Raw genomic sequence first — 456,990 nt, 5'->3', positions numbered from 1 at the left:
CATCTCCAGATACAGATGCAGCCGCTTCGCGTCATGCCCGAGTATCCGCATGTCGACGCGAACCGGCGTACCTTCCTTGATCTCGTGCAGATAGTTGATGTGCGCTTCGAGCGTGTAGATCGAGCGGCCGCGCGCCCTGCGTACCGCATCGGGTAAACCGATCAGGTCGATCAACGCATCCGTCGCGAAGCTGAAGATCAGCATGTAGAACGCGTCGCGCAAGTGGCCGTTGTAGTCGACCCATTCCGCGCGCACCGAATCGCGATAGCAGGGCAGGGAAGCGGGTTGCGGCATGGGCAAATCGTCTCCGTGGTTCGGTTGAGAGTACTCAGGTTCGGCGCTGCTCAGGTCGCCGATGCGTCGGCCTGAGCAGCATGGGTGGCATAGGCGGCGTCTCCCGCGGCGTCAATCGGCAGGCTGCAACCCGTGCCGCGCTTTCGCGTCGCTGATCGCCGCCAGCACGCTCGTAATGCAATCGTCGCGATAACGCTCCAACTGCTTGATCGAGCGCGGGCCGACCTGTTCCGCCGTGCCGTCCACCACGCGATCGATCAATTCGTCCGTGAGCTTCGGCGCCACCAGTTTAGTCCATGGCAGCTCCAGCGCCGGACCGAACTGCTGCATGAAATGACGCATGCCGGCGTCGCCGCCCGCGAGCGTGTAGGTCAGGAACGTGCCCATGAACGACCAGCGGATGCCCGCGCCGAAGCGGATCGCGTCGTCGATTTCGCCCGTGGTCGCCACGCCTTCGTTCACCAGATGCAGCGCCTCGCGCCACAGCGCTTCAAGCAGACGATCGGCGATAAACCCCGGCACTTCCTTGCGAACGAGCAGCGGCCGCATCGACAGCGCGCGGTAGATGTTGAGCGCGGCGTCGATCGTTTCCGGCGCGGTCGCGGCGCCGCCCAGCACTTCGACGAGCGGCAGCAGATAAACCGGATTGAACGGATGCCCGACGATGCAGCGCTGTGGATTCACCGCCCGCGCGTAAAAGTCGCTCGGCAACAGCCCCGATGTAGACGACGCGATGATCGCGTCCGGCTTCGCGGCGCGACTGATCTGTTCGTGTAGCGCGAGCTTCAGCTCCTCACGCTCGGGCGCGCTTTCCTGAATGAAATCGGCCTGCGCGACACACGCTTCGATCGTCGCGACAAAGCGCAAGCGCTCCGGCGACGCACCCTCGGCCAGCCCGACGCGTTCGAGCGCCGGCCACGCATTCGCGATGTTTTCGCGCAACTGTTTTTCCGCGCCCGGCGCCGGGTCCCACGCGATCACATCGAGTCCATGCGCGAGCGCGCGCGCGACCCAACCGCTGCCGATCACGCCCACGCCGATGGCTGCAAATGTTTTGATATCGACGATCACTGCCATTGCTGAGATTTCCTTTGTCTACGAGTTCCAGAGTGTCGAAGCGCTTCGAAGCGTGTTGAAGCGCTTCGAAGCCGCGAGGCGTCGAGTCACGCGTGAGACGTAAAGCGTCACACGCTACGCTCACACCGCACCACGCTCACACCGCGCCATCACGCATACTGGCCAGCCACACGCCGCTCCAGTTGCCGCTCGCCACGCGCCGGCAGGCCCAGCTTGCGGCGTCCTTCCGCCGGCGTCAGCGCACGCGCGCCGAGCCTGTCGATGATTTCCACCGCGCGCTGCACCAGCGTGCCGTTGGTTGCGGGCACACCTTTGTCGAGCCAGATGTTGTCTTCGAGCCCCACGCGCACGTGACCGCCGAGCAGCATCGCCTGCGCGACCATCGGCATCTGCATGCGGCCGATCCCGAAGCCGGCCCATTGCGCGCCGGGCGGCAGGTTGTCGGCCATCGCTTTCATCGACGTGGTGTCGGCGGGCGCGCCCCATGGAATGCCGAGGCAAATCTGGAACAGCGGCGGCGCATCGAGCAGACCTTCCTTCAGCAACTGCTTCGCGAACCACAAATGGCCGGTGTCGAAGATCTCCAGTTCCGGCTTCACGCCGAGTTCCTGAATGCGCTGCGCACCGGCACGAAGTTGCGCGGGCGTCGACACGTAGATGTAATCGCCGTCGCCGAAATTGAGCGTGCCGCAATCGAGCGTGCAGATTTCCGGCAGCAGTTCCTCGACGTGCGCGAGACGCGTCAGGCCGCCCACCAGATCGGTGTTGGCGCCGAAGCGCATCGGGTCTTCGCCGGGACCGATCTCCAGATCGCCGCCCATGCCCGCCGTCAGGTTGATGATCACGTCGGTGCCCGACGAGCGGATCCGGTCGACGACCTCGCGGTACAACTGCGGATCGCGGCTGCCGCGTCCGGTCTTCGGATCGCGCACGTGACAGTGCGCGACAGTTGCGCCGGCTTTGGCGGCTTCGATCGCGGCTTCGGCGATCTGCTTCGGCGTGACCGGAATGGCCGGATGTTTGCCGACGGTGTCGCCGGCGCCGGTGACCGCGCAGGTCACGATGACTTCATGATTCATGCGTGCTATTTCCTGTGGATTGAGATGCGCGACGCTCAGAGGCCCAGATAGGCCTTCACCGCGGGCAAGCCGTCCTTGCCGTCGTAGGTCTTCACGCCGGCTAGCCAGGCGTCGAGGACTTGCGGGTTTTTCTTCAGATACGCCTTGGCGGCGTCAGCGGGTTTTTCCTTGTTCATGACCGACTGCATGACGACGTTTTCCTGTTGCGTCGAAAAGCGCAGATTGCTCACGAGCTTGCCGGCGTTCGGGCAACGCGTCAGGAAGTCGGGAGACGTTAGCGTGTACACGCGTGCTTCGCCGTCGTTCGGACCGAATACGCCGTCGCTGCCGGTCAGGTATTTCATGTCGATCGTGATGTTCATCGGATGCGGTTCCCAGCCGAGGAACACCACCCATTTCTTCTCGCGGATCGCGCGATCCACCGACACCAGCATGCCGGCTTCGCTCGATTCGATCAGTTTGAAACCGCCGAGCCCGAACTGATTGCTGGCGATCATTTTCTGGATCGCCGCGTTCGCGCTGCTGCCGGGTTCGATACCGTAGATCTTGCCGTCGAGCTGGTCGCGATGTTTGGCGATGTCGGCGAAGGTCTTCAGGCCCGCGTCGTATTCATAGCTCGGCACCGCGAAGGTGGCCTTGGCGCCGGTGAGGTTGGGTGGTTGCAGCACGTTGATCGCTTTCGACTCGACGAACGGGCTGATCGCTTTTTCCTGCACCGGCCACCAGTAGCCGAGCGACACGTCGAGCTGCTTGCTCTTGAGGCCCGCGAACGAGATCGGTACGGAGGCGACGGTGGTGACCGGCTGATAACCGAGCCCTTCGAATACGGTCGAAGCGAGCGCGGTAGTCGACGTGATATCGGTCCAGCCGATGTCGGCGAAATGCACCGCGCGACAGGCGGCCGGATCTTGCGCGAACGCGGGCGCAGCGGCGGCGATGGCGACGAGGCCAACGAGATAGGCAAGCAAGGCATTGAGACGACACTTCATGAGGTTCCCCCTTCTGACACGTTGAACGGCGTGTTTCGAACCGGGCCGCGGTTCGAACGGCGAAGCGGCCATCGGACTGGCGCGACGGTTTGGATACAGCAACAAACTGGGTGAGGCGGGACTGCAGGAATGACGTTACGTTAATGCCCCATATTCCCGCCAAAGCGACCGCCAGCGACCCGTTCTTGCTCTGACGCGACCCTGAGGGAAAACCAGCAGTGCGGGCTATAACGCCTGGCATGACGGCATTGCAGTGCAACACGCATCCCGTCGCATCCCGTCGCATCCCGTCGCATCCCGTCGCCTCGGCTCGCCTCGCCTCGCAGCGCGGATTTTTGGCGCGCCTTGCCGGTTGATGCCCTGCTTGCTACGCTCGCTGGGACCCGGCGTCCCCGCGTTGTATTCCGCGTTTGTATTCCTGATCGAGTCTGAGCACGATGCCCGAAGATATGTCGTTCCTGCTGCTGCCGGGCTTTTCGGCGATCGGTTTCATGTCGGCGGTGGAACCGTTGCGGGTGGCGAACCGCTTTCGCGATGCGCTGTACCGCTGGCGCATTCTCAGTCTCGACGGCGCGCCGGTCGCGGCCAGCAACGGCATTTCAATCAACGCGGACGCGGCCATCGGCGAGGTCGGTATAGCGCAGACGCTGTTCGTGGTCGCGGGCTTCGAACCGCTTGCCTGCTATAGCCGCGCGCTGGCCGATTCGCTGAAGCGGATCGAGCGGGCCGGCGCGACGCTCGGCGGCATCGACACCGGCAGTTTCGTCCTCGCCGAAGCCGGGCTGCTGAGCGGCACGGACAGTGTGACCGTGCATTGGGAAGCGCTGTCGGCATTCCGCGAGCGCTATCCGTCGCTGGATGCGAGCCAGGAGCTGTTCGAAATCGGCGCACGGCGTATTACGTGTGCGGGCGGTACGGCGTCGATCGACATGATGCTCGACCTGATCGGCCGCAAGCACGGCGCGGCGTTGGCCTCGTCGGTGTCGGAGCAATTCGTGGTGAGCCGTATTCGCCAACGCTCGGACCATCAGCGCATGGAGATCGCCGCGCGTTACGGCGTGCACAATCGCAAGCTGATTCAGGTGATCGGCGTGATGGAACAGCATATGGAAGAGCCGCTGGCGCCGGACCAGCTCGCGCAGGAAATCGGCGTGACGCGGCGGCAACTGGAGCGGCTTTTCTGCGCGTCGTTGAAGGACACGCCGACGCATTTCTATCTGCAACTGCGCCTCGCCCGAGCGCGTGAGTTGCTGCAGCAGACCGACATGTCGATCACGTCGATTTGTGTGGCGTGCGGCTTCGAGTCGCCGTCGCATTTTTCGCGGACGTATCGCGCGCGCTTCGGTGCGAGTCCGCGAAGCGACCGGCAGGCGATGGGCGGGAGAAATGCCGCCGAGTCGCCGTTGCTGGATAAGCCGACGACTGCTCCCGTGCTTTCAGAAGGCTGACGGTTTGGCGATTATCTCGATTTTCACAACACTCAATTGGCGCTTTAGGGGTTTACCCTAGGCGACCCGAATCCTACACTTCCTCCATCCGCTGCAGACATCACGCCTCGCAGCGCTAGACAAAAAAATCTCTGGAGGTAGTTATCATGAAGTCGCTGATCGAAGCCGCAGTTATCGCCGCCCTTATTACCGCCCCGCTGGCCGCTTTTGCCCAGTCGAATCAACCGGTTACCCGCGCTCAGGTGCGTGCTGAACTGGTTCAGCTGGAAAAGGCCGGCTACAACCCGGCAACCGCGAACGACTACGACTACCCGGCCAACATTCAGGCTGCCGAAGCCCGCGTCGCTGCTCAGAACGGCAATGCGCAAACCAGTGGTTATGGTTCGGCCACGAATGGTTCGTCGCAAGCCGGTAGCCGTGCAAGCACGACGCCGAGCTCGTATTCGGCTCCGGTTGCCAACTACGGTCACTAATCGACTGCGGCGCGGGCGCATAGCTCGCGCCAGTTCGATACGCATCAAATGCAACAGGCTTGCTTCACCGTAAGGTGACGCAAGCCTGTTTTACATTCGGCGAAAAAAACGGCCACGCCGGATCAACCGACGTGGCCGTTCATCATGCTTCAAGCGTCCTGGCGATCAGATCCCGCCGATGCACAGGTATTTGATGACCACGTAATCATCGATACCGTAGTGCGAGCCCTCGCGGCCCAGGCCCGATTGCTTGACGCCGCCGAACGGTGCGACTTCGTTCGAGATCAGGCCGGTGTTGATCCCGACCATGCCGTATTCGAGCGCTTCGGCAACCCGCCAGACACGGCCGATATCGCGGCTAAAGAAATACGACGCCAGCCCGAGCTCGGTATCGTTGGCGAGGCGAATCACCTCTTCGTCCGACGAGAAACGGAACAGCGGCGCGAGCGGCCCGAAGGTTTCATCGCGCGCGACTCTCATGGCCGGCGTGACATCCGCGAGCACGGTCGGTTCGAAGAAGCCGTGACCGAGCGCGTGACGCTTGCCGCCCGTGACGATGCGCGCGCCCTTGGCCAACGCGTCTTCGATATGCGACTCGACCTTGAGCACGGCCGCTTCGTTGATCAGCGGACCTTGCGTGACGCCGTCTTCGGTGCCGCGCCCAACTTTCAATTGCTCGACGGCGACGCGCAGCTTCTCGGCGAACGCGTCGTACACCTTGTCGTGCACATAGAAGCGGTTCGTGCAGACGCAGGTCTGGCCGCTATTGCGATACTTCGACGCAATCGCGCCAGCCACTGCCGCATCCAGATCGGCATCGTCGAACACGATAAACGGCGCATTGCCGCCGAGTTCGAGCGACACCTTCTTGACCGTCGGCGCGCACTGCGCCATCAGCAAACGGCCGATCGGCGTCGAACCCGTGAACGACAGTTTGCGTACGATCGGATTGCCGGTCATTTCCGCGCCGATCGCTTTCGGCTCGCCGGTCACGACGTTGAACACGCCGCGCGGCACGCCGGCGCGTTCGGCCAGCACGGCGAGCGCGAGCGCGGACAACGGCGTCGCTTCGGCCGGTTTGACGATGATCGGGCAGCCTGCCGCCAACGCCGGACCGACCTTGCGGGTGATCATGGCCGCCGGGAAGTTCCACGGCGTGATCGCCGCGCACACGCCGATCGGTTCCTTGGTCACGACAATGCGTTTGTCGCCGGCCGGCGTGGGAATCGTGTCGCCGTTCACGCGCTTGCCTTCTTCCGCGAACCATTCGAGGAACGACGCGGCGTACTGGATCTCGCCCTTGGCTTCGGCGAGCGGCTTGCCTTGTTCCGTGGTGAGGATCTTCGCCAGATCGTCGGCGTTTTCCATCATCAGGTCATGCCATTTGCGCAGGATCACCGCGCGCTGCTTCGCGGTCGTGGCGCGCCAGGCGGGCCATGCCGCGTTGGCGGTGTCGATCGCGCGACGCGTTTCCGCCGTGCCCATGCGCGGCACCGTCGCGATGGTTTCGCCGGTGGCGGGGTTCTTCACCTCGAAGGTCGCGCCGTCGTCGGCGCCTTGCCATTCGCCCGCGATATACGCGTGGGTCTTGAGAAGCGTCGGGTCTTTCAATGTCAACGTGTTCATAAGTCTCGTCCTTATGCCGCTACGGCGACGCTGTCCTTGATGACTTCTTCGAGGATCGTCATGGCTTCGTCGAACACGGCGTCCTGGATCGTCAGCGGGAACAGGAAGCGCACCACGTTCGAATAAACGCCGCACACCAGCAGCAGCAAGCCGCGTTCGAGCGCGCGCGTCTGCACGCGCTTGGTGAAGTCCGCATCCGGCTCGGTGCCGCCGGCCTTGCAGAATTCCACCGCGACCATGCCACCCGGGCCGCGCACGTCGGCGATTTGCGGCACATCGCTTTGCAGCGCGATCAGCTTGGCCTTGACGCGGTCGCCCAGCAGCGTGGCGCGCTCGCACAGCTTTTCTTCGTCGATGATGTCGAGCACCGCATGTGCCGCCGCCACCGCCAGCGGATTGCCCGCGTACGTGCCGCCGAGACCGCCAGGCGCCGCCGCGTCCATCAGGTCGGCGCGGCCGACCACCCCCGACAGCGGCATGCCGCCGGCCAGGCTCTTCGCCATGGTCATCAGGTCAGGCACCACGTCGTAGTGGTTCATGGCAAACAGCTTGCCGGTGCGGGCAAAGCCGGTTTGCACTTCGTCGGCGATCAGCAGAATGCCGTGCTCGTTGCACAGCTTGCGCAGTGCGCGCACGAACTCGGCCGGCGCCGGATAGAAACCGCCTTCGCCCTGAACCGGTTCGAAAATGATCGCGGCCACACGCTTCGGATCGATGTCGGCCTTGAACAGGAATTCGATCGCCTTCAGCGAATCGGCGGTGGTCACGCCGTGCAGCGGATTCGGGAACGGCGCGTGGAACACGTCCGACGGGAACGGACCGAAGCCGATCTTGTACGGCGCGACCTTGCCGGTCAGCGCCATGCCCATCATCGTGCGGCCATGGAAGCCGCCGGTGAAGGCGATCACGCCAGGACGGCCGGTTGCGGCGCGGGCGATCTTGATGGCGTTTTCGACGGCTTCGGCGCCGGTCGTGAAGAACGCGGTCTTCTTCGGATAGTCGCCTGGCGCGCGCGCGTTGATCTTCTCGGCCAGCTCGACATACGACGCGTACGGCACGATCTGATACGCGGTGTGCGTGAAGTGATCGAGCTGGTCGCGGATCGCGGCCAGGATCTTCGGGTGGCGATGGCCCGTGTTGCACACCGCGATCCCCGCGGCGAAGTCGATGAAGCGGCGGCCTTCCACGTCCCACAGTTCCGCGTTCTCCGCGCGCGCGGCGTAGAAATCGCACATCACGCCGACGCCGCGCGGGGTGGCGGCGTCTTTGCGGCTCTTCAGTTCGGCATTCTTCATGGTCATCTCCTTGGCTCCTCGGTTTTCGCGGACGCCGCGCCCTTAGCGCAGCACATGCAGCGACTATAATGAGATTTGGCTCTTAATTTCAGAGCCATTTCAATAAAAATGTAGGAGCCAATCATGCGCGCGAGCGTTTTGTCCGACTGGCTGGCGCAGCGCCTCGACCGCGGCAACGGCCAGCCGATCTATCGTCAACTGCACCGGCTGTTGCAGCAGGCGATCCTGTCGCGCGAGTTGCCGGCGGGCAGCAAGGTGCCGTCGTCGCGGCTGCTGGCGCAGGAGTTGGGCATTGGACGCAATACCGTCACGCAGGTGTACGAGCAGTTGGTGCTCGAGGGCTATGTGAGTTCGGCGACCGGGCGCGGTACTTTTGTGGCGGATAGTGCGCCGGATGAGATTGTTGGTGCGCCTGAGGGGGACTTTGGCTTTGGGGTTGGCGTCGGCTCAGGCTCTTCAGGCATGGGCTCAGGAATTGGCTCAAGCATCGGCGCCGCCACGCTCGACCGGCCGGATGCCTTGCATGCGCCCGATCCGCGCCGCGAGCCGCCGCCGTTGCAGGCGGCGCGCGCGCTGTCCACGCGCGGCGCGCGGCTGATCGCGGGCGCGGGTGTGTCGAAGCGGCAGTGGGGCGCGTTCATGCCGGGCGTACCGGACGTCACCAAGTTTCCGGCGCGCGTTTGGAGCCGGCTGCACAACAAGTATTGGCGCCGCCTGCGTCCGGACCTGCTCACGTATGCGCCCGGCGGCGGCCTGGCTTCGCTGCGACACGCGCTGGCCGACTATCTGCGCACTTCGCGCTCGGTGCGCTGCACGCCCGAGCAGATCATCATCACGACCGGGATTCACCAGTCGGTCGACCTCGCGGTGCGGCTGCTATCCGATCCGGGCGACCTGATCTGGACCGAAGATCCTTGCTATTGGGGCGTGCGCAGCGTGCTGCACGTGTCGGGTCTGCAATCGCGGCCCATCGCGGTCGACGACGAAGGCATCAATCCTTCCGCCGACGACCTCGCGTATCCACCGAAGCTGATGCTCGTCACGCCGTCGCATCAGTACCCGCTCGGCATGGTGATGAGCCTCGCGCGGCGCCGCATGCTGCTCGAATATGCGCGGCAGAACCAGTGCTGGATCATCGAGGACGACTACGACAGCGAGTTCCGTTATGGCAGCCGGCCGCTGGCGTCGCTGCAGGGGTTGGACACATCCGGGCAGGTGATCTATGTGGGCAGTTTCGGCAAGACGCTGTTTCCGGGGCTGCGCATCGGTTATCTGGTCGTGCCGGAAGCGCTGGCTGAAAGTTTCGCCACGGCCAGCGCCGAGTTGTATCGCGAGGGGCAGTTGTTGCAACAGGCCATGCTCGCCGAGTTCATCGCCGAAGGGCATTTCACGTCGCATATCCGCAAGATGCGCACGCTTTACGGGCAGCGCCGGCAGACCTTGCTCGATGCCGCCGCGCACCGTTACGGCGATGTATTACCCGCCGTGGGCGGCGACGCCGGGTTGCATCTGGTGATGCAGTTGCCCGAAGGCAGCGACGATCGGCGCGTGGCGACGGCGGCGCTGGAGCGCAATATCGTCGTGCGGCCGTTGTCGGGGTATTACGCGCAGCCTTCGCTGGCGCCGCCGGGTTTGCTGATCGGCTATGCGTGCGTGCCCGATGAGGAAATCGCCCCGGCGTTCAATACGCTGGCGGACGCGATCGATGCGACGTTGCCGCAATTCGCGTGAGGGCGGGGATGAGGACGTAGCTCGCGCACCAAATCCGAATCAGCACTGCTTTTAGCGTAAAGAGTGCGCACGCAACGATCCGGCGCGTGGTCAGCCTCTCGCGCATGAGCCCCGACCCGATCGAACGACGCTTTCAGTTACACGGACTTCGCCACGTCGTCCGATACGGCGACAGGAGTTTCAAGTCCCGCATCGAATAGCCAGTCGAGAAACAGCTTCAGTTCGCGGTCCTGCGGCGCCGCGCGATACAGGCAGTGAAACGGCGGCCCTTCGAGTCTGACTTCGGGAAAGAGCATCACCAGACGTCCGCGTTGCACGTCTTCCTCGATGATCGCGCGCGGGGCGAGCGCCACGCCCAGGCCGCTCGCGGCCGCCTGCACCAGCAGGAAGAACTGCTCGTAGAACGGGCCGCCGAGCGTTTCGCCGACCATCACGTTCGCGCAGCGGAACCAGTATTGCCATGCCTCGGGAATGCCGGCGAAATGCAGCAGACGCACCTGGCGCAGATCGTCCGGCGTGCGCAATGCCGCGAGTTCCCGCAGATGGGGAGAGCACACCGGCACCGCGATGTTCGCGATCAGCATGCGCGAATCGAAACCATAGCGCCGCAGATTCGGTTCGAAGCGGCGGATGATCACATCGTGCGATTCGTCGGCGAGGTCGATGTTCTGATCAGGGGCCGCGACGATCTCGACGTCGACGTCGGCTTGCAGCGCGTGAAACTGAGCCAGCCGCGGAATCAGCCAGCCGTGCGCGAACGAAGCGGTGGTATTCACACGGATCGTGCGCCGCGTGGCGGGGCCGCCCATCTGTTCGGTGGCTTCGCTCAGACGGCCGAGGCAACTGGCGACGTCGACCAGATAGTGTTTGGCGCGCGGCGTCATTTCCAGCTTGCGGCCGCGGCGTTCGAACAGCTTCTGGCCGAGATACTCTTCAAGCAAACGGATCTGTTGCGTGACCGCGCTGTGCGTGACGCACAGTTCTTCGGCGGCTTTGCTGAGACTGCCGAGGCGGCCGGCGGCCTCGAAGCTGCGCAAGGTATTCAAAGGCGGCAGGCGGCGCATCGGGAAAAGCCCCATATCCAAGTATTGCTTGTATTTCTAACAGAAACTATCAATTGAAGATACCGGCCCGGCGCTTTTACGATAGCGCTTTCTTTATCCGGTTATCGCAATGGCATTGTCCACGTCGCCGTATGCCAGATCCAAGCTTTTCTGTTACTCGCTTGCGAGCGAGTGGCCGGTATGGCTGCGTGTTTTCGTCGGCGTGGGGGTGGTCGCGTCGTTGGCGGCATGCAGCACGCCGGACCCGAATCAACGGGTAACGGGATCGGGCGGCACGCTGGTGAAATACAGTTCGGCACAGGTGAGCGTCGATCTGACCGCGACCGAACGCAACGCGCTGGCCGGCATGCGAGATCGCAGCTTTGTGGGCGCTTCGAGTGAGCGGGCGCTCACGGCGGTCGCCGCCGCATTGAAAGCGAGCGGCTACGCGCCGGTGACGGTGGAAGCCGATACCGCGCTTGTGGAGGGCGGCCGCAGCGAAGTGCTGGTGCAGAAGTGGCGTGAACTGGTGCGGGGCGTACTGAAAGCGCGTCTTGGCGGGCTGCCGGCCAAACCGGATCACCAGTACACCGCGGCGCTCGTCAGCGTGCGGCCGGCTGTTAGCGGTCCGGGCGTGATCGTGAGGGCGCGTTTCGACAATACCGTGTGGGACAGCAACGGCGACGCTCGGACGAAAACCGTGCTTGCACGCGAAGACTACGATGCGTTTTTCACCAAGGTCGACGCGGCGCTGCGGGGTAACGCGGCGCCGCTTCGACCTTGATGACAGCGGCACGGCACCGCATCGCACCGTATCGCGCACGGCGTTTCAGATCACGCGCTCACGCAGCCAGGCCGAGGCCAGATCGATTGCCGACACCACCACGATCACCATGATCATGACCGCGGAGGTTTGCGCATAGTCGAACGAGCGGATCGCTTCGTACAGCACCACGCCGATGCCGCCCGCGCCGACCATGCCGACCACCATTGCCGAGCGCACGTTCGATTCGAAGCGATACAACGCGTACGAGATCCACAGCGGCAGCACTTGCGGCAGCACGGCGTAAATGATTTCGTCGAGCGGGCTGGCGCCGGTTGCGCGGATGCCTTCTGCCGGACGCGGATCGATCGCCTCGACCGCTTCGGCGAACAGCTTGGCGAGCACGCCGGTGGTGTGAACCCACAGCGCCAGCACGCCGGCGAACGGTCCGAGTCCGACCGCGACGATGAACAGCATCGCGAAGACCATTTCATTGATCGCGCGGCATGCGTCCATCAGACGGCGCACCGGTTGCACGATCCACATCGGCGCGATGTTGTGCGCGGACATCAGGCCGCACGGTATCGCGCAGACGAGCGAGAGCGCGGTGCCCCACACCGCCACGGAAAGCGTCACGATCATTTCATGCAGATACGTGCGCCATTCGGTGAAGTTCGGCGGAAAAAAGTCTTTCGCGAACTGGCCCATGTTGCCGGAGTCGCTCACCAGATCCAGCGGACGCATGTCGGCGCTATGCCATGCGCTGCCCAGCACCGCGAACAGGGCGATCCAACCGAGCAGCGAGAACCAGCTACGCTTGCGTGCCGCCGGGGCGGGTTGAGCGGCCGCCTGCGCGGCGAGCGTTTCGCTCGCGCGTGCCGGCGACGCGATCGGATCGGCCGTATTCATGGCTTGGCTTGCTCGGTGTTGAGCGCGCTCAGCTTGGCGTCGAGCGCGGCCATTTGGGTTTTGCGATCGTCGTCGGACAGATGCGAGTCGGCCTCGATCTTCTGCTTCTGCTGGAACAGTGCGACCTGGCGAATCGGCAACAGTTGCGCATCCGACGATGCCGCGAAACCGCCGTAGCCGAAAATCCCCGCCATCACGGCTTTTTCATGCGGATCGGTCTTCGCGTAGTTCAGGAAAAAGTTGCGCAGTTTGTCTTTGGTGGCTTGCGGCAGATCCTTGCGCCACACCAGCGGGTCCGACGGAATCAGCGGCGAGGTCCACAGCACCCGCACCTGGGCGAACTTGTCCGGATGCTGTCGCTTTAGCGTGTCGAGCATTTCGGTGTTGTTCGTCGCGATGTCGATCTTGTTGTTCACCACGGCCAGCAGGTTCGCTTCATGGCTCGACGGAAGCACGGTCTTGAACGACGTATTGACCGGCGCGTTGTGCTTCGCGAACAGGTAATAGCCGGGAATCAGCGTGCCCGACGTGGAGTTCGGATCGCCATAGCCGAGCGTGACGTCTTTCGTGTTCTTGAAGACGTCGTCGAGCGTCTTGAAGCGGCTGTTCACGTTCGTGATCAGCACGGAGTTGTAGCCGGCGGCGCCGTTCGCGTACTGGACCTTCGCGAACACTTCGCCTTGCGAGCGATCCACCGCTTCGATCGCCGACGCATTGCCGAAATAGCCGACCTGTACCTTGTTAAAGCGCATGCCTTCGATAATGCCGGCGTAGTCGGTCGCGAAAAACGCTTTGATGTTCAGGCCGGTTTGCTTGTTCATATCGGCGATCAGCGGTTCCCAGCGCTGTTTCAGCACCGAGGACGAATCGGTCGAGATGATGCCGAGGTTGATGTCTTCGGCGTAGGCGGTGGCGGCGCAGGCGAAGGCGGCCACGCCGACGGTCAGCGTGATCAGTGAACGCAGGAATTTCATCGGTTGAGATCCGGTAGGGGAGCGGAAAGGGTTGGCGCGCTCAGTTCGAGTGCGCCGGATTCAGGGCGAACGCGTAACGCGTGGACGGCGGGGAACTGTCTAGTGCTGCTGCGGTGGGTGCGGTGTCGTGCGGCGCGTGATTTGCGTCCGCGCCGTCGTGCGATTCAATGTGTGATTTGTCGTGTGTTTCGTCGAGCAGTTCGCGGGCGTCGTCGCCGTAGAGTTTCTTGAGCAGTGCCGGACTGAGTGCGGCCGATGGGCCGTCGTAAACCACCTTGCCACGGCGCAGCGCAACCGTGCGCGGACAGTACTGCATCGCGATGTCGACCTGATGCAGCGACACCAGCACGGTGAGTTGATGCTCGACGTTCAGCGTGCGCAGCATGTCCATCACACGGCGCGATGATTCCGGATCGAGCGAGGCGATCGGCTCATCCGCCAGCACGATGCGTGCGCGCTGCACGAGCGCGCGTGCCAGTGCCGCGCGTTGCTGCTGGCCGCCGGAGAGATTGGCGGCGCGTTCGCGCGCGTGTTCGCCGATGCCGACCTCATTCAGTGCCGCCATCGACAAGGCCCGTTCCGCGCGCGGAAAAAGGCCGATCAGCCGACGCCACCAGGAGAGGCGCGCGAGCGCGCCGACCAGCACGTTGGTTTCGACGGAGAGCCGGTTCACCAGATTGAACTGCTGGAACACGAAGCCGATATCGCGGCGAATACTGCGCACTTCTCGTACGATGCGGCCGTTCTGCTGGATCGGGCGGCCGAGAATCGAGATCTGCGACGGTTGCGCGTCGGAGGGCGTGAAGCCGGCGATATGGCGCAGTAGTGTCGATTTTCCTGAGCCTGACGCACCGATCAAGGCCACCATTTCGCCTGCTTCGACGCGCAGGTCGATTTCGTCCAGTGCCTTGCGGCCGTTGTTGAACGTCTTGCTGAGCCGTTCGATACGGATTGCTTCCTGGATTGACTTCATAAGTACCCCTGATGCGTCGAGCATGTGTGGGGCTCATTCTAGGAAGCGTCTGTGACGGTTGAGTGAAGGTGTTGCAACGTCTAGACGACTATATGTATTTGTGAAGATTTTGCGGCGATTGAAAGGCAGTTCGAAGACACGCCTTGCATAAAAATTGACGGACGTGTGACAGCGCCCGCCATGGCGCGTGCATGTCGCGATCCTACCCGATTGACGGACTTGCTACGCCAACCGATCGATCAACATCAAAACCCAGTGCAATCCCACCAAGCCTCCTAGCAACTGCAACCAGGATTGCCACGTGCGCCGGGTTTTGCTGAAGATCGCCGCGGAAACGCCGAATATGACGGCAGGGCCAAACACGAGCAGAAAGAATAAAAACCCCTCGAAGAAACTCATTGGACACTTGCCAATTTCATAACACCCGTGGCGTACGGAGTTTCGAAATTGATCGGGTATTCTTTCGGCGATGGCTGCCCAACACCATAGACTGACAAAGCCGAGCATTGCAAAACAGGTGGCCGCGATGAGACGCCTCATTTTATTTCCCAGAACAAAATAGTCTTCGAGCGTCCAAGATCAGACCAACCAAGCGTGCTGCCGGGGCGGAACGCCTGACGACCGAGCATCCGACTAATCGTTGCCACGGCGTTAGCGGCACCGCTGATAGTCAGCCTCGAACCATTCCACAGGTCAATGTGTCCGCCGCTCGCATCGGCCTGGCTTTCGCCGCCGCGTGTCCAATACCGCGAAAACTGAATAATCCCCCTGCGCCCTTTAACCTTCGATTCCCAGTCTCGCCCAGTGATATTTTCTGCCCGTGGCAGCCCCGCAAAGGGTTGCAGCTGCAGCCATTCCCCCAATTCCTCGGCGCGCGTGGCGGTCGCGTTGCCCTCGAGGATGACGCGGCCTATCGTCGGCGCGCCTGACATCGGTTTAACCCGTTTCGCCGAGAACGACTTCATCGCAATGCCGACGCGATGGAATGTAACGCTCAGCCGGATTGCACACTGGTTCGTATAGGCCGGATCGGCATAAGGATTACCTGAGGGATAGTTGTTCCATAGTTCATCGAAAGTTATCGCCTTCAGCGGCACTTCCTTGATTGAATCCTGCGTCGTGTTGGTTTTAACCACGGTCATTTTATTCGGCATCGCTCAAACTCCTTCGTGCCTTGCCAACGCTTCGTCTCCCCACACGACGCTGTAATCGCTCGCTACGCCGGTTTGAATGCGGGGCAGGCGTGTGCCATTTTCCAGTCGGCCCGAGAAGGTCCTTCCGTCTTCCGTTTCGATGAAGTACGGATAGCCGTTGGTCGCGCCACGCCCGGCGCATCGAACCTGTTCGTCATAGGAGGTTGGCGTGGCGGAAGACGCCACACGACTCCCGGCCGATTCGCGACACCCGACGTCCAGAATGCGCCAACGTCGCCCATACGTGGCCACGATTTGCGGAGGACGCTCACATCGGCAAACGACCGCATCGCCGCCCACGGCCTGCCGTCTGCCACCGTTTACGATGTCCAGCATGCGGCGGCTCTCAGGCACCGGCGCGCCGCCCGCGATAACGCCGATGCTCTGGCACGCGTCACACCATGCGCTGTCACCGATAAATGCTATTCGGCGGTGCCGACCGTCCTCACCCTCGATCGTGCAGACGTTGGTGGTGGCCAGAACATAACTTCCGCTGGCGCTGTCGAGCGGGTCACCTTCTACCGCTGCGTAGTAAATGGTCGGTATTGATTGATGCGTCATGCGTTCGCCTCCTTCGGGGTTAAAAAATCCTCGGGAGACAGGCTGTTTGGGTTAGCCGGCCGTGGGTATCAGAATTATCCGAAATTCGCGTTACGCCGATACCGAATCATCGTTTTTGTTTTACGGCGTATGCATTTCAATTTTTCCGTGTCGGTCCTGAGTCTTTGCAAAGGCAATTCGAAGTCATTCATTTGCATGAAAAATGACACCCACATGACAGCTCCTGCCCCAGCGCTTACCTGTCATGCATGATCCCGCACCACCAGGCTATATTGCGTTATCCGCAAGCGGTCCCCAATAACCTTGCAGTTCCCTTCAACGCCCTCATGCCGCAACCCCTGAGCTTTCTGCCCGACAGTTTTGCGGAGTACGAAGATCTCAACACGATCCTCGACCAGGGCAGCGCGAGTTTCGAAATCCGCACGGTCTGCGACACAACGGTACGCGGCCGGCAATTCGCCGTGCGCACGGCGAGCATCGGCTCGACCGATCCACTCGCACCGGCTATCGGCTTTTTCGGCGGTATCCACGGGCTCGAGCGGATCGGCTCGCAACTCGTGCTCGACTACATGCGTGCGCTTCTAGCGCGGCTCGAATGGGACGAGTTACTGGTACGTCAATTGCAATCCATTCGTCTGATCTTTATGCCGATCGTCAATCCCGGCGGTATGTGGGCAGCCACACGCGCCAATCCGAACGGCGTCGACCTGATGCGCAATGCGCCGCAGAACGCCGACGAACGCGTGCCGTTGCTGGCCGGCGGTCAGCGCGTGGGCGCGTGGCTGCCGTGGTATCGCGGCCGCGAAGGCGAACCGATGGAAGCGGAGGCCGCCGCGCTGCTAAAAGTGGTCGAAGCCGAACTGGCCGCCCGGCCCCTGAGCATCGCGCTCGATTGCCACTCGGGCTACGGCTGGAAAGACAGCATCTGGTTTCCCTACGCGCGAACCCGCAAGCTGATGCCGCATCTGCCGGAAATGTACGTGCTGAAGACGATGTTCGAACGCGCGCATCCGCATCACGGCTACGCATTCGAACCGCAGAGCCATCAATATCTGTTGCACGGCGATCTGTGGGACTTTGCGTACGACCGCGCGCCCGCCGCCAACGTCTTCCTGCCGATGACCCTCGAACTCGGCTCGTGGCTGTGGATCAAGAAGAACCCGCGGCAATTGTTCTCGCGCCAGGGCATGTTCAATCCGGTCAAGGCGCATCGCACCGCACGCGTGTTGCGGCGTCATGCGAACCTGTTCGACTTCCTGGCGCGCGCGGCTTTTTCGTCGCAGCGCTGGCTGCCGCAAGGCAATCGCCGCGAGCAACTGCTGCAATGCGCGATCGACCATTGGTACACCCCGGACCTCGTATGAGCACGTGGATTCTGCTGCGCGGCCTCACGCGCGAAACACGTCATTGGGGACGCTTGCCCGACGCGCTGCGGGACGCCGCCGGCATCGACCATCCGTTGCTGATCGATCTGCCGGGCAACGGCGAGTTCGCGCATTTGCGCGCGCCGGCAAGCGTCGCGGACATGGTGAGTTTCGTGCGGCGCGCTGCCGCGCAAAGCGGTGTGCCGGGTCCGTATTGCGTGCTGGCCATGTCGCTAGGCGGCATGGTGGCGACGGACTGGGCGCAGCGCTATCCCGGCGAGATCGAACGCCTGGTGCTGATCAACACGAGCATGCGGCCGTTCAGCCGCATGCAGGAGCGGCTGCGGCCTTCTGCGTGGCCTGGGCTGTTGCGCGTTGCAGCGCATTGGAGCGATGCGCGCCGCGCCGAACAGGGTATTCATCGCCTGACGTGCAATAACGTTGAAACATTGGGCGCCGATCTTGACGCGTGGAGCGCGATTCGCCGCAGCAGACCGGTGAGTCGCGGCAATGCGCTGCGGCAATTGTGGGCGGCGGCGCGTTTTACCGCGCATGCTGCACAGCCGCACTGTCCGCTGCTGATTCTATCGTCGCGCAACGATAGACTGGTCGACCCGGCGTGCTCGACGAAACTCGCGGCCGCGTGGCATGCATCGCATCGCGAGCATGGTTGGGCGAGCCACGATCTGCCGCACGACGATCCGGCGTGGACCGCCGAACAGGTGCGTGCATGGCTCGCGCAAGACTACGCGGATTCGCAGCCGGTGTTCTGAGCGGCAAGCCGGCGCACGAACGGACTTGCGGGCGTCAGCGGGTATAACCTAGCGGTGCTCACGCATCGTGTGAAGGGTGGCAGGTGCATAATCCCGTTCAGTCGATGCCTGCGAATCAATCGATACTCGCCGTAGCCACTAGCCGGGGGAGTTGATCATGCAAGCCAAGAACGAAGAAGCCGTTACACACCTGCTGAACGATGTCGTCGAATTTGCGCGGGGGCGTTTGCCGGAGCCGACCTTCCACATCGTCGAGCCCTTTCTGCGGCATTACTACGATTTCGTCGACGCCGACGATCTGCAAAGCCGCTCGATCGCCGATCTCTACGGCGCTGCGCTCGCGCACTGGCAAACCGCGCAGCGCTTCGTGCCCGGCACCGAACGACTCCGCGTCTATAACCCAATCCTCGAACAGCACGGCTGGCATTCCGATCACACCGTGATCGAAATCGTCAACGACGACATGCCGTTTCTGGTCGATTCGGTGTCGATGGCGGTCAACGGTCTGCGGCTTGCGCTGCATTCGGTCGTGCATCCGGTGTTCCGGATCTGGCGCGGCCCCGACGGGGCGATCACACGCGTCGGCCAGGGCGCCGAAGAGGCCACCGACTCGCGCTCGCAGCTCACCTCGTTCATTCACTTCGAAGTCGACCGATGCGGCGACGCCGCAAAACTCGACGCGCTGCGCGACGAAATCGCGAAGGTATTGCGCGACGTGCGCGCCGCGGTGGAAGACTGGCCGAAGATCGTCGAACTCGCGCGCGGCACGATCAAAGGCATGAAGGCGGGGGAGGCCGGGCCGGAAGGACTCGAGGCGCGCGCGTTCCTCGAATGGATGGTAGCCGATCATTTCACGTTTCTCGGCCAGCGCGATTATGAGTTGGTGCAGCACGATATCGGCTACGGTTTGCGGCCGGTGGCGGGCTCGGGGCTTGGCATTCTGCGTGACGAACTGCGGCCCATCGGGGCGCCCGATGTCACGCCGTTGCCGCCGGCCGCCGCCGACATCATCGCCGGTTCGTCGCCGATCTTTCTGACCAAGGCGAATTCACGCGCCACGGTGCATCGTCCGGGTTATCTGGACTACGTCGGTATCAAGCTGACCGGTGCGGACGGCAAGGTGACCGGCGAGCGTCGTTTCATCGGCCTCTATACGTCGACCGCTTATTTCGTCTCGGCCGCCGAGATTCCGATCGTGCGGCGTAAATGCGCGAATATCGTGCGGCGAGCCGGATTCCTGCCTAAAGGTCATCTGGCGAAATCGCTGGTGACGGTGCTCGAGACCTATCCGCGCGACGAACTGTTCCAGGCCGACGAAAACCAGCTCTACGACATCGCGCTCGGCGTGCTGCGTTTGCAGGAACATCAACGCACGCGTCTGTTTATACGGCGCGATCGTTTCGACCGTTTCGTGTCGTGTCTGGTGTTCGTGCCACGCGACAAGTACAACACCGATTTGCGGCAACGTATCGCGACGTTACTGGCTGAAGCGTTCAACGGCGAGAACGTCGAATTCACGCCGCTGCTGTCGGAGTCGACGCTGGCGCGCATTCATTTTGTCGTGCATGCAAAACCGGGCGGCATGCCCAACGTCGACACGCGAGAACTGGAGGCGCGGCTCGTGCATGTGGCGCGCCGCTGGCAGGACGATCTGGCCGACGCATTGCTCGACGCCTTCGGCGAAGAGCAGGGCAACCGTCTGCTGCAACATTACGCGGATTCGTTTCCGGCCGGCTATCGCGACGATTATCCCGCGCGCACTGCGGTGCGCGATATCGAGCTGATCGAACGCGTGCAGGGCAGCGAGCGGCTCGCGATGAACCTGTATCGCCCGATCGAAGCGGGTCCACGTGCGTTCCGCTTCAAGGTCTACCGCGCCGGTTTGCCGATCGCGCTGTCGCGCAGTTTGCCGATGCTCGAACATCTGGGCGTGCGGGTCGACGAAGAACGGCCGTATCTGATCGAAGCACTGGACGCTACACCCGCGTGGATTCATGACTTCGGCCTCGAACTCGCGGACGACGCGGAGTTCGATATCGAACGCGTCAAGGATCTGTTCGAGGAAGCGTTCGAGCAGGTGTGGACCGGCGCGATCGAAAGCGACGATTTCAATCGACTCGTGTTGCGCGCGCAACTGAATGCGCGCGAGGTGACGATACTGCGTGCGTATGCGAAGTATCTGCGCCAGGTCGGCTCGACCTTCAGCGACGCATATATCGAACGTGCAGTGACTGGCAACCCGGCGATTGCGCGGATGCTGGTCGAGCTGTTCATCGCGCGTTTCGATCCGGTGCTGGGCGAGACACGCGAGGCGCGCGTGGACGGCTGGCTGCGCACGATCGACAGTGCGCTCGATCAGGTGCCGAATCTCGACGAGGACCGCATACTCCGGCAGTTTCTCGGTGTGATCAAGGCCACGCAGCGCACCAACTACTACCGCTTCAACGCGGACGGCAAGCCGAAACCGTATCTGTCGTTCAAGTTCGATCCATCGCAAGTGCCCGGCTTGCCCGAGCCGAAACCGATGTTCGAAATCTGGGTGTACTCCCCACGCGTGGAAGGCGTGCATTTGCGCGGTGGCCGCGTGGCGCGCGGCGGTCTGCGCTGGTCGGATCGACGCGAGGACTTCCGCACGGAAGTGCTCGGCCTGATGAAAGCGCAGATGGTGAAGAACGTGGTGATCGTGCCGGTCGGTTCGAAGGGCGGTTTCGTCGTGAAGAATCCGCCGCCGCAAAGCGAGCGCGATGCGTGGATGCGCGAAGGCGTGGCGTGCTATCAGACCTTCCTGCGCGGCCTGCTCGATGTCACCGACAACCTCGCGGGCACGACCGTGGTGCCGCCGCCCGACGTGGTGCGGCACGATCCCGACGATCCCTATCTGGTGGTCGCTGCCGACAAAGGCACGGCGACGTTCTCCGACTTTGCGAACGCGATCTCGCAGGAATACGGCTTCTGGCTCGACGACGCGTTCGCGTCGGGCGGCTCGGTCGGCTACGACCACAAGAAGATGGCGATCACCGCGCGCGGCGCGTGGGAGTCGGTCAAGCGGCACTTCCGCGAAATGAGCGTCGATACGCAGACCATGGACTTCACGGTGGTCGGCGTGGGCGACATGTCGGGCGACGTGTTCGGCAACGGCATGCTGCTGTCGCCGCATATCAGGCTGGTGGCCGCATTCGATCACCGCCACATCTTCCTCGATCCGAATCCCGATCCGGCAAGCAGTCTCGCCGAACGAGGGCGTCTGTTCGTTCTGGATCGTTCGAGCTGGGCCGATTACGATCCTGCGCTGATCTCGGCGGGCGGCGGCGTGTTTCCGCGTACCGCCAAGACGATTCCTTTATCGCCGGCGGTGCAGTCGGTGCTCGGCATCAGCGTGCCGGCGCTTGCGCCGACCGAGTTGATGCGGGCGATTTTGCAGGCGCCGGTCGATCTGCTTTACAACGGCGGCATCGGCACGTATGTGAAAGCGAGCCGCGAAACGCACCTGCAAGTCGGCGACCGCGCCAACGACGCGATCCGTGTGAACGGCGCCGATCTGCATTGCAAGGTCGTCGCCGAAGGGGGCAATCTCGGTCTCACGCAGTTCGGGCGTATCGAGTTCGCGCAGCGCGGCGGCCGCATCAATACGGATGCGATCGACAATTCCGCGGGCGTTGACTGCTCGGACCATGAGGTCAACATCAAGATCCTGCTGGGACTGGTGGTGGCGGATGGCGAGATGACCGAGAAGCAGCGCAACGCGTTGCTTGCCGAAATGACCGACGAAGTCGGCCTGCTCGTGTTGCAGGACAACTACTACCAGACCCAGGCGCTGTCGATTGCGGGCCGCTACGGCGTCGAGTTGCTCGATGCGGAGGCGCGTCTGATGCGTTATCTCGAACGCGCGGGGCGCCTGAATCGCGTGATCGAGTTTCTGCCGACCGACGAAGAAGTCGCCGAACGGCTGGCGGCGAAACAAGGCCTCACCACGCCCGAACGCGCGGTGCTGCTCGCTTACAGCAAGATGTGGCTATACGACGCGCTGCTCGACTCGACCATGCCGGAAGACCCGCTCGTCAGCGACATGCTGGTCGAGTACTTTCCGAAACCGTTGCGTCAGCGTTTTAGCGAACCGATGCAGCGTCACCCGTTGCGCCGCGAAATCCTCGCGACGCATTTGACCAATGCATTGGTCAACCGGGTAGGTTGCGAGTTCGTGCATCGGTTAATGGAGGAAACCGACGCGCAGCCCGGCGATATCGTGCGCGCCTGCATCATGGCGCGCGACGTGTTCGATCTCGACGACGTCTGGCGCAGTATCGACGCGCTCGACAACCGCGTCGCCGACGACGTGCAGGCGCGCATGTTCGTCGAAGTCGCGCGGCTTGTCGAACGTTCGGCGCTGTGGTTTTTGCGGCAGTTGCAATCGGGCGCGGTCAGCAACGGCGATGTGGCCGGCTTGCTCGCGCGTTGCCGCGACGCGGCGCAGCGCCTCGCGCCGCAATGGCCCGCGTTGTTGCCGGACGCAGATCTCGAGGCATTGTCCGAGCGCCAGCGCGTACTGGTGGATGCCGGCGTGGACGGTGAACTCGCGGTGCGGATTGCGAGCGGCGAGATCTCGGCCGCGTTGCTCGATATCGCCGAAGTGGCGTCGACCTGCGGACGCAGCCTCGAACTCGTGGCGGGGGTGTACTTCGCGCTCGGCACGCTGCTGAACTACAGCTGGATCAGCGAGCGTGCGGCGGCGTTGCCCGCGCCCACGCACTGGGACATGCTCGCACGCGCCACGGCGCTGGCCGAGCTTGCCCGCCTGAAACGCGCGCTGACCACGAGTGCGCTAACCGGCGCCGACGACGCGTCGACGCCGGATGCGCTGGTTCAGGCCTGGCGCTACAAACGTGTTGCGCAGCTCGAACGCTACGGTCGTTTGCTGGCCGATTTGCGGGCCACGGGCGGCGCGAGTCTGTCGATGCTGCTGGTGATCGTGCGCGAGATGGCGGCGCTGGAAAGGGCGTAAGGCGAGAGCGGAAAGGGTGAGCGAATCGACAACGTGTCGCGAGAAGAAATTCGCTTTACGTTGGAATAGCCGGACAAGTTCAACTGTTCTGTGTGAGTGGCCACGACTCACCGTCATTCGGGCGATGGCCGCGCTCTCTCCACCATCACGGTACCTGTCATGCTCAATTCGCTCATTTCCCGCCGTCGCCTGATTGCGACCGGGTCGCTGGCTTCGGCCGGTGTCGCGCTCTCCCGATTTGCTTTCGGCCAGACGGCGCCGACTGCCGCGAAGCCGACGCTCAGCGTCGTGCCCGCGTATCTCGGGGTGTCACCGCAAACGCTGCCACCGCTGCCGTACGCGGAAAACGCCCTTGAGCCGACCATCTCTGCGCGCACGGTTGGGATTCACTACGGCAAGCATCATCGGGCGTACTTCGACAATCTGCACAAGCTACTAGCTGGCACGCCGCTCGAACAGGCGTCGCTCGAGCAGATCATCGTGCAGTCGCACGATCAGCCGATGCTCGCCGACGTATTCAACAACGCGGCGCAAGCGTGGAATCACAACTTCTACTGGAACTCGCTGAGTCCGGCTTCGACGGCTTCAAGCGCGCCGAGCGCAAAATTGCAGGCCGCGATTGAACGTAAGTTCGGCTCGATCGAAGCGCTGTCGAAAGCGCTCGTCGCGACATCGGCGTCGCAATTCGGTAGCGGCTGGGGATGGCTGGTGGTCGATCGCGGCGAACTCGCGGTCGTCAAGACGGGCAACGCGGAAACGCCGTTCACGGCCGGCCTCGCGCCGCTTCTCACGGTCGATGTATGGGAGCACGCGTATTACCTCGACTATCAGAACCGCCGTCCGGACTATCTGGTGGCGACCGTCTCGCGTCATCTGAATTGGGCGTTCGCGTCGGCTAACTTCGAGCGCGTTTAACCGGGGTTGGCGCCACATCTCAAACGGCCGGATTGTCGGGTTCCATGCATTCTTTTGCGGCAGCAGCAGTATGACTAACGTTGTACAATCCGCGAACTTCGTGGCCTGCCCGCAACGGCCGGTTTTTCGGCCGCCTCGCCCGCCCGCAACCCCTGCTTTCAGCCAGTCAATCATGTCAACAGCAGATGCCGAGAATCTGCCGAATTTGCTGCCGGGCATGCTGCCGCGGCTGTGGGCATTCTCCTTGCGGCTGTGCGGAAATCAGCACGACGCCGAAGATGTACTCCAGCGTGCCTGCGTGCGAGGGCTCGAACGCGCCAGTCAATTGCAGCCGGGCACGTCGCCGCTGAGCTGGATGTTCTCGATCGTTCACTCCACCTGGATCAACGAATTGCGCGCGCGTAATGTGCGCAGCCGTTCGAGCATGGAATGGGACGATAACTTTCTCGAGACGGTGGCCGATCCCGGCGCACGCAATCCGGAAACGAGCTTGCTGAGCGGCGAGATCATCGCGGCCGTCGAGCGTTTGCCCGACGCGCAACGGATCGTGATGCTGCTGATCGCGGTCGAAGGAATGAGCTATGCAGAAGCAGCCGAAACGCTCGGCGTGCCGATCGGCACGATCATGAGCCGGCTGTCCCGCGCGCGTCAGACTATCGGCGCGCAATTCGGCGAGCGCGACGCGTCGGCGGCGCGCTCAACCGGCAACACACAGAGAGCGGCGCAATGAAGATCGATGACGCCATCCTGCTAGCCTACGTCGACGGCGATCTGCCGGACGACGAGTGCGTGAAAGTCGAACATGCGATCCATGAATCCGCGGAGATCGCCTCGCGCGTGTCGATGTTGCGCGCGTCGCAACTCCCCTATGCGGAAGCATTCGATCAGCAATCACTGCCGCCGGTGCCTGAATCGTTGAGCCGGAGTGTCGACGAGATGATCCGTCAGCACCTCGCGAATGCGTCCGCACAGCAGCAGTCGGCCGGCGTGGCCGATGCGTCGCGCCGCAGCGAGCCCGAAGAAGTGTCTTTGGGCGAGAACGTGCATCGTTTTAAGCCACGCGCCAAGTCACTGCCCACGCTGTCGTGGCCGAAGCTCGCCGTCGCGTTCGTTGCGGGCGCATTCTGTTGTGGCCTCGCGTTGCGACTGGTGCCGCAATTGGCGGGCAGCGGCAACAACGGTAGCGGTAGCGTTGTCACTGCGTCGAGCGACGCCGCCATGATGCCGTGGATCAAGGCGGCCGCCGGCTATCAGCAGCTTTACACGCGCGATACGGTCGCGCTGTTGCAGCCCGACATGAACGTGACGACCGCCACCGTCGCCGACATTCGCCACGTCGACAACCTCGCGATGCAGATTCCCGATCTAAGCAGTCAGGGCCTCACCTTCAAGCGTGTGCAGCGCCTACGCTTTCATGACAAGGCGCTCGTGCAGATCGTCTATTTGCCGCAAAAGGGCAACCCTGTCGCACTGTGCGTGCTGAAGGAGGCGAAGGCGGACGCCGCGCCGTCGGACGGCAATGTGCACGGCATGGCCGTGGTTTCATGGCGTCGCGGGCAGCTCGGCTACGCGCTGATCGGCGAACCCGGCACAGTGGATCTCGACGCGCTCGGCAAGCAGTTGTACAACGGGCAGGTGACGACTACGGTCGGCAGCAACGACAACGGTGTGCCCGATCCGCGAGCTTGATCCGGTTGTCGTCGACGGATGCGCCGGGTCGTTCGTGAAAGGCCGCCGACTTCGTGTTGTTGCGCTTGTATTGATCGGCCAAGGCGAGTCGAGTTCGTCGTGTGGAGGCGGTGCGGTATGATTGGCGCCGATCCCACCGACACCCTCCACGACGATGAAAGAAGAATCGCCGAAAGCCATTTTCTATGCGCTCGCCGCCAACCTCGGCATTGCGATCTTCAAGTTCGCCGCCGCTGCGTTTACCGGTTCCGGTTCGATGTTCGCCGAAGCGATTCACTCGACCGCCGACTGCGGCAATCAACTGCTTCTGCTATTCGGTCTGCGTGAAGCGCGCAAACCGGCGAGCCCGTTGCACCCGATGGGCAGCGGACGCGAGATCAATTTCTATTCGCTGCTGGTGGCGCTGCTGCTGTTCTTTGTCGGCGGCGCGTTCTCGGTGTATGAAGGTGTGCATCGATTGTTCGAGCGTGAGCCGCTGCAGTACGCCTATGTAGCACTGGTGGTGCTTGGCGTGTCGGTTGTGCTGGAGGCGTTGTCGTTGTGGGGCGCGGTGAAGGAAATCCGCAAGACGCACCCGGACAAAAGCATGTGGCGCTGGTTTCGCGAGACGCGCGAATCCGATTTGCTGGTCGTCGCGGGTGAGGATATCGCGGCGTTGGCGGGGCTCGCGATGGCGTTCGTCGCCGTGCTGCTGACCATGGTGACCGGCAATCCTGTCTACGACGCGCTAGGTTCGATCGGCGTGGGACTGCTGCTGATGGTGATCGCGTGGCTGGTAGCGCGCGAGGTGAAGTCGATGATTGTCGGCGAGTCGGCGAGCCCGGAAGTGCGTCGCGCGATCGAGGCGCATTTGCAGGCGCGGACCGAAATTCGCAGCATCATCAATATGATCACGCTGCAATGGGGCCGCCACGTGGTGGTGGCCGTGCAGGCCGAAATGATCGACTACGCCAGCGGCCGCGCGATGGTGGACGCAATCAACGTGATCGAAGCGGACTTGCAGGCAGCATTCCCGCAAGTCCGCTGGGTGTTTTTCGAGCCGGACGTGCCGCGCGTTTGAAACCGGCTTACTTGAAGCCGGTCACCGCGTGCGGTACATACAGTTCTTCAAGCTGGCGGATTTCGTCGTCGCTCAGATTCAACGACAGCGCGGCGACCGCATCGTCCAGATGATGCAGCTTGGTCGCGCCGACAATCGGCGCAGTGATCGGCTGCTTCTGCAACACCCACGCTAACGCGACCTGCGCGCGCGGTACACCGCGGTCGCTGGCAATCTTGCTGACCCGTTCGACGATTTTGCGATCCGCGTCTTCGGTCTGCGCATACAGCGTTTGGCCGAATTCGTCGGTTTCGGAGCGTGCGCTTTCGGTATTCCAGTCGCGTGTCAGACGCCCGCGCGCCAGCGGACTCCACGGAATCACGCCGATGCCCTCGTTTTCGCACAGCGGCAGCATTTCCCGCTCTTCCTCGCGATACAGCAGATTCACGTAGTTCTGCATGGTCACGAAACGCGTCCAGCCATGGCTTTCCGCGACGTGCAACGCTTTGGCGAACTGCCACGCGTACATCGACGACGCGCCGATATAGCGGGCCTTGCCGGCCTTCACGACATCGTGCAGCGCCTCCATGGTTTCTTCGATCGGCGTCTCGTAGTCCCACCGATGGATCTGATACAGGTCGACGTAGTCCGTGCCCAGGCGCCGCAAGCTTTTGTCGATCTCCGACATGATCGCCTTGCGCGACAGACCGGCGCCGTTCGGACCGGGATGCATGCGGCTATTGACCTTGGTGGCCAGCACGATCTCGTCGCGTTTGGCAAAGTCTTTCAGCGCGCGGCCGACGATTTCTTCGCTGGTGCCGTCGGAATAAACGTTCGCGGTATCGAAGAAATTGATGCCGTAGTCGAGCGCCTGTTTGATGAAGGGGCGCGACGCTTCATCGTCGAGCGACCAGGGGTGGGTGCCGCGAGCGGGCACGCCGTAGCTCATGCAGCCAAGACAAAGACGCGATACGTCGAGGCCGGTGCGGCCGAGTTTCACATAGTCCATCGTGATGCTCCAGGTACGAAGTGAGGTGCACAAAGGCGGTGCACCTTTGAACGGGATTCCATTCGGGGCATGCTGCGAACCATCGATTATAAGAACCTGGCGAAAAATGCGTATTGAGCTGATTCGCATGTGATTTCGCGCCGCGATCTCAATCGAGCACGGGAAATGATGCGCTGCGTAGTGGCAAATGATTTCCTCACACCTATACTTCTTCCGGCTTGAAAGCGGCACTCTTTCCCAACCTGCATCACAAGCAAAAAGGAAGAACTCGATGCTGACTCGCACACTCGGCGCTTTCTGCGCTGTTACGCTCGCGGCCTGCGCGGCCTTTACGCCCGGCCCGGCCAGCGCTGACGACAACGGCGATTTCTCGCAAGCCGACGCTGGCTCGCACGGCCGCCCCGTCAAGGTCATGATCATTTCGATGTTCGGACCGGAAGGCCAGGTGTGGCTAGACCGGCTTGGACCGTGGCGCGACATTACGGTAGATGGGTTGTCGCCCGATTACCCGACCGTCCATTGCAACAGGCAGGATGTGTGCGTGATGACCACCGGTATGGGGCACACCAACGCGGCTGCATCGATCATGGCGCTCACGTTCTCGCCGCGTTTCGATTTGCGGCACACGTATTTCATGGTTGCCGGTATCGCCGGGATCGATCCGCAACAGGGCACCGTGGGTTCGGCCGCATGGGCGAAATATCTGGTGGACTTCGGGATTCAGTGGGAGATCGATGGGCGTGAAATTCCGTCGAACTGGAATACCGGCTACCTCGGCATCAATACCACGGGTCCCACGGCGAAGCCGCCGCTGGACTATAAGACCGAGGTGTTCCAGTTGAATACGCAGCTCGCCGATACGGCGTTTGCGTTGTCGCGTAACGTCGCCTTGTCGGACGACGCGCAGGCTCAGGCCGCGCGGGCCAAGTATTCGTACGCGCCGGCCAATCGGCCGCCGTCGGTGGTTCAGTGCGACACGCTTGCGGGGGATACGTGGTGGTCCGGCACGTTGATCGGACAGCGCGCTCGCGACTGGACCAAGATTCTGACGGATGGCAAAGGGGTTTACTGCACGACGCAGCAGGAAGACAACGCCACCTACGAGGCGCTGAAACGTGCCGCTTCCGTACACAAGGTCGATTTGAATCGTGTAGCCGTGCTGCGTGCGGGCTCCGATTTCGACCGTCCTTACGATGGACAGACGAGCGCGGACAACCTGCTCAACTACGCGTCGCAAGGTGGCTTCACGATTGCGATTGAAAACCTGTTCCGCTCCGGCAATCCGCTGGTGCAGGATATCGCCACGCATTGGGGCGAGTGGCGTGACGGCGTGCCGAAGCGCTAGTTCTATCTAGCCAACAAGCCTGGCTGAGGAGGATCGACACCGCAGCCAGGCTCATCTGCTACCAACAACACACTTACCGTTGCGGCGCGCGGTACGGCGTCCAAACGGGTGCGTCAGTATCCCAATGGTCGAGTTCAGAGGGTGTCATGATGTGCTCCTTTTTGAAGAGTGCATGGTTGGCGCCGCGCGGAGCGTTTCTTTTGGAAACCGAATCATTGCGGCCGCTTCACTTCACTGCGTTACTGTTTTTCGGCGACGCGCGTGACGTCGCCGTCGTGGCTTTCCTGCAAGGCAATACGTGCTGCCTGCGTTTGACCGACCAAGCCTTTGTTCGGATACGTGGTGCGATTCAGCGAGGGCAGCGAACCGTCGCGATACGCGGCGACCAGTTCAGCCTGCACTTCCGCACGCGTCTTGCCGGCCGCAGCCACCGTTGCGGCAGGTTGCGTTTCATAAGTACCGGCGCGGCCGATACCGCCGCCATTGCTCTGTGCGAACACCGGTGCGCTTGCAAGCAGCGAAAGAGCGAGACCAGCCAGGAGATTGCGTTTCATGATTCACCTCTGTCGATTCGTTTGCAGCGCAAGCAGCGCCGCGACAGGGTGAAATGTAGACTTCGAGACAGTGCGGATAAATCGCACTTTCACGAAATGAATTGTCGCGATTCCGGAACAATCGTTGTGAAGGCCGCGCGAATGGCGGTAGATCGAGGCAACCGCGGCATTAGCGCCGCGGTTGGAATTCACTGTTCCAGAAACTGTACTTCAATTGCCGTGCAATTCTCGTTGCTCAAGCAACCCATTCGGTGATCACGGGTGTGTCGAGTGTCGGCGCGGACTCGCGTTCTTCGAAAGTACGCTTCGTACAGGTTGCGTCGAGAGTGCCGCGTCCACTCAACAACGGGCAACGATCGAATAGCTCTGCAATCCAGTCTACGAAAACGCGGACTTTAGGCGACAGATGGCGACTGTGCGGATAGACTGCGGAAATTGGCATCGGCAAAGGCTTCAGTTCCGGCAACACTTCTATCAACTGACCCGACCGCAGATGCGGCAGCACCATGAAGAGCGCCGGCTGAATCAAACCGAAGCCTTCGAGTCCGCAAGTCACGTAAGCGTCCGCGTCGTTCACCGACACGATGCTCTTCATCTTCACTTCAACTTCTTTGCCATCCACCATGAAGGCCCAATCGAGCGTGCGTCCCGTGCGGCTTGAGAAGTAATTGACTGCTTTGTGATTCTCCAGATCTTCGAGTGAAGACGGCATACCCGCCCGCTCGATGTAATCCGGCGCCGCGCAGGTCACCCCCTCGAACAGGCCGATGCGTCGCGCCACCAGCGAGGAATCCTGTAGCGCGCCCACGCGCACCACGCAATCCACGCCTTCCTGCAGCAGGTCGACCGGCCGATCCGTCAAGCCGAGTTGCAGGTCGATGTCCGGATAGCGGGTGTGGAATTCACACAGCGAAGGAATCACCAGCAGGCGGCCGATCGACCCCGGCATGTCGATGCGCAGCTTACCGTGCGGCTTTTTATTGCCGCTCTGAAAACTGGCCTCGGTCTCTTCGACATCCGCAAGGATGCGCACGCAACGTTCGTAGTACGCCGCGCCGTCCGGTGTGAGCGACAAACGCCGCGTGGTCCGGTGCATCAGGCGCGTGCCGAGGAACGCTTCGAGATTCTGAATGATGGTGGTGACGGATGCGCGCGGCAGGTCGAGCGTTTCCGCTGCGCGGGTAAAACTATTTGTGTCGACGACACGCGTGAACACTTGCATGGCCTGAAGCCGGTCCATTGCAAACCTCCGGAAGGGGCGGGCGCACCGGGCGGGAAAACGAATCCGCAGACAATCGCAACTGATTGTTCAGGGGCGCCGAATTGTGTTGCCGGATTATAGGCATTTATTTAGGAGTCTGCCGAACCCACAATTCGCACCATTGAAGTTCTATGCGCATTGCGCGGCTCGACATGGATGCATTTAAACCGCCGTACTCCTTCGTGCCCTCCGGCATCAGCCTGGCAGAGGCGGACAGCACGGCCCTTGAAGTTACCGACGTGCAGATCGAAGGGCACGCTCAGGACATTACGTTGCGTTTGTACCGGCAAGGCAAGAAGACCGCACTGCCCGTATTGCTTTATTTCCACGGCGGCGGCTTTACGAAGGGCTCGATCGAACAGGCCGACTACGCCGCCCGGTATTTCGCAGAACACTTACCGGCGCTAGTGGTGTCGGTGGGTTATTCGCTGGCGCCGCAGTTTCCGTTTCCCGCGGCGCCGGAAGACGCGCATCGCGCGGCGCTGTGGGTGCAAACGCGGGCACGCGCGTTTGGCGGTAATAGCAGGAAGGTTGGCGTAGCCGGCCACGATGCGGGCGGGCAATTGGCCAATTGCCTCGCTTTCATCGCGCGTGATCGTGGTGACGTGCAGATTGCCGCGCAGGCGCTGTTCGGGCCGATGCTCGATCCGAGCCTCACGCGGCTCGGCGACGAAAAGCGGCTCGGCTCGGATATCACGGCCAAAGAGTGCGCGGCGTGTTATCGCGCGTACTTGCCGCAAGCTTCGCAACGCATGCATCCGTATGCCGCGCCGCTCGAATCGTGTCGTCTCGCGGGGCTGCCGGCCACGCTGATCGCGACGGCGCAAAACGACGTGCTGCACGTGGAGGCGGAGAAATACGCCAGCAGTCTGATCGACGCGGGCGTGCAGACCCAGGTGGTCCGCTATCCGAGCGTGTCGCATGCCGCTCTGGCCGACCATCCGCCCGCGCTGCAGGAAGCGGTGCAATTTTTTCAATGGCGCTTCGACGCACGCGCCCATCGATGAACAGAAATAAGCAGAAATCCATCAACGATACCGGGAGCTTTTCATGACTATTCTTCCTCTTTCCCGTCGCCGCGTGGCGATTGCAGCGCTTGCCGTCATCGTCGTGGCCGGGCTGGGAACGTTCGGCGCGATCCGCGTCGACGCAAGCTCGCCGGCCGCGCCGACCATCGTGCCGGAAGTCGATGTTGCCACGGTGGTGCAGAAGACGATTACCGATTGGCAGAGCTATTCGGGCCGTCTGGAGGCCGTCGAAAAAGTGGACGTGCGTTCGCAGGTGCCGGGCACGATCGTGTCCGTCAACTTCAAGGACGGCGCGCTCGTGAAGAAGGGCGACACGCTGTTCGTGATCGACCCGCGTCCGTACGCGGCAGAAGTGGATCGCGCCGAAGCGCAACTCGCGGCCGCTCAGGCGCGCACGGGTTACACGCAAAGCGACTGGGAGCGTGCGCAACGCCTGATCGTCGACAACGCGATCGCCAAGCGCGACTACGACGACCGCCAGAACGCCGCGCGCGAAGCGAGCGCCAACCTGAAGGCCGCGCAAGCCGCGCTCGAAACCGCTCGCATCAATCTCGGCTACACGAAGATCGTCGCGCCGGTGGCGGGCCGCGTGTCGCGCGCGGAAATCACGGTGGGCAACGTGGTGGCGGCAGGTGCAAGCGCCACGCCGCTAACTACGCTGGTGTCGGTTTCGCCGATCTACGCGTCGTTCGACGCGGACGAACAAACCTACCTGCAGTACCTGAGCCGTGCGAAAGACGGCAGCAAGGTGCCGGTGGAACTCGGCCTCGCGGATGAAACCGGCTACTCGCGCAGCGGCACGATCGAATCGGTCGACAACCGTCTCGACACGTCGTCCGGCACGATCCGGGTGCGCGCGCGCTTCGATAACGAGGACGGTGCGTTGATCCCGGGTCTGTACGCACGCGTGAAGGTCGGTGGCAGCGCGCCGCATCCGGCGCTGCTGATCGACGACGCCGCGGTCGGCACCGATCAGGACAAGAAGTTCGTGCTGGTGGTCGACCAGAGCAATCACGTGGTGTATCGCGGGATTTCGGTGGGCTCCATGCAGGGCAATCTGCGTGTGGTCAAGGGCGGTTTGCAGGCGACCGACCGCATCGTCGTGAACGGTATTCAGCGTGTTCGCCCAGGCGACACGGTGCGCGCCCACATGGTGCCGATGGACGCCGATCAGGATCCGAACAGCGCGCCGCTTGCCCAGACCCCCACGCAGGCACGCACCAAAGCGGACAAGAATTCGTGAGCCGAGTGCGCCGCGGTTTGAACTGAGCGGCGCATGCTCCAACGTTAAGAGCATCCCATGAACATATCCAAATTCTTCATCGATCGGCCGATCTTTGCCGGCGTGTTGTCGGTATTGATCCTGCTGGCGGGCATTATTTCGCTCTTCAAGCTGCCGATCTCGGAGTACCCGGAAGTCGTGCCGCCGTCCGTGGTGGTGCACGCGCAGTATCCGGGCGCGAATCCGAAAGTGATCGCCGAAGCCGTCGCTTCGCCGCTCGAAGAGCAGATCAACGGCGTCGAGAACATGCTGTACATGCAGTCGCAAGCCAATAGCGACGGCAATCTCACGCTGACGGTGACCTTCAAGCTCGGCACCAACCCGGACCTCGCGACGCAACTGGTGCAGAACCGCGTCAATCAGGCGCTGCCGCGTCTGCCGGAAGACGTGCAACGGCTCGGTATCACCACGATCAAGAGCTCGCCCACGCTGACCATGGTGGTCCACCTGATCTCGCCGAATAACCGCTACGACATGACGTATCTGCGCAACTACGCGCTGCTGAACGTCAAGGATCGTCTGGCGCGGATTCAGGGTGTCGGCGAAGTGCAGTTGTGGGGTTCGGGCGACTACGCCATGCGTGTGTGGCTCGATCCGCAGAAAGTCGCGCAACGCGGGTTGACGGCGACCGAAGTGGTCAACGCGATCCGTGAGCAGAACATTCAGGTGGCGGCCGGTGTCATCGGCGCATCGCCTTCGGTGCCGGGCACGCAGCTGCAGTTGTCGGTGAATGCGCGTGGCCGTCTGAAGACTGAGGGCGAATTCGGCGACATCATCGTCAAGACGACGCCGGACGGCGGCGTGACCTATCTGCGTGACATTGCGCGGGTCGAACTCGCGGCGTCGGAATACGGCCTGCGTTCGCTGCTCGACAACAAGCCGGCGGTGGCGCTCGCGATCAATCAGGCGCCGGGGGCGAATTCGCTGGCCATTTCCGATCAGGTTCGCGCCGCGATGAAGGAACTGTCGGAAGACATGCCGGCGGGCGTCGAATACAAGATCGTCTACGACCCGACGCAGTTCGTGCGTTCGAGTATCGAGGCGGTTATCCATACGTTGCTCGAAGCGATCGCGCTGGTGGTGATCGTGGTGATTGTGTTCCTGCAAACGTGGCGTGCGTCGATCATTCCGTTGATCGCGGTACCGGTGTCGATTATCGGGACCTTCTCGCTGCTGCTCGCCTTCGGCTTCTCGATCAATGCGTTGTCATTGTTCGGCATGGTGCTCGCGATCGGGATCGTGGTGGACGATGCGATCGTGGTGGTGGAGAACGTCGAGCGGAATATCGAAAACGGGCTCAGTGCGCGTGATGCGACGTACAAGGCCATGCAGGAAGTGAGCGGGCCGATTATCGCCATCGCGCTGACGCTGGTCGCCGTGTTCGTGCCGCTCGCGTTCATGACGGGCCTGACGGGTCAGTTCTACAAGCAGTTCGCGATGACCATCGCGATCTCGACGGTGATCTCGGCGTTCAACTCGCTGACTTTGTCGCCGGCGTTGGCTGCGATGCTGTTGCGCAGCCATGGCGCGAAAGAAGACTTCCTGACGCGCGTGATGAATCGCCTGCTGGGCGGTTTCTTCAAGCGCTTCAACAAGGTCTTTCATCGCGGTTCCACGGCGTATGGCAAGGGCGTGACCGGTGTGCTGCGTCGTAAGGGCGCCATGCTCGCGGTGTACGCGATTCTGCTGGGCGGCACCGTGCTGATCTCTCACGTGGTGCCGGGCGGCTTCGTGCCGGCGCAGGACAAGGAATACCTGATCGCCTTCGCGCAGTTGCCGAACGGCGCGTCGCTGGACCGCACGGAAAAGGTGATTCGCGACATGAGCGCGATCGCGCTGAAGCAACCGGGCGTGGAAAGCGCGGTGGCGTTCCCGGGTTTGTCGGTGAACGGCTTCACGAATAGTTCGAGCGCGGGCATCGTGTTCGTCACGCTCAAGCCGTTCAAGGAGCGTGGTAACAAGACGCTCTCGGCCGGTGCGATTGCCGGTGCGTTGAACCAGAAATATGGTGCGATCAAAGACTCGTTCGTCGCGGTGTTCCCACCGCCGCCGGTGCTCGGTCTCGGCACGCTTGGCGGCTTCAAGATGCAGTTGGAGGATCACGGCGCGGTGGGTTACGCGGAATTGAACAAGGCTGCGGAAGCGTTCGTGAAGAAAGCGGCGCAAACGCCTGAACTGGGCCCGACCTTCTCGAGCTATCAGATCAACGTGCCGCAATTGAACGTCGACCTGGATCGCGTGAAGGCCAAGCAACTCGGTGTGCCGGTCACGGACGTGTTCAACACGATGCAGATTTACCTGGGCTCGTTGTATGTGAACGACTTCAACAAGTTCGGTCGCGTGTACCAGGTGCGAGTGCAAGCCGATGCGCCGTTCCGTCAACGTGCCGACGACATCCTGCAACTGAAGACGCGCAATGCGGCGGGCGACATGGTGCCGTTGTCGTCGCTGGTGACGGTCACGCCGACCTATGGTCCGGAAATGGTGGTGCGTTACAACGGCTATACGGCTGCCGACATCAACGGTGGACCGGCGCCGGGCTTCTCGTCGGGCCAGGCGCAAGCCGCGGCCGAACGCGTAGCGGCGGAAACCTTGCCGCACGGCGTGAAGCTCGAATGGACCGACCTGACGTATCAGCAGATCCTTGCCGGCAATGCGGGCCTGTGGGTGTTCCCGATCAGCGTGCTGCTCGTGTTCCTCGTGCTGGCGGCACTGTATGAAAGCCTGACGTTGCCGCTCGCGGTGATCCTGATCGTGCCGATGAGCGTGCTGTCGGCGCTGACCGGCGTGTGGCTCACCGGAGGCGACAACAACATCTTCACGCAGATCGGTTTGATGGTGCTGGTGGGCTTGTCGGCGAAGAACGCGATTCTGATCGTCGAGTTCGCTCGCGAGCTCGAACACGACGGGCACACGCCGCTGTCGGCTGCGATCGAGGCGAGCCGCTTGCGTCTGCGGCCGATTCTGATGACCTCGATCGCTTTCATCATGGGTGTGGTACCGCTGGTGTTGTCGAGCGGAGCCGGTTCGGAGATGCGCCACGCGATGGGTATCGCGGTGTTCTTCGGCATGCTCGGCGTGACGCTGTTCGGTCTGATGCTGACCCCGGTGTTCTATGTGGTGCTGCGTACGCTGGCGGGCGGGACGATTCACGTCGCGCAGAAGGATTCGCCGCACTATGGCGCGTCGGCGACGGAAGCCTGAGGAGAAAACAATAATGAAACGCTATGAATCTTTAAGCGGGTGGGGCCGCGCGGCAACCAGCGCTTTGCTGGTCGCGTTGCTCGCCGCCTGCTCGTTGGAACCGACGTATAAGCGGCCGGATATCGACACGCCCGCGGCCTTCAAGGAAGCGCCGGTGACGACGTCGACTTCGGGCGCGGCGGCGTCGCCGCAAGAAACCGGCACCTGGAAAACGGCGCAACCCGCCGACGACGCGCATCGCGGCGAATGGTGGACGGTCTTCGGCGATCCGCAGTTGAACGCGCTGGAAGAGCAGGCGGCTGCCGCGAATCAGGACCTGAAGGCAGCAGCGGCGCGCGTGCAACAGTCGCGTGCGGTGACGCAAGCGGCCAAGTCGGACTGGTTCCCGAAACTCGACGCGGGCTTCGGCCCGACGCGCGAGCGTGCGTCGGCGGCCTCGCAGTTTTTGCCGAATAGCGCGGGTGGCACGACCGGCACGATCTGGCGCGCGCAAACTACCGCGTCGTACGAAACGGATCTGTTTGGGCGGGTCGGCTCGAACGTGAACGCGTCGCGTGCGGACGAGCAGCAAAGTGAAGCGCTGTTCCGCTCGGTGCAGTTGTCGTTGCAAGCGGATGTGGCGCAGAACTACTTCCAGTTGCGCGAGCTCGACTCGGATCAGGACCTGTACCGCCGTACCGTGTCGCTGCGCGAAGATACGCTGAAGCTGGTCGAGCGGCGTTTCAAGGAAGGCGATATCGGTGAGCTGGATGTTTCGCGCTCCCGCAACGAACTCGCGAGCGCGCGTGCCGATGCGGTCGGCGTGGCGCGTCAGCGTGCCGCGTCCGAGCATAGCCTCGCGATTCTGCTCGGCAAGCCGCCGGCGGATTTCTCGTTCGCGGAAGCGCCGCTGAAGCCGGTCACGGTGCAGGTGCCGGCGGGTTTGCCGTCGGCGCTGCTTGAACGCCGGCCGGATATTTCGGCCGCGGAACGGGCGATGCAGGCTGCGAATGCGCGTGTGGGACTGGCGAAATCGGCGTTCTTCCCGAAGCTCGATATCACCGGTGCGTTCGGATTCGAGTCGGCTACGCTCGGCGAGCTGTTCATGTGGTCGAGCCGCGCGTTCGTGCTCGGGCCGCTCGCCGGTGGCGCGTTGACGTTGCCGTTGTTCGACGGTGGACGGCGTAAGGCGAATCTCGCACAAGCGCGTTCGAAGTACGACGAAGACGTCGCGCAGTATCGTCAGCAGGTGTTGGTGGCGTTCCGCGAGGTGGAGGACAACCTGGCCGATCTGCGTTTGCTCGACGATCAGATGCGCGAGCAGAACAATGCGGTCGAAGCGTCGCAACGGGCAGCCCATTTGTCGCGCACGCAGTACACGGAAGGCGCGGTCAGCTATCTGGATGTGATCGACGGCGAGCGGCAGGTGCTGACTTCGCAATTGCAGGCGAGCCATTTGCAGGGCACGCAGGCGGTGGCGACGGTGAACCTGATTCGCGCGCTGGGCGGCGGCTGGGGTGATGTGAAGGCGCCGGATGCCGCAGTGGGTGCGGTGGCGCCGGCTTCGGGGGCGGCTGTGGTTTCGGCTGCGTCTGGCGCTGGTGTGGCTGTGCAGCAGGTGGCGAAGCAGTAGTCTTCCGTCCAGAATACTTAGCGGTGGCGGAAGCCGGGTCGCGCGGGAGCGCGGCCCGGCTTTTTTACTAGTCGAGCACGCAGACGGTTCACGAAAATGCGTTTCGAATAATTCGTTTGTTTCGTTTATTGCGTTTACACCGGTTGCTGGCCTATACTTGAACGTAATTTGGAGCCAACCATGACCACCGCCACACCCGACCGTATCGTGCTGTCGGACGACGACGCCACCGTGTTATCCGCCGCGAGCCGCCTGATGGGCGCGGCGCTCGACCATTCGCGCGCCAACAATGTCGCGTTGGTGGAAGAGGGCACGGACGGCGACATTGCCCGTATCGAAGTGCCGCCCGCCACGTTGCGCGTGCTGTCGCGGGTATTGGCCATGATGGCGAGCCAGCAGGTGTTTCTTCTCTATCCTGCTGACACCGAGCTCACCACCAAGCAGGCGGCGGACTTACTCGGCGTGTCGCGGCCGTTTCTGATTGCTCGTCTGGAAGCTGGTGATCTACCGTTTCGCAAGGTAGGCCGCCATCGCCGCATGCGTATGGACGACGTGGTGCGCTACAAGGAATCCATGCGCGCTTCGAGAAAAGGCGCACTGGATGACGTGGTGGCCGATAGCGAATCGATCGACGGATACGATCTTTGATGCTGTCGTTCGGTCGCTTTACTGTCGTGCTGGACGCGTGTGCGCTATTTCCAATGGTGGTGCGAGATGTCTTGCTGACCTTCGCGGATCACGAGTTCTACGCGCCCCGCTGGTCGGCACGCATTCACGACGAGTGGACGCGTAATCTGGCCGCGCGTTTCGCAGACAAAAGCGCGGCCAACGACGCCATGCCGAAGATCACAGCAATTCGCAATGCAATGGATCGTGCGTTTCCCGACGCGTTGATAGAGCAGGTGTTGCCGGAAAGCAGTGAACTCATCGGCGTCGACAGGAAAGACCGCCATGTCGTGATGACGGCCGTGGCGGCTCGTGCGGATGCGATCGTTACCTTCAACCTGAAGGACTTCGCGGCGGAGCATCTGGAGTCCAGCCTGCGCATTGAAGTCAAACATCCGGATGTCTTCATTCTGGATCTGATCGATCTGAACGAAAAACGCGCGCTCGCCGCGTTCAAGGACTTGCGCGCACGCAAGCGCCGGCCGCCATGGTCGGTAAGCGAATTGCTGGATCGGCTAATCCGTGCGGGTCTGGTTCAGACTAGCGCATGGCTATCCAGCACCGACGTGCTGCCGCTGCTATAGCTTCACCCCCAACAACCGGGTGCCCCCGCGCCCAAATCATTTTTCCCGCTTTCCTTCCAAAAATCCCTTCGTAGACCGTTGGTTTTCCGCCCTCTATGATGATTCGCACCTCATCTGGAGAGAGGCGATGACCTGTCCGACCTTCCGCTGTCCGCGCTGACCGATTCGCGCGTCCTGTTGCTGCCACGACGCGCCGGCTAAGCCGCCGTTGCAGTTTCCCGTTACCCGATGCCATATGGTTTGCCCGAGTTCACCTCGGTCACGCCGTTGAATCCGCTCGCCTCGAAACGCACCACGTCTAACTCTACGAGCTCACCATGCGTATTCCCCTGCCCAAAGTACGGCGTTTTCTCAACGCACCAACGCTCGCGCTGATCAGCGCGATCACGTTCAGTTTCACGCTTGCCTTATCGGCCACGCACGCCCAGGCAGCCGATTCGCCCACGCTGAAAATCGGCACCGCTACCAGTCCGCAAATCGAGGCGCTTAAAGTCGCCGCGCGCGAGGCAAAAGAACAAGGCCTCGACGTAAAGATCATCGAGTTCACCGACTGGAATACGCCCAACGCCGCGCTCGCCAATAAAGACATCGACGTCAATTACTTCCAGCACATTCCGTTTCTCGAGAACGCGAAGAAGCAGGGCGGCTACAACTTCGTCGCGATCGCGCCGGGCACGATCATGAAGATTGGCCTCTATTCGAAGAAGATCAAACGCTTCGACGAGTTGAAGAATGGCGCGACCGTGGCCATTGCGAACGATCCGGTCAACGGCGGCCGCGGTCTGTTGCTGCTGCAACGCGCTGGACTGATCAAGCTGACGCCGGGCATCGACTATCGCGCGACCACGCTGGACATTATCGACAACCCGAAGCATCTGAAGATCGTCCAACTGGAAGCCTCGCAACTGGCGCGCTCGCTCGACGATGTCGATCTCGCCCAGGGCTACCCGAGCTTCATCAAGCTTGCGGGCACCACCGACCCGAATAGCGCATTGCTATTCGACGGGCTGGAAAACAAGAACTACGCGATCCAATGGGTCGTGCGGCCGGATAGCGTCAGCGATCCGCGTATTCGCAAGTTCATCGCGATCTATCAGCATTCGCCCGCCGTGCGCGCCGCGCTCGACAAAGCCTTCGGCAACCTCTACGCCGTGGCGTGGTAAAGGCGGCGCGTAGGTCAGCGCCATAGAAAAGGAGTCGCACGATGGCGAAGAAAAAGATCCTGCTGAACGCGTTCAATATGAACGCGGTCGGCCATATCAATCATGGTTTGTGGACGCATCCGCGCGACCGGTCGGCCAATTACACCGACCTCGATTACTGGACGAGCCTCGCGCAGACGCTGGAGCGCGGCAAGTTCGACGGGATCTTTCTCGCGGATATCGTCGGCGTATACGACGTTTATCAAGGCGGACCGCAAACGCCGTTGCGCGAGTCGGTGCAGATTCCGATCAACGACCCGTCGCTGATCGTGCCCGCCATGGCGCACGTCACGAAGCACATCGGCTTCGGCGTCACGTCGAATCTCACCTACGAGCCGCCGTATCTGTTCGCGCGGCGCATGTCGACGCTGGATCATCTGACCAAAGGGCGGGTGGGCTGGAACATCGTCACCGGCTATCTGGACAGCGCGGCGCGTGGCATGGGGCTCGCACAGCAGATCAGTCACGACGACCGCTACGATCGCGCTGACGATTACATGGACGTGGTCTACAAGCTGTGGGAACAAAGCTGGGAAGACGATGCCGTAGTGCGCGACCGCGCGGCGCGCATTTTTTCGCACCCGGACAAGGTGCACCGCGTGAAGCACGACGGCCCGTTCTATTCGATCGACGCGATTCATCTCAGCGAGCCTTCGCCGCAACGCACGCCGGTTTTGTACCAGGCGGGATCGTCGAGCCGAGGTGTCGATTTCGCGGCACGTCACGCGGAATGCGTGTTTGTCGGTGGACAGAACAAGCAGTTGACGCGCTCCATTGTCGACGACATTCGCGCGCGGGCGGTGAGCTTTGGCCGTGCACCGGACGATATCAAGATCTTCGCGGGCATTACCGTGGTAGTGGGTGAAACAGAGCGCGCGGCGCAGGAAAAATTCGAGGAATATCGCCGCTATGCGAGTGCGGAAGGCGGCATCGCGCATTTTTCCAGTTCGACCGGTATCGACTTCTCGCAATACGAGCTGGATGAACCGATTTCGTATGTGAAGACCGAGTCGATGCAGTCGGCCGTCGAAGCGATTTCGAAGAAGAGCGTGAGCGGCGTGTGGACCAAGCGCAAGGTGCTGGAACAGATGACGCTCGGCGGTCGTGCGAAGCCGGTGGTCGGCTCGCCGCAGCAGATCGCCGATGAGCTGGTGTCGTGGATCGAGGAGGCCGGCGTCGACGGTTTCAATCTGACGCGCACCGTCATGCCTGAATCGTTCGAAGACTTTGTGAATCTGGTGGTGCCCGAGTTGCAAAATCGCGGCGTCTACAAGGAAGACTACGATCCGGCGCCGACGCTGCGCGAGAAGCTGTTCGGCGGCGGCCGTGCGCGACTGCCGGCGGTGCATGTCGGCGCGCAGCATCGGCGGCCTGCGCAAAACAATCTGCAAACCAATCCGCAAGTCGGTGAGCAAGCTGACCTGCCCACCACCGTGCAAGCCTGACAGGAGCGCCGTAATGACCCATCTTTTCGACGCCCCGCAGTTCATCGAAGACTCGCCGTCTCTCGCCCCGAATCGCGATGCACCTCAGACGCCGGAACACACCGCCGTGGTATTCGACAACGTGAGCAAGCAGTTCACGAATGCGCGCGGTGTGTCGACCACGGCGCTTGCCAACGTCACGCTGAAGGTCGCGCGCGGCGAGGTGTTCGGCATTATCGGCCGCAGCGGGGCGGGCAAATCGACGCTGCTGCGGCTCGTCAACGGTCTGGAAAAACAGGGATCCGGTGCGGTGCGCGTGAACGGCGTGAGCGTCGGCGAACTCGACGAGCGCGAACTCGTGGCATTGCGCCGACGCATCGGCATGGTGTTTCAGCACTTCAATCTGCTCTCCGCGAAAACGGTGCACGAAAACATTGCGTTGCCGTTGAAAATCGCGGGCGTGCCGAAAGCGGAGATCGACAGGAAAGTCGCCGCGCTGCTCGAACTGGTGGGCTTATCCGCTAAACGCGACGCTTATCCGGCGAGCTTGTCGGGTGGTCAGAAACAACGGGTCGGCATTGCGCGAGCGCTGGTCACGGACCCGGACATTCTGCTGTGCGACGAGGCGACTTCCGCGCTCGATCCGGAAACGACGCAGGCCATTCTCGCGTTACTGCGCGACATCAACTGGCGGCTCGATTTGACCATCGTGCTGATCACGCATGAAATGCAGGTGATTCGTGAAGTTTGCGATACGGTCGCCGTGATCGAGCTTGGCGCCGTGGTGGAAAACGGCCCGGTGTGGCGTGTGTTCGGCGATCCGCAACATGATGCGACGCGCGCGTTGCTGCGCACGCTGGTGCATGATTTGCCCGCAGATCTGGCGCAACGGGTCAAGCCGTTACGTGACCTCGCGCAAGCCGATGCGCGGATTCTGCTGGACGTGCGCTTCACCGGCGCCGACGCGCACGAGCCGGACATCGGCGGGCTCACCTCGGCGCTGAGCAGTGAGGGCGGTAGCGTCAGCTTCGTGCATGGCGGCATCGACAGGATTCAAGGGCATGCGCAAGGGCGTCTGGTGGTGTCGGCGCAAGTGCGGGAAAGCGCGGACAGTACCGTGCAGAAGCAGATCGCGACGCTGCTCGAACGCGCGCGCCGCTATGCGAACCATGTCGAGGTATTGGGCTATGTCTGATCTGTGGCTCTCCGAACTGGCCGATGCGATTCGCGACACGATCGTCATGGTGGGCGTGTCCGCGTTCTTCGCGGCATTGATCGGTATACCGTTGGCGCTGCTGCTCGTTACGACGACACGCGGCGGTATCTGCGAGAAGCGCGCGGTGAACGGCGCGCTCGGCGCGCTGGTCAATGCGTTCCGCTCCACGCCGTTCATCATTCTGCTGGTCGCGCTGTTGCCGTTGACCCGTTTGCTGATCGGCACGACGATCGGCGTATGGGCAGCGATCGTGCCGCTCAGCATCGCGGCGATTCCGTTCTTCGCGCGCGTCGCCGAAGTGAGCCTGCGCGAAGTGGACCGCGGTTTGATCGAGGCCGCGCAGGCCATGGGCGCGCAGCGCCGGCATATCATCTGGCATGTGCTGTTGCCCGAGGCGTTGCCGGGCATTCTCGGCGGCTTCACGATTACCGTGGTGGCGATGATCGGTTCGTCGGCGATGGCGGGCGCGGTCGGCGCCGGTGGCCTCGGCGATCTGGCGATTCGCTACGGCTACCAGCGTTTCGATACCACGGTGATGGTGACGGTGATCGTCTTGCTGATCGCGATCGTGACGGCGGTACAGTTCGCCGGCGACCGGCTCGTCAGACGCTTCGCACAGCGTGTGTGATTACAGGCCGCTCAACTTTTTCTAAACGGACATAGGATGAACGACCCTCGCCCTACCGCGGCGCTGCACACACGCGACGCATTCACCGCACCGGTGGCGAGCGACCTCGCCGGTTTGCTCGACGCATTGCGCGCGAGCGCGGCGCAGCGCGATCGCGACGGCGGCCACGCCGCGCAGGAAAAACAATGGATCGCCGACGCCGGGCTACTCACGCTCGCGGTGCCGCGCGAATTCGGCGGCGCGGGCGCGCGCTGGCCCGACATCTACGAAACGATCCGGCGGATCGCGCGCGTCGACAGTGCGCTTGCGCATTTGCTGGGCTTTACCTGCCTACAGGTGGTGAGCGTGAACGTCTGGGGTAATCCGATGCAACGTGCCCGCTATCTGCGCGGCACCGTCGAACAACGCTGGTGGTGGGGCAACGCAGTCAATCCGCTCGATACCCGGCTGGTTGCGAGTGCAACCAGTGACGGCGGCTATCTTCTCGACGGACAGAAAGGCTTTTGCTCCGGCACACGCGGCTCGCAAATGATGACGGTTTCCGCGCACGACCCCGTCACCGGCAAACCCGTGTTCGCCGTTGTGCCGACCGCGCGCGAGGGCATTACCGTGCATGAAGACTGGGATCCGATCGGCCAGCGACAGACCGACAGCGGCAGCGTGTCGTTCGCTCGGGTCGTGGTCGAGCCGCACGAAGTGTTGCAGCGAGCCGACACCGCTTACGCGAGTTTGCGCACGCTGATCTCGCAGCAGGTGCTGACCAATCTGTTTGTCGGCATTGCGCAAGGTGCGCTCGAAGAAGCGCGGGCGTACGTGACGCAACATGGCCGGCCGTGGATCAGTTCCGGTGTCGACAAAGCCACCGACGATCCTTACCTGATCCAGCGCTTCGGCGAGATGCGTCTGCAGGCGGTGAGCGCCGAAGCGTTGGCCACGCGTGCCGCGTATGCGCTCGACGATGCGTGGCAGCAAGGCACATCGCTCACGGCGGAAACGCGCGCGCACGTCGCGCTCGCAACGTCGGAGGCGAAGATCGTGGCGCACCGTGCGGCGCTCGACGTCAGCGAAAAACTCTTCGACGCCTGTGGTGCGCGCGCCACGCATGGGCCGCTCGCACTCGATCGTTTCTGGCGCAACGCGCGCGTCCACACGTTGCACGATCCGCTCGACTATCGGATCCGCGACGTCGGCCGCTACGCGCTGAGTGGGACATTGCCGGAAGTTTCTTTGTACACTTGAGGCGGCTCGCGGCGCCTCGATACGAGGCGCCGCGCTTTATCCTCCTCGAGAGATTCCACGCTTGCAGTTCAAACTACCCACTACCGCCACGGCGCCGTTTTGCCCATCCGAGGTGCAAGGCTCGGTCGCCATCACGCAAGGCGCGCCGTTCTGGAAAAAGATTCTGCAATTCGCCGGTCCCGGCCTGCTGATTTCGATCGGCTACATGGACCCCGGCAACTGGGCGACCGACATCGAAGCCGGCTCGCGCTATGGTTACAGCCTGCTGTTCGTCGTCGTACTGTCCAGTCTCGCGGCCATTGCGCTGCAATGCCTGAGCATGCGTCTGGGTATCGCGACCGGGCGTGATCTTGCGCAACTATCGAGCGCGCGTTATTCGCCGGCGGTGGCGCGCTTTCAATGGGTGCTCGCGGAAGTGTCGATCGTGGCGTGCGATCTGGCCGAAGTGCTCGGCGGCGCGCTCGCTTTCCATCTGCTCTTCAAATGCTCGCTGACCACCGGCGTGCTGCTGACCGCATTCGATACGCTGATCGTGCTCGGCCTGAAGGGCAAAAATTTCCGCGACCTCGAAGCGATCATGCTCGGCCTGATCGCGACCATCGGCGTGGGGTATATCGTGGAACTCGCGTTGGTGAAGCCGCATTGGCCGTCGGTCGCGCTGGGGCTGATTCCGTCGTGGCAGGCGCTGAATTCGCGCGAACCGCTGTATCTGGCCATCGGCATTCTTGGCGCGACCGTCATGCCGCACAACCTCTACCTGCATTCGTCGATCGTGCAGACGCGTGCGGTGAAGCGCGATCCCGCGAGTATCCGCTCGGCGATCGGCATGTCGCGGCTCGATACCATCGTGTCGCTGGTGATCGCGCTGCTGATCAACATGGCGATCCTGATTCTCGCCGCGGCCGCGTTTCATGCCAATGGCCATACTCAGGTCACTGAAATCGAAGACGCTTACAAGCTGCTTGCGCCGATCGTCGGCACCGGCTTCGCGGCAGTGTTGTTCGCCATTGCGCTGCTCGCGTCGGGACAAAGCTCGACCTTCACCGGCACGGTCGCGGGGCAGGTCATCATGGAAGGCTTCCTGAACCTGAAAATTCCGTGCTGGCAACGCCGCTTCATCACCCGCGCGCTGGCCTTGATTCCCGCATTGATCGGCGTGCAGATGATGGGCAATGGCGCGGTCGGCAAGTTGCTGGTCGCCAGCCAGGTCGTGTTGAGCCTGCAATTGCCGTTCGCGCTTTATCCGCTGATCAGGATGACCGGCGACCGTTCGCTGATGGGCGAATTCGCCAATACGCTGCTGACGCGATTCGTCGCGTGGACGCTGTTCGTGGTGATCAGCGTGGCTAATCTGTGGCTGGTGGTGCAGACGATCGGACTGGTCGACTGAGCTGAGTCGATGGCTCGACCGGCGTCGCGTGAAGTGTCGCGGCGCCACGCTGCGGCAAATCAGACGCCGTAGAAAAACAAAGGTCCGCTCAATGGCGGACCTTTTGTTTTTCAGGCTTCGGTTCGAGTCGGGCCGGACCAGCCCTCGTCGAATAACTTCGACTCAGGCGGCTTGCGCGATCTGCGCGGCTTCGAGCGCTTCCTGGCGAGCGGCTGCTGCCTTCTTCGTCTTGCCGGCGCGCGACGGCGGCTGGCAAGCACCGCACACCACATTGTGCTGCAGGTCGTGCTTATGCGCGACGAACTTGCCGGTGCAACGGCAGCACTTGGTCAGTTGCAGAATGTTGGCGTCGAAGAAGCGCACCAGCGTCCATGCGCGCGTCAAATCCAGCACCGGTTCAGATTCGCTGTGGTGGCAATGTTCCAGATACAGCCGATACCCTTTGGTCAGCGCGTCCAGATGCGAGCAACGCGCTTCGTTCTTCAGGAACAGGTACGTGTTATAGAACAACGAAGCGTGGATGTTCGCCAGCCACGTCATATACCAGTCCGCCGAGAACGGCAGCATGCCCTTGGGCGGCGATACGCCTTTGACCTCGCGGTACAGGCGGATCATGCGGTCGCGCGAGAGCGTCAACTCACTCTCGAGCACCTGCATACGGGCGCCCAGTTCGATCAGCGCGATCGCACGGAATACTTCTTGTGCGTCTTCCGTCAGGCTACGCTTGAGCATTGCAGTCACCTCGATTAAGCAAACTGCTCGGCAGGTTGGCCTGCCAGCAGGATCGCCGCGTGAGTCGGTGCAACGGCGGCGTGCTTCGTGGTTTGCGTCAACGCCGACAACATAGCGTGGTCGTTGAAGCGGAAAAAGCACAAAAGCTGATCGGAAGCGGCCAGCTTGACGATTTGCGCGAGCGACAAGCCCGCCAGCAAGTCAGCCAGTTCCGACGACAGACCGAGACGGAACATGCCGACCGGTTTGTCCTCACGCAACATACGTTGCGCAAGCATGATGTAAGACAAGTTAATCTCGCGGATTGAATCCAGCGTCTCGCTGCTACGGTCCATTTTCTCTGTTTCCGAAGCCCCGAATTACTATGTCGGCATTTTTTGCCGTTATGTCTTTTCTGCCTCGCCGGAAACGATAACCTCCGGCTACATGTCACCGACTTGATACAGACGGCGACCTTTTGATACATCGCGTTACATTTCGTAACAGCTTGGGACGAATTGTATGAAGGGCAAAACAAGAAATCAATCCCTTCTCTAAAAAATATCTCAAAAAGATACATCAAATTTCGGTAACTCTTTCACGGTGCTGTAATAGTCAATGCCTAGCAGATTTTTTGCTGTCGAAATTTTTTGTCTGATCCATGGAAACCCTTGTCCAGTGGGCGCCTGGCTTAATCATATGAACAAATGCGAAAGTGCGCTCCCGGTGCGGTAATTTGCGCTGCGACAAGAAAGGAAACAGAAAGCGAACGCAATATTAAGTAATATATACCGCTCGTTCAGGTCGCTAGAGGGACAAATCGAAGATGTAACTGACCGGTGTGGCCCCAGTTACAAACCGGGCCGCATTTGTAACGTCTTACGTAACGTTTAGCAACCGGTCTGTCCAACGCGTTCGACTTCGAGGCCGAAAAGGGGGCGCAGACGCGTGCCGAGCACGTTGCCGCAAACGCGGCGACGCGCCCCAGCTAGCCGTGCAGGCGGCCTGACACAATGCCGTAGGAATAGGCGCCGATGTTACAACCCTAGGCCAGGCGGGCGCCGTAGCCGAGCATCGGGCCGCCGGCTAGCGCGGGGGGCGGCCGGCACGACAAGGCCGACTACCGGGCGGCCGATTAGTGTGCCGGTGGCAGGCGCCGAAAAACACCGCTGGTGAGCCTTGTCGGGATGTCGCGAGGAGAGGGCTAAAAAGATGGCACGAATCGCGCCCCCGGGCAGGCGGGCGACCTCGCGTGAAGACCTGTTACATGAAGCGCACCATCAGATCGGCATCGTGAAACACACCGCCGACATTCAATGCATCCACTTCACAACCGTACTTGCTAAAGCCGACCGATTCGTAGAGCCGGCGCGCGCCCTCGTTGTGGCTGCCAACCATCAACTGGATTTGGCGCAGACCGTCGATCCGCGCAGCGCGCGCCAGCAACTCGCTAAGCAATGCGCGGCCGATGCCGCGGCCCGCTGCTTCGGGCGCGACGTACATGCCGACTACGGCCGCCTTGTGCCGTTCCTTGTCATGCTGGTTGCGCGATAGGCCTACTATGCCGAGCAACGGTGAATCTGCGGGTATGTCCGCCGGTGTGTCTGCCGATGTCCCCGTCGATGCAAAAGCGCCGAGCAAAAACTCCCCCTCGGCGGCGCGCAAACCTTGCAATCTCGCGTCGTGTTGCTCGGGGCCTTTCGCTAGCGCTTCCTCATAGCTCTGGCCGAACGAATCCGGATGCGCCTTCAGCCCGCGCAAGCGAAGCTGAAAATAAGCGTCGCGATCCGCGAGGCCGAGTTGGCGGATGAATACAGCGGTGGCGTCGTTCAAGTGCAGCCCTCGGTGCGTGCGGGTTGAGCAGTGCATGTGTGCGCCGCTAAGCCCTCAAGCTTGCCCGCTCTCGCGGCGTGAAGCAATGGCTACGAGGCGGCTTCGGCACGTTGGCTGTCGGCGAACTCGCGCAGCGCGGCTGCGGTTTGCTGATCGGCGGGAAAGAACGCTTCAATGGCGAGTTCCGAAAGCGTTACGTCTACTGGTGTGCCGAATACGGTGGTCGTGCTGAAAAACGATAGCTCGCCGATCGGTGTGCGCAACCGCAACGGCACGGCAATCTGATTGACCGCCGCGCTGTCGTGCTCCGCCTCCTCGGCGCTGGGTGGCGCGGGGTACGCAGCTAACTCGTCGCGCAGTGCGCTCAAGGTGCCGTCGCCGCTCACTTCGATTTGCCGTTGCAGTCGCGTGAGCGCGTGCTCGCGCCATGCATGCCAATTGACGATCGACCCAGCGATGCCGTCCGGATGCAAGCTCAACCGCAGCGCGTTGACCGGTGGTTTCAACAGTTCGGGACTGGCGCCGGACAGCAGCGGCGCGAGCGCATTGTTCGACGCGACGATAGTCCAGTGACGGTCGATTGCCAGCGCCGGGTAGGGCTCGTGTCCTTTCAGCACCAGCTCGACGGCCTCGCGTGCCGCGGCGAGTTGCGGGTCCGACAACGGGCGCTCGCGGAACAGCGGCGCGTAGCCCGCGGCGACCAGCAACGCATTGCGCGCACGCAGCGGAACGTCGAGCCGCTCGGCAAGATGCATGACCATTTCCCGACTCGGCACCGCGCGGCCCGATTCGACGAAGCTCAAATGCCGGGTTGAAACATCGGCCTCGGTGGCGAGCAGCAACTGGCTCATTCTTCGCCGCTGACGCCATTCGCGAAGCAGATCGCCGACAGTGCGGCTAGCCGATGGCGATGTTGGCGACGACGGCGCGGTGTGCGCAAGAGAGAGTGTGTTCATGACACCGATGATAGCCAAAGCACGCCAGCGATCCATTACCTGACAGGTAATGGAATACCCCGGGAGAATTTACGAATGCCCGTAACCGCTTCGTGCCCTCTTCGATACCAACGCATGCCGCCCACCCCCACGCCACCAGAAGGCCCACCGCGAGCGCAACGCAACCGACGCGATCACGCGGCAGCCACGCCTTCCGGCACGGCGTTAAGTTTGACGCCCAGCGCGCGCAGCAGTTTGAACACCGTGTCCATGCGCGGCTTGGAGCCCGGTGCAAGTGTTTTATAGAGGCTTTCGCGCCCGAGCCCTGCGTCTGATGCGACCTTGGCGATACCGCGCGCTTTGGCGATGTCTGCGATCGCGGCGAGCAGCAGGTCGGCGTCGCCTTCTTCGAGTGCTGCGTTGAGATATTCGGCGATCATTGCCTCGCTATCGAGGTAATGCGCTGCGTCGAACCGTGCGGTTTTAATCTTGCTCATGACAGTTCCTTTCTGAGTTCGGCCCACATTGTTTTGGCATGCTTGATATCGACCGCCTGGGTAGACTTATCGCCCCCGCAGAGCAGCAGATACACCATGCGCCCTTCACGCGCGAAGTAGGCCCGATAGCCGGGTCCCCAATCGATGCACATCTCGGACACACCGTCTTCCAGCAACTTCATTTCGCCGAAATGACCTCGCTCCGCACGCCGGATCCGCACGAGGATTTTCGCTCTCGCTCTTAAATCCGCGAGATGGGCAAGCCAGGTGTCGAATGTTTCGGTGCGGTTGACCGTGTACACCGGTGGTGAAACGATCTGTCGAGGAGTGTATCCACTAAGATACGTATTTACAAGTGTGGAATCCATATTAATAAAGCGGCTCCTGCCCCGGTTCGTTCGGTTCGTCGACTGCCGCGCGACGACGTTGCGCGGCCCCCAAATTCCCACACGAGATTAGCGGCTGCTTGCGCCGCTGACGATTCAGCCGAATGGCTAATCCGGTGACTCGGCAAGATTCCGACGAAGGCCGCTGCCTGGCGGCGCATCGAGATGCTTACCTCCCACGTAATCGACTCACCGCACCGTAGCCGTCAATCTTCACTCCGAGCCCGCCGTCGACCCCCTGTCTGCCGAGCGTTGCGCTCAGTCAAGTTCGCGAAGGAGTCTGAGATGAATGCGCATACCGATCTGATCGACCGTTATTTCGACGCATGGAACGAAACCGATGGCGCACGCCGTCGCGAGTTGATCGCGGCGACCTGGAGCGCCGACGCCGACTATCGCGATCCGCTGCTGGCCGGCGCGGGTCACGACGGCATCGACGCGATGATCCGTGCGGTCCACGAGCGCTTTCCGCATCACACGTTTCGCCGCACCACCGACGTGGACGGCTTCGCGAACCGGCTGCGTTTTTCGTGGGCGCTGATCACGCCGGCGGGCGACGCGATCGTCAAGGGATCCGATTTCGGCATGATCGACTCGCGCGGCCGTCTGCAAGCGGTGACGGGCTTTCTCGACGAGGCGCCGGGCGGCGCCTGACCCACAACCTTTTTACGGAGAAAATCATGCATGAGCCCGCCGCCGTCACGGTTCCCGGTACTGTCGTCGCGTTTGCACGTTTGTCGGGCGCTGTCGACGCGTTTTGCAGCGCCATCGCCGGTTTCGCGCTACTTGCCGGCACGCGCGCCTTCACCTTTACCGCGCTGCTCGCCTGGCGCGAGCCGGTGCTGGGCGGCGTGGGTCTCTTGTTGCTGGCGGCGCTCGGGTGGCTGCGCTGGCAGTGCGGCGGGCGTGCTGCTGGGCATGACACGCACGCCCGGCATGAGACACACGCCACGCGCGAGGGCCGCCCGGCGCTAAACCCCGGCAACGAGTCACGCGCCGTCATCCGGCAAGGTCTCGCGCAGCCCCTGCCGGTTGGCGCGGAAAGGGCTCACGTTGCTTGCTACAATCGTTCGTCGGAAAGCGAGTCGAAGCGTTGCGCCGCCCGTGTCGAGCGTCGTTCGTCGTCAGGCGCCCGCCTGAACACAGACGCGCAGGCGAAGCGCGCGCAACCATCGCTTTGCGTGACCTGGACCTAGCGTCCACCCCCGGCGGCAAGCCGCCAATCGGACCTCAAGGAGAGACCGTGCTGAAGAATCTGGACCCGCTGCTGAATGCCGACATACTGCATGCGCTACGCTCGATGGGCCACGGCGACGAACTCGTGATCTGCGACGCCAACTTCCCGGGCAGTTCGGTCGCGCGCGAGTCGGTGCTGGGCGAACTGCTCCACCTCGATGGCGTGAGCGCGCCGCGTGCGATTCGCGCGGTGTTGTCGGTGATGCCGCTGGATACGTTCATCGACCATCCCGCGTCGCGGATGGAAGTGGTGGGCGAGCCGCAGACGATTCCCGCCGTGCAACGCGAAGCGCAGATCGAGGTCAATGCTGCCGAAGGTCGTGAAGTGCCGTTCGTGTCGATCGAACGTTTCGCTTTTTATGAGCGCGCGCGCAAGGCCTATTGCGTGATCTCGACGGGCGAAGAGCGCGGCTATGGCTGCTTCGTATTCACCAAGGGTGTGTTGCTGGCTCCAGACGCGCCTCAGTCGTAAGCCTGGGTCGCTGCCGCTTGCTGCCACTCACCGGCGCGCCTCACGTTACCTCGCAAGGACGAACCTCATGAGTTTCTCAATCGACACGCTCGATCACCTCGTTCTGAACGTTGCCGACGTGGAGGCCAGCGCCGCCTGGTACGCACGCATGCTCGGCATGCAACGCACCGAGTTCGAATCGCGCACCGGCACGCGGGTGGCGATGACCTACGGCAATCAGAAGATCAATCTGCGCCCCGCCACGGCCGATACCGTCGCGTGGTTCACCGGGCGCGAGCCGGTGCCGGGCAGCGCCGATCTGTGCTTCATCACCACCACGAGTCCCGCCGAAGTCAAGGCGCATTGGCTGGCGCAGGGCGTGGCGATCGAGGCCGGCCCGGTCGAGCGCGACGGCGCGCGCGGCAAGATGACCTCGGTGTACTGCCGCGATCCGGACGGTAATCTGATCGAAGTCGCGAGCTATCCTCAAGCCTGACTAATGTGACCCACCCCGCCCGAGCTTGGAAAAGACGGGCAATGCACATATTCTCAGGTGCACAGCAGGGAACTGCGGCGTTTTAGCCGGGTCTGCTGCTTATTCATTTACAGGAGTCCCTCATGACGCGTCCCGTCGATTCCGGCGTTATCCTCATCGCGCGTATTGCGCTCGCCGTGTTGTTTCTGTGGGGCGGTGTGATGAAACTGCTGGGCTATGCGGGCTTCGTCGGCTACCTGCATTCGAAGGGCGTGCCCTTCGTGCAGATCGCCGCGCCGATCGCCACCGCGGTCGAAGCGCTCGGCGGTCTGCTGCTGATCGTCGGCTTCAAGGTGCGCCCGCTGGCGCTGATCATGGCTGCGTACACGGTCGCGACGGCGGTGCTCGGCCACGATTTCTGGAACGTCACCGACGCCGCGCTGCAACGCGACATGGTGATTCATTTCTGGAAGAACATCGGTATTGCCGGCGGTTTCCTGCTGCTGTTCGTGACCGGCGCGGGCCGTATCAGTATCGACGGTGCGCGTGCTCCACGAGGCGGGCTGGGCCGCTGATCGACGGGTTGCGGTAGGCTGTATCGAGTGCTTGTGATTCTGGCTGTAACCAAGGGAGCAAATAATGATTCAAAGTTTCGAGCAAACCATTGGCGGCAACGTCACGCAGTTGTGCGCGAGCCTCGGCGAAGGGCCGACCCCTCATCGGGTGATCATCAGCCTTGCCGATTCGGCCAAAACGCTGGTCGTTCTGGATGCCTCCGGGTTCCTTGGCGCGCTGAAGGCCGAGATCGAGGAACCGGAAAAGCTGATCGCCGACGCGATCGCCAAAGCGCAGAACGAAGGGCTGATCGAGCGCGCGATCGATACCGGCACGATTCAGGAGGCGTCGCTGTAAGAACGTCGTAGCGGCGTCGGCGCAATGTCTTGCGCGCGGCCGGTGCGCTGGAGCTACGCGTGCAACCACGCTGCCGCTTCGCTACGTCGCGTCGCGTCGCGTCGCGTCGACAACAACCCCCGCATTGCTCACGCAATCGCGGGGGTTGTTTTTTTGCGCTGATAAAAAGCGTCGGTTTTCAGCGAGACTGAGATTCGCCGACCCGCGCGTCGCCCGCGTTGCACGATGACGATGACGATGACGACGCATGCGGCTGCGGATGAATGAAGCAGCTCAGCACACCGCCGAGCGCCAGCAGACCGACCGAGATCGCGGTTGCGGCCTGCATGCCCGCGACGATCTGCGTGGCCGCCGCGCCGCTCGCCAGCGCGCCGAAGGCCGCCACGCCCACCGCGCCGCCTGCTTGCCGCGCGGTGTTCAATACCGCAGAGGCAGTGCCTGCCCGCTTCGCTTCGGCCGAGGCCAGCACGGCGGTGGTCATGGCCGGGACGGCCAGCCCCATGCCCGACGGAATCAGCAGGAACGGCAGCAGCAAGCCGACGAGCGGCGTACCGGCGTCGACGAAATGCAGCAGGCCATAGCCGAGCCCCGCGGTAATCGCGCCGGCGATCATCGGCACCCGCACGCCGAAGCGTCCCACGACCCAGCCGCTCGCCACGTTCGAGATCAGGAAGCCGCCCGTCAACGGCAGGAAGGCCAGACCCGCCTGCAACGGCGTGTAGCCGCGCACGCGCTGCAAGTACAGGCTCAACACGAACACCATGCCGTAGTACGTCAGATTCACGCAGATGCCGAACAGCACCGCCACGCTGAAACTGCGCTTGCCGAAGAGCGACAGCGGCAGCATCGGCGATTCGCTGCGCGCTTCCACGGCGATGAACGCGCCCGCGGCGACCAGCGCGAGCACGAAGCCGCCGGCCACGAGCGGATGGCTCAACCCCAGCGGCCGCCATTCGATCACCGCGGCGACGAAGGCGGTCAGCGCGACGATCGCGAGGCACTGACCGCTCAGATCGATGCCACGCAGCGTGGCCGTGTTGGTTCCGGACGTCTGTTGCAAATATCGAGGGGCGGCTTCGGTGCGCGGCACCCACAGCAACGTGGCGAGCAGGCCGGCCGCGCAAATCGGCAGATTGACGAGAAAGATGCTGCGCCAGCCGAACGCCGCGATCAGCAGACCGCCGACCACCGGTCCCGCCGCGATCGAAATCGCGCCCGCGGCGGTCCATAGTCCGACCGCGCGGGCGCGCAGCTTCGGGTCGTGCCCGTACGCGCGGTTGAGCAGCGCGAGCGAATTCGGCAACATGGCCGCGGCGCCGATGCCTTGCACCGCGCGCGCGGCGACCAGCAGGGTGGCGTCGAGCGCCAGTCCGCAGGCGAGCGACGCAAGCGCGAACAGCACGATGCCCGCCGCGTACATACGCCGCGGGCCGAGCCGGTCGCCGAGCACGCCGGCCGACAGCATCAGCACGGCGAACGCGAGCGTGTAGGCGTCGACGACCCATTGCAGGCCGGCCACATTTGCGTGCAGGTCCGCGCCGATTTTCGGCAGCGCGATATTGACGATGGTCACGTCCAGCTGGGTGACGACGAAGCCGACGCTGACGGTCGCGAGAATCCGGCCGAGGGCGGGCGAGAGGGAGGGTTTGGGTGGGTTCATGCGTTACATCGTAGGCGCGATGCAGCGCATCATGTTTCGGGACTACGTGAAGTATGCATGTCGCGGGACTACGGAAAGGTGCGACGTCTTGCTCGCGGCAGCAGTCCATTGCGGGCCCGCACGCTTACGCACAAGCCAGTTCAAACGACAACGGCGCGCCCGGGGCGCGCCGTTGTTGCGAAACACCGGCAGCGTAAGCCGCCAGCTCAATGCGTCTGCGGCGCGTCCTTGATAAACAGCGTCGTCAACGCCCCGAGCACGCAGATCGTGCCGACATACATCGGCGCGGCCATCGGGTTGGACTTCATCATCAGCGAAACGGCGATCGGCGTGAGGCCGCCGAACACCGCATAGGCGACGTTGTACGAGAACGAAATGCCCGAGAAGCGCACCGCCGGCGGGAATGCCTTGACCATCACGAACGGAATCGCGCCGATCACGCCGACGAACAGCCCGGCCGCGCCATACAGCGGCACCAGCGCGGAGGTATCGGCGGCGAGTTGCTGGAACATCACGTAGTACGTGACGGCCAACGCGAGACCGCCGATGAAAATCGTCCGCCCCGCGCCGATCCGGCCGGCAATCGAGCCCGCCAGCACGCAGCCGATCGTCAGGCAGAGCGTCGCCACGCAGTTCGCCAGCAGCGCGGTGGCCGGCGCGACGTGAAACTGCTTCTGCAGCAGCGTCGGCGTCATCAGAATGACCACGACGATCGCGGCCGACAGCATCCACGTGAGCAGCATCGACACGATCACCGCGCGGCCGTGATCGCGCAGCACGGCCTTGAGCGGCACTTCGGCGGCAATCTCCTTGCGCTGCTTGAGCTCGGCGAACACCGGCGTTTCGTGCAGCCAGCGGCGCAGATAAACCGAGAACATGCCGAACACGCCGCCGACCAGGAACGGAATACGCCATGCGTACGCCGAGATTTCCGCCGGCGCGAAGTGGCGATTGACCGCCGACGCGATCAGCGAGCCGAGCAGGATGCCGGCCGTGAGACCGGCCGTCAGCGTGCCGCATGCATAGCCGATGTGCCGCTGCGGCACGTGCTCGGAGACGAACACCCACGCGCCCGGCACTTCACCGCCGACGGCCGCGCCCTGCATCACGCGGAACAGCAGCAGCAAGACCGGCGCGAGCACGCCGATGCTGGCGTAGGTGGGCAGGAGGCCCATCATCAGCGTCGGCACCGACATCAACAGCACGCTCAGCGTGAACATGCGCTTACGGCCGAACAGGTCGCCGAAGTGCGCCATGATGATGCCGCCCAGCGGCCGCGCCAGATAACCCGCGGCGAAGATGCCGAAGGTTTGCACCTGACGCAGCCAGTCCGGCATGTCCGTCGGGAAAAACAACTGGCCGATAGCCGGCGCGAAAAACACGAAGATGATGAAGTCGTAGAACTCCAGCGCCCCGCCGAGAGCCGCGAGGCCGAGCGTCTTGTAATCGCTGCGCCCAAGAGGGCGTGGGGTGACAGCCTGCGCTCCACCCAGATTTGTCGCTTGCATTGCCTGTTTCTTGTCTTGAATTGGAAGCCACACGTAGCGCGTGGAAATACGGCGGTCGTCGGGCGAGAAGTGTGGCAAGCGCGGGGTAGAGCACGGGACACCGGCGCGCCGGCCCGGATAGGGCGAGCGCGATGACGACTGGGGCCAGGCGGGATTTTACAGGATGAAAGCCGTGGCTTTCCGGAAGTGCTTAATTAGATTAGGGAAAGTTCCCCGGCGCGGCATTTTTAAATGCAGGCAGGACGAAGCCACGCGAACATTCGGAATTGCCTGTAGGGATACCGGACGCCTCTGTCAGCGTGAGCCGATACCTATGTAAATTAGGATTGCTCCTATGGGATCGAATGGGTGGGCCTCTGAGAATCGCGTCCGACCTACCTGTTGAGAGTTATCCCATGCGCATTGCCATCCTTCAGCCAGATCCGCTCATGCGTCAGTCGATCGAAAAGATCCTGACAGGCGCCAGCCACACCTGTGTCACCTACGACGACGGCCTCGCCATGTCGAAATCGCTCGCGCGTTCCACCGTGGACTTGCTGGTGCTGGACTGGCAGGGAACGCGCCTCGCCGGCGCCGAAATCCTGCGACTGGTGCGCGCGGTCAGCGGCGACCGCTTGCCGGTCGTGTTCGCGTCGAGCGATACCTCGGAGGAGAGCATGGTGCGCGCCTTCGTCGGCGGCGCGGACGACTATGTCGCGTTGCCGGTGCGCCCGGCCGAGTTTCGCGAACGCGTCGCGGCGCTGCTGCGGCGCACGTATCCCGAGCGATTCAGCAATGCGAGCTTCGAGGTGGGACCGTACCGCTTCGATACGCACCGCCAGATCGTCCTGCTGAACGGACGGATCGTGGCATTGTCCGGCACGCAATTCCGGCTCGCGGCGCTGTTCTTTTCCAACATCGGCCGCGTAATGTCGCGCGACCATATTTTCGCGATGGTATGGGGCCGCGAGTTTCGCGAATTTACCCGCACGATCGACAGTCACGTTTCACGCCTGCGCCTGCTGCTCGAAATCGAGGAGCCGAACGGCTTCCGGCTGCAGCCGATTTATAAAAGCGGCTACCGGCTGCTGCATCTGCTGCAGGATGAAGCCGCCGATAGGCAGAAAGAAGCGGCCTAAGCGGCCTGTAAGCCGCCCGATTTTCAATCCGGCTTAAATCTGCGGCAGCGCCGGCCGCGTTTCCAGCGCGCTGCGAATCAACGTTTCCACCGCCTTGCGTTCTTCGCCCACGAGCGGCAGACGCGGCGGCCGCACCGGCTCCGTGCCCAGCCCCACAATCGCCTCAGCCAGCTTGATGTTCTGCACGAGTTTCGCCGACACGTCGAGCGCCAGCAGCGGCGCGAACCAGCGGTAAATCGCGCGGGCTTCTTCCAGGCGTCCTGCCTTCAGCAACTTGTAGATCGCCACCGTCTCACGCGGAAACGCGCAGACCAGACCGGCCACCCAGCCGTGCGCGCCCATCAGGATCGCTTCCATCGCCAGATTGTCGACGCCGCACAGAATCGCGAAGCGGTCGCCGACGGCGTTGATCAGATCGGTCACCCGCCGCACGTCGCCGCAGGATTCCTTGATCGCGACGATTTTTGCTTCGTCGGCGATTTCGGCGAACATGTCGGGCGTCATGTCGACGCCGTACGCGAGCGGGTTGTTGTAGATCATCAGCGGCAGCGCGCTCGCGTCCGCGACGCTGCGGAAGTGGTTGAGCGTCTCGCGGCGGTCCGACAGATAGCGCAAGCCCGGCAGCACCATATAACCGGCCGCGCCGTGGCGGCTGCCGGCTTCGGCCTGACGGCAGGCGTCGAGCGTGCTGTTTTCGGCGATCGTCAACAGAACCGGCACACGGCCGCGCGCGGCTTCCACGGCAATATCGAGCACTTGCAACTTCTCGTCCAGCGACAGCGTGGACGCTTCACCCAGCGACCCGCACACGATGATGCCGTCTACGCCCGCATCGATCTGTGCTTCGATATTCTTGCCGGTCCATGCCCGGTCTATGCTGAAATCCGCGTGAAACTTGGTAGTGACTGCGGGTAATACGCCTTCCCAGATATGCGCCACGACTGCTCTCCTGAATGTGATGTGTTCAAGCGCAGTGTAAGCAGGGAAAATCCCGCCGTCTTGCGTGAATCGCGCGCGGCGGATGACGATTTCAGCATAGTCGCCAGGCTTGAGATGCCAGTGGCTGAAGCCAGTCAGCGCATATCGGGATAAAACGGTGGTCATGCTGGGACGGCGCGATCAGGCACAACGGGGTCGTTGTACGATCGCGTGGGTTGCGTATCGCATAAGCCTGATCAAGCGAGCCTTCCATCGAGTCGAACGGCCGCCGTACGTCGCTAACACTATGCTGAAATCGTCACAATCCGCGCGCAAGCGCACCAAGACTTGAACGTCCGTCGTTTCTACCATGGGCGTCATGAAAACCATCGATATCATCGACTCGCACACCGGCGGTGAACCGACCCGCCTCGTGGTGACGGGCGGCCCGGACCTCGGCGGCGGCACCCTGGCGCAGCGGCTCGACGTGTTCCGCTCCCGCTTCGACGACTGGCGCGCGGGCGTCGTCACCGAGCCGCGCGGCTCGGACGTAGTGGTGGGCGCGCTGCTGTGCGAGCCGCACGACCCCACCTGCGCGGCCGGCGTGATCTTTTTCAACAACGTCGGCTATCTCGGCATGTGCGGACACGGGACGATCGGCCTGATCGTGTCGCTCGCGCATCTGGGACGGATCGGGCCGGGGCGTCACCGGATCGAGACGCCGGTCGGCGTGGTCGAGGCGACGCTCAACGACGACGGCAGCGTCGGCGTGCGCAACGTGCCGGCCTACCGCTATCGTCAGGCCGTCGCGGTGGACGTGCCGGGCTACGGCGCGTTGACCGGCGACATCGGCTGGGGCGGCAACTGGTTTTTTCTCGTGGCCGATCACGGGCATGCGCTGGAGGCGTCGCGCATCGGCGAATTGACCGCTTTCAGCGGCGCGATTCGCGACGCGCTGATCGCGCAGCGCATTACCGGCGCGGACGGCGCGTTGATCGACCACATCGAACTGTTCGGACCGGGCTCGCGTGACGGCATCGATAGCCGCAGCTTCGTGCTGTGCCCGGGCAACGCGTATGACCGCTCGCCGTGCGGCACCGGCACCAGCGCGAAAATCGCCTGTCTCGCGGCCGATGGCAAGCTCGCCGAAGGCGCGGTATGGCGGCAGGAAAGTATTATCGGCAGCGTGTTCGAGGCGAGCTATCGGCGCGCCGGTGAGGGTGAGGGTTACGGTGACGCGGTGATTCCCACCATCGCCGGCCATGCGCACATCATGGCGGAAGGGCGGCTGTGTTTCGATGAGCGCGATCCGTTCGCGTGGGGCATCCGCAGGGCATGAGAGCGGACGCGCTGATCGTCGGAGCGGGCATCGTCGGCGCGGCGTGCGCGGCGGAGCTGGCCGCGCTCGGCATGCGAGTCGAGGTGCTGGACGCGCACGGCATCGGCTCCGGCGCGACGGCGGCCGGCATGGGCCATATCGTCGTGATGAACGACTCGCCCGCGGAATTCGCGCTGAGCCGCTACGCGCGAGATCTGTGGCTCGAGCTCGCGCCGAGCTTGCGTACGCGCGATGCGTTCACGCGCTGCGGCACGCTATGGGTCGCGGCCGATGACGAAGAGTGGCAAGCCGCCCGCGCCATGCAGGCCGCGTTCGACGCGCAGGGCGTTGCTGCGCAACTGCTCGACGTCGGCGCGCTGCGAGCGTGCGAACCGGCGCTGGCGGCGTCGCTGGTAGGTGGGTTGCGGATCGAGCACGACAGCATCGTGTATGCGCCCACCGTCGCCGAATGGCTGCTGACGCAATCGCCGGGCGCGGCGAATATCGGTGTGCGGCTGGGTGCTGCGGTGAATTCGATCGAGGCGGGTGGCGTCACGCTGAGTAACGGCGAATCGATCAGCGCGACTTGCGTGATTGTCGCCAACGGTTTGGGCGCGCGAGAACTCGTACGATCGTTGCCGTTGCAGCCGAAGAAAGGCCATCTGCTGATCACGGACCGTTATCCCGACCTGATTCGCCATCAACTGCTCGAACTCGGCTATATCAAGAGCGCGCATCACGCTACGGGGACGTCGGTCGCGTTCAATGCGCAACCGCGGCCCACGGGACAATTGCTGATCGGCTCATCGCGCCAGTTCGATACCACCGACCCCGCCGTCGAGATGCCCGTGCTCGCGCAGATGCTGCGACGCGCCGCGCGTTATCTGCCGACGCTGCCGACGCTCAACGGCATTCGCGCCTGGACCGGTTTCCGCGCGGCCTCGCCGGATGGTTTGCCGCTGATCGGACCGGCCGGCGATTTCGCGCCCGGCGTTTGGCTAGCCGTGGGACACGAAGGATTGGGTGTGACAACTTCGCTAGCGACCGCGAAGCTGCTCGCGGCGCAGATTGTGGCGAGCGCCGCGCCGATTCCCGTCGACCCTTATTTGCCGGCTCGTTTCGCTCGTCAGGTGATTCATGAATAGTCTCGACGCAGCGCGTATTCGCTTGACGATCGACGGCCGGTCAGTCGAGGTTGACGCCGGTACGACCGTGGCCGCGGCACTGGTTGTGGCGGGCGTGAGCGGTGCGCGGCGGTCGGTGAGCGGACAACACCGCGCTCCGTTGTGCGGTATGGGTGTCTGCCAGGAATGTCGCGTGACGATCGACGGCCGCGCGCACGCGCTCGCATGTCAGACGCTGTGCCGCGAAGGTCAGATCGTGCGGACTTGTGATGGAGAGGGCTTGCCATGACGCATCATTTCTGTGGCGTCGCGGGGGATGCCGGGCTCGGCTTTGCGCTGCGGATGGCGGCGGCGCATGTTCATGCCGATGCCGATGCCCATGCTGCGAAGGCCACGCGATGACGCATCACTTCTATGCTGCAAAGGCCGCGCAATGACGCATCACTTTGACATCGTCGTAGTCGGCGCTGGACCCGCCGGCCTGAACGCCGCCTGCGCGGCGGCGCGCGATGGCGCCACGGTCGCGCTGCTCGACGACAATCCGCGCGCCGGCGGCCAGATCTGGCGCCAGGGTCCAGCGCATCCGCCGCAAGCACCGCTCGACAACCTGCTGACCCGCCTGAGCGGGCGTAACAACATCACCTATTGGCCGTCGACGCGCGTCGTCGCACCGCTGGCGTCGCGTGGTCTGTTGCTCGAATCGGCGGAACACGGCGGCGTGTCGATCAGCTACCGCCGATTGATCCTGGCGACCGGCGCGCGCGAGCGGCTCTTGCCGTTCGCCGGCTGGACCTTGCCCGGCGTGACCGGAGCGGGCGCGCTGCAGGCCTTGATCAAAGGCGGCATGCCGGTGCGCGGCGAACGGATCGTGATTGCCGGCAGCGGCCCGCTGTTGATCGCGGCGCTCGCCACCGCGCGCGATGCCGGTGCGCGCGTGGTCGCGGTGGTCGAGCAGGCGTCGGCATTCGATGTCGCTCGTTTCGGGGTGTCGTTGCTGGCGGAGCCCGCGAAGCTGCGGCAGGCTGTTGAGATGACGCGTGGGTTCGCGGGGCTGCATTACTGGACCGGTAGCATCGTCCACGAGGCGCACGGCGAAGACCGCGTCGAGCAGGTGACGATCCGCCGTGGCCGCCACAACGTGACGCTCGCTTGCGAACGTGTCGCCTGTGGTTTTGGGCTCGTGCCGAACGTCACGCTGGCGCAGGCGCTCGGCTGCGCAATCAACGACGCGGGCGAGATCGTTGTCGACGACGAGCAGCGAACGTCGGTCGATGGTGTGCTCGCGGCGGGGGAATGTACTGGCGTCGGCGGTGCGGAACTGGCGGTGGTGGAGGGCGAGGTCGCGGGGCTGTGCGCTAGCGGCGGCGCGGGTAATAACGCTGACAACCGCGCGCGCTGGCGCCGCTTCGGCCACCGCGTCGCTACCACCTTCGCCCTGCAAGCCGCCGCCCGCACGCCGCCCGCCGACGCCACGCTGCTGTGCCGGTGCGAAGACGTCAGCGTCGGCGAAGTGCGCGCCTGCGCCGACTGGCGCGACGCGAAGTTGCATACCCGCTGCGGCATGGGCGCGTGCCAGGGAAGAATTTGCGGCGCGGCGGCGAGCCTCTACTTCGGCTGGCCGTCCGCCGCGCCGCGCCCGCCCTTCAGTCCAGCGCGGATCGACACGCTAATGGCCGCGAACCCATCGCCGCCGACAAGCGAATCACAATGACAAGCCCACCCGCACATACCCCGGATATTGTCGGCCGCCGCGCGGTTCTATAATCGACCGCACCCGTTCGCCGCGACATGGCGTGGGCGAACGCTTACTCCTCTGCACGGACCACCGGACCCGCCGATGAACACGCTGGCTCACGCGCTCGAACCGAACGACACCACGCTGGCCGGCATGCTGTCGCATTTCCGGCTGCTCGAGCCGGTGTTCGACGCCATGCCGGACGTCGTCTTTTTCGTCAAGGACGCCGAGGCGCGCTATGCGCTCGTCAACCGCACGCTGGCCTCGCGGTGCGGCTTCAAGGAAAAATCGGCGCTGCTCGGCAGCACGGCCGAGGACGTGTTCCCGCGCCGCTTCGGGCGCATCTACACGGCGCAGGACAAGGCGATCATCAACGTCGGCAATCAGATGATCGATCAGCTCGAACTGCACCTGTATCCGGGCCGTCAGCCGGGCTGGTGTCTGACCTGCAAGCAGCCGCTGCGCGATCCGGCGGGCAAGGTGGTCGGCCTCGCAGGCATTTCGCGCGACCTGAAAGCGGACGAAAGCAGCCATCCGGCCTACAGCCGGCTCGCCGCGGTCGTGCAGTCGATTCAGGACAATTACGTGCAGCCGCTAAATCTGAAGCAACTGGCGGCGATGGCGGATATGTCGGTCGCGCAACTGGAGCGCTACTTTCACAAGGTGTTTCATCTCACGCCGCGACAGGTCCTGCTGAAAACCCGGCTGGACGCGGCCACCGCGCTGCTGGTCTCGCACGACAAGGTCACCGACGTTGCCGCGCTCTGCGGCTACACCGACCACAGCGCTTTTACGCGGCAGTTCAAGGCGACCGTCGGCATTACGCCGACCGAATACCGGATGCTGCTGCACGGGACATCGCGGGCCTGAGCCGCTGCCTATGGTCCGTCGCAGGCATCACTACTACGTCTACGTCGTCGCGTTGGACGACACGGTCTGGAACGAGGCGCGCTTTCGCCGCGCGAATCCGGATTACCGGTTCGACAAACCTTGCGTGTACGTGGGCATGACGGGACTCGATCCGGATCTGCGCTTCGACCGGCACAAGGCCGGCATTCAGGCGAACCGCTATGTACGCGATTACGGCCTGCGGCTCGTGCCCGAGTTGTACGAGATATTCAATCCCATGCCTTATCGCGGCGCGCAGGACATGGAGGTGGAATTGGCGATCGGACTGCGCGAGGCGGGCTACGGTGTGTGGCAGGCTTAAGGCGGGGGCGGTTCGTGGGTGTTTCCGGCGGCTTGGGCCGGGCAGGCGCTCTCAACTGACACAAAACGCGACAGAAATCTCATGCACGAGTCGGTCGACTCGCGCGACAGGGCGCCTTATTTCACGCCGAGTCCGCGCAGCACTGCGTTGCCTTCAGACGTCAGGCGGAAATGCGCCGCGCCGGTTTCGTTGCCGGCGACCGTCTCGATCAAGCCGGCTTCGTGAAGCTGCGGAATCTCGGGTTTCGCAGAGGCGTCGATCGGCGCGTGCAGCAACAGCAGCAGGGTGGCCAGTTCGTGGTGGCTCAGCAGGCGGCGCAGGATGGTAGGACGCTTGGCCGGCGCGGGGGTGTCGTTCGTGTTCTGATCTGGCTGGTTCATGGTGCGCACCTCGTGCGGATTAATCGTCTGCGGTGGATCATGCGGACGAAGTCTTAAACGATTCTTAAGACACCATTATCCTGTAACACCGTGACACGAAGATTGCACAAACACCGGTTACCGTTTGTTTTTATTGCCGATTCTTACCGCCGCCGAGCGCGTGTCAATTGCGCGCTAATCGCGCGCCAACCCCACCGAACCTTACGGTGCGCAGGTTTTGCCGGCCTGCTCGATCCACAGATTGCTCACATGGCGTTTGCCGGCGTAGAAACGGTAAGTGGTCGCTCCATTGTCGGCGCGCACCTTGATGATGTTCGAATCGCCGAAATCGAGCATCTGGCCCTGTGGGATCGAGGTGGATTTGAACGCGGCGTTGTGATTGGTCGCGACTTGCGTCAGGCAGGCGACCACGTCGTTGACGGAGCGCTGCGTGGTGGTGTCGGTGACGGGTTCACCGGCATCCGGGTTCTTCTGGAAGTAGGCGCAAGCGCTGAGAAGGACGGGCACTGACAGGACTACGGCAAACTTCTTCATATCTCTCCAGGCGTTCGATTCGGCCGATGGGACAGGCGACGCCCGCATCCGGGGCGCAGTGGCGCGGCACAGGCCGCACGTTCAAAGGCGCCATTATATCGATGCGGTGTGGCTGCTTGCGGCAGTGCCGCATGTGGCGTGCCTGACGGAAGGCGACTGGTTGGGATTGGCCGAAGTGCCGGACCCGCCGCTATCCTCCACTAAACGCCAGCACGCCAGCACGCCAGCACGCCAGCACGCCAGCACGCCAGCACGCCAGCACGCCAGCACGCCAGCACGCCAGCACGCCAGCACGTCAGCACGCCACCGCCCATCGCCTACTTCCGCCGCTGCGCCTGCGCGGCAAGCCTCACGGCCGCATTCGCCGCGCCATACCCGTCATACCCGCCACGCCGCTCGACGATCTCCATGAAAAACCGCTGATCCAACTGCTCCGTGTAAGCGTGGAAAAACTCGCCACCCCGCTCGTCGCGGTCGTAAAGGACGTTGTGCGCGCGCAGCGCATCGAGCGTTTCATCCGGCAACGCGTAGCGAGCCTCTAGATCGTCGTAGTAATTGCGCGGAATGCGCAGCACCGGCAGGCCATCGGCGACGAACCCGGCAATCGCGCCGAAAATATCCGCCGTGCTGAACGCCACATGATTCAGCCCCGAGCCGTGATAGGTGTGCAGCGCCTCGGCCACCGCCGTGTGACGATCCACCGACGCATTCAGCACGATCCGCACCGACCCATCGCCGCTGCGCAACGCACGGCTGCGCACCAGCCCGTACGGATCGGGCACCAGCACGCCCGGCTCGGCCTGAAAACCCAGCGCGGTGCGCAGAAACAGCACCCATGTATCGAGCGAATTCGCCGGCACCGACAGACAAACATGATCGATGCGCGCAAGCGGGCCCACTTCGGCCGGCCCGTTGACGTCGGTGAGAACGAAATCGGCTTCGAACAGCGTGGGCCGATCCGGCGTTTCGTCGACGAAATAATTGAGGCTGCTGTCGGGCGCCTGCACGGCGGGCAGCACGCGTTCGTTCGGACCGATCTGGCCGGAAAACGGCGCATAGCCGAAGCCGGCGGCGCGTTCGAACGCTTGCCGTGCATCGTCGACGCGAAACGCCGATGCGCACAGCGACAAGCCGTGTTGCTGAAAGAACGCGTTGGCAAACGAATCCGGCTCGGCGTTCAGCACGATCGACGCCGCGCCATGCTGAAACAGCGTCACGTCTTTCGAGCGATGCCGGCCGGCCTGCCGGAAGCGCAGCTTGTCGAGCCAGTCGACCAGATGCGCGCGCGTGGTGGGATCGACCGCGAACTCCAGAAACTGATAGCCGACATGCGCGGGCGCGGCCGGTGAACGGTAGAGGTCGCTGGCCGCTTGCCGCTCGGCGTCCAGCACGGCGCGCGTCTGTTCTTCGAGGAACAGCAACGAGCGATGCCCGTCCGCCGCCGTGGTCGTGGTGGGCGCTGCGCGAAAACCGTCGTTGAAAATTTCCAGCGAAAGCGGGCCCTTATAGCCGGTTTTGACGACCTGCGCGGTGAAACCGGCCAGATCGAAATCGCCCTGACCGGGGAAACAACGGTAATGGCGGCTCCATTCGAGCACGTCCATGGCGAGCTTCGGCGCGTCGGCAATCTGTACGAAAGCGATGCGTTCGCCCGGAATCTCGGCGATCGCGTCGACGGTATCGTTCAGCGACAGCGTATGAAAACTGTCGAGCACCAGCCCCAGATTCGGATGATTCACCGCATTCACCAGCTTCCACGCGTGCCGGTAGGTCTTGACGTGCTTGCCCCACGCCAGCGCTTCGTAACCGGCGATCACACCGGCGGCCTCGGCCGCGCGGGCCAGTGCGCCGAGCTGGTCGGTCATCAACGCGTCGTCGCCGATGGTGTCCGGCGAGACGTTGCTGCACACCAGAATCCGCTCCGTGCCCAGTTCGTGCATCACGTCGAATTTGCGTTTCGCGCGTTCGAGATTGCGCGCGAGGCGCTCGGGGCTCACGCCGTCGAAATCGCGGAATGGCTGGAACAGCATGATTTTCAGCCCGAGATCACCTGCGATGCGCCGCACGTCGGCGGGCGAGCCGTCGAAATACAGCAGGTCGTTCTCGAAGATCTCGACGCCTTCGAAGCCCGCCGCCTGGATCGCGGTCAGCTTCTCGACAAGGGTTCCGCTGATCGACACGGTGGCAATCGAACGTTGCATGAACGGCTCCTGCAAAAACAATCAAACGGCTGTTGAAAAACGCCTGGCGGCGACCGGCGAAATAGGCTCACAAGCGGGCCGGTCACGCATGGTGCAATGCGAAAAATGGTCTAGTCCGTTACTCGTCAGAGTAATACGTGCGCCGGAATCGCGGACCATGGTCGCAGTTTTCGCTAGTCTATACAAACTAACTAGATGGTACAAATTCGTAGAAACCCCGAATGACGGCGTCGACGGATGCGCGCACACTTCGTACACGTTGTAGAGCCGTCGCGATTGCGTGGCGGGCTTCAGGTCTTACTTTGCAGGGGTGTCGCCATGAGTTTTGCCTCCGTACTGGTCCTTAATGGACCGAACCTCAATCTGCTCGGCACGCGCGAGCCCGCCATCTACGGCTCGGAAACGCTCGACGACGTCGCGAAGCTGTGCCGCGACGCGGGCGAGCGGCTCGATCTGTCGATCGAGTTCTGTCAGTCGAACGCCGAGCATCAACTGATCGACTGGCTGCACGCCGCACGCGCCAAGGTCGATGGCATCGTGATCAATCCGGCGGCTTATACGCATACCTCGGTGGCGATCGCCGATGCGCTCACGGCAATCGAAAAGCCTGTGATCGAAGTGCATATTTCAAACGTGCATCGGCGCGAGGCGTTCCGGCATCACTCGTATGTGTCGGCGGTGGCGGAGGCGATCATCGTCGGATGCGGCACGCAGGGCTATGTACTCGCGCTCGAGCGGATGGCGACTATTCTCAAGAATAGGGCGGCTAAATGAACGCGCCCGTGAACACACCCGCAAACGCTTCCGCAAACTCACCCGTGAACGCACAAACTCACTCGCAGGCCTCGGCGCATTCCTATCTGGTCGGACTGATCGGCTCGGGCATCGGCGGCTCGCTGAGTCCCGCGATGCACGAAGAAGAGGGCAGCCGGCTCGGACTGCACTACGTGTACCGGCGTATCGACCTGGAAGCGTTGAAACTCGATATTGCAGCGCTGCCCGACCTGATGCTCGCCGCCGAACGCATGGGCTTCAACGGTCTGAACATCACGTATCCGTGCAAGCAGGCCGTCATCCCGTTGCTGGACGAACTCTCCGACGACGCGCGCGCACTCGGCGCGGTGAACACGGTGTTGTTCAAAAACGGCAAACGGATCGGCCACAACACGGATTGGTCCGGCTTCGCCCGCGCTTTCCAGCGCGGTTTGCCGGACGTGTCGCTGGCGCGCGTCGTGCAACTCGGCGCGGGCGGCGCCGGCGCGGCGGTCGCGCACGCCGCGCTGACCATGGGCGCGCAAGCGCTCACGCTATTCGACGTGGACGCCGCGCGCGCCGCATCGCTAGCCGCCGAGTTGCAGCAACGCTTCCCGGCCAGCACGGTCAGTGCCGGCGGTTCGCGGGTGGACTCGCTGGCGGACTCGCTGGCCGAGGCCAACGGCCTGATTCACGCGACGCCCACCGGCATGGCGAAACTGCCCGGCTTGCCGTTGCCGGTCGAGTTGCTGCACCGCGATTTGTGGGTGGCGGACATCGTCTATTTCCCGATCCGCACCGAGTTGTTGCAGGCGGCGGAAGCACTGGGCTGCCGCACGCTGAGCGGCGGCGGCATGGCGGTGTATCAGGCGGTCGACGCGATGCGTATTTTCACCGGACTCGAACCGGACGCCGAGCGTGTCTACACGCATTTTCAGTCCTTGCTGCCCCGCACCGAAGGCTAACCGTCAGCACACGACCGCGCTACAAACAGGACCATAAACAGACCGAGGAGAGAGACACGCCATGCCCCAACCGATCCCATCCAGCCCAGCGAACGCCCCGAAGGACATTCCCTTGGGGGACGCCACGCTAAGCACCACACGCCGCTCGAAAGCCCGCTACCAGATTCTCGGTTTGCTCGCAGTCGGCACGATGATCAATTATCTCGACCGCACGGTGCTCGGCATCGCCGCGCCGCAGTTGACCAAAGAACTCGGCATCAACGCCGCGCTAATGGGTCTGCTGTTCTCGGTGTTCTCGTGGAGTTACGTGGCGTCGCAGATTCCGGGCGGCCTGTTTCTCGACCGCTTCGGCAGCAAGCTCACGTATTTTCTGTCGATGACCTTCTGGTCGCTCTTCACCCTCGCACAAGGCCTGGTGCACGGAATCGGCGCGCTGTTCGTGTTCCGCCTCGGCCTCGGCGTCTCCGAAGCGCCATGCTTTCCGACCAATAGCCGCGTGGTCGCCACCTGGTTCCCGCAAAACGAACGCGCCATGGCGACCGGCACTTACACGGTCGGCGAATACATTGGCCTCGCGTTTTTCAGCCCGTTTCTGTTCATGCTGATGGGCGCGTTCGGCTGGCGTTCGCTGTTCTTCGTGGTGGGCGGCGTGGGGCTCGTGTTCGGCTTGATCTGGTGGGCGTTCTATCGTGAGCCGCGCGATCATCCGTCGGCGAATCAGGCGGAGCTCGACTATATCGAAGCCGGCGGCGGTCTCACGCATCGAAAGAAAGACGCGAGTGCCGCGACGCTTGCGGGTGCGCCCACGAAAAGCGGCTTCGAATGGCGCACCATTGGGCGTCTGCTGAAGCATCGGCAATTGAGCGGCATTTGCCTCGGTCAGTTCGCCGGCAACTCGACGCTGGTGTTCTTCCTCACGTGGTTTCCCACCTACCTCGCCACCGAGCGCCACATGGCGTGGCTCAAGATCGGCTTCTTCGCGATCATGCCGTTCATTGCCGCTTCGATCGGCGTGATGTTCGGCGGCTTCTTCTCCGACTGGCTGCTGCGTCGCGGCAAGTCGGCGAACGTGGCGCGCAAGCTGCCGATCATCGCCGGTCTGCTGCTCGCGTCGACCATCATTCTCGCCAACTACGTCGAGAGTAACGCGGCGGTGATCGTGATTCTGTCGGTGGCGTTCTTCGCGCAGGGCATGGCCGCGCTGGGCTGGACGCTGGTGTCCGATATCGCGCCCGAAGGTCTGCTCGGCGTGACCGGCGGCATTTTCAACTTCGCCGCGAATCTGGCGGGGATTGTCACGCCGCTGGTGGTGGGCTTTATCGTCGCAGCGACCGGTTCGTTTGTCGGCGCGCTGGTGTTTATCGGCGCGATCGCCATGGTCGGCGCGCTGTCGTACATCTTTATCGTCGGCGATATCAAGCGGATCGTGCTGGTGGATTGAGTCTGCTGAACAATACGTAGCCGCAAAAAAACGGGACGTGGTTTGCACCACGTCCCGTTTTTTTATTGCACCTCTGGCTGCCTCACTCTTCCTTGCGCACGAAACGCAGCACGGCGTCGACGATCATCGAGCGATGCCGCGCCCGCAAGCGCGGATGTGACGGATCGCGGCCGAACGCGGCGCCGAAGGTATGGCGATTGCCGACGCGGTGAAAGCACAGCGAGCTGATCATCAGATGCAGGTCGATCGCGTCGATGTCGCTGCGGAACTGTCCCGTGGCGATACCGCGCGCGAGCAGATCTTCTATCGTATGAATGACGGTGACGTTGCGGCCTTTGAAGCTCTTTACCTGCTCGACGTACTTCGCGCCGTGAATGTTCTCGATCGTCACGAGGCGCACGAAATCGCGCTGCCGGTCGTGATAGTCGAACGTGAATTCGACCAGCGCGCGCATGCCTGCGACCGGGTCGAGTTCGCTGATGTGCAGATCCTGTTCGAGCGCGCGAATGTCGCCGTACACCTTTTCCAGCACCGCCTGGTACAACCCTTCCTTGCTGCCGAAGTAGTAGTACAGCATGCGCTTGGTGGTGTTCGTGCGTTCCGCGATCGCGTCGACGCGCGCGCCCGTCAGGCCCATCGCGGAGAACTCCTGGGTCGCGACCTCGAGGATGTTGCGCCTGGTCTGTTCGGGATCGTACTTGCGACGCGTGTCGGTGCGCGGAGTGTCCGACGGGATGCCGTTGGTATCAGGCTCGGCGGCCTTGCTTCCCTTTTTCATTGTGTATTCGAGCGGCAGTGACGGCGCATTCTAGCATGGCGAAAACGGCGTCCTGAGACGGTTTCGGGCGCTAACTATGGCGCATTGACGGGCGTCACGAAGCGGACCGTGCCGGCCGGCGACGCTCGGCCAGCGCGTCGCGCGTTTGCATCGCCGTGTAGGTCAGTTGCGCGGCCGCGAGACCGAGCGCGCCGAAGGCGGGCGTCAGGCCGAAGGTGGCGAAGGCGTCGGGCACCGGCCGCTCGCCGGCAATCGCCGCCGCCAGTAATTCACCGGAGACGGTGGTCGGGGCCATGCCGTGACCGCCGAAGCCGACCGCGTACCAGACGCCGTCCACACTGCGGCCGATTTGCGGCATCTTGTGGCGCGCGTAGCTCATCAGGCCGCCCCACGCGTGCTCGATCCGCACGTCGCGCAATTGCGGATAGACCTTCAGCAGATCGCGCCGCAACAGCCGGGCGATGGTGTCCGGCGCGCGGTCGCGCACGGAGATGCGGCCGCCCCACAGAATGCGCGTGTCGGGCAGCGGACGGTAGTAGTCGAACGCGAAACGGGTGTCGTAGACGGCGGCGCGGGTGTCGATCGCATCGCTCAGGCGAGCGCCGAGCGGTTCGGTGGCGATCACGTAGGTGGCGATCGGCAGCACCGCGCGCTCGACCTTCGCGTAGACCTTGCGCGCGTAGCCGCCGCCTGCCATTACGACATGTTGCGCGTCGAGCGCGCCATGCGGCGTATGCACGACGAACCCGGCGCCGTCGCGCTGCAAACGCACGACCGGCGACTGCTCATGAATCTGCACGCCGGCACGCGCCGCGGCAGCGGCTACGCCGAGCACATATTTGAGCGGATGAAAGTGGAACGCGTTGCGCTCGAACAGACCGCCGTAATAGCGGCCGGTCTTGAGTTGCAAAGCGAGTTGCGAGGCCGACACCGGTTCCCAGTCGACGCCGAACGCGTCGCGCATCAGGCGCCGCTGGGCGTCGAGGCGCGCCGGTTCGTCGAACCAGTTGGCGAGGATCACGCCGGCGTCGGTCGCGTCGCAGTCGATCGGGTAGCGCTGGATACGCTGGCGCATCAGATCGACGGCGTCCGTGGTCAGCGTATAGAGCTCACGCGCACGAACAGGCCCGAGGGTTTTCAGCAGATCGGCGCAATCGAGACTGTAGCCGCCGAACACGAAGCCGCCATTGCGCCCGGATGCGCCGAAACCCACCTGCTCGGCTTCGAGCACCGTGACGTCGGTAATACCCCGTTCAGCGAGTCCCAACGCCGTGGACAACCCCGCGAGCCCGCCGCCGATGATGCAGACCTTGACGCTGCGCCGCCCGTCGAGCGGCGCATAAGCGGACGGGCGAGTGACAGTGGCTTCGTAATAGCTTTGCATGCGGGGATAGGGTAGCGGCAACCAGGCGCCGGTTCAGGACACCGGCAGCAGCTTGCCGCTAAACACCACCGGACCGCTCGGCGCATTCGGATTCGGCGAGCCGCCCGGCGCTTCGATCGACACCGCCAGCGCCGCATAACTCTCCGGCTTCTGCAGACCGGCCGGCACCTTGCCGCTTGCGCTGTCGGGCAGCATGCCGAGCGCGACCGGATGGCCGCTCGCCGGAATGCCCCACAATTCCATCGCGCGGCCCGCGGGCAAATCGACATTGCCGAGCGGATGCAGCGTCATCGTGGAATGCGCTTCGTCCCACGCGACCAGCATGACCGGATGCGAGTCCTTGTTATTCAGCACGGCGACATGCGAAACGGCCGTTTCGGGCTGCTGCTGCGCAACCACGGGCGCCGTGGCGGGCGGGGTAGCGGACGGCAACAGCGAGCGCACCGCGACCACCACCGCGACCGCGGCGAGTCCGGTGACGCCGAGCGCCCAGCCGCGCCAGAACGCCAGGTTCTCGAAGAGGCTGCGCGACGGCCGCACGGGCGCTTCGACCACGGTGCGCGGCCGTGCCGCTTCACGTGTGGCGGTGAGCCCGAGACGACGTTCGATGGCTTGCCACACTTCCGCGGGCGGCATGCGCGGTTCCGCGAGTTCGGCCATCGGCGAGATGCGCCGCTGCCATTCGTCGACGGCTTTGCGCACGGTCGTGTCGTGTTCCGCGTACAACTGGAAGCGGCGCCGGGCGCCGCCGCGCAGCGTGCCGAGCACGTACTCGGCGGCCAGCAGATCGACTAGCTGAGGATAGCGATGCAGGTTCATCACTCGCCTCCCAGACAGGTTTTCAGCTTGGCCAGGCCGCGCCTGATCCAGGATTTGATGGTGCCGAGCGGCACCGTCAGTACATCGGCGATCTCGCTATGGCTCTGATCGCGCAGGTAGGCGAGGGCCACCGCCTGACGCTGCGCCGGTTCCAGCTGCTGCATGCAGCCGGCCAGCAAACGTGCCTGCAGGCTGACCGCAGTCAGCGCTTCGGGATCCGGATCGCCGGTTGCCACGAGATCGTCCAACGCATCGCTCCATTCTGTTTCCTGCTTGTTGACCCGCCGCAGGTGATCGAGAGCACGATTTCGGACGATTGCCGACATCCACGTCATCGGGGCGGACAGTGCGCGGCTATAGTCGCCGGCAAAGCGCCAGATGTTGACGAAGCTGTCCTGCAAAACTTCTTCTGCCCACTCGTGCTTGCTCAATATACGGAGCGCGAGGCCAAACAGTTTCGGGGCGGCGAGATCATATAGCTCACGCAATGCCGCCGCGTCTTCTTTGGCAACACGTTCGAGCAGCTCGGCAAGGGTTTCCGGCGTTAGTTCTCGAGGATTGGCGGTCATGGAAAGAGATAGGTTGGCGTGCGCGCCTATGTTACTCAATTTCGCCGCTGTCTTATATGCGGGTTTTTTTTGCGGGCGCGTGCATCCATTACGGCGTGCTCCGCGTATATGGCTGCAGAGCCCGGGGCTGCGGGCGTCGGCATCATGATGGACAAGGCCGGCGCGGCACGTGTGAGCGCCGGGCAGTTGGGACACGGGGTGCGTGTGCAGGGAGGGTAGGGCCGTTGTACGAGCCTGGGTGAACGGCCGGCAATGGAGCCAAGCGATGCAGGACAGATAACGCGTCGCGGGCGTGTTGAACGTTGTACGGGGAAGCCGGGCTCATTCCCGACAGGTCCGGAGGGTGGTCGATCGTTGAATCGGCAACCGTCCGGACCGGAATGGGTGGGTTGGTTTTTTCAACCGACTTCTCAACCGATTTTCAATCGACGCAAGCGCGTCAGCGACCCCAACGCAGCACCAATGGATCGAGCCGCCGTGCGACTTTCAGAAGTCCTTCACGCGTGGCCGGATGCATGGGCGGCAGCGGATGACGCACCGCGTCCGATTGAATCACGCCGCCTTCTTTCATCAATGCCTTGCACGACGCGAGGCCGCCCTGACGGTTCTCGTAGTTGATCAGCGGCAGCCACTGCTGATAATGCGCGGCCGCCGCCTCGGGTTTGCCGCTCGCATAGGCGTCGACGATCAGACGGATGCCGTCCGCGTAGCCGCCGCCTGTCATCGAACCGGTTGCGCCCGCATCCAGATCGGCCATCAGCGTGATCGCTTCTTCACCGTCCCACGGACCCACCACCGCGTCCCCGCCCAGCTCGATCAGTTCGCGCAGTTTGTTCGCCGCTTGCGGCACTTCGATCTTGAAGTACGACACGTGTTCCAGCTCGCGCGCCATGCGAGCGAGAAACGGCGCGGACAACGCGGTGCCGCTGACCGGCGCGTCCTGGATCATGATCGGCAGATCGATCGCGTCCGACACCGTGCGGTAGAACTCATAGATACCGCGCTCGCCGATGCGGATCGTCGCGCCGTGATACGGCGGCATGATCATCACCATCTCGGCGCCCGCCTGCTGCGCGCGTTGGCTGCGTTCGGCGCATTGCTGCGAGCTGAAATGCGTGGTCGTGACGATCACCGGCACGCGGCCCGCTACATGGTCGAGTGCGAGGTGCATCAGCGTGTCGCGCTCGTCGTCGGAAAGGGCGAACTGTTCGGAGAAGTTCGCGAGAATGCACAGGCCGTTCGAACCGGCGTCGATCATGAAGTCGATGCAGCGTTTCTGGCCGTCGAGGTCGAGGCGTCCGGCGTCGTCGAAAATGGTTGGCACGACCGGGAAGACGCCGCGCAACGCGGCAGGTTGGGATGTCGAGCTCATGATGGCGGTCCGTTCGAAGAGGGGTTTTGAATGTCTCCGGCGCCGACTATACGGCGGTGGGCACCCCGGGTATATTGAATTGTTTCCATCTTGTGATCGCTTTTGCGACTCACCCGCGAACAGCCCGCCACGTCGCGGTTTGCCCTTAAGCCATGAAAGACACCCTGAACGTCCTGTTGTCGAAACTGCGCATGAAGCAACTGCAATTGCTGATCGCGCTCGACGACCAGAAGTCGCTGCACAAAGCCGCCGGCACGATGTCCATGACGCAATCGGCCGCCAGCAAGGCCTTGCAGGAACTGGAGGCGATGCTGGAGGCGCCGCTCTTCGAGCGCTCGAAGAGCGGCATGATTCCGAACCCGCTCGGCCATTGCGTGATCCGCTATGCGCGCCTGATGGCGACCGACCTCACCGCGCTGTGCCAGGACGTCGCCGAGATCCGTTCCGGGCGCGGCGGACGTCTCGCGGTCGGCGCGATCATGGGTGCGATTCCGGCGTGCGTGGTGCCGGCACTGAATCAATTGCATGCCGGGCAACCGGGGCTGTCGATCGAGGTGGTGGAAGACACCAGCGCGCGCATGCTGCAGCAACTCGACGACGGGCGGCTCGACCTGGTGATCGGCCGGGCGGCAGTAGCGGGCGATCCGTCGAAGTATCACTATCGTCCGCTCGGCGACGAGCCGTTGTCGGTGGTGGTGGGGCATGGCCATCCACCGTTGCCGAGGAAGGAGGTGACGCTGCACGATCTGGCGGGTCACCGCTGGGTGACGTACCCCTCGCATATGCCGTTGCACGCGCTGCTCGAACGCGAGATGGATCTGGCCGGCATCGAGATGCCCGACAACCCGATCTCAACGGCTTCCACTTTCGTGACAGTCGCGTTACTGCACAGCAGTGCCGAGCTGGTTTCGTTGCTGCCGACCGCGATCGCCGAGTTGTTCGTCGCGCGGAAGATGTTGCGCGTCGTGCCGGTCAAGCTGAAATCGCCGTCGCAAACGTTCGGCATCGTGACGCGCAAAGGCGGCGTGCTGTCGCCGCCGGCGGAGCGGTTTATCGAACTGGTGCAAGCCCAGACAACCGAGCAGGCGCTACGCGAAGAACAGCCCGAGCGGCCGGCGCGCGCACGCCGCCGGCGAGACGCGGCGCAAAAGCAAAAAACCGCCTGAGAAGGCGGTTTTTCGACATGCGAAAGACTTTCAATATCTCACGACAAATGGCCCGCTGCCATGTCTTGCGAAGGGTGTTGTAGCCGCGACACTCTCGGGTAAATCCGTACCGATCGCGCTTTCAGGTTCCGCGCTAAACTGCTTTGAAGGTGCGCCAGATCCAAGAGCATGGCGCCCTGTCGGGGAGAGCAACCATGAATCGGCCACTGGTTCGGTTACCGTTTCGCGCAACAGGCATGGCGCCTGTTCGGAAGTGGTTCAAATGGGTGCTGGCGGCGGCGTTTCTGCTCGCGCTGGCATTCGCGGTACGCTTTTGTCAGATCGAGATTCAGACCTCTCGGCTGCAGGCGCACTACCTCTCCGAACTGACTCGCGACGTGGGCTTTTCCGTCGCCGACGGTCCAAGTCATTCCATCCGTTTTCCTCAGGCAAACCAGGGCCCGTACGACAGCCGGCTCGGCTACGCGTTGCTGCCGTCCATCCAGCAGCGTCTGCTGCAACGCGGGTTTGAAATCAGCGCGCAGGCACGCGATTCCGACCGGATGCTGTGGTTATCGGATAACGGTCTGTTCCTGCCGTACGCCGAGAAAGATCAGGCGGGTTTGCAACTCTTCGACGGCACCGGCGCGCCGCTTTTCGGCGCCCAGTTTCCCGGCCGCGTTTATGACGATTTCGACGCGATTCCGCCGCTGGTCGTCAATTCGTTGTTGTTCATCGAAGACCGCTATCTGCTCGATCCCGATCAGCCGAATCGCAACCCGGCGATCGACTGGGGACGCTTCAGCCGCGCGCTGGTCGATCAAGGCGCGCGCGTGTTCAACCATCATCAGTCGACGCCCGGCGGCAGCACGCTCGCCACGCAGATCGAGAAATTCCGTCACTCGGCGGGCGGGCGCACGGCGACGCCGCCGGAGAAGTTGCGGCAAATCGCGTCCGCTTCGGTGCGTGCGTATCTGGGCGGCCCGCAGACGCTGCCCGCGCGCCGGCAGATCGTCGTGCATTACCTGAATTCGGTGCCGCTTGCCGCCCAGCCGGGGATCGGCGAAATCAACGGGATCGGCGACGGTCTCGCCGCCTGGTACGGACGCGATTTCAACGACGTCAACCGTATTCTCAAAGCGCCTTCCACTGAGGCGAATTTGCCGGAGCAGGGTGTGGCGTTCAGGCAGGTGCTGTCGCTGATGATCGCGCAACGCGCGCCGTCGTATTTTCTGCATCACGGCTACGACCAGCTCGAACAGTTGACCGATAGTTATCTGCGCTTACTCGCGAGCGGCGGCGTCGTATCGATGCCGCTGCGCGATGCCGCACTGTCCGCGCGGGTCGAGTTGCATCGCACGCCGCATGGCACGCCGAACGCGGACTCTTTTGTCTCGCGCAAGGCCATCACGTCGATGCGCTCGCATCTATTGGCCGCGCTCGGCGTGCCGAGTTTCTACGAACTCGACCGTCTCGACCTGCAAGCCACGGGCACGCTGAACAATGCCGTGCAGCAGGCCGTGAGCGAACGGCTTGCTGCTGCCGGCACGCGCGACGGCGCCAAGGCCGCGGGTCTGGTCGGCTTCGAAATGCTGCGGCCGGCGGACGATCCGTCGAGAATCACCTACAGCTTCACGCTGTTCGAACGTACTGGCGGCGCGAACCTCGTGCGCGTGCAAACCGACAGCGTCAACCAGCCGTTCGACATCAATTCCGGCGCGCGGCTGAATCTGGGTTCCACCGCGAAACTGCGAACCGTCGTCACGTATTTGCAGATCGTCTCCGATCTGCATACGCGTTATGCACCGTTGAGCAACGCGGAACTGAAAGCGGTCAAACCCGATCCGAACGACCAGCTCACGCGTTGGGCGCTCGACTATCTGACGCACACCGCCGACCGCTCGCTGCAACCCATGCTCGATGCGGCGGTGGAGCGCAAATACTCGGCGAATCCGGGCGAAACGTTCTACACAGGCGGCGGCGCGCAAACCTTCAACAACTTCGAATCCGACGACAACAGCCGCATCCTCACCGTACACCGCGCGTTCCAGCATTCGGTGAACCTGGTGTTCGTGCGGCTGATGCGCGACATCGTCCACTATGAGATGGTGCAGACCACGGGGCCGTCATCGCAATGGCTGGACGACCCGGCCGTCCGCAAACAGTATCTGACGCAATTCGCCGATCAGGAGAGCCGCGTCTATCTCGGGCGTTTCTATACGAAGTACCACGACAAGAATCCCGATCAGGCGCTCGCGTTGCTGCTGCTCGGCGTGCGCAAATCGCCGCCCAAGATCGCGACCGTGTTGCGCAGCGTCGCGCCGGACGAGTCGAACGCGTGGTTCAACGCGAAGATGCGCGAAGCGCTGAAGAACACGCCGGCCGCCTCGGTGCTGGACGATGAGGACCTCGCGAACCTGTACGCGAAGTACGCGGTGGACCGCTTCAATCTGAACGACCGCGGCTATATCGCGAGCGTACATCCGCTTGAACTGTGGACGCTCAACTATCTGCGCCAGCATCCCGACGCCACGTTGAGCCAGATGCAGAGCGCGAGCCGCGACGTGCGTCTGTCGACTTATTCATGGCTCTTCAAGACGCGTTACCACGCAACCCAGGATCGCCGTATCAAGCGGATGGTCGAACTGCGCGCGTACGAGGCGATCGGCAAATCGTGGCAGGCGCTCGGCTATCCGTTTTCGAACCTGACGCCTTCGTATGCCGCGGCGATTGGCGCATCGGGAGACCGGCCTGCCGCGCTCGCGCAACTGATCGGCGTGATTGCCAGCGACGGCAATAAATTGCCGACCGAGAGCCTCACGCAAATCGACTTCGCGAAAGACACGCCGTACGAAACGCATTTCCAGCGCGCGGCGGTGGCGCCGCAACAGCAGGTATCGCCGGAAATCGCGGGCGTGGTGAAAGTGCTATTGCGTGACGTCGTGCTGGGCGGCACAGCGAAGCGTCTCGCGCAAGGGATGACCTTCCCCAACGGCCAGACGCTCGAGGTGTACGGCAAGACAGGAACCGGCGATCAGCGCTTCAATGTGTTTGCCAAAGGCGCGCGGTTGATCGAGTCGCGCAAGGTGAACCGCAGTGCGACTTTCGTGTTCGTCATGGGCGATCGGTTCTACGGTACGTTGACCGCGTATGTGCATGAACCGTATGCCGCGCATTATGAATTCACCAGTGCGCTGTCGGTGCAATTGCTGAAGTCGCTGGCGCCGGTGTTGCAGCCGCTGCTGGAGAAAGCGCCGGTGAAGACCGCCGTGACCGCCACGAAGGTGGCCGCGGAATAAGCCTATCTGCAAGCGCTTTAGAGAAACCGGCGGCGCTTAATAACCCGTATCCGCCGCCGGTTTAAGAAACAATTCATGCACCGGCGCGAAGTGCGCGTAGAGCGGCAAAATTGCGCCGCCCATCGCTCGTGCATCCGCGCCGATCGCGCCTTCCAGTAGTTGCGGGCGCACCATGCCTTCCCACTCGAAACGATCGAGCACGCGTTCGGTACGGCGAATGATTTCCCGCACCAGTTGCCGATCGAATTCACCGTCGATCACCACGGCATCGAGATCGAGCAACGCGGCCGCATTGGTCAGCGCGTTGGCCATGGCAGGGCACGCACTATCGAGCCATTGCTCGGTATGCCGCCACAGTTCCGGCGACAGCGCGCGATGATCATGCGCGGCGGCGGCCGGTGCGCCCGCGTCGCTCAACAGTTTTTCCAGCACGAAGCCCGACGCTGCGTGCAATAGTTGTCGCGCGGGCTTGCGCGCGCCACTGCCTCCGCTGCCGCCGAGTGGAATCGACCCAACCGCGCCTGCGTTATCGTGCGGCCCGCTATGCAAGCGTCCGTCGATCACGAGCCCGCCGCCGATAAAAGTCCCGACGAACAGATACAGAAAATTGTGAATGCCGCGGCCCTGGCCCATCACGAGTTCGGCGGCGCAGGCGGCTGTGGTGTCCTTCGCGAACTCGACGGGCAATCCGGTCATCGCGGCGATGCGCGTGCGCAGATCGATCTCGTGCCAGGCGTCCAGCGCGTCGGGCGGCGCGCCGAGAAAATCGCGCCAGCCGCCGAGCCACAGCGGCGCCGCCACGCCCACGCCGACCACTTTGCTGGCCTTCGCGCCGAGCGTCTGGTTCACGCGCGCCAGTTTGCTTTCGAGCGCAGGAAACAGCGTGCGCGGATCGGGGTATGCGTATTCGAAAACGTCGCGACACACCACGTGGCCCGCGAAATCCATCGCCAGCACGTCGAGACTGCGGCGTCCCACCTTGATACCGATGGTGTACGCGCCGTCCGCGCGCAACGCGATCGGCACGGACGGCTGGCCGATCCGGCCGCGCACCCGCGCGTGCTTTTCGAGCAGGCCGTCGTCGATCAGACGGTCGACGATCATCGACACCGTCTGCATCGACAGTCGCGTCAGGCGGCCGACGTCGGCCTTCGGCAGCGGTCCGTGCAGGCGGATCGCCTGCAGCACGATCCGCTCGTTGAACTGCCGCATGCCGACCTGATTCGAGCCGACCGTGCGTTTGAGAGGCGAGCGGGCGCCGGTGGTATCCATGGCCGGGACGCCGTTCAGCAGGAGGCCGGCGTCATGCGATCGCCTTGACGTCGGCTTCCTTGGCGCCCGTCATGATCGCCACGGCCTCGGACATGTGCACGTCTTTCGTATTGACGAGCGCGGCGCGCCGCCCGAGGCGCTGGATATGGATGCGGTCGGCCACCTCGAACACGTGCGGCATGTTGTGGCTGATCAGGATCACCGGCAGGCCGCGTTCGCGCACACGGCGGATCAGTTCGAGCACCATGTTGCCTTCCTTCACGCCGAGCGCGGCGGTGGGCTCGTCGAGAATCACCACGTGCCGAGCGAACGCCGCGCTGCGCGCCACGGCAACGCCCTGGCGTTGACCGCCCGAGAGCGTTTCGACCGCCTGGCGCATCGAGCGGATACCGATCTGCAGGTCCTTCATATGCGCGGTCGCTTCTTCGAGCATGCGGCGTTTGTCGATCATCTTGAAGATCGAGCCGCGCCAGCCCGGCTTCACCAATTCACGCGCGAGGAACAGGTTTTCGGCGATGCTCATGGCCGGCGCCACCGCGAGTTCCTGGTATACGGTTTCGATGCCTTGCGCGCGGGCATCCAGCGGACTGCGGAATTTGACCGGCTTGCCGTCGAGCAGGATCTCGCCTTCATCCGGCACCGTGGCGCCGGAAAGCGCCTTGATCAACGACGATTTACCCGCGCCGTTATCGCCGATCACCGCGAGAATTTCACCGGGCATCACTTCGAAATCGCAACCGTCGAGCGCGGTCACGTTGCCGTAGCGTTTGACGAGACCACGCGCCTGAAGAACCGGCATCGCGGTAGAAGCAGAAGTAGGGGTCGACATGACGGGCTCCTTTTGAATGCTCAACCGCGACGATGAGAAAGTTTGTCCGCCGCCACCGCGAGAATCACCAGCATGCCGGTGATCAACACCTGGTAGACCGAGGACACGCCGATCAATGTCAGACCGTTGCGGAACACGCCGACGATCAACGCGCCGAGCAGCGTGCCGACAATCGAACCGCGTCCGCCGAACAGACTCGTGCCGCCGAGCACGACCGCGGTAATGCTGTCGAGGTTCTCGGTTTGCCCCGCCTGCGGATCGCCGACGCCGGTACGCGACACCGACAGCAGCGCGGCGATGCCGTAGATCGCGCCTGCGAGCGAATACACGGTCAGCAGGATCTTTTGCGACGACAGACCCATCAGCCGCGCGGCCTCGGCGTTATTGCCGAGCGCGTACAGATGCCGGCCGGGCACCGTGTCGCGCAGCACGAACCAGGTGGCCAGATACATGAGCAGCGTGAGCACCGTGCCGTACGTGACATCCGCGGGGCCGAGCTTGAAGGTGTTGCCGAGGAACATGATCGCGTCCGGCAGATTCGACACGCTCTCGGCGTTCGAATAGATCTGCGTGAGCGCGAACGCGATATTCAACGTGCCCAACGTGACGATGAACGCGGGCAGTTTGATGCGCGTGATCAGCACGCCGTTCAGCGCGCCGAACAGGGCGCTCGCGGCAACCCCGCACACAATCGCGAGCACGGGCGGCACGCCGAGCGTGACCGCGAACTTGGTCATGATGATCGAGCCGAACGCCATCACCATGCCGCACGACAGGTCGATGCCGCCGGTCAGCACGATCAGCGTCTGGCCGATCGCGATGACGGCGACCACCATGGTTTGTTGCAGGATCAACGAGAGGTTCTGGAACGACAGGAAGCGGTTGCTCTGCGAGATGAAGAACGCGCAGGCGAGCACCAGTGCGATCAGTGGGCCGACTTCGGCCAGCGATGGCAAACGGTCGGCGAAGTGGCGCGAATTGCTGGCAGGCGCGGAAGGAGTCGACATGATGGAGATCCTCGATGCATGAGCGTGGCGCACGGGCCACGCGGCAAATCCGGCGGCGGCCCGCCGGTACAACGGTGAGCCGCCGGTCCGTACGCGTTACTTGTTGCCCCAGCAGTTGTCGAGGCCGAACCTGGTGTCTTTACTGTCGATGCCGGACATCGGCTTGTCGGTGATCAGCGTCACGCCGGTGTCCTGATAGCCCGAAACCTTCTTGCCGGTCTTCGCGTAGTCCACGCCCGCGGTCACGCCGAGCGAGGCCATCTTCAGCGGATACTGCTGCGAGGTCGCGGCGATCGCGCCCGCCTTCACGTTGCGCACGCCTTCACAGCCGCCGTCGATCGAGACGATCATCACGCTCTTGTCCTTGCCGGCCGCTTTCAACGCGCGATACGCGCCGGCCGCGGCCGGTTCGTTGATCGTGTAGACCACGTTGATATCGGGCGATTTCTGCAGGCAGTTTTCCATCGCCGTCTGGCCTTTCGCCTGATCGCCGCGCGTGTCCTGGCTGCAGACGATCGACGCATCGCCTTCCTTCACGCCGAAGCCTTCCAGGAAGCCGTTATGACGCAGCACGCCGACCGACACGCCGGGCGCGAGGTCGAGCGTGGCGATCTTCGCCGGCTTGCCGTTCATCGCGGCCTTCGCATACTTGCCGATCAGCACACCGGCCTTGAAGTTGTCGGTGGCGAACAGGGCGTCGGTGGCGTCTTGCGGATCGGTCGGTGTGTCGAGCGCGACCACCATCACGCCGGCGGCGCGCGCTTTCTTGATGCTCGGCACGATGGCCTTGGTGTCGCTCGGCGTGATCAGAATTGCTTTCGCGCCGGCTGTCATCATGTTTTCGATCGCGGTGACCTGGCTCGCGTTGTCGCCGTCGAACTTGCCGGCGGCGGTGATCAGCTTCGCGCCGTCTTTGGCGGCGGCCGCTTCGGCGCCCTGTTTCATCTTCACGAAGAACGGATTGGTGTCGGTCTTGGTGATCAGGCCGACCACCGGCTGATCGGCCGCCTGGCTCGCGTTCGCACACCACACGGCCGACGCCGCGACGCACATCGATACGATTTTCCTGGCGACAGGATGCCTGCGGGAATTCAGATTCATGGGACGCTCCTCCGGTTATTGGCAACGATGAGACGGACTGCTGGCGGTTGCAGACGCGTGAACAGTATTCGAGAACCTGGCCGCTTTAACCTCGGCTTCTGGGTATTTCTTTCAAGAACGTAATTAGTTCGACGTATCACCCAACGCCGCCGCGATCGGGCGATACTAAATCACTCTGCGTGATTTAGTATCGCCCGTGGCATTGAAAGGTCAAGCCTTCTTCTAAGCGCGCACACGGCACGGGAATCTTTGTTCAACGGCCGCCAGGCGCTTGCAGGAAGGGTTTCAAGGCTTTGTGCGAAGCAGCATGTCCGGCGCTTCGGTTAGGGTAAATCGGTAGATGAAAAAGCGGCTTGACTGTCCGAAAGAAACGGAAAGGCGTGCGGGGTGCGCACGCATGAAGTAAAACGGCGGTCGAACTTGACAATATTTCAGCCGCTACCCAACATGTATGTGACCAAACACATACCAACGGATAAGACGTGAAGGCGCCTCCACAATCAGCAACCAGAACGCGGCAGCGGGATCGACAGGCGAGGGAGCAGGAACTCGTTTCTGCGGCAGCCGTTGTTTTCGCGGAAAAAGGCTACGAGAAAGCAACCACGCGCGGAATCGCGGAGGCGGCGGGTTGCTCGGAAGGTTTGATTCAGCGGTACTTCAACGGCAAGGAAGGTTTGCTACTCGCTGTGCTGAAGCAGGAAGGCTCTTCACAGCGTGACCGTTTCTTCGAGCGTCCGTTGTGCGCTTCGATCGTCGACGAAGCCCTCGACATGATCTCTCACGGGGCGGCGGTCCTCGAAAAACGTTCGGAGCGCATGCGCATCGTGCTGTCGCGCGCGTTGCTCGATCGCGCATTTCAGGCTGATTTTCAACGCATCTCCACGCGCAAGGACGTTCAACGGGGGTTGAAGCAGCGTCTCGCACGCTATGTCGATGAAGGCATGATCGATCCGACATTGGATCTTGACGTGGTGACGGAGTTGTTGATGAGCTTCGTCTTTCAGCTGGGTTTCGTGCACCGCGAGTTGCATCAGAGTAAAGCCGCCGACATCCAGCGTATGGCCGAGGGTTTCGCGACACTCTTTGCCCGCGGTGTTGCGCCGACGCCAGCGGCGAGGCGGAAAACACAATGAATGAAATCAAGCAGGGTGGCAATGAATCGAATGGCGCACGCGCGCCTGAGCCCAAACGACGACATTGGGTCTTGATTGGCTTGGCGCTTGTATTCGCGATCATCCTGATACTGATCGTCGCGCGAAAGCCGAAGAACAACGGCAATCCATCCGAAGAAGCGTCGCAACCCGTTACGGTCCGCACCGCGACGGCGCATCTCGGCGATATGGGCGTGTACGTTGAAGCGCTTGGCACGGTCACACCCGTCGCGACGGTGAACGTCTATAGCCAGGTGAACGGAACGGTTGAAGCCGTGCATTACGCGGAAGGGCAGATGGTGAAGCGTGGTGACCCGCTGGTCGATATCGATCCGCGCGGTTATCAGGCGCAATTGCAGCAAGCCGAAGGCACGCTGCAACATGATCGCGCGGTGCTTGCACAAGCCCAGATGGATCTGGCGCGCTATCAGGAAGCGTCCAGTCAGCAGGCCATTGCGCGTCAGACTTACGAAGATCAGCGGCTCGCCGTCGAGCAGGATCGCGGCACCGTGAAGAATGACGAAGGGCAGGTCAGTTACGCACAGGTTCAGTTGAGCTATTGCCATATCAAGTCGCCGATTTCTGGCCGCATTGGTCTGAGACTGGTCGATCCGGGCAACGTCGTGTTCTCGGGTGGCTCGACATCGATCGCCGTCGTCACACAATTGCAGCCCATCACCGTCGTCTTCAACGTGGCGGAAGACAATCTCGCGCAGGTTCACGACGAGATCTTCCAGCGTGCGTCGTTGCCCATCGATGTATTCGATCGTTCGCAGCAAACCAGGATCGCAAGCGGCAAGCTGCTGACACTCGATAACCAGGTCGATACGTCGACAGGAACCGTGCGTTTTCGCGGCCAGTTCGACAATCAGCCGCTCAGTCTGTATCCCAATCAGTTCGTGAATGCACGGTTGCTGGTCAAGACGTTGAAGAACGTGGCGTTGATCCCCACGGCCGCCATTCAGCACAACGGCACGCAGGCGTTCGTCTATGCGCTAAATGGCGACAGCGTGAAGCTGCACAACATCGCCGAGCTTTCCTCCGACAACGATATCGCGGCCGTTAGCGATATCGCAGCGGGCACGGCGGTAGCGATCTCCAGTTTCGACAAACTGCAGGACGGTTCGAAGGTGACGGTACATAACGCACCCACCCCGCCGGCCAAAATACCGGCGACGGGCGATGCCGGCGCGAAGACCGCAGCAAGCTCATGAATCCGTCGCGCCTGTTTATCGTCAGGCCGGTCGCGACTGCGCTGTTGATGATCGCCATTCTCGTGATCGGTCTCGCGGCGTTGCCGAGTCTGCCGGTCTCCGCGCTGCCCGAGGCCGACTATCCGACCATTCAGGTCAAAACGTTCTATCCGGGTGCCAGTCCTGACGTGATGTCCTCGGCAGTCACGGCACCGCTCGAACGACAATTCGGCCAGGTTGCGGGTCTCACGCAGATGACGTCGACCAGTTCCGACGGCAGCTCGGTGATCGTATTGCAGTTCGGGCTCGCGTTGAATATCGATGTCGCCGAACAGGAAGTGCAGGCCGCCATCAACGCAGCCAACGCTTATCTGCCGACCGATCTTCCTGCGCCGCCGGTCTACAGCAAGTCAAATCCCGCGGACGCACCGATCGTCACACTTGCGCTGACCTCGAAGGCATTGCCTTTGTCGGCGATCGAAGATCTGGTCGATACGCGGCTTGCACCGAAAATCTCCCAGCTTAGCGGCGTCGGACTCGTGACCATTAGCGGCGGACACAAGCCGGCCGTGCGAATCCAGGCGAATCCTGTTGCGCTGGCTTCTTACGGCCTCAACCTGGAAGATCTGCGAACCGCGCTGACGAACACCACGGTCAACATGGCGAAGGGGACCTTCGACGGTCCAGCGCAGGCGTTTCAGATCAACGCAAACGATCAGCTATTGTCGGCGAACGGCTATCGTGATGTCGTCGTGGCCTACAAGAACAATGCACCGGTGATGCTCACCGACGTGGCGAAGATCACCGACGGCATCGAAAACACGAAACTCGCGGCGTGGAAAAACGACACGCCCGCCATTCTCGTCAATATCCAGCGACAACCCGGCGCGAACACGATCGCTGTCGTCAACGAGATACAGCAGTTGTTGCCGAAGCTCAAAGCGACGCTTCCCGCCGCGGTCGAAACGACCGTGCTGACGGACCGGACGACAACGATCCGCGCGTCGGTGAAGAATGTGCAGTTCGAATTGATGCTGACCGTTGCGCTGGTCGTCATGGTCATGTTCCTGTTCCTGAGAAGCCTTGCGGCGACCATCATCCCGACGGTCGCGGTGCCGCTTTCGTTGATCGGCACACTGGCGGTGATGCATGCGCTCGGCTACAGCATCAACAATCTCACGATGATGGCGTTTACGATCGCGACGGGCTTTGTCGTGGATGACGCGATCGTGATGATCGAGAACATTTCACGCTATCTGGAAGAAGGCATGAAACCGATCGATGCCGCGCTCGAAGGCGCGCGGCAGATCGGCTTCACGATCGTCTCGTTGACGATATCGTTGATCGCCGTGCTGATTCCGCTGCTGTTTATGGGCGATATTGTGGGCCGGTTGTTCCGCGAGTTCGCCGTCACGCTCAGCGTCACGGTCCTGATCTCGGGCGTCGTATCGCTGACGCTAACGCCGATGATGAGTTCGCGTCTGCTCCGTCATAAGCCACGATCAGAGCAGAATCGTTTCTATCGCTGGTCAGAAGATCTCTTTAATCGCGTGATTGCCGCGTATGGACGTAGCCTTCGCTGGGTACTACGCTATTCGACGGCAACCTTGCTTGTTGTGCTCGCTACGCTGGTGCTCACCGTATTTCAGTACCTTGAAATTCCAAAAGGCTTTTTCCCGCCGCAGGACACCGGGATTATTCAGGCGATTTCGCAGGCCCCGGAGTCAATCTCGTTCGACGCGATGTCGCGTAAACAACGTCAGCTTGCCGACGAAATACTGAAAGATCCGGCGGTGTCGAGTCTGTCGTCATTCATCGGTCAGGACGGCATTAACACCACGCTCAATAGTGGGCGCATCCAGATCAATCTGAAGCCGATTGCCGAACGTGGCCTGTCAGCGATGGAAGTTATCACGCGTTTGCGCAGGCATCTGAGCCATGTTCCCGGCGTTCAGCTTTATCTTCAACCGGTGCAGGATTTGACGGTCGACGATCGCGTGAGTCGCACGCAGTATCAATACACGCTTGAAGACCCCGACACGCAGGAACTCAACGACTGGACAAGTCGTGTCGTTGCGAAACTTCGCACCTTGCCGCAACTCGCGGACGTCACAACCGATCAGCAGAATAACGGCATCAGCACCCACCTCACGATCGATCGCCCGACGGCGTCGCGTCTGAATATCACGCCGGACCAGATCGATTCGACGCTTTACGATGCGTTTGGTCAGCGACAGGTGAGCACGCTTTACACGCAATCGAATCAGTACCACGTCATTCTCGAAGCGTTGCCTGCGTTTCAGAAGGATCCGACACAGCTTAACCATATCTATATCCAGGGGAGCTCCAGTTCGAGCTCTTCGTCGGCGGCGCAAAGTACGTCGGGACGTACGTCACTCAGCGCGACCGGCACGGCATCGACGCTGATTGCATCGACCACGCAAAGCCTGTCGGCCACGACACCTTCTACCGTGCTGGCTACGCGCACGTCCGGTTCAGGATCGGGTTCAGGTTCGCCGACGAGCACAAGTACGAGCTCAAACTCGACGAGTCAAAGCACGGCCGGAGGAGCCGGTGGTTCTTCCAGTTCGTCGTCGGGCACAGCGTCGCCGACTCCCGTTCCGCTCGCTGCGATCAGCCATTTCACGCTCCGTGCGTCGCCACTGACGATCACGCATCAAGGACAATTTCCGGTCGTCACCGTTTCTTTCAACGTGGCGCCGGGCGCTTCGCTGGGCCAGGCCGTCGATGCAATTCAACGCGCGCAACGCGATATGAAGATGCCGGCCAGCGTGCAATCGAGTTTCCAGGGGACTGCAGCCGCGTATGAAGACATCGGTTCGAATGAAGCCGTGCTGATTCTTGCTGCGCTCGTGGCGGTGTATATCGTGCTTGGCATTCTTTACGAGAGCTTCATTCACCCGATCACGATCCTGTCGACGCTGCCTTCCGCAGGTGTCGGCGCTTTGCTGGCGTTGCGTCTGTTTCACGAGGATCTCGGGATCATCGCGGTGATCGGCATCATTCTCCTGATCGGTATCGTGAAGAAGAACGGCATCATGCTGGTCGATTTCGCGCTGGAAGCCGAACGCACGCGCGGGCTGAGTCCGGTCGAAGCGATCTTCGAAGCCGCACAGTTGCGCCTGCGCCCAATCCTGATGACGACGCTCTGCGCGCTTTTTGCCGGTTTGCCGCTTGCGTTTGGCGAGGGCATCGGTGCGGAGTTGCGTCGTCCGCTTGGCATTGCGATGGTCGGCGGCCTCTTGCTGAGCCAGGTGCTGACTCTCTACACGACGCCCGTCATCTACGTCTTCTTCGACGGTCTGGCGAAGCGTTTAAGCCCGAAGAGCACGCGGCTCAGCGGACCGCGCACGGATGACGAGCCGTGATTAACCTCTCTTCGCCATTCATCCGACGGCCGGTCGCCACGACATTGATGGCGATCGCGATCGTTTTTGCCGGCCTGATCGCATTCAGGCAATTGCCGGTCGCATCGCTGCCGCAGGTCGATTTCGCGACGATTACGGTCGCCGCCACGTTGCCGGGCGCGAGCCCGGAAGTGATGGCGTCGTCGATTGCGACGCCGCTCGAGCGTCAGTTCGGTCACATCGCCGGCGTCACCCAGATGACATCGTCGAGCACGTTGGGCGTGACGTCGGTGACCTTGCAGTTCGATCTGAGCCGCGATGTCGACGGCGCGGCACGCGATGTCGAAGCTGCGATCAACGCAGCGCGCGCGGACTTGCCGGCGAATTTGCCATCCAACCCGACGTATCGGAAGATCAATTCGTCGATTGCACCGATCATGGTGTTGAGCCTGACCTCGGATTCCGCCGATCGCGGCAAGCTCTACGATCTCGCCTCGTCCATCATCTCGCAGAAAATTGCTCAATTGCAGGGCGTCGGTCAGGTTCAGGTGGTCGGGAGTTCGCTGCCGGCAGTCCGCGTCGATCTGAATCCGGACCAGTTGCATAGCTATGGTATCGGCACGCAGAACGTCGCCCAGGCGTTGTCGGTGCAGAATTCGAATCGCCCGAAGGGTCAGTTTAGTGACGAACTCACCACCACCGAGATCACCGCGAACGATCAGATCTCGACGGCTAAAGACTTCGCGCCGATCGTGGTCGGGTCTAACAACGGCAAAGTGGTGCGGTTGCGCGATGTCGCGCATGTCTACGACTCCGTGCAGACGCTGCGCTCGGCCGGTTACGTGAACGGCAAGCCGTCGGTCATCCTGCTCGTGTTCAGGCTGCCGAATGCCAACGTGATCGATACGGTCGATCGCATCAAGCAGGAATTGCCGTCCATACGCGCGTCGGTTCCCGCCGCCGATCATTTACAGCTGATGCTCGACACGACCACCACGATCCGTTCTTCCGTCAACGACGTCGAGGTCGCGCTGGGTCTGTCGATTCTGCTGGTGATTGCCGTGGTATTCGTCTTTTTGCGCAGCCCGCGCGCGACCTTGATTCCCGGCGCGGCGGTGGCGATCTCGTTGATCGGTACCTTTGCCGTGATGTACCTGCTTGGCTTTACCCTCGACAATCTCTCGCTGATGGCATTGACCGTATCGACGGGGTTCGTGGTGGACGATGCGATCGTCGTGATGGAGAACATCACACGTTTGATCGAGCGCGGCGTGCCGACGTTTCGCGCCGCCTTGCAAGGCACGCAGGAAGTGGCGTTCACCGTCGTCGCGATGAGTCTTTCGCTGATTGCGGTATTCGTACCGATTCTGTTCATGGGCGGTGTTCCTGGACGCCTGTTTCACGAGTTTGCCTTTACGCTGGCCACTTCCGTTGCGATATCGATGGTGATCTCGCTCACGGTAACGCCTGCGATGTGCGCGTTTCTGCTGAAGCCGGCGGAAGAGGGACAGCACAACGGGTTGTATCGATGGAGCGAACGCGGTTTCGATTACGTGCTGGGTGCCTATCGCACGACACTCGGCTGGGCACTCCGGCATCCGCGCACGGTCGTGTTCAGTCTCGTCATGACACTGGTGTTGAATGTGTTGCTGGCGGGCGTCGTGAAAAAAGGTCTTTTCCCGCAGCAGGACACAGGCACGATTTTCGGTGGCTTTCAAGGCTCGCAGGACGCGTCGTTCCAGTCGATGAACCGCTCTTTGCTCAGCATCCAGGGCGTGATCCGTAAAGATCCGGCCGTCGAAAACGTCGCGGGTTTTACGGGAGGTCAGGGCGGCCCCGGCGGTGGCGCAAGCAATTCGGGCTTCCTGTTCATTACCCTTAAGCCGCGCAGCGACCGGGATATCAGCGCGACTGGCGTGGTCGATCGCTTGCGTCCACAGCTCGACGCGATAGCGGACGCGTCGACATTTTTGCAGGCGGCGCAGGACCTTGGCGTGGGTGGCAGACAGAGCAATGCGCAATATCAGTACCAGCTTTCGGCGGATACTGTCGACGCGCTAAGCAAATGGGGCCCAGCGATGTACCACGCGATGCAGAAAATGCCCCAGATCAAGGACGTGACGACGGATCAGCAGAACAGCGGCCTGCAAGTGCTGCTGGATTACGACCGGATGACTGCCGCGCGATTTGGCATCACGCCCAAGCTCATCGACAATGCGCTTTACTATGAGTTCGGCGAATCGCAGGTGTCGACGATTTATACCTCGCTGAATCAGTATTACGTCGTGATGGAAGCGAACCCGGTGCTGCTAAGTTCACCCTCGACCTTGCAATCAACCTACGTGCACGCGTCGGGCGCAAGCTCGGTGCCTTTAGGCGCATTTTCAACGACGCGCATTTCTACTTCGCCGCTAGCGGTCAATCACTCGTCGTTCTTCCCGTCGACGACGATATCGTTCAATCTCGCGCCGGGCGTATCGCTCGGGCAAGCAACGACGCTCATCACGCAGATGCAAAGAAAGCTTGATATGCCAGCCGATATCGTCACGCAGTTTGCCGGTACGGCGCAGGCGTTTCAAAGCTCACTATCGAGCGAACCGTTGCTGGTACTCGGTGCGCTGTTTGCGATCTATGTGGTGCTCGGCGTGCTGTATGAAAGCCTGATTCATCCGATCACGATTCTGACGACGCTACCGTCGGCGAGCGTGGGCGCGATGATTGCGTTGATTCTGTTCCGCAGCGAACTCGACGTCATTTCTTTGATCGGCATCTTTCTACTGATCGGTATCGTCAAGAAAAACGCCATTCTGATGATCGATTTCGCGTTGCAAGCTGAGCGCACCGAAGGCAAGAGTACGGAAGAGTCGATCTTCGAAGCGTGCATGCTGCGTTTCAGGCCGATTTTGATGACGACGATGGCCGCTGCACTAGGCGCATTGCCGCTCGCACTCGGACACGGCGCGGGCTCGGAGTTGCGGCGCCCGCTGGGCATTGCGATTGTCGGCGGATTGATCTTTAGCCAGATTCTCACGCTCTATACCACGCCCGTGATCTACCTCTATTTCGATCGCATGCGGCAGCGCTTCAATCGCCGGCATACGCGTCGCCCTGCCGGCGGTCCGGCCGCACAATCCTGATTGGCCAGATTGTTATCAGACATCATGCAAAAGCCACCACGACCCGCCGATCTTCTGCTGCGTAGCCTGCTTGGCGCCACATCGTGCGCCGCGCTGTTGATCGCGCAAGGCTGCACGGTCGGGCCAACCTACGTTCGTCCCCCGGTTGCCACGCCGGCGTCGTACAAGGAAGCGACGGCGGCCGTTGCCGCCGATGGCACGACATGGACGCCTGCCGATCCACAAGATGCCGCGCTGCGCGGCGCATGGTGGAAAATCTATCAGGAGCCGGAACTCGACGAACTCGAAGACCGCCTGAATGCATCGAACCAGAACATCGCGCAGGCCTATCAGAACTATGTGGCGGCGCGCGCTCAGGTTGCTCAGGCGCGCGCAAACTACTCGCCGACCGCAACGCTCCAACCGGCCTACACGCGGTCTGGATCGCCGCTGTCGGTATCGGCTGGTTCGTCGGGATCATCGTTGAGTGGCGCAAGGGTCAACAGCAACGACTTCACTTTTCCGCTGGATATATCGTGGGAGCCGGATCTGTGGGGACGTATCCGCAACACGGTGAAGGAGTTCTCAAGCGCCGCGCAAGTCAGTGCCGCCGATCTTGCGAACGAAAAACTCAGCCAGCAGGCTACGCTCGCGCAAGACTATTTCGAACTGCGCGGCCAGGATGAACTGATCGGTCTGGATGACCGTACCATCGACGCGTATCGCAAGAGTCTTGCTTTGACCGAGGTACTGGGCCGCACCGGCATCGACAGCGCGCAATCGGTGGCGCAGGCTCAATTGAACCTGAGGACGGCCGAAGCGTCCGCGACGAACGCGCGCCTTGCGCGCGCCCAATACGAACATGCTATTGCGTTGTTGATCGGTGAACCGGCGTCATCGTTCTCGATGCCGGTCAAACCGTTGACGACTACCGCGCCGACCATTCCGGCGGGGGTTCCGTCCGCGTTGCTGCAACGGCGTCCCGACATTGCAGCGGCTGAGCGGTCGATGTCGCAAGCAAATGCGTTGATCGGTGTCGAGACGGCGGCCTTTTATCCGAGCATCAGCATTTCGCTTTCAGGCGGGTTCGAGAGTTCGACGCTGGCAAACTGGTTTGCGTGGCCGGCAAGATTTTTTTCGCTGGGTCCTTCAGTATCCGAGACCTTATTCGATGGTGGATTGCGTTCGGCGACGGTCGCACAATACAAGGCACAGTATGAGGGCGCTGTGGCCTCCTATCGTCAGACAGTGCTCACGGCATTCCAGCAGACCGAAGACTACCTGGCGGCGCAACGCATTCTCGCGCAGCAGATCGAGCAGCAGGCCGGTGTCGTGGCCGCAGCTCAGCGGTACTACGATCTGGCCGCGGTTCGCTATCGAACCGGCGTCGATACTTATCTGAATGTTTTCGTCGCGCAGACGGCGCTGTTCTCCGATCAACAGTCGGCGATTACGCTGCATGTTCAGCAGATGACAAGCAGCGTGCAGTTGATAGAAGCGCTTGGCGGTGGTTGGAGCAGCACGTTGCTGACGCCCGAGTGAACTTTGACTTACCGTCGCGGCGCGAGTGTTTGCCGCTTCGTTTCAAGCTGCGTGACGACACGTTGTAGGGTCCGCTCGGCCGTCCCCGGCATCTGCACGAACTTGCAGCCGATCACATAGCGCCGGTCGCCCTTCGGCGTGGTCAGCCGACGCGGCGCGACGATTTCCAGGTCGAGACGCAGCGTGCCGAAACCGCCGAGTTGCAGTGTGACGTCGCGCAGCATCGTGCCGGCGTCGAGCGAGCCGAAACGTTCGTCGGCGGTATTCAACGCGATGCCGCCTAGCGACAGATCTTGCAACTCCAGCCGGAAAGAACCGCCATCCACGTAAGCGCCGCTTGCCGTGTACGGATCGAGCACGGGCGTCTGCACGCGGAAGAACTCGCGCCGTTGCACGTAGTAGAGCAGCGCCGGAAAGGCGGCCTCGAAAGCGGGCAGGCCGTCGAACACGATCGGCGTTGCGTTGAGCGTCGTGAACTCGGTGCGGATGCCGCCCGGCAGACTGCGAAAAATCAGTTGGCGTGCACCGGGAAGGGCGCGATTGTCTTCGGCGACGTTGCCCGCGTCGAAGATAAAACGCGCGTTGCGTGAGTCGACGTCGAGCAGTTGCGTGACGATCTGCCTGCCACCGAACTCCACTGTCACGAAGTCCTGATTCGCCACCAGGTTGCGCAGACAAACGGCGATTTGCAACGGGTGATGTTGCGCGAAAGTCCAATCGATATCCGAAGTCCGAGTGAGGGTCGGTTCGGCGACGTCGGCGTCCAGTTGAAGATCGGCGATCATTTGAGTATCCATGCGTGTGGTGACCTTGGCCTGTCTTATTGCAGAGACCGTGCCAACTGCATGGAGAGCGGAGGGAGATGGCCGCAAAGCCTTGTGCCGTTTGGGTTTTCGTCGAATGGGCCTGACCGGCTTTAGAACCGTATGCAGCGTTCGCTACGTAACGCGCACGCAGGCGTTACGGCCACATCAGCGCGGACGCGGCGCGCCGGTGGAGGCACGCACAACCAGTTCGGGTGGCGACGAAATCCGCATCGGCACGTTTGCCGCGCCGCGTCCTGCCTGGCCATACGACGACTCGATCAGCTCGCGCAACAACGACACCGCGAGCTCGGCGACTTCGACGGTCGGGACGGCCACCGTAGTCAGCGCGGGACGCGATTCGCGCGCGAGCTGAATGTCGGTGATGCCGATCACGGACAGGTCGTCCGGCACATGCAGGCCGAGATCCGCGGCGGCATGCATTGCGCCGAGCGCGGGCAAGTCGTTGGTCGCGAAGATCGCGGTGAGCTTGGGATCGGCTTCGAGCAGCGCGCGGGTGGCGTCGTAGCCGCCTTGAATCGTATCGAGCGCATGTTTGACGGGGCTTTTCGGCGCGCCTGCCGCGTGCAGCGCATCGACAAAACCCTGATAACGCGCCGCGTGAATCCCCGACGCCTTGCTGCCGACAATCGCGCCGATCCGCCGATGCCCCAGCGCCAGCAGATGCGCGCCGGCCAACTCGCCCGCCAGACGAAAATCCACCGCGACGCACGGCAATCCGGGCGGCTCGTTGGGCCGCTCCCACATGCACAGCACGACCGGCGTGCCGCGTGCTTCGGTGGTATGCAGGTCGGCGAAATCGAGGTTCGCGTTCGTCACGAGCACGCCCTCGGACAGCGTGCCGGCAATCTGGTCGAGATACGCGCGGCCGGTCTGCGGATCTTCGTTGGTATTGCAGATGATCACGAAGTGGCCGCTGGTGCGCGCCGCGCGTTCGACCGCCAGCGCGAACTCCGGATAGAACGGATTCGCGATGCTCGACACCATCAGCGCGAGCGTTGGCGCGCGACCCTCCGCGAGCGCGCGAGCGGCGAGGTGCGGACGATAACCGAGCGCGTCGACGGCATCGAGCACCCGCTGGCGGGTTTGCGCGCCGACCCGGCCGCGATTGCGCAGCACGTTGGACACCGTGGCAGGGGTGACGCCGGCATGACGCGCGACTTCGCTGAGTGTGGGCATGGTTTTTCAATATGTGGGATGGGTGTCCGGCATTTGCATCGAGGCACAAGGCGCGGCACCATCTGTCTCATAAACAAACGATATCGGAGACAGGCAAGACCCAACGATCGCTCGCGATCGATTTTTTCGGGTTTGCTGATTAAGCGCTTAATCTCCGACTTCGAGCCGATTAAATCACGGAGTCGATGCGATGGCGAGCATTTCGTTAAGAGGCGTGCAGAAGGCGTATGGCGACGGCGCGTTAGTGATCCGCGACGTCGATCTCGAGATTGGCGAGAACGAGTTCTGCGTATTTCTCGGCCCATCCGGCTGCGGCAAGTCGACCTTGCTGCGGATGATCGCCGGCCTCGAAGACGTCACCGACGGCGACCTCTCGATCGACGGACGCCTCGTCAACGACGTGCCCGCCGCGCAGCGCGGCGTGGCGATGGTGTTCCAGAGCTACGCGCTGTTTCCGCACATGACCGTGTTCGAGAACATGGCCTTCGGCCTGAAGCTCGCCAAAACCCCGAAAGACGAAATCGACCGCAAGGTGCGCGAAGCTGCGCGCATCCTGCAACTGGAGGCGTTGCTCGACCGTCGGCCGAAAGCGTTGTCGGGCGGTCAGCGGCAACGGGTGGCGATTGGCCGCGCGATCGTGCGGCAGCCCGGCGTGTTTCTGTTCGACGAACCTTTGTCCAATCTCGATGCCACGCTGCGTGGGCAGACCCGCATCGAAATCGCGCGGCTGCATAAGCAGTTCGCCAAAGCCAGCGTGGTCTACGTGACGCACGATCAGATCGAAGCGATGACGCTCGCGGACAAGATCGTGCTGCTGCACGCCGGCAAGGACACGGAACGCTACGGCAGCATCGCGCAGATCGGCGCGCCGCTCGAGTTGTACCACCGCCCGAAGAGCCGCTTTGTCGCTGGTTTCATCGGCTCGCCGCGCATGAATTTCTTGCCGGGACGCGTGCAGTCGATCGATCCACAAGGCGTGCTCGTGACGCTCGACGACACCGGCGAAAACGTCCACGTACCGGTAAGCGGCGAAGGCCTGCAAGCCGCGCAGCCGGTCACGCTCGGCGTGCGCCCCGAGCATCTGGAATTGCTCGACGCGTCCTCCGCCGCCAACGACGCCGCCGTCCTGACCCGCACCGTCTCGCTCATCGAGCAGCTCGGCGAACACAGCTACGTCCACCTCGATCAACCCGGCGGCGCCGCGCTGATCGCCAAAGCGCCGGGCGATACGCGCCTCGTGCCCGGCGACGAGGCGCGCTTGCGCGTGCCCCGTGCCGCTTGCCATTTGTTTACCGAAGACGGCTTTGCCGCCGCTTCGCTCGAATCCGTCGAACACTACGCATAGAGGACATTCGGATGCGCCTTGGAGTCTGTTATTACCCGGAACACTGGCCGGAGTCGATGTGGGAAGACGACGCTCGCCGGATGAAAGCCCTCGGCATCGAACAGGTGCGGATCGCCGAATTCGCGTGGAGCCGCATCGAGCCCACGCCCGGCGAATACGATTGGGGCTGGCTGGATCGCGCGATCGACGTGCTCGGCGCGGCCGGTTTGCAGGTCGTCATGTGTACGCCGACCGCGACGCCGCCCAAGTGGTTGATCGACCGTCATCCGGATATCTTGCCGATCGGCGCGGATGGGCGTCCGCGTGCGTTCGGCTCACGGCGTCATTACGACTTCTCGTCGCCGTCGTATTTCGTTGCATCCGAGAAGATCTGCACGGCGGTGGCCGAGCGTTACGGCAAGCATCCGGCGGTCGCGTACTGGCAAACGGATAACGAATTCGGTTGCCATCACACGGTGGTGAGTTATTCGCCGGCGGCGGTGGGGCGCTTCCGTGAATGGCTGAAGGCGAAATATCAAACCGTCGACGCGCTGAATCGCGCGTGGGGCACGGTGTTCTGGAGCATGGAGTACCGCAGCTTCGACGAGATCGACGCGCCGGTCGCGACCGTGACCGAAGCGCATCCGTCGCATCGCCTCGATTACCGGCGTTTCGCGTCCGACGAAGTCGCGCGCTATAACCGCATGCAGGTCGAGATTATTCGCGCGCATTCGCCGGGGCGGCCGGTCGCGCATAACTTCATGCAGCTCTTCACCGAGTTCGATCACTACAAGGTTGCCGCCGATCTCGACGTCGCGTCGTGGGACAGCTATCCGCTCGGCGCGCTCGAAGAACAATGGTTCGCGCCGGACGTGAAGGCGCGCTGGCTGCGCAGCGGTCATCCCGACTTTGCGTCGTTCAATCACGACGTGTATCGCGGCATGTCGAAGCTGCCGTTCTGGGTGATGGAGCAGCAGCCGGGTCCGGTGAACTGGGCGCTGTGGAATCCGGCGCCGCTGCCGGGCATGGTGCGCCTGTGGAGTTGGGAAGCGTTCGCGCACGGCGCGGGTTGCGTGTCGTATTTTCGCTGGCGTCAGGCGCCGTTCGCGCAGGAGCAGATGCATGCCGGGCTGAACACGCCGGACAACCGGCTCGATGTCGGTGGCAACGAAGCGGCGCGGGTGGCCGACGAAATTCGCACGGTGCTCGCGGCGGATGCCGACGCCAACGCCGCGATTCGCTCGACCGTCGCGCTCGTCTACGACTACGAGGCGAAGTGGCTGTTCGAGATTCATCCGCAAGGGGCGGACTTTCACTATCCCCGTTTTGCGTTCGAGTATTACACGGCGCTGCGCGCGCTCGGGCTCGACGTCGATGTCGTGCCGGTCGATGCGCCGCTCGACGGCTACCGGATGATCGTCGTGCCGCCGCTGCCGGTGGTGCCGGACGATCTGGTCGCGCGGCTGGCAAGCTCGGGAGCGCAGGTGGTGTTCGGGCCGCGCACCGGCTCGAAGACCGCGGACCTGCAGATTCCCGCCAATTTGCCGCCGGGCGCGCTGGCTTCGGTGTTGCCGCTGCGGGTCTGGCGCGTCGAATCGATGCGGCCGAACGTGACCGAAGCGGTGCGTTTCAACGATAGCGGCAAAGCGAACCACGAAGCGAGCCGGGCCGATGGCTTCGCGCGGCACTGGCGCGATTTCATCGAAGCCGACGCCGACGCCAATGCCGGCGCGTCGTTCGACGTGCTCGCCCAGTTTGCGGATGGCCAGCCGGCGTATGTACGAAGCGGCGCGTTTCACTACCTCGCGAGCCTGTTCGACGATGCGCTGACCACCCGGCTGTTCTCGCGCATCGCCCAGCAGGCAGGCCTCGAAACGATGTGGCTCGGCGACAGCGTGCGCTTTAGCCGACGCGGCGCGCTGACCTATGTGTTCAACTATGGCGACGACGCGTACACGCTCGGCGATATCGACGAACATTCCATCGTAGTCGGCTCACGCGAGATAGAACCGCAAGGCGTGACCGTCTACCGGTCGAACGTTAAGACGTAACACGTAACACGCGCGAGTACCGCTGACGAGTACCGTTGACCGGCAGGATTCCACGCAGTAAATACAACGACGCAAAATCAAGGCATAAAAGGAGACAGGCAACATGAAGCTGAAACCACGCAAGATTCTGTTGGCACTCGCGCTGGCCGCGGCGGCTGCGGGGACCTCCGTCGTCAGTACGGCGCAGGCGGGCACACTGACGGCCAACATCGCATTCAAGGGCGCGAGCCAGCGCGCGGTGTGGCAGTCGGTGATCGACGACTTCAAGAAAGCGCATCCCGGCATCGACGTGAAGGTATCGTTCGTCGATGAGGAAGCGTACAAGGTCCAGTTGCCCGGCTGGCTTTCGACCGTCGCGCCCGATATCGTCAACTGGCATGACGGCGAACGCATGGCGTATTACGCGCAGCGCGGTCTGTTCGAAGACCTGAGCGGCGACTGGGCGAAGAACGGCTGGAACGACATGTACGCGTCGACCAAAGAAGCCTCGTCGTATAAGGGCAAGCAGTACGCCGCGCCGACCGTGTACTACTCGTGGGGCATGTTCTATCGCAAGGACCTGTTCCAGAAGGTCGGCATCGCCGGTGAACCGAAAACCTGGGACCAGTTCCTCGACGATTGCAAGAAGCTGAAGGCCGCGGGCATCACGCCGATCGCCGTGGCGGGCCGCGATTCGTGGACGCTCGCCGGCTGGTTCGATTATCTCGACCTGCGTCTGAACGGCAATGCGTTTCACCAGAAGCTGATGGCGGGTGACATTGCGTACACCGATCCGCGCGTGAAGAAGGTCTACACGACGTGGAAGCAGTTGATCGATGCCGGCTATTTCATCGACAACTCGCTGTCGTACGATCTGGATTCGGTGCAGCCGTTCCTGTTCCAGGGCAAGGCCGCGATGATGCTGATGGGCACGTTCATCACCGCGGGTTTCCCGCCGAACGTGAAGCCGGACATGGGCTACTTCCAGTTCCCGATCATCGACGCGAAAGTGCCGACTGCCGAAGACGGTCCGGTCGAATCGCTGCATATCCCGTCGAAGGCGAAGAACAAGGCCGACGCGCACACGTTCCTCGCTTTCGTCGAAACGCCTGAGATCGGCGCGAAACTGGCGATCGGGCTTGGCTCGTTGTCGGCGAACAGCAAGTCGCCGGAGCCGGAAGATCCCATCTCCAAGATCGGCTTCCAGATTCTCGCGAATACGAAGGGCGGCATTGCGCAGTTCTACGATCGCGATATGACGAAGGAAATGGCCGACGAAGGCATGAAGGGGATGCAGCAGTTCATTTCCGATCCTTCGAAACTCGACGACGTTCTCGCGCAACTCGAGCAGACGCGTAAGCGGATCTACAAGAAGTGAGCGGTGGCGGCCGTGAGGCCGCCGTTTGTCGTGATCGAACGCACCAGTGCGTGGGACCCGAGTCAGGGCTAAAGCGCTAACTCGGGTCGACAGGAGAATGATCGTGTCGCAATCCGTCACCCGCCACACTATCGGCGGCTCTACTGAAACCGGTGGCCCGGGCTCGCCCGCGGCCGGCGGTGCCGCACGCGGCGGCTCGCAAGCCGCTAAGCGCCGCCGCCGTCCTTCGCCGACCGCGCGTCGGCAAGGCCGTGCCGCGTTTCTGTTTCTCGCGCCCGCGTGCGTGATGGTCGCCATTTACGTGGTGTGGCCGATCCTGTCGACCATCCGCCTGAGCTTTTTCAACTGGGACGGTATGACCGACCCGTCGTTCGTCGGGCTCGCGAATTACGTGGAGTTGTTCCACACGGCGACGTTTTACACGGCGCTAAAGAACAACGTGATCTGGTTGCTGCTCTTCCTGCTCGCGCCGCCGATGGGCCTCGCCGTTGCGCTGTATCTGAATCAGGCCGTGGCCGGCATCCGCATCGTCAAGTCGCTGTTCTTCGCGCCGTTCGTGTTGTCGGGCGTGGTAGTGGGCCTGATCTTCTCGTGGTTTTACGACCCGACCTTCGGTTTGCTCGCCGTGATTCTGGGTCACGGTGTACCGGTGCTCGGCGATCCGCGCTATGCCACGCTCGGCATCGTGTTCGCGGCACTGTGGCCGCAAACCGCCTATTGCATGATTCTTTACCTGACCGGCCTGACGTCGCTGAACGCCGAGCAGATCGAAGCCGCGCGAATGGAAGGCGCACGCGGCTGGTCGATGCTGTGGCACGTGATCCTGCCGCAATTGCGGCCCACCACGTTCATGGCGATCGTCGTCACCATCATCGGCGCGTTGCGCAGTTTCGATCTGATCTCGGTGATGACAGGCGGCGGCCCGTTCGAAAGTTCGACCGTGCTCGCGTATTACATGTACGACCAGGCGATCAAGTACTACCGCATCGGTTATTCGGCCGCGGTGGCGGTGGTGCTGTTCGCCATCATGCTGGTCTACATCGTTTATCACTTGCGGCGGATGCTGCGCGCCGAGCAATAAGGAGCCGACCATGTTTCCGATCCCGATCGACAAATGGAAGCCGGCAACACGCCGCGTCTACAAACTCACGTTGCCGCTCGCGCTGCTGATCTGGCTGCTGCCGATGATCGCCGTGCTCGTCACCTCGGTGCGTTCCACCGAAGAGTTGAGCGAAGGCAACTACTGGGGCTGGCCGAAGCACTTCGCGATGCTCGACAACTATCGCGAAGCGTTGACCACCTCGCCGATGCTGCATTACTTCTGGAATAGCGTGCTGATTACGGTGCCCGCCGTGGTGGGCTCGATCGCGTTGGCGGCCATGGCGGGATTCGCGCTGGCGATCTACCGGTTTCGCGGCAATTCGGCCCTGTTCGCGACGTTCGTCGCGGGGAATTTCGTGCCGGTGCAGGTGCTGATGATTCCAGTGCGGGATCTGTCGTTACAGCTTGGCCTGTTCAATACCGTCGGCGCGCTGATTCTGTTTCATGTGTCGTTTCAGACCGGCTTCTGCGCGCTGTTCCTGCGCAATTTCATCAAGCAGTTGCCGTTTGAACTGGTCGAGGCGGCGCGGATCGAAGGCGCCAATGAGTGGACGGTGTTCTTCAAGATCGTGCTGCCGTTGATTCGGCCCGCGTTGGCGGCGTTGGCGATTCTGGTTTTCACGTTCGTGTGGAACGACTACTTCTGGGCGCTCTGCCTGACCCAGGGCGATGACGCCGCACCGATCACCGTCGGCGTCGCCGCGCTGAAAGGACAGTGGACCACGGCCTGGAATCTCGTGTCGGCGGGATCGATTCTGGCGGCGTTGCCTTCGGTAGCCATGTTTTTTGCCATGCAGAAGCATTTCGTGGCGGGTTTGACATTTGGCGCGACAAAAGGATGACGCGGGCTAACACGGCCTAACGCGCCTCTGGCGGGATTCCTGGTGAGGGATGGAGAAGGTTGCCCGCGAAAGCGGGCTTTTTTTCGAGCAAAAAAAGCGAGCTTCGCGGCTCGCGGTGGACGCGTTAGTTAACCCACGGTGCAACGCGGGGACAGAGTGGTATGCTCGGTTGGCAGCGCCAGCATGCCATTCAACGTAAGCAGCTTCAAATTCCGAGGCTGAAAAGATCAAGATAAAGAGCAACATGAGAGCCATTTCAGGGGGCATCCGCTATCTCAACCGGTTGGTGACCGACTCCGCCAGGGTGTCGGACTACAGCGTGTTGGCGGTGGGCGTGATCGGTACGATCGGACATCCGGTGTACTGGCTGTGGTGGACGTTCGTCGATCCTCAGCCCAACGAAAGCCTGCTGATGCGGGCGTTCGGCACCGTCTCCTGTGCGTTGCTGCTGTTGCGTCGCTTCTGGCCGGCTTCGGTGGTGCGTTTCCTGCCGTGGTATTACTTTGTAACGGTCGCGTATTCGCTGCCGTTCTTTTTCACGTATTACCTGCTGACCAGCCATTATTCAATGGTCTGGTCCATGGCCGAATTGGGCATGATGTTTTTCCTGATCGCCATCTTTCCGTCATTCGCAGCGTTGGCAATCAATCTGATTGCCGGCGTTGGGCTGGCCGTTCTGTGCGCCAGAATCTTCGTGCCGCAAGACGTTTATGTCGATGCGCATCTGTTTATCTATACGTATCTGCCGGTTTATATATTCGGTATTTTTGCCGGTATCACGTTCAGTTACTGCAATGTGAAGGGGGCCGTTGCGCAGGCCAGGCAGGGTGCGCGACGGGCACTCGCCGGTTCGATCGCCCATGAAATGCGCAATCCGCTCAGCCAGTTGAGGCATGTGCTGGACCGCGTGGAAGAAACGCTGCCCGCCGCCACGGAGGCGAACCCGGCGCCGGCTTTGTCGCCCGACAAGGCGGCGGTGTTGTACCGGCATCTCGCGCACGGTCAGTCGTCGGTCGATCGCGGGCTGCGCATTATCGACACGACGTTGGACGACGTCAGCGCGTGGCCCATCAGCCCGGATCAGTTCACCTATGTGAGCGCCGCGGCGGCTACGCGCAAAGCGCTGGACGAGTACGGCTTCGCCGATCAGAAGGAGCGCACCAAGGTCAGGCTGGTGGTGCTGGACGATTTCACGGTCAAGGTCGACGAGACGGTCTACCTGTTCACGCTGTTCAATCTGATCAAGAACGCGCTGCATCACATGGGGGCGGATCCGGTCGCGACGCTCACGCTGACGGTCGACCGGCAAACGGTCATGGTGCATGACACCGGTTCCGGCATTGCGTCCGAGCTTCTGCCGCATCTTTTCGACGCACTCCCTGCCACGGGCGATCCGGTGGGCGCGGGCCTCGGGCTGGCCTACTGTCAACGGGCCATGCGCGCGTTCGGCGGCACGATTGGCTGCCGTTCGGAGGTGGGCAAATTCACGCAGTTCACGCTGCAGTTTCCACTCGTCTCGGAGCGCGAGCTCGCAGACCATGAGCGGCGGATTTTCGAGCGCGCCACGCCGTTTTTCAACGGCAAGCGCGTTCTCATCGTCGACGACGACGCCACCCAGCGCGACAGGGTGCGGCGCGCGTTGCTGAGGGTCGGCGCGGACGTGAGCGAAGCGGCGGACGGCGCAACGGCGCTGACGCGACTGGCTCAGTCAACGCCCTTCGACCTCGTGCTCATGGACATCAACATGCCGGTGCTGGACGGCTACACGACGACCGAAAAAATCCGTGCCGACCACGAGAATCCGAACGCCAACGTACTGATCGCCGCCTACACCGTGGAGCCGGGCAACCTCGCGCGCGTGCTGGCGCGGCGCGCCGGGATGGACGAACTGGTCAATAAAGCCAGCAGCATGGTGGAATTGATCGGCGTGCTTCAGAAGCTGTTCGAGAGCGGCAGCCGGCATCATCCGAGCCAAAGTTTCGACGGGTTCGTCGGCAAGACGATTCTGGTGGCGGACGACGACGTCTACAGCCGGTCGCTGGTCAAGGGCTATCTGAAGCGATGCGGCGCGAGCGTCGTCGAGGCGGACCATGGGCGCGCGGTGCTGGCGCGTTTGCACGAAGGCGTCGCGGTCGACGCCATCGTGATGGACATGAACATGCCGGGCATGGGCGGCGTGGAAACCACGGCGTTGATTCGCGTGCGCACCGACCCGTATGCCCGGGTGCCGATCGTGGCACTGACCAGTCAGTCCGATATGGAAGCCGTGCAGCGGTGCCTCGCCGCGGGTATGAACGAGGTGATGATCAAGCCGGTGCAGATCGGCTCCCTGTACGCGTCGCTGTCCAGGCAGTTCGCGCAGTACCGCGTCGCAAATGCGCCGGGTCGCGTGGAGCCGGCGCCTCTGCCGGAGGCGTCGGCCGCCCGGCCCGTGCCGCTCAAGGAAGGGCCGTTGCTCGACGAGAAGCACCTGCAGGAACTGGTGGCGCTCGATCTGCTGGATCAGACGTTCCTCAACGGTATCGATCAGATCAGCTTGACGGTGGCGCGGCTCGCGGTCAGTGTCGCGGCCCGCGACCTCGCTTCCACGCATGGCGCGTTGCATATCCTGCTCGGTGTCAGCGGCAATATCGGTGCGAAGGCGCTGCATCAGTTCGTGCGGCAGATTTACCCGCGCGTGGTGGAAGGCGAGTGGCCCGTGGAGGCGGATTGGCTGGCGCGAATCGGCTCGTTGAGCAATCGTTCGGCGCCGGCGTTGCAGGCCTATTTTGCTTCGGTGAAAGCGCCCCGCGATCATCGGGATGCCATAAACGACTGATCGGGATCGATCGCAGCATGACGACCGGACGGTCGTCATGCTGCGACGCAACGCCGGATCGGCGTCCGGGCTACGCGCGACCTTGCTGTCCGGTGATGCCGACCGACGGCGCGCTGCACAAACGCACGCCATCAGCCGACCGGCACTCTAAGCCGACGCCGTAGGCAGCTTCCAACCCGCCCGGATGAAGTGACACGTGTAACCCCCCGGATTGCGTTCCAGGTAGTCCTGGTGTTCCGGTTCGGCTTCCCAGAACGGGCCGGCGGGCACGATTTCGGTGACGGCTTTACCGGGCCACAGATCGGAAGCGTCCACATCCGCGACCGTTTTCAACGCCACCTGCTTCTGCTCGTCGCTGAGATAGAAGATCGCCGAGCGATAGCTCATGCCGACGTCGTTGCCCTGACGGTTCTTCGTGGTCGGATCGTGAATCTGGAAGAAAAATTCGAGGATCTGGCGATAGCTGATCCGGCTCGGGTCGAACACGACCTCGAGGCCTTCCGCGTGCGTGCCATGGTTGCGGTAAGTCGCGTTCGGCACGTCGCCGCCCGTGTAGCCCACGCGCGTCGACAGCACGCCGGGGTAGCGCCGCAGGAGCTCCTGCATGCCCCAGAAGCAGCCGCCGGCCAGCAGGGCGGTTTCGGTTTGCGTCGTCATTTCAATCTCTCCTTGGATGGCGTCGCGCCACGCGGTGCGCAACGCGTCGGCGAACCGGCTCGCCGTCTATCGGACGATACGATACCGGATTGGCGCCGCGCTCGCAGCGGGTGATCCGGCGGTGCGTGCCGGGATCGAGCTGCTCCAGCCATCGGATGACGGACGCAATCAACTCTCTCAGCTCGGCGAATCCATGCCCGATTGCTGGTAATTCTGAATGCCGACCTTGTCGATCAGATCGAGATTCGTTTCGAGCCAGTCGATGTGCTCTTCGGTCTCATCGAGAATATGCACAAGAATCTCGCGCGAAATAAAATCCCGCACCGATTCGCAATAGGCGATGCCTTCCTTGCACGTCGACTGCGAGATCCGTTCAAGCTTCAGATCGCATTCGAGAATCTCCTTCGTTTCCTCGCCAATCAGCAGTTTGTGCAGGTCCTGCAAATTAGGTAATCCGTCGAGCATGAAGATACGGTTGATCAGCAGATCGGCGTGCTTCATCTCGCCGATCGATTCGTCGTACTCGTGCTTGCCCAGTTTTTCCAGTCCCCAGTGCCGATACATGCGTGCGTGCAAAAAATACTGATTGATCGCGGTCAATTCGTTCTTGAGTTGCGAGTTCAGGTATTCGAGGACCTTTGGATCGCTTTGCATACAGCCTCCCTGGTGGGTTCGGGAAACGTTCAGGAAACGCCGCGTCGAGCTCGGCGCTTTATCGGGTCAATCGTTCTAATGAGTTGTCGGCGGCTGGTCTGAGGATTGCCGCGATTCGCGCGCGTACCTCGGACCGGTTAGACCAGCTTAGTGGATCACGCACGCGATGCTCAGAATGAGAATTGAAATCGTTGTCGCGTCGGTAGGGTATCGGTGTCTGAAGGCAATCGGGAGCCTCATCCCGCGCGCACGATCTCGGCTTGTCAGGCCGAACGGCCGCTACGCCATGCAGCGGCTCGCCCGGCTCACGCATCGACGATCAGTACGAACCCATGTAGTCGCGCTTGCCGATCTCGACACCGTTGTGACGCAGAATCGCGTATGCCGTGGTGACGTGGAAGAAGAACTGCGGCAGGCCGTAGTTTTGCAGATAGGCGCTGCCTACCAGCTTCTTCTCTTTCGGCGTGCCGGGGCGCAGCACGATTTCTTTGTTCTCGCAGCCTTCGAATTGCGCGGCGTCGAGCGTGCCGATGTAGGTCAACGCCTTGGCGAGCAGCGCTTGCAGGTCGGCGAACGTGACTTCCGTGTCGGGCCACGACGGCACTTCCACGCCGGCGAGGCGCGAGCTGACGCCCTTGCTGAAGTCGGCGGCGATCTGCACCTGGCGCACGAGCGGGAACATGTCCGGGAACAGACGCGCCTGCAGCAATGCGTTCGGCTCGATGTTGCGTTCGGTCGCGTGGGCTTCGGCTTTCTTCAGCACCTCGGACAACGCGGTCAGCATCTGCTTGAAAACGGGAACGGATGCGCTGTACATGGAATTCGTCATGATTACTCTTTCAATCGAGGTTGGCGGCCGGCGCGGGAAATGCCGCATCGGCCAGGAGTAGGGGGCGGGTAAACGAGCGGGCTCGTGTAGCGCGGCTCGGCAAAAGCTGAATGCGTCGACAGTCATGGCACCTTCACGGTACCTTCACGGCGTCTTCCTGGCACCGGACGAGCGCATAAAGCGCCGGAAGATTACCATTGTGCGGCCTAACTATGTCATGCGGACCCGGCCTTAGTTTTTTTGATGCGTCGCCATCAATTAAAGCTATTTCCGCCCGGAGTCCCCTGACACTACGATGTGAGCAAGGCCGCATTGCCTGTACCCCACACAGGCCGAGTCGTAGAGCACAAACGATCCAAGGAGCAAGCGCATGTCGACTGAAGCGAAGTGTCCGTTTAACCATACCGCAGGCAGTGGTACGTCGAATCGGGACTGGTGGCCCAATCAACTGAACCTGAAGATCCTGCATCAACATTCGTCCCTGTCCGACCCGATGGACAAGGACTTCAACTACGCGGAAGCGTTCAAGAGCCTCGACCTCGCGGCCGTGAAGAAAGACCTGCTGGCGGTGATGACCGACTCGCAGGAATGGTGGCCGGCGGACTTCGGTCACTACGGGCCGTTTTTCATTCGCATGGCATGGCACAGCGCCGGCACCTATCGCACCGGCGACGGCCGTGGCGGCGCGGGTTCCGGTCAGCAGCGTTTCGCGCCGCTCAATAGCTGGCCCGACAACGTCAGCCTCGACAAGGCACGCCGGCTGATCTGGCCGGTCAAGCAGAAATATGGCAACAAGATTTCGTGGGCCGACCTCATCGTGCTGACGGGCAATGTCGCGCTGGAATCGATGGGCTTCAAGACCTTCGGTTTCGCCGGCGGCCGCCAGGACGTGTGGGAATCGGACGAAGACGTGTATTGGGGTTCCGAGACCACGTGGCTTGGTGGCGATAAGCGCTACACCGGCGTGCGTGACCTCGAAAATCCGCTCGGTGCCGTGCAGATGGGCCTGATCTACGTCAACCCGGAAGGCCCGAACGGCAACCCGGATCCGCTCAAGGCGGCCGTGGATATTCGCGAGACGTTCGCGCGCATGGCCATGAACGACGAAGAGACGGTGGCGCTCATCGCCGGTGGTCACACGTTCGGCAAAACGCACGGCGCGGGTCCCGCGTCGCATGTCGGCGTCGAACCGGAAGCGGGCGGCATCGAAGATCAGGGGCTCGGCTGGAAGAGCACCTTCGGCACCGGCAAGGGCGCCGATGCGATCTCGAGCGGCCTGGAAGTCATCTGGACCACCACGCCGACCCAGTGGGGCAACGGCTTCTTCGAAAACCTGTTCCGCTACGAATGGGAATTGACCAAGAGCCCGGCCGGCGCGCATCAATGGAAACCGAAGGGCGACGCCGGCGTCGACACCGTGCCGGATCCGCATGATTCGACGAAACGCCGCACGCCGTCGATGCTGACCACCGACCTCTCGTTGCGCTTCGATCCGGCTTACGAAAAAATTTCGCGACGCTTCTACGAGAACCCCGATCAACTGGCCGACGCATTCGCGCGCGCGTGGTTCAAATTGACGCACCGCGACATGGGCCCGCTCGCGCGCTATCTCGGCCCGGAAGTGCCGACGGAAGAGCTGATCTGGCAAGACCCGATCCCCGCGGTCAATCACGAATTGATCAACGCGCAGGATGTCGCCGAGTTGAAGAGCAAGGTGCTTGCGTCGGGACTGCCGGTGTCGCAACTGGTGTCGACGGCCTGGGCGTCGGCGTCCACGTTCCGCGGCTCCGACAAGCGCGGCGGCGCGAATGGCGCGCGCATTCGTCTTGCACCGCAAAAAGATTGGCAGGTGAACCAGCCGGCTCAACTGGCGAACGTGCTGACGACGCTGGAAGGTATCCAGAGCGCGTTCAACAGCGCGCAGTCCGGTGGCAAGCGCGTGTCGCTGGCCGATCTGATCGTGCTGGCCGGTTGCGCGGGTGTCGAGCAGGCCGCGAAAAACGCCGGGCATACGGTTACGGTGCCGTTCTCGCCGGGGCGCATGGACGCGTCGCAGGAACAGACCGATCTCGAGTCTTTCGCCGTGCTCGAACCGATCGCCGACGGTTTCCGCAACTACCTGAAGAGCAAATACACCATCACGGCCGAGGCCTTGCTGGTCGACAAGGCGCAACAGTTGACGCTCTCCGCGCCGGAACTGACCGCGCTTCTGGGCGGCATGCGTGTGTTGAACGCCAATTACGACGGGAGCCAGCACGGTGTGTTCACGAAGCGTCTGGAAACGCTGACGAACGACTTCTTCGTCAATCTGCTCGACATGGGTACGGAGTGGAAGCCGGTATCGGACGAGAAGGATGTGTTCGAAGGCTTCGATCGCGCTACGGGCGCGTTGAAGTGGACCGGCACGCGCGTCGATCTGATCTTCGGTTCGAACGCGCAACTGCGTGCCGTAGCCGAGGTGTACGGCAGTTCGGATGCGCAGGGCAAGTTCGTGCACGACTTCGTCGCGGCCTGGGGCAAGGTGATGAACCTCGACCGCTTCGACCTGGCGTAAAGCTGGCGTAAGCGTGGACTGTTGTGATGGGCGATAGACCGTAGCGGTCTTATGCCGAAGCAAAAACGGCTGATCGTAGGATCAGCCGTTTTTTTATTGGCGCGCCGGGCGGTGTTCCGGTGAGCCGCTATCATCGTCGCTCGTCCCCCAGGAGAACAAAAGATGCGGCGACCGGAATTCATCAAACACTGGACCGAACTGGAAGAACCCCACGCGCATTCCTATCAAGGCTCTGACGAGCTGATGGCGATCGACTCGCCGCTATCCGAAGCGTTGGGCATTTCGCGCATTGGTATTCACCATGTGCGGCTTTTGCCGGGGCGGCGGTCTTCGTATCCGCACTGCGAAAGTACCGAGCAGGAATTTGTGTACGTGCTGCACGGCACACCGGATGTGTGGATCGACGGCGTGCTTCATCCGCTGGTCGAGGGTGACTCGGTGGGGTTTCCGTCGGGCACCGGGATTTGCCATACGTTCATCAACAATACAAAAGAAGAAGTCAGGTTGATGGTGATCGGCGAGCGTCCGCGCGCCGACAACCTGATTCACTATCCGCTCAATGAGGCGCACCTGAAGACGCGCACGGATCAGTGGACGGACTGGCCGAGCCGACCGCTCGGGGACCATGACGGCATGCCGGATTAGGGCGCTGCGCGAGATGAATGCCCGCCAGCATGCAACGCACCGAGCCGCCGGCCATTTCGCCGCGCAGCACGCGCCACAGTTCGACGACAGGCGAATCGGCGGGCAGTTGCTGGATATCGCCTTCAATACGCGTTTGCGGCTCGTATTCGACGAACACGCGTCCCACGCGCAACATGTCCGCATGCAGTTCCGTCCTGCCTGGGCAATCACCGCCTACCGCGTCGATGTGCATGCCGGGTTCGACCAGGTCGGGCGTGATGATGGTCGCGTAGGCCATAACCTGATGGCTAAATGCTCAGCATTAGTGCGCATTAAGCGTAATAACAGGCAAGCGGCTCGGGGCGTCCGACTCGCGGCCGGGACAACGTCCGCTGGAAACGATGAATCTCGATGATGTGGACAGGCAACTCCTGTCGCTGTTGCGCGACGACGCGCGGATGTCGGTGGTCGCGCTGGCCAAACAGTTGCGGATTTCGCGAGCGACCGTGCAGAACCGCTTGACGCGGCTCGAACAGAATGGGGTGATCGTCGGCTACACCGTGCGGAAGTGCTGAAGGTGTTGCGCGGGCCTCCCAACGTCGCGACCCTGTACAGCACGAACGGACGTTGGGACCTCATCGCGGAACTGCGGGCGGATACGCTGGAGAGCTTTGATCGCGTGCTGGGCGCGATTCGTTTGATCGATGGGATCGCGACGACGGAGACCAGTATTTTGTTGTCCACGCACAAGATGTGAAACGCGCGGGATGTCTGCGCGCGTTGCTTGTCGAACAGGTAACGCTGCCTGGTTTACTGCGCGCTCGCGGTCGTTGCATTCGCAACCGCCGCGCCCTTCATTTTTCGCACTGCGTCGGCCGCCGAAGGTGCGAGGTTCTGTTTGGCCAGCGACGCATCGAATGCTTCGCTGCGCGCGCGTTTCGCCTGTTCGTCATCGGCGTCCAGTTCGGCGATTCGCCTGTCGTACCAGCTCTTCACGCAAGCCTGATCGCTGCAATGATGTTGCCGCCACAACCATTGTTGGGTGCGTGCGGCTTCGAGCGCGCCGGCGTCGAGCGTGGTGTCTCGGGCATGTTGCCAGGCCGTGGCGAGATGGTCATCCAATGCGGACAACGCGGGGTCCTTGCAGACGATCTTTTCCGACGCGGATGACTTGCCGTTGCATTTGAAACTTGCCGCGGACGCATCCGCGACAAGGGTCGCGCTTGCGATCAACAGACCGATAGAGAATAACGCCGACGGTTTCGCGAGGCGTTGAAGCGCGGAAGAGAAAACAGGTTTGAAAGTGGACATGCCGAGCCTCTATTCAGTTAAGTAACCAGGCTGACGCGTGGCGCTAAATGGCCGTACCTGCCGCCACGCATTCAGGGATGCGATTGCTGCGTCGGCAGAATAGGGCGCGCGCGAATTTGCGATTGGGGGAGAACGCGGCGTGATCTAGAGGTGATTACAAGAAATTCCGTTTTCTCTTCGCTGCGGCAGGTCGAAGACTTTGCGCTAGCGCTAGTGCGGGGTTTCAATCCACATTGAAATGCACGCGAATGTCCTGTCGGCTTTCGATGGGATGGCCCGTCTGCATTGCCGGTAAGAAGCGCCATTTGTGCAGCACTTCAAACAGGATCTGATTGAGGCGCGGGTTCGGCGTGGGCTTGATGAGATCGACGTCGATCGAGCCGTCGGCGTGAATCGTGAAGCGTGCGGTCGCAACCGTTTGATAGGCCTGCTCGCGTAGATCGTCGGGTAATTCGGGTAACGGTTGCGCAATGGGGTGCGCGGCCGTGTAGCCTGTTGACGCGGATGCGGACGTTGCGTTCTGTTTTTCGTTGGCTGGCGCGGGTGCCGGCGTGGCATGTGTAGCCGATTCCGTTGTTGGCCTCGATTCGTTCGTTGCCAACGAAGGACTCGAGACGGTGCTCGCAGTGCTTTGCACCGGGCGTGCGTCATCAGGCTTTGGCGCGATGTGTTCCGGCAACGCACTAGGGCGAGGCACGACAGGTTTCGACGGCCTGATTACCGGTTGATTAGCTGCGGGCAGAGCGCGACTTACCGGCTCTTTCAGCGGCGGAGGAGGAGCAGGAGCAGGCGGAGGTTCAAGTTCCACCACACGCATTTCCAGCGGTTGCTCATGCGGCGGCACCGGCGCCGACGTCCCCAACCAATGGCCCATCGCAACCAGAACCGCAAGCCAAACCAGCGCTGCAACGACAACCGCCAACCCCATGCGGATGGTCGGTGCACCGTCGACAAAACCCGTCAAACGCATCCGGCTACTCACGATGAACCGCAACCAGAAAATGCGCCGCCCCGGCCCGGCGGGCGGCCAGCATCGCCTGAACGACCACACCGTGACCGGCAGCGTCGTCGGCGGCGATCACGACATCGCCATCGGCTTGCAGCAGACGTTTCACAGTGGGCTCAACCTGATCCGCCGACACGCGCTGACGATTGACGAACACGTCGTTGTGGCTATCCACCGAAATGGTCAACGGTTCATGCGCGCTCATCTTCTGCGCTTGCCCAGCGGGCAGCGTGATCTTGACCGCATCGAGCCGTTGCATCGCCAGCGAAGCCAGCATGAACGTGGCTAGCAGAAAGAACATCACATCGATCATCGGAATGATTTCGATGCGACCGCGCCTGGCCGCGCGCGAGCGCTTGAATTTCACGGCAGCGCTCCCGCGTCCGTGGCGGCGAGACGCACTTCGCTGAGCCGCGCATTCGCGAACGATTCGAGTTCGTCCATCAAGCGCTCAAGGCGGCGCGAAAAATAGTTGAACGCAAAGAGCGCGAACAGCGCGACCACGAGCCCGATCGCGGTCGCCACCAGCGACTGCGCGACGCCGCCGGTCACGCCGCCCGGATCGACGAGCCCGGAGCCACCGAACAACTGGAACGAATGCATCATGCCGACGATCGTGCCGAGCAAACCCAGCAACGGCGCTGCTGTGACGATCGTTTCGAGCACCCAGAATCCCTTGCTCATATCGCGCTGGATCTGCGAGGCCAAAGCTTCCGCCTTGGCCTCGCGCAACCATAGCGGCGCCGAGGGATTCGGGGTCCACGGCGCGTTCATCCGCCTGAACGCGTTCTGCTTGCCGGCTTCCTTCAGGCTGTCTTCCCAATCGATTCGCGAGCCGGGCATGCCGATTTCGTCGGCGTTGCGTATCGCCGCGGGCAAACGTCCAAAGCGCAAAAACACATAGGCGCGATCGAGCACGATCGCCACCGCCAGGACGGCCAGGATCGTGAGCGGATAGATGACCCATCCGCCTACGCGTACCGCCGCCAGGATATTCGTCCAATCTTGCATGACCGACCTCTTCGCTCCCTGACCGATTTAGAAATGCTTGGTGACGCCGGCATAGACGGCGAAATGCGGACCGTACTGCGGCGCGCCGACGCCGATGCCCGAACCGTCGCGCAACTCGTAGACGCGGTTGAAGGCGTTGATCAGCATCAGGCGTGCGTCGAATTTGCCGATCAGTGGCTGGTTGAAATGCTGGATCACGCCGAGATTGACCTGTGCGTAGACCGGCAGACGGTCGGTGTTGGCAAAGCCGCTGCGCAGGCCGGTGCCGACGAGGCCGTCGAACGTGAAGGTGGTACGGCCGAGATCGTAGGTGCCGCCGAACGACGCGGTGATGCGCTGGTCGTGGTCCAGATACACCCAGTGGCTGTTGATGTAAGCGAGTTCGGCCGGGTCGAAATTGAATTGCGCGGAATCGATCTGCGTGCCCTGCGCGCGGCTGTACGCAAGATTCAGATACGCGGACATGTTGTCCTGTTTGTAGTTCGCCGTGAACTCGAGACCGTACACGCGCCCAAGCCGATAGTTGAACGGCGTATAGATGAGCGCGGAACCGAATTGCCCTTCATCCAGCAGATTGGTGGATTTCTTGTAGTACGCGTCGAGGCCGATCGTCACGTTCGAACCGAGCCGCTGCGTCACGCCGAGATCGAAATAGTGGCTGCGTTCGGGCTGCACCTGATCGTTCTGACTCGACGGACTCTGGTTGGTCGTCCCATTGAAGCGGCCGATGGTCGAGCCGGATACCAGTTCGAAAGCGGGCGGCGTGAAATAGCGCGCGTAGCCGGCGTGAAACGTGGTGGTCGGTGTCAGTGCATAGACCAGCCCGATACGCGGGCTCAACTGACTCGCGCTCACATACTCGTCCATCTTGTCGTAGCGCAGGCCGTAATTGAGGGTGAGCTTGCTGGTGAGTTTCCACTCGTCCTGAACGTAAGCGCTATACAGGTAGCCGGTTTTGCTGCTCGAGTCCTGGATATTGAAGGGCTGGTCGGATGCCTGGGCGCCGGTGCTGTCGGTGGCGAATACGTTCACGCTGTCGTTGAATACCGCATGTTCCTGCTGGAAGAACACGCCGGCGCGGATCGTATGTTTGTCGTTCAGCCGCCACGTGGTGTCCACCTGCGCGCCATTGGCCGAGTTGCTGTGAAAGTCCTGCGACGCCACGCCGTTGAACAGCAGATCGCCGACTGGATCCGGATTGAACTGGGTGCGCGTATAGCGTGTAAACAGCGCGACCTGATAGTCCAGCGCGCCGCCGTTGGTGCCCTGCAGCGCGACAACCGCAAAGTTGTTCAGCTCGGATTGCGTTTCGTTCAATTGACTCGAATTGAACGTGTTATTGCCGTTCAGCGTGAAGTTGGTGGCCAGCCCCGGCGTGTTGGGAATTTCGAACTGATTGCTGGTGGTGCCGAACATCAGGCTCACGCGTGTGAGCGGGTTGATGATGTACGACATGTAGCCGAACGCATCGCCCTGACGCGTGTGGTCGTGAATGGCGTTCGCGCCGGAAGTCGGATTCTCGATGCCGAGATTGTTGACGCCGAGCGAGCCGCTGAAGTAGTAGCTGAACGGCCCCTGCGTGCCGAACACATCGGCGCTGGTCTTGAGCGTTTGATGGCTGCCGCCGAACACGCTGACGGAGCCGCCGTCGCCCGCATCGCCTGACTTCGTGCGAATGTCCACTACGCCCGCGGTGCGATAGCCGTATTGCGCCGGCAACGCACCGGTGAGCAGACTCACCTGATCGATGATGCGCGTATCGAGCGACTGCCCGAAGCCGCTGATCGGCTCGGGAATGATGATGCCGTTGATCCGGTATTGCAGATTGGCGTGGTCGCCGCGTACATGCAACTGCCCGTACGAATCGCTGGCTACGCCGGGGGCTTGCAGCAGCACCTGATTCAAGGGCGTGTCCTGACCCGCGGGCAGCGCGTCGATGTCGGCCTGACTGAAGCGATACACGCTGCTGCCGGTCTCCGGCAACAAGCCGTTGCGCGCGCGATCGAGCCGCCTGGCGTTCACCTGCACGTCGAGCGTGTCGCTCTTCGCGAGGTTGCCGACGGGTTTGGCCGCCTTATCGGTAACAGCGTCGGTCGCCGAGCTTTCGTCTGTTGCGGCATGGGCATGAGCGGCGATAGCGAACAGCAGCAAAGCTGCATGAGAGACACGCGTGCGGTTTTTCATCGTTATGGAGGGTGGTGTTGGCGACTGGGTGGACGCGTTGTCCGTCTCGTCGACGGTCGTCCCGCTTTCTTGCGGACGACCGCGATCGGCGTGATTGGTCTGGATCACGCGACGTCCCGGCTGGTGTCCGGAGCAAATAATGTTATAACATTACATTGAAAATTAACAACGAAAACTTGAATGGTGTTGTTTCGGTGGGGAGGCAGCAGAGGGGAGCGGCAGGGATGCGCGACGTGCGTGTCCGGCGGGAGGATTCGAGGGGATTCAGGCGAATGATCCGCGCGTTGCGCGCGGATCATGATGCTTCGGTCAGACGGTCAGTGTCGATGCGATGGCTAAAACGCGCGACAGCATTACGTCGAGCGAAGCGCCCGAGCCTGCGAAACCTGCCGCCCCGTTTGCAACAGATACACGCCGGCGAGAATGCACGTCATCGCGATCAGATCCGCGCTTCGTACCGGCTCGCCCGCCAACACCACGCCGAGCAGCAACGCGACAACGGGCGGAATGTAGGTCACGCTCGCTGCGGCAATCGCGCCGAGTCGGCGGACGATAAAGTAATAGAGCATGTAAGCGACGCCGGTACCCACCAGTCCCAGCCCCACCGTCAAGCCGATGAACGCACGAGTATCGGTCGCGATCCGCGTGATGCCGTGCAAGTCCGTGAAGAGACTGACGATGACGAGCGCAAAGCCGATTTGCCACGTCGACAGCGCAAGCGGCGAGATATCCAGTTGCGTCAGAAAGCGCCGCGCGTAAGCGAACGAGCATCCCACGCTCAGCGATCCGCCGATCATGTACAACACACCGGGAAGACTCACACCCGCAGCGGCGCCGGCCCATGGCCGCGCAATCAGCAGCACGCCGACGAAACCGACCGCAATGCCCATCACCATGCGCGGCGTGGGCCGCTCATCGCGTAACAGGACCAGCGTGCAGAGGAACGAGAACAACGGGATCGAACCGCTCAACATGCCCGCGACGCTGGAGAGCAGCAGCGCCGCGCCCTTTGCGAACGCGAAGTAGTAGAGCACCGTGGCCAGCAGCGCCATGACGAGGAAGTGATGCGCGTAGCGCAGATGACGCCAACGCAATGCGCGTGTTCCGAGCGCGACCAGCAGAATCGGCACGAATCCGAACAGCACGCGAAGCAATACGATCTGGGCCGGCGACAGGGTCACGCTGGCCCATCGCATGAAAAGAAAGTTGGTTCCCCAGATGGCGCCGAGCAGGGCGAAGGCGAGATAGGACGGGTTCATGGCGGTCCACAACGGATTTTATCGAGGGCCCATTGTGATCAGCGCGCGCTTCCGGTACAACCGATATTATCTGGCCAACGATGTAGGAAAACTATTCCATGAGTGTCTATCCACCGCTGAAAGCATTGATTGTGATGGAGGCTGCGATCCGACTCGGTAGTTTTACTCTTGCAGCGGAAGAGTTGAACGTGACCCCGGGTGCGGTCGGGCAACAGATCCAGAAGCTGGAGGCGTGGCTGGGCGTCTCGTTGTTCGTCCGGCAGATCCGCCAGGTCACACCGACGGCCGAAGCACTTGCGTACTACGCGCAGATTCATCCCGCGCTTGGACAGATTGCGCAGGCCAGCCGGCGCATGCGGCAGCGGCAGAGCCGGGGTGTGAAATTGTCCGTGCCGCCAAGTTTCGCCGCCAAGTGGTTCGCACCGCGCATGGCCAGCTTTCTGAGAGCCTATCCGGATGTGGCGCTGGATCTGACCACGTCGACCGCGTTTGTGGATTTCGAGCTCGACGGCGTCGACCTGGCGATCCGCTATTTCAATGGCGAGGATCCGTCGCTCACGGTGGAAAAGCTGTGCACGGATGAAGCGCACGTGTATTGCGCGCCGGATTACGTGAAACGTCTGAAGGTACGGCATCCTGACGATGTGAAGAAGGCGACGCTGCTGCATAACACGCTGCATCCGCATTGGTCGCCGTGGCTCGGCAAGTTCTCGCGTTTGTCCGAAGAACAGATCGCGTCCATTCCCGGGATTCAGTTCGATCAATCGCTGATCGCAATCGACGCCGCCGTGCGCGGCCAGGGGTTCGTCCTCACCAGTGCGATGCTGACCGACAGCGAGCGCGCAAGCGGCGCGTTGATCGAACCTTTCAAACAGGTGTTGCCACTTTCAACGAGCTATTACCTGGTTCATCCCGTTTCGAACGCGTTGCAACCGTCGGCGCTGAAGCTCAAGGAATGGCTTATCGATGAAGCGCATACCGCGCTGCGCTGAACACCTTCGACTTCCCGAAAAGCCTTGTACAGTAAGGCTGCCAAACGTTTGCGATGTTTCCGCAGACGAACCCAAATATTAAAGAAATGCGTTATGCATGTCGTTATCCCGTGAAATAAGTCAGGACCATCGGGCACCCGCGCATCCGGCAGCGCGTGGGTTGCACGAGGAATCAGCTCTACGGGGGAATGAATCTTGAATCACCAACGATCGCCATGGTCGCGTACAGCGGCTCCGGGCGAGGTCATCTATTCGGAAGGCTTCGCGGGCGACGCTGTCATCTACGTCATTGCAGATGGCAAAGTCGAAATCTCCACCCAGTGCGATGAAAAGAAGGTGATTCTCGCCACCTTAGGCAAGGGCGAATTTTTCGGCGAGGCGGCTTTGTTGCCGGCGGAACCGCGAGCGCATACCGCGAAAGCACTCAGCTTCCTTCAACTCACCGTGATCGCGGCGAACGTCGTGGAAGAAGAGCTCGAACGTGTATCGCCGCTGCTGCGTCATATCGTGCGCACCATGATTCGTCGCGTGAAGAAGAAGGACGACGTGCTCGCCACCAATACGCACGCCGATTTTCTGCCGGGTGTCGTCTCGTATGCGCACGTTCTCGCGTTGATGGCCGGTGTCGAAAGCGCCGATCGGGATGTCCGCATGCGCCGCGCGCAAGGCGAGGAATTCTCGGTGCCGCTTCCCGAAGTGATCAAGAAGTGCCACGCCATTGCCGGCCATTCCCGTCCCCACGTCATGGCCATGCTCAAGCGCATGGAGAAACTTAATCTGGTCACGCTCGAACCGGGCCGCTCCGAACGCCTGAGCAACACGCCCGCGCGTTATTCGGCGGAAGGCGCGGTGGGCCGCCAGCTCGTCACGTTCGATCCGGTGCGAATCACGGAACGCGCGCAGCAGGTAGCGGATCACGATCTCGATCTGTCGATCAGCAGCGAACTGGAGTTGATTGAACTCGACGACCTGGAAGCGTTGATCGGCGTCGAGAAGAAGGTCATTCTCAACAAGCTGTCTCACGCGGAAATCGCGGAAGATCTGTTCGCGTTTCGCAAGACCCGCGTGTTGAATTACGTCGAAGAAAAGGGCATTACGTATTTTTCGCGTCGCACGGTGCGTGGCGCCAGCGATGTGAATTCGCTCGACGATCTGGAGTTCGTCGATCAGCGCACGCTGTTCGAAGCCGTCAGCGCGTTCGATACCTACGATCTGGCCAAACTGCTTTCCGCGGCGACGGGCCAACCGGCGGCCGAGCGGCTGATGTCGGTGATGACGGAGGCGAGAAAGAAAGAGGTGTCGTGGGTGATGCGGCGTGAAATCAAAATCGATCCGCTCGAAATTGCCGAGATCGAGCAGCGCTTCATCGAGACGATACGCACGCTTAAAGCGCCCGCGGGCAATGCGATGCCGCTCTCCAACCTGAGTGCGTGACGCGATTTGCGTCGTTCTCGCGTGTTGATTCGCGTCATTAAACAGGCTGTTTTCCTTGCAGGTTCGAAGGCTCGGGCGGCCATTCGAGAGGACGTATGGATCTTTTGACGCTATTGGGCGCCGTGTTCGGCGTAACGGCGATCGTCGCCGGTTTCTCGCTGGAGGGTGGGCACTTTACGGCGCTGTTTCAGCCGGAGGCGTTCGTCATCGTGCTGGGCGGCACGCTCGGCGCGGTGATGATCCAGAACACGTGGGCGCGCTTCTTCGATGGCATCAAGCAACTGCGCCTGGCCTTCGTAAGGGCGCGGCAGGTCGACCGCAAGAGCCTGTCGGTTCTGCTCGAATGGGGCGATCAGGCGAAGCTGAACGGCATGCTGGCGTTCGAGTCGATCGAGGCCGGCGGCATCAATCCGTTTGCGCAGCGAGGGCTCGAACTTCTGGCGAACGGCGTGGCCACTGCGGTGCTCGAAGACGCGTTGCAACGGGAGCTGGATGCGTACGAGCGCAATCACGTGGCGGCCGCGCGAATCTGGCAACAGGCGGGCGGTTATGCGCCGACGTTCGGCATTCTCGGCGCGGTGCTCGGCCTGATTCAGGTGACGGGTCATATGCTCGAACCTGCGCAACTGGGGCAAGGTATTGCCACCGCGTTCGTGGCAACGCTTTATGGTCTCGCGTTCGCGAACCTGGTGTTTCTGCCGCTGTACGGCAAGATTCGGGCGCAGGTGGATAGCGAGTTGCGCTTCCGTCGTTTGTATCTCGATGGTTTGCTCGCGATCTCGCGCAAGGAGTCGCCGCATACGATCGAAACGCGTCTGGCCGGCGACGTGAGGGCGAGATCGGCCGAGTTGCTGGGGTAGCGAGCAGCAGGCCTCGACATTCGGTAGCGGCACTCGAAAAGCGGGCGTGTGCGGTCGTTCAATCAAACGTGAATTCGAAGCAGGCGTTGCGGGTATGACTATCTCCTCGGGAAACAGGCGCCTCAAGGCGGATAAAACCGGCTATCAGGAAGCCGACGAAGGCGACGAGCAATCCGGACGCTGGCTGATTTCCTACGCGGACCTCATCACCTCGCTGATGGTGCTGTTCCTCGCGCTGTACGCGTTGGAGTTGGCGAAGAACCGGGAACTGGAAATCAAGGCGCTGGAGCATCGCGCGGAGAAGACGGTGACGGTATCGAACGCCGGCGGCACGCCCGACACCGCGAAGAAGCAACTGCTCGCTTTGCTGGCGCCTCTCAGGAGCAACAGCCAGATTACGATTTCGAACGCGACGCAAGGCGTCGAAATTGCGATCAACGCGAAGATCCTTTTCAACTCCGGCGACGCGCGGTTATTGCCCGAATCGATCGACGTGCTCAGCCAGATTGCCGGCGTACTGCGCGACCGTTCGAAGAACACTATTCTCGTCGAAGGACACACGGACAGCGTGCCGATCGCCACGGCGAAATTCGAATCGAACTGGGAGTTGTCGTCGGCGAGGGCAGGGGCGGTGGTTCGTTTTTTCGCCGACAAAGGCATCGAGGCGCACAGAATGGCGGCGATTGGTCGGGCCGACAACTTCCCGTTGATCATCGGCGACGACGCCGCGGCTCGCGCCGCGAATCGGCGGGTGACGATTCTCGTCGAGTATTGAAAGAGTATTGAGCGCGTATTGAACGACTGTTGAACGCGCATCGAACAGCGCATCGAACATATTAAGCAGCACAGCCGCTTCTTCTCCCGCTCGTTCGACCCAGCCTCCCACCCAGCCTCCCATTCCGCGCTAAAGTATCGCCAGCGATGCCGCTGTGCGTCGTTCCGGGAGCCCTCTACGTCATGCCAGTCAATACCTTGCCGGATCCGGTCGCGTCCGCCTGCAGCACCTCGCTAGGCAGTTTCCTGCGCGACCGCCGCTCGCGCCTGCAACCCGGGCCGGAAGCGCAAATCCGCCGCCGCACGCCCGGCCTTCGACGCGAAGAAGTGGCCACCCGCGCGAACGTCAGCGTCGCGTGGTACACGTGGCTCGAACAGGGGCGCGGCGGTCCGCCGTCGAACGAAGTGCTGGAGCGGCTCGCCCGTGCGCTCGAACTCGACGCCGCCGGCCGCGAGATGTTGTTTCTGCTCGCGCAGCAACGTCCGCCGCCGCTCAGCCCGGTAGAGACCTCAAGTGTGACGCCGGCGTTGCAACGCGTGCTGGACGGCATGCCCACCAGCGCCGCGATCGTGAAAACGCCCACATGGGACGTCGTAGCCTGGAACGCGGCCGCCGTCGCGGTGCTGGGCGATTACGCCGCGCTGCCGGTTCGCGAGCGCAACGTGCTGCGGCGTCTGTTCGGCGATCCGACCATGCGCGCCTGCCAGCCGCATTGGGAAGAGAGCGCGCGTGTGGCGGTCGCCGTATTCCGCTTCGATATCGCGCGGATGGGCGGTTCGGCTGAAGCGTCGGCGCTGGCCGCCGAACTTCAGGACAGCAGCGAAGACTTCCGGCGACTCTGGGCCGAGAACGACGTACTGAACCACTGGGGCGGCACGAAGCAGATGCGGCATTCGGTGGCCGGGCACCTCACGCTCGAATACTCCGCGTTTCCCGTGGCCGGCGCGGATGGCTTGAGCATGGTCGTCTTCACGCCGGTGACGCCGGCCGACGTCGAAGCGGTCAAAGCGCTCGTGTCGCGCCAGGCCCAACTCGCGTGAGCGCGCAACCTTTCCATCCGAACCCGATGCGTCTGCCTCGTCCACTCCCGCCGTTACTGTCCCTACGTGCTTTCGAAGCCGCCGCCAGGCTGCTGAGTTTCAGCCATGCCGCGCAGGAACTGTTCGTCACGCAGAGTGCCGTCAGTCATCAGATCCAGAAGCTCGAAGCCGATCTCGGCGTGGCGCTGTTCGAACGGCGCACGCGCTCCATCGAGTTGACCTCGGCAGGGGTCGCGTACTACGCGCGCGTTCATGACGCATTCGAGTTGTTGCGACTCGGCACGCAAGAGGTTCGCGCGCCGTCCGTCGAGCGCACGAGCCTGACGGTCGGCATTCTGGCTTCGTTCGCGACGCGCTGGCTCGCGCCGCGCTTGCAGGCTTTCTCGGCCGCCTGTCCGCGGATCGATCTGCAACTGCGGCCCGAGATCGCACTCGCCGACGTGCCGGGCGGCGAAGTGGACGTGGCGATCCGTTATGGCCTCGGCGGTTGGCGCGGCGTGCACGCACAACGGTTGATGACGGAGCGTTTGTCGCTGGTGTGCGCGCCGTCGCTGGTGGCCGGCAGGAAGCGTCCGCGCGAACCGCAAGACCTGTTGCGCTTCCCGCTGCTCACGTCGTATTCGCGGCAGTCGTTCGAATGGGACGCCTGGAGCCGTCGTTTCGGCCTCGATCTGACGCAATCGCAGCAGGTGCATCTGCACGACTACAACATCGTCGTGGAAGCGGCGCTCGCGGGACAAGGCATCGCGATGGGCCGTCACCGCCTGATCGCGCGGCAACTGGCGAGCGGCGCGCTGGTCGAGGCCTTACCCGATGCGCGACTGGACCACAGCCGCATCGGCTGGTGGTTCGTCACACCCAAGGGCAACCTGGGCGCGGCGGCATCTGCGTTCCGGGACTGGCTCGCCGAAGCCGCGAAAGAAGACGCTTTAGAGCCGACGCATTAGTTTCGCTCATCCGTTGCGCGGAAAAATTGATTGGTCACGGTGTGGGCCGGGCTAATAGGATCGGACTTCCCCATCTTGCCTGGACAATTCGACATGACCTCTTCGATCTCAGCACGTGTTGCAAGCCTCGGTCTCACGCTCGAACCCGCCGCACCCGCCGCCGCCAATTACGCGCCGTACGTGCAGGAAGGCCATCTTCTGCACGTGTCCGGTCAAATCTCGCGCAAGGCAGGGCAACCGGCCTATCTCGGCCGTCTCGGTGACACCGTATCGGACGACGACGGTATCGAAGCCGCGCGTGCGTCCGCGTTGAGCGTGCTGTCGCAGATCGCCGCCGCCACCGATGACCGCCTGGACCGCGTGGCTCGCGTCGTGCGGTTGCGCGTATTCGTTGCCAGCACACCTGATTTCGCGCGCCACAGCGTGATCGCCAATGGCGCATCGGACCTGATGGTTCAGGTCTTCGGCGAGGCCGGGCGGCACGCACGCAGCGCCGTCGGCGTCGCCTCGCTGCCCGCGGGCGTGGCGGTCGAAGTCGAAGCGGTAATTGCACTGACATCCTTGGAATAAATCATGTCCGCTCTTCTTTCGACCGCCGCCGTGGAGGCACTTCGCGCCCGCACGCCAGGCACGCAGCACACCACGCATTTCAATCACGCGGGCGCTTCGCTGCCGTCTTCGGCGACGTTGGAGGCGATTCACGCGCACCTCTGGCGCGAAGCCACCATGGGGCCGATGGAAGCCGGCATCGTGGGACGCGAGCAGACCGAACGTGCGCGCGGACTGGCCGCGCGGCTGTTCAATGCGCAGCCCGCCGAGATCGCGTTGACCACGGGCAATTCGCCCGGCTGGGGCGCGGCATTTGCCGCATTGGGTCCGTGGCGCGCGGGCGAGCGTATCCTCGTTGGCCGTCACGAATGGGGCGGCAATCTGAGCACGATGCGTGGGCTGGCGCAGCGCGTTGGCGTCTCGATCGACGTGATTCCCTGCGATGCCGACGGCGCGGCGGATCCGCAAGCGCTGGAAGCCATGCTCGACGAGCGTGTGCGTCTGATCGCGCTCACGTGGTTGCCGGCTAACGGCGGCTTGATCAATCCGGCTGCGGCGATCGGGCAGGTGGCACGCCGGCACGACATTCCGTATTTCATCGACGCCGCGCAGGCCGCCGGGCAATTGCCGATCGACGTCGCCGAACTGGGTTGCGATGTGCTGAGCACCGCCGGCCGCAAGGCGCTGCGCGGGCCGCGAGGCACGGGGCTGTTGTACGTGCGGCAGGCGTTTCTATCACGCTTGACGCCGCCCTACACGGACACGCATGCCGCGCCGCTGAACGGGCGAGGAGAGCCCGTCTTGCGCGATGACGCGGGGCGCTTCGAATCGTCGGAGGCTTCGCTCGCGCTGCACTGCGGACTGGCGAATGCACTGGAAGAGGCGCTGGACATCGGCATCGAAACGATCCGCCCGCGGATCGACAGCGTGGCGCAGCAGTTGCGCGTGCAACTAGCCGAATTGCCCGGTGTAACGGTGCTCGATCTCGGGGCCGAACGCTCAGGCCTGGTCGCGTTCAACCTCGCCGGTCTCGACGCCGTCTCGGTGCAGCGCCGTCTGGCCGCGCAGGGCATCGCGATAGGCAGCAACGGCGTCAGCTATACGCCGTTCGACATGACGTCGCGAGGATTGCAACAGATCGCGCGCGCGTCGATCAGCTATCTGACCACGGAGCCGGAAATCGAACGATTGCTGAGCCAGATACATACGCTGGCGGTGCAGTCGCACTGATCGCAAACAGCCCAAAAAAACGGGGCGGCTCTCGCGAGAGAGCCGCCCCGTTGCCTGCGGTTGAACGCGTTATTCCGCGCCGCGAACAATGCGCAGATCGCGCTCCACGCCGTCGCCCAGCGCCTCGAGCGCCTTCTTGTAGGCTTCGCTTTCGTACGCGGCGACAGCCTGTTCATAGCTCGGATATTCGATCACGACCGTGCGTTCCTTCAGGCCTTGCTCGCGGGCCTCTTCAGCTACGCCGCGCACGATGAACTTGCCGCCCGCGGCCGCCACGGCCGGCGCCGCGAGTTGCGCATACGCAGCCAGTTTCGACGGGTCTTTAGTGGCGCGATATGAGGTTACCCAATAGCCCTTGCTCATTTGAATCTCCTGGTTCGGTGAGAATGCGGTCGCTGCCTTGCACAGCAGACAACCGGCATTATGTCGCTTTCCGGCACGGCCGGCGGCGCGGCATGACGATGATGACCCTCAGCCGCGCGTGATGCCGTGCTCAGGCCGCTCAGGCCACTCAGGCATTTGCCACCGGCAGATTGCCCGCGATCGTTTCCGCGATGATGTCTTTGAGGCGCGCCACCGCCGGCTCCAAAGTCCGCGTACCGTCATGCAGCGACACCTGCAGCGTGGGCGCGCGTACGATGGGCAGCGCGAGCGCATCGCCCACCACCTGAAGCTTCGCGGGCAAACCGGCCGCAGTGCGCAGCGTGACGCCGAGGCCGGCTTCCACGGCGGCCCACAAACCGGGCAAGCTCGGGCTCGTAAACGCGATTCGCCACGGCAGCCCAGCCTTATCCAACGCCTCCAGCGCGCGTTGCCGGAAGAAACACGGCGCCTCGAACAGCACCAGCGGAATCGGCTCGTCTCTGGCCCATAGCCTTTCCTCCGACGCCGGTCCAATCCACACCAGATCCACCGCGCCGACCGGTTCGGCGTCGGCGCGCGTCTCCTGACCCAGCGACAGCACGAGATCGAGTTCGCCCTTGTCGAGCCGTTCGAGCAGACGCCGGTTGCCTTCCACCACCGCTTCGATCCGCACCGCCGGATGCGCGCGTTTGAACCGGCCGAGCACGGTCGGCAGCCACGTTTCGGCGAAGTCGGCGGGCAGGCCGATGCGTACCAGACCGTCGATCGCGAAGCCGCGCACCGCGCTCACCGCCTCGTCGTTGAGCTCCAGAATGCGCCGCGCGTAGGCCAGCATCACATCGCCGGCGGGCGTCAGCGCGAGGCCGCGACCCTGCTTCTGAAACAGCGCCTCGCCGACGATCTCTTCGATCTTGCGCAACTGCTGGCTCACCGCCGACTGCGAGCGCCCGAGGCGGTCGGCCGCACGATTGAAGCTGCCGAGCTGCTGCGCGGTGACCAGCGTACGTAGCACGTCCATGTCGAGATTGATCCGGTTCATCGTTCGGTTTTGTGAATGTATCGGATAAGAAATATTCAATTTTCTAATCATTCTAGGACGTTTAAGGTTCCCGAATTGGAAAACTTCGGGACCCCAGCGTGACTGCCCCCATGACTGCCCACACCATTCGGCTGTATGGCGCGACGACCGCCAGTTCGAAGATCGGCACCGGCTTTTTCTTCCTGATCAACACCTGGTTGATCATCGACATCACCGGGCATGCGTCGAGAAGCCGAAGGCAAGCCGAAGCACTATTGGCGAGATCTCCGCGCGGGCGTCGCGCATATCGTCGAGCGATCCCGAGATCGGTTTTTTCTACGGCCTTTTCGTCGCGAACATGAGCGTGGTGTTCGGCATGAATGCGATGCTCGCGCCCTTCGTGCGGGAGGAATTGCATCTGAGCGCGGCGGCATTCGGAAAGATCGATGCGGTGTATGCAGTCGGCGCAATTGTCGGCGGGTTCTTCGTGGTGCGGCTCGCGAATCGTTTCGGGCGACGCAGGGTCCTGCTGCTCGGTCTCGGCATCGCGGCCGCCTGCTTGCTCGCGTTCTCGGTATGTCGGGGACAGGTGGCCGCTTTCGCGATTTACGCTGGGCTGGGCGCGAGCTTTCAGAGCAGCGTGATCGCCTTCAGCACGGCGCAACGCGCGACGGACTCCGCCTATCAAGGGCGCGTCAGCGCCAGCTTCAACGCGATCAATGGCCTCGCGGGGCTGGTGGTGTATGTCGTCGTCGCGGCGAGTGCCGGACATTATCTCTATCGCCAGCTTTATCTGGCTCCGGCGAGCGCGTTTGCGCTGCTGATTCCGGTCGTTCTGCTCGCCAGCCGTCAGCGCCGCATCAACCCGTTTCTAACACCCGCGTCTTCAGCTTCCATGCCCGCATCGTCGTTGTCGGCGTCGTCCAATTGACGCCGATGTCGTGCATTTTTCGCTTCGATCCTTCCCACCTCAACATGAACCCAAACACGATGCTCAAGCTGATCTTCCCCGCGCTGTTGTCCGTATCCGCCGCACTGGTTTCGCTGCCGTCGCATGCCGGTGACAACAACCCGCCGGATTCGCCGCTGGCCGGTACCTGGTCGCTCGTGGCCGCGGACGTCATCAAGGCCGACGGCGTACGTGCCCGCGACTTTGGCGCCGCGCCGCAAGGCATGTTGCAGATCGACCGCGAAGGCCGTTACACGCTACAGATTTTCAGAGCCGAGCGGCCACAGTTCGCATCGGGTGATAAACAGAGCGGTACACCGGCCGAATACGCGGCCTCCGTGCTGGGGTCCAGCACGCACTTCGGCACGATCAAAGTCGATGCCGCCGCCCATACGCTGACGTTTCAGATCGACCGGGCGTCGTTCCCGAATTGGGAAGGGCAGACGCAAACCCGGCACTATGAACTGGTGGGCGACGAACTCAGCTATCGCGTCGTACCGCGGCCGAATGGCGACGTGCCGATTTCGGTCTGGCGTCGGCTGCGCTAAGCCAAACGCGACGCGCGATGCGCGATGCGCCACGCGCAATATGCGCCGACGTGAAAGATGCATGAATCGTTCGAGCGCCGATGACCTGGTTTAACCCACCGCGTCATCGGCGCCCGCTCAAACGCTCAGCTCGTCAAGAGCCGGCCCAAGCGCTTACTTCTTGAACGAATGGCTGCTGATATACGAAGCGAGCTTCGCGATATCCACGCTGCCCCATCCCGTGGGATAGTCCCAGCCCGTGCCTGCCTTATAGCCATAACCGCCGTAGCCGTTATTGCCCGACTTCACGTCATGCACGATCGACGGGGTCGCTTTGATCGCGCTGTACAAACTGGCCGCCGGGAACCCGAGGCTGTTCGAATTGGCGCTCTGCACGCGCGCCCACAGTCCGACGAAAATCGGCGAAGCGAGACTCGTGCCGCCGATCTGCTGAAGCTGACCGTAGTTGTAAATCATCGCGCCCGTGCTTTGCGCCGCGTCGAACGAAATGTCCGGCAACAGACGCTGACCCGGCGTGCCGGTCACCACCGACTGCCACGACGGCTTGCTCTCGAACGAGCTGAAGCCGCCACCGGTGGCCCACAGCTTGCCGTTGCCGTCGAGCCCTTCGTTCCACACGGTCTCGTTCGACCATGCGCCGCCCGAGGTCGTGTAAAGCGTCGTGCCGCCGACCGCGATCACGTTCGGCGACGACGCCGGCCACGACACCGAATAGGTGCTGCCGTCCGGATAGCCGCGGTTGTTGCACTCGTACACGCCTTCGTCGCCGGACGATACCGAGAACGTCTGGCCTTGCGCGGCGCCGGCCGCGAAAATGCGGTCTTCGGCCTGCAGCGTGCCGTCCGCGTTCGCGTCCGCTTCGCACCAGCCGAGCGACACGTTGATCACCTTGGCGGTGTCGTCGGAGACAGCCTGGTTGAACGCTTGCGTGAGGCCGGTGTTGCCCGACGCGCTGTCGTCGGCCATGTAGAACAGCAGTTGTTGCACGGCGCCGCCCGCCGAGCCAACGATCGACTGGCTGTCGAGATCCCACTCGCCCTGGCCTTCCTGATCGTCGCTGTAGTCGCCATTCGGCGAGCCGGTCTGGATCGCCTGCGTGTTGACCGAGGCGAGGTTGTTCGCGCTGGTGAACTGCTGCAAGTCTTGCAGCGTTTGCGACACACCGCCTTGCGTGATGATGCCGACCGTGGTGTTCGCGGCGGTGGGCAGGCTGGTGGCGTCATAGATCGCCGGGAATTCCGTCGGGTAGTGCGCCTTCGCGGTACCGGAGGCCAGCGTCTTCGCGGCCGTGCGGTTGCCGATCTTCAGCAGCGGATGCGCACGCGCGACGTTCTGCAGGCCCAGCACCGAGCCGACGATCTCGCCGAGATTCTGCGGCACTTGCGCCGCCGCGATATTCGCGTAGCCGCTCTTGCCGTTCAACTGATAGCGCACCAGCGACGTATTGAAGGCCGCTTTGACCGCGCCGGCGCTGCCGTCGGCGGAGATCAGCAGGCGGTTCGCCGCGACCCTGATATTGACGAAGCCGTTCTTGCGCAGATGCGCGACGACCTGCTGCACTTGCGCTTCGGTCGGCGCGTACTGATCGATGAACTGCTGACGCTTGAGGAACTTGCCGAACTGCGCGTTGCCCGGTTGATTGACCGACTGCGCGAACGCCTTCAGCTTTGCCTCGTCGCGAAGCTTGAGGCTGACCACGATGTGCGTGCTCTCGCCGGCGGCGAGTTCGAGCAGGGGCGTGGCGCTGAGTGAGCGCGTCTGCACCTGGCTGGGCGTGACAAACGCCTTCGTGTCGGTCGGCGTCCATAAGGTGGACGACGGTGCCGACGCCGCGAACACGACGCACGAAGCCATGGCGAGAGGCAAGGCAATGGCCGCGTGACGCTTCAGGCCGAAAGCCGTTCGATTTGCGATTGACGATTTCATGTGACCTCCTGAGACAACAGCGCGAGGAGACGCCCGAATCTACCTTGTGGGTAATTCAGGTCGAATTTGAATGAAAATGGAATACCGTCTCGCGGCGCAGTTATGGGTAGTAATTAAGGGGTGCTCGGTTAAATATCGTGAGCGACGCAAAATTACCGTTCATTACACGGAGTCGGTACCTATCAGAATGGATAGTTGATGTGCGGACAAGTTATCAGTCTTTGAATCGTCATTTCGATTGAAGCGGCTGTTTTATTTCGAATTTCTAATGCTTAATGGGTAGCGATGGCCGCTACTGGCTTGTTTTGACGGGAAATGGAGGCGAAATTCTAATTAACTATTTTGATCTCAACATTCGATTTTAATTACAATTTAATTTCAATTTTATAATTCGGGTGTCGCTTATTTATAAAAGTAAAAAGCTTATTATGCGATTCGCGATCCAATTCTTACCTTTATTAGATGCGGGTAATGTGATTGTTTCCGATTTTTGCGCGCTGACTTGCAGTCGTCACACCGAAGCGCGCTATGCGCGCATTGAAGAACGCCTTCGATCAAACGCCCACGCGGCGACGCTCGCGGTGTTCGCCCTGTTGCGTTGACCACGCGCCACGCCAGCGCCAGCTTTCCACCTCTATGTACGCCGCATAGACGCGCGATTTACGCAGTATTTTTTTCCTCAGACGATTGAATATTTTTTCATATCTGACGTTGTACATTGACCAGCAGATAGTGTTCGGAGCGCGTTACGCATGGTCAGGCATCGGTTTTACCCAGTACTTTTTTGCGTGATGTTCGCCGCGCTCACGTTGTTCTCACCAACCAGTCGCGCGCAATACACCACCGACTGGCTCGCCAACACCTTCGGCACGATCGCCACGCATGTGGGCAACGGCGCTCGCTCGCTGTGGGTCGCGCCCGAAGGTGTGATCTACACCGCCTCGCTGTGGGATGAAAACGAAGGCGGCGTCGCGATCTATCAGAACGGCAAGAGCGCCGGCTCGATCGGCACGCACGCCGATTTCCAGGGCAGTGCGATCACGGGCAACGCCACGTCGATCTTCGCGGCCTTGCAATACAACCGCTCGTTCGGCAGCGGTTCGGTAGGGCGCTACAACCGGGCGACGCAGGCGCGCGATCTGGTGATTCCCGTCAGCGTGTGGACGGCCGTGCCGCATGCCGATGTCATCACCGGACTCGCGACCGCCGGCTCGCTGCTGTACGCGAGCGACTTCTTCGGCAATCGCGTGCGCGTGTTCACGACCGACGGTGTCTGGCAGCGCGACATTGCGATCACGAGCCCCGGCGCGCTCGCGTTGGATAGCGCGGGCAATCTGTGGGTCGCTCAGCAGAGCACGGGCGCGATCGTCGAGTTCAGCGCGGCCGGCGCGACGTTGAACACGATCCAGATGGCCGCTACGTCGCGACCGTCCGCGTTGTATTTCGACGCCACGTCAGGGCAATTGCTGGTCGGCGACCAGGGCCCGGATATGAACATCAAGCTGTACAACATCGCGGGCGCGCCGACGCTTGCCGGCACGTTCGGCATTCAGGGCGGCTACCTCGACACCACCAGCGGCGTCAAAGGCCAGGTAGGCGACAAGCGCTTCACGCGCGTCGCAGGCATTGGCAAGGATGCGGCCGGCAACCTGTACGTGCTCAATAATCCGTGGGGCGGCAGTTGGGACATGGGCCGCAACGGCGTGACCGATCTGCACGCGTACGACAGCAACGGCAATCTGCAATGGAAGCTGCAGGCGTTGAACTTCGAGGCGGTCGCCGCGCCGGATCCGTCGACGGACGGCGCCTACTTCTACAGCGGCGCGCACATCTACACCGGCACGGCGGGCGGCACCTTCGTCGCGAATACGGTCGATCCGTTTACCTATCCGTCCGACCCGCGCCTGAACATGAACGACACGCAACGCGACGAACATTTCGGGCAACTCGTCACGGTGGGCGGCAACCGGATTCTGGTGGCGTCCGGGCAGAACCCCGGCATCTTCTACTTCTATCATTTCAACGCGGCGAGTGGCTATATCGCGATTCCCGGCGCGTCGATTCCGGGCACGACGTTCAATACGGATCGTCAGGTCACGGGCGGTTTTTGCATCGACAGCAGGGGAGATGTGTGGGCGGGTCTGGACCGCACAAACCACATCTATCACTACCCGTTGACCGGTTTCGACGGCACCGGCAAGCCGCTATGGGGACCGGCCGTGACGATCTCCATACCGCAGACCATCCGGCCGTTGACGCGCATTCTCTACCTGCCAGAAAGCGACACGATGATTCTCGCGCAGGGCATTGCCGGCAGTTGGGACTGGACGGCAATGCAATCGCGTATCGAGATCTATCATGGCTGGAGCGCGGGCAACACGACGCGGCCTAATCCGGTGATCAACCTCAGCAGCGCGAATCCGAAATCGATCGCCGCGGCGGGCAATTATCTGTTCGTCGGCTACGTGCACACGGTGCCCAATATCGACGCGTTCAATCTCACCACGGGACAGATCGACACCACCTTGATCAACGCGAGTCCGGCGACCGTGGACGTGGGTAACGACGTCGATTCGATGTACGGGCTGCGGGCGTTTCTGCGCGCCTCGGGCGAGTACGTGATCACGAAAGACAACTACAACGGTTCGAGTATCGTGGTGCATCGCTGGACGCCGTGACGGCGATTGCGGCGCAGCCTATCGGATAAGATACGGCCCGCGATGCAATTTCCCCGAACAGAAGGAGTGGTTTCAGTGATTCAACCGAGCAACGTATTCAAGGACAACCTCGCGCAAATGCCCGCTGTCGACAGCGTCGCGCGTATCGATCTGATCGACGGCAATGGCGCCGTGGTGGCGAGCATCGAGAACAAGCCGGGCAAGCAGGGCTCGCTCGCGGTTTACAACTACCTGCAACAAGCATTCGGCACGCTGGACGCCAATGCGGCCGAGCACGGTCTCACGCTGTTCGCGGAGCACACCGCCGACGCGCGTAATCGTCCGGGCGCGCATCCTAACGTCGACCTTCTTCTCGCGATCGTGGCGGGCGGGCCGGCGTTGCGGATTCACGTTGTAGCGGCGAGTTAAATCCGTCTTCGCATTCATAGCGGAAATAGAGATGGTCCGGCTCAATGGTTAAATAATGAATCTCTCATTATTCGTGGCCTGAGCCGGGATTTTCTCGTGCGTCGCCCCGTGGCGCCATCGGCAAGCTTATTCGCAGCGCGCCCGCTGAATACCGTTTGATGAATTCCGCATAAGCTGCGAAGAAAGCGCACACGGCGGCCTGCAATACTCTTATCATCTCCGGCAGTCGAAAAAGACGTCCTGTTATTGGAACGCACCTTTCGCTTGCCATTCCCTTGCATTTTCAAAGCATCCATTGCGATGAAATCGGAAACGAGATCAGGAGTGTTTGCAGTGCATCAAAGTGAACGATTAATCGGCCACGCTTCCACTGTCGCCGCTAAAACTGCCCTGGTATTGGAAACCAACAATTTGCGCGGCGGCGACTCGGCCGCGAACGCGCTGTCGAGCCTGAAACGTCTGATCGAGCGGCTGACGCGGCAAACCCTCCCCCCGCAAGCGTTCGCCCAGTGGATCATCACGCACGACGGTCTCGACGCACGGTCACGCGACGACATCGTCGAGCTGGCGGGCCGGCCCGTCGACTTCGTCGAAATCGGCGCGCAGACCGGCTATTACGACGCGAAGAACCTCGGATTCGAGCAGGTCGACGCGAGCCGCTGCGACTACGTCGCATTCGGCGACGCCGATTGTCAGCCCGCCGATGACTGGCTGGAGCGCCTGCTCGCCCCGTTCGACGAACCCGGCGCTGACGCGCTGTCGGCCATCGCCGGGCGCACCACGTATAGCGCCAGCATGAGCGGCGCGGCGCTGACCACGATCGACTTCATGTATTTCCCGAGTCCGCTGCGCGATGGCGCGACGCGTAACTTCTATGCGAACAACGTCGCGTTTCGCCGCGAGGTGTTCGAGCAATACCGCTACGGCAAACTCGAGGGTGTGTATCGCGCGCATTGCCAGGTGATGGGCTTGCGTCTGCAGGACGCGGGCGTGGTCGTGCATTACGCGCACGACGCGCATACGGAGCACCGTCTGCCGGATAGCTGGCGCGAAACGGTGAAGCTGCGCTGGATGCGCGGCGAAGACAGCGTGGCGCTCACGCCGTACATCGTCCGTGCGTATTTGCCGGCATCGCTGCAATGGTTCGCGCGCAGCGGGCCGTTGGCGCCGCTTTGCGTGATGGCCGGGCGCCTCGGTTTCAGTCTGCGCGCGCTCAATCATCAAGGTCTGCCGCTGCTGCGCGGCTGGCGGCGTGCTGCGACGGCCGCGTTGCTGATCGGTATTTCGTCAGTGGACACGCTGGGCGCTATCGTGCGCGGCGCCGGTTTCGGCGCGCGCCGCGCGGCCGGCCGCGAGGCCCAGGCGCTGTCCTATCACCGCCACTGACACGGCGTGAGATCAGGTCACGCAGGCGTTGTCCTTTTCGCTTCTTCGCTCACCGCAGGTCCCACCTTTCCGACCATGAACGACTATTCTCTGCGCGCGCTCGGCTATCGCGCGACCGGCATTGCGCTTCTGTTGCTGAGCACGGCGGCCCAGGCCGCGCCCACCGACGTCGCCGGCCGTGGCGTGTACCACTTTGCATCGGCGAGCGGTTGCCCGTTCGATTTCACCGGCGCCAATCCGACCGCCGCCAGAGACGCAACCCCTGCCGACTGCAACCGCGTGGCGCTCGACACCCATGACGCGCATGCCAGCATCGACACAGCCGGACACACGATCCTGCTGTCGACCGACACCGCGCACGAAAGCAGAACACTGATCGGCGACGTGCTGTTGCAGGGCAGCGGCGTGGCGTCGAACGGCCGACGCGTGCCGTTGAGTGTGCAGGTGCTGTTGCGTCGCACGGGCCGCACGTGGAGCCCCGACGTCTACGTGCATGCGCCGGTGTCAGGCAAGTTCGCCGAGGTGCGGATGGACCCGTACCGGATCGTTGTCCGCGAGGGTACGGAGCAACGTATCGTGTTCACGCCCGAACAGGCGCGCGACCTGCTCGCGCATCCGTCGCTGGCGGCGCGCGTGGCGCGTCAGCTGGTCGAGGTCCGGCCGACCGCTAGCGGCGAAGCCAACGCGAACGACATCACGATCGCGCTCGGCATCGGCCAGGTGGCGAAGTCGGTGGCGCGTGCGCGCTTCAGCTCCGATCAACCGGACGACACCGATCTGAACCAGGTGCTCGCGAAGGGCAACTGGACGGTCGACGTGGAAGCGTTGAGCAGCCAGATCCCCGCATGGGCGGTCAAGCGCGAACTGTTCCTGTTCGGCCTCGAAGCCAGCCCGCTGTTGCAGGACGTGCGCGAACGCGGCTTCGACAAACACGACAAGCTGTCCTTCGGCGTGGCGAACGGCGCGGGCTTCCTGCGCTACAACGGCCGCGAGGAGCCGTTTTCGGGCGCGGTCGCGTCGGGTCGCGCGTTCATGCAGGACAGCTTCATCGGTCTGATTCTCGCGTGGCGCCGCGATGCCGATGAACGTACGGCGGCAGCCGGCGCATCCGCCCCGCGCGCGGCGAAACGACCGGGCGGAGCGCCGGCGTGAGTCGGCTCGCCTACGCCTGCCTCGCAGCCGCCGAACCCCGCGGGTTCGCCGCGTTGCGCGCGCGGCTGGTCGACCGCGTCAAACGCAACGCGCTGCGGCGGCTGCATGCCAACCCGCGCGGCGAGCGGCTGGTGTTGCGTATGTATCTCGCCGCCGAAGACGCGACCGAACGCGCGCTGCAAGAAGAACTGCTACCGCAGTCGCCCGCGTGGCTCATGCGTCAATTGAACCAGCACCTGGCGGACGAGCGCCGTCACGTGGCGTTGTTCGTCGACGCGCTGCAAGCGGCCGGCGATGACGCGGACAATCGTCTCGCGCCAGACTGGCTGAGCCGCCGCAAGATCGCCCAATGGGACGGGCTCGCGCGCCGCTATGCGTCGCGTTTCGCGCAGGGCGTGCTGGTGCCGGTCTACGCCACGGGGCTGTGCGCCGAACAGATGGCGACGCGCGTCCTCACGCGCCACTGCGACGTGATCGGCAGCGGGCACGCGCTGCATCCGCTGTTCGCGTCGGTGCTGGCGGACGAGCGCCGCCATGTGCGCCTCTGCGAGACCACGTTGCGGCGTATGGTGGCGCCCGGCGAAGCGGCGACGCTCGCGGCGCTGATGCGCGAGATTCGCGCAATCGAAGCCAGCTTCGCGTTGACCGGCGCAGTGGCGCTCTATCTGGCGAGTTGGGCGATCCGGCCGCCCCGGCCGCTCACGCGCGCAAGCACACGCACACGTCCCGACGCGCGGCGGAATCGGCACAGTCACGGCACACCATGACCCCTCACATCATTTATCTGGCGACGGCGGACGCGCGCGGCCATCTGATGCGCGCGCAACTATTGGTGCATGCGCTGCGCAAGGCCGGCGCGCAGGTCGAAGTGCTGACCACGTCGGAGGCCGGGCGGCGCTTTCTGGCGAGCTTCGGTATCGACGCGCCGGTGCTGTCGCAGCACTACGCGGTGCAGTTCGACGAGCGGCAGAACATGCTGCGCCGCGCGACCAATCGCAACGTCGCGCACTACGTGTTCCGGCCGACGCGGATGCTTTACGACATCGACCGTTTGCGTCTGGTTGCGCGCAATGCCGATCTGCTGGTCAACGATTCGTTTCATCCGGCGCTGCTGTTCATGGGCATGTTGCCCGGCTGGCGGCGCAAGATTCTGCACGTGTACGGCGCGAGTCTGAAGACCGCGTTGCTCGCCAATTTCGACGGTGTGTTGCCGCGCGTGCTGGGCCGCACGTTCGCGCGCATCGTCGGCTGGCAGATCGATGCGGCGTTGTCGTGCATCGAACACGATTTCGCTTACGAAGCCGACGGCGCTGCAGATAGCCGCCGCTTTCAGCTGCCGACGCCGGTCGCGCTGGCCTCGCCGCCGTCGCCCGAGCGTCACCACGACGCCGCGGTCTACCTGAACCCGCATTTCCGCGACGCGAGTCTTGCCGATGCGTTGACTGCCGGCCTCGACGACGCCGGGCTGACATCGCACCGCGTTGGCGAAGGGTATGCGGGACGCGCGGGCTGGCAGGGGGTCGATCCGAACTGGGCGAGTTGCGCCGCGCATGCGCGGCTGATCGTGTCGGCGCCGGGCATGGCCGCGCTCGCGATCGCGCAGGTCTATCGGCGCCCCATCGTGCTGGTGCTCACCGATCAGCCCGAGCAGGCGAGTAACGTGGCGCGCGCGAAGCGGTTGGGACTGTTGCATCGGGTCGTGACGTGGCGCGGCGACGCCGACGATTTTCGCCGTCAGGTCGCCGACGCGGCGCATGAGCTTGCCCACCACGCCGATACCGTGCACGCGAGCAGCGCCGCCGGCCGGCAGAGCGCGCAGGCGCGCGTCGACGCGTGGACCGAACGCCTGATCGCGCTGTGCGCGAGCGGCGCGCGAACCTGACTGATAGGCCCTGCATGATGCGAAATCATGGGCTCACTAGCGCTCATCCCGGCATGCATCGCGCGATGGGGCGACCGGATTATCGGCAAGCGCTCGTCGCGTCGCTCGGCATGGTGTTGGGCTTGGTCATTTTTGTCGCGGCCGAACGCTTCGTCACGCCGCGTTATCACTTCGTCACGTTCGCGGACGATTCGATTCCGTTTCTGCCGTGGTCCTGGTGCGTCTATGTGCTGTTCTTTCCGTTCGTGTTGACCGCGTCGGCCTATGCGTCGGCGGAGGACTTCCGGCTGTTCAAGTCGGCGGCATCGCTTGCGTTCGTCGCCGGAATCGTGTGTTTCATGCTGTTCACCGAAACCGTGCCGCGGCCCGATCCGACCTTGATCGAGAATCTATTTCTGCGGCAGCGGATCAGCCGTTTGTGGGGACTCGATCTGCCCACGAACGGCTTTCCGAGTCTGCACGTCGCCATGACCTGCCTTGCTTGCCGGATGCTCTGGAGTACGCGCATCAGATGGCTCGCGGCAGGAATAGGCATGTTGATCTGTCTGTCGACGTTGACGATCAAGCAGCACACGCTGGTCGACGTGGCGGGCGGTGCGCTGTTGTCTTTGCTTTGCGGTGGGGTGGTGGCGAAGTGGCGGACGGCAGTCGGGGTACGCGGCAATGCATAACGTGGCCGATGGTTCTCTTACGGCCGTGCCGCAGACGACGCAGTCGTCCCGTGCTGGCGCCAACGCCGCGTTGAGCCGCTTCGCGCCGGACGCCGGACTCTTCGTGCTGAAACCGTGGCGCGCGCTTTTCGCGCTGGTCGCGGACTGGGTATTGATCGCGGCATGCCTGGCGCTCGCGGCGTGCTGGCCTCATCCACTGAGCTACGTGGTGGCGGCGGTGGTGATCGCGCGCACGCAACTCGCGCTGGCGGTGATGATGCATGAAAGCGCGCACGGCACGCTGCTGCGCAACCGGCGCCTGAACGACGCGCTCGGTCAGGTGTGCGCGGCCGGCCCGTTGTTTCTGTCGCTTGCGAGTTATCGCGCCGGACATATCAAACATCATCTCGCGCCGATGCGGGATGACGACCCGGTGGCCGCCGTGTTCGGCATCGCCGATTACCCGGTGTCGCGCGCGCGCCTGGTTACGCGTCTGCTCGCCGATGTGTGCGGCGTGTCGTACTTCGTCGGTGCGTGGCGTATTGTGCGCGGCGATTTTCGCGAGATATTGCCGAAGGCGGCGAAGTCGCCGGCTTATATCCTATGGGAAGTGGTCACGATACTGGCGACCAATGGCTTGCTGTTCGCGGTGCTCGCGCTGTGCGAGCATCCGTGGTTTTATGTGGGCTTGTGGCTGCTTCCCGCGATCACATTGCTGCCGCTGATGGGACGCATCAGAGCGATTCTCGAACATGCGGGTTTGCCAGCCGACGACGATCAGAGTCTCAACGCCAGAACGATTGTCACGCCGTCATGGCAGACTTTTCTGTTCGGGCCGCACGGCATTCACTATCACATCGAACATCACCTGTACGTGCGCATGCCGTTTTATCACCTCGGCAAGGTGCATGCGCAACTATCGGCCGCGCAGTTGCTGCCGCGTGGCAATCTCTATACGAGCTATACCGACGTGTTGCGCGCGGTCAGCGGCAACGATAAAGAGGCTGCCGTAGCGCGGCGGTGAACGTAGCGCAACGCGACCACGACACGGCCACGCGAATGACCTACACGGACGCGTCCTTACCTGACGCATTCAATGCGTCTTGTTCTGCGCCCAGCGCAACTGCCGCTCCCGGATCCGCAAATTGATCCGATCCGAAGCGAGTGAGCCGAGCGTCGAGAGTTTGGCCTTCTGCGTAGCGTTGAATTGTCTCGGCACGCGGTCGAACACGCACAGCGAACCGAGCAGATAGCCTTGCACGTCCCGCACCGGCGTCCCCGCATAGAAGCGGATATGCGGCTCGTCGATCACGAAAGGATTCCGCGCGAAACGGGCGTCGATTGCCGTGTCTTCGACGACCAGCACGTCGTTCTCGAGAATCGTGAAATTGCAGAATGCCCACGACCGAGGCGTCTCCGTGCGTTCGAGCCCAAAGTGCGACTTGAACACCTGGCGCTCCGGCGTCAGCAGCGTGAGCAACGCGATCGGCGCGTCGAACAGTTGCGCGGCGAGCTGCGTGATCTCGTCGAACGCGTCTTCTTCCGGCGTGTCGAGCAAGCCCGCGGCGGCAACGGCCTGGAGCCGTCGCGCTTCGTTGGCCGGCACCGGCATGTCCGGCGCACCGTCCACCGTCACCGGCTGCCGCGCTGCCTCGTCCACCTGACTGAGCAGATCCCGCACGCGCGTCTGCAACTCCGCTTCAGTCCACTCCGCGCCCAGCACATGCAGCCGTTCGCCGAGTTCCGTTTCCGCCGCGAGATGCGCCGCGCCGAGCGGGCTGATCACCAGCAACTGCGTGTGGCCGAGCGCCGGATGCTGACCGATGCGCCGGATCATCGTCAGGCGGTCGCGGTCCATCCGGTTGAGTTCGACAATGACGATCGACGGCATCAGCACGCCGATCGACAGCAACGCGGCATAAGCGTCGCTGTCGGCCACCACCGCGCATTCCGGCGTGGCCGCGAGCACGTCGCAATAGTGGCCGAGCCGATGCTCGGACGCATGAATCACGGCAAACGTGGAAGGTTGCGCGGTTTGCGGCTTGAGCCGTCCCATCAGTTCAGTCACGGCGCTGCGTCGCACGCGCCGGTGGCCGCCGGGCGTTTTCCACGACTCGATCGCGTTCTGTTCGATCCACACCTGCGCGGTGCGGATCGACACGCCAAGCAACTTGGCCGCCGCGCGGGTGGTGATGATGGGATCGTCCATATTGGTATGAATTTTAGGTGCCTGCCACGATAGGCGATTCTCAGGCTATCGACAAGAACCCGGTAAACCTGAGCAATATGGAAAATATGAAACTTGGTGATACACTCTAAATTGAATCAACCGATTCAACGCCTTCGGGGTACCCCGACTACGAAGGACTTGCATGCCGGCCCCTGCCGGCATTTTTTTCGTCTATCGCCCGGTAGACAGACCTTTCTGGCGCAGTGACCGGTTCGCCGCCGGTTCCCTTCGATCTGCCAACAATCCCTTTTTATTAGCTTGCAAAGTGGAAAATATGGAAGTCTTCCACTCAAGATGCATGGCGCCATGCCGTTAAGGAGTTCAACGCGCCGCCCAAAGGGGACTTCACATGAATGGTTTTTTCCAAACGATCCGCTTCAAAATTCTGCTGGCGATGGGGGTTTGCTTCGTCCTGATGGCGGCGATCAGTATTTTTAGCCTGTCGGCGATTTCGAAGTTGAAGTCGAACGTGGCGGATTCATATTCGGGCGTGACCGTGCCGATTCTGGATCTGGGGAACGTCCGCGAGGCCCAGTTGCGGGTTCGCCTGAAGCTGCGACGCATTCAGGTGTTTCACGATCCTGCCATGACGAAACAGACGCTCGACGGCATTCATGCCGACATCGACGGCATGAACAGCGCGTGGTCCGACTACTATCCGGCTCGCGTCAGCGCCGCCGACGAGAGAGCCGTCACCGACAAGATCCGGGACGCGTTGCCGCAACTCAAGCAGCTCACCGACCAGGCAACCGACCTGCTGTCAGCCGGCAATTACGACGGCGCCACCAAGGTGGTGAACGATCAGGCGGCGTTGTCCGACACGCTGCTTGCGCTGGTCGGCGACGATCTGAAGATCAACGTCGATCAGGCCAAACAGTTCAACACCGACAGTGAATCGACCGCGAACACCGCGTTGATGATCGCGATCGGGCTGGTGGTCGCCGGACTCGCGGTGATGGTCGCGGCGTCGATGTTTCTGCTGCGCGCGATCGGAGGGCCGCTCAATCGCGCGATCGGTGTGGCCAATGAGATCGCCGCCGGCAATCTGGACAACCGCATCGTGCTGGATGTGAAAGGCGAGTTCGGTCAACTGCTGCAAGCGCTCGATACGATGGATCGGCAGATTACCCAAACGGTACGCGGTATCCAGACGTCGACGGAATCGGTGACGGTCGCTTCGCGCGAAATCGCGGCCGGCAATATGGATCTGTCGGCACGCACGGAAGAACAGGCCGCCTCGCTCGAGGAAACCGCCGCGAGCATGACGCAACTCACCGAGACGGTGAAGCAGAACGCCGACAACGCGCGTCAGGCGAGCAGCCTCGCCACCGGCGCGACCGGTCTCGCCGATTCGGGCGACGACGCGGTGCGCGCGATGGTCGGCACGATCGAACAGATCAGCGGCAGTTCGAGCAAGATTTCGGAGATCACTGGCGTGATCGAAGGCATTGCTTTCCAGACCAATATTCTCGCGCTCAACGCGGCGGTGGAAGCGGCGCGCGCCGGCGAACAGGGACGCGGTTTCGCGGTGGTCGCGAGCGAAGTGCGCAGCCTCGCGCAGCGTTCGGCTTCGGCGGCGAAGGAGATCAAGGAACTGATCACGTCGTCGGTCGCGATTATCGACGGCGGTACGCGCCAGGCGGCCGGTGTCGGCGAAACGATGGGGCAGGTCAAGCAGGCGATCAAGCGCGTCTCCGATATCGTGAACGAGATCGCGGCGGCTTCGGAAGAGCAGAGCCGCGGGATCGAGCAGGTCAATCAGGCCGTCTCGCAGATGGACGAGGTCACGCAGCAGAACGCCGCGCTGGTCGAGGAAGCCGCGGCCGCCGCGCAGTCGCTGGAAGAACAGGCGGCCAACCTCAAGCAGGCGACCTCGGTGTTCCGGCTGGGACAGGGTGGGGCGCGGACATTGTCGACGGGTTGGGCTGCGGATCAGCGGCATGCGCCGGTGCTGGCCGAAGCGGGGGCCTGAAGCAGGTCGCTGAGGCGAGGTAAAGGCGGCTCATGGCGCCGCCGCCGACGCTCAAAGTGCCGCGGTCGGCCCGTCCCTGCCGTCGAGGTGCGCTTGCTCGTAGCTGATACGCATGCAGCTTTGAACTAAGCCGGACACAAAGCGCCTCGGGCGGATTTCAAACGCTGGCTCAACTACCGCACGTGATCTTTTTATCGCCCGCGCGTTCTAGCGCGGCGCGCGCAACAGCCGTTGTTTTCGTCAAGACGCGCAGCCTGCAACGCGATGCGCAAGATCGGACGTCGTCCGCGTGCCTTGCCTGGCCTGCTCGCATCGCGCAAAAAAATTTTCCATCACACCTCGATCCCGTGCGGCCCATCGGCACGCGCGGCAGTTTATTAAGCCCCGGTCCATCGCGCAATGCGTGGCACCGCACATAGCGAAGCAGCCCGTTGCCGCGCGCAAGGCGGCCACAGCGCCTTGCGCCGGCGTTCCCGCGTCTCATCTTTGCGACATCCCGGTCCACGTCGGGTAAAAGCTACTTTGTCGTATCCAGATCAAGCAGTTTTGACCGGAATATTCGTCAAACCCTTGCCAGTCAACGCGCCGACGGTTTTTCGGCCGCCTGATTTATGCGCCAGGCATCTCCTCAAAGCGCGTTTCCAGCCGCCAAACCACGTCTCAATTTCGACGCATCGCTCGTCGCGGCCCTCCTCCGATTCCGCGTGCCAGATCGCACATCGTTGCCCAGCAAGGCTTCGAGGCCTCATGGCACAGCCGTTGCAATAAGTCGATCACAAAGCGAAACACGCTGCAGCCGGGAAGCAGAAAAGCAGCAAACAGGCATCACACGCTACAGGCAGAAAAAAAACCGGCAGCAGCAACAGTCTTCGTAAGTCGCGTTCGGGGAATTCAACGCGTTTTACGAGGTGCGGCGGGGCCAACGAAAAACGGATGTCAACGAACAACGACACCGGCGATCGATACGCGATATCGGCCACTCGTGATCGTGATGACGTGAAGCGCTGACCCCGCCACTTTTTTCCGTCCGATGGACGGACCTGAACGCCGCTTCGGCGAGCCTGTTTTCAGGCAGCCGCAGGGGCAGAAACCGTAGTCAACTTTCACTCTTACGGGGGTTAGCATGAACAAGACGATCCAGCAATTTCTGCGCGAAGAAGACGGTGTGGCAGCGATCGAATACGGCCTGCTGGCAGGGCTGATCGCAGTGGCAATCATTACGACGGTCACGTTGCTCGGCACCAAGCTGAACAGCGTGTTCACTTACGTGGAAACGGCGCTCGCCGGCGTGGTCGCCCCTTGATTCAAGCCGCCTCAGGCGGCGCAAGCCCGATCGCTCACCCTGTCCCGACGGTCCTTCGAGACAGGGTGGCGACGGCCCCGCGCCGAACGCGGCGACGGCGGAACACACAGGCAACTCGATCCTAAGAACGGAGCAGGCGATGAACGGCGTTCCTTTTCCGGTGGGTCCGTGCGTGATGACGTTGGTGATGCTGGCAGCAGTGTGGGACATCCAGACACGCCGGATTCCTAACTGGCTGGTGGCGACAGGTTTGCTCGTGGCGATCCCGGTGCAATGGTTCACGCACGGCGGTGTCGATGCGATGGTGATGTGGCTCGGCGGCATGCTGGCGGGCGGTGCGATCTTCCTGCCCGGCTACGCGATGCGGCTGATGGGTGCCGGCGACGTGAAGCTGATGGCCGCGATCGGCGCCTTCTGCGGCGCTTACGGCGCACTCGAAATTGGTTTGGTGACCTGTGCGGTGGGTGGCATCGGGTCGTTGGTGATCATGATCCGGCGGCGCCAGATGCGCGCCGGGCTGAGCGGGGTAGCCGCGTTGCTGGTCAGTTGCACGACGCCGGGAAACGGCGCGGCGCGGCGCACTGGCAGCGTCGCCGGTAGTAGTGCGATGGGGACCATGCCGTACGGAGTGGCCATAGCAATAGGCAGCGCGCTCGTGTTGTTCGCCAGCGTGTGACGCGTGCCAGGTGGGACAACAATTCGGGGGTTGAAAATGAAAAACGCGCGCGCTGTAACGATGTTGCTGATCGCGACGCTGGCCGGGCTCACCGCAGTGGTGTTCGCCTCGCGCTGGATGGTCTCGCAGTCGTCGACCGCCACCACCAAAGTCGTGGTGGCCGCAACGGATATCAATCTCGGTCAGCGGATCGGACCGGACTTCCTGAAGCTCACCGACTGGCCGTCCAATAGCGTGCCGCCTGGCGCCTACACCGACATTCAGAAGCTCGACGGCCGCGTGCTGAAAGACAGCCTGCTGCACGGCGAGCCGGTGGTCGACGCGAAGCTGACTCCGGTCGGCACGCTCGGCGGCCTCTCGGCGGTGATCGGCGAAGGCCAGCGCGCCATCACGGTGCGGGTGAACGACGTGATCGGCGTGGCGGGCTTCGCGCTGCCGGGCAATTACGTCGACATCATCGTCAATACGCAGAAAGACGGCAGCACCGGCGCCGGTCAGCACGACCAGAACATCTCGAAGATCGTGCTCGAAAAGATTCTCGTGCTCGCGGTCGCCCAGCAAGTGGGCCGCGACGAAACCAAACCGAAAGTGGTCGACGCGGTGACGCTCGAAGTGTCGCCGGAACAGGCCGAGAAAATCGATCTGGCGCGCAGCATCGGCACGCTTTCACTGGTGTTGCGCAACCAGATCGATCCGCAGGCGATCGACACCGCCGGCGCGACCAAAGCCACGCTGCTGAAGACGCCGGTCGTGGCCGTGGCGGCGTCCGAACCGAAGCCGGTGCGGATCGTGCGCAAAGTGGCGCTGCGTGCACCGGGCAATTGCGTGCGAGTACTCGACGGCGCCGACGCAAGACAAGAATGTTTTTGACAGGCTCGAGCCTGCAAGCCGTGACCGATGCGCGACTGAGTTCGACCGGCAGCGCGTAAAAAACGGCACTCAACGGGGGTAGGACATGAACGCCAGAACGACACAGCGCGCTTGCGCGCCGCAGCACCCGCTCGGCCCGCGCGAAGCGAATTCGCTTGCACCACGCAGCCGTACCCGGATCGCCGACGCCTGCACCTGCGTGCTGCTCGGGCTGTCTCTGGCGATGCTGCCGGTGGCCCAGGCCAGCGCTCAGGACGTGCCGGGTTTGCCGGGCACGCCGATCACGGTGGCCCCGAACGGCACCGTGCATCTGACCATCGCCGCCAGCGGCATGAGTGGCGGCGCTTCCTCACGCGGCATGCAGCAAGCCAGCCGCGGACCGAATTGCAGCGGCCCGATCGCCGACCATACCGAAGTGACGATTCCGGTCGGCAAGTCGGCGATGGTCGACATCCGCGAGCCGGTACGTTCGCGCACCGTCGGCAATCCGTCGATCGTGCAGGCCATGCTCGTCTCGCCCCAAACGCTTTATCTGCTTGGCTCGGACGTCGGCACCACCAACATGATCGTGCAAGGCCGCAGCGGCTCCTGCACGATCATCGACGTGAGCGTCGGCGCCGATCCGGGCGGTCTGCAACACACACTCGCCACGCTGATGCCCGAGGAAACCGGCATTCAGGTGAAGGCCGCTGCCGACACGCTGGTGCTGACCGGCACCGTCACCGACGCGGTCAAGGCCGAACGCGTGATGGAACTGGCGCGCGCCTTCGTGGCCCGGCCGACGGCCGCGCTGCAAAGCGGCGCGCCGATGGGCAGCGGTCCGCTGCCGGTGGGCGCCGCGCCGCGCGCGCTCGGTGTGCCGACGCCGTCGCTTGGCGGCGGGAGCGGCGAACGCATCATCAACATGATGCAAGTGGCCGCGCCGCAGCAGGTCATGCTCGAAGTGAAAGTCGCGGAAGTCTCGAAGACGCTGATCGATCAACTCGGCGTGCAGGCCAATCTGAACGGCGGCATCGGCAGCTGGAGCTTCGGGCTGCTGGCGAACTTCCTGTCGGGTGGCCTCGGCGCGCTGACCGCGTCGAAAGCGAATAACTCGCCGCTCGGTTTGACCATCGACGCGCAGAAAACCGATCAGCTCGTGAAGATCCTTGCCGAGCCGAACCTGATGGCGATCAGCGGTCAGGAAGCGAGTTTCCTGGCCGGCGGCAAAGTCTATATTCCGGTGCCGCAAAGCAACGGCACAGGCGGCACGACCATCGTGCTGCAGGAAGAGCAATACGGCGTCGGCCTGACCTTTACGCCGACCGTGCTCGAAGGCGGCCGCATCAATCTGAAGGTGTCGCCGGAAGTGTCGGAACTGTCGTCTACCGGTGTGGTGGTGAGTGCCGGCAACTCGAATTCGACGACGATCCTGCCGCTGATCACCACACGGCGCGCCTCGACCACGCTGCAGGTGTACGACGGTCAGAGCTTCGCGATCGGCGGCCTGATGAAGAGCAACGTGACCGGCACGCTGAAGGGCTTGCCCGGCGTCGGCGAACTGCCGGTGCTCGGCGCGCTGTTCCGCAGCACGAACTACGAGCAGGACAAGACCGAACTGGTGTTCGTCGTGACGCCGCGCCTCGCGAAACCGCTGCCGCAGCACTATCCGCTGCCTACCGATCATTTCGGCGACGCGGGCGAAACGAACGTGTACCTGACCGGCCACATGGAAGGCACGAAGCGCGCGGCACCCGGCGCGGATGGCTCGGCACCGGCGCCCATGCCGGCCCCGGCACCGGGAACCGCACCGGCGATGGCGCCGGCGCAGATTCCGACGCCGACACCCGTACCCGCGCCGGCTCAGTCCTCGGCGGCCGACGTGGCGGTGATTCCGCCCACGCCCGACAGCCACGACGCCCCCGCCGTCCATTGATGCGCGACCCACTGGAGATCGACATGACATCCATCCACACACTGATCCGGGCCGCGCTGTGCGCGGGATTCTGCGCCGCGCTGGCCGGTTGCATGACCTCCACGCCGCACTGGGATGCAACCTTCGGCGACTCGGTCCGGCAGATCCGCGAAATGCAGACGCTTAATCCGGAAGGCTCGGCCAACACCGATCCGGTGGCGGGGATCGACGGCGCGGCGGCGGTATCGGCGCAGAAGAGCTACGTCAAATCGTTCACGGCGCCGGCCGCGCCGACCAACAGTTTCACGATCGGCGTCGGCTCGTCGAGCAGCTACTGAAGCGCTTGCGCGCGGCGGTCCGGATTCAAGCCTGGAGACACACCATGATCGACACCCTTCTGATTTCGTCCAGCGCCGAACGCGCGCCACGCATCGCGGCGCGTCTCGAAGCGAGCGGCATGGCGTTCCGTCTGCGCACGCTGCACGGCACCGCGAAACAGTTGCGGGTCCACGCCGCGGCGATCCGCAGCGCCGATCTGTTGATCGTCGACGACGCTGACCTGACGCCGCGCGACCTGAGCGGCGTCGAAGAAGCGCTGTCCCACACGCCGCATCTGCACTGCATGCTGGTGACGCCGTCGCCGTCCACCACGCTGCTGATGGCGGCAATGCGCGTCGGCGTGCGCCACGTGCTGTCCTGGCCGCTCGACGAGGCTGAATTCGCCGACGCGCTCGCGCATGTGTCGGCCAAAAAACACGCCGGCATGCGCCGCGAAGGCCGGGTCGTGTCGTTCACGTCCTGCAAGGGCGGTAGCGGCACCACGCTGATCGCGGTGAACCTTGCCTATGCGCTGGCCGCGCAGCGCGACAAGCGCGTGCTGCTGATCGATCTGAACCAGCAGTTCGCCGACGCCAGCCTGCTGGTGGCCGACAAAACGCCGCCCGCCACGCTCGCCGACCTCTGCTCGCAGATCGACCGGCTCGACGCCGCGTTCTTCGAAGCCTGCGTGATGCATGTGCATCCGAATCTCGACGTGCTGGCCGGTGCCGGCGATCCGGTGAAATCGGGCGAACTGCGCGCCACGCATCTGGAGCGGATTCTGACGCTGGTGCGTGAGCAATACGACGCGGTGCTGATCGACGTCGGCCAGAACATCAATCCGCTCGCGATCCACTCGCTCGATCACAGCGACTCGATCTGCATGATCGTGCGGCAGAACGTGCTGTATCTGCACGCGGGGCGCCGCATGCTGGATATTTTCCGCGAGCTGGGCTATGCGGCGAGCAAGGTGAAACTGATCGTCAACCAGTACGAGAAGAACGCGCGCATCAACCTGACGACGCTCGAAGAAACCTTCGGCGCGAAGATCGCGCATCACCTGCCGCGCGACGAAAAGCAGGCCACCGAAGCGCTCAATCACGGCGTGCCGCTCGTCACGGCCGCGAAGGGCGGGGCGCTGGCACAAGGCATCGTGCAACTGGCCGACCTGCTGTGGCCGCCATTACCGGCGGGGCCGCGCAAGAGCGTATTTAGCCGTCTGCTGCAGGGCCGGCCGAATGCGGCGCCGCGCCTGAAGACTGGACACTGAGCGGCACTGAGCGGTTCAAGCCGGCGGCCCGATAAAACCAAGCGGAGAGCACCATGTCATTGCGCGAACAGTTGATGATGCAGAACGGCAGCATGCCGTTCGACGCCGCCGACGGCGCGGCCGCGGCCGGTGTCGCGGCTGAAAGCCTGGCGGCACGGCGCGCGTATCAGGAACTCAAGATGAACATCCACCAGGCGATCATCGACCGGGTGGAACTCGACAAGCTGCAACGCCTGTCGCCCGAACAGATCAAGCGCGAACTCGCGCAACTGGTGGAACGGATCGTCGACGAAGACAAGATTCCGATGAACGAACTCGAGCGCCGCCGTCTCGCGCAGGACGTGCACGACGAAATGGTCGGCCTCGGTCCGCTCGAACCCCTGCTCAACGATCCGACCATCTCCGACATTCTGGTCAACACGTCGCAGCACGTGTACGTGGAACGGCGCGGCCGCCTCGAACACACCGACGTGACGTTCTACGACGACGCGCATCTGATGAAGATCATCGAGCGGATCGTGTCGCGGGTCGGCCGCCGGATCGACGAATCCACGCCGATGGTCGACGCGCGTTTGCCCGACGGCTCGCGCGTCAACGCGATCATTCCGCCCTCCGCGATCGATGGCCCGCTGGTGTCGATTCGCCGCTTCGCGGTGAATCCGCTCACGGTCACCGACATGGTCAACAACCAGAGCTTCACGCCTGCCATGGCGCAACTGCTCGAAGCGCTGATCAAGGCCAAGCTGAACGTGCTGATTTCCGGCGGCACGGGCAGCGGCAAGACCACCTTGCTCAATCTGCTGTCCGGCTTCATTCCGGAAGATGAACGGGTCGTCACGATCGAAGACGCAGCCGAATTGCAGATGCGCCAGCAACACGTGCTGCGCCTCGAAACGCGGCCGCCGAATATTGAAGGCAAGGGTGAAATCTCGCAGCGCTCGCTGGTGCGCAACGCGCTGCGGATGCGGCCCGACCGGATCGTGCTCGGCGAAGTGCGCGGTGCCGAAGCGCTCGACATGCTGCACGCCATGAACACCGGTCACGAAGGCTCGATGGCGACGCTGCACGCGAACACGCCGCGCGACGCGCTGACGCGTCTGGAGAACATGGTCGGCATGGCCGGCCTGACGATGCCGATCAAGGCGATCCGTCAGCAGATCGCCTCGGCGATCACGGTGGTGGTGCAGGCCTCGCGTCTGACCGACGGCCGCCGCAAGCTGATGAGCATTCAGGAAATCACCGGCATGGAAGGCGACGTCATCAACATGCAGGAAATCTTCACGTTCAAGCGGACCGGCGTCGACGAGAACGGCATGATCAAGGGCTATTTCGGCGCGACCGGCGTGCGGCCGATTTTCAGCGAGCGGCTGGCGAGCTTCGGCATCGCGCTGCCCGATCAGATGTTCGATCCGTCGCGGCGTTTAGAAGTATGAGCGGCGCAGCGTTCAAACGGGTTGGGGGAGCGTGACATGAACACATCGTTTATCGCCTTCGCGGTACTCGCGTTTCTCGCGGTCGTGCTACTGATCGAGGGTGTCTATCTGTTCTGGAGCAGCCATCACGGGCCGGCCGTCAAACGCATGGACGAGCGGCTGCGCGCGCTCTCGGCGGCGGGCAACGTCAGCAACGAATCGATGTCGATTCTCAAGCAGCGTCTGCTGAGCGAGTCGCCGTTCGTCACGCGGCTGTTGCTACGCATTCCGCGCGTTCGTGTGCTCGATCGGCAATTGCAGCAGTCGGGGTTGAAGTGGTCGGTGGCGCGTTTTGTCGTCTATACGCTGCTGTGCGCGTTCGTCGGTGTTTTCATCGCGTGGCTGACCGGTTTGCCCGCGCTCGTGATTGTTGGCGCGGCGCTGGTGATGAGCCTGCTGCCCGCGCTGATTCTGCGCCGCAAGCGCGCCAAACGGGTGCTGCAACTCGAACGCCAGTTGCCCGATGCCGCGGATCTGATTTCCCGCGCGCTGCGCGCCGGGCATTCGTTTCCGGCCGCGCTCGGGATGGTCGGCGACGAACTGCCCGACCCGCTTGGCGGCGAGTTCGCGCTGGTGTTCGACGAGATCAACTACGGCGTGTCGCTGAACGACGCACTGCTGAATATGGTGGGCCGCGTGCCGGTCGAGGATTTGCGCTACTTCGTGATCGCCGTGCTGATCCAGCGCGAAGCGGGCGGCAACCTGGCGGAGATTCTCGGCTGTATCAGCGGGATCATTCGCGAACGGATGAAGCTGCTCGGCAAAGTCAGGGTGCTGTCGGCGGAAGGGCGCCTGTCGGCCTGGATACTCGGCGCGCTGCCGTTCGTCATCATCGGGCTCCTGTCGGTGCTCAATCCGGGCTACATCACCGTGTTCTGGAAAGACCCGGCCGGCATGCAGATCGCCGGCGTGTCGCTGGCGATGATGCTGTTCGGCATTCTCTGGATGCGCAAGATCGTCCGGATTCACATCTAGACCACGGCTTTCATCACGAGGAGCGCGGGCCCGGCCCGCAGACCATGAAAACAGAACAGATCGTTTTGCTCGGGGTGATGTTCCTGATCGTGTTCGGCGCGGCGCTGAAGGCGATGACGCTGCTGCGGCCCGATCCGGTGCAACGCCGCATCGAAGGGCTCGGGCAGTTGGGCTCGACGGGCGGTATCGACCTCGACGGCGAGGCCGGTTCCGGTACGCCAAAGAACTGGGTCGAAACCGTCACGAAGGTCTCGGAACGCGTCGCCCGGCTGTCGCTGCCGAAAGACGATTGGGACAAGTCGGCATTGCGTCTGCGCTTCGCGAATGCGGGCATTCGCAACCCTTCCGCGCCGGCGATCTACTTCGCGGCCAAGACGGTATTGGCACTCGTGCTGCCCGCGATCGCATTACTTTCTCTCGGTAATGTATTCGAAGCCGACCAGCGCATGCTGTTGCTGATGGCGGTGCTGGTGGCGTCGGCGCTCGGCTTCTATCTGCCGAACCTGTTGCTGAACCGGATGATCGGGCGCCGTCAGCGCACGCTGTTCGAGGACTTACCTGACGCGCTCGACCTGATGACCGTCTGTGTGGAAGCGGGCCTCGGCCTCGACGCGGCGATGATGCGGGTCACCCAGGAAATCGGCGTGAGAAGCCTCGCGCTGAAGGACGAGTTCGAAATGGTGCTGCTCGAATTGCGCGCCGGTTCGGGGCGCGACAAGGCGCTGCGCAACCTGTCGTTGCGCACGGGCGTCGAGGATATCGACACGCTCGCCGCCATGCTGATCCAGGCGGAGCGCTTCGGCACCAGCGTGGGCGATTCGCTCCGTGTTTATACCGACAACCTGCGCACCAAACGGCGCTTGCGTGCCGAAGAGCAGGCTGCCAAGATCGCACTAAAGCTGCTGTTTCCTCTGATGTTTTTTATTTTTCCGACGCTGATGGCCGTGCTGGTCGGTCCGTCGGCGATCCGACTGGTCCGCCAGTTGTTCCCGATCATGAACAGCATGGCGGGCGGCTGAGCGTCGGGTGCGCCGTTGATGCACAAGTACTTACCGGGGAATACCATGCTTGCCTCGAGCGCGTTTGCCGATCTGCTGCACCACGCCGGCCTGTGGCTGCGCGGCTATCTGCTCGTGCTGGCGATCATGGCCGTGGGCGCGGTGCTGGAGCGGCGCTGGCCGGCCGACCTGCTGCAATCGCGCGCGGGGCAGCGTTTCAACATGGCGTATGCGGGGCTGTACCTGGTGCTGGCCGAGGCGGTGAGGCCGCTTACGGCGGCTGCCAGCGTCGCGATCGTCAATGCGCTCGGCGGCGGCATGGTCGTGCTGGTGTCGCACGGGTGGGGCGCGCTGGCGTCGTTCGTGATCGTGCTGCTGACCATCGACTTCCTCGAATATGCGTTTCATCGCCTGCAGCATGCGTGGCCACTGCTGTGGAAGCTGCATTCGCTGCACCACAGCGCGGTGGAGTTCAACGTGACGGTGACGTTCCGGCACCACTGGTTCGAAATGCTGATCAAAGGGTGCCTGCTCTATCCGCTGGTCGGCGTGATGTTCAAGGTGTCCCCGGCGATTGTCGGCGCGACCGCGCTGGTATTCATGGTCGGCAATTATTTCGCGCATCTGAATCTGCGCGTCGATCTCGGCCGCTACGGCACGTGGATCAACAACCCGCAATATCACCGCCTGCATCACTCGAACCGCGCCGAGCATTTCGACCATAACTTCACGCAATTGCTGCCGCTGTGGGATCACCTGTTCGGCACGCGCTGGGTGCCGGCGAAGCACGAGTGGCCGGCCACCGGTCTCGACGACGGCGCACAACCGCGCTCGCTGCTGGGTGCGTTGAGCTGGCCGCTGCGGCTGCCGGCCGGGCGCGGCACGGGACTCGCCGGCAAGCCGATGGCGATCGATCAGGAGCCGAAATGAAAGCCGTTCGCCGCAAGGCCGCTCATGAAGCCGGCAGGGCCGCCGACACGCCCGCTACCGGCCGCACGCGCAATCGACGCAAGCAGGGCGGCATCGCCACGCTCGAATTCGCGCTGGTCGCGCCGGTGCTGTTCCTGCTGCTGTGCATCGCCATGGATCTGGGCGTGGCATTGTGGGTGAATCTCACCATGCAATACGCGGTGCGGGAAGGCGCGCGCTACGCCGTGACGGGGCAAAGCAATCTCGATCCGAACACGACCAGCCAGCAGCGCTACGAGGCGGTGTTGCAGGAGATCAAGGTCAGCTCGATGGGCCTCTACAACTACGTCTCGCCGAGCTACGTGGTCACCATCAACGGCGGCACGAGCCAAACCTACAGCACTCAGGCGAGTTACAGCACCGGCATGTTCGGCAATCCCGGCGACATCGTGGTGCTGCAGATCAACTGCATCTGGCCGATGTTGACGCCGCTGGTCAAACCGTTTTTCGCTAACGGCAAGTTCAGCTTCAGCGTCGCGGCGACGATGCGCAACGAGGGCTTCTGATATGCCCACACGCATAAATGCAGGCACACGTAGCCGGCGAAACGGCCGGCGCGTCGCGCGCGGCATCGTCAGCGTGGAAATGGCGCTGTTGCTGCCGATCCTCGTGGCGCTCGCGCTGCCGGTCTACGACATCGCGCGCAACATCCAGGCGCAGATGATTCTGATCAACGTGAGCCGCGAAGGCGCGAACCTGTCCTCGCGCGCGTCGCTCACGTATCCGATGCAGTCCATCATGACGTCTCTCACCGCGACCACGCCGCCGCTCAACATGACCGCGCACGGCATGATCTACATCACCGAGATCATGGGCAACAACAACTGCGACAGCAGCGGCAACAACTGCACCGGGATCGTGGTCGCGCAATACCGCTGGAACGGCGGCAACTACTATCCGGCGAGCCATACCTGGAGTTGCGGCAGCGCGGGCACCAGTTGGGCGACGGACGGCACCGGCAGTTGCAGCAACATTCCGGCGGCGGGTTCCAGTTCACCGGCGGTGAATCTGCTGCAAGGCCAGCTCTCCACCGGGCAGATCGCTTACGTGGTCGAGGCGTTCTATCAGCAAACGCCGCTGCTCGGTTCGCTCAACCTGGGGGGCGGAATCCGGACACCGGCGCTGTCGCCGAATCTGTATGCGATGACGGTGTTCTGATTCAGACAAAACACATAAAACACAGTCGAATAAAAAAACGCGGGTCGGGGGATGTGATGAAGAAAATAGCGGCATACACAGCACGGCAGAGAGGATCGATCAGCGTCATCGTTGCGGTGTCGCTGATCGCGCTGATCGGCATCGTCGGGCTCGCGGTGGATTCCGGGCTCGGTTACATGATCAAGGCACGCCTCGACGCAGCCACCGACGGCGCCGTGATCGCCGCGGGCGAAGCCGTCACGCGCGGCAACAATCAGACCCAGCAGACCGCCAACGCGCAGCAGGCGGCCACGGCATTTTTCGCGGCGAACTATCCGGTGGGCTTTCTCGGCTCGACGGTGACGGCGGGTACGCCGTCGATCGTGTTCAACGCGGGCACCGTGACGATCGGCATGACCGCGCAGGCGAGCGTGCCGGTCACCTTCATGCAGACTCTCGGCTTCAGAATCCTGAACGTGAGTGCCTCGTCGCAGGCGATCCGCAAGACCCTGGACATGGCGTTCGTGATCGATACGACCGGTTCGCTGAACGTGTCCGGCGTGCCGGCCGCGGTGCGCGCGAACGCAATCGCCTTCCTGAATAATTTCGACGTGACGAACGACCGCGTGGCGTTGATGCACTTTGCGTATGGCACGGTGGTGGACGTGCCGTTCAACGGCAACACGCGCGGTTTCAACCGCACGTTGATGACGACCGACATCAACAGCTACACCTTCGGCGGCAGCACCAATTCGGCCGAAGCGGTCTGGAACGCGCGCAACCAGTTGAATACGGTGATCACGCAACCGTCCAGTTTGCGGGTGATCGTGTTCTTCTCGGACGGTGCGCCGAACAGTTTCGCGTCGTATTTCACGACCAATCAGAGCAGGTGCAACAACACGCCGGCCACGCTCGCGAGTCCCGACACGGCAGGCACGATGACCGGGCTCTACAACATGAACGCGCTGAGCCAGGCCTTGAGCTCGCCGTGTTATCAGAGCAACGCGACCCGACTCGTGACGGCGATGCCGAAGTGGTACAACGCGCACAACGTCAACGAACAGATCTTCCCGATCTGGCCTGTCACCACGCCGCGCGCGGTGCCGAATGGCAATATCACGTATGTGAACGTCAACCGGGCGTCGCGCAATCTGCTTGAAGCCATGGCGGCGCAGGCGCGCATCGAGGGCACTTACGTGTTCACGCTGGGTTATGGGCCGGAACTGGTTCAGCAGGAAGGCCCGGACAACGAACTGGGCTCGGACGTGCTCAAGTGCATGGCCAACACGCCGGATTCGCTGGCTCGCTGCTATAACCCGGCCCAACCGGTCGGCGTGTATTGTTACGCGGCGACCCCGAACGATCTGAAGCCGTGCTTCACGCAACTGGCTTCGCAAATCCTTCGTATTTCCAAGTGAGCGCGCTATGACATCGCCGACACCGTTGCGAGATCTGCCTTCCGAGGCTCATTCCAGGCATGGGCCGAGGGTGGAAGAGAAGGCGCCTGCGGCTAATGCCCCGGCCGCTTCTGCATCTGTTTGTCTTGCGGCCGAAGAACAAAGCTCGCCCAACCTGCGGCACGCCTTCGTCGAGATCGCCACGCGGGTCGGCGCCGCGTCGATGCTGAGCCTGTTCGCCTATGCGGCGGTCCGGCAATGGCTCGCGGCGCCGCAGCGGATCACGTTGCTGCTGCTGGTCGTGTCGGCTTTCGTGACGATCGGCCTGTCGCTGTTCTCGCGGATCCCGGTCAAGCGCGACTGGCGGCCGCTCGCGTTTATCTGCTCGATGGGCGGCACCTACTACTTTCTGGCTGTGCGTCTGAGCCCCGGTTCGCATCTCGTGTCGGAAAGCGTCGGCGCGACGCTGCAACTGCTGGGGATTTTCTGGCAACTGTTCGCCAAAGCGTCGCTGCGCCGCTCGTTCGGTATTTTGCCGGCCAATCGCGGCGTCGTCTCGCGCGGCGCGTATCGCTTCGTGCGCCATCCGATGTATCTCGGCTACTTCATCACCGACATGGGTTTTCTGCTGGTGAACTTCGGGCTGCAGAATCTGCTGGTCTATAGCTGCCAGTTCGCGTTGCAGGTGGTGCGGATTGTTCGCGAAGAACAACTGCTGTCCGCGGATGACGGCTATCGCAGCTACAAAACCCGGGTGCGTTTCCGCGTGATTCCGGGCGTGTTCTAGTCAAATTCGAGGCGAGTCTCAGGCGGTGTTTGCGGTGTTCTATGCGAGCCGTGTGCTGCGCACGGCCTTGCCGCCCAGCAGGCAGACGGTCAACGCGGCCATCACCAGCACGCACAGCGCGACGCGCAAACCGAGCAGGCCCGCGCCCAGACCAATCAACGGCGGCCCGACCAGGAAGCCCGCATAGCCGGCTGTGGCCGCCATCGACACGCCGATCGCCGGCGTGACGGTCGAGCGGCCCGCCGCGCTGAAAATCACCGGCACGATGTTCGCGAGGCCGATGCCGACCATCGCGAAACCGACGCAGGCGGTGAGCACGGTCGGCCAGCTCAGCACCAGCGCGAGTCCGGCCACGGCGATCAAACCGCCCAACGCGACCACCTTGCTCGAACCGAAGCGGCGCACCGACACGTCGCCGACAATCCGGCAGGCCGCCATCGAAAACGCAAACGCGGAATAGCCGATCGCGGCGACGCTGGCTTGCTGGTTCAACGTCGAACGCAAATACACGGCGCTCCAGTCGGCCACCGCGCCTTCCACCAGCATGCAGAGGAACGCGAGCAGCGCCAGTTTCATCACGGCGGCATTCGGCCACATGAAGCCGCTGGCAGGCGCGGCCGCTCTAGCAGGCTGTTGAAAAGCGCCCCGTCATGAAGACGGGAGCAGTGTTCACGAGGCTTCCAAATGCGATGTGCTGCTGAATTGCGGGTTCGCACGGTGGTTTTTGTAGGCAATGCGCGTGCGCGCAGGCGGCGCGCCGTGCATTCGCCATGCCGTGGCGGCTCATCGCGTCGCTCCTTGCGGCACCACACCTGGCATTCGCGCCATGCGGGTCAGATTGCTCGCAACCATCGTCAGCTTGAAGTGCTGGTCGACTCGCCGGATGCCGCGATAGACCGTCTGCCGGATCCGACCGACGGTTTTACCCCAGCCGAAGTGCTCCTCGATACGCTTGCGGATGATCTGACTGGTCCGGTAGCCCGCATGCCGCGAAGTGCGCCCGTCGATTGCGCTGCCGCCCGAACGCTCATCGTTGCGCGCGACATGCGGTGTCACGTTGCGAGCGCGGCAATCGTTCACGAAGTCACGGGTGTCATACGCCTTGTCGGCACCGACTGTCTTCGCATGAGCGCCTGGCACGCAATCGAGCAATCGCAACGCGCTGGCCCGCTCGGCGAAACCATCCGCGTGACTAACCACGGCACCGACCACCAGCCCTGAGCGATTCTCCATCAGGATGTGCCCGTGGTAGCACAGGATGGCCGGGCTTTTGTGGCTCTTCTTGAACAATCGCGCCTCCGGATCAGTAGTCGACTCGTGCGTGGCATTGCTACGTCGCTCGCCTCTCCAGTCAGTATCGGCGTTGCGGCCACCGCCGGCGGGCGGACCATCCTCCGGGCCGTCCTTGCGGCGGAAGCTCTTGTGACTGGCCCACGCCTGAATCAGCGTGCCGTCCACCGAGAAATGGTCCCTCGACAACAAGCCCCGTTTGTCCGCCAGGCTCATGACTTCGGTGAAGAACGCTTCCACGACTTCATGCTCCAGCAACCGGTCTCGGTTCTTCGAGAACACCGAGTGGTCCCACACGGCGTCCTCAATCGCCAGCCCGACGAACCAGCGGAACAGCAGGTTGTAGCGCATCTGCTCCATCAGCATGCGCTCGCTGCGCACCGAGTAGAACACCTGCAACAGCAGCGCTCGCATCAGCTTCTCAGGTGCAATCGAGGCACGGCCAGTGTCCGCGTAGATGACGCTGAACAGCCCGTTGAGCCGTTTCAACGCATCATTCACCAGCACCCGGATCGGTCGCAACGGGTGATCTGCCGGGACGAAGTCCTCCAGCTTGACCGTCGTGAACAGGGTTTCCTGCATCTCATCCATTCCGCGCATCGCATCCGCTGCCAAAGATCATGAACACGATATCCATAACGCCCGTCCCTCAAACCCCGCTTACACGGGACCAAAATTCAACAGCCTGCTAGGCCCGACATCGCGCAACGCAACGAGCGCGGCGCCGGCGAATAGCACGGCGATCACGACGCCCGGGATCAGCAGTCCGCCGCTCACGCCGACGCCGCTCTTTTGCAGCATGGCGCCGGTCGCCGCGCCGAGCAGGCCGCCCGCGCTCCACGCCGCATGAAACGACGACATGATCGGCGCGTGCCATTGGCTTTCGATGCTGCTGGCGTGCCCGTTCATCGACACGTCGAGCGCGCCGTTCGCCGCGCCGAGCGCCAGCAGCACGATGCAGAGCACGGCCATGTTGGGCGCGAAGGCGGGCAGCGGCAGCGCCACGACGAAGGCCGCGCCGAGCAGCGCGGTCGCGCGGCCGCTGCCGAAGCGCGGCGCCAGTTGCCCCGCGAGCGGCATGGCGATAATCGCGCCCAGCGCGAACGCGAACAGCGAGATGCCGAGCGCGGTGTCGCTGAGCGCGAGGCTTTCCTTGATGCGCGGAACTTCGACGGCCCACGCGCCGATCCCGAAACCGTTGGCGAGAAACACCCCGAGGGTGGCCGCGCGTTCCTTGATGAGTGGCTGGGAGGCGCTCACGAGCGGGCCACCTCGACGTTGTCGCAGACCGCCTTGAGCTTCGCGAGGCGCGCGGCCGGCACGTCGTCCTCGACGAACAGATGGTCCACGGCGGTTGCGGGTGCAACGGAAAACGGCGCGGCGGTCATCAGCTTTTCCGAGGTCAGTGCGATCGCGATCTGACCGCTTGCCTTGATCATTGCGCGTTTGAGTTCGGCGTCTTCGGCGTCGAATGCGGCGACGCCTTCGTCGGGATCGAGCGCGCATGCGCCGAGAAAGCACAGGTCGGCGCGGATCTGCTGCACTTGCAGCAGCGCGGTCGCGCCGACCGAGCCGGCCGCGCCCGTCGCGATACGGCCGCCGATCAGGATCACGGTGATGCCCGGTCGGTTCAAGAGGCGCGCGCAAGCCTCGGGCGAGTTGGTGATGACGGTCAGGTCGGCGTGGTCAGGCAGCGCCGCCGCAATCGCGACGTTGGTCGAGCCGGCGTCCAGCAGAACGATCTGCTTCGGACGCACGATCGACACGGCCGCCAAGGCGAGGCGGGCCTTGCGGTCCACGGCTTCGCCCATGCGCACGGCGGCGGGCTTGTCGGCGGGCGAGGCGAGCAGGGCGCCGCCGTAGACGCGCTTGCACAGCCCCTGATCGGCCAGATCGCGCAAATGACGGCGCACGGTGTGCTCCGAGGTCTGGAGTTCGGCCGCGAGCGCCGACGCCAGCACGCGCCCTTCGGCGCGCAGCCGCGTGAGGATCAACTGTTCGCGCTGTTCGGGCAGCAGTCCATCAATGGCTTCCTGGCGGGTTCGCTGCATGGTGTCGGTCTCAGGTTGTCGGGTGAATCGAGCATAACCGAGCAAAATGTAGCGTAAACGGTCGTAAAACACAAACGCCCCATGACGGGGCGTTTGGTTTGTCGTGAGGTGAACGGCGCGTTATCCGTTACCGGCTGATCTCCATGTCGTCGAATTTCTTCGCGCGGTAGATCAGCACGGACACCAGCCAGCTCAACACGAAAATGCCGATGATTACGTAGCCGAGCGTGCCGAAGTGATCGTTCAGCGCGCCGATCGCGTCCCACAGCGGACCTTGCAGTTTCAACTTATCCGAGACCAGACCCAATGCCTCGATACTGCCGATCACAATCGCCACGACCACCGACACCAGCGTGATGGTCATGTTGTAGTAGATCTTGCGGATCGGCTTCAGATACGCCCAGCCATACGCGCCGAGCATCAGGTGGCCGTCGAGCGTATCGATCAGCGACATGCCGGCGCTGAACAGCACCGGAAACACCATGATCGCCCACGGCGACAATCCCTGCGACGCCTGCGCGGCGGCAATGCCGAGCAGCGCGATTTCGGTGGCGGTGTCGAAGCCCAGGCCAAACAGAAAGCCAAGCGGGTACATATGCCAGCTACGGCTGATCAAGCGGAACAGCGGCTTGAACAGGCGCGAGAAGAAGCCGCGGTTGGCGAGCAGCAGGTCGAAGTCGTCGTCGACATAGCGGCCGCCTTGCTTCACGTTGCGCCACGCCCGATAGATCGACTTCAGGATGATCAGATTCATCAGCGCGATCGCGAACAGGAACAGCGAGGAGACCAGCGTGCCGACCACGCCGCCGATTTCCTTGTAGTGGTCGAAGCGGCCTTGCATCGCGGAGGTGGTCGCCGCCACGGCGAGCGAGGCCAGCACCACGACCGTCGAATGACCGAGCGAGAAGAAGAAGCCGACCGTGACCGGACGCTTCTTTTCCTGCATCAGCTTGCGCGTGACGTTGTCGATCGCGGCGATGTGGTCCGCGTCGACCGCGTGGCGTAGGCCGAAGCCATAGGCCAACAGCGCGGTGCCGAGCAATACGGGATGATGGCGGAACGCGATGAACGCCCAGAGCCATGCGATCACGTTGGTGGCGATCAGCACGCCGTAGATACCGAGCAGGCGGGTGCGAACGTGACTGTTCGAATCGCTGAAGATCTGTTTTATTTGCGAAATCATCGGGTGTTTACCTTGAGATGCAATGCTCTACAGGCTTATACACGGCGCCGTTGGCGTTGTCGAACTGATCAAAAGTCTGATGCGTGGTAAGGCTGGGAGAGGCTTTATGGTCCGGCTGTCGGCGTGGATTCGGCCTGTGGCGGCGCACCGTGCACGAGGCCGGTAATCGCGGACGTGGCGATCCATTCGCGCCATTGCGACGTGAAATTGAATCCGGAGTCGATCTCAAAGGCTGCGTCGAGTGCTTCATTGAGTGTCGCTCCGCGTTGCAATGGGCCGAACGCTGCGTGTGCGGCTGCGGATTGCACGAGGACTTCGGGGCGCCAATGTGGACGCACGACCAGCGCGTAAGTCGGCGAATCGATCTGCGTTGGCAACGAGCCGTCCGGTTGATGAGCTTTCCAGATATCGGCGATGGCGTAGCGCGAAGCAATCAGCGCACAAGCAGGGTGGATCGCGAGTTGTGCGTCGAGCAGATCGTCGGGACGGATCGCGGCCCATTCCTGTTGCGTGAGCGTTGTCGCGTCAGCCGCGTAGTGGGCCACATGCAGCGACCATTCAAGTCGCGTAAGGTCGACGAAATAGCGGTACTGTGGGTCAGTTTCGTAACGACCGATGAAGTCCGGCAGCGCAGCGCCGAAGCGATTCAGATCGCCGCTTTGCGAGGGATGTTCGTGTGCGTAACCCTTCGACATTGCGTCGAAGTAGGTCTCGCCGACCAGCGCCCGCAACACGGGATAGGCGCTTGCGAGCGCATCGCGGCGATGAGCGCGAACGTTGTTTCGATAGAGATCGATGCGCTTTTGAAGCGCGGCATCGGTGCGCAGTTGCGCAAGCACAGGCCGCCGATCTGTTTCCAGCGACTCGGCAAACAGGCGTTGCAGTGACTCAAGCGAGGCGCGCATGGTTCTTTGGGTCTCCGCTAAGAGCAGGCCGTGCAGCATGAACCGCGCTTTGAACCTCACGGGCGCGGTTGGCTTCTTCCAGCAGAATATCCAGCGCGGGCAGATCGGTGTCCCATTCGATCAACGCCGGTATCGCGCCGAACCGTCGTACCGCGTACTCATACAGCGCCCACACCGGCGCCGCGACGCGAGAACCGTGATCGTCGATCACGGCCACGTCCGTCACGCTGTGACCCGCGAGATGAATTTCGCCGACCACACCGAGCGGCAGCGCGTTCATTGCCGCCATGGCGTCCTCGCCGTGATTGCATTGATTCACATACAGGTTGTTCACATCGAGCAGTACGCCGCAACCCGTACGCGCCGCGAGTTCAGCGAGAAAGGCCGTCTCGCCGTGCTGATCGTCGCGGAAACGTACGTACGTGGAGACGTTTTCCAGCAGAACCGGCCGGCCCAACGCATCCTGCAACTCGCCGACGCGCGCGCACAGCAGCGCGAGCGCCGCGTCGGTTAGCGGCATCGGCAGCAGATCGTTCAGATGACCGGCCGCCGTCGCGCCCCAGCACAAATGTTCGGAAACGAGCGCGGGCTCGATCCGTTCGACGAGGCGTTTCAGCTTCGCGACATGCATCGTATCGAGCGGTTTCGCCGAGCCGAGTCCGAGGCCGACACCATGCAGGCTGACGGGACGATCACGGCGCACGGCGTGCAGCACATGCAGATCGAAACCGCCGTCGCCGAAATAGTTTTCGCTGTGGACCTCGACCCAGTCGACGGGCGGCGTTGCGTCGAGGAAATCGCGGTAGTGCGCGTGACGCAAGCCGATACCGACGCCGCGCGGCGGCGCGTGCGTCGATGCGACGGCGTTCATGGAAGGCAGCGGAGTAGGCGACACGGTTGGCAGATCGGGCTACTAGGTCTTTCCGTCGACCTTGCCGCCCAGCTTCGTGCAAGTGCCCTTCGGTACGGTTTTGAAGTCGCCCTGATCGTTGTCGACCTTTGCTTCACCGGCACAGCTATGCACGCCGGTTTTGCTCGCGCAGTCGTTCTGACCGGCTTTGGCGATACCGTAGCACTGCACTTTTTCTGTGGCGTGCGCTGCGGTGATGGGCGCTGCCGCGAGGCCCGCGAGCGCGGCCGCGATCAACGCCGGTCGACCGAGTTTCGAGTTCATTGTGCTTCTCCTGAGTGAGTGTTTGAGCTGGCCGCGAGGCATGGGTTATGTTACGGCGCCGGGCTTATCCCTGGGAAGATTTTAAGCGCGCGGCGCTGCCTGTCCAGCGTGTCACTGACCCATCGTACCCGCACTCTTCACGGCGCAGGAAGCGGTGACTTTCTGGCCGTTGCTGAACGAGAAGGTCAGCGGAATCGACGAGCCGACCTTGAGCGTCTGCTTGGGCTCTTCCAGCATGACATGATAGTTACCCGGCGCAAACACGAGCGTGCCGTGCGCGGGTACCGCGACCTGTTCGACCATCGCCATCGACGACGTGCTGCCCTGGCTTTGCGTTTGATGCAGCATCGCCATGCCGAACGCGTTCGAGCTGATGCCGATGAGATTCACCGGCTGATCGCCGGCGTTATGAGCCTTGAAATAGCCGCCCTTGGGCAGATCGCCCGGCAACGCGCGGATCCAGCAATCGGACACGCTTGCGGGTGCGGGGGTTGCCGCGAATGCCTGGAAAGATGCACCGCACAGCAAAGCGGCGAGGAGAAGTTGACGCGATGTATTCATGATGTGCTCCATGGTTCGACGGAATCGACAGAGTCGACGGAAGGAAATGACGTTAGGCCGGTTGCCGTGCGCTACGACCGAAAATCGTGCGGTCGGCGAGCCACACGGCGAGCAGCGTGGCGCCCATCAGCGGGAAAATCATGCCGAGCAGTACGAGACCGGTTTTCCAGCCGCGCATCGGCGGAGCGGCGCGTTCACGTGACGGCGCGCCGAGCGAACGTTGCGGACGGCGCTTCCACCACATCACGCAGCCGGTCGCCGCCATCGCCGCGAGGCCGAGTGAAATCGCCGCGCAAAGCAACTGATTGGCGAGGCCGAAATAGCGGCCCATATGCAACGACGTGCCATACGACACAGCTTTCGACACGGCGCCGTAGTCGCCATAGCGAATGTCCTTCAGCACCGCGCCGCTGTATTGATCGATGTACAGCGTGCGTTCGTCTTTCGGATCGCCGGGGAAGTACGAGACCGTGTAGACGCCGGTTGGCGAAGTGGGGAGCACGATGCTGTAGCCGTCGGTCACGCCGAGCGAGGCGAGTTGCGCGACGACGTGGCCTAGTGGCAGCGGCTTCGGTTGCGTTTGCGCTTGCGCTGCCTGTGGTTCAGCAGACGCAGGCACCGGTGAATTGCCGACGGCCCACGGCGTGAGCGGCAAGGGTAAATCGTCCATCACCATGCCGGGCATCGAATCCATGTCGGCGGCGTTCGCGCCGTGGGCGGCGTGTTCATCGTGTGCCGCGCGGGTTTTATCGGCGGTGGCCGCCATCGCGGACGTTGCGGCCGCATCGATAGGTATGCCGGCCGGCAGCACGGAACGCAACGGCAAGCCACCCCACGAACCCGGCGGCGCGCCGAGATTCGCAGCGGTCGCGAGCGCCTTGAACTGCTTGCCCCATGAGCCCGTCCACGGCAGCCCGCTCAGCACGAAAGCGAGGGCGCCGAGCGCGAGCCAGATGCCCATCACGGCGTGCAGGTTCTTCCACAACGGACGTCCCTTAAGCGTGAAGCGTGGCACCAGCGCCGCCCGTGCGGTGGTTTTTTCACGTGGCCACCAGAGTGCGACGCCGGTGCCGATCATCACGAGTGTCCAGCATGCGGCGAGTTCCATCAGCAACTCGCCGGGCTTGCCGAGCAACAGCTTGCGATGCAGCATGCGGTCCACCTGCATGAAGCGATTCTCGACGCTCAGCGTGCCCAACACCTCGCCGCTGTACGGGTTCAGATAGACGCTCTCTTTTTCCCCATTGGCAAGACGGAACACGAATTCCGTGCTGCGATCCGGCGCACTCGCGATCGCGGCGGTGACCGCGACAGCGTCCTTCGGCATGGCTGCGCGAGCTTTGCCCAACAGCCTGTCTTCGGTCAGCCTCGGCACGGCTTGCGGTTCGACGATCAGCCGATGCGGATACAACAGCGGCTCGATTTGCGGCTGAAAGCAATACAGCGTGCCCGTGATCGCCAGCACGACCAGAAACGGCATCACGAAGAGGCCCGCATAGAAGTGCCAGCGCCAAAGTGTGCGATAGCCGGGGTTGACCGTGCCGGTCGCCGAGACGACGCGTTGAGCGGTGGTGGTGGACATAAAATCCTCCTGAATTAGGTTTTAAGTCGAGCGGCCTTCGCCGCGCGACGAACGCGTTCATAGCGCGCGCTTACATGCGCAGCTTTGCTTCCACATAAAACGTGCGGCCCGGATACGGGTGGTAGACGAAGTAGCGCGCGTCGAACAGGTTGTCGACGCCGATACCGATCTCGCTCAGCTTCGTCGGCCGGAAGGTGAACTTCGTATCGACCACGGTGTACGAACTCGTGCCGCCGAACACGTCCGGATTGGTGTCGGTATTGGTGAGCGTGTTGTACTGGCGGCCCGAATAGCGCGCGGCGAGCGTGAGCGCCGCGCGTTCGTCGAAGCGATAGGTGGCGGCGAGATTCGCGCGCCACAGCGGAATGCGATAGAAGTACTTGCCGACCGTGGCCGGATTCTGCGCATTGGCGATGATCTTCGACTGCGTGTACGCGACGCTGGCGATCAGATCGAGGCCGTGCACGAACACGTCCTGTCCCGAGTAACTCGTTTCCACGCCGCGCGAACGCACCTTGCCGATGTTCTGGAAGTTCGTCACGTTCGGAATCACGGTCGTGTCGGTCTGGCTGAAGATCGTGTTCTTCACGTCGTCCTGAAACAGCGAGAAGCGGAACACGCCATTCCAGTGCGCCCATTCGGCCGTCAGTTCTTTCGAGAGATCGTCTTCGGGCTTCAGGTTCGGATTGTTGTTGACGATCGCCGAGCCGTTGATTTGCCCCTGGAACAGTTCGCTGACGGTCGGAAAGCGATACGCGCGGCCGATCGACGCGCGCAGGATCAGGTCGTCGGTAACGTCGAACGACAACGAGGCCTTCGGCGAAAAGTGCTGCTGGCTCGCGTCGCTGAACGGCAACGCCTGGCCGGGTAGCGCCTGCGATCCGCCGTACGCTTGCCAGTCTTCATAACGCACGCCATAAACGAGCTTCCAGCGCGGTAGAAAACGCCATGCGTCCTGCGCGTATAACGCCTGGGTCTGCGTCTTGCCGCGGAATGCGTTGGCGAAGGTGGTCGCTCCGCCGTCGCGCCAGTTCAGCGTGTTGTAGCTCTCGTTATCGAGGAAGTAGTTGTCGTAGTGATAGCCGAAGCTCAGCGCGTGATTCGCGAGACCTGCCTGCTTCGAGGCGGGCGTGTAGGTGCTGCGCAGATCGAGCGTTTTCCAGCCGGTGCCATCGCCGAAAATCACCGTGCCGGGACCATTACCCGGCGCGCCGGAAGCGGCGGTGCGCGCCACGCTATTGCTGACGTCGTAGTACGACGCGACTGCTTCGGCATTCCAGCCGGTGGCGTAGCGCGTTCTCAACGACACACCGTAGAGCCAGTTCTCGCTATAGCCGAGGCTCGGCGCCAGCGCGGCGGCGGGAATGTTGTACTCGTAGCCGCCAATCGCTACCTTGCCGCTATAAACGGGGTTGCCGTTCGCGTCGCGCAGGAAGGTGGAGGTCTGGCTGTTATAGGTCTGATGCCAGTAACCGAGCGTGAAACCGGCCTGCAATGTCGGCGTGAAGTCGTACTGCATCTTCAGCTTGAACTGGTCCTGAATCGTATGCTCGATCCCTTCGCCGTTCACGCCGAGCACCGCCGTCGGCGTGTTGGTCTGGTTGTTGTACAGATACGCGCCGGTGACCGGCACGTCGCCGGCTTTCGCGGGCGTGCCGGACTTGGCGAGCGTGGCGAATTGCAGCGGCTGGCTGGTGTTGTCCAGATGGTTCACATCCAGCCGGTACGAGAACTTGCCGACCCGGTCGCCGATCGACGCGCTGGCTTCGCTGCCGTTGAAGTTCTGATTCACGCCGAACAGGTTGAAATGCTGCGTGAATGCCTTGACGTCGGCGCTGGCTTCGAACTGCTTCGGCATGCGCGTGCTGATGAGCACCGTCGCGCCGAGCGAATTGCCCGGATAAAGCGCGGAAAACGGTCCATAGATCACGTCGACCTGCTGGATCTCGTCGGGCGACACCATCGACCAGCGCGGCGGAAACGAATAGTTGTTGCCGAGAAGATTACTGAGCAGCAGGCCGTCCGCGTAGACGAGACCCCGCGCGCTCTGCGAATTGCTGGTGCCGCGCACTGCGATGATCGAATTCAGGTCGCCGATAAAGCGCTTGCGCACCGCGAGATTCGGCATGTACTTCAGGACGTCTTCGGTGTTGACCACATTCCAGTTGTCGAACTGATCGCGCGTGACGGTCTCGACTGAGGCGGGCAGATTCGGATCGACGGCGCGCGGCGCGGCCGCCGTATTCGCGCTGGCGGTGACGTTGACGGCCGGCAGCGTGGCTTCGGCGATCACGGTATCGGCATGGGCCGTTGTCGAAACGAAAGCCGGCAGCAGCGCCGGCACGAGCGCCGGAATGAAAGCCGGCAGACAGACGGGCAAAGACGGCAGCGGCAGGCGAGTAGAGATCAAGCCGCGTGCGCCGCGGCGGGCGCGAGCGGACAGGCTTCGCGGGGCGAAGTTGAACATGAACGTTTCCTTGATGCATTGAACAGACGACCGCGCGCGCCCTATACGGGCGCGACGAATGCGCGATCAGGACCGGCAGTGATCAGGAAACGGCAGGTGGGGCGCGGGGGCGTCCGGACGGAAACGCGCCGAGCGGCGTGAAGCGGGTGGAGAGTGTGGGCGCAGCGGTGCCGGCGAGCGTGAGCGACGCTTGCGGCTCGACGGCGGCGACCGTCGGCATGGCGACGTGGTGTTCGAGCAGATGGCAGTAGCCGCAGGCGCCGAACGCGTCGTTATGGCTCAATTGAACCGGTGCCGGCGTGGCGATGACGGATTGGCTGAGCTCGCCCAGTCCGCGCGGCTGAAGCGCCGAGCAGAGCGCGGCGATGGGCTCGCCCGCGCGGTTCGACACCAGCAGTTGACTCACGAGCGGCGCGAACACGACCAGACACATGGCGATGAGGCCAAGCCAGGCGGTCATGCGGTTGTGGGCGCGTAGAGTCATGAGATTGAAAGTAAAAGCGGGGCGATTCTAGCACTGAGGCGCGAACTTTTCTCGCGTGATCCTGGTTATAGCGAGGGATTAGAGGGCCGAACACCGTTCATTTCCCGTCGTTACCCGCGCGCCGATTCGCTTAAGCTGCGTGGTACATGTTGCGCATTCCGTCCGGCGCGGCGCTTTGTCGCGGCACGGAACCAACGATCGACCTGGCCGGCGCAGCGCCGGCCTCCATGCACCACCACTCATGACCACGACGCAGACGAGCGACTCCTCGATCACCGACCTCAACCAGCAGGCCGTCGCGCTATGTTCGACCGGACAGTTCGCCGACGCCTTGCAGCGGGTCGCGCCGATGCTTGCGCCGCTCCTTGAAGGCGCAACGATATCCGACGACGCACGCGCCGACGCGTTGAATATCGCCGGCGCCTGTTCGTTCGCGCTGCGTAAGCTCGATGACGCGGAAGACTACTGGCGCCAGTGTCTGCAGATCAAACCCGGCTACGTCGAGGTGTACGACAGCCTCGGCATGCTGCATAAGTCGCTTGGGCGGCTGTCGGCGGCCAAGGCGATGTACCGGCAACTGATCGTTCTGCGGCCGGACCGGGCCGACGCCCACCACAATCTCGGCATCGTGCTCTACGGACTCGGTTACAAGGAAGAGTCGGAGGCGTCGTACCGTCAGGCAATTGAAATCCGTCCGGATTATTCGGAGGCCTACTACAACCGCGCGATGGTGCTGCACGAATTGCGCCGTCTGCCCGAAGCCGAAGCGGCGTATCGCGCGGCGCTACGGGGACTGCCTGAGCACGCCGAATCGCACAACAACCTCGGCAATGTGTTGATGGACCTTGGCCGTCTGCTTGAAGCGGACGCCGCTTATCGTCAGGCGCTGACGATCCGGCCGCAGTATCCGGAGGCGCTGAATAATCTCGCCGGCGTGCTGAAGGCGACGAACCGGCTGGAAGAGTCCGAACTGGCCTGCCGGCTCGCGCTCGCGATGCGCCCGGATTACCCCGAGGCGCATCTGAACCTCGGCGCAGTGCTGACCGAATTCACGCGTTTGCCCGAAGCCGAAGCGGCCTATCGCGGCGCGATCGCCTGCCGTCCTGATTACGCCGAGGCGCACTACAACCTCGGTATCGTGCTGGCCAAACTCGAACGTTTCGGCGACGCCGAGCGCGCGTATCGCGAGGCGCTTCGCTGGCGGCCGGACATCGTGCAGGCGCACAACAATCTGGGCTGCGTGCTGCGTTTGCTCGACCGTCTGCCCGAGGCGATCGAGGCCTTTACGCAGGCGTTGGCGTTGTGTCCCGATCTGTCCGAGGCGCACTACAACCTCGGCGCGACAGCGGCGCAACTCGGGCGGCTGACGGAAGCCGAAAGCGCTTATCGCCGAGCGCTTGCGCTGAGTCCCGCTTACGGCGACGCAAAGTTCGGCCTCGCTGTGTTGCTGCTCAGCATGGGGCGTTTCGAAGAAGGTTGGCAGCTTTACGAATACCGCTATTTTCAGCCGGGTTTCGTCCATTACAAGACGCGCGACATGCTGGGTTGTCCGCAGTGGGGCGGCGAGACGCTGGCCGATAAAACGCTGCTGGTCTGGCAGGAAGACGGCCTCGGCGACATGATTCAGTTCAGCCGCTATTTCGCGTTGCTGAAGGCGCAAGGGGCCAGGCGGATCGAGTTCGCGTGCATGCCGGCGCTGCATCGGTTGATGGCCTCCGTCGACGGAATCGATGCGTTGGTCGACCATGACACGGCGTTGAAGCGGGCGTCCGGTTACGACTGCTGGACGAGCCTGATGAGCGCGCCGCTGCATCTGCGTACGCTGATCGATACGATTCCGCGTCCTACGCGTTTGAGCGCCGAACCGGCGTTGGTCGAACAATGGCAGCCGGCGCTGGACGCGCTGCCGCCCGGCCGCAAGATCGGTCTCGTCTGGAAGGGCAACTTGGCGCACCATAACGACGCGAATCGTTCGGTTCCTTCGCTTTCGTTGCTGGCGCCGCTCTGGACCGTGCCCGGCCTGAGCTTCGTGAGTCTGCAGAAAGGGCAGGGCGAAGACGAAGCGCGTAACCCGCCCGCTTCGCAACCGTTGCTTCATCTTGGCTCACAGATCAACGATTTCGCGGACACCGCGGCGATCATCGAACAGCTCGATCTGGTGATTTGCGTGGACACGTCTACCGCGCATCTGGCCGCGTCGCTCGGTAAGCCGTGCTGGGTGATGCTGCCGGAAAAAGATATCGACTGGCGCTGGATGCACGAGCGCAGCGATTCGCCGTGGTATCCGCACACCGTGCGGCTCTTCCGTCGCGCACCGAACGAGGATTGGTCGATGCCGATCGATCGCGTGCGGCAGGCGTGCATTGCACGATTCAGCGCCGACTTGGCTGTTGAAGAACAGCACTGACAGCGTGAATGGGAAAGCGAACTCGTAGCGTCCACAACGCGTTCACGACGCGTTCACAACGAAGCAATCGCGCCGTCATGTAACCTTTGCCACGCGTTTGCGGCGCGTCGGCGTACTCGCATGAAAACGGCTTTCAGTCGTCTCGATCGACTGACCGAGAAACTGCAGGAACATGCTCATCGCGACCGTGGTGGTCAAGTCCGCGCGTTGGTACAGACAACTGAACGATCTGGCGCCGGCGTCCGCTAGCGCCAACCACGCGAGTTTGCGTTGCGCCACGTCTTCCGCAACATTCTCCGCGATCAGAAAGCCGATCCCCACCCCGTCCGCCACGAGCCGGCGCACCATCGATACGGAACTGGTTTCCACCAGCGGGCGCGCCTTGCGTTTCTCGCGATGGTCGATCTGATCCACCATCGCGCGCAGTTCGGTATCGGGCGTCATCAGAATGAGCGGATAGTCGAGGCAGTCGCGCAGTCGCGGCCGCTTGTTCAGTTTGGTCAGCGGATGCCCAAGCGGCGCAACGAGTCCGAGGTGCTGTGAAAACGCGCGCACTTCCACGACGCCGGGCGGCGGTTTGCGGCGCAATCCATAACCAATGTCGGCCTCGCCGGTTTCCACCCACTTCAGGATGCTTTCGCCATTGCCCGACCGCACGCTATACGTCACGCCCGGATAGCTCTGCATGGCCGCCATGATCGCATCGGGCACCAACTGTTCGGCGGACGAGGGCGACACCGCCAGGTTGATATGGCCGCGCCGCAACGAGCGTAAGTCTTCGACCTGGGTCATAGCATTGTCGAAATCGCGCTGGCCGCGCCGCACTGCCGCAATGATGATTTCGCCGGCGGTGGTGAGTTGCATGCCGCGCGGCAAGCGATCGAACAACGGCGAGCCGACCTGCTCCTCAAGATTGAGGATTTGCTGGTGCACTGCGGCAGCGGTCAGGTGCAGCGATTCGGCCGCCTTGCGGATCGAACCGCGCCTGACTACCTCGTCGAAACAGCGGAATGTCTGCGATATTGGACGCATATTTGCACCGTATAGTTTTTCCGTACAGGCCGTATGGAACAATCATGTTTTCCTGACGGATCGAATAGCCTAGATTTTGCTCCATCATCTTAACGGAGCGAATCGTGACCACCACTGTCGACCAAATTACCCAGCGGCGCCGCGGCGTCGGTCTCATCGCCTACGACCCGCAACAATCGGCCGGCGGGTATACGCTGATCGCGCCGCAGACGGCGGGCGGTCACGTTTATCTCGTCGACATTCGCGGCGAAATCGTGCACGAGTGGCAGATGCCGGTTCGTCCTGGTCGCCATGCGGTGATTCTGCCGAACGGCAATCTCGGCTACAACGGCAACCATGCAGACTCGGAAGACCGCTACGCGCCGTGGTCCATGTGGCACGGCGGCGACTTCTATGAAGTCACGCCGCAAGGCGAGGTGGTCTGGCGCTACGAAGATCCCGCGCATCATCACGACGCGCAGTGGCTGCCGAACGGCAACCTGCTGTACACCGCTTGCGAACGGGTGCCGGCCGGTTTCGCGGAGCGCGTGCCGGGCGGCACCGCGCACGGGCCCGACGAGCCGATGTACGCGGACGTGATCCGCGAGGTGAATCGTGCCGGCGAACTGGTGTGGGAATGGAAGGCAGCGGAACATCTGAACCCCAAGGACTTTCCGATCGCGGCGGGCTTTGGACGCTATCACTGGCCGCTCGTCAACGGACTCGGCGTGAACGCGAAGGGCGAGGTGCTGATGAGCTTGCGCACCACGTCGGGGATCATTGCCGTGGACCGTGAAAGCGGGCGTGTCACGACGCACATTCCGCCGAGCGTCGTGTCGCATCAGCATGCACCGGTGGCGCTCGCCAACGGCAACATTCTCACGTTCGACAACGGCAACTTCCGCGCTGGCGCGCACGTGGCGTTCTCGCGCGTGCTGGAGATCGATCCGTCGGCTCGCGAGGTGGTCTGGTCGTACGCGGACGACATGGTCAACGCGTTTTACAGCGCGTTCATGGGCAATGCGCAGCGTCTCGCCAACGGCAACACGCACATTACCGAATCCGCCACGGGGCGTCTGTTCGAAGTGACGCCGGCGGGCGAGGTGGTGTGGGAATACGTGATTCCCTGGTTCGGCGAGTACCCGGACGAAGCCGCGCGCAAGACGGGCCCCGGCCAGTTGAACAGTGTATTCCAGACGTTCCGCTATAGCCGCGAGCAACTGCCGTGGTTGCGCGCTTGACTGTCGAGCGCGCTGTTGCGCCTAGTTGCGATTCGCCTCCCGGGGGTTACGTGAATCCTGATCCAGCCACACATAGCGTCGACACGCGGTTGCCCGCCTGGCAACTGGTGTTGTTCGGCCTGCAGCATGTTCTGTCGATGGCGGCCTCGCCCGTTACGGCGGTTTTTCTGGTGTCGAGAATGTTGTCGCTGCCGGGCGACATGACCGTGCATCTGATCGGCGCGACGTTTTTCGTGTGCGGTGCAGGCACGTTGCTGCAATCGCTGGGCGCGGGGCCGATCGGCGCGCGCCTGCCGTTCGTCATGGTGCCGGGCGGTGCGCCGGCCATGCTGTTCGCAGTGATCGCCACGCAGACGGATTTGCGTACCGCTGCCGGCGCGGCGATCCTGACCAGCCTGTTTTACTGGCTCGTATTGCCGGTGTTCGCGCGCTGCCTGCGATTTTTCCCGCGCGTGGTGGTGGGCACGATGCTGGTGCTCGTGTCGGTGAGCCTCATCAAGATCTATGCGGGGATCGTGGTCGGGCAGCCGGGTACGCCGGCCTTCGCGCGGCCGCTGTCGCTCGGTCTCGCGGTGGTCACGATCGTGGCGACGATTGCGGTGGCGCGGTTGTTCAAGGGCACTGTCGGACGGTTGGCCGTGCTGCTGGGGCTCGTGGTCGGCACGCTGGCCGGCTGGGCGGTCGGGCTGATGCCCGCCGCCGGACTGTGGGACGGGCCGCTGTTCACGCTGCCGGCGCTGCTGCCGTTCGGCATGCCGCGCTTCGACGTACTCGCAGCACTGCCGATGCTGATTTTCAGCGTCATCTCGATGGCCGAAGCGACCGCGCAGACGGTGGCCGTTGGCGAGATCACCGGCAAGCCGATCGACATGCGCCGCGATGTGCCACGGACGATTCGCGGCGATGCGCTCGCGTCGTTAGTTGGCTCGTTGCTCGGCACGTCGCTCATCATCACCAGCGCGGAGAATATCGGCGTCGTGCAGACCACGGGCGTACGTTCGCGCTACGTTACGGCGACGGCCGGCGCTATGTTGATGGTGGTCGCGTTGTTTGCGCCGCTGGGCCGCCTGGCTTACGCGATTCCCGCGCCCGTGGTGGGCGGCACGGCGCTGATCGTGTTCGCGATGATCGGCGTGATGGGCATCAATCTGCTCGGCAAGGTCGATCTGCATGCGCGTGGCAATCAATACACGCTGGCGGCGGCGCTTGTCGTGGGGCTGATACCGACTCTGGTGCCGAACGTGTATGCGTCGTTCCCGGGGCCGGTGCAGATCGTTCTCGGTAATGGCATGGCGGCGGGCACGCTCACGGCGATCTTGGTCAATCTCGTGTTCGGCGCATGGCGTCTTGTGCCGGTGGAAAAAATCCAACCCACCTAACCCATCGGATAGCGGGCGTCGACGCCCTCGCCATTCGTAGTTCGTAATTCGCAGTTCGCCTTTCTCTTTCCAACGCTTCACCCCACACTTCATGAAAACCAAATTCGCTTTTCACGCGACGGCGTTCGCGTGCTCGGCTGCGCTCGGCGTTTCTTCAACGGCGCAGGCGCAGAGCAGCGTCACGCTGTACGGCAGTCTCGACGCCGGTCTCGGCTATGTGAGCAATCTGCATGGCGCAAAGGCTTATATCGCCGAGCAGGGCACGTTACAGGCGGACCGCTTCGGCTTCCAGGGCGTCGAGGATATCGGCGCGGGGCGCACGGTGCTATTCAGGCTCGAAAGCGGTTTTGTCACGACGACAGGCGCTTCCGCCAGCAGCAGTACGTTTTTCAATCGGCAGGCGTATGTGGGTCTGGCCGATCCGGTATTCGGCACGATGACGCTGGGCCGTCAGACGGACTGGAATTTCGAGTGGCTAGGTTCGCTCTCGACGGGGCAATTGCTTGGCGATTTCTCGGCGTTCCATCCCGGCAATCTCGACGGTCTGGGCAGCACGTTGCCGGTGCAACTATCGAATACCGTGAAATGGAAGAGCGCGAATTATCACGGACTGTCGCTCGGTGCGATGTATGGATTTGCCGGCGCGGCGGCAAGCAATACCAATGGACGCACCATCAGTTTTGGTGCGAACTATACGAACGGGCCGGTCAAACTGGTGGCGGTTTATTCCGAGTACCGCGACCGCTTGCTGCCGCTTTCCACTGGGCTCGGGTTGACGTCGTTCGAAGGCCAGACGATTGCGCCGGGTGCGACCTTCAACGCGAAACAGGTGCGCGATATGGGCATCGGCGGATCGTACCGGTTCGAGCGCGTGACCGTGCATGCGCTCGCCACCGACGTGAGGATCGAGTCGGCCGGCGGCGTCGAACACTTTCGCAGCGTGGACGGCGGCGCGAATCTGCGGTTGACGCCCGCCGAAGAAGTGTCGGCGGGGGCGTGGACCGCGACGCTCGCCGGACATCGCTGGACGCAATTCACCGTGGCTAACGTCTATTCGCTGTCGAAGACAACCCAGCTTTACGCCGACCTGATGTTCGAGACCGCGGGCGGCGGCGCGGTGGCGAATACGATCGGCATTGGCGCAGCGTCAGGCGGGCGGCAGACAGTGTTCCTCAGCGGGATTCATCACCTGTTTTGAGCATTACGCTTCGATCACCTGCAAGTGGTACAGCCCCCACGGCGACAACTCGAAGCGATCTTTGAGCGGCTTGCTCGACAGTTCGTCGATGTTGTCCGCGTCGTAGGTGGCCCAGAGTGGGCCGACGCCACCTAAGGGCAGCGGCTTGCCATCCATTTGGGTTGCGACGATGAAGCGGTAGGCGCGCACTTTGTCGAGCGTCGTCATCACGGCATAGCCGTCTACCGCGTGCATCAGAATTTGCGTGCTGCCCGCGCCCGGCGCGCCGACGTGTTCGAGTACATCGGTTAATAGCGGGCCGGTCAATGCGTGCTGGTGGGAATCGTATTCGGTGGTGGGCTTGATCGTCACGGCCGGCATGCTGGCGATCAAAGCAAAGTCCACCCCGTACGCCTCGGAGAACTTCACCTGATGTTTCGCGAGCAATTGATCGAACGCCGGATCGAGTGCGCCGCGATTGTGGCGCTTGATCGAACCGGTGATGGTCAGCACCACCGGCGACGCGTTGCAGGCTTCGTGACGGGCAGGTTTGGTGGCGAACGCGGGCGAGGCCGTAGCGCTCAATACGGCCGCGCGGGTCAGGAACTGGCGTTTGTTCATTGGCGTGGACTCCCACTAAGTTCAGTTGGAGACGAGTGTCATTGAAAATCCGTCCCAGCCTTTTACGCCGACAGTCTGCACCGCCGTCGAATCCAGGCGCGGATTCGTTGCGAGTTGCCTGAAGAACGCGTGCAGGCCGATAACATCCGGATCAGTGCTCGCGTGATCCGCGACTTGTCCGCGGCGAATCACGTTATCGGCGACGATCAGCGTGCCGGGACGGCTCAATTGCAACGACAGACGCAGATACTCCGGATAACTCCGCTTGTCCGCATCGAGAAAGATCATGTCGAACGGTTCGGCCGAATCCGCCACGAATTGTTCGAGTGTCTGCGCCGCTGGGCCGAGCACGACCGAGACGGTCTTCGACAATCCCGCGCGTTCCACGTTGGCCCGCGCTACCTGGGCGTGGGCAGCGTCCACTTCGAGGGAGACGAGGCGGCCGTCGGCCGGCAGCGCTCTCGCAAGCCAGATCGTGCTGTAGCCGCCGAGCGTGCCGACTTCGAGAATGCGGCGGGCGCCACGCAGCTTCGCCAGCAGGTTGAGCAGTTTGCCCTGATTGGGCGCGACGTTGATTGCCGGCAGGCCGGCTTGCGTGCTTGCTTCCAATGCGGCGTCTAGCGCGGTGTCCTGCGGTAAGAGTTGGCTCGTCAAAAACTCGTCCATTGCGGTCCACTGTTCCTGATTCATTGCCTCACCTTGATTGTGTCAGTAGGAAGATGCTTTTTATGTTGTAACAGAAAAGCGCGGAGGGTGCCCTTGTACCGAGCGTATCGAACTTCTATTACATGGGAGGTAATTGGCGAGTGTTTCGTCCACGCCTAATCTTCGGTGGTCGCGCCGTTCACCCTGAACCGCGCTCACCATCGAGGACACATCATGTCGACGTTTCAAGTTCATACCCTTGACTCCGCGCCGGAACAATCGCGGCCCGTGTTGCAGCAGCTTCAGCAGACTTTTGGCTTTATCCCGAACATTGCGGGAGCGATGGCTGAATCGCCCGTGCTGATCGGCGCGTTTATCAACCTGTTTCAGAAGGTGCATTCCGGCACGTTTTCCGAAGCGCAGATCCAGACGCTTTTGTTGACGAACGCGGTGACCAACGCATGTTCGTGGGCGGTTGCATTTCATACGGCGCTGGCGCTGAATGAAGGGCTCACGCCCGCCGACGTCGAAGCGATTCGCGCCGGCCGTGCGCCTGCGGATCGTCAGCATGCAGCGCTTTCGACTCTGGCGAAGACCGCAATTGAAAAGCGCGGCCATCTCGGCGATCAGGACGTGAGCGCGTTTCTCGAAGCAGGCTTTCGTCGCGATCAAGTGCTCGAACTGCTCGCGGTCACGGCGGCGTCGACCATCACGAACTACGTGGGCAGTATTACGCAGCCGCCGCTGGAAACTCAGTTCCAGGTTCACGCATGGCATGCCTGAGTCTCCTCGGGAACGAGCCGATTGGCGACGCGTAGTATGCTGACCGGCGAGGTTCGGTTGATCGGTCAACGTGAAAGATTGCTCACGAGATGCCGATCACCAAACCGCCTCTGTATCGACCTGCGGATAAGAGAACGATGAACCCTCCGAACCCCAGCAAGAAAGCACCGCCGAACGATCTCGGCGTGTTGTTGCGTCACTGGCGCGATATGCGCGGCATCAGTCAGTTGGATTTGTCCTTCAATGCAGGCGTTTCGCAGCGTCATATCAGCTTTATCGAAAGCGGGCGCAGCGTGCCGAGCCGGCAGATGCTGATGGATATCGCGCAGACGCTGGATATTCCCTTGCGCGAACGCAACACGCTGCTGCTGGCGGCCGGCTATGCGCCGATGTATTCCGACAACGCGTGGAATGCGCAGGAAATGCACGGCGTCACGAAAGCGCTTGATCGTATGCTGCGGCAGCATGAACCGTTTCCGGCGATCGTCATGGACCGTTACTGGAATGTGCTGATGACGAACGAGTCCGCGCCGCGCTTTTTCAATTGCTTTATCGACATGGCGGCGCGCAAGGAGCCGCGCAACATGCTGCATTTGATTTTCGATCCCGAGGGCATGCGGCCGTTCGTGTCCGATTGGAAAACGGTAGCGGACAGTTTGATTCAGCGTGTCTATCGCGAGTCGGTCGGGCGAGTGGTCGATGACAAAACGCGTGAACTGCTGGACGCGTTGCGTGCCTATCCCGAAGTGGAAGCGAAGCTGCAACCCGGAGACGCGTTAAAAGCCGACGCCGCGTCGGCATCCATGCCGGTGATACCGATGGGCTTCATCAAAGACGGCCGCGAGATGAAGTATTTCTCGATGGTCACCAGCGTCGGTACGCCGCAAACCATCGCCGCGCAGGAGCTACGGATTGAATGCATGTTCCCTGCGGACGATGAGACCGAAATGCTTCATCTGCAGATGCTCGATGCGAACGCAAAAGCAAAAGTGCATACCTGATCGCGCCGAACCGCAATCGCCTCAATCCACCACCGGCCGCCGCAACCGCTCCTGCACCGCAGCGACACATTCGAGCGCAACTGGCAGCACCGGATTCACCGACTCGCTGCTATAGAACAACTGCACCGTCTCCAGAAAGCTCGCACCCGGCATCGCGAGGATAACGAACCCGGCGCGGCCCGCTCGCTTGCGTGCAACCGCCAATGGCATCAATGCAAGAAACGGGTAACTCGCGAGCATCGCCTCATTGGTCTGCAATGAGATGGATTGCACGCAGCCATCGGGAAATGCGAGTCCATATTCGCCGAGCCAGCTTTGCAACGCGAGGAACGTAGGCGCTTCTCTAGCAGGCTGTTGAAAAGCGCCCCGTCATGAAGACGGGAGCAGTGTTCACGAGGCTTCCAAATGCGATGTGCTGCTGAATTGCGGGTTCGCACGGTGGTTTTTGTAGGCAATGCGCGTGCGCGCAGGCGGCGCGCCGTGCATTCGCCATGCCGTGGCGGCTCATCGCGTCGCTCCTTGCGGCACCACACCTGGCATTCGCGCCATGCGGGTCAGATTGCTCGCAACCATCGTCAGCTTGAAGTGCTGGTCGACTCGCCGGATGCCGCGATAGACCGTCTGCCGGATCCGACCGACGGTTTTACCCCAGCCGAAGTGCTCCTCGATACGCTTGCGGATGATCTGACTGGTCCGGTAGCCCGCATGCCGCGAAGTGCGCCCGTCGATTGCGCTGCCGCCCGAACGCTCATCGTTGCGCGCGACATGCGGTGTCACGTTGCGAGCGCGGCAATCGTTCACGAAGTCACGGGTGTCATACGCCTTGTCGGCACCGACTGTCTTCGCATGAGCGCCTGGCACGCAATCGAGCAATCGCAACGCGCTGGCCCGCTCGGCGAAACCATCCGCGTGACTAACCACGGCACCGACCACCAGCCCTGAGCGATTCTCCATCAGGATGTGCCCGTGGTAGCACAGGATGGCCGGGCTTTTGTGGCTCTTCTTGAACAATCGCGCCTCCGGATCAGTAGTCGACTCGTGCGTGGCATTGCTACGTCGCTCGCCTCTCCAGTCAGTATCGGCGTTGCGGCCACCGCCGGCGGGCGGACCATCCTCCGGGCCGTCCTTGCGGCGGAAGCTCTTGTGACTGGCCCACGCCTGAATCAGCGTGCCGTCCACCGAGAAATGGTCCCTCGACAACAAGCCCCGTTTGTCCGCCAGGCTCATGACTTCGGTGAAGAACGCTTCCACGACTTCATGCTCCAGCAACCGGTCTCGGTTCTTCGAGAACACCGAGTGGTCCCACACGGCGTCCTCAATCGCCAGCCCGACGAACCAGCGGAACAGCAGGTTGTAGCGCATCTGCTCCATCAGCATGCGCTCGCTGCGCACCGAGTAGAACACCTGCAACAGCAGCGCTCGCATCAGCTTCTCAGGTGCAATCGAGGCACGGCCAGTGTCCGCGTAGATGACGCTGAACAGCCCGTTGAGCCGTTTCAACGCATCATTCACCAGCACCCGGATCGGTCGCAACGGGTGATCTGCCGGGACGAAGTCCTCCAGCTTGACCGTCGTGAACAGGGTTTCCTGCATCTCATCCATTCCGCGCATCGCATCCGCTGCCAAAGATCATGAACACGATATCCATAACGCCCGTCCCTCAAACCCCGCTTACACGGGACCAAAATTCAACAGCCTGCTAGGCGGCAGAATCCACGGCGACCCGGCCAGATCTTCAGGCGTGACAGTCCTTCGATTCGCCAACGGATGATCGCGGCCACATACCACCACAATCGGATCGTCCATGATGATGTGAGAAGCGAATTCGGTTTTACCGAATCCCACCGGCTCAGTCCGGCTCAACACGAAATCCAGCGATCCATTCGCGAGCAATGGAAACAGCCGGTCGCTGGTCGCCTCTTGCAGCGCGACATTCACATGCGGCGCTCGCCTTTTCAATTCAAGAATCAACTCTGGCGCGAACACCGGCAGTACCGTCGCGACCGCGCCGACTGAAATCTTCCCGGATATCCCGCTAGTCAGCGCATCGACCTCATAACGCGCCTGTTCGAGCTGATGAAACACCTCCCGCGCGCGCTTGGTCAGCGTTTCGCCGACGGCGGTCAACTGAAGCCGGTTACCGACCCGCGTCATGACCGACACGCCGAGTCCGGCCTCCAGTTCGGCGAGCTGCTTCGAGATGGCCGGTTGCGTCACATTCAGCTTCTCCGCCACGAGCCGGATCTGCCCGAGACTATCGAATAGCGTGAGCAACCGCAGATGGTTCAGCTTCAATCCAGCCTGAAAAAACCGCTCGATCGGGTCCACAGCGCTCCTCCTGGCGAATAACTTATGGTTATGCGCTTTCGACAAAATGTCAATTGCTTGTCATGCGCTCACGGACCATGATTAAGCTCAGGAGACAGCCGCATTCATAGCGCGCCCGGACACCCCCATCATGAAGCCCACGAACGTATTGTTCATTTTGTCGGACGAGCATCAGCACGACCTGATGGGATGCGCCGGCCACCCATTCATTCACACGCCAAATCTGGACGCGCTCGCCGCGGGCGGTACGCGCTTCAGCAATGCCTATACGCCGTCGCCGATTTGCGTGCCGGCCCGCGCGAGTCTCGCAACGGGCCGCTACGTGCACGACATTCGCTGCTGGGACAACGCGATTGCGTACGACGGCAGCACGCCCGGCTGGGCGCAGTACCTGACGCACGACGGCATGGTCACGGACTCGATCGGCAAGCTGCACTACAAGAGCGAGGCGGCGCCGGTCGGTTTTCGTCATCAGCAGCATGCGGTGCATATTCTCGATGGCATCGGCCAGGTGTGGGGTTCCGTGCGCAATCCGCTGCCGCGCACCATGGGACGCTCGCCGCTTTACGACAAGATCGGCCCGGGGCTGTCGAACTACAACCGCTTCGATATGCGGGTGGCCGATACGGCGGTCGACTGGCTCAGCGATCCGCGCGACGACACGAAACCTTGGGTGTTGTTCGCGGGACTCGTCGCACCGCATTTCCCACTGATCGTGCCGCAGGAATATCTCGATCTCTACGATCCCGCCAGCATCGAATTGCCGCCGTTGCAGCCGTCGAGCGGTTATGTCCGGCATCCGTGGGTCGAGCGTCAGGCGATTCATATGGATCACGACGCCGCGATCGGCACCGATGAACGCCGACGCCTCGCGATGGCCTGTTATTTCGCGCTGGTCACGTTCCTCGACGCGCAGGTCGGCAAGATTCTCGCGGCGCTCAAGGACAACGGTCTCGACGAGTCGACCACCATCATCTACAGCAGCGATCACGGCGATAACCTCGGCAAGCGCGGCATGTGGAACAAATGCCTGATGTACCGCGAGTCGACTGGTGTTCCGATGATCGTTGCGGGCGCAGGCATTCCGCGCGGCAAAGTGTGCGAAACGCCGGTGTCGTTGATCGACATTCAGAACACGATTCTGGAACGCACCGGTTGCATCGCGCCCGCGAACGCGAGCCCGGGCGAGTCGCTCGCGAAACTCGCCAACGCGCCGGCTCAACCCGAGCGACTGGTGTTCAGCGAGTACCACGCGGTTGGCTCGGAAACCGCCGCTTACATGCTGGCGAATGCGGACTACAAGTACCACCATTACGTGGGCTTGCGGCCCGAGCTGTTCGATCTGCGACGGGACCCGCAAGAGTTGCACGATCTCGCGGGACTGCCGGAATACGCACCGGTGCTGGCTTCGTTCGAGAAGCGTTTGCGTGAACTGCTCGATCCCGAAGGCGTGGACAGGCTCGCGAAAGCCGATCAGGATCGTCTGATTCAGGCATTCGGCGGCCGTGAAGCCGCTTTGCAAACCGGTACGCCCGCAGCGACGCCCGTACCCGTGGCATGATTCGCGGCCGGACGGCCGCTTGAACAGAACAAAATAAATCGATGGAGACAACCCGATGGCCTCAGCAGACCTGGCAGCGGCGTCGCATGAGCCTGCGCGCCAAACCCGTTGGAAGACGGTCATTCTCGCGAGCCTCGGCGGATCGCTGGAAATCTACGACTTCATTATTTACGGCGTGTTTGCCCGCGAAATCGCGCGGCAGTTCTTTCCCGCCGCCGATCCGATTGCATCGCTGATCAGCACGTTCGGCGTGTTCGCCATCGGTTATGTATCGCGGCCGCTTGGCGGCATCGTGCTCAGCAGTCTCGGCGATCGCTTCGGTCGTCGGCTGGTTTTTCTGGTCTCCGTGCTGGCGATGTCGGCCTCGACAATTGGCATTGGCCTGATTCCCGGTTATGCGTCCATCGGCGTGATGGCGCCGGTTCTGCTGATTCTGCTGCGGCTTGCACAAGGCTTCTTCCTTGCCGGCGAATTGCCGTGTTCGATCACGTATGTGGTGGAAGAGATTCCACAGCGGGCGAGTCTCGTTAGCGGGCTCGTCATCTTCTGTTTGAACTCGGGTGTGCTGACGGCCACGTTGATCAGCCTCGCGCTGCATGCGGGCTTGAGCGCCGAGTCCGTGCTGGCGTTCGGCTGGCGGATCGCGTTTATTTTCGGCGGTGTGATTGGGCTGGTCTCTTACTGGCTGCGCACGTCGCTGGAAGAATCGACGGAATTTCAGCGGCTGCGCAGTCATAAGGTCAAGCGGCCGTTCCGGATCGTGCTCACCGAGTATCCGAAGCAGGTGGCCGTGGGCGTCGGCGTGGCGGGCATTGTCAATGCGTCGAACAGTCTGCTGTTCGTGGTGTTGCCTTCGTATATGACGACTGTGCTGCACGTTTCGCCAAGTCTCGCGAGTGCCGGGCAGAACATCGGTATCGCGACCATGTCCGCGTCTTTGCTGTTCTTCGCGTGGCTCGGCGATCGGCTGCCTTCGCGCTATTGGCACCGGATTGGCTCGCTTCTGATGCTGGCCGGCAGCTATCCGTTCTATCGGCTCATCGCCGCGCATCAGATCGATCCGGTGGCCGCGTTCGTGGTGATCGGCTTTGTCGGTGGTCTGGTCAACGGGTCGTATGCGTACCTGCTGGCGGATCTGTTTCCCACGCCCGTGCGCTTCAGCGGCATTGCGTTATCACTCAATCTTGCTACAGTGATTTTTACGGGCATTACGCCGCTGGTCGTGACGCAGCTATTGCACAAGACCGGCTCGGCGGTAGCGCCCGGATTATTTCTGACCGGCGTCGCGGTGATCGCGCTCGTCGCCGGCTTGGGATTGAAGCGTTTCGGCGGCCAGCTCGGGCGCGTCGCGGAACAAGGCTGATTGTTGGATGACACGGCACCTACACGATATGACGGACTTACAGCAGGCACTCGTTGAACAACTGGGCGACCAATGCGTGTCGCTCGACCCAGGCGTGCTCGACGCGCATGCGGGCGACTGGAGCGACACGGAGAAGCGACGCCCGTCGCTCGTGCTGACGCCGCGCACGCCCGACGAAGTGGCGCGCGCGCTCGGCGTGCTGTCGGCGCTTCGGCAGAAGGTCGTCGTACAGGGCGGCTTGACCGGTCTCGCAGGTGGCGCGACGCCGCAGGCTGGCGAGGTCGCGATGTCGCTCGCGAAAATGAACGCGATCGAAGAGTTCGACCAGGTTGGCGGCACGATCACCGTGCAGGCCGGACTCGCGCTGGAGCAGTTGCAGACCCACGTCGAAGCGCAGGGGTGGTTCTTTCCGCTCGATCTCGGCGCGCGCGGCTCGTGTCAGATTGGCGGCAATGCGGCCACCAATGCGGGCGGCAACCGGGTAGTGCGGTTCGGCGTGATGCGCGATCTGATTCTCGGCATGGAAGTGGCGCTCGCGGACGGCACCGTGCTGACGATGATGAACAAGGTCACCAAGAACACAACGGGCATCGATCTGAAGCAGTTGTTTATCGGCTCGGAAGGGATTCTCGGCGTGATTACGCGCCTCGTGCTGAAACTCGAACCGAAGCCGACGGTTGCGAATACCGCACTCTGTGCGCTCGGTTCGTTCGATGCCGCGACGCGTTTGCTGAAAGAACTGCGCCGTCGTTTGCCGGCGTTGTCGTCGTTCGAATTGATGTGGGACGACTTCATGTCCGCGGCAATGGAAATAGGCGGACTCAAGGCGCCGTTCGCCACGCGTTCACCGGTGTATGTACTGGTCGAAACGCTGGGCGGCTCAGAAGAGAGCGAGCGCAAGGCGCTCGAAGAAGTGCTGGAATACGCGCTGGAAAACGAAATCGTCGATGACGTGATCGTCGCGCAATCGCTCGATCACGCGCGGCAACTGTGGGCGTATCGCGAGACCGTCGGCGAATTGCTGAGTCGTCTAAAACCCCACGCCGCGTTCGACGTGGGCTTGCCGATGATCGAAATGGACGGCTTCGTCACGGCGATGAAACAGGCGTTGACGTCGCGCTTCCCTGAGCAAACGCATCTGTTCTTTGGCCATCTCGGCGATGGCAATCTGCATCTGCTGTCGGGCCCGTATGCGAACATGGCCGACATGCATCAGGTCGAAACGCTCGTCTATGAGCAGGTGCAAAAGGCTGGCGGATGCATCTCCGCCGAACACGGTATCGGTGTGGTCAAGCAGGAGTTCCTGCATCTGAGCCGCTCGTCAGCGGAGACGGACCTGATGCGCAAACTTAAAAACCTGCTCGACCCGTGCGGCATTCTGAACGACGCACGCGTGATCGCGCCGGACCTCTCGCAAGGCGGCGCTCAACCTGCAACGCCCGCGCCGCACTGAGCGATCAGAACTTGTGGCGCACGCCGATGCTCACAATCGCCTGCGACTGCGCCGCCGACGAGTGGCTATTGCCCTTGTCGCTGACCGACGCGGTGGCGGCGACCGGATTGCCGAGCGCGTCCAGCGTGCCGCCGGACGCGTGCTGATAGCCGCCCATCAGATAGACCGTGGAGCGCTTCGACAGGTTGTATTGCGCGCCGAGCGTGACGTTGTGATACTGCGCGCGCTCATCCACGCCATCCACCTCGCCGCCGCGCGTGTAACTGTAGCCCGCGAACAGTTGCACGGCCGGCCGGATCGTCCATTGACCGAACACGCCCGCAATGTTGAACGTTGCGTGACCCTTGAACAGCGAGTCGGCGCCTGAACGGTATTGCACGTTGCTGTAGTTCACGCCGACCAGTGCCGGGCCGAAGTCATACGTTGCGCCGGTTGCGATGATCTGTTGCGATTGCGCGCTGGCGTAGCCTTCGTTGATCGATGAATTGAACAGACCGTCGTCGGTGCCGTTCCATTTGCCGTAGGTGCTGTCTGTCGGGCCGCTCTTGCTGTTATCCGAACGTTCATAACCAACGCCCACGTGCAGCGGTCCGTTCGCATAGCCGGCACCCACGCTCCACGTGTTCAGCTGCTTCAAGCTGCCCGGTTGACCACCGAATCCATACAGCGCGCCGAAGGTGAAGCCCGCGTAATTCGCGCTGGTGTACTTGATCGAGTTGTTGACGCGCGCGGTCTGATCGAGATCGTCGATGTCGCCCGGATGCGCGCCGTAGCCGCCCACCAGCGCGACCGGTGCAACGGGCGCCACGAAATCGTTCAGCGACGTGTACTGACGGCCCAGCGTGATCGTGCCGTATTGCTGGCTGCCGATCCCCACGTACGCCTGGCGGCCGAACAATCCGCCGTTCTGGCCGGTCTTGCCGTTCGTGATGTCGAAGCCGTCCTCCAACTGGAACAGCGCTTTCCAGCCGCCGCCCAGATCGTCTTGACCTTTGATGCCCCAGCGGCTGCCGGACAGGTTGCCGCTCGTCGCCGCAACGTTCGAATGGCCACTGTAATTGCCGGCCGTGCCGGTGCGTTCACTGCTGCGATACGAGATGCCCGCATCGACGATACCGTACAGCGTCACGGAACTCTGCGCGGACGCAATGCCGGCGAAAGACAACATCAGAGGGGCCGCAATCCATTGCTTTTTCATCGTGGTAATAGCTCGGTTGGAACGTCTATTTCAGGTCGCTTGATGGCGATCTCTCTTTTTGCCGCGCACACGCGAAGCCGCTCCTTCTGTCGATGGAGCGGGTTCTGGGTGAGGCGGGGAACGGGTACTCACACGCGCGGCACGCCGTGCGTGCGTTGCGTGTGTTGCGTGGTGAGTTAGTGACTCAGCGAAGCACCCGGCGGCATGTCGGGCGCATGCACGGTGACGGTCTTGCGGACCTTCGCCACGTCGGACGCGCTGACCATCGAACCGGCATTGCCCCAACTCGTGCGCACGAAGTTCGTGACGTCCGCGACTTCCTGATCGTTCAGGCGCCACCCGAACGGTGGCATCGTGAACGAGGACGGCGCGGTTTTCGTGCCTTCGAGCGTGCTGCCGGTGAGCAACACATGAATCAGCGACGTCGCGTCTTTACCCTGTACGACCGGGTTGCCGCCGAGTGCCGGGAACACGCGGTTGTAGCCGCGGCCGTCGCTGCGATGGCAGGCCGTGCAGTTGTCGCGATAGACGGCCGCGCCGGGTGCGGTGGCGTCGCCGGTACGCAGTGCGTGTGCGGCGGTGTCGTTGTACGCGTACGGCGTTTCCTTCGGATCGGTGGACGGCAGCGTCTTCAGATATCGCGCGATGGCGGTGAGGTCCGCGTCGCTCATGTGCTGCATGCTGTGTTGCACGACATCCGTCATACCGCCGAATGCCGCGCTGTGCTGCGTGCGGCCCGTTTTCAGGAACTGCACGAGGTCGGCTTCGCTCCATGCGCCGATGCCGGTGCGCGGATTGGCGCGCAGGCTCGAAGGAACCCATCCGTCGATGGCAGTGCCGCCCGCGAGGAACTCGGAGCCATCCAGGTCGGTGAGCGAGCGTTCCTGCATCGTCACGGCGCGCGGCGTGTGGCACGCGCCGCAGTGGCCGAGGCCTTGCACGAGGTACGCGCCGCGTGCGATGACCGGATCGGTGTAGTGCGTTGCGTTGAACGTGGCGGGTTCAGGTGCGAACAGATGACGCCAGATGCCGAGCGGCCAGCGCATGGACAGCGGCCAGACGATATCGACGGCGCGGTTCGCCTGGTTGACCGGCGCGACGCCATGCGTGAAGTACGCGTACAGCGCGTGCATGTCGTTTTCGTTCAGACGCGCGTAGGACGGGAACGGCATGGCCGGATACAACGTGTCGCCGTTTGGCTTCACGCCCGCTCGCACCGCGCGATCGAATTGCGCGAAGGTCCATGAACCGATGCCGGTGTTGCGGTCCGGTGTGATGTTGGTCGAGTAGATCGCGCCGATCGGCGTGTCGAATTTCAGGCCACCTGCGAAGGGTTTTCCTGCGGGTGTTGAATGACACGCGATGCAGTCGCCGGCGCGCGCGAGGTATTCGCCGTGGGCGATGAGTGCCGCGTCGGATTGCGATTGCGATTGCGGTTGCGGTTGAGTCGGCGCTGCCGTCGTTGCACTTGCCGTTGCCACTGTCGTCGCTTGCGCCGCGAACGGTGCGCTTATCGCGGCCGCTACGAGCAGCGATGCCGCGCCCGCACGTTTGATCGCCCGCGCGATACGTTGGATTTCGTTGATCTTCTTCATACGCTCACCAGCGGCCCGGGGTTCTTCAGGTACTGCGTGCGGATCGCTTTCGCCGACCAGTAGGCCAGCGCGGCGACGAGGCCCGTCGGGTTGTAGCCGATGCCTTGCGGAAACGCCGACGACCCCATCACGAACACGTTATGCACGTCCCAGCTTTGCAGATAGCGGTTCAACACACTGGTCTTCGGATCTGTGCCCATCACCGCGCCACCCACCAGGTGCGTGGTCTGATAACGGCGCGAGTCGAAGTGCGCGCCGAATTCGCGCGTGTAGACGTTGATCGACTTCGGTCCCATCTGTTGCGCGATCTTGTGCATTTGACCGGTCACGTAGCGGGCCATCTTGATGTCATTGTCTTTCCAGTCGAAGGTCATGCGCAGCAGCGGCTGACCGTACGAATCGCGATAGGTCGGATCGAGGTCGAGGAACACGTCACGGTACGACATGTTCGAGCCGTGCGCATCCATGGAAATGGTGTGCGCGTAGTGGTCTTTCACCGACTTCTTCCAGTCCGAGCCCCAGTTCGGCGTACCGTCCGGCGTCGCGATGCCGCTGATCGGCTTCGTACCCGCCTGATTCACCCACAATGGCGAACCGCCGACGAAACCCAGCGGGCCGTGATCGAAGTTGTCGGCGTTGAAGTCGTCCACCGCGACGCCGTTGCCGCCCGCGCCGATGAACGGATTGGTGAAGGTGTCCTTGTCGAAGAACGCGGTGATCGTCGACAGGTTCTGGTACGCGAAATTTCGGCCCACCACGCCTTCGCCCGAGATCGGGTCGTAAGGCTTGCCGATGCCCGACAGCAGAAGCAGATGCACGTTGTGATACTGGAACGCCGCGACGATCACGAGATCGGCGGGCTGGAACACTTCGTTGCCTGCGGGATCGACATACGTCACCCCTTTTGCGCGTTTTTTCGTATCGTCGAGATCGACGCGCAGCACGTGGCAACGCGAGCGCAGTTCGAAGTTCGGCAGCGGTTTGAGCGCGGGCAGAATGTTCAGATTCGGCGATGCCTTCGAGTACATGTAGCACGCGTAGCCGCTGCAGAAGCCGCAGAAGTTGCACGGTCCCATTTGCGCGCCGTACGGGTTCGTGTACGGACCCGAGGTATTCGCCGAGGGCAGACGGTACGGATTCAGACCGAGTTCCCGCGCGGCTTTGCCGAAACGTTCGGCGGAATAGGTGTTCAACTGCGCGGCGAGCGGGAAGTTATCGCTGCGCGGCGCTTCGAATACGTTGCCGTCGCCGACTACCTTGCCGTTGACTTTATAGGCCTGGCCCGAGGTGCCGAATACTTTTTCGGCGAAGTCGAAATGCGGTTCGAGTTCGTCGTAAGTCACGCCGTAGTCCTGGATCGTCATGCCTTCCGGAATGAAGCGCTTGCCGTAGCGCTCTTCGTAGTGGCTGCGAAGATTCAGTTCTTCCGGCGTGATGCGGAAGTGCACACCCGACCAGTGCAGACCCGCGCCGCCGACGCCTTCGCCCGGCAGAAACGCCGCGAGTTGCCGGTACGGCAGCGCGGTTTCGGCGATGTTGTGGCGGATCGATACGGTGGTCTTCGACAGATCGAGGAACAGTTTTTTGCGGATGTTGTAGGTCAGTTCGTCGATCGTGTTCGGATACGCGCCGTCCGGATAGGTGTCGCGATACTCGCCGCGTTCCAGCGCGACCACGTTCAGGCCCGCTTCGGTGAGTTCTTTCGCGAGGATCGCACCGGTCCAGCCGAAGCCGACGATGACCGCGTCGACGTGCGGTTTGGTTTGAGTAGACATCAGGTGCGCTTTCCTTCGATCGACACGGGGCCATACGGATAGGCCGCGCCGTTCTGATTGACGAAGTCCATGAAATCGGCGCGCGCGCCGGGGAAGCCGATCATTTTCCAGGCGGCCATGTCGCGATTGCCGCCGTGGATCGGATCGCAGAAGTAGCCTTCGCGCGTGTTCTGCAGGAGCTGGCCGAAGAAGGTGGTTGCGGGCACATCGGTTAGTTCGAGCTTGCCTTTTTCCAGCGCGCTGAGGACGGTGTCGCGGATGGGGGCGTCGAGGGCGTCGAAGTTGCGGGCGTAGGTTTTCGTGCAGTACGCGTTGATGGCCGCGATGCCGAGGCGGTAGAGGTCGCGGGGGACCAGCTTGAGCTGGTAGCCGAGCTCCGGGGCGCCTTGGGCGAAGGGGCCTTGCATGTACCACAGCGCGCCGTGCGCGTAGGGCGTGTCCATCTGACGATCGATGAATTCAGGAACGCCGGCTTCGAGCGCGCCGGGGCCTTCCGCGTCGGAGGGGATCAGGCGGTCGACGGCGGCTTCGATGAAGGCCCATTCTTTGGCGTCGAAGAATTTGGGCTTGTAGGGGGTGGCTTCGGCTGCGGGGCTTTGGCTTGAGCTTTGATTTGCGCTTTGCGTTGCGGTTGCGGTGGGTTGCTTGTTGTCGCAAGCAGCCAGTGTGCTGGCCGGAACCAGCACGATCGCCGTGCGCAAAAAGCCGCGGCGCGAGCTTAGAGGGGATTGAGACATGTTGTTCTGGTCACCAGGTTGGAGCGCGTCATTGCGCTGCCGCGCAGTCTTTGGCAGGTTCGATCGCATTTCGTCGCATGGTAAATGGAACCGGTTCCAAAGTCTTTCCGGGATTTTACAATAAGCTGTTTCGGGATGTGAGGGAATGGTTTTTTTGGTGAGGAAGGGGTTTGGAATCAAGGGGTTGGGGGGGGTGTTGGGCGGGGGATTGCTGAGGTTGGGGGCTGGGAGGAGTGATGCGGAAATGCGACGGTGGGGGTGAGGCGGTGGTTTCGCGTCGGGGATTGCTTTGTTGTGTGACTGCTTTTTCGGGAGATTTTTCGAGCGGCCGATAGGCCGCTCTGCGGAGTTGGTTTAGTGCTGGACGGCGACCGGGCGACGCGCATGGTCCTTCTTCACGATCGCCGCGCATTTCGCCGATGAACGTTTGCGCGGCGTGGTTTTGGTTGCTGCCGATGGTCGAGTTGCGATCTCGGTTGCGTTTGCCAGGAGCTGGGTCGCTTGCTTCGCCGTGAGCTCTTTGTTCGCGACGCCCTTTGCGTCGAGGGCGATTACGCCGAACAGTTCGAGGTCGGCTGCCAACTGTTGCTGATATTCTTCGCCGGTGTGGGTGAGTAGTTCGAGCATGATGCGGTGACGATGGCGCTCGTCGATTGTGATGGGAGGATTCCTACACAATGTGGACGCGATTGTTGTTAGCGTCTCCAGTTGACACATCTGCCGGTGGCAGAGGTCGAAGGCGGAGAGGGCGAGTTTTTCGTATTGGAGGGCGTCGACGGGTGGGCGGTCGGTGGGGGCTTTTGTTGTTGATTTGGTGGTGGTCATGGTTGCGATCTCCCTCGGAATTTTTCGAATCGCCAGGCCCACTGTTGGATAAACGGGTGAGCGGGCGCGTGGCAAGGTTGGAAGACCGTCACTAACAAACCGGCGAGCCTCGCGGCTCCCTCGTCACCGCCCGCCCATAGAAATATAGATGTGCGGGGATAGATACACGACCCACACTGCGTGAGTGCGCGCCGCTAGTGAGCAGGCTTCCAAACCTGACCATTGGGTGTGTCCCGATGGCTGGGAAATTGTAAGGGAGGGCGGGGCGCGAGTGATCAACTCGGTGGGCTAAATTGGTGCGTGCGGGTGATTAAATGAGGCAGACTCGGTTATGAGCTCAGCGCGCTTCAGTTGGAGCGCCGCATGGGGCTCGCGACGAACGTTCCTGCGTGGAACAGATGTTGAAGAAGTCTCACTGCCAACGGATGCCTTGGTATATCTGAACCGCCCCGGATTTGGTGGAGGCTCCAACTCTTGAGAGAATGGAGCCATGAACAAGTCGAACAAATTTTCTGCTGAAGTCCGGGAACGTGCAGTGCGCATGGTGCAAGAGCATCGGGGCGAGTATCCGTCACAGTGGGCAGCGATCGAATCCATCGCCCCGAAGATCGGCTGCACGAGCCAGACATTGCTGGGGTGGGTCAAACGAGATGAAGTCGATAGTGGCGAGCGCGAGGGCGTGAGCACGTCGGAACGCGAACGTCTTAAAGCACTGGAGCGCGAGGTCAAGGAACTGCGCCGCGCCAACGAGATTCTGAAACTGGCGAGCGCGTTTTTCGCCCAGGCGGAGCTCGACCGCCGCCTGAAGTCCTGAAGGCCTTCATCGATCAGCATCGCGACACCTTCGGGGTCGAGCCGATCTGCAAGGTCTTGCGGATTGCCCCGTCGGGCTACCGGCGCCATGCTGCGCAGCTTCGCGATCCGTCGCGCCGCTGCGCTCGCGCTATACGCGATGAACGCCTGCGGCCCGAGATCCAGCGTGTCTGGCAAGCCAACCTGCGTGTCTACGGAGCGGATAAAGTCTGGAAGCAGATGAACCGGGAGCATATCGCGGTGGCTCGCTGCACGGTCGAACGGCTGATGAAGCAACTGGGTTTGCGTGGCGTAATGCGAGGCAAACGTGCTCGCACGACGATTGCCGATGCGGCGGCCGCTCGCCCGCTGGATCGGGTCAACCGGCAGTTCAGGGCGGACCGGCCAAACGAGCTCTGGGTTTCTGATTTCACCTATGTATCGACGTGGCAGGGCTGGCTCTACGTGGCCTTCGTGATCGACGTGTTCGCCCGACGGATCGTCGGTTGGCGCGTCAGTTCGTCGATGACTACAGACTTCGTTCTGGATGCACTTGAACAGGCACTTTGTGCGCGGCGCCCAGGCGGCGATGGAACGTTGATACATCACTCCGACAGAGGCTCGCAATACGTTAGCATTCGCTATAGCGAGCGACTGGCCGAAGCAGAAATCGAGCCCTCGGTTGGTAGCCGTGGCGACAGTTACGACAATGCACTGGCCGAGACAATCAACGGTTTGTACAAGGCCGAACTGATTCATCGCCGCAACTGGAAAACACGGGAGTCCGTCGAGTTGGCAACGCTGGAATGGGTGGCCTGGTTCAATCATCATCGATTGATGGCACCCCTCGGCTACATCCCGCCTGCTGAAGCTGAGGCAAACTACTATCGGCAACTTGAAACACCGGTCGCCGAACCCGCATTAACTTAAACCAACCAGCCTCCACGATTCCCGGGGCGGTTCACTTCTCCGAACGCTTTTGCAGGAGTCGAGCTTTGCGACCGCCGAAGAGGCCGTCGCGTTTGCAGAACGGATCGATGACATGCTGCATTTCGACCGCCGGGACGGGCAAGACGGCCGAGAAATGCGACTTCAAGATCAGGTTAGGAGTGTGTCATCCGCACGAGACCTTCTCGACTTCGTGTTTGGCTTTGACTACCTCGCACCACGTTATTCGCTCACCTATGATGGTCAAGAAATCGGGCAACTTTCGCCGGGCGAGCGCGGGCTCTTGCTGCTCGTCTTCTACCTCTTGGTTGACAAAGACGACATCCCGATCGTGATCGACCAGCCCGAAGAAAACCTCGACAATCAGACGATCTACCGAATCCTCGTAAAGTGCCTGAAGAAGGCCAAAGCACGCCGTCAGGTGATCATTGTGACTCACAACCCAAATCTTGCCGTCGTCTGCGATGCCGAGCAGATCATCCACGCAGCTTGTGATAAGCAAAAAGGTCGCTTCGACTATGCGTCCGGGGCCATTGAGAATCCCGATACTAGGGCAATGGTGGTTGACATACTGGAAGGCACGAAGCCTGCATTCAGAAACAGACAATCGAAGTATCGCCTGCTGTGAACAAGAGCCCACTCAAAGATACTGTCCTATTTTCGCAGGCGAAATTTCACTACTGTTAAGGCTTGTTCACTGTTAAGGCTTGTTCGATGCCTGCCCGCACGCGTCGCCGTGCACTGACGGGGCAGCGGACAAGGGCATCGAACAACGCTTAACAAGAGTACGCATTCGCCGACAGTGAACGCGACATTCGCGATTGTAGAGATCGGAATGGCAGGAAGGCGACTTGAAGCTGCTTCATGAACCGCGGGGCCTGAATGTCAGCAAAGGCCGATGAGGGAGCCCTCGCCTCTGACAACCGGATAGTCGTTTGCGGGGCAGTGCAGACGCCTGAGCGTCCGAGCGAAGACGAGAGTGGATGGCAGCTTATGGCCGAACCTACCCGACGTGAATTTCAACTGATTGGTGATTGTGCAGGTAGGGAAAGGCACGAACCTGCCCGGAACGGTGTTTCAGGCCCAGAGCGAGGCCCATTGTGGGACACCAAAACAAGCGCCCGCAAGTCGTCGCTCACTCGTAATTCCCCGTCGACCGAGACCTACTCGCTCGTGGGGAAATCGCGCGCCATCCCGAAACCTAGGAAATGACGCCGTTTTCTCAATCTCGTGTGACTCTCCCACTCGCAGAGAGCCGTTGAGAGTTGCCATCAAAATCCCTTCAACAAACCGGCGGAGCGGTACAGGTAAAAAACGCGCAGCCCGAAACGCTCGCCATCATTACCAGCAGCACCACAATTCCCATCACTTTTCTAACCATCACATGTCTCCCGAGTTCAGACCTCGATATACGACACTGACTGCGACGCCACGAGTTTTGGCGGCGGCGAACACTGGCACACGCATAAATCGTCACTCAGCGCGGCGTTACAGCCGGCCGGCCCGGTTGTTGAAATCCGCGGACCGTCGCACTGAATCGTACCCATCACCTTGCACACCGGGCACCACACGGGATCATGTTCGTAAGCTTGCTCCCGGCCATTCAGCCTATCCTGGCCGTCGCCGCCTTGAACCGTACCGCCTACCGTTGTCGTGTCACCCTTTACGATGTCGTATCGTCGCATGCCATCCTCACACTGCACCAGGCCGCAGCCGCAAGCTGTTCAACAACGTATCCCAAGTCTGCAACGCACCCGCCTCGTCGACGGGTGACGTTGCCTGTTCCGGCGTCAAGTCAGGGCTGCTTGCGCCGAGCAAAAGCTGAATCGCGGTATGAGGTTTTGCCAGCGTACTCGGGTCGCCCTGTGCAAGAAGATAGAACCGATACGACGTGAGATCACCTTCTTTCAATTCGAACAACACCTCTTCTGCATCCATCCCGGCAACCGTGCGCTTGCCTTGGCGCAAAATTCGATAGTGACCCGGCAGCCGATCCATCTGAGCGCGCAATTGAGGTAGTGTCTTCGTCAGCGACGCTTTCTCATCCGCGTCCACTGCGTCACGCATCTGGATCACCAGGAGCGCGGGTCGGCCCGGCATCAATGCGAACGACTGGCTAACTTCTTCGGTGTATGTCGATGAACCCGTGACGATGCCGCCGTCGAAGCAGAATCCCGACTCGGTCGGCACGGACCAGTTATCGCGAGCTTTGATGCGACGGTAGGTGTCATTATAGATATCTTCAACTTTACCAATCGCTGACGAACCAATTCCACCAGTCGTATGAACAAGTGTGCCCTTGTCGTAGATGTATCCCTCCGTTTCAAATGGTAGCGTAACTCCATCTGTTGCGGCATCCTGATAGACAAACACCCTTGAATCCATCACGGGTGAAAATGCTTTCTCCAGCCACGAATGACTTGATTCTTTATTTCTGTTTCCTGGGTCTACGCGCCGCTTCGTATGCAATTCCTTTTCCCGCGCATCCGTTTTAGCTTGGTACGTTGCTAGCGACACGTTGTATTGGGTGCCTAACTTCTCCCCTCGATATTCGTAGCGTTGATTTGAAATCTCGCTCGTCGCCGGGCGGTCGAACACGAAACGACCGATACACCACGGACGAGGCTTGGACAGCAAGGGATTATTCATCGTCGGTTCTCCGGAAAACACAATCGAACAGGAGCACGCGCCGAACGCGAGCAGCAGAAATTTCCAGACGTGACTTAACATGATGGCTCCGGTGCGTCTTGGGCGATCTGCACGACGCTGTAAAGGAGTGCCCAGCGGGTCCATGGGTGGTTGTAGCTTCCTTGGTGATCGTAGCCGGCCTGCACGAATGCCGTCTGCACGCCTTTGCTTGAATTACCTTTTACACCTGGTCTCAGGCCGCGCGCTTGGGCATCCGCAGACCATGCCGGCACCGTAGCGTCACCCTGAATGATGCCGTTTTTGTCAGGGTCGGGCGCATCCGCTCCAATGGGCAGCTTTGGAACCTTCTGTACCTCAAACTCAATAGTCAAGTTGCGTGACTCCAGATAAACCCGCAGATTGCCAGTGTGGGAGTCGTTCAGGAGGGTTGCAGTGCGCAATTCTTCTTCCGTTATCCCCGACGGTACGTTGCCAGTCCAGAACACCTTACCCCACGTCAGCAGTTTTTCGAGCGGCAGACCTTTTTCGATGCCCGGCTTGCAGCTGTCGTCGCTTTTTGTCGCGGCGTCGGCTTGCGGTTTCTGTTTCAAAGCGCCGTTGCCGTTGTATGCGACATATGTGTTCCCATGGTAGACGTCGGTTATGTCGTTTTGCTTTTTAACAACGTCTTTTATGGTTTCATGGAAATTTTCTAAAACTGTTTTTCCTTGCGATCGTTTATCCAGGCGCTGCTTTACAACGCCAGCCGGATCAAGAAACGTTGGGTCAGGTAGCAAGCCATACCACTTGGAGTTCGTATAGATCTCCTTGTACGCATTGCCAGTCTTCGGCAACTTCATCACGACCTCGCCGTTGATCCGCGAGAACACCCACCACGCTTCCCCATTGTCGTAATCAGGCATAGGGATCAGTTCCAGCGGCCCTGGCGCGTTCGCTATCACTGCAATGAACTCTCCTGCGTCGCGGCCGACCAGACTTCCATTGACAAAGCTGTTTATCCCGCCCTCGTTGCCGCCTCCCGTCCTGAAACGCTTCGCCGCAACCGGCGCACCCGTAGCAGGCTGCACGTTGTGGAATACGCCGTGCATCCAACCTCCGGCGTCATGCATTGCGATTGCCATCCGGGCGACCAATCCTCCCATCGAGTGAGTGAGAATGATCGCCTTGCCGGAATCGTTTTCGTTGCAAATCTCTTTGATGCCCATCAGTCTCGTCGTCTTCTTCGTCTTCGGATCGTAGTAGTCGGAGCCTTCGACAACCTGCTGTCCGGAGTCAGCATTCGACTGCAGCCAGTTATAGCCGATGGCGTAGACGCGGTATCGGTACTTCGAGAAGCGTTTGAACTCCACCGAATCCAACGTAATTTTTTCCCCTTTGCCGAACGCGCCGTAGTCGGCTGGATCGGTGTCGATCACCGGCTTAAGCGTCCACTTCTCGCCCGTGGAGTCGGTGTCGACCCACGCACCGTGTGGTTTGCTGAGCTTCATAGGTTGGTTCAGCTGCTCTTCGAGCCATGCTAGTACCGGGTGATAGCTGGTGCGATGGACCGAACCCCAGCCGCGCCTTCTCGCTTCCTTTTCGTCCACGAACTGGTCAGCGGTATCGTCTTTGTCATGCTTGCCGACATTGATCGGGCCGAGCGGCGTCACCGCCGCCTGGGTTGGGTCAAACTGCGTTTCCCGCGACGATGCGCTCTTGAACCACAACCCAATTAGCGCAGGGAGTGCACCTACGGACCCCAACATGCCATCCGTGTTCGGGGCAAAGAACAGTTCGTCGCCGGTAACCTTGTCTGTCAGCAGCGAACCCATCACACCGGGCAGAAATATCACCGGGATGATCGGCCGCACATCGCACAGCAGTTCCTTACCGCGTTTGTCGCTATCTGGCGTGAGCGTAAAAGTCCCATAGGACGATCCGTCCGCGTGCGTGCGCCCGGTATGCTGCACCACCTCTTGCTCGGCATTGTCGTCGAATGGCGAACTGCCTTGATTGTCTGTCTGGTTATCGCTCATCGTGGTTCGTGCAATGTATATCGACTAGTCAAAATGGTTCACGCCGAACCGCCGCCCGCGTTGGAACCCGGTCGCAATGCACGCAGCATCACCGACTCAACGTCCTCGCTCTTCTGCTCGGGCACATGCCCCTGTTCGTTCGTCATCCCAGTCAGGCGGGTACCATCGGCACGCACCAGTTCGTAGGGGTGATTCTTGAGGACGTCGCCCGTAATGCGATCACGCAGCACGTAGGGATCGTTGAACTTGGCCTGCGGCAGGCTGTTCATATGCTCGGCAATCGAACTTGGTCCCTGCCGGCTGAACGACGCCGACTTGATCGAGCGGGGTCCGCGCGTGCCATCTTCGATCCCGGCTGCCACCCATCGCGTATAGGAGCCACCGCACTTGATAATGAGTTCATCCGTAGCATCGAGCACGATACGCTTCGCGGTGACCGTCATTGTCTGACCAGCATTGAGCCCCATGTCGTCGGTATGCGCCGAAATCTTGATCGGCCCCTTCGCGGCGAACAGCTTCATGCCAGCTTTCTGTACAAAGATACTGATCGTCTCCGCCACCGCTGCGATCAACGATTTGCCTGCCGCCACGTTGACGTTCCCGCTGCCAACCACGTTCACCTCCGCTTGCGCCACCACGTGCGCCGAGCCGTCCGCCACAGCGGCAAAATCGGCCGCCGACGCAATCACGATCTCCGGCTTTGCGAACCCGTTGGCGCTGCCTGTCCCGCCGCCCGCCGTCGCGCCTCCTGAAGTTTGCCCGGACTCCGGGTGCTGGATCGCCGTAGTCAGACCCTTCAGCGCGTCCTGACCTATTTGCAGTGATTCCGCTTGCGCCGTCACACTGGCGCTCGAAAGCGACTCCACCAGCATCCCCGCGTGCGTGAGTTGCGCCCGCGCGCCGTCTACGCTCAGTTGCTCGTCGTCGTATGCGTTCGAATGCGAGCCTATTGACACCCCCTTGGCCGCGCGCATCGAAACGTAATCGTCAGCGTGCAATAGCACGCCCGAGCCAATATATCGGCCACGTGTATTACCGTCCTGCTGGATCAGATAGCCCTGCGCGAGTGACGAATAGCTTTTTCCGGTGTAGCTGACGATACGTGTGCCGCCCTGATGGGTGGCATCGTCATGCACGAATGCGTTGTAGGCGCCTGTCCCGCCGAAGCCCCTCGATTGATAGCCGGAAAGCAGGGCGTTCGAATGCCACTGCGGTTTCGCCGCGCCGTTGTACACGCGATGAAGCGCTATAGGCCGGTCGATGTCATTGCCGATGTGACCGATCAGCAATTCCTCACCCGCGCGCGGCATGTGGACACCGCCATAACCATCTCCGGTGTCGGACTGCGCGACGCGCACCCAGCACGATGCACGTTCATCCCCCGGATTGAGCCGGTCCCAGATGAAGAGGACTTTCACCCGGTTCAATCCGTCCGTGTAGGCCTCCTGTCCCTTAGGACCGGCCACGATCGCCGACTCCAGCTTTGCCTCGGGCTTACTGTGCTCGAACGGGCTGCGGTATGGCACTGTCGTGCGTTGCGCTTCGATGCATATACGGTAGAAGCCAGTGGAGCCGTCCGCAAAGTTCACGCTGAACGTCTGACCGTCACCGCTGGTACGAGGCTGCTCGAACTGATCGTTCAGACTGTGCGGGTAGTTCGCCTCATGCCCGGAGAGTGGGAGATTGTTTTCGACGGCCCACTCGACCTCGATGGTCGCAAACTCGCGTTGGACTGCTGTGTCCAGGTCGTGCTCCGGGTGATCGGTCAATGTGAACCGCCGCCCCGCGTCCATCGCTCGCAGGCTTCCTAGGCCGTGAAACCGCTTCGCTTGCGACTCCCATTCCTCCATGCGAATCTTCGACAGATGATCGCCGCGGTCCTGCTCGGGATAGGTATAGCCGCCCGTGTATTCATAGACTTCCGCCTGAGCGGGCAGCGCTCCCTGATTTGCCTCTGTCGGAATCGAAGTGCCTTTGGGATTGAACGGCGTCGATGGACTCTTGTAGTCGAATGTGCGGGTCGACAGCATCACAGATTGGAGCGTCCGAGTACCCGACCATTGCGTGAGCGCATCGGCTTCGTTCCCGGTGTCGGCACGATAGAAGCGAACCGTCGAGGGCGAAAGCGGATCGAACGTTTCGAGGCGATCGGTGACGACAAGCGTATGCGATTTGCCGTCGGCGGCCTGTTGCCAGAATCCGTACAGTCCTTCGGACTCCAGCAGTCGGTGCACAAAATTCCAGTCGCTGTCGTCCTGCCGGCAGTACGAACGCGTGGGTAGCGGCTTCGACAGAGCAAAGCGATACATGCCTTGCGCTTGTGGATGCTGGTTGAATACGTCTGTAATGATCTCGTCGACGCTCTTGTCCTGCCAGTGCCGCTGGTCACGGCGGAACTTCAGGAAGTGCATCCACGAGGAAAAGGTCAATTGATAACTGGTCAACGTGCCATCGGCGCCCAGTCTGCGCGCAGTATGGACGTAGCCATGATGCGGCAGATAAGATCCGTCGGTCTGCTGCATCCACAGCGTGACTGCCTGAGCGATCAGCGTTTTGAGTTCAACGTCGCCCGAAGTGGATACGCAGTCGAGCATGAAAAAGAAGTCGCGGCCGATCCGTGAGCGACCGGTGACTCGATGGGGCAGCAATACATTATTGCCAGCCGGAGTATCCAGTTTCAGAAGACGGCCCTGCTGTGACAGTCCTCCTGTTATTGCCCCGCTCCGCGTACCCATATCGCCTCTTTATCTGATCGCGCTCGTTTCATCGCCAGATTTTACGTATGACGACGCGCTAAAATCAATTGGATATTTGTCATTAATTGATAAGGCAAAATCGATTCGATGCAATATGGATATTATGCGAATGTTGGAGCGTAAAAACTTGTGCGCGGATATGTACTCAAGACGTGCGCTATGGGCGTCGGGGCATTGAAGCCTTGGTCGCGGCGCGTCGGCGTCACTTCAGTCGCTACAAGTGAATTTACGGCGAATTCTTAGTCCGCTACCAAATTAAACGGATTTTTCCCATTCCGTTCTTAAGCCCCGTTTTTTACCAAAACTGCGATTCAGCATAGTCCACGCAGTCTTGACTAATCTTTACCGAAAAATATTAGAGGATCTATAGAATCCGCCGCTCAATCATCAACCGCGTGGGCGTAATTTCACGCGAGTGGGAGCGGTGGAATGGGCAGCAATCAAGATCAAACAAGAAAGCGCTTCGAACAAAGCAGCAGTGAGACGCACTCCGTCAACCCGGAAATGTCCGTGCAACTAACGCAATCGGACCACAACCAATCCACCAAGCTTTTCACCGATCGAACTTCGGTAGGGCACGCCGTCCGCTGCTTCCTTTCCCCATTCGATGCAATGCTCGACGGTCTCGGCCTGATTTCTCAGGAGCTGTCAGTGCATTTCGAAATCAGGCCTGTGAGGAACGTCGCGCCGGAAGCCTTTCTCTCCTGCCGGGGATTCCAGCGGCCGTTGTCATTTCACTTAGCCTGGTTAGCGCACGACTATCGGCTCGTCGTACGGGAAAACGGCTGTCTGACACGTCTGACCTTGACGCAAGGCAGGCGGCCGCGTGGTGATAGTGATCAGCAGTCGCTCCAGATCGACTCCGATATGTGGACGATCATCGACGCCCTACATCAGCAGGCCGGCCTGTTTGCCTGGCGCGAAACGCAGAAAGCGGTGCGGCAATGGCTTGATGCGCCGGCTTCCGCGCGAGATGCGTTGGAGCGAGCATTCTGCTTGCGCGATGACCCGCCACTGATCCAATTCGCTCCCAACGAAGCGAAGCAATTGGCCTTATACGACCCGGAAGCGGCACGTTGGCATTTCGTGCAGCGTCAGGTGTTTGGCTGAGCGACCCACGCAATCTCATACGTTTTCATCGATAGCGGGGGAAACCTGTGTCTACCAACCAAACCTTAAAAAGCTTTGCCACAGGCGCGGTCGACTGGAACAACCGTCCTGTCGGTTTGAACTTCGGGCGAGCCCAACGCACCGTAGGCCACCTGCTAGCCCTCCAGCACGCCACCCTCCACGAAAGCCTGATGGGCGGCATCAGCGGCCATCTCACGTGCGTATCGGCCCACGACAACCTCTCTCCGACGCTATTCATCGGCCTCAGGGGCGTGGCGGGGATGGGTTGTATCGGGTTGCCCGACGCACTTCAGGTGTCCGCTGCGCAGTCTGGCGCAAAAAAAGAAACCGTCACGCTGCTATCCGGTTCGTTGTTGCAACGGGTCTTTACGCGTCGCGTGCGACAGGGCAAGCCGGTGCAGGTGGGGACGCCGCCAGGGCCGCACAACATGCGTCTTGAGGGTGAGAGTTCACACGGAACGACCGGCGGGGCAGCAAGCGTGAAACAGGCGCAAATCGCGGAGAACACGATGCGCACCATCAACGGCGAGGAACTCTCGCCGCCGTTCGATCCGGAGATGGAGGCGAATGCGCTTCCGGGCAGCGGGGATGCACCGCTTGATGGCGTTTCCTTGAACGAGCGACATGCAGGGAGGCAGTCGATCGATCAGGTCGAGGCCGAGACGGCGCTCAGTGTGTCGGAGCTCGAGCTTCTGCCGCCTCAGATGATGCCGTGGCCAGGACTGAATCCTGGCAAGCCACCGGCTACTACCGATGTCGCAGGCGTGCTGAACGCGGGCAAGCAGCCCGACGACCAATGCAAGGTGTACCGGGCGTTCCCGCCGACCATTGGGGATTCGGATGTGCCGGTTGTAGCGGGGCAGATCGTGGTGATCCGGTATGAAACGCCAAACGAGGCGAAGGTGAGGCTGATGAACAGTTATCGAGTGGATGATTCGTATCACTCGGCGGTGATGAGCGGGCGGCGCAATCATCGTTGCGCAACGGCGTTTGACATGTCGATTGGACAAGCGCGGGTGCTTGATGATCCGGATTGGACAGAATTGTTGAGGGCGATTGCGGATTGGCGAATAGCTGCGGGTGACTTGGAAAAAACTAGTCCTCGATATGGCAGCCTCGACTGGACGACGCGTGACGTTGTTGAAGCAAATACAGACTACTACAGGTACGCCAATTTCCCACCCGAAAAACTTGTACCTAGGACTCCGCCGCCAGCGGTAGTTAGTGAAATCATCAAGACGCGTAACGATTCGACTGCGCAGAAAATGCGCTCCAACGCACTGGAAAAAATTCGGCTTTTCTGATTTCCCATGACAACACCTCTGACTCGACCTCCGAGCCGTTGGCTCTTTCTCGTCCCGTCCGGGCTAGCGATTCTGACTTTGGTGTGGATCGCGATGCTCAAGCTGTTAATGATTGGCGGTTATTTATCTTTGGAAGATACCTCGATGATTCGACGACTACTGCTTCTAACTGTGCCCCCTGTATTGCTGGCGGCTGGGTTGTATGCCGGGTACTGTGTATGGGATCGCAAGGACGTGCAGCAGGTTGATCCGTTGGCCGTACGGAACACAGCTTTGCAGGCAGAAGCGGTCGCAGCCACCGCTCCGCGTGATCCGCGTTTCACGCTGGAGATACGTCGCTTTGGCGTGACCGTCGACAGATTCCGACAGCGGGCGATGCTAATGCGTCTCGACGAGGCTGGCGCTTCTGGCACTTTGCTATTGCAAGACCCTAAAAAATATCCCTACACAGGCGCCGACCGTTCTTTTGCAGGCAGGCAGCGCGAGAACAATGTATTCGGTTATACGCTGCGGCGCTGGGTTGACTTCTGGCCAATTCCCGTCATCGCTGTCGGGCCGCCCCGCAATCCTGCCGATGAGCTCGCTGATCGCATGGCGACACATATCGGCGACGCAGACAACGGCGCAGGCATCACCAACCCTCTATACATCCGCCTCGACGAGATCCATACCGAGCATGGTGACGATGTAGTGAATCGGTTATTCGAATTTTTCGATGCGCATCCGGACTTGCCTGCCGCGGTTGTGTTGATTGAGGACGGTCTCAATACCCGCGCATATATGCGAACTCCTGGAGATAACTATGTGCAGCAATCGAACCTGAAAGAGTATTTCTTTCCACCACAGCCGGACAGCTTCGTTGCGCTGCTCGTAACGCGAAAGGACCGAATAGATCGGATGATCCGACCTTACGTTGTCCACGCGCCCGAAGCAATCGACAACAGCAAAACACAGTATGACGTGATCAAGCTGTGGAATTACTTCTGGAATGTCCAAAAAGCCTACTGGGAGCACGACAAGGACGAGATGCCATGGGACTACTGGCAAAGCAAACTTCCCGAGTTCTGGAAGACCACACCATTGAAGATCCCGCAAGGCTTCAAACCGAACCCCTGGGTCCCAATACCATGGACCACATGGCAGTTGACGGAATACGACAACTGGCCAGTACTCGCGTACCTGCATCGACCGGTACGTATCGACCTGAGCAACAGCCACGGCGAACCGCTCAAGAAGGGCGAACGCATCGAAAAACTGCGTGAAGGTTGGCAACAGGCACTCGGCACCCTCGCTCCCAACGACCAACCCGGCCGAATGTTCCACGACACCGGCATGTCGACCAACCATCTCGCGTTGCTCATCCAGGCACTGCACGACAACCCGCAGCACATCGATCTGGACGACCCGAAGGACGCGTTCGACATGCAACGCCGCATCGGCGGCGACACAGGCACAAGCTCGACATGGGTGCAAATGACGCTCGCGCTGATGATGGGATACAACGACGGCAAGACAAGCGCGCTCGTCAACCTGCGCGACCCGCTCCACGCGAGCATCGTAATGGTGTCGCCGCCTGACCAAAATTCGCGCGAGGCGAATCCGCAAACATTCAGCTGGGATTTCTAGGCGCCGGCGCAACGCTGTTAGCCATCGCAACGAGAGGAATGGATGAGTAAAAACCGATATATCGTCGAAGGCGACACTCACAGCCACGGCGGCCACGTGTTGTCGGGCGCGCCGCGGTCCCGCATAAAAGGTCGTGCGATCGCACGCTTGCACGACCCGGCGATCTGTGAGATCCACGGCCAGACCCACATCGCCCGAGTGTCCGGCAATGCACGCTTCGCAGGACAACCGGCCGCATGCGATGGCGACGAGCTCGCGTGCGGCGCGCGCCTGTTTGCCAGTCAGACGGAGATGGGTGGTTGACGATCAACCATGAGCTTGCCCGACAAACGACGGATCGGGTTCGGCCGCGATACCTTTCCGGCGCTCGCAAGCATGAAGGTGAACAGAAGGCTTCATTGCAACAGACCCCGATTCACGCCACCGGCAGGCACCGTCGTCTCCGCAATGGACCACCCTCCCCCCAACGCGAGATAGAGCCGCACAGTAGCGAGCGCCTGAGCCGTTTGCGCCTGGATCAATTCGTCCTCGCGCTGCAATGCGTCCAGTCGAGCGTCCAGCACATCCCGCATCGTCAGTTGGCCGCCTTCGTACAACTGCCGTACGTCCTCGACGTTCCGGCCCGCGGTTAAGCGTGTCGCGTCGAGGCGCTCGATACGCATGTCGAGTCCGTGACGCGCGCCATACGAACTGTCCACCTCTTCGAGCGCGCGCAATATGGAACCGTCGTACTCGCCGAGCGCTGCCTGCAGGCCTGCGTCGTTGGCCGCGATGTTCGAGCGGATGCGTCCGGCGTTGAAAATCGGCAGATCGGCGCCGACGCCAATCAGGCCGCCCGAACCGCTCAAGCCGGGCAGACCGTCCAGCCGCAAATGACCGTCAAGGCCAACGAACGTGAGATAAAACCGCGGCAACAACTGGGCTTCTGCGCTGCCCAGTCGCGCGGCTTGCGCGTGTACCGACGCGGCCGTCGCGCGCACGTCAGGACGGCGTTCGAGCACAGTGGACGGCAACTCGCCCGTGGGTACGTCGGGTACGCGGGATGTACCGGGCGCATCGAGCGGCGTTGCCTGCTGCGCGGCTTTGCCGGCCAGCACGGCAAGACGCCGCCGTCGCACGTCGATCTCGCTGACAAGCACCGGTCGCTCGGCCTCGCGCGCCGCGATCTGCTCCGTCACCCGTTGCACGTCGTAGCGTACGGCCTGACCCGTGCGAAAACGTGCCTCGGCGTAACGCTGCATGTCGTGCAGCGTGTTCAGACTGCGGTCGAGTAGTAAAAGCCTGCGCTGCAAACCACGTGCGGCCAGATAGTTTTGTGCGACATCGGCCGCGATTGCGATACATGCACCACGCAGTTTTTCCAGCGCCATGTCGGCTAGCGCGGACGCGGCGGCCGAGTCGCTTGCGCGCCGCCCGAAGATGTCGACTTCCCACACTGAGGTTACGCCACCTGCATAGCCGTCCAGATCGGGGCTGCCGTCGGGTACCTCTGTCGGGTCGCGCAAGTTGCCGAAACCGTGCTCCGCTCCCGCTTGTGCGGACAGCATCGGGTAGCGCGCGGAATCCACCACCGCGGCTAGAGAGCGCGCCTCGCGCACGCGGGCCTGTGCGACGCCCAATTCGGTGTTCGCTTGCAGCGCCTCGTTGACATAGCGCGATAGTTCCGGGTCTTGCCAGTCGCGCCACCAGTGAGCGAGATCGGTCTGCGCACCACTCGCGGCCGGTACTTGCTCGAACGCGCTGGGCAAGACCCGCGGCGCAGGCAAATCGACCTTCACCGCGGACGTGCAGGCGGCGAGCGTGCCTGCCACGGCGATTGCGATCACAAGCGCCGTGGGCCATGCGCGTTTGCGCAAGCGGCGTATCTTGTCCGGCAAGGTTGGCATCTTCATCTGCTTCACGTCATCGCTCCGAATTCATCTGATTGCCTGCCTTCACGTCGTCAGCCCGCCTGTGCAAGCATCGACCGGAAGCGCGTTAGCGCCAGGGTGAGAAAGATCCCGCCCGCGAGTGTGACGCCGAGCAATTGCGGCCACACCACGTGGATGTCAGCACCGCGAAACAGGATCGCCTGGGTCAGCGTGACGAACTGCGTGGTCGGTAGCATCTTCACGACCGGCTGCATCGCGACCGGCATGCTCTGCACCGGCGTTGCCGCGCCCGACAGTAAATACGCGACCGCGTAAGTGGGCACGGCGAGCAGGCCAAATTGCGGCATCGCCGGTGCGAGTGTCGCTAGCCACATACCGAGCGCCGTCACTGAGAACAGGTAGAGAGCGGTACTCAACGCGAACAGGGCAAGCGAGCCTTGCAGCGGGACGCGCAACCACACGTTCACCACGAAGCACAGCGACAACAACGATATGACCAGTATCACCGTGCCGTTCGCGATGATCTTCGCGAGAGCAATCTCGCTCGCGCGCACGGGCATGACCAGCAGATGCTCGATCGTGCCGTGTTCGCGTTCACGGATCACGGCTGCGCCCACCAGAATGATCGACAGCACCGTGATGTTGGTGACGATCTGCATGGTGGACGTGTACCAGGACGATTCCGTGTTGGGATTGAACAGCACTCTCACGACCGCGGCGGCGGGTAATTGCATGTCGATGTCACGCGCATGCAAGAAGAGCAGTGTTTCGTTGGTGAAAATTTCCTGAAGATACGCGGTGCCAAGTCCCGCCTGGGTCATCGCGGTGGCGTCCACCAGCACCTGGATGGCGGGCGTGCGGCCGGCCAGTACATCGGCTTCGAAACGTGGCGGAATTTCGACGGCGAAGATAAAGTGGCCGCGATCCAGTTCGGTATCGATATTGCGGCGATCCACGTCGACGGGCGGTTTGAAGTAGGGCAACTGGATCGCCGCGCGCAATTGGCGCGACAACTCGGAATGATCGGCGTCGACAATGGCGACCGACGCATTGGACACCTCCGCCTTGATGCCCTTTGCGACCGAATACACGGCGAGCGTGAACGCGAACACGATCAGCAGCATTAGCGTCGCGTCGCTGAACAGGCTGTAAATTTCCTTCCGGCTGAGACGCGCGACGTTCTTGAGCCATTGCGTCATCGTCTAGGCCTCCTGCTTCGGCAAAAGGCAATAGGCGCCAATCAGATACACGATCGCAAAACCCAGTAACGCCGCATACGGGGCGCCGAAGCTGCTTACCCCGAGTCCCTTCGTGAAGCTGCCAAGACTGATCAACTGAAACCACGACGACGGAAAGCCGAGTCCGCTCCAGTAGCTGCTACCTGTCAGCGTCGATACGGGATACAGCAGTCCGGAGAAATTGACGGACGGAACGAGGCAAAGAATCGCCGTGCCGAAGATCGCCGCAACTTGTGAGCGGACCACGGTCGATACGAGCAGGCCCAGACCTGTCGCGGCGAGGATGAACAGGAGCGCACCGATCGACAGTCCGACGAGCGACCCCTTGAGCGGCACAGCCAGCAGCGTGACGGTTAGAACGAGCAGCAGGACGTAACTTGCCATCGCGAGGGCGACGTAGGGCATCTGCTTGCCGAGCAGATATTCGCCGACGCCGGCCGGCGACGAGTACAGATTCGTGATTGAACCCATTTCCTTCTCTCGCACGACACCGAGCGCAGTCAGCATCGTCGGGATCAGGATCAGCGCGAGCATGATGATGCCGGGCGTGATCGCATAGATGCTGCGGAATTCGTCGTTATAGATGAAGCGCGTCTCGACCGACATGGGCAACGCGGGCGCGGCGACAGGCAACTGTCGCGCCTTCGTCTGTGCGTAGTCGAGCAGGATGGCGTTGACATAAGTGCGGATCGTCGCACCCGGAAACGGACTCGAGCCGTCGATACGGAACGCCAGTTCCGGTCGGCGCCCGGCCAGCAGATCGCGGCCGAAATCAGGGGGAATCTCGACGACCAGTTGCGCATCGGCCGCGCGAAGCACACGCTGGGCCTCGCTGTCGCTGCGCACGATGCCGACTGGCACGAGATAGCGCGAACCGGAGAATTGTTCGAGTAATTCGCGGCTCGCGAGGCTCTGGTCACGATCGAGCACGACGAAGCGCACGTTCTCGACGTCGAACGACACACTCCACGCCGCAGCGAGTAGCAGCACGACCGGGCCGAGCAACGCGAACGCGAGCCGCAGTTTGTCGCGCGCGAGCTCGATCGACTCGCGTCGCGCGAAACTCCAGATACGCAGTAACGACGAACTCGCAGGCAGTGCGCGGGCCGGTTGTCGTTCGAATGCGGCGCGCGCGGGTTGGGCCGCCGCGACCTGTAGAGGCGAGTCTTCGGGCGTGGGCCTTGGCGCATCCGTGACCTCCGCCTCTTCCAGAAACGACACGAACGCGTCTTCAAGCGTCGCCGCGCCGCGCTGCGCGATCAGTTCAGCGGGACTGCCCACCGCGAGTACCCGGCCGCGATGCATGAACGAGATGCGGTCGCAGCGCGCCGCTTCGTTCATGAAATGGGTTGAAATGAAAATGGTCACATGCTGGTCGCGCGACAGACTCGCCAGATGCCGCCAGAACATATCGCGCGCACCGGGATCGACACCGGAGGTCGGCTCGTCGAGTATCAGCAGCTCGGGTCCGTGTACGCACGCAGCTGCGAGTTGCAGCCGCTGGCGAATCCCGAGTGATAGCGTGGCCGGCCGTGCGTCTGCGTAAGGTAATAGTTCAAATCCGGACAGCGCTTCGGCGACCGCCAGGCGGCCGCGCTCGCCTTCCATACGGTACAGCCTGGCATGCAGATCGAGGTTCTGCCGCACCGTCATTTCTTCGTACAGCGAGAACGATTGAGACATGTAGCCGACTTTCATCCGCGTGTTCATGTCGGTCGCGTCGATTGTATTGCCGAGTAGCTTCGCGGTCCCGCTCGATGCGTCGAGCAGTCCCGTGAGCATTTTCATGGTCGTCGTTTTACCGCAACCATTCGAGCCGAGAAAACCGAAAATTTCGGCCCGTTCGATGCGAAAGCTCACGTGGTCGACCGCGACGAAGCTGCCGAAGCGCCGAGTGAGTCCTTCTGCTTCGATCACGGGCGTATCCCCAGCCTGTGGCCGCGGCGGGATCTTGAGCTCGTTGCGCTCGCCGCGTGACGTTCCAGGCAGCAGCGACACATACGCCGCTTCCAGGTCCTGCGTACCAGCGTGTTCGAGCACGGCTGCCGTGCTGTCGTTCACCAGTACTCGACCGCCGTCCATTGCAATGAGATGCTCGAAGCGCTGTGCTTCCTCCATATACGCAGTCGCGACGATCACCGTCATGCCGGCCTGCTCGGCGCGCAAGGTGTCGACTAACGTCCAGAACTGCCGGCGCGATAGCGGATCGACACCCGTGGTGGGTTCGTCGAGTATCAGCAGTGCCGGATTGTGAACCAGCGCGCAGCACAGACCGAGCTTCTGCTTCATGCCGCCCGACAGTTTGCCGGCCGGCCGATCGGGAAACGGTGCGAGACCGGTCGCATCCAGCAGGCGCTGGATGCGCGCCGCGCGCTGCGCCGCATCCAGGCCGAACAGCCGACCAAAAAAATCGACGTTCTCGTAGACGGACAGAGTCGGGTACAGATTGCGCCCAAGGCCTTGCGGCATGAAGGCGATCCGGGACAGCATGGCTTCCCGCTCGCTGCGCACGCGCAGGTTGGCGCCGAGCACGGACACATCGCCATGCTGCATTCGCTTCACACCGGCGATAAGACTTAGCAACGTCGATTTGCCAACACCGTCGGGGCCAATGAGACCGATTGTCGTGGCCGCGGGCAGCGTCAGCGACACCGCGTCGAGCGCGAGCTTCTTGCCGTAACGATGCGAAAGGCCGTCAAGGTAAATGGCGGTAGCGTTGGCGTTCAGGGGGGAGGGTGGCAGGCCGCTGGGGAGTTCCATCGCCTAGTTCGCGCGCATGGTAAGCCCGGCCGGCCATGGCCGCGACGTGTCGAGCCGCACATAGCCCTCGCCGGTCATGCCGGCCTTCAGGCGCGGCGCGAGACGACGCGCAACCTCCACGGGTAATTGCAGTTTCACGCGATACATCAGCTTCGCTCGCTCATCCTCGGTCTCGACGAACTTCGGCGTGAACTGCGCGGCGCTGGCAACATAGCCGATTCGCGCGGGGATGGGTTCATTCGGGAACGCGTCGAGCACGATGCGCGCCTCGGTGCCGATCGCGAGCGTGCCCGCCTGCTTGCCGGGAAGAAAGACCGTGAAATAGATGTCGTCAGGGTTGAGCATCGACGCCACTCGACCGCCGTCGGGCACCACCGCGCCAACTTCGACGACGCGATACTCGACCCGTCCCGCCAGCGGGGCGTGCACGGTCGTTTCGGCGAGCATGGCGTTGATCCGGGCGATCTGCGCGTCAGCTTCGGCGATCGCTGCCTGCGCTTCGCCGAGTGCTGCACGCGCGGCGTTCTGCTCCGCCTGGGCGCCATCGAGCGCAAGCTGGCGCCGGTCGCGCTCGACCGACGACACCTGACCTTCGTGGAAAAGTGCGGCCGTCTGTGTCCAGTCGAGCCGCGCGAGCCGCTCGCGCGCTGCGCTCGCATCGGTTCCGGCTTGTGCGCGCCGCGCCGCATCGACCGTGCGGAGGCGCGCAGCGGTCGCGGCGGCAAGTTGCGCCTGGAGTTCAGCGTCGGACTCACGCGCAACCACGGCGCCGGCCTGGAGCAAATCGCCCTCATGCACGGGCAGTTCGACAACGCGCCCGCCGTATTTGACCGCGACATCGATGCGCGCCATTTCCAGTCGTCCGTTCGCATGGGCGATGTCATCCGGCCATGTCTTGATCTGCATGCTTACCCACCAGGCGCATGCCCCGATGAGGATGACGACAACACTGGTCGCCACGGTCCAGCCCAGTTTCTTATTCATTACCTAACCGTTGAGCTTGTTTCCGGCGCCTTAGATGGTGAAGCACGCTGCTTCGCGCACGTCGGAAGAGATGACAAGAGTCTTCTTCGTTTCAACGCCGGAGGTTTGCATCGAAATCGAGTCAGCCACCAGGCGCTTGCGTCATCGCCCACAGAAGAATTGGACAAGATCGACTAAGTAATTGTCCAATTCGGTGCTCTACCGGATTGATTTTCGGGTAGACCCTTGGCGAATCAATTGATCTCCGTCAAGGGTTGCATCACGATATTTAGAGTCCGGAAAGCCGCAAGTTCAAACCCAACCACCCCATGCGCCATAGATAATTCAATTGGATTTAACACCCCGATATTTCGGAGTGAATAAACAGTCAGTACAAACACCCTAAATAAATTGACATGTAATAAGATCGCCGTCGCAAAGAAAAATTTATAACTCACGCGCCACGGATATAACCTGTATGAAATCTGTCATCTTCGTAATAATCGCAAGTTTCTCGGCCAGTGCAATGGCCGCGCAAGGAATGAGCGAATTCATGGTCACTGGAAAAAACACCGTCAACGTGACCGGCGCCAACGGCGGCCACGACGGCGGCCAGGACCCGAAACGTGAAGAGTTGTCGGTCTCGGTCGTGGGCCCAACCGGACCCATTACCGACGCGAAATGCGCACTGTCCAACGATAAAGGCGACTGGTCCGTCACCGCGCCCGACACCGTAACGGTTCGCCGGTCCGCGTCCGTGCTCAAGATCCGCTGCGAAAAAGAGGGCTACGCGGCGACTGAAGGCGCCATCGAAGCCACCACCGCCAAGATCGAGCCGAAGCACTTCCGCTTCGGCACCGATGCCGGCGGCGACGGTGGGGACGACGACGAGAGTTCGCTGATTACCGTCCCGCAATACTTGCCGTCGCTCGTCATCACGCTGCACGAGAAGGGCGCCCCTCAGGCAACGAACTAACACCGCTGCCACAGCAACGCGCGAAGCCTCGGTTCGCTTCGCGCGGTTCTCATTCGATCCATCGGCCGTCTCCGGCCTGTGCATAAAAAGATACCTTGCATTGAACGGTACCGGCTGCTAGAGTACCTACCAACAAACGGGGAAGACCACCTCCCGCCAGTGCATAACAAGGTACCGTGCTATGCACGCAACAAAATGGCTCTGAATGAAAACCCAGCTTAAGAAGGGCACTCTCGACATGTGTGTGCTTGCCGTCCTCGCCGGCGGCGACAGTTATGCATACGAGATCGTCTCGACCCTATCGGAAACCATGGAAATCAGCGAGGGCACGATTTATCCGCTGATGCGCCGGCTCCAGGCTGAAGCGTGGGTCACCACGTACTTCGTCGAATCCAACTCGGGGCCGCCGCGCAAGTACTACACCTTGACGAACGCCGGCCGCGACAGTCTCGCGGAAATGCAAGACGAATGGCGCAGTTTTGTCGATGAGGTCAATGGCGTGCTGGCTCTATCCCGCATGCCCTCCGGAACAGGGGAACAGGAATGACGCAGGAAGAATTTATCCAGAAACTCCGCATTGAACTGGGGAGTTTGCCGAAGCACGTAGTGGACGAAATCGTGGCCGACTACCACGAGTATTTCGGCGACGCGCTCGCCGCCGGTCGCAATGAGGCCGACGTGGTCGCGGCGCTCGGCGACCCGATCAAACTGGCGCGTGAGTTGAAGGCCCAGGCGACCTTGCGTCAGTGGGAAGCACGGCGGTCGTTCGGCAATCTGGCGAAGGTGATCGTGTCGATCGCCGGGCTCGGGTTGTTGCAGTTGTTCCTGCTGATTCCGTTCATGTTTTATCTGCTGATGCTGACGGTGGGTTACGCGGTGTCCGGTGCGCTTGCGGTCGCCGGATTCGTGACGGTTATCGCGCTCGGTAGTCATCATCTGTTGGGGTGGCCGTCGTCGTTCACGTCGCTGCCGTTCACCTTCGAAAGCGACGATGTGGGCCACGTCAGCGCGAATTCGAGCGGTAAGGCGAGCGGCAAGGCATCGCACGACGACGATGATGAAGACGTCGCCTCCAACTCTGACGACGCGCGTCTTGCGCAAGTGGACATGAAGGTCTTCAGAGTCGTGGGCGACCGTTTCTTCCTGCGGCCCGATGACGCCACGCGAATTTCGGTGGTGACGCTTGCGGGCCCGGTGGACATCGAGAATAAAGACGGCAAGCTGAAGATCGACTCAGTCGGCGGCGGACGCGATCGGTTCAAGGTCGAGAAAGACGGTTCATGGTCGATCGCCCGGGCCGACATCATCGCACTCGATCTGAAGGATGCCGATGGCGACCATGTGTCCGTGGCGCGCGTTGGGAGCGATCCGAAAGCCATGGCGTGGGACGTTTCGAATCACGGCGACCATTTGTCCTTCGTACAAGGCGCGGGCGGCCAACCCAAAAGTCTGTCCGTACACAGCGGTTCGGATTCGGTGGTGATCGATAACGACCACGTCGCGATCAAGAACGGTATCAACGACGTGATGATTTTCGGACCACGTCACTCAAGCATCGGCGTGATGATCTACGGATTCGCGATGCTGCTGGCAGGTGTCTTCGGTTTGTTTGTTTGTGTGTGGCTGACGCGCATGACCTGGCGCGCGCTGGCCCACTACGTTCAGCGGCAGCTTGAGGTCATCACCACCCGGCTGGAAGCAGGGCACGCCTCCTGACACGGGCGGCGCGGGTGACTCACGTCTGTCTACTCACTCCGTAAAAAGGAAATGGTCATGAAAATGCACTATTTGCACGACTCGGCAGTCCCGAACGGCGCACACAATGCGCAAGGCTCACGTCTTCCGAACGCTCGCATGATCGGTATGGCGAGTTTCGCAGGCTGGCTCGAAGAGGGCGCGCGCATTGCTCGCGTCCGGCCGGTGTTGTGGCTCGCGGCGGTGCTGGCCTGCGCCGATATCGCGACGCTGTTGGATCTTGTACCGTCGTTGTTGATGCTGGGCATGCTCGTCGCGCCGATCGCCATGGCGGCCGTCGTGATGATGCAGGAGCGCTCGAGCAATGGTGCGCATTGGTCGGTCAGCGAGATGGTCGACGTCGTCCATGCGCATCGGACCGCATTGCTCTCTATCGGAGCGTGCTGCGTTGCCGCGACGTACATCGGTCAATTGATTTTGTTCGCGGCATTCCATGTGAGCGTGAAGGCATCCGTTGCGGCGAATGGCGTGCATGCTTTGACGTTCGCTTACGCCACGCACAATGGCGCGGACAATGCGCTGGAGCCGGTATTCAATGCGTTGCTCCATGTGATTCCGGTTGCGCTGTTGTGGTTCGCCCCGGCGCTGGTGGTACTGAACAAAGCTTCACCGGCTAACGCGATGACAGCGAGTGTGCGTGCTGTGGTGCGCAATTGGCCCGTCGCGTGTTTGGGTCTCTTCGCGATCGTCACCGGCGCGTTACTGGTTCCTTTCGTACCGATGCTTGTGCGCGCACTTATCGTGACGCCGCTCGCCACTGCGCTGATCGTCATGTCGCTGTATGGTAGCTATCGTGGTGTATTCGTCGAGCGATAAAACGGCGTCGCCCACTCAGCCATAGGCACGCGAGGGCCAACACGTGGATCCCGACCAACCGCTTAGTGCAGCGCAGCAGTCTGCTCATCGAGCGGTAGTGGTGTGGGACTTGCCCGTCCGTCTCTTCCACTGGTCCGTGGTGGTGCTGGTCGTCACCGCCTACGTCACCATCCGATTGAACTGGATGGACTGGCACGTCCGGATCGGCGAAACCTTACTCGCGCTGGTGCTGTTCCGTTTGTTATGGGGTTGCTTCGGCAGCGAGACAGCACGATTCCACAGTTTTCTGGCTTCGCCCGTTGCCGCGCTGCAGCATCTGCGACACGTGTTGCGCCGCGATCCGGACGTGCAGGTCGGCCACAATCCCGCCGGCGCGTGGATGGTGCTTCTGCTGCTCGCATTACTGCTGACGGAAACGCTCACCGGGCTCTACGTCTACAACGACGTCGCCGACGTGGGCCCCCTCTCCGAATGGATGCCCGCACCGATCGCCAATGCGATTTCCACGCTGCATGCCGTCGTGTGGGACATGCTGCTGATCGCCGTCGTGCTGCACGTGACGGCCATTCTGCTCTACGCGGTCGCCAAAGGGCACAACCTGCTGCGACCCATGCTGACAGGCCGTAAGTCCCTGCCGGCGGACGTCCAGGCGCCGCGCCTGGCGTCGGCGGCACTGGCGCTGTTATTGCTCGCCATCGCGGCCGCCGTGGTCGTGGCGCTCGCCACGTATCTCTGACACGCGCGTTCTGCGCTGCATCTGAATCCGCGATCCACCGGACACTGCGCAAATAAGGCATCAATGCCAATGGTTACGCGTCGACGGTCATGCTAGGATTTCCGCAAACAACTCCGGAGACAGCTATGCCGTTCATCTGCGAAAACGTTGAGTGTCGCGCCGTGCTCGCTCGCGGGCAGGTCAAACCCAAGCGCGAGGACAGCGGGTGGTGTTTCTACTGCCCAGACTGCAAGGCAAGGAATGTGTTGAACGATGTGGGTGTGCCGGGCGGTTCTCTGGAGCTGGTTCAGCCAGAGCGCTCTGGTCTCCCTCACAAAGTCGTTGCAACGGCCCGGCAACTGGAAGAGGGCGGCTATGCGGCGCAATTGCGCGTCCAGCGCGCGCTAGGAACGAGGGGCACTTACGCGGTGGAAGAACACTGGGATCAGCTCGGTGTCTTCCTCAATGCGCAAGAAGCCGTCGCCCATGCGAAGACCGTCGCGGCAGACTTGCTTGAGAGGAAAGCCTAGTCCTGATTGAACGCTGGATCTGGCCGTGCGTAGCGCGCGCGGATCCGGCGCGCGCCAGGCTCATTGGAAGTTCGGTTCGCTAAGCGTCGACGGCGGCGAGCCTGACAAACAGTCGGGCCGCTTCGTTGCCGTGAGATAAAGCGCGCAATGCGAGCGTGAGCGCGAGCTGTGCGTCGTGAGCGACTGCGCCGCGATCCTGGTCGAAAAGTTTGACGGCGTGGCGCATATGCTGCGCCGCCTGCAGATGGAGTTCCGCTGCCGTTGCGTGCTGCTTCGCCGCCGCGCTAACGATGCTGGCATTGCTGGCGCCCGGCGCGGTCGAAGCAGGCGTTGTCGGCGGCGCGCCCGTGCTGTGCGCGCCGGCCTCGTGAGCCTCGTCGATGGCTTGCAACGTGTGGCCGTGGGCCATCATCGCCTGATGCGCGGCGTGCGCATGATCCTGACCCTGAGCCGTTTCGAAGTGCCGGGACGCCCCGTGGTGATACCGCGCTGCCTGTTCGTGATGTGACGCCGCCGCTTCAAGATGAGCTTTCTTGCTGTGCTTGTTCATACGGGCTCCTGCGCGACTGTAGGACTGACTCACTCCGATAACGACCGATAAGAAGACGCAGTGGCGGGTCGGAAACCACTCGTTGCCAATGTACACGCACTTGCATCGTCTATAACGATTTCATCGAGTCTTCCCACACTATCAGTCGAGGAACAAGGCCATGGACAGCACCCAGGCAGTGGCAGTGGCGGCGGTCGCTTTTGTGGGCAGCCACTTTCTCTTGTCTCATCCATTGCGTGGGGTATTGGTCCGCGCGATTGGCGCAGCGGCTTTCCAGGGTGTTTATTCGCTGGTGGCGTTCGTGACTCTCGGCTGGCTGATCTGGGCCTATGTGAAAGCGCCCTTGACGTCGCCGTTCTGGCCGGTTGGGGACGTGCTCTGGGCGGTGGTCACCGTCGTCATGTTGATCGCGTCGATTCTCCTGATGGGCTCATTGATCCGCAATCCGGCGCTGCCCACCGGCGGTCGGCCGGGCGCGTTCCCGGAGGTCGCGCTCGGGGTATTCGCCATAACGCGTCATCCGATGATGTGGTCGTTCGCTTTATGGGGGCTGTGCCATATCGCGGTGTTTCCGATCGCGAAGAACATGATTCTCGGCGCGGCGGTCATCGTTCTTGCGCTTGTCGGCTCTGCGATGCAGGACCGGAAGAAGGAGCAGCTTCAGCCCGAGCAGTGGCCGGTGTGGGAATCGAAGACGAGCTATCTGCCGTTCGCGGCGATCGCCGCCGGCCGTGCGCGGCTCGGTGGATTCGGCATGCACGCGCTGATGGGTGGGCTCGTCGTGTGGCTCGCGGCAACCTGGGCGCACGGGCCGCTCAGCGGGTTTGCCGCGGGGATCTGGCGCTGGTTCTAAACGTCGTGGCGGCGCTGCCGGGTTTTCCCTGGCAAGAAGCGTTGTCGATATCGACGCCGCGGATTCGTCGTACAGGTATGTCCAACTTTTTTAGTGAAAGGTAAGCACACCATGACTACCGGAACCATCCGTCTGCACCGCGTCCTGCACGCGACCCCCGAGCGACTCTATCGCGCCTTTCTGGAAGCCGATGCGAAAGCGAAATGGCTTCCGCCGTATGGTTTCACCTGCAAGGTTCATCATCTGGATGCGCGCGTGGGTGGCACGTACAAAATGTCTTTTCACAATTTCGGCACGGGTGAGGGCCACTCGTTCGGTGGCGAGTACCTCGAACTCGTACCGTTCGAGAAGATTCGCTATACGGATCGGTTCGACGATCCGAATCTTCCCGGGCAGATGACTACGACGGTTTCCATTCGGCAGGTATCGTGCGGGAGTGAGCTCACTATCGTGCAGGAAGGCGTGCCCGAGGTTATTCCCGTGGAGATGTGCTATCTCGGTTGGCAGGAGTCGCTGGCGCAATTGGCGAAGTTGGTCGAGCCGGTGATTCCTTGATTGCGTGATCTCGCCCGCAGGAAGCGGGCAAACCGTGAGGTCGCAATACAATAGTGCGGCCTCGACGGATTGCTCAGCGCGTCGTGACGCTACGCGTCACGAGCAACCACAAGCGTGCCACAGCCGCACGCATGCCGTTAGTAGATGCCCGCGCAGTGGTCCGCGAATCCTCTTCAGCAATGCGCACATTAAAGGCGTGACTGTTCCGCTCTTCCTGCATCGGAAGACTCCAGTACTCGTACGGGTACAACATCCGGCTGAGGCGAAAATGCGCTTCGCGCCTGTCGCCATGCCATTCGGTCGTGGCGTCTACATACCTTGTCAACTCTGGGCTTCTTTCGTCCATGATGATCTCCGCGAGTGATGCCGATCACGGAGACGCCATAAACAAAAAAGGCCTCGTCCGTATTACGGCGAGGCCTTGTAAGCTGCGTATCTACTTGTCTAACGCGTACAGGCCTCCCGTGGCATATCCGAGCGGACTGCCATTTGGCGGAACATCGCGAAAGAGAAGAAGTTGAGCGTCAGCATGGAGTCAAGTTTCTTTGCAATTGCAACGCGTGTCAACACTTAACTGCTGCGGGAGTTCTGATGGTGAAGTACCTTCGATGCTAACCATCGCTTCACCGATCCAGCGCGCACAACCTTCAATAACACTCAATCATCTTCCTCGACTCTTCCGCCGAAACAGCCAGCCGTCGCAATCCGCCAATCGCTGCTTCTCCCTCACCACGTTCGAGATGCCCGGCAATCAGCAGTAATTCTCCAAGCACGCCACCGCCGTCGAGAATCGCCCCACGAATCGATTCGGAAACCGGCAACTCGTCGACGAAGTTGCGCAACTCCATGTGATACGCGATATGCAGTAGCGACAGCATGCCGGTGAGGTAAGCCGTAGCGAGCAGCGGACGCGACCCGTCCGGCAGCAGGTCGATTGCCTTCTCCATGAAATGCGCGCGCCGCTGCGCGAGCAGCACAAGCGGATCGTCGTCGATAGGCAGACCGTCGCGATTGGCGTAAAGCAGAAGCCCGCACCAATGCAGCAGCCGGCGGCTGCCGGCAATGGAAAGGGCCTGTTTCAGCGACGAGATGCGCTCGGCCTTGCCATTGGGTTGCTCGCTGCTATTGGCAAGTCGCAGCAGTTGCGCGACCAGCATGGGCGTTTCTTTCAAAGCCCGCGCAATACTGCTCAACGGCGCGTCGCTGCCGACCAGATCGAACACGCGAAGGATCGCCTTCACCGGCGGCATGGCGCGCTTGCCGGAAAAGATCTGCGGCTTCGAAAAATAGTAGCCCTGCAGCAGGTCGCAACCGAGTTCCCGGGCCAGTTCCGCGTCCTCGACGGTTTCGACCTTTTCGGCGAGCACGACCTTGCCGGCACGTTTGAACTCGGCGACCAGTTCCGGCAATTCGCCGCGATCCACGAACGGCCAGTCGATCTTGATGATATCCACGGACGGCAGAAACCAGCGGATTTCGTCGGTCATGCCGCGCACGTCGTCTAGCGCGATCTGGAAGCCCGTGCCGCGCAACTCGCTGCAACGTCGTGCGAGATTCGAAGTCAGTTCGACCGACTCCAGAATCTCCAGCACGAATCGGGAAGCCGGCAAGACGTTCGGGTAGTCGGAGAACAGAAAGTCGTGCGGGCAGTTGAGAAAGGCGGCCTTGTTCCCAACCAGACGTTCGAGACCGATCGACCCGACCGCACGCTGCACCACCGCCGTCGTGCAGCGCAAATCGTCGTCGATGCAACCGGGTCCCGTGGGACCGTCCCTGAAAAGCAGTTCGTAAGCGACGACGCGGCCGCCCCGATCCATGATGGGTTGACGCGCCACGAACACGGCTGTATCGCGCGGTACTGCAACTTCGGTAGGGATGCTGCTGACGGCGCTCATTCCTGTTTCCATTTCAGACAATGTCCGGGGTACATCGTCGGGGTACATCGTCGGGGTACATCGTTATTGCCACTCCTGAAAGAGAGAATTCGGTACCGCGGAGTTAAATCTTTCCATCATATTCTGAATTCGGTTTTCGCCACGCGCAGGTTGACATCGCCGAAATGTCGATGGCGCGCGTGGTCGGTCAGTTCGGTAAAAGGCTAGATTGTCACCGATTCGCGTAACGCCGTCGATTAGCGGTTTGTAGCTGACCCTTTTACATAATGCAAACGGCATATTACAAACCAGTACTGACGGGGCACATTAACCGTAAGCGACATGCGTGATATTCATGCCGCGCTGAATGTCGTTGAATGCCGCAACCCATGAAAAATATCATTCAATCTCTATCTCAGCCGCAGATCCCACAGTACGTCGAGTACATGTCGCGTCGATCGCTCGACCTGTCCCGCGCGGTGCGCAATGCCGAGTTGGCGCCACAAAGCGGGCCGCAGCGGACGCATGACGATACGCGTGTCGAGCAAGGGCGTGGTGGCTTCATGAGGTAACAGCGCCGCGCCGTAGCCTGCTGCCACCAGACTTTTGATCGCGTCGTTGTAATTGACCTCGATACGCGGCGCCGGATGCTGTCCGCCGTTCGCGAACCATTCGGCGGTCAGGCGTGAGAGGCGGGTGGTGGCGTCGTTGAGAATGAGCGGCTGAGCGGCGAGCCAGGCGGGCGTGACGCGTGCCGGGCACGGCCATTGAGCCGGCACGAAGGCCATAACCGGATCGCGGCGCCACGGTTTGATCACGAGCCCCGCCACGGGCGATTGCGGCAGCGCGACCAGCCCCACGTCCAGCGAGCCGTCCGCGAGTCGTGTGAGCGTTTCCTGCGAGGTGAGCACGGCAACCTGAACGTCGATGCCGGCATGCTGCTGCCCCAGTACTTCGAGCGCCTGCGGCAACAGATGCGCGATCGCGCCCGTCGACGCGCCCAGCCGCACGCGACCGGCGAGGCCCTGCACCTGGCGCTGCACCTCTTCGAGCGTGCGTTCCGCGTCGTCCAGCAGACGACGCGCTTTCTCCACCAACGTCTCGCCTATGGCCGACGGCCGCACCTGCCCGCGTTTGCGCGACAGAAGCGGCGCGCCGATACGGCTTTCCAGCTCCGCGATGTGCAGGCTGACGGTGGGCGGCGCGAGGTTCAACGCGCGCGCCGCTTCCGCAAAGGAACCGCGCTCGGCGATCGCCACCAGCGTGCGCAAGCGGTCCAGACTGATCTCTCGCATGGCGGTTTTCCTCGTTCAGAAAAACTGAATATCAACGTCATGAAATTCAACTTTCTCTATTCTAGCTTCACGGGGAAGATAGCAGTTCCTGATTTCACCGTTCCCCCGATCACGCGAGAGTTTCCGATATGAGCGCTCCCCTTGTTTTCATCGATGGCGACCAAGGCACCACCGGATTGCAGATTCACGAGCGTCTGCGCGGCCGGACCGATCTGCAACTGGTCACGCTTGCCGCAGCCGAACGCAAGAATCCGCAGCATCGCGCGCAGGCGCTCAACGCGTGCGACATCGCGATTCTCTGTCTGCCCGACGCCGCCGCGCGCGAGGCGGTCTCGATGATCGCCAATCCCGCCGTCAGGGTGATCGACGCGAGCTCCGCGCATCGCACGCAGGACGGCTGGACCTATGGCTTTCCGGAGATGACGCAAGGGCAGGCGGAGCGCATTGCGGGCGCGCATCGTGTCACGAATCCGGGTTGTTATCCGACGGGGGCGATCGGGCTGTTGCGTCCGTTGTTGCAGGCGGGGTTAGTGCCGCGCGATTACCCGTTCGGTATCCAAGCGGTGTCGGGCTACTCGGGAGGCGGGCGTGCCGCCGTGGAGGCGCACGAAAAACCCGGTGCTTCCCAGATATTGCCGTTCCAGACCTACGGCCTGGCGTTGTCGCACAAGCACACACCGGAAATCCAGCAGCACGCGGGGCTCGCGCATCGCCCGCTTTTTGTTCCCGCTTATGGTGCGTTCCGGCAGGGCATCGTGCTGACTGTGCCGCTCGAATTGCGTCTGCTCGCCGCGGGCGTGGACGGCGCGACGCTGCGCGATTGTCTCGCGCGGCACTATGCCGGAGCGACTCACGTGCAGGTTACGTCGCTGGAAGAATCGCGCGCTTTGAGTCACCTCGATCCGCAAGCGCTGAATGACACCAACGACATGCGCCTGACGGTATTCGCCAACGAGGAGCACGGTCAGGTGCTGCTTGCCGCGGTGTTCGACAATCTCGGCAAGGGCGCGTCGGGCGCTGCCGTACAGAACCTGAATCTGATGATCGAACGGTTGTAGGCGCATCCATTCTTCAAAGAGAACTTAGGCGTTCCCCACCGCTGGGCGTCACGCCGCCCGCCGGAGCTTTCTGAATACTTCAGGTTCCCACACGCGCATTGCCAGAAGCAGGGCAGTGCCGCGCTTTTCCGTCAACGGGGCGGCCGACGATTCGTTGTGAAGCGCGGCCAGTTTGCCGCGCAACTTTCGCATTTCCACTTGCAGTTGAGCGTAGGCCGCCTCGGTCAACATGCCATGAGCGAAGTCCATGGACTCGTCCGGTACGTCGAAGCGGCTCTCCATGAAATCGGGCAGGCCCTGTTCCAGAAACAGATGCCGGATCGGGCCGTCCTGCAGCCAGTCGAAATCTCGCGCTACCAGCAAGCGGATCCGGTTTCCCGGCTTCAGATCCGCAATTCCCATGCGGTCAAGCACGAGAAGATGTTTGATGCACTCGGCTTTCGACAACCGGTAAGCGGACACGATGTCTTCCAGCGACCAGTGACTCAGCGCACAGATCGCCACGAGCAGCAGCTTCTCATTCGAGACGAGCTGCGCCTCCTGTTCACGCGTGAGTACATGCAGGCGCGGAATCGACGACTCCGCCTCCTGCAGTAATTCGATCAGCGTGACGCCGAGCAGATCGCAGATTTGCACGAGGCGCTCCACCGACAGACTCTCCCCCGCAAACAGACGCTTGACGCTGGGTTCCGATAAATCGAGCGCGAGTGCGACGTGGCGATAGGTCAATCCCGCCGCTTTGAGTTGCTGCTTGATCGTTGCAATGAGCTGACGCGTCTCGGTCATAAGGGTATTGAATTCCGATACCAAAAGTATCAGTCTAAGCAATTTTTCAGGTAGAAGATGCGATATTTGCGACCGGCTTGCATACTGCGCTCCATTGAACAAGCGAGGAGATCAGCATGTCGAGACAAGCGGACGCAACATCGCCGGCCCAATTGCGCGTTGGCGATCTGGTTTTCATCCGCGTCACTGCGCGGCCGTTCCTTGAAGTAGCCAGCGCCACGAACTCCTGGACGAATCACGTGGGTATCGTTATCGACGATCGCGGCGACGATCCTCTGATTGCGGAAAGCACCTTTCCTCTAGCGCGGACCACGCCGATGACACGCTTCGTCAAACGCTCCGAACACGGGCGCTACACGATCGCGAGACTCGCCACGCCGCTCGACGACACCCATCGTCACAAACTGATCGACGCAGTGACGAGCCGAATGGGCGCGTTCTACGACACGGGTTTCAATCTGAATTCGCGAGGGCAGTTCTGTTCGCGCTTTGTTCGTGAAGTCGTTTTCGACGCGACAAGTATTCAACTCGGCGAGGTGGAGACCTTCGCGACGCTGCTGCGCCGTCATCCCGATCCGAAGCTGGGATTCTGGCGGCTCTGGTATTTCGGCCGGATTCCTTGGCACCGGCCCACCGTGACGCCAGCGAGTTTGCTTCGAAGCCCGCATTTGCGGATGGTGAGCGACGCTGTTGAAACGGCGCCTGCGGTTTTGACAATGACCGGGAGCGGTAATAAGTAATAGCCCGGAGCAATAGCCATGAACTAAACGTGGTAACCGGTTTTTCTCATGCTGAATCAATATTTTTTTGCTGTCGCGTCTAAATCGCGTTACCCTTCGAACAAATTAATCGACAAAAGGAGAGTTTTTATGGACCGTTCCACGCAACAGCCGTCTTTCGCATTCATTGCCGCTTCATGGGGGGCATTGCTGGCCGGATTCTGCGCGTTTCTGCTCGGCCTGTGGAATGCCAACATGCAACTCAACGAGAAAGGGTATTACTTCACAGTGCTCGTGTTTGGTTTGTTCGCGGCGATTTCACTGCAAAAGAGCGTGCGCGATCGCGTAGAAGGCATTCCTGTTACAGCGATTTACTACGGCCTGTGCTGGGTTTCGCTTCTGTTGTCCATCCTGCTGCTGGGAGCGGGGCTGTTCAACGCCACGTTGGCGCTGAGCGAAAAAGGCTTCTACGGTATGGCGTTTATTCTTGCGTTGTTCGGCTCGGTTGCCGTGCAGAAGAATACGCGCGATATCAAGGCCACCAAGCCGCAATTCGCGGAAGTCGATCCGGCTCAGGGTACGCCGGAATAAGCGCAATAGCGCAATAGCGTCGCGCCAATCTTTGCGCGCGACGCTTCGATCATTTTTCCGCTACCACGTCATGCAGCCTGCGCGAAGGCTCGCTGCGATGAAGATGAACCGCATAGGTATCCCACGGCAACTGCAAACTCTGCGGCGAGCTGGCCGATACCTGCTTCATGACCCGTCCCACTTCGCCGCGGTGATAGCCGCCGTGGATAACCACGTGGGTCAGCATCTCTTCGCGGGTCATGGTTCCGCTATCGCCGTCGGTAAATGAAAAAGGAATCGATTGGGACAGCATGTCGGGCGTGACGGTTCTCGCATAGTCCAGATACCAGTTGTCTATCGCCGACAATTCCGCACGCAGCGCGTCCAATGAAGGGGTGTCCGGCGTGTTGTCTGCAGCGAAACCATGACGGTCACCCGCCAGATGAGCGGCGAATATCTTTTCCACCACCAGACAATGATTCATCAGCCGAAGGGCGATATGTCTTTCCTCGGCATGATGCGCGGCGTCGAGCCCCTGCATGGAGTCTAGCAATTCCTTATTTGCCCAGGTCTGGTAGCGGAACATCTTGAGCAATAGATTGGCTGCACTCATGGGGTCATTTCCTTGTTCGAATAGTGTGTGAGCTTCAGCACCATTATTTTCGGAGAAGGCCCTGTTGTCCACTCGCATTCCCGATGCCGTGCAAATGCGTGAATAGCCGCGCATTATTTTCATTTCTGCCCCTCCTGAATGGGCGCTTTTCGCGGCGAGCGCTCATGTTCTGGATGTGCTACGAACGTTCGTAGCGCAGTCGCATGACGAAATCGAGAACGACATGCGGGCTATCTAGCGGCCGTCGCGCTTTGTCGACCAGGTTCGCGGCGGGCGCCATCCACGGATGCGCGAACGCGACAACGGTGGCGCCGCCTTCATATGCTTCCTGCGCGGAGGATGCAATCGCAGCGTGGCACGCGTCATGATCGCCGTTTTTGAAATGCGTCCAGACGTGCGGGAGATGAACGACCGTCACCGACGCATTACTTTTGCTCGCGTGGTCAGTGAACAACCGGCGGTTCGATTCGATGGCCGATTCGGCTGCGCACAATACAGTAATGCTGCCACCTGCCTTCGTCGCCGCCGACGCCAATGCGGTATCCGCCCGGAGAACGGGCGCGGGCGAATCCCCGAGGTCTGCTACCGCGGGGCCGAGCGTCGCGCAAGTTAAAACGACCGCATCGGAATGAGCCGCTAACTTCAGCAGGCAACCGTGTACCCGTACTTTCAAATCGTCCGTAAGCCTCCCCGCCTGTTCGACCGACTCACGCAGATCCGCTCTCACTTCGTGATGAAATTTATCCGTGGGCAATCCAAGATCTTTCGCCGCCCGTTCGAATACCTGCCGGTTGCTCCCGATGGTGTGCAAAAAGGAAATCCGCATGGCCTGTTCCCCGTGAAGGTGCATTGTTGCGAGACACTGTCCGCTGTTTTCGCCTGGCGCGCAGACTGCCAGGGCCTCCGGCATTCTTCCGTGGCGCACCTGTCCTAACAAGACCACCCGCGATACCGGTATCGCCGACACCCCCCTTGCGCACCACGCCGTACCACCTTCTGCATCGAAAAAATCTATGCAAGGCATCGGTAAACAGTGTTGGTCAAAGAAATATGGCCTCAGTAAATTGAATTGACACATGGGGCACAGGCAGGGGCGAAGGCCTGTCTGCCACGCGACGTCAACGCCCTGGTCGCAACTTATCGAGCGCCACCGCGCAACAACGAAGGAAAGGGAGGGTGATATGGCCGACAGCCGCAGTGCGGTTCCACTGATCGAGAAACACACCATCGGTTACGTTCCGCACGAGGAACGACACGGAAAGGTGCGCGACCTGTTCACGCTCTGGTTCGGAGGCAACATCGCTCCGTTGCCGATCGTCACGGGCGCGCTCGGCGTGCAGATTTACCACCTCAACCTGTTCTGGGGTGTCATTGCGATTCTGGTCGGTCAGGCGATTGGCGGCGTGCTGATGGCGCTGCATTCCGCGCAAGGGCCGCAGATGGGTATTCCGCAGATGATACAAAGCCGGGCGCAGTTCGGCTCGTGGGGCGCGCTGCTCGTCACGGTGATCGCCGGCGTGATGTATGTCGGTTTCTTCGCGTCGAATATCGTGCTGGCGGGCAAGTCGCTGCATGGTATCGAGTCGACGATCCCGGTGCCGGTCGGCATTCTGGTCGGCGCGGTGGGGTCGGGACTGATCGGCATCATCGGCTACCGGTTCATTCACATTCTCAACAGGATCGGCACGTGGGTGTTGGGTATCGGTATCGTGATCGGCTTCACGTATATCGCGACCCACGTGACGACCGCCGATTTCCTGACGCGCGGCGGCTTTAATATCGCCGGCTGGCTGGCCACGGTGTCGCTGTCGGCGCTCTGGCAAATCGCGTTTGCGCCGTACGTGTCCGACTATTCGCGTTACCTGCCGGCCAACGTCGGTGTGGCCCGCACGTTCTGGGCGACCTACCTCGGCTGCACGCTGGGCTCGTCGCTGGCGTTCGTGTTCGGTGCGGTGGCGGTGCTTGCCGTGCCTCCCGGCGTCGATACGATGGACGCCGTGAAGCTGTCGACCGGTGCAATCGGTCCTTTCATGCTGGTTCTGTTCCTGCTGAGCGTGATCAGCCACAACGCACTCAATCTGTACGGCGCGGTGCTGTCGGTGATTACGTCGCTGCAGACCTTTGCGTATAAGTGGATTCCGACCGTCAAGGCGCGCGCCGTGCTGTCCCTGATCATCATGGCGGCCTGCTGTTTTGCGGCGGTGGGCGCGTCGAAAGACTTTGTCGGCCACTTCGTCGACCTGGTGCTCGCGTTGCTCGTGGTGCTCGTGCCGTGGACTGCGATCAACCTGATCGACTTCTATGTGATTCACAAGGGCAAATACGACGTCGATTCGATTTTCCGCGTGGACGGCGGCATCTATGGACGCTTCAACATGCAGGCGCTGATCGCCTACGCTGTCGGCATCGCCGTGCAGATTCCGTTCATGAACACGCCGATATATGTGGGCTCGTTCTCGGCGCACCTGGACGGCGCGGATCTGTCCTGGCTGGTGGGCATTATCGTCACGACGCCGCTTTACTACTGGCTCGCCACGCGGGACACCGCGTATCGTCGGCGTCAGAATCAGGCGAGCGTAACGGTTCACTGATCGATCCAGAGCATACCCTGCAAGAAAGCAGCGACGAACAATTCGTCGCTGCTTTTTTTCATTCCGAGGCACAGTCTTGCCGAATTCGCGCCGCTCAATCACCGCTCAATATGCAGCCGCCGGATATACGACTCGCAGAACGTCGAGAAGCGTCGCACCACCTGACGCGGCTTCATCGCATTGGATTGCGCAATGCCGAGCGTGGTGGCGTTGACGTCGTCTTTGAAGCGCTTGATCACGAAGTCTTCGCCATCCACGGTGCGGTTCGATTTGAGCGGGAAATTGAGGATGCTGTAACCCAGCCCATTCGCCACCATGCCGCGCACCACTTCCGGCTGCGACGAGCGGAACGCGGCGACGGGACGGCTGCCGACCGCGTCGAACAACGCTGAAAAATACTCGCGGCTGTGCGGCAGATCCAGCATCACATAAGGCTCGGACAACAGCTCTTCGAGCGACACCTTGCGGGCGCGCGCGAGCCGGTGCGTCTTCGGCAGGATCACATACGGCGGCAACGACAGCAGCGGCGTGAAGGTAATGCCCTCGGTGATATCGAGGCTATACGTCAGCGCAATGTCGAGCGAGCCATCGTTCAGGCCGTTCAGCAACGTGTCCTGATGCGCCTCCACGGTGTGGAACGCAATGCCCGCATGGTCCTGCACGAAACGGCTGATGATGCCGGGCATCAGCGGCGGCGCCAGCGAAACGAGGCAACCGAGCGCGATGGTGCCGGTCATGCCGCCGTCCATTTCCTTCGCGGCCAGTTGCAGGTCTTCGGCATTCTTCAGCAGATTGCGCGCGTGACCCAGCAGGTCGCGGCCGGCCTGCGTGAGCGACAAACCGCTCGCGTGATGGCGAATGAACAGCTGCACGCCGAACGATTCTTCGAGATCCGCCAGGGACGTCGAGATAGACGGCTGCGAGATATGCAGGCGTTTGGCCGCGGCGGTGAACGACAGCGCTTCCGCCGTCACGACGAAATATCGCAGTTGGCGCAGCGAGTAACGCAGCGGATTGCTTTCCATCCGTCTCTCTCCTCAAACAGGGTTCCACTGGCTGCATTGTGATCCACACAAAAAGGCCTTGCATAGAAAAAAACGATGCTATGGATTTTTTAAATATGTTTTTCCAAATCAGGCGGCCAGCGTACATTTTCTTCATGGTTGAGCGCAACGGCAGCGCCGGCGCTTGCCATCCAACGCTTTTCAAAAGGAAACAGCGATGACTGCTGAAAAAATTTCGATCGATACGCTGGTGGTGGGGGCCGGTCAGGCCGGCGTCGCGATGAGTGAACACCTGAGCAAGCTCGGTGTGCCGCATCTCGTGCTGGAGCGCGATCGCATTGCCGAACGCTGGCGCACGGGGCGGTGGGATTCGCTGGTCGCCAACGGTCCGGCCTGGCACGACCGCTTCCCCGGTCTGGAATTCGACGATCTCGAACCGGACGCGTTCGCGCCGAAAGAGCGGGTCGCCGACTATTTCGAAGCGTATGCCCGCAAGTTCAACGCACCGATCCGCACGGGCGTGGAGGTGACGAGTGTGGCGCGCCATGCGGGGCGGCCGGGCTTCACCGTGGAAACGTCGATAGGCGTGGTCGAGGCCAGCCGCGTGGTGGTGGCGACCGGACCGTTCCAGCGCCCGGTGATTCCGCCGATCGCGCCGCAAACGGACACGCTCACGCAGATTCATTCGGCGGATTACCGCAATCCGCAGCAATTGCCCGAAGGCGGTGTTCTGGTGGTCGGCGCTGGCTCGTCGGGCGTGCAGATCGCGGATGAGCTGCAGCGCGCCGGGCGGCAGGTTTACCTGTCGGTTGGCCCGCACGACCGTCCTCCGCGCGCCTATCGCAATCGCGACTTCTGCTGGTGGCTGGGCGTGCTCGGCGAATGGGACAAGGAAGCGGCGCGGCCGGGCAAGGAACACGTGACGATCGCGGTAAGCGGTGCGCGCGGCGGCCATACCGTCGACTTCAGAGCGCTCGCGCATCAGGGCGTGACGCTAGTCGGTCTGACGAAGACCTTCGACGACGCTCGCGTCACATTCGAAGCCGATCTCACGACCAACCTCGCACGCGGCGACGAGAACTATCTGTCGCTGCTGGACGCCGCGGACGCGTATATCACCCGCAACGGCCTCGATCTGCCGGAAGAACCGGAAGCGCGCCGCACGTTTGCGGACCCGGCCTGCGTGAGCGATCCCATTCTCGAACTCGATCTGGCCGCGGCCGGCGTGACCTCGATCGTTTGGGCGACCGGTTACGCGGTCGATTACGACTGGCTCCACGTCAACGCGTTCGACGCCAAAGGTAAGCCGCAGCATCAACGCGGCGTGTCGAGCGAACCCGGCGTCTATTTTCTGGGTTTGCCGTGGCTGTCGCGTCGCGGCTCCACGTTCATCTGGGGCGTGTGGCACGACGCAAAACATATCGCCGACCACATCGCCACGCAGCGCAAATATCTGTCCTATCGCGACGCTTCTCAGCGCGAGACAACGCAGCCTCGCAAGGAAGCACCGGCCAGTTCGCCCGCCGTATCGCGAGTTCAACACGTCAACGAATTGGGAGTGAATTAATGCCGACTCATACGCGCATCCGCATGTTCAACACGAAAGACACGTATCCGAACCAGTCGCTCGATAACGATCTTTGCCAGGCCGTTCGCGCGGGCAATACCGTCTATGTGCGCGGCCAGGTCGGCACGGATTTCGACGGTCGACTGATCGGCCTCGGCGATCCGCAGGCGCAGGCCGAACAGGCGATGAAAAACGTCAAACAACTGCTGCTGGAAGCGGGCAGCGACCTGTCCCACATCGTCAAGACGACCACGTATCTGATCGACCCGCGTTATCGCGAACCGGTCTATCAGGAAGTCGGCAAGTGGCTGAAGGGCGTGTTCCCGATTTCCACCGGCCTGGTAGTCAGTGCGTTGGGCCAGCCGCAGTGGCTGATGGAAATCGACGTGATCGCGGTGATCCCGGACGGCTGGCAGGCGAACCAGGCTTAAGGAGCAGGGCATGACATTCTCGATCGTTGGACGCTGTCCGGACACCGGGCAGCTTGGAATCGCCATCAGTTCGTCCAGTATCGCGGTCGGCGCGCGGTGCCCGTGGGTGCGCGCGGGCGTGGGCGCGGTCGCGACGCAGAACATCACGCTGCCCGCGCTCGGGCCGCGGATTCTCGACGGCCTCGAAGCGCCACAGGGCGAACCGGCGGCGGCGTTGGACCGTGCGCTCGGCGCCGACGAGTGGCGCGCCTATCGCCAGGTGACGGTGATCGATAGCCAGGGACGTACCGCGTTTTTCAGCGGCGACGAAGCGCTGGGTCTCCACAATGCCGTGGTCGGCAAGCAATGTGTTGCAGCGGGCAATCTGCTGGCGGATCGCGAAGTGATCGACGCGATGGTCCACGCGTTCGAGCATTCGTCGGGGATGCTCGCGGATCGTCTGCTGTCGGCCATGCATGCCGCGATGGCGGCCGGCGGCGAAGCCGGACCGGTGCATTCGGCGGCGCTCAAGGTGGTGGGCGAGGTGAGCTGGCCGATTGTCGACTTGCGGATCGACTGGGCGGATGAAGATCCGATCGGCAAGCTCGACGCTCTCTGGCAAGCGTATCGGCCGCAAATGCAGGACTATCTGACCCGCGCGTTGAATCCAACGGCGGCGCCAGGCTACGGAGTGCCGGGCGATGAATAAGCTGTCCAGCCGCGCACTGCTCGAACAACTGATCGGCTTCGCGACGGTGAGCCGGGATTCGAATCTGGAACTGATCGCGTTCATCCGCGATTACCTCGCGGATCTCGGCGTGCGGAGCGAACTGTTCTACAACCCGGAGCGCACCAAGGCCAATCTGTTCGCCACCATCGGCCCACAGAATCGCGGTGGGATCGTGCTGTCAGGACATACCGATGTCGTACCCGTCGATGGGCAAGCGTGGACCGTGGAGCCGTTCCGACTTACGGAGAACAACGGCCGTTTGTACGGTCGCGGCACCGCCGACATGAAAGGCTTTATCGCCTCCGTGCTGGCGGCCGTGCCTGCTTTTCTCGATCAGCCGCCGACGTTGCCCGTGCACCTTGCGTTCTCCTACGATGAAGAAGTGGGCTGCCTCGGCGTACGGCCAATGCTGGCCGAACTGGCAAAGCGTGCGCACAAGCCGCGCCTGTGTTTGATCGGCGAGCCTACCGGCATGAAACCGGTGCTGGGCCACAAAGGCAAACTCGCGATGCGCTGCCAGGTGAAAGGCGCGGCGTGTCACTCGGCTTACGCGCCGTATGGCGTCAACGCGATCGAATACGCGGCGCGGCTGATCGGCCGGCTTGGACAGATCGGTGCGCAACTGGCCCAGGCCGAACATCACGATCAGCGTTTCGATCCGCCGTTCACGACGGTGCAGACGGGCCTCATCAAAGGCGGCCGGGCGCTGAATATCGTGCCGGCGGAATGTGAGTTCGATTTCGAAGTGCGTGCGCTGCCGGGCTTCGATGCGCAAGCGGTCTCGGACGAACTGCGGTCTTATGCCGAGACTGAACTGCTGCCGGCCATGCGCTCGGTGCAAGCCGACACGGACATTCATCTGCAAGCGCTGAGCGCGTACCCCGGACTGGCCACCTCGCCGAATAGCGAGGCGGCGCGTTTGTTGACGTTGTTGAGCGGCTCCTCTGAGTTCGGCACCGTGGCGTTCGGCACTGAGGGTGGCTTGTTCGATGAGGCAGGCATTCCCACGGTGGTCTGTGGGCCGGGCAGCATGGATCAGGGGCACAAGCCGGACGAGTTCGTCACGGTTCAGCAACTGAGCGAGTGCGATGCAATGCTGGTTCGGCTGGCCGGTTATCTCAGCGACGCTCGCGCAGCGGAATTGACCACGCGCTAAAGCGGCACGAGCGGGCTGCAGGCCGCTCGTTCTTCACGCGTGTTCGGCCACAAGCTCATTGAGCCATGGCCGCAGACCGCCCAGCGTGAATCCACCATCCACCAGCAAGCTTTGTCCGGTGACGAAGCGAGCGTTGTCCGAGAGCAGCCAGAGCACCACGTCGGCGATATCTTCCGGCTGACCGATACGCCCCAACGGCGTGTGCGATAGAAACGGCCGCATCGCGCGTTCGTCCCCCAGCGCCGCTTCCGACATGGGCGTCGCGATCACGCCCGGGCTCACGTTATTGACGCGAATATTGCGCGAGCCCACCTCCATTGCGACGGCTCGCATCATCGCATCGAGCGCCCCCTTGCTCGCCGCGTAAGCCGACGTGCCTGGCATCGCGCCCTGCGCCGTCCACGACGACGTGTTGACGATCGCGCCGGCCACACCCGCCGCCAGCATTGCCCGCAACTCGTACTTCACGCACAGCGCCGCGCCGCGAAAGTTGGTCGCCATGACCGTATCGAAGTCCTCCGGCTCCATGTCGACGATGGGTTGCAAGGCGCCCAGCATCCCCGCATTGTTCCAGGCCATATGCAGCGTGCCGAACGTGGCGACGCTGCGTTCGACCAGACGGCGTACCGCATCGGCGTCGGTGACGTCGGTTGGAATCGCGAGCGCCCGGCCGCCGTCGTTCTCGATGGTTGCGGCCACGGCGTCGAGTTCGGCCGCGCGTCGGCCGGCTAGCACGACATTGGCGCCTTCGCGGCCGAAACGCAGCGCGGCGGCCTTGCCCATGCCGGTTCCAGCACCCGTGATCAGCACGGTCCGGCCGGCGAAGCGCTGCGGGAAAAGGGCGGGCGAATGAGTCGTCATGCGGAGGCTCCATAAATGGCGCGCGAGGCGGAGTGCCTTCGTCGACGCGGAAGCCGCAGTATGATTTAAAAGAAAACGGAGATAATCTGCGAAACCCTTGATTCTGTTGCAACCGAGAGTGTCAAATGGATCTTCTGGATAGCATGCGGGTGTTCGTTCGCGCGGTCGATGCGGGAAGCCTCAGCGCGGCCGCCGCGGACTGCGGCATGTCGTCGACGATGGCCGGCAACCATCTGCGCGCGCTGGAAAAACGCACCGGCATGAAGCTGCTCAATCGCACGACACGGCGTCAGAGCCTTACGGAATTCGGCGAAAGCTATTACGTGCGCTGCCAGGAGATTCTTCGCCTCGTCGCCGCCGCGGACACCCATGCGGAAAACCGTCAGGCCGTGCCGAGCGGCACACTGCGTGTGACGGCGCCCGTGTCGTTCGGCAGTGAAGCGCTGGCGCCCGCGCTCGGCGATTACCTCGCGCAGTATCCGCAAGTCGAGGTCGAGTTATCGCTGAGCGATCACACCGTCGATCTGCTGGAGCATGGTTTCGACGCTGCGATCCGGATCGGCGCGATTGCGGATACGGGGTTGGTCGCGCGTCCTTTAGCGCCGTACCGGATGATGATCTGCGCGTCGCCCGGGTATCTCGCCGCGCGGGGAACGCCACAGCATCCCGACGATCTGGCCGGGCATGAATGCCTCGCGTTCAGTTCATCATCCGGCGCACCGTGGCGGCTGAGCGGCGCCGAGGGCACGAGCCATGTCGCGGTCACCGGCCGTCTGCGCGTCAACCATGGCCAGGCGCTTCGCGTGGCCGCGTTGCAGGGCGTGGGGATCGTCATGCAGCCCGCCGTGCTGCTGCAAGCGGATGTCGCCGCCGGGCGTCTCGTGCAAGTTCTCGACGCTTACGAATTGCCGAGTCGTCCCATGCATCTGGTTTACTTCGCGGATCATCGCTCGCCGAAGCTGCGCAGTTTTGTCGAGTTCGCATTGCAGGCGTTCGGCGAATGACTTTGCGCTTGCGATACGAGGCTTGCCGATCTACGCTAGCCCGCATGCCGATACGGAGTGTTCGCGCATGGATGTGTTGCTGACGATCCTCAAATACAGTGTTGCGACGGTGCTCGTGGCGTCGCTGGCCGAGGCCGTGGTGCTCACCGTTCGGCGCGGCCGGCACGGTTACGACTGGCGCGCGGCGGCGGTGTCGGTGACCGACTTCCTGGTTCGCGAATACCCGCTGCGCTGGTTGCTGCCGCTGGCCTTCTATGGCGATGCAATGAACTGGGTCTGGCATCACCGGCTCTGGACCGTGCCTATGAACCATTGGAGCGGCTGGGTCGCCTGCTTCATCGGTCAGGAGTTCTGCTACTACTGGTTTCATCGTGCGGCGCATCGCACGCGCTGGTTCTGGTGCAACCATGCGGTGCATCATTCGCCGAATCAACTGACGCTGTCGGCGGCCTATCGTTTCGGATGGGCTGGGCGCCTCGCCGGTTCGCAACTGTTCTTCCTGCTCGCGCCGCTGCTCGGCATGCCGCCGCGCGTCGTGCGGACCTTTCTGTCGCTCAACCTGCTGTACCAGTTCTGGATCCACGCTACCTGGATTCCTCGCCTCGGGCCCCTGGAGTGGGTACTGAACACGCCTTCCGCGCATCGCGTGCATCACGCGTCGAATCTCGAGTACCTGGACGGCAACTACGGCGGTGTGCTGATTGTGTTCGACCGGCTTTTCGGCACCTACATCGCGGAGCGGCGCGACACGCCTTGCCGCTACGGACTCGTGCAACCGGTCACAACCTACAACTTGCTGACGATCGAGTTCGATCACTGGCGGGCGCTGTGGCGTGACCTGAAGACCGCGCGCTCGCTGGGCGAAGTCTGCGGCTATCTGTTGAAACCACCAGGTTGGCGGCCTGACGGCGACGGCGCGACGACCGAAGATTTACGACGCCGCGCCAGCCCTTCGGCTATCGCCAGGGAAATACCCTGAGGTCCTGGCATCGATCATGGAAGTGCGGGCTTGCCACTGCCGTTTCCGTTTGCTTTCCGTTCCTAAGCAAAGCCTTCCTGACTTGCCCCGGCCATATTTTTGTCACGCCACGTTCAGTGCCGCACAGTGCGTTGCGCAAAGATGACGCAAATTCGGTCGACGCCGCATCCGCCCTGATCGCCAAAACAAGACGCCATCCGGGGAGCAAGCGACCAGGGAGGGGAGACAGTGAGATCGATCAGGGTTGCGGCTTTCTCAGTGCGAGGAGGCCTTGGGCCGAGTGCGCCCACCTGGGTGTTGTTGCAGCAGGTCGTCGTACGCGGTCTCGTGGCGGTGAAGTTTCTTGCGCTGGGGCGCATTCTCGGGCCGTCGGCGATAGGCAGCGTCAGCATTGCGCTGCTCGCGGTGGCGATCGCGGAATCGCTGTCCGATACCGGGCTGGCGCAGGCGGTGATCCAGGGACGCGACACGCCCACGCATCAGGAACTCGGCGCGGTCTGGACCACGCTGACGACACGCGGCATCGTGGTCGCGTTGCTGCTGGTTGCGCTCGCTCCGGTCATGAATCGTCAGTTTCACCTCGGCAATGCGCTCGCGCTGCTGCAACTCGCGGCAGCGTTGCCGCTGATTCGCGGCCTCGCTTCGCCGGCTTATTTCGTCGTGCAACGTAATCGCGGTTTTCAGCAGCTTGCGGGGATCGAGACGGCCGCCGCGTTCCTCGATTGCTGCACCGGACTCGCGCTTGCGCTCAGTGGCGCGGGTGCTTTTTCGCTGCTGATCGGGATGATCGTCGGCGATACGCTGAAAAGCCTGCTCACCTGGATCACGATGCGGCCGCGGCCGCCGATCCGCCTCGCGTGGGCGGGTATTGGCCATTACATCGACTTCAGCCGCTGGATCTGGGCGGGCAGCGTGGTGAACCTGCTGCTTAACCAGTTCGACAAGGTGATTGTCGGCAAACTGCTCGGGCCGGCGCAACTCGGCGCGTATCAGATGTCGTCGAAGCTCGCGCAGATGCTGTTGACCGACGCCGCGTTCGCGATGGGCCAATACCTGTTTCCGACGTTTTCCGCGCAACACCGGCACGATGCGCGCATCGCGGCGCGGCGCGTCAGGTTGTATCTGATGATCGTGGCCGGTGGCCTCGCGATCCTGGTCGTGCTGCTGCGGATGATCGCCGAACCGCTGTTCGCGTTTATTCTCGGGCCCGCGTGGATGTCGGCCGTGCCGCTCTTCAAGATTTTCGTCATCAACATGGCGATCGGCGCGTTGATCGCGGTGTTCGTCGCGTACTTGCGCGCGGTCGGCGATGCGAAGGCGGTCACGCACGCGTCGCTGATTCAGATGGTGCTGCTGATCGCCATCGTGCCGCCCATGACGCACTACTGGGGCGTGACGGGCGTCGCGTGGTCGATGACGATCGGCATGGGCTCGGCCGCTACGTGGATGCTGTATCGCACGTTGCGGCGGCACGATGCGCGTCCTGTGCCACCGGTTGGCTGACTGACGGTCAAGGAGCCGGCTGCGGAAGGGACCGGGCGGAAGCGCACGGTATGATCCCACTTTACATCCGCTCGATTCCGGCATGCTCGCGCTCAAACTCACGCTCGTCCCGTTGTTTCTGCTAATCGTTTCGATGTCGGGCAAGTGGTGGGGGCCGTCCATCGCCGGCTGGTTGGCTGGCCTGCCGGTGGTCGCTGGGCCGATTCTGTATCTGCTGGTGCTCGCGCACGGACCCGCATTCGGCGCGCGTGCCGCGACGCTATCGCTGTCCGCGATCCTCGCTTCGGAAGCCTTCAATTTCGCCTACGCATGGACCTGCCGCACGCGCTCCTGGCCGCTTGCGCTGGCGACCGGATTGATCGCGTGGTTCGTGGCCGCGTGCGGTCTGTCCCGGTTGCCTGTGTCGCCGCGATGGGCCGCGATCGTGGCGCTCGCCGCGGTGTGTTTCGGCCAGTCGTTCCTGCCGCGCAGTTCGGCGGTCGCGGCCGGCGCGCCGCTGTCGCGCACCGACCTGATCGGCCGGATGGTGGCCGGCGCGGTGTTGACGCTGCTGGTCACGTCATTGTCGGGACGGGTGGGCGCCGCGTGGAGCGGTTTGCTCGCGGTGTTTCCGCTGCTCGGTATCGTGCTGTCGGTGTCGTCGCATCGGGCGCATGGTCCGGACTTCGTCATTGCGCTGCTGCGCGGCATGGTGCTCGGCCGGTTTTCGTTTGCCGCGTTCTGTTTGCTGCTGTCGTTTGCGTTGCCTTATCAGCATCCGCTGGTCGCGTTTATGGAGGCCGCGTTGCTGGCGATGTTTGTGCAGTGGTGCACAAAGCGGCTAGCGACGACGCCGCGCGCGAAGGCAGTGGAGTCAGGCGTCGCAGCCACGGAATGAGGCAGTCGCGCAATCGCTGAAGCTGTCGTGCGCGTCGTGCAACACGGGTGGCGCGCAGGGTCTCGCAACGCCAGCGGAGCCTCGCGCTTCAGGCAAGCGTCACCGCCGTGACGGCTGCCCACGACAACAGCGCCACACCGAACGGCGCGCTTAGACGCCTGCCCCAGCGCACGTTCTTTTCGATCGCCATTACGGCGGCCAGCAGAAGCATCCAGCCGAGGCTGCCGGTGCCGAGCGCGAACATCAACAGCATCAGCGCCCAGCAGCAACCGACGCAGAACAGCCCGTGGTGCGCACCGAGCGCGAACGCCTGACGGGCCTGCGCGTGGCCATGCCAGTGTTCGATAACGAAACTCAGCGGCGTGCGGCACTTGTCCATGCAACGATGTTTGAGCTTGCTGAACTGGAATGCGCCGGCCAAGCCGACGATCGCGACGCCGATCATCCGGCCATGCCACGCGAGCGCGGGCACGTGGGCAAACAGCGCGAACACGGCGCTATGAAGTAGGTGCGCCACGAGTCCGAAAGCACCCCACACCGTCATATAGCCGAGGCCGAGCAGCATGAGGAGGCGTGCATGATCGGGACGTTGCGCGGTCAGGCGGTCGAATGCATTGAAGAGCGGCAAGGTGCTCGGCAGCATCATGGCTGCCGTCATCAGAATCCATGCGACGGCATAGAGCAGTGCGGGCAACACCACATTGCCCGCGGGCACGGTGCGGCATAGAAACGCCGCCGGCCCCGAGGCGGTCCAGTCGCCGTGGTCGAGATAGCGTCCATACGGACTGCGCGCCCACGCCCACAACGTCACCCAGGCGAGCGCGATCAACGCAGCCATTAGCGGCACGAACACATGACTATGGCGCGAGGAGCCGGGCGGTGCCCGGCTTGCCGGCGCGTTCATGCGTCGAAGACGAAGGTACTCTGCAGCGCGTTATGGTTCTTGATATTGAGGTCGATGCCGAGCGCCGCGTTTTTCGATCGATAGGTGGGCGCCTTGCCTACGAATACCGGCGCGCCCGGCACGGTGGAAAACACGGTGTCGGAGAGGGTAGTTTGGTTGCCGGTTGCCCCCGAGTAGGGCTCGAGTTCCGCGTAGTAGTTCGTGCCGATCTCGAGTTCGCCTTTGCCCGCGACCACGGTAAAGCGGATCGGCGCGCGCTCCACGGATACCACCTGGCCGATCAGTTTGGCCAGGTCGGCGACCGGGCCACCGGCCTGGCCGGTGTAGACCTTCAACAGCGCGGCTTCCTGCTCCGGCGACGCCTGATCGCCGATAAAGATCGCGGCGGTCCAGTTGCCTTGCAGGATATTGCCGGGGACATGCGCGACGGCCGCGATGGTGTTGCCGCCGACATCCACGCCTTCAACCGTTCCTTGGTCGATGTGCCATGCGACGATGGTGTCGCAGGTTTCGTTGTCGGGGTCCTCGCCGATCCAGCAGGGGCAGAGGACTTTGCAATTGCACACCTCGAGTAGACGCCCTTCCAGGTGATAGCTCATACGAATCTCCATGTGGAGGCACGCAAAACACCGTCTTGCCGCCGTCGTAAAACGACCGCAAGGGGGGGTAATTGTCCGGCTGCGAAGTCGCCGACGTCAATCGCTTTCACCGAGATGCGGGTGGCCATTCGCGGGCGACGACGGGCGGTCTATGTCCGCGCGTCGTCGCCATTTCATTTACAGATAGCTGCAAACGTAGTCGAGCGTGTCGACCACGTCGATATCGAAGAGGCTCTTGCCCGGCACCGAGAACGATTCGCCCGCGCTATACGTCTGCCACGTGTCGCTGCCCTCGAGACGGATGCGGCATTGGCCCGCTTGCACTTCCATGAGTTCCGGCGCGTCGGTGCCGAAGTTCAGCGTGCCCGGCAGAATCACGCCGAGCGTTTTGCGCGTGCCGTCGGCGAACAGAACGGTATGCGAGACACACTTGCCGTCGAAGTAGACGTTGGCTCGTTTGATAACGGAAACTTGATCGAATTGCGTGGCGGCCGTCATGGCGGTCTTCCTCCTGGTCATGGTGAATGAAATGCGTTGGCGCGCGGTGGCGGTGGCGGTGGTCGCGGTGCTGGTCGCGAGCCAAGCGAGCCGCCTGGGTATGCGGTCCGGCGCGGAGCCGCCATCATACAGGCTGGCGGAAGTGTGGCTGGCCGCGCGTAGCAAAGTTGTAAAGCTGAATTTCGTTTAATCAAAATGCGCGTTCAGTTCTCTAGAATGCGATGGACCTGAACCGTCTCTCGCGACTTATGGTCATTGGCAAATTTCTTGTACTCAGTTCGTTTCTGCTGGCAAGCGCAGGCCCGGCGATCGCCGCTCCCGACGAGGACAAGCTCGGCAAAGCGTTGGGATACCCGGTAGGCAATGCCGAAAACTGGTTCTATGACGAAACGGTGCGCGTCGGCTCATTCAGCCATCAAGGCGAGATTCCCAATATATTCGGCGGCGAGGCTCATCGCCTTCCACCCGCCGGCGAACCTATGGTGTTGCCCAAAGCCGCGCATGAGCCGGCCATCTGCTGGGATAGCGTCGACGCCCGGAATCTGAACGTCGACGACTATCTGTCTCGGCAACGCATCATGGGTTTGATGATCGTGAAAGATGGCGTGATTCAGGTTGAGCGCTATCAGTACGATCGGGGTCCCGGCGACCGGTTTCTGTCCAACTCGATGGTCAAGTCGATCACGTCGCTAGGTATCGGCATTGCGCTGCGAGAAGGCAAGATTCATTCGCTCGACGAACGCGCCGACGTCTACGCGCCCGGGCTGGCGGGCACGCTGTATGGAGCAACCACGATCCGCAACCTGCTGCGTATGGCCTCGGGCGCGAAATTCACGGAAATCTATAACGGCGCCGACGACGCGGCCCACTACGGCAAAGTCGCCACTCGCGACGGTCAAGAGGCCGCCGCACGAACCGTAACGAAGCGTGCCGCGCCGCAGGGCACGCGGTTTTCTTACGCGAGTCCGCAGACCGATATGCTCGGGCTGGTGTTGCATGGGGCGACCGGCATGAGCTTGAGCGACTACCTCACGTCGCGCTTGTGGCAGCCGATTGGTGCGGCAACCTCGGCGCTGTGGCGGGCCGACAGATTTGGGCAGGAACGTGCGAGCGCCGGCTTCAATGCCACGCTCGCCGATTACGCGCGTCTGGCCGTGGTGCTGGCCAACGACGGCGTGCGGCCGGACGACCCGCAACACCGGCAGATCATTCCGCTCGACTATCTGCTCAACGCCACCGACTGGCATCGTGTACCTGAAGCGTTCCGGCCGCATAATGCCGCACCGTACTATGGCTACGGCTACCAGTTCTGGCTGTTTCCCGGTGAGCAGCGACGCTTCGCGATGCTGGGTGTCTATGGGCAAATGATCTTCGTCGACCCGCAGCGGAAGTTGGTAATGGTGCAGACTGCGGCCAACGCGACGGCGAAGGTGGGCGGCAGCGGCACGTCGCTGGGCAAGGAGGCGGACGAGTTCTGGCGAGGCGTGGAGCGGGGGTGCGGCGGGGGCGTTACAGCTAGTAGTCAATGACTCGGCCGTGCATTGACTGGGCAACGCAATAAATCGACAACGCAATCAATCAGCGAGGATCGCATGTCCCAGATCGTAGTTGAAGGCCTCGCCAAAACCTACCGCATCGCGGAACGCCAGCCCGGCATGCTCAGCATATTTCGCCGACGCTGGCGCGAAGTAGAAGCACTCACGGATGTCAGCTTCAGTCTGCAACGCGGCGAACTGCTGGGGTTTATCGGCCCTAACGGCGCGGGCAAATCGACGACCATCAAGATTCTGTCCGGTATTCTGCGACCCACGGCCGGCAAGGTCGTGATCGAAGGCCGCGTGCCTTTCGACAACCGTATCGCTCACGTCGCGCGCATTGGGGCGGTGTTCGGCCAACGCAGTCAGCTATGGTGGGACTTGCCGGTGATCGACGGCTTCGATCTGCTGCGCGACATCTATCGTGTGGAACCCGCAGCCTACCGGCGTACGCGTGACGAACTCGTCGCGTTGCTGCGCCTCGAGCGCCTGCTCGATCAGCCGGTGCGCCAGCTCTCGCTGGGCCAGCGAATGCGCGCTGAAATCGCCGCCGCATTGCTGCATGCGCCGCCGATCCTTTTCCTCGACGAGCCGACGATCGGACTCGACGCACCTTCGAAACTGGCGGTGCGCGAATTCGTCAAGACGTTGAACCGCGAGCGCGGCGTCACCGTGTTGCTGACCACTCACGACATGCACGACATCGAGGCGCTCGCGCAGCGCGTGATCGTCATTGGTCATGGCCGGGTACTGGCCGACCAGCCGTTCGACGCGTTGCGCACCGGCGTGCTGGCCGATCGCCGGCTCCTGGTCGATTTCGTCGGCGACGCGCCCGAGCTGAGCATCGACGGTGCGCAGACGCTGCGGCGCGAAGGCCGCACGGCGGAGCTCGCCTTCGATCCTCGTGTCGTCGGCGCGCCGGCGCTGATCGCGCGCATCGCGGCCGACCATGCGGTCGAGGACATTCGCGTCGAGCAGCCGGCGATCGAGGAGGTCATCGCCCATTTCTACCGTTTGCACGGCGCAGCCGAAGCCTGATCCGATGAACGCTCTTCGTCCCTACGTCGCCGCTTTCGTCGCGCGCTTCAAGACCATGCTGCAGTACCGCGCTGCGGCGCTGGCTGGATTTACCACGCAGTGCTGGTGGGGCGGGCTGAAGGTCATGGTCTATACGGCGTTCTATCACCACTCGATGCAGGCTCACGCGCCGATGACCCTGGCGCAAGTGGTGACCTACACCTGGCTCGGACAGGCGCTGCTGACGCTGCAACCGTGGGGCGGCGATCCGGACGTTGCGGCGGCCGTGCGTACCGGTGCGGTGAGCTACGACCGTCTGCGGCCGGTCGATACCTACGTCTGGTGGTTCATCCGTGCCGTGGCGTGGATGAGCGCGCGGGCATTGCCCCGAGCCGCGCTGATGTTCGTGGCGGCCGCCGTCGTGCTGCCGCTGATCGGCTTGGGCGAGTGGTCATGGCGCGCGCCGGCGGATGCCGTGCAGGCGGGGTTGTTCGCGATCTCGCTGTTGCTGATGATCCTGCTGGGCGCAGCCTTCACCATGCTGCTCAACCTTTGCATCACAGCGACGCTGACCGATCGCGGAATCAACACGCTGGCGCCGGCTTTCGTCATCCTGTTCTCCGGCAATCTGCTGCCGCTGGGTTTGTTTCCCGACTGGGCGCAGCCGTTTCTGATCGCGCAGCCATTCGCCGGGATGCTCGATATTCCTACGCGGATCTACATCGGCACGCTTAACGGCGCCGCTGCGTGGGGCGGACTGGCCTTGCAGGCTTTCTGGACGTTGGTCTTCGTCGCGGTGGGTCGCAAGGGAATCGGCGGCGTGATGGCCCGGCTCGAAGTGCAAGGAGGTTGAGGCGATGAACGCGCTTTATCTTTTGCGACGCTACTTCGCCACGTCGATCCGCGCGCAGCTTCAATATCCGGCTTCCAGTCTGTTGCTGGGCGCTGGCGCATTCCTGACGACCGTCATCGAACTCGGCGGAATCTGGGCGCTGTTCGATCGATTCGGCGACGTGCAGGGCTGGCGTTTCGGCGATATCTGTATGTTCTTCGGCATGGTCAGCATCAGCTTCTCGATCGCCGATTTCATCAGCCGCGGCTTCGACGTGTTCGGCAGCGAGTTTGTGCGGACGGGCGACTTCGACCGCGTGTTGCTGCGTCCACGCACGGCAACGCTGCAACTCATCGGGCATGACTTCCGGCTGCGGGTGATCGGCCGCCTGATTCAGGGGCTCGTGGTGCTGGGGGTGGCGACGCGCTCGCTCGATTTTCACTGGAGCGGGGCGGCGGTCGGCCTGGCGCTTTGGACGATTGCCGGCGGCGCGGCGCTGTTTTTCGGCCTGATGGTCTTGCAAGCGACGCTGGCGTTCTGGACAGTCGAAAGCCTGGAGGTGGTCAACGTCGTGACCTATGGCGGCGTGCAAGCCGCGCAATTTCCGCTGAGCCTCTATGCCGGGTGGTTTCGCAATTTTCTGATCTTCGTTGTGCCGATTGCGTGCATTGCCTATTTCCCCGTGCTGGCGATTCTTGATAAACCCGATCCGCTGGGTGCGCCGAACTGGTTCCTGCCGTTGGCGCCGGCGGTGGGATTCGTATTTCTGGCCGTATGTTTTGCGGCCTGGCAATGGGGTGTGCGCAAGTACACGTCGACTGGAACTTGAGCTTGGTGACGCAGGCGTTTCAATGTTTCAATACGTTCGAGTCAAACAGGCCTAGCGGATTTCGCGGCGAATAGGGTTCACCGTTATCGAGGTGTTGCATGGTTTCCGAAAGCCCATGAGTATGTCGACATTCCCCGAACGCTCACGTCGTTCGAACTGGCTGCCGGCCGGCGTGCTTCTGGGCGTCGGTGCGCTGATCGCTTCGCGGGCTGGGCTCGATAGGGTTTTCGATGCCGTTACCGCCGGCATGCCGTGGGCCCGCGTCGCGTTGTTTCTTGCCCTCGGCGTAGTTGGGATTTATTGTGCTCGGCGTAGTGGCCTTCAACTGGCGGCTCACGGTCTTCGTCACCCTTTTGCAGTCGCTTTTGGCATTGGCCTGCTCGTCGCGCTCTATGTTGCGTTCGTCGATCTTGTCGTGTTCCGGCGCTTGTTGCCTTCGAGTTACGTCGCCTATTTTTCCGGGTCTACGCTGCCTGCGCGCCTGACTTACTTCATGCTGCGCGCGTTCAATGAGAACATCTTCTACCGCCTGTTTTTCATGTCCACGGTGGTATGAGTTCTTGGACTTGTCTGGCGGGATTCGCAAGGGCGTTTGCCGAATGCCGCTTACTGGTTCGCCATTATTCTTGCCCAGGCTGTGCCGATGCTGATCAACGAGGCGCCGTTTTATCCGCCAAACCTGACACTGGGTTTTTTGCTGTATGTGGTCGTGCGGTTCATTCTGGCGGGCGTTCTGTGGGGCTTTCTCTACTGGCGATATGGTTTTGTCACTGCGGAAACCGCGCACGTTAGCACCCATGTTTTTTTGCAGCCGATCATGGGGTTTGTGCTGGGAGCGGGGTGACGAGGAACTGTCGAGGAATCAATCTTGAGTCTGCTGAAACGCTTTATCGTCGGTTCGCTTTGCCTCATTGTTCTGGTTGCCTTGGCGTTATTCGCGCTGCACCGGAACGGCGCGATAGAAACCGACGTGTTGATCGACAGTTCGCCGCAAGCGGTCTGGCAAGTTCTCACCGCAACCGCCGACTACCCAGCGTGGAATCCCGAGATTTCGCGGCTGGATGGACAACTTCACGAAGGCAACGTAATTGAATTTGCCGAAGGAGCCGGGCCGGACGCCATGGTGTTTCATCCGCGAATTCTTGTCGTTCGGCCGGAGCGTGAGTTGCGGTGGAAGGGGTACGTCTGGCTTCCTGGCCTCTTCGACGGCGAGCATTGGTTCGTTCTTGAGCCGGTGGGCAACAGAACACGCTTTATTCAAGGCGAAACATTCACCGGTGTTCTCGTTGGGCGCCTGACTCCCGGTGTTTTGAAAGACACCGTCGACAGCATGCGCGAGATGAACGAGGCGTTGAAGCGACGCACCGAGCAGATCTCCGCGCCTTCGCCGGATCAGTCCAAAGAACTGAACCAGCAGAAGCACGCAGAGTGACCGAGCGCGCACGTCGCTCAGGACGTTGTCGACGTCAGCGCGTCAACGGCCGTGCGGTGAACCGTAGCGTTCTGCCAACGTTCCACATAGTCGGGCGTGCCACGCGGCGCGGCGACGACCACGGGCATTTGCGGTTGCAGCACCAGCGGCAGCACGCCGGCCCAAACCGGCAGATTCAGATCGGCTTCGTCATCTTCGGGGCCGCCGCTGCTGATCTTGCACGCGGCTTCGTCGAGCGGAATACGCAGGATAGTCGTAGCGGCCAGTTCGTTGGCGTCGCCTGGACGAGCCTCGCGTGAACGACCCGGCGCGATGTGCTCCATCAACGTATCGAGCGCCGCGGACTTGAGCGCGTCCGCTACCACGTCGAATTCGCCGTAGATAACCGCCGAGCGATAGTTCATCGAATGGTTGAACGCCGAGCGCGCCAGCACCAGGCCGTCGAGGTGCGTGATCGTCACGCAAACCTGCGCGCGACTGGCGACCAGCTTCAGCATGCGGCTGCCGTTGGAGCCGTGAATGTACAGATGGTCGCCGTCGCGCCAGCACGCAGTGGGGATGCAGTGCACGCCGTGGTCGTCGGTGAAGGCGACGTGGCACACGTACGCGGCGTCGATGACCGCGTGGAGTGTAGCGCGGTCGTAATGTCCACGTTGCGCGAGGCGGCGAATGCGGGTGCGCTCGGATGGCGGCGCGGCTTCGGGGGCGGTCATGGCGGAACTCCGTGCGTTTAATCGGGAAGGCTCACACGATAAGAAAATCGTGCCATGATTTGTAGACCCACGAATAACGCAATTTTTAGAGCCATGACAATGAACTTGACGTTCGCGACTACGACTCACAGCGACGCCGACGCGCTGGTTCAAATGCGCATCGCCGCGATGAGAGAAAGTCTGGAGCGGATTGGCCGCTTCGACCCGCAGCGCGCACGCGACCGTTTCCTCGCATCGTTTGAACCGGATCTGTGCAAGTTCATTGTGATCGACGGCGTGTCGGTGGGCTTCGTTTTAACGCGGCCCGAAAAGGACTATCTGAAGCTCGAGCATTTCTATGTCATGCCTGAGCACCAGGGAAAGGGCATCGGCTCAACGGTGATGCAGACGATCCTCGCCGATGCGGACGCGCGTTCCATTGAAGTCAAGCTGGGCGCGCTCCGCGATAGCGACTCAAACCGCTTTTATCAGCGGCATGGGTTCGTCAAAGAGGCGGAGGACGAATGGGATATCTACTACGCGCGGCAACCGCAATGAGGGTCGCGTAGAGATTGAAGCGGCCTACCGTGCCGGCCCCTGGATCCGATCGATCTGCTCATTCAACCGCGTAATCGAGTTCGACAGAAACGTCGCTCTCGCATCGAGCCGGCTAAGCAGCAACGTCACGATAAGAATCGCGATCGACAACGGAATGATCGCGAGCGCCAGCCACTGAGGCTTGACGCCACCCGCCGCACCGCAAATCGACCCAACCGGAAAATCCGCCGCGGCCATACCGGTGTAATGCATGCCCGCAATCGCAATCCCCATCACGCAAGCCGCGCCGATACGTTTGCGCATCAACCGGTTAGGTCCCGCGCCGCGCAATGTATTGGCCAGCCAGAGCGCCGCCGTGGAGGCGGCGATCGCAATCAGAATCGATGCGGCGAAGATGGCGGGCTCGTACTGAATAGCCGGGGTCATTTTCATCGCGGCCATGCCGAGGTAGTGCATGCCGGAGATGCCGAATCCCATTAGCGTGCCACCGGCAATCAAGCCCGACATCTTCAAACGATCGAGCGTGACGACATGCAACGCAAACCACGAAACGAGAATGGCGATGGCGAGCGAGTAGCAGGTCACCGCAAAATCATAGCCAATTGGGATACTCAGGGAAAACGAGAGCATGCCGATAAAGTGCATCGACCAGATGCCGATTCCCATGGCCAATGCGCCGCCGGCTAGCCACATATGCCGGGAACGGGAGTAAGCGAGTAAGGAAATGCGGTCGGCGAGATCGAGTGCCGTATAGGACGCCAGTGTCGCGACGACAAGCGAAAAGGCGACTAGCCCCAGGTTATAGCTGCTTTGCATAGGTTGACGGCTTTCAGAAGAGCTCGACTAGTGATGGATGACAACCTCGCAGGACTCTTCGTTGACGAAGAACCTGGCCCTGCACATAACGCTGGCCTGTGCGTTGATCGATTCGTGTAGTGTCTTTGCCGTTGCTGCGGTGCAGCCGGAGTGCCGTTTATTTTGCTTCTTGTCGACGCGATACGGATTACGATAAAGCAGTCTTGAATCTAAAGCAAGTACGTCGAATGCCTCATTAAATGAGCATCGGTGTCTGGATAGTGTGCCAGCTAATTTAATGCTCGATGCATTGTCGGAATGCAGCCCAACTTACTTTTCATTTCATGGGCCATCTAGCAAGCCGGTTTAGATTAAAGAGCCAGGTAAGTTCTCGATCCCCAACTCCTTCAGCAACCAGCTCCTGAACGTGTCGAACGCCTGGTGATGATGAAGCCGTTTCGGGTAGACCAGATAGTGACCTACGTACGGCACTTCCCGCGTAGTGCCGATCAACGGAGACATCAGCGTCCCCTGATTCAATTCGCGCTCGGCCAGCAGTGTGGATTCGAGCACCACACCGAGTCCGCCGACGGCCGCGGCAATCGCCATCGAACTGCGATCGAAGCGCAATCCGTATTGATTCGGCGGCGTCAGCTGGTTGGCCTCGAACCATCCTTTCCATTGAAACATCTGAACGTCGCACTGAATGAGCGTGTGTTCGTACAGATCCTCCGGGCGTTGAATCTTTCGCGCGAGTTCCGGCGCGCAAAGCGGCGTCAGTTTCTCGAGCGCGAGCGGAATCTTTTCATACGGCGACGGCTTGGGCTCGCCGTACACGATATCGAGGTCGAAGTCGTCGTCCTCGAAACGCGCGTAGTCCGTGCTCGCGGAAAAGCGCAGGTCGATCCGCGGATTTTCTTTGACGAAGCCCGCGAGTCTCGGCAACAGCCATTGCGTGGCGAAACTTGGGGCGGTGTGCAGGCGCAGCGGACTCGGTTCGTCGGTCGTGACGAGCGCGAGTCCGCGGCGCATCTCTTCCATGCCGCGCTGCACGTGTTCGAGCAGGATCGCGCCTTCGCGGGTCAGCGTCACCTCGCGTGTGCTGCGCTGGAACAGGCGCAAATCCACGGTTTCTTCCAGCTTACGAATGGAATGGCTGACCGCGCTCGGCGACAGATCCAGTTCCTGCGCCGCCGTCGCGAACGACGCAGTGCGGCCGGCCGCCTCGAACACGCGCAGGAACGGCAACGGTAACTTGCGGATCGGCTTCATGCATGAATTCCGTTCATGAATAGGTGCAATCGTTTCTTTTGTCAGGGTGTTTTTTCCAATGATACGCTGGCTCTGCGTCGAACTGATTTGCAACTGATGAATGAAAAGCATCTATTGCCAGCGAGTCAGCCGACCAGTCCGCCACGCCGGGCAGCGCATTCCGAAGACATTCAGGACGGAGACATGACAACCATCACCGAAACACGGCAGCAGAGCGCCGCCACACCCGCCGAATCTGACGCTCACTCCCACGCCGACCTCGCGCGCCACGCGTACCGGATCCGCCGCTTCGCGTTGCGCATGGGCGAAGTCCAGGGCCAGGGCTATATCGGCCAAGCGTTGGGCCTCGCCGACGTGCTCGCCGTGGCGTTCTGCCACGCGATGAACCTGCGTCCCGACGAACCCGAGTGGGAGGGCCGGGATCGCTTTCTGCTGTCGCATGGGCACTACGCGATCGCGCTGTACGCGGCGCTGATCGAAGCGGGCGTGATTGCCGAGGCGGAGTTGGAAACCTACGGTTCCGACGACAGCCGCCTGCCGATGTCCGGCATGGCGACCTACACCCCCGGCATGGAAATCTCGGGCGGCTCGCTGGGCCAGGGCTTGAGCATCGCGGTGGGCATGGCGCTCGGGCTGCGGCAGAAAGGCAACCCGGCGTGGGTCTTCAATTCGATGTCCGACGGCGAGCTCGATGAAGGCGCCACATGGGAAGCTGCGATGTCCGCGGCGCATCACCAGCTCGGCAATCTGATCACGCTGGTCGACGTCAACCAGCAGCAGGCGGACGGCCCGTCGCAGCGCATTCTCGGTTTCGAGCCGCTGGCGGACAAATGGCGTGCCTTCGGCTGGCATGTACAACGCGTCGACGGTAACGATCTCGCCGCCGTGATTGCCGCATTCGATCAGGCGCGCGACGTCAGCGAGCCGGTGCCGCGCGTGATCCTGTTCGATACGCTGATGGGCAAGGGCGTGCCGTTTCTCGAACAGCGCGAGAAAAACCACTTCATTCGCGTCGACCCGGAGGAATGGCAGCAAGCCATCGCCGTGCTCGATGCAGCGCAACCCGCGGGAGACCGAGCATGAGCACCGTCATCAACAAACCTCGCCTGACCACGTCGGCGATGATCGCGTCGATCGCGACGGAAGGCCAGCGCACCATGGCCGCGCCGTTCGGGCACGCGCTCGTGGCGGAAGCGGCGAAGCGGCCGAATATCGTCGGCATGACGGCGGATCTGTCGAAGTACACCGATCTGCACATCTTCGCCAACGAATACCCGCAGCGCCATTTCCAGATGGGCATGGCCGAACAGTTGCTGATGGGCGCCGCCGGCGGCATGGCGAAGGAGGGCTTCATTCCGTTCGCGACCACTTACGCGGTGTTCGCCACGCGCCGCGCGTACGACTTCATCCACCAGGTGATCGCCGAAGAAAACCTCAACGTGAAGATCTGCGCCGCGCTGCCGGGCCTGACTACAGGCTACGGTCCGAGCCACCAGGCCACCGAAGACATCGCGCTGATGCGCGGCATTCCGGGGCTGACGATCGTCGATCCGTGCGATGCGCTCGATACCGAACAGGCGGTCGCCGCGATCGCCGCGCATGATGGCCCGGTGTATATGCGTCTGCTGCGCGGCAAGGTGCCGCTGGTGCTCGACGAATACGACTACCAGTTCGAACTCGGCAAAGCGAAGTTGCTGCGCGACGGCCGCGACGTGCTGATCATCTCGTCGGGGATCATGACGATGCGCGCGCTCGAAGCCGCGCAAGTGCTTGGTGACGGCGCCGCCGATGTCGCGGTGCTGCACGTGCCCACCATCAAACCGCTCGACGAGGAGACCATCGTCGAAGCGTGCCGGCGCTCGGGGCGTCTCGTGATCGTCGCGGAGAATCACAGTTGTGTCGGCGGACTCGGGGAAGCCGTCGCCACGGCGCTGATGCGCGCGCGCGTGCAGCCGGAATTCCGGCAGATCGCGCTGCCGGATCAGTTTCTCGCGGCGGGCGCGTTGCCCACGCTGCACGACCGCTACGGCATCTCGACGTCGTCGCTGGTGGGCAGCATCAAACAATGGTTGGCGTGAGGAGACCACGATGAACGTGACCTTTGTGGGAGTCGGCGCGATCGGCTTGCCGATGGCGCTACGCATCCAGCAGGCGGGGCATGCGGTGACCGGCGTGGATGTGTTCGGCCGCGCGCGTGAAAACGCGCAGATGAGCGGGATCGAGGCGGTCGCGAGTTTCGGCGCGGCGCCGGCGGCGGAGGTCGTCGTCGTGATGGTCGCCACGCCGGAGCATCTGTCGACGCTGGTCGATGAGGCCGTCGGCGCGGTAAAGGGGCAGACGTGGGTGATCATGTCCACGGTCGGTCCGGCGAGCGTCCGCGAGCAGGGCGCGCGATTGCGCGAGGCCGGCGCGCGCGTGGTCGATGCGCCGGTTACAGGCGGCGTCGCGCGCGCAAAAACCGGCATGCTCGTGATCTTCGCGGCCGGCGAGCAGCAGGATGTGGACAGCGTGTTGCCGGTGCTGGACGCCATGGGCAGCGTGCATGTCACGGGCCAGCAACTCGGCGACGGGCAAAGCATCAAGGTGGTGAATCAGCATCTGTGTTCGGTGCATATCGTGGCCGCCGCCGAAGCGCTGAATCTCGCCGGCGCGCTCGGACTCGATCCGGCCGCCGTGCTGAAGCTGATCGAAAAAGGCGCGGCGGGCTCGTGGATGCTGTCGGATCGCGGCCCGCGCATGGTGGCCGGCACCGACGTCGAAGTCACCAGCGCGATCAATATTTTCGTTAAAGACAGTGGTCTGGTGAATGCGGCCGCCGCGCAATGCGGCGCCGATGTGCCGCTGCTGAAAATCGCGCACGAGCGCTATCAGCAGGCCGCCGATGCGGGATTGGGATTGCACGACGACAGCCGGGTCATCGAAACCTGGCGTTGACGTGCGGCCTGAACCTCGGGCCTCAGCGCGATATTCACCTACTAAAACGATTCGGAGACACAAGCCATGAGTACCTCATCCGCGACACTTCCTGCCAAGGACAATCCGATCAAGGTGTCCTTTGCCTCGATGATCGGCTCGGCGGTGGAGAGCTATGACTTCTTCATCTACGGCACCGCCGCCGCCGGCTGGTTCGGCAAGATATTCTTTCATACGAACGAGCCGATCGTCGGCATTATGGCGGCGTTCGCCACGCTGGCGGTCGGCTTTTTGATGCGGCCGTTCGGCGGGTATCTGGCGGGGCACTATGGCGATCGTCTGGGACGCAAGACGGTGCTGTTCTGGTCGCTACTCGCCATGGGCGCCGCGACCGTGCTGATCGGCGCGCTGCCTACCTACGACCAGGTCGGTGTGCTGGCGCCCGTGCTGCTGATTCTGCTGCGCATGGTGCAGGGCATCGGTTTCGGCGCGGAATGGGGCGGTGCGGTCCTGATGGCGTGCGAGCATGCGCCGGCCAAACGTCGCGGATTTTTCGGCGCGGTGCCGCAGGTGGGAATTCCGTTGGGCCTGCTGTTGGCCAACGGCGCGTTTCTTCTTTCGTCGACGATGTTCGAAGGCAACTGGGTCTGGCGCGCGCCGTTTCTGGTGTCGTTCGTGATGGTGGCGATTGGCCTCTTTATCCGTTTGAGCGTGAAGGAGTCGCCCGCATTCGAGGCGATCAAGGCCAGCGACACGATCATCAAGCAGCCCGCGTTGCAGGTGATTCGCAGTGACTGGCGCATGATCCTGAAGATCATCGGCTTGCGTCTCGCGGAAACGGGCGGCTATTACATCACGACCAGTTTCATGCTGTCGTACGTGATCCTCGCGCATGTGTCCGCCAAAGAAAATGTGCTGTGGGGGACGATGATCGGCTCGGCGCTCGGTCTCGGCAGCCATCTGTTTTACGGCATGCTGAGCGATCGGTTAGGGCGGCGTCCGCTGTTCCTGTTCGGTGCGTTGTTCACCATCGTGTTCGGCATGCCGATGTTCATGCTGATCAACACCGGTGCGGCCATCATGGTTATTACGGCGGTCACGCTGTCGCTGCTGTTCAGCCACGATCCGATCTTCGCGGTCGAATCGAGCTGGTTCTCCGAGCAGTTTCCGGCGAATGTGCGGTCGTCGGGGATTTCGCTGGGTTACAACGGGGCGTCGGTCGTGGCGGGTTTGCTGCCGTTTGTCGCCACCGGACTATATGGCGTGGTGGGCTGGATGGGGCCGGCTGTCATGTTCTCGCTGCTCGGCATTATCTCCAGCCTGTGCGCGCTGTCCATGCGGGAAACGGCGCCGGCCGTGCTCGAAAGACGCTCCGATATGCCGATAAGCCAGCATAAGGTGGGCACGCGGTGAGGGTAGCGTGTCGATGGGCTGAAGCAGGTCAGGTAGACTCTCTCGGCCCGGACTCCCGCCACGCTCATGGATACCCAACTGATCATCATCTGCGCGCTCACGTTCGTGATTCACGTTATCGCGACATTGGCGTACGCCGTTCGGATCGCCGGGGTTCGTACCCGACGGATTGCCGTTTCGTTCGCGTTGTTCGGCATCATCGCGCTGGTGTCGCGCACGGCGAACTCGTTCCAGGGGCCGTTTCTGGCGAAGCGGGTCGAAGAGGATCTCGCCCATCACGTGCAGGCCGGCATGTTGGGGGATTTCCGGCTATTCCTGCTGGCGGCGACGCTTGCCACGGTCGTGGGGGCGTTTCTCATTCCCACCTTTCAACGCTACTTCAGCCGCGCGGTAATCCATTTCCAGGCGCATCGGTCGATTCCGCGGCTGGCGCTTCATGCGTTCAGTCGAGGTGGAATCGCGTACATTCGCGGCGGCGCTCGCCTGCCTGCTAGAGAAAACGTGACGCAATTGACGTCCGATGCCGGCGTGTCGTGGAAAGTCATTACGCTGAACGTCTTCGCCATGTCGCTTTGGACGGTCGGCGTTTTTGCGTCGTTATACGCGGGGTTTTTGAAGCCGGAGTTGCGCGTGACCTGTGCGAATCTTTCTTCGGTGATCAATGGATTCGCGACGATCGTGCTGACGGTCGTCATCGACCCGCAAATATCCGTCATGACGGACGACGTCATAGAAGGGCGTGTCACGGAGAACAGATTCCGTCGCGCGATCACCACGCTGATCGGCGCGCGGGTCGTTGGCACCCTGCTCGCACAATTGATGCTGGTGCCGGCCGCGTTTCTGATTGTGCGTGTGGCCGAGGCGATCTGATGCGTGCGATCGGCTAGCGAATCTCCACCTCGATGAACACAACCTCTTGATCGGTCGCGTTGACGACGTTGTGCTCGACGCCTTTCAGTCCGGCATAACTCTGTCCGGCACGTAGCTGGGTTTCACGATTACCTTGTGTCGTCTCGAGTAGAAGCAGTCCGTCGGTTTGCGGCACGACGACATAATCATGCCCGTGTACGTGCCAACCGGTCTCGGCGCCTGGCGCGAAACGCCATTCGGTGACGATCACGCGTTCATTCGATACCTGCTGCGTAGGAACTGCGGGCGGACGATTCATGGGCGTTGCCTCAGTAGACTGGGGACGAAGTTCGTTGGAGAGCGCGTGACGCGCAATACGGCTGAAAGGCATTCTGAAGGCCACACCATTCATTTGACATGGACAGTCCTCTCACCTCGACCAACACAGTTGAGCTGGCCTGTTCGCTGGGGTTCGCCAGGCACCGCGCAAGAACGATCAAATGAGCCGTTTGCCGATATCGTATATTCCCGTCGAACACTTTTTCTGGGAACGGTATGAATCCGGTTACAAAGGCGCTGTGGTTTATTGAAATCGAACTCGGCGACGAACTCACGCTCGAGCGAATTTCATCGACTTGCGGCATGTCGCGCTTCGGTCTTTCACGCCTCTTCTCGATGAGTACGGGGTGGCCTGTCATGCGCTACGTCCGTTCACGACGGCTGACGCGCGCCGCGCGCTCGTTGACGCAGGGCGCACCGGACATTCTCAGCGTGGCGATCGACGCCGGATATGGTTCTCACGAGGCATTCACGCGCGCCTTTCACGATCTGTTCGGCGTCACGCCCGAACAGGTGCGGGCACGGCGCGATCTCGATGGTCTTTCCCTGGTGGAGCCGCTACGTATGAAAGAAATGAAACTCACCGATATTGCCGAGCCGCGCTTCGAAATGAGCGAAAGGCTGTTGATCGCCGGTATAGGCGGCCGCTTCACGTTCGAAACCAACGAAGGCATTCCGGCGCTTTGGCAGACTTTCAACCCGTACGTCGGCAACTTGCCCGACCAGGTGAGTTGCGTGACGTATGGCGTGTGCTGCAACGCGGATGGGGAGGGCGGATTCGACTACATCGCGGGCGTGCAGGTGAGAAGCCCGGACCGCTTGCCCGCCTCTTTCCGCTGCGTGGAAATCGAACCGCAGCGCTATGCGGTCTTTGAACATAAAGGGCACATCGCCACGCTGCACGAGACGGTCCACAGTATCTGGAATAAATGGCTGCCGGAGTCGGGCATGGAGGCGGCGGAAGCGCCCGAGTTCGAGCGCTATAGCGAGGACTTCGATCCCTGTGCCGGGACGGGCGTGCTGGAGATCTGGTTGCCGGTCAAAGACGGCGTGCGGCGGTCTGACTGATCGGAGAAGTACTGGGACACATCGGCCACGCGCACACAGAACCTTTTTAATGTGCCACTATAGACAGCATGGAACCCCGTAACGTACTGAGCCAGTCTCATCATCATCACGGTCGCAATGCATTGCGCCGTGGTTCGTTACGTCCATAGCAAGGAACTTGGGATTTCGACTCCCTTCCCTGCACGTACAACCAAGGCGCCCCTCAGGCGCCTTTTTTTATTTTCAGCTCCTTTACACCACTAAATTAGAGAGGTTTCTCATGACCATGATTCGCGGAACTCGCTTCGTCGTTGGGAAAGAGGCGGCACAAATGCGCGCACTGGAAAATCAATTCCGGAGCTATCTTCATTGACCTTGGCGCGGAGGAGGCGATCGTTCCCGCGCTATGGTCGCAGGACACGTTTATCCAGAAGGCCGGCGGCAGCGAGATCATCGGCCAGATGTGGGCCTTCCCCGACAAGAAAGGACGACCGTGTTGCCTGATTCCAGAAGCGACCGCGCTATTCCAGGAGCGTTGCGCCGAACTGTTGGATCGACAGCCGGAACGGATGTTGTTCTATATCGCGCGGTGCTATCGGTACGAGCGGCCGCAGGCCGGCCGCTATCGTGAGTTCTCGCAACTCGGATTCGAGTACCTGTGCGCCGATCCCGACTTCGCGACGAGACGCAGTCAGGAGATCGTGACTGGTTTTTTCGACTCACTCGGACTGCGTTACGAGATCGACACCGCTGCGAAAAGAGGCCTTAGCTACTATCTGAACGGCAGCGGTTTCGAGTTGCGTTGTACCGAACTCGGCGCGCAACAGCAAGTGGTGGGCGGAGGGGCGTATCGCGAGGGAGCGGGTTTCGGAATCGGCGCGGAACGACTGCTGCTGGCGATGGAGGCTCAAGGGCTGATCTAGCGAGATTCGTTTCGTGGGAAGGCTGGGCGGCTTGAATAACCGCAAGCATTCGACAACGGTGCTTGATTCACCGACAATCGATCAGCACAGACAAACACAAGAAAGGTGTGAGATGCCACCCAGCGCGCAATCCATCAGAATCGAATCAACGCGGCTTCTTATTAAACCATTCTCACCCGCCGACGCAGACGTCGCGTTCTCATGCATCACGCTATCGCTGACGCGTTACATGGCGTGGGAGCCGGCGGCTTCGCGGGATGAATTCGACCGTATCTGGCAGGGCTGGATACCGTCCATCGAGAACGGATCGGACTATGTGTTCGCTATCCGTCACCGCACCGACGGAAGCTTTCTCGGCCTGGTCGGGCTTCACTATGTGAACACCGAGAAGCAGGAACTCGGTATCTGGATTCGAGAAGATCGTCATGGCGAAAGTTTTGGTCGCGAAGCCGTCACGCTGGTCGCGCGGTGGGCAACGCAAACCCTTGGCGCCGAGAGCTTTATTTACCCGGTTGCCGAAGAGAACCTGCCCAGCCGGCGCATTGCGGAATCGCTAGGCGGCGTGATCGTGGAGCACTGCGAGAGGCCGAAATACAAGGCGGTCATTTACCGAATCCCCGCCGTCTATTGTCAGTGAGAGCAGATTGAGAACAAGGCCGATTATCTTCGCGTCGTAGCCGGCAGGGGTCTTTGTCGACTACTCGACATCCGTAACAGGTTCTCCCGGCAGGACATAGTGCATTTCATAGAACAACACGTCGCCGCGCGTCGGTAATGTGAAAGGCGGGGACGCGGAGGCGAACCCGAGCGCCTCATAAAACCCCCGCGCGCTTTCCCGCGCCGTGCACCAGACGATACGTCCGCCTTCTTTTCGCGCATGATCGAAGCACAGTTTGATCAGCATCCGGCCAAAACCGTACCGCTGCATGGACGGGTCCACTGCCACGCCGCGTAATCGCCACGCATTGTCGCCGGGCGAGCCGGGAAACGCTTCCTGACACACTGTTGCGGCCGCAACGATAGCGTCGCCGTCGCAGATCGCCAGATGCAAAGTCGAGTCCTGATCGTCGCCGCGGAATCGGCACTGCGACGTATCGCCGTCCAGCAGAACAGAACTCCGGATCGGATAGACCTGCTCGGCTGGAACAGAGCGTATAGCGAAGAGCGAACGATCACGCAGCATAAATTGAGTCCGTACCTACAAAGTGAGTGGCGCCTGAAAGGGGCGAATAGTTTATTTCGGGAAGCATCTTTAAACGTTGATCCAGGTCTATCTGCTCGGTCAAAAGAGCCACCTGGAATTCCATATCTATGCGCTTCAGATCAATCCGTAATCTGGAATGAATAGAGTGAGTACCTATCAAAAATAATAGTTGCGCGGTGCTCGCATTAGAGCAATCATCGCCAACGTTGTAAATACAGTTTATTCGAGAGAGCCAACTGAGATCTCAGATGTTAGAGGAAACTCAATCCGATACGCAGTCCGCATATATCCAGCTCCGCACGAGAATTCTCGATGGGCGGCTGGCGCCGGGTCATCCGCTTTCGCCTCGCAATGTGGCGGAAGATCTGATGCTCGGGCATACGCCTGTGCGTTCCGCGATTCAACGGCTGGTTGTCGAAGGGCTGGTCGAAGTCATTCCTAAAAAAGGCACCTACGTCTCGGCGCCGACGAGCAACGATCTGCGAGAAATTTTCGAGGTGCGTCTGGCGTTGGAAAGCACGGCGGCGTATCTGGCTGCGGTCAACGGCGCGACGGAAGGATTGACTCGAGCGGCTGCGCAAATGCAGCAGTTGCTCGAACAACCTTCCACCAATCTATCGGTCGAGCAGCGCACGGGCTGGGTGTTTCATCAGGAGATGTTCGCGGCCTCCCGCAACGAACGTTTATTCACCACCTACAAGGTGCTCCGCGCGCAAACGGGGTTGGCGCTGAACGAACTGCATCGCGACGACGTGGCGACGGTTCGACGCGGCACGCTGGAACACCTGAACATCTTCGCCGCGATCAAGGCCAACGAGCCGGAAGCGGCGCGACGTCATATGTGGAATCACATCATCGATGGCACTGACGCAAGAATCAATCTAATAAGGGCTCAGAATGAAACCGTCAAGTAAGCGGATCTCCATGCCGGTGCAGATGCTGGTGGGTCTCGCGCTAGGGATCCTCGCGGGTATTTATGTACCGGACCTCAGCGCCAAGCTGTCGTTTATCTCCGCGATTTTCGCGCATGCCATCAAGATGGTCGTGATGCCGCTGATTCTGCTGTCCGTCACGCTCGGCGCGTTTCGGGCGGGCGTGCAGCGCGGGCATCTGGGCAAGACGGCGATGCTGAGCATCGGCTTTTTCCTGCTCATGACGCTGCTGGCCAGCGCGCTCGGCCTGGGACTCAATATGCTGTTCCGGCCGGGACTCGGCGCGAGCCTCGCGCAAACCGCCGTGATGCCGAAGAACCTCGCGCCGGGAATCGACTGGACGAAGTTCGTCGTCGACCTGGTGCCGGCGAATATCGTGGCGGCGCTGGCTGAAGGGAATGCGTTGCCGGTGCTGGTTTTCGGTGTGTTGCTGGGTTCGGCGCTGTCGGTAGTCGAGGACCGCGCGGCGCCTCTCGTCGCCGTATTCGAATCTTTGCTGGCGGCGCTCTTCAAGATGATCGAATGGGTTATCGCGTTGTCGCCGTTTGCCGTGTTCGCTGGGCTGGCGGCGTTGGTGTCGTCGAAGGGGATTGCATCCATCACGCCGTTGCTCAAGTTGCTCGGCGTCGCGTACCTCGGCATGGCGATCCTGGCGGTGGTGCTCACGCTGATCATCAAGTTGGTCGGCCAGTCGCCGCGCGCCGTGATCAAGCATGTCAGCGAGCCGCTGATTCTCGCGTTCAGTACGCGTTCGTCGGAAATCACGTTTCCGGTCCATTTGAAGCGGCTGACGGAAATGGGCGTGCCTTCGTCCGTCGCATCGACCATCTTGCCGCTGTCGTACATTTTCAATCGCGACGGCGCGGTGCTGTACACGGCGCTCGCCGTCGGCTATCTCGCGGATGCTTATCACCTGGCGTGGACCTGGCCGCTGGTGTTCACGATCATCGTGCTGACAATTATCACGATCGACGGCGCGGCTAACGTGCCGTCCGGTGCGATCGTGGCGATCACGGCGATCCTGTCGGCGGTCGGCTTGCCGCCCGAAGCCGTGTTGCTGATTCTCGGCCTCGACGCGTTTTTCGACATGGGCCGTACGGCGCTCAACGTCTATGCGAGCACGGTCGCCACCACGGTTGCCATGCGCATTTCCGGTGAGGCGCCGTCGGAGCCGATAGCCGGCAGTCACGCCGCGACGCTGCGGTCCTTACATGAGAATGCCTGACTCGGAGGCCGCTATGGCTGAGAAGTGGAGTTGTGCGGCGAATGGTTCGGCCGGTGAATCGCGAGTGATCAGCGGCAGGGCGAATCAATCGAACGGTTCGCGAGCTTCGCAACGGCGCGTCTGCGGCGATGGTGTGCTGGAAAAACGGGTTGCCGAGGCGTTGAACGCACGCCCTGCCGCGCGTGCGCCGGGCGCTGCGCAAGCAACGCGGCGCGATAGCGGGGAGCAAGGTGTTCATCCCGCGCTCATGCGTGAATTGACTGCAATCTGGCAGCAGGCGGATACCGCTTACTCGTTCGGCGGGGAATGGCAACGGTCCTTTGCGCTGGGGGAAATCGCCGACCGGTTGGCGGCGGTGATCAGTGACGGGGCGACGTTTTCCGACGAGTGTGCCGCGCCCGTCGTGACGGAGAGGCTTGCGGGCGACATGAACGCGCCGGCCTCATCCGATGGATTCGATGCGTTGCGCGAGCTTCTCGAACTGGAAGACCTGCGCGATACGATCAATGACCGCAAAGCGTGCGGTGAAGATGGGCTGGATGCCACGGTGACTGAGTACGAGGTACGGATGTCCCGCGCCTGGGCGCGTGCGCGCCGTGTCGTGGCGCGCGGGCTGGCGTCGGAGCAGTATGCGGAAGCGCAATCGGGCGCGGTGCGGTAGGGGCCGTTGCGGGCGCGTGAAGCGGCAGCGACGTCCCGGTCAATCGGCGACTTAACGCGCCGCTTTCTCGTAGAGCGACGCGACGTAGTCCCTGAGCTCCGGAATAGGCCGGGTCCCGACCCGTACAAAACCGAGCGACTCATAGTGAGCGCAGAGTTTCGTATTCCTTTGGTCGCAATCCAGTCGAAGAAAACGCCGGTTTCGGGCGCTGACCTGATTCGCGCACCAGTCCATTGCGAAACCGCCAATGCCGAGTCCACGACAGCCATTGCGCACGGCGATCCGGTGGACATAACCGGCGACCGGCTCCTGAATCCCCCAGTACTTTTCGTCTTGCCACGAGAGCGACATGGTCGCGACGCAGATACCGTCCTGCTCGATGACGTAGGCTTCGCTACGCGTAATGGTCTGCAGCACGCCGGCCTCGGTCCATCCCGTTTGGCCCCACGCCGCGTCGCCTTGCTGGAGCTTGTACGCGACTGCGTCGTTCAGGATCTCGGTGAGGTCGGAAACGTGTTCCGCCGCCGCTCGATGTACGGTTCTCGTTGGCATTGACAATGTCTCCGCGTGCCCAGTGTTTTTGTGCAATCTTTTCTTTTCAATCGACGAGTGAGCATCTCTTCACAGGTCGGAAGTTGTCTAATAGTTGTGCGTGAATATAAATGAAAGCCAAATAAAGGCAAACGAATCTTAAGCAGACGCGGACGCCAAAATGGTTGAGGATTGTCGCACATTTGAATGCGAGGACTCTCTCGTGAGTCCTGTTTCGAAGTAGTGCGGAGACTCTGGAAAGTACATTTCGCATCTAAATACCGGTAGCTATTCCGCCACGGGGTTTTACGGGACCAGATTGCGAAAAATCCGGGCGACGGATCGACGGTCTCTTATTGTTGCGTCCATCCTGTTCTTCGTAGCATGCGGGCATTCACTGTATGGTACGGAGTGTCTTTATGCCAGTCGCATGCGCTTTCATTCTCAACGGGAAAAAAACGTCGATTCTGACGTGTCCAGGAACCGCGCCCGTCAGCGCCTTTTCTGGCAGTGGCCAAGGACGCGACAACCCCGATGATACGGCTATGCCAAATATTGGACCTTTACCCAAAGGCGTTTATTACCTCGTGGACCGTCACTCGGGTGGCCGCATGGGGTTCCTCTGGGACCTCTGGTTTGCGTACGGCTATGGTTCGACCGACCGGCATACGTGGTTTATGTTGTGGAATCCGGAAACAGGTGACGAGACAATTATTAACGGAGTCAAGCGTGGCAATTTTCGGCTGCACCCGATGGGGCAAAGACGACTGAGTGAAGGGTGCATTAGCGTCGTCGACCCGACTGCGTTTGATAGACTACAGACATTCATTCGGTCCCAAGGACTTACCGTGGCGGTTCCTGGCACTACGATGAGGGCTTATGGAACGGTCATCGTGAAATGAAACGCATCCTGTTGAAGATTCTCGGATGTGGAGTCGCTGCCGCTTTGTCGATTGTCGGCGGCTGGTACGTGGCATGCCTTTTCATGCTGGTGCCCTACAACATGCCGCCCGGAGAGGACGCTTTCATAAGACATGGCCTGACCGCGGTGGGAGCAGAACATCTGGCGAACCCGGATGACATGCCGATGATTGCGCTGCTCCTCTGTTGGGGGATCGCGGCGTTGCTCATCGGCGCGCTTCTCTTTATCGGCTATGCCGTGTTACGCCGTCGTCACCGCAGTGCCAGGGCGGCAGCAGCGCGGCGTGCGTCATAGCCTTTATTCGCCCCCGCAAAATGCCGCGCGACCAGCAGCCGAATGGAGTGACCGTTGTTAATCGTAATTGACGATAAGCCAGAGCAAGTCGCGTCGACCATGGCGAAGGCAATGCCCTTTTCAAGGAAAACCTCTAAAACGCATGGGGCGTGGACGAGCCGGACCTCCGCGCCATTCACGTTGGCCGCAGTGAGTACACGTCGCCTCGCGTCCGTTGTCTCGGCGCAGCAGTGACGACCAAATGATGATTTAATCGATGCCTTCGATTTTCATTCGTCTGGGAGACCTGCTTTGACTCACGAACAAACCCTCGAACACTGGCTGGCGAAAGAACAGGAAGTCTTGGCTAGCGTCGACGCCGGGCCGGGGCCCGGACTCGCAAGTCCGGAGCAGGTTGCAGGGAAAACGGGACTGGAAGTCTTGCAGGCGATGATCGCCGGCGAATTGCCTTATGCCGCAATCGCAAAGACGCTCGACTTCACCTTGATCGAAGTGTCGGCAGGCCAGGCGGTGTTTCAGGGCACGCCGCTCGCCCAGCATCTGAATCCGCTCGGCACCGTTCACGGCGGCTGGATGGCGACGCTGCTCGACTCCGCGCTGGGTTGCTCGGTACACACCTTGATGCCGGTCGGACGCGGCTATACGACCGCCGAACTGAGCGTGAACTATGTGAAGGCCGTGCTGCCCCGCGTGCAGCGTGTGCGCGCCGAGGGCAAGGTGATCCACTGTGGCCGTCAACTGGCGACCGCCGAAGCGCGCCTCGTCGGACCGGACGGCACGCTCTACGCGCATGCCACGACAACCTGCCTCGTGTTCGAAATCCCCACTCGGTAAGACGGACGCGGCGTGTGGGTTCAGGCGCTTGCGCTGAAAGTCGGCCAGCCTCCCGCGTGGTTAATACGGCCGGCCGTCTTTATGTTCAAACACCCATTTCCCCGCTGCGTTCATTACCGCAACCAGATCGTCGGCGGGGTAACTGACTTCGTCGCCTGGCGGGCGACTGCCCACTTCGAGGATGACCGCATTCGCGGATGAGCGGTTCTCGATATGGTGCGGTTCGCCTCCCGCGCGAAAGCCGGCACACATGCCTGCTTGCATCGGGAACTCGTCGTTGCCAACGTGAAGCGTGACCTCTCCTTGCAGCACGTACACCCACTCGTCCTGCAACGAATGTTGATGATGCAACGCGGACGCAGCGCCTTGTTCAAGCGTGGTCAGATTGACGCCGAACTGGCTTAGCCCGAACGGATCGCCGAGTGGCTTCTTCGTCCTGCCATTCATTCGCGACGCGAACGGCTCGGGGTAATTGGACGGCTTTGTCCGGGGAGCAGCATCGTTCGCTATGATGCAATGCTTGAGATGTTCCATTGACGATCCTCGTCGTGAGCACTGACTGGAAAGTCATTCTCGGAACGCGCGCAGGGTCTGTCAATTTTGATTCCAATAATCAATGCTCTTTTGTATTTCGTGTGGAAGGGCGCGTTGGTGTCGTCCGATAATCGCGCAGCTTATGCGGCGCTCCACGCAAAGTTAGGCCTTAAACCAACAGGACAGTAGAGTGAAAATTTCCAGAACACGCCGGCGCCTGACCGTTGGATTACCTTTGCTCTTCGCTATAGGTAGCGGCATCTCCACACCGCTTTTCGCGGCTGAATCTCCTATAGCCGGAATCGAACGTCGCTATGGTGGCCGCCTCGGCGTATTCGCTGTCGACACCGGCTCAGGACGAACGCTAGCCTATCGCGCCGATGAGCGATTCCTGATGTGCAGCACATTCAAGGGTTTGCTCGTCGCGCAGGTGCTCGCCCGAGTCGACGCCGGCAAGGAAAAACTCGAGCGCCTCGTGCATTACACCGAGCGCGACCTCATTTTCACGTCGCCCATCACCAAGGCGAATCTGGCGCAGGGCGCCATGTCGGTCGGCGCGCTCTGTCAGGCCGCCGTCGAGGTGAGCGACAACACCGCCGCGATCCTGCTGATGAGAAGCACCGGCGGCCCCGCGGCACTGACGCGATTCATGCGAGGTCTCGGCGACACCGTTACGCGCTCCGATCGTTACGAACCGGAGTCGAACCAATATAGCGGCTTGCTCGATACCACGACGCCGAGGGCCATTGCGACATCGGCCGCCCGTATTCTTTTGGGCGATGGTTTGAGCCATCCATCGCGCCGGCAACTCGAAGAGTGGATGGTGGCCTGCAAGCCGGGACTCAACCGGCTTCGCGCGGCCTTGCCCGCGGACTGGCTTGCGGGCGACCGTCCCGGCACGAGTGTGGAGCGGGAAACCAACGACTACGCGATCGTGCGTCCGCCGGGCCGGGCTCCCTTGTTCGTCGCGGCTTATTACGACGCACCGGGCGTCAGCATGGAGCTTCGCGAGGCCGTGTTGCGCGAAGCCGGCCACGGTTTCGTGGAATGGGCCAAGGCAAGCGCATGAACGAAGCCGGTCAGCGTAACCGGCGGATCGATCTGATTCGCGGCGTGTCGATCCTGCTCGTGTTGTTTCATCACTTCAATATTGCATACCACCTGAACGACACGATACTAGCCGGCACATTCGGCTGGAATGCCGTTCGTGCGGTTGCGCGTAACGGCAATTACGGTGTGACGATGTTCTTCGTGATTTCGGGCTTTCTGATCACATCGAATGCGGGACGGCGTTGGGCGGGACTCGGCAGTGTCGATACGCGAGCGTTCTACGCGCGGCGCGTGGCTCGCATCATGCCTTGCCTGCTGTTGCTGCTTGCCATCGTCAACGTGGCCGCGCTTGCGGGGCTGGCGACGTTCGAGAATCACGCGCCGGCCGGCACATCGGTTTCTTTCTGGATCGTGAATCTGGCGTCGCTGACCTTCTGGATGAATGTGCTGATCGCCGCGCACGGCTGGGTCAATTATCCGTTGGGCGTGCTGTGGTCGTTGTCGGTCGAGGAAGTGTTTTATCTGGCGTTTCCGCTTCTGTGTATCGTGCTTCGTCGCGAGTCGCGGCTGCTTGCATTCTGGTTGGTGATTGCCGCTATCGGCCCGCTGTATCGCTTCACGCATCAGAGCGACGAAGGTGGGTTCCTCTACGCGTATTTCGCGTGCTTCGACGGGATCGCGATCGGTTGCTGCGCGGCAGTGCTCGCGAAACGATTCGTGCTGCGAGGGCGCTGGGCGGTCGTGCTGCAAGGTGTGGTGGTGGCTGGCATGGGGTACCTGTATCTGTATCGGCCCATCGGCGAAACGAATGTTCTCGGCGTCACTGCAATGGCGTTGGGAACGGCGGTGCTGTTATTGGCCGCTTATGACCGGAACGACGCGCCGAGAGAAAAGAGCGCGTGGTATACGCCGACGGCAGGCATCGCGTGGTTCGGGCGGCGCAGCTATGAGCTTTACCTGTTCCACCTGATCGTGCTCGGCGCGATACGCACGGTGCGGCCGCCGCGTGTCGTTATGGGCGATGAAAAACTCCTGCTGCTGGCACTGTTCTTTGTGTTGTCGGCCATATTGAGCGCCGGCGTAGCGCGGTTTTATTCCGAGCCGCTGAACCGTAAGCTGAGGAACTGGCTTAACGCGGTGTGATCGATTGCAGTCGGGCGGGTAGCAGCTGAGACCCGCCGCCCGCCGCTATAACCCTCGCTTTAACGCCCCCGCATCCCACTTCTCCCTCAAGTTTTCCCCATTCCCGCCGTAGACCGTAAAAGTGGCTTCAGCATTGCGGCCCGGCTTTCGTTGTTTCAGGCGTTGGTTCAAGCGCTATTCAAGCGCTGTTTCAAGCTATTGCAGCAGGCATTCCGATTCGTGCAGTACCCATCCTCTCTTCACGAAAACATGATTTCCTCACTCCGAAGCCGCATCCTGATCATTTCTTCCGCCACGGTCATCGGCGCGCTCGCGCTATCGGGCACCGCCGCCTACGTCACCGTGCGCGCTAATACGATGGAAACCATCGCGCAGAACCTGAGCGCCATTGCCGGCGCCAACACGCTGGCGATCGACAAGTGGGTCGATGCCAAAGCGCAGGCCGTCAAGGCATCGGCCGACGATGTCGAGCACGGCGATCCGCAAGGCTTCGTCAAGCATATGAGCCGCGCGGACGGCTTCCCGATTACCACCGTCGGCTGGACCGACAAGACCTTTTTCTCGACCAGCGGCACGCCGCCGGATTACGACCCGACCGCGCGTCCCTGGTATAAGGCGGCCATCGCAGCAGGCGGGCTCGTCGTGACGAAGCCCTACGGCGACGCGTCGACCGGCGTGCCGTTCGTATCGTTCGCCGCGCCGATGATCCGCAATGGCCAGCCGGCCGGCGCGGTGAGCGGCGCCGTGCCGCTCGAAGGCGTGCGCGAAGTGGTCGCCACCGTGCACCCGACGCCGTCGAGCCTCGCCTTCGTCGTAACGCGCGACGGCCAGGTGATCGCGCATCCGGACGCGAAGCTGATCCTCAAACAGGCCACCGACATCTCCACCGCGCTCACGCCCGCCGCGTTGGCCTCGCTCGCGCAAGCAGGCGCGCCGATGGAAGTCGAGCTGGGTGGCGTGCCGAAACTGTTGAAGGCGCAACCAGTTGCAGGCACTGACTGGTATCTGGTGATCGCGCTCGACAAGGCGGAAGCGACGGCGGGTCTGGCCAACGTGCTGCAGGCGCTCGGTATCGCGATGGTGCTGCTGACGCTGGCGGCGGTCGGTGTCGCCGCGTTCTTCACGTCGCATTCGTTCCGCAGCCTCTCGCAGGTGCGCGACGCGATGGACACGATCGGCTCGGGCAGCGGCGATCTCACGCATCGCCTGCCGGTGGTGGGCAACGATGAGGTGGCGCAGATTTCCGCGTCGTTCAACGCGTTCGTCGACAAGATCGGCACCGTCCTGCTCGAAGTGCGGGCCGGCGTGGAGAACATGAAAACCGCGACCGGCGAGATCGAAATGGGCAACCGCGATCTGTCGCAACGCACGGAGACGTCGGCCAGCAATCTGCAGCACACGTCGGCGGCGCTTACGGAGTTGACGGCGAGCGTCAAGCAGTCGGCCGAGAGCGCGATGGAAGCGTCGCGGCTCGCGACCTCGGCGAGCCAGGCGGCGGCGCGCGGCGGCGCGGTCGTGACGAGCGCGGTCAGCACGATGGACGACATCGCCCGTTCGTCGGCGCGGATTACCGAAATCATCAGCGTGATCGACAGCATTGCGTTTCAGACCAACATCCTGGCGTTGAACGCCGCGGTCGAAGCGGCGCGAGCCGGCGAAAACGGTCGTGGCTTCGCGGTGGTGGCCGGCGAAGTGCGCACGCTCGCGCAACGTTGCGCGACGGCCGCGCGCGAGATCAAGGACCTGATCCAGTCGTCGGAAGCGAGCGTGGGGACGGGCGCGCAGCGCGTGCAGGCGGCCGGCGCGGCGATGCAGGAGATCGTCGATGGGATCGAGCGCGTGAATCGCGTGATCGGCGAGATCGACGGCGCGATGAACGAGCAGAGCGCCGGCATCAGCCAGATCGACCGCAGCGTCGCCGAGATGGATCAGGCAACGCAACAGAACGCCGCGCTGGTCGAGCAATCGACAGCCGCATCCGCGACGTTGAACGAGCAGGCGCATGGCCTGTCGGGCATTGTGGGGACGTTCAAACTGCGTCACGGCGACGCCCGCGCGTAGCTTTCAAAAGCACGGTCGACGGCGCGACTGCGCGCCGTCGACGCTGCATCACTTCTTCCTTCCTCTCAGTCCCTCAGTCCGGCAATTGATAACCTGGCGGTCACGTGCATCGCCACGTCTGCCGCACGGCCGTATCCAGACATTTTCTGTTTTTGACAAAATGTACAACTCTGGATAGTATGTCCAGATGACGAAACATACCGCTGAGCAGCGCGCGCTGCTGGATCAGGTCAGCCAGATCGCGGACGGACTGGCGCAGACGTTCGCGCCATTCTGCGAAGTGGTCGTGCATGACCTGCTCGACCCGAAGCACGCCGTGCTGGCGATCCACAACAATCTGTCCGGCCGCGAGGCCGGTCATCCGGCAACGGAACTCGGCCTCGCGCGTATCGCCGATCCCGACTATCCGCAGGTGATCGCGAATTACGCCAATCAATTCGCCGATGGCCGGCCCGCGAAGAGCACGTCGATCGGGATCAAGGATTCGTCCGGGAAATACGTGGCCGCGCTGTGCATGAATATCGACCTGACGCTGTTCCGCGGTTTGCAAAGCGCGGTCGGACAATTCGTTCGGGTCGATGCGGGCGCGGCGACGCAGGAGTCGCTGGACCCCGCCGGCGCCGATCTGATCCGCGCACGGATCGACCAGTTCGCCGCGCGGCTCGCGACCACGCCGCGCGCGCTCAAGACTGAAGACCGTCGCGCGCTGCTGAAGGAACTCAAGGAGTCGGGAATCATGGAAATCCGTCGGGCCATGGAAGTGACGGCGCAGTATCTGGGCGTCTCGCGGGCCACCGTTTATAGCGATACCAAGTGATGCCGATCGACGCGCACCTTCTGTTGCTCGACAAGGACCAGGTCGAGCGTTTGATGCAACCGGCCGACGTCATGGAGGCGGTCAGGGAAGCCTTCGTGCTGCACAGCGACCGCGAAGGCCGTGTGTTTCCGGTCGTGCGTGAAGCGCTCGCAACGGGCGGCATCTTCGGAATCAAATCGGGCGATGTGCCATCGCAGGGCTTGCTCGGTTTCAAGGCCGCGGGCTTCTGGCCGGACAACCGCAAACGGGGCGGCGAACCGCATCAGGCAACGGTGATGCTGATGGACCCGGCCACCGGCCGGCCGCTCTGCGTGATCGACGGCAACGCCATTACCACCCTGCGCACGGGCGCGGCCGGTGCGTGGGGGCTGAAGACGCTGGCGCGCGCCGACAGCGCGAGCGTTTGCGTGTTCGGTGCGGGCGTGCAGGCGGCGATTCAGTTGCGCTTTGCTCTGGATCACCTGCCCGCGCTCGAGAAGGTTCGTTACGTCACCTATGACGGCCAGCCGAACCCGCAATTCGAGTCCGCGTTTTCAGCGTGTTGCGACATGTCGCTCGCAATGGATAAAAACGACGCCGTCGCGACCAGCGACATCGTCATTACCGCGACGCCCGGCGCGGGCGCTTTATTCGACGCACAAGCGCTGCAAGCGGGCACCCATCTGAATTGCGTCGGCGCGGATACGCAGGGCAAACGTGAACTGCCGGACGGCGTGCTGGCGCGCGTGACGCTCGTCGTGGACGACCGGGAACAGGCGAAGCGGATTGGCGAAACGCAGTGGGCGCCGTCGACACCCAGCGTGGAACTCGGCGACCTGCTCACGGGCAAAGAGACCTTCCACCGGCAGCCGACGGATATCACGCTGTTCGATATGACGGGTCTTGCGTTGCAGGATCTGACCGTCGCGCGAATGCTGTATCAGCGGGCGCTTGCCGGGCGGATGGGGTCCAGCATTCCATGGCCTTGGTAGCGCGGTTGCGAGGCTGTCCGGTAATACCTGCTTGAAGTACCCATCCATACCGAGAGAAATCATGTCTCACGCTCAATACGTCGATCCGCTCACTGGAACCCGCTATCCGTTCGACGTGCCGCGCTGGTGCTCGGATACGCAGACGCCGCTGCTGATCACCGCGCAGCCCGGCATTGGGCGCGACGACATCGACCGGGCTAATCGCTCGTTGTGGCGTTACCGCGCGGCGCTGCCGGTCGAGATCGCCAAACCGATTTCGATGGGCGAAGGTTGCACGCCGCTCGTGCAGAAAGAGTGGAACGACTTGCGTCCGTTCTTCAAACTGGAGTGGTTCAACCCGACCTGCAGTTTCAAGGATCGCGGCACGTCGGTGATGCTGTCGTTCCTGCGCGGGATCGGTGTCGACGCAGTACTCGAGGACAGCTCGGGCAATGGCGGCGCATCGGTCGCGGCGTACGGCGCGGCGGGCGGCATGGGCGTGAAGATTCTCGCGCCGGCTTACACGTCGCCGGCCAAAGTCGCACAGGTCCGCGCGTATGGCGCGCAGATTCAACTGGTCGAAGGGCCGCGCGAGGAATCGCAGGCCGAGGCGATCCGGCAGTCGGCGGAGATCTTTTATTCCAGCCACAACTGGCAGCCGTTCTTCCTGCAAGGCACGAAGTCGATCGCGTATGAACTGTGGGAAGACTTCAACTTCGAAGCGCCGGACAACATCATCATTCCGGTCGGCGCGGGCAGCAATCTGCTGGGTTGCGATATCGGCTTCAAGGAGTTGCTGGCGGCGGGGCAGATCAGCAAGCTGCCGCGACTCTTCGCATCGCAGCCGTTGAATTGTTCTCCACTCGACGCGTCGTTCCAGGCGGGCCTGGATGTGCCCGTGGCGCGCGCTGTTTCGAAGACCATTGCCGAAGGAACCGCGATCGCGCAGCCGCTTCGCTTGCGGGAAATGGTCGCGGCACTACGCGACAGCGGCGGTTCCACCGTTGCGGTTGCCGAAGACGACATCGTCGCCGCGCTTAAAAAGCTCGCGATTCAAGGCATTTTCGTCGAACCGACTTGCGCGCACGCCGCCGCTGCGCTCGACGAATTGACCCGTCGCGGCACCATCAAGTCGACCGAGCGAACGGTCGTGTTGTTGACCGGCACGGGTATCAAGGCAGCGGGCTATATCGCGGAGCTGTTCGCTCAGCCGGCGTAATCGACGCGGCCGCACACCGGCAAATGTAAGTGCCCGTGCGCGGCCCGCTCACCGACAACGGCGTTACCGAGGCCGAAGCGTCGCACTGATCTACCGCCCATTTTCAGATAAGCCGCGTCTCGCCTGAACCCTTCAATCTCCCTCCAGTCACGCAAAACCCGTAATGTCGAGGTAAGCAAAGCGCCATTTCCCCGTAACGGCGCGGTGTTCCAATGTCGTCGGGTATTGAAACGCTCCCCACACGGCCGCTCAAGTGCAATAGAACCGCGGTTAAAGAATAACTAGCAGAACGACATCCGGAGTTAACACCTATGTTTTCCCGAGCATTCCTGTTTGGCGTGTCCGGCATTGCGTTAGCGGTCTCGCTATACGCATGCGGCGGCAACAACGGAAACGGCAATACGCTTGCGCCGATCTCCGTGCAGAACCAGGCCGCTACGTCCACGCCGATCAAGCACGTCGTGGTGATCTATAACGAGAACGTCTCGTTCGACCATTACTTCGCGACCTACCCGGTGGCGGGGAACCCGACGGGTGAACCGGCGTTCAACGCAGCCGCAGGCACGCCGACGGTCAACGGTCTGAGCGGCACGCTGCTTACCGCCAACCCGAACCTGACCAACACGCTGAACGGCGCCGGCGCGGCGAACCCGTTCCGCCTGGACCGCACGCAAGCGGCAACGGCCGACCAGAACCACGCATACACGGCAGAGCAGCAAGCCTACGATAACGGTTTGGCCGACCTGTTCCCGAAGTACACGGGTAAAGGCTCGAGCGGCGGCGCAGGCGCATTCGGCACGAGCGGCCAGGTGATGGGCTATTACGACGGCAACACCGTGGGCGCGCTGTGGAATTATGCCCAGCACTTCTCGATGAGCGACAACGCGTACACGGACACGTACGGTCCGTCGACGCCGGGCGCACTCGAAGTCGTTTCCGGTCAGAACAACGGCGTGAAGATCATCAAGACCTCGCACCCGGTATTCAATCTGACGACGGCGTCGAGCTCGTACTACGTCAACGACGGTCAAGGCGGCTTCACGCTGATCAACGACGCGGACCCGGGCAGCGACACCTGCTCGAGCACGACCGATCAGATCATGATGACCGGCAAGAACATCGGCGATCTGCTGAACGCGAAGAACCTCACGTGGGGCGGCTTCATGGGCGGCTTCAACCTGAGCACGGTCAACGCGAACAATACGACGGGCTGCCTGCGCAGCACGGTGTCGCCGGTGGTCGGTCAGCCGACGAACGACTACATCCCGCACCACAACTGGTTCCAGTACTTCGCGTCGACGGCCAACCCGCAACACTTGCGCCCGAGCGCGACGGCCCAGATCGGCTACTCGCTGGAAGCCGACGGCAAGACCGCTGAACCGGCTAACCACCAGTACGACACGGACGACTTCTTCGCGTCGGTGAAGGCCGGTAACTATCCGTCGGTCAGCTTCATCAAGGCACCGGCGTTCCAGGACGGCCACGCAGGCTACTCGGATCCGCTGGACGAACAGGCCTTCACAGCCAAGGTGGTCAACTTCCTGCAGCAACAGCCGGACTGGAAGAGCACCGCTGTGATCGTGGCGTGGGACGATTCGGACGGCTGGTACGACCATGCGTTCGCGAACACGACGAGCTCGTCGTTCGACTCGCAAGCTGACCAGTTGAACGGCGCGGGCAAGTGCGGCACGGGTACGGCTCCGCTGGGCGTGAATGGTGGCGTGGTCAACGGCCGTTGCGGCCCGGGTACGCGTATCCCGTTCCTCGTGATCTCGCCGTGGGCCAAGGTCAATTATGTTGACCACACGCCGATCAGCCAGGCATCCGTGGTGCGCTTCATCGAAGACAACTGGCTCGGTAGCCAACGCCTGGGCGGCGGTTCGTTCGACGCCACGGCAGGCAGCATCATGAGCCTGTTCAACTTCAGCGGCAGCGGCAACAACCCGACCGTGTTCGTGGACCCGAATCTGGGCACGGTGGTCTCGTCGGTCCCGGCTATCTAAAAGTCGTGAGTCGCATCGACGCGCTTGCGTCGATGCGAAGCAGGCAGTCACCCCCGTGTTGCCAGCCCGTTTGGGCTGGCAACATTTTTCGCTTTCAGCTTCCCTTGTCGTCGCTCATATGCCCGCCTCCTCAGCTCGCCCAACGGAAACAAGTCCTATTCAGAACCCGCCCGGATCCGGTATCCGGCGTTTGCTTGTGCAGCTTGTCGTCGCAGTGATTCTCGCCGCCATCGTGTTCGGCGTGTGGGCGCTGCTGTATCCGTCGCGCGTGCCCGCGGCCGTCGGCATGATGGTCGAGGACCTCACCGGCGCGAACGCCACGCCGATCGCGCTTCAACGTCCTGTTGCACCGCCTCAGTTGAGTGCCGTCGCGCAACTGGGCAAGAAAATTTTCTTCGATCCGACGCTGTCCGCGTCGGGTCGTCAGTCGTGCGCGTCGTGTCATAGCCCCGACCACGCGTTTGGCCCGCCCAACGATCTGGCGGTGCAACTGGGCGGCGCGCATCTGACGCTGGAAGGCTACCGGCCGCCGCAATCGCTGATGTATCTGTATCGCCAGCCGAACTTCAGCATCGGCCCGGATCAGGGCGATGCGGACGTTGCGCCGGATCTGACGGCGGCCGCGAGTGCGGCCACCGGCGTGGCCCGCGCGCAGAAGAATGCCGGCGTAGCGCCGGCCGCGCCCGCGATGGTGCCGCAAGGCGGACTGTTCTGGGACGGTCGCGCCGACACGCTGCAATTGCAGGCGTCCGGTCCGATGCTCAATCCGGTCGAGATGGCCAACGCGAATGCTGGCGACGTGTTGACGAAGCTTCAGCACACGCAGTACAGCAAAGACTTCCTGCAGTTGTTCGGACCCAACGTGTTCCAGAACACGAACCTCGCGATGTCGGAAGCGATGTTCGCGGTCGCGCGTTATCAGGTGGAAGAGCAGGCGTTCCATCCGTACACCAGCAAGTATGACTACTGGCTGGAAGGTAAGGCGCGCTTGAGCCAGGCCGAACTGCACGGGCTGCGTTTGTTCAATGACCCGAACAAGGCGAACTGCGCGGGTTGCCATCTTTCGAAGCCGGGCACGGACGGTTTGCCGCCGATGTTCACGGACTATCAGTACGAAGCGCTCGGCGTGCCGCGCAATCCGCATCTCGCCGTCAACAAGGATCACAACTTCTACGATATGGGTATTTGCGGTCCGTTCCGCACGGACATCAAGGACCAGACGCAGTATTGCGGCATGTTCCTCACGCCGACGCTGCGCAATGTGTCGACGCGCCAGGTGTTCTTCCACAACGGCGTGTACAAGACGCTGGAAGACGTGATGGCGTTCTACAACGATCGCAATACCGACCCGAAGAAGTTCTATCCGCTCGGCCCGGACGGCAAGGTCCAGAAGTACGACGATCTGCCGGTCAAGTATCAGGCGAATATCGACGACAAGGACGCACCGTTCGACCGCAAATTCGGCGATAAGCCGGCGATGACGGACGCGGATATCAAGGACATCATCGCGTTCCTGAAGACCTTGAACGACGGGTATAAGCCTTAAGCGATGAAGCGCCGCCCGGTGTGTAGCGAGCGGTCAGCAGGTTAGGTGGGCTCTGAAGGGTTGCGTCGAGATCGACGCAACCCTTTTGTTTTGGGTCTGGCTAGCTCACATCAAGCCGCCACGTTCGCCGCCTGCGTGCGTTGCCTGCCGAGGGATTCCAGCACCGCTTGCACGACCCGATCGACACTCGGCCAGTTGCGCGCGGGTTCGTCCGCTACGACCTGCTCGGGGGACACGCTGCGATACGGCGGCGGATAGCCCCAGATCGCGTCGTGCCGTTCGGGCCGCGTGATGCTGCCGCCGATCACTGCCACGGTCGGCCGGTGAAACGCCGCCGCAACGTGCATCAGCATCGACGAATTGGTCAGCACGACATCGGCCTGCTCGGTGAGCGCGAAGGTGATGCGCATCGGCGCCTGGCCCGCCACCGAGCGGATCGACACGCCCAGGCCCGCCGTGGTGATCGCTTCGGCGGCGCGCGCCTGATCCGCCACGCTGCCGACGATCACGATATCGCAGACATCGCCGCTTTTGCCGATGGCCCGCGCGATCTGCGCGAGCGCGGCGCCTGCCTGACGCGCGTCCCATGCCTTGCTGGCCACGCCGGCACCCACGCCCGCGACGATCCGCACGATGCGGCGGCCCGACGCATCCGCGCAAGCGCTCCAGATGCGCGTGGCGTGAGCGCGTTCGTCGCCGGTCAGGAAGAGTTGCGGGCGCGCTTCGGGCAGTTGCGTCGCGCCCAGCAATTCGGCTTGCGCGAGTGCCGCGCGTCCGCATTGACGCGCCGCGAATTCGATGTGCGCCTGACAGCCGCTCCAGCCGCCGCGATAACCGCGCACGCCGATGCGATAGCGCGCGCCGGCACGCATCAGCAACACCGCGCCCATGTAACTGCCGAGCACGTCGATGCCGACATCGACGCCGCCGCGCGCGCGCAACGCGGCGACCTGCGGCGAGCGCCACAGAAAGCGCAAGACGTTGCGGTGCGAGCGGTCGTCGACCAGCTTGTTGTTCCAGGGCGCGTCGATCTCGACGATTTCATCGACGAACGGATTGTTCTCTAGAATCGGCCGTCCCCAGGCGCCGATGCCGGCGATCAGGCGCGTCGTCGGAAAACGCTTTCGCAGCGCTTCGAAGAGCGGCGTGGTGGTCAGAAGTTCGCCGAAGTCGTTGGGACGCAGCACGAGAATTTCACGCGGCGTGGCGTGCCGCGGATCGAAGCGCGGCGGATAGAAGCAGCCGGCCAGCCAGACCGGCGTTTCGATGACGAGGCTCTTCCAACTCTTCCAACCCATGGTTTCTCCACGCGGAAAGGGGCGGCCGCCCGGATATCGCCCCGATTGTGCATGCAGGCCTCGCGGGCATGTGTGGCCGGGCGTACAGAGGCGCACAGGGCGGCCGCGATTCTTCAGACTGTCACAACGCATTGTTAAGTTCTGCGACGACTTGTCGTCGACGGAGAACTGATGGACTCACAGGCATGCGCCACAGCAGAACCCGATACCTCCGAGGCGGCACGCGTGCGGCGCGCGCCGCGCCAGGTCGCGATCGACCGCCGCGCGAATCTGACGCTGCTGACGCTCGTCGGCGCGGCGATGGTGCTGCAGTTCGTCGCGTGGCCGTTCCTGTTGCGACAGTGGGGCGTGGCCGCGCTAGGTTTTGCCGTGCCGCTCGTGGTGCTGGCGCCGACGCACTGGGGCTTGATCCATGAAGCGATTCACGGCCAGTTGTGGCCGCAGCGGCGGTTCAACGAAGCGCTCGGCCGCTTGCTCGCCATCGCCTATCTGTTGCCGTTCGACGCCGTGCGTTTCGGTCATCTGATGCATCATCGTTTCACGCGCGAGCCCTACGATCAGCCGGACGTGCACGACGGCGCGACGCCTCGCGCCTATGCCCGGGTCGGCTATACGCTGCGTTTGCTGGGCGGTTTGTATCTGGCGGAAATGGCGTTGCCGCTGCTGTCGTTTCTGCCGGCACGGTGGACGTGCCGACTGGTCGCGTCGCAGATCGGCAATGCAGGCCCGGCGGGCGACGACGTGCAGCGCCTGTTCGTCGGTTTTGCCGGCAACCCGGAGCGGCGCGGCCGCATTCGGCGCGACTGGCTGCTGTCGATCGTGCTGCATGGCGGCGCGTTCTATCTGTACGGCGTGTGGTGGCCGGCGCTTGCCGTGACGATGTATCTACGCGGCGTGTGGCTGTCGATGGCGGACAACCTGCCGCATTACGATGTTTCGCTCGACACGCCTCAGCGGGCTCGCAATTTTCGCGTGCCGGTCGTCTGGCAAGGGCTGCTGATGAATCATCATCTGCACCAGTTGCATCACCGGCATCCCACCATGCCGTGGACGGCGCTTCCGTCGCTGGCGCGCGAGCTTGGTGCGGTGTCGGCATCACAGGTTGAGGATGAGGCGTATTTCAGTGCGGCGCTAAGGCAGTTCCGGCGCTTCGGCCGGGTGCATTGAGAGGGTGAGGGCGCTGAGTTAGCGGCTGAGTCCAGCCGACGGCCTCGCGTAGCGCGCGAGAAACATATCGGCCGTCGATTCCGCCAGCCGTTGCTGTTCATCCGGACCCAGCGGCGGCTGCCCCATCGCCACCTGCGGCCAGAAAGCAAACGACTTCACCAGGCCTTGCAACTGATGCGCGGCGAACAGCGGATCCGTGGTGTCGAGACGTCCATCGGCAGCGGCCGCGCGGACCCAGACGGTCAGGTCTTCCTCGCGTTCGCCGAGCCGCGCCACCATCTCACGCGCGCGCTCCGGTGAATGAATCCCCGCTGCGATCGCGACTCGCGCCAGCGACAAAAACGCGTCGTCGTTAATCAGCTTCAGCTTGCGTGACAGCAGCGCGAGCAGTTGCGCGCGCAACGGCCGGTCGCCGCGATAGGCGGGCGACTCGCCTTCGTGACTGGCCTCCCACAACTGCCGCAAGATCTCCGCGAACAGCGCTTCCTTGCTGGGGAAATGGTTGTACACCGTGCGCTTCGAGACGTTCGCGCTGGCGGCGATGCGGTCCATGCTGGTCGCGTCGAAACCGGCCGCGAGAAATTCTTCGATCGCCGCGCGGATGATGGCGAGGCGCTTGCGGTCGGTCAGGCGTTGGGGCGTGTCGTTCGGGTCCATCGTGAAATTTTACACCGGGTAGTTTACTTTTCTCAAAAATAAACTACACTGAGTAGTCTACTTTTTGCATCGGGGCGTCTTACATGACTTCGCTCATCGGTTCCATCCGCCATGCTTTGGGTTTCACCGCCGCACGACGCGGGCGCGAACGTTCGCCAGGGTCGGCGCAGCATGACGGCGAGCGCTTTCGCAACGTCAAGCCGCGGCCGGTGGAAGGGTTCGCCAAGACCTTGAGCATTGCGTGGAACGTGCTGGTCAACAAACCGTCGGGCACCGTGCCGACGGGTGCGCTGCCGGTCGACACCTTGACGCGCGCGCAGCTCGAGGCCGCGCCCGACCGCAGCCTCTACCGGCTCGGGCATTCCACGTTGCTGCTGAAGCTGCGCGGGCAGTTCTGGCTAACCGATCCGGTGTTCGCCGAACGCGCGTCGCCGTTCCGGCGGCTCGGGCCGAAGCGCTTTCATGCGCCGCCCATTGCGCTGGCCGATCTGCCGCCGCTGGCCGGCGTGATCCTGTCGCACGATCACTACGACCATCTGGACCGCGAGACGGTGCTGGCGCTCGCCGCTACGACCAAGGTGTTTCTGACGCCGCTGGGTGTCGGCGACCGGCTGATCGAATGGGGCATCGACGCGCGCAAGGTGCGCCAGTTCGACTGGTGGCAGGGCGTGGAGATGGACGGCATCGCCTTCACAGCAACGCCCGCGCAGCATTTCTCCGGTCGCAGCCTGTTCGATGGCAACAGCACGTTGTGGGCGTCGTGGGTAATTGTCGACGACGATCTGCGGGTGTTTTTCAGCGGCGATACCGGGTACTTCGACGGCTTCAAGACGATCGGCGAGCGGCTGGGTCCGTTCGATGTGACGCTCGTCGAAACCGGCGCGTACGACAAACTTTGGCCGTACGTCCACATGCAGCCCGACGACACCGTGCAGGCGCATGCCGATCTGCGCGGCCGCTGGCTGGTGCCGATTCATAACGGCACGTTCGATCTGGCGATGCATCGGTGGTACGAGCCGTTCGAGCGCGTGATCGGCCTGGCCGCTGTGCGCGGCATTGCGCTGTCGACGCCGCGCATGGGCGAGCGGCTGGATCTTGCCGCGCCGCATCGCGGCGAGCGGTGGTGGCGCAAGGTGGTCGAGGTCGTCGATGCTCTCGATGTTGCAGAGGTTGCCGACGCACCGAAGACGCCGCGGCGCTGGTTCTCGTGCCGCGGTGCGGGGCAGGCGAATTCGTGATGGCGTTGCGGGGCCGGCTTCATCCGCTTCATCCTCTTGCAGGAGAACGAAGCCTGCCCCGCTTTGAAAGTGCCGCCCGCTTACTTGGGCAATGCGCCGGTTACGGAGCTGAGCAGGTTCGTCACCGGTGCGAGCGCGGTCGTGCCGCTGCCCGTGTGCGAAGCGGCTGAGGTCAGCCCGGCGACCAGACCGGTTGCGGGTGCGAGCAGGCCCGATGCCGCCGAGCTTGTCGAACCGCTTGTCGTCGCCGCTGCGCCTGCACCGGCATTGACGACACTGCTGGATACACCGACACCCGCATTGACGAGGCCCGTGACCGACGCGGTAATGCCGGTCGTCGAGGCGAGCGTGTTGCCGAGCGCGGTTGTCACCGTGGTGGCCAGCGGCACGATCGGATTGCTCTTCGCGATACCCGACAAGGTGCCCGTCAACGAGCCGGCGGTCCCCGTGACCGTGCTGAGCGCGCTGGTGATCGGCACGATCGGGTTGGCGCTGGCGAGGGTGCTCGTCACGCTGTTGACCACTCCGCTGATCGGCGCGGTCGCCGAGTTGAGGGCGCTTGTTACGGGGGCGATCGGGTTGCTGCCTGCGGCGCCGGCGAGGGTGCTGGTCACGGAGTTGACTACGCCGGTGATGGGGGCTAGCGGGTTGGTTCCGGCTGCACCGGTGAGCGTGCTCGTCACGGAGTTGACTACGCCTGTGACGGGAGCCAGCGGATTGTTTCCTGCGGCACCAGCGAGCGTGCTGGTCACGGAGTTGACTACGCCCGTGACGGGAGCCAGCGGATTGCTTCCAGCTGCACCGGTGAGCGTGCTTGTCACGGAGTTGACTACGCCCGTGACGGGAGCCAACGGATCGCTTCCTGCCGCACCAGCGAGCGTACTCGTCACGGAGTTGACTACGCCCGTAACAGGAGCCAGCGGATTGCTCCCAGCAGCACCAGCGAGCGTGCTCGTCACAGAGTTCACCGCGCCCGTGACAGGTGCCAACGGATTGCTGCCCGCTGCGCCCGTGACGATGCCGGTCAATGAATTAACGGCGGTCGACACCGTGCTCGCTCCAGAGTCCACTACGTTAGCGACGACGGCTGTCGTTCCATTGACGCTGTTCGCCACGTTGGCGGTGGTCGAATCGACAGCCGTGGTGAGTACGCCGGTGGTCAAGTTGATCGTGTTCGACAGACTGCCTGTGCCGGAGTCGATTGCGCCGGTTAGTGCACCCGTCGCTGAGGTGACTGCACCACTCACCGGAGCGAGCGGATCGCTTCCGGCTGCTCCCGACAATGCACCCGTCACTGAGTTGATTGCACCGGTCACCGGTGCCAGAGGGTCGCTACCGGCTGCGCCAGACAACGCGCTCGTGACAGTCCCGATCGCGCCGGTTACTGGCGCGAGAGGATCACCACCAGCAGCGCCGGAAAGTGCACCGGTCACCGAGTTGATTGCGCCCGTCACCGGTGCCAGCGGATTGCTGCCCGCCGCGCCCGACAATGCACTCGTGACAGTCCCGATAGCGCCCGTTACTGGCGCGAGAGGATCACCACCAGCAGCGCCGGAAAGTGCACCCGTCACCGAGTTGATTGCACCCGTCACCGGTGCCAGCGGATTGCTGCCCGCCGCGCCCGACAATGCACCCGTGACAGTCCCGATAGCGCCCGTTACTGGCGCGAGCGGATCGCCTCCAGCAGCGCCGGAAAGTGCACCCGTTACCGTGTTGATTGCACCCGTTACCGGTGCCAGCGGATTGCTACCCGCTGCGCCCGATAACGCACCCGTGACAGTCCCGATGGCGCCCGTTACCGGCGCGAGAGGATCACCTCCAGCAGCGCCGGAAAGTGCACCCGTCACCGAATTGATTGCACCCGTTACCGGTGCCAGCGGATTGCTACCGGCCGCACCCGACAACGCACCCGTGACAGTCCCGATAACGCCCGTCACCGGCGCGAGCGGATCACCTCCAGCAGCCCCCGACAACGCCCCCGTCACCGTCCCAAGCAAGCCCGTCAACGGAGCAAGCGGCTGGTTGCCGAAATTGATCGCGACACCGCCCGCGCCACCCACCGTCACCGTGACGTCGTTAGCCGTGGCCGTGCCACCGCCGACGACGCCCAACGCAATCGAGCCAGGCGTCACGCCCGCGCCGACGCCCAATGTCAGCCCGGCGCTCGGCACCGTCGAATCTGCCATGGCCGCTCCGCTTGCAGCCATGCCGAATGCTGCAGCCGCGCACAACGCTATTGCGGTAACCGCAGTCCCTGCGAAGTTCTTTTCCATCGCCCTGCCTCTCTGTGTTGGTTAGTGCCGCTGAGGTGAATGCGAGGCGTGTAACTGCAGAGAACGTGCCAATTGGCACTTCGTCGTCGCGACGAGGCGGGGCGTCGCTACGGCGCGGGTTCAAGACGGGTTGAACGGCATGCGTTCGCGTTGCGTGTGTCGCGTGTCACGAGAGAACAGGACACTGTTCCCACTCGGCGTAACGTGACATGACGATCGACGCAGGCATCGAATTCAATGCGCTTTAGCGCTTCTATCGATGGCCAGAAGAAATGGCTTCCAGCGCAATGACGCGTCTAATTGCATCGACCGATATCGGCGATAAAGACGATGCCAAATAGATTAAACATAAGCGCGCATTAGACGACGCTTGACGAATGAGTCAATGACTCACCACAGAGAGCCACGTGTCGCTGTCCGTCCATCAATGTGTTTCGTGTGTATCCAGGACACGCACATATAACGGAGCGAGCAGCGCAATCGGAGAAGAAAGCAGCATCAGACAAAGCAGTGCCGCCGACTTTGAACCCGGCGGTGATAGTGCCCATGTAGAAGCCGAATGTTGCCGGAGACACATCGAACGCTGCTTGCGCGACCCAAGACGCATCCGGGAGAAAGGCATAGAAGGCGCCCGTCGAGAGCGCCATGCAAAGCGCATGGGCCCGTGCCGCCGTGGGCGCTTTCTTCTGGGCGGGTCCGGCGGCATTCGCACGATCGTGTCGTCCGGGTCCAATACGCGTCCTTTCGCTGTGAGCACGTACTCCTGATAAGCGCTGCCTTCCGACGCGGGGACCATGTCCAGGAGGGGCTTCTTATTTTTCTTTCGGTGGATTTGTCCTTACATGCGATTTAGGTTCGGCAAGGTGACTTTTCCGCGCGCAAGAATTAGGTAATAAGCTCCTGTAAAGGAATGCGCCGGAATACGGGTGATGTGTACAATCAGCCGGCTTTCGATGTGAATAAGAACGGAACGGTTCTTCATCGGCTTACAGATGCTTTCTGTTAGTGACCTACCTAAATGCATAGGCGGTATATGAGCGCTGTCCAGCATCTCGCCACCGATCAGACCTCGCAGCAATCGGAGGTGCGCGCAAGCCGTGCGATCGGTGCGATCTTCTTCACCGTATTCGGCGCGGCCTGGCTGGTTTTATGGTGCCTGCAGGTGTACGGTGCAGCGCTTGGCGTCCTGCTGATCATCGTAGCGGCGGGCGTCGGTCTTCTTCTGCTCTCGTCTGCCCAGTTCCGGCGTAATAGATCCGCCTATCGTGCTAATCAAGGCACACCGCGCAGGCTCAGGCAATCGCGAGCCTTTAACATCATCAACGCGGCTCAGTGGGCGATCATTATCGTCGGGGCGTCCGTGCTTACGAAACTGAACCAAAGCATCTGGATAATGCCGTTCGTGATCTTTACGATCGGCGCGCATTTCATTCCTGTCGGGGTTGTCTTCAAGTCGAAGGCACGTTACGTGATTGGAATTGCCTTGATGCTGGTGGCGCTTGTCTACCCCCATCTGACGGATGCGGGACCCGCGAGTTCTTCAGGTCCGTTTTGCGCGGGGTTGATCCTCTGGGCCGGCGCGATAGCTTCGTTGATACCGTACAGATACGGCGATGGGGCCGTCCGGAACGAATGATCGGTCCGATATCCCGCTGGAAACAATTAACGTCGGCCCCGGCCTTCACCGCACCTCATCGATCACACGGGCAATGTGGCTGCCGTGCGAAGTACATCATTGCCAGAAATCGCCAGCGGCTTCCCATACGCGAAGCAATGCTTCGACTCAGGAAACGCACCGCTACGAACCTCATCAGCATACTGCCTGATCGCATCTTCCATCACGGCGTTCGTCTCCGCGTATTGCTTGACGAAGCGGGGCGTGTAGGCGCTAAACGCGCCGAGCATGTCTTCGGCCACCAGCACCTGCCCGTCGCACGCCGGCGACGCGCCAATGCCGATCGTCGGCACTTGCAGTACTTCGGTGATGCGCTTCGCCAACGCTTCGGCCGTGCCTTCGATCACGACGCAGAATGCGCCGGCCTGTTCCATGGCTAACGCCGCGTCGAAGATCCGTTGGGCGGAGCGCTCGTCGATACCTTGCGCCTTGAAGCCGCCCATGGCGTTCGCCTGCTGAGGCATCAGGCCTATATGCGCCATCACCGGCACACCGCGTTCGCACAAAAAGCGCACCGTCTCGGCCATTTCGACGCCGCCTTCGAGCTTGACCGCTTGCGCATCCGTTTCGGCGAGCAGGCGAGCGGCGGAGCGAAATGCCTGGGCGGGCGACTCCTGATACGTCGCGAACGGCAGATCGATCACCACGCACGCGCTGCCCGACGCGCGCACGACCGCTTTGCCGTGCGCGATCATCATGTCCAGTGTCACGCCCAGCGTGCTCGGCATGCCGTACAGCACCATCCCGACCGAATCGCCGACCACGATCACGTCCACGTACGGATCCACCAGCTTCGCCATCGGCGCGGAATACGCGGTGAGAGAAACCAGACGTCCCGCGCCTTTGAGTGCGCGGATATCTATCGTGGTTTTGCGTGTCGCGGCCTTGTGCGTGCTCATTCGACTTCTCCGGTGCTGATAAAGGAGCGTCACGTTATCATCCGCCTCCTGTGTGGAATTGCGCTGGGGGGACACGTTATGCTGCTCGCGGGAAAAACGAAAGACGAATACCTGGTGCCGCCGATGACCGCGCTGCCGCGACCGCTTTTCGTGCGTGCTTTCGCGATACCGGGCAATGGCACGGTGAGCGCGCACAGTCACGCGTGGGCGCAGTTCATGTACGCAACGGCCGGCGTGCTGGAGGTGAGCACGCCGCACGGTCACCATCTGCTACCGCCGCACTACGCGATGCTGATTCCGCCGCACGTCGCGCATACGGTGGTCACGCGCGAATGCGTGGCGTTTCATAGCCTGTATCTCGACGACAGTTTGACGGGCGCCGACCTCGCGAGCGAGTGCACGCTGCTTTGCATGACGCCACTGCTACGCGAACTGGTGCTGGCGACTTCCGAATTGCCCGTGCATTACGATCCGCATGGTCCGGACGGCGCGTTGGTGTGCCTGCTCGCGGACCGCATCAGGCGCTTGCGTCCGGCGCCCCTGGTCGTGCCTATGCCGACGGATCCGCGGCTTCTGAAACTCGCGCGCGCGTTGCACGCTAATCCAGGCGATCCGCGTAGTCTCGACGAGTGGGGGCGTTATGTGGGCGCGACCCGTCGCACGCTATCGAGAGTGTTCCGCAGCGACACGGGCTTGTCGTTCACCGAGTGGCGGCAGGCGGTTCGTCTGCTCGCGGCGTTGCCGTTGCTGGAGAGAGGCGAGGCGGTGTCTAGCGTGGCGGCGTCGCTGGGGTATGAGTCGACGTCGGCGTTTATCACGCTGTTTCATAGCCGATTCGGCGTGACGCCACGGGCGTTTGCAATGCGCGGCGTCAACGGGTTTGAACACGTGCAGTGAGGTCGACTTACATCGGAGCGCCAAATGACGCGGCCTGGCTGGCGGTGTTGGGCACCGTCCAGCCAGGCCGCCAGACGCGAACCGCTCGGATTCGCGCCTATGTCCGACTCGTTATCGTGTCGGCAAATCAGAACGAAGTGCGGATGCCTACGCGAGCGACGCTCTGGTTTTGACCCGACGACTCGCTGAGGTCGCCGATACTGCCGAAAACATCTTGCCCGGAGGCTTTCTCGTACACACCTTGCACATAGACGTCGGTGCGCTTCGACAGTCGATAGTCCGCCATCAGACCGACCTCATTGCGGTGCGGATTGTTGTGGCTACCCGAGGAAGAGACCGATTCGCGCGTGTAGACGTACATGGCGGCCAGATACCACGCCGCCGTGATATTGACCTTGGTGTTGAACTCGACGTTGTCGAACTTGACCGTGCTGCTGGGGACGGTCGGCCGGTCGACGATGTCGGTATGCGTGTAGACCAGACCAAGCACGGCCGGTCCGATCGTATAGTTCGCACCGACGCCCGCAACGCGCTGTTGCGCCGACAGATAGGGCGACGCAACGACGGCGCCGGTCGTCGTGGCGCTAGCGCCGTCGATATTCATATACGCCGCAGCGACCGACAACGGGCCGTTCTGATATCGCGTACCCACGCTCCACGCCCGGTTATCCGCGAACGCACCCGCCTGGTTGCTGAAGCCATACAAGCCGCCAAACTGCAATCCCGCGTAGTCGGCGCTGGTGTACTTCACCGAGTTGTTGATGCGGATGGTTTCGTTGAGGTTGTCAGCATCGAACGGATGCGAGAACAACGTACCGCCCCAGCTTCCCACCGCCGCCAACGGCGCAACATAATCGACCACCGAGTCGTACTGCCGTCCGAGCGTCACCGTACCGAACTGGTTCGAGCCGATCCCCACATACGCCTGGCGGCCGAACATCTGTCCATTCGGCAAAGCGCTGCCGTTATTGAGGCTAAAACCGTTTTCGAGTTGAAAGACTGCGTTGACGCCACCGCCCAGATCTTCGGTGCCTTTAATACCCCAACGGCTGCCCAGTTGCTGGGTGTTACTCACCATCGCATAGTCCGAATGGCCGCCCAGATTGCTGATGTATTCGAATCCTTCGTCAATCGATCCGTACAGCGTCACGCTGCTTTGTGCGTGAGCCAGGCTCGACAAGACGCCAAGCGTCGGCAAAAGGAGATATTTGACAATTTTCATTAATTCTTCGTGCTCTCAGGATAGTTGATTTATTGGTTGTATTGCTGTCGCGGCCGGATTCTACGGAGACAAGCTTTCATCGCAATTGCGGCGTGGTGAATTGTCCCTGCCGGCTTGACGACGACTGCGGAATCGGGCAATAGCCAACGCGTCGCGTGAATGATTACGTGCAGTAACGAACGAATGTTCTCGTCGCCCCGGCCTAATATCTGTTGCGAATTCAACGAACTGAAAGTAGTTCGTTAGCGGAGTGCTGTAGAAAACCAGTCAGATTCGCCGAATAGAAGATCAATAGGTTCATTAGGCGAGCACATAAGAATTAAAATTTTCGAGCGGGGGCTGTGTGAAAATATTCCTGAAATGCGCGCTGTCTATTGCCGTGTTGTTGACGTCTTCATTAGCATGGGCGCAAAGCGGGCAGTACCAGGCCACCATGGCGACAATCAAGGCGATTGTCGAGAAGTCGGCGCTCGCGGGTCCGCGCAGCATCAAGATATCCGACGAAGCCACATTTTCGCTGCCGGCGGGCGATGTATTCCTTCCCGCCGAGGCGGCGGCGCGCGTGATGCAAGCCTACGGGCAAGCGGTCAACGAGAAGGTGCTGGTCGGCATGGTATTTCCCGCTCGGGACGAGGGGGGCTGGGGCGCGGTTCTCTCGTTCGCCAAAGAAGGCTATGTGCGCGACGACGACGCACAAAACTGGAAGGCGGACGACCTGCTTCACAGAATGCGGGTCCTTCAGGCGCAATCGAATCCGGTCCGCAAGTCGCACGGCGTTCCGGAATTGGACGTCGAAGGTTGGGCGCAGCCGCCCACGTACGACACGACGATGCACCGCGTGATGTGGGCGACAATCTCTCACAAGCAGGGCGAACCCGACGACGACGCGCATCGGTACGTCAACTACGAGACGGTGGCGCTGGGCCGCGACGGCCACCTGCTGTTAGGCGTCGCCTCGCACCTTGCCGCGTTCAATCAGAGCAAAATCATCGCGGACGGATTGCTGGCCGACATCGACTTCGATAACGGCAAGCACTACGCGGATTTCGACAAGACGACCGATCACGTCGCCGAATACGGTCTTGCCGCGCTGGTTGTCGGCGTCGCGGCGAAAAAACTCGGGCTACTGGCCGTGTTCCTCGCGTTCGTCGCCAAGTTCGCCAAGATCGGCGTGGCGTTGCCGTTTGCCGCTGCCGCGATCAGGCGGCGCTTCAAAAAACGCGTGCCCGCGCGGCCGGTGGCGGCGGTCACGACAGACCGGCAGGAGCCCCGATGAGGCGCACGCAATGAGCAAACTGCTGATCCTGTTGCTGGGTGGCGTGAAGCTCGGCAAGGTGCTGACGACGACCGGCTCGATGCTGTTGACCATCGCCGTCTATGCCGCGTTCTACGGCTGGCCATTTGCCGCCGGCTTCGTCGCGCTGCTGTTCGTGCACGAAGCTGGGCACTACGTTGCCGCGAAGCAGCGCGGCCTCGACGTCGGTTTGCCGACGTTCGTGCCGTTCGTCGGCGCGTGGATCCAGCTCAAGGAACTGCCGCACGACGCGGAGACCGAAGCCTATGTCGGACTCGCGGGTCCGTTTGCGGGCACGCTGGCGGCGCTGGCCTGCTATTTCATTGCGCGTCGGACGGACAGCAATCTGCTGCTGGCGCTCTCGTATGCCGGGTTCTTTCTGAACCTCTTCAACCTGATTCCGTTATCGCCGTTCGACGGCGGCCGCATCACGGCGGTGCTGTCGCCGCGCATCTGGTTTGCCGGCGTACCGGTGCTGCTCGCGCTGTTCCTGTACCGCCCGAGTCCGCTGCTGGTGATCATGGCGATTCTGGCGTTGCCGCAGTTGAAGCGCGCCTGGCACTACGACGCCGCCGATCCGCAGAACGTGCGGTATTACGCGTTGCCGGCCTCGGTCAAGTTCAGCTACGCGTTTTATTATCTGGCGTTGCTCGTTTTTCTGGCGATGATGACGTTCGGCGTGCGCACCATGCTCACGGACATTCACCACGGTTAGGCGAGGTACGTCGGGAAAAGCCGGCGGAGCCCGGCAAAACCCACCCGGATTCATGCCCGGGTGGCACATCGGCGCAAGCGACGGTATACTCGCGCGATGGAAACGACATGGATCCCGCTGCAATTGAAGCGCTGGTGGCGCGCCTGAACGAGGCGGCCCGTTTCCGAACACACATTGAAAACGACGATGCCGCCAGTCTGGCGGCATCGTCGTTTTGGCGCGCTAGATACTGGTCGTGTCGATCAACACGGAACACTCGGATCATGTCACAAGAAACCCAAACAGCTAAGCAACGCATCATTCTCACCGGCGACCGCACGACCGGCCCGCTGCATCTCGGCCACTACATCGGCTCGTTGCGCGCCCGCGTGCAATTGCAGCACGAAGCGCAGCAATTTCTGCTGCTGGCCGACACGCAGGCCATGACCGACAACGTCGGCCGGCATCAGAAGGTCACGGAAAACGTCATTGAAGTCGCACTCGACTATCTCGCGGTCGGCATCGACCCGGCGAAGTCGACCATCTTCATCCAGTCGCAGGTGCCTGAACTCGCCGAGCTGACGCAATACCTGCTGAACCTCGTAACGGTCGCGCGCCTCGAACGCAATCCGACCATCAAGCAGGAAATCGTTTTGCGCGGTTTCGAGCGGGATATTCCGGCTGGCTTCCTCACTTACCCGGTCAGTCAGGCCGCGGACATCACCGCGTTCAAGGCCACTCAGGTGCCGGTCGGCGACGACCAGTTGCCGATGATCGAGCAGACCAACGAACTGGTGCGACGCTTCAACAACACGGTCGAGCGCCAGGTGCTGGTGGAGTGCGAAGCGGTGCTCTCGAACGTGACGCGGCTGCCGGGTATCGACGGCAAGGCGAAGATGAGCAAATCGCTCGGCAACTCGATTCCGCTCGGCGCAACGCCCGACGAAATCACGAAGGCCGTGAACAACATGTACACGGACCCGAACCATCTGCGCGTTAGCGATCCGGGCCAGGTTGAAGGCAACGTGGTGTTCTCGTTCCTCGACGCGTTCGAACCCGACGTCGCGAAGGTCGACGAACTCAAGGCTCACTATCGCCGCGGCGGACTGGGTGACAGCGTCGTCAAGCGCGCGCTCAACGAGCGCCTGCAAGCCATGCTGGCGCCGATCGCCGCACGCCGTCGCGAGATGGAAGCGGACCGTGGTGAAGTGATGGCCATGCTGCGCAGCGGCACGATGCGCGCGCGGGAAGTGGCCGGCGCCACGCTGTCCGAGGTGAAGAGCGCGCTGGGTCTGGATTATTTCGCCGACTGACGAGCGCGGCGTTGAGTGAAGTGGGCGGTTGCGGTTGCGCGGCAACGTGAATCGTTGCCGCGACCCGCGACCCGCGACTCACAACGCGCGACTCACCCCCCGCAACTCGCCCGCGAATCTACAAACCCTTCAGAAACGCCACGAGCAGATCGCTCACTTCCGCTGCGCGCTCGCGCTGAATCCAATGGCCCGCGCCGTCGAGAATATGGCAGCCGCGCAGGCCAGGCAGCACGCTCGCAAGATGGTCGACGCGGGCTCGTGCGCCCGGAAACTTGAGCACGTCGTCTTTCGCGCCGGCCACGAACAGCGAAGGCTGCCGGATCACGCAGCCGCGCCACGCAGCCATTAATTCCGACGTGCGCCGAATCGCGCGATACCAGTTCAGGCCGCCGCGAAAACCGGTGCGCGCAAACTCGCCCGCTACATAAGCGATCTCTTCGCGATCGAGCCACGCCGGCAGCGTCTCAGGGTCGACCGTGTTGTCGAGAAATCCCGCGCCTGGGGCCAATATCCCGGCTACGATACGATCGGGCCCATCGCCCGACATGCTGAAGGTCACGCGCCGAAGGGCGGCTTCGGGATCCGCCTCAAATTCGGCTTCGGCCACCCCGGGCGTCTGGAAGTACTGCATGTAGAAGGTGCGCACGCCTTGCCGTTCCAACGCCGTCAGCAAATCGTCCCGCGCAGGGGGATAAAACGGCACGCTCATACCCACCACCGCGCGGAACAGGTCCGGCCGCAGCATCGCCGCATGCCAGGCGACCGGCGCACCCCAGTCGTGACCCACAATCACCGCCTCGCGCTCACCGAGAACATTCACCAGCTCGACCATATCGCCGACGAGATGCAGCAGGGTGTACGCCTCGGCGTCGGGCGGGGCATCGGTGCCGCCGTAACCCCGCATGTCCGGTGCGACCGCGCGAAAACCCGCGGCGGCGAGCGCTGCCAATTGATGCCGCCACGCGGACCACGACTCGGGAAACCCGTGGCATAGCAGCACAAGCGGGCCGCTGCCCTGACTGGCGACACGCATGCGCAGCGCGCCGACCTGCAACGTTTCGATATGAAGTTCGTGCAAAGAGAGACTCCGTGAAAGTCAGATTGGGGTGGTCGTCGTGTCGTTAGCCGTCTGGCGGCCGCCGCGCGCCGAGTCGATCCGCGCATGAATGGCTTCGCAGTGTCGAACGAGTGCGGGCCGCGATAGCACGTACCGTTTTAACGGCGTGTCGATGTCGTAATAGTAGATGTTCGCGACGAAGCCATAGATCGCAGCGTCGACGCTGGTAGGGCGAGGTCCAAAAACAAACCCGTCAGTGCCGAGCAGGTCCGCTACGACGCGCAGATCGTCAATACCTCTTGCATAGATCTGGTCCGGCTCATAACGGCCGATGCCTTGATAGTGATACCGCAACCGGTTGTATTCACGCGCCGCTTCGAGGTCGCTCGCGGTGACATCGGCGTGCGTTGTGAGAATGGCCTCGCGGAACGACGGCCAGAAACGCTCGTCGCGCCAGCGCGAAAAACTCATGGGCCAGTACAGGTCGTCGAGCGTCCGGCGGACCAGGAAATCGAGATTCCGTTGTCCCGGCGACAATGCGTTGTCGATGCGTAAATCGTACTTTTCCGTCAGGTAGAGAATGATGCCGTCGCTGTCGCCGATCGTCACGTCGCCATCGGCGAGATAAGGCAGTTGGCCACGCGGCGCGAGGCTAGTGTCCAGGATATGGCGATGTTCGAAGTCCATCCCGCACAAACGCATGAATGCGAAAACTTTCAGGCCGAACGGATTGTTGTCTGCTACGCCGAACAGGTCGGGATAGGAAAATAGCGTCGGCATGAAGCGCTCCTCGGGAACGGCGTTGTCCCGTCGAACAGCATAGGCCGGCAAGCCCGGCGTGCAAGTTTACTTTTTTGGGCAGGCTCAAAACGGGAGATGCCGCGCCGGGCAGCACGCGGCTTGCCGTGTAAGAGGATCGATAGGTCAGGCCGGTATAGTCGGTCGCGACAAGCGTAGACACAAAATCGACGCAGAGCAGCCGCACAGTAGACGCAAAATCGCGCCAATGCCCGCAGCCGGTATGGACCTTATCCCTTCAGTCAACGGACACCCATCATGAGCGACGCGAAACACGAGAAGCCCCCGCAATCCAACGCGCAGGGCAATCATCACTATCGATTCCATCTGCCGCATGTTCATCTCACGTCGGTATTCGGCGACGACTGGTTCGCGCTGAAGGCGGAAGCCTTCGCGCGATTCTTCGGCACGCCGACGTTTCTGATTGCGCAGACCTTGATCGTGGCGGTGTGGATTGTCGTGAACATACTGGGCTGGACGAAGTTCGACGTCTACCCGTTTATCCTGCTGAATCTCGCCTTCAGTTTGCAGGCTGCGTACGCCGCGCCGCTGATCCTGCTCGCGCAAACGCGCCAGGCGGATCGCGACAAAGTTCATGCGGATGCCGACGCGCGGCATCGTGAGGATATCGCCACGGCGAGCGAGCAGCGTCAGGCGCTGGCCGCGCGGCAGACCGAGCAACTGGTGGCGTTGCTCGAGCAGAACACGCAGCTCACCGCGCTGACCAAGCAGATGAGCGAACGCATTGAAGCGTTGACGCTGGAATTGCACAACAAGCTGGCGCAAGTCGGTCCCAGCGCCTGATTTCGCCGGGACTTCGCGCGCGTCGGGCGAAGGAGCTTCAAACCGGCTCAGGCTCGCGGCACACGCTACCGAGTCGGCCGTGCTGCGCGAAGCCGAGCGACTCGTAGATTTTTCCGGCGTGATAGCTCTCGTCCGCAACCATCACGAGATGATCGGCCGAACCGGCCGTCGCGCGAATAACCTCGCTGACCAGCGTTTTGCAGATCCCTTTGTTGCGATGCTGCTCGCTGGTCACGACCGCCTGAAAACGTCCGATACGGCCGAAAAAGAACAGCCCGAGACTACCCACCTGCTCGCCGTCGATAAACGCCCCCCACCACGCACCGAGGCCGCGGGCGATGAGGTTTTTATGGGCGATCTGCTGCTGCGCCATGTAGCGCAGCGTAGTGGGGTCGGCTGGGTCCGGCATATTCGCGAGTTGCATGGCGGCCCAATCGTCCCAGTCACGCTGCGAGTGGAATGCGCGGACTTCAAGGTTCGTGCGGGCGACAGTCGGGCGGATTCGATCGGGCGTCGCCGTCAGCACGCGGCACAGTGTGGCGTCGTAACCGCGCTCGACAAACGCAGCGAGATCCACGGCGCCCGCATCGTTTTCAGACCACGTAAACGTGCGATGCGCGATCGACGGCGGGACGCCGACGAGCCGCGCGAAGTCGTCCTCCAGCCGGTCGATATTGCTTGCCGAAGGCCGCTCGCGCAGCACGAGCATGTTGCCGAAAAAGTAGTCCGGCGCCTGAGGTGTGCGAACCACCACGTAGCGATCCGTCGTTTCCACGCTGCCGGTTTCGGCATGTAGCAGGAGATCGGTAGCGAGTCCAAGGTTCTCGGGCAGTGCGGGCATGAGGTCGATCGTCTCGGTGTGTGCGGCAGCGGTGTGCCGTCACGCGACGGCCGAGCCGCGATTGTCGACGATTTCGCCGGTAGAGTCGATTGATCGGAGCGAGGGCGCTAATCGCTCACAACGCGGGCTTGAATACCATCAGCCAGTAGACCGCCACCATTGCCACGAACGCGGGATAGCCCAGCCATTCCCAGTAGCGTGCATAGCGCCAGTACTGCTGAGGCAATGCGGCCACGCCGCTCGTGTTCGCGCTGGCGGCGATCTTTGCCATCTCCAGTTGGAGCCAGACGACCGGCAGCCAGCAGACGCCTGCTACCAGATACAGGCCGATGGCCGCGACGATCCAGGGTGTGCTCCACGGCCAGCCGGCCGTGTGCGCGAGCCACATACCGGACAGCGGCTGAAACACGACGGCCGGCGTGGTGAACCAGAGATCGGCCCGCACCACCAGCCGCGACACCGTCGCGATGGCGGGGACGCAGCGCGTGCGGTTCGCAAAGAATAGATAGAACGCCGTTCCGAAGCCGGTGCCCACCAGCAGCACCGACGACATGATGTGCAAGGTCTTGATCGCGAGATAGAGGTTCATGGTTGTGCTTCTTCGCTAAACAGAATGAACAGGAGCGCGAGGATCGGCAGGTTCTTCAGCAGCGGGCCGAACGGATGCCAGAGAAATTCGGGCATGGCGATCGCAATCGCGAGCGAGTACGCGGCGATCAGTCCGCCCTGCATCGCCCAGAGCCGTCGTCCGGGACGGACCAGCGTGGCCACGCCGAAGGCCAGATCCAGCGCCGACGCGAGATAGAGCGCGGCGATGGCGACGCCGCCGTGCAGATGCACATGGGCGAGCAGAGCGAGACTGCCCGCCTGCGGATAGATGAGCGCACTGCACAGCGCCGTCCAGATCCAAGTGATGGCCAGCGCGCCACGCAACACGGCCGGGCGCCACGCGGCTAGCGCTTCGTGGCGCAACGGCAGCGCGTCGGCCGGGGTGACGAACGTTTCGATCCCGGCCGGCTCGCGACCCAACAGCCTGGCGGTCGTTGCGACCGGCGCGGTGCTGCCCGATTGCAACATGCGCCACGTGTCGCGAGTGAGCATGGAGTGAGGCACGCGATCGAGCAGCGCCGCGCTCAAGCCGAGCGCCGCAGCGGGAATGCCGATGCTTCTGGCGGGCGGCAGTCCCATCGACGCGCGATAGGTCGCCAGCATGTGTCGATACTCGAGTTGCGTGCCGCCGACCAGATCGAGCACAGGGTGGTCCGTGGCGCTGCCCTCGACCAGGCGCACGACGACTTCGGCGAGTTCGTCGAGATGAATCGGCCGCAACAATTGATGACCGCCCGCCGGCAGCGGATGAACCGGCAAGCTCGCGACGCTGCGAAAAAAGCGCGCCGATGACCCGCACGGTCCATACACCAGCGCCGGCCGAAGCACATGATGCGCGACGGGCAGCGACAGCAGATAAGTGTCGGCGGCGCGCTTGCTGGTGAAGTAGGCCGTCTCGCCGTCCTGCGCGCCGAGCGCGGAGACCTGCACGATGTGCCGGACGCCTGCGTTCGACGCCGCCTCGAACAGCGCGACCGGTGCGCACCGATGGATCCGGTCGAAGGTCTGATCGCCGCGTTCGACCAGAATGCCGACCGCGTTGATCACCACGTCGATATCGCGCAGCCTGGGCAGCCAGACCGACGGGTCGAGATCGGCGGTGTAGTCGATCGCGACTTCGTCGTCGTGCCTGGCGTGCCGCACGCCTTTGCGCACCCGATGCCCGCCGCGCACGAGCGCGTCGCACAGCGCACGGCCGATGAAACCTTCCGCGCCGCAGACCAGGATGTTCATGCTGCGCGGTGCGATGGTCGGGCAAGCGAACGTCAGCGTTTGACTCATTTTCATTCTCTTAATTACTGTTATTTCTGTACAGACAGAAATAACAGGGCAAAAAAACGGACGATCCGATCGTCCGCGCCATCGTGCTAGCTCTTTGTCCGTCTCATCGTGCGACTGAGCTTTGCGCCCATGCCGAGCGTCTTCATCAGCGTTTCGGGTTTCATGCGCAGCATCTCGTCGGACCATGTGGTCAAGGTTTCGAGAAACTGCAGCGTGTCGCGAATGCGCTGCTCGGTGTCGCGGCTTTCCTGCGCCATTTCTGGGCTGTCCAGGCTGTCTTTCAGCATCGTGAGCGTTGGATCGATCTCGCGCTGCCGGCGCCCCTCGACGATCAGCTTGAACAGTTCCCAGATATCCGTGGACGTCTCGAAGTGATCGCGCCGGTCTAATTTCTGTTCTAACAGAAACAACGGAATAAACGGAATCTACGGAAGGAGAATCGATCATGACGCGTCCTGAACTCACGCTTTACATCGACGGTAACTGTCCGCTTTGCGTTGCCGAGTGGAGCCGCCTGCGTCAATGGGATCGGCACGCCCGGTTGGGCTTCGTCGATATCGCGCAGCCGGGTTTCGATCCGGCGCCGCTCGGCGTCGAGTTGGCGGATCTGAACCGTCAGTTGCACGGGTGGACCGCAGGCGGGGAATGTGTGGTGGGAATCGACAGTTTCATCGCCGCCTACACGCTGGTCGGACGGGGCTGGATGATCGCACCGTTGCGCGTCACAGTGATGCGTCCGGCTTTCAAGGCGCTGTATCGCGGGTTCGCCCGCAACCGCATGCGCATCTCGAGATGGCTCGGCGTGCGTGCCGTTCCCGAGTGCGCGGACGGGACCTGTGCCGTCAAGACCGATCCCTTCCGCTGAACCGATGCGGAGCCTGAGAAAAAATTCTCACCGACACCCATGGTGCACTGCGGTGTGATCTCCTGCGGCACGCGTGCTAAAAATCGTCCCATACGTTTCAGCTTTGGAGACGATGCGGCGCCTCAGGTGGCGCACAATGCCTCCAGCACCCGACAAGCGCTGAATTCGCCGGAGACTCGCGATGCCGTACGTTCCGTCAACCCGACATATCGACCGCGTGTGCAACGTCATCGAAGGGCGCATGGTGCGTCCCGGCGTGGACGGTGCGCGGCTGGCGTCCTCTTACCGGCGTTCGCTCGAGCAATATCACCTCGATCCGGGCGCAACCGTCGGGCCGCGCGTGCTCACCGTACCCGAATTGCGCGATGTCCAGCATCGCGAGGAATCGTTTCTGCGTGCGTCCGGACAGTGTTTGTCGCGGCTGCATGAAATGGTGCGCGAAGCCGATTACTGCGTGATGCTGACCGACGCGCAAGGCGTGACGATCGACTACCGCGTCGACCGCGAGCGCCGTCACGATTTCAAGCGCGCGGGCCTGTATCTCGGTTCGTGCTGGTCGGAAAGCGAGGAGGGCACCTGTGGCGTGGCCAGCGTGCTGCTCGACGCCGAGCCGATCACCGTGCATCGCATGGATCATTTTCGTGCCGCGTTCACGACGCTGACCTGCAGCGCGTCGCCGATCTTCGGCTTGCATGGCGAACTGCTCGGCGTGCTGGATGCATCCGCGGTGCGTTCACCCGACGAACGCGAGAGCCAGCGACTCGTCAACCATATCGTGCGGCAGAGCGCGTTGCTGATCGAAGACGCGTATTTCCTCAACGCCGCAACTGACTGCTGGGTGCTGCTCGCGCACCGCAATCGCCATTACGTGGAAGCGCAACCGGAAATCCTGATTGCCGTCGACGCCTGCGGCAACGCGATCGCCGCGAACCGGCGCGCGCGCGAATGCGTGCCGGCGCTCAATCAATTGCCGCGCCATGTGACGGCGTTGTTCGATATACCGGCCGAGCGCCTGTTCGACGCGAAGGCGGCGCGCGGTCTCGTCTCGCTAAGACTGAACGACACCGGCTCGCCGCTGTATGCGCGGGTGCGTCCGCCTTTGCTCGCGCGCACGGCAAGACGGCCGGCGCAGACGCCGCGCGAAACGGCATCGCAGACCGCAGCGCAGGCCACGCCGCCCCTGTCCGACGACGACGCGCTCGAACGCAGCCGCATCGTCGCCGCGATGAGCGACGCGAAGTGGCGCACCGAACTGGCCGCGCAGGCGCTGGGTATTTCGCGCGCGACCTTGTACCGGCGCATTGCGCGGCTGGGCATCAAACCGCCGCACAAGTGTTAGCCGCGCTGCACCGATTCCATTAGCGGGCGTAGAACCCGCGTTTCCCATCGAAGTTCGATCATCCGTTCTGTATGGAGGAGCAACCATGCCTGAAAATAACGTCAAACCTACGATATCCGGCGTGCTGGAGACGCTGGAAGGCGCGCTGAAACGCGGCGACGTCGCGGCCGCCGTCGAGCTGTTCCAGCCCGATTGCTACTGGCGCGATCTGGTCGCGTTTACCTGGAATATCAAAACCCTGGAAGGCCGCGAGCAGATCTCCGACATGTTGAGCGCGCAACTCGGCGCGATCAAACCGTCGAATTTCAAGCTCGCGGAGCCTGAACCCGCCACCGACGCGAATGGCGTCACGCAAGGCTGGATCACGTTCGAAACGGAGGCGGCGCGCGGCAGCGGCTTCATTCGTTTGAAGGGCGGCCGCATCTGGACCCTGCTGACCACCATGGCCGAACTCAAAGGCCACGAAGAGCCGAAGGGCGCGAAGCGGCCGATGGGCGCCGAACACGGCGCGCGCCAGAACCGCACGAGCTGGAAGGAAAATCGCGAGGCCGAACTCGACGCGCTCGGCACCTCCACGCAGCCGTATTGCCTGGTTGTCGGCGGCGGGCAGGGCGGTATCGGGCTCGGCGCGCGGCTGCGGCAACTGGGCGTGCCGACCATCATCATCGATAAAAACGAGCGGCCGGGCGACGCCTGGCGCAAGCGCTACAAGACGCTTTGCCTGCACGATCCGGTCTGGTACGACCATATGCCCTACCTGCCGTTTCCGGACAACTGGCCGGTCTTCACGCCGAAAGACAAGATCGGCGACTGGCTCGAGATGTACACGAATGTGATGGAGCTGAACTACTGGGGCGGCACGACCTGCAAGTCCGCCGTGTACGACGAAGCCAAGGGCGTATGGACGGTGGAGGTCGAGCGCGGCGACCGCACGATCGTGTTGCACCCGAAGCAACTGGTGCTCGCGACCGGCATGTCGGGCAAGCCGAATCTGCCGAAGTTCAAGGGCATGGGCGTGTTCAAGGGCGAACAGCACCACTCGTCGCAGCATCCCGGTCCGGACAACTATCGCGGCAAGAAGGTCGTGGTGATCGGCGCGAACAATTCGTCGCACGACATTTGCGCCGCGCTCTGGGAAGCGGGCGTCGATGTGACGATGGTGCAGCGTTCGTCGACCCATATCGTCAAGTCGGATTCGCTGATGGAATTCGCGCTCGGCGATCTGTATTCGGAGCGCGCGGTCGCGGCCGGCATGACGACCGCGAAGGCCGATCTGACCTTCGCGTCGATCCCGTACGCGATTCTTCACGAGTTCCAGATTCCGGTGTTCAACGCGATCCGCGAGCGCGACGCCGAGTTTTACGCCAAGCTGGAAAAAAGCGGTTTCATGCTCGATTTCGGCGACGACGAATCCGGCCTCTTCATGAAGTATCTGCGGCGCGGCTCGGGCTATTACATCGACGTCGGCGCGTCGCAACTGGTGGCCGACGGCAAGATCAAGCTGAAGAGCGGCGTGGACGTGGTCGAGCTGAAAGAGCATTCGGTGTTGCTGAGCGACGGCAGCGAACTCGAAGCGGATGTCGTGGTGTACGCAACGGGTTATGGCTCGATGAACGGCTGGGCCGCCGACCTGATTTCGCGCGAGGTCGCCGACAAGGTGGGCAAGGTATGGGGACTCGGTTCGAACACGACGAAAGACCCGGGGCCATGGGAGGGCGAGCAGCGCAACATGTGGAAGCCCACGCAGCAGCAGGCGCTATGGTTTCACGGCGGCAACCTGCATCAGTCGCGTCATTACTCGCAGTATCTGTCGTTGCAACTCAAAGCGCGCATGGAGGGGATTGCGACGCCGGTGTTCGGGCTGCAGGAGGTGCATCACCTGTCGTAGCGGTGAGCGGGGCGCGGGGGCGTTGTGGAGGGCGGCCCAGCGCCCCGCGCGCCGTACATCGTACGGCAGTCAATCGCTCAAGACATGGCGGGCAACGTCACGTTGACCTCCAAGCCGCCGCCTTGCCGGTTGTTCAGCGAAATATCGCCGCCATGTGCCTGAATCACCGCACGCGCCGACGTCAGCCCCAAACCCATGCCGCCCGTCGAGCGGTTGCGCGACTGTTCGAGGCGGTAAAACGGCGCGAACACTTTTTCGAGCGCATACGACGGAATGCCCGGGCCGTGATCGATCACTTTCAGGTGGATCTGCGTGGCCGAACATTTAAGCTCCAGTTCCGCGCGGTTGCCGTATTTCAACGCATTGTCGACCAGGTTCGCACACGCGCGTCGGAATGAAAACGGCCGTCCGCTGAATGCGAAACGCTCAGGGCCGGCGTAGAAAACCGGCTTGCCCTGATCGCTGTAATCGTCGGCGATGGTGCGCAGCAGGCCCGCGAAATCGAACACGGTCGCCTCTTCGTCCTTGTAGTCGTCGCGAAAGAAAGACAGCGCGGAATCCGCCATGGCCTGCAAATCGTCGACATCGCGGAACAGGCGCTCGCGCTGATCGTCGTCTTCGATAAATTCGCCGCGCAGCCGGATTTTCGTGAGCGGCGTGCGCAGATCGTGCGACATGGCCGCCAGCATCGCGGTACGGTCTTCGACAAACTTGCGCAACTGCGCCTGCAGCGCGTTGAACGCCGCGATCGCGGCGCGCAGTTCGCGCGGTCCCGCTTCGCGCACCGGACCGGAACGCGGATCGCCGCCGAAGCGGCGCAGGTCGTCGGCAAAACGCCGTAACGGCTTCGACAGGTAATACGTGGCCACGACCGAGGCCGCCAGAATGGAGAGCGCCACGAACCCCAGCGCAATCGCGATCTGTGCCGGCCGCGGCAGTCCCCACGCGCGGCGGGTGGCGGTGAATACGAGCCAACTGCCGTCGCTTAGTCCGGCGGCCATGAAGTACGCATGCGGGTCGCGCGTGCGGTCATAGCGCGGCAAGCGGCCGGATAAACCGTCATCCGATCTGAACAGCAACACGGTGCGCGGGTGTCCGTTCGCCGCGAACCACTGCGTCAGTTCCGCGTCAGCGTGGCTCGTCCTGGGCGCCGTGGCGAGCACGGCTGCGGTCGGCGAGTTCGCCGGATACCAGTCAACCGAGGTCGTCGGAATACGTGAAGCGCTGGCCACCGGCTGACGATAGCTGTCGGGTACGGCTTCGACCATCAGGATGATGTCGTTGGCGCGGCCGAGCAGCGCGGTTTCCTCGACCGACGGCCGCGCCCACACGCCCGCGAAGTGATTGAACACCACGCTCAGCAGCAGCACGCCGACAATCGCGGAGCCGACCGTGAGCGCGATACGCCAGCCGATGGTATCGGGCGGCCGCAGGCTGAATTTCATCCGCGCCGCACCGTGGGGGTGAACATGTAGCCGCCGCCGCGCACCGTGCGGATCACGGGCGGCTCTTTTTCGTCGAGATCGAGCTTGCGGCGCAGGCGAGCGACCTGTACGTCGATGCTGCGGTCGTACACCTCGTGCGCCGCGCCGTGCGCGAGATCGAGCAACTGTTCGCGCGACAGCACGCGTTGCGGGTGCTCCGCGAATGCCAGCAGCAGATCGAATTCGGTGCTGGACAGGATCATCAGCGTGTTGTCGGTGGAGCGCAATTCGCGCCGGGCAATATCGAGCCGCCAGCCGGCGAACGACAGCATCGGCCGCGTGCCGGTACTCGCCACCGCGACATCGGACTGCGTCGTGCGGCGCAAAACGGCTTTGACGCGAGCGAGCAATTCGCGCGCGTCGAACGGTTTCACCAGGTAATCGTCCGCGCCGATTTCGAGGCCCACCACGCGATCCACGTGATCGGCCACCGCGGTGAGCATGATCACCGGCACTTTCGACGTGGCGCGCAAACGCCGGCACAGGCTGAAGCCGTCTTCGCCGGGCAGCATGACGTCGAGAATCACCAGGTCGATGGGCCGGCTGTTGAGCATTTCGAAGAGCGTGACGCCGTCGGTCGCGATACTGACCTCGTGGCCATGCCGGCGAAAAAACCCCGTCAATAAGGACCGGATGTCCTCTTCGTCGTCGACCACCAGTACGTGCGGCATATAAGTCATTCCCAAATGCTAATCCCGAACGGCCGTCAATCTATGTCAGCCGTACCCCGTCAATATTTCAGGGCCGACACATTGTATCGGGCTCGAAATATCGCGCACATCATGGCGTCGAATCGCCTGAGTAATCTCGCCGCTTCTGATTGGAGGTTACTGAATGGCGAGTTCGTCGAAATCCACGCGTCGTATTGCCGATGTCGTGAAGAAGGTCCGTTGCCGCGACTACCCGGTGCTGCTGGCCGCCGCGCTGCTGATGAGTTCCCGCTTCGCGTGGGCGGGCGGCGTCGACAGCGAGGCCGATTCCGGCTTCACCGTGCTGAGCAACGCGACCAACGTGACGCACTGGGGCCTGGGCGCCGGCGTGGGCGTGGATGCGTCGCCCTACCGCGGCGATAAGGCGCGCATCACACCGATTCCGCTGTTCTATATCGACAACAAATGGATCAACGCGTACGCCACGCGGCTCGATCTCAAGGTCGGACAATGGAGCGGCGTGACAGTTGCATTGCGCGCCCGCGTGGGGATTCTCGAAGGCTATCGGGCCTCGGATGCGCCGATCCTGAACGGCCTGCCGAATCGCGACAGCCTGACGTTCTGGTACGGCCCGGTGGTGGGCTGGCATACGGCATTCGGCACGCTCACCGGCAGCTACCTGCTGGGCGGCAACAAAGGCCAGCAGGCCAGCCTCGAATTCAAGAAAGCGTTCGAAATGGGGCGCTGGAGCATCGAGCCGCATGCCGACGCCACCTGGTTCGCCGGCAAATACGTCGACTATTACTACGGCGTGACTTCGTCGGAGGCGCGCGCCGGGCGGCCTGCGTATGACGGCAGTGCGACGGTGAACGCGACGATCGGCACACGGGTCGCGTATCAGCTCGCGCCGCGTCAATCGGTGAGTCTCGATCTGCAGGTCACGCACCTCGGCAGCGGGATCGCCGATAGCCCGCTGGTCGGCAAGCGCTTCATTCCCGCCGCGCGCGTCGGGTATCTGTATCAGTTCCAGTAACGTAAATAAAGTCCTGGGTATGCTTGAGCTTGCGCGGCTTTGCGCGGTTCGGTCGTACCCCGGAACGGAGAAGAACATGCTGTTTGCTACGCGTCACACCCGAGTCGTCCGGCGCCGCGCGTCTTGCGAGGCCGCGGAAAGCGACTGCCGTCAAGATCATGATGCCGGGCGCGGTAGAGTGCGCCGTCAGCGGCCTGCGGGCACGTTATCCGGGTCGAGCAACCTCGACGGCTGGAAAACGCAGGGGCGTCTTCACTCGCACGAAGGGGGCACGGCGTCAGGTCACGAGCCCGTCGAGGTCACGAACGTGCTGGACGCGGTTCAGTTGATCGTCGAGTTGCGCGCGCAGTTGCGGGAAAAACAGTCGGAAGTCGACGTGCTGGCCGAAGCGCTCGTCTACGCGCGCGGGTTTAGCCCCGACAATTGAAGCGCCCGTACGTCAAGTTGCCTCACGTCGCCAGATGCGTCGCGAACCAGTCCACCAGAAAATCGATCAGCACACGCAGCGCCGCCGGCATTTGCCGCCGTGAGTTATAGACGCCGTAAATATCGAGCGTTTGCGCTTCGTGACCCGGCAGCAGCCGCACCAGTTGTCCGCTCGCGATCAGCGGCGCTGCCGCGAACACGGGTTGCATCGCAATCCCGGCGCCTTCGCGCGCGGCCGCCAGCAGCGTCATCGAATCGTTCGCGCTGAGATTGCCGCCCACCGCCACGGCCGACGGCTCGCCGCTCGCCGCGTCCTTGAACTTCCACAGACTTTTGCCGAAGTACGAGTAAGTCAGGCAGTTGTGCACGGCCAGTTCCGTGACGTCGCGCGGCGTGCCGTGCGCGGCGAGATACGACGGCGCCGCGCACAGGACCGACGGGCAAATGCCGAGCGGCCGCGCGATCAGGCTGGGGTCGAGTTGCTCGGTGATGCGGATCGCCAGATCGATGCGCTCTTCCACCAGATTCACCGTACGGCCGTCGACCACCAGATCGACGGCGGTGGCGGGATAGCGCTTCAGGAACGCGGTCATCGCCGCGCCGAGCACCTGTTGCGCCAGCACCTGCGCACAGGCCACGCGCAACAGCCCGCGCGGCGTCTCCGCTTCGGGACCGTCGGTCACGGCCATCTGGCCGGCAATCTCGAGCATCTGCCGGCAACGCGCCAAAGCCGCTTCGCCCGCGGAAGTCAGGCTGATACGCCGTGTGCTCCGGTGCAGCAGCCGCGCGCCCGACCACGCCTCCATTTGCGCCAGATAGCGCGTGACCATGGCGCGCGACATGTCCAGACCGTCGGCGGCGGCCGTCAGGCTGCCCCGTTCGGCGATCGTCACGAAAACTTCGGCGGCGGTGATACGGTCCATGATTCGATCGATTCATGCAACAAATATGCGCATGATAAGCGGCTTTTAGATCGATCGAAGAAATTTACAATGGCGGCATTGTTTCAGAACCCGTTATTGGAGAATCCATGTCGCGCTCTTTCCGCTTTTCCCAACTCGGCCAGATCCTGCCCGCCACGCTGCTGAGCGTCGGCCTCGCCGCCCACGCGGCCGGCGCCGCGCCGCTTCATCTCGAGGTCTATAACCCCGGCGACAAGGGCGTGTTTCCGGTGTCGTCGGAAATCGTCACGGGTGCGCATGACGCCGTGCTGATCGACGCGCAGTTCCAGCGCAGCGACGCCGAAGCGTTGGTGAAAAAGCTCAAGGCCAGCGGTAAGACGCTGACCACGGTCTACATCAGCCAGAGCGATCCCGATTACTACTTCGGCCTCGACGTCATTCAGGACGCGTTCCCGCACGCGAAGATCGTCGCGACGCCGCAAACCGTCGCCGCGATCAAAGCGACGATGGACGGCAAGCTCGCGTACTGGGGTCCGGTGCTGAAGGACAATGCGCCGAAGCGTCTCGTGTTGCCCGAAGCGCTGCACGGCGATCGTCTGACGCTGGAAGGCCGGACCCTCGAAATCAAAGGCCTCGCGGGCCCGGCTCCCGAGCGTACGTATCTGTGGATTCCGTCGCTCAAGACGGTGGCGGGCGGCGTGGTGGTCAATAGCGGCGACCACGTGTGGGTTGCGGATACGCAGAGCGAGGCGTCGCGCGCGGCGTGGCTGAGTACGCTCGACGGTATCGTCGCGCTCAAGCCGGCGACGGTCGTGCCCGGACACTTCACCGGCCCGATGCCGACGGGTATCAAGGCAGTGCGCTTCACCGCGGACTATCTGAAGACCTTCGACAGCGCCGCCGCGAAGGCGAAGAATTCGACCGAACTCGTTGACGCGATGAAGCGGGCGTATCCGGACCTGGGCGGCGTGTCGTCGCTCGAGTTGAGCGCGAAGGTCATCAAGGGCGAAATGCAATGGCCGGCGCCGGCGGCGGCGTCGGATAGCAAACCGGCAGCCGCGGGCTCGGCGCCCGCTGCGGGTCAACGCGCGGACGACAAGGCCACCGCGCAAGGAGGTGCATGATGGCGACGCTTCACTACATCTACGATCCGCTGTGTGGCTGGTGCTATGGCGCCGCGCCGCTCGTCGAGGCGGCGCGTGCCGTGCCCGGTCTCTCGCTCGCGTTTCACGGCGGCGGCATGCTCGCGGGTTCGCAGCGCCGTCGCGTGACGCCGCAATGGCGCGACTACGTGATGCCGCACGACCGGCGTATTGCCGACCTGACCGGCCAGCCGTTCGGCGCGGGCTATTTCGACGACCTGTTGCGCGACGAGCACGCCGTGATGGATTCGGAGCCGCCGATTACGGCGGCGTTGGCGGCAGAAGCCGTGGCGGGGCGCGGGCTCGACATGATTCACCGCCAGCAGCGTGCGCACTATGAGGAAGGCAAGCGCATCAGCGACGCTGCCGTGCTGCACGAACTGGCCGTGGAAATCGGCTTGCCGGCAGAGGCGTTTGGCGCGGCGTTCGCGCAGCAGAGCGGAGCGTCGACGCAGCAGCATATCGACGCTAGCCGTCGTCTGCTGGACGACGTGGGTGGCCACGGCTTTCCGACCTTCGCGCTGGAAGATGCGCACGGGCGGGTCGGTGTCGTCGATATTCGCGCGTATCTCGGGCGGCCGGTCGAATGGGCACGCGAGCTTGCGCGCTTGACCGGCGCATCGATCGGGGCTTCGGCGTCCGCTTCGGCTTCATCTGCGGCGGAGAGCGGACCGAGTTGCGATATCGACGGTTGCGCGTGAGCGCAACCTGAGCGCAACGTGAGCGAAACCTGATCGCAACGTTAGCGGAACCGGCCGGGTTCATACGCGGACATCAGGCCGCGACACCCGGTCAATCCGCTTGCGAAAGCTGGAACACGTTGCCTTCGGGATCTTCTCCGTCGCACATCAATTGCGGGAAACCGTCGTAGCGTTTCAGGCCGCGCATCGGCACGCCTGCGCGCGTGAGTGTGTCGTGCAACTCAGCCAGTCCGGACTCCACCGAGAACACTAGCTTCGCATTCGAATGATTCGGTTTGGCCGACAGCTTGCGATACGGCTCGCCGACCCGATGCAGTGCGATCTCGACCGCGCCCGCTTGCAGCACGACCCATTCGTGTTCGATTTCCTCGCTGACGGGCAGCGCGAAATGGGTTTGATAGAAGGACTTCAGCAGCGCGACGTCGTGGACATAAAGAATCAATCTCGACATGTGCAACGGCATGGATCTCTCCGAAGGGCATGGCGCTTCGAACTTCGATAGCACCGCCGGGTGAATGGGATCGGCTAGCAATTCGTGACCGGAAAGCCACCGGCGAAGTTTAAATGCTCCGCGGCGAAGTCACGTTCAATGCGTCGGCGCACTTGCTGGCCGCTGCCTGAAAACACGCTTACCGACGGCTTTCGAGCGACCACCCCACGCCGTACCGCATAGCCCAGCGCGACGCCACGCAAATAATTAGTCATTCAGCGACGGATTCTCTCCGTTCGCTCCGTTCAAGAGATCTGGGCAGCACGTTTGCGTAGGGTTTGCACCTGACTGACGGTTTTGAAAGCGGCGTTGAAAGCCAACTTCAAGATCCGGTCACTGTGAGTCGACCGCCAGCGTGATTGCAAACCCGCTTGCCATCCTGCGCGTCAGACTCCTTGATATGAATGCACAAATACTGGTCGTTGGCGACGATGTCGAACTCGTCGAGGTGCTGACCACCCTGCTGGAACGGGCGGGCATGGCGGTTTCCGTCCTGCGCGACGTGAGTTTGCTGGCGCAAAAGATCGAGCAGACCTCGCCCGATCTGGTCGTGCTCGATCAGATCCGGTTCGGCACCGAAGGTCTGGACGCGCTGAGCAAACTGCGCGCGGCGGGCAACGAGGTGCCGGTGATTCTCACGGCGCGACCCACCGACGTCGACCGCATTATCGGCCTCGAAATGGGCGCGGACGACTGCATCGGCAAACCCTTCAATCCGCGTGAACTACTGGCGCGCGTGCGGGCGGTGCTGCGGCGTTGCAATACGTGCCTGCCAGCTGCCGCGCGGGAAGAAGACCGCGCGATCGTGTTCGGTCCGTTCACGCTGGACCTGCGTTTACGCACCCTGGAGATGGACAGCGGCGCGTTCTTTCTGTCCGCGGCGGAATTCGCGTTGCTGAAGGTGTTCGTCGAGAACCCGATGCGGACGCTGACGCGGGTGCGCCTGCTCGAATTACTGCACGGCTCGGAAGACGAACGGACGGATCGCGGCGTCGACGTGCAGGTGTGGCGGCTGCGGCGGATTCTCGAGGCCGACCCGTCCGCGCCGAGGTTTATCCAGACCGTGCGCAGTCACGGTTATGTGTTCGTGCCGGATGGCGCGCGGCATTCGCCGGTCCGCAAGACGATGGCTCGCGTTTCGAACCGGCGCGCTTCGCTCGCGTCCGCGCAGCGGGACAGTGTGTAGCCCGCGTTAGGCGCTTAGCGCGCGTCGCCGGACGGTGTGTCGGCCAGCAGCGCCCATCGCTCGTGATCGCGCCATTCGCCGTCGATGCGCAGATAGCGCGGCGAATACCCTTCCTTCAGAAAGCCCAACCGGCGCACCAGCGCGATCGACGCCTCATTGCCCGGTTGAATGTTGGCTTCCAGCCGATGCAATCCCATCTCGCCGAACGCATAGCTCGCCGCCGCGCGCACCGCGTCGGTCATCAGGCCTTGGCGCGCGAAAGCCGACATGCCGTAGTAGCCGAGATAAGCGCTCTGAAAAACGCCCGAGACGATCTCGTTGACGTTGATAATGCCGACAATCCCGTTCGACGCCGTTTCCCGCGCGACCAGTCCGACGTTGGGTCCGGTCAGGGTGCGCGAGAATCAACCGTCGAAGCCGGCTTGATCGGTGAAGGAGGCCACCCACGGCAAGTGGTAGTCCTGATTCGCGCGGTTGGCGGCGATCAGATCGGCGGCATCGGCGCGAGTTGCGCGGCTGAGTCGAACGGCGTTCATGGGGCTCCAATCGGCGATGAGCGGGCGCGCTTCAGCCCGGTGTGTAGAGTACGGCGTGCAATGTGCGGAGTGCGGAAAGATAGCGGATAACGCCGCTAAAACAAAGCGCGCGCGCCGAGGATGACCTCGACCGATTGACTATCGCGGATGCGGGCGAGACGATCGGGCTGGGTCCGGTCTGGTCTGGTCGGTTCGGCGTTACCGTGACGGAAGCTCAATGGAAAATCTTCTCAAGAAACTCGATCTCACTTCGCTGCGATTGTTCGTCGCCGTTTGCCAGGAGCGCAATATCGCGCGGGCGGCCGAACGCGAGTTCATCGCGCCGTCGGCAGTGAGCCGGCGCATCGCGGAAATCGAGGCGGTGATCGGCTTGCCGGTGATCCAGCGCCAATCGCGCGGCATTACGGTGACGCCGGTCGGCGAGACGGTGCTGCGCTATGCGCTGGCGATCATCGGCAACATCGAACAGATGAGCGCGGAGTTGTCGCGCTTTTCATCGGGCGCGAAGGGCAGGGTGCGGGTGGTGGCGAATCTGTCGTCGATCGTGCAGTTTCTGCCGGAAGATGTGGCCGCGTTCGGGCGCGCGTTTCCGGAAGTGTCGATCGAACTCGAAGAGGAGAACAGCGCCGAGGTGCTGCGCCTGGTCGCCGAGCATGCGGCGGACTTTGGTATCTGCAATCCGGTGGCGGGCAGCGAAGCGTTCGAGCAGGTGCCGTACCGGCAGGACCGCTTGGCAGTGATGGTGCCGGGCGGTCACCGTCTCGCCGGCATGGCGCGCGTGGCGTTCAACGGTTTGCTCGGCGATAGCTTCGTCGGCCTGCGCAGCGAGAGCGCGTTGACGCAGATGCTCGCGCAGCAGGCGGCCGCGGAGGGCCGGCAACTCGATGTGAAGATCCGTGTGAGCAGTCTGGATGCGTTGTGCCGGATGGTGCACGCGGGGCTCGGTATAGCGATCGTGCCGGAGCGGGTGGGCTTGCTTTATGTGAATGCGCTCGACGTGCGGCTGTTGTCGTTGAGCGATGCGTGGGCGGTGCGTCGGTTGATTGTGATTTTTAAAGTGCGCGAGCAGTTGAGTGCGAGCGCGGCGGCGTTGGTGGGGTTTTTGGGGAGTGGCGAGTAGGGGCGCGATGCGCCAGCCTCTCCCCGTTAGGTACGCGTTAGCGCGCCAGACTTGGGTTCTGCTCAGTCGCGCACGCGCGCAATGACGCAGCGATTGCAGGCTTGTTGAGCTTGTCGAAGATATCGGCCATCTGCGCCTGCGCAACCGGATCACCTTCGCGTGCGGCGCGCCAGCGTAACGACGCGATCATGCTAAGCGTGCTGTCTCCCGGCGTTTCGCCATCGTAGCCCGACTGCGCCTGCAGGATGTCCGCGAGTTTGTTGTATCCGGCCGGCACATGATGTACGAGCAGCCATGCGACGATCGGCGCTGCGCCTTCCCAGTTTTCGTCGTCAAGGTTGCTGCCTACGAGTCGTGCCGCCGCCCTCCAGTATCCGAGCGAGGCGGCTTTCGCGTAGGCCTTGTCCGCGTCGGGGCCGCGCGTTGTGGGCGCTTCGTTGAATGCGGCAACTGCGGCTGGTGAGGCCGGGGCAAGCTCAAGCTTCTTGCAGCGGAATGTGTCGGGTGCATTCTCTGGCAGATTCGCCCAACGTGACTGATCTTTGAGCGCGTGGTCGAGCGTAGGTCCAATGTCCTTCTCTTTCAACGTTGCGAATACCCAGTCGGTGCGTAGATGCTGGTTCTTCTGCCAGTCGCTATCCGCACGGGCATGCTGTGCGGCGACGATCACGGGTAGGGCGGCGAGACAGCAGATCAGACGGGTGGTCCAGTGGGCCTGGATACGTGGGTTTCTGGGCATTTGTTTATCCGCTATGTTGATGGTTTTCGATTCGGCGGCAGGCCGGTTGAAGGGGCGAGGTGCTTTGCTTGGGCAAGCTCGTCGATGAGTTCGTCGGAGGGCTTTTGTGGTGGTACTGCCGCGTCTTGTTCTTTTTGCCACTGGAACGTGCCGTCCCACGAAGGCAATTTCGCAGGCGGAAGCGGTACGATCTTGTCGATGTCGGGGACCTTGGGGTTGCGTTCGTCATTGCTGGTTAAAAACTTCCAGGTCAACTCGTACCGCTGCGACCGCTCGGGGTCGTTGGGTAGAGAGATGTAATCCAACTGGTCCGGTTCTGCAGAAACCTCGCGTACTGGAAGAGAACATCGGCCTTTGGGTCGAGCGGCGGAAGATGATCGGACTCATGCGCGCACGTGAACACGAGATTGGCCCGTACTTCGCTCATGTCAGGTAGCCGGGCCACCGGAGTTTCCCTTTTCGCACAGGCGCATGCGAGAACCACGAGCGAAACGATCAGGAAGTGTTTGTTCATCGAACTGTCTTTGATTGGACGTGCGTTGCTATGCTCGCGTCTGGCAGCAGATACACAGATCATTGCTCAATGCAACACGTCGGCTGTCGAGACCGGCGGCCATTACCCGCGGGCCGTCGCACTGGATCATGCCGGCCGAGTGATATGCAGGACACATCGCATCGTTGCCTTCATACGCAATCTGCCGGTCGTCAGGCCCAAGCGTGGTTGACGGGGCAAGCATCGTACCGTTTGTTGTCTTGTCGCCGATCCGGATCATGTGGCATTCCATGGCAGCTAATGGTTCCGCTCCCGTACGATGGCTCAGGTTTGGTCGAGGTATCCGACAAGTTGCCACTGGACTTTTGTCATCTGCTGGCGCGGTTCCAATATCTGATCCAGTAACGCGAGCTTGCGCGACTCATACACGACCAGGGAGGGCAGCACATCGCCCTTAAGGAAGCGTCGCTGCGCATCGCCTGTCTGGCCTTTGCCGAGCTTTGCGCACCAGACGCCGTCTTCAGGGCACGATTCACCAGTGGCGGCAACTATTCCGATCGGTAGGCGAGCAGCAATTGTCGCGGGTTGATCCTCTGCGGAAGTCTTGGTGGACGCGCCAGTCAGTGGAAGGCCAGTCGCCGGGTCGAGGTGCTTTGCTTTAGCAAGCTCATCGATGAGGTCGTCGGAGGGCTTCTGCGGTGGCACAGCTGCGTCCTGTTCTTTTTGCCACTGGAAGGTGCCGTCCCACGAAGGCAATTTCGCAGGCGGAAGCGGTACGATCTTGTCGATGTCGGGGACCTTGGGGTTGCGTCCGTCATTGCTGTCTATGAGCTTGCCGATGAGGTTGTACCGTCGTGCCCGTTCGGGGTCGGGCGTCATTCCGAGATAGCTTGACCGGTCACCCTTTGACGTCGCGAGAAAGCCCATTTCGAGCGAAAATGCTCCTTGAGTGTTCCCTGCCGACGCGGCTTTCTGAAAGGCAGTCAATGCTTCGTTATACTTTTGAGCGATTCGCAAACCGATGCCCAGATAGTTCGCTGCTTCGCCATGTCCCTGGTCCGCGGCGCACTGGAACATTTGAAGCGCAATATCCGGTGCCATGTCAGCTGGATCGAGCAAATTCCCGACGAAGTACTGTGCGTCGGCGTTTCCTAAGTCTGCCGCCTTACGAATATAGCGTCGAGCGGCCTCCTCATCGCGCTGAAGCCCATAGCCAGTTAGCAGGTAGTGACCGATATCGTAATAGCCGCTCGGCACGCGAGCCTTGATTAGTTGCTCGGCGAGGTCGATGCTTTCTGCTTCGGGATCGGGCGACGAAGCTAATCCTGACGAGATCAGGATCTGCAGATTGTGGTTCGCCTTGTAGTGACCGTACGCGGCCGCGATACGGTAGTAGCGGGCGACATCATTGAAGTCCTTCGACCCATCTTTCTTTTCAAGATATCGGCCGTACTCAAATAGCTTGTCTGCCTCGAGATCAAGGGGCGGCAAATGATCCGCTTCGTGGGTGCATGTGAAAGCAAGATTTAAGCGCACAGCGCTGACGTCGGGCAACGGGTTCATAGCATTTTCATTCTTCGAACAGGCGGACAGGACGCACACAAAGGACAAAACAACGAGAGTTCTGCGCATGGTCAGTCAAGCGTGCTTCGCTTTGTTGTATTGGTGAGAAATCCAACAAGCGACGCTACTGGAGGTTCATTTTTCAAGTTGCGAAGTTTCCTGTTTGTGTCGATCAAAGACGTCCACGCCTTAAATGCCTCTGTGATGTCGTCCCCAACGGCTCGTGCGTATGTTGCGCCGGCATTGCCTCTTGTAGCCTGATGCTCTGACGGGCCCGGCTTTGTATGAAGGCTCCAGAGCCGCTTGCGAAGCGCCTTTGTCACATCACCGTGCTCGTGGCAAATATTCAGTTCGCTGTCAACCTCCATGCTGCGCGTGTTGATATTTGCCGAGCCATGGGTAAGGAACGCGTCGTCAATTATCATGATCTTGCTGTGAACGTATGTGTCCATCCAGGCCGCTGCGGTGGAGTCCGGTGCAACCAGTGTACAGATAAGCACTTTCAGGCCAGCTATGGCCGATGGGATGAGTGCGTTTTCTTCATTTTCTTTGATTCGCTGGTTTACATCATTGAGCTTCTGCTGAGCGATCTTTTCCTGTGCCACGTTGTGGGCCTGCAGTTTTGCGCGATCTTCCGGCGTCAATGCCCCAGACATATACATGTTACTGTCGTCTTGTTTCAGGGCGTACAGTTGTGTCTCCAGTTGCCCCTGCTGCACCGAAAGCGCATCGCCCCGTTGTAACTTCGTCACATTCGGCATGGTGTCGGCACGCCCAAGCGACTCCATCATGCGATAAGTGGATACCTGCCCCTTGTCTAGGCCATCCTCGCTGGAATTGGTCACCACGAACAGGTAAAGTGACCCATCTTTGCCGGTATTCCGTCCCCACTGAAGCTGTCTGTTTACCGCGGCCTTGATGTTGTCGACCAAGGGCGGCCAGCGGAAGTACTGGTTCTCGATGTAGATAAAGCTACTCGCATTATTCGTGGTTTGCTGGTACATCGCCTTAATATCCCGACGATGTTCCTGTGATTGAGTGCGATTGATCTGCGCCATCACCAGCGTGCCTTTGTCCGGGCGCGATGTCAGTCTGGAAGCGAGCGCCTTGCGCGGAGTAAGCAAGTCAACATCCGTACTGCGTTTCCAGGCGGTACAGAAATTCCGGTTCAGATGCTCAAGGATAGGTCCCGTGACAAGAGCGGACATGTCCTGACGCGGCGTCGCACCGTTGCGGCCGAAGCGTGGGTGCATGCGAGCAAAAGAATGAGCATCGTTGTCCCAATAGGCATCGAGCGTGTTGTGGCCCATCACGAAACCCACCGAGTGTTCCGGTGCCTCGTAGTCCACCAATACCATTTTTTGGTGATGTGAAGGTTCCTGACTGAAGCTCAGGATGATTGCCTCTTCGTTTAGGGCTTTGTCGGACCGGGACGTGAGTTCACGATAGGCGATCTTCAGGCGATCCGTGAACGAAAAATCACGTGTGGCCATCTCGATTCCCGGTAGCGTCTGCAGCGCCGCGCCTGCCGGTTTTGGCATAGTGGGTGTCACGCCGGCCTTGAACTGCGCGCGCCGTTCTGCGGCGGCGCGGTTCCGCTCATTTTCGAGCGTTGGGCCGTATATCGTTCCGCGCGCCCGGCTGTACCACGCGCGGTCATATTCTTCCTCTGTGTTGTTTTCGTTCTGGAACACTCGGCTCCTTATCCAGCTTAGACCCGGTGTCGAGTTTTCGGTGGTTTGCGCCACTGCCCAGAAGTCGGCCCAGCACAGGATTCTCACCCTGACGCCTTCCAGCCCCTTCTTGATCAACAGATCACCGATGTTGAGTGAAGCGCCACCATCGTTGCGCTTAAAATACATCGACGGTTGGAAGCCCCAACAGATAATATCGACGCTATACCTTGCAGCCATAATGGCGTCGTACACTGCACCAAATGCTTCCTCTCCGTTCACCAACGGCTTGTAGGAGCAAGGTACCGGATGAAACTCAGCGGGACCTTCATCCGTCATATCGACGAACCACGGCATGCATGTCGATGCGTTCGATGTCTGATTGAGTGCAAGCGGAGTGGTAATGGACGAGGGCGCAGTCAAGCGTCGTCTCCCGAATTGGGGTTAAGGAGATCGTTATATCGTTGGCGATGCTGGGCTCGATCTCCTGGCTGTGTGATGTCCGTTGCGGCGCTGTTCTCATGAAACTGAAATCCCTGATTCGCCAACGCGCCATTGGCCGCGTCCCGGTACTCGCCCGGAACCGGAATCTCATGCTTCACGCCGTTTGCCATCACCAGCGTGTACTTCTGCGTTGTCACCTGGTGATCGATCGGTAACTGCCCGGTCTTATCGAATACTCCCTGTTTCACCAACGCACCGTCCGCAAACAACCTATACGGCATCCCAGCAGGAACCACGCTGGTCGCCGACGGCGACGCGAAGGTATTCAGCATCAACCTCCTAGTCGGCATGTCCTTGAACGTCGGATTAGTCACATCCATCCGCGTTGGCCCACTGAACGCATGCTGCGCACCCTTGATGTCGATCTTCCCCGGCGCATGAATCTCGATGTTGCCGTCCTTCATGCGGATATACGCGCCTACCGCGGTCAACAGAATTTCCTGCTGTGCCGCGGCCTGCACATTCTCCGTCGCTGAGACGAGTAGGAGCGACTTCTGCGCGGTCACTTCAATGTTGTCCGCATGAGCCTGCACCTCTACTTTCCCTTTCGCTGCGAACAGCTTCATCCCCGCGTTCTGCGCAAATAGACTGAGCGTGTTCGTGATGCTCGCAACCAGCGACTTTCCGGTCGCAATGTGCGTGCTTTGCCCACTTACAAGATTGATGTGGCGGCTGGTCGAAACTTGAGCCGATTTCTGTGTCGATAGCGCGATACCGGAAGGCGAGGCGAACAGCATGACCGGTTGGCTGAATGCATTCGCGGTGCCGGTTCCGCCGCCGGCCGTGTTGCCGCCGGTGCTCGTGGCGCCAGACTCGCTGTGCTGTGTCGCGTTGGTGAAGGCCTTCAGGGAATCGTGCCCATCTTTCAGGCTCCCGGCCGTGGATGCCTCGCTCGCTTGCGACCTTGCGTCAACCAGGCTCTGAGCACTGGTGAGCTGATTGTTCGCTATGCTTACATCCAGCGGCTGGCTGGTAACCGGATGAGTCGACACATAAAGCCCGCGACCCGCCCGCAGCGCACCATAAGCCTCCGAACTCAGGTCGAACCCGCTGCCCAGGTAGGCGCCACGCGTATTACCGGTATGGTTGATCAGGTAGCCAAGATGCAACTGCGCATGGGTGCTGCTGCTATAGACTTGGACCCGGTTCTGCGCCGTAGAGTCATCCATTACCATCTGGTTGAAGCCAGCACCAGAAAACTCTTTCGACCGATAGCCCGACAACAACCCGTTCGAATGCCATTGCGGTCTCGCCGCCCCGTTATAGACGCGATGAAGGGCGATCGGCCGGTCGATATCGTTGCCGATGTGGCCGATCAGCAATTCTTCACCCGCGCGTGGCATGTGAACGCCGCCGTAGCCGCTGCCCGTATCCGACTGCGTGACACGCACCCAGCACGACGCACGTTCGTCACCCTCGTTAAGCCGATCCCAGATGAACAGCACCTTCACCCGGTTCAGATCATCGGTGTAGGCCTCTTGTCCTGCCGGACCGGCGACGATCGCCGACTCCAGTTTCGCATCGGGCTTACGGTGCTCGAACGGGCTGCGATAGGGGACTGTCGTACGTTGAGCTTCGATCACAACGCGATAGAACCCGGTCGAGCCATCGTCATACGGGATGTTGAACAGCTTTGCGGGATCGTCGGCGCGCGCCAGCGCGAGTTCATCGTGCAGGCTATGCGGATAATTCGACTCGTGCCCGGAGAGCGGGAGATTGTTCTCGATGACCCACTCGACCTCGATAGTCGCGAATTCGCGCTGGCTATCGGCGTCCTGATCGTGTAACGGATGACCGGCTATCGTGAAGCGCCGTCCCGCATCGATCCGGCGCAGGCCGGCGATGCCGTGAAAGCGCTTCGCCCTCGATTCCCATTCCTCCATGCGGATTTTGGACAGATGGTCGCCGCGCTCCTGCAACGGATATGTGTAGCCGCCGGTGTATTCGTAGACTTCTGTCTGCGCGGGCAATGCGCCCTGATTGGCCATCGTCGGGATCGACGTGCCTTTGGGATTAAACACGGTCGACGGATTCTTATAGTCGAAGGTGCGTGTCGACAGCAAGGCGGATTGCAGCGTGCGCGTGCCTGACCATTGCGTTAGCGCATTGGCCTCGCTGCCTGTCCCGGCGCGGTAAAAATTTACCGCTTCCGGCGAAAGCGGTTCGAGCGTTTCAAGGCGATCGGTAATCACCAGCGTATGCGATTTACCATCCGCGGCTTGCTGCCAGATGCCGTATAGCCCTTCCGACTCAAGCAACCGGTGCACGAAGTTCCAGTCGCTGTCGCCCTGTCGGCAATATGAGCGCGACGGCAGTGGCTGCGACAGCGCGAAGCGGAACATGCCCTGCGCTTGGGGATGCTGGTTAAACACGTCCGAGATGATTTCGTCGGCGCTTTTGTCCTGCCAGTGCCGCTGGTCGCGGCGAAATCTCAGGAAGTGCAGCCACGAAGCGAAGACGAGTTGATAACCGGTCAGGCCGCCATCGGCCCCGAGCCTGCGTGCAGTGTGCACGTAGCCGTGATGCGGCAGATAAGACCCGTCGGTCTGCTGTATCCAGAGTGTAACGGCTTGGGCGATCAGCGTTTTGAGTTCGACGTCGCCCGACGTGGACACGCAGTCGACCATGAAAAGGTAATCGCGGCCTATGCGCGAGCGCGCGGCGACCCGATGCGGCAGCAGGGCGTTAGCGCCGGCAGGCGTGTCCAGTTTGAGAAGCCGGTCCTGCTGGGACAGTCCGCCCGTTATCATTCCGCTCATTCCCCGCGCATCCATGAAATCCCTATTAATATCTTCGAGAATAACGGGGATTTTACGTATGACGATTATGTGAAGGCAATTGAAAAATGATCAGGAGTTGCAAGTTGGGAAATTGCTTATGCGGATTGGGTTTGATTATTTATATTGTTCCAAATAGCTTTCAAAAATACTTGCTTTGGTAACCGGCATCTGTGCCCGGAGAGTCGCCGCGGCGGCGAACGCTCAATTCGAGGCTCAAAAACCTCAAGCCGGCACCGCCACCGGCGCCGACCCATCTCCCGCATCCAGCATCCGCACCGCGAACCCGAAGCATCGCTCGATCAACGCCGGCTGCATGATCTCCCGCGGCGTGCCTTGCGCGATGATCGTGCCGTCCGCCAGCAACGCGATTGCATCGGCATAACGGGCGGCCAGATTCGGATCATGCACGATAGCCAGCGCGCCGATTCGCCAACGGCGCGTCAATGCCCTGACGGTCTCCAGCAAGCGATGCTGATGTGCCAGGTCCAACGCGGCAGTCGGCTCATCGAGCAGCAGATAGCGGGTCGGTTGATCCGATGTGCCACGAGCGTCGCCGGCGTCATCGTCTTGCGGCCAGATCTGCGCCAGCACGCGGGCAAACTGCACCCTCGCCAACTCGCCGCCGGACAGTGTGGTGATGTCGCGGCCCGTGAGCGTGTCAGCACCCGCTAGTGTCAACGCTTCGTCGACGATCCGCCGATCGTTGCGCGACACAGCGCCGCTCGCCGCATGCGGATAGCGTCCGAGCAACACGATCTCCTCGACCGTGAACGGAAACACCGGGTTCGAAGCTTGCGGCAACACCGCGCGCAAGCGCGCAAGACGCTTCGACGACATACGGTCCAGCGACTCGCCATTGAGCGTCGTCGTGCCGCTCAACTGCGGCGGCCGCGTCGAACCGCCGCCATGAAACTCGCCTGCCAGCGCTTTCAGCAACGTGCTCTTGCCGGCCCCGTTACAGCCGAGCAGCGTAGTCAGGCAACCGGGCTTAACCGTCAGCGAAAGATCGCGCAGAATCGGCCGGTCGCCGCGGGTGATCGAGAGATGGCTGGTCATGAGCATCGGATGCTCTCCGTCAGGAAGTCTGGATCGCTCACAGACCGAGTTGACTGCGGCTGCGCCACAGCAACGCGAGAAAGAAGGGCGCACCGATCAGTGCGGTCAGAATGCCGAGCGGCACTTCGGCCGGCGCGGCAACGGTGCGTGCCGCGAGATCGGCGAGCACGGTCAGCGTGGCGCCGAGCAGTATCGCGCCGGGCATCACCACACGCTGATCGGGACCGCAGGCGAGCCTCACGCAATGCGGGGCGACGAGACCGATAAAACCGATCACGCCGGTACACGACACCAGCGCGCCGACGCCCAACGCCGACGCCACCAGCACCGTGCGTTTGACCGCCTGAGCGGGCACGCCTAGATGCTGCGCCTCGGTTTCGCCGAGTTGCAGCGCGTTCAGCGCGTGGCTGTTGCGCGCGATCACCAGCGCGCCGGTCACGACGAAGGGCGCGACTGCGCCGAGCACCGGCCACTGTGCGCCGCCGAGACTGCCGAGGCTCCAGAAGGTCAGCGAACGCAATTGCGCGTCGTCGGCGAGATAGGTGAGCAGGCCGATCGCGGCGCCGGCCAGCGCATTGATCGCGATGCCGGCGAGCAGCAGCAGCGGCAGCGCGAGCCGGCCGCGCGCGGCGGCAAGCCGGTAGACGAGCGCCGCCACGGTCAGCGCGCCGAGAAACGCGGCGGCCGGCAGCCACACGAGACTCAAGGCGCCGATCATCGGACCGAGCACGATCAGCGTGGAGGCGCCCAACGCCGCGCCGCTCGAAATGCCGATCAACCCAGGATCGGCGAGCGGGTTGCGAAACAGCGCCTGCAGCGCGCTGCCCGCCGAGCCGAAGCCCGCGCCGACCAGCAGCGCCAGCACGACGCGGGGCAAACGGATTTGCAGCAGGACCGCGCGCGCCTGTTGAAGCGCCGGATCGTTGGCCAGGTCGGCGGGTGTCGCGAGCAACGCGGACCACACCAGCGCGGGGCTGATGCGATACGCGCCGATGCAGATCGCCGCGAGCGTAGCCAGACCGAGCGCGACGGCTAGCGCGCCCAGTAGCAGACGGGCGGTGCGTCGCCGCCGCTCGGCCAGCGTGGCCGACTTCGGCGGATAACGGCCTGACGGCGCTGGCCCTTGCACCGGCCCTTGCCCCGACGCTGACGCCACGAGGTCCGTCTCCATCACGCCTCCTGCAGATTCTGGTTCAGCGTGGTCACCGCACCAGGCAGGCGCGGGCCGAAGCCGAGCAGGAACAAGGCGTCGAGCGCGACGACGCGCTTGTTCTGTCCCGCGGGCGTCGCCGCGAAGCCGGGGCTCGCCAGCATCGCCGTTGCGCCGCCGACCGCGCTCAGGCCTTCGTCGGTGGTCAGGATCAGATCGGGCGCGGCGCTCACCAGCGCTTCGGCCGACAGCGGCCGATAACCGTTGAAGCCCTGCATCGCGTTACGCGCGCCGGCATAGGTGAGCATCGCGTCAGCGGCGGTGTGCTGGCCGGCGACCATCGCGCTGTTGCCCGTGTGATTCAGCACGAACAGCACGCGCGGCGGCTGCGCGCGGCGCGCGAGCGGGGAGGCCGCAACAGCCTCGCGCGCACGCTGCCATTCGCCGTCGAAGCGCGTCAGCAGCGCGTCGCCCTGCGGCTTCGCGTCGAGCGCCTTGGCGATGCCGGTGATCTTGTCGCGCACGCTGTCCACGTCGTGCTGTTCCGCGAACGATACGACCGACACGCCCGCCTGTTTGACCTGCGTGAGCACGTTGGGCGGCCCGGCTTCGGCCGAGGCGAGGATCAGATCGGGCCGCAACGACAGCAAGCCTTCCGCCGACAACGCGCGCTGATAGCCGACCTTCGGCAACGCGCGTGCCGCAGCCGGATAGCTGCAGGTCGTATCCGCGCCGACCAGCACGCTGGCCGTGCTGGTCGCGTTGCCTTGTGCGCCGAGCGCGTAAATGATCTCGGCGAGCGCGCCGCCGACCACGATCACGCGGCGCGGCGGCTGCGCGAACGCGCGCGGCGCCAATGCGCCGAGCAACAGCGCGCCGCCGCCGAGCATCAGGCGGCGCCGCTGCCCGTTCAGGCGGGCCGCGTTCACGCTGCCGCTCCGGCTTCGAGAGGCGCGATGCCGTCGATCAGTTCGCGCCAGCCGGCGAGTTCCGGCTGACCCGGTTTGCGCGCGCCGAACAGCATCGCGATGTTCTCGCCGTTCGCGTCGAACAGTTCGAGCGAGGTGACGATGCCGTCGCTGGTCGGCTTGCGCACGACCCACGCGCTGGCGATCAGATCGCCACGCAGATGCAGATTGAAGCCCGGATCGAGCACGTTGACCCACGGGCCCATCATGCGGATATTGCTGACCGGTCCGGTGTGAATCTGGATCATGCCGCGATTGCCGACGAACACCATGATCGGCAGCGTGGTCTGCGCGGCGCGTTCGAGCAGGCCTTGCAGCGCGTCGTTGGCGACCGGGTAGGCGTAGCGGCGTTCGGCGAGCCGCAAGGCCTGGGTGCGGGCGAGGCCGAACTTGCGCAGCATGCCGAAGAACTGGTGCGTGTCCGTCATCGCGTCCCACGCGCCATGAAACGCGGCGACGTCGATATCGCCGTCCAGATTCAAAGCGGGCGGCGCGGACGCTTCTTCCGTTGCAAGGCCCGGCGCCTGGTCGCGCATTTGCCAGCGTTCGACGAAGGCGTCGAACGCTTCGTGATTGCTGTGCTCGCGCAGAAAAATCTTGTGGACCGCATGACCTTGCCTGTCGAAGAATTGCAGGCTTTTTTGCACGCCCTGCGCGGTGGTTTCGCGCACCGCGAAACCCGAGGCCCACGCGTGATAGAACACCCGCAGATCGATCGCGCTGCCGAGCACGAGGCCGACGGTGCCGTCGTGACTCATGTCTTCGAAGACGCCGTCTTTCTCGTGCACGGCGGCCTCGTTACGCGTGAGCGCCATCACGGCACCCAGTAGCGGCATCTGTTCGTACAGCTCGACGAAGTTCGGCTCGAGCCGCACCACGTGTTCGCCGACGAACGCCGCGAGCGCTTCGCCTTCGCTAATGCCGAGCGCGTGCGCGGCCTCACGGTTGCGCAGTTTCTGCGCGGCTTTCACAGTTTGAAAATCGTGACGCAGTTGAGTCAATGCAGCTACATCGTGACGGGCGGAATTCAGCATGATAAGTGCCTCGCAATGCCGTACAGCGGGTTGAAAGAGGGGAGGGCGGCGTGCGCGTGCTGCATCAGAAGTCGACCTTCATGCTGACCGACACGTTGCGGCCGGGGGCGGTGTAAGCGTCCTTGACCGGCGACGTTTCCGCAATGCCGCGCACGTCCGACCAGTTCCAGTACTTGCGGTCGAACAGGTTGTACACGCCGAGATACGCAACGACGTGCTTGTTGAAGCGATAGCCGCCGCGCAGGTCGACGACGAAACTCGAGCCCGGTGCGAAGCAGGTTTGCGACGCGCAGTTCTTCGGCGTGATGTCGCTGGTTTTCTTTGCGGCCTGGAACAGCAGGTCGGTTTGCACGAACCAGCGTTCGCCCGGTTCATAGCGAAGGCCGAATACGGCCGAGAACGGGTTGATGGTGTCGAGCGGCTGATTCGCGCCGGTGCCGCCTTCCACGCTCCCCTTGGTGAAGGCCATCGCGGTCTTGACCGTGAAGCCATACGGCAGCGCCCATTCCGCGCGTCCTTCGAGGCCGTGAATCGAGGCCCGCGAATAGTTGACGTACTGGAACACCGTCGGGTCGTTGGGGCGGCCGTTGCCGCTCACCGCTTGTTGCGCGATGAAGTCGCGATAACGGCCGGCGAAGATCGCCGCGCTATAGCGCAACGGGCCGAGGCCGGTGCCGAGCTTGCCGCGCAAACCGGCTTCGATGGTGTCGCTGGTTTCCGGCTTGAGGTTCGGATTGCCGATCGACGTATAGCCATACAGCGGATTCGCGAAGCTGTTGTTCACCTGATCCGGCGACGGCGCGCGGAAGCCGTGCGCGTATTGCGCGTACGGAATCAATGCGGGCGACACTTCGTACAGCACCGCGAGTCGCGGCGACAACGCGTTGTCGCTCGACGAAACCGGCTTGCCCAGATACTGCGGGTCGCCGGTTTTCGCGTTCAGCGCGTAGGTGTCGAAACGCAAACCCGGCGTGACGGTCAGGCCGCCGTAGCTGATCTGATCCTGAATGAACGCGCCGAGCAGGCGGTAATCGGTATCCGGGAACGGCTTGTTCGGAAACGCGGCTTCGCCTACGCCCGGCACGGTACCGTCGCGCAGCGCCGTCACGCGATCGAGACTGCCGTCGCCGCCATACAGCAGCTTGTGCGAGAGGATGCCCGTGCGGAAGTTGCTCTCCGCGAACGCCGAGCCGCCGAAGACACGCTCGCCGTAGTGGCTCAAACGCGTACGCGACGCCGACGAGCCACGCTTCTCATACGAGTTCTGATCCTGCCAGGCGTCCTGGTAGTACACCTGAACGTGCGCGGTCTGGAAAAACGGCGCGGCCTCGTTATTGAAGTCGTAGTCGAGGCTGTAGCGATTGCGTTCGAGCTTGTCGTTGCCGGTCAGCGCGAGCGTGGTGGGCGGGTTGATCGCCGACAGCACGTTCGTGTCGATCCGTTCGCGCACGGTTTCGGCGGTGAATTTGAAGGTGTCGTGCGCGGTCGGTTTGACGACCAGCTTGCCGAGCAGCGTTTCGGAATACGTGTCCTGCGGATTCGCCGTGGTGCGCAGCGTCGTCGCCGAATTGTTCGAGCCTTTGTTGTCCACTTCGTGGCCGCGCCGGCCGTCGGCGATCAGCATGCCCTGAATCATGTCGTTGCCGCCGGCTGCCTGCACGGTCGCGCCGAAACTGCGATCGGCCGATTCATAGCTCGGACGCACCGAGAAATAAGTCGGCTTGTTGTAGATGTCGAGCAGGTCCTGCGGGTCTTTGGTCAGGAAGTTCACCGCGCCGGTCAAGCCGTCGCTGCCATACAGCGCCGAGGCCGGGCCGCGCAGAATTTCAATGCGCTTGAGCGTGCCGAGATCCGCGTAGTCGCCGCGGCCCGATTCGAGCGGACCGAACGTGAACGAATAGGGCAGGCGGATGCCGTCTTCCATCATCAGAATGCGGTTGCCTTCGAGGCCGCGAATATTGATGCTCGAATCGTTGTCGCGACCGCCGCCCAAGGCTGCCGAGCCGGGCCGGTAAGGCGTGCGGCGCACCGTGACGCCGGGCTCGTAGCGCAGCGCATCCTTGATGTTCTCGGCTTGCTGTTCTTCGAGGTCCTGGTCGGTGATGACCGAGACGGACGCGGCCGTGCGACTCTGCGCGGACGCGGTGCGGGTGGCGGTAACGGTCACCGGATCGAGCAGTCTGCCCGACGCAAGTTGCACCGCCGACGCGGCTTGCGGTGCCTGCGCTACCTGTTGCGCGGCGGCTTTCTGAGCCGGCGTGTTATCTGCTGCGTGAGCCGACTGCGCGGCCCAAAGACCGACGACGCCAAATACGCCGGACAGCATGGTGCACAGCGGACGTCGCGCTGTATTGAGGTGATGCACGTGTGGTTCTCCCGATCAAACGAGCCCGTGAGCTGGCTGGGTGACGAGAAGCACCTGGCTGGCAGTTCGCATTAAATGCGGACCGTGTATGTGAATTGGATGGATAAAGATGAATAAAGCCTTACAAATTTATGGTAAATGAGAATTATTGTCAACTGGCCCTGCGGAATAAATTGCTGCCTCGTGCGCTGCGTGACGTGGGACGAGGATGCGCAAACCTCATGAAACGAGAGGTCTGCGTTGCTGCAACGGCACTTCGGCAGCGCTTGCGCGCGCCGTATAGTGAGCAGAAGGAGAGTGCTCATGAGCGATACGATTCGTCTGGACGGCCGCGTGCTGTTCCTGTCTCAAGACCCCGCGGTGATCGATGCGCAACTGGCCGGCGGCAACTTCACGCGCGCCAGTGCAGGGTCGCTACGCGATAACGTCTCCACCGACGAGATCACGCCCGTCACCGTGATGCTCACTTACGACGAACGTCTCGGCCAGTATCCGTACGTCGGCTTCAAGACCGGCGAGCGTCTGCCGATTGGGCGCAATGCGGTGAAAGACGGTGGCTTCCAGATCACGGTTGCGGGCAAGCGCTACGGCAAGGGTTCGTCGCGCGAATCGAGCCCGCTGGCGGAGTTGTCGGCGGGCATCCGGTTGATCGTCGCGGAGAGTTTCGAGCGCATCTACCAGCAGAATTGCGACAACATCGGCATTCTCACCACGACCGATTTCTCCGTGCTCGACCGACTGATGTCCGGCGAGACCGTGCCGATCGACGCGTTTCTCGAAGGCCGCGATGAGCTCACGCAGCAGATCATTCGCAGCGGCGGTTTGCTCGCGTATAGCAAGTTTGCGGATTGGCCCGCGCCTCGTGTGGCGGGCAGTGCCGACGCCAGCGCCAATGCCACGGCGAACGCGGACGCGCTGAGCGCCGAACCGATGACGCTGGTCGAGAAGATCATCGCGCGGCATCTGCATCCCGGCATGACGAACGCGCGGCGTGGCGACGGCGTGTTCATCGCCGCCGACTGGCGCTTCAGTCACGACTACTTCACCGGTATGTGCGCGCATCTGATGCATCGCGCGTTCGGCAAGCCCGCGCCTTTGCATGAGCCGGATCACATCGTCGCGTTTCAGGATCATCTGGTGCTCGCGGCGCAGAGCATTCCGCACGTGCGCGATGGTTTACTGCCGGGCGTCGCCAATCTGATGGAAGGGCATACGTCGTTCTCGCGCGACTACCCGGTGCGCTCGCACGGCGCGCTCGACACGCTGCCCGGCTCCGAAGGCATCTGTCATGCGCTGATGGCGGAGCAATACGCGCTGCCGGGGCAAGTGGCCTGCGGCACCGATTCGCACACACCGCATTCGGGCGCGCTCGGCTGCCTCGCATTCGGTGCGGGCGCAACGGAAATCGCCAATAGCTGGGTGACGGGCTATGTGCGCTGCAAGGTGCCGGAGACTTTGCGCATCGAGATCGACGGTGGTCTGCGCGAAGGCGTGACCGCCAAAGACGTGGTGCTCTATCTGCTGCAGATGGACGCGATCCGCTCGGGCGGCGCGATCGGCCTCGTGTTCGAATATGGCGGCGAGGCGGTGCGCGCGATGTCGGTCGACGAGCGTGCGACCTTGACGAACATGGTCGCGGAATTGGGCGGCTTCACGGGCATTGTCGAACCGGATGCGCGCACCACGGCGTTTCTGAAGGAGCGGCGCGGCGTCGATTTCAGCGTGGAAAGCTGGATGAAAAGCGATCCTGGCGCGACCTATCGCGACACGATCCGGATCGACGCGAGCCGGATCGAACCGATGCTCGCGCGCCCAGGCGACCCCGGCAACGGCATGCCGGCGCTACAACTGGAACAGGACGTCGCGATCGACATTGCCTATGGCGGTTCGTGCACCGCGGGCAAGCGCGAAGACTTCGACTACTACCACGAGGTGCTGCGCTGGGGTGTCGAGCGAGGCATTCGTGTACCGGATGGCACACGTTTGTTTCTGCAATTCGGCACCATGGCCGTGCGTATGTATTGCGAGGCGCAAGGCTATTTGCCGGTGTTCGAGCGCGCGGGCGTGACGCTCGTGATGCCGGGTTGCGGGTCGTGCGCGAATTGCGGACCGGGGCAATCCGCCGAGGCGAATGACGTGACGATCAGCGCGATTAACCGCAATTTTCCGGGGCGTTCGGGACCGGGCGACGTGTGGCTCGCCAGTCCCTACACGGTGGCGGCGAGCGCGCTGGCCGGAAAAATCACCACCTTCGAACAATTGAAGCGCGCGCGCGGCTAGAATGCTCGCCGGACCTTGCGGCCCGGCATCGTGGTGCGCGTCATGCGCGAATCAAAGGAAGGCCGGCACAAGACTGGTTTCGGCGCGCCGCAGGGCGGTGCGCCAGTATCACGTGCAATACATTGCACGGACTGGAGCAGGCGATTCGATATCCGGGTAAGCGCTCGGGGCGACACGCCGACTCCGGTCGACACAGGAGACAAACAATATGGCATCGCCCGATCACGCCGAGTCCGCTGCACAGCGCAGCCCCGACGTCGCCTCTTTTGACGCGGCCACCGCTAGCCCCGCCGCGTTGCTCGACGCCGGCAGCATTTCCGCGCGCCTCGACCGGCTTCCGGCCACGCGTTCCATCTGGAAGCTGGTCGTGCTGCTGAGCCTCGGCTTCTTCTTCGAACTCTACGATCTGCTGTACTCGGGCTATGTCGCGCCTGGCCTCGTCAAAAGCGGTTTGCTGACGGCGACCACGCATGGTCTGTTCGGCTCGACCGGGGTGGCGAGTTTCATCGCTGCGCTATTCAGCGGGCTGTTTATCGGCACGATCGCGTGCGGCTTTCTGGCGGATCGCTTCGGACGCCGTGCGGTGTTTACGTATTCGCTGCTGTGGTACACCGCGGCCAACGTCGTGATGGCGTTTCAGGAGACGGCTACCGGGCTGAACTTCTGGCGCTTCGTTGCGGGTATCGGTATCGGCGTCGAGTTGGTGACGATTGGTACTTACATCTCCGAACTGGTGCCCAAGCAGATTCGCGGGCGCGCGTTCGCTTGCGAGCAGGCCGTGGGTTTTACCGCCGTACCGGTGGTGGCGTTCCTGTCGTATCTGCTGGTGCCGCGTACCTTGCTCGGTTTGGATGGCTGGCGCTGGGTCGTATTGATCGGCGCGCACGGTGCGTTGTTCGTCTGGTGGATTCGCCGTGCGTTGCCCGAGAGTCCGCGTTGGCTCGCGCAACAAGGGCGTCTCGCCGAAGCCGACCGCGTGATGAGCGCGCTCGAAGCGAAGGTGCGCAGCGAATACGGCCGTGAATTGCCGCCGCCCGCGCCGCCGATGCCGGTGGCGCCGCGCGGCAGCTTCCGCGATATGTGGGTGCCGCCGTACCGCAACCGCACGCTGATGATGACGATCTTCAACATCTTCCAGACGGTGGGTTTTTACGGTTTCGCCAACTGGGTGCCGACGTTGCTGATCAAGCAGGGCATTACGATCACCACGAGCTTGATGTATTCGAGCGTGATTGCACTGGCTGCGCCGATTGGACCCATCATCGGGCTTTTTATCGGCGACCGCTTCGAGCGCAAGACGGTGATCGTGGTGATGGCCGGTGTGAATATTGTTTGCGGGCTGTGGTTCAGTCAGGCGTCGGGCGCGGTGTTGCTGGTGAGTCTTGGGGTTTGCCTGACGCTTGCGGGCAATATCATTTCGTATAGCTTCCATGCGTATCAGACCGAACTTTTCCCGACCAGCATTCGTGCGCGGGCGGTGGGCTTCGTGTATTCGTGGAGCCGGTTTTCGGCCATTTTTACGGCGTTCCTGATCGCGGCGGTGTTGAAGCAGTTCGGCACGACCGGTGTGTTCGTGTTTATTGCCGGCGCGATGCTGATCGTGATGCTGGCGATTGGTTTGATGGGACCGCGCACGAAGGGGCTTGAGCTGGAAGTCATCTCGAAGTAAAGGCAAAGAGACCGCCGGCCGACACCCGGCGGTCTGACGCTTTCGACGTGCTGGCGCCTAGATATGCATGCCGCCCGCGACTTCGATACGCTGCGCGTTGACCCAGCCGAAATCGTCGGACAGTAGCGCCGCAATGACGGGGCCGACGTCGTCTGCCACACCAACGCGGCCCAGCGCTGTCATATCTGCGACCGCCTTGTTGACCTGAGGATTGTCGCGGACGATCCCGCCACTGAAATCCGTCGCGATGGCGCCCGGTGCGATCACGTTGGCGACGATCCGGCGCGGGGCCAGTTCTACCGCCAGGTAGCGGGTCAAGGCTTCGACGGCCGCCTTGATCGGGCCGTAGCCGATGCGATTGGGCATGGCCACACGAGCGAGTCCCGACGAGATATTGACGATGCGGCCGCCGTCGTTGATGAGCGGAAGCAGCTTCTGCGTCAGGAACAATACACCCTTGAAATGGACCTGATAGAGCGAGTCCATCTCCGCTTCGGTGATCGTCGCGAGGCTCGCGCCGGATGAGGTGCCGGCATTGTTCACGAGGTAATCGAAACGCTCGACACCAAGTTCGGCAAGCGCTTTTCGGACTTCGTTCACAAACCCATCGAACGTGTTCGTATCGCCTACGTCGAGTTGCAGCGCGATGGCCTGGGCGCCCGATTCCGTGGTGAGCGCAACCACTTCGTCAGCGTCCGCCCGACTCGACTTGTACGTAAAGATGGCATGCACGCCCTGTTTGGCGAGACGGAGTACCGCGTTGCGGCCGATTCCGCGGCTGCCCCCGGTGACGATAGCGACTTTGTTGGCTGGCATAGGTTACTTCCCGTTAGGATCCCGTCATCTGCTGTCGACGTATGGGCTTATTATGTCGACGGCATGCCGGTGGGAGAATGCCGAAACCATCCAATTTCCTGCCTATTCCTGTCCGTTTCTGCCCGTTCCTCCCGAGCGTGCCGGAGCCAGGTGCAGGAGCGGCGTGAAAGGAGACCGGAGATGCCGGATCAGTTGGCCGAGGCGCTTCTGCGCTATACCGATCGTCAGCCTGGAGAGAGCCCGTTCATGACGGCAATCGACGGACTGGTCATCCTTCGATCAGACCACCCCAAGCAATCCGCGCACAGGATCTCCAGGCCCGCGTTATGCATCGTGGCGCAGGGTGCGAAGTGGGCGACGTTCGGCGGCAGCCGCCTGGTCTACCGTGCCGGGCAGGCTCTACTGATCGGCGTCGAGACGCCTTCGATAGGACGTGTGGTCGAGGCCAGCCCCGGTCAGCCTTGTCTCGTTCTGGCCTTCGAACTGGATCTCGCGGTCATGCGAAGTGTCGCGGATGAGCTGGATGCAATGCCTCTCGCCAGCGAGGAGGCGAGCCGCGGCATCTTCGTGACCGACTTCCAGGGACCGTTGGCCGATTGCGCGCTACGCCTCGCGCGCCTGCTCGACACGCCCAAGGCGATTTCCACGCTGGCTCCGCTCATTCTGCGGGAGATTTGCTACTGGCTTCTCACGGGGCCGCATGGCGCCGACGTTGCCAGATTGACGCTGGCAAACGGACCGTCGCACCGTGTGATCAGCGCCATGCACAGCTTGCGGAGTCGCTTCAGGGAAACGGTCCGAATTGAGGATCTTGCCGATATTGCGCAGATGAGCGCGTCGGCTTTTCATCGTCAATTCAAGGCGCTGACTTCATTGACACCGTTGCAGTATCAAAAGCAACTCCGCTTGCTCGAGGCTCGCCGATTGATGATTTCGTGTGCCGCCAATGTCGAGACGGCCTCGTTTGAGGTCGGCTATGAGAGTCCCTCGCAGTTCAGCCGTGAATATGCCCGCATGTTCGGCACGTCGCCGAAGCGTGATGCGACGGCGCGGCAGGCTACGCTTCAGGAGGACCGCGTTGAAGCGGGCGAGAGGGAATCGTCCATTGGTCGGTGAGCGCGATCGGCTTTCGGCTTTCGCCTATGTCGCCGATCCTTCACTTAAGCGGCGACGATTGCCATGGCGCCGCGAGCTATTTTGCGGACGTCGATTTGACGAACTCCGCCAGATCGTGATTGAAGCGATCGGGTTCTTCAGCGAACGACGCGTGGCCCGCGTCGGGGTACACCTTGGTCGCGATATGTGAGTTCAGCGCGGCTGCGCGAGCCAGTGTTCTGGGCGTGTCGACCAGCGCATCGTGGCCGCCATAGATAAACAGCAGAGGCACGTGCGCCTTGCTGATCCCCTCGGCGGCGAAGTCCGTCATCGTCGGGATTTCTTTCTGCATGTCCCACGAAGCCATCGCAGCATTCGCGAGCAGTCGGCTGAACGTGTCGCTATCCGGCCGATGGTTGAAACACAGTCCGACGAAAGTGCGTTCGCCGTCGAGATGCGTCTTCAGGTCCGGCGAATTCATGTCCCGATAGACGTCGGGATGGTCGACGATCTGACCCGCCGCGAGTTCGACCACGCCATCGACATACACACCACCGGCGATATGGCGATCGCCATAGGTTGCGAGGTAGTTGGATATCACGACGCCACCCAGCGACCAGCCGACTACGACGGGCTTTTTCGCATGCGAGCCTTCAATAACGGCGTCGAGGTCGTCGGCCCAATGGCGCCCGTCATGATAAGGCTCGGCGCCGGACGGCTTATCCGAGAGACCGTGACCGCGGAGATCGTACGTAATGAGCCGGTACTGGCGCAATTCTGGGCTCTGCACCTGTTCTTCCCAGTTCAGGCGACTGCCGAGCAAGCCGTGAATGAAAATGATCGGCGGACCATCTGGATTGCCGCTTTCCTGAACTGCAAGCTTGACGCCGTCCTTCGAGGTGACCATGTAGTTCGTGGGAGCCGCTATTGCGTCAGGTGTGATCGCCAACAGGCTTGCCACCGAGACTGCGGCGGTCAACAGATAATTCAGCATTCGGGTGAACATCATAAAGTCCTTAAAAAATGAACAGATTGCTTAGTAAGAATGACTAACTATTGAAGACCGAGATGGGTCATGAGCGCGGCAAGCGCATCGCCGACACGTCGCTTGGTCCATCGCGGCGACATGTCGCGGTGCCGACTGGCACCGTAGCCCGGCAGATCGGGAATGACGACCGAGTCGTGTTTCGCGAGTTCCGGAGCGAGCCTTCGCCACGCGATGTGGGTCTGCGGATAACCGCGGAGTAGCAGCAAAGGCGGACCGTCGCCGCCCATCACGCCGGCAAACCGCACATCACCGGCCTCGATGTCGATGCGCCGCAACGACGGAAAAAAGGCTGGGGAAGACATGATCTACTCCTCTAGCGCGGCGGATTGGCCGACCACGAAACCGGCGTGCTCGATCACATCCGCTGTTTCTTGCGGCATATCGATCATGAGGCCGCCGTGCGATGCACCACGCACGAGGACAAGCGTCGTGGAAGTGAAATCAGACCTGGTCATACGTGTTTATTAGCGATCGTTAAAAAACGGCATTCTGGTGGCCTTGACAGGCGTCGTCAAGTGTTTTTTAATGATCGCTATGAAACAGACGATTCCAGCGGAGAAATCCGCTTCGCCCCGTAAGACCGGCAGGCCGCGCGCTTTCGATGAAGATACCGCGGTAGAGACGGCTATGCGGCTTTTTTGGCGACATGGTTACGAAGGCGTGGGCATGAGCGAACTCACCAAGGCGATTGGTGTGGCGCCGCCTAGCCTGTACGGTGTGTTCGGCAGCAAGGCCGATTTGTACCGTCGCGCGCTCGACCGCTATTCGCAAGCGTTCAACCTGGTCGACCGGTCGGCCGTTCAGGAGGCTGATTCGCTCGCCGATGCGGTGCGCCGATTGCTGGCCGCCGCGATCGACACGGTGACCGCCGAAGAGGGCGAACGTAGTTGCATGGTGTCAAGCGGCATGCTCTGCGCGCACCCCGATCATCACGAACTGATCGCGGAACTGGCGCAGCGCCGTGACGGGATTCGGCAGGACATTGCTGCGGTACTGACGCCATGGCTGGAGGATCCTCGGCTCGCATCCACCGCACGACATCTGGCGTCCGTGCTGCTAGGGTTCTCCATCCAGGCGCGCGACGGTGCGTCGCGCGAAGAGTTGCTGGAGACCGCGGAAGACATCGCTCTGTTGTTTGAATAGGTTCGGCGCCACATCGAACACGCAATTCTCGAATGGCGCAATCTAAGGGTTCTCCGTAAAATACGTCACTCCACGTATTGTCGGTTAACTCCCTCATGACGCATCGAATTGGATTTTTCGTGTGCGATGGCCACGATGCTCTGGATCTCGGCGGACCACTTTCGGCGTTCAATCAGGTGGCAATGGCCGCCGGCCAGACTCCCTATGTTCTCCATGTCATCTCGCAGCCCGGAGGCCCGATTATCGGCAACACGGGCCTTTCTATCGAGACGAAGCCCGCGCGGAGGCGCACGTTCGACACGGTCGTATTCGTGGGCGGCGATATCGATCCGATGCAGACACCAGAGAACATCACCGCTGCCAGGCGATTGGCTGCCAACGCCTCGCGAGTGGCAAGCGTATGTACGGGCGCGTTTCTGCTGGCGGAAACCGGCTTGCTGGATGGGCGGAGAGCAACCACGCATTGGCGCTACGCTGCTCAATTGCAGTCGCGCTTTCCTCGCACCAAGGTCGAGGGCGATAGCATTTATATAGCGGACGGACGCATGTGGACATCGGCGGGGATTGCCGCGGGAATAGACCTCGCGCTCGCCATGATCGAAGCCGATATGGGCGCGACCGTTGCGCGCGCAACCGCCAGGCTTTTGGTCGTTCCGTACCGTCGGCCAGGCGGTCAGTCCCAATTCTCCGCTATGTCGCAAATGGAACCGGAGTCGGATCGCATTCGCATTGCTTTGAATTTTGCCCGAGAACATCTGGCTGAAGCGCTCCCTGTCGAGCGACTCGCCGAAGCCGCAAGATTGAGTCTGCGACAATTTGGCCGGGCATTCCGCCGGGAAACGGGCGAAACACCGGCTAAGGCGGTCGAGCGCTTGCGCGTTGAAGCCGCGCGGTTGCGCCTTCAGGATGGTAGCGAGCCGATCGAACAGATTGCTCTGGCGGTGGGATTTGCCGATCCTGAACGGATGCGGCGAGCTTTCGTCAAACTGCATGGACACCCGCCGCAATCGATCCGGCGCACGAGTAGATTGAACGCGGGGCGCTGATCCTTCAGCGACCCACTACCGTTGTCAAACCGCGCCGCGCGAGTACTTTCGCCGCACGCTCAATGGTCGTCAGATTTCAGCGGAGCGCCACCATTCCAGATGTCGCGATGCAGTTTCCAGATGCTGCCCTGCTTCAGAAAGATGAGGATCTGTTTGCCGCGAAATTTGAGCTTTCCACTGTGATCGCGGATCTCGGTATCCGAAACTTCAGTCACGATCCGATCGTCGCCATAGAACTCGGGATGGCTGAAGGAGACCGTATCCGGCTTGGCGCCAGCATAGCCCTTAGTGAAGTATTCGGTGATCGCGCTGGCCCCGATGACTCTGTCGCCCCCGGGCGGTAAGAGTGCGCCATCTTCCGTATAGAGGTGGCCTATCGCGTCATAATCCCCGCGCTGGAAGGCGTCGGCCCATCGTGCATTCTCGGCTTTAATGGCCGCCTCGGGCGGACTTTTGGGGCCACTGGACGTGGCGGACGCCGCAAAGGCGAAAAGGGAGAAGCAGGCTGCAAGGGCAGCGGCACAAAGACGAGTCTGTCGCATTGAATGAATTCGAATCCTGGCGTGAATGGGAGAGGGCCGCACCCGATTGGGCCGGCGAATCAGGCAATGTCGGATGCGGCCTTCATCGAGGCCAGCGATATGGCATCACGTACATTGCCTGCAAGTGTTTCAGCGAATGCCCGGAATGCGTGCGAGCCCTTTGGACGCACCGGGCAGTTCTTTTTCGACCATCGCAACGATTTCCGGCCGAGCGTCCCTGGGATGACCGGAATGGAACGGCGGCGCGGGATCATATTCGATCAGGAGTTGCGCGAATTCGGCGACTTGTTGACCGCGTAGCTTCGCGGCGACGCGCAGTGCGAAGTCGATACCTGCCGTAATGCCGCCGCCGCTCATGAACCGGCCGTTGTCGTCTTCGACAAAGCGCTCCGGAACGGGAATGGCGCCATATTCCTTCAGGTCGTTGATAAAGGCCCAATGGCAGGCACTCCGCTTACCCTTGAGAATGCCCGTTGCGGCTAGCACGAGCGATCCATTGCAAACCGACGTCACATATCGGGCGCCGTCCGCCAGACGCCGGATCTGCGCCTGATACGCCGGCTGCATCGGCGCTGTCAGATCGGACCCGCCGGGAACCATGATCAGATCGGCCTTGGCGATATCGGCGAGCCGTTCGGTCTTGCCATACACCACGCCATATTCCAGAGTCACGGGACCTCCCTCCAGGCTTGCGTAGCGAATATTCGTATTGGGCAGCCAGTGAAAAACCTCGCTGGGGCCGGCAAAATCGAGAAGCGTTCCGTTGGGATAAACCGCGATGACGATGTCGAACGATTCGCTCGGCGAAAGCGTCCCCGTACTCGCCGCCTCGGCGAGAGCGGGCGTGGCGCGGCCAAGTAGAGCGCCACCTCCCAGCAGGGCGCCGAGTGCGGCGATACTGCCAAGCTTGAGAACATCGCGGCGGGAAGGGCGCGTGTTGATCGGTTGCGCCGCGGAGGCGTTGTTGTCGATAGGGTCTGTCACAGTGATTTTTCCTATGCTTCGGCCCTCTCTGCATGCGCAGCCAGGTCGGAGCGGATTGAAGAGCCCCCACCACGAAAAGCGTGACGGGCGTGTTATTCGGAAGTGGGTGAAGCCGCAATGATGTGGAGGGCTCTCGAATTGGGAGCCGAAGCCTCAAAGTTGCGAGGCGCCGCCATCGACGACAAGTTCGGTGCCGACGACGTAGCGGGATTCGTCGCTGGCGAGATAGAGCGCCGCGTAGGCAATGTCCTCGGCCTTGCCCATGTGACCCACCGGAATGGTTTTGGCGAACTCGGTCTTGAGGCTGCGAATCTGTTCGTCGGGCATTCCCCATTTGCCGAGCAGGGGCGTGTCGATCGCGCCGGGCGCAATCGCGTTGAAGCGGATTTTGCGGTCGAGAAACTCATAGGACCAACTGCGCGCAAGCGACCGTACAGCGGCCTTCGCCGCTGCGGTCAACGAGATGCCATGCTTGCCGGTCTGCGCAACGAACGACGTATTGAGAATGACCGAGGCGCCCTCCCGCAAGTCCGGCAACACCGCTTGAAGCGTGAACACCACGCCTTTGACGTTGACGTCCATGATCTCGTCATAGAGTTGTGCGTCGATGTCGTTGACCGCGGACGGGAACGCCCAACCCGCATTGGCGAACACGATATCCAGGCCGCCGAACTTCTCTTTCACCTCAGCGGCAATTACCCGCATGTCTTCGATCGAACGGACGTCGCCCTTGAGAACGAGCGCATTCTCGCCAAGCTCGGCTTTCACGCGCTCAAATGCGGCCTTATCTCGACCCGTAACCGCGACACGTGCGCCTTCTGCAATGAAGAGTCTGGCCGTCGCCAGACCGATGCCGCTCGTACCGCCCGTAATCAAAGCTGACTTGTTCTTAAGTCTCATCGTTAAGTCCTTTTCTTCTGCTTCGTGATTGATCAAGCCGAAGGTTGAAAGCGCAACCGGTTTGATCTTCGAGGCAAATTATGGAAGGCGACGCGGATGGCGCAAAGGTCGTATATCCCTCAAAAAACGCCGTCTGGCGGCGCTGAAGAAACCGACGTGATCGCGGGTGTTAACCGGGCGTGGTATGCTCGGCGCCCATGTTTGCACGCGTGTGCAGGCGCAGGTAACAGAGGGGCGTCTGGAACGCAGTGCGTGCCCGTCGCGCCAGCCACAACTTTCAATTGGAACCCGGAGAGCTCTGTCGTGTGCCATGGTCTGGATCAGTTTTTCTCGCGCGAAATGCGGGTCGATTTGCCGTTCGAAGCTCACAGCCTGGCACTTGCAGGAGCGCAGGCATGACGGTCATTGAATCGCCGACACCGCTCCCGATCGACCTCGACGCCCGCTATATGCTTGCGCGCGAGATCGCCCAGCAAGCTGGTGAACGGGCATTGCAGATGTTCCGCAACCGCGCGGCGCTGGAAGTCGAGCACAAGGGCTTGCAGGACTTCGTGAGCATTGCCGATCGGGAAGTGGAAGGTATTGTCAGGACAGCCGTGAGCGAGGCGTTTCCGGCCGACGCGTTTCTCGGCGAAGAAAGCGCGGCCGGCGCGTCCGCTACGTTGTCGAGCGAGCGGGTGGTCTGGGTAGTCGATCCGATCGACGGTACAAGTTGTTTCCTGAACGGCCTGTACGCGTGGTGTGTGTCGATCGGCATTCTGGTGGACGGCGAGCCGCTTATCGGCGTGGTGTTCGATCCGAACAGCGGTGATTTGTTTCATGCCGCGCGAGGACGCGGCGCGTTTGTCGGCGAAACACCGTTAAGCGCAAGCCCGGCGTGTGACGTTCGCGAAGGCCTGGTGGGTGTGGGTTTTTCTCATCGGCTGAAGCCCGAGGCGTTCATGCCGTTTCTCGTTCGGCTTCTCGGCGACGGCGGCATGTTCATTCGCAACGGCTCGGGCGCGTTGATGCTGGCCTATGTCGCGGCGGGACGTCTGATCGGTTATTACGAGCCGCATATCAATTCGTGGGACTGCCTCGCGGGAATCGTGCTGGTGCGCGAGGCGGGCGGCACGGTGAACGATTTCCTCGCGAACGGCGGACTGTTGCGCGGTAATCCGATCATCGCCGCGGGTCGTGCGCTGTATCCGGCATTGACGGCGCTTATCGACGGGCGCGCGGACTGATTGTCCTGGCGACTCGAAGATTGGCGCGCGCTCAGGCGTCTGCGATACCAGCTGTTGATCGCATGACACCGTGCCCGATGCTAGCACTGCCTCAAAACAACTGCCTTTGCCCCGACACCAGCCTCGTAAAATCATCGCGCAGCAGCGGCAAGATTGCATCGGCAACAGGCTGCAATTGTCGCGTGAGATAGTGCTCGTAATCGATCGCCGAGCGCAGCGTTTCCAGCGGCTCTGGTCCGGCGACGGTCATCACATAGCTGATCCAGCCGCCGTTCTGGTACTGCAGCGGCCGCCCCTGGCGGCGATTGAACTCGTCGGCCACGCGCGCCGCGCGCACATGGGGCGGTACGTTGCGTTCATAGTCGCCGAGCGACCGGCGCAGGCGCTTGCGATACACCAGTTGATCGTCAAGCTTGCCCGCGAGCGTATCGCGCACGTAATCGCGTACATAGTCCTGATACGGCTGCTGTTTGAAAATGCGCCGGTAAAGCTCCTGCTGAAACTGCTGCGCAAGGGGCGTCCAATCGGTGCGTACCGTTTCGAGCCCTTTGTAGACGATGTCTTCGCTACCGTCCGGCCGGATCGTCAGACCGGCGTAGCGTTTCTTGCTGCCTTCCTCGGCGCCGCGAATGGTCGGCATGAAGAACCGCCGGTAGTGCCGCTCGAACTGCAGTTCGAGTGCGCTATCGATGCCGAACCGCGCTTGCAGATTCTCCCGCCACCACGCGTTGATATGCTCGACGATCGCGCGGCCGATGCGGCTCGCGTCTTCCTCGTCATGCGCGTGTTTGAGCCAGACAAAGGTGGAATCCGTGTCGCCGTAAATCACCTCATAGCCTTGGCCCTGAATCAACTCGCGTGTGGTGTGCATGATTTCGTGGCCGCGCATGGTGATCGACGACGCGAGACGCGGATCGAAGAAGCGGCAGCCGGTCGAACCCAACACGCCGTAAAAGGCGTTCATGATGATCTTTAACGCCTGCGAAAGCGCGGCATTGTGCTCGCGCTTCGCGACTTCGCGTCCCTGCCAGACCTGCTCGACAATCGACGGCAAACAATGGCGTGTGCGCGAAAAGCGCGCGCCGAGAAAGCCGGGCACGGATTGATCGTCGGCGGGATTCAGCATGCCTTCCACGAGGCCGACGGGGTCGATCAGAAACGTGCGGATAATCGACGGGTAAAGACTTTTGTAGTCGAGCACCAGCACCGAATCGTAGAGCCCCGGCCGTGAATCCATCACGAACCCGCCGGGGCTCGCGGCACCCGGCACGTCACCGAGATTCGGTGCGACGTAGCCTTGCCGATGCATGCGCGGCATATACAGATGCGTGAACGCCGCGACCGAGCCGCCGCTGCGATCCGCGGGCAAACCGGTCACCGTGGCGCGCTCCAGCAGAAAGCGCAACAACTCGGTCTTCGCGAAGATGCGCGTGACCAGCTCGCAATCCTTGAGGTTATAGCGCGCGAGCGCAGGCTTATCCTCGTCGAAGCGGCGCTGGATTTCATCCATGCGCTGATACGGATTGTCGATCGCCTTACCTTCGCCGAGCACCGAGCGGGAGACGTGTTCGAGACTGAACGACGGAAAACTCCACGTCGCGGAACGCAGCGCCTCGATGCCGTCGATAATCAAACGCCCTGCGGCGCCGGCAAAAAAGTGATTCTGCTTGAGACCGTGCTCGCGCCACTCCATCACCGCACCGCCGCGACCGAGCCGCAACGGCACGCGATATTGTTCGGCGTGCTGCTGCAACACCCGCAAATCGAACTGCACGAGATTCCAGCCGATGATCGCATCGGGATCATGTTTCTCCAGCCACGCGTTCAACTTTTCCAGCAACTGCGCGCGGGTTTCGCAGTATTCGAGGTCGAAGTCGAGTTCGCCCACGTTGTCGGCATTGCCGTTCGGCGGGCCCAGCATATACACCTGACGCTGCCCGCATCCTTCGAGCGCGATCGAATATAACTCGGCATGCGCGCTGGTTTCGATATCGAGCGACACCAGCTTCAAGGGCGGCCGGTAATCCGTGGCCGGTTTGAGTTCCGCATTCAGCAGCGGACCGCCGTTCTGTGCCTCGCCGCCGAACCACACCGGCGCCGTGATGAAACGCTCCATCATGTAGCGCTCGGGCGGAAAAACGTCCGCTTCGTAAACGTCGACACCGCCTTGTTTCAGGCGTTTTTCGAAGCCCGTCAATTGCCGGTATTGCGCACAGTAAAGCCCCATGACCGGCCGACGCTGAAAGTCACGCAATTCGAGTGGACGCAGATCGAGCGGCGCTTCGCGGCGTAGCACCGTTTCGGCGCGCTCGCGATGTTCGGCGGGAATGAACGCGACCGATGGTTGCGGCCGCAAGCGGATGTGACGAGGCCCACTGTCTGTTGCCAGCCAGAAATCGACTTCCGTGCCGGCGGGCGTGTCGCGCCAATGCCGGGTCAATATGAAACCCTGTTCAAGCTCAGTCAAACTGCCACCTCTAATGCGGGCGTCATCGCCGTGCATAATTTTACCGCTATGCGCAGGTCGTCCTGGCACGCTGGGTGCATCCGCATCGCGCAGTCTGTATCATCGTCCTGCAGCGATTCCTTCGGCGCGGATTCCGCGCCGGTCAAGTCTACTAAGAACGGAGTAAACGATATGACTTTGAGCAAGCTTGTGATTGCGGTCGCAGTTGCTGCAACCAGCCTGGGCGCGCAGGCGCAAGTCGCCGGCTCGCAGCCGTTGAGCGTCACGGTCGAACAATCCACCGCGCTGTTGAGCGGCTGGAGTGTGAAGAAGAGCATTCTCGGCAAGGCTGTGTACAACGATCAGAACGAGAAGATCGGTACGGTGCGCGATCTGGTGGTGGCGCCCGACGGTTCACTGTCCGCGGCCATCGTCTCCGCAGGCGGATTCCTCGGCGTGGCGTCGCATGACGTCGCGGTGCCGATCGCCGCGCTGGATATTCGCGGTGGCAATTTCTATCTGGCCGGCGCGACGAAAGACGCGTTGAAGGCAACGCCCGAGTTCCAGTACAACAAGGTTCAGGCGCCGCCGAAGCCGAAGAAGTTGACGGGCCAGTAATGCAATGAGCCGGCGTGGTCGCCGGCTGGGCGCAGCAAACGCGCCCAATCTGATGCAGTAATGGAAAAGCGGCGCTCCTGGCGCGAATCGGTAGAAGGTCGAACCGTTTCGCGCTGAGGGCGCCGCTATTTTTTTACCCGCCCGAACGGGTGATCATGCGATGGGGCTTTAATTTACTCCGACTCGCACGCCAACTCGCACCCCAACTCCGCGATCACGCTTCCAGCGCGAGCGTCGCGAACGTGCCCAGCCAATGCTCGCCCATATAGTCGCCCGCCACATGCGGCAGCGCGCTATGCAAATGCTGCTCGGCCGCCTCGAACAACACCGTGCGGCGAATGTCCCCGGTGGGCAGGGCGCGCGCCAATGAGCGCTGACACCACGCACGGCTCAGATTCAAGCCATCCAGATGCGCGATCTTGCCGTCGGTGCGATCCGTCACGGTAACGGGTTCGAACAGCGTAGCGGGTTTTTTTGCACCAATGTCCGGTAGAAAGCGCCCGAACCAGTCGACGAATTGCGCCGGCGGCAGGACGCGCCGCATCAACTCCGCTTCCATGAGCGAAGGCGACAGGAACTCGTCGCCGGCAGGCTCCCATGCCTGACAGGCCACGTCGTTCAGAAACCAGCGCTCCGCTGTGCTGACGAGCAACGCTTCAAGCGATCCACGCGAGGTTTGCCGCGCGAAATCCAGTGTGAGCGACAGCGCGAAGGCCATGTTGAAGTGCGTGCCGACCCGCAACGGATAGGTAGCCTTCGGCAGAAACTCTTCGAAACGTTCGACAAAGATCTCGGTCAGCGGCGCAAAAGTTTTCGTCCAGCGCGCGGCGTCCGAGCGTTTCAGCGATCCGAGTTGCGCGCTGAGCGCGAGCAACCACGCCCAACCATACGGACGCTCGAAACCGCGGTTATGCGCCAGATCAAGATACGCGCACTCACCGGCCACATTAGCCGCGGTGAAATGTTCATCGACCACGGCGACGATACGCGCCGCTTCCGGCAGATCGGGAAAACGCTCGAGTAGATGCAGGATCAACCAGTAGCCGTGCACGCATGAATGCCAGTCGTAACTGCCGTAAAAAATCGGGTGCAATGCACGCGGACCCTGCACGTCCTGCGGACCGTCCAGCGAGTGCGTCAGCTTGTTCGGATACTCGCGCGTGAGGTGAGCGAGCGCGAGATTGGCGAATCGGGAAGCGAGTTCGGGAGTTAGTAGAAGGGTCATCGGCGCCTCCTCAGGAGCGGCATACGAACGGACACGCCAGTATGGCGGTGACGATAAAAAATAGTAAAGCGGGCGGCCATGACGTTTTTAATCGCGCCGCGCCGGTCGACACCTGCGTAATCGCGACGCCGGCCGTCACGCAGATTAATAGCGCGAATGCGGTGAACATCAAACCTGTCAGCCCGTACAGGTAGCGCCACCCATGACGGCGAGGAAATGTAACACGATAAATTATCGATAAATAGTCAACAAAGTATGCGATGAGGGTAAACGCCGAGTCACATCGGCTTAGAGGACTGACAGCGCGCTCGCGGGTCGATCAGGGGGGATGCCGGGCTGGATGCGGTGCAGACGCAAGAAGCGCCATATACGGCGATCAGCGGGCCGTCGTTGCAACGGCCGCCGCATTATTTCTGGAGGACTTCGAAACCGCTTAGAACAGTTCGAGGATCCGGTGATACATCATGCCGAGTTCAAGCGCGGGGCCGCGCAACGCCGGGCCGCCAGGAAAGCGCGCGTGTCGTAACTGCGCAAACAGATCGAACGCCGCCGTCTCGCCGGCCATGGCCTTGGCGACGACGCGCCCGGCAATTCCCGTCAATGCCACGCCGTGCCCCGAAAAGCCCTGCACGTAGAAGTAATTCGGATCGATCGAACCGAAATCGGGCGCGCGATTGCGCGTCACGTCGACAAAACCGCCCCACGCATAGTCGACTTTCACGTCGGCGAGTTGCGGGAACACGCCGATCATGCGCTCGCGAATCTCCGCGCCGAGTTGCACCGGCGACGCGCCCGTCGAACTCGCACGTCCGCCGAACAACACGCGGTGGTCTGCCGATAGACGGAAATAGTCGAGGAAGAAGTTGTTGTCGCAGATCGCTTCGCGCTGCTGGATCAGCGCGTCGGCGCGTGCTTTGCCGAGCGGTTCCGTGGCGACGATATACGACGCGATCGGTGCGATGCGCGCCGCGATCGGCGCGGGTAGAACGTCACCGATCGTCACGTTGCCGCATGCGGCGACGAAGCGGCAGTGCACTTCGCCGCGCGCGGTTCGCACGACCGGCCGCGCGCCGCGCACCACATCGATTACCGGCGAATGCGCGAACAGTTGTGCGCCTTCGCGGCGCGCGGCATCGGCGAGACCGAGGCAGTATTTGAGCGGGTGCAGATGGCCGGAAAACGGATCGTAAACGCCGGCGAGATAACGACGCGACGCGACTCGCGAACGGATTTCATCGGTATCGAGCCACGAGAGTTTTGTGTAGCCCCAACGTTGCGACGCCGATTCCATCCACGCTCGCAAATCGGGTACACGTTTCGGTTTGGTCGCCACCGTTAAATAGCCGGCCGTGAAATCGCAGTCGATGCCATAGCGTTCAATGCGCTCGCGCACCAGCGCCACACCTTCCACCGACATGGCCCATGCGGCGCGCGCGCCGTCGAGTCCGAGCTGTTTCTCAAGGACCTCGTCTTTCGCGAAACCCACCAGCGTCTGGCCACCGTTGCGGCCCGACGCGCCCCAGCCCGGCCGGTGTGCGTCGAGCACGATCACGGAAAGGCCGCGCGCACGACACTCGAGTGCCACCGACAAACCGGCGAAACCCGCGCCGATCACGCACACGTCGGCCTCCAGCACGCCGTCGAGCGTGGGGTCGTCGGCGGCCGGACGGGGCGCGCTGGCCTCGTAGTAGGAGTTGGCGATCAGCGCGTCGGCGCGCTGGTCGAGTGTATTGAAGCCGGGAGTCGGTGCATTCATCAAAGCAGGTCCTTCATTCGATACCAGGCCATCGCGAGTACGAGGGCAGGGGTGCGCAGTGTAGCGCCGCCGGGGAAGTCGAGGTGGCGGATCTTGCCGAACAGATCGAAGCGCGACGCCTGACCGTCGATCGCCTCGGCGATCAGCTTACCGGCGAGACCGGTGGTGTTCACGCCGTGCCCGGAGAAGCCCTGCGCAAAATAAATGGTGGGCGACAGGCGCCCGAAATGCGGCGCGCGGTTCATCGTGATGTCGACGAAACCGCCCCACGCATAGTCGATTTTGACATCGTCGAGTTGCGGGAAGGTCTTCAGCATATCGCGGCGCATCGCTTCGCCGAGGTTACGCGGTGCGAACTTCGAATAGCTGACCTTACCACCCCACAGCAGGCGATTATCCGGCGCGGGCCGGAAGTAGTCGAGCACGAAGCGGCTGTCGCAGACCGCGGCTTTGGCGGGCATCAGCGCTTCGGCACGGTCGGCGTCGAGCGGTTCGGTGGCGATCACATAGGTGCCGACCGGCATGATCTTGCTCGCCACGTCCGGCGCGAGTTGGCCGAGATAGGTATTGCAGGCGAGCACGACGAACTGCGCCTGCACCTTGCCGCGCGCGGTTTCGGCCACATGTCGGCCGTTTTCTTCACGCAGCGCGGTCACGCAACTGTCTTCGAAAATCTGTACGCCGGCCTCGCGCGCCGCGCGTGCAAGACCCAGCGTGTAATTCAACGGATGCAGATGGCCGCTGTCCGCGTCGAACAGACCGCCGAGATAGCGCTGCGATTGCACGTACTGGCCGATGCCGTCGGCGTCGACATAACTGAAGCGGTCATAGCCGAAGCGGCGCCGCGCTTCGTCGCGCCATTTTTGCAGCGCATCCGTATCGCGCGGTTTGTTCGCCGCAGTCAGATAACCGATCGTCAGATCGCAATCGATCCGATGCTTCGCGATCCGCTCCTTGACGATGTCGAGCGTTTCGAGGCCCATGTCCCAGACCCGCTTCACGTCGTCCGCGGGCATGAACTTCGCGAACGTGTCGATATCGCACGCAAAGCCGCCGATCAACTGGCCGCCATTGCGACCGCTCGCCGCCCAGCCGACTTTCGACGCTTCGAGCACCGCGACCGTGTGGCCGCGTTCGGCGAGGTTCAGCGCGGTGGAAATGCCGGTCAGTCCCGCGCCGATCACGCAGACGTCGACCGTAATCGAGTCGTCCAGCGGGGGATGGCGCGTGTTGTCGTTGACTGTAGCGGCGTAGTACGAAGGTACGTGAGGCTGGTTCGAGAAGCGGAGCATAGGCAGTGTGCGGGGTAGAGTGCCTGAGCGCGCGGCGCGCGCCCAGGCCGTGCGGATTAGAACGAGTAAATCAGCTGCGTGCCGAGCAGGTCGTTGGACTTGCCGTACGAGCCGTCGTTCTTCAGGAACACCTGCTTGTTGGCCCAGTCGTGCCGGTATTCCACCTTGACCGTAATCTGCTGGGTCGGATAGAACAACACGTCGAGCGAGACGTCCTGATGGATGGCGCCCTTGCATTCGAAACCGAGGCCGCCGTTGCTCTTCGAATTGGCCAGACAGTCCGCGCCGATACCGAAGCCGTCCGCGGTGTCCATGCCGTTCGCGTTCAACGCGACGCCACCACCGCCACCACCGTTCTTGCTGTCGACCAGCACGTCATAACGCGCGGTCAAACCCATGCGCCCGACGCCCGGCAGCGAGAACTTGCGATGCGCCAGCAACGACAGACCGTACCACTGGGCCTGGCCGCCATTGAAGGCGGCATTCTGCTGCTGGCCGTAGTCGACTTCGGCGTTGTACTGGACGTCGGCCTGCGTATAGGCCAGATCCGCTTCGCCGAAGAAGAACGTGCCATACGGGTTGGTCGACTGACCGCCGACTCCATACACGCCCGGCAATACATTGCCGCTCGGGTCGGTGGCCGCCGCCAGCGTCTGACGACCGATATTGAACGAGCCGCCGATATCCAGCGCGCTCGACCAGGTGTAGTCGACGCGAGCCGTGAAGGTCGGGATCTTGTTGCTGCTCGTGATCGGATCGCCCATCGCATTTGTGCCGGTCTGTACCACCGAACCGTACGTGCGGTACTGCTCGTTGCCGAGCATGAACTTCCATGCCCAGTTGCTGCCGTCGCCCGTGTAGTTCAGGCCGACGCCGACATAGCTGCCCGGATCGGAGAAGTCGTACAGCAGGTTATGCGTGAGCGTCAGCATCTGATTCGACTGCTGCACTTCATAACCGCCGAAGCTCGGCATCAGGCCGGCCACGAAGGTCGTGGTCGCCGTCATCGGAATCGTCACCACCGCCGTGTTCAGGAGGTTGTTGCCGATATTGCCGTGTTCGTTCTGCAGCAGCGTGATGCCGTTGCCGCGGTTCGGCATCAACGTGATTTCGGCCGACGGCGCCATCGGGCCGACACCGAAGGTCTTCTTGATGTCGAGGTACAGATCGCCGAACGTGCTGTTGAAGTAGTTGTAGCTGCTTTCGTGGTTCGCGAACAGGAACGACGAACTGCTTGCCGCACGGTTATAGATGTAGGTCGGATCGATATAGCCGGTGACTGACAGGCCCGCGAGCGGTCCAGTGTTGGCGGCATCGACCAGCGAATCGACTTTCAGTTGCTGGTTGGCGATCTGCTGCTTCATCGTGTCGACCTGGTCGTTGGTCAACGAGGCGCGCGCCTTGCCGTAGTCAGGCGACGAAATGTCGACCGGCGCCTCGGCCACGGCCGGAGTAGGGGCCGGAGCCGCCACCATCGCCGCATTGGCCTTCGGTTTGGTCGCCACTTCCGAGCGCAACTGCTTCACTTCCTTTTGCAGTGCGTTGAGTTGGGCCTGGAGCGCCTTGATCTGGTCGCTGGTAGCGTCCGCCATGGCCATGCCAGGCAAACTCCCCGCCACCAACAGACAGATGAGCTTCTTTCTCATGCAAATTCTCCTTATTGGTCGTATTGCAAAAGGACTTCTTATGCGCGTGCCGTATCGAGCGGTTTACGTACGGCGGCTTGTTGTGGTGCGGACGGTAAAGGGTCGGCGGCTTCGGCGAGAGCAAACGCCTGCTGCATGTCGCGGTTGCGCTTACGCTCGCGGACCTGCATCCAGCGGTTCACGGCGATCACGCCGATCGTCACCGTGGTGATGAAGATCGTGGCGAGCGCATTCATTTCCGGATTCAGGCCGAGACGCACCCGCGAGAACACGACCAGCGGCAGCGTGGTCGAACCGGGACCGGAGAGGAACGCGGACAGCACGAGGTCGTCGAACGAGAGCGTGAACGACAGCAGCCAGCCGGACATCAGGGCTTGCGAGATCAGCGGCAGCGTGATCAGGAAGAACACCTTGAACGGCGTGGCGCCGAGATCGAGCGCGGCTTCTTCGAGCGACTTGTTCATCTCCTTGATACGCGACTGCACGATGATCGCCACGTAAGAGACGCACAGCATCACGTGACCGATCCAGATCGTGAAGAGGCCGCGGCCCTTCGGCCAGCCGAGCATCTGTTCGAGCGCGACGAACAGCAGCAGCAGCGAGATACCCTGAATCACTTCAGGAATCACGAGCGGTGCGTTGATCATGCCGGCGAACAGCGTGAAGCCGCGAAACCGTCCGAAGCGCGCCAGCACGAAGCCGGCCCACGTGCCGATCACGACAGAGGCAAATGCGGTCATCAGACCGATCTTCATCGAGAGCCACGCGGCGTTCAGCAACTCGTCGTCCTGCAGCAGCGCGCCGTACCATTTGAGCGAGAAGCCGGACCAGACGGTGACGAGCTTCGACTCGTTGAACGAATAGACAATCAGGCTGAAGATCGGGATATACAGAAACAGAAACCCGAAGGTCAGCACGCTATTGGAAAGCGTTCTATTAGGCTTGATCATTTCGCGTCCTCCAGTTCCTTGACCTGGTAGTACTGGAACACGGCCATCGGCACGAGCAGCAGCAACACCATCGCGACGGTGACGGCGGAAGCCATCGGCCAGTCCATATCGTTGAAGAATTCATCCCACATCACACGGCCGATCATCAGCGTGTCGGCGCCGCCGAGCAGTTCGGGAATCACGTACTCGCCGACCGCCGGAATGAACACCAGCAGACTGCCGGCGATAATGCCGTTCTTCGACAGCGGCAACGTGATACGCGTGAAGGCGGTCCACGGTTTGCAGCCCAGGTCGTAGGCCGCTTCGAGCAGCGTCAGATCCATCTTCACCAGATGCGCGTACAACGGCATCACCATGAAGGGCAGGTAGGAATAGACCATGCCGATATAGACGCCAATATCCGTGTGGTAGAGGCGCAACGGCGAATGAATCATGCCGATCGCCATCAGCGTGTGATTGAGCAGACCGTCGTCCTTCAGGATGCCGATCCATGCATAAACGCGAATCAGGAACGACGTCCAGAACGGCAGCATCACGCCCATCATTAGCAGGTTGCGTTTGGCCGGTTCCGAGCGGGCGATGTAATACGCGATCGGGTAGCCGATCAGCAGGCAGAAGAAGGTCGAGACACCAGCCATCTTCAACGAGCTGATATAGGTCGCGACATACAGATCGTCCTGCAGCAGGAACGCGTAGTGCCCCAACTGGATCGCGAAGTGCACGATGCCGTCTTTGATCGTCATCAGATCCGTGTAGGGCGGAATGCCCAGACGCAGATCGGCGAAACTGATCTTCAGCACCAGCACGAACGGCAACGCGAAGAACAGCGTGAGCCACAGGAACGGCACGCCGATCACCGTTGTGCGGCCCGACGGCACGAACATCGCGAGGCGTTTTTTCAGCGCGCCGAACAACCGGCTGGCGGGCGGCGCGCCGAGCGCCGAGGGGGAGGAGGTGGGATGGCTCATTGCGTCAGCACCACGCCGCTAGCCGGCGACCAGTAGACGAACACGTCGTCGTTATAGGACGGCGCACCTTCGCTCATCAGGTGCGAGCTGGAGAGATTCGACACTACGGTCTTGCCGCTCGGCAGGCGCACGTGATACAGCGAATAGCTGCCCATGTAGGCCACATCCGAGACCACGCCGCGCGCCCAGTTGTGCGGCGTCGACGGTTTGTCGAGCGACACCTTCACGCGTTCCGGGCGCACCGAGATGCCCACCGGCATGCCGAGCGGGCCGGTAATGCCGTGGCTCACGTAAATGCGCGATTCGAGCTCTTCGCTTTCCACGAAGATGTGATCCGGTTCATCCGCGACGACCGTGCCTTCGAACAGATTGGTCGAGCCGATGAACTCGGCGGAAAAGCGGCTATTCGGAAACTCATACACCTGGCTCGGCGAACCGATCTGCACGATGCGGCCTTCGCTCATGACCGCGAGCCGGCCGGCCATGGTCATTGCTTCTTCCTGATCGTGCGTGACCATCACGCAGGTCACGTCGACCTTTTCGATGATGTTCACCAGTTCGAGCTGGGTCTTCTGGCGGATCTTCTTATCGAGCGCCGACATCGGCTCGTCGAGCAGCAGCAGCTTGGGGCGCTTGACCAGCGAACGGGCGAGCGCCACACGCTGCTGCTGGCCGCCTGACAACTGGTGCGGCTTGCGCTGGGCGTACTTGCTCATCTGCACGAGATGCAGCGCGTCGGCGACGCGTTCCTTGATCTCGTTCTTCGGCGTGCCTTCCTGCTTCAGGCCGAAGGCGATGTTCGCCTCCACGCTCATGTGCGGGAACAGCGCATACGACTGGAACATCATGTTGACCGGCCGCTTGTATGGCGGCATCGCGGCGAGATCTTCGCCGTCGACGAAAATGCGCCCGGACGTGACCGTCTCGAGCCCCGCGAGCATGCGCAGGAGAGTGGACTTGCCGCAGCCTGAGCTGCCGAGCAGCGCGAACAGTTCGTTCTTGGCGATGCTCAGATTGACATTGTCGACAGCGACGCTGTCGCCGAATTTTTTAACGACGTTTTCGATGCGGACGAACTCCTCCGGTTTCGATTTTGTCGCTACTGCGGGGCGGGCCATCTGGGTGGCGCCGGCTGCGCTTTTTGAAGTCGTCGAGTTCATGATGTAACCATTCCTTGCGGACCGCGAGCGCAAGTGTCTCCCTGCGAGACGCGGGAGGCGTCTCGCAACGTACGCTGCGATCGGAATACATGGGACTGCGCGCGGCTGGGACGCTATAGCGCGCAGGCTGACTGCCGTTACTGCCATTCATGCGCTCAGGGTTCGAGCGATCCCTGAGCGCGGGATCAAGGTTTCATATTGCTGGTTTAATCAATGACCGGTTTTAAGCTGCGCCCAAAGACGGTTTTCAAGGCGCAGAATATCGGTCGGCATAGGTTTCATCAGCGTCATTTTGCTGAGTACGTCGTCGCCCGGATAAACGGTCTTGTCCTGAACGACGGTCGGCGTCACGAACTGGCGCGCGGCCTTGTTCGCGGTCGGGTAGAACACTTCGTTGGTGATCGCTGCGTTGACCTTCGGATCTTCAATGTAGTTGATCCACTTGAGGGCGGCTTCGGCGTGCGGCGCATCTTTCGGGATCACCATCACGTCGAACCACAGCAAGCCGCCTTCCTTCACGTTCGAGAACTTGATCTGGTACGAACGTTTCGCTTCCTCGGTGCGGCGGCTCGCGATGCCGACGTCGCCGGACCAGCCCACTGCGACGCACACGTCGTTATTGGCGAGATCGTTGATGTAGCCCGACGAGTTGAATTGGGTAATGTAAGGGCGGACTTTCTTCAGCACTTCGAATGCAGCCTGATAGTCGGCGGGGTTCGTGCTGTTCGGGTCCTTATGCATGTATTGCAGCGTCGCGGCGAATACGTCGACAGCCTGGTCGAGGAACGATACGCCGCAGCCTTTCAGCTTCGAGAGGTTGGCCGGATCGAACACGAGGGCCCAGCTATCCACCGGTGCATTGGCGCCAAGCGCCTTCTGCACGGCTTGCACGTTGTAGCCGATACCGTCGGTGCCGTAGGCCCAGGGCACACCGTACTGGTTACCTGGGTCGGCGTCGGCAATCATCTTCATCAGCACGGGGTCGAGATTCGCGAGGTTCGGCAGTTTCGATTTGTCGAGCTTCTGATACACACCCGCCTGAATCTGCTTGGCCATGTAGTTCGACGTGGGCACCACGATGTCGTAGCCGGAACTGCCTGCGAGCAGCTTGGCCTGCAGCGTGTCGTCGCTATCGTAGTTGTCGTACTTGACCTTGATGCCGTCCTGCTTCTCGAAGTTCGGAATCGTGTCCTTCGCGATGTAATCCGACCAGTTATACACGTTCAGTTCCGTGTCGGCCGCAAGGGCCGGCGTAACCGACAGCGCCGTAAAACCCGCGAAGGCGAGCAGCGCGGCCCCCGCGACCGCATGACGAAGATGACTAACGCTCATGGTTTTTTCCCTTGATGTGAAGAACCGGCATGAGCGTGAGATGTGGGTGCTCATGCCGGAACGGACTGCCGTTACGAAATACCGAGTTGTTGTGCGGTCGCATCGATGGCTTTTTTGGCCTTCGTGACGATCTCGTCGATTTCCAGCTTATTGATCACCAGCGGCGGCGACAGGAGCATGCGGTCGCCGGTGGCGCGCATGATCAGGTTGCCGTTGAAACAGAAGTCGCGGCAGATCGTGCCGACGTCGCCGCCGTTCGCGAAGCGCTTGCGCGCCTGCGGGTCTTGCGCGAGCTGCAGACCGGCCACCAGACCCGCGCCGGAGATTTCACCGATGATCGGATGATTGGCGAAGGTGTCGCGCAGCTTCTTCTGGAAGTACGGACCCGTGTCGGTTTTGACGCGCTCGACGATCTTCTCGTCGCGCAGCAGCTTGAGGTTGGCGACCGCGACCGCGGCCGCAACCGGATGGCCCGAATAGGTGAGGCCGTGGTTGAAGTCGCCGCCTTCGATAATGACCTTGGCGACGCGGTCATGCAGACCGACCGCGCCCATCGGCACGTAGCCGCTCGTCAAACCCTTTGCCAGCGTGATCAGATCCGGCTCGAAACCGAAGTGCTGATGCGCGAACCATTCGCCGGTGCGGCCAAACCCGCCGATCACTTCATCGGCCACGAGCAGAATGTCGTATTTGCGGCAGATGCGCTGAATTTCCGGCCAGTACGTGGAGGCCGGGAAAATCACGCCGCCCGCGCCCTGGAAAGGCTCACCGATAAACGCGGCCACATTGTCCGCGCCGATTTCGAGAATCTTCGCTTCCAGTTGTTGCGCGCGGGCCAGAGCGAATTCTTCCGGCGTCAGATTGCCTTGCGCTTCGCCGAAGAAATACGGCTGATCGATATGCACGATGTTCTCGACCTTCGAGGGCATCTGCTCGTGCATGTAACCCATGCCGCCGAGCGTGCCGCCCGCGATGGTCGAACCGTGATAGCCGTTCTTGCGCGAGATCACGACCTTCTTCGACTGCTTGCCTTGCGCCGCCCAGTAGTGGTGGACGATGCGCAGCACCGTGTCGTTGCCTTCCGAACCGCTGTTGCAGTAGAAGAAGTGGTTGAACGGCGCCGGCGCGAGTTCGGCGAGCAACGCCGACAGTTCGATCACCGGCGGATGCGTGGTCTTGAAGAAGGTGTTGTAGAACGGCAGTTCCTGCATCTGCTTATACGCGGCGTCGGCCAGTTCCTTGCGGCCATACCCCACGTTCACGCACCACAGGCCCGCCATCCCGTCGATCACCTTATTGCCGTCCGAATCCCACAGATACACGCCTTCGGCCTTGACGATCACGCGGCTGCCGCTGCGGTTCAGCGCGCCCATATCCGAGAACGGATGGATGTGATGCGCGGCGTCGAGCGCGCGGTATTCGGCGGTGCTGCGTTGTTGCTGCGCGGCCGGCGCGCTGGCTTGCACGGCCGGTTGTACGTACGCGACTTCTTCTGTTCTGTAGCTCATACTGCCTCCAGTTTTTCTTGCGTTTGCCTTAGACGTGCAGCAGCAAATGCCGGCGTTCCCACGAACTGATCACGCGGAAGAACGCTTCATATTCGGTTTCTTTCAGTGCGAGGTAGGCCTTCACGAACTTCTCGCCGAGTACTTCGGCGATCGGCTCGCAGGCGCCCATCAACGTCAGGCCCTCTTCGAGATTGCGCGGCAACTGGTACGGCAATTCGTAACCGTCGCTGAGCAGCGGCTCGGTGGCTTCGAGGTTCTGCGTCATGCCGAGATAGCCGGCGGCGAGCGTCGCGGCGATCGCCAGATACGGATTGCAGTCCACGCCCGGAATGCGGTTTTCGATGCGGCGCGCAGCCGGCCCCGAATGCGGAATCCGGAAACCCACCGTACGGTTGTCGTAACCCCACGCCACATTGATCGGCGCGGCCATGAAGCGCGACAGACGGCGATACGAGTTGATGTACGGCGCGAAAATCGGCATCAGCGCCGGCGTGTACTTCTGCAAACCGGCGATATAACCGGTGAACATTGAAGTCGGCTTGCCGTCCGCACCGGTGAACAGGTTCTGACCAGTTTCTTCGTCGACCAGGCTCTGATGCATGTGCATCGCCGAACCGGGTTCGCCTTCCATCGGCTTGGCCATGAAGGTCGCGTACATCTTGTGGCGCAGCGCGGCTTCCCGCACCGTGCGCTTGAACAGGAACACGCTGTCGGCCAGCTTCAGCGGATCGCCGTGCATGAAGTTGATTTCCATCTGCGCGGCGCCGACTTCGTGAATCAGCGTGTCGACTTCCAGTTCCTGCACTTCGCAGTATGCATAGATGTCTTCGAACAGCGGGTCGAACTCGTTGACTGCTTCGATCGAATACGCCTGACGTCCTGTCTCCGGGCGACCCGTACGGCCGATAGGCGGTTGCAGCGGCAGGTCCGGGTCCTTGTTCATGTCGACCAGATAGAACTCGAGTTCGGGCGCGATGACCGGCTTCCAGCCCTTGGCCTTGTAGAGTTCGAGCACACGGCGCAGTACACGGCGCGGCGAGATCTCGACGGGCGTGCCGTCGAAGTGAACGCAATCGTGAATCACCTGGGCGGTCGGATCGATGGCCCACGGAATCATGCGAATGGTGCTGGCGTCGGGAACGCAAACCATATCCGGATCGGTGACGCCAGTGAGCGTGCCGTCTTCCGGATAGTCCCCTGTGACGGTCTGGATCATCACCGCCTGCGGCAAGCGCATGGACTCGCCGGATTCGAACTTGCTGCGCGGAATGATCTTGCCGCGTGCGATCCCGGCCATATCCGGAATGATCGCTTCGATTTCGGTGACGCGGTTCTTCTTCAGAAAATCGTCGATTTCATGCATTTTTATCTCTCTGTTTTGGTGCGCGACCGGCTCAGGCATGCGTGGCAGCGGCGGATGCCGCGCCATAGCCGGCCTTGGTGCGCATTCGATCGCGGCAGGCGTCGCCGAAGGCGCGAAAGATCGCGGTGGATAACGTGTCGTTGGCATGCTTCCATTCCGGGTGCCACTGCACACCCAGCGCAAAAGCACGCGCTCCGCTCACGCTGACCGCTTCGATCAAGCCGTCCGGCGCGATGGCTTCGGCCGTGAGGCCGGCGCCTAACCGCTCGACGCCCTGACCGTGCAATGAATTCACACGCGCTTCATTCGTGCCGCCCGCGAGGCGCTGCAACAAGCCGCCCTGCGTCAGCGTGATCGAATGCGACGGTGCGTATTGCACGTCGAGGTCGTCTTCCTTGTTCTCGCGATGGTCGTTCAAGCCGGCCACCGCGTGAACGCTTTGATGCAACGTCCCGCCGAACACCACGTTCATTTCCTGGAAGCCCCGGCATACGGCGAGTACCGGCACACCGGCGGCGATCGCCGCGCGCAGCAGCGGCAGCGTCGTCGCATCGCGTGCGGCGTCGTGCAGCGTGCCCGGCGCGCTGGGCTCGCCGCCGTAGCGGTGCGGCTCGACATTCGAATAGCTGCCGGTAAAGAACAGGCCGTCGACCGTCGCCAGTACCTCGGCGGCGGACTGACGTTCGCCGAGCGCCGGCAGCAGCATGGCCAGCGCCTGCGAGCCGTCCACGATCGCGGCGACGTACTTTTCGCCGACCACATGCGATGGGTGGACTCCCATCATCGTTCTGTCGGCGCTAATGCCGACCAGGGGTTTGTTTCGCATAGCAGATAGACGTGTGTGTTCCCCGCGGGACGCGGCACGAACAACGTTAAACACAGCGCGGCACGATTCCGCAGCCGGACGCAGAGCGTCAAGCCACCGGGGTGGTGCAGGCGGTGGGCGTTTGCGAAAACGCGCCGCGCGTGGTTTTAGGGCGAGTCGTTCGATTCAGTCCGTTGCGGTGCACTAGCAGCCGGAGTCGCGTGAAATGCATGGGCGGCAGACAGCACCGCACACGCGGGAACGCAGGGCTCCAAAGAGAGCGCGCTCACGCAAACGGATGAATCGAACGACGAAAAAGGGGGGAGGCGCTACGGCAGCAGCGACGCGACTTCGTCCGTGCGAACGGCAATGAAGGCACGCGCGGAGATAGAGTTGTGACGTCGAACAGAACGGCGGGACAGGATCGTGAAGACGGACAGAAAGCGGCGGAACGCAAGGCTGCCGTTGCTGCCGTCGGCGATGGCGCCGTCAGCGCGAGGACAACTCGCCTGACTACGATTCCATCTCACCAAAGGGCCTCGGACTCTCACGATTACACTCGACTGGCGGCGTTGAAAGTATTGAACGGCCTGCTCGAAATCCGCACGAGGCGTTTAAAGAAACAGGACGCTGGGTTGATCTTCTCTTACCGGTGCGAACCGGGTTCGCTGCGCCGCAAAACACCCTTTCGGGTTCCGTGACGTTGCTATGAAGATCGCCTGTGAACCAGCATATACGAGCCAATAATGCCGTCAAATCATTTTTATAAAAGATTTATCAGGGCTTTCCCGGGGGGCTCGCTAGAATCCCAGCCGGTGGGAACATTCGTTGCGCAAGTCATATTTCGGAATCCTTTCAGGGTTTTCCCCAGCGGCGCAACGATTAAAGTGGCTAGAATATTCAACACTCGCGGGCACATGTTGCCCGAGTCCACGCGCCCGATCGTCTTCCATGTCAGAGAACCTAGCGATGTCCATAGAAGTAGCAACCCGTCTGCAGTACATCCGCAAGAAGAACGGCTTGTCCCAGCGTGAACTCGCGAAACGGGCGGGGGTGACCAACGGCACGATCTCGCTGATCGAGCAGAACCGTGTGAGCCCGTCGGTCGGCTCCCTGAAGAAATTGCTCGAATGCATACCCATGAGTCTCGCCGAGTTCTTCACCTTCGAGGTGGAAGTAGAACGATCGGTCGTATCGCGCCGTGCGGACATGCCGAACCTCGGCAATGAATCGATCGAGTTCTATCTGGCGGGCTCGAGTATCAAAGACCGCAACATGGGCATTCTGCGCGAGGTCTATCAGCCGCTGTCGGACACCGGTCCGGAAATGCTGGAGCACGCGGGGCACGAAGGCGGCGTGGTGGTCCGCGGGCAGCTCGAACTGACCGTGGACGGCGTCACGTGGCTGCTCGATCCCGGCGACAGCTATTACTTCGAAAGCCGTTTGCCGCACCGTTTTCGCAATCCTAGCGCGGAGCATCTCTGCGAGGTCGTGTCGGCCAATTCGCCGCCCACGTTCTGAAGACTCCGCGCCAACGCGCCACGCCGCAGTTCAACACCGCATGAAGTCGATGCCGGTCTGCGTCGAGCGCATAACATTGAGGCATCCTGATGGACAAGCAATCTCTCGCTTTCTGGCAAGACAAAGCCGCTACGCTTTCAATCGAAGGCCGCGCGTTTATCGACGGCGAATACCGTGACGCGGCAGGCGGGCGCACGTTCGACTGCCTGAGCCCGATCGACGGCAAGCTGCTCGCGAAAGTCGCCGACAGCGGCGCAGCCGACGTCGACGCGGCCGTCGCCGCCGCGCGCCGGGCGTTCGACTCCGGTGTGTGGTCGGGCTTGAATCCGCGCAAGCGCAAGGCGGTGCTGCTGCGCTGGGCCGCGTCGATCCGCGAACACATGGACGAACTGGCGCTGCTCGAAACGCTCGACGCCGGCAAACCGATCGCCGACACCACCTCGGTGGACGTGCCGGGCGCCGCGTATTGCGTCGAGTGGTTCGCCGAAGCGATCGACAAGGTGGGCGGTGAAGTCGCGCCGGCCGATCATCATCTGGTCGGGCTGGTCACGCGCGAAGCGATCGGCGTGGTGGCTGCGGTCGTGCCGTGGAATTTCCCGATCCTGATGGCGTCGTGGAAATTCGGCCCGGCGCTGGCGGCGGGTAATAGCGTGGTGCTCAAACCGTCGGAGAAGTCGCCGCTCACGGCGATCCGTCTCGCGCAACTCGCGTTGGACGCCGGCATTCCCGCCGGCGTGTTCAACGTCGTGCCGGGCGCGGGCGAACCGGGCAAGCTGCTCGCGTTGCATCAGGACGTGGACTGTCTCGCGTTCACCGGCTCGACGAATGTCGGCAAGCTGATCATGCAGTACGCCGGTCAGTCGAACCTGAAGCGCGTGTGGCTCGAACTCGGCGGCAAGTCGCCGAACATCGTGATGCCGGATTGTCCGGACATGGACCGCGCGGCGAACGCGGCGGCCGGGGCGATCTTCTACAACATGGGCGAAATGTGTACGGCGGGCTCGCGCCTGCTCGTGCATCGCGACATCAAGGAAGTGTTCCTCGACAAGCTGATCGCGGCGGCGCGCAGCTATACGCCGGGCAATCCGCTTGATCCGAAAACGTCGATGGGCGCGATCGTCGACAAGGTTCAGCTCGAACGCGTGCTCGGCTATATCGAAGCGGGCCGCGCCGAAGCGAAGCTGCTGCTGGGCGGCGCGCGCGTGAAGGAAGAGACGGGCGGCTTCTATATTGAGCCGACCATCTTCGAGATCCCGGCCACGGGCGCGAAGGTGGCGCGCGAGGAAATCTTCGGGCCGGTGTTGTCGGTGATTACGTTCGACACGGTCGAAGAAGCCATCAAGATCGCCAACGACAGCGAGTACGGTCTGGCGGCCGCGGTCTGGACGTCGAATCTCACGACCGCGCATGAAGTGTCGCGCAAACTGCGCGCGGGCACGGTGTGGGTCAATTGCTACGACGAAGGCGGCGATATGAATTTCCCGTTCGGCGGTTACAAGCAATCGGGCAACGGCCGCGACAAGTCGTTGCACGCGTTGGAGAAGTACACCGAGCTGAAGTCCACGCTGGTGCGGCTGCGCTAAAGGATTCGCAAGCCAGCGCGGTGCTGTGCGTGACGCGCACAGCACCGCGTTCCCAATGAATCCGAAGCCGGAGGTTGCGCGCACAACGGGAAGCTTCGCGCGCGGCGCCGGTATGTTTATCAGGTGTCAGGTCATCCATGACTGAACTCGTCTATGGCGACGGCGCAATCCGCCGTTCGTCGCTTTATGGCTCGTCGATCGAAAACACCTATGCAGGTGTGTTGTCGTTCATGCGCCGCAAGTACACCCGCGAACTCGACGGTGTCGATGTCGTTGTTTCCGGCGTGCCGCTCGATCTGGCCACCACGTTTCGCTCGGGCGCGCGGCTCGGCCCCGCGGCGGTGCGCGCGGCCAGCGTGCAGTTGTCGGAACTGCATCCGTATCCGTGGGGTTTCAATCCGTTCGACGATCTTGCCGTGACCGACTACGGCGATTGCTGGTTCGACGCGCACAACCCGCTGACGATCAAGCAATCGATCGTCGAGCATGCGCGCACGATTTTGCGTTCGGACGCGAAGATGCTGACGCTCGGCGGCGATCACTACATCACCTATCCGTTGCTGATCGCGCACGCGGAGAAATACGGCAAGCCGCTTTCGCTGATTCATTTCGACGCGCACTGCGATACCTGGGCCGACGACAGTCCCGACAGCCTGAATCACGGCTCGATGTTCTACAAGGCGGTGAAGGACGGCCTGATCGATCCGAAGACCTCGGTGCAGGTCGGCATTCGCACGTGGAATGACGATTTCATGGGCATCAATCTGCTCGACGCCGCGTGGGTTCATGAACACGGCACGCGCGCGGCGGTGGAGCGGATCACGTCGATTGTCGGCGAACGTCCTGCGTATCTGACCTTCGATATCGACTGTCTGGACCCCGCGTTCGCGCCGGGCACGGGCACGCCGGTGGCGGGCGGATTGTCGTCGGCGCAGGGGCTGGCCATCGTGCGCGGACTCGGCGCGTTGAACCTGGTGGGCGCGGATGTCGTGGAAGTGGCGCCCGCATACGACCAGAGCGAAATCACGGCGATTGCCGCCGCGCATATCGCGTGCGATCTGCTGTGTCTGTGGCGGCAGCGCAAGGTAGGCGCCGCACGCATTGCGTAGGCGTTTTTTGTTTCGGCAAGACCGGCGTTAGCCCATCGATGAAGATCGACCGGGCTGGCGCCGGCCTTCGCGCAAACCCAGCGTGTAGACGGCCAGCGCGCCGCTCATTAGCGCGAGTTGCCACATCAGCATGTCGCTGCCGCGCGCTTTCATTGCGAATCCTGCGCCGAGCGGGCCGACGATCGAGCTCGCGGTGAACGTGAGCGACACCAGCCGCATATTGCGCGTCAACGCGGCTTTTTCGCTGCAGGCTGCCGCGACCATCCCGAGCGTGATGTACGCACTGTTCATGCCACCGAGCAGCACCGCGCTCGCGGCGGCAAGCGCCGATGCCGGCGCGGCGGTCGCGAAACCGCCGATAGCCAGCGTGCTGAGCGCTGCACACACGATTACCGCAGCGGCCAGCCCCGCACGATCCGCAAACCAACCCACCGGAAATTGCAGCGCCATGCCGCCGACGCCGAACAGCATCAGCAGCGTTGCCGTTTGCGTGGAGGAGAGACCGTGCGCGTCGGCGAACAGGGGAAACAGGCCGTAGAGCGCGCCGTCGCCGATGCCGCCGGCCGCGACGACCACCATGCCGAGGCTGACCAGCGGACCGATCGGCATGCGCCGGTCGCTTCGTGCGGGCTTCAGCGGCTCTGCAGCAGGCCGTTTATCGTCCGATGCGGTCAGCCATAGCGGCAACGCCGCAGCGAGCGTGAAGGCCGCGCCTGCCGCGAAGATGACGCGCCCGTCGACCGCGCACCACGCGGCCAGCGCGGGACCGACGATGCCGGCCGTGGCGATCAGCGCCTCATGCACGCCGACCACGCGTCCGCTCGATGCCGGCGGCACGAGGCGATAGAGCCAGGTTTCGTTGGCGATCCAGCGCAGGCCGATGCCGAGTCCGGTCAGCAGACCGGGCACGAGCCACAGCGGCCACCCCAACTCGCCGATGGTGGCGAACGCAACGAGTGTGGCCGCGAGCCCGAGCGACACCGTGCGCTTCGCGCCGATGCGCGCGGTGAGCCACGGCGCCATCAACAAACCGCCCAGCATGCCGGCCCATTGCGCGGCCGAGAACAGACCCGCGCGCGGTGCGTCCAGGCCACGCTGTGCGAGCCAGACGGGCAGCACCATGAAGCCGATGCCGAACTGGCCGATCTGCGCCAGCGCCGACACGGCGGTCAGCGCGGCGATCGCCGGCCAGCGCACCGCCGCCGTGGCGGCAGTCATGGACTGCTCCGTTCGGGCATCGGCAGGCCCTGTTCGCGGCATTCCACCGGACAGCCGGCCTTCAGGCACGGCCCGTCGTCGCATAGGCGGCACAACTGCATGGCGTGCGCGGGGTCGCGGGTTTCGCTATAGAGAATCTTGATCAGCAGGCTTTCCAGCACGTCGCGCTCGCTGTCGTCGAGCCGCCCGACCACGCGTTGCAGCATCCTGTCGCGCGCCGTACGCAGGCGTTTGACTTCGCGTTTGCCGTCCGCGGTCAAGGAAAGGGCGACGGCGCGTTTGTCCGCCCCGGCGTTTTTCTCGACGAGGCCCGCGTCGACCAGGCCTGCCACGGCGCGCACGGCGGCGGGATGCGACAGATCGACCGCCTCGCGCAGTACTTCAATCGATGAGTCCGGATATTGGCCGATCGCGTTGAGCATGGCTCGCGCGGTGGGGCCGGCGAGCGCCGCCGCGTCGGGCGGCGCGTTCATCTCGTCGGTGACCAGCAGGGCGAGCACGCCGAGCAGGTTTTCTGTGCGCTGCGTCATGGGGAGACCTCAGTGTGTGCAACGTGCATATATGCATGTTGCACACATTGAGTGGCGAGCGCAAGGGGATTTTTAGCGCGGCCGCATGGCGAACGGCTGCTTAGTCCGCGAGTCTTGCACGCACCGTATATTCGCCCTCGTTGCCTTCATCTTCGATCAGATGAGCCTTCGCGGTATAGAAATCGGGCGGCAGCGGTTCTACCGGATAGCCGCGCTTTTCCCACGCGTCGAGGCCACCCTTCAGCGCGCGAATATGGTGAATATTCTTGCGATGCAACTGGTTGACGATCCGCTTGGCGGTCGCTTCGTTCGGGCAAACGCAGTAGACGACAATCGGCCGCTTCAGCAGCTCGGGACGAATCGGCTCAGGTGAATCGAGATCCAGCGGCAGGGCGCCGGCAATCCGGTGCGATTCCTTCTCGCGCACGCTGTGCGGTCTGGCGTCGAAAATCAGCGGCGGCTCGTTCGACTTCATCAATTCGTCGAGCTGATCCGGCGAGATGCGCGTATGCGCGAGCCAGCGACGAAACTGCAGTCGGCGTACCCAGCGGTAGAGCAGCGCGGCCACGAAGATCGCCGCGAACGCGTCGACGATCGTGCCGCCGTTCTGCCGCACGAGCAGCATCAGTTGCACGATCTGGTCGTGCAGCGCCGCGCCGCCGATCACCCACACGCTCGCCCACAGCGTCGCGCCGATCAGGTCCCACAGCAGAAAGACGCTGACGTTGATCGCGGTCGTGCCGAGTAGCGGCGCGGAAATCAGGCCGAGCCCCGGCAGGAACTTGGCGACGGTGAGGATCGGCGCGCCGTGCCGTTCATACGTATTGCGCGCGACCCGCACCGTGGTGTCGAGCGACAGCGAGAAGCGCACCAGATAGTTCAGCAGACGCCGGCCGTAGGCGCGGCCGGTGAAGAACCAGAGCGAATCGGCGATCAGCGTGGCGGCCACGGCGGCGAACACGACGCTCGCATACGAGGTCTGTCCCATGGCCGCCATCGTGCCGCCGAGAATCAGCATCGGAGCGGCCGGAACCGGCAGGCCGAGTTGCGTGACGAGCACGCTCATGAAAACGGCCCAAACGCCGAGCGAGGGTGGAATCGCCCCTGGAAAATGCCACACAACCGCGCTCCTGGGAATGCAGTAAGGAAGGTGTAACCGGCCGTGCCCTGGCGGCGCGCCGTGAACAGGCCGCGCAGGTTCCGTTCCAGCGCGACGGCGTGCAGTGTACCTGCTCGGCCATTACGCGGGCAGGGCACGGTACGGCAAAAGGCCGATTTAAGCACAGGCAGGAAAAGGGTGCTGTGAGGTTGCCCGAAACGACGTGCGCGACGGCGCGAGCGGCCGGTTGTTAGAATCGTCGGCGTAGTTAATCGAACACAGCGCGAATACAACGGAGACATGCAATGACCCAAGCCAGCCCGATCAGCCGCTATCCCGTGCCTGAGCCGAATGAATGGCCGGACGATATCCGCGCGCGCATCCTCGACGTGCAGGAAAAAGCGGGGTTCGTGCCGAACGTGTTCCTGACGCTCGCGCACCGGCCGGATGAATTTCGCGCGTTTTTCGCCTATCACGACGCGTTGATGCTGAAGGAGGGTGGGCTCACCAAAGGCGAGCGCGAGATGATCGTGGTCGCCACGAGCGCGGTGAACGAGTGCCTGTATTGCGTGGTGGCGCACGGCGCGATTCTGCGCATTTATGAAAAAGCGCCGCTGCTGGCGGATCAGGTCGCCGTGAATCACCGCAAGGCGGATATCAGCGCGCGCCAGAAAGCGATGCTCGATTTCGCGCTGAAGGTGTGCCGCGCGTCAGGCAGCGTCGACGAAACCGACTTTCACGCGTTGCGCGAGCAAGGCTTCACCGACGAAGACATCTGGGACATTGCCGCGATCACGGCGTTTTTCGGTCTGTCGAACCGCATGGCGAATGTGATTTCCATGCGGCCGAACGATGAGTTCTTTTTGATGGGGCGCGTGCCGAAAGCGGCGGGGCAGAAGACGAAGGGGTAGCGCCCGCTCACGCCCCCGCCGGTTCGGCGCGCAGCGCGGGCGCGTTGACCGTGGCGTCGTCGATCGGGAAGTGCAGCATCGCGGCGAACAGCCCGGCGGCGACGGTGGCTTCCCACAGTAGCGAATACGAGCCGGTCAGATCGAACGCCAGGCCGCCGAGCCACGCGCCGAGAAACGAGCCCATCTGATGGCTCAGAAAGCAGACGCCGAACAGGCTGCCGAGATGCCGCGTGCCGAACACTTTCGCGACCAGTCCGCTGGTGAGCGGCACGGTGCCGAGCCAGGTCAGGCCCATCACCGCGGCGAAGACGATCACCGACGTGGACGTTTTCGGCAGCACGAAGAACGTGCCGATCGTCGCGCTGCGGATCAGATACAACCAGCCGAGCACATGATGCTGACGGTAGCGGCCGCCCAGCCAGCCGCACGCCCAACTGCCCGCCATATTGAACAGGCCGATCAACGCGAGCGCGGTCGCGCCGAGACCGACGGGCATATGACAGAGCGTCAGATACTCGGGCAAATGCGTAGCGATGAACGCGAGCTGAAATCCGCAGGTGAAGAAACCGAGCGTCAACAGCCGGTATCCTCGATGCCGCAGCGCGAGACCCAGCACCTTGCGAAGTGGTTCGGCGGCGGTTTCCGGCGCTGGCATGCCGGTGCGCGCACGACGGTCGAGTACCATGCCGAGCGGGGCGACCAGCAGCATCAGAAAGGCCAGCAAGAACAGCGACGCGGCGATCCCCCAACTAAGCCGCACGCCTTGCGCAAGCGGCACCATCAACACCTGGCCCACGGAGCCGCCGGCGCTGACCAGGCCCATCGCCATGCTGCGTTTTTCCGGCGTGGCGATGCGACCGACCGCCGGCAATACCACGCCGAAGGTCGTGCAACTCACGCCAATGCCGACCAGCAATCCCATACCGATGATCAGCATGGCGCCGCCTGGCGCGACCGCAGCGAACGCCAGGCCTGCGGCGAACGTCGTCGCGCCGAATGCGACCACCGGCGTCGAGCCGTAACGATCCGCTGCGGCGCCCGCGAATGGTTGGGCGAAACCCCACACCAGGTTGTGCAGCGCAATGGCGAATGCGATCTGCGTGACGGGCAGGCCGCGGTCGAACGAGAACGGCCCGATAAAGAGCCCGAAGGTCTGGCGGATGCCCATCGCCGCGCTCAGCACGAGCGCGCCGGCGAGGATCACGAGAGTCGTCGGGTTGAAGATTGGGGCGAAGCGTTTGCTGTGGGTCGTGGACATGGTTCTGATCTCCTTCGACACCATGGTCGCAGCGAGCATCAGAGGCGGCAAAAGAAAAGATTTTGATGACAGGTGAGTGGCACTCACTTGTGCGTTTGCGGCGGCTAGAGCGAGGCGCTACACGCTGAGCGCGACGAGGTTCGTAGCTCGTGGTTCGTATCAGGCGGCTTCGGATTGTGCGTCGAACTGTTCCGCCTCGCTGACCAGCCAGCGTCTGAAATCAAGCAGCTCCGGGCGGCGCTCCGCGTTTTCCGCGCTGACCAGCCAGTAGGCCGTGTCCGACGCGATCGTTTCCGCGCGGGCTTCGACCAGTGAGCCGCTGGCGAGATCGCTATCCACCAGCGGCCGACGTCCGAGTGCGACACCAAGGCTCATGCTGGCGGCTTCGAACGCGAGCTGGATCGTGTCGACGCGTAAGCCGTCGGCGGTTTCGATATCGTGCGCGCCGGTCGCGTCGAGCCACGCTTGCCAGTCTTCGCTCGCTGCGTTCACGTGAATCAGCGTCGCGCGTTGCAGGTCGAGGTGGCCGTGCGCGTCGCGCAGATTCTCCAGGTACGCGGGGCTGCACACCGGCACGAGGCGCTCGCCGAACAACCGCGTCCACGCAGCGCCGGCAACCGGTGAACGGCTCATGCGGACCGCGAAATCGAAACCGTCGACGGGGAAACCCACCTGCCGATGCGAGGTGTCGACACTCACATTCACATTCGGCCAGTGTGCGCGAAAATTCGCGAGGCGCGGCAGCAGCCAGCGCGACGCGAAGGTCGGCGCGCAGCTCAGCGCGATGGGACGATTCGCGCGATGGTTCGGTAGACGCTGCGTGCCGATCGCGATCAGCGAGAACGCCTCGGACACGTACGACAGATAATCCGCCCCCGTCGCGGTCAGCGAAATGCCGCGCGGTTCGCGCACGAACAACTGGACGCCGAGCGCTTCTTCGAGGCCGACGATGCTATGACTCACCGCGCTCGGCGTGACGTGCAACTCGGCGGCGGCGAGCTTGAAACTTTGATGCCTGCCGGCGGCTTCGAACAGGCGAAGCGCCGGCAGAGGCGGCAGACGAAGCGGCATGATGCATCCTCTCAGGACGACGCGCGGTGCCGTTGCGCAGCGGGCGCGCGGGCTGTTTCTGGGCAGAAGGATACCTTGCTCGGGGCGTGCGGTTGTCGTGCGGTCGGCTCGGTGCGCGGATAGCTCGCGCCGGAGAGGGCAACGTTAAAGCTGATGGAATGCGAAAAAATTAATTGAGGGTGTCGATTTGCTGGCGCGTTGTTCGTCGTGTGGGTATAGGGGAGAGTAAATTCAGTCGCTGCATTTTGAGCGGGACGTGGAGTCAAGCCAGGTCTTCCGCTCTCTGTCACTTCCCCTGATCCTTTCCCGCAACCGCAACGATCGTGCATGGGAGATAGCTGATGACCGAAGCCACCACGTCCGCACAGACACTGAAACCGGCGCGCCTGCTGGCCGATTCGCCGCCGCGCTTTCCGAACGAGAGCGCGGCCTATCGTAGTGCGCGCAACGATTTGCTAGCCGAAGAAATCGAATTGCGCCGCCATATCGAACGGGTCGCCGTGCAACGCCGCGCGCTGCCTCCGGGCGGCGTCGTATCGGAGGACTATCGCTTCGACGGTGAAGCGGGGCCCGTGACCTTATCCGGCCTGTTCGGCGCGCACGACACGCTCGTCACCTATAACTGGATGTTCGGTCCGCAACGCGCGCGGCCTTGTCCGATGTGCACGTCGCTGCTGAGCGCGTACGACGGCGAAATGCCCGACATCCTGCAGCGCGTGGCGTTCGTCGTGATCGGCCGGGCGCCGATCGAGAAGCTCGTCGCGTTCAAGCAGGAGCGAGGCTGGCGGCATTTGCGGCTGGTTTCGTCGGGAGGTAATACGTTCAATCGCGACTACGCGGCGGAAGATCCCGCAGGTGACGATAACCCGGCGTTCAACGTGTTCACGCGCGCCGCGGATGGCACGGTGCGGCACTTCTGGGCGGAGGAAATGGGACCGTCGACCGCCGATCCCGGGCAGGACCCGCGCGGCGCGCCCGACGTGATGCCGATCTGGACCGTGCTCGATATGACGCCGGGCGGACGGGGAAGCGATTGGTATCCGAAGCTGGAGTATCCGGCGCCGCCGGGTTAGCCGCAGTTCGGGGCAGGCCGCAAGATATGCGGTCGCGCGCGCACTCGCAATACGCAACACTCGCAAAGTGCAGCAGTCGCAAGGCGCAACCGCAAACCGCCACCCAACTAAGTCTGCCCCTCAACCGCATAACCCTGTCCGAGCGCCGTCTGCAAATACGCGGCGATGGCGCTCGCCCGCATCGGCCGGCTGAACAGATAACCCTGCACGGCGCGCGCGCCGAGCGCGGTCACGACGGCGGCTTGCGACGACGTTTCCAACCCTTCCACGACGCATTCGAGCCCAAGATTGCGGCACAAATCGAGCACCGACTTGACGATCTTTTTCGACGCGCTGTTCGTATCCACATCCGTCATGAAACTACGATCGATCTTGATCGTATCGAACGGCAGCCGGTGCACATAGCTCAGGCTCGAATACCCTGTGCCGAAGTCATCCAGCGACACACGGCAACCGGCTTTCTTGATCATGGTCAGCGAAGCGCGCGCCTGTTCGAAATCGCGCGTCACGGCCGTTTCCGTAATTTCGAACGACACACGGTGCGGTGGCACGCCGCTCGCCTGCACGATGTCGATCAGACGACGCGCGCGCGCCGACGTGCAGATATCGATCGCGGACAGGTTGAACGACAGATAAAGTTCGGCGGGCCAGCGCGCGGCCTCGTCGAGCGCTTTGTGCAACAGCACTTCGGTGATACGCAGAATCAGTTCGGTACGCTCGGCGATCCGAATGAATTCCTCCGGCTTGACCGCGCCGAGCCGCGCGTTGTGCCAGCGTCCCAGTGCTTCGAGCCCGATCGTGCGCTGCGAGATCACGTCGTAGATCGGCTGAAACTCCAGAAACAGTTCCGAGTCGAGATCCGCGTGGCGGAGTTCCTGAGTCACGAGACTCGAGCGGCGAATCCGCGTTTCATGTTCGGTCGAGAAAATCACCGGCGTGCCGCGGCGGCTTTCCTTGCCGACGTACAGCGCCGCGTCGGCGCGTTCGAACACCTGCGCGACCGTGGTGCCGGCTTCGGGAAACGCGGCCCAGCCGATCGTGCCCGACAGTTCCGCGACATTGCCGGCCACCCGGTACGGCTGGCTCAGCGTGTCGCAAATGCGCTGCCCCAATTCGACCAGCGTTTCGTTCGATTGTTTGTGCTGCGCGAGCACGCCGAATTCGTCGCCGCCGAGTCGCGCGAAAAAGATGCCGGGTTCGGCCAGCGCCAGCAGACGCACGCCCACTTCCTGCAACACGAGATCGCCGCTTGCATGGCCGTAGATATCGTTGACCTGCTTGAAACCGTCGAGATCGATCAGACCCACGTTGAAGCCACTGCCGCCGCTGCCGAGCGCCTGTTCGGACAGCGCGCGCAACGACGCGAAGAAACTGCGCCGGTTGGGCAGGTCGGTCAGACTGTCGATGCTCGCGAGCCGGAAGTTGTCGTCGCTCAAACGCTGGGTTTTCTGCTGGCTCGCGAGCAATTCGCTTTGCGCGTGAACCACGCCGGTAAACGTCTGGTAATACAGCTCGACGATAAACGCGAGGGCAATGCCGACGAGCGTCATGTCGATCGCCATCGCGATGAACACCGGCGAGCCGGTGAACACCATGAAGGTCGCGAAGCTTAGGATCACGATCGACAACACCAGCAAAGCCGCCGCGCGCAGATGCATCAGACAGAACACACCGCCCAGCACGGTGGTCGCGATATAGAACGCGACGTGCGCCTGTTGATACGCGGTGCCGTACGGAAACAGCAGCAGCGACCAGGTGCTGAACGCAATGCCGAAAATGCCCGACAGCCAGATCAGCTTGCGTAACTCGGGCACGGCCTTGTCGTGAGTCAGCACGCGGTGCCGAGCACGCCACCAGCGCACGCAACGAATCACGCACAGCGCGCAGAGGGCGATCGGCGCATAGATGGACAACCAGGCCGGCGCGCAATTCACGTGGGTGATCGCGACGGCCATGGTGTTGACCAGCAGGATGAAATAGAGCAACGGGATCTGTCGGCCGAACGCCTGGAGCTGCGAGCGCACGAGCTCCGGGTCGCCTTCCGCGACAGATAGCGCCTCCCTCAATCTGGCTAGTCGAACCATTCCCGTCCTTTTAACGTTTGCGCCGCCAACGCAGCTTTGTATATCGGCAGGACCGGGGCAAGCTTGAGGGCGATTAACGCAGAAATAAATCCGTTGCGGTAACTCCGACCTGCCGAATGCGGGCGATATGTCAATTGTGCCGCCCGTCGATTAATGCATATTGATTGGGCTTGCCGACGTCGAACCGGTAGCTGTAACGAACCTCGCGCAGCCGGTTGCGCCGGCCGTAGCGGCTGTGCAGGGCGCCAGGACGAGCCGTGCGGATGTTGCAATATGGCGAAATTTCATTTTTTTATTCTCCCGAATTCTTTACCGCCGGGCGCTGCCACCGGCTCTCGCCGTGTTTCAGGCGATCCACCATAACATAGTAAAAAAGCCCGTCGAGATCGGCTTGTGTCGCGCTAAAGCACTGAAATTGCAACGGTTTGTGATTCGGATTTAACGCTTGGCGGACGCGAGAATCACGTAACCGCACGATTCTTATGGCACTTTGCCGAAAAAAATCGTCAAATTGCCGCTGGGCGGGTGATACAAGGCTTACACCCAAGGTTTGCGTGAATATGCGCCTATGCGTTAGTGTGTCGGTCCCGGCGCAACAGATGTGGCGCCGGTTCCATGATTACCATACGGGAAGTGCTATGAACAAACAGGAACTGATTGATGCAGTCGCCGCAGCGACGGGCGAAAGCAAAGCGGCCACCGGCCAAACCATCGACGCAATCGTCGAAGCGGTGACCAAAGCCGTGGTGGGTGGCGATACGGTGCAACTGGTCGGTTTCGGTTCTTTCTCGACCGGCGCGCGCGCAGCTCGCGTGGGCCGCAATCCGTCGACGGGCGCTGAGATCCAGATCGCAGCGGCCAAGACGGTGAAGTTCACCGCAGGCAAGGCTTTCAAGGAAGCTGTCAACGCGTCGTAATGCAACGCGCTTCGCGCCGGAGTTTTGCGCGCGCGCAGTCTTTGCGCGTGACTAGCGAAACATCGGGCGTGAGGAATCACGCGCTGCCCAACCCTCGGTGAGATCAACCATCGGTGGCTGGTGCGGCGCGTGGGTTTTGTCGTCAGCCCGTGTTGTTAGTCCCGGTCGTCAGCCCGCGCGACGCTTGCGGGTGGCGGCGGCCAATGTTTCCAGTACCGGTTCGGTTTGCGTCCAGCTCACGCACGCATCCGTGATCGACACGCCGTAACGCAGCGGCACCCCGGCTTTCAGATCCTGACGGCCTTCTTCCAGATGACTTTCCAGCATCACGCCGATAATGCGGCGCTCATGCTGCGTCAATTGTTGCGCCAGATTTTCCACCACATCCAGTTGACGCAAATGCGATTTGCCGGAGTTCGCGTGCGAACAGTCGACCATCACCTGCTCACGCAGGCCTGCTGATTTGAGCGCGGCACACGTCGATTCCACCGACGCGCTGTCGTAATTCGGTCCCTGCTTGCCGCCGCGCAAGATCACATGCGCGTCGTCGTTGCCGCGGGTTTCGAAGATCGCGGCCATGCCCATTTTCGTCATGCCCATGAACGCGTGGCTCGCGCGCGCGGCGACGATCGCGTCCGCGGCGATCTGCACGCCGCCGTCGGTGCCGTTCTTGAAACCGATCGGGCAGCTTAAGCCCGAAGCGAGTTGCCGATGGCTCTGGCTCTCCGTCGTGCGCGCGCCGATCGCGCCCCACGCGATCAGATCGGCAATATATTGCGGGCTCAGCAGGTCGAGGAACTCGGTGCCCGTCGGCAAGCCGAGACCGTTGATGTCGAGCAGCAATTGCCGCGCGAGTCGCAGGCCTTCGTTGATGCGGAAGCTGCCGTCCAGACGCGGATCGTTGATATAGCCTTTCCAGCCTACCGTGGTGCGCGGTTTTTCGAAGTAGACGCGCATCACGATCAGCAGATCGTCCTTGTACGACTCGGCGGCGTGCTTCAGCTTGCGGGCGTATTCGATGGCCTGATCGTGATCGTGAATCGAACACGGACCGACGATCAGCACGAGCCGGTCGTCGCGGCCGTGCAGAATGTCGGCGATTTCCGCGCGGGTCTTTTCGACGAGTGTTTGCACCGAAGGGGGCACCGGCAATTCGTCTTGCAGCAGCGCGGGGGAAATCAGCGGACGGACCGCGCCGATGCGCGTGTCGTCGATTCGCGTGGTGTCCTGGGTGGCGTCGGCCGAGCCGACTTCCTGATCGTGCAGGGGATTGTCGAGGGCGCTCAAGATATTCTCCCGGACCGGGTGAGGCGACAGCCTCAGGGCCTGTGTATGTGAGTGGGGGCGGATTCGCTGCCGGGATTATGACACTCGCGCATGACGGCCAGCATGCGAGTCTGGACGCGGGCCATGACACGGGCCAGAGAGTGGCCATGACGGGCCATGACGCCGCCCGCTCAGAGTCGTTCGATCAGCGCCATGGCGGCGGCCGGATTGCGTTCCTTGAAGCCGCTGATCACGTACAGATAGACGTCGCGGGCGGCGATTTTCGATGGCGGCTCGGCGCAAGTGTCCAGATCGTCCGGCGTCGTGCCCGCAGCAAGTTCACGCGCGCGTTCGGCCCAGACGTCGAGCGATTTCGTGGCGTAGCCGTTGGCGTGTTTGTCGGTGGTGCCCATGATGCGGGCGTAGACGAACGGCGCGGTGAGGTCCGCGATCTGCGGGTAGTCGCTGTCGCCGGCCAGCACGACGGCGACTTTGTATTGACGAGCGAGCGCGATGAATTCCGGCGTCTTGAAGCTGTCGTTGCGGACCTCGATGGCGTGCCGCAGCGATTGTCCTTCAATGCTCGCGGGCAGCAGTTTCAGAAAGGCCTCGAAGTCTTCGGGGTCGAATTTCTTGGTCGTCGCGAATTGCCAGTTGATCGGGCCGAGTTTCTGTTTGAGCAACAGCACGCCGCTCGCGAAAAAACGCTCGATGGTCTCGCTGGCATCCGCGAGTACTTTGCGATTGGTCGCGTAACGCGGGGCTTTGAGCGAAAAGACGAAATCGTCCGGGGTTTCCTGAAACCACTTCTCGTAGCTCGATGGCTTTTGCAAACCATAAAACGTGCCGTTGATTTCAATCGACGTGAGGTGCCGGCTCGCGTAATCGAGTTCGCGGCTTTGCGTGAGATCCGAGGGGTAGAACGGCCCGCGCCATGGCGCGTAGGTCCAGCCGCCGATGCCGACGCGGATGCTGGCGGTCGCGCTGGTTTTAGCGGCTTTGGCGGGCTTCGCAGGGCTTGCAGGTTGAGTGGGCTTGGCAGGGCTTGCGGGTTTTGCAGGCTTTGCAGGCTTTGCAGGCTTTGCAGGCTTTGCGGATTTAGCGGGTTTTGCTTCAGGCACGTGGACGCTCCTTCAGGCTTCAACTCGGAAGCCGTAGATTAGCGTTTTTCGCCGCCGCCTCGAACCTGCGGTTCGCCTCCGCCACTTCCACCCGGAACTGCTGCAACGCGCTAACCGCCAGATCCTGCGGCGTGAGCGCGGCCCACAACACGTCGATCAACTGATCGGCGGTCGCGTCGATGTCGATATGCCGGTTCGCCAGCGTGGCGTCCCACAGTACGTGTTCCATCGGCCCGAACACCATCGAGCGCAGCAGGCGCAGCGGCATGTCGGCGCGAATCTGTCCGCTCTCCTGGCCCTGCGCGAGGACGCGCATCAACGGGGCGGTGTAGCGGCGCTGCAGCTCGGTGAGCGCCTCGCTCAACTCGTGATGCCGCGCGCGCCCTTCGGACAGCACCAGCGCGCACAGATCGGTGCCGTTCACCAGCATCAGCCGTAAATGCGTACGCACGATGAACGCGAACTGCTGACGCACGTTGCCGTCGCGCGGCAGGCCGGATTCGATCGCCTCGATGATCTCGTCGTACCAGTCGCCGATCACCCGCGCGCACAGCTCGCGCTTGCCGCGAAAGTAGCTGAACACGGTCGCCTCGGAAATGCCGAGGCGTTGCGCGATCTCCGCGGTCGTGGCGCGCTCGTAGCCTTTCTCGGAGAACACGTCGCGCCCCGCCTGAAGAATCTCCTTCACGCGCTGCTGCGACTTGCGCCCGGCCGGCTGGCGGCGCGAGGCGGGTAACTCGGCCTTCAGGGCAACCGTCATATGAGTCAAGTTCAGATTTGGGAGGCGGAGGCGGCCGGAAGCACGGCCGGAACGCAGGCCGGATCAGCCTGTCTGCACCGATCCTATCACGACACGCCCGCTTCGGATGCGCGCCGGATCATTTCTGAGTGACACTCAAAAATACCTATTGACGCTTACGTCAATCTAGCGTGAAATGCGGCTTGAACGTTTCGCGCCTCGTGCGTGACGACAGGGGCGGCTCACAAGGCCGCCGCCGTCCGCCGAGCCGCACTCGGTTCGCCGTCAGTCTGACCAGGCTGACCGGCCGCCAACGAACTCTGGAGACACCGCAATGCGCAACCTGCCCGGTTTGCAATTCCCGCTCGGCGAAGAAATCGAAATGCTGCGTGACAGCATCGCGGGATTCGCTGCCAAAGAAATCGCTCCGCGCGCAGCGGAAATCGATCGCACGGACCAGTTTCCCATGGACCTGTGGCGCAAATTCGGCGATCTGGGCGTGCTGGGCATGACGGTCTCGGAAGAATACGGCGGCGCGAACATGGGCTACACCGCCCACATGATCGCGATGGAAGAAATCTCGCGGGCGTCGGCGTCGGTCGGCTTGTCGTACGGCGCGCATTCGAATCTGTGCGTCAACCAGATTCACCGCAACGGCACCACCGCGCAAAAAGAAAAATACCTGCCCAAGCTGGTCTCCGGCGAACACGTCGGCGCGCTCGCCATGAGCGAGCCGAACGCCGGCTCGGACGTGGTCAGCATGAAGCTGCGCGCGGAAAAGAAGGGCGACCACTACGTGCTGAACGGCACCAAGATGTGGATCACCAACGGCCCGGATTGCGACACGCTGGTCGTCTACGCCAAGACCGATCCCGAAGCGAATTCGCGCGGCATTACCGCGTTTATCGTCGAGAAGGGCATGAAGGGTTTCTCGGTCGCGCAGAAGCTCGACAAGCTCGGCATGCGTGGCTCGCACACCGGCGAACTGGTGTTCGAGAACGTCGAAGTACCGGAAGAAAATATTCTCGGTCAGCTCAACGGCGGCGTGAAGGTGCTGATGAGCGGTCTCGACTACGAACGCGCGGTGCTCGCGGGCGGCCCGACCGGCATCATGGTCGCGGTCATGGACGAGGTCGTGCCGTATATCCACGACCGCAAGCAGTTCGGTCAATCCATCGGCGAATTCCAATTGATTCAGGGCAAGGTGGCCGATCTGTACACCACGTTGCAGGCGTGCCGCGCGTATCTGTACGCGGTGGGCCGTCAGCTCGACACGCTCGGCGCAGAACACGTGCGCCAGATGCGCAAGGATTGCGCCGGTGTGATTCTCTACACCGCCGAAAAAGCCACGTGGATGGCCGGCGAAGCGATCCAGATTCTCGGTGGCAACGGCTATATCAACGAGTATCCGGTCGGTCGTTTGTGGCGCGACGCGAAGCTCTATGAAATCGGCGCGGGCACGAGCGAAATCCGCCGCATGTTGATCGGCCGCGAGCTGTTTGCCGAGACGGCTTGAGCGTGAACCCTTCAGGAGAAACCACGCAATGCCGATCATCGAATCAAAGCTGAATCCGCGCTCGGACGACTTCCGCGCCAACGCGGCGGCGCTCGAAGCGCTCGTCGCCGATCTTCGCGCGAAGATCGACAAGCTCGCGCTGGGCGGCGGCCAGGCCGCACGCGACAAACACACGGGCCGCGGCAAACTGCTGCCACGCGACCGCATCGCGCAACTGCTCGATCCGGGCACGCCGTTTCTCGAGTTCTCGCAGCTCGCCGCGTACGAGATGTACAACAACGACGCGCCGGGTGCGGGCGTGATCACCGGCATCGGCCGGATCGCGGGGCAGGAGTGCGTGATCGTCTGTAACGACGCCACGGTCAAAGGCGGCACCTACTATCCCGTCACCGTGAAAAAGCACGTGCGGGCCCAGGAAGTCGCCGCGGAAAATCATCTGCCGTGCGTGTATCTGGTCGACTCCGGCGGCGCGAATCTGCCGAATCAGGACGACGTGTTCCCCGATCGCGATCACTTCGGCCGCATCTTCTTCAACCAGGCAAATCTGTCGGCGGCGGGTATTCCGCAGATCGCCGTGGTGATGGGCTCGTGCACGGCGGGCGGCGCGTATGTGCCGGCCATGAGCGACGAGTCGATCATCGTCAAGAATCAGGGGACGATTTTTCTCGGCGGCCCGCCGCTCGTGAAAGCCGCCACCGGTGAAGTGGTGAGCGCGGAAGACCTCGGCGGCGGCGACGTGCATACGCGCCTCTCAGGCGTGGTCGATCATCTCGCGCAGAACGACGCGCATGCGTTGGGGATCGCGCGCAGCATCGTCGGCAATCTGAATCGCGTGAAGCAGGTGCCGGTCGCGTTGCAGGAACCGAAGCCGCCGCGCTACGACGTGAAGAGCCTGTACGGCGTGATTCCGGTCGACACGCGCAAGCCGTTCGATATCCGCGAAGTGATCGCGCGGATCGTCGACGATTCCGCTTTCGACGAATTCAAGGCGCGCTACGGCACCACGCTGGTCTGCGGTTTCGCGCATATCTGGGGGCACCCGGTCGGCATCATCGCGAACAACGGCATTCTGTTTTCCGAGTCGGCGCTCAAGGGCGCGCACTTTATCGAACTGTGCTGCCAGCGCAAGATTCCGCTGGTGTTCCTGCAGAACATCACCGGTTTCATGGTGGGCCGCAAATACGAAAACGAAGGCATCGCGCGTAACGGCGCGAAGATGGTGACGGCCGTGGCTACGGCGAAGGTGCCGAAGTTCACGGTGATCATCGGCGGGTCGTTCGGCGCGGGCAATTACGGCATGTGCGGTCGTGCGTATTCGCCGCGCTTCCTGTGGATGTGGCCGAACGCGCGCATCTCGGTGATGGGCGGCGAGCAGGCGGCGTCGGTGCTGGCCACGGTCAAGCGCGACGGCATCGAAGGCAAGGGCGGCGCATGGAGCGCCGAAGAAGAGGAAGCATTCAAGCAGCCGATTCGCGACCAGTACGAACATCAGGGCCACCCGTACTACGCTAGCGCGCGGTTGTGGGACGACGGCGTGATCGATCCGGCGCAAACGCGCGACGTGCTCGGTCTCGGTCTGTCCGCCAGCATGAACGCACCGATCGAAGAAACGCGTTTCGGCGTGTTCAGAATGTGACGCGCGCACAGCACAGTCACGCAACCCCGCGCAGGAGCCACGATGCAATACGAAACGCTGACGCTTGAAGTGTCCGCCCAGATCGCCACGGTCACGCTGAATCGCCCGGACGTGCGCAACGCGTTCAACGAAACGATGATCGCCGAGATCACCTCGGCCTTCACGTCGCTGCACACGCGCGACGACGTGCGCGCGGTGGTGCTCGCCGCGAACGGCAAGGCCTTCTGCGCGGGCGCCGACCTGAACTGGATGAAGAAAATGGCCGGTTACTCGGACGACGAGAACCGCGCCGACGCAATGTTGCTGGCGAACATGCTGGCGTCGATCTATCGCTGCAACAAGCCGGTGATCGCGCGCGTGAACGGCGACGCGTACGCGGGCGGTATGGGCCTGATTTCGGCGTGCGATATCGTGGTGGCGGTGGAGAGCGCGCGTTTCTGTCTTTCTGAAGCGCGTCTCGGCCTGATTCCCGCAACCATCGCGCCGTATGTGATTCGCGCGTTGGGCGAGCAGGCCTCGCGCCGCTACTTCACGACCGCCGAGCAGTTCGATTGCGCGACGGCGTTGCGTCTCGGTCTGGTCAGCGAAGCGGTGAGCGCGGAGCAACTGGACGCGACCGTGCAGCAGATCGCCGGCACGCTCTGCGCGAACGGACCGCAAGCGGTGCGCGCGTGCAAGCAGCTCGTGCAGGACATCGCGGGCCGCGAGTTGAACGACGCGCTGATCGAAGACACGGCGGCGCGCATCGCGCGCACGCGGGCTGGTGCGGAAGGCCGCGAAGGCGTCGCGTCGTTCCTCGAAAAACGCACGCCGTCCTGGCGCGATTGAAACAGCACGAACGTGTGAGCGCCGCATCTTCTCCAGGGCGCCGCACGGCTCTGACCAGAACAACAGCCCCGAACAACGGCACACTTCATCGAGACATTTCATGTTCAACAAGATCCTGATAGCCAACCGCGGCGAGATTGCGTGCCGCGTCGCCGCGACCTGCAAGCGGCTCGGCATTGCGAGCGTGGCGGTCTATTCCGATGCGGACGCCGACGCGAAACACGTGGCCGCCTGCGATGAGGCGGTGCATATCGGCGGATCGAGCGCGAAAGAAAGCTATCTGCGCGTCGAGCGCATTATCGAAGCCGCGCGCGCCACCGGTGCGCAAGCGGTGCATCCGGGCTACGGCTTCCTGTCGGAAAACGAAGACTTCGCGCAGCAGTGCGAGGCGGCCGGGATCGTCTTCATCGGACCGCCGGTCGCGGCGATTGCCGCGATGGGTTCGAAGGCCGCCGCGAAGGCGCTGATGCATGCGGCGGCCGTGCCGCTCGTGCCGGGCTATCACGGCGACGATCAGGACCCGCCGTTGCTGCACCGTGAGGCGGATGCGATCGGCTATCCGGTGCTGCTGAAGGCAAGCGCCGGCGGCGGCGGCAAGGGCATGCGCGTGGTCGAACGCAGCGAGGATTTCGTGGCGGCATTGGCGTCGTGCAAGCGCGAGGCTGCGAGCAGCTTCGGCAACGATCGCGTGCTGATCGAAAAGTATCTGACGCGGCCGCGTCACGTGGAAGTGCAGGTGTTCGCGGATCGCCATGGCGGCGCGGTGTATCTGTTCGATCGCGATTGCTCGGTGCAGCGGCGTCACCAGAAGGTGCTGGAAGAAGCGCCGGCGCCGGGTCTCTCTGCTGAAATCAAACGCGAGATGGGCGAGGCGGCGGTGGCCGCGGCGCGCGCGGTGAATTACGTCGGCGCGGGCACGGTCGAGTTCATCATGACCGCCAGCGGCGATTTCTACTTCATGGAAATGAACACGCGCCTGCAGGTCGAGCATCCGGTGACCGAAATGGTGACGGGGCAGGACCTGGTGGAATGGCAACTGCGCGTCGCCGGCGACGAACCGCTGCCGCTCACGCAGGAACAACTCAAGCTCGACGGCCACGCGATCGAAGCGCGAATCTACGCGGAACATCCGGCGCGCGGCTTTTTGCCGTCGACGGGTACGCTCAAACATCTGCGCATGCCGGAAGGCGTGGAGTTCGTGATCGGCATGGGCGAGCCGGGACGCAAGGCGCCGGTGCGGATCGACAGCGGCGTGCGCGAAGGCGACACCATCACGCCGTTCTACGATCCGATGATCGCCAAGCTGATCGTGCATGGCGCCACGCGCGAGGAAGCCTTGGCGCGCATGAGCCGCGCGCTGCACGCGTGCGAAGTGGTCGGCCCGCATACCAACGTCGAGTTCCTGCAGCGCATTGTCACGAGCGAACCGTTCGCCACGGGCGATCTGGATACCGGCTTGATCGAGCGTCATCACGACGCGTTGTTCGCGCCGGTGAAGAAGCCGTTCAAGGAAGCGCTGGCGCTCGCCTGCGCGGCGCTGCTGACGCGCGAAGGCGGCACATCCCATGGCGCGTCGCCGTGGGACGCGTTGTCGCATTGGCGGCTGAATAGCGGCTACACGCAGACGCTCGGCTGGCGCAATCTCGACGACGAAAGCGCGTTCACCGTCACGTTCGCTCGCGACGGCGACACGCAAACGCTGGAACACGACGGCGTGAGTGAGGGCTTCAGTTGGTCGGCCTGCGCGGGCGAGCACGAGTTCCGCGCGACTATCGGCGATGCACGGGCAACTGGCCGCGTGTTCGTGGATGGCGATACGTTCCACGTGTTCTGCCTCGGCGAAACGCTGGCGTTCGAGTGGCAGAACCTGCTCGCGCATGCCGCGGATGCGGAAGGTGGCGAAGGCCGTCTGACCGCGCCGATGCCGGGCAAGGTGATCGCGGTGCTGGTCGAACCGGGCACGGTGGTGGAGAAGGGCACACCGCTGATCGTGATGGAAGCGATGAAGATGGAGCACACGATCGGCGCGCCGGCGGCGGGAACGGTGTCGGAAGTGTTGTATGCAGTGGGCGATCAGGTGGCCGACGGCGCGCAGCTTCTGGTGCTGGACGTGAAGTCGGCGTAACGCTCAGGTGTAAAACTCAGGCGAGGCGCGGATAGCCGGCGGCGCGCGCTTCGTCTTCGAGTTGCTCGATGCGTGCGTAGTCGGCGAGCGTCAGCGTGGAAAAGCCCTGCAAACGCAGGCGTTTTACGCGTTCTGGCTGGGTGGCGAGCGTGTCGTTCAACGCGTCGCGCAGGGCTTCGATAGTCTGCGACGGCACGGTATTCGACGCGATCAACGGAAGTCCCGGCGACGGCGCCGTCAAGCCGATCCGGCGCATTTGCCGCGCGAGTTCCGGCATTTCATCGGCGATAAACGCGAACGTCACGCAGTCGATCGCGGCGACGTCCGCGCGATTTTCCGCAACCGCACGCAACGATCCGAGATGCGAACCGGTCCGCACGACCGCGCTGAAAAATGCGCCGCCTTGCGCGAGCGGCGCGACGGCGTGGCGAAATACGTTCATACCGCTATTCGAGTCGTCCTGGTTGTAGGCGGCACGCGCGTCTCGGCAGGCGGCCAGCGTGTCGAACGGCGCGTCGGCGCGAGTCACCAGCACGCTCGAATAGTCCGCGCCTTCGCAACCCGGCGCGTCGTAACGCGGCGTGGCGATCAACTGAACCTGCTTGTGCAAGCCATGCATCAGCGGATAGCCGCAGGTCTGCGAGATCAGCAGATTGGGGCGGCGCCAGAAGCCGTGCAATTCTTCGTCGGGTTCGACGATGCGGCAGGCGGGTTTGACCCGCAGCAACACGTCGGCCAGCCACTCGCGCCATTCGAAGGCGAGAGCGGGCGTGACGTTATACATCGGCAGGGCGGCGATCCAGGTCATGAGCGCGATTCTGGCACAGCTAATGTCTGACCATTCGGAATTCGTCGAGGCCGAGCCGCACCGCCTCGGTCGGTCTGAACGTCCATTTGTGTGCCGCGACGGACAGGATTTCCTGCTGCGCGTCTTCGAACGCGATCAGCAGGTCCTGCTTGCGCTTGCTGGCCGCGCCGCAGAAGGTGATCAGCGCCTCGGCGCTGACTTCGAAGATCTGCACGCGATCATCGCAGCAGACCCGGAACGCGACCGTCGCGCATTCCGTGACACAGGGCCGGAACCCTTCATCGACATAGACCGACATGGCGACCTCCCCACACACGCCTGAGGTGTCAGGATGACAAATCGTAAGGCGAAGGTATGTGGGGGAACCGGCATTTGGGGTGAATTGGAGGCGATTGACGCAGGTGCGATCCAGTTCGCTAAGCGCGAGCGGATATTTGCACGCGTCGAAGCCTCTTCGATCTAGTCGCGGCGGGGTTTGCGGGCTGGATCTTCGCCCAGGTTTCTCAAACGTGCCCGTAAGCGCCGGTTGTCGGCGAACAATCCGGCAAAGGCCAGAACGAACAGCAGCAGATAGAACCACTGGCCCGAGTAGTGAATGAGTCCCCACGCAGCGCCGGCACAGGCGAGGGCCGCTAGCAGAAGCGCTGCTTTGTCGTGAATCCACTTCATGCTGTCACCCGCTGGCGCGCTCTCAGTGCAAATGCAAAGAGCGCGAGTTTAATTGACAAATAGCGAAAATCGTCGCCATTGACAGTCAGACAATGAAGTTAATGCGGCCCGCATGCCAGCCCAGGCAGTTGTCTGCGATTCAGTCGAGAATTTTCCTGACGCTCAATCGATCGCACTGACAATGCGGATTGTTATTGGAAACGTCGCTACCGAATTCGCGATTTATCCGAACGCGGGAACATCAATCAAACTTAACCAGGTCCTGAAAAATAAGCCGCCCCCACGTGCGGCCTCGCGCCTGAACAAGTAACCCACCTTCGCCGATCTTCCCCAGTTCGATCGGCGCGAAGCCGAGCCGCTCGGCGAGCGCCGCCACCGACGCGCTGGCCGCATCGTCGTCGCTGGAAACAAACACGACTCGTCGGCTGCCTGCGGGTGTTGTCGGCCCTTGCGCCAGCGTCGCTGCCGCCACATGGTTGAAGGCCTTCACCACCTTCGCCCCCGGAAACGCTTTCGCCACAGCGGCAGTGGAGGGCAGCCCGTCCAGCTCTTCCGGCGGCACGCCGAATGCGTTGGTGGCGTCGATCACGATCTTCCCTTGCCAGTTGTCGGCCATCCGCCCGATGTCGCTATGAACGGCGAAAGGAACGGCGAGGATGACGACATCGGCCTTAACGGCGTCCTCAATAGGCTTGGGCACGAGCGACGCCCCGATCTGCGCCGCGAGCGCGTCCACCGGTCGCCGACCTGCCACGATGACTTCGATTCCCTGTTGGGCAAATGCGTGAGCGATGGCCGTACCGATCTTGCCAAGCCCGATGATTGCGTAGCTCATTGATCTCTCCATGAATAAGTGGTCGGCTCGCTCAAACCTGCCCGACGCCACCGTCGTGCATCAGATCCGCGCCGGTCATATAGGAACTCTGGTCGGACGCGAGAAAGACCGCCGCGTTAGCCATTTCGTCGGGCTGCGCGAGTCGCCTGATCGGGATCATGCTCAGGTACATCTTCACCAGCGCTTCGCGGTCTTCCGGCGTGGTGCCTTGCGAATCGAGCATCGGCGTGTCGGTAACGCCCGGACTCAGCGTGTTCACGCGAATGCCGCGATCCTTGAATTCCGCTGCCCACGTGCGCGCATAGGAACGCAACGCCGCTTTCGTCGCCGCGTAGGTCGTATGACCCGGAATACCCATCACGTGCATCGCCGACGAAACCAGTACGATCGATCCGCCACGCGTCATGAGCGGCAATAACTTCTGCACCAGAAACACGGGGCTGCGAGCGTTGAGATCGAACGTCCGGTCGAAATGCTCGGGCGTGAGCGTATCGATCGAAGCCTGCTCCACCAGCGCCGCATTCGACACGACGATATCGACGACACCTCGTTCGCGCTTGACCGCCGCCACGACCCGGTCTAGATCGTCGAGCTTCGTCGCGTCGGCCTGAATCGCGGTGACGTTGCGGCCGATCCGTTCGACGGCCTCGTCGAGCTGCGCTTGCCGACGGCCGAAAATCACCACATGAGCACCTTCGGCGACGAAGCGCCGGGCAATCGCCAGACCGATACCGGTCGTGCCGCCGCTGATCACGGCGATCTTGTCGTTGAGAGAGGACATGAGACACCTTCTGTGTGTTCGTGAATGTTGAGATCATCGTAGTGGCAGGTCCCCGCATTGATAATCAGCGGGTTGTTCATAAGGTTTATTCTTCGAGAGAATTAATCGAGGAGAAGGCCACGATGGACCGGTTTCAGGAATTGAATGCCTTCATCGCCGTCGTCGAAGCGGGCGGTTTTTCCGCTGCGGCGCGCAGAACCGGCGACTCACAGTCCGCGATCAGCAAGTCCATCGGCGCGCTGGAGAAACGCCTCGGCGTGATGCTCTTCAACCGAAGCACACGCAGCGTGACGCTGACCGATCAGGGGCAGCGTTACTACGACCGCACGAAGCCGCTGGTCGACGAGATGGATGAGGCCGATAGCGAACTGAGCAGCAGCACGCTGGAGGTCTCGGGTCCAATCAGGATCGCGGTCGCCTCGACCTTCGGCCGTCTTCATGTGCTGCCGCTCATCCCCGAGCTGTTGTCGCTCAATCCCGGCCTTCAGGTCGATCTGATTCTTTCCGACTTCGTGCGGGACATGGTGGACGATCGAATCGATCTGGCGATCCGGGTGGGCCGGGTCGACGATCCTGATGCGGTCGTCAAGCGCGTGGCCAGCACGCCGCTCGTTTGCGTCGGCTCGCGTCGCTACTTCGAGCAACACGGCATCCCCAAAACGCCCGCCGAACTCACCGATCACAATTGCCTGTTATATGGCGGTCTGCTGGAGTCGGCGAATTGGCCGTTTGTCGGACCGGAAGGTCGATTCAGTGTGTCCGTGCGCGGCAACCTCTCGTCGAACAGTGTCGAAACGATCCGCGCGGGTGTGTTGGCCGGTGTGGGAATCGGTCTGTTCGCGAAGCTCTCGCTCGCCGATGAACTCCGGCACCCGGACGTGATTTCGATTCTCGACGACTTCATCGGCGACGTCAGAGACGTTAGTCTCGTGTGGCCGAAGCGCCGGTTCGTACCGGCACGCGTGCGCCGCGCGACGGAATTCTTTGCCGTGGCGCTCCCAGCGCGTATTTAGACGAGCTCGCGTGCCACGACCGCACGTCGATCGCAATCCGATACCAAATGGCACAAGATCATGCAATCTTCCGCGGGCTCCGGTTCCGTATGCTTTCTGCGCTGCGACCCACTCTCGCTGGCATACCCGAACGGAGCCGGGCAGGGCTGCCGATCCGGCGTGCGAGTTGAAACCGTATTGAACAAGGGGCGATGTTTGCGCTTTTGAAACTTGTGACACAATAAAACGTCAGGATCGCCGCAGGACACGGGCGTTCAGTGTGGTTAACCTGGGCACGGCAGTAAGCACTGCAGGTATGGCTCGTACGGGAGGCGCACATGGTCACCAGTTTCGCATCACACAGGGCAGCGGCGCGACAGTTCTCGCGGGTCGGTCTGTCGACCTGCCATGCACAACCTTCGGCGTCCGGCTATCGGCATCAACGGAGCCTTGCTCGTGGATAACGCCGTGGCTCAGAACCTGCTGCCGTCGCTGGCCCGTTCGAAGTTGATCTCCATCGACGAGATCCTGAGCGCGCGCCCCCAGCGGCCGATTGCCACCACCCGCGAGCGCGGCTGGAGTGGCGTGACGGCCGATCTTCACCGTCCGTACTTCGGTTGCGCCGAGCGCCACGCGGGCCTTGATCATCATCTGATCTGCTATTGCCCGTCGGGCAGCGCGAAACTGATTCAGAGCCGCGCCGGCGTCGTTCATGCGAGCGTCATTACGGCCGGCACGTCCTATATCATGCCCGCCGGCTACGAGTCGGCGTGGGAAGGCGATTCGGGTTTGTCAGCGCGGTTGCGCGTGCCGACCTCGCTGGTCGACTCGGCGGCGGAGCAACTGGGTCAGCGGCCGGGCCAGGTGGAAATCCGCAATGTGTTTCAGGTGCGCGATGCCGTGATCGAGTGCCTCGCGCAGACGCTGCTCGTGGAAATGGACCGGCCGGCGCATCCGGTTCAGGTGTTGATCGTCGACGCATTATCGACCGCGCTGGCCGCCCATATGCTGCGCGGCTACAACGCATTCGAACTGGTGGAGGTCTCGCCGGAGCGTTCGCTCTGCAAGCTCGAAATCGCGCGCCTCACTGAATTCATCGAAGACAATCTCGATCGCACGATCAGTCTCGAAGATCTGGCCTCGGTCGTGAACATGAGCCGGTTCCATTTCAGCCGGCTGTTCAAACGCAGCACCGGCAGTACGGCGATCAGCTTCGTCGAGCAGTGTCGGATTCGCCGGGCTCAATCGCTGATTACCGACACCGACCGGCCGCTCGCGGAGATTGCGTTGACGGTGGGCTTTGTCGATCAGAGCCATTTCACGCGGCGATTCCATCGGCATGTCGGCTGTACGCCTGCGGTGTTTGCGCGCGAGCAGGGACGACGACGCTCGGGGCTGCGCTCGGCGCAGTCCATCGGCAAGCGCGAGCAATAACCGTTCGCGCGAATCGCCAACACGCATCGATTCACCGTGCTGGCTCCAGTATCACCGTCAAGGAGCGGACGCCCTGCGCGCCGTGTATGAGCACGCCTTCATATCCGCTGTAGCAAAGGGGCCCGTGTGGAAACGATCACCCTCACTCTCGTATTGCTCGTGTGCGTCATTGCCAGCAGTATCGTCAAACGTGCCGCGCGAATTCCGCTTCCGCTTGCCATCGTGCAGATTGCAATCGGCGCGCTGATTGCGCAGATCTTCCGGTTCCGGGTTTCGCTTGCACCCGACGTTTTCCTGCTGTTGTTCGTCTCGCCGTTGCTGTTTCTCGACGGCTGGCGCATTTCGAAAGAAGGCCTGTTCCGCGACAAGTGGACGATTGGTGCATTCGCTCTCGGCCTGGTTCTGTTCACGGTCCTCGGAGCGGGCTTCTTCATTCACTGGCTGATTCCACTCATGCCGCTGCCCGTCGCCTTTGCGTTGGCGGCGACGCTTTCTCCGACCGACGCGGTCGCCGTCTCGGCCATTGCGGAGCGTGTGCCGATTCCGCCGCGCTTGATGAATGTGCTCGCAGGCGAGGCGCTGCTGAACGATGCATCGGGTCTCGTCTGCCTGCGCTTCGCGATCGCTGCCGCGGTAACGGGCTCGTTCTCAGTCGCCGAAGCGAGCGGAACGTTCCTGTGGCTGGTGGCGGGCGGCGTGGCGGCGGGCGCGGCGGTCACGCTGCTGGCGAATGCGGCGAAGGACTGGACCGCGCGACTGTTCGGCGAGGAAACCGGCACGCAGATTCTGATCAGTTTGCTGTTGCCGTTCGGCGCGTATGTCGTGGCCGACCGGCTCGCCGCATCGGGTATCCTGGCGGCCGTGACGGCGGGTATCGTGATGAGCTACGAGGAACTGGCGGGAAAGGCGTTGGCTAGCACGCGCATTCGCCGTGCGGCGGTTTGGGACGCGCTTCAATTCGCCGGCAACGGCGTGATCTTCGTGCTTCTCGGGCAACAGCTTTTCAGCGTGATCGATCGGGGCGGGCAAGTTATTAGTCAAACCGGAAGGCAGCAGGAAGTCTGGCTGCTTTTATACGTCGCCGCAATCAGTGGCGCGTTGCTTCTCATACGGTTTTTGTGGACCTGGGCTGCCTTGCGCGTGATTGTGTTTCGCACCGGTCCGGGCACTCAGACGATCAACACGTCGGGCTGGCGCCTGATCACGGCGACGTCGTTAGCGGGCGTACGTGGCGCGGTTTCGCTCTCCGGCGTGATGACGCTGCCGTTGCTGATTGAAAACGGCTCGCCGTTCCCGGCAAGAGACCTCGCCATTCTGCTTGCCGCCGGCGTGATCGTCGTCACCCTGATTGCTGCGAACGTCGGCTTGCCCTATGTCCTGAGCGGTATCAAGGTGCCGCCCGGTACATTGGAACGGCGGCAGGAGGACGACGCTCGTGGCGCCGCGGCTCAGGCGGCCATCGTTGCTGTTGAGCGTGCGCTCCATGAGACGCGCCAGGCAAGCGAAGACGCCGACCTGTTCTCGCAAGCCGGTGCGCGGCTTATCGCACACTATCGCGAGCAGATCGCATTGCGCGGCGATGGCGGACAGGACGCGAGGCGCGGCTTGCAGATCGACGAGATCGAACGCCGGCTGCGGTTGCTGGCGCTCGGCGCGGAACGGGACGAACTGTATCGCGTCGCCCAGTCGGGCAAGCTGACGGACGAACTGGTGCGAGATCTGGTTCGGGAAGTCGATCTGCAGGAGTCGCGGTTTAGCGGTCGCGGCTCGCGAAGCTGAGATCGGGCGTGTAGTCGCATGCCATGACGCCGTGCGGTACGCGTTACGCGTGCATCATCCATCCGCCCGCGGCCATCGCTGCCTGACGCAAAGCCTCGGACCAGACGGGATGGGGATGACAGATACGGGCGAAGTCCTCGCACAGCATCGAGGCTTCCATGGCGACGGCCACCTGCGAAACCAGATCGGCCGCGCCAGGGCCAACCAGATGAGCGCCCGCGATCAGGTTCGTCTGAGCGTCGACCAGCAGTTTCACAAACCCATCGGTGGTGCTGCAGATAGCGGCGCGCGCATTGCCGGCGATCGGACAGTAACCGATGCGATACGCCACGCCGCTTCCCCGAAGCTCGTCCTCGGTTTTGCCGATCATGGCGACCTCCGGACGGGTGTAAAGCGCGTAGGGGATCGACGCGTAGTTGACGAAGCCGGGCAGGCCGGCAATTCGCTCAGCGCACGCTATCGCTTCTTCTTCAGCTTTGGACATCAGCATCGCGCCGGTGGCAGCGTCGCCGATTACCCAGATTCCTGTGGCCTGGGTGAGCAGGCCTTGCTGAAGTAACGCGCCTTCCTGAGCGGATGGAATGCCCACGCTCGTAAGATTCAAGCCGGCCGTCGACGGTCGGCGCCCGATCGCGACGAGCGCCATGTCAGCGTCAAGCGTGCTGATCTCGCTGGATCCTGCCGCGCGCAGTCGAATGGAAACACTGTCCGTGTGTTTGTCGATATCGATCACGTCGCTCGACAATCGGATCGCAATACCTTGTCGCCGCAGCGAGCGTTCCAGCGTGGCGGTCACGTCGCGATCGAGCCAATGGCATACACGATCGCGGCGCTCGATCAGCGTCACGCGCGAGCCGAGGCGGCGCCAGATCGAACCGAGTTCCACGCCCACCGCACCCGCGCCGATGATCGCCAGATGTCGCGGTACCCGGTCGAGTGACAGCGCGTCGGCGGAATCGAGAATCCGCGTGTGATCGAAAGACGCAAAGGGGAGTGGGATGGGCTCCGAACCCGTGGCGATCACAACGGCGGTTCCGCGCAAGAACTGCTGCACGCCGCCCGCTTTTCTGACGACCACCTGTCCCACGGCGGCAAGCAGCGCGTGACCGTAGATGAGCGTGACGCCGTGCTTGTGCAGCAGTTTGTGAACGCCGTTCGACATCTTCTCAACGGTGGCGGCTTTATACGCCATCATCTGCGCGAGGTTGAGCGTGGGCGCGCAGTCGATTCCCAGCGCGGCATTCTTGCTGGCCAGCTCGTAGATTTCGGAAGTATGGAGCAGCAATCGGGACGGAATGCAGCCGCTCCGCATACCCGCTCCCCCAACATTCGACGCTCGTTCGACACAGGCGACAGAGAGGCCGAGCTGGGCCGCGCGAATCGCGGTGTTGTAACCGCCCGCGCCGCACCCAATGACGATGACATCGTAATGTTTCATCAAGCTAGCGCCCTGAGCTCACACGAATGGGGAGGAATGAACGGGATTGGGCAGTCGCCCTCGCGGCCAGTCGAAATGGGCCGCGACATGGAAAGGTGGCTTCAGCGTAGCAGAACGCGCGAGCGTTGAATTGAACACTCGTGCTCAGTTTGGTCGATGCTTGATGTCTGAAAAGCACAATCGCGGCGTTCATGATGGAACGCTGGATCGTGTCCTGTTTTATCGTTTTCCAAAGTGATTCATGGCGTTTCGATCGGGACTATTGTCGTGTTAGCATTTCGGCTCGAAGCAAGCAGATCCGGCACTGTGACATGTCAACGTTTTCTCAAACCGCGGATAAACCTGTCACCATCGACGAGATCGTGCATGTCTTGTCGCATCGTCCCACGGCGACCACGCGCGAGCGGGAGTGGTCAGGCGTCACGGTCGACATGTACGCGCCGCTCCCCAACGTATCCGAGCGCTATCCCGCGCTCGATCATCATCTGATCTGCTATTGCCCGACCGGCAGCGCGCGCCTCGTTCAGGGCCGCGATGGGACGGTCCACGAAAGTGTGGTTACGGCAGGCGTTTCAATGCTCATGCCGGCGGGCTACGACTCGCTGTGGGAGGGCAGTGCCTCTGCAACGGCGAGATTGCGTATTCCGACCGCGCTGATCGAGTCGGCCGCCGAGCAGATTGGACGCCGCAGCATGTCGCGGATCGAGATCCGGAATGTCTTCGAGACGAAAGATCCCATCATCGAACACATCGCGCAGATTCTGATCGGCGAACTGGATCGTAAGGCTCATCCCGCGCAGACGCTTATTGTCGATCAGATGTCGTTCGCGCTCGCGGCGCATCTGCTTCGTAGTTACAACGTCTTCGAACCCGTTGTGCCGCAGGTTTTGCCGGCGTTGAGCCGGGTCGAAGTGGCGCGGATCACCGCGTATGTAGAAGAGAATCTGGACCGACCGATCGGACTCATTGAACTTGCCGGCATCGTGAACGTGAGCCGTTTCCACTTCACGCGCCTGTTCAAGCAGAGCACGGGCATGACGGCGATCGGCTTTGTCGAACAATGCCGGATTCGTCGCGCGCAATCGCTCATTCTGGAAACGGCCATTCCGCTTTCGGCCATCGCGCTCATGACTGGCTTTGCGGATCAGAGTCACTTTACCCGGCGTTTTCACCGTCACGTGGGCTGCACGCCGGCCGCGTTCGCGCGGGAACACGGCAGACGGCGTGCGATGAAAGGCGCGCGCGAATAACAAACGTCGAATCCTGCCTACAGCGCGGGTCAATCGCACGCCTGCTGAGTGGTTTGCTCGACTGCCGAGGCGAGGATCATCGAGTCGCCGTTGACCGGTTTATAGCCACGGGCCCAAGGCCGAAAAACCGCGTCGCCGCGACGAATCCGCAAGCCGCTTAACGCGCAAGTCGCCCCCGCCCGCGCCGTGACGGCTTTCCACAATTGCTCGCCGTAACACCCGGAGGTCGCGTCGCGCCAGCAGACCGCAATCGCCGAACTCGAATATTTCTCCACGATGTGCAGATGCACAGCCCGCTCGCGGACCACGCGAGCGCGCCGATTGCCACGGGTGGCGACATCGGTGCGCTTGCAACAACCGGGCGCGTCCGCGCCGGGACCGGAACTGGAATCGCGGCGCGGTTTCGGCAACTGCATCCGCATTAGCAAGTCGAGAGAGTACTTCCACGCATCGGCGGTCTCGGGGTTGTCCATTGCTTTTCTCTGGAAAGAATCTAAACGCGAGTCGTGCGGATCGACCGGCGCAATGGCATTGATGCGATTGTCAGAGATCGCGTGGATAGAACCAGCGGCTTATCAGGCGATCCAGCGATACAGGTCCCGCACCGAGCGCGATGATCGCCACGGCGAGCGACGCCCAATAGAGATGGAAATTCGCCCAGCCATCGGGGAAAACCAATTGGATCACGCCGGTCATGATCAATAGCGCCAATGCCGAGAACCGGGTCGCGAATCCGAGCACGAGCAGAATAGGGAACGTTATTTCCGCCACGGCTACCAGAAGCGCGACCGTGTCGGGTGCCGGGAAACCATAGGCGCCGCCGAACACGTGAACCTTGAATTGATTCTCGAACAGGAAAAGCGTGGCGGGCGAAAGGGACAGCAGGCCGTCCCATCGCGTCAGACCGGATCGAAAGAACGGCAGCGCGAGGGCGATTCGCAACATGGGCGGAGCAAGCACGCACCCGAGTGCCTGAATTTGTTCTAATGCCGTGCGAATCAGCAGTTCGAAGCGGCCCTTTGTCCGTGCACTAATCTGATTCATGCGAGCCTCGCGGTGGGGCTGAATTCGGCGGCTTCCCGCAGGCGCCATCCGACGATCGCGTTGATTGCGAACAGGTCTCGAAGGGTGGCGGCCAGATCGAAATCGGCGTCTTCGTCGAAAGCGAGTGTCGTTGCCTCGGCTACCGACGCGTGGGCCGCAACGCTCTGGATAAAAGTCGCTGCGCTTGCCGGCGCCTGACGAACCTCCACTTCAGCAAGTGGGCGTATGACGAGAGCATTTTCGCCGCCACCGGATAACTCGATAGCAGCAGGCTCACCGCCGTCGATGTTCATCTGCCATATCCGCACGGCGGGAAACGACGACCGTACGACGCGCGCCGAAGGATGCAGCGCAAAGACGACCTGAGGCAGGCTGTGGGAATCGATCGTGGCGAGTTGTGCGGGGTCGATCGGCAGTGCTTCTGCCGCGTGGTAGGCCTCGACCCACGCACGTTCGAGTCGGGCGACGTCGGCCAGATACGGCACGCTGTTCGCCGGCTCGAATCTTTCGATGAACGCCGCGAACGTTTCGCCATAGTCGAGCATGATGGGCGACCTCGGCGGCTCGAGTGCGACGTAGACGCGTGCCATCGCCGCGAAGAATTCGTCACCGACAAGCCGGCACACGGCGGGATAAGCCGCCCTCAACGTCTCGACGAGGCCAACCACGACATTGTTGCGATAAACATTGAAGCGTTTTTCGCTGGGTTCGCGATCGGGGCCGACCAGGCCGGGAGGAACGGCGCTATCCGGATCCAGGAGCGCCGCAGCGAAGTGCCTCTGCCGGTCGCATAAGCCATCGGGAAGCAGACCCGAGCGGATGTCGGCTCTGCCGCGCAAGGTTTCAGCGGATGCCTTGGGCAAGTTTAGGTGTGCCATTACGCACTCAAGTCCGTAGCGGGCGTTGAACGACATTCGTCCACAACTCGCGAAGACTGTCGACACCGCCGGCCGTTGAACTCCAGAGCGTCGTATCGCTAACGAGCAGGCTGCCGGCGAACGTATCCGGTCGAGATTGCAGGAGCGCGTCGAATGTCGCGCGGTCAGCGGTGAACGGATGCGGCGGCGCGCCGAGATCGATTCGCTGACGAACGAGTACATCGAGTTTTTCGACGGCCTTGCCGAGTCGTTCGAGCTGCGGTAAATGCGCATGCAGATTGAACGTGCTAACGCGTTGGAGCAAACCCAATCGGTCGAGTGCCGTATCCGCTTCAACCGGCGTTGGCGTGCCATCAGCTTCAGCGGACGGCCTGAGTCCGAAGCGATTTTCCACGGGTACGCCAAGGGCCGCGAGCAACGAGCGCGCGAAGCCGCCGAACCGTTGCCGTGGTGGAATCGTCTTGTCGCCGTGATGATGAAACTCGGCGATCTGACGGTCCAGTAACTCGTTTTCCGGCAGCCCCGTGACATCGCCGATATCGTGGTGCGGGCAGATGAAGGCGAGACGGTCGGTTTGTCCGAGGAAGGCGCGCAGCGCGTCGATTTCATCGCTGCCCGCCGTTTGAGCGGTGCGCAGCGAGTCGAAACTGATGACGATCAGCGTGTCGACGCCGTTCAGAAGATGCGCGTCGAGTGGCGTGAGGGTGCCGTCGTCCGCGACGCGCTCGATCTCCGTCACGCTCTGGCCCGTCAACGCCGCCGCCAGTTCGACAAAGGCGGTGAAGTTGCGCTTCATGATGTGATCGAGGAAACCCGTGATGCTCTGATCGAACTCGCGCGGGTCGGAGAATTCATGGAAGTGCGGGAAACCCATCCTGCGACTTTCGAAGAGCGCCGGAAACCGGTCGTCGATCACATGGAGCGGCGCACCGTTCTCGCCTGGCCGGCTCCATGCGTAATAAACAAGGACTTGTCGCTTGATCATGATGTTTGCACCTCTGTGTGCGGCTGACGCATGGCGATGAATGGCGGCCGGCTGGTTACGTGGTCGAAAACGACCGGTTGCATGGCGGCCTGAACGACGCTGTCGGCGCGCTCGGCTTCCGCCTTGAGCGTCGGCCAGTCGGGTAAGTTCGCGTCCCATTCGATCAAGGTGGGAAGGGGGCCGGTCCGTCGGATCGCCCGTGCGAATAGCTCCCACACGATCTCCGCGACGTGGCGGTCGTGCGTATCGATTAGCAGCGGACGGTTCTTTTCGTCTGCCTCGCGCGCGTGACCGGCCAGATGAAACTGTTGCACGGCCGAGAGCGGATAGTGATCGATATAGGCAAACGGATCCCGCTGCTGGTTGATCGACGCGACGTACACGTTGTTGACGTCGAGCAGAAGACCGCAGCCGGTGCGCTGTGCGACGGCGGCAATGAAGTCGGTCTCTGGGTACGTGCTTTCCTCGAACGCGAGGTACGTCGACGGGTTTTCCAGCAGCATCTGCCGGCCGAGTACTTCCTGCACCTGGTCGATGTGGTCCGCCACGCGCGCCAGGCTCTGGGCGGTGTAGGGAACCGGCAGCAGGTCGTTGAGAAAGCCGCAGTCGTGGCTGGACCAGGCCAGGTGCTCGGAAAACAGTCCAGGCGTATAGCGTGCAATGAGTGATTTCAGCCGCTGGAGATGATCCCGGTCGAGCAGACGGTCTGCGCCGATCGACAGGCCGACACCATGAAGCGATAGCGGGTAGCGCTCGCGTATGGCCGAAAGAAAGCGATGCGGCGGACCACCCGCGCCCATATAGTTTTCCGCATGAACCTCGAAAAAACCGATGTCCGGCCGCGATTCGAGGATCGTGTGGTAATGCTGCGCTTTAAGCCCAACCCCGGCGCGTTGAGGCAGGCTCGGTCGGGTTTCGTGGGGGCGTGACTCTGACATGGCGAACCGTTGTTGCGGTGAGCACTGCGAGGCCGGGCTTGACGATGCCCGGCCGCCGATCGATGTTAGACCTTCGGCGACAGGCTGCCGGGGCCGCCCGGTGTGGAGATCCCGGTGCAGGTTCCCTTGGGCACCAGCTTGAATGCGTTGCCCTGATAGTCCGTCGTGCTGGTGCCGGCGCAGGTGGTGCCCGCCCCCGCGTAGCAATCGTTTTGCCCCTTCATTGCCGTGCCGAAGCAGGGCTCGACCTTGCCGGATTTGACGAGCGCCGTATGCTCGGCCTGAATCTTCTTCTGCGCCGCGGTGAATTCCTGTGCGCTGGCAGAGGTGGCTGTCAAGGCGGCGAGAGCGGCGGCGAATGCACCGACGACGAGAGTGGTGGTTTTGTAATTGGCCATACGATTTCTCCAACGTTGAAAGAGAGCAGCGATCTGAAGACCCGGTGACCACGCTGATGCCGCGTGTACGGTATGAACAACGGTCGTGCCCGGCCTCGTTCTGGGATGCCAGCGATAGTGGGTCGCTGCACAGAGAGCATACGGAACCGGAGCCGGCGGAAGATTGCACGGTCTTGTGCCATTTGGTACGGGATTGCGAACAACGCGCGGAACCGGGCGGGGCACGAGGAACCGCTTCGTTTCGTCTGCCGCGTATCCTGAAGCCTGTGCCACGCCTGCGCGGCTCTCCCTGGCTGCGTGAATCCTGTGTTTTCAACCGAAGGAACCATCATGACCCAATCGCAAGTCAACCCGAGCTCCCGCCAGAACCTGACCGATGTCGTTATCGACGCGAAGATTCGCAAGAACCTGACGTTTGAGGAGATCAATGAAGGGACCGGTCTGAGTCTCGCCTTCGTCACGGCTGCGCTGCTCGGCCAGCATCCCCTGCCCGCGGACGCGGCCAAGGTTGTCGCCGACAAGCTCGGACTCGATGAAGACGCCGTGCGCCTGTTACAGACCGTGCCGGTGCGCGGCAGTATTCCGGGCGGTGTGCCGACCGATCCGACGATCTACCGGTTCTATGAAATGGTGCAGGTCTACGGCTCGACGCTCAAGGCGCTGGTGCACGAGAAGTTTGGCGACGGCATTATCAGCGCGATCAACTTCAAGCTCGATATCCAGAAGGTCGACGATCCGGAGGGCGGTTCGCGTGCAGTGATCACGCTCGACGGCAAGTATCTGCCGACCAAACCGTTCTGAGCCGCGATGGCAGCTTACACGGCAACGTTGGCAGACTTCAGCGGCCCATCTTCGTTGCCCGCCGGCGGCCGTTAGCCAATACTGGTTTCAGCGCGAGGCCTGGACGCAAACCACTGCGCCAGGCGGACATCGGGAGGGCGTGTGTGTCCTCCCTCCACCCATCAGCGAAGGAACCGACATGACTAACACCATCATCGCAGGCATCGAGATCCCCGACAGCGCCATTGCACGCGCCGCGACCGAACTGGTTCGCGATACCGAAACCGATCTGCTGTACAACCATTCGCGCCGGGTATTCCTGTTCGGCGCCCTGAGCGGCAACCGCAAAGGCCTGAAGTACGACCCGGAACTGCTTTACCTCGGCGCGATGTTCCACGACATGGGGCTGATGCCGGCCTATAGCAGCGAGAACTATCGCTTCGAAGTGGACGGCGCCAATGCCGCGCGCGATTTCATGACGCAGTACCGCATGAACGAGTACGACATCGACCAGGTGTGGGCTTCGATCGCGCTGCATACGACGCCGGGCGTTCCCGAACACATGAAGCCGGTCGTCGCGCTCGTGACCGCGGGGGTCGAGATGGACGTGCTGGGTCTGAGCTACAACGAGTTCAGCGTCGATCAGCGCAACCAGGTGGTGGCGGCACACCCGCGCGAAAAGACCTTCAAGAACGGCATTATCGACGCGTTCGCGCAAGGGACGATCAAGAAACCCGAGACGACATTCGGCAACGTCAAGGCGGACGTGCTCGAGCTTCGCGATCCGTCGTACAAGCGGCTGAACTTCTGCCAGATCATTCTCGGTTCGGCATGGGACGACAGTCACGCCGACCACGCCGACCACGCTCATCATGCCGGCTGCGCATGCACCGGCGGCGCAGCGGCACAAGGTGAATGACGCCCGTCTCCGATCCATCCGTTCGATCTGACCACGGTCTGTCCGAAGACGATCCCCGCGCTAGCCGATCATCTTGTCCAACGTAATGGGAAGATCGCGAATTCGCCTGGCCGTCGCGTTGAACACCGCGTTCGCGACGGCTGCGCCCACGCCGGTAATGCCGATCTCGCCCACGCGGCGTGCGCCCATCGGCGTGTGAGGATCGGCTTCGTCGTTCCAGATCATATCGATCTTAGGCACGTCGAGACGCACCGGCACATGATAGTCGGCGAGCGACGGATTCATGATGCGGCCGGTTCTTTCGTCGAACTCGCTTTCCTCCATCAGCGCAAGGCCGAGGCCCATGATGATGCCGCCGCGAAACTGGCTGGCCGCGGTCTTGGCGTTGATGATCCGGCCGCAGTCGAACGAGCCGAGAAAGCGGCTCACGCGAATCTCGCCGGTCACGGCGTTCACCCGCACCTCGCAGAAGAGCGCGCTATGGCTATGCATGGACCCGTGTTGTAACTCGAAGGGCATCGGCGCGTCGGCCTCGACCGTCACTTCTGCTTGCCTCGCGCGCGCCAGCAAAGCGGCGTAGGTCTCGAACCGCTTCTCGTCCTGCATGATAGAAGCGTTGCCCGGTCAGCACGTCGACAGAGGCGGCGAGCTGGGCTTTTTCCAGTATGGCGGTTCGACGTGTTGCATGGTTTTTGAGCCTGACGTGAGTCGGGATTTCATCCCGCAGCCACCGTTCGACGATAAAGCGTCGCCTGTCAAGGTGAACACGCGCATTGCGATTGGCCGCTAGTACGTGGGGGTTTTGATTGACGGCGACCGTGACTTGTCGCGCCAGTAACAAAGACCAGCACCGTGCTTCCTGTGTGGAACGGGATTGATTGCTGGGGAGTCTCAGCTCAACGATCGTCTCGCCATTCGTCGAAGATGCTGCTTGTGACGCCGGCATCATCGACTATCGGAATTTCGTCGAGTGTTGCCAGAGACCTTTTGGGAAGGTGTGCCAGCATACGCTCTGCCTGGCTGCACAGATAGACGAGATAGGGATGAGAAAAACTATCTGCATCCTGCCGTATCAGATTTATCCGGTATTGCACGACATCGCCGACACCAACGGCGGAACAGCAGTTCATCCCGATTCTCACATCAAAATCTTCGACGCCGAAACTAAAGAGCGATGCGACCGATAGTGATGCATGGTGGTTTCGGGCGTGATTTTGACGAACCCGGAAAAGTATATGGTCGTCGACAATATCGTACTGAAACTGGATGCGGGACTGGTAACGCATCAGAAAGGCGATCAACTTGTTGATCTTTCTGAACCTGTCTGCGCAAGCCGAGATGCTGTTGAAGAAACGATCAGATTTTGCGGCCGCCTTTTCGTACTTCTCCTTTTTCTTCCTGTCGCTCTGCGGCTTGATGGGTTCTGGAATTCCTTTCTGCAATCGTGTGGAAGATTGAGTCAGAGAGGCGTAGAGATCGATAACGTCAATCGCTTTCTCAAGAGCATCATGAGCGAAGATCTCGCTTTTTCCATCTCCGTCGTTAAACTCGACGGAGTATCTGGAGAGCAGAAAATGAAGAGATTTTTCGAGCTTGAAAACAGATTTTTCTTCGATGGAAAGATAGTATGAGGCCGGGTAGTTAACCTCGCCCCACCATCGCCGGAGGGAATCTATCCGATTCTGTATATCGTTTGCCTTTCCGATTTTTATCACGTTTTTTTGCGGAAAAACAAGGATGTACAGGTAGGTTGTCGTGTTCATATATAACCCGGGTCCGGTTGTTGATGAGGTCTTTGCACTCACGGAATCGATAGGTAGCCAGATCGAGTCTCTCCAATGGAAAACTCGATTCAGCGCATTCTAGCGAATGGATGTGCTGCGTGCGCGTGTGCGGTCGTGGCCGGTGATCGCCGGTGGTCGCACAAGGCCGCGCTGTTGTTGCTTTTGGCGCATCGGACGCGAGGCAGTTCGTTGCTGCCAGGATGGACCCACTCAACTATCTGGACCCACTCAACTATCGGGCGGGGTTGACGTCGTATGTGACGGAACCGCTGTTTGCGGCGTCGGCAGCAGCAGGTCTTGCTGCGGGAACGACATGGATGTTAGTGGAGAAATCGCCATGCGCCGGATGAGCTACAGCAGCGAACATATGTTGCCTCATCCATTCACTGTGGCCGTTAACCAGAAAGCCCCCCGAGCGCCTGATGTATTGCCGACGCGACGTCTCATAGACCCCTCGCAGCGCAAACCACGGCACATGCGGCAAATCGTGATGCACCAGGTGGTAGTTATTGTTCAGAAACAGCAACCGCCAGAACCACGATGCTTCGTTAATCACCGTGCGGTGTTCGGGAGCCTGCGCGACACGATGTTCCTGAAACGAGCGAATCGAACCCAGCGACAACGCGCCGTAGCCCACACCGACAATAAACACCCACGCCGGTATTCCGCAGCAACTCCGCAACCACAGCGTTAAAGCAGCCAACGCAGCGACGTGCGCAAACCACACCGGCACATCGCGCCAATCACCGCGCCTGATTTTGGCGAGCGCATCCACACCGGTCGCTGAAATAGAAAACGCCGGCCCAACCAGCAATCTGCCGATAAACGTATTCCGGAATGTCAGCAGCGCGCGAATCGCCCACCCCGCGCGTTGCCACACCAATGAATTGACGAAGTAGCTTTCCGGATCGCGTTCCGGATGCGTCAAATGCGCATCGTCATGATGCTGGAGATGCGAATCCCGATAGATGCCGTACGGAAACCACACGGCCAGCGGCGCAAAGCCGAGCCCTGCGTTGACCAGGCGCGAACGGGTTGGATGACCATGCAACAGTTCATGCTGCAGCGACATGTACCACGCACTGAGCAAAGCGAGCAGTGCGACGGCGAGCGGCAAACCAAGCTCACGCGCGTGAGTAGCCGCGCCGAACCATCCGCTATAAATCGTGACGATCAGTGCCCATGTTGGCCATTGCGTGCGCCATGTCCAGCTCGTTGCAAGTCGGGTGAGGTTTTTGCGCTGCGTATCGTCGAGGTAAAACGCCATGGGCTTGACCGGTCGAAGTGCATGTTCAGACCGATCCTACGGACCCATGGGCGCCGCCAGAACCATTTTGTTCAGCAATGCATCTGCCCGAACGTGCTTAGGCGGGGCAGATATCGCCGGCCCGCGTGCGGCCCGAACCGGTGCTCAACGGTGCTCAATGCGCGTCCGCCACGCGGCATGCGTGATCGAGCAAGGGTTCCGCCGTGCCGCTGCCGTTGTCCACCTCGGTGCCGCTATTCACGAGCAGCCAGCCGTCCTGTTCCGCGGAAGGCCCCGCGCCCGTCACGAGAATGGTTTGCGTGGCCATTGCCGCTTCGCCCGGGTTGTCGCGCGCGACGACGCGGAACGGATTACCGCTGTTCGTCAGCGTGTTGACGCGCATGATCCGGTAGCGGTTGCCGTCGAGCGTGTCCCAATGCCACTCGCCGGGTGCGTCTTTCGCGTGATGTGCAAGCGCCTCGCTAATATCGCCGCGCATGCAATCGATATGAATATGCAACTGGTTCTGCGAACGCCGGTACTTCGAATTGATTTCAAGGCCGAGCTGATTGTCGGGCAGCGTGCGCTTGACCGATTGCTCGACGTAACGGCGCGAATCCCACGCGTCGACCCAATAGTCCTGCGCGTGCGGCGCCAGCACGAGCGGGCTTTCGATCCCGGTGATGCGGTCGGTCGGAATCAGCAGATGCTGCGACCGTCCGACGATGTCCTTCAGGATCGCATAGCGTTGGTCGAGATTGACGGTCGTGCATTGGCCCGGTGTGCCGGTTGCCTGTTGCGACGGCACGCAGCGCAGATCGACGATCTTCCATAGCGCGTTGGAATCGATCGTGGCGAGACGTGCACAGCCAGTGGCCGCGAGCGCGACGGTCAACGCGGCCAACGCAGCCCGCAGGCCGACGCTGCGGCGCGAAAGAGTTCGCAGTGACAGGTGGGGCATCAGTGTTTTCAACGGTGCATCGGCTGGCTTTTTTTTCTGCGCGATCATCGGCATTTCGTCGGTATTTTCAAAGGTAGGTCGCGGCGCGGATCAAAGCGTCGGCGCAGGCAACACGCCGAGCAACTGCTCGAACGCGACACCGATCGCCAGCAGCCGCCGGTCTTCACCTAGCGGCCCGTCCAGTTCCAGGCCGACCGGCAAGCCACCCGGGGTCATGCCGGCAGGCAGCGACAGGCCCGGAATACCCGATGTGCTGGCCGGATCGGTATTGCGCAGGAACGCGTCCATCGTGTCGATCGGTTCGCCGCCGTCGACGCTGACGAACGACGAGCCATACACGTCGTCGATCGGCGCTGCGGCGAGACGCGTGGTCGGAAACAGCAGCGCGTCGAGCCGCTCATCGGCGAACGTCGCCGCCATGTAAGCCCGCAAACGCGGCCGCCACAGATTCAGCGCGTCGTCGTATTGCACGGCAAGCACGTCGCCGAGCACGCCGTCGTAAATCGCGCGGACATCCGGGCTCGCAATGCGGGCCGCGAGTTCGGCGACGGTTTTGACCGGCGCGTCATTCGCAACGAGCCAGGCGCGCACGTCGTCGAGCGCTTCGTGGATTGCAATCGGGCCGCCCACCATGCCGTTCAAATGATCGAGCTCGCGCATCGCCACCGGCACGAACACCACGCCCGCTGCCTCGAGCCGCCGCAACGCGTCGCGCGCGATGTCGTCCACCTGGCGCTCGAGCCCTTCCCACAGCGGCGCAGGCAAGCCGACGCGCAAGCCGCTCAGCGCGATATCCGGCAACGCGCCGCTGCCGGTGATCACGCCGTCCAGCAGCGCGATATCGGCAACGGTGCGCGCCATCGGCCCGACCGTATCGCGCGTATGGCTGATCGGCACCACGGCGTCCGGGTCGTGATAGCGCCGTTCAGCACCACCATTGCCGACCGAAGGACGAAACCCCGCGATGCCCGTCAACGCCGCCGGAATGCGCGTCGAGCCGCCGGTATCGGTGCCGAGTCCTGCGGGCACGATGCGCGCGGCAATCGCCGCCGCCGTGCCGCCCGACGAACCGCCCGGAATCCGCGTGGGATCGTAGGGATTGCGCACCGGGCCCGCGTGCGTGGCGAGGTTCGTGCTGGTGATACCGAACGCGAGTTCGTGCATGTTGGCCTTGCCGAGCACGATCGCGCCGGCGTCGATCAGACGCTGCACCGAGGGCGCGTTCGCCTTCGGGATAAAGCCTTCGAGCGCCGGTGTGCCCGCCGAGGTTTGCAAACCGACGGTGTTGATGTTGTCCTTCACGACGATCGGCAAGCCGGCCAGCGGCAATTGCGCGAGCGCGGCGGCCGGCAATGCGTCGATGCGCCGCGCGGCGGCGAGCGCGCCGTCGAGGTCGAGCGTGGTGAGCGCATTGAGGCTCTCGAGCGACGCCGCGCGCGCAAGCAGCGTGGCCACGTAGTCGGCGGCTTTGAGGCGGCCTGACTGGATGGCGGCGATGGCTTCGGTGGCGGTTAGCGCGAGTTGTTCATCGACGGTCCATGTCATGGCCGATGTCTCCATAGGTTAGGGTGCCGGGTCGGCGCGATGGGTTTCGTGAAAGGCAGCGCAGTGCGGCACGCGCGAACGCAGGCCGTTCGGCTGCGACCGTGGGATGGGTATCGGGAGGGGCAGGGAAAAGCGAGCGGCGCAAGGCGGCGACAACGGTCGATACGTCGGTCATGGCGGGCGTGCAGGGGACGAGCTCGAGGTGTCGTCTATTCTGGCACAACCCGCCCGGCGTCGACGTCGGGCGACGCAAGGCCGTAGCGGATGGCGTTACTGGTGGTTATCGATCCACATGCGTCCCCAGCGGAACGCGTACGCGAGCGCATGCTCTTCGTCGAAGAAGTAATCCAGCGCGTCGAACGAATAGGCTTGCTCGTGGTTCGCAGCGGTTTTCTCGATCGTCAGGTTGGCGGCGAACAGGCCGTTGGGCAGGCGTTGCGCAACCGGCGCGACTTCGTAACCCTTGTAGCGGAGATGTGAATTCATGGTCGTGGCAGTGAGTATGCCCGCGTGCGTTGTCGAGGAAACCGGCACGTGAGACGCGTATTGGCAGCGTCGGGCGGCCGGTGAGTCGGCGGGCAGGATCAAGCGTAGAGGGCACTGCGCAGCCGGTGAACGAATCATTCGTCGTAAGCAAATCAGCGGGGTTCGGGAACGGACTTCATCCGTTCGCATCGGACCATATCGGTTGTGCTCGCACACACTATCCGGCGCGGCGGGACCGTGGTCTGTTATGTGGCGCACGGTTCGGACAAGCGCGAACGCCGTGGACCGGCAATGCGGCGCCACGGCTTGCAGACAGCGTGTTTCGAGGAGACTTAGACCGCGTGCAGCAAGCGCGCGGGTTGCGCTTCGTTGCGTGCTGCTTCGTTCTGCGCGCCGGGAACCGACGCGGCAACCGGCGTGCGATGCGAGGCAAAGGCCAGCGCGAATTGCGCGGCCTGCTGGCCGACCGTGGCGAGCTGATCGACCACTTTCGGATCCGAACAGGTGTCGACGCTGTCGAAGCGCGTTTCCAGCGTGTTGATGCCGGCACCGAACGGCGTGGGCCAGCCGCGCAACGCGTGGACGATCGAGCGTAGCGACGTCAGCACGGAGCCGGCGGCTTGCCAGCCGTACGCGGTGACGATACAACCGACCGCGCGGCCGTCGAGATACGGACGTTCGTCGGCGCGCAATTCTTCGAGCGTATCCAGCGCGTTCTTGACGAGCCCGGACACGCCGCCGTGATAACCCGGCGTGGCGATGATCAGCGCGTCCGCGTGGCGCACGGCTTCTATCAGTTCGAGCTGCTCGTCGGTGCGGGCGGGATTTTCAGGGGCGTAGTGGGGCAGGCTATGCAGGAACGTGCCGCCGAACAGGCGCGTTTGTGCGCCGGCGGCTTCCGCGCCGCGCAACGCAAAGCCGAGTGCGCGCTCGGTCGACGAGGCGGCGCGGGTCGTGCCGCCGATGCCGATAACGAGTGGCCGGCGCTGATGGTCGAAACTGGTCAACGAAATGCTCCTTCGGTAACGGCTCACAGCTTGCCGGCGCGGGGCTGCGCGCAGCGAAGCCGGGACGAACCGGACTTTGAAGTGTCATCTTAAAGACCATCGCCTGCTGGGCGAAGCGACTTTTTGTTCTAACGATATAACCCGCGTGAGGCAGCGGGGTTTTTTTCTGCTCGCGAATGTGCGCTGGAGTGCACTTGGATCGATGCGGGATAAGCATATGGCGAACGATTGGTTGGGGGCGCGATGGGTGGACGCTATGATCGAATCGTCTCCTCCATGACATCTCCTTGACATGGGACTCGGCCTCGCTACGTTAAGTGGCGAGGCCTTTTTTTTCGTCCATCGTGGGGAGTGGAGAACCGGGCCGCAAGCGGCCCGGTAGTCGCGCGTCAGAACTTGTAGGTCGCGCCGATCTGTGCAAAACGCCCGACATAGGAGTACAGCGACGTGTCGTAACCGGACTGGTAGCTGGCGTTCATGAAGGTCGGATCGAACGGCGGCGCGCGGTTGAAGATGTTGTCGACACCCGCATAGAGCGTCCAGTGCTTGATCCCCGTGTAGCTGAAGAACAGATTGAACTGGCTATAGGACGACACACCGTCCTTCATGCCGGGATAGTTCCCCGGCGGCAGAATGGCTTGCGCGTAAGGCCCGGTATAAACCCAGGTCAAGGTGGCATTCCACTTCTGGTAGTTCCAGTTCAGATCGGTATTGCCCTTCCAGCGCGGGAAGCTGGCGCCGAACGGCGTATTCTGCGCACCGTTGTTGCCGGCGAAGTCGGTGGTGACGCCACCCACCGGCATCTTGAAGTGCCAGACGTAGGTCCAGTCTCCGGACAGGGTGAACGTGCCGATTTTGGTTGCCACTGACTGCCGGAACGTCGTTTCGAAGCCGTCCGTATCGAGCGACGCCAGGTTCTGGTAAGGCAACAAAACATACGCGATCGAACCGTTCGGGTTCCGGATGACCTTCGACGGATCGTTCTCATTCACCACGGACTGGATATCGTCCGTGCCGATCACGTTGTCGATGTGGATCTTGTACCAGTCGAAGCCGATGTCGGTGGTGCGTGTCGGCGACAACTGGAAGCCGAGGTTGTAGTTCTTGGTCCGCTCCGGTTGCAGATTGCGCGAGCCCGCCTGGATTTCTTCACGCAACGCATAAGCGCCCGGATCGTTCGGATCGTGCGGATCGATCGCCCCCTGGGCACCGAACGTTTTCGACGAGGTGTTTTCGATCAGTGTCGGCGCGCGGAAGCCGCGCGTGTACGACCCGTACATCGTCAATTCACGAACCGGCTGGAAGCGAAGCGCGAAACGCGGCGAGAACGCACCGCCGAAATCGCTGTAGTGATCGTAGCGCCCGGACTGGCTGAAGGTCAGGTTCGTCAGCAGCGGGATATCGACCTGGTAGTAGACCGCGGCCACGTTGCGTTCACCGTCGACGGACTGGATCGACGGATTGACGTAGGTACCGTTCACATAGCCCGCGCCGGTGCCGATGTACTGGCTCTGGTGCAGGAACTGGGCGCCGAAACCCAGCCCGACGTCGCCGGTGGGCAGCGTGAACAGGTGAGGTGTCGCCAGCGTGGCATCGACCGCGTCGAGCTTGGTGATCGCCTGCGTCGACGTACTGCCGTACAAGCCGTTCAGGCCGTTCGGCGTGGCGGACGGATTGGCGAAGTCGAACACGCCGTTCTGAACGATGTTGGTCAGCGCATTCGCGTTGAGCAGGTTCGTAAAGTTATTCGACACCGTATTCTGCGAATGCGTATACGCGGTGCTCCAGTCCCAGTCTCCAATGCCGGGGGTCGTGAACGAGCCCTTGACGCCGGTTGCGGCGCGCCAGAAATTGGAGCTCGTGCGAACCGACTGCGTGGCGGGGAACGCGTAGCGAAGCTGCGTCGGCACACCGAACGGGTTGTAGGGATTGCTCGCCGGCACCACGTTCGAGATCAGATTGACGCCACCGGTGGCGGGGTTGTAAGTCTGCGTGCTGGAGCTCAACCGTCCGACGAAATTATTGGTGTTGGTCGTATTGTTGCTTTCCCACAGATCGGCAAACGCCTGCATCGCGTCGTTGATCTTGAAGTCGGCGTGGACCTTCGCGCTCAGGCGTTCGGTCCACGGCGAAAGGGAGGTCGCGTAGGCGGTATTGTTCTGGCAGACGGTGCCTCCGGAACCATAAGTCTGCGCGTTGGAATTGGCCGGCACGACCGTGCCGCCGTTGGGGCAAGGGCTCAGCGGCACGTTGCCGATACCGTTGCCGCGGTGCCAGTACGACGGCGACTGGTTGGAGAGGCCGCCGGGCTGATTCGAGAAGTCCTGGTTCTGCGTCGTATCGCGGTCGGAGGCCAGAAAGCCGTTCGATTTGTAGTAACTGAGCGCGGCCGTGACGTTGAAACGGTCTGAATTCAAATCGCCGATACCGCCCAGGATACTGAAGCGGGTCGTGCCCTGGCCGCCGCCGTTCTGCGTGGCTCCGCCGTAGCTGCCGCCCAGTTCCAGCCCCTGGAAGTTGCGCTTGGTGATGATGTTCACCACACCGGCAATGGCGTCGGAGCCGTACTGCGAGACGGCGCCGGTCTTCACGATTTCAATGCGATCGATGATGTTCAACGGCAACGTATTCACGTCGAAAAACTGATCGGTACCGTTGACGGCGAATGCGTAGGGCGCGACGCGCTGCCCGTCGACCAGCACCAGGGTGTACTTCTCGCTGAGGCCGCGCAACGCGATGCCCGCGCCGCCGGGTGCGAAGCTGTTGGTCGATCCCTCGCCCCAGCTACTGGCCGAATTGGCCGACACGTTGCGCAGGTAATCGGCCACATTGGTATAGCCGCTGTTTTCTATCTCCTTCGCCGTGATCTTCTGAACCTGATTGAAGCCCACCTTGTCGGCGCTGCGAATCAACGATCCGGTCACTTCGAAGGTCTTGATCTGTTGAACCTTCTCTTTGGACGGGGTCGCCGGGTTGGCGGCGGTGCTTTTAGCCGTGCCGGTGGCCGCGCTGGTGGCCGGGTTCGTGGCCGGTGGCGGAGCACTATTGACTGACGGTGTCGCGGCTGTATTTCCCGCCGCGGTGGGCTGGCTCTGCGCGAATGCCGGACCGGCGAGCGCAGCCGAAAACGCCAGCTCGGCCCAGATTATTCTTTTTATGGCTAATGCCAATGCACGCTGTTTCAATTTTTCCCCTTCTCGCTTGTAAATAGAGCTACGCCAAAATGGTTGGCGAGGTCTCGTGAACCTCGCCACGCGATTGGCGGCGATATTGCGCCGCACCATATAAAGCTGTCCCATCCATTCACTTCACCTCGTGCCGATTCACCGTGCGCGTAGTTGAAGGCGAACAGAAGGGACACGCTAAATTTCAACGTGTCGGATTACCGGGTGATCGAAATGGAAGTGCCTCGTTTTCTCGTGTCTCACTCTGGCATGGCCGAAACGACGACCTATCGTTTTAACCGCTGCTTCGTCTGCTTAAGCGGCGTAAGAGTCAAATAGCGGAAGCGCCGAATATCCTGTTTTCGGGAATAAAAAGGCCTGAAAAGGATATGCATTCAGCCTACTTTGGCCCGACAACTTTCATGCTTTTTGCTGTTTGTAATATTACGTAACCTCTTGAGATCGGGAAGATAGCAAGAAAAAAAATTACATAGCAAACTTTTTTTGATAAATGCACAAAAAGTTTCATCGGAGAATGGCATGGATTCTGAAATTGAAAGGTATTGGTAATTTTATTTATGCAATTCGAATGTGCGCGATTGCGCGAATATCGCGCGATACAAGCGAGTTAATGTGCCGGGCTGAAAGAATCTGAAGCGGTTGAGGCGAGTGGGAGAAAGTAAGCGGCGGGATTCTGTTGGTTTTATGGAATGGCGGAAGATAGGAGTCGAATCGCCGGGATTGCCCGCGCGACGATAGTTTTTGAAGCGATATCGCTCGACTGGGAATGTCGTCTATCGGCGCGAATATCGCGCCTGCGATTGGAGTCTTGCGCTCCAACCGTATTCTGTTTTATCGCCGGATCTGACGGCTTCGCGAGAAAGCGTTCAAAAAACGGGTCGGTTTTCGTGTGCGCCATTCAACCTCGCTGCGGGCCGCGTGCGAGGCGCGAATCCCGCGGCGTGAATCGCGGTCACGCCGGTTCATGCGCGTCCATGTCCGTTCATGCAGATGGCTGACATTTTTCACATGCTAGGATGATCCGCGACGCGATTCACGGCGAGGTCGAGCAGGCAATGGCAACTCTTTATGAAACGCTTGGCGTGCCCACGCACGCCACCGACGACGAAATCAAGCGGGCTTACCGCAAGGCCGCGATGAAGTGGCATCCGGACCGCAACAGCGGCGCGGAAGACGTTGCGCGCGCCACGTTCCAGGAGATCAAGGACGCGTACGCGATCCTCTCCGACGCCTCGCAACGCAAGGTGTACGACGCGGTCTACGCCGAGCAGATGCGCGGCTGGGAGGCGCAGCGTACGCGTCGGGAACGGGCCCAGGCGGAGCGCGAAGCAGCAGCGCGAGCCGCCGACGAAGCGGCCTATGCGGAGATGGTGTCGCTCGCCATGCGTTTCGCCGATGAAGGCCACAACCGCGATGTGCTGTTCGGCGTGTTGCTCGGGCGCCGCTGCGAGGCGCGGCGAGCCGCGCAGATCGCGGATAGCGTGGCGGCGTTGCAGATGGCGCGACGCGAGGCGGAAGCGGCGGCGAATCGCGCGGCCCGCGGCAAGCGTGAGGACAAGCGCGAAGAACAGCATGAAGACAAAGACAAACCCGACGACGCCACTTCCGCCGCGCATCCTGCCGGCGTACTCGGCGGTCTCTGGTTTCAATTCCTGAACGGCTTGCGGTTCTGAAGCATCAAGCAGGCAGCTTCGTGAGCCGCGCCAGTTCGGCCGCGAGTTCGTCGATATAAGGATCGTTGAGTCCGCAATCGTCGAGCGCGGTCTGCAGCTTGAACACATACTCGGCATTGGTGCCGAACAGGCCTGTCGCGACCGCCATCGACGCACCGATCGACGACGCCCGCGCGTCGCCTTCGTATTGCCGATCCTGCGGCTCGGCCACGAAGGCAATCGCCTGGACTTGCGTGCCGTCTTCGAGCGTCACCGGTGCCCAGGTCGGACGATACGCGCCGGTCACCATCTCGCGAATCCACAGAATCCGCAGCTCTTCGGCGAGCGTCGCGCCGCACAGGCGTAGCGCGACGCCTTGCGTGCTGCCGCCCGGTTCGAGCGCGAGCATGCGGCCCGGCTGTTCAGGCGTTGCGCGGCCCGCGATCAGCCGGATGCAGAAACTACGATGCCAGCCATGCAGTGTCGCGATGCGTCGGCAGTCGAAGTCGGAGATCGGATTCCACATCAGCGAGCCATAAGCGAACACCCAGACCTCGCCGTCGTCCGGACGCTGCCGCAGCGTCTGTGCGAGCGACGCGTCGATCCGCTCCTGCGTCCAGAGCATTTCTTTGGGCAGCGAATCGAAGCTCTCGAGATAGGCGCCCGAGCTGATGGTGTTTCTGTTCAACATCCGGTAGTTCCGTCATGGTGTGCCGCGCGCGGGGTTCAGGCCGCACCGGCGTGGAAGATCACCGCCAGTATGAACGTGAGCGCCGTCCGGAAAAATCCGTCTGACGGAAATGGTGTGTCGCCGTGATGGCGACAATCGATACCGCGCCGTTGGCGTGCCGCGCTGCGCCGCTGCCATGCCTTTGCCTCGCCGTTACCAGATACCCGCGCCGCTAATGCGCCTTCAGCATCGCTGATTGTCGCGTTTCAGGCCGCTCAGTCACGACCTGCAGGCTCTTTATCCGCCCCGTCGCCGTCGCCAGAATGACACCCTTGAGTGCTTGTGCTTCGCGAGCGTGTCCGGCCGGCGCTCGTGGTTCGCCACACCATGCCACGGCCGGATTTCGGGGAAGGGCTGATCGATGAAAACTGCAACCTCACACGGCGAGGCCGGCGCCAAACCGCTGATTCTTGCCGCCGTCTGTTTATCCGCGCTGGTGCTGCCGCTGGCGTTCTCGGGCGGCGCGGTCGCCACGCCCGCGATCGGGCGCGATCTGGGCGGCAGCGCGGGCGCGCTGACCTGGATCACCAACGCCTTCATGCTGAGCTTCGGCAGCCTGCTGATGGCGGCCGGCGCACTCGCCGATCAGTTCGGCCGCAAGCGGCTTTTCGTGGCCGGGCTGGGTGGTTTTATCGTGGCGTCGCTGGCGCTGAGTCTGGCGCCTTCGGTGGCCTGGCTCGACGCGTTGCGCGCGCTGCAGGGCGTCGCGGCGGCCGCGTCGCTAGCGAGCGGTTCCGCGGCGTTAGCGCAGGAATTTACCGGGCACGCCCGCACGCGCGCGTTCAGCATGCTGGGGACGAGCTTCGGTATTGGCCTCGCATTCGGTCCGCTGATGGCGGGTGCCTTGATCACGCACTTCGGCTGGCGCGCGATCTTCGTGGCGATCGCGGCGATCGGTGCGCTCGCGTTCGTGTTCGGCGTGCCGCGCATGCGCGAAACACGCGACCCTGCCGCCACCGGTCTCGACTGGCCCGGCACGCTGAGCTTCACCGGCACGCTCGGGCTCTTCACGGTCGCGGTGATTCAGGCGCCGCAAGCCGGTTGGTCCAGCGCGCTGGTGATCGGCCTGCTGAGCGCGTCGGCGGTCATGCTGGCCGTGTTCGTGACGGTGGAACTACGCGTCGCCCGACCGATGCTGGATCTGAGCCTGTTTCGCTATCCGCGTTTCGTGGGCGTGCAGATTCTGCCGGTCGGCACCTGCTACTGCTACATCGTGCTGATCGTGATGTTGCCGCTGCGGTTTATCGGCGCGGAGGGTCTCAGCGAAATGGAGGCGGGCCTGCTGATGATCGCGTTGTCGGCGCCGTTGCTTGCCGTGCCGCTGCTGGTTGCTTCGCTGACGCGGTGGATATCGGCAGGCGTGCTGTCGGGGCTCGGTTTTCTGATCGCCGCGGCGGGACTTTACTGGCTGAGTTGTGTCGATATCGGCGCATCGCGCGGGTCCGCGATCGTGCCGATGCTGATCGTCGGCATCGGTGCGGGGATGCCATGGGGTTTGATGGACGGACTGTCGGTGAGCGTCGTGCCGAAGGAGCGGGCGGGTATGGCCACGGGTATTTTCAGCACGACGCGGGTGGCGGGCGAAGGGATTGCGCTCGCGATCGTCACCGCGATACTCGCGGGCCTCGCGCAACACAGCCTTACGCGAATAACAGCGGACGGCAGCCTCGCGATGACAGAGCGCATTGCCGAAGCAGCGCAGCGTTTGACCACGGGCGACCTGGCAAGCGCCGCCGCGAGTTTGCCGCAAATCAGCCGACACGAACTCGCACTCAGCTATACGCAGGCGTTCACGAGTTTGCTGCACGTATTGATCGTGATCACGCTGCTGTCCGCGTGTGCGTCGTTCGTGTTTTTGAGCCGTACGGGAGCGCAGCAGAACGAGTACGGCAACGAGCACGACGGCCATAACGAGCCATTGCGCGAGGCCGAAGAATCCGCCGTGGTGTGACGAAAGACAGCTTGGCCGCCAGACCATAGACGTAGGCCGATTTGATAGAGACCTCGGCCTTTAGCGCGGCAAGCCGCGCTCCTAGAATCAAAGACACGTTCTTACCGTTCGCGACGCGAGTCGAGCGAATGCCGTTCCGTTCTGACCGATCTCCACCTTCAGGCAATCCCTCACGCGGCCTTTCACGCAGTCCCTCCCACGAGGTACGACGCTCATGTTCACTTTCATTATTGTCGTCGCGGTGGCGGCCTTCGTTCCCTACGTCGCGGCACCGGGCATTGCGAATGGCGTCAAGGCGGTTAGCAAGCCTGCGGCCGCCATGCAGTTCGAGCCGACTCTTCCCGCGACGGTGCAAGACAGCGACGCGGCCAATCGGATCGTGTTGAAGAGGCGCGACAGCGAGGCCGCGAGTTGACGAGATTTGATGCGCCGCAGTCATGTGACGAAACGCGGCGTATCGGCGCGTGGGCGACAGCTTAATGAAAGCCTGGTCGTTCACGCTGCTAAACTGGCGGGCAGAAGCATCGCGCGGCGCCGGAGAGTCGAGTCCCCTGGTACAACTTCCCGTAGCGCCATCAATCAGGTCATCGTAGTGTCACGAGGGCGCAAGACTGCGACGGCAGAATGCTGCACAGAAGCAAAAATATATGGGTACGGGGTGAGCGTGACCAGAAAATATAAGGTGCTGTTTCTCTGTCGTGAGAATTCAGCCAGCAGCATTATTGCCGAAGCTTTATTGCGGGAACTGGCGGGACACCGTTTCGATGCATTCAGCGCGGGGCCGGAACCGGCCACGCGGGTTCATCCATTTGCCGTGGCTCAATTGCGGCCGGGCATTTCGGAACTCGGCGTGCTCGGCGCCAAAAGCTGGCTGGAATTCACCGGCGAATGGGCGCCGCGAATGGACGTTATCGTGGCCATGGACGAATTCGTCGCCGCGCCTCATGCGCCTGTGTTTCCGGGGGCGCCGGCTTTGTATCGCTGGAGCTTTGCCGATCCGCTGGCGGACGGCGTTTCAGAGGCGGAGCGCGGGCGACTGTTCGACAAGCTGTTCTGGCAAATCGTGCGGCAGATCAGCGCGTTCATTCAATTACCGCAATACACGGTGCCGCCGCAACTCACCACCTGCAACGCGTGAGCGCCGGATTAACGATTGTTTGAACGGGCCAGCGGGCTGCCTGCGAACGGATCGTTTTTCCAGTCCACATTTTTCTTCGGCTGCGGGGTGGGCGCCGGCGCTGCCGACAATTCAAAGTGGTCGATTGATTGCCCGGCGCTGATTGCCTGTTTGAGCCACTGAGGCATGTCGCCCTGGCCGTCCCAGCTATCTCCGGTCGCGCTACGGTAGCGTGCGTCCTTTTGCGCTGCGGGCTCGGTCGCCAATATCGCGGCCAGATCTTCCGGCTCGATACCAAACTCTTCCATGCGATGGCGGAGATACGCAATCATGCTATCTCGCTTCCTTTCGTCCATAAGATATTCGTCCTTCTAAAGCGTCCGGCGTTCTGTCAGTTACAGATTGCAAGGAAAAGCCGCGTAAGCCTCTAGCCCATCTAAATGGGGCCGGCCCGCGGTCGGGTTATCGATTGAAGGGAATGCTTCTGGCAGCGTTAAATAACGTTGCTCCGTAAATTGCGGTACTGCATTTGTCCGGTCAGGCTGCCATTAATACCCGCTATGCCGATCGGCACGATCAAGCACATTCAGCGCGTATTCCGGCGCACTGCCTGACGGCAGGTAAGGCTGGATAAGCCTTGCGGCCGCCTGGGAACGAACGATGTTGACGATGCGCTGATTGCGTCCGGCTGGTTTCACGTCCACGCTCCGTCTCTCGCCGGTGCCTCGCGTGGGGCCGTTTTTTACGTTATGGCAGCATCATAACGCACTGCGCGGGCAACGCACGCGCTGGTTTGTTGGATTTTGTTCGCGAGTGCGGCTAAACGAACCGGTCCGACGGCAAATCGCATAGCTTGCGAGTCGGAGATTGAATTCCTGAGCGGCCGACCTATAACGGAACAGCGGAGCCAAAATCCGCGTTTCCAGCCTGTGGCGATCGATTCCAGGCGCGCCGCGAGAACGCGTTCGACATCGGTTGCAGGTCTGGCAATGAGTAGCTCGTTTAGTTCGGTGACTCGCCGCAGCAGTCATGCATTGGCAATGACTCGTCCGTCGGCCCGATTGGGCGACCAGGCGTTTTTTCGCGGATCAATTCTTTGGGAGGACGGGTACTGCTGCGCCGGATTCGAGGAGTCTGGACATGAAATTTCATTTGTGGGTGGCAATGGCAAGCGTGGTTCTGCTGCTCGTGCCGGTGAGTATCGGCGCGCAGCAGGCGGATAGCGCGGCAGGCGACGGCATGTCGGGCCGCACGCTGATGCAACAGAACGCGAACGAATCGGCGCAAGCAACGACCGACATGTCGTTCGGAGAACCGGGACAGCCCGTACAGGGCGTGCGGAACGCGTCTTATGGAGGCGTGGCCGCGGGGCAATCGGAAATGGGCGGCCGGCAGAGCCAGTCGTGTTCTTCCGGGCCGCTATGCCGGGTTTATTTTGGTCAATGAAAAGGGTCGGCGGGCGAGGGTGCGGTGCGGGTGACAGACATCGCAACTTCGCACCGCTTTCATGCAATGCCCCGTGACACCGTTGAGAAGCAGCGCTCGCGTACGCTTGCGCAATCCCTATACCCACGCTCCATGACCGCCTCAATAACCCCACGCGCGACTGCGATTTTTCGGGGCGGTCAGCGAGCGGTTTAATACGATGTTATGGTGTGCGCATTCTGGTTTTCACTCACTGATTTCCGGTGACGCAATCTCTGGCAGGTCGACAGGACCTGCTTTTTTTATTCAGGGTGGGCAGTCCGCGATTCGATTAGCACGGCGCTGCCGCTCCAATCCCACTCGTTGTTAAGTAACCCGCAAACAATACTATGTTGATGGAAGATAATCTGCCGTCGAGCCACGCCTCGACGGACGATGGTGCATCGTCGTCCGTGCGTTCGTGGCTCGCGGTCGGCGCCGTTGCAATTGGCGCTTTTGCATTCGTGACGACCGAGTTTTTACCGGTCGGATTGTTGCCGCGTGTCGCGGCGGATCTGGGTGTATCGCCGGGCACCGCCGGGTTGATGGTCACCGTGCCCGGCGTGATCGCGGCCATTTCGGCTCCGGGTCTGATGCTGGTGGCGGGGCGTATGGATCGGCGGCGCGTTTTTCTGCTGCTCACCGCGTTGCTGCTGGCGTCGAATCTGATCTCGGCCTTTGCGCCGGATTTCCTTTTCATGCTGGTGGGCCGTGCGTTGCTCGGCGCGGCGTTGGGCGGTTTCTGGACGTTGGCCACGGCGGCTTCGGGACGCCTCGTGCGGCCGAAAGATTCCGCGCGCGCCATGGCGACGATATTGACCGGCGTAACGTGCGCAACGGTGATCGGCGTGCCGCTCGGCACGTTCATCGCGAGCTTCGCGTCGTGGCGTGCTTCGTTCATGGCGACCGGTGTGCTGGTTGCGGTGGCGCTCGTCGCGCAGTTTTTCTTCGTGCCGTCGTTACCGTCGAACGCGGCATTGCGCCTGCACGATCTCGTGACGCTCCTGCGCCGTTCGCATCCGCGTAAAAGCATGCTGATGGTGGCGCTGGTGTTCGGCGCGCATTTCTCGTCGTACACGTACATCACGCCATTTCTGTTGCGCAATGCGAATCTGAGCATGCCTACCATTACCTGGCTGCTGCTCGGTTTCGGCATTATCGGTTTCGTCTCCAATTTCGCGGTGTCGTCCACGGTCACGCGCAATCTGAAGATCTCGCTCGGTGTGATGGTGTCGCTGCTGATGGTCGCGTTGGTATCGTTGCCGCTGTTGCAGCATTCGTCGATTGGCGTAACGGCGCTCGTGCTCGCGTGGGGCGTTTCGTTCGGCGCGTTGCCGTTGTGTTTCAGCATCTGGATTCAGCGCGCCACACCGGATTCGCCGGAAGCCGGGTCGGCCTTGTTCGTGAGCATCATTCAGGTGGCGATCGCGCTTGGCTCGCTGGTGGGCGGGATGGTGGTCGATCACATCGGGATCTCGGCCGATCTTCTGCTCGGTAGCGCTCTCGCGTTGCTGGGGTTCGGTGTGTTGCTGAGTTTCGGGCGGGGGGAGCAGGGTGTGACGGTTGAGGCTGGCGTGGCTGAGGCGGTGAATCATTCGGCCGGCAAGGTGGCCAATAAGCCGACAAGCAAGCCGACAGCGACGACGGTAGCGTGCCCCGCCTGTACTGACTAACGGCGTCGATGCCGCGCGTGACAGCAAGCTTCATTGCGGCATGAGCCTCGGCACACGCCACAGCCACACGGCACGCAAAATGCTACCCAGCGGATGTGGATCACAACCGTTGGAGGCAGCCATGCGAACAGCAAAACCGGGCTCTTACGCAGACAGCCTGAGCACCGTCCCGGACACAGCGAGCCCAGCGTACGCGGCACGCCACCCCGTCACGCGCGCTTTCGACACCTTCGCCAGTTCGATCACGCGGCTGGCCGGTTCACCGGTCGCGTTCGGCGTCGCGGCAATCACCGTGCTCGTCTGGGGCGTGACGGGTCCGCTATTCCACTTTTCCGACGGCTGGCAACTGGTGATCAATACCGGCACGACCATCATTACCTTTTTGATGGTCTTTCTGATCCAGCAAAGTCAGAACAAGGACAGCGTGGCGATGCATCTGAAGCTGAATGAACTGCTCGCGTCGCATCGCGCGGCGAACGATCAATTGATCGGTATCGAAGGTGCGTCCGAAGACGATCTTCGACGACTCGCGGCCGCTTATTTGCAACTGGCAAGCCGGGCCAACCGGGACGATCAGGAAAGTGTCGACGTCGACGCGTGCATGGAAAAGCCGGTCAAGTCGAGGGGATAAATGTGACGCCAATGACGAGTACAGATTCGATACTCGCCGCGAAGGACGTTTCGATCAGCGCAGCACCTGGACCGGCGTGCCGGTGTAGTTCACGCGAAGCACATTGCCTTCAGGCGTCATGATGCGAGGAATGTCGGTAGGGCGTGGTGTGACAGGTTTCTTAAAGGTATCCGTCACGCGTTTGCCCGGAACGGACCTCGCAACCGGATCTGCAACCCGACGCGGTGTTGCTCTGGACGCATGGCGAGGGACGAGCGACGTCTTGCCTGCTATACCCTTGCCGCTAATGGATGGCTGCGGGAGGCGCGCTTCCGGCGGATTCCAGATCTCGATGTAGTGCTCGCCGGCCACCGCTGTCGAAGCGAACGCCAGCAGCACTGCACCTCGGATCGCAAATCGAAACATGTTTTCTCCCTATGCTTGCCCCACGTTTGCGGAGCGTCACAAGTACGCGGCGTGGCTCGCGAGACCCTGCACAACGGTTCGTGGGCAGGGTCGGACATCCACAGGGAAGAACTGTACATCCATACAGGTTTTCGCGCAATCCTGTGATTGCCCGATGGCCGAGCCGGGTCCCCAGTGAACCGCCTGCCGAGAACGGCGGAGCGCCATGCTCACGTCGCGCGCTTTATGCAAAGGGAGTGCAATTGCCGATGTACGGATCGCGCCTCAGTAGCGTTTGTATTGGCACTGCACTCACGCATCGTGGCCTCGCCGGCCGCTCTTACTCGCAGGCTTCGCCCGCTTTAGGCTCGGCCGAGCGCAGGAGCGTCTCGCATTGCGGGAGTAGTTCAGCCTCTTTCCTTTTGATCGGTCCGAAGTGCCGAGCGCCAACGCGTACAGCGCGCGTAGACGGTCAACATCGGTGCCGCCGTTTTTTCCATAGAGGACCAATGCATCGTTGCCTGGATCAAAGTCAGGTCCAGCGACGAATTTTGCCGTCGAATCTCCCTGCGCCTGCAATTGCCGGCGGTAGTGAGACGTTCGCCATCCTCCGGCGAACGTCTCAGTCACACCCAATCATCCGATCACACCGTCACAACAATCTTCCCAAACTGCCCATTAGTCTCAAGATACCGATGCACCTCAACCATCTCATCGAACGAGAACGTGCGATCGATCACCGGCTTGAGCTCGCCACTCGCCAACCCTTTGAGAACATAGTCGACCGCAGCCTTACGACGCGTCTCATCCCCGCTCGTCAGCCAGATGTTGTGCGCCTTGACGGTGATCATCTTCGCGATCATGTCGAGCACCGGCAGCGGCGTGACCTCGTTGCTAAGCGCACCGTAGATATACGCAATGCCCTGAAACGACAGCGCCGAAATCAGTTTCGCAAAGTTCGGTCCGCCGACCGGATCGAACACCACGCGTGCTCCTTTGCCATCCGTGATCCGCATCACTTCATCGAGCAGATCGGCTTCGTCCGTCACCACCACGTGAGCGGCGCCGGCATCGAGCAACTGCTGACGTTTGGCCACGCTGCGCGTTAGCGCAATGGAAGTCGCGCCGGCGTAATTCGCAAGCTGGATCGCCGCGAGTCCAACACTGCTCGACGCCGCCGGCACGATCACGAAGTCGCCTTTCGTCACCTTGGCGTCTTCGATTAGCGCGCCATACGCCGTCACGAACATCATCCACACCGAGGCCGCCTCGGCGTACGACAGCGACGCCGGATGTTTGACGACGGCGTACTCCGGCACGACGATCACTTCGCCATACGTCCCGTACTGATTCATCGAGAACGATGGGATCACGCTGACCTCGTCGCCGGCCGCGAAACCGCTGACGTCCTTGCCGACTACATCGACAATCCCGGCAGCTTCATAACCGAGACCCGCCGGAAACTTGACCGGTTCGATGTACTGGTCGATACGCCACATCGCTTCCGCGCGATTGATGCCGATCGCCTTCACCTTGATGCGAATCTCGCTCGGACCCGGTTCGGGTGTGGCGGTGTCGACGAATTCGAGAACTTCCGGTCCGCCGGTCTGGGCGAACTTGATAGTGCGTGACATGAAAACCTCCGTTGATGGATGACGAAACACGAATCGACTCAGACGGTCGCTTCGGCTTCTGCGACAGTCTGATAGACAGGGAAATCGGAGTAGTGCGTTTCATCGCCGCCCCAGAACGCGGCGCGGACGTACGGCGTGAGCGGCAACTTGTGCTTCAGACGATACGGCAAATCCGGGTTTGACGAGAAATGGCGGCCAAAAGCGACCAGGTCCGCGTCACCGCCTGCGACGATGGCCTCGGCGCTATCGCCGTCAAAGCCACCCGCGGCGATGATCGGCCTGGAAAAGTGCGGACGAAGATACTTCACCGCAACCGGCGGATGACCTTCGTGCAGCGTGTCGTCGCCCTTGATACGCGGTTCGATCACATGCAGGTAAGCGATCTTGTACTCGTCGAGCACTTTGGCGACATGGCTGAAGGTGGCTTCGGGATTGCTGTCCGAAATGCCGCCCCATTTACCCGATGGCGAAATGCGCACGCCGACCCGATCCGCACCCCACACCGAAATCAACGCTTCGACCGCTTCACGCAGAAAGCGAACACGATTTTCGATCGCACCGCCGTAAGCGTCGGTGCGTTGGTTGGTGCCGTCCTGAATGAACTGGTCGACCAGATAACCGTTCGCGCCATGTAGTTCCACGCCGTCGAAGCCGGCATCGAGCGCGCGTTGTGCCGCAACCCGGAATTCCTCGATGACGGCGGGGATCTCTTCGATAGCGAGTGCGCGGTGCGGGGACGCGGGCACGAAGCCATCCTTCGTCAACGCGACGCCGTTGAACGGAACCACCGACGGTGCGACCGGCGCTACACCATCCGTCATTTCGACGTGGCTTTGACGTCCGCCGTGAATCAGTTGCATGAACACGCGGCCGCCTTTGGCGTGAACGGCATTGGCGATCGCTTTCCAGCCGGCCGTCTGGCCATCGTGGTAGAAGCTCGCCGCGCCGAGATAGGAGCGGGCGGTGACGGAGATGCTGACGCCTTCGATGATTTCGAGGCCACCTTCGGAGGCGCGCTGGCCGTAGAAGTCGGCCATCATCGGGCTCGGAATGTCGCCGGGTTGAAGGGTGCGCAGGCGCGTCACTGCCGTCTGATGGGTAATCTAGGCCTGGTTCACGGAAATGGAAAAGACTTTGTAGGCGTGGCGCCATGCCTGTTAGGCATGGTTTGTGTCGACTGATCCGGAGGGATGGGGTAGCGGAGATTGGCTTGAAGTGTGCTGGCGGGGAGATGTGATGGCGCCGGAGTTGCCATGCGTGACGCGCCGCCCGGTGCGGTGCGCTGCGGCGGATAAACTGCCCGACCTCAGTCGAGCAGGTGCGAGCCTTCTCGCGCAACGACCAGAACGACGCAGCCATCGCGGGACGAGCTTGAATGGCTGGAACCGGTCGCGTAGGTCATCACGTTTCCGGGTGCGAAGTCCTTGCCGTCGCTATCGGTGAAGGTGCCCTCGTAGACCAGAATCAACTCGGTCGCTTCATGCCGATGTTGCGGACCTTGGGCGCCCGGTTCGATTTTCATCCAGTAGCTCGACCATCTGTTTTTGTCGTCGCTCGACAAGGGGATCCAGAAATAGCCGGGAATTTCTGCGTCGCCGATTGTCAGCGGCAGCCAGTCGTTGTTGTTGATCTCATAGCAGCGCCGCGCGACGAACACGTGCGAATCGGGAGAAGCGGTTTCGTTGTTGCTCGATGAATTCATGTATTACCTCGATGAGAAGTTCACTACAGCCCGTGCTGACGGCGCCATGGTCATGCGGTGTCCATCCCCAGCCTGGCCGCATACCATTGCGAAAAGAGCTCCAGGTAGGTCTCGGTAAACGGAGAGAACGGTCCAGGGCGATACGCTGGATCCTGCGTTCCGCGGTAATTGATCGAAACGAGCTGGGCGTCTTGCGCGTTCGTGGCGACCCAGACTTCAGTCAGCGCATTCAGGTCGTAATCCACCCCTTCCACCGCGTCTTCATGGACCAGCCATTTCGTGCGCACCAGCGTCTTGTCCGGCGCGAGCGGAATGATGTACGAGACGACGGCGTGGTCGCTCATCACATGCGTCCACGAATTGTGGGTCCATAAGTGCATGTCGCCGAGGTCGCGACGCGATAAGTCGCCCAACAGTTTTCTGCTGGCTACTCGCGTGTCCATGGTCTGCGATTCGCCGTCTCCCGCTATCACCAGACGCTGGGTTCGAAAGCCCGTGGCGACGTCCGGCGCGAGTCTTTCGACCGTGCCGCAAATCAGTCCGTCGCGTTCCCAACTCGCGATGCTCGCGGCGTTGCGTGCGTGATAAGCCTCCAATGCGCGTTGCGACTCGTCGCTCAAACCTTGCGGGCAAAACCCGAAATCTTCAGGAAGGAACGACGCGGTCAATTCCGGATGCGTTGCGCCGCAGTGGTAGCACTCCCGGTTGTTCTCGATGACGAGTTTCCAGTTGCCGTTCTCGACGATGTCGGTTTCATAGGCGATCCTGGTGCGCGTCAGGTCGTAGGGCGCGAACCGTGGAATCATGGTTTGCGCGAGAAACTCGATATCGGCGGGGGCATGGTCCGCAAGGCACACAAAAATATGGCCGCCGACAACGCGCGTTTTCACCGGCATCAGGCTGCGGCACGAGCGGTCGAAATCGATACCCATATGAGCGGTGTGCTTGAGGCTGCCGTCGAGGTCGTAGGTCCACTGATGGTATGGGCACACCAGCAGCCCGACGGTGGACTTTCCGGCTTCCTTGAGGCGCGCGCCGCGGTGCCGGCATACGTTCCGATAGGCGCGAATGTTTTCATCGTCGTCGCGCACGATGAGAATCGAGGCCCGGTCGATGTCGACCGCGGATACGTCGCCGGCCTGCGGAACGTCGGCGGTGACGCCCGCGAGAATCCAGTGCCGGTGAAAGAACACGTCCACATCGGTCTCGAACACGTCCTGGCGGCCGAATAGTTCTCCCGGCATGCCGTGACCAGGTTGGCGACTGTGCGCCACTTCAGCGTGAGTTCTAAGGTTCGCCGCGGACATCGATTGCCTCTTGATGGATTGATCGTCGTGACGCCATGGCATCGCGTGAAGAACCCAGTATTGAATCGACGATTTCGAGCGTCAATGCGCTTTATTTTTTCGCTGGCATTACCGCAAGTTATGCGAAAGAGAATTGGCGACTTTGCTCTCTGACCTTACGTGATTGCATCGCAATGGCGACGTCATGAAAGCGTCGCGCTGCCACGTAGCCATTCAATCACGCGGTTCGTCGTCGGCGTAATCGTGCGGCCGTGCGGAATCACCACGTAATAGGCATCGCTGACCTTGACCGACGCTTGCGTGAGCCGGACCAGTTCGCCGGAGTCGAGCAGGTCGCTCAACAATCTGTGCCAGCCGAGCGCCACGCCCTGGTCATGAAGCGCGGCCTGAATCGCGTCCGTGTACAGCGTGCAACGGAGTTCGTACTGCAATCGCGACGGCCGCGCGCCAAGCGCCTGGAACCAAGTTTCCCAGTCCAGCCATCCTTCGGATGTCGAGTCGGAATCGATCAACTGCGTCTTCGTCAACTCAGCGAGCGACTGCGGCGCGCCGTTAGCCTGCGACCAGGCCGGCGAACATACCGGAAAGACTTCTTCATCGAACAGCAACGAGGCGGTGCCATCGCGCCACTTGCCATTGCCATATCGCACGGCTATGTCCACTTCGTTGTGGCGCAGATCGGCGGTGAACATTTGCGTCGTCAGCCGCAGTTTCAATTGCGGTTGAAGCCGTTTCAATTCGGCCAACCTGGGCAACACGCGGAAATGCGAAAAGGCCGCGGTGGTGGCCAGCACCAACTCCTGTTCCGCGCTGCCGTCCGATAACCGGTCGTAGACACCGGCGATTCGCTGCATGGACTCCGCCACCACGAGATACAGGGCTTCTCCTTCGCCCGTCAGTCTGATCGACCGGTGCAAGCGATGAAAAAGGCGAACGCCGAGGGACACTTCGAGGCATCGCACCTGCCTGCTTACCGCAGCTTGCGTGACACCCAACTCGTTCGCGGCCCGCGTAAAGCTGCTTAATCGCGCGACCGCTTCGAACTCGACGAGAGCCGTCAACGAAGGGATCAGCCGTCGATAGCCTTTGGCGCCTTCGGAGACGGATTTCATGATTGGGTGGGTATGAATGGAGAGGGCTCGTGGTGTCAGCCGATGATATTTGAAAAATTTTCGATGGTGACAGGGCGCGGCACGCGCCTGCTCCGGATTTCCCCTTATGGGGGCGCTGCGGCGGGTTCCGGCGAGTCGTGGCTCGTGCCGATCAAAGCCACGCCAGGCCTGCGGTCGCGGAAATCGCGCCGAGCCGCTGGAGTTCGCGAGCGGCCTACCCATTACCAGAAGTAGGGCAAAGAGCGCAGAAAATGTAGCTGGTTCGCTCTAATTGGCGATGTACGCTGTCATCAACGCAACAAACATTTCTAAAACCTAATTTGGTGATGAAAGTTGTTAAGTTTCGCGGTAAATGTCGCGCTTTATGCGGCTGCGCGAGGCTGGCTGTCTACAGTTGCGATATGGCCTTCAACGCGTGGGCGTTGGACCGCCGCAATGCTCATCCCTGACCCGCAAAGCAACGTTGCAACGGTGCGTGCATGCCGCGCATACCGGTGACGATTGCGGGCCTACAGGTTTTTGACCTTGCCAGTTGGAATGACGGAATGTCCCCAAACCTCACCTTTGCATCAGAACAGGCGGTCTACCCGGGCGTCGCCAGTTCGAGCTCCACGTCTTCAGTCGCGATGCCCGTTTCCGTGCCCGCGAATGAAATTCTGACGGTTCAAAACCTCTCGAAGATTTTCGGTCCGAAACCCGAACGAGCCGCGGAGTTGTTGCGGCAAGGTCTCGGGCGCAACGAAATCTTCCAGCAGACCGGCAACATGGTGGCGGTCGACAACGTGAGCCTCGGTGTCCGGGCGGGCGAGATCTTCGTGATCATGGGACTGTCCGGCTCCGGGAAGTCGACGCTGGTGCGGCTATTGAATCGTCTGATCGAACCGACATCGGGGAAGGTCGTTCTCGAAGGCCGCGATATTGCGCCGATGTCCACGCCCGAACTGCGCGAAGTGCGGCGCAAGAAAATGGCGATGGTTTTTCAATCGTTTGCCCTGCTGCCCAATCGCACGGTCATCGAGAACGTTGCGTACGGTCTGGAAGTTGCCGGAGAAAAGAAGGCCGAGCGCTACGAGGTTGCGCGCAACGTGCTGGTCCGGGTGGGACTCGGCTCGTACGAAAAGCTCTATCCGGGGGAACTGTCCGGCGGCATGCAGCAACGGGTCGGCCTTGCACGTGCTCTGGCTGTGAATCCTTCGGTGCTGCTGATGGACGAAGCCTTCTCGGCGCTCGATCCGCTGATCCGCTTTGAAATGCAGAATGAACTTCTGCGGCTGCAGAAAGAGGAGCAACGCACGGTTGTCTTCATTTCGCACGACATCGAAGAGGCCATCAAGATTGGCGGCCGCGTCGGCGTGATGAAAGACGGACGCCTCGTGCAGGTCGGTACACCCGCCGAACTGATCCAGTCGCCCGCCGACGACTACGTTCGCAACTTCTTTCGCAATGTCGACGTCTCGCGCTTCCAGAAAGCGTCCAGTCTGCTGTCCAGGGTCGAACGCGGCGTGATCTCCTGCGACGCCGCCACCCCGGCGGACCGCTATACGAATGAGCTGATCGACGCCGGCGTCGAGTGCGGCTACGTCTGCGACGAAGCCGGCCGCTATCAGGGATGCGTCACCTCGGCGTCGTTGCGTCAATGCGGTAGCGCGCCGATCCGGAACGCGTTGCTGCACGACATGGCGGCGGTCTCGATCGACGCCGATCTGCACGAACTGTCGTCCATCGCGCTTAGACAGGAACACGACGTACCCATCGTCGACGCAGCCGGCAAGCTCGCCGGCGTCGTATCGTGCCGCGCGATTCTGAAACAGGTTATGCAACGGAGAGCGGTATGAACTCGTCATTTATCGGGCAAGCGGCGGAGCACGCCGTCAACTTTCTCTTTCTGCATTTCCGCGGCGGATTCGACGCTTTTTCCGCGGCATTGGACGCGGTCGTCAAGCTCCTGCAGGACGGTCTCGGCGCGATCCCCTTTGTCGTGATGCTGGTGGCGTTCGTGGCTATCGCGCTGTGGCGCAAAGGCGCGGTGTTCGCGGCATTCGTCGGCCTCGCGATCCTGACGATCCATTACATGGGGCTGTGGGCGCAAACGGTGTCCACGCTGGCGCTCGTGATTGCCGCCACTTTCTTCAGTCTGCTGATCGGCATTCCGCTCGGGATCTGGGGTGCACGCAACGGCCGCGCGGAGGTGATCCTGCGTTCGCTGCTGGACTTCATGCAGACCATGCCCGCATTCGTGTACCTGATTCCCGCGGTCATTCTGTTCGGACTCGGCCGCGTGCCCGCGGTCATTGCAACGATCGTCTTCGCCATGCCGCCGGTGGTTCGGCTCACGACGCTAGGCATCAAGCAGGTCCGCGAAGAATTGATGGAAGCCGGCCGCTCGTTCGGCAGCACCGACTCGCAACTGCTGTGGAAGATTCAACTGCCCAATGCGCTGCCGTCCATCATGGCGGGCATCAATCAGACCATCATGATGGCGCTCTCGATGGTCGTGGTCGCCTCGATGATCGGCGCGGGCGGCCTCGGCGAATATGTCCTGAGCGGCATTCAAAGGCTCGATATCGGCATTGGCTTCGAAGGCGGTCTGGGTGTCGTTCTGCTCGCCATCATTCTTGATCGTCTGACCGAAAGTTTCGGTGTCAAGTCGGCGAGGAAGAAGAGTCGTGCGCGGACGTCGGCAACCCCCACGCGTGAGACGGTCCCAACGCAGTCTTGACTCACGACCACCACGCTACGACGCAATAGAGAAAAAATTCTTCCAATGATGACGGAGTACCAGATGAAAACAGAAACGCTGAAATCTTATGCCGTGAAACTTGCCCTGTCGGCGCTGTGTGCCGTCGGTCTATATGGCGGAGGAGCGATGGCCGCGGAGCCGCTGAAACTGACGATCACCAACTGGGCCGACGTGCTCGCGGTGGCGAATGTGGCGAAGTATGTGATGGAGAGCCAGCTTCACCAGCCTGTCCAGTTCGTTCAGGCCGATATCGGCATTCAGTATCAAGGCGTCGCGCGAGGCGACGTGGATCTGATGGTCGGTGGCTGGTTGCCGGTCACGCACGCCACGTATTACGCGCGCTACAAGAACGATATGGACGACGTCGGCATTATCTACACCGGCGGGAAAAACGGCTGGGCGGTTCCCGCCTACGTGCCTGAATCCGAACTCTCGTCGATTGCCGATCTCAACAAGCCCGAGGTCAAGAGCAAGCTCAACGGCACGATTCAAGGCATCGAACCGGGCGGCGGCCTGATGCAGGCTTCCGAAAAAACCATCAAGGACTACGACCTCGCCGGCTACAACCTGCAGTCATCCAGTGAAGCCGGCATGCTTGCCTCGCTGCAGCGCGCGTATCAGTCGAAGCAATGGATTGTCGCGACGGTCTGGAGCCCTCACTGGCTCTTTCAGAAATGGCAGATGCGTTATCTGAAGGACCCGAAGGGCACGCTGGGTGGCGAAGAGCAGATTCACGCGTTTGCTTCGAAGCAGTTCGCAACCCGGTTCCCGCGCGCCGATGTGTTCATGAAGCACTTCAAGCTCACGCTGGCCGATGTGGAAGCCATCGAGTTCGAGGGTAACAACTCGAATGATTACGCCACGGCGGCGAAAAAGTTTGTCGACGCGCATCCCGACAAGTTGAAGGCGTGGCTTCAGCAGTAACACGGCTCGCGGGCCTGACCGGAGCGCATGAGCGTTTCGTGACGCGCCCGTCGAGAGCCTCGAAAAATCTGCTTTATGACGATCACGGAGTATGTCAGTGAACGATTTCGTTCGATTCTTCTCAGAGACGCTGCAAGACCGTGACCCGGTCATCTCCTCGGAAATCGCCCTTGAATTGCGGCGTCAACAGTCGCAGATCGAACTGATTGCGTCGGAGAACATCGTGTCCGCCGCAGTGATGGAAGCGCAGGGCACGGTGCTCACCAACAAGTATGCGGAGGGCTATCCTTCGAAGCGCTATTACGGCGGTTGCGAGCACGTTGACCGCATCGAGGCGTTGGCTATTGACCGTGTGAAAGCGCTATTCGAATGCGAGTTCGCCAACGTGCAGCCACATTCCGGCGCTCAGGCGAACGGCGCCGTCATGCTCGCGCTGCTCAAACCGGGCGACACCGTGCTCGGCATGTCGCTGGACGCGGGCGGGCATCTGACGCATGGCGCGCGCCCCGCGTTGTCCGGCAAGTGGTTCAACGCGGTTCAGTACGGCGTCGATCCGGACACGTTCCTGATCGACTATGCCGAGGTTCGGCGGCTCGCCGAGACGCATCGCCCCAAGCTGATTATCGCGGGCTACTCGGCTTATCCGCGCGCGCTCGATTTCGGCAAGTTCCGCGAGATTGCCGATAGCGTCGGCGCCATGTTGATGGTCGATATGGCGCATATCGCGGGCATTGTTGCCGCCGGCCGGCACGAGAATCCGGTGCGATTCGCCGATGTCGTGACGTCCACCACTCACAAGACGCTGCGCGGTCCGCGCGGCGGCTTCATTCTGACCAACAACGCCGACGTCGCCAAAAAAATCAACTCGGCCGTTTTCCCCGGTCTGCAGGGCGGTCCGCTCATGCACGTCATCGCGGGTAAAGCGGTGGCGTTCGGCGAGGCCTTGCGTCCCGAGTTTACGAAGTACATCGACCAGGTGCTGAAAAACGCTCAGGCACTGGGGGAAGTGCTCAAGCTGGGCGGCGTGAATCTCGTCAGCGGAGGGACGGACAATCATTTGCTGCTCGTCGATCTGCGCCCGAAAGGCTTGACGGGCTCACAGGTCGAGAAAGCGCTGGAGCGGGCCGGTATCACCTGCAACAAGAACGGTATCCCGTTCGACACGCAGAGCCCCACTGTCACTTCGGGCATTCGACTCGGCACGCCCGCGGGCACGACACGCGGCTTCAGCGTCGAGCAGTTCGACGAGATCGGCACTCTCATTCTCGAGGTGTTGTCCGGCCTGGAGCAGCACCCGGCGGGCGATGAACTCGTCGAGCGCTCGGTGCGAAGCAAGGTTCGCGATCTGTGCAGCCGTTTTCCCATTTATACCCACGCCGATGCACTGGTTTGAGCCGGGCATCGCGGCGATCGAGTATCGCCGCATCCCGTGATGTGATTTTCTGCACAAGGAGAAAGATTGATGAGCTTCGAGGGAGTACACGCGCCCCTGGTGACGCCGTTCAAGGCCGACGGCGAAATCGACCATGAACTGCTGGCGCAACATGCTATCGATCTGGCGGGCCGAGGCCTGTCAGGTCTCGGGATTGGCGGAACGACGGGTGAATATTACGCGCTCAGCTTCGAGGAGCGTGTTCACACGTTCCATACCGTTGCGCAAGCCGCAGGCGACAGGACGTTTCTCACCGCCGGCATCAACGCGACCACGACACGCGAAGTGCTGCGGCTCGGGCACGCGGCGAAGAGCGCCGGGCTGGCGGCGCTGCTGGTGGCGGCGCCGTACTATGCGCAACCCACTCAGGACGAGTTACTGAAACACCTGCTCGAGATCGACGACCATCTCGACATGCCGATCATGCTGTACAACTTTCCGGCACGGACCGGTACGGAAATCGGTGACCGCATCCTGGAGGCATTGCTCGAGCGGCCGAACTTCGTCGCCATGAAAGAGAGCACTGGCGACATCGCGCACTTACATCATCTGGCTACTCACTTCAAAACGAAACTCGTGCTGAGTTGCGGCATGGACGACCAGGCGCTCGAATTCTTTGCGTGGGGCGCACGGAGTTGGGTTGCGGGCGCCGCCAACTTTCTCCCTGAAGTCCACGTGGAGTTGCTCGACACTTGTGTCAGGAAGGGCGACTTCGTCGCCGGGCGAGAGTTGATGACGCAACTGCTGCCGGTGCTGGAGCTTCTCGAGCGCAGTGGCAAATTCATTCAGTACGTACGTTATGGCTGTGAACTGGCGGGCCGGGCGGTCGGCAATGCGCGCGCGCCGTTGGGCGCGCTGACGGACGACGAGCGGCGCGGCTTCGCGCAACTCGTGCAGCCGCTGCTTCGCAAGGGACGCTGAGTTGCATGGCCTCGAAACTCGAATTCGATCGCTTGCCTGCGGCGGATGGTGTCAACGGCTGGTGGGAAAGTCTGCCCCCGCCGCCGGTCGCGAACGCGCTCCACGGTGACCGGCATTTTGACTTTGTAGTGGTGGGCGGCGGCATCACGGGCTTATGTGCAGCCCGGCGACTGGCGGAGCTGGCGCCGCAAGCGTCGGTCGCACTGGTCGAGGCCGATCGCATTGGCCGCTCGACGGCGGGGCGCAATTCGGGTTTCTTCGTCGACTTGCCACACGACATCAGCAGCGAAAGCTATTCGAGAAGTGTGGACGCCGACAAGGCGGACGTGCGGATGCAGCGTCACGGCATCGACTACGTCAGGTCGGTGGTTCGCGAGCAGAAAATCCAGTGCGACTGGCGTGACGACGGCAAATACCATGCGTCTGTGAATAAACGCGGTAAGGACGCGCTCAGGCATTTTGCGGAGGGCTTGCAACGCATCGACGAGCCGTTCGAGTGGCTGGACGAAACCGCGGTCGCGAAGGTGACCGGCACCGGGTTCTACCACAGCGCCATTTTTACGCCGGGGTGCAGCACGGTCCAACCTGCCGCGCTGATGCGAGGCCTGGCGAGGACCATGCCGTCGAACGTCGAGGTGTTCGAGTTGAGTCCGCTCAGAAGGCTGGAACACGGCAGCGACGGCGCGAAGGTGCTGCGGTTCGCGGACGGCACGATAAACGCAGGCAAAGTCATTCTGTGCACCAACGCGTACGCCGCAAGCTTTGGTGAAAAACCGAACGGCTTGCTGCCGGTGTACACCTTCGCTTCGTTGAGTCGAAAGCTGACGCCGGCCGAGGTCGAGGCGCTCGGCGGCATCAAATCCTGGGCGCTGATTCCGGCCGATCCAATGGGCACGACGGTTCGTCGACTTGCAACCGATCAGATCTGTATTCGCAATCACTTCGCGTTCCGCCCGGGACTGGAAGTGTCGCCTGCCGATCTGCGCAAGGCGAAGCGTCTGCACCAGCGTTCTTTCGACCGGCGCTTTCCGATGCTCAAAGACGTGGCGCTCGACTACACGTGGGGCGGCGCACTCTGCCTGTCGGCAAACAGCGGCGCCTTGTTCGGAAAGCGGGACGACGGCCTCTATCAGGCGATCGGGTGTAACGGGCTGGGTCTCAGCCGGGGTTCCTCGTCCGGAAAGGTGATCGCCGAGTACGCGCTGGGTCTGTCGAACGACATGATTCAACAGCTTCTGAAACAGCCGCAACCGCGCCCGTTGCCCATGCGCCCGATTGCCGACGTGGCGGTTTCCGCGGCTATCTGGGTCAAGGAGTTCTCGGCGGGCGCCGAACTTTAATCGATTGAGGACACGACATGACGACACTTGATGACTGGAAGAAAAAGGCCGATGCCCTCTCTTTGGACGGCCGCGCCTTCATTGCGGGAAAGCGTTGTCCTGCGGCATCCAATGAAACATTCGCGACGTTGAATCCGTCGAACGGCAAGGTATTAGCCGATGTCGCGCGGTGCGACGCGAAAGACATCGACCGTGCCGTCGTTGCCGCGAGAGCGGCATTCGACAGCGGTGTCTGGTCGAAGGGCGCCCCTTCACACCGGAAGGCGGTGCTGCTGAAACTCGCCCAGCTAATCGAAGACCATACCGACGAACTGGCGATGCTTGAAGCACTCGAAGCCGGCAAGCCGATTTCGGAATGTCTGGGGCTGGATATTCCCGAGTCCGCGGCATGCATTCGCTGGCATGCGGAGGTCACCGACAAACGATATGACGCGCTGTCGCCCTCGGGACCAGGCGTCGTCGGCATGATTACTCGCGAGCCGATTGGCGTGGTCGGCGCCGTCCTGCCATGGAATTTTCCCGCGCTGATGCTGGCGTGGAAAATCGGCCCGGCGCTGTCGGTCGGCAATAGCGTGATCGTGAAGCCCGCCGAGCAAACTTCGCTCGCGACGTTGCGCATCGCCGATTTTGCGCTCGAGGCCGGCGTGCCGGCGGGGGTGTTCAGCGTCGTCACCGGGTTCGGCGAGACCGCGGGCCACGCGCTCGGCGTTCACGCGGACGTCGACCTTATCGCATTCACGGGTTCGACCGAAACCGGCAAGCGTTTCCTGCGCTATTCCGCCGACACGAACCTTAAACGGGTCATCCTCGAATGCGGCGGAAAAAACCCGCAGCTTGTACTGCCGGATGTCGCGGATCTGGATGCGGTGGCGGAACAGGCTGTGGCCGCTGCGTTCTGGAATATGGGCGAGAATTGCAGCGCGGGTTCGCGTCTGCTGGTGCCCACAGGAATGAAGGCCGCGCTGCTGGAAAAAATCGAAGCGGTGCTGCAAGGCTGGAAAACCGGTCAGCCGCTGGACCCCGAGGTGAAACTGGGGGCGCTGATCGAACAGACGCACTATGAGAAGGTGCTCGGTCACATCGAGAAGGCGAAGCAGGAAGGCGCGCGACTCGTGCGGGGCGGTCACGCCGTGTTCGTCGAGAGTGGCGGCTGGTACGTCGAGCCGACGATCTTCGACAACGTGACGCCCGGGATGAGTCTCGCCAGCGAAGAAATCTTCGGCCCGGTGCTCTGCGTGATCGAATACCGCGACATCGACGAGGCGGTCGAGATCGCCAACGACACGTGTTACGGGCTGGCGGCGTCGCTGTGGACGGACAACGTCAACCATGCGCACAAGATCGCGGCCCGAATCCGCGCGGGAACGGTTACGGTGAACTGTTTCGGCGAGGGTGACCTGGCCACCCCGTTCGGTGGTTTCAAGCAGTCGGGCTTTGGCGGCCGCGACAAATCGGTGTACGCACACGACCAGTATTGCGAGCTGAAGACGACCTGGCTCAAGCTCGCCTGAAACGGGAGAGCGCTCATTGCCCGCGAATACCGGGCAGCTAACCATTGGCGACGCGGTACGGGGTGAGCCCGCGCCGCGTGTCATCACATCGAGAGACCATGCGACTCGGATTCATTGGTACAGGCACGATTACACGCGCTGTCGTGACGGGGCTGATTCATGTCGGCGCGCCCTTCGAGCATATCTGTCTTTCACCGCGCAACGCCGATGTCGGCATCGCGCTGGCGGCACTCGATCCACGTATTTCGGTCTGCGGGACAAACCAGCAGGTGCTCGACGCCAGTGACGTGGTGTGTCTCGCCGTCGTGCCGACCATTGCACCGGAGGTGCTTGGCGCGCTCCAGTTCGAGGCGCGTCATCATGTCGTCAGCTTCATTGCGGGCGTGTCGCTAGCAGCTTTGCAGCGGATGGTCGGCGCGGTGGACGCAATCGTGCGCGCGGTACCGTTGCCGGCCGTGGCGGCGGGGATGGGAAGCACGGCCATTTGCCCGCCGGATGAGATCACGCGCCGGCTTTTTGCCTGGCTCGGCACGCCGGTCGAAGTGAGCGACGAAAGAAAGTTCGATGCGCTGTCGGCGGTGACGGCGACCATGGCGAGCTTCTACGCCGTCCTCGACGCCCAGGCAGAATGGCTGGTGCAGCAAGGAATCGACCACGACTCGGCGCGAGCCTACCTTGGTGGCTACTGCAGAGGGCTCGCCCATGAAACGTCGGAGAGCGGGGCATCGTTCTCCGCGTTGGTTGCGGCGTCCATGACGCCTGGGGGCATCAATGAACAGCTTCACAACGAGTTGTCGGTCAAGGGCACGTACTCGCACTATCGCGAAGCGCTCGACCATGTGCTCAGGCGTGTGGAAGGACGCTAGCAGGCCGTCGGTGTAAAGTTTGAGAGTCCGCCCACCGGCGGTTTGCCGTCTTTCCGGATTCGACCGCCTTGAAGGTGAGGACGATGCAGAAGAAACAACTATTCGCCGACAGGCTGCTCGCACAAATGCCGTCGTTACGCGCGTTGCGCTGTTTCGTGACGGCTGCGCGCTACGAGAGTTTCACGCAGGCCGCCGAAGTGCTATGCGTGACACAGGCCGCTATCAGCAGACAAATCAAGGAGCTCGAAGATACGCTCGACGTCGCGCTGTTCGAGCGGACCGGGCGGCACATCGCGCTGACGGATTCGGGCCGCATCCTGTACAACGCCTCGTATCTCTCGATCATGAATATCGCCGAGGCGGCCGAGGTTGTGCGGCGCTCGGACAAGCAGGCGTTGAACATTTACGTCTCTCACACGTTTTCCGCGTTGTGGCTGTCGTCACGGCTGCCGCGTTTGCGCAAGCGGTTTCCGGAAATCAAACTCAACGTGACCGTCACCGAGCACTTCATGGAGCTCGACGACCTCATGCAGCCTGACGTCATCATTACCAAGAATCCGCCGCGCGAACTGCAATACGACGTCGAGCCGCTCTTTCACGATGTCGTGTACCCGGTGTGCAGCCAGGCGTTCTTCGAACGCCACTTTCAGGGCAAGGCGCTGAAGCCGCTCGACCTGCTGACGGAACCCACGCTCAACCTCTCGCTGCTCGGCCGCGCCCAGGTTTGCGAACACGTCGACTGGCGCGTCTGGCGCAACTGGTTCCAGCAAGGCGATGGCTCGGACCGGTACGCGCCGGGCGAACACTTCGAGAGTAACGACTACCGCTTGCTCGTCTCGTTGGCGGAAGCGGGAGAAGGGACGCTGCTGGGCTGGCATCACCTGGTGCACCGTCAAATCGACCAGGGGCTTCTGGTGCGGCCCGTGCGCGATTCTCTGGTCTTTCAGGACCGGCATCATTACGTCATTACTCACAAGAACGCAAAGAGCCGGCCCGAGTACCTGAAGTTCAGACAATGGATCGCGGAGGAAGTCGACGACATGATGAAAGGTTGGCCAAAGGCGGCGGACGGCGCAGCGCAGCCGGTCATTCAACTTGCTCAATGATCGTTCGGCGCCGATCCGCTTTGGGATCGTCCTGCTGCCGAACTTCACGTTGACGGCCTTCTCGGGATTCGTCGACCTGCTTCGACTCGCCAGCGACGAAGGCGATCTGAGCCGGCCGGTTCGCTGCGCGTGGAGCATTATCGGCGAATCGCTGACGCCGATCCGCGCCAGTTGCGGGATCCAGGTGACGCCCTGGGTGACGTTTGAAGAAGCCGGCGAACTGGACTATCTGGTTGTGGTCGGCGGCCTGCTTCACGCCGGTTCATCCGCCAGCAACGCGACCCTGGCGTTCATTCGCGAGACTGCCGCGGGGAGCGCGACCCTCGTCGGCATCTGCACGGGTGTCTTCGCGTTGATGCGGGCTGACGTGATGAAAGGGTATCGCCTGTGCGTGAGCTGGTTTCACTACTGGGATTTTATCGAGCGCTTTCCGCAAACCGACGAACGTCATCTCGTCGCGGACCGGCTGTTCGTTATCGACCGGCGGCGCATTACCTGTTCAGGCGGACGTGCGTCGATCGATGTCGCGGCTGCCATTCTTCTTCGTCATGTCGATGCCAGCATCGTTCAGAAAGCGCTTCGAATCCTGCTGGTCGACGACGCGGAGAAGGGCAATGCGCCGCAACCGCATCCACCGGGCCTCCGGCCGGCCACCCACCCGAAGGTGCGACGAGCCATCCTGTTGATGGAGCAACATATTGGGCAGCCGCTCAGTCTGAGCGAACTGGCGCATCGGCTGGAGATGTCCGTGCGGCAGATCGAGCGGTTGTTCAATAGCGAAGTGGGAAGCGCGCCGCTCTCCTACGGTCGTCAGCTACGTATTCGAACCGCTGCATGGCTCCTGACCAGTTCCGATCGCACCATCACCGATATCGCATCTTCATGCGGGTTTTCAGACGCCTCGCATCTGGGCCGGGAATTCAAAAAAGAATATGGCGAAACGCCTAACGTCTTCCGGGCGCAAAGTGCCCAGCCGACTGCCCGTGTTTCAGTGTAAGCACGTAGCGATCGGTCCGGCGATGCAACGGTAAGGAAACTGTCGGCTGAGCCGTCATGTCCCCCGATCCACTTTTGTTATCACCCCCTCCAATACTCGGATTGTTAGCACATCGCCCCGCTCGTATATTGGCCGGACAGTGAGCAGCAAGCTCACCCAGCCCATAGACATAGACAAAAACACAACGGCAAGCCGCCCGGCCTGCCCAGGAGCACAGCGATGAATCGGATCGATCTGGAGGGACGCGTGGTCGCCATTACCGGCGGCGCACGCGGTATCGGCTACGCGGTGGCGCAACGGGCGCTGAACTCGGGCGCGTCCGTCGCGCTCTGGGACATCGACGCGGACCGCCTCGCGCGCAGCCAGCGCGAGTTGAGCGAACTCGGCAAAGTCACCGCCGTCAGCGTCGAACTCACGCAGGAAGCCGCCGTTGCTGAAGCGGTCGCGCAAACCGTCGCCGCGCACGGCGCGATCGACGTGCTGATCAATTGCGCCGGCATCACCGGCGGCAACGGCGCGACGTGGGAACTGGAGCCCGACGTGTGGCGCCGCGTGATCGACGTGAACCTGATCGGCCCGTATCTCACCTGCCGCGCGGTTGTGCCGCAAATGCTCAAGCAGGGCTATGGACGCATCGTCAATATCGCCTCGGTGGCCGGCAAGGAAGGCAATCCCAACGCCTCGCACTACAGCGCCTCCAAGGCGGGGCTCATCGGCCTGACCAAATCGCTCGGCAAGGAACTCGCGACGAAGAACATTCTCGTCAACGCCGTCACGCCCGCTGCGGCCAAAACCGAAATCTTCGATTCGATGTCGCAACAACATATCGACTACATGTTGTCGAAGATCCCAATGAACCGTTTCCTGTTGCCGGAAGAAGCGGCCTCGCTGATTCTGTGGCTGTCGTCCGAAGACTGCGCGTTCAGCACGGGCTCGGTGTTCGACCTGTCCGGCGGCCGCGCGACTTACTGAGCCGCGGCAACATGGCGACGGTCGCCATACACGCATTACCCGTACTAGCCGCATGACTCGCCGGACTCAAGATAAAAGCGCGTAGCCGCCGCTCACCGGCGAGCTTCGCGAAGGAGACGACATGGACCCGCAGGCGAACAGTTCGCTGGAGGCGATCAACAGCAAGGTCATGCGCCGGCTGTTGCCGTTTCTCCTGCTCATGTATGTGCTGGCGTTTCTCGACCGCGCCAATATCGGTTTTGCGCAGAAGGCATTGCAGCACGATACGGGTCTGTCGAACGCGGCGTTCGCGTTTGGCGCGGGCGTGTTTTTCGTCGGCTATGCGCTGTTCGAGGTGCCGAGCAATCTGCTGTTGCATCGCTTCGGCGCGCGGGTCTGGATGTGCCGGATCATGGTCACGTGGGGGCTCGTTTCAGCCTCGATGTGTCTGGCGCACACGGCCACCACGTTCTACGCGCTGCGCTTTCTGCTCGGCGTCGCCGAAGCGGGTTTCTTTCCCGGCGTGATCTATTACCTGACTCACTGGTTTCCGCAGCGCGCACGAGCGCGGGCGGTCGGCGTGTTTTATTTCGGTGCGCCGCTGGCGTTTATCTTCGGCAGTCCGTTATCGGGTTCGCTGCTGGAGTTGCATGGCGCGTGGGGTCTCGCCGGCTGGCAATGGCTCTTTCTGGTGGAAGGTGTGTTGGCGTCGGCGGTGGGCGTGTGGGCGCTCTGGTATCTCGACAACCGTCCCGACGACGCGCAATGGCTCGATCCGCAAGAGCGCGCCAGTCTGCGTGCAGCACTCGAAGACGATGCGCGCGCCGCGTCCGCGCATGGACCGCATCGCATTCTCGCCGCACTGGTGGATCGTCGCGTGTTGCTGCTGTCGGCGATCTATCTGCTGATTCAAATGAGCGTGTACGGCGTGATCTTCTATCTGCCGCAACAGGTCGCGGCTTTGCTCGGGACAACCGTCGGTTTGCGCGTGGGTCTCGTCGCCGCGCTGCCGTGGATGTGCGCGCTGGCTGTCACCTGGTACGTGCCGCGCCGCGCGGATCGCACAGGCGGACATCGGCGTTGGGCCGTCGCATTGCTGGTGCTTGCCGGGCTCGGCATCGCTGCGTCGGGACTTGCGCATAACCCTGTGCTCGGGTTAATCGCCTTGTGTTGCGCGGCGAGCGGCTTCATCGCGGCGCAACCGCTGTTCTGGACGTTCCCCACCCGCACGCTCACGGGCGCTGCCGCTGCCGGCGGCATCGCGCTGATCAATTCGCTCGGTGGACTCGGCGGCTTCTTTGCGCCGAGCTTGCGGACCGCGGCGGAACGCGCGTTTTCGTCGACGTCGGCGGGACTGGTGGTGCTGGGCGTCTCCAGTCTGCTCGCCGCGCTGCTGATCGGCACGCTGTTGCGCCGCGACGCGAGCGGGGCGAACGATTCTTTCCAAACCTTATTGCATCGCGCCCGCTAGGCGCATTGTCGGCCGATTCGTCGACGCACTTATAACGGAGCCTCTCTCATGGCCATGCCCACCATCCGGCACGTGCGTGCCTTCACTGTTCGCGGCGGCGGAGCGGACTATCACGACCAACCTGGCGGACACTGGATCGACGATCATATTTCCACGCCGATGGCGCGTTATCCGGAGTACCGGCAGAGCCGCCAGTCGTTCGGGATCAACGTGCTCGGCACACTGGTGGTGGAGATCGAAGCCAGCGACGGCACCGTCGGCTTCGCCGTGACCACGGGCGGCGAGATCGGCGCGTTTATCGTCGAGAAACATCTCGCGCGTTTTCTCGAAGGGCAACTCGTGACCGACATCGAGAAGATGTGGGATCAGATGTACTTCTCGACCTTGTATTACGGCCGCAAGGGCGTGGTGCTCAATACCATTTCAGGCGTCGATCTCGCACTCTGGGATCTGCTCGCGAAAGTGCGCAAGGAACCGGTGTACCAACTATTGGGCGGACCGGTTCGCGACGAGCTCGTGTTCTATGCGACCGGCGCGCGGCCGGATCTTGCTAAGGAGATGGGGTTCATCGGCGGCAAGCTGCCGTTGCAACATGGACCCGCCGAAGGCGAAGCGGGCCTCAAGCAGAATCTCGACAAGCTCGCCGAAATGCGCAGCCGCGTCGGCGACGACTTCTGGTTGATGTACGACTGCTGGATGAGCCTCGACGTGCCGTACGCAACGCGCTTCGCGCACGCGGCGCACGAGTACGGCCTGAAGTGGATCGAAGAAGCGCTGCCGCCCGACGACTACTGGGGTTACGCCGAACTGCGCCGCAACGTGCCGCGCGGCATGATGGTGTCGACCGGCGAGCATGAAGCAACACGTTGGGGTTTCCGCATGTTGCTGGAGATGCAATGCTGCGATCTGATTCAACCCGATGTCGGCTGGTGCGGCGGCATGACCGAGTTGATCAAGATTTCCGCGCTGGCCGATGCTCACAATGTGATGGTGGTGCCGCACGGTTCGTCGGTGTACAGCTATCACTTCGTCGTCACGCGGCACAACTCGCCGTTCGCCGAGTTTCTGATGATGGCGCCCAAAGCCGACGAAGTCGTGCCGATGTTCACGCCGCTGTTGCTCGACGAACCGGTGCCCGTGAACGGACGCATGAAAGTACCGGACACACCGGGCTTCGGCGTGAGACTGAATCCGGAATGCGCGCTGGTGCGGCCGTATCCGCGTTAAACGTACGCACTATGTGCTGCGATCGAAAAGGAGAATGACGTGCTGCTCAAGGACAAGGTCGTGATCGTCACCGGCGGTTCCCGAGGCATCGGCCGCGCGATAGCGGTTGCGTGCGCAACCGAAGGCGCGGACGTGGCGATCAACTACTGGGGCGATAACGACGCATCGTACGGACGCCGTTCGGCGGTCGCGGAGGTCGTCGAAGAAATCGAGGCGCTGGGGCGGCGCGTGATCGCGATCGAGGGCAACGTCGCCGCGCGCGAAACTGGCCAGGAGCTGGTGCGTCATACGGTCGAGGCGTTCGGCAAGGTCGACGTGCTCGCCAGCAATGCCGGCATCTGTCCGTTCCACGCATTTCTCGACATGCCGCCGGAGATTCTGGAGTCGACGGTAGCGGTCAATCTGAATGGCGCGTTCTACGTCACGCAAGCCGCCGCGCAGCAGATGAAAGCGCAGGGCACGGGCGGCGCGATTGTCGCGACCAGTTCGATCAGCGCGCTGGTGGGCGGCGGCATGCAGACGCACTACACGCCGACCAAAGCCGGTGTGCACTCACTGATGCAGTCGTGCGCGGTCGCGTTGGGACCCTACGGCATTCGCTGCAATTCGGTGATGCCCGGCACCATCGCCACCGACCTGAACGCCGAAGATCTCGCCGACGAAGCGAAGAAAGCCTACTTCGAAAAGCGCATTCCGCTGGGCCGCCTGGGCCGCCCGGAAGACGTGGCCGATTGCGTGGTGTTCCTCGCCTCCGACCGCGCGCGCTACGTGACCGGCGCCGCGCTGCTGGTGGACGGCGGCCTGTTCGTCAACTTGCAGTAACGCGCGATGCCGATGCCGCTGCCGCCGCCGCCGCCGTCAATTCACCGGAACCGAAGCGATCGCGGAGGGCGGCGCGGGCACGCTATCGACATCGTCGCGCGCGAGCTTGCGCGAGAAACCGCGCAGCAGATCGATGAAACGCAGCGCCGGTTCGGCGAGCGGTTCTTCCTTGCGCGTGAGAATGCCGAAGCCCGCGAGACTTTTGCCGATCTCGAGCGGCAACGCGACCAGCAGCTTGCCGCGCAAATGATCGCGCACCACCGACTCCGGCAACATCGCCACCGCATCGTAATTCTCGAGCAATTGCAGCGTCGCGAAGATCGACGCGCATTCGGTCAGGTTGACCGGCGTGGCCAGTCCCGCACGCGCGAGTTCCTCTTCGAACAGCACGCGCGCCGGGCTGGTAACCGGTTGCGCAACCCATGGCCAGTCGATCAGCTCGCCCAGCGTGATGCGCGAGCGCTCAGCCAGCGGATGCACCGCACGCACCACCAGCAGCAAGGTTTCGCGCGCCAGCGGCTCGAAGCTGAAATCGTTGTGCTGGAGAGGATTGGTCAGACGCCCAAGCGCCAGATCGACCTCGCGGCGATGCAGCAATTGCACGACCTGGTCGCTGGTTTCGCCGAGAATCCGCACGTTCAGCAGCGGGCTTTCGGTTTTCAGCGCGGCGACCGACATGGCGAGCAGATCGGGCGCGGCGCCCATGATCGCGCCGACGGTCAACTGTCCATGTCCGCCACGCCGTTTGACCTCGAGGTCTTCGGCGAAGCGGGTCAACTCGGCCAGCGCGCGCCGCGCGTAAGCGAGCGTCACGACACCGAGCGGCGTGGGCGTCATGCCGCGCGCGTTGCGCTCGAACAGCAGAAAGCCGAACGCTTCTTCGATATCGCCGAGCATGCGGCTCGCGCTCGGCTGCGCGACGTTGATGGCCTCGGCGGCTTGATGGAGGTTGCGGGCGTCGTCGAGCGCGACGAGCAACGCGAGATGTTTGAACTTGAGCCGATTGACGAGTGCGACGGCAGCGGAGTGTTGGCTCATGGCTCTGTGCGATTCGGTTTGTGGATCGCCCAATCCCAACAACGGATTGAGATGCTATCGACGCAGGAATTATAGTCGCATCAGACGCTGAGCCGCATCGCCGGAAAAGCGCCCGAATACGACGGGAGACAAGCCGCAATGGAGACAATCGCTTTCCGGATGGTGCTCAACCCCGGCATGCGCGAAGAATACGAGCGACGTCACGCGCAAATCTGGCCCGAGCTGGTTGATGCGTTGCACAACGCCGGCGTGCGCGAGTACCGGATTTTCTTCGACGCGGACACGAATCATCTGTTCGCCATCCTCACGCGCACCACGCACCACACCATGGACGACCTGCCGCGACTCGACGTGATGCGCAAATGGTGGGATTACATGGCCGACATCATGCAAACCGCGCCCGATCACATGCCGTTTCAGCAGCCGCTCGAACCGGTCTTTCATCTGAATTCGCTGAGCCTGACGTGATCCGATGAACGCGCCCCGCTCAGCAGGTTCGCCACGATCAACACCGCACGGAGGAACTCGCATGCAGGTGGTCGATTCGCATATCCATTTGTGGGATCTGAAAACGCATCGCTATCCGTGGCTGGAGAACCCGGGCGTGTCGTTCGTCGGCGACGCGCGCGAGTTGAAACACGACTACCTGCTCGACGATCTATTGGGCGAAGCGGGCGACATCGACGTGCTGAAACTGGTGCACGTCGAGGCGAATCACGATCCTGCCGATCCGGTTGAGGAGACGCGCTGGTTGCAGTCCATCGCGGACCGCGCTGAATCGCGCGGCATGCCGAACGCGATCGTCGCGGCGGTGGATCTGTCCGCGCCGAACGCACCGGCGCTGCTCGAAGCGCACGCGGCGTTCGCCAATACGCGTGGCATCCGTCAGATTCTGAACGTGCATGACAACAAGCTGTTCGATTACGTCGGCCGTCATTACATGCGCGAACCGCAGTGGCGTGAACACTTTGCGCTGCTGCGCCGCTACGACCTGTCGTTCGATCTGCAACTGTATCCGTCACAGATGGAAGACGCCGCGGCGCTGGCACGCGCGCATGGCGACACGCTGTTTATCGTCAACCATGCGGGCATGTTCGTGGATCGTGACAGCGTGGCCGGTTATCGCGCATGGCGCGACGGCATGCGTCTGCTTGCCGGTTGCAGGAATATCGCCGTGAAGATCAGCGGACTCGCGATGTTCGATCACCAGTGGACCATTGAAAGCCTGCGGCCCTACGTGCTCGAAACGATCGATACATTCGGCGTGGAGCGGGCGATGTTCGCGTCGAACTTTCCGGTCGATCGCCTGTTCGGCTCTTACGCGGATTTGTGGCATGCGTATGCGTCGATTGTCGACGGCGCGAGTGTCGCGGAAAAAGAGGCGCTGTTTCGCCGCAATGCAGAACGTTGCTACCGCATTTAGTGCATTTATTGCATCCCGTGCAGTCGGCCACGAGAAACACGAAGGAGACACGCAGTGCAGCAATCCACATCCGCCGTGCCGAGGCTTGAATTGCGGCATGCAAGCAAATCGTTCGGCCGGGTCCGCGCGCTCTCGGAAGGCGATCTCTCGCTGTGGCCGGGCGAAGTGCATGCGTTGCTCGGCGAAAACGGCGCGGGCAAATCGACACTCGTGAAGATTCTCGCCGGCGTGCATCAGCCCGATACCGGCGAGTTACTGGTGGACGGCGTGGCGCGCCGCTTCGCGACGCCCGCCGAAGCACGCGACGCCGGGCTCGCGGTGATCTATCAGGAACCCACGCTGTTCTTCGATCTGTCGATCGCGGAGAACATCTTCATGGGACGGCAGCCGGTCGACCGCATCGGCCGCATTCAGTACGACGCGATGCGTCGCGAGGTGGACGGCCTGCTCGCGTCGCTCGGTGTCGATCTGCGCGCCGATCAACTGGTGCGCGGTTTGTCGATCGCGGATCAGCAGGTGATCGAAATCGCCAAGGCGTTATCGCTGAACGCGAACGTGCTGATCATGGACGAACCCACGGCGGCCTTGTCGCTGCCCGAAGTGGAACGGCTCTTCGCGATCGTGCGCAAACTGCGCGAGCGCGACGTCGCGATTCTGTTCATCACGCACCGTCTCGACGAAGTGTTCGCGCTGACGCAGCGCGTCACGATCATGCGCGACGGCGCCAAAGTGTTCGATGGTTTGACGGCCGATCTCAGCACCGAGTCGATTGTCGCGAAGATGGTCGGCCGTGATCTGGAGACGTTCTATCCGAAGGCCGAGCGGCCACCGGGCGACGTGCGGCTGTCGGTGCGTAAGCTCACGCGCGTGGGCGTATTCAAGGATATTTCGTTCGACGTGCGCGCAGGCGAAATCGTCGCGCTGGCTGGACTCGTGGGCGCTGGGCGCAGCGAAGTGGCGCGGGCGATCTTCGGCATCGACCCGCTCGACTCGGGCGAGATCTGGATTGCCGGCGAGCGTTTGACAGCGGGACGGCCGGCCGCCGCCGTACGGGCCGGTCTCGCGCTGGTGCCGGAAGATCGTCGACAACAGGGCTTGGCGCTGGAGTTGAGCATCGCGCGCAATGCGTCGATGACGGTGCTCGGGCGGCTCGTCAAACACGGCCTGATTTCAACCCGCAGCGAGACGCAACTCGCCAATCAATGGGGCACGCGGTTGCGCCTCAAAGCGGGCGATCCGAATGCGCCGGTCGGCACGCTGTCGGGCGGCAATCAGCAAAAGGTCGTGCTCGGTAAATGGCTGGCCACGAGCCCGAAAGTGCTGATCATCGACGAACCCACGCGCGGCATCGACGTCGGCGCCAAAGCCGAGGTGTACAGCGCGCTCGCCGAACTGGTGCGCGACGGCATGGCCGTGCTGATGATTTCGAGTGAATTGCCGGAAGTGCTCGGCATGGCAGACCGCGTGCTGGTGATGCACGAAGGGCGGATCAGCGCGGATATCGCACGCGCCGAAGCCGACGAGGAACGCATCATGGCGGCGGCACTCGGCCAACCGATTCCACCGTTGGGGAACGCAGCATGATGCGCCATTCATCCACTCATCCCGCGCCGGTTCCGCCGCCGTTGTCGAAGCGCAATGCGGGCACGCCGGGCGGCTTTGTGGCGGGCATCGCGAAGAGCCGGGAAACCACACTGTTTGTGGTGCTGATTCTGTTGATCGTCGGCACGGGACTCGCGAAACCGCAGTTCCTGAATCTGCAGAATCTGCGCGATGTGCTGCTTAACGTGTCGATCATCAGTTTGCTGACTGCCGGTATGACGGTCGTGATCCTGATGCGGCATATCGATCTCTCGGTGGGGTCGACGGTCGGCATCAGCGCGTATGCCGTCGGCAGTCTGTATGTCGCGTTTCCTCATATGCCGGTGCTCGTCGCGTTGGTGGCGGGGCTCGCGATCGGTCTCGTGGCGGGCAGCATCAATGCGCTGCTGGTTGCGGTGGGGCGCGTGCCGTCGCTGGTGGCGACGCTCTCCACGCTGTACATCTTTCGTGGCGCGGATTACGCGTGGGTGCACGGCGGCCAGATCAATGCGACCAGTTTGCCCGACGCGTACTCGCGACTCGCGACCGGCACGCTGCTCGGCATTCCCACGCTCGCGCTGATCGCCTTCGTCGTGCTGCTTGGCCTCGCCGTGTATCTGAAGCAGTTTCGCGGCGGCCGCGAGCACTACGCGATCGGTTCGAATCCCGAGGCCGCGCGACTCGCCGGCGTGAACGTCGAGCGTCGCGTGATGGCGGGTTTTCTGCTCTCCGGCGCGATTGCCGGTTTCGCCGGCGCGTTGTGGCTGGCTCGCTTCGGCACCGTCGACGCGAGTACCGCGAAGGGCATCGAACTGCAGGTCGTTGCCGCCGCCGTGGTGGGCAGCGTCGCGATTACCGGTGGCGTCGGCACGATTCTCGGCGCCACGCTCGGCGCGCTGGTGCTCGGCGTGATCAGCATCGCGCTGGTCGTGCTGCACGTGTCGCCGTTCTGGGAGCAGGCGATTCAAGGTGCGCTGATCGTCGCGGCAATTACCGCGGATACCTTGCTGGCCCGCTCCGTCGCCAAACGCATGATGAGGAAACGCGATCATGGCTAAACCCGATTCCACGCTGCTCACGCGCAAACGCGAAACGCCGTTGCAATGGGAAGTGTTGCTGGTGATCGTGCTGATTCTGTCGCTGATACTCGGCCGTGTGTTGTCGCCGGTGTTCCTGACCGGCGCGAATCTGAGCAACGTGCTCGCCGATCTGACCGAGATCGCACTGATGGCTCTGCCGATGACTTTGATCATCGTCGCCGCCGAAATCGATCTGTCGGTGGCTTCCGTGCTCGGCGCTTCCAGCGCGTTGATGGGCGTGCTGTGGCATATGGGCTTGCCGATGCCCGTCGTGATCGTGCTCGTGGTGATTGCCGGCGCGCTGGCCGGTTTGTTGAACGGCCTCGTGATCGTCAAACTCAATCTGCCTTCGCTCGCGGTCACGATCGGCACGCTGGCGCTGTTTCGCGGGCTGGCCTATGTGCTGCTCGGCGATCAGGCCGTGGCGGATTTTCCGGCGGGCGATACGGCGTTCGGCATGGACACGCTCGGCGCGAGTTTCATTCCATTGCCGTTTGTGATCGTGATCGTCGGCGCGGTGTTGTTCACCGTGTTGCTGCAATCCACCGCATTCGGCCGCAGTCTGTACGCGATCGGTGCGAATCCGACCGCCGCCGCGTTCTCCGGCATCGAAGTGGCGAAACTCAGGCTGCGTTTGTTCGTGTTGTCCGGCGCGATGAGTGCGCTGGCGGGCGTGGTCTACACGCTGCGCTTCACCAGTGCGCGCGGCGACAACGGCGAAGGCTTCGAGTTGTCGGTGATTGCCGCGGTGCTGTTCGGCGGCGTGAGCATTTTCGGCGGACGCGGCTCGATGATCGGCGTGCTGCTGTCGCTGCTGATTATCGGCGTGCTGAAAAACGCGCTGACGCTCGACGACGTCTCCAGCGAAACGCTGACCATCGTCACCGGCGTGCTGCTGCTGGCTTCGGTGCTGATTCCGAATCTGGTGGCCCGCTGGCGCGCGGCGCGCGACCGGCGTTTCATTGCGAAGTCCGCGTCTTCCGTATGACGTTTTTATCCCTGTGCACGAAGAGAAAGTCCAACGACCGATAACCCGGACACCAACACGTCCAACAACAAGCAGGAGACACTTCATGTTCAAACCTCTACGTCACACCGGCGCGGCCGCGCTTTGCGTCGCGTTGCTCGCGATCAGTTGCGCGGCGTCCGCCGCGGATCTGAAAAGCGGCCTGAAAATCGCCTTCGTGCCGAAGCAGATCAATAACCCCTACGAAGTGACCGCCGACAACGGCGGCCTCGCCGCGATCAAGGAATTCGGCGGCGTGGGCAAGGTGGTGGGGCCGTCGGACGCGGGCGCGTCGTCGCAGGTGCAATACATCAACACGTTGATTACGCAACGGCAGGACGCGATCGTGATCGCGGCCAACGACGCGAATGCGGTGGTGCCGTATCTGAAGAAAGCGATGTCCCAAGGTATCAAGGTCGTGACCTTCGACTCGGACACGGCGCCGGAAGGCCGCCAGTTGTTCGTCAACCAGGCGAACGCGGAAGGGATTGGGCGCAGTCAGGTCCAACTGGTTTCGAAACTGATGGGCGGCGAGGGCGAGTTCGCGGTGCTGTCGGCCACGCCGAACGCGACCAATCAGAACACGTGGATCAAGTGGATGCAGGAGGAACTGAAGAAGCCCGAGTACGCGAAGATCAAGCTCGTCAAGATCGCCTACGGCAACGACGACGATCAGAAGTCGTTCACCGAGACGCAAGGTTTGTTGCAGGCTTATCCGAATCTGAAGGCCATTGTCGCGCCGACCACGGTGGGCATCGCCGCGGCGGCGCGTTATATCTCGTCGTCGTCGAGCAAGGGTAAGGTCGCGGTGACGGGATTGGGCACGCCGAACCAGATGCGCGCGTTCGTGAAGAACGGCACGGTGAAGGCGTTCCAGTTGTGGGATCCGAACCAGCTCGGTTACCTGGCGGCTTACGCGGCGGCGGCGTTGTCGTCGGGCACGATCACGGGTAAGGAAGGCGAGTCGTTCGACGCGGGCAAACTCGGCAAGCGCACGATCGGTCCGAAAGGCGAAATCATTCTTGGACCGCCGACCACGTTTGATTCGAGCAATATCGACAACTTCAACTTCTAAGCGGAAAAGCCTTTAGCAATAGACGAGGCGTGCCGGGCGATAAAACTCCCGGCACGCCTCGTATGTTTCGGCGACTACTGAAGCTTACCGCTGACTTAGAACCGGTGTTGAATCCCAGCAGTCACCCCCGTCTGCGTATCCGCCGCACCGGTCAGATCGCGTGACAAGCTCACCGCCTTGTCATGCTTCGCCATCGCATAGCCCCCCGCCAAATACAGCACCGTGCGCTTCGACAACGCGTACTGCGCGCGCAGCGAGAACAACGTCGGATCGGCGTCGCTCGCGTCCTTGATGTCCTGATGGTAGACCGCGGCGAACACCGAGACGAACGGCGTCACATCGTACTGCCCGCCGATCCAAAACATATCGCTGCGCTGCGTCGGCGCGGAGGTATGGAACGTGCGCCGGTAATTCCGGTAACCCGCCATCGCCTTCACTGCGCCGAAGTCGTAGCTCAAACCGGCGTGGATGCCTTGAATGTAGTTGGTGCTGTCGATCGGCGTGACGCTGTCGTACGCGCCGTTCTGCCGGTCGAAGGTCACGACCGCGGCGAACGGACCCGTTTCGTAGCCGAGGCCGAAGTCGTACTTCGAACTCGATTTCAAACTGCCCGGCACATTGCCGAACCCGTACATCGCCCCGATCTTCACGCCCGAGAACATGCCGTCGTAACGCACCGCGTTGGACGAACGCGAAAACAGACCGTCCTTCCGGCCGCCCGTCGCGGTGGATGAACTCGCCCACGAATAGTTCGGCGCGTAACCCATCGGGTCGAACTGCAGCATGTAGTCGTACGTGGTCGTGAAATTGCGGCCGAGCGTGATTTGCCCGAAGCGGTTCTTCAGGCCGATCGTCGCGCGGCGGTCGAAGATCGCGCCGGAACTATCGTCGAACTGGCCGTTCGCGATGTTGATGCCGCTCTCCAACTGGAAGATTGCCTTCAGCCCGCCGCCCAGATCCTCTACGCCGCGCAAGCCCCAGCGCGAGGTGTTCTTGCCGCCCGACACGAGACGCGTCGCACTGCCGTCCGTACTCGCATGGTTCACGTATTCGATACCCGCATCGACAATGCCGTACAACGTCACGCTCGATTGCGCCTGCGCGCTGGTCGTGAATCCCGTCAATCCCGCGAGGCCGGCGCAGGTCACGCCGAGGGTCGCCTTCTTCATGCTCCACTTCATCTACTGTCTCCGGAGGTTGGTTTTTTTGCTTCGGTTGCTGCTTTTCGTGAGCGACGCGCGCGCGTCAACTCGCCTGGGCGAACGCCCAACAATCGTTAGCGGGAAATTCGATCCAGTGGCGGCCCGCCGCGCGCGGCACGGAACCGAATGCGCGCAGACGCAGATCGCCGCAATGGAACAGATATTCCCAGCGGTCGCCGAGATACATCGACGTAATCAGATCGGCTTCGAGGCGATTCGCGCCGGGACCGTCGGCGACCTGCACGCGTTCGAGGCGAATCACGGCCTGCGCGTTTTGTCCCGCGGTGAGTGCTTCGCGCGCTTGCGCCTGCAATTGCCAGCCGTCGCCGGCGAGCGTCACGCGTTCGCCGTCCACGGACGCCACACGCGCATCGATACGGTTGTTGCTGCCCATGAATTCCGCCGTGTAGAGCGAGCGGGGCGCGCCATACAGTTCGGCGGGTGTGCCTTCCTGCTCGATACGGCCGTTGCGCAGCAGCAGGATGCGATCGGACATTGCCATCGCTTCGGTCTGGTCGTGCGTCACGCACAGCGCCGACAGACCCAGCGACACGATCAGTTCACGCAGCCACGCGCGCGCTTCCTCGCGCAACTTGGCGTCGAGGTTCGACAGCGGTTCGTCAAGCAGAATCACCGGCGGGTTGTAGACCAAGGCGCGCGCAATTGCCACACGCTGCTGCTGACCGCCCGACAGTTGATACGGATAGCGCGCCGCCAGATGACCGAGGCCGAGTTGATCGAGCGCGGCCTGCACGCGCTTTTTCTGCTCCGCGCTGGACACGCGCCGCAGCTTCAATCCATAGCCGACGTTTTCCGCCACCGTGCGATGCGGCCACAGCGCGTAAGACTGGAACACGAGCCCGAGCGAGCGTTGCTCGACCGGCAGATCGACATGCTTCGCGCCATCGAAGAACGTTTTGCCGTCCAGTTCGATACGCCCCGACGACGGCTGTTCGAGCCCGGCCACCGCGCGCAGCAGCGTGGTCTTGCCGCTGCCCGATGCACCCAGCAGGCAGACCACTTCGCCGGGGTTCAGATCGAACGACACGCCCTTCAGAATCGGGTTGTCGCCATAGCTCAGAAAGAGGTTGTCGACCGAGAGCTTATCCATGCAATTTCACTCCGAAGCGCAGAGCGACGCCGAGTCCGACGCCGACCATCGCGATGTTGATGACAGAAAGCGCGGCGACCTGATCGACCGCGCCGGTCGCCCACAGCGACACCAGCAGCGCGCCGATCACTTCGGTGCCGGGCGAGAGCAGATAGACGGCGGTCGAGTATTCGCGCTCGAAAATCATGAAAATCAGCAGCCACGCCGCGAGCAGACCGAAACGCACCAGCGGCAGCGTGACGTCGAGGCTGACGCGTGCCCGCGTGGCGCCGACGCTGCGTCCTGCTTCTTCGAGTTCGGGGCCAACCTGGAGCAGCGCGCTTTGAATCAGACGCATGCCGTACGCGAGCCACACGACGGTGTAGGCGATCCAGATGCTCCACATGGAGTTCTTCAGTTCCTTCAGGCCGGGCACGAACAGAAAGATCCACAGGAACGCGAGTCCGGCGAGCAAGCCCGGCACCGCGCGCGGCAGCAGCACGAGGTAATCGAGCAGACGGGTAGCCCAATCGTTGCGGCGATGCCCCGCGAACGCGACCAGCGAATAGAAGCCCACCGCCAGCGCGCCACCGAGCACACCAATGCCGAGCGTGTTCAGAATCGCGCGGACCAGGTTGTCCTGCTCGAGCAGTTCGGTGAAGTTGGCGAGCGTCAGCACGTCGGCGAGATGCACGCCTTCGCCCCAGTTGGTGACGAATGCGCGCAACGTGATGCCGGAGAGCGGCACGAACACGGTCAGCATCAGCCACAGCGCGACGATCGCCAATGCGACCCAGCGCCACGCGCCGAGCGGCAGCACGGTCTGACGTCCCGCCTTACCCTTGACGGTGACGAAGCGGTTTGCGCTCTTCAGCAAGCGCCGTTGCAGCAACACCAGCGGGAACGTGATCGCGACGATGCACACCGCGACCGCGGCCATCAGGTGATACGACGGCACGCCGAGTTTGTTGGTGAGCTTGTACAGATAGGTGGCCAGCACGAGGTGCCCTTCGGGGTCGCCCAGCACGAGCGGCAAACCAAACACTTCGAAGCCGAGAAAGAACACCAGCACGCCGGCGAACAGCAGAGCGGGCAATGTCATCGGCAGGCTCACGTCGAGCGCGACGCGAAACGGCCGGGCCCCGGCAACACGTGCCGCTTCCTCGACGTCCGAGCCGAGATTGCGCAGCGCCGCCGACGAATACAGGTACACGTGCGGCACATGCGTCAAGCCGACGATCACCGTGATCGCGAGAATCGAGTAGATGGACCACGGCGCTTCGGCGGTGCCGAACAGTTCTTTCCACCACACGGAATAGAAACCGACCGGGCCGGCCGCGACCACGTAGCCGAATGCGAGCACCATCGGCGAGACGAACACGGGGGTGAGCAGCAGCGGTTCGAGCCAGCGGCGGCCGGGCAGATCGGTACGCACCATCAGGAACGCGAGAATGCCGCCGAGCGGAATCGAAATGAACAGCATGCCGGCGGCGATCACGAACGAGTTTTTCAGCGCGGACCAGAAGTCGGGATCGCTGAAAATGAATTCGAAGCCGGTGAGACCGAGCGTGCGTTTGGCGTCGAAGAACGGTGCGTTCAACACGCTCTGAAACAGGATGAAGCCCAGCGGCAGCGCCACCGCAATGGTCAACACCGCGACGACGAGCCAGCGCAGCAGCCCCGCGAACGGCTGCAGACCGCCGCGCGGCAGCGCGCCGATGGAGCCGCCGTCGGCCGCGAGCGACGGGGCGTCGCGGTGTCCGGTTGCGCTTGTGGAAAGCATGAGTGTCCCCCTGCGGCAGATGAGCCGCATATCGACAGGTAGTGAAGGATGGTTTTGTGTCCGCCCGCGCGTGGCGGTGCGGACACGTTGGTCAGATGCGCGTGTTTAACGCTTGATCGACTGTTGCCATTGCTTGAGGAATTCGAGGCGCTTGGACTGGTCGAGATAGACCAGCAGGCCCGCGCCGATCGGGATCGGCTTGAGCGAATCGCCGAGTTGCTTCGTCAGGCCGGCCATGGACGTTTCGCCGTCCACGTCCGCGCGAATCGAGAACAGGTTCGCCTGATTCGCCAGCAGCGTCTGGCCGCGTTGCGATAGGAGGTAATCGACCCACAGCTTCGCGGCGTTCGGGCTTTGCGCCTTCTTCGAAATCGTCACGAGGCGGCTGACCACCAGCGTGTAATCCTTCGGGTAGACGTAGCCGATCGACGGGTCTTTCTTCGCCTTGGTCAGCGCGTACGACCCGAGAATGTTGTAGCCGATCAGGTTTTCACCCGACGAGATGCGCTCCATCATCGCGCCGGTGCTCGACTGCAGTTTCGGGCCGGTGGCGCCCATGGCCTTCACCAGATCCCACGTGACCTGCGGGTTCACGCGCGCGTCTTGCGTCAGATAGTTGAAACCCACACCCGACTTTTCGATGTCGTAAGTCGTGACCTTGCCTTTGAACTGATCGGCTTTGGTTTGCAGCAGCTTGATCAGATCGGCGCGCGTTTGCGGCACGTCGCCGGCCGGCACGAGGCGCTTGTTGTAGACGATCGCCAGCGGCTCATACGTGGTGCCGTACGCCTGCTTCTGGTATTGCGCCCATTGCGGCAAGTGCTTCGCTTCGGGCGATTCGTACGAGGCCATCAGCCCGTCATTGACGAGCTTGACCTGCAGGTCCATGGCCGAGCTCCACAGCACGTCGGCGCTGGTGCTGCTGGCCGCGTTTTCGCTGATATAGCGGTTGTACAGCTCGGTGCTGTTCATGTCGTTGTACTCGACCTTGATGCCGTACAGGCTTTCAAAATCCTTGATGAGTGGACGTACCAACGCGGTGTCCGTGACCGAGTAGACGATCAGTTTGCCTTCCTTCTTCGCGCCGTCGACGGTGCTCTGATAGTCGCCCGGATAACCGGCCGGAATGGCCGACCACGCGGGGTTTGCAGCGAATGCGACAGCCATGGCGAGAGCCTTCAAAGCGTTTTGCACGTCTTCCTCCAGAAAACTTTGTGTTGGTTTTGTGTAGGCGAATGGTAAGAGATGATCGCTTTCTGAACGCTTTCATTTTTTGAGGGAAATGCGTCACAATGGTCGAATTCGCCTCATGGATTTCCCTGGGATTCTGGTTATGCGTGTGCTGCTCGTCGAAGACAATCCGATCCTTTCCCGTTCGCTAACCGACGCGCTGACCGGCGCGAAACTCACCGTCGACTGCATGCACGACGGCGAATCCGCCGATCACGTCTTGCGCACGCAGGACTACGCGTTGGTGATTCTCGACATCGGCCTGCCCAAGCTGGACGGTCTCGAAGTGCTGCGGCGTCTGCGCGCACGGCGCAACGCAGTACCGGTATTAATGCTGACCGCGCATGGGTCGGTGGAGGAGCGCGTGCGCGGTCTCGACCTCGGCGCGGACGACTATCTGGCCAAACCGTTCGCGCTGACCGAACTCGAAGCACGCGCTCGTGCGCTGTTGCGCCGCAGTCATGGGCAGGAGCCGCAGCGCGCGCAATGCGGCACGCTGCAGTACGACAGCGTGGACCGCGGCTTCACGCTCGGCGGCGAGCCGCTGGCACTCACGCCGCGCGAGCGTTCGGTGCTGGAAGTGCTGATTCTGCGCAACGGTCGCGCGATCAATAAAGACACGCTGTCCGAGAAAATTTTCGGACTCGACGAATCCGTGAATGCGGATGCGATCGAGATTTACGTCCACCGTTTGCGTAAGAAACTCGAACACAGTTCGGTGGGCATCGTGACGCTGCGCGGACTGGGCTATCTGCTGGAAGCGCGGGGCGCATGAAGCAGCCGAATCTGCGCGTGCGGGTCGCCCTGTGGTTGCTATTGCCGCTGCTTCTGCTGCTCGCGTTCGACGCATGGCTCACCTATCAACGCGCAATGAACGCCGCTCACGACGCGTTCGACCGCACGCTCGAATTTTCGCTGCGCTCGATTCGCGACGGCATCCGTCTGCGCGACGGCGACATCGAAGTGGACCTGCCGTATCTCGCACTGGAAATGTTCGAATCGAATGGCGGCGGCAACATCTACTATCAGATTCGCGAGGAGGGTGGCCGCGTGGTGACGGGTTATCCCGATCTGCCGAATCCGCGCAAACTGCCGGCTGAGCCCTACAGCGTGCAGTTTTACGACGACGAGTTTCGCGGCCGGCCGCTGCGCATCGCCATGCTCAGGCTGCCCGTGCACGATGTGCCGAGCGCGCAGACGCGGGTCGTGCTGGTGCGGGTCGGCGAAACGATCGAACCGCGCCAGGCGTTGGCGCGTGAGATTCTGATCGGCTCGTTGCAGCAGGAAGGTTTGCTGGTGGTGCTGGCGCTCGGCATCGTGTGGCTGGGTGTCGCGCGCGGCTTGCGGCCGCTGAATCGTCTGTCGGCGAAAGTCGCAGCGCGGGCCGAAGACGATCCGGTGCCGCTCGATACGGTCGGCTTGCCGAGTGAGGTGACGCCACTGGTCGATTCGATCAATCAGTACATCGGCCGTACTCGGTTGATGCAGTCGTCGCGCCGGCGCTTTTTCAACGACGCCGCGCATCAGTTGAAAACGCCGCTGGCCGTGATTCAGGCGGAGTCTGAACTGGCGCTGCGCGATCTCGATGGCGTCGAGGAAAACGCCAACGGTAATCGTCGGCAAGGCGTGCATTTGCGGCGTTTGAACGGCGCGGTGCAGCAAGCGGTGCGGATCGTCCAGCAGTTACTGTCGCTATCGCGGCTCGATGCGGACAGCGGCTATACGGTCAAGCATGCCGCGGTGCCGCTGCATAAAGTCGCGCGTAGCGTGACGCTCGACTGGTCGCCGGTGGCGCGTTCGCGAGGCATCGATCTGGGTTTCGAACAGGAGAGTCGGATCGACGTGATGGGCCAGGTCGATCTGCTCGCGGAACTGGTCGGCAATCTGATCGATAACGCGATCCGCTATTCAGGCGACGGCGCGGTGATTACCGTGCGGGTCGCGACCGAAGGCGGGCAGCCGTTGTTGCAGGTGATCGATAACGGGCCGGGCGTTGCGGTCGGCGAACGCGAGGCGGTGTTTGAGCGGTTCTATCGCAGCGAAGCGACGCAGGCGGTGGAAGGGAGCGGACTGGGTTTGTCGATCGTGCGGGAAATTGCGCGCGTGCATGGCGCGTTGATTGCATTGACCGATGCGGATGGCGGCGGGTTGGTGGTGAGTGTGCTGTTTCCGGTGTGTGAGCGGTGAGTGAGGCTGCGTGAGTTTGCCGCGTTATTTCGCGGTGCATTGCTCAGTGCAGCGAACACCCGCCGTCAAACTCAACGCCGAATCGGAAAACTCGACGCATAAGCGTCGGAGCGCGTGTCACAACCCCACACCTTGCCGTCGATCAACACGCTCGGCGCTACATTGTCGCGAGGCACCGCGACGTTCACACGCGCAGCCGCCTCGCGATACAACTGCGTCTGATTGATCCGCGCCGCGATCGCGTCGTAGTCCGCGCGCGCGTCGATCATGCCCCATCGCTCGAATTGCGTGAGGAACCACGCGCCTTCGAACGCATGCGGGTAGTTCACCGCGCCGTCATCGAAGAAACGCACCGGCAGGCCATGCGGCGCCGAATCTGCAATGTCGTCACCCAGCCGCGCGGCAATCAACGCCGCATCGATACCAATGTAATCAGGCCGCGCGAGCCAGTGCGCGATCTCGTCGCGATGCCCTGCGCCGTCGAGCCAGCGGCACGCTTCTAGCACGGTCTGCACGAGCGCGCGAGCGGTATTCGGATGCGCCACGGCAAACTCGCGCCGACAGGCCAGCACTTTCTCCGGATGATCGGGCCATACCTCGCTCGAATAAGCCACCGTTTTACCGACGCCATCGGCTTCGGCCTGCGCGTTCCACGGCTCGCCGACACACAGGCCGTCGAGTTTATCGTCGGCCAATGCGGTGACCATTTGCGGCGGCGGAATTGCGACGCTGTCGATATCGCGTAACGGATCCACCCCTTGCGACGCGAGCCAGTAGTACAACCACATTGCGTGCGTGCCGGTCGGGAAGGTCTGCGCGAACACGGGCTTGCGGCCGAGCGTCGCCAGCGCTTTGGGCAGCGTGCCATGCTCGGCGAGCGCGGCGGCGAGACGGTTCGACAGCGTGATCGCCTGGCCGTTGCGGTTGAGCACCATCAGCACGGCCATGTCCGTTTGCGGGCCACCCAAACCCAATTGCACGCCGTAGACGAGCCCATACAGCGCGTGCGCCGCGTCGAGATCGCCGGACAGCAGCTTGTCGCGCACGGCGGCCCACGAAGGCTGGCGGCATAGCTCAAGCGTCAGCCCGTGCGCGTGACCGAATTCGAGCAGCTTCGCGGCGATCAACGGCGCGGCGTCGGACAGTGCCACGAAACCGAGCCGCAAATGGGTCTTCTCGAGTTGACCCGACGAGGACGGCGCGGTGAGGGAGGAAGAAGAGTTCATGAGCGGCGCTTCATTTGAGCAGGTCGGCCGACGCGACGATCGCACGCGCGACCTCGGCGAGTTTGACGCCCTGATTCATCGCGCGTTTGCGCAGGTTGGCGTAGGCGGCGGGTTCGGTGAGGTTCTGCTGATCCATCAGCAGACGTTTGGCGCGATCGATCAGCTTGCGTTCGGCCAACTCGTTTTCGGCTTGCGCGAGGCGCTCGCGTAATTGCGATTCCTGCGCGAAGCGTGCGAGCGCGACTTCGAGGATCGGCGCGAGCCGTTCGGTGGCGAGGCCTTCGACCAGATACGCGGTGACGCCCGCGCCGACCGCGTCGCGGATCAACTGCTGGTTGGCGTCGTGGCTGAACATCAGCACCGGACGCGGCGCGGTGGCGTTCATCACCGCGAGTTGTTCGAGCGTATCGCGCGAGGGGGACTCCGTGTCGATGATGATCACATCGGGCCGCTCGCTTTCCACCACGCGATGCAGTGCCTGCGGCGTCGCCGTGCCGGCCAGCATGTCGTAGCCGAGCCGGGCGAGGGTGTCACGCAGATCGCCTATGGGCTTATCGGTATCGGTGACGAGGAGAACACGCAGCATGGAGTAAGTTTATCGACGACTGACCAAGGTTAAAGCAACGGCTATGCCAGTTGTCGCAACGCGGGATGCATTCAGCGCAATCATGGCGTTGGCGCTTCCCCGGGCCCTGACGTTTGCACCCGCGCGGGGCATCCGGACGACGTGCACCGAAGCGGCGCATCGAGCCATGCGCGCAACGCACCGGCGATTTCGTCGACGATCGGCGCCCACGCGCCCGGTTCACGTTGGCGGAACAGGCGCATCGACGGATACCAGGGGCTGTCGGTGCGCTCGGTCAACCATCGCCATTCGCCGTAGGCGGGCACCATGACCCAAACCGGCAGCGCCGCCGCGCCGGCGAGATGGGCTACGGATGTATCCACGGTGATCAGCAGGTCGAGCGAATGCAGAATCGCGAGCGTGTCCGCAAAATCGTGGATCATCGGGCCGAGCGTGTGGAAATCGCCGTACGTACCCGCTAGCGATTCGCTGTCATGTTCCTGTTCGCCTTTCTGCAGCGAATACCACGCAATGTCTGGAAGCGCGAACAGCGGCTTCAGCGCGTCGAGACGTATCGAGCGAAAACGGTCGAGCGCGTGAGCCGGGCTACCTGCCCATACGATGCCGACGCGTCTGCGTTTGGCGTTCGTGCCGCGTGGAGAGATTGCTTCGAGGTGAGCGTGCCAGTCCCGCGTCTTGCACGGGTCCGCGATGAGGTAGGGCATGGCGATGGGCAGCATCGAAACGTCGAGTTTCATTGGCTCCGGCATGCTGAGCATCAGGCAATGGTAGTGGTAGGGACCGGGCGGCAGCGTGGCAAAAACACTCCGCACGCCGGTCATGCTGGCTGCGAGCGCAACGATCGGCTGGCTGACCAGCACGTCCACGGCGGCGCCTTGTCGATGCAACCACGCTGCGAATCGCAGGCACTGTATTTCGTCGCCGCGTCCTTGCTCGCCGACTAACAGGAACTGGCACCCTGCAACGGGCTCGCCTTGCCACTCGGGAAAGCTCGGGTGAACCCGTTCTTTATCTTTGCCCGGCAGCGCGTAGAACCATTTATAGCGCCGCCAGCCTGCCGCGAAATCACCGAGGCCGAGTTGTACGCCTGCGAGTTGAAATTGCAGGTGGGCGTTGTCGGGCAGCAGTCGCGCCGCTTCGAGACCGTGTGGCAGGCTCTCCGCGAGACGGCCTAACATGCTCAGCGCTCGCGCCGCGTTGTGATGCAGCAGCGGATGATGCGGATCGACCGCGAGGCCCTGTCGGGCGACGCTGAGCGCGTCGCGGAAACGGTCGTGGCTGTTCAATACGAAGGCGAGCGATTTAAGCGACTCGGCGTGATGCGCGCAGCGGGTTCTCAGTTGTTCGAGCACGTCATTAAGCTCGTGGCTGCGATTGTCGCGGGCGAGCGCAGCGATCAGATCGAAGCCGTCTTGCAGACGTGCCGGGTTCAGCGCCCATGCGCGTAGCCAGTAGTCGGCGGCGTCTTCGGTTTTGCCGAGTTCCGCGGAAATGCGCGCTGCCGCACGCAATGCGTGATGCAGGCACGGCTCGATTTCAAGCGCTCGTTCGTAATGCGTGAGGGCGTCGGTGAGTTTCCCGGCCCGCCGCAGACTGTCGGCGAGATTGCGATGCAAGCTCGCTGTATTCACACTCAACACCAACGCGCGACGGTAATACGCTTCGGCTGTTGCGTGATCGTCTTGCATTGCCGCGACCAACCCCGCGTGTTCCCATAATTCCGCGTGTTCCGGCGCGGCTCGCACGGCCTGCGCGAGAAAGTAACGCGCGCGTTCCACTTCGCCGGTATGAACACACGCGAGGGCCATGCGATGCAAGGCATGTGCGTTGTGCGGATGCAGAAGCAGTGCGCGGCAGTAGGCGTTCATCGCCGCATTCATGCGACGCGCGGAGAACAGACCATCTGCCTGCGCGATGAGCGTGTCGAAATTCGCGGCGGCTTCGTCGCGATACGGAATGGAGAGGCTTTGCTTCGACACGCGACTTGTGTTTCCGTTGATCGATGTGCGTGGAACGCGAGTTCCCGATGCGATTGCCGCATGCAGGCGCTCGCGTTCCAACGTTGGCGGCGCGGCGGTCTATTGGTAGTAGTACAACGAGACAGCCTTGATCGACACGTTATCGATCGCCGAGGCGCTGCTCACCAGCACGTAGTAAGTGCCAGGCCCAACGCCATTCACCGCGCAGACGGCCGACTTTCCGCCCGACATCACCGACGTACAACTCGGGTTGATCATCAAAGCCGTACCGCTTTTCAGCGACATCGTGGCAACGTCGCGGGTTGTGTCGGGCGACAACGTGAAGGTCAGGCTTTTGACACCCACCTGCGCCACCGAACTTCTCACCCCCGGCGGAATCGTCACCGAAAAATACTGCTTGTCGGCGGCGTTCATCGGGAATCTCACCGCGGTTCCGTCGTCGGAAATGTCCGTGACCCGCATGGGTTCGACTTCGAATGGGCGCGTCACTTTGCTGATGCCGCCGTTGGCATCCGTTACCGTCAGCGTGAACTCGTACGTGCCGGGTTGCTCGACATCGAGCTCGGGGTTGGTCGACTTCGTGGTGACCGTGTTGCCCGCCGCCGTGCCGAAATTCCATGTCCATGAGCGGATCGGCGCGCCGCGCGCGGTCGACAGATCCGTGCACGAGACATGCATCAACTTATCGCTTTGCTTGCAGGTGAAGTTCGCCGCCGCCGGAATTTTTCCCAGCCTTGCCGCCGTCACCGCTGCGGTTGCATCCAGGATCCCGGCGCCGATCGGTTGGTCCGGCGCACCGCCGGGAAACGGCTGCGCGTTCTGCGCGAGCAGGGTCCGCAATTCGATGGGCGTCAGCGGAGTGGGCGCCACCGACTGGATCAGCGCGATCACGCCGCTCACCGCCGGCGCCGCCATCGATGTGCCGGAGGCATAGGCATACCCTTCGGTGCCGGGCTTTGCGGTGCCGTTGTTATAGGTCGACCAGATCGAGTCGCCGGGCGCGGCGATGTCCACCGTCGGCCCATAGTTCGAGCTGACCCATCGCGAGCCCCAACGGTTGCTACCGCCGACACTGATGACGTTGCGGCAGTTGGCTGGCGAAAAATTCGTCGCGGTCGTCGAATTGTTGCCCGCCGCGGCGACCACGGTGGCGCCGCGCGAGACGGCGAGGTCGAGCGCATTCTGCAGCGTGGTTTCGCAGCCGCCCAGGCCACCCAGGCTCAGGTTGATGATCTTCGCCGGGTGCGGGTTGGCGGGGACGCCCGACACCGTGCCGCCGGCCGCCCAGACGATGCCGTCGGCGATGTCGGACGTGTAGCCCTTGCCGCAGGCATTCATCACCCGCACCGGCACGACCTTGGCGCCGGGCGCGATACCGGCGCCGCCGTAGCCGTTGTTGGTCAGCGCAGCGGCGATGCCCGCGACATGCGTGCCGTGCCAATCGATCGCGCAGGTCTCGGTGAGGATGCCGGGGTTGGTCCCGTTGCCGCCGCGATTGGTCGACGTGAAGTCGTAACCGGGCAGGATGTTCGCGTTCAGGTCGGCATGGCTGGTGGTGCCGTTATCGACGACCGCGATCACCGCGCCGGCGCCGTTCGCCATGTCCCACGCGCCTTCCGCGCGAATGCCCGGATAGCCGCTGCCGGCTTTCTGGTTCGAACTCAAACTCCACTGCTTGCTGTAGTCCGGATCGTTCGGCGCCATCGTCGTGGACATCTCGCGGTCGGCCTCGATATAGTCGACGTTCGGGTCCGAGGCGATGGCGCGCATGAACGCCTTCGCCTCCTTCATGTTCAGCTTGCGGTCGGTCGTCACGACGTCGGCGCCGATGCCGGTGCGGCGGAAATGGTGCGCTTTCGCGGGGAACGCCCCCGACAGTTTCTGCAGTCTCGATTGCACCGCCGAAGTCGAGTCGCGTTCGGTTGTGCCGTCGCGGTATTTGATGATGAAGCGGTCGTTGCGGGCGTCCGCCTCGAGTCCGTCGGTATTCATTTTCAACGACAGCGCGAGGGGCACGGTGGTCGATGCCGCGGCGAGCGCGGCCGAGGTTTCGACGTCGGCTTTGGCGTCGGGTGTGGCGGCTTCGCTGTTCGCGCCTGAACTGATTGAGCCGCCGCCGTTGCTTCCGCCGCAGGCGGCGAAGGTCAGCGAAAGCGATAGCGCGGCGGCTTTGGCTAGCGTCCGGCGTACGGTGGTGGTTGATCGCGACGTGGCCATTGCCGTGATCGTTGTGCGGGAGGTTTTGATCCCGCTTTCATGTCTCTCTTTTTGCATCTTGTTCTACCTCGTACGACAAATGAAAATGACTGTCTCGCCTGATGTAGTCGTGGTGCGGCTACGTCAGGATGGCTAACTAATCAATGCTGCTAACGCCCGTTGTGAGCGTTCCTTTTTCGCCGCGATGAACTGGGTGGGTAGCGCGGTTTCTCTTAGCAGTTGAAAAATTAGCTCAAACAGGAGATTAAATAGCCTGACGAGGTTAGACAATCAGGCATTTCTATTTGTGTGTCGGAGGAATTACCCGGCGCGTAGGACTTAATGCGCGATGGGCCGGGCAAGCGTGAGCAAGCGGCGTCCTGAGTGGGTGCGGCGGGAGGGAGAGGGATGGGATCGGGCGGAAATGAATCGACGTTGAGTCGACCTTGAATCGGCCTGCGTGGCGTTGGTCAGCCGACTGCCGGGCACTTGCTTCGAGTGCGTGGTTTTAGCGGAATGGCGACGGACAGCCCTGCGTCGTCAATTCCACCGGTCATAGCTGCGTGGCGAAAACAGCAGACTTAGCCCGATCATCGCGACGACGCAGGCGGCCAGCATTACCCACGCAGCCCCGAAGCTGCCGGTCCAACTGCGCACCATGCCGGCGAGCATCGGCGCGATTGCGGCCACCACGAAGCCGACGCCTTGCGTGAAGGCGACCAGCTTGCCGGCGACGCGATGGTCGGCGGCATGATCCATCGCCGTGACGAGCGTCAGCGAGAACGTGCCGCCGAGCCCCGCACCGGCGACGCCGACCCACAGCCACGCGGCCGTGTCGGGGCACGCGATCAGTCCGAGCAGGCCGATGAGTTGGGCGGACAGGCCGAGAACCAGCCACGGCCGCCGATCCCGGAACGACGCGGCGGCAAGCGGCAACAACAAGGCCGCGGCCGCCTGGAAAACCGTCATGCCGGCAAGCAGCGAACCGCTATCCGTGACGCTGACGCCACGCTGCTGATAGAACGCCGGGAGCCAGGCGACGAGGCTGGTGTAACCGCCGTTGACGATGCCGAAGAACAAGCCCAGCGTCCACGCGCGGCGTTTGCGCCAGAGTGGGGGTTGGGAGGTGGAGGTGTGGGGAGTGGGAGGCGTGAGGATGAGTGAGGGTTGCGTCGAAGGTTGGTTCGAATGCTCGATTGATGCTCTGCTTGAATGTCCGCGCGGCGAAGGTGCGTTCGAAGGCACGGCCGAGGGTGCGCCCGAACGCATGCCGGAAGACACGCCCGAATGCACACCCGAATGCCACCGATTCAACCCCAGCCAGCAAGCCAGCGCGACCACAGCAGGCAACGCCCACACCGCAAGACCCGCGTGCCACGACCCCAGCGCATTGCTCACCCACGGACTCAGGCGCGCGCCAAGCCCGCCGCCGCCCATGATCGACGCCGAGAACACGCCCATGGCGAGCGGCACACGCGCGTGAAAGCGCTGCTTCATCACGGCCGGCAACAACGCCTGCACGGCGGCGACGCCGACCCCGGCGAGCGCGGCCGTCAGCAACAACGCCGCGCCGCTGGCCGTTTCCCAGCGCGCGCCACACGCGAGGGCGATCGCCAGCAAGCCCAGCGCGACGCCACGCGTCTCGCCGAGCACGCGAGTCAACGCGCC

At 62.2% G+C, this 456,990-nt stretch carries 413 protein-coding genes, 11 pseudogenes and 1 other annotated feature (2 of these 425 only partly in view); of the genes and pseudogenes, 227 read left to right on the top strand and 197 right to left on the bottom strand.

The genetic code is table 11. The features are described 5' to 3' along the window. The 4 genes from GGD40_RS24665 to GGD40_RS24650 form a co-directional block, all read right to left on the bottom strand. Positions 1–294 carry the 5' portion of a thioesterase family protein gene (locus GGD40_RS24665; protein ID WP_179745410.1) on the bottom strand. It extends 192 nt beyond the left edge of the window, so 294 of the gene's 486 nt are visible here — the first part of the coding sequence; the start codon lies at positions 292–294; the stop codon falls past the left edge of the window. 111 nt (positions 295–405) lie between these two features. Continuing rightward, positions 406–1,371 (bottom strand): L-carnitine dehydrogenase, encoded by a 966-nt coding sequence (locus GGD40_RS24660; protein ID WP_179712228.1) that lies wholly within the window; start codon positions 1,369–1,371, stop codon positions 406–408. Positions 1,372–1,520: 149 nt separating this feature from the next. Next, complete coding sequence (locus tag GGD40_RS24655) at positions 1,521–2,450, bottom strand: 3-keto-5-aminohexanoate cleavage protein (protein ID WP_179712230.1); 930 nt, start codon at positions 2,448–2,450, stop codon at positions 1,521–1,523. Positions 2,451–2,485: 35 nt separating this feature from the next. Then, the gene (locus GGD40_RS24650; RefSeq protein WP_179745409.1) at positions 2,486–3,439 is read right to left on the bottom strand and encodes a choline ABC transporter substrate-binding protein; all 954 of its coding nucleotides are present in this window, start codon (positions 3,437–3,439) and stop codon (positions 2,486–2,488) included. 437 nt (positions 3,440–3,876) lie between these two features. Between GGD40_RS24650 and GGD40_RS24645 the strand changes: the two genes are divergently transcribed. Together GGD40_RS24645 and GGD40_RS24640 are read left to right on the top strand one after the other, a co-directional pair. Continuing rightward, positions 3,877–4,887: a GlxA family transcriptional regulator gene (locus GGD40_RS24645; protein ID WP_179745408.1), complete on the top strand. Its 1,011-nt coding sequence runs from the start codon at positions 3,877–3,879 to the stop codon at positions 4,885–4,887. Positions 4,888–5,033: 146 nt separating this feature from the next. Next, a complete protein-coding gene (locus GGD40_RS24640) occupies positions 5,034–5,360 on the top strand; it encodes a DUF4148 domain-containing protein (protein ID WP_035558975.1) in 327 nt (108 codons plus the stop codon). 165 nt (positions 5,361–5,525) lie between these two features. Here GGD40_RS24640 and gabD read toward each other — a convergent pair whose 3' ends face one another. Both gabD and GGD40_RS24630 read right to left on the bottom strand, forming a co-directional pair. Then, complete coding sequence (gene gabD, locus GGD40_RS24635; protein WP_179745407.1) at positions 5,526–6,986, bottom strand: NADP-dependent succinate-semialdehyde dehydrogenase; 1,461 nt, start codon at positions 6,984–6,986, stop codon at positions 5,526–5,528. An 11-nt stretch (positions 6,987–6,997) separates the two neighbouring features. After that, the gene (locus GGD40_RS24630; RefSeq protein ID WP_179745406.1) at positions 6,998–8,281 is read right to left on the bottom strand and encodes a 4-aminobutyrate--2-oxoglutarate transaminase; all 1,284 of its coding nucleotides are present in this window, start codon (positions 8,279–8,281) and stop codon (positions 6,998–7,000) included. 123 nt (positions 8,282–8,404) lie between these two features. Between GGD40_RS24630 and pdxR the strand changes: the two genes are divergently transcribed. Further along, complete coding sequence (gene pdxR, locus GGD40_RS24625; protein ID WP_179745405.1) at positions 8,405–10,012, top strand: MocR-like pyridoxine biosynthesis transcription factor PdxR; 1,608 nt, start codon at positions 8,405–8,407, stop codon at positions 10,010–10,012. 137 nt (positions 10,013–10,149) lie between these two features. Here the strand turns inward: pdxR and GGD40_RS24620 are convergent, their stop codons facing one another. Continuing rightward, positions 10,150–11,091, bottom strand: a complete 942-nt coding sequence (locus tag GGD40_RS24620) for a LysR substrate-binding domain-containing protein (protein WP_257030571.1) — start codon at positions 11,089–11,091, stop codon at positions 10,150–10,152. Between the two features lie 94 nt (positions 11,092–11,185). Between GGD40_RS24620 and GGD40_RS24615 the strand changes: the two genes are divergently transcribed. Next, complete coding sequence (locus GGD40_RS24615; RefSeq protein WP_257030570.1) at positions 11,186–11,839, top strand: hypothetical protein; 654 nt, start codon at positions 11,186–11,188, stop codon at positions 11,837–11,839. 45 nt (positions 11,840–11,884) lie between these two features. Here the strand turns inward: GGD40_RS24615 and phnE are convergent, their stop codons facing one another. The 5 genes from phnE to GGD40_RS24590 all read right to left on the bottom strand — a co-directional run bounded on the left by phnE (position 11,885) and on the right by GGD40_RS24590 (position 16,428). Next, a complete protein-coding gene (gene phnE, locus GGD40_RS24610) occupies positions 11,885–12,727 on the bottom strand; it encodes a phosphonate ABC transporter, permease protein PhnE (RefSeq protein WP_179745404.1) in 843 nt (280 codons plus the stop codon). Further along, on the bottom strand, positions 12,724–13,701 hold the full coding sequence (gene phnD / locus GGD40_RS24605; protein WP_179712243.1) for a phosphonate ABC transporter substrate-binding protein: 978 nt from the start codon (positions 13,699–13,701) through the stop codon (positions 12,724–12,726). The genes phnE and phnD overlap by 4 nt, the downstream gene beginning before the upstream one ends. A 40-nt stretch (positions 13,702–13,741) precedes the next feature. After that, the gene (gene phnC, locus GGD40_RS24600; RefSeq protein ID WP_179745403.1) at positions 13,742–14,674 is read right to left on the bottom strand and encodes a phosphonate ABC transporter ATP-binding protein; all 933 of its coding nucleotides are present in this window, start codon (positions 14,672–14,674) and stop codon (positions 13,742–13,744) included. A gap of 536 nt (positions 14,675–15,210) precedes the next feature. Beyond that, positions 15,211–15,828 (bottom strand): type VI secretion system amidase effector protein Tae4, encoded by a 618-nt coding sequence (locus GGD40_RS24595; protein WP_179745402.1) that lies wholly within the window; start codon positions 15,826–15,828, stop codon positions 15,211–15,213. Positions 15,829–15,831: 3 nt separating this feature from the next. Beyond that, entirely contained in the window at positions 15,832–16,428 is a 597-nt protein-coding gene (locus GGD40_RS24590) for a PAAR domain-containing protein (RefSeq protein WP_179745401.1), read from the bottom strand. 326 nt (positions 16,429–16,754) lie between these two features. Between GGD40_RS24590 and GGD40_RS24585 the strand changes: the two genes are divergently transcribed. The 7 genes from GGD40_RS24585 (at position 16,755) to GGD40_RS24555 (ending at position 27,228) form a co-directional block, all read left to right on the top strand. Then, positions 16,755–17,792 carry a M14 family zinc carboxypeptidase gene (locus GGD40_RS24585; RefSeq protein ID WP_179712249.1) on the top strand — a complete coding sequence of 346 codons (1,038 nt, stop codon included), beginning with the start codon at positions 16,755–16,757 and terminating at the stop codon, positions 17,790–17,792. Next, a complete protein-coding gene (locus GGD40_RS24580; protein ID WP_179745400.1) occupies positions 17,789–18,565 on the top strand; it encodes an alpha/beta fold hydrolase in 777 nt (258 codons plus the stop codon). The genes GGD40_RS24585 and GGD40_RS24580 overlap by 4 nt, the downstream gene beginning before the upstream one ends. A 157-nt stretch (positions 18,566–18,722) precedes the next feature. Next, positions 18,723–23,564, top strand: coding sequence for an NAD-glutamate dehydrogenase (locus tag GGD40_RS24575; protein WP_179745399.1), 4,842 nt, complete (start codon positions 18,723–18,725; stop codon positions 23,562–23,564). 159 nt (positions 23,565–23,723) lie between these two features. Then, positions 23,724–24,479 carry a superoxide dismutase gene (locus GGD40_RS24570; protein WP_179745398.1) on the top strand — a complete coding sequence of 252 codons (756 nt, stop codon included), beginning with the start codon at positions 23,724–23,726 and terminating at the stop codon, positions 24,477–24,479. A 172-nt stretch (positions 24,480–24,651) separates the two neighbouring features. Next, positions 24,652–25,209, top strand: coding sequence for an RNA polymerase sigma factor (locus GGD40_RS24565; RefSeq protein ID WP_179712257.1), 558 nt, complete (start codon positions 24,652–24,654; stop codon positions 25,207–25,209). After that, entirely contained in the window at positions 25,206–26,168 is a 963-nt protein-coding gene (locus GGD40_RS24560) for an anti-sigma factor (RefSeq protein WP_179745397.1), read from the top strand. Before GGD40_RS24565 ends, GGD40_RS24560 begins: the two co-directional genes overlap by 4 nt. 154 nt (positions 26,169–26,322) lie before the next feature. Beyond that, positions 26,323–27,228, top strand: coding sequence for a cation diffusion facilitator family transporter (locus GGD40_RS24555; protein WP_179745396.1), 906 nt, complete (start codon positions 26,323–26,325; stop codon positions 27,226–27,228). Between the two features lie 7 nt (positions 27,229–27,235). On the opposite strand, the gene GGD40_RS24550 is transcribed toward GGD40_RS24555, so the two are convergent. Further along, the gene (locus GGD40_RS24550; protein ID WP_179712261.1) at positions 27,236–28,216 is read right to left on the bottom strand and encodes an aldo/keto reductase; all 981 of its coding nucleotides are present in this window, start codon (positions 28,214–28,216) and stop codon (positions 27,236–27,238) included. A 271-nt stretch (positions 28,217–28,487) separates the two neighbouring features. Here GGD40_RS24550 and GGD40_RS24545 point away from each other — a divergent pair, with 271 nt between their 5' ends. Next, entirely contained in the window at positions 28,488–29,561 is a 1,074-nt protein-coding gene (locus tag GGD40_RS24545) for a purine-nucleoside phosphorylase (protein ID WP_179745395.1), read from the top strand. Between the two features lie 239 nt (positions 29,562–29,800). Here the strand turns inward: GGD40_RS24545 and GGD40_RS24540 are convergent, their stop codons facing one another. Further along, positions 29,801–30,115: a DUF4148 domain-containing protein gene (locus GGD40_RS24540; protein ID WP_179745394.1), complete on the bottom strand. Its 315-nt coding sequence runs from the start codon at positions 30,113–30,115 to the stop codon at positions 29,801–29,803. A gap of 235 nt (positions 30,116–30,350) precedes the next feature. Beyond that, positions 30,351–31,355, bottom strand: coding sequence for a LysR family transcriptional regulator (locus GGD40_RS24535; RefSeq protein ID WP_179712268.1), 1,005 nt, complete (start codon positions 31,353–31,355; stop codon positions 30,351–30,353). A 173-nt stretch (positions 31,356–31,528) separates the two neighbouring features. Between GGD40_RS24535 and GGD40_RS24530 the strand changes: the two genes are divergently transcribed. The 12 genes from GGD40_RS24530 to GGD40_RS24475 all read left to right on the top strand — a co-directional run bounded on the left by GGD40_RS24530 (position 31,529) and on the right by GGD40_RS24475 (position 46,851). Continuing rightward, entirely contained in the window at positions 31,529–32,383 is an 855-nt protein-coding gene (locus GGD40_RS24530) for an alpha/beta hydrolase (protein ID WP_176057544.1), read from the top strand. Between the two features lie 43 nt (positions 32,384–32,426). Next, positions 32,427–33,647 (top strand): efflux RND transporter periplasmic adaptor subunit, encoded by a 1,221-nt coding sequence (locus tag GGD40_RS24525; RefSeq protein ID WP_179745393.1) that lies wholly within the window; start codon positions 32,427–32,429, stop codon positions 33,645–33,647. Positions 33,648–33,704: 57 nt separating this feature from the next. Continuing rightward, positions 33,705–36,890: an efflux RND transporter permease subunit gene (locus tag GGD40_RS24520; protein WP_035558919.1), complete on the top strand. Its 3,186-nt coding sequence runs from the start codon at positions 33,705–33,707 to the stop codon at positions 36,888–36,890. A 13-nt stretch (positions 36,891–36,903) separates the two neighbouring features. Continuing rightward, the gene (locus GGD40_RS24515; RefSeq protein ID WP_179712272.1) at positions 36,904–38,502 is read left to right on the top strand and encodes an efflux transporter outer membrane subunit; all 1,599 of its coding nucleotides are present in this window, start codon (positions 36,904–36,906) and stop codon (positions 38,500–38,502) included. A gap of 180 nt (positions 38,503–38,682) precedes the next feature. Next, on the top strand, positions 38,683–39,150 hold the full coding sequence (locus GGD40_RS24510) for a helix-turn-helix domain-containing protein (RefSeq protein ID WP_179745392.1): 468 nt from the start codon (positions 38,683–38,685) through the stop codon (positions 39,148–39,150). Next, positions 39,150–39,752, top strand: a complete 603-nt coding sequence (locus GGD40_RS24505) for a PIN domain-containing protein (RefSeq protein ID WP_257030569.1) — start codon at positions 39,150–39,152, stop codon at positions 39,750–39,752. Before GGD40_RS24510 ends, GGD40_RS24505 begins: the two co-directional genes overlap by 1 nt. A gap of 317 nt (positions 39,753–40,069) precedes the next feature. Next, entirely contained in the window at positions 40,070–40,915 is an 846-nt protein-coding gene (locus GGD40_RS24500; RefSeq protein WP_179745390.1) for a MetQ/NlpA family ABC transporter substrate-binding protein, read from the top strand. Between the two features lie 41 nt (positions 40,916–40,956). Beyond that, positions 40,957–42,399 (top strand): LLM class flavin-dependent oxidoreductase, encoded by a 1,443-nt coding sequence (locus GGD40_RS24495; protein ID WP_179745389.1) that lies wholly within the window; start codon positions 40,957–40,959, stop codon positions 42,397–42,399. A 13-nt stretch (positions 42,400–42,412) separates the two neighbouring features. Further along, positions 42,413–43,573, top strand: a complete 1,161-nt coding sequence (locus GGD40_RS24490) for a methionine ABC transporter ATP-binding protein (RefSeq protein WP_179745388.1) — start codon at positions 42,413–42,415, stop codon at positions 43,571–43,573. Beyond that, the gene (locus GGD40_RS24485; RefSeq protein WP_179712287.1) at positions 43,566–44,222 is read left to right on the top strand and encodes a methionine ABC transporter permease; all 657 of its coding nucleotides are present in this window, start codon (positions 43,566–43,568) and stop codon (positions 44,220–44,222) included. Before GGD40_RS24490 ends, GGD40_RS24485 begins: the two co-directional genes overlap by 8 nt. 36 nt (positions 44,223–44,258) lie before the next feature. Then, entirely contained in the window at positions 44,259–45,461 is a 1,203-nt protein-coding gene (locus tag GGD40_RS24480) for an acyl-CoA dehydrogenase family protein (RefSeq protein ID WP_179745387.1), read from the top strand. A gap of 61 nt (positions 45,462–45,522) precedes the next feature. After that, positions 45,523–46,851 (top strand): Nramp family divalent metal transporter, encoded by a 1,329-nt coding sequence (locus tag GGD40_RS24475; RefSeq protein WP_179745386.1) that lies wholly within the window; start codon positions 45,523–45,525, stop codon positions 46,849–46,851. A 162-nt stretch (positions 46,852–47,013) separates the two neighbouring features. Here the strand turns inward: GGD40_RS24475 and flhC are convergent, their stop codons facing one another. The 7 genes and pseudogenes from flhC to GGD40_RS24445 all read right to left on the bottom strand — a co-directional run bounded on the left by flhC (position 47,014) and on the right by GGD40_RS24445 (position 51,195). Then, positions 47,014–47,583 (bottom strand): flagellar transcriptional regulator FlhC, encoded by a 570-nt coding sequence (gene flhC / locus GGD40_RS24470; protein ID WP_035558895.1) that lies wholly within the window; start codon positions 47,581–47,583, stop codon positions 47,014–47,016. Positions 47,584–47,597: 14 nt separating this feature from the next. Further along, on the bottom strand, positions 47,598–47,918 hold the full coding sequence (gene flhD, locus GGD40_RS24465; protein WP_035558891.1) for a flagellar transcriptional regulator FlhD: 321 nt from the start codon (positions 47,916–47,918) through the stop codon (positions 47,598–47,600). Positions 47,919–48,452: 534 nt separating this feature from the next. Continuing rightward, a pseudogene (locus tag GGD40_RS37025) lies at positions 48,453–48,655 on the bottom strand (YeeE/YedE thiosulfate transporter family protein); the annotation flags it as partial. Between the two features lie 170 nt (positions 48,656–48,825). Further along, positions 48,826–49,431, bottom strand: coding sequence for a GNAT family N-acetyltransferase (locus GGD40_RS24460; RefSeq protein ID WP_373565354.1), 606 nt, complete (start codon positions 49,429–49,431; stop codon positions 48,826–48,828). A 53-nt stretch (positions 49,432–49,484) separates the two neighbouring features. Next, positions 49,485–50,351 carry a helix-turn-helix domain-containing protein gene (locus tag GGD40_RS24455; RefSeq protein WP_445013584.1) on the bottom strand — a complete coding sequence of 289 codons (867 nt, stop codon included), beginning with the start codon at positions 50,349–50,351 and terminating at the stop codon, positions 49,485–49,487. Positions 50,352–50,524: 173 nt separating this feature from the next. After that, positions 50,525–50,827: an addiction module antidote protein gene (locus tag GGD40_RS24450; RefSeq protein ID WP_035558886.1), complete on the bottom strand. Its 303-nt coding sequence runs from the start codon at positions 50,825–50,827 to the stop codon at positions 50,525–50,527. Beyond that, positions 50,824–51,195, bottom strand: a complete 372-nt coding sequence (locus tag GGD40_RS24445) for a type II toxin-antitoxin system RelE/ParE family toxin (protein WP_179745384.1) — start codon at positions 51,193–51,195, stop codon at positions 50,824–50,826. The genes GGD40_RS24450 and GGD40_RS24445 overlap by 4 nt, the downstream gene beginning before the upstream one ends. Before the next feature lie 303 nt (positions 51,196–51,498). On the opposite strand from GGD40_RS24445, the gene GGD40_RS24440 reads away from it, so the two are divergent. The 6 genes from GGD40_RS24440 (at position 51,499) to GGD40_RS24415 (ending at position 54,287) form a co-directional block, all read left to right on the top strand. Continuing rightward, positions 51,499–51,867: a nuclear transport factor 2 family protein gene (locus GGD40_RS24440; protein ID WP_179712300.1), complete on the top strand. Its 369-nt coding sequence runs from the start codon at positions 51,499–51,501 to the stop codon at positions 51,865–51,867. Positions 51,868–51,893: 26 nt separating this feature from the next. Further along, positions 51,894–52,409, top strand: a complete 516-nt coding sequence (locus GGD40_RS37020) for a hypothetical protein (protein WP_257030568.1) — start codon at positions 51,894–51,896, stop codon at positions 52,407–52,409. A gap of 47 nt (positions 52,410–52,456) precedes the next feature. After that, on the top strand, positions 52,457–52,921 hold the full coding sequence (locus GGD40_RS24430; RefSeq protein ID WP_179712302.1) for an RbsD/FucU family protein: 465 nt from the start codon (positions 52,457–52,459) through the stop codon (positions 52,919–52,921). Between the two features lie 67 nt (positions 52,922–52,988). Then, positions 52,989–53,396: a VOC family protein gene (locus tag GGD40_RS24425; protein ID WP_179745383.1), complete on the top strand. Its 408-nt coding sequence runs from the start codon at positions 52,989–52,991 to the stop codon at positions 53,394–53,396. Positions 53,397–53,518: 122 nt separating this feature from the next. Then, positions 53,519–53,950, top strand: coding sequence for a DoxX family protein (locus GGD40_RS24420; RefSeq protein WP_179745382.1), 432 nt, complete (start codon positions 53,519–53,521; stop codon positions 53,948–53,950). 64 nt (positions 53,951–54,014) lie between these two features. Beyond that, entirely contained in the window at positions 54,015–54,287 is a 273-nt protein-coding gene (locus GGD40_RS24415) for a hypothetical protein (protein WP_105505978.1), read from the top strand. A 178-nt stretch (positions 54,288–54,465) separates the two neighbouring features. Here the strand turns inward: GGD40_RS24415 and GGD40_RS24410 are convergent, their stop codons facing one another. After that, the gene (locus GGD40_RS24410; RefSeq protein WP_179745381.1) at positions 54,466–55,947 is read right to left on the bottom strand and encodes an MFS transporter; all 1,482 of its coding nucleotides are present in this window, start codon (positions 55,945–55,947) and stop codon (positions 54,466–54,468) included. A gap of 206 nt (positions 55,948–56,153) precedes the next feature. Further along, the gene (locus tag GGD40_RS24405) at positions 56,154–57,455 is read right to left on the bottom strand and encodes an MFS transporter (RefSeq protein WP_179745380.1); all 1,302 of its coding nucleotides are present in this window, start codon (positions 57,453–57,455) and stop codon (positions 56,154–56,156) included. Between the two features lie 395 nt (positions 57,456–57,850). Between GGD40_RS24405 and GGD40_RS24400 the strand changes: the two genes are divergently transcribed. Then, a complete protein-coding gene (locus GGD40_RS24400) occupies positions 57,851–58,573 on the top strand; it encodes a response regulator transcription factor (RefSeq protein ID WP_179745379.1) in 723 nt (240 codons plus the stop codon). 33 nt (positions 58,574–58,606) lie between these two features. Here GGD40_RS24400 and GGD40_RS24395 read toward each other — a convergent pair whose 3' ends face one another. Beyond that, positions 58,607–59,512 carry a dihydrodipicolinate synthase family protein gene (locus tag GGD40_RS24395; protein WP_179745378.1) on the bottom strand — a complete coding sequence of 302 codons (906 nt, stop codon included), beginning with the start codon at positions 59,510–59,512 and terminating at the stop codon, positions 58,607–58,609. A 349-nt stretch (positions 59,513–59,861) separates the two neighbouring features. Between GGD40_RS24395 and GGD40_RS24390 the strand changes: the two genes are divergently transcribed. The 6 genes from GGD40_RS24390 (at position 59,862) to GGD40_RS24365 (ending at position 64,878) form a co-directional block, all read left to right on the top strand. Next, the gene (locus tag GGD40_RS24390) at positions 59,862–60,830 is read left to right on the top strand and encodes a 4-hydroxyproline epimerase (protein WP_179745377.1); all 969 of its coding nucleotides are present in this window, start codon (positions 59,862–59,864) and stop codon (positions 60,828–60,830) included. Then, the gene (locus GGD40_RS24385) at positions 60,827–61,954 is read left to right on the top strand and encodes an NAD(P)/FAD-dependent oxidoreductase (protein WP_179745376.1); all 1,128 of its coding nucleotides are present in this window, start codon (positions 60,827–60,829) and stop codon (positions 61,952–61,954) included. The genes GGD40_RS24390 and GGD40_RS24385 overlap by 4 nt, the downstream gene beginning before the upstream one ends. Next, complete coding sequence (locus GGD40_RS24380; protein WP_179712319.1) at positions 61,947–62,222, top strand: 2Fe-2S iron-sulfur cluster-binding protein; 276 nt, start codon at positions 61,947–61,949, stop codon at positions 62,220–62,222. The genes GGD40_RS24385 and GGD40_RS24380 overlap by 8 nt, the downstream gene beginning before the upstream one ends. Positions 62,223–62,366: 144 nt before the next feature. Then, a complete protein-coding gene (locus GGD40_RS24375; RefSeq protein WP_179745375.1) occupies positions 62,367–63,644 on the top strand; it encodes an FAD-dependent oxidoreductase in 1,278 nt (425 codons plus the stop codon). 126 nt (positions 63,645–63,770) lie between these two features. Beyond that, positions 63,771–64,538, top strand: a complete 768-nt coding sequence (locus GGD40_RS24370) for an AraC family transcriptional regulator (protein ID WP_035558841.1) — start codon at positions 63,771–63,773, stop codon at positions 64,536–64,538. A gap of 10 nt (positions 64,539–64,548) precedes the next feature. Further along, on the top strand, positions 64,549–64,878 hold the full coding sequence (locus GGD40_RS24365) for a hypothetical protein (RefSeq protein ID WP_035558839.1): 330 nt from the start codon (positions 64,549–64,551) through the stop codon (positions 64,876–64,878). Positions 64,879–64,994: 116 nt separating this feature from the next. Here the strand turns inward: GGD40_RS24365 and GGD40_RS24360 are convergent, their stop codons facing one another. The 3 genes from GGD40_RS24360 to GGD40_RS24350 all read right to left on the bottom strand — a co-directional run bounded on the left by GGD40_RS24360 (position 64,995) and on the right by GGD40_RS24350 (position 67,993). Next, positions 64,995–65,258 carry a hypothetical protein gene (locus GGD40_RS24360; RefSeq protein WP_035558836.1) on the bottom strand — a complete coding sequence of 88 codons (264 nt, stop codon included), beginning with the start codon at positions 65,256–65,258 and terminating at the stop codon, positions 64,995–64,997. A gap of 201 nt (positions 65,259–65,459) precedes the next feature. Continuing rightward, on the bottom strand, positions 65,460–65,792 hold the full coding sequence (locus tag GGD40_RS24355) for a hypothetical protein (RefSeq protein ID WP_111931846.1): 333 nt from the start codon (positions 65,790–65,792) through the stop codon (positions 65,460–65,462). A 317-nt stretch (positions 65,793–66,109) separates the two neighbouring features. Continuing rightward, the gene (locus tag GGD40_RS24350) at positions 66,110–67,993 is read right to left on the bottom strand and encodes a bifunctional sugar phosphate isomerase/epimerase/4-hydroxyphenylpyruvate dioxygenase family protein (RefSeq protein ID WP_179745374.1); all 1,884 of its coding nucleotides are present in this window, start codon (positions 67,991–67,993) and stop codon (positions 66,110–66,112) included. A gap of 318 nt (positions 67,994–68,311) precedes the next feature. Between GGD40_RS24350 and aroQ the strand changes: the two genes are divergently transcribed. From aroQ to GGD40_RS24335, 3 genes are all read left to right on the top strand, one after another. Then, on the top strand, positions 68,312–68,767 hold the full coding sequence (aroQ, locus tag GGD40_RS24345; protein WP_179712323.1) for a type II 3-dehydroquinate dehydratase: 456 nt from the start codon (positions 68,312–68,314) through the stop codon (positions 68,765–68,767). Further along, positions 68,764–69,711, top strand: a complete 948-nt coding sequence (locus tag GGD40_RS24340; protein ID WP_179745373.1) for a shikimate dehydrogenase — start codon at positions 68,764–68,766, stop codon at positions 69,709–69,711. Before aroQ ends, GGD40_RS24340 begins: the two co-directional genes overlap by 4 nt. 61 nt (positions 69,712–69,772) lie before the next feature. Continuing rightward, positions 69,773–71,152: an MFS transporter gene (locus GGD40_RS24335; protein ID WP_179745372.1), complete on the top strand. Its 1,380-nt coding sequence runs from the start codon at positions 69,773–69,775 to the stop codon at positions 71,150–71,152. A gap of 82 nt (positions 71,153–71,234) precedes the next feature. Here the strand turns inward: GGD40_RS24335 and GGD40_RS24330 are convergent, their stop codons facing one another. From GGD40_RS24330 to GGD40_RS24310, 5 genes are all read right to left on the bottom strand, one after another. After that, complete coding sequence (locus GGD40_RS24330; RefSeq protein WP_179712329.1) at positions 71,235–71,930, bottom strand: TetR family transcriptional regulator; 696 nt, start codon at positions 71,928–71,930, stop codon at positions 71,235–71,237. 94 nt (positions 71,931–72,024) lie between these two features. Then, positions 72,025–73,314, bottom strand: a complete 1,290-nt coding sequence (locus tag GGD40_RS24325; protein WP_179745371.1) for an NAD(P)/FAD-dependent oxidoreductase — start codon at positions 73,312–73,314, stop codon at positions 72,025–72,027. A gap of 33 nt (positions 73,315–73,347) precedes the next feature. After that, positions 73,348–74,133 (bottom strand): anti-sigma factor, encoded by a 786-nt coding sequence (locus GGD40_RS24320; RefSeq protein ID WP_179712333.1) that lies wholly within the window; start codon positions 74,131–74,133, stop codon positions 73,348–73,350. Further along, complete coding sequence (locus tag GGD40_RS24315; protein ID WP_035558815.1) at positions 74,133–74,702, bottom strand: RNA polymerase sigma factor; 570 nt, start codon at positions 74,700–74,702, stop codon at positions 74,133–74,135. The genes GGD40_RS24320 and GGD40_RS24315 overlap by 1 nt, the downstream gene beginning before the upstream one ends. Positions 74,703–75,141: 439 nt before the next feature. Further along, entirely contained in the window at positions 75,142–76,074 is a 933-nt protein-coding gene (locus GGD40_RS24310) for a dihydrodipicolinate synthase family protein (RefSeq protein WP_179745370.1), read from the bottom strand. 152 nt (positions 76,075–76,226) lie between these two features. Between GGD40_RS24310 and GGD40_RS24305 the strand changes: the two genes are divergently transcribed. Together GGD40_RS24305 and GGD40_RS24300 are read left to right on the top strand one after the other, a co-directional pair. Further along, a complete protein-coding gene (locus tag GGD40_RS24305; RefSeq protein ID WP_179745369.1) occupies positions 76,227–77,240 on the top strand; it encodes a LysR family transcriptional regulator in 1,014 nt (337 codons plus the stop codon). Positions 77,241–77,434: 194 nt separating this feature from the next. Then, the gene (locus GGD40_RS24300; protein WP_179745368.1) at positions 77,435–80,518 is read left to right on the top strand and encodes a transglycosylase domain-containing protein; all 3,084 of its coding nucleotides are present in this window, start codon (positions 77,435–77,437) and stop codon (positions 80,516–80,518) included. Positions 80,519–80,554: 36 nt separating this feature from the next. On the opposite strand, the gene GGD40_RS24295 is transcribed toward GGD40_RS24300, so the two are convergent. The 4 genes from GGD40_RS24295 to GGD40_RS24280 form a co-directional block, all read right to left on the bottom strand. Next, positions 80,555–81,790 (bottom strand): ROK family transcriptional regulator, encoded by a 1,236-nt coding sequence (locus GGD40_RS24295; RefSeq protein WP_179745367.1) that lies wholly within the window; start codon positions 81,788–81,790, stop codon positions 80,555–80,557. Positions 81,791–81,821: 31 nt separating this feature from the next. Then, complete coding sequence (locus GGD40_RS24290; RefSeq protein ID WP_179745366.1) at positions 81,822–82,619, bottom strand: ATP-binding cassette domain-containing protein; 798 nt, start codon at positions 82,617–82,619, stop codon at positions 81,822–81,824. Between the two features lie 20 nt (positions 82,620–82,639). Continuing rightward, the gene (locus GGD40_RS24285; RefSeq protein WP_179712347.1) at positions 82,640–83,626 is read right to left on the bottom strand and encodes an ABC transporter permease; all 987 of its coding nucleotides are present in this window, start codon (positions 83,624–83,626) and stop codon (positions 82,640–82,642) included. 96 nt (positions 83,627–83,722) lie between these two features. Beyond that, positions 83,723–84,727 (bottom strand): sugar ABC transporter substrate-binding protein, encoded by a 1,005-nt coding sequence (locus GGD40_RS24280; RefSeq protein ID WP_179712349.1) that lies wholly within the window; start codon positions 84,725–84,727, stop codon positions 83,723–83,725. 482 nt (positions 84,728–85,209) lie between these two features. Between GGD40_RS24280 and GGD40_RS24275 the strand changes: the two genes are divergently transcribed. From GGD40_RS24275 to GGD40_RS24255, 5 genes are read left to right on the top strand one after another with little or no spacing between them, the layout of a single operon-like run. After that, the gene (locus tag GGD40_RS24275; protein WP_179712351.1) at positions 85,210–85,860 is read left to right on the top strand and encodes a TetR/AcrR family transcriptional regulator; all 651 of its coding nucleotides are present in this window, start codon (positions 85,210–85,212) and stop codon (positions 85,858–85,860) included. Beyond that, positions 85,857–87,092, top strand: coding sequence for an efflux RND transporter periplasmic adaptor subunit (locus GGD40_RS24270; RefSeq protein ID WP_179745365.1), 1,236 nt, complete (start codon positions 85,857–85,859; stop codon positions 87,090–87,092). Before GGD40_RS24275 ends, GGD40_RS24270 begins: the two co-directional genes overlap by 4 nt. Further along, positions 87,089–90,460 (top strand): efflux RND transporter permease subunit, encoded by a 3,372-nt coding sequence (locus GGD40_RS24265; protein ID WP_179745364.1) that lies wholly within the window; start codon positions 87,089–87,091, stop codon positions 90,458–90,460. Before GGD40_RS24270 ends, GGD40_RS24265 begins: the two co-directional genes overlap by 4 nt. Beyond that, complete coding sequence (locus GGD40_RS24260) at positions 90,460–93,576, top strand: efflux RND transporter permease subunit (protein WP_179747035.1); 3,117 nt, start codon at positions 90,460–90,462, stop codon at positions 93,574–93,576. Before GGD40_RS24265 ends, GGD40_RS24260 begins: the two co-directional genes overlap by 1 nt. 24 nt (positions 93,577–93,600) lie before the next feature. Next, positions 93,601–95,097, top strand: coding sequence for an efflux transporter outer membrane subunit (locus GGD40_RS24255; RefSeq protein WP_179712357.1), 1,497 nt, complete (start codon positions 93,601–93,603; stop codon positions 95,095–95,097). 8 nt (positions 95,098–95,105) lie between these two features. Here GGD40_RS24255 and GGD40_RS24250 read toward each other — a convergent pair whose 3' ends face one another. Beyond that, entirely contained in the window at positions 95,106–95,882 is a 777-nt protein-coding gene (locus tag GGD40_RS24250; protein WP_179745363.1) for a flagellar brake protein, read from the bottom strand. A 186-nt stretch (positions 95,883–96,068) separates the two neighbouring features. Next, positions 96,069–97,100, bottom strand: a complete 1,032-nt coding sequence (locus GGD40_RS24245; RefSeq protein WP_179745362.1) for a LacI family DNA-binding transcriptional regulator — start codon at positions 97,098–97,100, stop codon at positions 96,069–96,071. A 190-nt stretch (positions 97,101–97,290) separates the two neighbouring features. Between GGD40_RS24245 and GGD40_RS24240 the strand changes: the two genes are divergently transcribed. The 6 genes from GGD40_RS24240 to GGD40_RS24215 all read left to right on the top strand — a co-directional run bounded on the left by GGD40_RS24240 (position 97,291) and on the right by GGD40_RS24215 (position 106,593). Further along, a complete protein-coding gene (locus GGD40_RS24240; RefSeq protein WP_179745361.1) occupies positions 97,291–98,445 on the top strand; it encodes an ABC transporter ATP-binding protein in 1,155 nt (384 codons plus the stop codon). 11 nt (positions 98,446–98,456) lie between these two features. Further along, entirely contained in the window at positions 98,457–100,475 is a 2,019-nt protein-coding gene (locus GGD40_RS24235; protein ID WP_179745360.1) for a beta-galactosidase, read from the top strand. A gap of 103 nt (positions 100,476–100,578) precedes the next feature. After that, a complete protein-coding gene (locus tag GGD40_RS24230) occupies positions 100,579–101,832 on the top strand; it encodes an ABC transporter substrate-binding protein (RefSeq protein WP_035558792.1) in 1,254 nt (417 codons plus the stop codon). Between the two features lie 97 nt (positions 101,833–101,929). Then, positions 101,930–102,913, top strand: coding sequence for a carbohydrate ABC transporter permease (locus GGD40_RS24225; RefSeq protein ID WP_179745359.1), 984 nt, complete (start codon positions 101,930–101,932; stop codon positions 102,911–102,913). A gap of 10 nt (positions 102,914–102,923) precedes the next feature. Continuing rightward, a complete protein-coding gene (locus GGD40_RS24220; protein WP_179712369.1) occupies positions 102,924–103,775 on the top strand; it encodes a carbohydrate ABC transporter permease in 852 nt (283 codons plus the stop codon). 244 nt (positions 103,776–104,019) lie between these two features. Next, positions 104,020–106,593: an ATP-binding response regulator gene (locus GGD40_RS24215; RefSeq protein ID WP_179745358.1), complete on the top strand. Its 2,574-nt coding sequence runs from the start codon at positions 104,020–104,022 to the stop codon at positions 106,591–106,593. 147 nt (positions 106,594–106,740) lie between these two features. Here the strand turns inward: GGD40_RS24215 and msrA are convergent, their stop codons facing one another. From msrA to GGD40_RS24200, 3 genes are all read right to left on the bottom strand, one after another. Then, a complete protein-coding gene (gene msrA / locus GGD40_RS24210; RefSeq protein WP_179712373.1) occupies positions 106,741–107,250 on the bottom strand; it encodes a peptide-methionine (S)-S-oxide reductase MsrA in 510 nt (169 codons plus the stop codon). A 177-nt stretch (positions 107,251–107,427) separates the two neighbouring features. Beyond that, complete coding sequence (bfr, locus tag GGD40_RS24205; protein WP_035558777.1) at positions 107,428–107,904, bottom strand: bacterioferritin; 477 nt, start codon at positions 107,902–107,904, stop codon at positions 107,428–107,430. Positions 107,905–108,223: 319 nt separating this feature from the next. Beyond that, positions 108,224–108,733 (bottom strand): DUF1993 domain-containing protein, encoded by a 510-nt coding sequence (locus tag GGD40_RS24200; RefSeq protein ID WP_179745357.1) that lies wholly within the window; start codon positions 108,731–108,733, stop codon positions 108,224–108,226. A 370-nt stretch (positions 108,734–109,103) separates the two neighbouring features. On the opposite strand from GGD40_RS24200, the gene katG reads away from it, so the two are divergent. Together katG and GGD40_RS24190 are read left to right on the top strand one after the other, a co-directional pair. Further along, a complete protein-coding gene (gene katG, locus GGD40_RS24195) occupies positions 109,104–111,287 on the top strand; it encodes a catalase/peroxidase HPI (protein ID WP_179745356.1) in 2,184 nt (727 codons plus the stop codon). A 162-nt stretch (positions 111,288–111,449) separates the two neighbouring features. Beyond that, positions 111,450–111,932, top strand: a complete 483-nt coding sequence (locus GGD40_RS24190) for a cupin domain-containing protein (protein WP_179712381.1) — start codon at positions 111,450–111,452, stop codon at positions 111,930–111,932. A 46-nt stretch (positions 111,933–111,978) separates the two neighbouring features. Here the strand turns inward: GGD40_RS24190 and GGD40_RS37015 are convergent. Then, a pseudogene (locus GGD40_RS37015) lies at positions 111,979–112,206 on the bottom strand (ornithine cyclodeaminase); the annotation flags it as partial. Between the two features lie 106 nt (positions 112,207–112,312). Here GGD40_RS37015 and GGD40_RS24180 point away from each other — a divergent pair. Next, positions 112,313–112,668: pseudogene (locus GGD40_RS24180) on the top strand (Lrp/AsnC family transcriptional regulator). 53 nt (positions 112,669–112,721) lie between these two features. On the opposite strand, the gene GGD40_RS24175 reads toward GGD40_RS24180, so the two are convergent. From GGD40_RS24175 to GGD40_RS24150, 6 genes are all read right to left on the bottom strand, one after another. Further along, positions 112,722–113,222, bottom strand: coding sequence for a lysozyme inhibitor LprI family protein (locus GGD40_RS24175; protein WP_179745355.1), 501 nt, complete (start codon positions 113,220–113,222; stop codon positions 112,722–112,724). Between the two features lie 223 nt (positions 113,223–113,445). Beyond that, positions 113,446–114,192 carry a TonB family protein gene (locus tag GGD40_RS24170; RefSeq protein ID WP_179745354.1) on the bottom strand — a complete coding sequence of 249 codons (747 nt, stop codon included), beginning with the start codon at positions 114,190–114,192 and terminating at the stop codon, positions 113,446–113,448. Positions 114,193–114,196: 4 nt separating this feature from the next. Then, positions 114,197–114,595 carry an ExbD/TolR family protein gene (locus GGD40_RS24165; RefSeq protein WP_179745353.1) on the bottom strand — a complete coding sequence of 133 codons (399 nt, stop codon included), beginning with the start codon at positions 114,593–114,595 and terminating at the stop codon, positions 114,197–114,199. Then, the gene (locus GGD40_RS24160) at positions 114,592–115,239 is read right to left on the bottom strand and encodes a MotA/TolQ/ExbB proton channel family protein (RefSeq protein WP_179745352.1); all 648 of its coding nucleotides are present in this window, start codon (positions 115,237–115,239) and stop codon (positions 114,592–114,594) included. Before GGD40_RS24160 ends, GGD40_RS24165 begins: the two co-directional genes overlap by 4 nt. Positions 115,240–115,266: 27 nt before the next feature. Further along, on the bottom strand, positions 115,267–117,423 hold the full coding sequence (locus GGD40_RS24155) for a TonB-dependent receptor (RefSeq protein ID WP_179747034.1): 2,157 nt from the start codon (positions 117,421–117,423) through the stop codon (positions 115,267–115,269). Positions 117,424–117,776: 353 nt separating this feature from the next. Further along, a complete protein-coding gene (locus tag GGD40_RS24150; protein ID WP_179745351.1) occupies positions 117,777–118,682 on the bottom strand; it encodes a DMT family transporter in 906 nt (301 codons plus the stop codon). A gap of 98 nt (positions 118,683–118,780) precedes the next feature. Between GGD40_RS24150 and GGD40_RS24145 the strand changes: the two genes are divergently transcribed. The 8 genes from GGD40_RS24145 to GGD40_RS24110 all read left to right on the top strand — a co-directional run bounded on the left by GGD40_RS24145 (position 118,781) and on the right by GGD40_RS24110 (position 126,509). Beyond that, positions 118,781–119,674 carry a LysR substrate-binding domain-containing protein gene (locus tag GGD40_RS24145; protein WP_179745350.1) on the top strand — a complete coding sequence of 298 codons (894 nt, stop codon included), beginning with the start codon at positions 118,781–118,783 and terminating at the stop codon, positions 119,672–119,674. A 195-nt stretch (positions 119,675–119,869) separates the two neighbouring features. After that, complete coding sequence (locus GGD40_RS24140) at positions 119,870–121,108, top strand: Crp/Fnr family transcriptional regulator (protein ID WP_179745349.1); 1,239 nt, start codon at positions 119,870–119,872, stop codon at positions 121,106–121,108. A 95-nt stretch (positions 121,109–121,203) separates the two neighbouring features. Continuing rightward, positions 121,204–121,968, top strand: coding sequence for a flagellar motor protein (locus GGD40_RS24135; RefSeq protein WP_179745348.1), 765 nt, complete (start codon positions 121,204–121,206; stop codon positions 121,966–121,968). Positions 121,969–122,062: 94 nt separating this feature from the next. Further along, positions 122,063–122,743: an OmpA family protein gene (locus GGD40_RS24130; RefSeq protein ID WP_179745347.1), complete on the top strand. Its 681-nt coding sequence runs from the start codon at positions 122,063–122,065 to the stop codon at positions 122,741–122,743. Between the two features lie 182 nt (positions 122,744–122,925). Continuing rightward, the gene (locus tag GGD40_RS24125; RefSeq protein ID WP_179745346.1) at positions 122,926–123,783 is read left to right on the top strand and encodes a helix-turn-helix transcriptional regulator; all 858 of its coding nucleotides are present in this window, start codon (positions 122,926–122,928) and stop codon (positions 123,781–123,783) included. Between the two features lie 26 nt (positions 123,784–123,809). After that, entirely contained in the window at positions 123,810–124,730 is a 921-nt protein-coding gene (gcvA, locus tag GGD40_RS24120) for a transcriptional regulator GcvA (protein WP_179747033.1), read from the top strand. 93 nt (positions 124,731–124,823) lie between these two features. Then, entirely contained in the window at positions 124,824–125,300 is a 477-nt protein-coding gene (locus GGD40_RS24115) for a RidA family protein (protein ID WP_179712398.1), read from the top strand. A 3-nt stretch (positions 125,301–125,303) separates the two neighbouring features. Beyond that, positions 125,304–126,509, top strand: a complete 1,206-nt coding sequence (locus GGD40_RS24110) for an aminotransferase class V-fold PLP-dependent enzyme (RefSeq protein WP_179745345.1) — start codon at positions 125,304–125,306, stop codon at positions 126,507–126,509. A 69-nt stretch (positions 126,510–126,578) separates the two neighbouring features. On the opposite strand, the gene GGD40_RS24105 is transcribed toward GGD40_RS24110, so the two are convergent. Together GGD40_RS24105 and GGD40_RS24100 are read right to left on the bottom strand one after the other, a co-directional pair. Next, positions 126,579–126,872, bottom strand: a complete 294-nt coding sequence (locus GGD40_RS24105) for a DUF1330 domain-containing protein (RefSeq protein ID WP_179745344.1) — start codon at positions 126,870–126,872, stop codon at positions 126,579–126,581. A gap of 148 nt (positions 126,873–127,020) precedes the next feature. Next, positions 127,021–127,911 carry a LysR substrate-binding domain-containing protein gene (locus tag GGD40_RS24100; RefSeq protein ID WP_179712404.1) on the bottom strand — a complete coding sequence of 297 codons (891 nt, stop codon included), beginning with the start codon at positions 127,909–127,911 and terminating at the stop codon, positions 127,021–127,023. A 337-nt stretch (positions 127,912–128,248) separates the two neighbouring features. Here GGD40_RS24100 and GGD40_RS24095 point away from each other — a divergent pair, with 337 nt between their 5' ends. Together GGD40_RS24095 and GGD40_RS24090 are read left to right on the top strand one after the other, a co-directional pair. Continuing rightward, a complete protein-coding gene (locus GGD40_RS24095; protein WP_373565353.1) occupies positions 128,249–128,821 on the top strand; it encodes an MFS transporter in 573 nt (190 codons plus the stop codon). Between the two features lie 44 nt (positions 128,822–128,865). Continuing rightward, positions 128,866–129,387 carry a lipocalin-like domain-containing protein gene (locus GGD40_RS24090; protein ID WP_179745342.1) on the top strand — a complete coding sequence of 174 codons (522 nt, stop codon included), beginning with the start codon at positions 128,866–128,868 and terminating at the stop codon, positions 129,385–129,387. A 153-nt stretch (positions 129,388–129,540) separates the two neighbouring features. On the opposite strand, the gene GGD40_RS24085 is transcribed toward GGD40_RS24090, so the two are convergent. Continuing rightward, the gene (locus tag GGD40_RS24085; RefSeq protein ID WP_373565420.1) at positions 129,541–131,277 is read right to left on the bottom strand and encodes a S53 family peptidase; all 1,737 of its coding nucleotides are present in this window, start codon (positions 131,275–131,277) and stop codon (positions 129,541–129,543) included. 788 nt (positions 131,278–132,065) lie between these two features. Here GGD40_RS24085 and GGD40_RS24080 point away from each other — a divergent pair. From GGD40_RS24080 to GGD40_RS24045, 8 genes are all read left to right on the top strand, one after another. Next, positions 132,066–133,991, top strand: a complete 1,926-nt coding sequence (locus GGD40_RS24080) for an SMP-30/gluconolactonase/LRE family protein (protein WP_179745341.1) — start codon at positions 132,066–132,068, stop codon at positions 133,989–133,991. 75 nt (positions 133,992–134,066) lie between these two features. After that, positions 134,067–134,399 carry a DUF2322 family protein gene (locus tag GGD40_RS24075; protein WP_179745340.1) on the top strand — a complete coding sequence of 111 codons (333 nt, stop codon included), beginning with the start codon at positions 134,067–134,069 and terminating at the stop codon, positions 134,397–134,399. Positions 134,400–134,795: 396 nt separating this feature from the next. Beyond that, on the top strand, positions 134,796–135,785 hold the full coding sequence (locus GGD40_RS24070) for a glycosyltransferase (protein ID WP_257030567.1): 990 nt from the start codon (positions 134,796–134,798) through the stop codon (positions 135,783–135,785). Between the two features lie 75 nt (positions 135,786–135,860). Further along, a complete protein-coding gene (locus GGD40_RS24065; RefSeq protein ID WP_179745338.1) occupies positions 135,861–136,937 on the top strand; it encodes a hypothetical protein in 1,077 nt (358 codons plus the stop codon). Beyond that, on the top strand, positions 136,934–137,704 hold the full coding sequence (locus GGD40_RS24060; protein WP_373565352.1) for a hypothetical protein: 771 nt from the start codon (positions 136,934–136,936) through the stop codon (positions 137,702–137,704). The genes GGD40_RS24065 and GGD40_RS24060 overlap by 4 nt, the downstream gene beginning before the upstream one ends. After that, a complete protein-coding gene (locus tag GGD40_RS24055; protein ID WP_179745337.1) occupies positions 137,701–138,819 on the top strand; it encodes a hypothetical protein in 1,119 nt (372 codons plus the stop codon). The genes GGD40_RS24060 and GGD40_RS24055 overlap by 4 nt, the downstream gene beginning before the upstream one ends. Before the next feature lie 14 nt (positions 138,820–138,833). Further along, complete coding sequence (locus tag GGD40_RS24050) at positions 138,834–139,490, top strand: phosphatase PAP2 family protein (protein WP_257030566.1); 657 nt, start codon at positions 138,834–138,836, stop codon at positions 139,488–139,490. After that, positions 139,483–140,493: a fatty acid desaturase family protein gene (locus tag GGD40_RS24045; RefSeq protein ID WP_179745336.1), complete on the top strand. Its 1,011-nt coding sequence runs from the start codon at positions 139,483–139,485 to the stop codon at positions 140,491–140,493. The genes GGD40_RS24050 and GGD40_RS24045 overlap by 8 nt, the downstream gene beginning before the upstream one ends. Before the next feature lie 69 nt (positions 140,494–140,562). On the opposite strand, the gene GGD40_RS24040 is transcribed toward GGD40_RS24045, so the two are convergent. Beyond that, positions 140,563–141,678, bottom strand: coding sequence for a GAF domain-containing protein (locus GGD40_RS24040; protein ID WP_179745335.1), 1,116 nt, complete (start codon positions 141,676–141,678; stop codon positions 140,563–140,565). A 370-nt stretch (positions 141,679–142,048) separates the two neighbouring features. Between GGD40_RS24040 and GGD40_RS24035 the strand changes: the two genes are divergently transcribed. From GGD40_RS24035 to GGD40_RS23965, 15 genes are all read left to right on the top strand, one after another. Continuing rightward, positions 142,049–143,671: a methyl-accepting chemotaxis protein gene (locus tag GGD40_RS24035; protein WP_179745334.1), complete on the top strand. Its 1,623-nt coding sequence runs from the start codon at positions 142,049–142,051 to the stop codon at positions 143,669–143,671. Between the two features lie 1,123 nt (positions 143,672–144,794). Beyond that, positions 144,795–144,974, top strand: coding sequence for a Flp family type IVb pilin (locus GGD40_RS24030; protein WP_179712426.1), 180 nt, complete (start codon positions 144,795–144,797; stop codon positions 144,972–144,974). A 139-nt stretch (positions 144,975–145,113) separates the two neighbouring features. Continuing rightward, entirely contained in the window at positions 145,114–145,650 is a 537-nt protein-coding gene (locus GGD40_RS24025; RefSeq protein ID WP_179745333.1) for an A24 family peptidase, read from the top strand. Between the two features lie 36 nt (positions 145,651–145,686). After that, positions 145,687–146,520 (top strand): Flp pilus assembly protein CpaB, encoded by an 834-nt coding sequence (gene cpaB / locus GGD40_RS24020; RefSeq protein ID WP_179712430.1) that lies wholly within the window; start codon positions 145,687–145,689, stop codon positions 146,518–146,520. An 85-nt stretch (positions 146,521–146,605) separates the two neighbouring features. Then, positions 146,606–148,435: a type II and III secretion system protein family protein gene (locus GGD40_RS24015; protein ID WP_179712432.1), complete on the top strand. Its 1,830-nt coding sequence runs from the start codon at positions 146,606–146,608 to the stop codon at positions 148,433–148,435. 23 nt (positions 148,436–148,458) lie between these two features. Then, positions 148,459–148,752 (top strand): hypothetical protein, encoded by a 294-nt coding sequence (locus tag GGD40_RS24010; protein ID WP_179712434.1) that lies wholly within the window; start codon positions 148,459–148,461, stop codon positions 148,750–148,752. Positions 148,753–148,796: 44 nt separating this feature from the next. Beyond that, entirely contained in the window at positions 148,797–150,002 is a 1,206-nt protein-coding gene (locus GGD40_RS24005) for an AAA family ATPase (RefSeq protein WP_179712436.1), read from the top strand. 53 nt (positions 150,003–150,055) lie between these two features. After that, complete coding sequence (locus GGD40_RS24000) at positions 150,056–151,435, top strand: CpaF family protein (RefSeq protein ID WP_179712438.1); 1,380 nt, start codon at positions 150,056–150,058, stop codon at positions 151,433–151,435. A 36-nt stretch (positions 151,436–151,471) separates the two neighbouring features. Beyond that, positions 151,472–152,449: a type II secretion system F family protein gene (locus GGD40_RS23995; RefSeq protein ID WP_179712440.1), complete on the top strand. Its 978-nt coding sequence runs from the start codon at positions 151,472–151,474 to the stop codon at positions 152,447–152,449. A 44-nt stretch (positions 152,450–152,493) separates the two neighbouring features. Next, positions 152,494–153,468, top strand: a complete 975-nt coding sequence (locus GGD40_RS23990; protein ID WP_179745332.1) for a type II secretion system F family protein — start codon at positions 152,494–152,496, stop codon at positions 153,466–153,468. A 45-nt stretch (positions 153,469–153,513) separates the two neighbouring features. After that, positions 153,514–154,377: a sterol desaturase family protein gene (locus GGD40_RS23985; RefSeq protein ID WP_179745331.1), complete on the top strand. Its 864-nt coding sequence runs from the start codon at positions 153,514–153,516 to the stop codon at positions 154,375–154,377. Then, on the top strand, positions 154,374–154,922 hold the full coding sequence (locus GGD40_RS23980; protein ID WP_179745330.1) for a TadE/TadG family type IV pilus assembly protein: 549 nt from the start codon (positions 154,374–154,376) through the stop codon (positions 154,920–154,922). Before GGD40_RS23985 ends, GGD40_RS23980 begins: the two co-directional genes overlap by 4 nt. Position 154,923: 1 nt before the next feature. Next, positions 154,924–155,574: a TadE/TadG family type IV pilus assembly protein gene (locus tag GGD40_RS23975; protein ID WP_179745329.1), complete on the top strand. Its 651-nt coding sequence runs from the start codon at positions 154,924–154,926 to the stop codon at positions 155,572–155,574. A gap of 56 nt (positions 155,575–155,630) precedes the next feature. After that, positions 155,631–156,971: a TadE/TadG family type IV pilus assembly protein gene (locus tag GGD40_RS23970; protein WP_179745328.1), complete on the top strand. Its 1,341-nt coding sequence runs from the start codon at positions 155,631–155,633 to the stop codon at positions 156,969–156,971. Between the two features lie 7 nt (positions 156,972–156,978). Further along, entirely contained in the window at positions 156,979–157,737 is a 759-nt protein-coding gene (locus tag GGD40_RS23965) for a methyltransferase family protein (protein ID WP_179745327.1), read from the top strand. A gap of 39 nt (positions 157,738–157,776) precedes the next feature. Here GGD40_RS23965 and GGD40_RS23960 read toward each other — a convergent pair whose 3' ends face one another. The 12 genes from GGD40_RS23960 to GGD40_RS23905 form a co-directional block, all read right to left on the bottom strand. Beyond that, positions 157,777–158,334: a hypothetical protein gene (locus GGD40_RS23960; protein ID WP_257030565.1), complete on the bottom strand. Its 558-nt coding sequence runs from the start codon at positions 158,332–158,334 to the stop codon at positions 157,777–157,779. A gap of 186 nt (positions 158,335–158,520) precedes the next feature. After that, positions 158,521–159,627, bottom strand: a complete 1,107-nt coding sequence (locus GGD40_RS23955) for an IS5 family transposase (protein ID WP_373565298.1) — start codon at positions 159,625–159,627, stop codon at positions 158,521–158,523. A 60-nt stretch (positions 159,628–159,687) separates the two neighbouring features. After that, entirely contained in the window at positions 159,688–160,287 is a 600-nt protein-coding gene (locus GGD40_RS23950; RefSeq protein WP_373565351.1) for an MFS transporter, read from the bottom strand. Next, complete coding sequence (locus GGD40_RS23945) at positions 160,284–161,078, bottom strand: DeoR/GlpR family DNA-binding transcription regulator (protein WP_179745326.1); 795 nt, start codon at positions 161,076–161,078, stop codon at positions 160,284–160,286. The genes GGD40_RS23950 and GGD40_RS23945 overlap by 4 nt, the downstream gene beginning before the upstream one ends. 127 nt (positions 161,079–161,205) lie before the next feature. Further along, positions 161,206–162,261, bottom strand: a complete 1,056-nt coding sequence (locus tag GGD40_RS23940; RefSeq protein WP_179745325.1) for a HoxN/HupN/NixA family nickel/cobalt transporter — start codon at positions 162,259–162,261, stop codon at positions 161,206–161,208. A 104-nt stretch (positions 162,262–162,365) separates the two neighbouring features. After that, positions 162,366–163,166: an HvfC/BufC N-terminal domain-containing protein gene (locus tag GGD40_RS23935; RefSeq protein ID WP_179745324.1), complete on the bottom strand. Its 801-nt coding sequence runs from the start codon at positions 163,164–163,166 to the stop codon at positions 162,366–162,368. Next, complete coding sequence (gene bufB / locus GGD40_RS23930) at positions 163,150–164,037, bottom strand: MNIO family bufferin maturase (protein WP_179745323.1); 888 nt, start codon at positions 164,035–164,037, stop codon at positions 163,150–163,152. Before bufB (GGD40_RS23930) ends, GGD40_RS23935 begins: the two co-directional genes overlap by 17 nt. A 42-nt stretch (positions 164,038–164,079) precedes the next feature. Further along, positions 164,080–164,340 carry a BufA1 family periplasmic bufferin-type metallophore gene (locus GGD40_RS23925; RefSeq protein ID WP_179745322.1) on the bottom strand — a complete coding sequence of 87 codons (261 nt, stop codon included), beginning with the start codon at positions 164,338–164,340 and terminating at the stop codon, positions 164,080–164,082. Between the two features lie 111 nt (positions 164,341–164,451). Beyond that, positions 164,452–164,901 carry a copper chaperone PCu(A)C gene (locus GGD40_RS23920; RefSeq protein WP_179712464.1) on the bottom strand — a complete coding sequence of 150 codons (450 nt, stop codon included), beginning with the start codon at positions 164,899–164,901 and terminating at the stop codon, positions 164,452–164,454. A gap of 52 nt (positions 164,902–164,953) precedes the next feature. Next, positions 164,954–166,483, bottom strand: a complete 1,530-nt coding sequence (locus tag GGD40_RS23915) for a PepSY-associated TM helix domain-containing protein (protein WP_179745321.1) — start codon at positions 166,481–166,483, stop codon at positions 164,954–164,956. A 70-nt stretch (positions 166,484–166,553) separates the two neighbouring features. Continuing rightward, positions 166,554–168,950 carry a TonB-dependent receptor gene (locus GGD40_RS23910; protein WP_179745320.1) on the bottom strand — a complete coding sequence of 799 codons (2,397 nt, stop codon included), beginning with the start codon at positions 168,948–168,950 and terminating at the stop codon, positions 166,554–166,556. Positions 168,951–169,032: 82 nt separating this feature from the next. Continuing rightward, on the bottom strand, positions 169,033–169,434 hold the full coding sequence (locus GGD40_RS23905; protein ID WP_179712470.1) for a DUF2946 domain-containing protein: 402 nt from the start codon (positions 169,432–169,434) through the stop codon (positions 169,033–169,035). Between the two features lie 241 nt (positions 169,435–169,675). On the opposite strand from GGD40_RS23905, the gene GGD40_RS23900 reads away from it, so the two are divergent. After that, positions 169,676–171,841 (top strand): tetratricopeptide repeat protein, encoded by a 2,166-nt coding sequence (locus GGD40_RS23900; protein ID WP_179745319.1) that lies wholly within the window; start codon positions 169,676–169,678, stop codon positions 171,839–171,841. Positions 171,842–171,916: 75 nt separating this feature from the next. Here GGD40_RS23900 and GGD40_RS23895 read toward each other — a convergent pair whose 3' ends face one another. After that, positions 171,917–172,873: a LysR family transcriptional regulator gene (locus GGD40_RS23895; RefSeq protein WP_179745318.1), complete on the bottom strand. Its 957-nt coding sequence runs from the start codon at positions 172,871–172,873 to the stop codon at positions 171,917–171,919. Positions 172,874–172,977: 104 nt separating this feature from the next. Here GGD40_RS23895 and GGD40_RS23890 point away from each other — a divergent pair, with 104 nt between their 5' ends. The 3 genes from GGD40_RS23890 (at position 172,978) to GGD40_RS23880 (ending at position 176,670) form a co-directional block, all read left to right on the top strand. Continuing rightward, positions 172,978–174,093, top strand: coding sequence for an aryl-sulfate sulfotransferase (locus tag GGD40_RS23890; RefSeq protein ID WP_179745317.1), 1,116 nt, complete (start codon positions 172,978–172,980; stop codon positions 174,091–174,093). 50 nt (positions 174,094–174,143) lie between these two features. Then, positions 174,144–175,472, top strand: coding sequence for a uracil-xanthine permease family protein (locus GGD40_RS23885; RefSeq protein WP_179745316.1), 1,329 nt, complete (start codon positions 174,144–174,146; stop codon positions 175,470–175,472). A 91-nt stretch (positions 175,473–175,563) separates the two neighbouring features. Then, a complete protein-coding gene (locus GGD40_RS23880) occupies positions 175,564–176,670 on the top strand; it encodes a porin (protein ID WP_179745315.1) in 1,107 nt (368 codons plus the stop codon). Positions 176,671–176,673: 3 nt separating this feature from the next. Here the strand turns inward: GGD40_RS23880 and GGD40_RS23875 are convergent, their stop codons facing one another. Next, positions 176,674–177,270 carry a molybdopterin-dependent oxidoreductase gene (locus tag GGD40_RS23875; protein ID WP_179745314.1) on the bottom strand — a complete coding sequence of 199 codons (597 nt, stop codon included), beginning with the start codon at positions 177,268–177,270 and terminating at the stop codon, positions 176,674–176,676. Positions 177,271–177,291: 21 nt separating this feature from the next. Then, complete coding sequence (locus tag GGD40_RS23870) at positions 177,292–177,960, bottom strand: O-methyltransferase (RefSeq protein WP_179745313.1); 669 nt, start codon at positions 177,958–177,960, stop codon at positions 177,292–177,294. Positions 177,961–178,149: 189 nt separating this feature from the next. On the opposite strand from GGD40_RS23870, the gene GGD40_RS23865 reads away from it, so the two are divergent. Continuing rightward, positions 178,150–178,698: a carboxymuconolactone decarboxylase family protein gene (locus tag GGD40_RS23865; protein WP_179712484.1), complete on the top strand. Its 549-nt coding sequence runs from the start codon at positions 178,150–178,152 to the stop codon at positions 178,696–178,698. A 137-nt stretch (positions 178,699–178,835) separates the two neighbouring features. Further along, positions 178,836–179,699: a helix-turn-helix domain-containing protein gene (locus GGD40_RS23860; protein WP_179745312.1), complete on the top strand. Its 864-nt coding sequence runs from the start codon at positions 178,836–178,838 to the stop codon at positions 179,697–179,699. A gap of 21 nt (positions 179,700–179,720) precedes the next feature. Here GGD40_RS23860 and GGD40_RS23855 read toward each other — a convergent pair whose 3' ends face one another. From GGD40_RS23855 to GGD40_RS23845, 3 genes are all read right to left on the bottom strand, one after another. After that, entirely contained in the window at positions 179,721–179,972 is a 252-nt protein-coding gene (locus tag GGD40_RS23855; protein ID WP_179745311.1) for a hypothetical protein, read from the bottom strand. Positions 179,973–180,203: 231 nt separating this feature from the next. Then, the gene (locus GGD40_RS23850; protein ID WP_373565298.1) at positions 180,204–181,310 is read right to left on the bottom strand and encodes an IS5 family transposase; all 1,107 of its coding nucleotides are present in this window, start codon (positions 181,308–181,310) and stop codon (positions 180,204–180,206) included. Positions 181,311–181,370: 60 nt separating this feature from the next. Then, complete coding sequence (locus tag GGD40_RS23845; RefSeq protein WP_373565350.1) at positions 181,371–182,027, bottom strand: LysR family transcriptional regulator; 657 nt, start codon at positions 182,025–182,027, stop codon at positions 181,371–181,373. A 130-nt stretch (positions 182,028–182,157) separates the two neighbouring features. Between GGD40_RS23845 and GGD40_RS23840 the strand changes: the two genes are divergently transcribed. From GGD40_RS23840 to GGD40_RS23830, 3 genes are read left to right on the top strand one after another with little or no spacing between them, the layout of a single operon-like run. Beyond that, positions 182,158–183,588 (top strand): sulfatase-like hydrolase/transferase, encoded by a 1,431-nt coding sequence (locus tag GGD40_RS23840; protein ID WP_179745310.1) that lies wholly within the window; start codon positions 182,158–182,160, stop codon positions 183,586–183,588. Positions 183,589–183,643: 55 nt separating this feature from the next. After that, positions 183,644–184,951 carry an MFS transporter gene (locus tag GGD40_RS23835; protein WP_179745309.1) on the top strand — a complete coding sequence of 436 codons (1,308 nt, stop codon included), beginning with the start codon at positions 183,644–183,646 and terminating at the stop codon, positions 184,949–184,951. A 28-nt stretch (positions 184,952–184,979) separates the two neighbouring features. After that, complete coding sequence (locus GGD40_RS23830; protein ID WP_257030564.1) at positions 184,980–186,404, top strand: FAD-binding oxidoreductase; 1,425 nt, start codon at positions 184,980–184,982, stop codon at positions 186,402–186,404. A 4-nt stretch (positions 186,405–186,408) separates the two neighbouring features. On the opposite strand, the gene GGD40_RS23825 is transcribed toward GGD40_RS23830, so the two are convergent. From GGD40_RS23825 to GGD40_RS23805, 5 genes are all read right to left on the bottom strand, one after another. Beyond that, entirely contained in the window at positions 186,409–187,602 is a 1,194-nt protein-coding gene (locus GGD40_RS23825; protein ID WP_179745307.1) for a porin, read from the bottom strand. Positions 187,603–187,778: 176 nt separating this feature from the next. Next, positions 187,779–189,197 carry a c-type cytochrome gene (locus GGD40_RS23820; protein WP_179745306.1) on the bottom strand — a complete coding sequence of 473 codons (1,419 nt, stop codon included), beginning with the start codon at positions 189,195–189,197 and terminating at the stop codon, positions 187,779–187,781. Then, a complete protein-coding gene (locus GGD40_RS23815; RefSeq protein WP_179745305.1) occupies positions 189,194–190,972 on the bottom strand; it encodes a GMC family oxidoreductase in 1,779 nt (592 codons plus the stop codon). The genes GGD40_RS23820 and GGD40_RS23815 overlap by 4 nt, the downstream gene beginning before the upstream one ends. Beyond that, positions 190,972–191,709: a gluconate 2-dehydrogenase subunit 3 family protein gene (locus tag GGD40_RS23810; protein WP_179747029.1), complete on the bottom strand. Its 738-nt coding sequence runs from the start codon at positions 191,707–191,709 to the stop codon at positions 190,972–190,974. The genes GGD40_RS23815 and GGD40_RS23810 overlap by 1 nt, the downstream gene beginning before the upstream one ends. A 354-nt stretch (positions 191,710–192,063) precedes the next feature. Next, on the bottom strand, positions 192,064–192,534 hold the full coding sequence (locus GGD40_RS23805; RefSeq protein ID WP_179745304.1) for a hypothetical protein: 471 nt from the start codon (positions 192,532–192,534) through the stop codon (positions 192,064–192,066). A 490-nt stretch (positions 192,535–193,024) separates the two neighbouring features. Here GGD40_RS23805 and GGD40_RS23800 point away from each other — a divergent pair. After that, positions 193,025–194,256, top strand: a protein-coding gene (locus GGD40_RS23800) for an IS3 family transposase (protein WP_179703322.1) whose coding sequence is annotated in 2 segments (ribosomal slippage) — positions 193,025–193,313 and positions 193,313–194,256 — 1,233 coding nt in all. Because the reading frame shifts where the segments join, the coding sequence is not laid out codon by codon here. After that, positions 193,303–193,419, top strand: a sequence feature (AL1L pseudoknot). It overlaps the preceding gene by 117 nt. A 49-nt stretch (positions 194,257–194,305) precedes the next feature. Then, positions 194,306–194,902 (top strand): AAA family ATPase, encoded by a 597-nt coding sequence (locus tag GGD40_RS23795; protein WP_306456599.1) that lies wholly within the window; start codon positions 194,306–194,308, stop codon positions 194,900–194,902. A 769-nt stretch (positions 194,903–195,671) separates the two neighbouring features. Here the strand turns inward: GGD40_RS23795 and GGD40_RS23790 are convergent. The 4 genes from GGD40_RS23790 to GGD40_RS23775 are packed head-to-tail and all read right to left on the bottom strand — an operon-like array spanning position 195,672 to position 201,673. Continuing rightward, positions 195,672–195,959 carry a PAAR domain-containing protein gene (locus GGD40_RS23790; RefSeq protein WP_179712501.1) on the bottom strand — a complete coding sequence of 96 codons (288 nt, stop codon included), beginning with the start codon at positions 195,957–195,959 and terminating at the stop codon, positions 195,672–195,674. Between the two features lie 7 nt (positions 195,960–195,966). Then, on the bottom strand, positions 195,967–197,007 hold the full coding sequence (locus tag GGD40_RS23785; RefSeq protein WP_373565419.1) for a T6SS immunity protein Tli4 family protein: 1,041 nt from the start codon (positions 197,005–197,007) through the stop codon (positions 195,967–195,969). Further along, complete coding sequence (locus tag GGD40_RS23780) at positions 196,998–198,938, bottom strand: esterase/lipase family protein (RefSeq protein WP_179745303.1); 1,941 nt, start codon at positions 198,936–198,938, stop codon at positions 196,998–197,000. The genes GGD40_RS23785 and GGD40_RS23780 overlap by 10 nt, the downstream gene beginning before the upstream one ends. Before the next feature lie 38 nt (positions 198,939–198,976). Further along, a complete protein-coding gene (locus GGD40_RS23775) occupies positions 198,977–201,673 on the bottom strand; it encodes a type VI secretion system Vgr family protein (protein ID WP_179745302.1) in 2,697 nt (898 codons plus the stop codon). 450 nt (positions 201,674–202,123) lie between these two features. Between GGD40_RS23775 and GGD40_RS23770 the strand changes: the two genes are divergently transcribed. The 5 genes and pseudogenes from GGD40_RS23770 (at position 202,124) to GGD40_RS23755 (ending at position 206,058) form a co-directional block, all read left to right on the top strand. Next, positions 202,124–202,804, top strand: coding sequence for a hypothetical protein (locus GGD40_RS23770; protein WP_179745301.1), 681 nt, complete (start codon positions 202,124–202,126; stop codon positions 202,802–202,804). A gap of 47 nt (positions 202,805–202,851) precedes the next feature. Further along, positions 202,852–203,070 (top strand): annotated as a pseudogene (locus GGD40_RS37405) (hypothetical protein); the annotation flags it as partial. 15 nt (positions 203,071–203,085) lie between these two features. After that, on the top strand, positions 203,086–204,129 hold the full coding sequence (locus GGD40_RS23765; RefSeq protein WP_257030698.1) for a DUF3274 domain-containing protein: 1,044 nt from the start codon (positions 203,086–203,088) through the stop codon (positions 204,127–204,129). Positions 204,130–204,222: 93 nt separating this feature from the next. Further along, positions 204,223–205,755, top strand: a complete 1,533-nt coding sequence (locus GGD40_RS23760) for a type VI lipase adapter Tla3 domain-containing protein (protein ID WP_257030563.1) — start codon at positions 204,223–204,225, stop codon at positions 205,753–205,755. A 42-nt stretch (positions 205,756–205,797) separates the two neighbouring features. Beyond that, positions 205,798–206,058 carry a PAAR domain-containing protein gene (locus tag GGD40_RS23755; protein ID WP_179712513.1) on the top strand — a complete coding sequence of 87 codons (261 nt, stop codon included), beginning with the start codon at positions 205,798–205,800 and terminating at the stop codon, positions 206,056–206,058. Positions 206,059–206,150: 92 nt separating this feature from the next. Here the strand turns inward: GGD40_RS23755 and GGD40_RS23750 are convergent, their stop codons facing one another. Genes GGD40_RS23750 through GGD40_RS23735 form a run of 4 tightly spaced genes read right to left on the bottom strand, consistent with a single transcriptional unit; the run spans position 206,151 to position 212,584 of the window. Continuing rightward, positions 206,151–207,647, bottom strand: a complete 1,497-nt coding sequence (locus GGD40_RS23750) for an efflux transporter outer membrane subunit (protein WP_257030697.1) — start codon at positions 207,645–207,647, stop codon at positions 206,151–206,153. Between the two features lie 50 nt (positions 207,648–207,697). Beyond that, positions 207,698–208,825, bottom strand: coding sequence for an ABC transporter permease (locus tag GGD40_RS23745; protein WP_179712515.1), 1,128 nt, complete (start codon positions 208,823–208,825; stop codon positions 207,698–207,700). 3 nt (positions 208,826–208,828) lie between these two features. Next, on the bottom strand, positions 208,829–211,624 hold the full coding sequence (gene rbbA, locus GGD40_RS23740) for a ribosome-associated ATPase/putative transporter RbbA (protein ID WP_179745299.1): 2,796 nt from the start codon (positions 211,622–211,624) through the stop codon (positions 208,829–208,831). Positions 211,625–211,627: 3 nt separating this feature from the next. Further along, positions 211,628–212,584 (bottom strand): HlyD family secretion protein, encoded by a 957-nt coding sequence (locus tag GGD40_RS23735; RefSeq protein WP_373565349.1) that lies wholly within the window; start codon positions 212,582–212,584, stop codon positions 211,628–211,630. A 544-nt stretch (positions 212,585–213,128) separates the two neighbouring features. Here GGD40_RS23735 and GGD40_RS23730 point away from each other — a divergent pair. From GGD40_RS23730 to GGD40_RS23705, 6 genes are all read left to right on the top strand, one after another. After that, complete coding sequence (locus tag GGD40_RS23730) at positions 213,129–213,563, top strand: hypothetical protein (RefSeq protein ID WP_179712521.1); 435 nt, start codon at positions 213,129–213,131, stop codon at positions 213,561–213,563. Between the two features lie 205 nt (positions 213,564–213,768). Next, positions 213,769–214,110, top strand: a complete 342-nt coding sequence (locus tag GGD40_RS23725; protein ID WP_179745297.1) for a PadR family transcriptional regulator — start codon at positions 213,769–213,771, stop codon at positions 214,108–214,110. Then, positions 214,107–215,279 (top strand): DUF1700 domain-containing protein, encoded by a 1,173-nt coding sequence (locus GGD40_RS23720; RefSeq protein WP_179745296.1) that lies wholly within the window; start codon positions 214,107–214,109, stop codon positions 215,277–215,279. The genes GGD40_RS23725 and GGD40_RS23720 overlap by 4 nt, the downstream gene beginning before the upstream one ends. 57 nt (positions 215,280–215,336) lie before the next feature. Further along, entirely contained in the window at positions 215,337–216,134 is a 798-nt protein-coding gene (locus GGD40_RS23715) for a BPSS1780 family membrane protein (RefSeq protein ID WP_179745295.1), read from the top strand. 100 nt (positions 216,135–216,234) lie between these two features. Next, entirely contained in the window at positions 216,235–216,870 is a 636-nt protein-coding gene (locus GGD40_RS23710) for a cytochrome b/b6 domain-containing protein (protein WP_373565418.1), read from the top strand. 125 nt (positions 216,871–216,995) lie between these two features. Continuing rightward, positions 216,996–217,379 (top strand): hypothetical protein, encoded by a 384-nt coding sequence (locus tag GGD40_RS23705; protein ID WP_179712529.1) that lies wholly within the window; start codon positions 216,996–216,998, stop codon positions 217,377–217,379. A gap of 79 nt (positions 217,380–217,458) precedes the next feature. Here GGD40_RS23705 and GGD40_RS23700 read toward each other — a convergent pair whose 3' ends face one another. Further along, the gene (locus GGD40_RS23700; RefSeq protein ID WP_179712531.1) at positions 217,459–217,929 is read right to left on the bottom strand and encodes a hypothetical protein; all 471 of its coding nucleotides are present in this window, start codon (positions 217,927–217,929) and stop codon (positions 217,459–217,461) included. A gap of 160 nt (positions 217,930–218,089) precedes the next feature. Here GGD40_RS23700 and GGD40_RS23695 point away from each other — a divergent pair, with 160 nt between their 5' ends. Beyond that, entirely contained in the window at positions 218,090–218,782 is a 693-nt protein-coding gene (locus tag GGD40_RS23695) for an NnrU family protein (RefSeq protein WP_179745293.1), read from the top strand. Positions 218,783–218,893: 111 nt separating this feature from the next. Then, positions 218,894–219,337 carry an SRPBCC family protein gene (locus GGD40_RS23690; RefSeq protein WP_179712535.1) on the top strand — a complete coding sequence of 148 codons (444 nt, stop codon included), beginning with the start codon at positions 218,894–218,896 and terminating at the stop codon, positions 219,335–219,337. A 73-nt stretch (positions 219,338–219,410) separates the two neighbouring features. Here GGD40_RS23690 and GGD40_RS23685 read toward each other — a convergent pair whose 3' ends face one another. The 3 genes from GGD40_RS23685 to GGD40_RS23675 form a co-directional block, all read right to left on the bottom strand. Then, positions 219,411–219,683 carry a hypothetical protein gene (locus GGD40_RS23685; RefSeq protein WP_179745292.1) on the bottom strand — a complete coding sequence of 91 codons (273 nt, stop codon included), beginning with the start codon at positions 219,681–219,683 and terminating at the stop codon, positions 219,411–219,413. A gap of 301 nt (positions 219,684–219,984) precedes the next feature. Beyond that, positions 219,985–221,232 (bottom strand): EAL and HDOD domain-containing protein, encoded by a 1,248-nt coding sequence (locus GGD40_RS23680; protein WP_179745291.1) that lies wholly within the window; start codon positions 221,230–221,232, stop codon positions 219,985–219,987. Between the two features lie 389 nt (positions 221,233–221,621). Continuing rightward, complete coding sequence (locus GGD40_RS23675) at positions 221,622–222,506, bottom strand: LysR family transcriptional regulator (RefSeq protein WP_179745290.1); 885 nt, start codon at positions 222,504–222,506, stop codon at positions 221,622–221,624. 128 nt (positions 222,507–222,634) lie between these two features. On the opposite strand from GGD40_RS23675, the gene argC reads away from it, so the two are divergent. Further along, complete coding sequence (argC, locus tag GGD40_RS23670; RefSeq protein WP_179745289.1) at positions 222,635–223,564, top strand: N-acetyl-gamma-glutamyl-phosphate reductase; 930 nt, start codon at positions 222,635–222,637, stop codon at positions 223,562–223,564. A gap of 48 nt (positions 223,565–223,612) precedes the next feature. Here argC and GGD40_RS23665 read toward each other — a convergent pair whose 3' ends face one another. Next, a complete protein-coding gene (locus tag GGD40_RS23665; RefSeq protein ID WP_179713981.1) occupies positions 223,613–224,350 on the bottom strand; it encodes a helix-turn-helix domain-containing protein in 738 nt (245 codons plus the stop codon). A gap of 116 nt (positions 224,351–224,466) precedes the next feature. Between GGD40_RS23665 and GGD40_RS23660 the strand changes: the two genes are divergently transcribed. Continuing rightward, the gene (locus GGD40_RS23660; protein ID WP_179745288.1) at positions 224,467–225,090 is read left to right on the top strand and encodes a YebB family permuted papain-like enzyme; all 624 of its coding nucleotides are present in this window, start codon (positions 224,467–224,469) and stop codon (positions 225,088–225,090) included. Positions 225,091–225,219: 129 nt separating this feature from the next. Continuing rightward, entirely contained in the window at positions 225,220–225,660 is a 441-nt protein-coding gene (gene yiaA, locus GGD40_RS23655) for an inner membrane protein YiaA (RefSeq protein WP_179713982.1), read from the top strand. 49 nt (positions 225,661–225,709) lie between these two features. On the opposite strand, the gene GGD40_RS23650 is transcribed toward yiaA, so the two are convergent. Together GGD40_RS23650 and GGD40_RS23645 are read right to left on the bottom strand one after the other, a co-directional pair. Further along, positions 225,710–226,252, bottom strand: a complete 543-nt coding sequence (locus GGD40_RS23650) for a DinB family protein (protein WP_179712552.1) — start codon at positions 226,250–226,252, stop codon at positions 225,710–225,712. Positions 226,253–226,430: 178 nt separating this feature from the next. Then, entirely contained in the window at positions 226,431–227,078 is a 648-nt protein-coding gene (locus tag GGD40_RS23645; protein ID WP_179745287.1) for an arylsulfatase, read from the bottom strand. Positions 227,079–227,433: 355 nt separating this feature from the next. On the opposite strand from GGD40_RS23645, the gene GGD40_RS23640 reads away from it, so the two are divergent. Continuing rightward, entirely contained in the window at positions 227,434–228,843 is a 1,410-nt protein-coding gene (locus tag GGD40_RS23640) for a purine-cytosine permease family protein (RefSeq protein ID WP_179712554.1), read from the top strand. A gap of 98 nt (positions 228,844–228,941) precedes the next feature. On the opposite strand, the gene GGD40_RS23635 is transcribed toward GGD40_RS23640, so the two are convergent. Further along, positions 228,942–229,868, bottom strand: coding sequence for a LysR family transcriptional regulator (locus tag GGD40_RS23635; RefSeq protein ID WP_179712556.1), 927 nt, complete (start codon positions 229,866–229,868; stop codon positions 228,942–228,944). A 196-nt stretch (positions 229,869–230,064) separates the two neighbouring features. Between GGD40_RS23635 and GGD40_RS23630 the strand changes: the two genes are divergently transcribed. The 4 genes from GGD40_RS23630 to argE are packed head-to-tail and all read left to right on the top strand — an operon-like array spanning position 230,065 to position 233,710. Continuing rightward, positions 230,065–231,414, top strand: a complete 1,350-nt coding sequence (locus GGD40_RS23630; protein WP_179745286.1) for a flavin-containing monooxygenase — start codon at positions 230,065–230,067, stop codon at positions 231,412–231,414. Beyond that, a complete protein-coding gene (locus tag GGD40_RS23625) occupies positions 231,414–231,845 on the top strand; it encodes a RidA family protein (protein WP_179745285.1) in 432 nt (143 codons plus the stop codon). Before GGD40_RS23630 ends, GGD40_RS23625 begins: the two co-directional genes overlap by 1 nt. A gap of 10 nt (positions 231,846–231,855) precedes the next feature. Continuing rightward, positions 231,856–232,533 carry a DUF1028 domain-containing protein gene (locus GGD40_RS23620; RefSeq protein ID WP_179745284.1) on the top strand — a complete coding sequence of 226 codons (678 nt, stop codon included), beginning with the start codon at positions 231,856–231,858 and terminating at the stop codon, positions 232,531–232,533. Continuing rightward, the gene (argE, locus tag GGD40_RS23615) at positions 232,526–233,710 is read left to right on the top strand and encodes an acetylornithine deacetylase (protein ID WP_179745283.1); all 1,185 of its coding nucleotides are present in this window, start codon (positions 232,526–232,528) and stop codon (positions 233,708–233,710) included. Before GGD40_RS23620 ends, argE begins: the two co-directional genes overlap by 8 nt. A gap of 33 nt (positions 233,711–233,743) precedes the next feature. Here the strand turns inward: argE and GGD40_RS23610 are convergent, their stop codons facing one another. Beyond that, positions 233,744–234,571 (bottom strand): SDR family NAD(P)-dependent oxidoreductase, encoded by an 828-nt coding sequence (locus GGD40_RS23610; protein WP_179745282.1) that lies wholly within the window; start codon positions 234,569–234,571, stop codon positions 233,744–233,746. A 125-nt stretch (positions 234,572–234,696) separates the two neighbouring features. Here GGD40_RS23610 and GGD40_RS23605 point away from each other — a divergent pair, with 125 nt between their 5' ends. From GGD40_RS23605 to GGD40_RS23590, 4 genes are all read left to right on the top strand, one after another. Next, complete coding sequence (locus GGD40_RS23605) at positions 234,697–235,575, top strand: LysR family transcriptional regulator (RefSeq protein ID WP_179712568.1); 879 nt, start codon at positions 234,697–234,699, stop codon at positions 235,573–235,575. A gap of 67 nt (positions 235,576–235,642) precedes the next feature. Beyond that, positions 235,643–236,554, top strand: coding sequence for a sterol desaturase family protein (locus GGD40_RS23600; protein WP_179745281.1), 912 nt, complete (start codon positions 235,643–235,645; stop codon positions 236,552–236,554). A 228-nt stretch (positions 236,555–236,782) separates the two neighbouring features. Further along, positions 236,783–238,057: an oligosaccharide flippase family protein gene (locus GGD40_RS23595; protein WP_179712572.1), complete on the top strand. Its 1,275-nt coding sequence runs from the start codon at positions 236,783–236,785 to the stop codon at positions 238,055–238,057. A gap of 82 nt (positions 238,058–238,139) precedes the next feature. Then, positions 238,140–238,934 (top strand): hypothetical protein, encoded by a 795-nt coding sequence (locus GGD40_RS23590; RefSeq protein WP_179745280.1) that lies wholly within the window; start codon positions 238,140–238,142, stop codon positions 238,932–238,934. An 88-nt stretch (positions 238,935–239,022) separates the two neighbouring features. Here the strand turns inward: GGD40_RS23590 and GGD40_RS23585 are convergent, their stop codons facing one another. The 3 genes from GGD40_RS23585 to ppnP form a co-directional block, all read right to left on the bottom strand. Then, positions 239,023–239,838, bottom strand: coding sequence for a DUF2182 domain-containing protein (locus GGD40_RS23585; RefSeq protein WP_179745279.1), 816 nt, complete (start codon positions 239,836–239,838; stop codon positions 239,023–239,025). Then, the gene (locus GGD40_RS23580; protein ID WP_179745278.1) at positions 239,835–240,437 is read right to left on the bottom strand and encodes a DUF1326 domain-containing protein; all 603 of its coding nucleotides are present in this window, start codon (positions 240,435–240,437) and stop codon (positions 239,835–239,837) included. The genes GGD40_RS23585 and GGD40_RS23580 overlap by 4 nt, the downstream gene beginning before the upstream one ends. A gap of 177 nt (positions 240,438–240,614) precedes the next feature. Beyond that, a complete protein-coding gene (gene ppnP, locus GGD40_RS23575) occupies positions 240,615–240,935 on the bottom strand; it encodes a pyrimidine/purine nucleoside phosphorylase (protein WP_179745277.1) in 321 nt (106 codons plus the stop codon). Here ppnP and GGD40_RS23570 point away from each other — a divergent pair. The 8 genes from GGD40_RS23570 (at position 240,934) to GGD40_RS23535 (ending at position 246,580) form a co-directional block, all read left to right on the top strand. After that, positions 240,934–241,125 carry a hypothetical protein gene (locus tag GGD40_RS23570; RefSeq protein WP_179745276.1) on the top strand — a complete coding sequence of 64 codons (192 nt, stop codon included), beginning with the start codon at positions 240,934–240,936 and terminating at the stop codon, positions 241,123–241,125. The two genes, ppnP and GGD40_RS23570, sit on opposite strands and share 2 nt — an antisense overlap. A gap of 58 nt (positions 241,126–241,183) precedes the next feature. After that, positions 241,184–242,464: a serine hydrolase domain-containing protein gene (locus tag GGD40_RS23565; protein ID WP_179745275.1), complete on the top strand. Its 1,281-nt coding sequence runs from the start codon at positions 241,184–241,186 to the stop codon at positions 242,462–242,464. Positions 242,465–242,527: 63 nt separating this feature from the next. After that, a complete protein-coding gene (locus tag GGD40_RS23560) occupies positions 242,528–243,508 on the top strand; it encodes an ABC transporter ATP-binding protein (protein WP_179745274.1) in 981 nt (326 codons plus the stop codon). Between the two features lie 4 nt (positions 243,509–243,512). After that, on the top strand, positions 243,513–244,340 hold the full coding sequence (locus tag GGD40_RS23555) for an ABC transporter permease (protein ID WP_179745273.1): 828 nt from the start codon (positions 243,513–243,515) through the stop codon (positions 244,338–244,340). Positions 244,341–244,344: 4 nt separating this feature from the next. Next, positions 244,345–245,148 carry an ABC transporter permease gene (locus GGD40_RS23550; protein ID WP_179745272.1) on the top strand — a complete coding sequence of 268 codons (804 nt, stop codon included), beginning with the start codon at positions 244,345–244,347 and terminating at the stop codon, positions 245,146–245,148. Between the two features lie 115 nt (positions 245,149–245,263). Further along, on the top strand, positions 245,264–245,704 hold the full coding sequence (locus GGD40_RS23545) for a hypothetical protein (RefSeq protein ID WP_179745271.1): 441 nt from the start codon (positions 245,264–245,266) through the stop codon (positions 245,702–245,704). A gap of 36 nt (positions 245,705–245,740) precedes the next feature. Then, positions 245,741–245,992: a hypothetical protein gene (locus GGD40_RS23540; RefSeq protein ID WP_179745270.1), complete on the top strand. Its 252-nt coding sequence runs from the start codon at positions 245,741–245,743 to the stop codon at positions 245,990–245,992. Between the two features lie 24 nt (positions 245,993–246,016). Next, positions 246,017–246,580 (top strand): SRPBCC domain-containing protein, encoded by a 564-nt coding sequence (locus GGD40_RS23535; RefSeq protein ID WP_179745269.1) that lies wholly within the window; start codon positions 246,017–246,019, stop codon positions 246,578–246,580. A gap of 17 nt (positions 246,581–246,597) precedes the next feature. On the opposite strand, the gene GGD40_RS23530 is transcribed toward GGD40_RS23535, so the two are convergent. Further along, positions 246,598–247,293 (bottom strand): pyridoxamine 5'-phosphate oxidase family protein, encoded by a 696-nt coding sequence (locus GGD40_RS23530; RefSeq protein WP_179745268.1) that lies wholly within the window; start codon positions 247,291–247,293, stop codon positions 246,598–246,600. A 99-nt stretch (positions 247,294–247,392) separates the two neighbouring features. Between GGD40_RS23530 and GGD40_RS23525 the strand changes: the two genes are divergently transcribed. Beyond that, the gene (locus GGD40_RS23525) at positions 247,393–247,830 is read left to right on the top strand and encodes a GNAT family N-acetyltransferase (protein ID WP_179745267.1); all 438 of its coding nucleotides are present in this window, start codon (positions 247,393–247,395) and stop codon (positions 247,828–247,830) included. Between the two features lie 42 nt (positions 247,831–247,872). Here GGD40_RS23525 and GGD40_RS23520 read toward each other — a convergent pair. After that, positions 247,873–248,646: pseudogene (locus tag GGD40_RS23520) on the bottom strand (MHYT domain-containing protein); the annotation flags it as partial. 345 nt (positions 248,647–248,991) lie between these two features. After that, entirely contained in the window at positions 248,992–249,897 is a 906-nt protein-coding gene (locus GGD40_RS23515) for a LysR substrate-binding domain-containing protein (protein WP_179712596.1), read from the bottom strand. A gap of 183 nt (positions 249,898–250,080) precedes the next feature. Here GGD40_RS23515 and GGD40_RS23510 point away from each other — a divergent pair, with 183 nt between their 5' ends. From GGD40_RS23510 to GGD40_RS23490, 5 genes are all read left to right on the top strand, one after another. Beyond that, complete coding sequence (locus GGD40_RS23510; protein ID WP_179745265.1) at positions 250,081–250,980, top strand: transketolase; 900 nt, start codon at positions 250,081–250,083, stop codon at positions 250,978–250,980. Further along, positions 250,977–251,975, top strand: coding sequence for a transketolase family protein (locus GGD40_RS23505; RefSeq protein ID WP_035558507.1), 999 nt, complete (start codon positions 250,977–250,979; stop codon positions 251,973–251,975). The genes GGD40_RS23510 and GGD40_RS23505 overlap by 4 nt, the downstream gene beginning before the upstream one ends. Beyond that, the gene (locus tag GGD40_RS37400; RefSeq protein WP_373565417.1) at positions 251,878–252,831 is read left to right on the top strand and encodes an NAD(P)-dependent oxidoreductase; all 954 of its coding nucleotides are present in this window, start codon (positions 251,878–251,880) and stop codon (positions 252,829–252,831) included. Before GGD40_RS23505 ends, GGD40_RS37400 begins: the two co-directional genes overlap by 98 nt. 66 nt (positions 252,832–252,897) lie before the next feature. Beyond that, positions 252,898–254,223, top strand: coding sequence for an MFS transporter (locus GGD40_RS23495; RefSeq protein ID WP_179745263.1), 1,326 nt, complete (start codon positions 252,898–252,900; stop codon positions 254,221–254,223). 66 nt (positions 254,224–254,289) lie between these two features. Further along, positions 254,290–255,093 carry a lipid II flippase Amj family protein gene (locus GGD40_RS23490; protein ID WP_179745262.1) on the top strand — a complete coding sequence of 268 codons (804 nt, stop codon included), beginning with the start codon at positions 254,290–254,292 and terminating at the stop codon, positions 255,091–255,093. A 13-nt stretch (positions 255,094–255,106) separates the two neighbouring features. On the opposite strand, the gene GGD40_RS23485 is transcribed toward GGD40_RS23490, so the two are convergent. Next, positions 255,107–255,391: a cupin domain-containing protein gene (locus GGD40_RS23485; protein ID WP_179745261.1), complete on the bottom strand. Its 285-nt coding sequence runs from the start codon at positions 255,389–255,391 to the stop codon at positions 255,107–255,109. Between the two features lie 236 nt (positions 255,392–255,627). Here GGD40_RS23485 and GGD40_RS23480 point away from each other — a divergent pair, with 236 nt between their 5' ends. From GGD40_RS23480 to GGD40_RS23470, 3 genes are all read left to right on the top strand, one after another. Next, complete coding sequence (locus GGD40_RS23480; protein ID WP_179745260.1) at positions 255,628–256,479, top strand: AraC family transcriptional regulator; 852 nt, start codon at positions 255,628–255,630, stop codon at positions 256,477–256,479. Between the two features lie 290 nt (positions 256,480–256,769). Then, positions 256,770–257,381, top strand: a complete 612-nt coding sequence (locus GGD40_RS23475) for an ATP phosphoribosyltransferase regulatory subunit (RefSeq protein WP_179745259.1) — start codon at positions 256,770–256,772, stop codon at positions 257,379–257,381. A gap of 112 nt (positions 257,382–257,493) precedes the next feature. Beyond that, entirely contained in the window at positions 257,494–258,018 is a 525-nt protein-coding gene (locus GGD40_RS23470; protein WP_179747025.1) for a GNAT family N-acetyltransferase, read from the top strand. Between the two features lie 60 nt (positions 258,019–258,078). On the opposite strand, the gene GGD40_RS23465 is transcribed toward GGD40_RS23470, so the two are convergent. Continuing rightward, positions 258,079–258,564 (bottom strand): GNAT family N-acetyltransferase, encoded by a 486-nt coding sequence (locus GGD40_RS23465; protein ID WP_179712614.1) that lies wholly within the window; start codon positions 258,562–258,564, stop codon positions 258,079–258,081. A 269-nt stretch (positions 258,565–258,833) separates the two neighbouring features. Between GGD40_RS23465 and GGD40_RS23460 the strand changes: the two genes are divergently transcribed. From GGD40_RS23460 to GGD40_RS23450, 3 genes are all read left to right on the top strand, one after another. Further along, positions 258,834–259,499 carry a GntR family transcriptional regulator gene (locus GGD40_RS23460; RefSeq protein ID WP_179712616.1) on the top strand — a complete coding sequence of 222 codons (666 nt, stop codon included), beginning with the start codon at positions 258,834–258,836 and terminating at the stop codon, positions 259,497–259,499. After that, positions 259,483–260,742 carry a dicarboxylate/amino acid:cation symporter gene (locus GGD40_RS23455; protein WP_179745258.1) on the top strand — a complete coding sequence of 420 codons (1,260 nt, stop codon included), beginning with the start codon at positions 259,483–259,485 and terminating at the stop codon, positions 260,740–260,742. The genes GGD40_RS23460 and GGD40_RS23455 overlap by 17 nt, the downstream gene beginning before the upstream one ends. A gap of 133 nt (positions 260,743–260,875) precedes the next feature. Further along, entirely contained in the window at positions 260,876–261,403 is a 528-nt protein-coding gene (locus GGD40_RS23450; RefSeq protein ID WP_179745257.1) for a hypothetical protein, read from the top strand. 51 nt (positions 261,404–261,454) lie between these two features. On the opposite strand, the gene GGD40_RS23445 is transcribed toward GGD40_RS23450, so the two are convergent. Further along, entirely contained in the window at positions 261,455–261,955 is a 501-nt protein-coding gene (locus GGD40_RS23445) for a GNAT family N-acetyltransferase (RefSeq protein ID WP_179745256.1), read from the bottom strand. Between the two features lie 380 nt (positions 261,956–262,335). Here GGD40_RS23445 and GGD40_RS23440 point away from each other — a divergent pair, with 380 nt between their 5' ends. The 3 genes from GGD40_RS23440 to GGD40_RS23430 all read left to right on the top strand — a co-directional run bounded on the left by GGD40_RS23440 (position 262,336) and on the right by GGD40_RS23430 (position 263,984). Further along, complete coding sequence (locus GGD40_RS23440) at positions 262,336–262,836, top strand: DUF2778 domain-containing protein (RefSeq protein WP_306456598.1); 501 nt, start codon at positions 262,336–262,338, stop codon at positions 262,834–262,836. Then, entirely contained in the window at positions 262,833–263,150 is a 318-nt protein-coding gene (locus GGD40_RS23435; protein WP_179745254.1) for a hypothetical protein, read from the top strand. Before GGD40_RS23440 ends, GGD40_RS23435 begins: the two co-directional genes overlap by 4 nt. A gap of 291 nt (positions 263,151–263,441) precedes the next feature. Next, entirely contained in the window at positions 263,442–263,984 is a 543-nt protein-coding gene (locus GGD40_RS23430) for a PaaI family thioesterase (RefSeq protein WP_179745253.1), read from the top strand. Positions 263,985–264,044: 60 nt separating this feature from the next. On the opposite strand, the gene GGD40_RS23425 is transcribed toward GGD40_RS23430, so the two are convergent. Further along, a complete protein-coding gene (locus GGD40_RS23425; protein ID WP_257030561.1) occupies positions 264,045–264,431 on the bottom strand; it encodes a cupin domain-containing protein in 387 nt (128 codons plus the stop codon). Positions 264,432–264,753: 322 nt separating this feature from the next. Between GGD40_RS23425 and bla the strand changes: the two genes are divergently transcribed. The 8 genes from bla to GGD40_RS23385 all read left to right on the top strand — a co-directional run bounded on the left by bla (position 264,754) and on the right by GGD40_RS23385 (position 275,307). Next, the gene (bla, locus tag GGD40_RS23420) at positions 264,754–265,587 is read left to right on the top strand and encodes a class A beta-lactamase (RefSeq protein ID WP_257030560.1); all 834 of its coding nucleotides are present in this window, start codon (positions 264,754–264,756) and stop codon (positions 265,585–265,587) included. Then, positions 265,584–266,711: an acyltransferase family protein gene (locus tag GGD40_RS23415; protein WP_179745250.1), complete on the top strand. Its 1,128-nt coding sequence runs from the start codon at positions 265,584–265,586 to the stop codon at positions 266,709–266,711. Before bla ends, GGD40_RS23415 begins: the two co-directional genes overlap by 4 nt. A 249-nt stretch (positions 266,712–266,960) precedes the next feature. Next, positions 266,961–268,772 (top strand): methyl-accepting chemotaxis protein, encoded by a 1,812-nt coding sequence (locus tag GGD40_RS23410; RefSeq protein WP_179745249.1) that lies wholly within the window; start codon positions 266,961–266,963, stop codon positions 268,770–268,772. 187 nt (positions 268,773–268,959) lie between these two features. Next, positions 268,960–269,589, top strand: a complete 630-nt coding sequence (locus GGD40_RS23405) for a helix-turn-helix transcriptional regulator (RefSeq protein ID WP_179712632.1) — start codon at positions 268,960–268,962, stop codon at positions 269,587–269,589. Beyond that, positions 269,589–270,560, top strand: a complete 972-nt coding sequence (locus GGD40_RS23400; RefSeq protein WP_179745248.1) for an ornithine cyclodeaminase family protein — start codon at positions 269,589–269,591, stop codon at positions 270,558–270,560. Before GGD40_RS23405 ends, GGD40_RS23400 begins: the two co-directional genes overlap by 1 nt. Positions 270,561–270,621: 61 nt before the next feature. After that, positions 270,622–271,758 (top strand): threonine synthase, encoded by a 1,137-nt coding sequence (locus GGD40_RS23395; protein WP_179712638.1) that lies wholly within the window; start codon positions 270,622–270,624, stop codon positions 271,756–271,758. A 311-nt stretch (positions 271,759–272,069) separates the two neighbouring features. After that, the gene (locus tag GGD40_RS23390; RefSeq protein ID WP_179712640.1) at positions 272,070–273,761 is read left to right on the top strand and encodes a phospholipase C; all 1,692 of its coding nucleotides are present in this window, start codon (positions 272,070–272,072) and stop codon (positions 273,759–273,761) included. Between the two features lie 118 nt (positions 273,762–273,879). Further along, on the top strand, positions 273,880–275,307 hold the full coding sequence (locus GGD40_RS23385; protein ID WP_179745247.1) for a cytochrome-c peroxidase: 1,428 nt from the start codon (positions 273,880–273,882) through the stop codon (positions 275,305–275,307). 110 nt (positions 275,308–275,417) lie between these two features. Here the strand turns inward: GGD40_RS23385 and GGD40_RS23380 are convergent, their stop codons facing one another. Beyond that, positions 275,418–276,605 (bottom strand): glycosyltransferase family 9 protein, encoded by a 1,188-nt coding sequence (locus GGD40_RS23380; protein ID WP_179745246.1) that lies wholly within the window; start codon positions 276,603–276,605, stop codon positions 275,418–275,420. 171 nt (positions 276,606–276,776) lie between these two features. Between GGD40_RS23380 and GGD40_RS23375 the strand changes: the two genes are divergently transcribed. After that, positions 276,777–277,772, top strand: a complete 996-nt coding sequence (locus GGD40_RS23375; RefSeq protein ID WP_218901288.1) for a fatty acid desaturase — start codon at positions 276,777–276,779, stop codon at positions 277,770–277,772. Positions 277,773–277,790: 18 nt separating this feature from the next. Here GGD40_RS23375 and GGD40_RS23370 read toward each other — a convergent pair whose 3' ends face one another. Then, positions 277,791–278,429, bottom strand: coding sequence for a TetR/AcrR family transcriptional regulator (locus GGD40_RS23370; protein ID WP_179745245.1), 639 nt, complete (start codon positions 278,427–278,429; stop codon positions 277,791–277,793). A gap of 83 nt (positions 278,430–278,512) precedes the next feature. Here GGD40_RS23370 and GGD40_RS23365 point away from each other — a divergent pair, with 83 nt between their 5' ends. Then, complete coding sequence (locus GGD40_RS23365; protein WP_179745244.1) at positions 278,513–279,667, top strand: MBL fold metallo-hydrolase; 1,155 nt, start codon at positions 278,513–278,515, stop codon at positions 279,665–279,667. Between the two features lie 80 nt (positions 279,668–279,747). On the opposite strand, the gene GGD40_RS23360 is transcribed toward GGD40_RS23365, so the two are convergent. Further along, positions 279,748–281,853: a beta strand repeat-containing protein gene (locus GGD40_RS23360; RefSeq protein ID WP_257030559.1), complete on the bottom strand. Its 2,106-nt coding sequence runs from the start codon at positions 281,851–281,853 to the stop codon at positions 279,748–279,750. A gap of 793 nt (positions 281,854–282,646) precedes the next feature. Further along, a pseudogene (locus GGD40_RS37395) lies at positions 282,647–282,745 on the bottom strand (winged helix-turn-helix transcriptional regulator); the annotation flags it as partial. 228 nt (positions 282,746–282,973) lie between these two features. Here GGD40_RS37395 and GGD40_RS23355 point away from each other — a divergent pair. Then, positions 282,974–283,576, top strand: coding sequence for a hypothetical protein (locus GGD40_RS23355; RefSeq protein ID WP_179745242.1), 603 nt, complete (start codon positions 282,974–282,976; stop codon positions 283,574–283,576). A 62-nt stretch (positions 283,577–283,638) separates the two neighbouring features. On the opposite strand, the gene panB is transcribed toward GGD40_RS23355, so the two are convergent. After that, on the bottom strand, positions 283,639–284,514 hold the full coding sequence (gene panB, locus GGD40_RS23350; RefSeq protein WP_179745241.1) for a 3-methyl-2-oxobutanoate hydroxymethyltransferase: 876 nt from the start codon (positions 284,512–284,514) through the stop codon (positions 283,639–283,641). 78 nt (positions 284,515–284,592) lie between these two features. Between panB and GGD40_RS23345 the strand changes: the two genes are divergently transcribed. Next, positions 284,593–285,411: an AraC family transcriptional regulator gene (locus GGD40_RS23345; RefSeq protein ID WP_179745240.1), complete on the top strand. Its 819-nt coding sequence runs from the start codon at positions 284,593–284,595 to the stop codon at positions 285,409–285,411. 127 nt (positions 285,412–285,538) lie between these two features. On the opposite strand, the gene GGD40_RS23340 is transcribed toward GGD40_RS23345, so the two are convergent. Continuing rightward, positions 285,539–286,633: a porin gene (locus GGD40_RS23340; RefSeq protein ID WP_179712658.1), complete on the bottom strand. Its 1,095-nt coding sequence runs from the start codon at positions 286,631–286,633 to the stop codon at positions 285,539–285,541. Positions 286,634–287,066: 433 nt separating this feature from the next. On the opposite strand from GGD40_RS23340, the gene GGD40_RS23335 reads away from it, so the two are divergent. The 3 genes from GGD40_RS23335 to trpS all read left to right on the top strand — a co-directional run bounded on the left by GGD40_RS23335 (position 287,067) and on the right by trpS (position 289,934). Next, complete coding sequence (locus GGD40_RS23335; protein WP_179745239.1) at positions 287,067–287,909, top strand: DUF2167 domain-containing protein; 843 nt, start codon at positions 287,067–287,069, stop codon at positions 287,907–287,909. 10 nt (positions 287,910–287,919) lie between these two features. Continuing rightward, positions 287,920–288,642, top strand: a complete 723-nt coding sequence (locus GGD40_RS23330) for a site-2 protease family protein (RefSeq protein ID WP_179712662.1) — start codon at positions 287,920–287,922, stop codon at positions 288,640–288,642. 263 nt (positions 288,643–288,905) lie between these two features. Next, the gene (gene trpS / locus GGD40_RS23325; protein ID WP_179712664.1) at positions 288,906–289,934 is read left to right on the top strand and encodes a tryptophan--tRNA ligase; all 1,029 of its coding nucleotides are present in this window, start codon (positions 288,906–288,908) and stop codon (positions 289,932–289,934) included. A gap of 118 nt (positions 289,935–290,052) precedes the next feature. On the opposite strand, the gene GGD40_RS23320 is transcribed toward trpS, so the two are convergent. Both GGD40_RS23320 and GGD40_RS23315 read right to left on the bottom strand, forming a co-directional pair. Then, positions 290,053–291,012 carry an alpha/beta fold hydrolase gene (locus GGD40_RS23320; protein ID WP_257030558.1) on the bottom strand — a complete coding sequence of 320 codons (960 nt, stop codon included), beginning with the start codon at positions 291,010–291,012 and terminating at the stop codon, positions 290,053–290,055. Positions 291,013–291,030: 18 nt separating this feature from the next. Then, positions 291,031–291,771 (bottom strand): glutathione S-transferase C-terminal domain-containing protein, encoded by a 741-nt coding sequence (locus tag GGD40_RS23315; RefSeq protein ID WP_179745238.1) that lies wholly within the window; start codon positions 291,769–291,771, stop codon positions 291,031–291,033. 276 nt (positions 291,772–292,047) lie between these two features. On the opposite strand from GGD40_RS23315, the gene GGD40_RS23310 reads away from it, so the two are divergent. Then, positions 292,048–292,593, top strand: a complete 546-nt coding sequence (locus GGD40_RS23310) for a DUF1003 domain-containing protein (RefSeq protein ID WP_179712668.1) — start codon at positions 292,048–292,050, stop codon at positions 292,591–292,593. A gap of 37 nt (positions 292,594–292,630) precedes the next feature. Here GGD40_RS23310 and GGD40_RS23305 read toward each other — a convergent pair whose 3' ends face one another. The 4 genes and pseudogenes from GGD40_RS23305 to GGD40_RS23290 all read right to left on the bottom strand — a co-directional run. Beyond that, positions 292,631–293,434 (bottom strand): GNAT family N-acetyltransferase, encoded by an 804-nt coding sequence (locus GGD40_RS23305; protein ID WP_179745237.1) that lies wholly within the window; start codon positions 293,432–293,434, stop codon positions 292,631–292,633. A gap of 115 nt (positions 293,435–293,549) precedes the next feature. Then, positions 293,550–294,023: a DUF2269 family protein gene (locus GGD40_RS23300; RefSeq protein ID WP_179712672.1), complete on the bottom strand. Its 474-nt coding sequence runs from the start codon at positions 294,021–294,023 to the stop codon at positions 293,550–293,552. Then, positions 294,020–295,324 carry an SDR family oxidoreductase gene (locus GGD40_RS23295; protein ID WP_445013583.1) on the bottom strand — a complete coding sequence of 435 codons (1,305 nt, stop codon included), beginning with the start codon at positions 295,322–295,324 and terminating at the stop codon, positions 294,020–294,022. Before GGD40_RS23295 ends, GGD40_RS23300 begins: the two co-directional genes overlap by 4 nt. A gap of 86 nt (positions 295,325–295,410) precedes the next feature. Beyond that, positions 295,411–295,710, bottom strand: a pseudogene (locus tag GGD40_RS23290) (GbsR/MarR family transcriptional regulator); the annotation flags it as partial. Between the two features lie 59 nt (positions 295,711–295,769). On the opposite strand from GGD40_RS23290, the gene GGD40_RS23285 reads away from it, so the two are divergent. The 3 genes from GGD40_RS23285 (at position 295,770) to GGD40_RS23275 (ending at position 299,416) form a co-directional block, all read left to right on the top strand. Then, positions 295,770–296,189 carry a thiol-disulfide oxidoreductase DCC family protein gene (locus GGD40_RS23285; RefSeq protein WP_179712674.1) on the top strand — a complete coding sequence of 140 codons (420 nt, stop codon included), beginning with the start codon at positions 295,770–295,772 and terminating at the stop codon, positions 296,187–296,189. 181 nt (positions 296,190–296,370) lie between these two features. Next, a complete protein-coding gene (locus GGD40_RS23280; RefSeq protein ID WP_179712676.1) occupies positions 296,371–297,528 on the top strand; it encodes a sigma-54-dependent Fis family transcriptional regulator in 1,158 nt (385 codons plus the stop codon). A gap of 85 nt (positions 297,529–297,613) precedes the next feature. Continuing rightward, a complete protein-coding gene (locus tag GGD40_RS23275; protein WP_179745236.1) occupies positions 297,614–299,416 on the top strand; it encodes an NAD(P)/FAD-dependent oxidoreductase in 1,803 nt (600 codons plus the stop codon). Positions 299,417–299,493: 77 nt separating this feature from the next. Here GGD40_RS23275 and GGD40_RS23270 read toward each other — a convergent pair whose 3' ends face one another. After that, on the bottom strand, positions 299,494–300,861 hold the full coding sequence (locus GGD40_RS23270; protein WP_179745235.1) for a sensor histidine kinase: 1,368 nt from the start codon (positions 300,859–300,861) through the stop codon (positions 299,494–299,496). Next, entirely contained in the window at positions 300,858–301,580 is a 723-nt protein-coding gene (locus tag GGD40_RS23265; RefSeq protein ID WP_218901286.1) for a response regulator, read from the bottom strand. The genes GGD40_RS23270 and GGD40_RS23265 overlap by 4 nt, the downstream gene beginning before the upstream one ends. 154 nt (positions 301,581–301,734) lie before the next feature. Here GGD40_RS23265 and GGD40_RS23260 point away from each other — a divergent pair, with 154 nt between their 5' ends. Then, positions 301,735–302,583 carry a MipA/OmpV family protein gene (locus GGD40_RS23260; protein ID WP_179745234.1) on the top strand — a complete coding sequence of 283 codons (849 nt, stop codon included), beginning with the start codon at positions 301,735–301,737 and terminating at the stop codon, positions 302,581–302,583. A gap of 76 nt (positions 302,584–302,659) precedes the next feature. Beyond that, positions 302,660–303,010, top strand: a complete 351-nt coding sequence (locus tag GGD40_RS23255) for a hypothetical protein (RefSeq protein WP_184000885.1) — start codon at positions 302,660–302,662, stop codon at positions 303,008–303,010. A gap of 22 nt (positions 303,011–303,032) precedes the next feature. Here GGD40_RS23255 and GGD40_RS23250 read toward each other — a convergent pair whose 3' ends face one another. Continuing rightward, complete coding sequence (locus GGD40_RS23250; RefSeq protein ID WP_179745233.1) at positions 303,033–303,932, bottom strand: LysR family transcriptional regulator; 900 nt, start codon at positions 303,930–303,932, stop codon at positions 303,033–303,035. Between the two features lie 107 nt (positions 303,933–304,039). Here GGD40_RS23250 and GGD40_RS23245 point away from each other — a divergent pair, with 107 nt between their 5' ends. Both GGD40_RS23245 and GGD40_RS23240 read left to right on the top strand, forming a co-directional pair. Then, positions 304,040–305,035, top strand: coding sequence for an MBL fold metallo-hydrolase (locus GGD40_RS23245; protein ID WP_179745232.1), 996 nt, complete (start codon positions 304,040–304,042; stop codon positions 305,033–305,035). Next, on the top strand, positions 305,035–305,754 hold the full coding sequence (locus GGD40_RS23240; protein ID WP_179747021.1) for a DsbA family protein: 720 nt from the start codon (positions 305,035–305,037) through the stop codon (positions 305,752–305,754). The genes GGD40_RS23245 and GGD40_RS23240 overlap by 1 nt, the downstream gene beginning before the upstream one ends. A 91-nt stretch (positions 305,755–305,845) precedes the next feature. Here the strand turns inward: GGD40_RS23240 and GGD40_RS23235 are convergent, their stop codons facing one another. Continuing rightward, entirely contained in the window at positions 305,846–306,217 is a 372-nt protein-coding gene (locus tag GGD40_RS23235; protein WP_179712689.1) for a VOC family protein, read from the bottom strand. Positions 306,218–306,644: 427 nt separating this feature from the next. On the opposite strand from GGD40_RS23235, the pseudogene GGD40_RS23230 reads away from it, so the two are divergent. Beyond that, positions 306,645–307,364: pseudogene (locus tag GGD40_RS23230) on the top strand (winged helix-turn-helix domain-containing protein); the annotation flags it as partial. 80 nt (positions 307,365–307,444) lie between these two features. Here the strand turns inward: GGD40_RS23230 and GGD40_RS23225 are convergent. Further along, positions 307,445–307,966 (bottom strand): annotated as a pseudogene (locus GGD40_RS23225) (GNAT family N-acetyltransferase). Between the two features lie 217 nt (positions 307,967–308,183). Between GGD40_RS23225 and GGD40_RS23220 the strand changes: the two are divergent. Beyond that, positions 308,184–309,086: a LysR family transcriptional regulator gene (locus GGD40_RS23220; RefSeq protein WP_179745230.1), complete on the top strand. Its 903-nt coding sequence runs from the start codon at positions 308,184–308,186 to the stop codon at positions 309,084–309,086. A 37-nt stretch (positions 309,087–309,123) separates the two neighbouring features. Here GGD40_RS23220 and GGD40_RS23215 read toward each other — a convergent pair whose 3' ends face one another. The 10 genes and pseudogenes from GGD40_RS23215 to GGD40_RS23170 form a co-directional block, all read right to left on the bottom strand. Then, a complete protein-coding gene (locus tag GGD40_RS23215; protein WP_257030556.1) occupies positions 309,124–309,756 on the bottom strand; it encodes a hypothetical protein in 633 nt (210 codons plus the stop codon). Between the two features lie 80 nt (positions 309,757–309,836). Further along, a pseudogene (locus GGD40_RS37245) lies at positions 309,837–310,136 on the bottom strand (DUF6396 domain-containing protein); the annotation flags it as partial. A 506-nt stretch (positions 310,137–310,642) separates the two neighbouring features. Beyond that, complete coding sequence (locus GGD40_RS23205) at positions 310,643–311,950, bottom strand: SEL1-like repeat protein (RefSeq protein WP_221303939.1); 1,308 nt, start codon at positions 311,948–311,950, stop codon at positions 310,643–310,645. Positions 311,951–311,952: 2 nt separating this feature from the next. After that, a complete protein-coding gene (locus GGD40_RS23200; protein WP_179745228.1) occupies positions 311,953–313,911 on the bottom strand; it encodes a phospholipase D-like domain-containing protein in 1,959 nt (652 codons plus the stop codon). 62 nt (positions 313,912–313,973) lie between these two features. Further along, on the bottom strand, positions 313,974–316,832 hold the full coding sequence (locus tag GGD40_RS23195; protein WP_179745227.1) for a type VI secretion system Vgr family protein: 2,859 nt from the start codon (positions 316,830–316,832) through the stop codon (positions 313,974–313,976). Positions 316,833–317,060: 228 nt separating this feature from the next. Then, positions 317,061–317,900 carry a heme ABC transporter ATP-binding protein gene (locus GGD40_RS23190; RefSeq protein ID WP_179745226.1) on the bottom strand — a complete coding sequence of 280 codons (840 nt, stop codon included), beginning with the start codon at positions 317,898–317,900 and terminating at the stop codon, positions 317,061–317,063. A gap of 31 nt (positions 317,901–317,931) precedes the next feature. Beyond that, entirely contained in the window at positions 317,932–319,065 is a 1,134-nt protein-coding gene (locus tag GGD40_RS23185) for a FecCD family ABC transporter permease (RefSeq protein ID WP_179745225.1), read from the bottom strand. Beyond that, complete coding sequence (locus tag GGD40_RS23180) at positions 319,065–319,934, bottom strand: heme/hemin ABC transporter substrate-binding protein (RefSeq protein WP_179747019.1); 870 nt, start codon at positions 319,932–319,934, stop codon at positions 319,065–319,067. Before GGD40_RS23180 ends, GGD40_RS23185 begins: the two co-directional genes overlap by 1 nt. Positions 319,935–319,969: 35 nt before the next feature. After that, positions 319,970–321,046: a hemin-degrading factor gene (locus tag GGD40_RS23175; RefSeq protein WP_179745224.1), complete on the bottom strand. Its 1,077-nt coding sequence runs from the start codon at positions 321,044–321,046 to the stop codon at positions 319,970–319,972. 64 nt (positions 321,047–321,110) lie between these two features. Further along, entirely contained in the window at positions 321,111–323,372 is a 2,262-nt protein-coding gene (locus tag GGD40_RS23170; RefSeq protein ID WP_179747018.1) for a TonB-dependent hemoglobin/transferrin/lactoferrin family receptor, read from the bottom strand. 342 nt (positions 323,373–323,714) lie between these two features. On the opposite strand from GGD40_RS23170, the gene GGD40_RS23165 reads away from it, so the two are divergent. Together GGD40_RS23165 and GGD40_RS23160 are read left to right on the top strand one after the other, a co-directional pair. Then, entirely contained in the window at positions 323,715–325,691 is a 1,977-nt protein-coding gene (locus GGD40_RS23165) for an aconitase family protein (protein ID WP_179745223.1), read from the top strand. Between the two features lie 208 nt (positions 325,692–325,899). Next, positions 325,900–327,360 carry an MFS transporter gene (locus GGD40_RS23160; protein ID WP_179745222.1) on the top strand — a complete coding sequence of 487 codons (1,461 nt, stop codon included), beginning with the start codon at positions 325,900–325,902 and terminating at the stop codon, positions 327,358–327,360. Positions 327,361–327,417: 57 nt separating this feature from the next. Here the strand turns inward: GGD40_RS23160 and GGD40_RS23155 are convergent, their stop codons facing one another. Beyond that, positions 327,418–328,176 carry an SDR family NAD(P)-dependent oxidoreductase gene (locus GGD40_RS23155; RefSeq protein ID WP_179745221.1) on the bottom strand — a complete coding sequence of 253 codons (759 nt, stop codon included), beginning with the start codon at positions 328,174–328,176 and terminating at the stop codon, positions 327,418–327,420. A gap of 180 nt (positions 328,177–328,356) precedes the next feature. Between GGD40_RS23155 and GGD40_RS23150 the strand changes: the two genes are divergently transcribed. After that, positions 328,357–329,292, top strand: coding sequence for an AraC family transcriptional regulator (locus tag GGD40_RS23150; protein WP_179745220.1), 936 nt, complete (start codon positions 328,357–328,359; stop codon positions 329,290–329,292). Between the two features lie 76 nt (positions 329,293–329,368). Here GGD40_RS23150 and GGD40_RS23145 read toward each other — a convergent pair whose 3' ends face one another. Together GGD40_RS23145 and GGD40_RS23140 are read right to left on the bottom strand one after the other, a co-directional pair. Next, entirely contained in the window at positions 329,369–330,277 is a 909-nt protein-coding gene (locus GGD40_RS23145) for an alpha/beta fold hydrolase (protein WP_179747017.1), read from the bottom strand. A gap of 47 nt (positions 330,278–330,324) precedes the next feature. Next, a complete protein-coding gene (locus GGD40_RS23140) occupies positions 330,325–330,621 on the bottom strand; it encodes an alpha/beta fold hydrolase (protein WP_179712711.1) in 297 nt (98 codons plus the stop codon). A 24-nt stretch (positions 330,622–330,645) separates the two neighbouring features. Here GGD40_RS23140 and GGD40_RS23135 point away from each other — a divergent pair, with 24 nt between their 5' ends. The 3 genes from GGD40_RS23135 to GGD40_RS23125 all read left to right on the top strand — a co-directional run bounded on the left by GGD40_RS23135 (position 330,646) and on the right by GGD40_RS23125 (position 332,508). After that, positions 330,646–330,897 (top strand): hypothetical protein, encoded by a 252-nt coding sequence (locus GGD40_RS23135; RefSeq protein WP_218901655.1) that lies wholly within the window; start codon positions 330,646–330,648, stop codon positions 330,895–330,897. Next, the gene (locus GGD40_RS23130; protein WP_306456596.1) at positions 330,845–331,462 is read left to right on the top strand and encodes a TetR/AcrR family transcriptional regulator; all 618 of its coding nucleotides are present in this window, start codon (positions 330,845–330,847) and stop codon (positions 331,460–331,462) included. The genes GGD40_RS23135 and GGD40_RS23130 overlap by 53 nt, the downstream gene beginning before the upstream one ends. 95 nt (positions 331,463–331,557) lie before the next feature. Beyond that, positions 331,558–332,508, top strand: coding sequence for a GlxA family transcriptional regulator (locus tag GGD40_RS23125; protein ID WP_179712717.1), 951 nt, complete (start codon positions 331,558–331,560; stop codon positions 332,506–332,508). Positions 332,509–332,567: 59 nt separating this feature from the next. Here the strand turns inward: GGD40_RS23125 and GGD40_RS23120 are convergent, their stop codons facing one another. From GGD40_RS23120 to GGD40_RS23110, 3 genes are all read right to left on the bottom strand, one after another. Further along, positions 332,568–333,050 (bottom strand): YybH family protein, encoded by a 483-nt coding sequence (locus GGD40_RS23120; protein WP_179745219.1) that lies wholly within the window; start codon positions 333,048–333,050, stop codon positions 332,568–332,570. Between the two features lie 129 nt (positions 333,051–333,179). Further along, complete coding sequence (locus GGD40_RS23115; RefSeq protein ID WP_179745218.1) at positions 333,180–334,034, bottom strand: DJ-1/PfpI family protein; 855 nt, start codon at positions 334,032–334,034, stop codon at positions 333,180–333,182. Positions 334,035–334,187: 153 nt separating this feature from the next. Further along, positions 334,188–334,934, bottom strand: a complete 747-nt coding sequence (locus GGD40_RS23110) for an SDR family oxidoreductase (protein WP_179747016.1) — start codon at positions 334,932–334,934, stop codon at positions 334,188–334,190. 395 nt (positions 334,935–335,329) lie between these two features. Between GGD40_RS23110 and GGD40_RS23105 the strand changes: the two genes are divergently transcribed. Continuing rightward, positions 335,330–336,160, top strand: a complete 831-nt coding sequence (locus GGD40_RS23105) for an inositol monophosphatase family protein (protein ID WP_179745217.1) — start codon at positions 335,330–335,332, stop codon at positions 336,158–336,160. A 91-nt stretch (positions 336,161–336,251) separates the two neighbouring features. On the opposite strand, the gene GGD40_RS23100 is transcribed toward GGD40_RS23105, so the two are convergent. Further along, positions 336,252–338,627: a DNA polymerase II gene (locus tag GGD40_RS23100; protein WP_179745216.1), complete on the bottom strand. Its 2,376-nt coding sequence runs from the start codon at positions 338,625–338,627 to the stop codon at positions 336,252–336,254. Positions 338,628–338,798: 171 nt separating this feature from the next. Here GGD40_RS23100 and GGD40_RS23095 point away from each other — a divergent pair, with 171 nt between their 5' ends. After that, positions 338,799–339,224 carry a PRC-barrel domain-containing protein gene (locus tag GGD40_RS23095; protein ID WP_179712727.1) on the top strand — a complete coding sequence of 142 codons (426 nt, stop codon included), beginning with the start codon at positions 338,799–338,801 and terminating at the stop codon, positions 339,222–339,224. 214 nt (positions 339,225–339,438) lie between these two features. On the opposite strand, the gene GGD40_RS23090 is transcribed toward GGD40_RS23095, so the two are convergent. The 12 genes from GGD40_RS23090 to GGD40_RS36990 form a co-directional block, all read right to left on the bottom strand. Further along, complete coding sequence (locus GGD40_RS23090) at positions 339,439–340,449, bottom strand: DUF2891 domain-containing protein (RefSeq protein WP_179712729.1); 1,011 nt, start codon at positions 340,447–340,449, stop codon at positions 339,439–339,441. Between the two features lie 433 nt (positions 340,450–340,882). After that, positions 340,883–342,205: an NAD(P)/FAD-dependent oxidoreductase gene (locus tag GGD40_RS23085; protein WP_179745215.1), complete on the bottom strand. Its 1,323-nt coding sequence runs from the start codon at positions 342,203–342,205 to the stop codon at positions 340,883–340,885. Next, the gene (locus GGD40_RS23080) at positions 342,205–343,497 is read right to left on the bottom strand and encodes an NAD(P)/FAD-dependent oxidoreductase (RefSeq protein WP_179745214.1); all 1,293 of its coding nucleotides are present in this window, start codon (positions 343,495–343,497) and stop codon (positions 342,205–342,207) included. The genes GGD40_RS23085 and GGD40_RS23080 overlap by 1 nt, the downstream gene beginning before the upstream one ends. 56 nt (positions 343,498–343,553) lie before the next feature. Next, the gene (locus tag GGD40_RS23075) at positions 343,554–345,143 is read right to left on the bottom strand and encodes a DUF3138 family protein (protein WP_179745213.1); all 1,590 of its coding nucleotides are present in this window, start codon (positions 345,141–345,143) and stop codon (positions 343,554–343,556) included. A gap of 38 nt (positions 345,144–345,181) precedes the next feature. Further along, complete coding sequence (locus GGD40_RS23070) at positions 345,182–346,093, bottom strand: ABC transporter permease subunit (protein ID WP_179712735.1); 912 nt, start codon at positions 346,091–346,093, stop codon at positions 345,182–345,184. Next, positions 346,090–347,061 carry an ABC transporter permease subunit gene (locus GGD40_RS23065; protein WP_179745212.1) on the bottom strand — a complete coding sequence of 324 codons (972 nt, stop codon included), beginning with the start codon at positions 347,059–347,061 and terminating at the stop codon, positions 346,090–346,092. The genes GGD40_RS23070 and GGD40_RS23065 overlap by 4 nt, the downstream gene beginning before the upstream one ends. Then, complete coding sequence (locus GGD40_RS23060; RefSeq protein ID WP_179712737.1) at positions 347,058–348,221, bottom strand: ABC transporter ATP-binding protein; 1,164 nt, start codon at positions 348,219–348,221, stop codon at positions 347,058–347,060. Before GGD40_RS23060 ends, GGD40_RS23065 begins: the two co-directional genes overlap by 4 nt. 210 nt (positions 348,222–348,431) lie before the next feature. Continuing rightward, positions 348,432–349,553 (bottom strand): polyamine ABC transporter substrate-binding protein, encoded by a 1,122-nt coding sequence (locus GGD40_RS23055; RefSeq protein ID WP_179712738.1) that lies wholly within the window; start codon positions 349,551–349,553, stop codon positions 348,432–348,434. 71 nt (positions 349,554–349,624) lie between these two features. Continuing rightward, positions 349,625–351,061, bottom strand: a complete 1,437-nt coding sequence (locus GGD40_RS23050; RefSeq protein ID WP_179712739.1) for an aspartate aminotransferase family protein — start codon at positions 351,059–351,061, stop codon at positions 349,625–349,627. Between the two features lie 28 nt (positions 351,062–351,089). Then, entirely contained in the window at positions 351,090–352,424 is a 1,335-nt protein-coding gene (locus tag GGD40_RS23045) for a glutamine synthetase family protein (protein ID WP_035563483.1), read from the bottom strand. A 31-nt stretch (positions 352,425–352,455) separates the two neighbouring features. Then, complete coding sequence (locus GGD40_RS23040; RefSeq protein ID WP_179712740.1) at positions 352,456–353,250, bottom strand: gamma-glutamyl-gamma-aminobutyrate hydrolase family protein; 795 nt, start codon at positions 353,248–353,250, stop codon at positions 352,456–352,458. A gap of 308 nt (positions 353,251–353,558) precedes the next feature. Next, positions 353,559–353,780, bottom strand: a complete 222-nt coding sequence (locus GGD40_RS36990; RefSeq protein ID WP_171983793.1) for a hypothetical protein — start codon at positions 353,778–353,780, stop codon at positions 353,559–353,561. Positions 353,781–354,198: 418 nt separating this feature from the next. Here GGD40_RS36990 and GGD40_RS23035 point away from each other — a divergent pair, with 418 nt between their 5' ends. The 3 genes from GGD40_RS23035 to speB all read left to right on the top strand — a co-directional run bounded on the left by GGD40_RS23035 (position 354,199) and on the right by speB (position 357,442). After that, the gene (locus GGD40_RS23035) at positions 354,199–354,750 is read left to right on the top strand and encodes a cupin domain-containing protein (RefSeq protein ID WP_035558221.1); all 552 of its coding nucleotides are present in this window, start codon (positions 354,199–354,201) and stop codon (positions 354,748–354,750) included. An 89-nt stretch (positions 354,751–354,839) separates the two neighbouring features. Continuing rightward, on the top strand, positions 354,840–356,333 hold the full coding sequence (locus tag GGD40_RS23030; protein ID WP_179745211.1) for an aldehyde dehydrogenase: 1,494 nt from the start codon (positions 354,840–354,842) through the stop codon (positions 356,331–356,333). A 137-nt stretch (positions 356,334–356,470) separates the two neighbouring features. Next, positions 356,471–357,442 carry an agmatinase gene (gene speB / locus GGD40_RS23025; protein ID WP_179745210.1) on the top strand — a complete coding sequence of 324 codons (972 nt, stop codon included), beginning with the start codon at positions 356,471–356,473 and terminating at the stop codon, positions 357,440–357,442. Positions 357,443–357,469: 27 nt separating this feature from the next. Here the strand turns inward: speB and GGD40_RS23020 are convergent, their stop codons facing one another. The 3 genes from GGD40_RS23020 to GGD40_RS23010 all read right to left on the bottom strand — a co-directional run bounded on the left by GGD40_RS23020 (position 357,470) and on the right by GGD40_RS23010 (position 360,310). Beyond that, positions 357,470–358,660: an MFS transporter gene (locus GGD40_RS23020; RefSeq protein WP_179745209.1), complete on the bottom strand. Its 1,191-nt coding sequence runs from the start codon at positions 358,658–358,660 to the stop codon at positions 357,470–357,472. Further along, positions 358,657–359,190 carry a MarR family winged helix-turn-helix transcriptional regulator gene (locus GGD40_RS23015; RefSeq protein ID WP_179712744.1) on the bottom strand — a complete coding sequence of 178 codons (534 nt, stop codon included), beginning with the start codon at positions 359,188–359,190 and terminating at the stop codon, positions 358,657–358,659. The genes GGD40_RS23020 and GGD40_RS23015 overlap by 4 nt, the downstream gene beginning before the upstream one ends. Positions 359,191–359,290: 100 nt before the next feature. After that, entirely contained in the window at positions 359,291–360,310 is a 1,020-nt protein-coding gene (locus tag GGD40_RS23010; protein WP_179712746.1) for a VTT domain-containing protein, read from the bottom strand. A gap of 284 nt (positions 360,311–360,594) precedes the next feature. Between GGD40_RS23010 and GGD40_RS23005 the strand changes: the two genes are divergently transcribed. Continuing rightward, the gene (locus tag GGD40_RS23005; protein WP_179745208.1) at positions 360,595–361,200 is read left to right on the top strand and encodes a peroxidase-related enzyme; all 606 of its coding nucleotides are present in this window, start codon (positions 360,595–360,597) and stop codon (positions 361,198–361,200) included. Between the two features lie 7 nt (positions 361,201–361,207). On the opposite strand, the gene GGD40_RS23000 is transcribed toward GGD40_RS23005, so the two are convergent. Both GGD40_RS23000 and GGD40_RS22995 read right to left on the bottom strand, forming a co-directional pair. Next, a complete protein-coding gene (locus GGD40_RS23000; RefSeq protein WP_179745207.1) occupies positions 361,208–362,458 on the bottom strand; it encodes an MFS transporter in 1,251 nt (416 codons plus the stop codon). Between the two features lie 159 nt (positions 362,459–362,617). After that, positions 362,618–363,529: a LysR substrate-binding domain-containing protein gene (locus tag GGD40_RS22995; RefSeq protein WP_179745206.1), complete on the bottom strand. Its 912-nt coding sequence runs from the start codon at positions 363,527–363,529 to the stop codon at positions 362,618–362,620. A 341-nt stretch (positions 363,530–363,870) separates the two neighbouring features. On the opposite strand from GGD40_RS22995, the gene GGD40_RS22990 reads away from it, so the two are divergent. Beyond that, positions 363,871–364,602: a DUF899 family protein gene (locus tag GGD40_RS22990; protein WP_179712752.1), complete on the top strand. Its 732-nt coding sequence runs from the start codon at positions 363,871–363,873 to the stop codon at positions 364,600–364,602. Between the two features lie 107 nt (positions 364,603–364,709). On the opposite strand, the gene GGD40_RS22985 is transcribed toward GGD40_RS22990, so the two are convergent. Continuing rightward, complete coding sequence (locus GGD40_RS22985) at positions 364,710–366,686, bottom strand: putative bifunctional diguanylate cyclase/phosphodiesterase (protein ID WP_179745205.1); 1,977 nt, start codon at positions 366,684–366,686, stop codon at positions 364,710–364,712. 638 nt (positions 366,687–367,324) lie between these two features. Here GGD40_RS22985 and GGD40_RS22980 point away from each other — a divergent pair. Beyond that, positions 367,325–367,603: an HU family DNA-binding protein gene (locus tag GGD40_RS22980; RefSeq protein ID WP_006049832.1), complete on the top strand. Its 279-nt coding sequence runs from the start codon at positions 367,325–367,327 to the stop codon at positions 367,601–367,603. Between the two features lie 168 nt (positions 367,604–367,771). Here the strand turns inward: GGD40_RS22980 and GGD40_RS22975 are convergent, their stop codons facing one another. The 3 genes from GGD40_RS22975 to GGD40_RS22965 all read right to left on the bottom strand — a co-directional run bounded on the left by GGD40_RS22975 (position 367,772) and on the right by GGD40_RS22965 (position 370,750). Continuing rightward, the gene (locus GGD40_RS22975; protein ID WP_179745204.1) at positions 367,772–368,890 is read right to left on the bottom strand and encodes a 3-deoxy-7-phosphoheptulonate synthase; all 1,119 of its coding nucleotides are present in this window, start codon (positions 368,888–368,890) and stop codon (positions 367,772–367,774) included. A gap of 170 nt (positions 368,891–369,060) precedes the next feature. Next, entirely contained in the window at positions 369,061–369,840 is a 780-nt protein-coding gene (locus GGD40_RS22970) for a DUF72 domain-containing protein (RefSeq protein WP_373565416.1), read from the bottom strand. Between the two features lie 169 nt (positions 369,841–370,009). Next, positions 370,010–370,750, bottom strand: coding sequence for a TetR/AcrR family transcriptional regulator (locus GGD40_RS22965; protein ID WP_179745202.1), 741 nt, complete (start codon positions 370,748–370,750; stop codon positions 370,010–370,012). A gap of 313 nt (positions 370,751–371,063) precedes the next feature. Between GGD40_RS22965 and GGD40_RS22960 the strand changes: the two genes are divergently transcribed. The 4 genes from GGD40_RS22960 (at position 371,064) to GGD40_RS22945 (ending at position 376,834) form a co-directional block, all read left to right on the top strand. Beyond that, positions 371,064–372,245 (top strand): isovaleryl-CoA dehydrogenase, encoded by a 1,182-nt coding sequence (locus GGD40_RS22960; protein WP_179745201.1) that lies wholly within the window; start codon positions 371,064–371,066, stop codon positions 372,243–372,245. A 28-nt stretch (positions 372,246–372,273) separates the two neighbouring features. Further along, positions 372,274–373,881, top strand: coding sequence for a carboxyl transferase domain-containing protein (locus GGD40_RS22955; protein WP_179745200.1), 1,608 nt, complete (start codon positions 372,274–372,276; stop codon positions 373,879–373,881). A 42-nt stretch (positions 373,882–373,923) separates the two neighbouring features. After that, a complete protein-coding gene (locus tag GGD40_RS22950) occupies positions 373,924–374,709 on the top strand; it encodes an enoyl-CoA hydratase/isomerase family protein (protein ID WP_179745199.1) in 786 nt (261 codons plus the stop codon). 100 nt (positions 374,710–374,809) lie between these two features. After that, a complete protein-coding gene (locus tag GGD40_RS22945) occupies positions 374,810–376,834 on the top strand; it encodes an acetyl/propionyl/methylcrotonyl-CoA carboxylase subunit alpha (RefSeq protein ID WP_179745198.1) in 2,025 nt (674 codons plus the stop codon). A 16-nt stretch (positions 376,835–376,850) separates the two neighbouring features. On the opposite strand, the gene GGD40_RS22940 is transcribed toward GGD40_RS22945, so the two are convergent. The 5 genes from GGD40_RS22940 to GGD40_RS22920 form a co-directional block, all read right to left on the bottom strand. Continuing rightward, positions 376,851–377,642 carry a phosphate/phosphite/phosphonate ABC transporter substrate-binding protein gene (locus GGD40_RS22940; protein ID WP_179745197.1) on the bottom strand — a complete coding sequence of 264 codons (792 nt, stop codon included), beginning with the start codon at positions 377,640–377,642 and terminating at the stop codon, positions 376,851–376,853. Between the two features lie 19 nt (positions 377,643–377,661). Further along, the gene (locus GGD40_RS22935; protein ID WP_035558165.1) at positions 377,662–377,940 is read right to left on the bottom strand and encodes a DUF1488 family protein; all 279 of its coding nucleotides are present in this window, start codon (positions 377,938–377,940) and stop codon (positions 377,662–377,664) included. Between the two features lie 161 nt (positions 377,941–378,101). Beyond that, entirely contained in the window at positions 378,102–378,311 is a 210-nt protein-coding gene (locus GGD40_RS22930) for a hypothetical protein (protein WP_179745196.1), read from the bottom strand. 241 nt (positions 378,312–378,552) lie between these two features. After that, positions 378,553–379,146: an NADPH-dependent F420 reductase gene (locus GGD40_RS22925; RefSeq protein WP_179745195.1), complete on the bottom strand. Its 594-nt coding sequence runs from the start codon at positions 379,144–379,146 to the stop codon at positions 378,553–378,555. Positions 379,147–379,177: 31 nt separating this feature from the next. Further along, positions 379,178–379,927, bottom strand: a complete 750-nt coding sequence (locus GGD40_RS22920) for an SDR family NAD(P)-dependent oxidoreductase (protein ID WP_179745194.1) — start codon at positions 379,925–379,927, stop codon at positions 379,178–379,180. Positions 379,928–380,049: 122 nt separating this feature from the next. On the opposite strand from GGD40_RS22920, the gene GGD40_RS22915 reads away from it, so the two are divergent. The 3 genes from GGD40_RS22915 (at position 380,050) to GGD40_RS22905 (ending at position 384,132) form a co-directional block, all read left to right on the top strand. Then, entirely contained in the window at positions 380,050–380,940 is an 891-nt protein-coding gene (locus tag GGD40_RS22915; protein ID WP_179745193.1) for a LysR family transcriptional regulator, read from the top strand. A gap of 387 nt (positions 380,941–381,327) precedes the next feature. Beyond that, entirely contained in the window at positions 381,328–382,353 is a 1,026-nt protein-coding gene (locus tag GGD40_RS22910) for an AraC family transcriptional regulator (protein ID WP_179712778.1), read from the top strand. 126 nt (positions 382,354–382,479) lie between these two features. Beyond that, on the top strand, positions 382,480–384,132 hold the full coding sequence (locus GGD40_RS22905; protein ID WP_179745192.1) for a Na+/H+ antiporter: 1,653 nt from the start codon (positions 382,480–382,482) through the stop codon (positions 384,130–384,132). Positions 384,133–384,175: 43 nt separating this feature from the next. Here GGD40_RS22905 and lpdA read toward each other — a convergent pair whose 3' ends face one another. Then, positions 384,176–385,570 carry a dihydrolipoyl dehydrogenase gene (gene lpdA / locus GGD40_RS22900; protein ID WP_179745191.1) on the bottom strand — a complete coding sequence of 465 codons (1,395 nt, stop codon included), beginning with the start codon at positions 385,568–385,570 and terminating at the stop codon, positions 384,176–384,178. A 311-nt stretch (positions 385,571–385,881) separates the two neighbouring features. Between lpdA and GGD40_RS22895 the strand changes: the two genes are divergently transcribed. Continuing rightward, a complete protein-coding gene (locus tag GGD40_RS22895) occupies positions 385,882–386,820 on the top strand; it encodes a helix-turn-helix domain-containing protein (RefSeq protein WP_179745190.1) in 939 nt (312 codons plus the stop codon). Positions 386,821–386,849: 29 nt separating this feature from the next. On the opposite strand, the gene GGD40_RS22890 is transcribed toward GGD40_RS22895, so the two are convergent. The 6 genes from GGD40_RS22890 to GGD40_RS22865 form a co-directional block, all read right to left on the bottom strand. After that, positions 386,850–387,293 carry a DUF3331 domain-containing protein gene (locus tag GGD40_RS22890; RefSeq protein WP_257030555.1) on the bottom strand — a complete coding sequence of 148 codons (444 nt, stop codon included), beginning with the start codon at positions 387,291–387,293 and terminating at the stop codon, positions 386,850–386,852. A gap of 70 nt (positions 387,294–387,363) precedes the next feature. After that, entirely contained in the window at positions 387,364–387,864 is a 501-nt protein-coding gene (locus GGD40_RS22885) for a DoxX family protein (RefSeq protein ID WP_179712786.1), read from the bottom strand. After that, positions 387,861–388,778 carry an HvfC/BufC N-terminal domain-containing protein gene (locus GGD40_RS22880; RefSeq protein ID WP_257030554.1) on the bottom strand — a complete coding sequence of 306 codons (918 nt, stop codon included), beginning with the start codon at positions 388,776–388,778 and terminating at the stop codon, positions 387,861–387,863. The genes GGD40_RS22885 and GGD40_RS22880 overlap by 4 nt, the downstream gene beginning before the upstream one ends. Next, positions 388,750–389,727 carry a hypothetical protein gene (locus GGD40_RS22875; protein WP_179745189.1) on the bottom strand — a complete coding sequence of 326 codons (978 nt, stop codon included), beginning with the start codon at positions 389,725–389,727 and terminating at the stop codon, positions 388,750–388,752. The genes GGD40_RS22880 and GGD40_RS22875 overlap by 29 nt, the downstream gene beginning before the upstream one ends. Continuing rightward, positions 389,724–390,665 (bottom strand): MNIO family bufferin maturase, encoded by a 942-nt coding sequence (gene bufB / locus GGD40_RS22870; protein ID WP_179712790.1) that lies wholly within the window; start codon positions 390,663–390,665, stop codon positions 389,724–389,726. Before bufB (GGD40_RS22870) ends, GGD40_RS22875 begins: the two co-directional genes overlap by 4 nt. Before the next feature lie 65 nt (positions 390,666–390,730). After that, complete coding sequence (locus GGD40_RS22865; protein WP_179712792.1) at positions 390,731–391,063, bottom strand: BufA1 family periplasmic bufferin-type metallophore; 333 nt, start codon at positions 391,061–391,063, stop codon at positions 390,731–390,733. Positions 391,064–391,393: 330 nt separating this feature from the next. Between GGD40_RS22865 and cynS the strand changes: the two genes are divergently transcribed. Together cynS and GGD40_RS22855 are read left to right on the top strand one after the other, a co-directional pair. After that, positions 391,394–391,864 carry a cyanase gene (gene cynS / locus GGD40_RS22860; protein WP_179712794.1) on the top strand — a complete coding sequence of 157 codons (471 nt, stop codon included), beginning with the start codon at positions 391,394–391,396 and terminating at the stop codon, positions 391,862–391,864. 178 nt (positions 391,865–392,042) lie between these two features. Next, positions 392,043–392,762: an HD domain-containing protein gene (locus GGD40_RS22855; RefSeq protein ID WP_179712796.1), complete on the top strand. Its 720-nt coding sequence runs from the start codon at positions 392,043–392,045 to the stop codon at positions 392,760–392,762. 60 nt (positions 392,763–392,822) lie between these two features. On the opposite strand, the gene GGD40_RS22850 is transcribed toward GGD40_RS22855, so the two are convergent. Further along, the gene (locus GGD40_RS22850; RefSeq protein WP_179745188.1) at positions 392,823–393,368 is read right to left on the bottom strand and encodes a molybdopterin cofactor-binding domain-containing protein; all 546 of its coding nucleotides are present in this window, start codon (positions 393,366–393,368) and stop codon (positions 392,823–392,825) included. Between GGD40_RS22850 and GGD40_RS22845 the strand changes: the two are divergent. Continuing rightward, positions 393,358–393,552: pseudogene (locus tag GGD40_RS22845) on the top strand (phosphatidylserine decarboxylase); the annotation flags it as partial. The gene GGD40_RS22850 and the pseudogene GGD40_RS22845 overlap by 11 nt on opposite strands. Positions 393,553–393,658: 106 nt before the next feature. Here GGD40_RS22845 and GGD40_RS22840 read toward each other — a convergent pair. The 7 genes from GGD40_RS22840 to GGD40_RS22810 form a co-directional block, all read right to left on the bottom strand. Then, the gene (locus GGD40_RS22840; RefSeq protein WP_179745186.1) at positions 393,659–394,525 is read right to left on the bottom strand and encodes a GIY-YIG nuclease family protein; all 867 of its coding nucleotides are present in this window, start codon (positions 394,523–394,525) and stop codon (positions 393,659–393,661) included. Between the two features lie 253 nt (positions 394,526–394,778). Then, positions 394,779–395,813, bottom strand: a complete 1,035-nt coding sequence (locus GGD40_RS22835; protein ID WP_179745185.1) for a fatty acid desaturase — start codon at positions 395,811–395,813, stop codon at positions 394,779–394,781. 154 nt (positions 395,814–395,967) lie between these two features. Next, the gene (locus tag GGD40_RS22830) at positions 395,968–396,753 is read right to left on the bottom strand and encodes a CDP-diacylglycerol diphosphatase (protein WP_179745184.1); all 786 of its coding nucleotides are present in this window, start codon (positions 396,751–396,753) and stop codon (positions 395,968–395,970) included. A 90-nt stretch (positions 396,754–396,843) separates the two neighbouring features. Then, complete coding sequence (gene iaaH, locus GGD40_RS22825; RefSeq protein ID WP_179745183.1) at positions 396,844–398,298, bottom strand: indoleacetamide hydrolase; 1,455 nt, start codon at positions 398,296–398,298, stop codon at positions 396,844–396,846. Between the two features lie 270 nt (positions 398,299–398,568). Beyond that, positions 398,569–398,784, bottom strand: a complete 216-nt coding sequence (locus GGD40_RS22820; protein WP_035558106.1) for a hypothetical protein — start codon at positions 398,782–398,784, stop codon at positions 398,569–398,571. A gap of 332 nt (positions 398,785–399,116) precedes the next feature. Next, the gene (locus GGD40_RS22815) at positions 399,117–399,791 is read right to left on the bottom strand and encodes an NADPH-dependent FMN reductase (protein ID WP_179745182.1); all 675 of its coding nucleotides are present in this window, start codon (positions 399,789–399,791) and stop codon (positions 399,117–399,119) included. Between the two features lie 389 nt (positions 399,792–400,180). Next, entirely contained in the window at positions 400,181–402,976 is a 2,796-nt protein-coding gene (locus GGD40_RS22810; protein WP_179745181.1) for a TonB-dependent receptor, read from the bottom strand. A 1,055-nt stretch (positions 402,977–404,031) separates the two neighbouring features. Here GGD40_RS22810 and GGD40_RS22805 point away from each other — a divergent pair. After that, positions 404,032–404,649, top strand: coding sequence for a J domain-containing protein (locus tag GGD40_RS22805; protein WP_179745180.1), 618 nt, complete (start codon positions 404,032–404,034; stop codon positions 404,647–404,649). Positions 404,650–404,653: 4 nt separating this feature from the next. Here GGD40_RS22805 and GGD40_RS22800 read toward each other — a convergent pair whose 3' ends face one another. Then, positions 404,654–405,319 carry a gamma-glutamylcyclotransferase gene (locus GGD40_RS22800; RefSeq protein ID WP_179745179.1) on the bottom strand — a complete coding sequence of 222 codons (666 nt, stop codon included), beginning with the start codon at positions 405,317–405,319 and terminating at the stop codon, positions 404,654–404,656. A gap of 400 nt (positions 405,320–405,719) precedes the next feature. Between GGD40_RS22800 and GGD40_RS22795 the strand changes: the two genes are divergently transcribed. From GGD40_RS22795 to GGD40_RS22785, 3 genes are all read left to right on the top strand, one after another. Next, positions 405,720–407,309, top strand: a complete 1,590-nt coding sequence (locus GGD40_RS22795) for an MFS transporter (RefSeq protein WP_179745178.1) — start codon at positions 405,720–405,722, stop codon at positions 407,307–407,309. 214 nt (positions 407,310–407,523) lie between these two features. Next, the gene (locus GGD40_RS22790; RefSeq protein ID WP_179712812.1) at positions 407,524–407,724 is read left to right on the top strand and encodes a hypothetical protein; all 201 of its coding nucleotides are present in this window, start codon (positions 407,524–407,526) and stop codon (positions 407,722–407,724) included. A gap of 249 nt (positions 407,725–407,973) precedes the next feature. Then, positions 407,974–408,447 carry an arsenate reductase/protein-tyrosine-phosphatase family protein gene (locus GGD40_RS22785; protein WP_179747014.1) on the top strand — a complete coding sequence of 158 codons (474 nt, stop codon included), beginning with the start codon at positions 407,974–407,976 and terminating at the stop codon, positions 408,445–408,447. An 8-nt stretch (positions 408,448–408,455) separates the two neighbouring features. On the opposite strand, the gene GGD40_RS22780 is transcribed toward GGD40_RS22785, so the two are convergent. Both GGD40_RS22780 and GGD40_RS36690 read right to left on the bottom strand, forming a co-directional pair. Further along, a complete protein-coding gene (locus GGD40_RS22780) occupies positions 408,456–408,782 on the bottom strand; it encodes an H-NS histone family protein (protein WP_179745177.1) in 327 nt (108 codons plus the stop codon). A 192-nt stretch (positions 408,783–408,974) separates the two neighbouring features. Then, positions 408,975–409,124, bottom strand: a complete 150-nt coding sequence (locus GGD40_RS36690) for a hypothetical protein (RefSeq protein WP_184000884.1) — start codon at positions 409,122–409,124, stop codon at positions 408,975–408,977. 442 nt (positions 409,125–409,566) lie between these two features. On the opposite strand from GGD40_RS36690, the gene GGD40_RS22775 reads away from it, so the two are divergent. The 3 genes from GGD40_RS22775 to GGD40_RS22765 all read left to right on the top strand — a co-directional run bounded on the left by GGD40_RS22775 (position 409,567) and on the right by GGD40_RS22765 (position 412,194). Further along, positions 409,567–409,872, top strand: coding sequence for a hypothetical protein (locus tag GGD40_RS22775; protein ID WP_179712814.1), 306 nt, complete (start codon positions 409,567–409,569; stop codon positions 409,870–409,872). A gap of 368 nt (positions 409,873–410,240) precedes the next feature. Continuing rightward, on the top strand, positions 410,241–411,563 hold the full coding sequence (locus tag GGD40_RS22770; protein ID WP_257030553.1) for an MFS transporter: 1,323 nt from the start codon (positions 410,241–410,243) through the stop codon (positions 411,561–411,563). Between the two features lie 121 nt (positions 411,564–411,684). Then, complete coding sequence (locus GGD40_RS22765; protein WP_179712819.1) at positions 411,685–412,194, top strand: low affinity iron permease family protein; 510 nt, start codon at positions 411,685–411,687, stop codon at positions 412,192–412,194. A 54-nt stretch (positions 412,195–412,248) separates the two neighbouring features. Here GGD40_RS22765 and GGD40_RS22760 read toward each other — a convergent pair whose 3' ends face one another. The 6 genes from GGD40_RS22760 to GGD40_RS22735 all read right to left on the bottom strand — a co-directional run bounded on the left by GGD40_RS22760 (position 412,249) and on the right by GGD40_RS22735 (position 418,333). Further along, positions 412,249–412,599, bottom strand: a complete 351-nt coding sequence (locus tag GGD40_RS22760; RefSeq protein ID WP_179745176.1) for a hypothetical protein — start codon at positions 412,597–412,599, stop codon at positions 412,249–412,251. Between the two features lie 623 nt (positions 412,600–413,222). Next, positions 413,223–414,212: a zinc-dependent alcohol dehydrogenase family protein gene (locus GGD40_RS22755; RefSeq protein ID WP_179745175.1), complete on the bottom strand. Its 990-nt coding sequence runs from the start codon at positions 414,210–414,212 to the stop codon at positions 413,223–413,225. Positions 414,213–414,250: 38 nt separating this feature from the next. Then, a complete protein-coding gene (locus tag GGD40_RS22750; RefSeq protein WP_373565347.1) occupies positions 414,251–415,297 on the bottom strand; it encodes an alkene reductase in 1,047 nt (348 codons plus the stop codon). A 221-nt stretch (positions 415,298–415,518) separates the two neighbouring features. Next, positions 415,519–415,914, bottom strand: a complete 396-nt coding sequence (locus tag GGD40_RS22745; protein WP_179745174.1) for a cupin domain-containing protein — start codon at positions 415,912–415,914, stop codon at positions 415,519–415,521. A 50-nt stretch (positions 415,915–415,964) separates the two neighbouring features. Next, positions 415,965–417,221, bottom strand: a complete 1,257-nt coding sequence (locus GGD40_RS22740; RefSeq protein ID WP_179745173.1) for an aromatic ring-hydroxylating oxygenase subunit alpha — start codon at positions 417,219–417,221, stop codon at positions 415,965–415,967. Between the two features lie 182 nt (positions 417,222–417,403). Beyond that, positions 417,404–418,333: a LysR substrate-binding domain-containing protein gene (locus GGD40_RS22735; protein ID WP_179745172.1), complete on the bottom strand. Its 930-nt coding sequence runs from the start codon at positions 418,331–418,333 to the stop codon at positions 417,404–417,406. A gap of 626 nt (positions 418,334–418,959) precedes the next feature. Here GGD40_RS22735 and GGD40_RS22730 point away from each other — a divergent pair. The 14 genes from GGD40_RS22730 to GGD40_RS22665 all read left to right on the top strand — a co-directional run bounded on the left by GGD40_RS22730 (position 418,960) and on the right by GGD40_RS22665 (position 434,641). Continuing rightward, positions 418,960–420,168 (top strand): quaternary amine ABC transporter ATP-binding protein, encoded by a 1,209-nt coding sequence (locus GGD40_RS22730; RefSeq protein WP_373565415.1) that lies wholly within the window; start codon positions 418,960–418,962, stop codon positions 420,166–420,168. Next, positions 420,165–421,052: an ABC transporter permease gene (locus GGD40_RS22725; protein ID WP_179745170.1), complete on the top strand. Its 888-nt coding sequence runs from the start codon at positions 420,165–420,167 to the stop codon at positions 421,050–421,052. Before GGD40_RS22730 ends, GGD40_RS22725 begins: the two co-directional genes overlap by 4 nt. A 63-nt stretch (positions 421,053–421,115) precedes the next feature. Further along, positions 421,116–421,997 (top strand): glycine betaine ABC transporter substrate-binding protein, encoded by an 882-nt coding sequence (locus GGD40_RS22720; protein WP_179745169.1) that lies wholly within the window; start codon positions 421,116–421,118, stop codon positions 421,995–421,997. 97 nt (positions 421,998–422,094) lie between these two features. After that, complete coding sequence (glyA, locus tag GGD40_RS22715; protein ID WP_373565346.1) at positions 422,095–423,390, top strand: serine hydroxymethyltransferase; 1,296 nt, start codon at positions 422,095–422,097, stop codon at positions 423,388–423,390. Between the two features lie 69 nt (positions 423,391–423,459). Further along, positions 423,460–424,350 (top strand): dihydrodipicolinate synthase family protein, encoded by an 891-nt coding sequence (locus GGD40_RS22710; RefSeq protein WP_179745167.1) that lies wholly within the window; start codon positions 423,460–423,462, stop codon positions 424,348–424,350. Between the two features lie 5 nt (positions 424,351–424,355). Beyond that, a complete protein-coding gene (locus GGD40_RS22705; RefSeq protein ID WP_179745166.1) occupies positions 424,356–425,690 on the top strand; it encodes an NAD(P)/FAD-dependent oxidoreductase in 1,335 nt (444 codons plus the stop codon). A 17-nt stretch (positions 425,691–425,707) separates the two neighbouring features. Beyond that, entirely contained in the window at positions 425,708–427,201 is a 1,494-nt protein-coding gene (locus GGD40_RS22700; RefSeq protein ID WP_179745165.1) for an aldehyde dehydrogenase, read from the top strand. Between the two features lie 98 nt (positions 427,202–427,299). Further along, positions 427,300–428,067: a pyrroline-5-carboxylate reductase gene (locus GGD40_RS22695; protein ID WP_179745164.1), complete on the top strand. Its 768-nt coding sequence runs from the start codon at positions 427,300–427,302 to the stop codon at positions 428,065–428,067. 83 nt (positions 428,068–428,150) lie between these two features. Further along, positions 428,151–429,173: a LysR substrate-binding domain-containing protein gene (locus GGD40_RS22690; protein WP_105506332.1), complete on the top strand. Its 1,023-nt coding sequence runs from the start codon at positions 428,151–428,153 to the stop codon at positions 429,171–429,173. Positions 429,174–429,186: 13 nt separating this feature from the next. Next, entirely contained in the window at positions 429,187–430,170 is a 984-nt protein-coding gene (locus tag GGD40_RS22685; RefSeq protein ID WP_179747012.1) for a GlxA family transcriptional regulator, read from the top strand. 219 nt (positions 430,171–430,389) lie between these two features. Beyond that, positions 430,390–431,142 (top strand): SDR family NAD(P)-dependent oxidoreductase, encoded by a 753-nt coding sequence (locus tag GGD40_RS22680; RefSeq protein WP_179712826.1) that lies wholly within the window; start codon positions 430,390–430,392, stop codon positions 431,140–431,142. Positions 431,143–431,263: 121 nt separating this feature from the next. Next, positions 431,264–432,592: an MFS transporter gene (locus GGD40_RS22675; RefSeq protein ID WP_179745163.1), complete on the top strand. Its 1,329-nt coding sequence runs from the start codon at positions 431,264–431,266 to the stop codon at positions 432,590–432,592. Positions 432,593–432,640: 48 nt separating this feature from the next. Next, the gene (rhmD, locus tag GGD40_RS22670; RefSeq protein ID WP_179745162.1) at positions 432,641–433,819 is read left to right on the top strand and encodes an L-rhamnonate dehydratase; all 1,179 of its coding nucleotides are present in this window, start codon (positions 432,641–432,643) and stop codon (positions 433,817–433,819) included. A gap of 39 nt (positions 433,820–433,858) precedes the next feature. Then, entirely contained in the window at positions 433,859–434,641 is a 783-nt protein-coding gene (locus tag GGD40_RS22665; RefSeq protein WP_179712830.1) for an SDR family NAD(P)-dependent oxidoreductase, read from the top strand. A gap of 36 nt (positions 434,642–434,677) precedes the next feature. Here GGD40_RS22665 and GGD40_RS22660 read toward each other — a convergent pair whose 3' ends face one another. Then, positions 434,678–435,679, bottom strand: a complete 1,002-nt coding sequence (locus GGD40_RS22660) for a LysR family transcriptional regulator (protein ID WP_179745161.1) — start codon at positions 435,677–435,679, stop codon at positions 434,678–434,680. A gap of 138 nt (positions 435,680–435,817) precedes the next feature. Between GGD40_RS22660 and rhaM the strand changes: the two genes are divergently transcribed. From rhaM to rhaS, 6 genes are all read left to right on the top strand, one after another. Then, positions 435,818–436,147 carry an L-rhamnose mutarotase gene (rhaM, locus tag GGD40_RS22655; RefSeq protein WP_179712834.1) on the top strand — a complete coding sequence of 110 codons (330 nt, stop codon included), beginning with the start codon at positions 435,818–435,820 and terminating at the stop codon, positions 436,145–436,147. Positions 436,148–436,208: 61 nt separating this feature from the next. Further along, complete coding sequence (locus GGD40_RS22650) at positions 436,209–437,102, top strand: amidohydrolase family protein (RefSeq protein WP_179745160.1); 894 nt, start codon at positions 436,209–436,211, stop codon at positions 437,100–437,102. A gap of 54 nt (positions 437,103–437,156) precedes the next feature. After that, positions 437,157–438,686, top strand: coding sequence for a sugar ABC transporter ATP-binding protein (locus tag GGD40_RS22645; RefSeq protein ID WP_179745159.1), 1,530 nt, complete (start codon positions 437,157–437,159; stop codon positions 438,684–438,686). Further along, positions 438,683–439,741, top strand: coding sequence for an ABC transporter permease (locus tag GGD40_RS22640; RefSeq protein WP_179745158.1), 1,059 nt, complete (start codon positions 438,683–438,685; stop codon positions 439,739–439,741). Before GGD40_RS22645 ends, GGD40_RS22640 begins: the two co-directional genes overlap by 4 nt. Continuing rightward, positions 439,734–440,750 carry an ABC transporter permease gene (locus GGD40_RS22635; protein ID WP_179745157.1) on the top strand — a complete coding sequence of 339 codons (1,017 nt, stop codon included), beginning with the start codon at positions 439,734–439,736 and terminating at the stop codon, positions 440,748–440,750. The genes GGD40_RS22640 and GGD40_RS22635 overlap by 8 nt, the downstream gene beginning before the upstream one ends. Positions 440,751–440,835: 85 nt before the next feature. After that, positions 440,836–441,843, top strand: coding sequence for a rhamnose ABC transporter substrate-binding protein (gene rhaS / locus GGD40_RS22630; protein ID WP_179745156.1), 1,008 nt, complete (start codon positions 440,836–440,838; stop codon positions 441,841–441,843). Positions 441,844–441,938: 95 nt separating this feature from the next. Here rhaS and GGD40_RS22625 read toward each other — a convergent pair whose 3' ends face one another. The 4 genes from GGD40_RS22625 to GGD40_RS22610 form a co-directional block, all read right to left on the bottom strand. Next, the gene (locus tag GGD40_RS22625) at positions 441,939–443,024 is read right to left on the bottom strand and encodes a porin (protein ID WP_179745155.1); all 1,086 of its coding nucleotides are present in this window, start codon (positions 443,022–443,024) and stop codon (positions 441,939–441,941) included. Positions 443,025–443,088: 64 nt separating this feature from the next. Next, positions 443,089–444,156, bottom strand: coding sequence for an ABC transporter ATP-binding protein (locus GGD40_RS22620; RefSeq protein ID WP_179712849.1), 1,068 nt, complete (start codon positions 444,154–444,156; stop codon positions 443,089–443,091). Continuing rightward, positions 444,149–445,918, bottom strand: a complete 1,770-nt coding sequence (locus tag GGD40_RS22615) for an ABC transporter permease (protein WP_179745154.1) — start codon at positions 445,916–445,918, stop codon at positions 444,149–444,151. The genes GGD40_RS22620 and GGD40_RS22615 overlap by 8 nt, the downstream gene beginning before the upstream one ends. Before the next feature lie 105 nt (positions 445,919–446,023). Further along, the gene (locus GGD40_RS22610; RefSeq protein WP_179712853.1) at positions 446,024–447,085 is read right to left on the bottom strand and encodes an ABC transporter substrate-binding protein; all 1,062 of its coding nucleotides are present in this window, start codon (positions 447,083–447,085) and stop codon (positions 446,024–446,026) included. 142 nt (positions 447,086–447,227) lie between these two features. Here GGD40_RS22610 and GGD40_RS22605 point away from each other — a divergent pair, with 142 nt between their 5' ends. Together GGD40_RS22605 and GGD40_RS22600 are read left to right on the top strand one after the other, a co-directional pair. Beyond that, a complete protein-coding gene (locus GGD40_RS22605; protein ID WP_081936221.1) occupies positions 447,228–447,923 on the top strand; it encodes a response regulator in 696 nt (231 codons plus the stop codon). Beyond that, positions 447,920–449,335, top strand: coding sequence for a sensor histidine kinase (locus tag GGD40_RS22600; protein ID WP_179745153.1), 1,416 nt, complete (start codon positions 447,920–447,922; stop codon positions 449,333–449,335). Before GGD40_RS22605 ends, GGD40_RS22600 begins: the two co-directional genes overlap by 4 nt. A 71-nt stretch (positions 449,336–449,406) precedes the next feature. On the opposite strand, the gene GGD40_RS22595 is transcribed toward GGD40_RS22600, so the two are convergent. The 5 genes from GGD40_RS22595 to GGD40_RS22575 all read right to left on the bottom strand — a co-directional run. Next, positions 449,407–450,561: a CmpA/NrtA family ABC transporter substrate-binding protein gene (locus tag GGD40_RS22595; protein ID WP_179745152.1), complete on the bottom strand. Its 1,155-nt coding sequence runs from the start codon at positions 450,559–450,561 to the stop codon at positions 449,407–449,409. Positions 450,562–450,571: 10 nt separating this feature from the next. Beyond that, positions 450,572–451,147 carry an ANTAR domain-containing response regulator gene (locus GGD40_RS22590; RefSeq protein ID WP_179712857.1) on the bottom strand — a complete coding sequence of 192 codons (576 nt, stop codon included), beginning with the start codon at positions 451,145–451,147 and terminating at the stop codon, positions 450,572–450,574. Between the two features lie 80 nt (positions 451,148–451,227). Next, positions 451,228–453,126, bottom strand: coding sequence for a tetratricopeptide repeat protein (locus tag GGD40_RS22585; RefSeq protein WP_373565345.1), 1,899 nt, complete (start codon positions 453,124–453,126; stop codon positions 451,228–451,230). A gap of 99 nt (positions 453,127–453,225) precedes the next feature. Further along, positions 453,226–455,343: a S8 family serine peptidase gene (locus GGD40_RS22580; RefSeq protein ID WP_179745151.1), complete on the bottom strand. Its 2,118-nt coding sequence runs from the start codon at positions 455,341–455,343 to the stop codon at positions 453,226–453,228. 519 nt (positions 455,344–455,862) lie between these two features. Continuing rightward, a protein-coding gene (locus GGD40_RS22575; RefSeq protein WP_373565344.1) for an MFS transporter crosses the window boundary here: on the bottom strand, positions 455,863–456,990 show its 3' portion. It continues 246 nt past the right edge of the window; only the last 1,128 of its 1,374 coding nucleotides appear in the window; the start codon falls outside the window, past its right edge; its stop codon occupies positions 455,863–455,865.

Origin of the sequence: Paraburkholderia bryophila (assembly GCF_013409255.1) — a bacterium.
Classification (GTDB): domain Bacteria; phylum Pseudomonadota; class Gammaproteobacteria; order Burkholderiales; family Burkholderiaceae; genus Paraburkholderia.
Note: the sequence above shows the minus strand (reverse complement) of the source record. Positions and strands in the feature narration are given on the sequence as shown.

Bases quoted from the DNA above. Each gene is read 5' to 3' on its own strand.
- GGD40_RS24660 (WP_179712228.1), bottom strand. From the start codon at position 1,371: ATGGCAGTGATCGTCGATATCAAAACATTTGCAGCCATCGGCGTGGGC.
- GGD40_RS24655 (WP_179712230.1), bottom strand. From the start codon at position 2,450: ATGAATCATGAAGTCATCGTGACCTGCGCGGTCACCGGCGCCGGCGAC.
- GGD40_RS24650 (WP_179745409.1), bottom strand. From the start codon at position 3,439: ATGAAGTGTCGTCTCAATGCCTTGCTTGCCTATCTCGTTGGCCTCGTC.
- GGD40_RS24645 (WP_179745408.1), top strand. From the start codon at position 3,877: ATGCCCGAAGATATGTCGTTCCTGCTGCTGCCGGGCTTTTCGGCGATC.
- GGD40_RS24640 (WP_035558975.1), top strand. From the start codon at position 5,034: ATGAAGTCGCTGATCGAAGCCGCAGTTATCGCCGCCCTTATTACCGCC.
- gabD (WP_179745407.1), bottom strand. From the start codon at position 6,986: ATGAACACGTTGACATTGAAAGACCCGACGCTTCTCAAGACCCACGCG.
- GGD40_RS24630 (WP_179745406.1), bottom strand. From the start codon at position 8,281: ATGAAGAATGCCGAACTGAAGAGCCGCAAAGACGCCGCCACCCCGCGC.
- pdxR (WP_179745405.1), top strand. From the start codon at position 8,405: ATGCGCGCGAGCGTTTTGTCCGACTGGCTGGCGCAGCGCCTCGACCGC.
- GGD40_RS24620 (WP_257030571.1), bottom strand. From the start codon at position 11,091: ATGGGGCTTTTCCCGATGCGCCGCCTGCCGCCTTTGAATACCTTGCGC.
- GGD40_RS24615 (WP_257030570.1), top strand. From the start codon at position 11,186: ATGGCATTGTCCACGTCGCCGTATGCCAGATCCAAGCTTTTCTGTTAC.
- phnE (WP_179745404.1), bottom strand. From the start codon at position 12,727: ATGAATACGGCCGATCCGATCGCGTCGCCGGCACGCGCGAGCGAAACG.
- phnD (WP_179712243.1), bottom strand. From the start codon at position 13,701: ATGAAATTCCTGCGTTCACTGATCACGCTGACCGTCGGCGTGGCCGCC.
- phnC (WP_179745403.1), bottom strand. From the start codon at position 14,674: ATGAAGTCAATCCAGGAAGCAATCCGTATCGAACGGCTCAGCAAGACG.
- GGD40_RS24595 (WP_179745402.1), bottom strand. From the start codon at position 15,828: ATGCCGAATAAAATGACCGTGGTTAAAACCAACACGACGCAGGATTCA.
- GGD40_RS24590 (WP_179745401.1), bottom strand. From the start codon at position 16,428: ATGACGCATCAATCAATACCGACCATTTACTACGCAGCGGTAGAAGGT.
- GGD40_RS24585 (WP_179712249.1), top strand. From the start codon at position 16,755: ATGCCGCAACCCCTGAGCTTTCTGCCCGACAGTTTTGCGGAGTACGAA.
- GGD40_RS24580 (WP_179745400.1), top strand. From the start codon at position 17,789: ATGAGCACGTGGATTCTGCTGCGCGGCCTCACGCGCGAAACACGTCAT.
- GGD40_RS24575 (WP_179745399.1), top strand. From the start codon at position 18,723: ATGCAAGCCAAGAACGAAGAAGCCGTTACACACCTGCTGAACGATGTC.
- GGD40_RS24570 (WP_179745398.1), top strand. From the start codon at position 23,724: ATGCTCAATTCGCTCATTTCCCGCCGTCGCCTGATTGCGACCGGGTCG.
- GGD40_RS24565 (WP_179712257.1), top strand. From the start codon at position 24,652: ATGTCAACAGCAGATGCCGAGAATCTGCCGAATTTGCTGCCGGGCATG.
- GGD40_RS24560 (WP_179745397.1), top strand. From the start codon at position 25,206: ATGAAGATCGATGACGCCATCCTGCTAGCCTACGTCGACGGCGATCTG.
- GGD40_RS24555 (WP_179745396.1), top strand. From the start codon at position 26,323: ATGAAAGAAGAATCGCCGAAAGCCATTTTCTATGCGCTCGCCGCCAAC.
- GGD40_RS24550 (WP_179712261.1), bottom strand. From the start codon at position 28,216: ATGGACTATGTGAAACTCGGCCGCACCGGCCTCGACGTATCGCGTCTT.
- GGD40_RS24545 (WP_179745395.1), top strand. From the start codon at position 28,488: ATGCTGACTCGCACACTCGGCGCTTTCTGCGCTGTTACGCTCGCGGCC.
- GGD40_RS24540 (WP_179745394.1), bottom strand. From the start codon at position 30,115: ATGAAACGCAATCTCCTGGCTGGTCTCGCTCTTTCGCTGCTTGCAAGC.
- GGD40_RS24535 (WP_179712268.1), bottom strand. From the start codon at position 31,355: ATGGACCGGCTTCAGGCCATGCAAGTGTTCACGCGTGTCGTCGACACA.
- GGD40_RS24530 (WP_176057544.1), top strand. From the start codon at position 31,529: ATGGATGCATTTAAACCGCCGTACTCCTTCGTGCCCTCCGGCATCAGC.
- GGD40_RS24525 (WP_179745393.1), top strand. From the start codon at position 32,427: ATGACTATTCTTCCTCTTTCCCGTCGCCGCGTGGCGATTGCAGCGCTT.
- GGD40_RS24520 (WP_035558919.1), top strand. From the start codon at position 33,705: ATGAACATATCCAAATTCTTCATCGATCGGCCGATCTTTGCCGGCGTG.
- GGD40_RS24515 (WP_179712272.1), top strand. From the start codon at position 36,904: ATGAAACGCTATGAATCTTTAAGCGGGTGGGGCCGCGCGGCAACCAGC.
- GGD40_RS24510 (WP_179745392.1), top strand. From the start codon at position 38,683: ATGACCACCGCCACACCCGACCGTATCGTGCTGTCGGACGACGACGCC.
- GGD40_RS24505 (WP_257030569.1), top strand. From the start codon at position 39,150: ATGCTGTCGTTCGGTCGCTTTACTGTCGTGCTGGACGCGTGTGCGCTA.
- GGD40_RS24500 (WP_179745390.1), top strand. From the start codon at position 40,070: ATGCGTATTCCCCTGCCCAAAGTACGGCGTTTTCTCAACGCACCAACG.
- GGD40_RS24495 (WP_179745389.1), top strand. From the start codon at position 40,957: ATGGCGAAGAAAAAGATCCTGCTGAACGCGTTCAATATGAACGCGGTC.
- GGD40_RS24490 (WP_179745388.1), top strand. From the start codon at position 42,413: ATGACCCATCTTTTCGACGCCCCGCAGTTCATCGAAGACTCGCCGTCT.
- GGD40_RS24485 (WP_179712287.1), top strand. From the start codon at position 43,566: ATGTCTGATCTGTGGCTCTCCGAACTGGCCGATGCGATTCGCGACACG.
- GGD40_RS24480 (WP_179745387.1), top strand. From the start codon at position 44,259: ATGAACGACCCTCGCCCTACCGCGGCGCTGCACACACGCGACGCATTC.
- flhC (WP_035558895.1), bottom strand. From the start codon at position 47,583: ATGCTCAAGCGTAGCCTGACGGAAGACGCACAAGAAGTATTCCGTGCG.
- flhD (WP_035558891.1), bottom strand. From the start codon at position 47,918: ATGGACCGTAGCAGCGAGACGCTGGATTCAATCCGCGAGATTAACTTG.
- GGD40_RS24460 (WP_373565354.1), bottom strand. From the start codon at position 49,431: ATGCACTGCTCAACCCGCACGCACCGAGGGCTGCACTTGAACGACGCC.
- GGD40_RS24455 (WP_445013584.1), bottom strand. From the start codon at position 50,351: ATGAACACACTCTCTCTTGCGCACACCGCGCCGTCGTCGCCAACATCG.
- GGD40_RS24450 (WP_035558886.1), bottom strand. From the start codon at position 50,827: ATGAGCAAGATTAAAACCGCACGGTTCGACGCAGCGCATTACCTCGAT.
- GGD40_RS24445 (WP_179745384.1), bottom strand. From the start codon at position 51,195: ATGGATTCCACACTTGTAAATACGTATCTTAGTGGATACACTCCTCGA.
- GGD40_RS24440 (WP_179712300.1), top strand. From the start codon at position 51,499: ATGAATGCGCATACCGATCTGATCGACCGTTATTTCGACGCATGGAAC.
- GGD40_RS37020 (WP_257030568.1), top strand. From the start codon at position 51,894: ATGCATGAGCCCGCCGCCGTCACGGTTCCCGGTACTGTCGTCGCGTTT.
- GGD40_RS24425 (WP_179745383.1), top strand. From the start codon at position 52,989: ATGAGTTTCTCAATCGACACGCTCGATCACCTCGTTCTGAACGTTGCC.
- GGD40_RS24420 (WP_179745382.1), top strand. From the start codon at position 53,519: ATGACGCGTCCCGTCGATTCCGGCGTTATCCTCATCGCGCGTATTGCG.
- GGD40_RS24415 (WP_105505978.1), top strand. From the start codon at position 54,015: ATGATTCAAAGTTTCGAGCAAACCATTGGCGGCAACGTCACGCAGTTG.
- GGD40_RS24410 (WP_179745381.1), bottom strand. From the start codon at position 55,947: ATGAACCCACCCAAACCCTCCCTCTCGCCCGCCCTCGGCCGGATTCTC.
- GGD40_RS24405 (WP_179745380.1), bottom strand. From the start codon at position 57,455: ATGCAAGCGACAAATCTGGGTGGAGCGCAGGCTGTCACCCCACGCCCT.
- GGD40_RS24400 (WP_179745379.1), top strand. From the start codon at position 57,851: ATGCGCATTGCCATCCTTCAGCCAGATCCGCTCATGCGTCAGTCGATC.
- GGD40_RS24390 (WP_179745377.1), top strand. From the start codon at position 59,862: ATGGGCGTCATGAAAACCATCGATATCATCGACTCGCACACCGGCGGT.
- GGD40_RS24385 (WP_179745376.1), top strand. From the start codon at position 60,827: ATGAGAGCGGACGCGCTGATCGTCGGAGCGGGCATCGTCGGCGCGGCG.
- GGD40_RS24380 (WP_179712319.1), top strand. From the start codon at position 61,947: ATGAATAGTCTCGACGCAGCGCGTATTCGCTTGACGATCGACGGCCGG.
- GGD40_RS24375 (WP_179745375.1), top strand. From the start codon at position 62,367: ATGACGCATCACTTTGACATCGTCGTAGTCGGCGCTGGACCCGCCGGC.
- GGD40_RS24370 (WP_035558841.1), top strand. From the start codon at position 63,771: ATGAACACGCTGGCTCACGCGCTCGAACCGAACGACACCACGCTGGCC.
- GGD40_RS24365 (WP_035558839.1), top strand. From the start codon at position 64,549: ATGGTCCGTCGCAGGCATCACTACTACGTCTACGTCGTCGCGTTGGAC.
- GGD40_RS24360 (WP_035558836.1), bottom strand. From the start codon at position 65,258: ATGAACCAGCCAGATCAGAACACGAACGACACCCCCGCGCCGGCCAAG.
- GGD40_RS24355 (WP_111931846.1), bottom strand. From the start codon at position 65,792: ATGAAGAAGTTTGCCGTAGTCCTGTCAGTGCCCGTCCTTCTCAGCGCT.
- GGD40_RS24350 (WP_179745374.1), bottom strand. From the start codon at position 67,993: ATGCAACGTTCGATTGCCACCGTGTCGATCAGCGGAACCCTTGTCGAG.
- aroQ (WP_179712323.1), top strand. From the start codon at position 68,312: ATGAGTTTTGCCTCCGTACTGGTCCTTAATGGACCGAACCTCAATCTG.
- GGD40_RS24340 (WP_179745373.1), top strand. From the start codon at position 68,764: ATGAACGCGCCCGTGAACACACCCGCAAACGCTTCCGCAAACTCACCC.
- GGD40_RS24335 (WP_179745372.1), top strand. From the start codon at position 69,773: ATGCCCCAACCGATCCCATCCAGCCCAGCGAACGCCCCGAAGGACATT.
- GGD40_RS24330 (WP_179712329.1), bottom strand. From the start codon at position 71,930: ATGAAAAAGGGAAGCAAGGCCGCCGAGCCTGATACCAACGGCATCCCG.
- GGD40_RS24325 (WP_179745371.1), bottom strand. From the start codon at position 73,314: ATGCAAAGCTATTACGAAGCCACTGTCACTCGCCCGTCCGCTTATGCG.
- GGD40_RS24320 (WP_179712333.1), bottom strand. From the start codon at position 74,133: ATGAACCTGCATCGCTATCCTCAGCTAGTCGATCTGCTGGCCGCCGAG.
- GGD40_RS24315 (WP_035558815.1), bottom strand. From the start codon at position 74,702: ATGACCGCCAATCCTCGAGAACTAACGCCGGAAACCCTTGCCGAGCTG.
- GGD40_RS24310 (WP_179745370.1), bottom strand. From the start codon at position 76,074: ATGAGCTCGACATCCCAACCTGCCGCGTTGCGCGGCGTCTTCCCGGTC.
- GGD40_RS24305 (WP_179745369.1), top strand. From the start codon at position 76,227: ATGAAAGACACCCTGAACGTCCTGTTGTCGAAACTGCGCATGAAGCAA.
- GGD40_RS24300 (WP_179745368.1), top strand. From the start codon at position 77,435: ATGAATCGGCCACTGGTTCGGTTACCGTTTCGCGCAACAGGCATGGCG.
- GGD40_RS24295 (WP_179745367.1), bottom strand. From the start codon at position 81,790: ATGGATACCACCGGCGCCCGCTCGCCTCTCAAACGCACGGTCGGCTCG.
- GGD40_RS24290 (WP_179745366.1), bottom strand. From the start codon at position 82,619: ATGTCGACCCCTACTTCTGCTTCTACCGCGATGCCGGTTCTTCAGGCG.
- GGD40_RS24285 (WP_179712347.1), bottom strand. From the start codon at position 83,626: ATGTCGACTCCTTCCGCGCCTGCCAGCAATTCGCGCCACTTCGCCGAC.
- GGD40_RS24280 (WP_179712349.1), bottom strand. From the start codon at position 84,727: ATGAATCTGAATTCCCGCAGGCATCCTGTCGCCAGGAAAATCGTATCG.
- GGD40_RS24270 (WP_179745365.1), top strand. From the start codon at position 85,857: ATGAATGAAATCAAGCAGGGTGGCAATGAATCGAATGGCGCACGCGCG.
- GGD40_RS24265 (WP_179745364.1), top strand. From the start codon at position 87,089: ATGAATCCGTCGCGCCTGTTTATCGTCAGGCCGGTCGCGACTGCGCTG.
- GGD40_RS24255 (WP_179712357.1), top strand. From the start codon at position 93,601: ATGCAAAAGCCACCACGACCCGCCGATCTTCTGCTGCGTAGCCTGCTT.
- GGD40_RS24250 (WP_179745363.1), bottom strand. From the start codon at position 95,882: ATGATCGCCGATCTTCAACTGGACGCCGACGTCGCCGAACCGACCCTC.
- GGD40_RS24245 (WP_179745362.1), bottom strand. From the start codon at position 97,100: ATGCCCACACTCAGCGAAGTCGCGCGTCATGCCGGCGTCACCCCTGCC.
- GGD40_RS24240 (WP_179745361.1), top strand. From the start codon at position 97,291: ATGGCGAGCATTTCGTTAAGAGGCGTGCAGAAGGCGTATGGCGACGGC.
- GGD40_RS24235 (WP_179745360.1), top strand. From the start codon at position 98,457: ATGCGCCTTGGAGTCTGTTATTACCCGGAACACTGGCCGGAGTCGATG.
- GGD40_RS24230 (WP_035558792.1), top strand. From the start codon at position 100,579: ATGAAGCTGAAACCACGCAAGATTCTGTTGGCACTCGCGCTGGCCGCG.
- GGD40_RS24225 (WP_179745359.1), top strand. From the start codon at position 101,930: ATGATCGTGTCGCAATCCGTCACCCGCCACACTATCGGCGGCTCTACT.
- GGD40_RS24220 (WP_179712369.1), top strand. From the start codon at position 102,924: ATGTTTCCGATCCCGATCGACAAATGGAAGCCGGCAACACGCCGCGTC.
- GGD40_RS24215 (WP_179745358.1), top strand. From the start codon at position 104,020: ATGAGAGCCATTTCAGGGGGCATCCGCTATCTCAACCGGTTGGTGACC.
- msrA (WP_179712373.1), bottom strand. From the start codon at position 107,250: ATGACGACGCAAACCGAAACCGCCCTGCTGGCCGGCGGCTGCTTCTGG.
- bfr (WP_035558777.1), bottom strand. From the start codon at position 107,904: ATGCAAAGCGATCCAAAGGTCCTCGAATACCTGAACTCGCAACTCAAG.
- GGD40_RS24200 (WP_179745357.1), bottom strand. From the start codon at position 108,733: ATGACGAATTCCATGTACAGCGCATCCGTTCCCGTTTTCAAGCAGATG.
- katG (WP_179745356.1), top strand. From the start codon at position 109,104: ATGTCGACTGAAGCGAAGTGTCCGTTTAACCATACCGCAGGCAGTGGT.
- GGD40_RS24190 (WP_179712381.1), top strand. From the start codon at position 111,450: ATGCGGCGACCGGAATTCATCAAACACTGGACCGAACTGGAAGAACCC.
- GGD40_RS24175 (WP_179745355.1), bottom strand. From the start codon at position 113,222: ATGTCCACTTTCAAACCTGTTTTCTCTTCCGCGCTTCAACGCCTCGCG.
- GGD40_RS24170 (WP_179745354.1), bottom strand. From the start codon at position 114,192: ATGCGTTTGACGGGTTTTGTCGACGGTGCACCGACCATCCGCATGGGG.
- GGD40_RS24160 (WP_179745352.1), bottom strand. From the start codon at position 115,239: ATGCAAGATTGGACGAATATCCTGGCGGCGGTACGCGTAGGCGGATGG.
- GGD40_RS24155 (WP_179747034.1), bottom strand. From the start codon at position 117,423: ATGAAAAACCGCACGCGTGTCTCTCATGCAGCTTTGCTGCTGTTCGCT.
- GGD40_RS24150 (WP_179745351.1), bottom strand. From the start codon at position 118,682: ATGAACCCGTCCTATCTCGCCTTCGCCCTGCTCGGCGCCATCTGGGGA.
- GGD40_RS24145 (WP_179745350.1), top strand. From the start codon at position 118,781: ATGAGTGTCTATCCACCGCTGAAAGCATTGATTGTGATGGAGGCTGCG.
- GGD40_RS24135 (WP_179745348.1), top strand. From the start codon at position 121,204: ATGGATCTTTTGACGCTATTGGGCGCCGTGTTCGGCGTAACGGCGATC.
- GGD40_RS24130 (WP_179745347.1), top strand. From the start codon at position 122,063: ATGACTATCTCCTCGGGAAACAGGCGCCTCAAGGCGGATAAAACCGGC.
- GGD40_RS24125 (WP_179745346.1), top strand. From the start codon at position 122,926: ATGCCAGTCAATACCTTGCCGGATCCGGTCGCGTCCGCCTGCAGCACC.
- gcvA (WP_179747033.1), top strand. From the start codon at position 123,810: ATGCGTCTGCCTCGTCCACTCCCGCCGTTACTGTCCCTACGTGCTTTC.
- GGD40_RS24115 (WP_179712398.1), top strand. From the start codon at position 124,824: ATGACCTCTTCGATCTCAGCACGTGTTGCAAGCCTCGGTCTCACGCTC.
- GGD40_RS24110 (WP_179745345.1), top strand. From the start codon at position 125,304: ATGTCCGCTCTTCTTTCGACCGCCGCCGTGGAGGCACTTCGCGCCCGC.
- GGD40_RS24105 (WP_179745344.1), bottom strand. From the start codon at position 126,872: ATGAGCAAGGGCTATTGGGTAACCTCATATCGCGCCACTAAAGACCCG.
- GGD40_RS24100 (WP_179712404.1), bottom strand. From the start codon at position 127,911: ATGAACCGGATCAATCTCGACATGGACGTGCTACGTACGCTGGTCACC.
- GGD40_RS24095 (WP_373565353.1), top strand. From the start codon at position 128,249: ATGAGCGTGGTGTTCGGCATGAATGCGATGCTCGCGCCCTTCGTGCGG.
- GGD40_RS24090 (WP_179745342.1), top strand. From the start codon at position 128,866: ATGAACCCAAACACGATGCTCAAGCTGATCTTCCCCGCGCTGTTGTCC.
- GGD40_RS24080 (WP_179745341.1), top strand. From the start codon at position 132,066: ATGGTCAGGCATCGGTTTTACCCAGTACTTTTTTGCGTGATGTTCGCC.
- GGD40_RS24065 (WP_179745338.1), top strand. From the start codon at position 135,861: ATGAACGACTATTCTCTGCGCGCGCTCGGCTATCGCGCGACCGGCATT.
- GGD40_RS24055 (WP_179745337.1), top strand. From the start codon at position 137,701: ATGACCCCTCACATCATTTATCTGGCGACGGCGGACGCGCGCGGCCAT.
- GGD40_RS24050 (WP_257030566.1), top strand. From the start codon at position 138,834: ATGATGCGAAATCATGGGCTCACTAGCGCTCATCCCGGCATGCATCGC.
- GGD40_RS24045 (WP_179745336.1), top strand. From the start codon at position 139,483: ATGCATAACGTGGCCGATGGTTCTCTTACGGCCGTGCCGCAGACGACG.
- GGD40_RS24040 (WP_179745335.1), bottom strand. From the start codon at position 141,678: ATGGACGATCCCATCATCACCACCCGCGCGGCGGCCAAGTTGCTTGGC.
- GGD40_RS24035 (WP_179745334.1), top strand. From the start codon at position 142,049: ATGAATGGTTTTTTCCAAACGATCCGCTTCAAAATTCTGCTGGCGATG.
- GGD40_RS24030 (WP_179712426.1), top strand. From the start codon at position 144,795: ATGAACAAGACGATCCAGCAATTTCTGCGCGAAGAAGACGGTGTGGCA.
- GGD40_RS24025 (WP_179745333.1), top strand. From the start codon at position 145,114: ATGAACGGCGTTCCTTTTCCGGTGGGTCCGTGCGTGATGACGTTGGTG.
- cpaB (WP_179712430.1), top strand. From the start codon at position 145,687: ATGAAAAACGCGCGCGCTGTAACGATGTTGCTGATCGCGACGCTGGCC.
- GGD40_RS24015 (WP_179712432.1), top strand. From the start codon at position 146,606: ATGAACGCCAGAACGACACAGCGCGCTTGCGCGCCGCAGCACCCGCTC.
- GGD40_RS24010 (WP_179712434.1), top strand. From the start codon at position 148,459: ATGACATCCATCCACACACTGATCCGGGCCGCGCTGTGCGCGGGATTC.
- GGD40_RS24005 (WP_179712436.1), top strand. From the start codon at position 148,797: ATGATCGACACCCTTCTGATTTCGTCCAGCGCCGAACGCGCGCCACGC.
- GGD40_RS24000 (WP_179712438.1), top strand. From the start codon at position 150,056: ATGTCATTGCGCGAACAGTTGATGATGCAGAACGGCAGCATGCCGTTC.
- GGD40_RS23995 (WP_179712440.1), top strand. From the start codon at position 151,472: ATGAACACATCGTTTATCGCCTTCGCGGTACTCGCGTTTCTCGCGGTC.
- GGD40_RS23990 (WP_179745332.1), top strand. From the start codon at position 152,494: ATGAAAACAGAACAGATCGTTTTGCTCGGGGTGATGTTCCTGATCGTG.
- GGD40_RS23985 (WP_179745331.1), top strand. From the start codon at position 153,514: ATGCTTGCCTCGAGCGCGTTTGCCGATCTGCTGCACCACGCCGGCCTG.
- GGD40_RS23980 (WP_179745330.1), top strand. From the start codon at position 154,374: ATGAAAGCCGTTCGCCGCAAGGCCGCTCATGAAGCCGGCAGGGCCGCC.
- GGD40_RS23975 (WP_179745329.1), top strand. From the start codon at position 154,924: ATGCCCACACGCATAAATGCAGGCACACGTAGCCGGCGAAACGGCCGG.
- GGD40_RS23970 (WP_179745328.1), top strand. From the start codon at position 155,631: ATGAAGAAAATAGCGGCATACACAGCACGGCAGAGAGGATCGATCAGC.
- GGD40_RS23965 (WP_179745327.1), top strand. From the start codon at position 156,979: ATGACATCGCCGACACCGTTGCGAGATCTGCCTTCCGAGGCTCATTCC.
- GGD40_RS23960 (WP_257030565.1), bottom strand. From the start codon at position 158,334: ATGTGGCCGAATGCCGCCGTGATGAAACTGGCGCTGCTCGCGTTCCTC.
- GGD40_RS23955 (WP_373565298.1), bottom strand. From the start codon at position 159,627: ATGCGCGGAATGGATGAGATGCAGGAAACCCTGTTCACGACGGTCAAG.
- GGD40_RS23945 (WP_179745326.1), bottom strand. From the start codon at position 161,078: ATGCAGCGAACCCGCCAGGAAGCCATTGATGGACTGCTGCCCGAACAG.
- GGD40_RS23940 (WP_179745325.1), bottom strand. From the start codon at position 162,261: ATGATTTCGCAAATAAAACAGATCTTCAGCGATTCGAACAGTCACGTT.
- GGD40_RS23935 (WP_179745324.1), bottom strand. From the start codon at position 163,166: ATGCGCGCCTCGCTTGAGTCACTGCAACGCCTGTTTGCCGAGTCGCTG.
- bufB (WP_179745323.1), bottom strand. From the start codon at position 164,037: ATGAACGCCGTCGCATCGACGCACGCGCCGCCGCGCGGCGTCGGTATC.
- GGD40_RS23925 (WP_179745322.1), bottom strand. From the start codon at position 164,340: ATGAACTCGAAACTCGGTCGACCGGCGTTGATCGCGGCCGCGCTCGCG.
- GGD40_RS23920 (WP_179712464.1), bottom strand. From the start codon at position 164,901: ATGAATACATCGCGTCAACTTCTCCTCGCCGCTTTGCTGTGCGGTGCA.
- GGD40_RS23915 (WP_179745321.1), bottom strand. From the start codon at position 166,483: ATGTCCACCACCACCGCTCAACGCGTCGTCTCGGCGACCGGCACGGTC.
- GGD40_RS23910 (WP_179745320.1), bottom strand. From the start codon at position 168,950: ATGTTCAACTTCGCCCCGCGAAGCCTGTCCGCTCGCGCCCGCCGCGGC.
- GGD40_RS23905 (WP_179712470.1), bottom strand. From the start codon at position 169,434: ATGACTCTACGCGCCCACAACCGCATGACCGCCTGGCTTGGCCTCATC.
- GGD40_RS23900 (WP_179745319.1), top strand. From the start codon at position 169,676: ATGACCACGACGCAGACGAGCGACTCCTCGATCACCGACCTCAACCAG.
- GGD40_RS23895 (WP_179745318.1), bottom strand. From the start codon at position 172,873: ATGCGTCCAATATCGCAGACATTCCGCTGTTTCGACGAGGTAGTCAGG.
- GGD40_RS23880 (WP_179745315.1), top strand. From the start codon at position 175,564: ATGAAAACCAAATTCGCTTTTCACGCGACGGCGTTCGCGTGCTCGGCT.
- GGD40_RS23875 (WP_179745314.1), bottom strand. From the start codon at position 177,270: ATGAACAAACGCCAGTTCCTGACCCGCGCGGCCGTATTGAGCGCTACG.
- GGD40_RS23870 (WP_179745313.1), bottom strand. From the start codon at position 177,960: ATGAATCAGGAACAGTGGACCGCAATGGACGAGTTTTTGACGAGCCAA.
- GGD40_RS23865 (WP_179712484.1), top strand. From the start codon at position 178,150: ATGTCGACGTTTCAAGTTCATACCCTTGACTCCGCGCCGGAACAATCG.
- GGD40_RS23860 (WP_179745312.1), top strand. From the start codon at position 178,836: ATGAACCCTCCGAACCCCAGCAAGAAAGCACCGCCGAACGATCTCGGC.
- GGD40_RS23850 (WP_373565298.1), bottom strand. From the start codon at position 181,310: ATGCGCGGAATGGATGAGATGCAGGAAACCCTGTTCACGACGGTCAAG.
- GGD40_RS23840 (WP_179745310.1), top strand. From the start codon at position 182,158: ATGAAGCCCACGAACGTATTGTTCATTTTGTCGGACGAGCATCAGCAC.
- GGD40_RS23835 (WP_179745309.1), top strand. From the start codon at position 183,644: ATGGCCTCAGCAGACCTGGCAGCGGCGTCGCATGAGCCTGCGCGCCAA.
- GGD40_RS23830 (WP_257030564.1), top strand. From the start codon at position 184,980: ATGACGGACTTACAGCAGGCACTCGTTGAACAACTGGGCGACCAATGC.
- GGD40_RS23825 (WP_179745307.1), bottom strand. From the start codon at position 187,602: ATGAAAAAGCAATGGATTGCGGCCCCTCTGATGTTGTCTTTCGCCGGC.
- GGD40_RS23820 (WP_179745306.1), bottom strand. From the start codon at position 189,197: ATGAAGAAGATCAACGAAATCCAACGTATCGCGCGGGCGATCAAACGT.
- GGD40_RS23815 (WP_179745305.1), bottom strand. From the start codon at position 190,972: ATGTCTACTCAAACCAAACCGCACGTCGACGCGGTCATCGTCGGCTTC.
- GGD40_RS23810 (WP_179747029.1), bottom strand. From the start codon at position 191,709: ATGTCTCAATCCCCTCTAAGCTCGCGCCGCGGCTTTTTGCGCACGGCG.
- GGD40_RS23805 (WP_179745304.1), bottom strand. From the start codon at position 192,534: ATGACCACCACCAAATCAACAACAAAAGCCCCCACCGACCGCCCACCC.
- GGD40_RS23790 (WP_179712501.1), bottom strand. From the start codon at position 195,959: ATGCGACGATACGACATCGTAAAGGGTGACACGACAACGGTAGGCGGT.
- GGD40_RS23780 (WP_179745303.1), bottom strand. From the start codon at position 198,938: ATGAGCGATAACCAGACAGACAATCAAGGCAGTTCGCCATTCGACGAC.
- GGD40_RS23775 (WP_179745302.1), bottom strand. From the start codon at position 201,673: ATGGGTACGCGGAGCGGGGCAATAACAGGAGGACTGTCACAGCAGGGC.
- GGD40_RS23770 (WP_179745301.1), top strand. From the start codon at position 202,124: ATGGGCAGCAATCAAGATCAAACAAGAAAGCGCTTCGAACAAAGCAGC.
- GGD40_RS23765 (WP_257030698.1), top strand. From the start codon at position 203,086: ATGGGTTGTATCGGGTTGCCCGACGCACTTCAGGTGTCCGCTGCGCAG.
- GGD40_RS23760 (WP_257030563.1), top strand. From the start codon at position 204,223: ATGCTCAAGCTGTTAATGATTGGCGGTTATTTATCTTTGGAAGATACC.
- GGD40_RS23755 (WP_179712513.1), top strand. From the start codon at position 205,798: ATGAGTAAAAACCGATATATCGTCGAAGGCGACACTCACAGCCACGGC.
- GGD40_RS23750 (WP_257030697.1), bottom strand. From the start codon at position 207,647: ATGAAGATGCCAACCTTGCCGGACAAGATACGCCGCTTGCGCAAACGC.
- GGD40_RS23745 (WP_179712515.1), bottom strand. From the start codon at position 208,825: ATGACGCAATGGCTCAAGAACGTCGCGCGTCTCAGCCGGAAGGAAATT.
- rbbA (WP_179745299.1), bottom strand. From the start codon at position 211,624: ATGGAACTCCCCAGCGGCCTGCCACCCTCCCCCCTGAACGCCAACGCT.
- GGD40_RS23730 (WP_179712521.1), top strand. From the start codon at position 213,129: ATGAGCGAATTCATGGTCACTGGAAAAAACACCGTCAACGTGACCGGC.
- GGD40_RS23725 (WP_179745297.1), top strand. From the start codon at position 213,769: ATGAAAACCCAGCTTAAGAAGGGCACTCTCGACATGTGTGTGCTTGCC.
- GGD40_RS23720 (WP_179745296.1), top strand. From the start codon at position 214,107: ATGACGCAGGAAGAATTTATCCAGAAACTCCGCATTGAACTGGGGAGT.
- GGD40_RS23715 (WP_179745295.1), top strand. From the start codon at position 215,337: ATGAAAATGCACTATTTGCACGACTCGGCAGTCCCGAACGGCGCACAC.
- GGD40_RS23705 (WP_179712529.1), top strand. From the start codon at position 216,996: ATGCCGTTCATCTGCGAAAACGTTGAGTGTCGCGCCGTGCTCGCTCGC.
- GGD40_RS23700 (WP_179712531.1), bottom strand. From the start codon at position 217,929: ATGAACAAGCACAGCAAGAAAGCTCATCTTGAAGCGGCGGCGTCACAT.
- GGD40_RS23695 (WP_179745293.1), top strand. From the start codon at position 218,090: ATGGACAGCACCCAGGCAGTGGCAGTGGCGGCGGTCGCTTTTGTGGGC.
- GGD40_RS23690 (WP_179712535.1), top strand. From the start codon at position 218,894: ATGACTACCGGAACCATCCGTCTGCACCGCGTCCTGCACGCGACCCCC.
- GGD40_RS23685 (WP_179745292.1), bottom strand. From the start codon at position 219,683: ATGGACGAAAGAAGCCCAGAGTTGACAAGGTATGTAGACGCCACGACC.
- GGD40_RS23680 (WP_179745291.1), bottom strand. From the start codon at position 221,232: ATGAGCGCCGTCAGCAGCATCCCTACCGAAGTTGCAGTACCGCGCGAT.
- GGD40_RS23675 (WP_179745290.1), bottom strand. From the start codon at position 222,506: ATGCGAGAGATCAGTCTGGACCGCTTGCGCACGCTGGTGGCGATCGCC.
- argC (WP_179745289.1), top strand. From the start codon at position 222,635: ATGAGCGCTCCCCTTGTTTTCATCGATGGCGACCAAGGCACCACCGGA.
- GGD40_RS23665 (WP_179713981.1), bottom strand. From the start codon at position 224,350: ATGACCGAGACGCGTCAGCTCATTGCAACGATCAAGCAGCAACTCAAA.
- GGD40_RS23660 (WP_179745288.1), top strand. From the start codon at position 224,467: ATGTCGAGACAAGCGGACGCAACATCGCCGGCCCAATTGCGCGTTGGC.
- yiaA (WP_179713982.1), top strand. From the start codon at position 225,220: ATGGACCGTTCCACGCAACAGCCGTCTTTCGCATTCATTGCCGCTTCA.
- GGD40_RS23650 (WP_179712552.1), bottom strand. From the start codon at position 226,252: ATGAGTGCAGCCAATCTATTGCTCAAGATGTTCCGCTACCAGACCTGG.
- GGD40_RS23645 (WP_179745287.1), bottom strand. From the start codon at position 227,078: ATGCGGATTTCCTTTTTGCACACCATCGGGAGCAACCGGCAGGTATTC.
- GGD40_RS23640 (WP_179712554.1), top strand. From the start codon at position 227,434: ATGGCCGACAGCCGCAGTGCGGTTCCACTGATCGAGAAACACACCATC.
- GGD40_RS23635 (WP_179712556.1), bottom strand. From the start codon at position 229,868: ATGGAAAGCAATCCGCTGCGTTACTCGCTGCGCCAACTGCGATATTTC.
- GGD40_RS23630 (WP_179745286.1), top strand. From the start codon at position 230,065: ATGACTGCTGAAAAAATTTCGATCGATACGCTGGTGGTGGGGGCCGGT.
- GGD40_RS23625 (WP_179745285.1), top strand. From the start codon at position 231,414: ATGCCGACTCATACGCGCATCCGCATGTTCAACACGAAAGACACGTAT.
- GGD40_RS23620 (WP_179745284.1), top strand. From the start codon at position 231,856: ATGACATTCTCGATCGTTGGACGCTGTCCGGACACCGGGCAGCTTGGA.
- argE (WP_179745283.1), top strand. From the start codon at position 232,526: ATGAATAAGCTGTCCAGCCGCGCACTGCTCGAACAACTGATCGGCTTC.
- GGD40_RS23610 (WP_179745282.1), bottom strand. From the start codon at position 234,571: ATGACGACTCATTCGCCCGCCCTTTTCCCGCAGCGCTTCGCCGGCCGG.
- GGD40_RS23605 (WP_179712568.1), top strand. From the start codon at position 234,697: ATGGATCTTCTGGATAGCATGCGGGTGTTCGTTCGCGCGGTCGATGCG.
- GGD40_RS23600 (WP_179745281.1), top strand. From the start codon at position 235,643: ATGGATGTGTTGCTGACGATCCTCAAATACAGTGTTGCGACGGTGCTC.
- GGD40_RS23590 (WP_179745280.1), top strand. From the start codon at position 238,140: ATGCTCGCGCTCAAACTCACGCTCGTCCCGTTGTTTCTGCTAATCGTT.
- GGD40_RS23585 (WP_179745279.1), bottom strand. From the start codon at position 239,838: ATGAACGCGCCGGCAAGCCGGGCACCGCCCGGCTCCTCGCGCCATAGT.
- GGD40_RS23580 (WP_179745278.1), bottom strand. From the start codon at position 240,437: ATGAGCTATCACCTGGAAGGGCGTCTACTCGAGGTGTGCAATTGCAAA.
- GGD40_RS23570 (WP_179745276.1), top strand. From the start codon at position 240,934: ATGGCGGTCTTCCTCCTGGTCATGGTGAATGAAATGCGTTGGCGCGCG.
- ppnP (WP_179745277.1), bottom strand. From the start codon at position 240,935: ATGACGGCCGCCACGCAATTCGATCAAGTTTCCGTTATCAAACGAGCC.
- GGD40_RS23565 (WP_179745275.1), top strand. From the start codon at position 241,184: ATGGTCATTGGCAAATTTCTTGTACTCAGTTCGTTTCTGCTGGCAAGC.
- GGD40_RS23560 (WP_179745274.1), top strand. From the start codon at position 242,528: ATGTCCCAGATCGTAGTTGAAGGCCTCGCCAAAACCTACCGCATCGCG.
- GGD40_RS23555 (WP_179745273.1), top strand. From the start codon at position 243,513: ATGAACGCTCTTCGTCCCTACGTCGCCGCTTTCGTCGCGCGCTTCAAG.
- GGD40_RS23550 (WP_179745272.1), top strand. From the start codon at position 244,345: ATGAACGCGCTTTATCTTTTGCGACGCTACTTCGCCACGTCGATCCGC.
- GGD40_RS23545 (WP_179745271.1), top strand. From the start codon at position 245,264: ATGAGTATGTCGACATTCCCCGAACGCTCACGTCGTTCGAACTGGCTG.
- GGD40_RS23530 (WP_179745268.1), bottom strand. From the start codon at position 247,293: ATGACCGCCCCCGAAGCCGCGCCGCCATCCGAGCGCACCCGCATTCGC.
- GGD40_RS23525 (WP_179745267.1), top strand. From the start codon at position 247,393: ATGAACTTGACGTTCGCGACTACGACTCACAGCGACGCCGACGCGCTG.
- GGD40_RS23515 (WP_179712596.1), bottom strand. From the start codon at position 249,897: ATGAAGCCGATCCGCAAGTTACCGTTGCCGTTCCTGCGCGTGTTCGAG.
- GGD40_RS23510 (WP_179745265.1), top strand. From the start codon at position 250,081: ATGACAACCATCACCGAAACACGGCAGCAGAGCGCCGCCACACCCGCC.
- GGD40_RS23505 (WP_035558507.1), top strand. From the start codon at position 250,977: ATGAGCACCGTCATCAACAAACCTCGCCTGACCACGTCGGCGATGATC.
- GGD40_RS23495 (WP_179745263.1), top strand. From the start codon at position 252,898: ATGAGTACCTCATCCGCGACACTTCCTGCCAAGGACAATCCGATCAAG.
- GGD40_RS23490 (WP_179745262.1), top strand. From the start codon at position 254,290: ATGGATACCCAACTGATCATCATCTGCGCGCTCACGTTCGTGATTCAC.
- GGD40_RS23485 (WP_179745261.1), bottom strand. From the start codon at position 255,391: ATGAATCGTCCGCCCGCAGTTCCTACGCAGCAGGTATCGAATGAACGC.
- GGD40_RS23480 (WP_179745260.1), top strand. From the start codon at position 255,628: ATGAATCCGGTTACAAAGGCGCTGTGGTTTATTGAAATCGAACTCGGC.
- GGD40_RS23470 (WP_179747025.1), top strand. From the start codon at position 257,494: ATGCCACCCAGCGCGCAATCCATCAGAATCGAATCAACGCGGCTTCTT.
- GGD40_RS23465 (WP_179712614.1), bottom strand. From the start codon at position 258,564: ATGCTGCGTGATCGTTCGCTCTTCGCTATACGCTCTGTTCCAGCCGAG.
- GGD40_RS23460 (WP_179712616.1), top strand. From the start codon at position 258,834: ATGTTAGAGGAAACTCAATCCGATACGCAGTCCGCATATATCCAGCTC.
- GGD40_RS23455 (WP_179745258.1), top strand. From the start codon at position 259,483: ATGAAACCGTCAAGTAAGCGGATCTCCATGCCGGTGCAGATGCTGGTG.
- GGD40_RS23445 (WP_179745256.1), bottom strand. From the start codon at position 261,955: ATGCCAACGAGAACCGTACATCGAGCGGCGGCGGAACACGTTTCCGAC.
- GGD40_RS23440 (WP_306456598.1), top strand. From the start codon at position 262,336: ATGGTACGGAGTGTCTTTATGCCAGTCGCATGCGCTTTCATTCTCAAC.
- GGD40_RS23435 (WP_179745254.1), top strand. From the start codon at position 262,833: ATGAAACGCATCCTGTTGAAGATTCTCGGATGTGGAGTCGCTGCCGCT.
- GGD40_RS23425 (WP_257030561.1), bottom strand. From the start codon at position 264,431: ATGAATGGCAGGACGAAGAAGCCACTCGGCGATCCGTTCGGGCTAAGC.
- GGD40_RS23415 (WP_179745250.1), top strand. From the start codon at position 265,584: ATGAACGAAGCCGGTCAGCGTAACCGGCGGATCGATCTGATTCGCGGC.
- GGD40_RS23410 (WP_179745249.1), top strand. From the start codon at position 266,961: ATGATTTCCTCACTCCGAAGCCGCATCCTGATCATTTCTTCCGCCACG.
- GGD40_RS23405 (WP_179712632.1), top strand. From the start codon at position 268,960: ATGACGAAACATACCGCTGAGCAGCGCGCGCTGCTGGATCAGGTCAGC.
- GGD40_RS23400 (WP_179745248.1), top strand. From the start codon at position 269,589: ATGCCGATCGACGCGCACCTTCTGTTGCTCGACAAGGACCAGGTCGAG.
- GGD40_RS23395 (WP_179712638.1), top strand. From the start codon at position 270,622: ATGTCTCACGCTCAATACGTCGATCCGCTCACTGGAACCCGCTATCCG.
- GGD40_RS23390 (WP_179712640.1), top strand. From the start codon at position 272,070: ATGTTTTCCCGAGCATTCCTGTTTGGCGTGTCCGGCATTGCGTTAGCG.
- GGD40_RS23385 (WP_179745247.1), top strand. From the start codon at position 273,880: ATGCCCGCCTCCTCAGCTCGCCCAACGGAAACAAGTCCTATTCAGAAC.
- GGD40_RS23380 (WP_179745246.1), bottom strand. From the start codon at position 276,605: ATGGGTTGGAAGAGTTGGAAGAGCCTCGTCATCGAAACGCCGGTCTGG.
- GGD40_RS23375 (WP_218901288.1), top strand. From the start codon at position 276,777: ATGGACTCACAGGCATGCGCCACAGCAGAACCCGATACCTCCGAGGCG.
- GGD40_RS23370 (WP_179745245.1), bottom strand. From the start codon at position 278,429: ATGGACCCGAACGACACGCCCCAACGCCTGACCGACCGCAAGCGCCTC.
- GGD40_RS23365 (WP_179745244.1), top strand. From the start codon at position 278,513: ATGACTTCGCTCATCGGTTCCATCCGCCATGCTTTGGGTTTCACCGCC.
- GGD40_RS23360 (WP_257030559.1), bottom strand. From the start codon at position 281,853: ATGGCAGATTCGACGGTGCCGAGCGCCGGGCTGACATTGGGCGTCGGC.
- GGD40_RS23355 (WP_179745242.1), top strand. From the start codon at position 282,974: ATGAGCGCTGTCCAGCATCTCGCCACCGATCAGACCTCGCAGCAATCG.
- panB (WP_179745241.1), bottom strand. From the start codon at position 284,514: ATGAGCACGCACAAGGCCGCGACACGCAAAACCACGATAGATATCCGC.
- GGD40_RS23345 (WP_179745240.1), top strand. From the start codon at position 284,593: ATGCTGCTCGCGGGAAAAACGAAAGACGAATACCTGGTGCCGCCGATG.
- GGD40_RS23340 (WP_179712658.1), bottom strand. From the start codon at position 286,633: ATGAAAATTGTCAAATATCTCCTTTTGCCGACGCTTGGCGTCTTGTCG.
- GGD40_RS23335 (WP_179745239.1), top strand. From the start codon at position 287,067: ATGGCGACAATCAAGGCGATTGTCGAGAAGTCGGCGCTCGCGGGTCCG.
- GGD40_RS23330 (WP_179712662.1), top strand. From the start codon at position 287,920: ATGAGCAAACTGCTGATCCTGTTGCTGGGTGGCGTGAAGCTCGGCAAG.
- trpS (WP_179712664.1), top strand. From the start codon at position 288,906: ATGTCACAAGAAACCCAAACAGCTAAGCAACGCATCATTCTCACCGGC.
- GGD40_RS23315 (WP_179745238.1), bottom strand. From the start codon at position 291,771: ATGCCGACGCTATTTTCCTATCCCGACCTGTTCGGCGTAGCAGACAAC.
- GGD40_RS23310 (WP_179712668.1), top strand. From the start codon at position 292,048: ATGAGCGACGCGAAACACGAGAAGCCCCCGCAATCCAACGCGCAGGGC.
- GGD40_RS23305 (WP_179745237.1), bottom strand. From the start codon at position 293,434: ATGCCCGCACTGCCCGAGAACCTTGGACTCGCTACCGATCTCCTGCTA.
- GGD40_RS23300 (WP_179712672.1), bottom strand. From the start codon at position 294,023: ATGAACCTCTATCTCGCGATCAAGACCTTGCACATCATGTCGTCGGTG.
- GGD40_RS23295 (WP_445013583.1), bottom strand. From the start codon at position 295,324: ATGAGTCAAACGCTGACGTTCGCTTGCCCGACCATCGCACCGCGCAGC.
- GGD40_RS23285 (WP_179712674.1), top strand. From the start codon at position 295,770: ATGACGCGTCCTGAACTCACGCTTTACATCGACGGTAACTGTCCGCTT.
- GGD40_RS23280 (WP_179712676.1), top strand. From the start codon at position 296,371: ATGCCGTACGTTCCGTCAACCCGACATATCGACCGCGTGTGCAACGTC.
- GGD40_RS23275 (WP_179745236.1), top strand. From the start codon at position 297,614: ATGCCTGAAAATAACGTCAAACCTACGATATCCGGCGTGCTGGAGACG.
- GGD40_RS23270 (WP_179745235.1), bottom strand. From the start codon at position 300,861: ATGAAATTCAGCCTGCGGCCGCCCGATACCATCGGCTGGCGTATCGCG.
- GGD40_RS23265 (WP_218901286.1), bottom strand. From the start codon at position 301,580: ATGACTTATATGCCGCACGTACTGGTGGTCGACGACGAAGAGGACATC.
- GGD40_RS23260 (WP_179745234.1), top strand. From the start codon at position 301,735: ATGGCGAGTTCGTCGAAATCCACGCGTCGTATTGCCGATGTCGTGAAG.
- GGD40_RS23255 (WP_184000885.1), top strand. From the start codon at position 302,660: ATGCTGTTTGCTACGCGTCACACCCGAGTCGTCCGGCGCCGCGCGTCT.
- GGD40_RS23250 (WP_179745233.1), bottom strand. From the start codon at position 303,932: ATGGACCGTATCACCGCCGCCGAAGTTTTCGTGACGATCGCCGAACGG.
- GGD40_RS23245 (WP_179745232.1), top strand. From the start codon at position 304,040: ATGTCGCGCTCTTTCCGCTTTTCCCAACTCGGCCAGATCCTGCCCGCC.
- GGD40_RS23240 (WP_179747021.1), top strand. From the start codon at position 305,035: ATGGCGACGCTTCACTACATCTACGATCCGCTGTGTGGCTGGTGCTAT.
- GGD40_RS23235 (WP_179712689.1), bottom strand. From the start codon at position 306,217: ATGCCGTTGCACATGTCGAGATTGATTCTTTATGTCCACGACGTCGCG.
- GGD40_RS23220 (WP_179745230.1), top strand. From the start codon at position 308,184: ATGGAAAATCTTCTCAAGAAACTCGATCTCACTTCGCTGCGATTGTTC.
- GGD40_RS23205 (WP_221303939.1), bottom strand. From the start codon at position 311,950: ATGCGCAGAACTCTCGTTGTTTTGTCCTTTGTGTGCGTCCTGTCCGCC.
- GGD40_RS23200 (WP_179745228.1), bottom strand. From the start codon at position 313,911: ATGCCGTGGTTCGTCGATATGACGGATGAAGGTCCCGCTGAGTTTCAT.
- GGD40_RS23195 (WP_179745227.1), bottom strand. From the start codon at position 316,832: ATGGATGCGCGGGGAATGAGCGGAATGATAACGGGCGGACTGTCCCAG.
- GGD40_RS23190 (WP_179745226.1), bottom strand. From the start codon at position 317,900: ATGCTCATGACCAGCCATCTCTCGATCACCCGCGGCGACCGGCCGATT.
- GGD40_RS23185 (WP_179745225.1), bottom strand. From the start codon at position 319,065: ATGGAGACGGACCTCGTGGCGTCAGCGTCGGGGCAAGGGCCGGTGCAA.
- GGD40_RS23180 (WP_179747019.1), bottom strand. From the start codon at position 319,934: ATGCTCGGCGGCGGCGCGCTGTTGCTCGGCGCATTGGCGCCGCGCGCG.
- GGD40_RS23175 (WP_179745224.1), bottom strand. From the start codon at position 321,046: ATGCTGAATTCCGCCCGTCACGATGTAGCTGCATTGACTCAACTGCGT.
- GGD40_RS23170 (WP_179747018.1), bottom strand. From the start codon at position 323,372: ATGCTGTCCGGCGTATTTGGCGTCGTCGGTCTTTGGGCCGCGCAGTCG.
- GGD40_RS23165 (WP_179745223.1), top strand. From the start codon at position 323,715: ATGAGCGATACGATTCGTCTGGACGGCCGCGTGCTGTTCCTGTCTCAA.
- GGD40_RS23160 (WP_179745222.1), top strand. From the start codon at position 325,900: ATGGCATCGCCCGATCACGCCGAGTCCGCTGCACAGCGCAGCCCCGAC.
- GGD40_RS23155 (WP_179745221.1), bottom strand. From the start codon at position 328,176: ATGCCAGCCAACAAAGTCGCTATCGTCACCGGGGGCAGCCGCGGAATC.
- GGD40_RS23150 (WP_179745220.1), top strand. From the start codon at position 328,357: ATGCCGGATCAGTTGGCCGAGGCGCTTCTGCGCTATACCGATCGTCAG.
- GGD40_RS23145 (WP_179747017.1), bottom strand. From the start codon at position 330,277: ATGTTCACCCGAATGCTGAATTATCTGTTGACCGCCGCAGTCTCGGTG.
- GGD40_RS23140 (WP_179712711.1), bottom strand. From the start codon at position 330,621: ATGTCTTCCCCAGCCTTTTTTCCGTCGTTGCGGCGCATCGACATCGAG.
- GGD40_RS23130 (WP_306456596.1), top strand. From the start codon at position 330,845: ATGATCGCTATGAAACAGACGATTCCAGCGGAGAAATCCGCTTCGCCC.
- GGD40_RS23125 (WP_179712717.1), top strand. From the start codon at position 331,558: ATGACGCATCGAATTGGATTTTTCGTGTGCGATGGCCACGATGCTCTG.
- GGD40_RS23120 (WP_179745219.1), bottom strand. From the start codon at position 333,050: ATGCGACAGACTCGTCTTTGTGCCGCTGCCCTTGCAGCCTGCTTCTCC.
- GGD40_RS23110 (WP_179747016.1), bottom strand. From the start codon at position 334,934: ATGAGACTTAAGAACAAGTCAGCTTTGATTACGGGCGGTACGAGCGGC.
- GGD40_RS23105 (WP_179745217.1), top strand. From the start codon at position 335,330: ATGACGGTCATTGAATCGCCGACACCGCTCCCGATCGACCTCGACGCC.
- GGD40_RS23095 (WP_179712727.1), top strand. From the start codon at position 338,799: ATGACTTTGAGCAAGCTTGTGATTGCGGTCGCAGTTGCTGCAACCAGC.
- GGD40_RS23090 (WP_179712729.1), bottom strand. From the start codon at position 340,449: ATGACCCTTCTACTAACTCCCGAACTCGCTTCCCGATTCGCCAATCTC.
- GGD40_RS23085 (WP_179745215.1), bottom strand. From the start codon at position 342,205: ATGAATGCACCGACTCCCGGCTTCAATACACTCGACCAGCGCGCCGAC.
- GGD40_RS23080 (WP_179745214.1), bottom strand. From the start codon at position 343,497: ATGCTCCGCTTCTCGAACCAGCCTCACGTACCTTCGTACTACGCCGCT.
- GGD40_RS23075 (WP_179745213.1), bottom strand. From the start codon at position 345,143: ATGAGAAAGAAGCTCATCTGTCTGTTGGTGGCGGGGAGTTTGCCTGGC.
- GGD40_RS23070 (WP_179712735.1), bottom strand. From the start codon at position 346,093: ATGATCAAGCCTAATAGAACGCTTTCCAATAGCGTGCTGACCTTCGGG.
- GGD40_RS23065 (WP_179745212.1), bottom strand. From the start codon at position 347,061: ATGAGCCATCCCACCTCCTCCCCCTCGGCGCTCGGCGCGCCGCCCGCC.
- GGD40_RS23060 (WP_179712737.1), bottom strand. From the start codon at position 348,221: ATGAACTCGACGACTTCAAAAAGCGCAGCCGGCGCCACCCAGATGGCC.
- GGD40_RS23055 (WP_179712738.1), bottom strand. From the start codon at position 349,553: ATGAGCGTTAGTCATCTTCGTCATGCGGTCGCGGGGGCCGCGCTGCTC.
- GGD40_RS23050 (WP_179712739.1), bottom strand. From the start codon at position 351,061: ATGAGCTACAGAACAGAAGAAGTCGCGTACGTACAACCGGCCGTGCAA.
- GGD40_RS23045 (WP_035563483.1), bottom strand. From the start codon at position 352,424: ATGCATGAAATCGACGATTTTCTGAAGAAGAACCGCGTCACCGAAATC.
- GGD40_RS23040 (WP_179712740.1), bottom strand. From the start codon at position 353,250: ATGCGAAACAAACCCCTGGTCGGCATTAGCGCCGACAGAACGATGATG.
- GGD40_RS23035 (WP_035558221.1), top strand. From the start codon at position 354,199: ATGTCCATAGAAGTAGCAACCCGTCTGCAGTACATCCGCAAGAAGAAC.
- GGD40_RS23030 (WP_179745211.1), top strand. From the start codon at position 354,840: ATGGACAAGCAATCTCTCGCTTTCTGGCAAGACAAAGCCGCTACGCTT.
- speB (WP_179745210.1), top strand. From the start codon at position 356,471: ATGACTGAACTCGTCTATGGCGACGGCGCAATCCGCCGTTCGTCGCTT.
- GGD40_RS23020 (WP_179745209.1), bottom strand. From the start codon at position 358,660: ATGACTGCCGCCACGGCGGCGGTGCGCTGGCCGGCGATCGCCGCGCTG.
- GGD40_RS23015 (WP_179712744.1), bottom strand. From the start codon at position 359,190: ATGACGCAGCGCACAGAAAACCTGCTCGGCGTGCTCGCCCTGCTGGTC.
- GGD40_RS23005 (WP_179745208.1), top strand. From the start codon at position 360,595: ATGACCCAAGCCAGCCCGATCAGCCGCTATCCCGTGCCTGAGCCGAAT.
- GGD40_RS23000 (WP_179745207.1), bottom strand. From the start codon at position 362,458: ATGTCCACGACCCACAGCAAACGCTTCGCCCCAATCTTCAACCCGACG.
- GGD40_RS22995 (WP_179745206.1), bottom strand. From the start codon at position 363,529: ATGCCGCTTCGTCTGCCGCCTCTGCCGGCGCTTCGCCTGTTCGAAGCC.
- GGD40_RS22990 (WP_179712752.1), top strand. From the start codon at position 363,871: ATGACCGAAGCCACCACGTCCGCACAGACACTGAAACCGGCGCGCCTG.
- GGD40_RS22985 (WP_179745205.1), bottom strand. From the start codon at position 366,686: ATGGTTCGACTAGCCAGATTGAGGGAGGCGCTATCTGTCGCGGAAGGC.
- GGD40_RS22980 (WP_006049832.1), top strand. From the start codon at position 367,325: ATGAACAAACAGGAACTGATTGATGCAGTCGCCGCAGCGACGGGCGAA.
- GGD40_RS22965 (WP_179745202.1), bottom strand. From the start codon at position 370,750: ATGACGGTTGCCCTGAAGGCCGAGTTACCCGCCTCGCGCCGCCAGCCG.
- GGD40_RS22960 (WP_179745201.1), top strand. From the start codon at position 371,064: ATGCGCAACCTGCCCGGTTTGCAATTCCCGCTCGGCGAAGAAATCGAA.
- GGD40_RS22955 (WP_179745200.1), top strand. From the start codon at position 372,274: ATGCCGATCATCGAATCAAAGCTGAATCCGCGCTCGGACGACTTCCGC.
- GGD40_RS22950 (WP_179745199.1), top strand. From the start codon at position 373,924: ATGCAATACGAAACGCTGACGCTTGAAGTGTCCGCCCAGATCGCCACG.
- GGD40_RS22945 (WP_179745198.1), top strand. From the start codon at position 374,810: ATGTTCAACAAGATCCTGATAGCCAACCGCGGCGAGATTGCGTGCCGC.
- GGD40_RS22940 (WP_179745197.1), bottom strand. From the start codon at position 377,642: ATGACCTGGATCGCCGCCCTGCCGATGTATAACGTCACGCCCGCTCTC.
- GGD40_RS22935 (WP_035558165.1), bottom strand. From the start codon at position 377,940: ATGTCGGTCTATGTCGATGAAGGGTTCCGGCCCTGTGTCACGGAATGC.
- GGD40_RS22930 (WP_179745196.1), bottom strand. From the start codon at position 378,311: ATGAAGTGGATTCACGACAAAGCAGCGCTTCTGCTAGCGGCCCTCGCC.
- GGD40_RS22925 (WP_179745195.1), bottom strand. From the start codon at position 379,146: ATGAGCTACGCAATCATCGGGCTTGGCAAGATCGGTACGGCCATCGCT.
- GGD40_RS22920 (WP_179745194.1), bottom strand. From the start codon at position 379,927: ATGTCCTCTCTCAACGACAAGATCGCCGTGATCAGCGGCGGCACGACC.
- GGD40_RS22915 (WP_179745193.1), top strand. From the start codon at position 380,050: ATGGACCGGTTTCAGGAATTGAATGCCTTCATCGCCGTCGTCGAAGCG.
- GGD40_RS22910 (WP_179712778.1), top strand. From the start codon at position 381,328: ATGCACAACCTTCGGCGTCCGGCTATCGGCATCAACGGAGCCTTGCTC.
- lpdA (WP_179745191.1), bottom strand. From the start codon at position 385,570: ATGAAACATTACGATGTCATCGTCATTGGGTGCGGCGCGGGCGGTTAC.
- GGD40_RS22895 (WP_179745190.1), top strand. From the start codon at position 385,882: ATGTCAACGTTTTCTCAAACCGCGGATAAACCTGTCACCATCGACGAG.
- GGD40_RS22890 (WP_257030555.1), bottom strand. From the start codon at position 387,293: ATGGACAACCCCGAGACCGCCGATGCGTGGAAGTACTCTCTCGACTTG.
- GGD40_RS22885 (WP_179712786.1), bottom strand. From the start codon at position 387,864: ATGAATCAGATTAGTGCACGGACAAAGGGCCGCTTCGAACTGCTGATT.
- GGD40_RS22880 (WP_257030554.1), bottom strand. From the start codon at position 388,778: ATGTCGTTCAACGCCCGCTACGGACTTGAGTGCGTAATGGCACACCTA.
- GGD40_RS22875 (WP_179745189.1), bottom strand. From the start codon at position 389,727: ATGATCAAGCGACAAGTCCTTGTTTATTACGCATGGAGCCGGCCAGGC.
- bufB (WP_179712790.1), bottom strand. From the start codon at position 390,665: ATGTCAGAGTCACGCCCCCACGAAACCCGACCGAGCCTGCCTCAACGC.
- GGD40_RS22865 (WP_179712792.1), bottom strand. From the start codon at position 391,063: ATGGCCAATTACAAAACCACCACTCTCGTCGTCGGTGCATTCGCCGCC.
- cynS (WP_179712794.1), top strand. From the start codon at position 391,394: ATGACCCAATCGCAAGTCAACCCGAGCTCCCGCCAGAACCTGACCGAT.
- GGD40_RS22855 (WP_179712796.1), top strand. From the start codon at position 392,043: ATGACTAACACCATCATCGCAGGCATCGAGATCCCCGACAGCGCCATT.
- GGD40_RS22850 (WP_179745188.1), bottom strand. From the start codon at position 393,368: ATGCAGGACGAGAAGCGGTTCGAGACCTACGCCGCTTTGCTGGCGCGC.
- GGD40_RS22840 (WP_179745186.1), bottom strand. From the start codon at position 394,525: ATGAACACGACAACCTACCTGTACATCCTTGTTTTTCCGCAAAAAAAC.
- GGD40_RS22835 (WP_179745185.1), bottom strand. From the start codon at position 395,813: ATGGCGTTTTACCTCGACGATACGCAGCGCAAAAACCTCACCCGACTT.
- GGD40_RS22830 (WP_179745184.1), bottom strand. From the start codon at position 396,753: ATGCCCCACCTGTCACTGCGAACTCTTTCGCGCCGCAGCGTCGGCCTG.
- iaaH (WP_179745183.1), bottom strand. From the start codon at position 398,298: ATGACATGGACCGTCGATGAACAACTCGCGCTAACCGCCACCGAAGCC.
- GGD40_RS22820 (WP_035558106.1), bottom strand. From the start codon at position 398,784: ATGAATTCACATCTCCGCTACAAGGGTTACGAAGTCGCGCCGGTTGCG.
- GGD40_RS22805 (WP_179745180.1), top strand. From the start codon at position 404,032: ATGGCAACTCTTTATGAAACGCTTGGCGTGCCCACGCACGCCACCGAC.
- GGD40_RS22800 (WP_179745179.1), bottom strand. From the start codon at position 405,319: ATGTTGAACAGAAACACCATCAGCTCGGGCGCCTATCTCGAGAGCTTC.
- GGD40_RS22795 (WP_179745178.1), top strand. From the start codon at position 405,720: ATGAAAACTGCAACCTCACACGGCGAGGCCGGCGCCAAACCGCTGATT.
- GGD40_RS22790 (WP_179712812.1), top strand. From the start codon at position 407,524: ATGTTCACTTTCATTATTGTCGTCGCGGTGGCGGCCTTCGTTCCCTAC.
- GGD40_RS22780 (WP_179745177.1), bottom strand. From the start codon at position 408,782: ATGGACGAAAGGAAGCGAGATAGCATGATTGCGTATCTCCGCCATCGC.
- GGD40_RS22775 (WP_179712814.1), top strand. From the start codon at position 409,567: ATGAAATTTCATTTGTGGGTGGCAATGGCAAGCGTGGTTCTGCTGCTC.
- GGD40_RS22770 (WP_257030553.1), top strand. From the start codon at position 410,241: ATGTTGATGGAAGATAATCTGCCGTCGAGCCACGCCTCGACGGACGAT.
- GGD40_RS22765 (WP_179712819.1), top strand. From the start codon at position 411,685: ATGCGAACAGCAAAACCGGGCTCTTACGCAGACAGCCTGAGCACCGTC.
- GGD40_RS22760 (WP_179745176.1), bottom strand. From the start codon at position 412,599: ATGTTTCGATTTGCGATCCGAGGTGCAGTGCTGCTGGCGTTCGCTTCG.
- GGD40_RS22755 (WP_179745175.1), bottom strand. From the start codon at position 414,212: ATGTCACGCACTATCAAGTTCGCCCAGACCGGCGGACCGGAAGTTCTC.
- GGD40_RS22745 (WP_179745174.1), bottom strand. From the start codon at position 415,914: ATGAATTCATCGAGCAACAACGAAACCGCTTCTCCCGATTCGCACGTG.
- GGD40_RS22740 (WP_179745173.1), bottom strand. From the start codon at position 417,221: ATGTCCGCGGCGAACCTTAGAACTCACGCTGAAGTGGCGCACAGTCGC.
- GGD40_RS22735 (WP_179745172.1), bottom strand. From the start codon at position 418,333: ATGAAATCCGTCTCCGAAGGCGCCAAAGGCTATCGACGGCTGATCCCT.
- GGD40_RS22730 (WP_373565415.1), top strand. From the start codon at position 418,960: ATGCCCGTTTCCGTGCCCGCGAATGAAATTCTGACGGTTCAAAACCTC.
- GGD40_RS22725 (WP_179745170.1), top strand. From the start codon at position 420,165: ATGAACTCGTCATTTATCGGGCAAGCGGCGGAGCACGCCGTCAACTTT.
- GGD40_RS22720 (WP_179745169.1), top strand. From the start codon at position 421,116: ATGAAAACAGAAACGCTGAAATCTTATGCCGTGAAACTTGCCCTGTCG.
- GGD40_RS22710 (WP_179745167.1), top strand. From the start codon at position 423,460: ATGAGCTTCGAGGGAGTACACGCGCCCCTGGTGACGCCGTTCAAGGCC.
- GGD40_RS22705 (WP_179745166.1), top strand. From the start codon at position 424,356: ATGGCCTCGAAACTCGAATTCGATCGCTTGCCTGCGGCGGATGGTGTC.
- GGD40_RS22700 (WP_179745165.1), top strand. From the start codon at position 425,708: ATGACGACACTTGATGACTGGAAGAAAAAGGCCGATGCCCTCTCTTTG.
- GGD40_RS22695 (WP_179745164.1), top strand. From the start codon at position 427,300: ATGCGACTCGGATTCATTGGTACAGGCACGATTACACGCGCTGTCGTG.
- GGD40_RS22690 (WP_105506332.1), top strand. From the start codon at position 428,151: ATGCAGAAGAAACAACTATTCGCCGACAGGCTGCTCGCACAAATGCCG.
- GGD40_RS22680 (WP_179712826.1), top strand. From the start codon at position 430,390: ATGAATCGGATCGATCTGGAGGGACGCGTGGTCGCCATTACCGGCGGC.
- GGD40_RS22675 (WP_179745163.1), top strand. From the start codon at position 431,264: ATGGACCCGCAGGCGAACAGTTCGCTGGAGGCGATCAACAGCAAGGTC.
- rhmD (WP_179745162.1), top strand. From the start codon at position 432,641: ATGGCCATGCCCACCATCCGGCACGTGCGTGCCTTCACTGTTCGCGGC.
- GGD40_RS22660 (WP_179745161.1), bottom strand. From the start codon at position 435,679: ATGAGCCAACACTCCGCTGCCGTCGCACTCGTCAATCGGCTCAAGTTC.
- rhaM (WP_179712834.1), top strand. From the start codon at position 435,818: ATGGAGACAATCGCTTTCCGGATGGTGCTCAACCCCGGCATGCGCGAA.
- GGD40_RS22650 (WP_179745160.1), top strand. From the start codon at position 436,209: ATGCAGGTGGTCGATTCGCATATCCATTTGTGGGATCTGAAAACGCAT.
- GGD40_RS22640 (WP_179745158.1), top strand. From the start codon at position 438,683: ATGATGCGCCATTCATCCACTCATCCCGCGCCGGTTCCGCCGCCGTTG.
- GGD40_RS22635 (WP_179745157.1), top strand. From the start codon at position 439,734: ATGGCTAAACCCGATTCCACGCTGCTCACGCGCAAACGCGAAACGCCG.
- rhaS (WP_179745156.1), top strand. From the start codon at position 440,836: ATGTTCAAACCTCTACGTCACACCGGCGCGGCCGCGCTTTGCGTCGCG.
- GGD40_RS22625 (WP_179745155.1), bottom strand. From the start codon at position 443,024: ATGAAGTGGAGCATGAAGAAGGCGACCCTCGGCGTGACCTGCGCCGGC.
- GGD40_RS22620 (WP_179712849.1), bottom strand. From the start codon at position 444,156: ATGGATAAGCTCTCGGTCGACAACCTCTTTCTGAGCTATGGCGACAAC.
- GGD40_RS22615 (WP_179745154.1), bottom strand. From the start codon at position 445,918: ATGCTTTCCACAAGCGCAACCGGACACCGCGACGCCCCGTCGCTCGCG.
- GGD40_RS22610 (WP_179712853.1), bottom strand. From the start codon at position 447,085: ATGGCTGTCGCATTCGCTGCAAACCCCGCGTGGTCGGCCATTCCGGCC.
- GGD40_RS22605 (WP_081936221.1), top strand. From the start codon at position 447,228: ATGGATTTCCCTGGGATTCTGGTTATGCGTGTGCTGCTCGTCGAAGAC.
- GGD40_RS22600 (WP_179745153.1), top strand. From the start codon at position 447,920: ATGAAGCAGCCGAATCTGCGCGTGCGGGTCGCCCTGTGGTTGCTATTG.
- GGD40_RS22595 (WP_179745152.1), bottom strand. From the start codon at position 450,561: ATGAACTCTTCTTCCTCCCTCACCGCGCCGTCCTCGTCGGGTCAACTC.
- GGD40_RS22590 (WP_179712857.1), bottom strand. From the start codon at position 451,147: ATGCTGCGTGTTCTCCTCGTCACCGATACCGATAAGCCCATAGGCGAT.
- GGD40_RS22580 (WP_179745151.1), bottom strand. From the start codon at position 455,343: ATGGCCACGTCGCGATCAACCACCACCGTACGCCGGACGCTAGCCAAA.